This window comes from Bradyrhizobium barranii subsp. apii (genome assembly GCF_011516635.5).
GTDB classification, from domain to species: domain Bacteria; phylum Pseudomonadota; class Alphaproteobacteria; order Rhizobiales; family Xanthobacteraceae; genus Bradyrhizobium; species Bradyrhizobium barranii.
On sequence record NZ_CP096255.1, the window covers coordinates 2,861,520 to 3,322,892 of the forward strand.

Here is a 461,373-nt window from a genome sequence, read left to right on the forward strand (position 1 = left end):
GTTCTCGCTGGTGATCTGGCGGCCTGGAGCGATCCCTTGAGTGCTTTGTCGAGGAGCTTTGGCGCCGTGGCGACAAACGGCGACAGTCTTCGCGCCAACCAAAAGCCCGGACGCGTTCCCAAGAATCCTTCCCGGGTGCGTCCGAGCCTTGCGTGATGCTCGCATCATAGAGGCTCCTCAGAGATCGTAGATGCGAATGGATTGAGTTCAGATCGATCCAGACGGCGCAACGGCAGGAAAGTCCTTCTCGGGATCGAACACGTTGTTGAAAAAGTTCGTCAGAGAGTACATGGCCACCAGCGCGACTATCTCGATGACGTTCGCATCCGTGTAGCCTGCGTCGCGGACGACTTTCAGATCGGCGTCACTAACCTTGCCGCGGGTCTCGATGACTTTACGCGCAAACTGGATGGCAGCGTCCCGCTTCGGGTCGCTGGCATGGCCCTTCCGAGCGAGAGTGATTTCATTGGCGGGCAGCTTGGCCATATGATTGGCCGTAAAGCTGTGAACCGTCAGGCAGTAGTCGCAGCCATTCACTTCGGAGACAGCGAGGCCGATGCTGTCGCGCGTCTTCACGTCTAGCGCCTTGCTCAAGGAGCCAAGCAGGGCGGCCCATGAGTTGAACGCGATCGGGCTTGCCGCGAAGGTCGCCATCATATTTGGGGTGAACCCGATGTTCTTGGTGAACATATCGAGGGTCGGTTTCGAATCCGCCGGCACCCGTTCCGGCTTCAGAGCTGTAATTCTTGGCATCATAATCTTCGCAGGTTCTCGGTTTCACTAATCACTAAATGAGGTCCAACACATCGGCCACCGGGCGACGCGGCTTCTGCGGCCAGTTTCCCGGACGCTCCGCTCCTACGGACAGCAGCATGACCGGGACTTCGTCCTGGGCCAATCCAAAATCTCGGTGCACCGCTTCGGCATCGAAACCGATCATCGGCGTCGAACCCAGGCCCAGCGATCGGGCCGCATAGATCATCGCCGCCGCACCGAAGGCGCCGGTGCGCACTGCTTCGTCGCGCTGGCGCTGCGGGTAGTCCTTATAGAGATCGCGTGCGGGGATTTCCCAATCCGGTATCAACTTTGCCGGCATGATACCCGCCTCCACCACCGGCGCCAGGCGGTCCGGAATTACACTGGAATCAGCCAACTGGCCGCAGATGATAAAGGTAACGGCGGCTTCAGTGATCGCCGGCTGCTTCCAGGCGATCGGGCTCAACCGAGCCTTGGCTTCAGGCGTGCGTACCGCGATGAAGCGCCAGTTCTGCAAATGGAAGGATGTCGGCGCAGTAGTGCCGATCCGCACCAGCTCGCTGATTTGGTCATCGCTCAAAGTGGCGGCAGGGTCGTAGTATTTGGCGGAGCTGCGGCTCAGGATACATTCGATGACGGCATTGGTCATGGCGATTCTGTTGGTCATGGTGATTCCTGTGCGTTAGGGGATGACTTGAGATAACGAGTGCTTTCGCTCTCTTTGCTCGAAATGCCGCAGGGATGGAGCCCGTCTGGCATCTCATGCCCGGGGGCCGTGGTAGTTTCCTGGGTGCGGCGCGTCTGATAGGACGTGACGGCCGCGTGCATCGAATGTGGGTCGTTCACGGACGAACGCGGATGATCGTCTTCCCGCCGATCCGCTTTGTTGGATTGAAGGCGGCGACGGCATCTTCGAGTGTCGTTACGTGGCCGACGTTCGTGCGCAGTCGCCCGTCCCGAACCCGCCGGACGATCTCACTCAGTTGGGCACGATCGGACTCGACGACGAAGTCGACCGCCAGGCCATCGGCGGGCCGCGCCTCGGCCGGCCCGACGATGGACACCAGCGTTCCTCCGGATCGAACCAGGCGCGCGGAGCGTTTCCTGATGTCGCCGCCAATGAGATCGAACACCAGGTCGACCGGGCCGATGTCGTCTAGAGCGTCGTTCTCCAGGTCGACGAACTCATTCGCGCCGAAGTCGAGCGCCTTCTGACGGTCGGCGGCGCGTCCGGTGCCGATGACATAGGCGCCGGCCTCACGCGCGAGTTGCGTCACCATCGACCCGACTGCGCCGGCCGCGCCGTGCGCGAGGACGCGCTGCCCCGCCTGAAGGCGGCCGTGCACGAACAATCCCTGCCACGCGGTCAGACCCGAGACCGGCAGGCTCGCGCCCACCGTGAAGTCAACGTCGCCCGGCAGCGGCGCCAGGTTGCGTGCCTCGATCGCCACATACTCGGCCAGTGTGCCATCGCGATACCAGTCCGCGAGGCCGAACACCCGCTGTCCCACCGACAGGCCCGTCGTGCCATATCCGAGAGCGGTGACCACTCCGGCCAACTCGTGCCCGGGAATCGACGGTGTCCGGTCGCGATCGAGGCGATCGGTCCACGTCGAAGGCCACGACAGCTCGGTTCCAACGAATCCTGACGCATAGACTTGAACGACGACGTCGTTTATTGCTGGCGCGGTTCGGGTCGCTCCACCAGCTTCATCCCGGCCGTTCCCGCAGCTTGGTCTGCCACGACGATTGCCCTCATCGCCAACCTCCTCGTGTGTGGTATGTCGTCATCTTCCGAATTCCCTTGCGGGCGACCAAAAATACGATCGCCAAATTCGACGGTCCAATGACCTGTGGCTATGGAATCGATGCCATCGACGCGAAAGATCAAAGCGCGTCAGCAGTGACGTCGGGGACGAATGCCCCACGAGGGAAGATTTCCGGGCACTGAGGACGCAAGAAAGGGCTGCAATGCGGGTTTGATCGGCTGCGATGCGCCGGTACGGTGATCGACCGCACGAGAGACGCTCAATCCGGAGTGATATTCGGGATCGGGAGTTGAACCAGATCATCCTCGTAGCTGGCCTGAGTGCTTGGGCCGTGGCCGGAAGCAGTAGCGTCGAGGCGCGTGTTGATAGCGGCGCCGATGCCGAGAATCTTGCCAACGGCGCAGAGGTTTGCGGCTTCCAGCAGGAGCGCGCGCTGATGAGCATCGAGTTCTCCCTCCAGCACGAGGGTGCGTGCGAACGAATCTCGTTCGCCCTGAGCGCCATGGCGGAAGCTGACGCTCACTTCCAGCCGCTCCAGCGGAAGTCTCTGGCGTCGAGCCTGAAAACGAATGCTCATAGCGGTGCATGCGGCGAGAGATGCGCTAAGGAGGTCGTAAGGATTGGGACCAGAAGAAATGCGGCCGACGCCATCCGGGCCGCCGACAGTAAAATGAGAGCCGCCGACACGGCATTCCAGTGCACCATGATTGGTGGGGTCGCTTGCGACAACAACTTCGCGGATCTTGGTCATGACTAGGTCCCGATTCTTCGAATGATCGACCACCGGCTCTCGACGAGCGTGAACGCAAGCAGGCAGCGCAGAACAAGTCTTGTAGATAGCGCGAGGTCTCAGCGCGGCGTCCGCTCCGGCCGGCGCGTTCAGCAACTAAATCCGGCGACCATTCGAGTAAAGCTATCATGTCCATAACCGCCAGGAATGCTTCGGGAGTCGGTGCCGAAGCTCCGCGGCGAGGAAATCCGTGAACCCGCGCGCCGGGCTTGACGGTCTTCCGCTCGCGACAACGCATTGAATTCCATCGAGGCGAAGTCTCGGTCGGAGAAACAACGCGCGGGAATGGAAATCATAACGGTCGGACATTTCTCAATTGAAGGTCGGCGACGTAGTTTCACCCTGCAGGGGGGGCGGAGTGATGGCTCGTGCGCGATCAGCGAGTGCCGGAATTCCCGACGTACTTAGGAAAACACTGCGGAGGAGAGAATGCTGCTGCCTCGTCGACCGGTTCCCGAACTGCGCGTTCCGATCCTTGCTCATGGCGAATTTGATCTTGCTGCCGACGCGCCGAAGCTGTTTACGCTGATATGCTTTTATCGCGGACTCCATTGCCCGGTCTGCCTCAAGTATCTGCGCGAGCTGGAATCGCTGATACCCGAATATGAGCGTCGCGCTACAAAGGTCATCGCTATCAGCTCTGACGTTCGCGAGCGCGCTCAGGAAATGGCAAACAAGGTCGGCGCCAGCTTGCGATTCGGATATTCACTGCCGCTGGCGGTTGCTCGCAAGTGGGGTCTCTATATTTCGTCGTCGCGTGGAAAGACATCGATCAACATCGAAGAGCCGTCACTGTTTTCGGAGCCCGGCGTATTCCTCGTCCGACCGGATGGTACTTTGTACTACGGCGCGGTTCAAACAATGCCGTTCGCACGTCCGTTGTTCTCGGAATTGCTTCAAGCGATCGATTTCGCTATCGCCAGGGATTATCCGGCGCGTGGTGAGTATGACGGCCCTCTCTGAGCGGCCGTCGGCTTAGCTACCGGCACACCCGTGAACATGAAAGCCGCTGCGCGGTAGCTACTGCTTGATTCTCTGTTCGGTCCGGCTGTTTCGGGTACGTTTGATCTTACCGGCTCTGACCGAGCGCGACTCGGAATTCTCCGCAGAATAAGACGTCGCGGTTTCGAGTGCCACGCGGCCTGCGGCATTCCTCGCGACGGCATCGCGCTCGCGCGGCGAGCGGCAATAACGACCGTTTATCGAGTCCATGGCGAGAGGTGATTTCCGTCGCCGGCATTGCAAGGCCATTCTCCAAAGCATCGTCGAGCCTAAACCTGCGGCTCTGCGATCAAAGCGCGGATCACGATGAAAGCTCGAGAGCGCAGTGGGTCGATATGCGAAGCAACGACGTAATCTAGATCATCGCGCGGGGTTCTTGGAGAGACGGAAGTGAGTATGACTGATAGAATGGTGCAACCGGCTCCGGCACCTCAGCTCGATCGCGGTTCGTTTTATCGCTTTCCACGATGCTTCGTCGCACCGATCGGTCTGCTGTTCGCGCTGGCGCTCGCGGGCTGCGACAAGAAGGCACAATCGCAGGAGGCTGCGCCTGCACCGCCGCTGGTTACAGTCGCGCAACCAGTCAAGCGCACGGTCACTGACTGGGACGAGTTCACCGGCCGCTTTGAGGCGATACAGGAGGTTCAGGTCCGTGCCCGCGTCGGTGGCTTCGTCAACAGCGTCGAGTTCACAGACGGTGCGATCGTTCATGCCAGCGATCTGCTCTACATCATCGATCCGCGCCCGTTCGAGGCGGTCGCCTCACAAGCGCAGGGCCAACTCGACGACGCGCGGGCCAAGGCAGAGCTTGCCAAGCGTGAACTCGACCGTGGGTTGAACCTGGTCCAGACCAGCGCAGTTTCGGTGCAGGTCGTCGATCAGCGCCGTCAGGCCTTGCAGGCGGCTTATGCGGCCGAGACGCAGGCCGAGGGTGCGCTGAAGGCCGCGCAGCTCAATGTCGAATTCACCCACGTGCTGGCGCCGATCACCGGCCGCGTCAGTCGCCATCTGGTGACCCCCGGCAACCTCGTGCAGGGCGCCGATAGCGGCGCGACGTTGCTCACCTCGATCGTGTCGCTCGATCCGATTTACATCTATTTCGACGTCGACGAGGCGACCTATCAGCGCAACAGCAGGCTGTGGTTCGAAGGCAAGCGGCCAAGTTCGCGCGATACGTCAAATCCCGTGCAGGTGACGCTGACCGGCGAGACAAAGCCCTCGCATGTGGGGAAGATGGACTTCCTCGACAATCGACTGGACATCTCGACTGCGACGCTGCGCAGCCGCGCGATTGTCCCGAACAAGGATCTCTCGATCCTCCCGGGGCAGTTTGGCCGCGTCAGGATCATCGGCTCGTCGCCCTACGAGGCGCTGCTGATTCCGGACGCCGCTATAGCCACCGACCAGTCGCGCAAGATCGTGTTCGTGGTCAAGGCGGACAACACGGTAGATGTAAGGCCGGTGATACTCGGGCCGCTCGATGGGGGGCTGCGCGTGATTCGCGAGGGCCTCATGCCGGGGGATCAGGTCATCGTCGACGGGCTGCAGCGTGCCCGCGTCGGCGCCAAGGTGACACCGAAAATGGCGCAGGCGCCGGCAGACGACAAGACCCCGGCAGGTGCGAAGCCATGAATCTTGGAAAGCTTTCCATCAACCAGCCCATCTTGGCGATGGTACTGTCGATCGTGCTTGTGATCGTCGGCACGATCGCCTACCAGACGCTGCCGGTCTCGGAATATCCGCAGGCGGTGCCGCCGACCGTCACCGTCACCACGCAATATTCCGGCGCCTCAGCGCAGACCGTATCCGACACGGTGGCAGCCCCGATCGAGCAGGAGATCAACGGCGTCGAGGACATGCTGTATCTCTACAGCCAGGCGACCTCGAACGGCCAGCTCACCATCACCGTCACCTTCAAGCTCGGTACCGACCTCGACAAGGCGCAGGTACTTGTGCAGAACCGCGTCGCGATTGCGCAGCCGCGGCTGCCGGACGAGGTGCAGCGCAACGGCGTCGTAGCCCGCAAGAACTCGCCCGACATCCTGATGGCCGTATTCGTGCTGTCGCCCGACGACTCGTTCGATCAACTCTACATCTCCAACTACACGCTGCTGCAGGTGCGCGATCAGCTTTTGCGGCTCGACGGCGTCGGTGACATCCAGATGTTCGGCGCGCGCGACTACTCGATGCGAGTGTGGCTCGATCCCGACCGGATCGCTGATGTCGGCCTGACATCGGGCGAGGTGCTGGCGGCGATCCGCGCCCAGAACCTGCAGATCATCGGCGGACAGATCGCTGAGCCGCCGATCGCCGATCGCGCGCTCCAACCGAACCTCGTCTTCACTGGCCGCCTCAAAGATATCGGGCAGTTTGAGGATATCGTGGTGAAGGCCGGTTCCGACGGCCGCACCGTACGTCTGCGCGACGTCGCGCGCGTCGAGCTCGGCGCGCTCTCCTACGCCACCAGCAGCCGCATACTGCGCAAGTCGGCCGTCGCAATGGTGGTGACGCAACGGCCCGGATCGAACGCGCTCGCCACGGCGAAGGCAATCTCCACCACCATGGCGAAGCTGAAGGGGAGTTTTCCGAAGGGGCTCGACTACACTATCGGCTACAACCCCACCGAATTCATCGCCCAATCGGTCCATGAGCTGATTAAGACGGTCTACGAGGCGATGGCGCTCGTCGTCATTGTGGTGCTGGTGTTCTTGCAGGGATGGCGGCCTGCGATCATCCCGATCATCGCGATCCCGGTGTCGCTGGTCGGCACCTTCGCGGTGATGGCCGCGCTTGGATTCTCGATCAATAATTTGACGCTCTTCGGTCTGGTTCTCGCGGTCGGCATCGTGGTCGACGACGCCATCGTGGTTGTCGAGAATGTCGAGAGACATCTCCAGCACGGTATGAGCCGGCGCGAGGCGGCGCTCAAGACCATGGAGGAAGTCGGCGGCGCGCTGGTCTCGATCGCACTCGTGCTCTGCGCGGTGTTCGTGCCAACAGCTTTCCTGGGCGGCATCTCCGGGCAGTTCTTCCAGCAATTCGCCGTCACCATCGCAGTTGCGACCGCGATCTCCTGCTTCTGCTCGCTGACACTGTCGCCGGCACTGGCCTCTCAGATCCTTACTCCACACGAGGAGAAACGTCCGCCGGCGCGCTGGAACGTCATTGCGCGCGGCTGGGACGGCTTCACCGTGCTGTTCAACCGCATCTTCGATCGACTAGCGCGCGGTTACGCGGCCACTGCCGACTTCGTGATCCGGCATACGGTGGTGATGCTTGTGATCTATCTCGGGCTGATCGGCAGCGCCGGCTGGCTGCTCGCCACCACCTCGCAGGGCTTCATTCCCGCGCAGGATCGCGGTTACCTCATCATCTCGGCGCAATTGCCAGGCGCCGCGTCGCTGGCGCGGACCGCTGCGGTGGTGCGCGAAATCGAGCGGATCGCGCTGGATACGCCGGGTATCGTCCGTGTCGGGGCGTTCAGCGGGTTCTCCGGCGCGACGCGCACGCAGGCCGGCAATGCCGCAGCGTTGTTCCCGGTGTTCGACGAGCCGGAGGCGCGGCAGAAGAAGGGATTGTCGGCCAACGCGATCACGGCCGATCTACGCAGGCGGCTGTCGGCGATCCAGGGCGCTTTCATCATCGTCATTCCACCGCCCGCGGTGCCAGGCATCGGCACCGGTGGCGGCTTCGCCATCCGCATCCAGGATCGACAAGGGCGCGGTCCCGAGCTGCTCGCAGCGGCGACCGACGAGCTCGTCGCCGCCGCGCGTAAGTCGCCAAATCTGACCTCGGTGTTCTCGCCTTTCACGGCGAATACGCCGCAGCTGTTTGTCGATATCGATCGCGTCAAGGCGCAGAAGCTCGCGGTCCCCATCGCCAACATCACCGACACGATCGAGACCTACTTCGGTTCGACCTATGTCAATGACTTTAATCTGTTCGGGCGTACCTATCACGTCACCGCGCAGGCCGATCTCCCATTCCGCAAGGAGACTTCCGATCTCGCGCGGCTGCGTACCCGGAACGGGGCCGGCGACATGGTGATGCTCGGCAGCGTCGTTGACTTCATGGACATCGCGGGACCCGATCGTGTGGCGCGATACAATCTCTACTCGGCGTCCGAGGTGCAAGGTGAGCCGGCGACGGGCATAAGCTCGGCCACGGCGCTCAGCACCATCAAGCGATTGGCCGACGAAACGTTGCCGAGTGGCTTTTCTCTCGAATGGACCGACCTGTCCTATCAACAGGTGATGGGTGGCAATGCCGGCCTCTATGTGTTCCCGATCTGTGTGCTGTTCGTCTATTTGGTGCTGGCAGCGCAATATGGCAGCTGGACGTTGCCGTTCGCGGTGATCCTGATCGTGCCGATGTGCCTGTTCGCGGCCACTATCGGCGTGCGCATCATGGGCCAGGACGTGAACATTCTGACCCAGATCGGCTTCGTGGTGCTGGTCGGACTTGCGGCCAAGAACGCGATCCTGATCGTCGAGTTCGCGCGCGATATCGAGCGTGAGGGCAGGTCGCGGCTGGAGGCTGTCATCGAGGCCTGCCGGCTCCGCCTGCGCCCGATCCTGATGACCTCGTTTGCTTTCATCCTCGGCGTGCTGCCCCTGGTGGTTTCGACCGGTTCGGGCTCGGAGATGCGCCAGGCGGTCGGCGTCGCCGTGTTCTTCGGCATGCTCGGCGTCACGCTGTTCGGCCTGATCTTCACGCCGAGTTTCTATGTGGTGGTGCGCAACCTCGCGGAAGGCGTGAACGAGGGCAAGCCGACCCAGACAACCGCGGCCGCGGCGGAGTGAGTCGCGATGACGCCGATGCGCGATGAGGCCGGAACACTATCTCCGTTTCCTTGAGGAGCGCGGAACGTGCGTCTCGGCCCCGCCGAGGCCGCTCACTCTTCGAGGCTCGCTTCGCCCTGCAGCTCGGGATGACCGGTGTGACGCTGCGGGCCCTGGAGAGGCTATTCTATTGGTTGAGGCATGAAATCGATATTTTACGTCGCGATAGCGGCTTGCAGTCTGTTGCTGGCCGCGCCGGTATCGGTGCAGGGCGTGAAGATGGGCGTGCCGAGGCGTTAGCGTCAAAGCTGTCCTTCACGGACGGCTCGAGGATCGGAGCGGTGACACTGTGAAAGATCCGATGTCACATCCAAGTGGTTACAACGGGAAGATGATCATCTGCGGACCTCGTGCATTGTGATTGCCTGAGAATAGTGAGGGTCAACCGCCGCATCTCGTCCCGAACAGATCTTTGAAAGCGTTAATCACGGAATCGAGCGCTGTTAACACTCGCGCGCCGTCGACGCGGCCAGCAGCGGCTTGCCGCAGCATCACGGATTCATAAAAGGAGGCGGCGAGGGCGCGACAAGTCTCATCGTTGTCCGCCGCATTGTCGGGTTGGCCGCGTACAGTTACCGGGATCGCGCGAGCGACAGTAATATCGTTGTTTAGCGTGGACTCCGCCGCAAGCCCGGGAGTTGCAGATGCATTGCTCAGAGCAGAAGCGATGAGAATAGTGATTGTCCTCATGAGCGGGCTCCAGAACGTGAGTCGTTGCGAGGAGACTTACATTTCTGCTGGTCGATCTTCTATTGCACGTGGTTTGTTCAGGGGGCGGCTGTAGTTGCGTCACATAAGCCTCGGCTTAGAAGGCGAATGACGGTTTCGGATGCCGGCAGTGGGGCCGCCGCCCCTCGCCCTCCCGGCGCCTGCAGTTCCGGTCGATAGCCGCTTTTACCGTGGCGGACACGGAAGGCCCGGAATGCAGCCGGACCGCACCGACGCTCCACTCGTTGATCCGAAGAAGCTCATCGAGAGTTGGTTGGGGACTCTTTGCAAGGCGCTCCGTTCTCAGCGTCCTTGCCGTCTCGGATCGCAACCGTTGCCTTAAGTCGGACACTTGCGGCGCGCGCTGGGGTCGATCTTCGGTCAGAAGCTCGATCTCCGGTCGGCCCGATAGCTGCTGAGGAAAGCTGCTCATCAGCTCATATATGCCACCCGTATTCAGCGCGAGCGCCGGATCGAGCAATCCCTTGCAGCGTCGAGCGAAGCCTTCTCGGCTCGCCGCTTGTAGTCGGGCAAGAGACTTAAGCTGAGCCGCAATCAGTTGGTCCATCATGGCTTTGGCAGTGCGAGGCAAAGTCTGCACTGTCTTCAAACATTCCTTGCCTCGTCGTGAAATCTGAAGCGTCATGACGCCCTCGTGCGGTTCTCGGGCGACTGGTCGAAAGCGAGACGGAACCAGCCCATCCAACTGTGATCATTCTGGCGGCGCGCCTTGAATCGATCGACGCACTTCCTGGAGCAAAGCGGCGTTCGCCACGAATAATGCCGGATGAGACCAAACTTGCCTTCACAGACTGCGCATCGGACGGCCTTGTCAGACCCGTGACTTTCCAAGCGGTAAGGCATCGTTTTCTCCTATCGGCCTGTGGGCGTTTCGGATGCACTAAGACTAAGGGGATTGCCACAGAGGGCTCAATTGAGCGCAGGTTGAGCTCGGGTATCCAAAGGGGCGGGACGATGATACGAAGGCTCAGGGCGCTCGGACGAGTCCTAGAGTTCGCCCGCTACGATCCCGCGACTGCTTTCGTCCGGCGGAAGCCTCGATCACAAGCCATGTCGGATTGGCTTCGCAATCAGGCTCGCACCTTCGCGCTGAACGCGCGCTGCACTCCGAGGGGCGCTGTCCACGTGGACGCTAACATCCTCCGGCGGGCTCTCGGTCGAGGCTGTGGAGGGGTTGTCGATTGATCCCCTGATCTGCATGTCGGCCCCCTGGCCTGCGATCGTTCAAAGGAATGCCGATTTCTGCCCGTATACGAGGGCGGGCGACGACGATGGGTTGCAGATCGAGTTCAAGCCGGTTGAAAGGAAGATCACCTCTCACCATGGAGTCGAGAACTGACCTTTCTCGGAACGGCTGAGGCGCACCTGGGGGCCTTGCGGCGAGAGTGCGGTGCTCGTTCCACGAGGATTCGCGCGAGCGGAACTCTCGGCTCACATTCGTGTTGTTTCTCGAGCGCATCTTCGTCTCCAGCTACGCGTCGAGCGGCGCCCGCCGTAGCGAGTAACGTCGGACAATCGCTCCAAATTGCTGCTACAATGAACAAGGATCCGCGTCCGCCGTATCCGGTAAGACCAAGGGACGGCTGGCATTTCTCGGGCGATGGAGTACGAGTTCTCCAGGCTGGAGAGAGGCTGCGCGTGTGGCGCGCGAAGAGCTTGATCATTCGACTTCAAGTCGACGCCCACCGGAGTCTGACAGATGGTGCAGCAGTCGCTGAACGTCGCCTACTCGGAAGGTAGCTCTCAGGTGTTGTGGGAGGACGGCGAGCGCGTGTTCAGCCGTGGCTGGCGACTGGACGACAATGGCGACCGGCTCGCCGTGCTGCTTGTTGCCCCTGCCGCCGACCACCCGTCCCGGACAAGCCTCGATCGCCTCACGCACGAATACGAGCTCAAAGATGAGCTCGACGGGGCATGGGCAGCGCGTCCGCTGGCCCTCGTGCGCGACGCCGGTCGGACCGTGCTGGTGCTCGATGATCTGGGCAGCGAGCCGCTCGTTAGGCTGCTCGGCTCACCGCTAGAGATGGAACGCTTTTTGACGCTTGCGATCGGCATCGCGGCGGCTCTCGGCAAGGTCCACCAACGCGGCCTCGTCCACAAAGACATCAAGCCAGCCAACATTGTGGTGGACTGCGCGGATGGACACGTGCGGCTCACCGGGTTCGGCATCGCATCGCGCCTATCCCGCGAGCGGCAGGCTTCCGAGCCGCCCGAGACCATCGCCGGCACGCTTGCCTACATGGCGCCCGAACAAACCGGCCGGATGAACCGCTCGATCGACTCCCGCAGCGATCTCTACGCCCTCGGCGTCACGCTGTATCAGATGCTCACGGGCGTTCTGCCCTTCACGGCGGCCGATCCCATGGAGTGGGTGCACTGCCATATCGCCAGAAAGCCGGTGCCGCCAGGGGAGCGGTTAGAGACTGTCCCTGCGCCCGTCTCGACGATCATCATGAAACTGCTCGCCAAGACACCCGAGGATCGTTACCAGACCGCCGGCGGTGTCGAGCGCGATCTGAGACGCTGCCTGGCGGAATGGGAAGTCCGCCGCCGCATCGATGACTTCCCGCTCGGCCTTCAGGACACGCCGAACCAGCTGCGGATCCCCGAAAAGCTGTACGGACGAGATCGTGAGATCGCGACGTTGCTTTCCTGCTTCGATCGCATCATCAAGACCGGTGTGCCAGAGTTGGTGCTGGTCTCAGGATATTCCGGTATAGGCAAGTCCTCAGTCGTCGACGAACTGCACAAGGCGCTGGTGCAACCACGCGGCCTTTTCGCATCCGGCAAGTTCGACCAGTACAAGCGCGATATCCCTTACGCGACACTGGTGCAGGCTCTTCAAAGTCTCGTCCGGCCTCTCCTCAGCAAGAACGACACCGAGTTGGCCAGCTGGCGCCACTCGCTTCTGGAGGCGCTGGGACCGAACGGGCGCCTCATGATCGACCTCATACCCGAACTCAAGCTAATCATCGGAGACCACCCACCGGTTCCTGAGTTGCCGCCACAGCAGGCACAAAGCCGTTTTCAACTCGTATTTCGGCGCTTCATTGGCGCATTTGCCCGACCGAACCATCCACTGACGCTCTTCCTCGACGACCTGCAGTGGCTCGACGCGGCGACCCTCGATCTGCTTGAGGATCTGCTGAGGCGTTCAGATTTGCGGCACCTCATGCTGATCGGTGCCTATCGCGACAACGAAGTCGCTGCGGCCCATCCGCTAATGAGAAAGCTCGACGCCATCAAGGCCGCCGGCGGAAAGGTCGCGGAGATCAAACTGTCGCCGCAGCTGCACCGATTGCGAAGCTGGTGCAGGTGAAGACAGGCGGCAATCCGCTTTTCGCCATTCAGTTCCTGTCTTCGCTCGTCGAGGAAGGATTAGTCACATTCGATCATGATGGCGCGCGCTGGTCCTGGGACATCGACCGCATTCACGCCAAGGACTACACCGACAACGTCGCTGATCTTATGGTCGGCAAGCTCACCCGTCTGCCGGCCGAGACGCAAAATGCATTGCAGCAGCTGGCTTGTCTTGGAAACATTGCCGAGAGCACAGCACTTTCGATGGCCCTCGGGATTTCGGAGGAGCAGCTCGATACGACTCTGTGGCCGGCCCGCCATCAGGAGCTGGTCGAGCGTGTGGCAGGCGCCTACCGGTTCGTCCACGATCGCGTTCAGGAGGCCGCCTATGGGCTGATCCCGGAGGAACTGCGCGGCGAGGCGCACCTTCGAATAGGAAGACTGCTCGCGGCGCATACGCCTCCCGAAAAGCTGGAGAAGGCGATCTTCGATATCGTCAATCAGCTCAATCGTGGGGCGAGCCTAATGACCTCCATGCAGGAGCGCGAACAGCTCGCCGCGCTCAATCTGCTCGCAGGCGAGCGCGCCAAAGCCTCAACTGCGTACGTCTCGGCGCTGAACTATCTGCTCTCCGCCGCTGCACTGCTGCCGGCGGACTCTTGGGAGCGCAAGCGCGACCTGATCTTTGAGCTGGAGCTGCATCGGGCCGAATGTGAGTTCCTCACTGGTGCATTGGCGGAAGCCGAGCGGCGCCTGGCGGTGCTGTCGGCCCGTGCTGCAACGACGATCGAACGAGCCCGCGTCACGTGCCTGCAGGTGGATCTTTACACGACGCTGGATCAGGGCAGCCGCGCGATCGCTGTCGGTCTCGACTATCTCCGCCACCTGGGCATCGACTGGTCGCCGCACCCGACGGAAGAAGAGGTTCGGCGCGAGTATGAGCGGATCTGGTCCCAACTCGGCTCCCGCACGATAGAGAGCCTCATTGATCTGCCTTTGATGAGCAATGCCGCATCGCTCGCGACCCTCGATGTCCTGACGAAGCTCGGGCCGCCTGCCCACTATACTGATGCGAACGTACGCTCGATGGTCATCTGTCGAGCAGTCAATCTCAGCCTCGAGGGCGGCAATTGTGACGGCTCGTGCTACGCCTATGCAGTGCTTGGCAGGCTTGCCGGACCGGAATTCGGCGACTACGAGGCGGGACTTCGATTTGGCCGTCTCGGCTATGAACTGGTCGAACAGCGCGGGCTAAAGCGCTTCCAGGCTAGGACCTATTTGAACTCTGGATATTTACTCATGTTCTGGACGAGACATGTCCGGGAAGGTCGTGATCTGCTGCGGCGTGCGTTTGAGACGGCAAACCAGATCGGTGATCTCACTTTTGCGGCGTACTACTACACCCACCTGAACACGTATCTTCTCGCGGCGGGCGATCCGCTCGAGAACGTGCAAGTCGAGGTCGAGCATGGTCTCGCGTACGCGCGGAACATGCGGTTCGGTTTTGCGATTGACTCCATCGCCGGCCAGCTTGGGCTGATTCGGACACTCCGCGGCTTGACGCCGATTTTCGGTTGCTTTGACGATGGACAGTTCGACGAACTCCTACTGGAGTCCCGTTTCTGCAGGAACCAGGATCTGGCGTTGGCCGCGGGCTCCTATTGGACCCGCAAGCTGCAGGCACGTTTCTTTGCCGGCGACTATATAAGTGCCCTCGAGGCCTCATTGAGGGCGCAACAGCTGCAGCCGACATCGGCGTCTTTTTTCGAATGCGCAGAATACCACTTCTACAGTGCGCTCTCCAGAGCAGCGTCCTGCGAGTCCGCTGCGGCCGGCCAATGGCCGGAGCATGTCAGCGCAATGGCCGCGCACCACCGACAGCTCGAGGTCTGGGCGACGGCTTGCCCGGAGCACTTCGAGAACCGCGCTGCGTTGGTTGGTGCGGAGATTGCCCGGATTGATGGCCGCGCGTTCGATGCCATGAACCTTTACGAACAGGCCATCCTTTCGGCACAGGCAAACGGCTTTATCCACAACGAGGCGCTCGCCAAAGAGCTGGCCGCACGCTTTTATACCGCGTGCGGCTTCGAGCAAATCGCGCACTTATATCTACGAAACGCCCGGGACTGCTACTTGCGCTGGGGCGCACACGGAAAGGTAATACAACTCGATCGACTCAATCCTTGGCTGAGACAGGAGCAGCGCGCGCGGATGCCCCGCCTGCGCCATGCCAGCTTGCGGCTTTATCCGGGTTCGACGGGCGCGATCGAAGCACCAGTCGAATATCTCGACCTCGAGACGATGCTCAAGATATCGCAAGCGCTATCGGGCGAGATGGTTCTGGATAAGCTCATCGACAAACTCATGCGCGCGGCTCTCGAGCACGCTGGTGCTGTGCGAGGTCTCCTGATTGCGCCGCGAGGTGATGAGCTGCAGATACAGGCGGAAGCGACCGCTAGCCGAGAGAACGTAACTGTGCATCTGCGGGAAGGTCGCCCGACTGCAGCCGCGCTGCCGGAGTCGCTCGTTCGTTATGGAATACGGACTCAGGAAATCGTGATTCTCGACGATGCGTCATCTCACAATCCATTTTCTACCGATCCTTACATCGCTGAGTGTCCGACCGAAAAATAAGTTGAGTGATATCAGCGAGTTCTGATTCCATCGGTGTTGCGAAGCATCAAAGGGATCGAGAATGTGGACTGATATCACCCGGGCACAGTTTGCCCGAGAGGAGCTGCGTTTGCCAAGCGACTTGACGGATGCGGAATGGGGCGTGCTGGAGAGGTTGCTTCCTGTGCGGGCCAAGCGCGGGCGGCGCCCGAAATGGAGCTATCGCGACATCGTCGAGGCAATACTCTATCTGCTGCGCGGCGGATTGCCGTGGCGCATGCTGCCGCCCACTCTGTTTCCACCAATGACCACGGTGCAGTACTATTTCTACCAATGGCGCGACAGCGGATTGTGGCAATCGATCAACCACGCACTCCTGATGCTGGCGCGCGAGGCGATCGGCCGGGAGGCCTCGCCGACGGCCGGCGTGATCGACAGCCAATCGGTCAAGACCACGGAAAGTGGCGGCCCTCGCGGCTACGACGCGGGAAAGAAGATCAAGGGTCGAAAGCGCCACATCGTCACCGACACCCAAGGGCTCCTGGTCGGAGCGATCGTTCACGCTGCCGACGTCCAGGATCGTGACGGCACGCCAGATGTCCTGTGCAGCATTCGCTACCGCTTCCCCTGGCTGCGCCATATCTTCGCCGATGGCGGCTATGCCGGCGAAAAGCTCAAGGCGGTGCTGGAAAAGATCGGCCGGTGGACTGTCGAGATCATCAAGCGCTCCGATGCCGCACAGGGCTTCGAGGTGCTTCCGCGCCGCTGGGTGGTCGAACGAACCTTCGCCTGGCTCGGCCGCAACCGCAGATTGGCCAAGGACTTCGAGCGAACCATCGAAAGCGCAACTGCCTGGCTCTTCCTCGCCTCTGTCCAACTCATGACAAGGCGCATCGCAGCGATAAAAACAGCAATGCAATTTTGAGTCAGGCTCTGAGAGTCATCTCCGTTCTATTCTCTGTTTGCCGTTAATCAACCAGGGAAAGCTTACAGGCATTCTCTACCTGGAGAACAATCTGACACCCGGAGTCTTTACGCCTGATCGCGTCGCTGTATTGAGGGTGCTTGCGTCGCAGGCGGCGATCTCGCTCGAAAATTCGCGGCTTTATCGCGACGTCGCAGATCGCGAAGGGAAGATTCGGCGTTTGGTCGACGCCAACATCATCGGGATCTTCATCTCGGACCGCGAAGGTCGGATTATTGAAGCCAATGACGCGTTTCTACGGATCTTAGGATATGACCGTGAGGACTTGGTTTCGGGCCGCGTGCGTTGGACCGAGCTGTCCCCGCCCGAATGGCGCGAGCGCGACGTACTGACTCAGGCAGAACTGAACTCAACCGGCGTGGTTCAGTCCTTCGAAAAGGAGTATTTTCGGAAAGATGGCAGCCGCGTTCCAGTGCTTGTGGGCGCGGCGTTATTCGAGGAAGGAGGCGACCGCCTTGCGTTCGTCCTCGATCTGACCGAGCGCAAGCGAGCCGAGGACCGGCTGCGCCGCAGCGAAGCCTGGTTAAGCCAAGCACAGAGGCTAAGCCGTAGCGGAAATTGGGTCTATAGCGCGACAACGAAGCAATTTATTTATTGGTCCGACGAGAGCTACAGAATCTGGGGGTTTGATCCGCTGCAGGGCCTTCCAAGCCGTGAGGATATGCGGCAACGCATCCACCCAGACGACCGAGACCGAGTGAGGGAAACGGTTCAAGAAGCAGTGCGTCAGAAAGCGGATTTCACAACCGAGTTCCGAATCTTACTTCCTGATGGAACAGTCAAATACCTTGAAGGAACCAGCCATCACCTGTTTTCTTCCGAGAGCGCGCTGTTGGAGGCTATGAATTCGACCGTCGATGTGACGGAACGCAAGCGTACCGAGCAAGCCTTGCGAGAGAGCGAGCGAAGTTTGCGCTCGGCGATTGACGGGATACCGGGCCTTGTTGCGGTCTTGGCCCCGAATGGCGACCTCGAAGCTGTAAATCGTCAAATCTTTGAATATTGCGGCCAGTCACTGGAAGAGCTGAGGAACTGGGGTACAAATGGAACGATACATCCCGATGATCTTCCCCATCTCGCTGAAGTCCTTGCAAAATCGATCGCCGCCGGCGTTCCCTATGGGACCGAAGCACGCGTGAGGCGCTTCGACGGCGAATTTCGTTGGTTTGAGATCCGCGGCACTCCGGTCCGGGATGCCTCCGATCGCATTGTTCGCTGGTATTCTCTGCTGACTGACACCGAAGATCGCACACAAGCGTTGGCGCGCTTGCAACAGATGCAATCGGATTTCGCCCACATGAACCGCGTGAGCATGATGGGAGAATTGGCAGCCTCGCTCTCTCACGAAATTCTGCATCCGATCGCGACTGCACGCAACAATGCTCGTGCGGGGATGCGCTTTTTGGAAATGAATCCGCCTAACCTGGGTGAGGTCAGGGAAGCGCTCAGTTGTGTTGTCAGGGACGCGGACCGGGCCAGGGACATCGTCGGATGCATGTTTCGCGGGATCGTGAGCACGGATTTCAGGGGATCGTGAGCAGAGATTTCAGACGATCGTGAGCACGGATTTCGCGGGATCGTGAGCAGCTTTTCAGCAACTCAGCCCGCTTCGGCCGACAACTCAACCGGCTTAGGAACTGCCTCGTCAGTGAACGAGGAAGGCCGATGCCCACCCAGAGATTGTCGATGCGCCGGATCAAAGAGGTTCTCCGCTTAAAACATGTTCAAGGCTTGCCGGAGCGAGCCATCGCGCGCACCTTGGGCATCAGCAACGGCGCCGTGCACAGCTATCTACGCCGAGCCGGGGCTGCCGGGCTGAAGTGGCCGTTGCCGGCCGGAATGAGCGACGAGGACCTGGAGCTGCTGCTTTTCCCGGCGCCGAGGCCTGCGTCGCAGAGCCCCCAGCGGGCCGTTCCCGACTGGGGCTATGTCGACAAGGAGCTGCGCCGACGCAACGTGACCCGTCGGCTGCTGTGGGACGAGTATCGCGCCACCCATCCCGATGGCTTCGGCTACACCTGGTTCTGCACGACGTACGAGGCCTGGAAGGGGCGAGCCCGGCCTTCGATGCGGCAGACGCATCTGGGCGGCGAGAAGGTTTTCGTGGATTTCGCCGGCGACACCATCGACGTCATCGATCCCTCAAACGGGGAAGTGCAGTCGATGAAGCTGTTCGTCGCGGCGATGGGCGCCTCCAACTATACCTATGCCGAGGCCTGTCCAAGCGAGGGGCTCGCCGACTGGATCCGGGTCCACATCAATCTTTTCGCCTTCCTCGGCGGCGTGCCGACATTCGTAGTCTGCGACAATCTCAAGGCCGCCGTCACCAATCCCGACCGCCACGATCCCGGCCTCAACCGAACCTATGCCGAGATGGCGAGCCATTACGGCACGGCCATTCTCGCAGCCCGGCCGCGGCGCCCAAAAGATAAGGCAAAGGTCGAAGTTGCGGTGCAAGTCGCCCAGCGATGGATTCTGGCGCGGCTGCGCAACCAACGCTTCTTTTCGTTGGCGGAGCTGAACGCAGCCATCAAAACACTCGTCGTCGAACTCAATGCAAGGCAGATGCGCGACTTTGGCGCCAGTCGCGCCGAACTGTTCGCCGAGCTCGACAAGCCCAAGCTTACAAAGCTGCCGGACCAGGCTTACGCTTTCGCACGCTGGAAGCGATGCCGGATCGGCCCCGACTATCATATCGAGATCGATGGACACTGGTATTCCGCGCCGTATCGGCTCATCCGTGAGCTTGTCGACGCACGCATCGATGACAGAACGGTCGAGATCTTCCACAACGGCCGCAGGATCGCCAGCCACGCCCGCGCGCCCAACCGGCGGGGCCACACCACCATCGCCGACCATATGCCCAGCGCCCATCGGCGCTACGGTCAATGGACGCCCGCCGGAGTGATCGTCGCCGGCGAGCGGATCGGTCCGTCGACCGCCGCCTTCTTCCAGGCCGTGATCGCGGCCCGGCCGCATCCCGAGCAAGGCTTTCGCACCTGCCTCGGCATTCTGTCACTGGTCAAAAGCTACAGCGCGGAGCGCGTCGAAGCGGCCTGCCGGCGCGGCATTCTGATCAAGGCGCGATCCGTCGCCTCGATCCGCTCCATCCTCCAGAACGGTCTGGATCGTACCTTTCTCGACGAGCCCTCCGAACACCAACCCCTGCGCCACGGCAACATCCGCGGCCGCGATTATTTTCACTGAAGCCAAGGAGACCTGTATGCTCAACCATCCCACCCACGAACGCCTGATCGAGCTCGGCTTGAGCGGCATGGCCAAGGCCTTCGAGGAGCAGCGACGATCGCCTGATCTCGAAGCCTTGCCGTTCGAAGATCGCATCGGCCTGCTGGTCGACCGGGAAGCGGCGGAACGCGACACCAGGCGGCTCACCACGCGCCTCAAGCTGGCCTCGCTCCGCCAGAATGCCTGCGTGGAGGACGTCGATTTGCGCACGCCGCGGGGTATCGACCGGGCCGTCTTCGCCAAGCTCGCCAGCGGCGACTGGATCGATCGCCACGAGAATTTGCTCATAACCGGGGCGACCGGATTGGGCAAAAGTTGGTTAGCCTGTGCCCTCGGCCACAAGGCCTGCCGAGATAATCGCTCGGTCCTCTATCACCGCGTCCCAAGATTGTTCGAAGCGTTGGGGCTCGCGCGGGGCGATGGACGTTATGCCCGCTTGCTCAAAACCCTTGGCCGCGCCCAGGTTCTGATTTTGGATGATTGGGGATTGTCGGTGCTCACCGCTGCCGAGCGGCGCGATCTACTGGAAATCCTTGACGATCGCCATGGCCGCTCCTCCACCATCGTAACCAGCCAACTCCCTGTGGACACATGGCACGAAGTTATCGGAGATCCCACGCTAGGCGACGCGATTCTGGATCGCCTCGTCCACAACGCTCACCGCCTCCAGCTTGCTGGCGAAAGCATGCGAAAACGCAACGCCAAAACCATCACCCTTGACGAGCAGCCAGAACGCTGACCCTATCACCGCCTCGGCCGGAGCGAGGCTGCTCACGATCGTCTGAATTCGGCGCTCATGATCGCGCGAAATCGCTGCTCACGATCACTGAAATATGCAGTCGGACGGATGCGTGATCACATCAAGAAAGCGCCACCGCGAAAGGAACGCTTTGATCTCAATGCGGCGCTGAGCGAAGTGCTCGTATTGGCGCAAAGCGTGATCCACAAGAATGGCGTTTCGGTCCAGACCTGGCTTGCGGATGGATTGCTTCCGGTTCTGGGGGATCGCATTCAGCTGCAACAAGTCTTACTGAATCTGATTATCAACGCGGCTGAAGCAATGAGCTCGGTTGAAGAGGGAGCAAGGGAGCTGTTGATCAGAACCGAGCAGGATCAGGCAGGCGCCCTCGTAGCTGTACGCGATTCAGGGCCCGGCATTGATGCGCAGCATCTCGATCGAGTGTTCGACGCCTTTTACACCACAAAGTCGAGTGGGACAGGGATGGGGTTGTCGATATGCCGGTCTATCATCTACGCTCATGGGGGCAACTTGTGGGCTGAAGCGAACGAACCTCGCGGCGCGGTATTTCAGTTCACCTTGCCGGCGGACAACGACTCATGAATTGCCTTCATTCGGCGTGCCCGGCTGCAGAGCCGAACGCAGGCATCGTTCGAGACAGTCGTCGTCCACCGGCTTGCTGAGGTAGCAAACGACCCGTCCTTTAGAGCCTGATCCCGGACGACTCATCCCGGTAGGCGGTAACGAGGATCGTCGGGATCGCGTACCCTGCATCGACCAAATGCCTGTGCAGTTCGACACCGGTCATTCCGGGCATGTGAACGTCGGCGACCAGACAGGCGGTATCAGACAAGTGACGCGATCTTAGGAAATAGGCGCGGCAGCCACACAAGGTGCCGAGAATTGTCATTATCACGACAGCCTCGCATACCGGATCGCAATACACACCTGCATTCATACGACGGCTTGCCGATCTCGGCCGCGTCGAAGGTCACAACATTGCCATTGAGTGGCGATGGGGCCGTGGCTCAACGGAACAGTTCCCCCGATACGCGGCCGGAGTCGTGGGTTTGAACGTGGAAGTCATCGTGGCCGGGAACACCCCAGCGGGCTTGGCCGCCACGAGCGCAACCAAGACAATTCCCATTGTCATTGCGACGATGGAGGATCCGGTGCAACAAGGATTCGCCACGCGCCTCGCTCACCCGGGAGGCAGCTTCACGGGGCTCAACCTCCAGACGCCGGCTTGCCGCGCACAGGCCCGCCTTTCGTATCAAAATTGCCTGTAACGTAGGGCCGCTTGTTCCTTTGCGGGTACGCGAACCAAGCAAAGCTTCCGGATCTTCGCGCCAATTGAGATGCGCGCCAGTGTCAATGGGACTATAGTGCGTTTGGGGCGCGAGTGGCGCAAACGTGCGCCCTCACGAGCAAGAGGAGACGATGATGCCTAAGTTCGTGATCGAGCGTGAGTTCGCCGGTGCCGGAAAGTGGCCAAAGCAGGAGCTACAAGCGATCTCACAGATGGCCTGTGGTGTCCTGCAGAACATGGGGCCGGAGATCCAGTGGGTTCAGAGTTTCGTTACCGACGACAAAATTTATTGCGTCTATATCGCGACAGACGAAGCCGCGGTGCGCGCGCATTCACAACTGGGCGGCTTTCCGGCTAACAGCATCGCGCGCGTGCGCGCGATGATCGACCCGACGACAGCCGAGGGCGATACGGTGCTCGAGGAAACGGATAATTCATGAGTGGGCCATCTACGCTCATAGGGGCAAGTTGTCGGAGGAAGCGAACGAAACCTCGCGGCGCCACATTTCAGTTCACCTTGCCCGTGGACAACGGTTCATGAATTGTCTTCAATCGGTGTACCCGACTGCAGGGCCGAACGCAGGCATCGTTCAAGATGGTCGTCGTCCACCGGCTTGCTGAGGTAGCAAACAATCCCATCCTTTAGAGCCCGATCCCTGACGACCTCATCGGGATAGGCGGTAACGAGGATCGTCGGGATCGCGTACCCCGCATCGGCCAAATGCCTGTGCAGCTCGATTCCGGTCATTCCCGGCATGTGAACGTCGGCTATCAAGCAGGTGGTTTCCGGCAAAAAGCGTGACGCCAGGAAATCGGCTGCTGACGGAAACGCCTCGACAGTGTAGCCCATTAACACTACGAGCTTTCGCACTGACTCACGATAGAGCTGATCATCGTCGACGATGGATATCAGTGTTCGGTTCAACATTGCCGGTTCCAGGCACCTTCTGGGGGCATACCTCGCGCCTGCATGCAATTTCTAGTGTCCGGAAACGTCCCCGATAATGCAATGACCACGTCCGTAAGCGATGGGCTTAGGCGTCCGGCTATCCGCTTAGGCAAAAGATACCTGTTCACCTCGACCGATTGTGCGTAGAATGACGTGGGAATAGAGGAAAATGCGTTCAGGATGCCGAGAATGGGTGAGGCTAATCCCAGTGTCTTGGTTATCGATGACGATCCCGAGTTTCGCGATTCGGTCGTGCGGCTGTTGCGGACAGTCGGCTTGCAAGCCCGACAATTTTCATCTGTTCCCGATTATCTCAAGGCCGATCCCCCGGAGGGGCCCACTTGTCTGGTCCTCGACGTGAGGATGCCGGGGCGAAGCGGTCTTGAGCTTCAGCGCGACCTTGTGGCTGCAAACAGGCAAGTGCCAATCATCTTCATCACAGCCCATGCTGACGTGCCGATGACCGTGCAGGCTATGAAGGGCGGCGCGATAGAATTTCTCACAAAACCGTTCCGTGATCAGGATCTTCTTGACGCTATAGAGGCCGGCCTCGCTCGCGACCGCGCCCGTCGGGAGAGTGATAGTGCAGTAGCTGCGCTCAGGGAGCGTTTCGACACGCTCAGCTCCCGCGAGCGTGAGATCATGCTCCATGTCGTGGCGGGTCGCCTGAACAAACAGATTGCCAACGATATCGGCATCGCCGAGTCCACGGTGAAGGTGCATCGGACCCACCTGATGCGGAAGATGAAGGCGCGTTCGCTTCCTGAGCTCAGCCGGATGGGGGACATCCTCAATGTGAAGCTTCAGCAGCCGCAGACCTCCTGAACCGGAAAGGGCCTTCCGCGCGAGGGCACCGCCGTTTGTCGCATTTGCGGCCCCGCGGATCTGCTCCCTTAAGTGTTCATCCGGCAAGCCGATTCAGATCGCAGGTCCGCGTGCTCGGTCCTAAGCGATCGCTTAGCATAGACAACCACAAGCGAACCTTACCCGACCCTGTGCGCAATCGACTGCGGTGATCCAAGCCGTCACATTGCACCTCACGAGAGTTCTCGACGGAAAGCCGCTCTTCCCAGGCACGCGAGGTCACAATGCGCGCATCTATCGGACGCTTTGCGCTTCCCGAACCGGGTGACGTAATTCACGCCGCTCAACGTTCGGATACGGACAAAGCAGTCTTTTCTCCGCCAACCAAAGTGTCATTCGGACCGTTTCGCCTGCTTCCGACGCAACTTCTTTTGCTGGAAGGCGAGAAACCCGTGCCACTCGGAAGTCGTGCCCTGGAGATCCTGACTGCTTTGCTTGAGCCCCGCGGCGAAATGTTCAGCGAGCAGGACTCAATGGCTCGAGTTTGGCCCAATGTCTTTGTCGAGTCTGCCAAGCTCAAGGTCCATATGTCCGCGCAGGGTGACGGCCGCGACGGGCGTTGGCTCATCGTCAACATCCCCGAACTCGCGGCATCTTGACGGAGAACAATCCATGGAGCTTCATCAAGTTCGCTACTTCCTCGCCGTCGCGTCCACGCTCAACTTCACGCGGGCAGCCGAGCAGTGCAATGTCACGCAGCCCGCCCTGACCAAGGGAGTGCAGAAGCTCGAGCAGGAACTCGGCGGCCAGTTGATCTACCGCGAGCGGCAGCTGACCCAACTCACCGATCTTGGAAAAGAAGTCCTTCCGATGCTGGAGCGCACACTGGCCTCGGCAGAGACGGTGCGTCGCAGAGCCCAGGAGTTCCAACGCAAGGAGGTCGCGCCACTGAAGATCGGCCTCGCCCCGTCCATCTCGGCGTCGCTCGTCCTCGATCCGATCGCGGAGATCGCAAAGCTCGTCCCGGGACTTCACGTCGAGCTGCGAGAGGGCGCGGCGGAGAAGCTCGTCGATCTCTTGCTTGAGGGCGAGATCAACGTCGCAATGGTCGGGGACGTGCAGGATGTGCCCGCCCGCATCGACGACTGGTCGCTGTTCGAGGAGCGCTACGTCGCGGTCCTCGCGCCGACACACCGGCTCGCAAATCGTCCCTCGATCGGTATCGACGACCTGCGTGAGACCGTCTTGCTGGAGCGCGCCGACTGCGACGTCGCCCCGAAGATCTGGCAATCGTATTTCCCCGGGAATCCGCCCCAGCTCGGCCACTGCAGCGGTCACGACTTGCACCTGCAGCACATGGCCGCCGCTGGCTTCGGCGTGATACTCGCGCCCGAGCACATGCCGCGCCTTCCGACGCTCAAGACCATACCGCTCGAAGGTGACCCGGTTTTGCGGGAGGTGCGGCTACTGGCCGTGCAAGGGCGTCGCTACTCGCCGGCGCTAGATGCCTTCGTCAAAGTCGCGCGGCTTCGCGACTGGTCGGTCGTCGCTCGGACGGTGGTAAATCGTGGAGCGTGTCCAGCATCCGAGGAGATGCATGCGGCGCATGAGTTCACAGCGGCTATTTCAAAAGTCAGCGCATAAAGTGAACAATGCTGTCGCTCTCGCGCGACCTCGGGACCGCTATAGAGAATACCTGGAATATGTCGGGCGTTCAATGAAACGGGGCTCGTGATCGAGGAGGTCGCTCGACAGCCGCAACACCGAAGGTCGAAAGCTACCTGTCGGCACAACGCAGGGCGACTGTCGCGAACCTGTGTGGAGTGACCAGGAACGAAGTGGATGACGATGGTACGGCCCGAGCGATCTTCCCAAGCCGTCCCTGACCTCCACAGCCGGAAACTGAAGCACCGCCCTCGAACTCGCGGTCGACGCGCGACACTAAACCGCTTCCATGGCGCCGGGCGAGTGGCATGGAAACGATAACGACCGGGCATTTCTAATGGTTGGCGTGCTGGCGTACCCTTACTGCTCATCTAATGGGCTGGCCCGTGACGGAGTGCTTGCCGGCACAGTATCGCGTAATCGCCCTCTTGGGTGGATGCGCTTTCCACGTCGCAAGGACCAGCTCGAGTAACCAAGTAGAGGAGTCTCCGATGTCGTTTCGCTTCATCACCAAATCCATCCACGCCTACCTGATCGACTATCCTGTCGCGATCGTCTTGATCGCAGCGCCGTTCGTGCTGAAGCTCGGCCAAAGCGGACCTGTCGCAATCGAGCTTTCGGTTGTCGTCGGTGTGGCCGCGCTGCTCTTGGCGGCCCTGACTAACCATCCCACCGGGCTCGTCCGCATCATTCCCTACTGGCTGCACCTTTGGGTCGATCGCGCTGTCGGGGTGGTCTTTGTCATCGCACCGTTTGCCTTCAAATTCGCTGGGCTCGACGCCTGGTACTACTGGGTGCTCGCTGCGGCTGTCCTGCTCACGACGTCAGTCTTGAATGCGCCTGAGGAGCCAGTCGCGACGCGTCCGGAATTGGGTAGACGCGCAGCTGGCTGAAAGCTGCGATGGCGTCGTCGAGATGTCGCCGATGTTCGCCTGCAGCCGTCCGTCACGAACCCGCGCGCTTGGGGCTGGGGCCGGGATCATTCTTGATAGCGCCAATGGTGGAGGGCTAATACGGCGCAAGCCCTCGCCGGATCGGGCGGCTGATATTCAAGAGGTCTAAGATGAACGCGTTTGCTCAGCCGCGGGACCGAGGTGCAGTGGTCGGGTCAGGCTTCGACTATTCGGCGCTGGCTCCCGCGGCGGCGGCCATTTGCTACCCTTTTCTACTCCGCGCCTTTCATGTCGTCGTCGGCACGCAGGCCGCAATGCCTTCGCCTCTCGCAATTGTCGCCGCGACTTTGATCCTGGCCGTGGCGTTTGGCGTGCCGTTTCTCGCGCTCGCACTGGCTTGCCGTTCCGATGCCGATCCAGGGGCGCGGCGGCTCGCCTATGCCGGCGTAGCGACCCCAACGCTCTTCGTTTTTCTTGGCGTCGTTCAGGCCTTGATTCATGACCCCGTCCCCGACGAACTCGTGTGGGCCGTACTTTGGCTCGCAATCGCGATCTGGTCACAGACCGCCGGTAATCCGGTCGCTGCGACGCGGCCGACCGTGGGGCGCTGGCGCATTGTCCACGGAACGACGGCGGCGGTCTTGTTTCTATATGTGGCCTTCCATCTAGCCAATCACTTGTTTGGGCTGATCGGCCCCGATGCGCATGCGGCCGTCATGAAAGTCGGCCGCGTTGTCTACCGCTCTGACGTGGGCGAACCGCTGTTGGTCGCGGCCATGCTTTTCCAGATCGGCACCGGCCTGTTTCTGGCATGGCGCTGGAGTGCCGCCCCACAGGGCTTCCATCGGACATTTGGTTGGCTCGGGGGCCTACCTCTCGCTGTACATCCTCGGGCACATGAACTCGGTTTTCATCTACGCTCGTAGCTTTCTCGGTATACCGACCGATTGGAACTTCGCGATCGGAGCCCCGACCGGGCTCATTCATGACGCATGGAGTATCCGGCTGTTGCCTCATTACGCGCTCGGCGTCTTCTTTGTCCTAAGCCATCTTACGTCGGGATTGCGAGTGGTGCTGCTCGCGCATGGCGTCAATCGACGCGCCGCAACTCGTCTTTGGGGCGCGGGCGTGGCAATAAGCGCCGCTATCTCGGCCGCTATCATCGCCGGTATGTGCGGGGTTCGGATCAGCTAGGCGCGTCTCGCGAGACACTGCGGCGCAGCTTTACTAGGTCGCCAGTGCCGGTGAGGCCAAGGTCGCTAGGGTGACCTCGGGGAGCGACAATAACGATCGTCTATCGACTCTATGGCGAGAGGTGATTTCCCTCGCCGGCGTTGCAAGGTCACTCTCCAAAAGCATGGTCCGATCAATCTCATGATCAGGAGCCGCGATAGCGTTGCGTCAGTGACGGGCGCTAGTTGAACGATACAAATGCTATGAAAGAAAAAGCGACACTGATGTCCCAGGAAGCCTACGATATCGTCATTGTTGGCGCGGGCGCGGCCGGCTGCGTGGTCGCGAGTTATCTCGCCGAACACACCGATGCGTCGATCGCGCTGATCGAAGCGGGCGACATGGATCGCGATCCGTTCATCCACATTCCGGCCGGCTTCGCCAAACTGCTGGCCCACGACCGGCATGTCTGGAAATACGAGACGGTTCCCCAGCACGGCACAAAGCGCGCATATCGCTCAGGCAAAGTACTCGGCGGCGGATCCTCGATCAATGCGATGTGCTACGTCCGTGGTCAGATACGCGACTTCGCGGCGTGGCAGGACGCGGTCGGCGACACCGGCAAATGGTCATATCAAGACCTGCTTCCCGTCTTCATGGCGCAGGAAGACAACGACACCTTCCACGACGAATATCACGGCATAGATGGTGGACTGGCGGTCCAGTTACCCAAGGGCATCAATAGGCTGAACCAATATTGCCTCAAGGCATTCCAGGAATATGGGGTTCCCTACAATTCCGACTATAACGGCAAGAGCCAAATTGGCGTCTCGCCGGTGCAGTCGACAGTCGGAGATCAGCGCCGCTGCAGCGCGGTCGATGCTTATCTGCGTCCGCACCTTACCTCGGGCCGCGTGACCCTTCTCACCGGCAAGACCGTCGTTCGCATCCTCGTCGAGAACAAGCGCGCTGTCGGCGTTGAATTCATGGACAAGAGCCTGGAGAGGATCACGGCCAACCAAGTTGTGCTGTCGGCTGGCACGGTCCATAGCCCGACGATCCTCATGCACTCTGGTATCGGTCCAGCCGAGCAGCTGCGCCAACACAGTATCGCGGTGATCGTCAACTCTCCGGAGGTGGGCGAAAATCTCCAGGATCACCCGATGGTACCGGTCCGTGTCTATGTAAAGGGTGATCTCGGCTATCAGGCTGCCGCGCAGGGCCTCGGCAGCGTGAAGGCGGGCCTGCGCTATCTCGTCACGAAGGACGGCCCGGCGTCGGGTAATGGCATCGAGACGGTGACACACTGGAATCCATCTGATTTTGCCGCCGAGCCTACGATCCAATGCTATCACGCTCCGATCGTCTTGAACGAGCAACTCGGCCCGGCGGGCGACCACTCGGGCATCACTTTCGAACTCGTGGTGCTTCAGCCTAAGAGTCTGTCCGGAAAGATTACCTTGGATTGCATAGCTTTCGCAGCATGAGTCGGATGGAGGCCAGCTTGAGAAAGGCGAGCGCCCTGTGATTGAAGCATTCCCAATCTTTGGACAGTCTTCGGCATCGCCCGAGCCAGGCAAAGGTACGCTCGACGATCCAGCGTTTGGGCAAGACGACGAAACGGTGAGCCTGATCGGAGCGTTTGACGATTTCGAGGTTCACGCGCTTCAGAGCGCTACGCAGCCCCTTCTGGAAATGTGGCCCTTGATATCCGCCGTCGGCGTAGAGCTTCAGAAGAAAGGGATAGAGGCCGAACAACGTTGCCATCAGGAGCACGCCGCCGTCGCGATCCTGGATGTCCGCCGCATGCACGATGGCGTGCATCAAGAGGCCTTGCGTGTCGACGAGAATGTGCCGCTTCTTGCCCTTGATCTTCTTGCCCGCGTCGTAGCCATGGAGATCATGAGGCCCCCTTTTTCAGCGCTTTTCACGCTCTGGCTATCGATGATGGCGGCGGTGGGAGAAGCCTCGCGCTCGGCCCTTTCGCGACATTCGACATAGAGGGCGTGATGAATTTTATCGAGCGTGCCGTTCCAGCTCCACAGATCGAAGTAGCCATACAGCGTCGAGCGCGGCGGCAGGTCCTTGGGGATCGCGCGCCACTGGCAACCTGTGCTCAGGATGTACATCAGCCCGTTGGCAATCTCGCGCAGGTCCACCGTACGCTTGTTGCCGCCGCGCTTGGCCGGCGGGATGCGAGGCGCGATCAGCGCCCACTCCTCGTCGGTCAAGTCGCTCGGATAGCGCAGGCGGCTGCGGTCGTAGCGTGCACGGTTCTCGGTAGTCCACATTGGCGGCGCGTCCCCATCGAATCAGGCCGCTCACCTTGAATCACAACCGATTCATTCGACTCAACATGTTTTGGAACAGACACTAAGAGCCGCGGCTGGGTGCGGTTGGCCGACAGTGACCCGACGTCAATGCCCCTCATCAACCCGAATTTCGTTGGCGAAGAGGAAGACCTGAGGGCCGCGGTGGAATCAGTGCGCGCGATCCGCAAGGTCATCGCCCAGGAGTCGTTGGCGCCGGTGATCGAGGAAGAGATGGATCCCGGCCTGCACATCCAGTCGGATGCGGAGATCCGCGAATGGGTGAAGCGCGTCGTGACGACAATGTGGCACCCGGTCGGCACCTGTCGGATGGGCCAGGATGCACGAGCGGTGGTTGACGCGAGGCTCAGGGTCCGCGGCGTCGACGGCCTCCGGGTAATCGATGCCTCGATCATGCCGAACATAACCAGCGGCAATACCAACGCTCCGACCCAGGCGCTTTCGCGCCACGCTGCGACGATGCTGGTCGAGGATCTGAAACGCACCTAAGGAGTTCTGGCGCGGGCAGGCGAGGCCGGCCTCCCGCCCACGCCGGCCGGGAAGCCGCGCGGGAGCTGTATATACTCTTGTCAAAAAGGTAGGCGGGCGGGGTGTTTGATCGTGACCTACTGCCGCTCGTTGAAAGGTTTCCAAGAAGTTCTTGTCTCAGGGGCATCGCCGGCGAACAGGACTGCACTAGCTGAAGGAGGGATCACAATGGGTATACGCGAGTAAGCGCCGTGAGAGACCGTCGGGTTACGTCTTGCCCGATTTGGCCCCGGGACCGACCGAAGAGGCGATGCATCGACAGACTACCGGCACCAACACCGGGCCATGAGCGTCCAATGCACATAGAAAGGTTCAGATACCTGGCTCTTGCAGTCGTACTCGCGATCGGCATCTTTCTGGTCGATACCTTGTCATCACTGCAGTTCGCGGTCGCCTCGCTGTATGTTGTCGTCGTGTTGGTAGCTGCCCAGGATCTCGATCGCGGAGGCGCTGTCGTCGTCGGCTTAGTCTGCGCACTGCTTACCATCCTCAGCTATGTTCTGACGCACGGCTTCGTCCCCAACGGGATCGCAGCGTTGCGATCCAGTGTTAGCCTGATCGCGCTCTTGGTCACGACAATGCTTGTGCTCCATAGACTTTCCGCCAACCAGCGCGTCAAGAAAGCAGAGCGCGAACGTATGAACCTGGCGCGCTTCTTCCCGCCAAGCATCGCCGAACAGCTCATCAAGGCGCGGACCCCTCTTTCGTTTACGCGTTGTCAGCGTGCAGCAGTCCTGTTTGTCGACATCGTCGGGTTCACTGACTTCTCATCCAACAGGCCTCCGGATGTAGTCGTCCAGACGCTGCGACACCACTTGCGTATGTTCAGTGACGTGGTGTTCTCCCATCAGGGTTCGATCGACAAGTTCCTGGGTGATGGGTTGATGGCCTTTTTCGGCCCGCCGTTGACCAGCCTGCGCGACGCCACCAACGCTGCGGAGTGTGCGATCGAGCTCATCAAATCCGTCGATTCTTGGAACCGACGCATTGAGGCAAGAGACCAGTCGCTCCGTATTGCCGTCGGTATCCATTACGGCGAAGTCATCTATGGAGACGTTGGCAATGAAAAGAAATTGGAACTCACCCTGATCGGTGACACCGTGAATGTCGCTAGTCGGGTTGAAGCCCATTGCCGGGTATTGGAGGCTTCGGTGCTCGTCACCGGCGAATTCATGGATGCATTGTCTGCGGAAGGGAGCGCGGAACTCGCCACTGCGTTTCGCGACGAAGGCGCACACATGTTGCGTGGCCGAAGAGATCCGGTCCGTCTTTTCAGTATTCGCAGGCTGTCGTGCGAGCAAGCCAACTGCGCTTGGCGGTCGCCTCGCCAGCGAAACTCATTGAATCACGGTGGGAATCGGCAAAACCAGGCCGACCTGTCCGGCTGCAGAGCCTTTAGATGTCGTGGGGGGACCGGTGGACCTTGCTTATCGTACAGGAAGCGCGATGCTTAGGGTGTCCATCGTAGAGCGCATAAGCCTACGAGCGGATCGCACCCCGTTCTCAAATATCCTTCCGTGCTTCGCCCTCCTTGGCGATCCGCCGATGGTCGCTCGGATCTCGATTGTACGCCTTTCGAAAAGCCCGCACAAAACTCGAACGGCTCTCGTACCCCGCATTAAGAGCCACTGCGTCGATCGACATCGTCGTTGTTGTCAAATCGATCGCGGCCTGGCGCATTCTTAGGTGTCGCAAGACAGCCATCGGGGATTGTCCAAAAATGTCCGAGAAGCGCGCCATGAACGCCGAACGACTCAATCCTGCACTGTGTGCCAAGCTTTGAACCGAATGAGCGGCTCCCGGCCGCGCCACCATATCTGCAAAAGCACGGGTGACCTGCCTGTCGGCAAGTATCGAGAACCGTTCAGTCCACCGTCGGGATGACTTGAGCGACCGTCGTACCAACGAGACAACGATCTGCCTGAGCAGAGAAGCTGTCATGGCTCCAACGCCGACCTCTTGCTGTAACAACTCGTTCATTGCTTCGCGAAGCTTGAGATCAATCCTGTCCGCCGGCTCGAATTGCTCGATGACCGGTTCGCGGAGTTCTCCGAACAGCCTCACAGACTGGCCAAAGGATGCGTTAAAAAAGCCGCATATCTGGACGATCTCTGGTTGCTCTTTCGGCACTGCGACGCGAAGGATGCCTTCTTGACGAGTCCAGCAGTCTCTCGAAATGAGCTTCGGAGGGCGATTTCCACCGTCAACCTCGATCGTGAGCGGAGTGTTTGGCGGCACGATGATGAGTAAATGAGGGCTCAACGGTATCGTCGGCCCGCCATCAATTGATAGACGTCCCATGCCACTTAAGTTGTAGTGGATCCCGGGTACGTCAATCGTCCCAAATTCGACTCGATGGCCTCGCGGCACCAAAATCTCGGTCATGGCGATGACATCTATGTCGAGCGCCTGCATTAAATTGTTGAGGTCTGTTGTAGACAATTTGACAGTGGCGCCCGCAGGCGGTGAAACGTTCTGCCCGACGAGAGCCTGTTTTGGAATCGATTTCGAATTATGCATGACTGTGGTGGCTCCTGCCAACGGCTACCAGCACCGATAGTGCTCCGAAATCTGTTCTCCGAGGATCGGCGGGGGCGTCGCCATGCCGTTCGTACCACTGAACCTCGCCTCTCGCCATTAGGCGAAATTTGGACTTGCGGAGAACGCGAATGTTCCAATAGCCATTATGTTCCGGGACTTTAGTTCCCGACCGTCATCCTGTGCGCGCTACAACGCGTGCGGGATGACGGGAAGGATTAAGACGACGACTTCAACGAATTCGTATCGATCGGCAGGCTGCGCACACGCTTGCCTGTTGCGGCGAAGATCGCATTGGTCACTGCAGCACTGACAATGGCCGTCGGAGCTTCACCAACGCCACCCGGAGCCTCCGCGTTCTTAATCAAGTGTGTCTCCACCGCCGGTACCTCGTCGATACGCATCGGCAGATAGCTGTCAAAATTGCTCTGCTCGACCCGACCATCCTTGAAGGTGATTGACCCATGGAGCGCGGCGGTGAGACCGAAAAGCGTTCCACCCTGAACCTGTGCTTCGATTGTATCTGGATTAACGTACATTCCGCAGTCAATCGCACAGACGATCCGCTTGACTTTGACGGAGCCATCGGCCGCTACTTCGACCTCGGCGACCTGCGACGTGTAACTTCCGTATGCGAATTGTACTGAAATTCCGCGGCCATGCCGCACGGGAAGGGGTGATGCCCACCCCGCCTTTTCCGCCGCAAGCGATAAAACAGCGAGTGCTCGCGGATTGTGGCCAAGCAATCCCTTGCGGTAGGTGACGGGATCCTGCTTCGCGGCGTGAGCGAGCTCATCTATGAAGCTTTCGACCACAAAAACATTGTGAGTCGGTCCGACGCCGCGCCACCAAGACGTCCGGACACCAGGGGGCTCGACCCGGACAAAGTCGACGTGGATATTGGGCAGAGCATAGGGCGGCTCGGCCGCCGCTTCGACGGCATCGGGGTCCAATCCGTCCTTGACGTAAGGGGGATAATAGCGAGCCATGACTGAGGAGCCGGCGATCCGATGCGTCCATGCAACCGGCTTGCCGGCCGCGTCAAGTCCGGCCGACAGCCTATCGAGATAGTACGGCCGATACATATCGTGCTGGATATCTTCCTCGCGGCTCCAGACCACCTTCACCGGGCCATCGACGTGCTTGGCGATCTTGACGGCCAGCACCGTGCCATCGGCCTCCAGCCTTCGGCCGAAGCCACCGCCAATCAGATGATTGTAAATTTTGATTGCGTCCTTTGGCAGGCCGGTGAGTGCGGCCACCAGAGACTGCGTGATCGTAGGCGCCTGCGTCCCGACCCAGATATCGCAGCGATCCTTCCGCAGGTGGACTGTGCAGTTCATCGGCTCCATCGCCGCATGGGCTAGGAAAGGCACCTGATAGATCGCGTCAACTCGTTGCGCCGCGACAGCAAGGGCCTCCTCTGCATCACCATCGTTACGGGCAACCGCCCCTGGTTTCTTGGACTCCTCCTCCAACTGCTTGACGATATCGGCGTTGCTGACCTTGCCGTTGGGCCCATCGTCCCACGTGATGGCGGCGGCCTCGAGCCCCTTCTTCGCCGCACCCATGTGATCCGCCACCACGGCAACGGCTTCATCGATGTTGACCACCTGCCGGACGCCCTTCACCGCCAGCGCGGCTTTCTCGTCCACCTTTTTCGCTTTGCCACCGAGCACGGGCGAAATAGCAACCGCTGCAACCTTCATACCCGGCAGTCGCGTATCGATGCCGTAGAGCGCGCGCCCATCGACCTTTATCGATGAATCCACGCGCTTGGCACGCGTACCGATCAAGGTGAAATCCTTCGGATCCTTCAATTTGACGTTTGCCGCCGGCGGCACGGGCAATTTCGCCGCGGCCGTCGCAAGTTCGCCGTAGCTTAGATGCTTTGCGCCTGACGCATCGAAGACGATGCCGTCCTTGGCGCGGCAAGTCGCCGGATCGACATTCCAGCGCTTTGCGGCTGCCCCGATCAGCAGACTGCGACCTACTGCGCCTGCCTGACGCAGCGGTGTCCAGAACGCTCGGACAGAGGCGGAACCACCTGTATTTTGAATGCCTATGATCGAGTTGACGTAAAGCGCGTGATTTGGCGGCGCATGCTGAACCTGAATTTGGTCAAGCGTCACCTCCAGTTCTTCAGCGAGAAGCATCGAGAGCGACGTGTAGACCCCCTGTCCCATCTCGACCATCGGCATGACCAGCGTCACGGCGCCCGTTGGATTGATCCGTATAAATCCATTCGGCGCGAAAGTACCCGTGACCTCGTTTTCGACCACCTGCACCTGCGAAGTGGACGCCGCGAAGACGGAGCTCGTGCTGGCGCCGGTCAGCGAAAAGCCGAGCAGCAAACCTGTGCCCTGAAGGAAGGCGCGCCGTGACACGCCTGTTTCTTCGGCGACCTGCTCCCTCAAAATTGGTCCATTCATGATCTCAAACTCCAGCAGCCAGCCTGATCGCGGCGCGGATGCGCTGATAGGTGCCGCATCGGCAGACATTCCCCGACATGGCGGCGTTGATGTCGCCATCCGTCGGCTTCGGCATGTCTTTCAGGAGCGCCGCCGCCGACATGATCTGGCCGGATTGGCAGTAACCGCACTGCACCACCTCGAGTTCCAACCACGCCTTCTGCAAGGCTGCGCCCTGCGGCGTCTGGCCGATCGCCTCGATCGTGGTGACCGCGCTGTCCCCAATGCTGTCGATCGTTGTCTGACAGGAGCGGACCGCCTGGCCGTCGACATGCACAGTGCAGGCGCCGCACAGCGCCTGGCCGCAGCCGAACTTGGTTCCGGTCAGGCCGAGTACATCGCGCAGCACCCACAGCAATGGAACGTCACCGTCGACATCGACCTCATGGGGTGTACCGTTGATTTTCAACGTGAATGCCATGCGTGCCTCCTGAGCGCGTTGGGAGTGAGGAGTGAGTGGACGGGCACCCACGCATTGTTAGTCCTCGACAGGATCAAGTCGCCCGATGCGGCCTATTCCGGCAGATGCGACGGATTGAGGTTGCGCGGGGCGTTACTCGATGCATCTCGCGATAGCGACGCCCATTGATCGCAGCGCGGGACGAAATCTTCCAATAGCCGGCATGTATGGTTTCCATAGCAGCGGGGAATACTGCTGCGATGGTGCTGTCCGCCAAAGGCATCGCACTGCGCGGCGAGCGGGCGCGGGCTCATTCAGGTTCGACAATTGCTTCCAAGAGCGAAACTGACGCGCGCATTTGGCGCATTGATCGGCGGCTCGAGCGTTCTGAACGAGCTCGCGCATGCGTACCAACGCGAAGGGCTAATAAAGAGGAAGTGAGTAAGCGTCGATAATGATTGATTTGTACCGATCCGCCGAAACAAGGCAGATGGTCGAATGACAGGTAAGTCCACGAACAGGTCGATGATGTCAGACATCTTGAAGAAAATCGAAGCCTATAAGCGCGAGGAGATTGCCGCCTCCAAGCGTGCTCATTCCTTCGCGAGCATCGATGCACGCGCCAAGGCGGCGGCGCCACCGCGCGGCTTCGTCCGCGCGATCAAGGAAAAGCATGGCGGCGGTGACTATGCGCTGATTGCTGAGATCAAGAAGGCTTCGCCATCGAAGGGCCTCATCCGCGCCGATTTCGATCCGCCGGCCCTGGCAAAGGCTTACGAGGCCGGGGGCGCGGCCTGCCTCTCGGTGCTGACCGATACTCCGTCGTTCCAGGGGCATCTCGACTTCATGGTTGCGGCACGCGCGGCGACCAATCTGCCGGTGCTGCGCAAGGATTTCATGTTCGACACCTATCAGGTCGTCGAAGCCCGCGCTCACGGCGCCGACTGCATCCTGATCATCATGGCCGCTCTCGATGACGCTGCCGCCAAAGATATTGAGGACGCCGCCATCGCGCTTCAGATGGATGTGCTGGTCGAGATCCACGACCGAGCCGATCTCGAGCGGGCGCTGAAACTCCGCTCGCCGATGGTCGGCGTCAACAATCGCAATCTCCGTACCTTCGAGACCACGCTCGCGACCAGCGAGGCGCTAGAGCGTTTTCCGATCACGTTGCGTCGTAACCAGCCGCGACGAGATAATTTTGACATTCCTCGGGTGAGAAGCGTTTGAGAGCGTTGGCGATTGCTTGCCAGAGATCGGGCATGGTGCGGGCTGCGGCGGCCCGCAACAGCGCTTTCAGTTTGGAGAAGGCCATTTCAATCGGGTTGAAGTCTGGACTGTAGGGCGGAAGATAGAGCAGGCTAGCTCCGACCGCCTGGATGGCCTCTCGAACGCCATGGACCTTGTGAGCGGGCAAGTTGTCCATGATAACGGTATCGCCCGGCCGCAGCGATGGGGCGAGCAATTGCTCGACGTAGGCCAGGAAAGCGTCGCCATCCATTGGACCGTCCAGAACAAGCGGCGCGATCAGACCGTCGGAGCGCAATCCAGCGGTGAACGTCGTCGTCTTCCAATGTCCGTGTGGGATAGCTGCACGACATCGCTCGCCGCGTGGCGAGCGCCCGTAACGCCGCGCCATTTTGGTGTTGGCGCTGGTTTCGTCGATGAAGACGAGACGCTCAGGGTCAAGGTCGATTTGCCCTTCGAACCACTCCTCACGTGCGGCATTTATATCGCCGCGCCGTTGCTCGGCGGCGTGCGCTGTCTTTTTTTAAGTGTGATCTTTCTGCGCTGGAAAAAACGCCAGAGCGACGCGATGCCAGTCGATATTCCATGACGTTTCAACAGTTCTCGCAACTCGGCAAGCGTGATATCCGGCCTCGCTGTCACCGCCTCCAGAATCAATTGCGAATGCGCTTCGATGCGCTGCGATTTGCGGTCACCGCCCTGGCGTTTAGGAACGATGTCGCCAACTTTCTTGAGGCGAGCGCGCCAGCGGATCGCACTGGCCGCGCTGACACCAAAGCGCTCAGCAGCCTGTCGACAGGACATGCCACCGTCAATCGCGGCTACCACCCTTTGGCGAAGATCAACCGAAAGCGCCCTGGCCATACATGCTGGCCTCCCTCGCCAGCATGCAGCTTGAATCTGACTCGCGCCGTTTTGGGAATCCCCACCCGATTCTTTCCGGTCGGAAAATGCTCTAGCGCCGCTTATCCCGGAGGAGCGGCTGATGGTCGGGGAAAGCGGCATCTTCACGCCGGACGATCTGACCAGGCTCGAGCGTGTGGGAATGTCGACCTTTCTGGTCGGCGAGAGCCTGATGCGCCAGCCCGATGTGACGGCGGCAACCCGCGCGCTGCTGGTGCGGGACACGCCGGCGACGGCGGCGGGAATACGTTCCAGCCGAGTCGCACCATCCTCTCAATAGGCGACTGCATCTGGGGGGCTGCTGTGGGTCCCCGACTTGAGCCTAACGTTCGACGAGCTGCCGGGTTCAGGCGGACGATCGGAGGGAATATCGCAGATTTGCGTCGTGTGTGGAAAGGCGGTAGCGGTCTCCTGACTCGAACCCCGACGCTAGTCGTTGACGCACCTGCGTTAAGACGGGTTACGCAGGGGCCGTTGTCGTTAGTAGTGCGACGAATATGAGGGGCAGGTGGAGGCGCGAAGGCGGCTAATGACTCCATGCCTTCATAGTGCCGCGAAGCCACAGCGCCGAGACTTGCCCGGTTAGCTGACCACCGATTGACCACCGAACCGCCCTGAACAAACAGCGATAAAGGTGGTCAACCAGGAGCGAAGTTCACTGTTTTTGTTGAACTTTTCGGTTGCTACTTACGTTCGGGACGCAAGGGGCGCGCGTGCTGGGCGCGCGATCAAGCGATTTACATTTCGGCCATAACGTATTGATTTTGCTAGTGCTGTTTTGGTTGCCTTTTACAGCTAAGTGCCTGAAATCTCTTTTAGAGAATGAGACTCTTAATCAGCGGGTCGGGGATGTCCCGGGTTCTGTTGAATTTCTGAAGAGGTCGGCGTTGCCCACCTTGAGCCGGTAGGCTCGGGGTGCTGATTCCACAAAGGAGAGCAACGCCATGACGAGAGATATCACACCGGCTGGTTGGCCGGCGACCGGGGCTGTGGAGAAATCATTTGCGGAAGTGCGAGCGAGCTTCGATCGGTTCTGCCTTGCGGCAGGAATCGAGGCGCTCGGCACGATGATGGAGGCGGATGTGACAGCGGCCTGCGGGCCGCGCCACGGTCGTGATGCGGCGCGGCGGGCGCACCGTTGGGGCCGAACGCGGGGGCGGATCGGTTTCCACGGCGGCAAGATCGAGGTCGATCGCCCGCGGGTCCGGGGCATGGACGGCCGCGAGGTCACGATCCCGAGCTGGGAAACGGCGGCGCAGGAGGACTGGCTCGGTCGCTGGGCGATGAACCTGATGCTGATCAATGTGTCGACGCGCCGGTTCGGCCGCGCCGTCCGGCTGCCCGAGGGTGACGTGCCGGCACCGCCCGGATCGGGGATTTCGAAGTCGGCGGCCTCGCGGAGGTTCGTGGCTCTGTCGGCGGCGCGGCTGGCCGACTTCATGGCTGCCGATCTGTCCGCGCTCGACCTTCTGGTGGTCCAAATCGACGGGCTGCATCTCGACGACGATCTCGTGCTGGTGGCCGCGATCGGGGTTGACGGCGAAGGCAACAAGCATCCGCTGGCGCTGGTGGAAGGGGCGACCGAGAATGCAGCAACGGTTCAGGCCCTGCTGGACAACCTGGTCTCGCGCGGGCTCGACCCGACGGTGCCAAGACTGTTCATCGCCGACGGCGCGAAGGCGTTGTCGAAGGCGATCCGCCGCACCTTCGGTTCGGCCGCTGCGATCCAGCGCTGCCAGATCCACAAGGCGCGCAACATCATGGAACGCCTGCCGAAAGAGCATCATGCGGCCACCCGCCGGGTGCTGCGCCAGGCCTGGGAGCTCGATGACGCCGACAAGGCTGAAAAATTGATCCGCAATCTCGCGCGTCGACTCGACCAGCAATGGCCCGGCGTTGCGGCCAGTATCCTCGAAGGCCTCGACGAAATCCTGACTGTCGTCCGGTTGAAGTTGCCGAAGGAGCTTCGCCGATCGCTCGCCTGTACCAATATCGCCGAGAACATGATGGGCACCATTCGCCGCGTCACGCGCAACGTTAAACGCTGGCGGGATGCCGGTATGGCCTTGCGATGGGTCGCGGCCGGTATGATCGAGGCCAACAAGGGCTTCCGACGATTGAAGGCGCATAAGCAATTGTCGGTTCTGCGTGCGGCCCTTCAAGCTCACCACGATCGCATGACAATCAAGTCCGTTGCCCACGTCACGAGGGCTGCGTAATATTCATTCCGGCAACGTCGACCCGACGTAGTTCAACAGCGATCGGGACATCCCCCAGCGGGTCCCAGGTTCGAGCCCTGGTGCGCCCACCATATCGAAAGCCCTATTAGCGCAGGGTTTTTCCATTTCAGGCGACAGAGCAAAGCGCGTATCGTGCGACGCTTTTGGTGGTCGGACATCGCACCGTGTGTCGACTTGGCGATGTTCGCGAGATGTTCTTGCTGGTTCGCATCACCGTCGCGCTCGTCATCTCGCATGGTCGCCAGTATCGTCCATGACTTGTCGCACGCCCACAAGAGCGTCGCGTTTTGTCGCAGTTGTGACGTTTCGCTGGCCGACGTCGAGGATGTCCCTGGCGAGATAGGCGCACCAAAACGCTGCCAGCGCCGTGACCATCATGTAGACCGAGACTGGCCAGCTCGCGTCGCCACTCCACTGCACCAGCAGCGTCGAAATCAGTGGCGTAAAGCCGCCGCCGACAGCGCCGCTGACTTCTTTTGCGAAGACGAGACCAGTGTAGCGGATCCGCGTGTCGAACAGCTCCGAATAGAACACCGCGATGGATCGGGAGATCGATGCGACGCCGAAAGACAAGCCGACGATGCCTCTGTTGATTTCCGAATTACGGAATTTCAAAGAGGTGGCCCGGGCGGAATATGGAAAGACGTCTTACCTAAACAGCGGCGGACTGTTCTGCGGCGCAACACCCTCGCCGGGCCGCTCGATTGCTGCCGCCGCCGTCAAGCGGGCGATGACACAGCGTGCAGATTGACGGACGCGTCTTCATAATCGCGTTTTCGCCGACCCGCATGCTGCTCCCTACCTGCAGCTCCTTGATCTGAATCAGGGAGCATCGCGCCAAATTTGGGATGCTCGGCACACGACGGGGATTGGCTGCCTAGAGGATTTCTACGTAGTGGCTTATACTGATTGCGTGGTCGGTGTGTCGCGGCGGTAGGCTAAATTTATCGGAGAGTTGTCTGCATATGCCAGGAAACTAGCGGTGCGAAAGTTAGCACCGGAGGAAGGCGAGTGTATCATGTCCCTTCAGGAGACACCGGTCAGCCGACATGTTCGGAATGCCTCCGGAGGATCGAGGCATGCGCGCAAGGCGAATTCCGAACGGCTCGCTCTGCAGGAAGAAGTTCATCGTCAAATTGCTTCGGAGCTTCACGATTCAACGTGCCAGCATCTGGTGGCGGCGAGCCTCATTCTGATGCAAGTAAGGAGTGCGCTAGGCGATCCTCTGAAGGCGACGAGACATTGCGATCAGCTCGACATCTCGATCGATCGCGCTATGAAGGAATTGCGGTCTCTCACATATCTGCTTCACCCTCAGGACCTGTTTGAAGGAGGGCTCAGGACGACAATCGAGCAATTCGCAGAAGGCCTCGCAGCCCGAACGCCGCTGAATATTGAGGTCTCGATATCGTCCGCGGTCGACGGCCTGCCATACGGGGCGCAGCGAGCGTTGCTGAGAATTGTTCAGGAGGCCCTGACGAACGTTTACCGCCACGCCAAGGCGACACAGGTCGTCATAACTATCGGGATGAGGGACAGGAAGTTCAAGCTCGAGGTCCGAGACGACGGACAAGGCATGGTCGCTGCAGATGGCGCATGCCGCTTTCGTCCGTGGGCACCCGGAGCGGGAATCCGTATCATGCGAGCTCGATTGCAAGAGATGGGAGGGCAGCTTGAGATATTATCGGCACCCACAACGCTGCGGCGCGGTACCATCCTGCGCGCGACCTTTCCATGCGCTCTTGCGCGCGAGTGAGATGGCCCGGTTGGAGATGCTGCTCAAACGCAGCGCCCATAGCTCGTCCAGGTTCTCTTGCGACAAGATCATCGAGGCAGCCCTCTCATGAAACGAATTCTCATTGCTGATGATCATGATGCTGTTCGATCCGGGCTACGGGCGGTCCTCGAGCAGCGGCCGGGTTGGATGATTGTCGCCGAGGCGTCCGACGGAAGATCGGCATTTGAGGCTGCTCTCAAAGAGCGGCCCGATGTTGCGATCGTCGACTTCTTCATGCCGCGCATGACGGGACTGGAAATAACTCGAGGAATAAAAAAACATCTCCGCGAAACTGAGGTGCTGATCTTTACCGCGCACGAATCCGGAGTGCTGGCTCAAGAGGCGCTTCAGGCGGGTGCGCGCGCGTTCCTGGTCAAGTCGGACGCAAACAAGCTGCTGTTGGCTGCCGTTGAAGCGCTAATGGCACGTAAGCCATTCGTTGGCGGACGATTTTGTGGTCAGTCGGGTCGAGAAGACGAAGCTGGCGAGGGGCATGTGAAGCTGTCTCCGCGAGAGCGGCTCGTTGTCAAGCTCGTGGCCGAGGGGTACAGCAACAAGGGCATCAGCGCGATGCTGAGCTCAAGCGTGAAGACCACGGAAACGCATCGGGCGTCGGCCATGGGAAAACTGGGGGTCAATTCGATAGCTGGACTGGTCCGCTACGCGATCAGAGCTAAATTGATTGAAGAGTGAACGAAATCAGCGGCTGCCGGCCCGCCGCGCTTCGCAACCGATCGCGGCGGTGAAGCAGAGCTGATCGCTGCGGAAGCGCAGCTCTGTCCTTTCCCTTCAGCAAGGGGATCGCGGACGGTCACCTCCACCGCCACCCGCAATGGCGGCGACCGCGATGCCACCAGCAAACCCAACGGCGCCTGCGCGGTCGCGACCGCCCCCAACCGGGGCCATGCGGAGGACCCCACTGCGCCTGCGTTGCTAGATCCGTGGTTATCGCGGCCCGTCCCAGATTTGCGGCGACCGGCATAGCCTCCGCTGACGCAATGAAACGAACGCCGATTGCGCCGACAGCTGCGGCGGCGACGGCGCCCTGCGCAAGACCAAGGAAGGCACGACGTGTGGGAGCGTTCATTGTTCTTCTCCTCTCTTCTTGTTACGCAGTTTCAAGCACGGACAACGGTAGCGGGGAACGGCAATGTCGGCATCCGTCGAAACCCTGAGCAACAGGCTCGGAGTATTCGCGCCGTCCTGGATACTCGGGTCACGTGGTTTGCGCCGGGACCGGTCGTGCCTTCGCGCGCTCGCGCAGGCGTTGAAACGTGACGTAGAGCATCGGCACCATAAAAATCCCGATTGAGCTTGCGGCGAGCATGCCGGCAAAAACAGCGGTCCCGACCGCCCTGCGGCTCAGCTCGGCGGCGCCGGTTGCGAGTACGAGCGGGAGGAGTCCAAGAATGAAGGCAACCGAGGTCATCATCACCGCGCGGAACCGCATATGCGCCCCCTGGATCGCGGCCTCCGCAAGCTCTGTGCCGGCTTCCCGTCGTTCCTTCGCGAATTCCACGATCAGGATGCCGTTCTTGGCGGCAAGCGCGATCAGCACCACGAGGCCAATCTGGCCGTACAGATCGAGATTGAGGCCGGCGATTTTAATACCGATATATGAGCCTAGAACGCCGACAACGACGGAGAGCAGCACCGGGATCGGGATCACCGTGCTCTCATACAGCGCCACCAGGAACAGATAGGCGAACAGCACGGCGAGCGCGAGCACCACCCCGGTTTGTCCTGCTGCCTGTTGCTCCTGATAGGCGGTGCCGGTCCACTCGAAACTGTAACCTGCAGGCAGCACGTTGTTGGAGATCTCTGCCATCGCTGCCATCGCGGTGCCGGACGAGACGCCTGGCGCCGGGCTGCCGTTCACCGTCACTGAACGATAATTGTTGTAGCGGGTAATGACCTGAGGCCCGGTTACGATCTTGATGCCGGCGAGCGACCGCATCGGAACCATCTGACCCGTGCTATTGCGGACATAGATGCGCCAGATATCGGAAAGGTCGGCGCGATCGAGCGCCGGGGATGTCCCGGGTTCTGTTGAATTTCTGAAGAGGTCGGCGTTGCCCACCTTGAGCCGGTAGGCTCGGGGTGCTGATTCCACAAAGGAGAGCAACGCCATGACGAGAGATATCACACCGGCTGGTTGGCCGGCGACCGGGGCTGTGGAGAAATCATTTGCGGAAGTGCGAGCGAGCTTCGATCGGTTCTGCCTTGCGGCAGGAATCGAGGCGCTCGGCACGATGATGGAGGCGGATGTGACAGCGGCCTGCGGGCCGCGCCACGGTCGTGATGCGGCGCGGCGGGCGCACCGTTGGGGCCGAACGCGGGGGCGGATCGGTTTCCACGGCGGCAAGATCGAGGTCGATCGCCCGCGGGTCCGGGGCATGGACGGCCGCGAGGTCACGATCCCGAGCTGGGAAACGGCGGCGCAGGAGGACTGGCTCGGTCGCTGGGCGATGAACCTGATGCTGATCAATGTGTCGACGCGCCGGTTCGGCCGCGCCGTCCGGCTGCCCGAGGGTGACGTGCCGGCACCGCCCGGATCGGGGATTTCGAAGTCGGCGGCCTCGCGGAGGTTCGTGGCTCTGTCGGCGGCGCGGCTGGCCGACTTCATGGCTGCCGATCTGTCCGCGCTCGACCTTCTGGTGGTCCAAATCGACGGGCTGCATCTCGACGACGATCTCGTGCTGGTGGCCGCGATCGGGGTTGACGGCGAAGGCAACAAGCATCCGCTGGCGCTGGTGGAAGGGGCGACCGAGAATGCAGCAACGGTTCAGGCCCTGCTGGACAACCTGGTCTCGCGCGGGCTCGACCCGACGGTGCCAAGACTGTTCATCGCCGACGGCGCGAAGGCGTTGTCGAAGGCGATCCGCCGCACCTTCGGTTCGGCCGCTGCGATCCAGCGCTGCCAGATCCACAAGGCGCGCAACATCATGGAACGCCTGCCGAAAGAGCATCATGCGGCCACCCGCCGGGTGCTGCGCCAGGCCTGGGAGCTCGATGACGCCGACAAGGCTGAAAAATTGATCCGCAATCTCGCGCGTCGACTCGACCAGCAATGGCCCGGCGTTGCGGCCAGTATCCTCGAAGGCCTCGACGAAATCCTGACTGTCGTCCGGTTGAAGTTGCCGAAGGAGCTTCGCCGATCGCTCGCCTGTACCAATATCGCCGAGAACATGATGGGCACCATTCGCCGCGTCACGCGCAACGTTAAACGCTGGCGGGATGCCGGTATGGCCTTGCGATGGGTCGCGGCCGGTATGATCGAGGCCAACAAGGGCTTCCGACGATTGAAGGCGCATAAGCAATTGTCGGTTCTGCGTGCGGCCCTTCAAGCTCACCACGATCGCATGACAATCAAGTCCGTTGCCCACGTCACGAGGGCTGCGTAATATTCATTCCGGCAACGTCGACCCGACGTAGTTCAACAGCGATCGGGACATCCCCCGAGCGCCTCCCCCTGCACGTTGACCTGCCAGGTACGTCCATAGAGGTTGAAATTGTTGACGTAGATGCCGCCCAGCGTCGCCTGAAGGGCCGTGAAGATATCGCTGATGGTCACGCCAAGCGCCTGCGCCTTACGTCGATCGATGTCGAGATAGATCGATGGATTGGTCGCGGTGAAGGTCGAGAACACTCGCGTCAGCCGCGGATCGGCATTGGCCGCTCCGATCAACGCACCCGTGACACTGGAGATCGCGGCGGGGCTCTGTCCTTCCAGCGCCTGGAGCTGGTACTCGAACCCGCCTGAGGTGGAGAGTCCGATGATCGGCGGCATATTGAACGGCAGTACATTGGCCTGCCGGATTTGTGCGCCGGCTGCGTAAGTCTGCCGGATCAACGCCTGCACCGAATCCGCGGCCGCCTTGCGATCGGCAAACGGCTTGAGGCGCGTCCCCACCAGCGCGCTGTTGGGCTCGGACGCCCCGTCAAGCAGGGAGAAGCCGATGATGGCCAGAACATGGTCGACGGCCGGCATCTCCTTCAGGACGTCCTCGATCTGCTTGGTGACTTCACTGGTCCGCGCAACGGATGCACCGTCCGGCAACTGCACCGAAGTGAAGAAAGCGCCCTGGTCTTCCTCGGGGAGGAACCCCGTCGGCGTCAGGTGCGACATCCCGAAAATGCCGGCTGCGAACACGGCGACCAGGATGAGGGAGAGACTGGCCACGCGCAGCAGCCGTCGTACGCCGCTGCTATAGCGATCGCGGATCCAGTCAATGCCGCCAAGAACGTGGCCGATCATGCCGCGCCGGGGTCCAGTATGCCGCAGGAACAGCGCGCACAAGGCGGGCGACAAGGTCAGCGCATTCAGTGCTGAAATCATCATGGCGGCGCTGATCGTCACCGCAAATTGCCGAAACAGCGTGCCGGAAATGCCAGGAATGAAGGCGATCGGAACAAAGACGGAGAGCAGCACCAACGTGATCGCGATGATCGGTGCCGTGATCTGCGTCATCGCCTTCTTGCTTGCCTCGACTGGCGAAAGATCCGGTTCCTCCTCCATCACTCGCTCGACGTTCTCCACGACGACGATGGCGTCATCCACGACGATGCCGATGGCGAGCACCATCGCGAGCAGTGACACGGTATTCGCGGAATAGCCAAGCATCAGCAGCACCGCGAAGGTGCCGACCAGGCTGACCGGTACGGCAATGGCTGGTATCACCGTGGCCCGAAGATTACCGAGGAACAAATAAACCACGATCACGACCAGGACGAAGGCCTCTCCCAGTGTCCGCAGAACCTCCGAGATGGTGTCCCGTACGAAGCTCGTGGAATCGTACTGCACGAGATAGCTCAACCCCGTCGGGAATCGCTTCGATAGCCGCTGCATCGTCGCTGCGACCGCCTGCGCCGTCGTCACGGCATTGGCGCCCGGCGCCAGATAGATCGCGAGAGGCACCGCGGCGCGCCCGTCGATCGGCGCTTCGCTGTCGAGGTTCTGCGCGCCAATCTCGACCCGGGCGACGTCCTTGACTAGCAGCGTCGAACCATCCGGGTTGGCGCGCAGCACGATATTGGCGAACTGGTCGACCGTCGCGAGCCGTCCCAGGGTCTGGACGTTGAACTGGAATTGCTGGTCGTCGCTGATTGGACGCGCGCCGATGCGGCCGACCGGCGCCTGGACGCTTTGCGTTCGAATTGCCGCGATCACGTCCGAGGGCGTGAGATTGAGGCTGGTCAGCCGCTGCGTATCGAACCAAATCCGCATCGAGTAGTTCATCTTGGCGAACAGGTGAGCTTGGCCGACACCGGGCGTGCTGGAGATCGCATCGAGTATGTTGATGATCGCGTAGTTGGTGATGAACAGCGGATCTTGCTGACCGTCGGCACTGTAAAGCACCAGAAATTGCAGGATCGCCGACGATTTCTTTTGCACGGTCACGCCCTGCTGCTGCACCTCGGTGGGCAATTGCGACAGCGCGCTCTGCACCCGGTTGTTAACATTGACGGTGTTGATATCGGGATCGGTGCCAAGTGCAAATGACACCGTCAAGGTGTAGCTGCCGTCGTTGCCGCTCGTCGATTTCATATAGAGAGCTCGGTCGACGCCGATCACTTGCGCTTCGAGCGGTTGAGCGACGCTGGCCTGGCGCAATTTCCGGACATTGTGCCACCGGTCGTGGAGATCGCAAGTCGCGGGCGATCGATGAACACGGCGGACATCATGGCTTTTTGTCCCCCGGGCGCGGATCAGTTGAACCGCCATGGTCTGGCTGCGAAGGCGCGTCGCCTGTGCCGGCCTTCATGCTCGACTGGATCAGCGCGCTCGCCGGGCCCGGAGAAACCGCCTGACCTGGACGAACTCTTTGCAGGCCTTCGACGATGACCTTGTCGCCCGCCGCGAGGCCGCTGATGACGGAGGCGATAGTGGGCGTCGATTGCCCCAGCTTGATGCGGCGTTGTTCGGCCTTATCGCCGGCGCCAACGGCGAGGACATAGTCACCCTGCTGGTCGGACAGCACCGCCGAACGCGGGACCGCCAGCACTTCGATGGGCTGGACACCTTCCAGCAAGACCGTGACGAACTCGCCGTCAGTCAGTTCGTGAACGGTTACGCCCGCGGCGGACGGCGCGCGCAGGATCGGGTTGGCGATCTCGCCGCGCACGGTGATCGTGTCCGTGTTCTGGGCGATGGTGTTGTCGACAAAATCCAGCTTGCCGGACTTGCCATACATGCGGCCATTGGGCAGCCGCAGCCGGATCACCACGGCTTCCAAGCCTCCCTGCGGACCATAGCGTTCGCGTAGTTCGAGCCCCTGGCGCAACGGCACCGGGAAGGTGACGTACATCGGATCCTGGCTGACGATCGTGGTCAGGACGCCCGAGCTGGGACCGACGACATTGCCTTCGGTCACGGCCGTACGTCCGATCTTGCCGTCGATCGGCGCGCTGATCATGGTGTAATCGAGGTTGATCTGTGACGCATCGACTTGTGCCTGCGCGGCCTGGACCTGGGCTTCCAGGCTGCGTTGGTTGGCGATCGCCGCGTCGTAGGTCGATTGCTGACCGGCCGGCCCGCTGAGCAGCGTACGCGCCCGGTCGGTCGTCAGCTTGGCGTTCTCGAGCATCGCTCGGAGCTGGGCCACCTGCGCCTGCTTTGACGCGAGATCGGCCTCGAACGGACCGCGCTCAAGCCGGTAAAGCGGGTCGCCCTTGTTGAGCTCGGCACCCTCGACGAACAACCGCTGCTCCAGGAATGCGGTGACGCGAGCCACGACATTGACGCGATTGACCGCCTCGATCCGCCCGAGAAATTCGTTGGTCTCGGTGATCGGTCGTCTGATCGCTTCCACGATGCCGACAGCGGGCGGAGGGCCTGCGGCTGGCTGTGTCCAGCCCGTGCCGCCAGCGATGAATGTCAGGAAACCCGCCGCCAGCATCCTGACCGAGACGTCCGCAAGGTCCATTTTCCGCTCCTTGCTCCGGGGGGCGGGACAAGCCGCTATCCCGGTCCGCGCGGGCCGAGTGTCAGGTTCGTAACGCCTGCCGCAAGGTTCAATCCGATCGATCGCTCGATCGACAGAGGCTGGAGCGTAATCGTCCGGCGAGAGCCTCCGATCAGAACGTTCGCTCCGAGACCGGGGCCGAACGCGACATTGCCGCTCGCCCCCACGTAGTTCCCGCGCAGCGTGCCGGGGCCGACGCGCGAGTTCCTGGCGAAGACGGCCCATGAGAGGGTTCCTGCGCTGGTCACGCCGATGTCGAGACCAACGCGCCTGATCCGTCCGTCGTAGACGTACTGCCGGGCCGGGCGTCTCGTGATGAATATACAACGAAGCTCCTGCGCGGAGCCAAGCACCAGCCCAACGCGCGGAGTGCTGGTGCATACGAGCCGGCCGACCCTGAAGGCCTCGGCGCGTGCGGGCAGGGCGTCGGCGCACATCAAGGCGGATCCAGAGATGATCGCAAGAAGCAGGTTAATGCGCATTCAGGCCTCCATTTGACTTCCGGTGTCGGTGGGCGAACTCCCTGGGCTGCGATCCTGGCGAAGCCAGAACGTGATGCCGAGGCCGATCAGCAGGACGGCGCCCAACAGGAAGAAGATGATGGATTGCTGTAACCAGGATATCGCCGGAACCGTGACGCCCATCGCAAGGCCGAGGAAGGCAATTTGCGGCGACAGAAGACTGACGCCCGCGAGGAAGGTGCCGAGCGCAAGTAACGTGAGAAGGACGAGGCTGGTTGCCGGCGTCGGCAACAATTGCTGAACGCCTGACACCAGCATGATGTTCATCGTGACCAGGACGGCAACCCAGTGCAGCGCCTGGGTCCAGATCAGTCGCCACCGGGCCTCCTTGCCATCGACCTCCGGCCATTTGTTGATGACGCACACAACGCCGATGGCAAGCGCGAGAAATTCCCAATAGCCAACGAGAGGCTGGTGAGAGGCGTTGGTATAGGCGACGCCCGCGACGGCGAGCACCAGTGCGATGATGTAGGGAAGTTGCTGCCACAGAAAATGTGTCATCCGCGCGTGCGCCGGGGATGGCTCCATTCCATTGTTCCGTTCGGCTCGAATCTCGCTCATGGCGCGCCCATTTGCGATGGTCCCTTGTTGGACATGCGACCGCTGCTATCGCCGAGGTAATCCTCGACGTAGAATCTAATGATCGCGACCCGGCCGACGGCGACCAGCGGCATGGCGAGTGCGATACCCATCACGCCTAGCATTGCGCCCAACAGTACGATCGCGACCAATGTCCATGCGGGAGGAATTTCGACCGCCTGGCGCTGGATCAACGGGCCTATCACATAGCCCTCGATCGATTGAATGATTGTGTAGATGACGACGGCCCAGATCAGCAGCGATGCGCCGAGCGGCATCGCGACAAGCGCGATCGGGATCGCGGCAAGGATGGGTCCCAGATACGGAACGAAGTTGGAAAGGCCCGCCTGCAGCCCAAGCACGAAGGGGCCGGGAAGCCCGATCAGATAGAGCGCGACCCACACGCACAGTGTCATTAGGATGATGCGGATCAGCTGTCCGACGAACCACAGCCGCAGGACGTTTCCCATCTCGTTCATTACGGCGCGTGTTCGGGCGCGATAGGAAGGCTTCGCCAGCATCACCAGACTCTCGCGATGGCTGGTGGGATCAAAGGCGAAGAGGATACCGAGGAACGCGATCACCAGCACACCGGTCAGAAAGCTCGACGCTCTGCCAACGACGAGCTGGGCGTGGCTGAAGAACCGGCCTTGATCGGACAGCAGCCATTGCGCAAAATCGCGCCCCGATTCCGGACCAAGCAGATCGACGCCGTAGGTCAGAAGGCGTTGCTGCAAGACGTCGAACTGGGTGTCCATGACCTTCAGCAGGATGCGTGTTTGCTCCGGCAGCTTGCCGCCTCCCCAGACGAGGCCTAGTCCGACCAAGGTGGTGAGCAGCAGCAGCACGAATGTCAGCCGCCAGACACGATTGAGTGGAATTAGTAGCGCCAGTGCGCGTGCGGCGGCATCCAGAAAGGCAGCAAACAGCACGCCTGCGAAGATGATGAGGAGACTCGAGGCGGTTTGCCATACGAGGAAGAGAGCAACGCAAGTGGCGAGCAGGGCGAGACCCGTTGCGAGAAAGCCGCGCCGCCTGTCGGTCATGCCCTGGTCTGGAGGCTCGCGGACCACGACCTCGCGCGGTTGCTCTTGTCCTGTCCTCACGTCGCTCATCGATCAGATGTCTCGGCGGCGGATTGCAATGACGAACTGTCGCGCCCGGGCTCAGGTGCGAACACGGCGGCTGCCATAATGGGGATGCGAGCCGCCACGATGACGCCAGTAGCGATGCTTGGTGGGGTTCGTATTCGTATTTGGCGCGGCGGTGCTTGGGGCAGGTGTCGTGACCTGCTTTGGCACGGATGCGGCCGGATCGGTCGTCTGCGCCTGGGAACTGGTCGACTGCGCGGTCGCAATCGATCCGGCAAGGATCAAGGCACCGCAAATGGTCCGGACATTCATGTTTGTCTCCAACTGACCCACAACAACACTTCAGATCGAGATAGCGCCGACGGCCAACGCATAGACGCGGACGCGTGCGGCGAGCCCTCAACCCCGGAGATGAGGTGGGCGGAAGGGTCGAATTTGAACGGGGTAGGCCGGCCACCCTCGGTTACGAGACTAGAGGCAGCTTCTCGGTCGGCGCATCAGGGATTCTATGTAGAGGGCGAGGCAGGAAATCGGTCGACCGCCTCTAATGAGGACTTGCCGATCCGGGCGCAGCGGCCGGGGTGACCAGCACGAAGCTCGCGCGGAACAACTCGCCTGCCTTGGCGAGTTCAGTCGCGATATGCCTGGCCTGCAGAACGGTGGCGTCATGGTCGGCGCACTCGCATCCAATTCCGTCCGGACAAAGGCCGTTTTTGTCGACGATGTGAAAGAAGTAGCGCATGCGAACGGATTAGGCCGGTGCGTGACCAGCTTCCAGTGACAACGGTGTAAGAGTCCAGGCAAAAAGGATGAGAAGCCTGGGGCAACCCAAGGTTACGTTTCGGTAAGTCGCTCTGGCGGATACGGGTATCCCGAGATAGGGTGATATATCTTCCGGCGCTCGGGTGATCATCCGATGTCCCCGCAGGGGCCGGACCGCTAGCTTGTCGTCCGTTAAGAATCCGAATTGAGCGGGATGGGACATGTGAACGTGCGCCATATCCGGATCAGGAACAGGTCCAAGAAATCTCTCAGCCAGGCGAGGATGCGGCGGAAGTTGTGGCCTACGGCGGAGAGGACGACGTTGGCGGCGTCTCCTGCGCGGCCTTTGAGGTAGCAGCGCCCGAGGTGACCTTCGGCCTTCAGGTGTCCGATGATGGGCTCGATGGCGGATCGGCGGCGCAACTCGCGCTTGATGATCCCGAAGACGCCGCGCTTCTGGCCGGAGATGAAGACGCGACGTGGATTTTGAGCGTCGTGGCCGCGATACCCCTTGTCGACATAGGCCCGCTCGATCGGACAGCCGGTGAGTGCCTCGGTGCGGTCGATGACGTCGCGCAGGGTGTGACCGTCATACGGATTATCGGGCAGCGCCCTGACGTGTAGCACGAACAGACCGCCGGGAGCTCGGCGGTTGTTGGTGACGATGGAAGCCTTGACGCCGAACTCGTACGGCGCGGAGGCCTTGCCCTTGCCGATGCACTCCACCTCCGGGGCATGGAAAGAATAAAGCTTCCAGCCGCGTTGGCGCTGCTGCTGCGAGCGGATCTGGCTGGCCCGGCCAAGCGGAAGGGCGAACGCCTCCTCCAGGGCTGGCTGGCCGTCGATCTTGCGGCGGATATCGCGGATGATCCGGCCGAGCCTTGAGCGCAGGATACGCAACTGCCGCTGATGCCGCCTGAATTGTTTGGCATGGGCGTAGCGGCCCGCCATCATCGCGGCGGCCTTGGCGATCCGAGAATAGGACTGCCGCAGCCTGACGCCGTGCCTTCTCGCCAGGCGGTTGAGCCCCTTGATGGCCGCATGCAGCAGCTTGGCGTCGGTCGGAAAGGTGATGGCCTTTGGCTGCACCGTGGTATCGACCGTGACCCGCTTGAGGTCCTGGCCGCGTAACGCGCCGGCCTCGTGCGCCACCCGCAGGCTCTCGGCCAGCAGCAGTTCCAGCTTGTCGCCGAGCCGCTTGCGCCAATGGCTCAGGTCCGATCGCTCGTGCGGGAAGGCGTGCTGGAAGAACTCTTCGCCGGTGAAGTACTGGAAATACGGGTCGTGGACCCAGCGCTCGCAAATCCCCTCATCGGACAGCCCGTAAATCTGCTTGAGCAACAGCAGCCCGATCATGAAGCGGGTCTCGATCCCCGGCCGGCCGTTCTCGCTGTAGAGCGGCGCGATCTCGCCGTCGATCCAGTCCCAATCGATCTTGCCGGCCAACAGAACCAGCTCGTGCTTCAGATTGATGATCTGGTCCAGCCGCGCCCGGAACAGGTCGTTCGATCCCGTCGTCTTGTGCTTCTTCGGTCGCATCGTCCCCTCCGATGCAACACAGAATCATGGTCCGCTGCGAAAGGGAATCTGGAGGGTTCTGTGAGGTCGCGCTCACGCGAGGGCGCGGCAGGCGCTTATGACGCGACCTCATTGAAGCCGGATTGAACGAAGGCGCGGGAGGCTATTCGCGGTTTTGCAGCTATGGGGATTGTTCGAGATCGCCATGCCCGATCTGCTGGCTCGGCGCGTGAGGCAGAGACACAGGAGTGCGCATCCTGGAAGAGTTGAGATCAGACGCGCTTCGCCTGAGATCGCGATAGGCCTTTTGCTGCATCGGACGGTTGTTGTCGCGCAGTGTGACAGCACGGATTCGACATCGTCCGCGATGATCGAGACGCTGGGAGCGAAATGACGAATGATGATCGTCGTGCACGACATGACTTGGCTCACGATGTGTCGCATCGGAACGGTGATGTTCGAGGGCTGGGGCGTCTGAAGCTATGTCGAAAGCGCTCAATGATGCGCATGACGCCACCACAATCGGGACAGGCAGGAACCTCGGCCCAGGTTTGAGCCTCCGAATCCACAGGCGACGGCTGGCCATCGTTTGGGGCTGTTCGCTCATGATCGAGAAGTTCGCGGCAAAGGGCGAGCTTGGCAGCGCGATGGCGGTTGGCCATGAAGCCGAAGTGGCGGATGCGGTGGAAGCCGTCAGGCGGCGTATGAAGCAGGAAACGGCGAATGAACTCATCGGGCTTGAGATTCATGATCTTTGTCGCGCTGTTTTGGCGATAGTCCTTCCATGAGAAGGCGACATGATCGTCGTCGAGTGCGACGAGCCGGCTGTTGGCGATCGCGACGCGATGGGTGTAGCGGCCGAGATAGGCCAGGACCTGTGCGGGTCCGCCGAAGGGCCGCTTGGCGTAAACAACCCAGTTGATGCGTCGCATGGCGTCGAGGTGGGCCGCAAAGGCAGCCGGCTCGGCCAGAGCTCCGAGATCGCCGAAGAAACGCAAGGCACCGGAGTTGAAGGCTGCCGACAGACGTTTGAGAAAAAGTGTGCGAAATAGTCTGGACAACGGTTTGACGGCCAGGAAGAAGTTCGGTCGGCAAGCGGTCCAGCGCGCGCCATCGGGCGAGAGGCCGCCACCCGGAACGACGCAATGGACGTGGGGATGATGCATCAGCGTCTGTCCCCAGGTGTGGAGGACGGCGACGCCGCCGATCGCACCGCCGAGCCGGCGTGGATTGGCGGCGAGCGTCGTCATCGCCTCGGCGGCAGCCTTGAACAGGATGGCATAGACGACGGCCTTGTTCTGGAAAGCGATCGCGGCGATCGGTGCGGGAAGTGTAAAGACGACGTGGAAATAGGGAACCGGAAGCAGGTCGGCTTGACGCGCGGCGAGCCACGCGGCTCGGGCTCTCCCCTGACACTTCGGACAGTGCCGATTGCGGCAGGAATTATAGGCAACGCGTGTCGTGCCGCAGTCGTCGCAAGCCTGCATGTGGCCGCCGAGCGCCTCGGTCCGGCACGCAACGATCGCGCTCATCACGCGCCGCTCGACCCGCCCCAGATGACCGGCATGTACACGGCGATAGGCGTCGCCATGCCGGCGCAGAATATCGGCAATCTCGATGGCGGGCCTGTTGGAGCGGATGTCGGAGCGGGTCATGACCCGCATCCCGCTGCGGGTCATCCAGGTGGCGCCACCTCCAGCGACAGGCGATCGAGCGGGCTCTGCGTCGCTCGGATCGTATCGGTGGCGACCTGCGTGTAGCGCGCTGTCGACGACAAATTATTGTGCCCGAGCAAGACCTGGATGATCCGGATATCGGTTCCGTTCTCGAGAAGATGTGTCGCGAAGCTGTGGCGCAGCGTGTGCAGCGTGACGCGCTTGGTCAGGCCCGCAGCCTTCACCGCCGACCGGCAGGCGGCATGCAGCACGGTCTGATCGATCGGATGATCTTCGTCACGACCAGGGAACAGATAAAGCCGCGGCCGGGCGAGCCGCCAGTAGGTGCGCAGGATGCCCAGCAGCTGGGGCGACAGCATCACGTTGCGATCCTTCGCGCCCTTGCCGTGGCGCACCTGGATGACGCCGCGGGCGCTGTCGATGTCTTCGATCCGCAGTCCCGCAACCTCCGAGGCCCTGAGCCCGGCCGCATAGGCGGTGGTGAGCGCGGCGCGGCTCTTCAGGCTCGATACCGCTTCAAGAAACTGAACCACTTCGTCGGCGCTGAGAACGACCGGCAGCTTGCGCGGTTCTCGCGCATAGGGAATGCGCTCTGGGATGAGCGCCTCGCCGAGCGTGACGCCGTAGAAAAACCGTAGCGCACAGACGATCTGGTTCAGCGCCGGCCATGAGATGCCGGTCGAGACCAAATGCACCTGGAAGGCGCGGACGTCTTCCAGCTCTAACCGGTCAGGCGATCGGCCAAAATAGCGGCTGAACTTCGAAACCGCGCTGATGTAGGATCTTTGCGTCGCCGGCGACAGATTGCGGACGGTCATGTCTTCGATCATGCGGCGGCGAAGAGGGCTCAAATCGGCCATCTCGATACTCCTGTCTGAGGGGGTGGGCTCCAACACCCACATCCTCTCAGCCAGGAGGCGATCTATGCCACCTTGCCCCCTACGCCGCGGCAGCGGCTTCGTTCAATCCACAATCGAATTTGCAGGCTTTGGCGGTCTTTACCTCCCAATCCCTGCAATCTCAAACCGTCTCAAATCCGAAAAACAGACTCTCGCTCAATCGCTTAGAGCCTTGTTCACGGACGACTAGCTTGGTTTGTTCATGTGAACCAATCCGTGGAGGCAAGCGATGTCGAATTATGATCCGAATCTGACTGCCTCAGGCACTGGTGGCGGCGCGCTTGCGATCGATCCCGGATTGCGCGCCTACATGCTGCGCATCTACAATTATATGGCCGCGGGCGTGGGCCTGACTGCAATTGTGGCGTGGCTGACGTATCAGCTCATGGGTCCCGCATTGCTCGAGAGCCCGTTGATGTGGGTTTTCATCCTGGCGCCACTCGGGCTGGTGTTCTTCATCGGGGCGCGCATCAATACGCTGTCGGTGGAAACGGCGCGCATTCTATTCTTCGTCTATGCCGCGCTGGTCGGCGTCTCGCTCTCGACGCTGCTGCACATCTACACCAGCGCCTCGATCACGCGCGTGTTCTTCATCGCGGCCGCGATGTTCGGGGCACTCAGCGTCTTCGGCTACACCACGAGGCGCGACCTGTCCGCGGTCGGCAGCTTCCTGTTCATGGGCCTGATCGGCATCATCGTCGCAAGCCTGGTCAATATTTTCCTGAGGTCGACGGGGCTCGATTGGTTGATCTCGATCGTCGGCGTTGGCGTCTTTGCGGGACTTACGGCCTATGATACGCAGCGGATCAAGGCGATGTACGAGAGCAGGGACGATGAGACGACGGCAGGCCGCAAGTCGGTGATCGCGGCACTGTCGCTCTACCTCAACTTCCTCAATCTGTTCATGATGCTGCTGCGCCTGCTCGGCGGTAGGCGGTAGGCGGCTTCAGGCTGCCGGCCGCTCCGCCGCGCTGGCGAGCGCATCGCGCAGGATCTTTTCCTTGGTCTCGTCCAGGGACGTTTTCAACACGACTCCGCCGGCATCCTTGATTTCCTTCAATACCTTGTCTGCCGTCATGTTCTTGATCAGGACGAAGAGCGCGGCGTTGCCGGTGTGGAGCGAAGCGGACAGCTCCTTCATGAAGGAATCGTTGATGCCGAAATCGGACAAGGCGCCTCCAAGCGCGCCGGACGCAGCGCCGACCGCGACACCGATGATCGGATTGAGGAAGAGCACGCCGACCAGGAGTCCCCAGAAGCTGCCGGTAATCGCGCCCGTCGCTGTGGTGTTGACGAGCTGGTTGAGCTTGATGTTGCCGTTCTCGGCCTTTACGGCGATCACGGCGTCACTGATGGTGATCAAATATTCCTTTTGCAGTTTGAGCAGCCGAGTTCGGACTTCTTCGGCCTTCGCTTCGGTCGGGTAAACGATCGCAACCAGATCAGACATGGAGACCTCCTGGGCATTCCCGCAGGGACCGCGGGAAGACTGATGCCAACTGCATGGCGCGAAGACTAAACGGCGAATTGCAAGCTCGACATCCGAGAAAACCCTTGGGCGCGGGAGAGAATGTTCCGGATCATTAGAGCAGGGGAATCCCTCGGCCCGATCTGCGCGATCCGGCTGTTCTGAGTCTTCAATTTGCTACGAACATCGACGCGGCGAGCAGCAGCGACACCAGGAGCAGGGAGATGCCCGCGGCGGACCATTGACGGAGAACTTCGTCGCCTCTTTCGATAAGGCTGCCGAATCTAAGACAGCCGCGCCGGAGCGGACCGACCACTCTCATGAGCGCTTTCCAGGCCGCGGATGAGCCCAGCGGGTGTGGCCACGGGCTGAGCAGGATCGCGAGCGCCGCCCCTCCCAGCACAGGCAGGAGCAATTTGGATAGCGCGTCGATGCCGAACAGCTTCGATGTGGCATCATACGGGACCGGCAAATACGAATCCCAGGGCAGCAAGCCAAGGAAGAGAGAACAGAGGGCCAAGGCAAGTGCAGCAAGGTCGCGGCTGAGCGGTGCTGGGCCGATGAGGGTAATCGGCTGGTCTGATGGCGCGAACGCATGGGACAGGACTAGTACGACATAGGCGGTCGTGAACATTCCGCCGGCCTGGAGCACGACGGCCCACCACCACTGCCCCGTCCTCGCCGTGTCCTGGAGCAATAACTCCTTCGCGAGTGACGCTCCGCTCGGTTGAACACCCATCAAGGCGATGCCGCCAATCGCGAACGCCAGGACGCTCAAGGGCAGGGCCCGTGCGACACCTCGCAGTCCGGTGATGCGATCGTGGCCGAGCCCGGTGTAGATTGATCCGACGGCCATGAACATCGCCGCCTTGGCAGTCGCATGGGAAACCGCCTGCAATAGGCCGCCCGCCAGGGCCTGGTCACTTTCGAGCTTCCCGGACGCGCCGAACGCAAGAGGAAACATCAGGAAGAGATATCCGATCTGAGCCAGCGTCGAATATGCAATCAGGAGCTTGAGGCGCTCTTGCCGGAGAGCGACAACGCTTCCGAACACGATCGCTCCGGTTCCAAGCGCCGCGAGCAATTGTGCGGCAGCCAAGCCGGGCAAACCCGGCATGACGTCGAACCAGAGCCGCACAAGGATGAAGAACGATCCCTTCACGACCAAGGCGGACAGGATCGCGCTAGCTGCGGCCGGTGCGCCGGCGTGAGCGGGCGGCAGCCAGAGGTGCAACGGAAAGAGTGCAGTTTTTGCGAGGAGACCGGTCGTCATCAAGGCTGCCGCGATGAGCACGCCGGAGTCCGCGCTCACGCGATGCGACAACAACTCGATATCAAGGGTGCCGTAGAGACCATAGAGCAGCGCGGTGCCCATCAGGTAGAGGACCGAGCCGAGCAGTGCGAAGAGCAGATACCGCAGCGCGGCCCGAAGCGTCTCCGCGCGACCGTCGAGAGAGACCAGAGGCACTGCGGCGAACGTCAGCAATTCCAGCGCAACATAAAGCGTGAAGAGGTCTCCCGCGACGAAGATCGTGTTCAGCGCGCCCCAGATTGCCAGAAGCAGGATCCAGAATGCGAAAGGTGCGCGCGCTTCGACAGATTGGGGACGAAAATCGGTTGCGGCAAAAATGGCGACCGCGCAGATCACGACCGCCGTCGTCGCGAGCATGACCGCCGACAATCCGTCCGCGCGGAGGGCTACGCCGAGCGGGGGTGGCCAGGCGCCGAGTAGGTAGACGAGGTGGCCGTCGCTCCGCGGCAAGAGCACGAGAACGGCGACAGCAATCGCCAACCCGACCGGTACGACCGCGGAGGCAACCTGCCGGACGTAGCGCTGGCCGAGAGCAAACGCCAGCAAGACGCCCGCGACCGGCACGACGATCGACAGCACCAGCAGGAAGCCGCCGGCTGTGGTCACCAGCGCGGGGGCGGGGGGCAGCATCAGTGACCGGACGGATCGGAGCGCGGGCTCGCCGCCGCCCGACTGTTGAGCGTCGTGGAGCCTGCGATCTGAAAAAGCCGCAGCAACAAGGCTATTGCCAGAGCCGTTGCGGAAAACGCGACCACGACTCCTGTGATCACCAGGGCCTGCGGCACCGGGTCGTTGCCAAAGCCCGCTGCGGCGCCTCGTCGCCCGACGATGCCGAACAGAAGAAACACGCCGCTGCCGAGCAGGTTGAATGCGATGATCTTGCGAAGCGGTTGCGGAATGGCGATCAGGCCGTAGAGCCCGAGCCCGACCGCCGCGGCGGCGCATAGTCCGAACACCGTCACGGCGCTCATCGCTCAGCGCTCCTTTCAGGTGCACCGGCGAGCAGCAGGCCGAGCGTCGTCGCGATCGTCAGGAGCATCGCGACCTCAATGCTCAGAATTAGCGGCTTGGCGAACGCAACGGGATAGGCAAGGAACGCCGACCCAAAACAGAGCCCGCCAAGGCCGACGGCAAGGAATAGGCCGGGCCCGCCCACCAGGATGAGACGTAGCCATCGACTGCGCACGGGCGGGGTATCCACCAACCCGGCCATGATCACCAGCAGCCACATCGATGCGAGAACCGCGCCGCCCTGAAATGCTCCGCCGGGGTGATCAGCGCCCGTCCACAGGATGTAGATGCCGACGACGATGCCGGCGGGTGGCAACAGGCGCGCAAGAAAGGCGAGAACACCATTTGGATCAGCCTGGTGGCGTGGTCCGGGACGACCGCCCCAGGCCTGGTCCGACGCAAGCGACCAGACACCGACGATGGCGAGCAGGAGCACGACCTTCTCGAGCATGGTGTCCATTCCGCGGAATGCCATGAGAACGTTGGTGACGGGGTTGGTCATTCCGGTCGCCCCGGCATTCGCGACGACGGCGGGCGCGAGCGTTGGCGCCGGATCGGGCAGCAGCAGGATCGTGACGGCCAGCGCTGCCGCGATCGACGCGGACAGTATGGCCGCGCTCAAGCGCACGATCAGGCTGGGCCCTTCCGTTGTCATCGCCTCGGTATCGCGCAGCCGGGCCGCCGCACCCAACAGCACGACGCCGCCCAGGCCTCCGCCAATTGCAGCCTCGGTCAGCGCGACATCGACGGCGTCAAGACGGACCCAGATCAGCGCAACCAGCAGTCCGTAGGCGATGAAACCGACCGTGGCCGAATAGGTGTCGGGGACAGCGATCGTCCAGATGGCGAGGCCCAGCACCACGGCGGCGAGCGCGATCTCGAACACTGTTGCGATGTTCATTTGCCTGACCCGCTCTGACGTGCCGTGCGCGCGATCAATTGGGAGACGGTGGCGCCAGCGAGCAGCACGAACATCCAGATGCTGATCAGCTTCAGCCCGTCACGCAGGCCTCCTGTTTGGGGGAGCAGCCCGAGCACGACGAAACCCAGGCCGAGGTTATCGGCCTTGCTGAGCGCGTGCAGACGGGTCAGGGTGTCGGGAAAGCGAAGAAGGCCGACGGTGCCGGCGAAAAAAAAGAATACGCCTGCCGACACTCCCGCAACCGTGATGATGTCGCGTGCGACGCTCATCTGTCCTCCCCCGGATCGGCCCCATCGGTTTCGAGGCGGGAGAGCCCCTTCTTGACGAATGCGATGGATGCGAAAGTGGCGAGCAGTGCCAGTATCAATGCCACGTCGACGGCCGCCGGCACCCCTGTCACGGTGCCGAGCAGCAGCAAGACGGCAATGCCGGCAGTCCCGATCAGTTGCGCCGCCATCATCCGGTCGGCATCTGTCGGGCCACGCAAGATGGAGACCAGCCCGAGCCCCAGCATCGCCAGGATCAGGCCGACTGCGGCCGTGAGGAATTCAGTCATTGTAGAGGGCCCGAACCAACGCCGCTTCCTCCGCGGCAAGTTCGGCAACGACCGGTTGCTCGACGTCGAGACAGTGATAGACGAGCTGCCCGTTTTCCTCCCCGGTTGGCACTGTGCCAGGTAAAAGGCTGGTGAGTGTCGTGAACACGTTCCGTTGCATCCCGCGTGAGAGGCCGGTCGGATAGAACACAAATCCCGGCCGCAGCGGCAGCCGGGGATCGAGCGCGCGGCGTGCGACGTCTACGCCTGCGACCACCGATTGGTATAGGAAAAGCAGCGCCAGGCGGACCATGGCAGGAATTGACCGCCGGGATCTGCTCGGCTCCAGCAGGTGCAGGCTTGTCCAGGTTGCTGCCGCGATTGCTGCCGCCGCGGCGGGAATATCTGTCGGATTGGCGCCGGCAAGCACGAGCCAGAGGCAAAGGAAAAATGCGGCTCTGAAAGTCGCAGTTCGCCACGATCCTCCAACCGCGACGACGGCACGACCATATCGATCACCTGAGGACCCTGTCATCCCGGTTTCCTCGGTTGCTCCCGGATTGTGTCGTCCGGGTCTGCCGTGCTTTGAGGAAGCGCGTTTGCGCGCCCCAGACGAGAATTCAAACGGCGGAGCCGCGGCAGGGGTCGCGACTGCTTCACCTGACGATTGCATCATGCGTCGTGGACGGAACCGGCGACATCGGGTGATTGCCTGATCATGTCTCAGGAATCTGCTGATGGCCGAGCACGGATTCCATCCGGCGCCACCGAGTAGATTTACCGATGTTGACGGCGGACTCCTTCGGCAAAAATGCGGATGGCGGTACCGGGGAAAGTGCGACTGCGGACTGAGCAATCCTCCCGGCAAGATCTCACTCCCGGAACGGAACAGGTCATGTTCATGCACGGCAGCCGATCCGCGCCCCGAAACATCCTCACATCGACGCTGGTGACGGCGTTCTCGCTGATGCTGGCAGGATGTGGACGGGAAACCGAAACCAAGGACGCATCTCCGCCGCGGATCGTACGTACAGCGACCGTAGAAAAACGCAAGGTCACAACGCCGCTGACATTCTCCGGACGGGTCGAGGCAGAAGACGAGGTGAATGTCGCATTCCGGATCTCGGGACGATTGTTGAGTAATGACACCAAGATAGGCGACCGGGTCAAGGCCGGCCAGGTGCTGGCACGATTGGAGTCGCAAAATGAACTGAGCACGCTGCGGCAGGCGCAGGCCTCCCTTGCCGCCGCTCAGGGGCAATTGACCCAGGCGCGCAATCACTTCGATCGTCAGGAGACGCTGTTGGCGCAGGGGTGGACCACGCGCGTCAACTATGATGCCGCAACCCAGGCGCGGCAAACCGCGCAATCGCAAGTCGATGCGGCCGAAGCGCAACTGAGTTCTGCGCATGACCTCGTTGGTTTCACCGAACTCAAGGCTGATGCACCCGGTGTGATAACAGCCACAGGTCCGGTCGCCGGCGAGGTCGTCCAAGTCGGGCAGATGATCGCCAGGATCGCACGGCAGGACGGTCGCGATGCGATCTTCGATGTCCCCGCTCAATTGATCAGGTCGGCCTCCACCGATCCAGAGATTACTGTCAGCTTGGCTGACGATCCGTCGATAACGGCGCAAGGGCGCATTCGCGAAGTCGCTGCACAGGCCAGTGCTGTGACCCGAACCTTCGAGGTCAAGGTCGGCCTGACGGATCCGCCAGCCGCGATGCGGTTGGGTGCGTCAGTGATAGGGCGAGTGAGTACCACTGCAGGGCCGATGATCGATATTCCATCTTCCGCGCTGACCAGGATGAACGAGCAGCCCGCCGTATGGGTCGTCGACCCGGCCACCGCCACGGTCGCGGTGCGCAATGTGGACGTGCTGCGATTCGATGAAGCGCAGGCCATCATTTCCCAGGGGCTCGACATCGGCGAAATAGTTGTCACCGCCGGCGTCCAGGCGTTGCATCCGGGTCAGAAGGTCCGGATTCTTGGATCCGAGCCATGAGCGGAATTAATCTTTCCGACTGGGCTCTGAAACACCGTTCGCTGGTCGTCTATATGATGATGATTGCGGTGGTCGGGGGGGCGCTGTCCTATTTCCGGCTGGGGCGCAACGAAGATCCCGCCTTCATCATCAAGACCATGGTCGTCCAGGCCGCGTGGCCCGGCGCAACTGTGGAAGAGACGATGAAGCAGGTGACTGAGCGCCTCGAACGTCACTTGCAGGAAACGCCGCATCTGGACTTCCTGCGGAGCTTCACAAGGGCCGGTGTCGCGACCGTCTTTGTAAATCTGAAGGGAAGCGCGAATGCGAAACAGGTGGCCGACACCTGGTACCAAGTACGAAAGACGATCGGAGACATGCGCCATACACTACCCGCAGGCGTGATCGGGCCGGGGTTTAATGACGAATTCGGTGATACGTTCGGTATCATCTATGGCTTTACCAGTGACGGCTTCACTCAGCGTGAGTTGCGCGATCGGGTCGAGGACATCCGCTCAAGGCTGCTTCTCGTACCTGACGTGTCAAAGATTGAGCTTCTGGGCGAACAGGATGAAGTGATCTTCGTCGAGTTCTCCACGAAGGAGCTCGCGGCCCTCGGAATTGATCGGTCCGCTCTTATTGCGGCGCTCCAGTCGCAAAACATCGTGCGTCCGGCAGGAACGATTCAGACCGGCTTGGAAAGCATCTCGATTCGGGTATCAGGCAGCTTCCAGTCGGAGCAGGACATCGCCAACATCAATTTTTCCGCCGGCGGCCGCATGCTTCGCCTGAGCGATATTGCGCAGGTGCGACGCGGCTACACGGATCCGCCCCAGCCGATGTTTCGGATCAATGGCAAACCGGCAATAGGCCTTGCAATCGCCATGCGGGATGGCGGCGACATTCTCGCGCTCGGCGCCAATATCAGAAAGGCAATGGCGCAAATCACCGCGGATCTACCCATTGGAATCGAGCCCAGCCTGGTCGCGGACCAGCCCGTTGTCGTCGACCAGGCGATCCGCGAGTTTACGGTCTCGCTGATGCAGGCGATCGGCATCATCATGGTGGTGAGTTTCATCAGCCTGGGCGTACGACCCGGCTTGATCATCGCGCTGGCCATACCATTCACGCTGGCGATCGTGTTTCCGATCATGGGACTTCTCAGCATCGATATGCAGCGAATATCGCTTGGCGCGCTCATCATTGCGCTCGCATTGCTGGTCGACGATGCGATGACCACGACCGATGCGACGCTCAGTCGGCTCGCAGAGGGCGCCAGTAAGATCGAGGCGGCAACTTTCGCATATCGGACCCATGCAATGGCGATGCTCGCGGGCACGCTGGTGACGATAGCGGGCTTTATACCGGTCGGCTTTGCCGCGAGTTCCGCCGGTGAATACACGTTCTCGCTCTTCGCAGTGGTCACGATCGCACTTCTGGTTTCCTGGTTCGTTGCGGTCATTTTCACGCCACTGCTCGGAGCAGCGATCCTTGTTCCACCGAAGCAGACAAGTACGGCGGATCCGGGCAGGATCTTCCGCATGTATCGGAGTTTCCTGACTTTCGCGATGCGCGCGAAATGGCTGACGATCGCGATCTCCTTGGCGCTCTTCGTTTGTTCGGTGCTTGCGCTGGCGCTCATCCCGCGACAATTCTTTCCATCGTCGGACCGTCCCGAATTGCTCGTGGACCTGAGCTTGCCGCAGAACTCGTCAATCCACGCGAGCGAGGCTGCGGCAAAGCGCCTGGATGCTGCCCTTTCGACCGATGCCGATGTGGCGCGGTGGAGCACCTATGTCGGGCGCGGCGCCATCCGCTTCTATTTGCCCCTTAATGTTCAGCTCCCGAACGATTTCTTCACGCAGGCCGTGGTGATCGCCAAGGATGTCGCTGCACGCGAGCGCCTGCATTCCAAGCTCGAAAAGCTGCTCGCGCAGGAGTTTCCTAACGCGATTGCGTTCGTTTCTCCGCTTGAGCTCGGACCGCCGGTTGGATGGCCGGTGCAGTATCGGGTCAGTGGGCCCGACGTGGAACGGGTGCGCGAAATCGCGCTCAAAGTCGGACAGATCGTAGCCTCCAGTCCGGACACTAAACAGGTGAATTTCGATTGGATGGAACCCAATCGCCAAGTGCGTATTCGCGTGGACCAGAACGAGGCTCGCCTTCTCGGCCTCAGTTCGCAAGCGATCGCGACAGTCCTGAATACGGTCATATCCGGCACACCCATTACCCAGGTTCGCGACGATATCTATCTGGTCAATGTGGTGGCGCGCGCGACCAACGAGCAGAGGGGCTCGCTGGACGGTCTGCGCAACTTGCAGGTGGCGCTGCCGGGTGGGCAGACTGTTCCTCTCAGCCAGTTCGCCTCCTTCGAATATGACCAGGAGTTTCCGCTCGTCTGGCGGCGCGACCGCATTCCGACCCTGACGGTTCAGGCTGCCATTGCCGGCGACAAGCTGCCGGAGAGCGTGGTTACGTCGCTCTCGATGGCGATCGAGAACTTCAGAAAGAGCCTTCCTTCAGGGTACAGCGTCGTCGTGGGTGGCACCGTGGAGGAAAGTCAGAAGTCGCAGGCGTCTGTGCTGGCAGTGGTGCCGGTGATGCTGTTCGTCATGTTTACCGTCCTCATGGTGCAGCTCCAGAGCTTTCCGAGACTGTTCATGGTGCTCAGCGTGGCGCCGCTCGGCCTTATCGGCGTGGTTGCAGCGTTGATGCTGTCCGGCAGGCCCCTGGGTTTTGTCGCCATTCTCGGCGTGCTCGCGCTGCTGGGCATGATCAGCAAGAACGCGGTCATTCTGATCGGTCAGATCGACGCCGAACGCGCTTTGGGCAAGACGGCCTGGGACGCTGCGGTGGATGCCAGCAGTTCCCGTTTTCGGCCGATCATGTTGACGGCCGTATCGACTGTTCTCGGGATGATTCCAATCGCGCCAACAGTATTCTGGGGACCGATGGCATTCGCGATCATGGGCGGACTCCTTGTCGCCACCGTTCTGACGCTGGTCTTCCTGCCGACGCTGTATGTCGCCTGGTTTGCGCGGGACGAGAAAGAGCAACCGTCCGCGGGATCGCGCCCGGCCTGACGGCCGCTAAAATCGGAGCAGCCAAGGCACCAGCGCCAGGGTCGTTACCATCACGACGACGGTAAAAGGGACACCAATCTTCAGGAAATCGCCGAAACCGTAATTGCCCGGTCCGACCACCAAGGTGTTCACCGGCGAAGACACAGGCGTCATGAAGGCGGCCGAGGCCGCGATGGCGATAGTCATCGCGAAGGGATACGGCGAGGCGCCGATGTCCTTCGCGACAGCGAGCGCTACTGGCGCCATGAGCACCGCGGTCGCCGTATTCGAGATGAACAGGCCAAGCGCAGCCGTGATCACGAAGAGCAGCGCCAACAGGACTCGCGGTGATGCCTCGCCCGCAAGATGCGTCACCGCGTCGGCGGCGAGATCGACGCCACCGGTTCGTTGCAGCGCCAGCGAAAAGGGCAGCATGCCGACAATAAGAACCAGGCTCTTCCAGTTGATCGAGGCATAGGCACTGTTGAAATCCACGCAGCCCAGCAACCCCATCAGCAAGCAGCCGATCAGAACCGCGTGCACGTTCGGCACCACACCGCTGACCATCATACCGACCGTCAAAGCCAGCACCGCCAGAGCCTGAGGTGCGAGGTTCGCGGCCGGGAGAACCTCTTTGTGCTCGGTCGGTAGGTTCAGGACGACAAGATCCGAGAATTCGGATCGCAGCTTGCGGATGTCAGACCAGAAGCCGGTCAGCAGAAGGGTGTCACCGACCTTCAAGGTCTCATCGAGCAGCCCCTGGCTCACGACCTCGCGACCGTGCCGCAACCCCAGCACCGTCAATCCCATTTCGCTGCGCACCCGCGCTTGCAAAATGCTCTGGCCAATCAGCTTGGACTCCGCCGGGACGATGACTTCGACCATGCCGATCTCCTGCGAACGATCGGTGAAGTAGCCGCAATCGCCCAAAGGGAGCTTTTCGACCATATAGTCATTCAGCATCCGGTTGGTTTCGGCAGGGGACGCGATGACGTCGAGCAGCAAGATCTGCCCCGCGGCGAGCTCGGTCCTTGCGTTCGGGCGGATCGCCTCGGACCCGAAGCGGCCGGGAAGCTCGATGGCGAGCAAATTCACGCCACTATTCCGGAGCGGCAGCTCTTCCAGGCGCTTGCCGACCAGTGGCGAGTCAGTCAGCACGCGTACGCGCAAGGCGCGATCGGCGAGGCCATACTGCGTCACCCAATCAAGCAAGTTCGGCTGACGGCGCTCGCCGTCCACACGCTTGGCGGAGACGGGCAGAAACCGCCGCGCGAACAGCATATAGGCAATGCCGAGCGCCAGGAATGTGAGCCCAAAGGGCGTGAAGCTGAAAAAGCCGAAGCCTGCCGCACCCTGGCGGATCAGCTCGGCGTTGACCACGAGATTCGGCGCCGTCGCAACGAGGGTGAGCATGCCACTGATCAGGGCCGCAAAGCTCAAGGGCATCATCAGCTGGCTCGGCGCGGCGCCCGTGTTCTGACAGATGCGCAGCACGACCGGGATGAATATGGCCACCACGGCGGTCGAACTCATGAATGCACCGAGCCCGCTGACTGCCAGCATCAGCAGCACCAGCATGCGCGTCTCGCTGCTGCCGGCAGTCGCATTCAGCCAGTCGCCGAGGCGACGCGCCACGCCGGTGCGCACCAGCCCTTCTCCGATCACGAAGAGGCCCGCGATCAGCACGATGCTGGGATCACTGAACCCCGCCAGCGCCTCGTTGATGGTAATCACCCCAGTAAATGGCATGATCACGATCATCAGCAGCGCGACCGCATCCATGCGCGGGCGATTGGCCATAAACATCACGATCGCGGCAGCAAGCAGCAGAAGAACCAAAGCAAGATTGGTGTTCATACGGAAATACCCGGTCGGTTAAGACGCAAACCAATCATCCTGCGCAAACTGCTCATCCTGCGAATGGCCAGAAGATGGGCACGAGAAACGTGCCTACCAGGAAGAACCAGAGCAGCAACGGTAGACCCATCCTCCAGAAATCGCCAAATCGATAGCCGCCGGGGCCCTGCACCATGAGGCTCGCTGAGGCGGCGATTGGCGTAAGAAAGGAAGCGGCCGCAGCCACCGCCACCGTCACCAGCGCGGTGCGCGGCGAGACACCGACGGCTTCCGCGGAGGCAATCGCTATCGGAATGACGATGAGTGTCGTCGCTGTGCTGCTGATCAACTGGCCGATTAGCGCCGTGAGCAAAAACAGCCCCGCCAGCAGCGCGTACGGGCTCGCATTGCCGACAATGGCAACGAGTGTATCGGCGATGAGATAGGCTGCACCCGTCTTGTACATGGCGGTCGAGAGCGGGATCAGCGAAGCGACCATGATCAGCACGTTCCAGTTGATCGCCCGATAGGCTCGTTCGATCTTGAGTACACGCAACAGGATCACCGCGCAGGCCGCCGCCAATCCAGCGACGACTCTTGGCACGACGCCCGTCGCTAGCAGCGTAACCATGACCGCGAGAATGACAATGGCGCGTATGGAGCCGGTGCCCAGGGGCCTGGCCTGGCTGCGGATCATGTCAGGGGCAGCAACGACGAGCACGTTGGGATCTCGCCCGTACTCCTCAAGCGCTTCCCAACGGCCTTGCAGCAACAGCGTGTCACCCGCCGCAAGAACGGTTTCGCCCGGTCCGAGATTCTCGCCGCCGCGTTGAACGCCCAGGATAATCAGATCGCCACTTTCGGTGACCATGCCGGGGAAGACGGTCTCACCGATCAGACGAGAGCGGGGCGGCAGCACCACCTCGGAAAAGCCATGGCTATCGTTGAACAGTGCCTCCCGCATTTTGCCGATCGTCTCCTGGCAGGGCGTCAGGCCATGCTGCTCCGCGAACGCGTCCATCGCCGCCTGCTCACCGCGCATGATGAGCCGATCGCCTTCCACGAGAGAATGTTGCCACGAGATGCTGTTCTGGCGGCGAGGGCGAATAGCGATGAAGCTGAGTTCCGGGTGGTTCTCGCGCTCCAGCCGCGATTCCAGTACTGCCTGCAACGTGCCGCGATAGGGCGAGGCGGCGGTGATCTCGAGCTGGTACACCTGGTCAAACAGCTTGTATTGCTCGGTCAGCATGCGCGAATGGTGGCTTAGATCCTCCGGCATTTCCCGGCTAGTGCGCACCGGCAGCAGCGTATCGCCGAAAAGAATCACGATGGCCACGGTGCCTGCCAGGAGCGGTACGCCGATTACCGTCATCTCGAAAAAGCCGAAGGGCGCGAGGCCGACATCGCTTGCCGCGTCGGAAAGCAGCACGTTCACAAGGCTTCCGGTCAGTACCAGCATCGAACCCGAATAGGAGGCGAAGGCGAGAGGCATCATGAGTTGCGCAGGCGGACGCTTGAGCCGGACGGAGACGATCACCAGCATGGGCAGCAGGGCAGCCACTGCGCCACCCGAGCCGATCAGCGCCGTGAGAAAGGCCACGAGCAACATCGACAGCACCAACAGGCGTGTCCGGCTTTCGCCGGCGTAACGGATCAGCACCTGGCCTGCCCACGTGGTGACGCCGGACGAATCCAGGCCGGCACTCACCACGAAGAGCGAAGCAATGAAGAGTATTGTGGTGTCGCCGAAGCCTGCCAGCGCCTCGGAGAGCTCCAGAATGCCGGTCGCGTAAAGCACGAGTGTCGCACTTAGCGCCACGACCGCGACTGGCACCTGGTTCGAGACGAACAGCAGCACCATCGTGGCGATGATGGCGAAGGTAATGAGTATATGCGGCGTCATCGCACCTCGCGAGGGCGGTCTGGCCTAGAGCCAGCGCTGCGTGCCCGTGCCGCTCTACCGCGACAGCGCTTCCAGAATACGTGCCCAGGAGCGGATGCCCTTATGGAAGCTCTTGAGATTGTACTTTTCGTTTGGGCTGTGGATGCGGTCATCCTCGAGGCCGAAGCCCGCAAGCACCACGTCCATGCCCAGCGATTGTTTGAGCTGATGGGTTACGGGAATGGAGCCGCCACCGCCGATGAAGACTGCGGGCTTGCCCCATTCGGCCGTCAGTGCGTCGCGCGCCTTGCCGAAGGCCGGGGCCTCGATCGGGAAGCGGATCGCCTGACCCGCGCCATGCTCCAGGAATTCCACACGGCAATCGGCCGGGACGCGTGCATGCACATGCTCCCGGAAGGCTTTGCGGATGGCATGGGGGTCCTGATCGAAAACCAGGCGGAAAGACACCTTCGCCGATGCCATGGCGGGAATTACGGTCTTGAATCCGGCCCCCTGGTAGCCGCCGCCCATGCCGTTGATTTCGCAGGTCGGGCGCGACCAGACCATCTCCAGCGCGTCGCGGCCCTTCTCGCCGGCTGGAATCGAAAGCCCGATGGCGCCGAGGAAGGACTTTGCGCTGAAGTTCAGGCTGTCCCATTGCTCGCGCAGCGCCTTCGGAAGTTCCGGTACGCCGTCATAGAAGCCGCGCAGCGTGACGCGTCCGTTGTCGTCGTGCAGGTCAGAGAGGATGCGGGCGAGGATGCGGTTCGGATTGGCCGCGGCCGAACCATAGAAGCCCGAGTGCAGGTCGCGGTCGGCGGCGTGTATGATGACCTCTTCACCGCAGAGTCCGCGCAGCATAGTCTGGATCGCCGGCGTCTCGTGGTCCCACATGTTGGTGTCGCAGATCAGGCCGATATCTGCGCGCAGCTCCGCGGCATGGGCATCGAGAAAGCCCGGCAGGTTCACGCCACCGGATTCCTCTTCGCCCTCCAGCAGGATCGTAACCGGAATCGGCAGTTTGCCGGTGACCGCCTTCCAGGCGCGGCAGGCCTCGACAAAGGCCATGAGTTGGCCTTTGTCGTCGGCGGAGCCGCGGCCCGTGATGATCTTCGCGCCATCGGGCATCGTCTGGATAGACGGGTCAAAGGGATCGCGATCCCAGAGCTCGAGAGGATCGACCGGCTGCACATCGCAATGACCGTAGAACAGCGCCGAGGGGCCGGGCACGTTGCGGTCATGCGCCACGACCATCGGGTGCCCCGGCGTCGGGCGCACCGAGGCGTCGAAGCCAATGCTCTTGAGGTCGGCCACGTGCCATTCGGCATTGGCCGTACATTCGGCCTTGTAAGCCGGATCGGTCGAAATCGACTTGATGCGCAGGATCGCGAACAGACGCTCGAGAGCCGCATCGAGATTTGCGTCGACGTTGGACAGGACATCATCGAGCTTGGTCATGGAGCCCTCCGGAGGGTCTTCTGAGCCGTTGGTCAGTACGCGGGCGCGATCGCCACATCGTCCGTCGTAGCAAACGCTGTTTCTTGCCAGGAGGTTACGATTGCTATTCGTTCCTTCCGCGCTTACGCGGTGCCGGGTCGGGAATTTCGCCTGGCAGGAAGTTGGGAAGCTTCCCTGCCGGGAAAATCGCAAGCAAGGCAACGCCAGCCATGATGATGAGGCCAATTTTCAAGGCGCGCAATCGCACGACAGTGTTGACGCGCACCGCTTCCGCCACTTGAGCCGGTGAGGCCGTGGTTTGCTCCATCACGCTCTGCAGCCGGTCATTGCTGATGAAGGTGATGTTATCCAGGTCCAGCTGCGCCTGTATCTCAGGCGGCAATTTTGGATTTTCGGCGATGGTCCGCAAAACAGCCGCGCTTAACAGGCCGACGAGCAGTGCCCCGGCCACCGCTGTGCCGACGGCCGCGGCGAGATTGTTGGTCGTGCCGCGCAGCGAGCCGACGTCGCCCGCGAGCTCTTTCGGCGAAGCCGTGACCAGCACGTTGAACAGCAGTGTGACCAGCGATCCCTGTCCAATGCCGAAAATCACCAGCCCAAGGAGAACCGGGACGGCGCTCCAATCATTCCTCACGACAAAGGCGAGCCAAAGGAGCGCCACAGTGCAGAGTATGAAGCCATAGCGTCCGATCTGCCTCGGCGTGAACCGACCATAGAACCGCACGATCAGCATCGCAGCGAAGAAGACGGTGAGGTTGAAGGGCATCATGGCGATTGTTGTCGCCAGCGGCGTGCGCCCCTGCACGATCTGGATGTATAGTGGAACCGAGAAATTGAGCATCGCTTCCAGCGCTACGACAGCAAACATCGCATACACCGCCGCCCGCTCCTGCGGGGAGTCGATCACCTCGAGCGCAAGAAGCGGTGTCTTCCCCGCAGCCTGCTGTCTGTGGGTCCAACTCAGAAAGCCCTGACCGAGCACGATACCCATCACGATCATGATCGGGGCGGGAGATACGCCAAAGAGGTCGAATGGCGCATTGGGCCCCGCCAATCCCAGCCCCCACCGATTGAGGTTGTTGAAACCGAAGCTGATCAGAATGATGGCTGCGGCAGCGAGAATGACACCTACGAAATCGATCCGGACCTCCGGACGCGCCTCATCAGGCTTGAGACGAAAGCTCAAAAGGAAAACCACAGCCGACACGGCGATCAGAATCCCGAACGCAGGGCGCCATCCGATGAATGTGCCTAGAGTACCGCCGATGACAAACGCCAGAACGCCCGCAGCGGCGCGCGCGGAACCCAATGCGCCAACGGCTGTTGCCTGCTGCCGCCCCTTGTAGTTTTCAGCGATAAGCGCGACCAACGACGGTACGATCACCGCACCAGCCGCGCCGGACAAGGACTGCGCAGTAATCATGAGATCCGCGTTTGGACTGAACGTCATCAACGTCTGCGCGGCGCCGAACACGGCAACGGCAACGCGGAATACGTGCGTCGCCCCGTAGCGCTGTGTCAGCTTCGCACCGAGCATGACGAAGCCGGCAACAAGCATCGAATAAGCCACGATACCGGTGGCGACAGTCGTGGGCGGAACGCCAAAACTGTTGACCATCCCTCCCAGCGCAACTGGCAAGGAGGCGACGTTGAAGGACATGATCATCTGGCCGAGGGCGATGGTGATCATCGGCACCCAGGATGCATTCTCTTCTTCAACGGAGTGAACCGTCGTCGCAGATGCCATCGTCATGGCGTGTCCCCTGTCATTCTTTCTGAAGTCCAGCCACAGTCAGTGCGGGCTGAATCTCCGACATTGCAAACCTACGCTTCTGGGTTGGACATGAATAAATCCATGCCCAGCCGTTGCGACAGATACTTCGCTACAAGCTGTCCCTTGACGCTGTTTCCGGCGCTGTCGAGCGGCGGCGCAAAAGTCCCCAGACCGCCCTTTCCCGGGGAGACCGTGACGATCCCGCCGCCGATGCCGCTCTTGCCCGGTAGCCCGACATCGTAAAGCCAATCGCCTGATGTCTCGTACATTCCGGCAGTCGTCATGACGGCCAGTGCGTAGTGGCAGACCGACGGATCGACCACGCGCACTTTCGTGATGGGGTTCACGCCGCCGTCCGCCAAAGTCGCACCCATCACCGCCAGATCCTTGGCACTCACATTCAGCGCGCATTGTCTGGTGTAAAGATCTGTCGCCTCTGCCGGATCACAGTAAATCCGTTCGAAACTCTGGAGCAGGCGGGCGATGCTCTGGTTTCGGAAGTTGGTCTCCGTCGCCGAGGCATAAACCTCGTCGTTAAGCGCAAGCGGACGTCCGGCGAATTGTGACAATCCGTCGTAGATAAACTTCCATTTCGCATCAGCCGTCGCCCCCGGGACGAGGCTTGTCGTCGCAATCGCGCCCGCATTCACCATCGGATTTGTGCGGCCATCGGGGTTGCGTTCGACGGCAGCGAGCGAGTTGAACGGAAGGCCGGTCGCGTTCGCTCCAAGCTTCTGGCGTGCCTGCGCCGCACCGAGGACCTGACAGACCAATGCAAAGATGAACGGCTTGGAAACGCTCATGATCGAGAACTCGTATTCGGCCGCCCCCACAGCGTAGACCGCGCCGTTGGTGCCGACCACGCAAACGCCGAACAGGTCGCTCGGCACTTCGGCGAGTGCGGGATATACTTGAGAGTTCTTGCCGTCCGTATTTGATTTGTAGCGCGCGTACACCTCGTCGATCAGCGAGATGACTTCCGCTTCGGCCGGCAAGTGTCCGGTTGATACGTAGGAATAGTTGTTGTCGGCATCGGCGTTCGCATTCATTGCGCGTTCCAAGCCTCCATAATGAGAAGCACCGAGGGAGCCCCGACATGTGTCGGGTCAAACGCCCCTCACTCGCCGTTTTCGTTCACTGCCTTTAACGAGGCCCAACGGACCGTCATCTAACGTTGATTTTCCTTGGTGAACAATCAGGCCATTTACCCGGACATCTCGGGGTTTTTCCGGGTTAGGGCTGCCTTGCGCCTCATAATCCCCAAGGCAAGCCCAGCAGGTACCAGACAACGAACAGCACGGTCCAAATGATGGCCATCCAGAGAGTGTACGGCAACATCAGCGCGACAACCGTCCCGACGCCCGCTTTCTTGTCGTAAATCTGGGCAAATCCGACCACCATGGCAAAGTAGGCATTGAGCGGGGTAATCGCGTTGATCGGCGAGTCGCCGACGCGGTAGGCGGCCAGGACGGCCGCTGGATCAACGTTAAGCTGCACGAACACTGGCACGAAGACCGGCGCGAAGATGGCCCATTTGGCAATCGCCGGCGTGAACACGAAGTCCAGGATCATGACGACAATGATGAAGCCAACCAGCAGCCACAGCGTGCCGATATTCGCGCTCTTCAAGACATCGGCCATCGTCAGGGCCATCAACGTTGGAATGTTGCTATAGTTGAAGTAGTCGACGAACTGGCTGATGACGACGAAGAGGAGGATGGTGCCGCTCAGCGAAGCCACCGCCTTGGTCATGGCCGCGATGACGGCCGTGGAGCTATTCACCGTCTTCGCGCCGATGCCGTATGCGATCCCGGTTGCAAGGAACAGCACCATGATAACCCCGATCAGGCCGTTCATGAATGGTGAGTTGCCGATCAGGACGCCCGTGGTCGGATTGCGCAGGGGCGCGCCCGACGGAACCGTTAACAGAAGGAACAGGATCACGACCCCGAGCAGCGCAAAGCCGCTGTACCTCAGCCCACGCGACTCGTCGGCGGAAAGCTGCCCTCCGTTCGCCTCCGGCTGAGTGTTGGCGGTCTTCTCGGCCTGGTAAGCGCCCAGCCGTGGCTCGATGATCCGGTTGTTGATGAGCGCGATGACGATGGTCAGGACAACAACGGAGGCGATCGAGAACGAGACGTTGGCGGTCAGATCCAGCGACGTGGTGGGGTTGACCATGTGGATTGCGTCGTTGGTGATTTCCGTCAGAACGGCATCAAGCGGCTTGATGATCATGTTCACGGTGAATGCACCGGCGACTGCGGCAAATCCCACAGCGAGCCCGGCGAGGGGATGCCGGCCAACGCTCAAGAAGGCGGCGCCGGCCAACGGGATCAACACCACATAGCCGGCGTCTGCGGCAATGCTGGACAAGATGCCGACGAACGCGACGATGTAAACGAGTGCCCAGCTCGGAGAGACGGCCACGAGTTTTCTGATCAACGCGTTAATTAGCCCGCCCTATTCGTGAGAGCGCGGTATTTTGGTCCGACTGGTGCATCCGCACACCTCCGCTGACGAGGCGCACAGGATTGCCTTCGGCTTTTCACCGCCTGACGACCGGTACTTTGCAACGCGCTTGAGGGATGGGTTGGGTGAACGCGGGCGGACGCCCCACCGGTCAAGGACCGAGCGGCAGCAGCGCGCCGGGCAAGCTGCGGATCAGGTCGGCTTCGGGACATGCCGCGGCGAACGCAAGGCGAATGCGGCTCTTGGTCTCGACAACCCGGGCGGCGATTTTCAAGAGCCGAAGACGCAGCGTCGCGAACTCGGCAGTGGCCAATTCCCGGACTTTGGGAATGGCGTCGCGCACGGTCAGCATCAGCCAATAAGCGGCGGTATGGAGAACGAGGCGGACTTGATTGGCGAGCGCCGAACGGCAACTGGTGCGATCGGAGGCGAGCTGCGTCTTATGCAGCTTGATCAGATTCTCGGCTTGGCCGCGCGCGCAATACAGGCTGTCGTAGATCCACTCGGCCGAGCCGACATCGAGGCTGGTGACGACGAAGCGGATGTCGAGGCCGAGCATCGTCGCCTCAATACGGGCGACGGTGCGTCGTTCGCGATCCCAGGACTTTGCCTTGTGGCGCGTCTCGGTATAGCCGCGCAGAACCGGCAGGTTCTCGATGGCGCGTCGCGTGCGGATGTCGTCGGCGACCGCGTCGACTTTTCTGGCGAGCGGCTTGGTGCCGGACAGACCGAAGATGTAGTCGATGCCGTTGGTCTCGCACCACGCCATTGCCTCCGGCCGGGCATAGTGCCCGTCGCCACGGAACGTAATTCGCGTGTTGTGCCACCGCGTCCGGATATGCCGTACCAGGCGGCGCAGATGGGCACGCACCTCGACGCCGCCCGGCGTCTTGCCGGGCCGCAGCACGACCGCCACGGGCCGGCTCTTCTCCGTGTCGTAGACGTGGATCGGCAGGAAGCAGCGTTCGTCATAATGAGCGTTGAACAGCGAGAGCTGCTGATGGCCGTGGACGACATCGCAGGTATCATCGATGTCGAGCGTGACGGATGCCGGCTCGCGCGGGTAGCTATCCATCCATGCGTCGACCAAAGTGTAGGTCAGTCGGATCACGTCGCGCAGGCGCGGAGCATTCTCCAGACGCGACAGCGTCGGTTGGGAACACAGATCGCGACCCGTGTCCGGCAGCCGTCCGCAGGCCAGCTTGAATGCGGGATCGGACCGCAGATGATCGAGGTCGTCGGCGTCCTCGTAGCCGCAGCAGATCGCGAACATGCGCGCGCGGAACATATCGACCAGGCTGTGCACGACCCGCGTCGGATCGCGCCGATCCGGGAACACCCGGGCCAAATTGTCGGCCAAGCCGAGACGCCGCTCGGCCATCGCCAGAAACATCACGCCCCCGTTCGAGGTCAGCCGACCGCCATCGAAGGCAGCTGTGACTTTCTTGGCGTGAACGGCTGGAAACGAGAAGGGCAGAATCGTATCGTCGGTCATGGCGGGCGTGGTGTTCGCGGCTGAAGGTGATGGGGTTGGCTTTGCAACCGAATCCTACGCCGCATCAGCGCTTTACACCACGCTCGCCAGCCTCTCAGGCGCCCTCTGACGAATAAGACGGGTTAGGCCGGCTTCCTCGGCGACGCCGACGCCCATCATGGCGACGATCAACAGCCCAACCGCGGTGAAACCCATGAGGTTTGGCACGAGCCGGGTGTAAATATGACGAATTCCATCCGCCGTCAGCAGGCTATTGGCGGCAGAGGTCGCGGTCTCGATCTTGTGAGTATCCGGGTTGATGGCCTGATAGGTGACGCTTGCCCCCAACATGTAGAGTAAGTGAGACAGCACCAACACGATGGCGATGAGGATCAGAAATATCACGACCGGGTGCGGGACGCTGTTTCCGACACGTTCGACAGTGTCGAGGGCTCTTTGCGTCATCGTCTTCGATGGCGGCGTGTTCGTGGCGTCACTGCGCGCGCTCATGTCGGAAATCCTCCCGCTCCATTAGCGACGGCTGGAGCGGCGCTGGTACCATGATGATCCATGCTATGAGAACAGCGAGAGGATCGGACGCCAATGCGCGCTCGAAACCGCTGATCTCGTAATCAACGCGACGACCCCGCTACTCCTCTGACGAAGATGCCAGCGTCATCGCCGCGAGTGCTGCGACGATCTGAAAGGACCATGGAGACACGGAGGCCTCTCGGGAGAGGATTGCTCATCCTTTCGCGCTCTGTCCGTTCATACGCTGCCTTACGAACAATCAATAAGACGCATCAAAATCCGGCTGAATACCGAATGCGCCTAGATTGTTCCGGGGCAATTACCGACCCGAACGAACGTCTGTGTCAGCAAGGCTTCCATGTCTGCCTGCGAAGCAACAAGGCTGTCTTCAGAACCGCACAGTGGCCGAGCCAAGGATGCGATTGGCGGTACCAGAGCCGGTGCTGACCGGGGCTGTTGCTGCGGTGCCGCCGTACACGTCCCGATGGGAGTAGACATATTCGAGACCGACGTCGAGCCATCCGGTCCCGACGCTGTTGCCACGAAGCTCGGCGAATGGGCTCCAGATCAAATTGACGATCCCCTGCTGCATGGTGCTGTTCAACGACGTCGCCGAGGCAGATCCCGGCACGAACAATTGCGCATAGGACGGATATTGCTGCCATGCGTAGGAGTAGACGAAATTGCTGCGTAATTGCGGTGTCCAGAAGCGGCGGTAGCCTGCGCTCGCGCCATAGGTCGGCAGGGCGTCGAGGCTGGGATCGACAACGCCGGGCAGGCCGATGTTGGACAGCGCATCCTGGCCGAAGGTATTGGCGCCGAAATAGCGCCCGATGCCTTGGCCGTAATAGGCCATGCCAACCAGCTCGTCCGGACCGAAAGCTGGTGACAGCCATCGCATTGGGAAGCGACCGCTACCTGCGACACCCCAACCGGCGGTATTGCGCTCGACCGCTGGCGGCGCCGCCGCCGTACCAGCCGTGCGGATGGTGAGATCGCGCAGCAGGCCGCGCAGGTCGAGGCCCAGGCCATCGTTCCGGTATTCGAGCCGCCGAGTAGATCGGGCACGGAGGCAAATGACGGACTCAATCCACCAAAGCCAGCCGGGGTGCTGATCTGCGTGAATACGCCTGCCGCGGACGTGTACTGCGTATCCGGCATCTCGATCGAAACGTGCCCGGTCAATCCCGGAGCCAATGTCGCGGTCGCCCGAACCTGCGCCTGGCGCACGAATGACTGGTTGAGATTGGTCGAGAAGTTCACGGTTTCATAGACGCCCTCGTTCCACAGGCTGTTCGCCCAGCCGACCAGGACACGAAACTGTTCGCTGCCGACCTCGCCCCAGGCCTGACGGAGCCGAAAGACCGCATTGGGTGAGGCTGCCGTGCCCCCGCCGAAGTCGCCTTCAAAGCGGGTTTCCAGAGTGCCCCAGGCGGTCGCCGTGCGCGTATCCATACCGATGCGGCTGAACCGGGCGGACAATCCGGTATCGCCTCCCTGGATGTCGGCGGGGCTGCCGGAAAGCGGAATGGTTTGCACTGTCGGCGCATCGGACTGATTGCGGCCATTGAAGTCGTGGTAGCCATTGACGTTCGCGAAACCGTAGAATCGCACCTCGGACTGCGAACCCGGGATGCGCAAGGACAAACCCGGGAGATCGGAACGCAGCGCGTCCTCGCCTTCGCCGTCGAACTGACTGCCCATCGGTTCGGGCGGACGCAGGCCCGGAATGGGCGCCGCCGCGGCTTGTGGAGGGACCGCAGCACTCGCAGTCATTCGCGGCTCAGTCGACGCAACCGGAATCGCAGGCGGCTTTTGCCCGGCGGTCGGTGCGACGACGTCACGACGTGCGGTGGCGGCCTGGGACTTCGAATGCTTATCGCGCGTTTCGAGTTCGTCGACGCGATGGCGCAGCGCGCTGATCAGCTTGTCACCTTCTGTTGCGCGGGCTTGCAGCGCATCGAGACGGCGCATCAACTCTTCCATGGAAGGTTTCTGCTCCTGACTGGCGGGTGTCTGTGCCAAAGCCGGACCGGAAAATATTGCGATTGATGCAACGCCGCAAAGCGCTCGGAATGTTCGCACGCAAGCCTCCTGTTGGCACGTTCGGGGCACATCGAGTTTTGCGCTTGATTTCAGCGATCGCAAGCCGGCTCCATCGAAGGTCGAAATTTTCCGCGAGATTGTGCCATTTCGGTTGTACCGCAGCGCGGTTGCATCGCGCTCGGTCGGCTCAACATCATCCTGCAGCGCAGAAAGCGATCTCAGGATAGGGAGGGGTGCGTGAAATCGAAATGGCTCACAGTCCCACCACTGTGCGCTGCGTCCCGTATCTTCGCGTCTTGGGTGTCGCCGCCATATTTGCGTGGCACGAACTGCATAGTCATATGCCGGAATTCATGCCAGTCATGCGAGGTTTTGGTCTTCGGAGAATACAACCTGCTGGCTGAGGGTAAGATCGAGCGTATAATCCGATCTATCCCCTAGGGCGTTTCCTGTAGTCCGGTGATCGATGCTGGGACGACTGGAGAGGGGGAGCTTTCGAGATTGAGCGTTGAGTTCGACCTCGAAAACGACCCGGAAAGTTGGGTGCGTACCGTGAAGCCACACAGTTCTCCTGCTTGCGAGCCGGCGCGTCTCTTTATCGACGATCACCTGATTGGCCAGGGCGCAATTGGCGATCGCTCGTATTGGACACATTCCGAAGAGCTCCTTTTCGCGGTCCGCCCCTCACGTGGCGGGCGCTTCGTGTACGAGGCAATCAATCAGGCCTTCGAGGCTCTCCTTGGAATGTCGCAGCAGGAGGTCCGAGAGCTGGACGTCTTCGAATGTCTTGCCAAGGAAGACGCCGAGCGTCTCTGTGAAATCCTCCAGGCATGTCTTGCGGAAGGAACCGAGGCCAAAATCCAGCACAGTCTGATGCTCGGCGGCTTGCTGCGGGATGTCGAGACAACCGTTGTTCCGATCCTCCATCCCATGGCCGGCAACGCGGCCCGGTTGATTGGCGGTCATCGGTTACTCCACAAGGAGGGGCTCGACTGTGTGACTGAAGAGGCTGCTTTCCTTCACGGGGACGTCAGCCTGATGTCCATCCGCGAGGACATCCACCAGCGGATCGCATCGGAGCTTCATGATTCGACATGCCAGGAGCTGGTTGCCGCCAGTCTTGGTGTGATGCGTGTCCGCACTTGCCTCGATAACCCGCGCGGCGTCGAGCGGCTTTGTGATGATATCGACGCGTCGATCGACGCGGCACTCAAGGAAATCCGTTCCCTGACCTATCTGCTCCACCCCCAGGATCTGACGGACCGGGGACTCAAGGCGACGATCGAGCAGCATGCCTTGGGGGTTGGTGCACGTACGTCGTTGCGGGTGAGAACGAGGATACCCGCCGCCGTCGATAAGCTACCTTACGCGAGCCAGCTCTCGGTGCTGCGGGTCATTCAGGAGGCGCTCACGAACATATTCCGCCACGCGAAGGCGACGGAGGTCAGAATCGTCGTCGAGGCGATCGAGGGGCACTTCCATCTGACGATCAGCGACAACGGGCGCGGTTTTCCGGCCGATCACACAAAACGTGGCAACGGTGCGATATCGCCCGGTGTCGGCATTCCCGCCATGAGAGCGAGACTTAAGCAGCTTGGGGGCACGTTCGAGATCCGGTCCGATCTTGCACCGCGACATTCCGGCACGACGCTGTGCGCGGTGTTCCCGCATGGTCTCATGACCAAAAGGCGCAGCCGGCGCGCGTCACTGAAATCATAAGCCGGCGTGTGCACGGAATGACGGAGATCAGGGACCCCGAGGGCAGGGAGTCTCCGTCCGTCGGTTCCCGGAGTTCCCTCCACGAAACGAAGGCTGATCGACCATGATCGTGTAGCGGTCCGATTTGGGCTGCGCGCGGGCAAGACCCGTCGATGTCTGATTGGAATCGCCGATGTTTGGTACATCCGCCCGGAGATATCAGGGTTTTGCAGGATAACCCATTGAAGGATAATCGGTAGATTGGCACACTTGACTGCTGGAAATCTCCATCCATTGCCCGACAGGTTCTGGGCCCGCATACGGGAACGACGCCGTGAAACGCATCGTGATTGCGGATGATCATGAAGTCGTACGTTCCGGGCTCCGAGCGATCGTTGAGACCCGCTCAGACTGGATCGTCAGCGGAGAGGCGACCAACGGCGAGCAGGCTGTGGCCGTGGCGGTGGAGACGCGTCCGGACGTCGTGATAGCCGACTATTCGATGCCGCTGATGAACGGACTTGAGGTCAGCCGCCGCCTCAAGTCGATGCACCTGCGCACCGAAGTATTGATCCTGACGATGCACGAGAATGAGGAATTGCTGACCGAAGCCATCCTGGCTGGCGTTCGCGGCTTCCTGTTCAAATCGGACGCCAGTAGGCACCTGATCTTCGCGATCGAGGCCTTGCTCGATGGCAGACCTTACTTCACGGGCGTTCTGTTGGAGAAGTTGCTCCACGAATACCAGGCCGGCAAGCAAAATACGTCCGATATGCTGCTCACCGCGCGCGAGCAGGGCGTTGTCCAGCTTATTGCAGAGGGACACACCAACAAGTCGATCGGCGTCATCCTGAAGCTGAGCGTAAAGACCGTCGAGACCCACCGCGCGTCAGCGATGCGCAAGCTCAGAATGTCATCGACGGCCGAGCTCGTCCGCTACGCCGTTCGCAGGAAGCTCGTCAATCCTTGATGGAGCTTTCAATGCGAGTCGCCGCCTCGCTAGCGATCAGCGACAACGCGTTCTCCCGTTGGAAATGCCGCGATTTTCGCTGGAGCGACAGCGGTGCTGTCAAGGTCCGGACTTGGGCAGACCCGCTCCAGGAGCATCCGGGCATTTCCTTCCAGCGGCCCGAGGCTCGAAAGCACGACGTTGATCTCCCGAATTCGACGATACAACGTCGAGCTCAGCACACCTGGCTGACCGGCAGCGCAATGACGGATTATGATCGTCCGACGGACGCCCATTTTCAGCCGCATAAGCCTGGGATGCGACCGGCAAGTCATTGAAACCGCAGCTGACTCTTAATCAGCGGGTCCCAGGTTCGAGCCCTGGTACGCCCACCAAGCTTTTCAATAGCTTAGGGGTTTGTCACGGTCGTCATTCCGACAGACGCGCCGTGGCTATTCCGACAAACCGGCTGTCTTTGTTCTTTCTTCTCGCCGTTTCTTCGTGCCGGAAATTAGCTGTTTCCGTGTGCGCTTTGCATAGGTCGGCAACTGCCGCGACGAGCGATGCCGGCCGGCGGCTCTGAGCTCAGCGCCCGTCAGATCGCTGTCGGCTCCCTCGGTAAAAGCCGCCGTGGCGGAATGATGTAAGGACAGCTCTTCAGGGAGATCGACTGCACGGACGATCTTTTTCACGGGGATGTCCCGATCGCTGTTGAACTACGTCGGGTCGACGTTGCCGGAATGAATATTACGCAGCCCTCGTGACGTGGGCAACGGACTTGATTGTCATGCGATCGTGGTGAGCTTGAAGGGCCGCACGCAGAACCGACAATTGCTTATGCGCCTTCAATCGTCGGAAGCCCTTGTTGGCCTCGATCATACCGGCCGCGACCCATCGCAAGGCCATACCGGCATCCCGCCAGCGTTTAACGTTGCGCGTGACGCGGCGAATGGTGCCCATCATGTTCTCGGCGATATTGGTACAGGCGAGCGATCGGCGAAGCTCCTTCGGCAACTTCAACCGGACGACAGTCAGGATTTCGTCGAGGCCTTCGAGGATACTGGCCGCAACGCCGGGCCATTGCTGGTCGAGTCGACGCGCGAGATTGCGGATCAATTTTTCAGCCTTGTCGGCGTCATCGAGCTCCCAGGCCTGGCGCAGCACCCGGCGGGTGGCCGCATGATGCTCTTTCGGCAGGCGTTCCATGATGTTGCGCGCCTTGTGGATCTGGCAGCGCTGGATCGCAGCGGCCGAACCGAAGGTGCGGCGGATCGCCTTCGACAACGCCTTCGCGCCGTCGGCGATGAACAGTCTTGGCACCGTCGGGTCGAGCCCGCGCGAGACCAGGTTGTCCAGCAGGGCCTGAACCGTTGCTGCATTCTCGGTCGCCCCTTCCACCAGCGCCAGCGGATGCTTGTTGCCTTCGCCGTCAACCCCGATCGCGGCCACCAGCACGAGATCGTCGTCGAGATGCAGCCCGTCGATTTGGACCACCAGAAGGTCGAGCGCGGACAGATCGGCAGCCATGAAGTCGGCCAGCCGCGCCGCCGACAGAGCCACGAACCTCCGCGAGGCCGCCGACTTCGAAATCCCCGATCCGGGCGGTGCCGGCACGTCACCCTCGGGCAGCCGGACGGCGCGGCCGAACCGGCGCGTCGACACATTGATCAGCATCAGGTTCATCGCCCAGCGACCGAGCCAGTCCTCCTGCGCCGCCGTTTCCCAGCTCGGGATCGTGACCTCGCGGCCGTCCATGCCCCGGACCCGCGGGCGATCGACCTCGATCTTGCCGCCGTGGAAACCGATCCGCCCCCGCGTTCGGCCCCAACGGTGCGCCCGCCGCGCCGCATCACGACCGTGGCGCGGCCCGCAGGCCGCTGTCACATCCGCCTCCATCATCGTGCCGAGCGCCTCGATTCCTGCCGCAAGGCAGAACCGATCGAAGCTCGCTCGCACTTCCGCAAATGATTTCTCCACAGCCCCGGTCGCCGGCCAACCAGCCGGTGTGATATCTCTCGTCATGGCGTTGCTCTCCTTTGTGGAATCAGCACCCCGAGCCTACCGGCTCAAGGTGGGCAACGCCGACCTCTTCAGAAATTCAACAGAACCCGGGACATCCCCTTTTTCACGACCCCGCGCAGGTAGCGAAGATCCTGCTTGGCTGTGATCCAGGGTAGCGGGGTAGGTGTTAACTCCATCGCATCGGCTTTCCGCCGTTGGCCGCACTCTCCTGAGCAAGTATTGCGATACGCGTGGCGCGCAGGGCCTCGTTTGCCGCAATCTGCAAGGTCTCGCCGCGGGCGAGATGATCAAAGACGAAGCTGGCGGGCGAGGCGCCCACGGGCAGGTCGATTTCGCGCCGGGGTCTCGTCGCCGTCTCGACGAGCAGTCGATTTTCCGCGAACAGAACGTCAGCACGACCCTTTGTCCCGGAGATCCGCATTGCATAGTCGCCGTGCCGTGGCGATGCTTCGGGCTGGATCCAGTCAACTTCGATCACGAATTCCGGTCCGCCATCGCAGGCGAGAATAGCACGCCCCAGCGCGGGAAAGTTCGTCGTGCCGGCAGCCGGGGTCGACGAAATCCAGCCGCTGATCGTGCCGCTGGTGTATCCCGTTAACCAAAGGGCTAGATCAATATCGTGGACCGTGAGGTCAGCGAGGATGCCGCCATAAGTTGATGGCTCGAACATCCACGCTGGACGTCGGCTTGGGACCAGCTTGTGCGGCCCGGTTGCAGTGATGGATACAATGTCTCCAAGTTGGCCGCTGTCGATCACGGATCGGAGTGCGAGCGTCACCGGATAAAACCGCTTCTCGAGCAGAAGAGTGAGCAAATTGCGCCCGGCGAGCGTCTCCTCGATAAGCGCAAGCTGGGCCAGGGTCACGGCCATGGGCTTGTCGGCGATCGCGAAGATGCCGCGGCGTAAAAGTTCGACGACGATTGGAGCGCGAAGACCGAATTCGGTGAAGACTGCTGCGGCCCGAACCCGATGCGCATCCAGAAGCGCATTCGGGTCGGCGTAGCCGGGCGTCTTCGTACGTCGTTCGAGCTCGGTGCGCCGCGCTGGGTCATGGTCGGCGACGGCCACGACCCTGACATCGGGGCGGTTCGCGATCTCTGAAAGCACGTATTCGACATGCGGGTGAGCTGCGCCGATGATGGCGATGTCGAGCATCCCGGAGTTAGCTGGCATGAATGGCCTCCGCTGCGATCTCATTGGGGCTGACGGCGCGATCTTCCGCGGCAGAGCGATAGATGGCGTCCACCAGTCTCGCAGCCTCGAATCCATCCCTGAACGTGCTCGCAGGCGGCCGTCGCTCCCGGACGGCTTGAACGAAGTCGCGCCATTGCGCGATATGTCCTTCGATCCCGATCGCCTTGGGATCGCTCGCGGCGCTCCCAACCCCGGCCGCGCTTGGCGGCTCGGCAACATCAGCAAAATCCCAGCGCACGATGCTGTCGTTTGCGAGCTCGCAACTGCCGCGATCGGTGAACAGTCGAAGCATGGCCGGCCGTCCCGGAGGCAGCGCCGTACTCGTCACGATCACGCCGAGCGTGCCGGATGCGAAAGACAGCAGCGCCGCCGTCGTGTCCTCGACGGCGTGTGCGTGTCCGAGCGTAGTCGTCTTGCCTTGAACGCTGTCGGCGGCTCCGAACAGCCAGAGCATCAGGTCGAGATTGTGAACACCCTGATTGAACAGCGAGCCGCCGCCATGCTCCGCTTCGCTGCGCCACGGCTTCTCCGCATAGTAGGCGTCGGAGCGGTACCAATGGATCGCCGCCTCTATCAGCCGCGGCTGTCCAAGATGATCCGCGTCGAGCAGAGCCTTGATCGCCTGATGCTGCGGCTCGAGACGGCGCTGCGAAACCACACCGCACGTCAGTTGCGAGCGCTCGGCGGCGCGGACCAGCGACGCGGCCTCGGCCGGATCGACGTAGAGTGGCTTCTCGACCAGCACGTGCAGCCCCGCCTCGATCGCAGCAAGCGCGACGTCATGATGCGCGCCGCTCGGGGTGCAGACCACGACCGCGTCGATCCCGGCATTCGCCAGCATAGCCTCGGTGGTCGCGAATGCCGGAACGTCCTCGCCATTCATGCACGCAGCAATCTGCTCAGGCGTGCCGCCGGCGATCGCGGACAAGACGGTATCGTCGAGCGCCCGTATTGCCCGCGCGTGTGTTTCGCCGATCGCTCCCGGACCGATCAACCCGATGCGAAGCCGGTTCATGTCTCAGTCCTCAAGAGTTGCAGCGATAAGGACGGCCCGCGACATAGACCGTCTCGGGCACGAGAGATTCATCCTTGCCGAGATGGAAGCGCAGCAGATCGGCCGGCGCTCCCACCGTCAGCGCAGGAAGGTTGAACGGGATACGCGGATTGACAGTTGCGAGCCTCAGCGCCTCTGCCAGGGTCAATCCGGCCATGCGTCTTGCCGTGGCTATTCCGAACACGAGGCTAACGGCCGCGCCCGCCAGAAAGGATGTGCCGACGACTTCGAGCCGGCCGTTCGCCTTCAGCTCGACCTTGCCGCCGATCGGCGCGTCGTAGATTCCGGGTGTGCAACCCGCGAGCGCGGCGGCATCCGACACCAGGATCGCTCGCTCCAGCCCCTTTGCGCGCAGCATGGCCTTGAAGGTCTCGGGGGGAAGGTGATGTCCATCGGCGATGAAGCTCGCCCACAGCCTGTCCTCCGCCAGTTGCGACCAGATCGGGTTGGGATGTCGTGGCAGCGTGGCGGCGATGCCATTGCCAAGATGCGTCGACAACATTGCGCCCGCCGCGACGGCGGCGAAGATCTGATCCGGTGCGGCGTTTGTATGGCCGAGGGCAACACGAACTCCGCGCGCATGAAGGCCGCGCACATAGGCGTCCGTTTCCCGCCAATGCGGCGACAACGTCACGAGGCCGACGAGGTTTCCGCAGGCCGCCTGCCACGCATCGAACTCGTCGAGGCTCGGCGGCCTGACATGTTCGGCCGGATGCGCACCGCGCGGACCATCTTCTGGCGCGATGTGCGGGCCTTCGACATGCACGAAGGGCATTGCGTGCTTGAGAAACGGATCGCTGTCATGCGCCTGTGCAACGGCGCGCAATGCATCGATGATCGCATTATGCGATGCCGTGATGAGCGTAGGGGCAAAACGCGACACCCCGCTGTTGTGGACGGCCGTGACGAGATCGCGGACCGTCCGGAGATCAGGGCGGCCATTGAGATCGTAGCCTGCAAAGCCGTTCAATTGCAGATCGAACAGGCCGAGCGACAGCCACAGCCCGTCATCGTCACCGCCGGGAACGATGTCCGTGATCCGGCCGTCCTGAATGACGATGGTGCGATTCTGTCCGGTCTCCGGATCGCGGCCCGAAACGCGCGTTGCCGGATCTGTCATGCGCGTACCGGTGTCAGTGAGAGCTGCGGCGGCGTGGAATCCTGGTCGAGATACAGCGCGCAACGTGGGTGCGTGCGGAGCGCGCTCGCCGGGCACTCGGTCCCGATCGGACCGTATAGCGATCGCTCGACGGCGGCGCGTTTGGACGCGCCGGGCACGACGCAAAACAGCCGGTCGGCATCCAGGAGCCGGGGAATCGTCAGCGTGATCGCATGTGTCGGAACATCCCCGAGCGTCGGGAAGCACTCATCGTCAACCTGCTGCTGCCGGCACACTGCGTCGAGCTCGACGATCTTGACCGACTTGGTGTCGTGCAGATCGGCGACCGGCGGGTCATTGAAGGCGAGGTGACCGTTCACGCCGATTCCGAGGCAGATGATGTCGATCGGGGCTTCGCCGAGAAGGGCCGCATAGCGTGCTGCTACCCGCTCCGGATTCGGCTCCTGCCCGATCAGGTGAACCGCGCCGAAAGCGATGCGCGAGAACAAGTGACGCGTCAGCCAAGCCCCGAAGCGCTCCGGCGCATCCGCGGGAAGTCCGAGATATTCGTCCATGTGGAAGGCTGTGACGCGCCGCCAGTCGATATCGCGCTCGCGAGCAAGGGCATCCAGCATCTCCGCCTGGCTCGGTGCCGCCGCGAAGATCATCCGCACGTTGCTCTGCCGTCCGAGGTGGTCGCGGAGCGCAGCAGCGACGTCCGCGGCGGCCGCCCGGCCCATCGCATCCCGCGTTTTAAACGTCGCGATTGAGGGAGTCACCGAAGCCGTCATGCTCATCCATGGTCTGCCGGGCCTGCACTTTACCCTCGAGCGGAGAGAATGTGATGCAACCGGTTGCATCTCAAGCTTGCGTCCCGGGCCCGGCCGGCGCATGTCTAGGTGAAGGCGATGCAGAGGAGGCGGCCTGCGGTGAAGCGCGATTCCGATAGCGGCGGGGAGGGACGTCCATCGGTCGTGCCGACGATCAGTCAGGTCGCGAAGGCCTCCGGGGTTTCGCGTGCCACCGTATCGCGCGCCTTCTCGCGGCCGGAGATGCTGACCGAGGAGACCGTCCGGCGCGTCAAGGAAGTCGCGGGCAAGCTCGGTTATGTGCCGAACCAGGTCGCGCGTGCGCTTTCGACCGGACGCCACGGCAACGTCGCGCTCATCGTCTCGGATGTCGCGAACCCGTTCTTTCCGCCGCTGATCAGGGCGGCGCAACTGCGCGCCGACCGGGCCGGGCTGTGCGTCTTCCTCGGCAATTCGGACGAGGATCCCGCGCGTGAGGAGTTGCTGGTCGGCCGCTTCATCGGCCAGGTGGAGGGGCTGGTCCTCGCCTCGTCGCGCCTGGACGAAGAGCGTATCCGCCGTCATGCGACGCGCCGGCCGCTGGTGCTCATCAATCGCGATATCGAAGGCATTACGCGGGTCCTGATCGACACCGCGCCGGGCGTGGCGGCCGCGATCGCGCATCTGGCCGAACTGGGGCATCGGCACATCGCCTATGTCAGCGGCCCCACGACGTCGTGGTCGAACCAGCAACGGCGCAACGCCGTCCGGCGCGAGGCGGAGAAGCGCGGGCTCAAGGTGATCGCCGTGCCCGCGCGTCCACCCTCCTACGACACCGGCCGGCTGGCGGCCACCCAGATCGTCGCCAGCGGCGTCACCGCGGCGATCGCGTTCGACGACCTTGTCGCTCAAGGCCTGATGGCAGGGTTGGCTGCGCTCGGTGTCGAGGTGCCCAAATCGTTCAGTGTCGTCGGCTGTGACGACGTCCTCGGCGAAACCACCTATCCGCCTCTCACCACCGTGTCGGCGCGCTGCGCCGATGCCGGCGACGTCGCGGTCGGTCTGCTGCTGAGCCAGATGAATGGCGGCGTGTCGGGCGAGATCCGCCACAAGCTGAATTCCCATCTCGTCATTCGCGCCTCGACCGGGCCGGCCCCTTTGAAGCGGCGAGGCCGCTGACGATTTAGTCAATGGCCTTCGAAAGCGGCAACGGATCGCAAAGGACACGCAACCGGTTGCATGCGAGCTTTTTCGCAGGATTTGTCCCATTTTGTATTGCGAGAATGACCCTCATGATGAGATCCGTCGGCAGGTTCGGCTACATCACGCGTTCCGAGGACAACATTCGCCCGGCGAATTCGGGGCGTCGGTCATGGATGTCGGCCGCGCTGTCGCTGGCGCTCGCTGTCGCCGTGCCGGCGTTTGCGTCTCCTGCTTCGGCGGAGAAGCTGACCATCTGGAGCGGGTGGCCTGATCTGGCTCCGTTCTACAAGCGCGTCGGCGACCAGCTAAAGAGCAAATACCCGGATCTCGAAATCAGCGTTGAGGCCATTGCGCTACGCGAGCACGAGAAGCGGTTGGCACTGTCGCTTCCATCAGGCGCGGCCGGGGACGTCATCGAGATGGAGGTCGAGGCGGCACGGTATCTCGAGGCCGGCCTCATCCCGGAGCCGCCGGCGTCGATCGTCGATTTCGTCAAAGCCAATTACGACATGACGCGCGTGAAGACCGCCATGTACGAGGGCAAGATCTTCGGTGTGCCGTTGTTCCAGGGGCAGGGTGCGCTGTTCTACAACACCGAGATGTTCGCCAAGGCTGGCCTCGACGGTCCGCCCAAGACCATGGCCGACTACACCGCTTATGCGCAGAAGCTCGCGCAGCGCGATGCCTCCGGCGTGCCGACGGTGAGCGGATGGAGCTTGCGTCTCAGCGGCGGCGGCTCGGGCATCGCGGAGAAGTACTGGACCATTCTCTATAATCACGGCGGGACGCTGCTCGAGGAGAGGGGCGGAAAATGGCGCGCCGCCTATGCGAACGCGGCCGGCCGCGCCGCACTCAAGCAGTATCTCGACAACGTCGTGGTCTACCGTACCGTGACGCCCGAGATGAAGGCGGATGCGGAGGCCTTCGAGCTCGGCCAGACCGCGATGTTCATTCGGGAATCCTGGGTGATCGGCGACGTCGCCAAGAAGGCGCCCAATCTCAAATACGCCACGGCTCCACTGCCCAAGGGCACGCTGATGGTCCCGGTCGATCTCTACGTGCCGAACAAGGGACCCAAGAGCCAGATCGCCTGGGATTTCGTGCAAAAGGCCAACGAGCCGGAAAATCTGCTCTGGCTGCTCGAGAACACGGCCTGGGTCCCGAACCGCAAAGGCCTCGACTACTCCGCCGTGCTCAAGAAAATCCCGCAGCTCGACGCCTTCGTCAACACGCCGCCCGGCCACGTCTTCTTCACCGTCCCGGCGATCAGCCCTGCCAGCGAAATCCTCACCCGGCTCGCGGCGCGGCTGGAGAAGGCGTTCACCGACAAATCGCTGGCCGGCAACGACGCCGCGATCGATGCTTTCCTGAAGGCCGCGGCTGAGGAGAGCGACAAGATCCTGGCCCGGGAAGACCTGCTGGCCAAACCCTAGACTCCATCGACAGGGACCCACTCGATCCAGGCGCCGGCGGCTAACCGGCGCTTGCCGGAGGATACATGCGCACCACGCCGAAATGGCTGTTTCCAGTTCTGGCGTTGCTTCCGGTCCTCGGCCTCTATGGCTGTATCCGCGTCTATCCGATCATCGAGACGCTGCGGCTCAGCCTCTTCCAGTGGAATATCATCTCGCGGCGCAAGCCGTTCGTCGGTTTCGCCAACTTCGTCGAGCTGGCGAGCGACCCGCTGTTTCTCGAAGCGATCTTCAACACCACCATCATCGCCTTTAGCGTCGTAGCGATCACCATCCCCGTCGCGCTTGCGCTCGCCGCCTTGATCAACACCCGGCAGGGGCTGCGGCGCAGCGGCGTCTATGAGGCCTCGGTCTTCCTGCCGCACGTCGTCTCGCTGGTTCCGGCGGCGATGGCCTGGAAATGGATTTTCGACGCCCGGCTCGGACCGCTCAACGCCCTGATCGGCCTTGTCGGGATCCCGGCCCAGTCGTGGCTGTTCGACCCTGTCCTGTCGCTGGTGTGCCTGATCGTTCTCTGCTCCTGGCAGGCGATCGGCTATGCCGTCTTGATCTTCCTGGTCGGACTGAAGAACGTCCCGGAGGCGCTCTACGAGGCCGCGCGCCTCGACGGCGCCTCGTCGTTTCAGGCCTTCCGCCACATCGCCGTGCCGCTGCTAAAGCCTGTCATGCTGTACGTGTCGGTCATCACGCTGATCTCGTCCTACAACATCTATGCGCAGGCCTTCGTGCTGGCATCGGATGTCCAGGGTGCGCCGGGGCGTCTCGTCCGAGTCCTCGTCCTCGACATGCTTGAAAACAGCTTTCGTAACTACCGGGTCGGCTACGCTGCCGCCGAAGCCGTCATACTGCTCGTCATCGTCCTCATTTTGACCAGCGCGCAGTTCAGGCTGTTCCGCGACAGGAGTCGCGCATGAGCGAGCACGAACGCGAGCATCCGTCCGTCGTTGGTCAGAACGGTGCCGTCGGCCTCGTGATCGACGCCGTTCTTGGCGTCGTCAGCCTGATGATGCTCCTGCCGCTGGTCTTCCTGATCAGCAACGCGTTCAAGACGCCGCCGGAGCTGCTGGCGTGGCCGCCGACCGTCATCCCGCACCAGCCGACGTTGGACAACATCGTCAGCGTCCTGCGCGAAACGCCGCTGTTTCGCTGGATCGGCAACTCGCTGATCTTCGCGACACTCTCGACCGCGAGCATCGTCTCCACATCGGCGATCGCAGGTTATGTGCTCGGCAAGTTCGATCTACCGGGGATCCCGGTCATCTTCGGCGTGATCATCGCGACGGCGGTCGTTCCCTTCGAAGTCTACATGATCCCGCTCTATCTCAACGTCCAGTCCGCCGGCCTGTTGAACACCTGGCCCGGGCTCCTGGTCGGCTATCTCATCATGAGTTTCGGCATCTTCCTGGTGCGGCAATATGTGATGACGTCGATCCCTGACGAGCTGCTGGAGGCTGCCCGGGTGGATGGCGCGGGGGAGCTCTGGATCTTCCTGCGGATCGTGCTGCCGCTGATGCGCGGCCCGTTGGGCGCTCTTGCCGTGCTGGCGTTCTTTCAGGCCTGGACTGCCTTCGCGTGGCCGCTCGTCGTCATGACCAACAAGGAAACCTATACGCTCGAGGTTGGGCTCGCCTTGTTTCAGACCGGCTTCACCGTGGACATCGGTCGCCTCAGCGCGGCCGCGGCGCTGGCGCTGGTTCCGAGCGCACTGTTCTTCTCGCTGATGCGTCGAAATTTCGTACGCGGCGTGGCCTCCAGCGGCTTGAAGGAGTGACGCCATGGCAGCATTGGAATAGGCGTAGATTTTCCTAGCAAATCATCCGTCTCTTAATCGGCGGCCCTGTCGGAGCATCTCTAACCGATGAGTGGGCGACGATTAGATTCGCAGTCGATCGGGGTCGAGAATGGAAGGATCGCCATGTCCATTTGCGACCGCATCCACCAGGCGCAAAGGCCATTTTCGAGCTCAGGGCTGAGATGGTCTCGCAAGGGAGAACTCGGATGCGCCGTCGGCGCGATATTGTCCTCGAACAGCCGGGGCAGCCAATTTTGCGGCTGGAAAGACGGAGAGCTACGTCAGGGTCAAGCTGATGACCACCGTGCCAATGGCAACAGCTCTAATGTCCTAGTACGCGCCGGACGCAAAGCATTCTGATTTCGTTAGTTTGGTGTAGTTGCTCAGCACTCGGGGGATCAATGGAGCCGAGAGTCTCGATACTAAACTTCGCTTCCAACTCTGACGCCATGCAGATGCAAATCTGCAAGCAAGCGTCCGTCGAAAAGCCGCCTTGCTGCGCGCAACCGTTTCGGCACGCTGAGAGAAACTGCGGTCGCCATTCTGCAGCCGTGGCGATTGTTATAAAATTGACAGCAGCTATCGTCAGAGCAGGGAGAAACGCGGACATTGCTTCGCTTCCCTTTTTTTGTTTGCTGAGGGGCCGCTCTAATTCGACTCCATCTTTTTCGGCTCTAGCAATATGTAGCTATTTGCGTAGTTGTCCCCCGAAGCGGAACCACAAATGACCGATCAGTGATAGGACTATGGCGGTCAGAATTATCGGGAGCCAGATCGACGTGGTTATGATGAACAAGGATATGATCACCACACGTCCAAAGACCGATTCGCTGACCGGATTCTTAAGACGAGCGAAATAGGCGTAGATAATAAAGATGGTGGCCGGCACCATCCACGCGGCGACAAGCACCAGTAACAGGTCAACAAGTTGGCTGGCATAATGGTGCATGAGCGCACCTCCTGACAGCGTCGGCGCGAATTGCTGTCACCGCTGCGAGAGATGCGGTGATTGTCGACGATAATTGGTCTTTGTTCGCGTTGGTGGGCATCTGCACGCTCGGCATCGCTGTCACGGCCGGTGCCCAAACTCTTGCGAGCCCGCAGCCTTCGATTCACCTGAGCTAGGGCCTCTCAACGCGCACTCGTTGAGATGGCTCGGGCAAGGGCTCGTCCAATGCAATCATAACCATCGGCGGTGTTGTGCAATCCGTCCCACGTTACAAGCTCGCTTTGCGCAACTCCGGCATTGATCGAGTTACGCATCAGCGCAAAACGAGAGAATAGACCGACCCGTTCCTGCTTCGCGGCATCGGCGATGATGCCCTCCATCGTTGAGTAGCTAGCGGAAGCGAGCACCTGTGGCGCATATTGCAGATCCATCAGCACGACATCGGCAGACCCCGCCTTAAGTGCCCTTACCCCTTCAAGAACGCTTCTTTTGAGCCCTTGGTCCGGCCGGCCACCCCAGGCGACGTCATTAGTACCTAATTGCCAGATAACGAGATCAGGCGTGTGCGCGAAAACGTCACGCTCGAACCGCGCGATGTTGTTCGGAATCGTATCACCGACTCGACCGCTGTTGATGACCTCGATCGTTGCGTTGGATCTAAGCCTCGAGAGTTCTCGGCGCATCACCTGCGGATATGTGGCCGCGGACCGAAGTACCCAGAGCCCCACCGTCGACGATGATCCGATCGCGACAATCTTTAGCGGCTCACCAGATCTCAAACGCGCCGCCGTGCGGGGCAATTGTGCGCCCAGCGAGACATCCAAATTTGCAGCAAGGCATCTCTCGCCAGATGATGCCTCGTTCTGCGCTTGAGAGGGCGCCGTGCTGGACAATCCGATAATCGCGGCAGCACCGATCGACGCTATTGTTCGAGCGGTTCGGCTTACGGATGGCAGAACAAATCGACACATGTTCCCCAATAACTGGTGGATTCTCTCTTGACAACCCTTGGCGTCAAACGTCTGTTTTTGATTACAGATCGATTGAGGGGGCAGCGAGCAGCACGCATGAGTCCGGGAATAAGACAATGTCCGGCAAGCCTGTAGCGAAACGGTTGGTATTCCATATCGGCGGCTATGATCCAATCACGTCGCATGCCAGCGCGCAACGACGCTTTGTGCGCGAAATTGAGAGGTTCCAACGTACTTGGTCAGTGAAAGCGACCGTCGACGGTTCGCATGATACCGCCGACCAGATACAATGGAACGTGACGACAATCGGCCCCGATTGGCTCGTCGAAACCGATTACCGTCTGGTCCGATGGCACGATGTAATTGAGGTGTTCGGGGGTCGAAGCATCGGCTCACGCATTTCCGTCGGCATTCTTGCGTTTCTGGATTTCGTATTGGCCGGCACGCTTTGGCGTTACTTGCAGACCAATTGGCGCTACGCACTTTTCTTTCTCTATCCATTTGTCGCGTTCGGATTGCTCATCGCTGCCGCCTTTTTGATTGGCGTGGCTGCATTCAAGATCACCGGATCAATTCCCATTGCTACCGGTGGCGGCCTCTTCGGACTCGCAGCCGTGTTGGCGGGTCCGTGGCGCTGGCTGCACCTGGGCGACTTGTTCGACGATTGGATCTTTTCTTGCGAGTACATTCGATTCGGTAATTCGGAAATAGAGCAGAGGCTGGACAGGTTGGCCGCCGAGCTCGTGGTTGCGGCGAGCAACTCTGCCGCAGACGAAATTTTGGTCGTAGGGCACAGCCTTGGCGCCGTACTAGCGGTTGATCTACTTGATCGCGCCTTGAAGCTGGACCCTGCGCTCGGCCGGAAAAAGATTCCCGTCACATTCTTGAGCGTTGGATCATCCATACTCAAGATCGGCCTGCACCCGAAGGCAGTGCGCTTTCGCGGGGCGGTGGAACGCGTCGCCAATTCCCGCGCGATCTTCTGGGGCGACTATCAGGCCCTCACGGACGTGTTGAATTTTTACAAATGCCGGCCAATGGCCGAAATGGGCTTGTCGACAGAAAACGAGGCGACCGTCAGGGTCGTGAAGATTAGTCGAATGCTTAACGACGACATGTATCAACGCATCCGCTTCAATTTCTTCCGCGTGCACTGCCAGTTCGTCAGTGGAAATGACAGGCGAACATCGTACGACTACTTCATGCTCACATGCGGACCTATTTCAGCCAAATCCCAGACGCTCGCCCCGGATGGCGCTGTGTCGATGATCGCTGACGACGGAGGCCTTGTTGCGGGCGCGCCGGTGTCGGAAAGCGAACTGCTGGGAAATCCGGGCGCGGCAGCCTGATTCAAATGACGCCCACCATTTCAAAAGTCATCTTCGTTGCGTTGGTGATCGGCTGGTACCTCATACGCTATAAGTACGCGCGGCGTTCCCGCCGTGCGAGGGTTGTGCGGAGCGCTCGCGGCCCCCTGGAAACTGCGCTCCTGCTCATATCTCTTTCGGGACTCGGACTTGTGCCGCTCGCCTACGTAGCGACAGAAATGCCTCGTTTCGCAGATCACAGTTTTTATCCCTGGTTGGCTTGGCTAGGGTCTTTCTTTGCGATTGCGGCTTTGGGAGTGTTTCACCTGACACACCGTGCACTCGGCCGGAATTGGTCGATAAGTCTCGACGTGCGGGAGAACCATGAGCTTGTGACGGAAGGGATTTACCGGAGAGTTCGACACCCGATGTATTCGGCATTTTGGCTGTGGGCCATCGCCCAGGCATTGCTGCTGCCGAATTGGATCGCCGGTTTTGCAGGCATTGCCGGCTTCGGGATTTTGTTCTTTGGCCGCGTTGCAAGAGAAGAGCGAATGATGTTGCAGACGTTTGGCGACAGCTATCGCGATTATATGGCGCGGACCGGTCGAGTCTTCCCGTGGATACTCTGAGGTAGGTCCCGGCACGTCTCGACCTGTGGTACCCACGAGACTGATTTGGAACCAGACGCCTCAATTTGCGTGCCATTTCCGCAACATACGGCAGAAAAAGCGGTCGGAACCGCGGACTCCCCGGTCTATTCGTTGGTGCCGTGGCGAGTGTCGGGTTATTCCTATGCGTGTCAGGTGAATCCAATCGTTCCGAACAATGGTGAGAACCGATGTTGAAATTCGTTGTCCTTGGAATCGCTTCTTTGGCTTTCGTGGGAACCGCAGCTGCTGCGGACCTGCCACGGCCTCAGCCGGTTGCCGTCGCGGCGCCGGTTGGCAAAGCTCCGATCGGCAAATATCCCGTGGGTAAGAGCCCCGTGGGCAAATACCCGGTCGCTGCCCCGGCTCCGTTGGTGACCAAGGGTTGATCTGACTATTCATTCGTACGCCAGCGGCGTTCGTTTGGGGGAGCAGATTACCTGTGGCATCGGATCTTGGATCCAAGAGGATTCGAAGATGGCGGGAGCGATTCGGAAATATCCGGGTCTGGGGCTTCTTGCAAGGGCCGCCATGCTGGCGGCCCTTGTAGGCTTGGGGGCCGGGATCAGTAGCGCGCAACCACTCGTGGCGCGTACCGACCAGCAGCAACGGGACGCTCTCCCCAGTTCGGCGATGAAGCATGCAGCGACCATGGCTGCTGCTACGCCGGCGATATCCGATGTAAAACCAGCTCGAAGAGCTGCCGCCACGGGTCCCTACTACGTTGATTTTCGTGCCCGCACGGCGGCAACGTACGGTCATGCATTCGTCTGGTACGGAAAGACGGGCGAAAAGCAGGTCGAGGTCGCTGGTCTGGCTCCGGCCGGCGACGAGGTGCCCTATATCCTGGGACACATTATGTTTGTCCCTTCTGAGACGGGTGCGACCTACGGTGATCTTGACGAGCAATATCTGACGGCCAGCTATCGCGTCTATTTGTCTGAGGCAGACGCCAAGAAGGTCTTTGCTTATATCAAGCGCCAGCAGGAGTCTTCGCCGCTCTGGAATGCAGCAACGACAAACTGTACTGCCTTTATCGGCCGCATAGCGACGTTCATGGGCCTCAACGCTCCGTTTCATCTGCTAAAGCCTGAGGAATACGTCAACAAACTCAGAGAGCTGAACGGGGGACGAAAAACGGTGCAGCTTGAACCAGGTCGAGGCTAAAATCCTCGGATTGAGTTCATCCACTCTTCCTTGCGTCTGGATGGGTGTGAGGTCTTCAAGAAATTCAAGCGAGCTTGTTCTTTGAGGATGCGGTTCGATACGACCAACCTTCGTGCGCTGCCTCGCCTGGTTGATGAATAGGCCGGGAGATCATGGAACGTCCGTGGCGCTGCGCTGCAAGGCAGCTCCACCTCCGCTTGGTCGTGGCTAAGCTCTTGTTGGAAACCGTTCTGAGGGTGAAGTCCTCCTTGGCGTAGTTGAGGAAGGTTCGCAGAACTTGTCGTCGCAGACGAAGATCACCGCTTAGGCAATGGTTCTGCGTCGAGGCCGAGCATCGACATCAATCGACCAGTGCACGTCGCGTACACGGCAGGATAATAGATGCTCTCCGCGCCGGATCGAGATCTGTACCATCAGCACGCTTGTCGCCGCCGATGTTGATTCGCGATCATGATCGCGGTGTAGCCGACCTTTGCGGCGGTCACGGCGCGTAAAGCTGCGTGTTGTCAAGTCGACAAGGGCTCTTTTAGCTTTGTGGAAATGGAAGAGGTGAGTTCACTTCGCTCCTATTCGAGCGCGGTGGATCAGACGCTTTTTTTGAGCTAAGCCGTCTGAGCCGCCTGGAACGGCGCGGGCGGCCGCTCTATTGCGGCATACTCAATGCCTGCAAGCTATCGCGCCGGTATTCGGGGGACGTGGATGCGGGTCCATATGATTGTTGCCGGCCTTATCCTAGCGATCATCGGGAAGGCCAGTGCCACGGTTGTCGATAAGGGAACCGACGCGCAAAAGTCTTGCGAGCTGCTTGTCAAGAACTCGCTTCGCAATCAGGACGAAGCTCGGTCCGCAGGCGCATGTGAGGGAATGATCGAGACCGCGATGCTCTTTTCACCAAATCTGCCCGCTGACGTGCGTGCATGCCCCCCCGCGCAAGGCAGCCCTTTGCAAAGTGCGAAGGTTTTTCTGCAGTATCTTGATAACAATCCGGATCGAGTGAATGAACCGGGGATCACCGTCGCGATCGAAGCATTCAGGGATGCTTGGCCCTGCCGTGGGGACGGTGCCGGAACTGGACCGAAAAAGCGTGCCCCAAAAAAATCCAATTAGAACGCGTATCTGCTGATACTAATACTAGCCTTACGGTCCGCGATGTTCGCGTCCGACCTGATTGATTCGCAATGCACTACTGCCGAGGTGCGCGAGCTGAACCGCAGTGCTCACCTCCATAACCAGCACTCAAACGCCTTATCGACGAGCGAAGCGACCCCTTGAGCCCCGATCAACAGCGGGGCATTGTGCCATCAACGCCCGGGCTGGAACAGCATGACAATCCCCTGCCGCGTCCTGATGATCTATCCGAAGTTCGTTCGGAATTCGTTTTGGAACTATGCGGAGGCCTGCGAACTCGTCGGCGCGAAGTATCCAACGGCGCCACTCGGCCTGATCACCGTCGCCGCTATGTTGCCGAAGCATTGGGACATCCGGCTCGTCAACCGCAATACCGAGGCGTTGACAGATGCGGACCTCGACTGGGCCGATCTTGTGATGATCGGCGGTATGCTCAACCAGCAGCCTGATGCCATCTATCTGATCGATCTCGCCCACCTGCGCGGCAAGCCGGTATGTGTTGGTGGGCCGGACGTCTCCTCCAGCCCGCATCTTTACGCGGACGCGGACTTCCAGGTGATCGGCGAGGCCGAGCAGGTCATCGAGCAGTTCATCGCCGCCTGGGAAAGCGGCGAACGCAAGGGCGTGTTCATCGCCGAGAAATTCACGATAGATGTCACGCTGAGCCCCATGCCTCGCTACGATCTGCTCAACTTCGATCACTATCTATACATCGGCTTGCAGTATTCGCGTGGCTGCCCGTTCACCTGCGAGTTCTGCGATATTATCGAGCTATATGGTCGCGTGCCGCGTACCAAGACCAACGATCAGATTCTCGCAGAGTTGCAGGCGCTCCACGATCACGGTTATCGCGGGCATGTCGATTTCGTCGACGACAATTTCATCGGCAACAAGAAGAACCTCCGCACCCTGATGCCGCGGCTCAAAGCCTGGCTGGAGGAGCACGACTATCCATTCGAGTTCTCAACCGAAGCCTCGATCAACATCGCGGACGACAGCGAGTTGTTGCAGGCAATGAAGGATGCGAACTTCTTCGCGATCTTCGTCGGCATCGAGAGCCCGGATCCCGAGACGCTCGTGCAGATGAAGAAGAAGCAGAACACCAGGCGCAACATCGCCGAGTGCATTCACAAGATTTACGGCTACGGCATGTTCGTCACCGCTGGCTTCATCGTCGGGTTCGATAGCGAAAAGGCCTCGATAGGACAGGCGATGGCCGACCTCATCGAGGAGGCGAGCATTCCAGTCTCCATCGTTGGACTGCTTTATGCGCTGCCTGGGACACAGCTTACACGGCGGTTGGCCGCGGAAGGCCGCTTGCACCAGGGCCATGACCTCATGAATGTCGAGCAGACGGGCGATCAGTGCACGCTCGGATGCAATTTCGATACTAAGCGTCCGCTTCGTGACATCCTTGCCGATTACAAGGCTGTGCTCGGGCACGTCTACAGTCCGGCAGCATATGCAGGACGGCTGTCGCGTCTCGCCGCCATGCTCGACCGGTCCGACCGACGCCGCGACCTGCCGGATGGCGACGTGCGCAAGAGGCTTGGCGGCATCGACAGCGTACACAAGATCATGCGGGCCCTGCCGAAGGTTCGCGAGCCGTTCTGGAAGACCTTCGTCGAAGTCGCGGAGACCAATCCGGGCGCGCTACGGTACATCGTGATGCTGATGGCGTTGTACATGCACCTCGGGCCGTTCTCGGAACGCGTGATCGGCGAGATTGACCGCCGCATTGCCGAGCTGGACCATGTACCTCCACTAAGGGCTACCGCAGTCAGTCAAGTGCTACCTCCAGCGACGGTGTAGCCACAGCCACTGATCGGGATATTCGCGGATCCAGCCCTCGATGACCGATGTGACCGCCTGCATCGTTCCCTGAATGTCAATTTGTCCGGCGGCATCGCGGACCGGCTTCACTTCTTCAGACAGTTCGCCACGAAAGCGCTGTCCGGGCAGACGGATGACGCGCACACCATGAATCGGGCACTCAATCTGCCGCAGCAGTCGCGCAAGCATCGGATTGGCCCTGGTCTTGCGGCCGAAGAAAGTAACCTCGACGCCGTTGGTCAGATACTGGTCGACCAGCATTCCAACGTGCTGGCCACTTTTAAGGGCCTCGGCAAGTCTTAGGGGCGCATCACGACCCGCGGGAATGAGCGTGCCCATTTTCACGGCGCGCATATCCTGGATGATGCGGTCGGCGGACGCGATGTTGGGTCGGCGATACAGGATCGCAGTATCCGACCCGTGCGCGACGGCTGCCAGGGCCGGAAGTTCCCAGTTAGCGAGATGACTCGCAAAGATGCGGATTCCGATTTATTCCGGCCGGGTATTCCGACTTGAAGCCGGCCATCGTTCCGATTTGAAGCCGGCCACGATTCCGAAATGAAACCGGCCGGCATTCCGATTTGAAGCCGGCCGGGTTTTGGAAGTCGGCGTTTTCGTTTGGGTCAGTCCTTCAGGCATCAAGTCCCTCGTTGATCCACGAGGGGAAGCGGATGCCGGCCAAGAGAGAACTGACCATGCGACAGATACGACAGATGCTGCGGCTTGCCCGTGATGGGGTGAGCGCCCGGGAGATCGGGCGCACGCTCGGGGTGGCGCGCAGCACGATCCAGGACAATCTCAAGCGTGCCTCGACTGCCGGGCTGGCGTGGCCTTTGGCGGGCGATCTGACCGACGCCGTTCTTGAACAACGTCTGTTTGCCCATGCCGGCGTCAGGCGCGGCTTCCGCCGGCGCCGGGAGCCGGATTGGGCCTCGCTGGCCTGTGAGCTGAAGCGGCCTGGCGTCAATCTGATGGTGCTGTGGGAGGAGTACCGGGCGGTCCATCCGGAAGGTTATGGCTACAGCCGGTTCTGCGATTTATTCCGGGAATTCGAGCGGCGGCTGTCTCCGACGATGCGGCAGGACCATCCGGCCGGCGACAAGGTCTTTGTCGATTACTCCGGCAAGAAGATCATGATCGTTGATCGCGCAACCGGGGTTGTGCGCGACGCGGAGATCTTCGTCGCCGTGCTTGGCGCCTCGAATTACACCTACGCCGAGGCGACCTGGACGCAGACACTTCCGGACTGGATCGAGGCTCATGTCCGAATGTTCCGGTTCTTTGGCGGGGTGCCACGCCTCGTCGTCCCTGACAATCTGAAGTCCGGCGTGCACCGGGCGTCGTTCTACGACCCCGAAATCAATCGCAGCTACGGGATGATGGCGTCCCATTACGGCGTTGGCATCCTTCCGGCACGGCCAAGAAAGCCCCGGGATAAGGCAAAAGTGGAAGCCGGAGTGCGTTTTGCCCAGACCTATATCCTCGGGCGGCTTCGCCGGCAGACCTTCTTCTCGCTGGCTGAGGCGAATGCGGCAATCGCCGCCGCGCTGGAGCGCATCAACGCCCACGTCATGCGCCGGATCGGCGTCAGCCGCCGACAATTGTTCGAGACCGTCGAGATGCCTGTCCTGGCGCCGTTGCCGGATGCCGACTATCAGTTCGCGGAATGGCTCCTGGCCCGCGTCTCGCTCGATTATCACGTCGAGGTCGACGGCTTCTTCTACTCAGTTCCACACGGCCTGATCCGGGAGCAGGTCGACGTTCGCGCCACCACCCGGACCATCGAGTTGTTCCATCGGGGTTTGCGTGTTGCTGCTCACCAGCGCCGTTATGGCGGCCGCCGGCACGGCACTGATCCCGATCACATGCCCAGTGCGCATCGGCGTTACGCCGAGTGGACTCCCGATCGATTCCGGCGCTGGGGGCGGTCGATCGGGCCCAACACCGAGGGGCTCGTTCTCGCCATCCTGGCCAATCGGCCTCATCCCGAACAGGGATTCCGGACCTGTCTCGGCGTGCTTCGGCTGTTCAAGGATATTGATCCCGAACGCGCCGAGCTGATCGCGGCCCGCGCGGTCGCGGTCAGCGCACTGACCTACAAGAGCATCGCCTCCATCATCGCCAACAAGCTCGAACGCAGTTCTCGCGATACCGAGGACGCGATCATCGAACATCCCAATCTGCGCGGCCCCGGTTACTTCCATTGAAAGGATTATCCAGCATGCTCACCCATCCCACCCTCGACCTGCTGCATAGCCTTGGTCTCCACGGTATGGCCAAAGGCTTCAAGGACCTCGATGCCCAGTCCGAAGCGCGCAGCCTCGAACACGCCGAATGGCTGGCGTTGCTCCTGGAACACGAGAAAACGCTGCGCCAGCAAAAGCGGTTCGAAAGCAGAGCTCGAGCCGCCAAGCTGCGTCATGCCGCCTGCGTCGAGGATGTCGATTACCGCGCTATCCGCGGCCTCGACCGCACGCTCTTTCTAAAACTCGCCGCTGGCGACTGGATCCGGGCACGACATAATCTCCTTGTTACCGGGCCGTGCGGCGTCGGCAAGAGCTGGCTCGCTTGTGCCCTCGGCAACAAGGCTTGCCGAGACGACTTCTCAGTTGCCTACCATCGTGTGCCGCGTCTCTTCGCCGCTCTCGCACTCGGCCGCGCCGATGGCCGCTATACCAAGATGCTGCGGGCGATCGCACGACTTGATCTGCTGATCCTGGACGACTGGGGACCAGAACCTCTCGACGCCGACCAGCGCCGTGATTTGCTCGAAATCGTCGAGGATCGATACGAAGCCCGCTCGATTATCGTCACCAGCTGCATATTTCAGTGATCGTGAGCAGCGATTTCGCGCGATCATGAGCGCCGAATTCAGACGATCGTGAGCAGCCTCGCTCCGGCCGAGGCGGTGATAGGGTCAGCGTTCTGGCTGCTCGTCAAGGGTGATGGTTTTGGCGTTGCGTTTTCGCATGCTTTCGCCAGCAAGCTGGAGGCGGTGAGCGTTGTGGACGAGGCGATCCAGAATCGCGTCGCCTAGCGTGGGATCTCCGATAACTTCGTGCCATGTGTCCACAGGGAGTTGGCTGGTTACGATGGTGGAGGAGCGGCCATGGCGATCGTCAAGGATTTCCAGTAGATCGCGCCGCTCGGCAGCGGTGAGCACCGACAATCCCCAATCATCCAAAATCAGAACCTGGGCGCGGCCAAGGGTTTTGAGCAAGCGGGCATAACGTCCATCGCCCCGCGCGAGCCCCAACGCTTCGAACAATCTTGGGACGCGGTGATAGAGGACCGAGCGATTATCTCGGCAGGCCTTGTGGCCGAGGGCACAGGCTAACCAACTTTTGCCCAATCCGGTCGCCCCGGTTATGAGCAAATTCTCGTGGCGATCGATCCAGTCGCCGCTGGCGAGCTTGGCGAAGACGGCCCGGTCGATACCCCGCGGCGTGCGCAAATCGACGTCCTCCACGCAGGCATTCTGGCGGAGCGAGGCCAGCTTGAGGCGCGTGGTGAGCCGCCTGGTGTCGCGTTCCGCCGCTTCCCGGTCGACCAGCAGGCCGATGCGATCTTCGAACGGCAAGGCTTCGAGATCAGGCGATCGTCGCTGCTCCTCGAAGGCCTTGGCCATGCCGCTCAAGCCGAGCTCGATCAGGCGTTCGTGGGTGGGATGGTTGAGCATACAGGTCTCCTTGGCTTCAGTGAAAATAATCGCGGCCGCGGATGTTGCCGTGGCGCAGGGGTTGGTGTTCGGAGGGCTCGTCGAGAAAGGTACGATCCAGACCGTTCTGGAGGATGGAGCGGATCGAGGCGACGGATCGCGCCTTGATCAGAATGCCGCGCCGGCAGGCCGCTTCGACGCGCTCCGCGCTGTAGCTTTTGACCAGTGACAGAATGCCGAGGCAGGTGCGAAAGCCTTGCTCGGGATGCGGCCGGGCCGCGATCACGGCCTGGAAGAAGGCGGCGGTCGACGGACCGATCCGCTCGCCGGCGACGATCACTCCGGCGGGCGTCCATTGACCGTAGCGCCGATGGGCGCTGGGCATATGGTCGGCGATGGTGGTGTGGCCCCGCCGGTTGGGCGCGCGGGCGTGGCTGGCGATCCTGCGGCCGTTGTGGAAGATCTCGACCGTTCTGTCATCGATGCGTGCGTCGACAAGCTCACGGATGAGCCGATACGGCGCGGAATACCAGTGTCCATCGATCTCGATATGATAGTCGGGGCCGATCCGGCATCGCTTCCAGCGTGCGAAAGCGTAAGCCTGGTCCGGCAGCTTTGTAAGCTTGGGCTTGTCGAGCTCGGCGAACAGTTCGGCGCGACTGGCGCCAAAGTCGCGCATCTGCCTTGCATTGAGTTCGACGACGAGTGTTTTGATGGCTGCGTTCAGCTCCGCCAACGAAAAGAAGCGTTGGTTGCGCAGCCGCGCCAGAATCCATCGCTGGGCGACTTGCACCGCAACTTCGACCTTTTCCTTATCTTTTGGGCGCCGCGGCCGGGCTGCGAGAATGGCCGTGCCGTAATGGCTCGCCATCTCGGCATAGGTTCGGTTGAGGCCGGGATCGTGGCGGTCGGGATTGGTGACGGCGGCCTTGAGATTGTCGCAGACTACGAATGTCGGCACGCCGCCGAGGAAGGCGAAAAGATTGATGTGGACCCGGATCCAGTCGGCGAGCCCCTCGCTTGGACAGGCCTCGGCATAGGTATAGTTGGAGGCGCCCATCGCCGCGACGAACAGCTTCATCGACTGCACTTCCCCGTTTGAGGGATCGATGACGTCGATGGTGTCGCCGGCGAAATCCACGAAAACCTTCTCGCCGCCCAGATGCGTCTGCCGCATCGAAGGCCGGGCTCGCCCCTTCCAGGCCTCGTACGTCGTGCAGAACCAGGTGTAGCCGAAGCCATCGGGATGGGTGGCGCGATACTCGTCCCACAGCAGCCGACGGGTCACGTTGCGTCGGCGCAGCTCCTTGTCGACATAGCCCCAGTCGGGAACGGCCCGCTGGGGGCTCTGCGACGCAGGCCTCGGCGCCGGGAAAAGCAGCAGCTCCAGGTCCTCGTCGCTCATTCCGGCCGGCAACGGCCACTTCAGCCCGGCAGCCCCGGCTCGGCGTAGATAGCTGTGCACGGCGCCGTTGCTGATGCCCAAGGTGCGCGCGATGGCTCGCTCCGGCAAGCCTTGAACATGTTTTAAGCGGAGAACCTCTTTGATCCGGCGCATCGACAATCTCTGGGTGGGCATCGGCCTTCCTCGTTCACTGACGAGGCAGTTCCTAAGCCGGTTGAGTTGTCGGCCGAAGCGGGCTGAGTTGCTGAAAAGCTGCTCACGATCCCGCGAAATCCGTGCTCACGATCGTCTGAAATCTCTGCTCACGATCCCCTGAAATCCGTGCTCACGATCCCGCGAAACATGCACACCAGCCAGCTGCCCGTCGATCGCTGGTACGAAATCATCGGCAACCCCACCATCGCCGACGCGATTCTCGATCGCCTCGTCCACAATGCCTACCGCATCGAACTCAAAGGAGAGAGCCTCAGGAAGCAGAAGCAACCCGCTCAAGATCAACCGGTCTCTTGACCTTCCCAGCCCTCGACGACATCATGAAATTGACCCATGCGAACGACGCCACGGGTGGCCGGCTTCAGATCGGAATACCCGGCCGGCTTCGAATTGGAATGCATGGCCGGCTTCGTCGGAATCCGCAATCAAGATGCGCGAATTCGGCGCCGACTCGACCGAGATTGTCCCAGGCGCCTGCGAGAATGGTCTCGATCTCTGCAGGCGATTTTTCCGGAAATGCGGCGGTTAGATTGGCTCGACCGGTCTTTTGCTCCCGCATCATGGGCCCGATTGAGCGAGTGATCCGAGCGAATAAGTTGGCGGTCTTGGTTGGATCGAAATGGCGAGCGGCACGCAGTATTCCGATCGTCAACGCGCCCACCGCCGCTTGGCCCAGGGGCTTGGTCACGTCGCGAAGTTGGAGCCTGGTCCGCATTGCAACGACAACCTTGGCTTACAATTTCGGCTTCCACGGGCTTCAGCGCGCATCATCATGCCACCGATACGCGATGCGATCAAAGACACCGACGAGTTGCGCAGGGCGCGCCTCTCGAGTTCGCCTGCAACGGAGGATGAATCGTGCGGGTTCGATCGAGTGCTTCGCGCGTAACAATGAGCGTACCCAGGCGTGGGGTGCAGTCCAATCGCGACATCAGCTCCGAAGCCGATTGAGACGTGAGCAGCCAAAGCGATACTTCGGAGCTCGGGTCCTCGCTAGTTCTCAAGCCAGACACTCATGCCCGGCTCAAGGTCTGTCGAATCTCCCTTGGGATCGAGGCGTAAGCGCAGCGTATTGCGGTCATGATGGCCGATGACACGCTCTGCCTGCCAGGTGGCAAAGTAAGCGTTTCGGGGCCGTCGGGGCAGCTTTTGACCCAAGGCGACATTCAACGTCTGGAGTGATTTCCAGCTTCTGTCTGATCTTCGGATGCTAGCCGGGGAAGTCGCGGAACTCCTTGACGAGATTGAACGGGATTTTCCACCCGGCGCCTCCCCCGCGCATCAGCATCTTGATGTCTTCCGCCCTGTTTTCTTTTCCGGTTTTCGGATCGGTCTCCAGCGTGTGGCCTTGGCTGTCCCAAGGTTTGCTCGCGCTCTTCGAGTAGTAGCCGAGAAAATGGCCGGATTCATGGGCAGACGTGTTAGGCCCGCGTTGCGAGCTGATGAAGGCAAGGTCCAGCCCGCGAGCAAACGAGCCATTGGCGAGGCCGCCATTGGACCAAACCTTATCGACGCAGAAAATGGTTAGATGGGCGCCCTGAACTTTGTGTTTGACGAAGATGCCCTTCAGTTTTTCGACGTCGATCACATCGGGAAAGGTCGCCAGGCTCGCATCCTTCATGCCAGTCGCATTGGCGATCTCCTGTTTGATGGCAGCCTGCGAGTCGTCGATGACCAGCCAGTCGCTTGGCACCCGCTCGAAGCGGATGTTGGCCTGCGGCCTCCATATATTGTTCATCGTCAGCAATTCGTCTTGCTCGATGCAGGGCTTCTTGGCGTGAAACGCCGGAGCGCCGCCACTCCCCGGAACCATGACATTGCGGAACGCCACCTTGATCTTGATTTCCGGTAGCACCACGACATAGAGCTTGGCTTCGATCTTCCGGCCGGCCGAACGGGCCACCACCTCCAGGCCGGGAAAACCAATCGGCTTAATCCGGCCATTGATCTCGAAAAACCGTGCATCGCCATTGAAGTTGGCGGGAAGTGACGCCGCCCTGAGCTGCGGATCGATATCGGGTTTGGAGAAGGTTTCTCTGGCCTGCATGACGCGTCTAAGGGTATCGGCGCCATCGATCTCCTTGATCCCGAGGGCATGGGCGTTAGGATCGACTTTGAGCTTTCTTCCGGGATCGATCAGCGCCACGATGTTGGAGCCGCCGAACGGCACCACCATGCCCGGCGGGCTGCGGCGCTCATCGATGCCGGAGCGGCGGAAAACCTCTTGAAAGGCGGCCATGTCTGGTTCTCCTGTCTTAGTTCGGTCCGTCAACGCGAAATCTTGCGCGCGGAAATGAGAGCCTCCTTCGGCGGCGGGAAAACAATCTGGCCGGTCCCCGCGGCGAGATGCAGAAAATTTCGGCGGCGAAGTTTCATGGCCAGTTCCTCCGCAACAATTTGGCACGGACGGCAATAGGCGTAGCCTACCCCGCTTTCCGGAGAGCGCGGAAGGCCAATCAATGTCCGCTAATGGCCCTGTTGAGGGCGCCCGCACCTCGCCTTTGAACTTCCCCGACCGCTCACGTCACTACTAGTCATAGCCGTGGTGGGAGCCGACGCTCCCTCCAGTGCTCAGCTTTGGGCAGGCCACGCCAGCAATGGGAGAAATTGCCATGGGACGCGCGCCGCAGCCACTGCCGCAATACACGCCGCCGGGCCCGGTGGAACAGATGCCGAATATGGCGACGCAACCGCAGTGCTCGCCGCTTGCCAAGGTTCACAGCGCCGCCGTCTTTCCCTACGTGGCCAATGAAGTCGCGACGTCCCGCACCGAGGTCGGCCATCTCGGTGTGGACGTCAGTCTGGTCCCGCCGGCCGGCATCTGCCAATATCTCATCATCTGGGATTTCGGCGTCGACTGGCGGCATCTCAAGAACATCGCCAAGCGCGATCCGCTGTTGGCAGCGCAGCTCATCCGATTTGAGACCGACAAGTCGTTGCAGTTCCAGATCGTCGGATACAGCGACAGCACCGGCGGCGAACGGAACAACAGCTTCCTGCGCACGGGCCGGGCCAAGAACGTCTTTCACCTGTTCGGCCCAAGCGCCCGCTCGCGCGTCTTCTCCGTCAAGCCCGCCTCACACTACGAGTATCTGAAGGACAACACGACCGTGATGAACAGGGCCGCCAATCGCGCTGTGGTCGTCGAAATCTTCGGCGGCGGCGGCGGGACGATCTAGCCACCTTCCACAACGCGAACGGAGGGGCGGGCGGCTCCTATTGGTGCAGTACAGCGTTTCAGCGCTTGCGGAGCCTGGCCGGACCACTATTGCTCGACCACGCAAGGGAGGTAGGTCATGCCACTGACCGAAGGCGACGTCCTGGACACACTCAGTGACTCGGTCGCGCTTGGTATCGAGTTCTACGTCGACAAGATCCATATCAAGGGCGAATACTTGACGACAGTTCGCGATCACATTCGCGCCGGCAATATATTGGTGAAGGGCGGCACTCAGGATCTCGCCTTCTACGATCAGGTTACGGATGTTCTGTTGACGCAGAAGAAGTCGCCGCCCGCAAATGATAGCGATCGGGCGCTGCTCCTGCATGAGTGCGTCCACGCCATGATCGACGTCTATGATCCTGACGGCGCTGTTACGCGCCACATGGGCGAACTGGCGGCCTACCTCACTCAAACCACATATAGCGTTCGCAAGAATCCGTCGTCTAACCGCAACGGCACCGCCCCCTGGGACAAATTCTGGGGCGACCTCTACGCCACGGTGCGCGCCAATAAGCTCGACACCAGCGCGGGCAACGGCGTCCGGATCGCCGTCGGCGACGCTCGAAAATCTGCGCCGGCAACTCGCAGCGCTGCCTTTTGTGAACTATGGAGATTTCACAAAAGAAGCGACGGGCGTATCGGATGGGCTGACCCGCAGGAACCTATTTCTGTCGAGCGATGAACCCGTGTCGATGCGATCATCGAGCGTTTCCCACGAAACTTATGTTGATCCGAGCGATGACTATTTGATGCGCACCCTGATGGAGGCCTACGCGAGCGCCGATGTTAGAGGCTATGGCAGCCGCCTGCGCCGGCTACGTCGTGATTGTCTCTATTGCTCGCTGTCTCGCGCCCATGAGCTCCGGAAGAGGTTTTCGGTGCGGAAGCGTGGAGACCGGCTCTCCGAACTGTTTCACGATCGCCTGTCGCATGGCGGCCGCGCAATTCTTCTCCGTGTGCTTGCGCTGCGAAGCTGACCAGCACGCAAGTCGGAAAAATACTTTTGAGAGGAAGAATGCGCGACCGCACCGCGTCGAATGCTCGGCGTGTCGGTGCTTCAGTTAAGTAGACTCCCGACCACTCCCCTGCAGCGGGTTCTAGTCCAGGTGCCTTGCGCGCAGATCTTGAAGGTCCTTTTTCAATGCCACAAGATCCAGCCCGCGAGGAAAAGTGAGGCGTCCAGAGCGGATCACGAGCCGGACGTACGGATAGCGCTCCTCGGCAAGCATCGGAGAACTGATTTTGTATTTGTGCCAATCTTCAACGATGTGTGCCTGTTGCTCGACGTTGTATGAGTCCCAGGAATCGCCCGGCGTGTACTCGTAGCCGGAACCGATTGTCTGCGCCCAGAACGAGCGCGCCATCGTCCAGTTTGAATCGTTGAACGCCTGCCACACATGGGTCATTTCGTGCACGAAGAGGTCGCAAATGCGACCGAAGTCGTCGCACAAGAGACCGAAGGTGGGGCTAGGCGATGCCAGGTTACTGAACGCGACACTGCCAAGATTGATGGCATACCGCATGCTCGGCACCATGGGATTGCCTCCCCTGAAGAACGGTCCATCGTTCGTCCACGGTCTTCCGCCTGCTCCCAGGCCATTGGTAATCGCAATTGTCTCCCACGGCGGCAGCGTCGGGCCAAAAACGTTGCGCGCGAAATCCCGTTCGCTCACGTCCAGCACGCGCGCGAAGTCGGGTCGGCTTCCTTCACATTCCGGCGGGGTCGGAGCCGCTGGGGTGGGCGCAACCGGTGGAGTGGGCGCAATCGGCGGGGGAGGCGGCGTACCTGGCGGCAGATAGATGAATCCCCCTCGCCATCCACCTCTCCCGCCCGTCGTACCGGAGGAAAACGCAAAATTTTGGCGATCGGGCGACATCGCGCGGCAGCCGACATACTCGGCCAGGTACCAGTTCACCTGGCGTGTGGCTTGTTGGAAATCGCGCTGCTTGACGAGCTTGACGCCCGGAAAATTGAACTCGATGAGGTCCCAGGGGGCGATGCCGATCCGCTTGGCAAGGGATATCCAGGTCTCGTCTGCCGTCACCGCATGCCGGATTCCCGCGGGCGGTACATAGCTTTCGACGACGGGCTTCAACGGCCTTTCCTGGTTCGGCAATGTAAGACCTCCCCCGCCGATTCCTGCGGAACTACGCGTTCTCGCCACCAATACCTATTGGTCGCCGCTACCTCGAGGCGGTTCGATGGTTCCATTGATTCGGGCCACCAACTGGCAGTGGCAAATCGAAGAGCCTCATTCGTAGATTGGAGGCGTAGACACGAAGCAATGTCGAACGAGCGATATCCGCTTTAGCGCCGGCCTTTTGGCTTCGAGCCGAGCAGATCATGCGTGCCGCTGATGCTCACGGTTCCGGAGCACTCGAAACCGCCGAAAAGTCCGCAGGAGCCCGTGACCGTAACGCGCAAGTCTTTGCGCTGGTACATGTCGACCGAAATGCCCACGCGCGAAAAGTCGTTCGCGCTGTTCGGCAGGATCAGATCGATGTGCTCCGCGGCCCATTGCGGTATATGCTTGTTGCTCTTCCAGAACAGCTCATTGCCGGCGTGATGCACGAAGTTCGGTCCGACCGTAAGGGCGCCGTCCACGCCTTCGAATACGAAGCCTGTTTCGTCGATGTGCACGTTCACCCGATCAGGTGCTACGGCGAAATGCAACGAGGTGATGTCCTGGGGCTGCGGGTCCTTGCCGAATTGCGAGCTGTAGGCGTCGCTCCATTGTCCGCGGTCGCGCCCGAGCCCGAAGCCATGGCGGCCCGGGAGATCCCGCGTTGAGAGCGGCCTGTCCGACAGCTTTGGGCGCCAGATCTCCCGGAACCCCTTGCCGATCGTTGCCGCCATCGACAGATCGAGGGCCCAATGCGACGCTTTCTCCGGGCTTTGCCCTTCGGCGAAGGCGTCGAATCCGTCCGTCGTCTTGGCTATGCGCAGCTTCTTGATCAGCTCTTCCCAGTCCTTGGGCAGGAAGGTGACGCCGTCGAGCGTGGTCGTCGCGGCAGCGACACCATACTTCTCGAGCTGGTGCCGGATGTAGGGCTTCTCGTCATAAAGGCGCACATCCGGGTTGGGGCCGGCAAAATAATTCTTCAAATCGATCTGCGGCCGCAGCATGGTCAGTCGTGCCGCGATCTTCCGGTAAGTGTCGGTCGTCGTCGGATCGGTCGTCGTCATGGGGCGCACTCCGAGGCAATCCTCGCCCCAAATTGGTCTCGCCCGGACGGGTTCGGGTTCAATGCCGGCTCGTTCGACCAAGCTGCCGCCCGGCCCAGGTTATTCGAATTCCTATCGCGCCGGTGCAATGACTGTTTGAACCTGCTGATCGGAAACGGCGACCACCAACCGTGGGGTAGTGCGAACAACGAGGACGATCAAATGTCACTGCGGAGCAGGGTATTGGACGTACTCCATGGCCCGGCGGTCGCACGCATGCGCTTCCGGTTTCCGATCCGCGGCAGCCATGTGACGATTGCGCCGCAAACGTTCCATCACGTCGCCCGCGCGATCCGGTTGGGGCAGGTCACCGTCAGACCTCCGACGGATCTCGCGGCAGGCGTTGCTGCACAATACAACGATGTCGCGAGAACCAGGGCGGACGGCACGGCGGTTGCGGCGAACACGCTGGAGGTCGTGTCGGCGGCGGGGCGGCTGGACGAGGCCTATATCGTCCACGAGAGCCTGCATGCTGCATACGATCTGCTGCGTACAGGCCTTGATGCCAATGCCGAAGAGGCGTCTGCCTACGTCTGCACGGCGCTCTATTGCCGCATGACGGGCCTGCCCCGCCCTCGCTGGGCCAACGGGCCGATCTACGCCAATGCCGCAGAGGTCGCCCGAACGCTGCTGTCCCAGTATCAGAAGGGCGATCCCGGGATTCCCTGGGTCGGCGAGCATGAGTGGAAGATGCTGCGCGCAGGTGTTGGCCTTGATCCGGTCTATGCCAGCGGACCCGGCGGTATTCTCACGGGATGGCTCCTCGGCCAGCAATATACCCACGACGGCTAGAGCATTTTCCGACCGGAAAGAATCGGGTGGGGATTCCCAAAACGGCGCGAGTCAGATTCAAGCTGCATGCTGGCGAGGGAGGCCAGCATGTATGGCCAGGGCGCTTTCGGTTGATCTTCGCCAAAGGGTGGTAGCCGCGATTGACGGTGGCATGTCCTGTCGACAGGCTGCTGAGCGCTTTGGTGTCAGCGCGGCCAGTGCGATCCGCTGGCGCGCTCGCCTCAAGAAAGTTGGCGACATCGTTCCTAAACGCCAGGGCGGTGACCGCAAATCGCAGCGCATCGAAGCGCATTCGCAATTGATTCTGGAGGCGGTGACAGCGAGGCCGGATATCACGCTTGCCGAGTTGCGAGAACTGTTGAAACGTCATGGAATATCGACTGGCATCGCGTCGCTCTGGCGTTTTTTCCAGCGCAGAAAGATCACACTTAAAAAAAGACAGCGCACGCCGCCGAGCAACGGCGCGGCGATATAAATGCCGCACGTGAGGAGTGGTTCGAAGGGCAAATCGACCTTGACCCTGAGCGTCTCGTCTTCATCGACGAAACCAGCGCCAACACCAAAATGGCGCGGCGTTACGGGCGCTCGCCACGCGGCGAGCGATGTCGTGCAGCTATCCCACACGGACATTGGAAGACGACGACGTTCACCGCTGGATTGCGCTCCGACGGTCTGATCGCGCCGCTTGTTCTGGACGGTCCAATGGATGGCGACGCTTTCCTGGCCTACGTCGAGCAATTGCTCGCCCCATCGCTGCGGCCGGGCGATACCGTTATCATGGACAACTTGCCCGCTCACAAGGTCCATGGCGTTCGAGAGGCCATCCAGGCGGTCGGAGCTAGCCTGCTCTATCTTCCGCCCTACAGTCCAGACTTCAACCCGATTGAAATGGCCTTCTCCAAACTGAAAGCGCTGTTGCGGGCCGCCGCAGCCCGCACCATGCCCGATCTCTGGCAAGCAATCGCCAACGCTCTCAAACGCTTCTCACCCGAGGAATGTCAAAATTATCTCGTCGCGGCTGGTTACGACGCAACGTGATCGGAAAACGCTCTAGAGTGCCGGGCCGCATCCGTTGCAGGAAATGGCAGGAGCTTCCAACTCCTGCCGTTCATCGCCAACGGAGCCGACGCACTTGAGCGCATCACGCGACCAGCAGGCCCAGCTTGCCGACCATCGCAAGCGAGCGCTGAACGCTTTCTCGCGTTGACAGCAATAACGGCTCGGCAGGCTGCCCGGCATTATCCTTCTGGTCTATCCGGATGGTCGGGCCGAATTTTTCCGTCATTTCGGCCGTGATCTGGTCGATGGTCCGCGCTCCGTCGAGCAATTGCAGGAAATCCCTGGTCCGGTCGTCCTCCAACTGCACCGTTTGGTGGAGGAGGTTGGTGACGAGCGGACCTGTTTGCGCTTGTCTTCGCGCGAGCAGGCTCGCCTGCGGATGCTCGGTAGCTTCCTTCAACAAAAAGGGACGCGACAGCAGGAACGAAACCTCGCCGCTGCAAGCCAGGATGAACATCGCCTCCGTCAACACCTTTTGGTCATCATCCGCCCGCCGGTCGCCCAGCAGCGCGCGGGCCCCATCGAGCAGCTCGTCGAATGATAATGCTCGCGGCCAGGCCCGGCCCAGACATAGATGCGCGGCCTTCAAGAGCGGATTGGTTACCGTGACCCTGCTGCCGTCCTGGTTCTCGAATTCCATCGCGGAATCGTCGGTCACGCAGGCGTCGGGGTCGACCGGGTTGGTCGTGCTCAGCAAATGGAACCGGGTGACGAAATCGAGGTCGACCTGGCGGGACAGCGAAATGCTGTCGTGGCAGAGCAAGGTGCGCCGAAAGCCGTTGCCGTCGATGAAGTCCTGATATTGATCGCGCGCCATGAACTCGCTTTCCGGGAAGCGCTGCAGCGTCGCGCGAACCTCCTCGGAATAGCCGGCAAGATAGCGTCGTGAAAAATCAGCATCGCCCAGATATTGCAGGCCATGGCGGCTTGCGTCCTCGGCGACCTCATGCAGCAAGAACGCCTCGGCACCATCATCGAGATCGTCGTGAAACAGAAGCTCGTCGGGGGACTTGAGGACGCGGTTGTACTGGTCGCGCATAACTGCGCCGTGCACCGAGTTGGCCTTCGAGCCGTCGCTCAGGAACTTCAGGATCGCGCGGGCCTGTCCGACCTTCTCCTTCATGCCGGTGAGACGGCGGGTGTGATACCGCATCATGTCGCGGACCATGTCGCGAAGATGCGAGAACGGGTGCGCATTGTAGCTGACGTAGCAGACCCCGCGGGGAGCCAGGTTCTGCTTGAAGATCATCATCATCTTCTCGCGCACCGCCGGCGGCACCCAGGAATACACGCCGTGCGCTAAGATGTAGTCGAACTCCCCGAAGCCTGCGTCGACATTCATGATGTCGCAATGGAGGAGCTTGATGTTGCTCAGGCCCAATGTGGCGATATTTCGCTGGCCGCGCTCGATCGTCACGCCGCTCAGGTCGACACCGACGAATTCGCTGCCCGGATATTGAAAGGCCATCGGCAACAGGTTGCCGCCAACGCCGCAGCCAAGCTCCAGCACCCGGCAACGCTCGACCGGCGCTGACTGCATGCCGTAAATAGCAGCAATGGTAGCAAGATGGTTCGGATGAGTGAGCCCGTAGACGTGGCCGGGGTAGTAGACCTCGTCGTATGGCGTGGGACCGGTGTTCGGGTGGCGATGCTCGGTTTGAATGTTCATCGTCCTCAATTCCACGAATATGCGAATTTGTCGTTCTCGATCGAGACCCGCGCTTGCTTGATTTCTTCCTTGGCAAGCGACTTGCTGAGGAACGCGCGCGACAGCTCCGGGAGCAGGGTGTTGGTGATGATGTTGTCAATCATTCGCCCGCCGGAATCCGGATCGTTGCAACGTGACACAATGTGCTCCACGACCGCGTCATCGTAGTCGAAGGACGCGTTATGATTGTCGCGGAGGCGTCGTCCGATCCGGTCGAGCTGTAACCGAACGATCCCGGCGAGCATCTCGTCGGATAGCGGGAAGTACGGTATCGAGACGATGCGTCCGAGCAGCGCTGCGGGAAACACCTTCAGCAGTTCCGGCCTCAGCATCTTGGCGAGCTCTTCCGGCTCGTTGCGATACTTTGGATCGCGCGAGAGGCCCATGATCAGATCGGTGCCGACGTTGGTGGTAAGGATGATCAAGGTGTTCTTGAAGTCGATCCGCCGCCCGTTGCCGTCCTCCATGGTTCCCTTGTCAAACACCTGGAAGAAGATCTCGTGGACGTCGGGATGAGCTTTCTCCACCTCGTCGAGCAGGATGACACTGTAGGGCTTGCGCCGGACAGCCTCGGTGAGGCGTCCACCTTCGCCATAGCCGACATAGCCGGGAGGTGCACCCTTCAAGGTCGAGACGGTGTGCGCTTCCTGGAACTCCGACATGTTGATCGTGATCATGTTCTGCTCACCGCCGTAAAGGGTCTCGGCAAGCGCCAGGGCGGTTTCAGTCTTGCCCACGCCGGATGGACCAGCCAGCATGAACACGCCGATCGGCTTGGAAGGGTTGTCAAGCTTGGCGCGGCTGGTCTCGATTCGCTTGGCGATCATCGTCAGCCCATGAGACTGGCCGACGACGCGGCGGTTGAGGATCTCCGGTAGCTTCAGCACGGTTTCGATCTCGTCGCGCATCATCCGGCCGACCGGGATGCCGGTCCAGTCAGAGACAACGGACGCCACCGATTGCTGGTCTACATGGGCATAGACCATCCGCTTCTCCGGATGGATGCTCTCAAGTGTGTCGAACTTGCCGCGCAACTCCGCGCGCCTGGCAGCCGGATCTTCGCCTTCTTTGGGCTGGGACAGAATCTCCCGGATGCTCCGGATGTCCTTGACGAGTTCCTGCTCTGCGGCCCAATCGGCTTCAAGGTTCGTCAGCTTGTCCTTCAGTGCCGCAATGTCGTTGTCGATCGCCGTGATGCGGTCGCTGTCCTTAAGCCCAAGATCGCTGTCGCTGACGAGTGCCGATTTCTCGGCTTCACGAGCGGTAATCGCAACGCGTGCATCCTCGATCAGGGCTGGCGTCGCGCTCTGGCTGATGGCCACGCGCGCCGAGGCGGTATCAAGCAGGCTGACCGCCTTGTCCGGCAACTGCCGTGAAGGAATGTAGCGGTGGGACAGGTTGACCGCTGCGACGATCGCAGCATCGGAGATGCGAACGCCGTGGTGCTTTTCCATCGGACCGAGAAGTCCGCGCAGCATGATGCAGCAGGTCTCCACTTCCGGTTCATCGATCTGGATCGGCTGGAAGCGTCGTGTGAGCGCGGGGTCTTTCTCGATATACTGGCGATATTCTGCCCATGTGGTGGCGGCGATCGTGCGCAGCGTGCCACGGGCGAGAGGAGGTTTCAGGAGATTGGCCGCATCACCGGTGCCGGCCGCGCCGCCGGCGCCGATCAACGTATGGGCTTCATCGATGAACAGTATGATGGGGGTGGGTGAGCTCTGGACCTCGTCGATCACCGAGCGCAAGCGCTGCTCAAACTCACCCTTCATGGAAGCACCGGCCTGCATCAGGCCGATGTCGAGCGCACAAAGCCTTACACCGCGGAGCGGTGGCGGCACGTCGCCGGCGGCGATTCGCTGGGCGAATCCCTCGACAACTGCGGTCTTGCCGACGCCAGCCTCGCCGGTAAGAATTGGATTGTTCTGCCGCCGTCGCATCAGCACGTCGATCAGTTGGCGGATTTCTTCATCCCGGCCAAGGATCGGATCCATCTCACCTGATTTGGCCTTGGCGGTGAGATCCTGGGAGAACCGGTCGAGCGGCGTCGTCCCCTTGGGACCCGCTTGGGCCGCGCCTTCCGTGCCTGCGCCGACCAGGCCCGAACCGTCCATCGGCCGCATGGTTTCCTCGTCGGAGCCGGCCCAGACATTGCGGCGCTCCGCGGCGAGTGCGTCGACGTTGACCTTGGCGAATTCCTGCGAGAGGTTGTTCAGCGTGCGACGAATATCATTCGATTTCAGGCCCGCCACGAGCAGATGACCGGTGCGGATCTGGGTCTCGCCAAAGAAGAGCGTGGCATAATGCCAGCCCCGATCGAGCAGATCGATGACCGGATTGGCGACGCCCGGCATGTCGGTTTCGTTCTTACGAAAGCCATTGATCACGCCGGCAAGGTCCGACAACAAGCGTGCCCGGTCGAGCTTGTAATGATCGACCGAGAGGCTGAGATCGTTGCGTTCCTGCTGCAGGATATGAAACAGCCAGTGCGCTAGCTCGACGTTGCGATTGCCGGCGCTCTTTGCGTGGCGCAGGGCCTGTATGAAGGCATCATAGCCGGCCCGGTTCAGCTTGCCCGTTACAGCCTCAATGCTGATGTCGGTCACGGCGGATCCTCCTGCTTAATCCATCCGCGGATGCCTGGCATCAAGCGGAAATTTCATCGAATCCCATAGCTTTAGGCAATCGGCGCTACGGATAGGTTCAAATCGCCGGGGCATCGGCTGCGGCGGCCCGACGGGCGCTCAAGCGCTCGCTGAGCTGAAAGCGGGCATCGCGGCGATATTCTTCCGTGGAAGTCCAGTTCGGCGAGACCCAGGTGGTCCATCCAAGTCGTCCGCTCTGTCCGAGCCTGACCGGGACGACCTCTCCCGCTGGAATGGCGAGCTCCACCTCCCATTCCAATTCGTCGCCGATATAGAAGAACACGGCGTCCGCCAGAGGCTCCGACAAGTTGCGCGCTTCGGTCGGCAAGAACTGTTCGTACTGGGTAAAATTCTTGACAAAGACCCGCACCCTGATCTTGTCCTCGACGCTGAACACGCGTGAGCCCAGAAGAGCGTCCCGGCCGAGCCTGGCATGGGTTCCGCCGAGCCGGCTGCAATGACTTGGGTCGAATGACAGCCAGGTGCCGACAAATTCGTCGATCTCGACCTTGACGTCGAACAGCCCCTGCAGGAACCGCGTCAACCGTGACGCACACTTCGCTCTGGGGGAGATCAGTCCGGCAAAGCTGAGCTTCGCCATGTCCGGTACGGTGTCTCGATCAGCGAAAACGTCGGAGCCGAGGCCGGCGAAGGAGCCGACATAGGCGATGAAGCGATCATCCGCCGGACGGTCGTGCTGAGCGATCGGCCGCGCATCGGCCCAGGCGCGAAAGAAGAGTTGCAGAAAGCGTCCGTTGAGCAGATCGAGAAAGCGCGGGAAGGCGTCATCCCGCATCAGCCACCAACTGAGGCTCTCGTCGGTGGTGGCAAGCGGCAGCGCGCCCTGCGGCCCCAGGAGACCGAGAAATTTGACGAGTATCCTGAGCCGGCCACCCACGTCGTCGACGGCCGCAAGGTTGGAGGCGGGGAACTCCAGATAAGGCACTTGGCCGAGGTCGATATACTCCTCGCGGCGTGCAGCGCTGTCACCGATCCGCGGTCGATCCGAGTTGGCGCGCTCGAGCTGGCGCAACGCATTAAAGAAATCGAACCGCCAGGGCTCCGCCTTCATCTGGTCGATCAGCGTCATAGAGGTCTCCGCGTGCCCATGCGCGGCGGCCAACGCATGATCTCGCCGCGCTCCGGCGTCGAGACGACCGTCTGTGTGAAGGTATTGAAGCCCGAATAGTCGGCGAAGAAGCGCTCCAGCACGGCTCCGAGCAAGAACACGCCGCTGCCCTCGAATGCCTTCTCGTCGAGCGTGATGGTAATCTCCAGCCGCGCGCTGCGCCGCTGCCGGTGCGCTCGCGCACCCGCCGTACGACCGGCCGGCTTTCTATGCTGCGCACGCCGCGGATCTTGCGTTCCGTGGCGTCGTCGAACTGATCGGCGAACAAGGACAGCATTTCGCGCAGGGCTCCGGCGTTCTTGCCGCCACCGCGCTCGACGAGGCCAAGATAGTTCAGGCTCAGCATGTTGATCAGCCGCCAGCTGACGATTCCGCTGTTCGCGATCTCGCTGCGGCTGCGCAATTGGGCCACGATCGGTTCGCGTGGTCGGGTGGGACCGGCGACGCACATCAGATCAAGGGAAGTATCGTCCAACAGGCGGAAGTCGGCGCCGCCCTGGCCGACCGGCAAGTGTTCGGTGAGATGCCGGTTGGAGCACAGCGCCCGGACGCTGAGTTCGGCGACCGCACCTTCGCCGCTAAGTTCACCGGGCTCCAGCAGAGACAGGAACATGTCCGTCCCGGTGTAGTCCGATGATGCGCCGTACGTCTTTTCTCCCACTGTGCGGCGCCGGGGCAACCGTCGAACGGTGAAATAAAGCCCCTCGACCGATCCGCTGGTCCGGTCGACGGCGGCCGAATACAGCGGGCGCACCGGCCGCTTGTCCTTGTCGGCCGGAAAGTGCGCGTAGACTTCGAGTACCTGGTGCGGTTCGTATTCCAGATAGCGGCTGCGATCGGGCACCACATGGTACTCGTGCGTATTCGACTTGACGGGGATGCGATCGCTCGTCTTCTCGAACAGGTTGATTGCCGGCGCGCTATAGAGCCTGAAGGTATCGGGCCGCACCGCGGCGGCAAGCCGTGAATTGTGTTCATCGAAAGCGAAGACGATATCGATCGATTTGCTGCGCAGCCGTGGCATCACGCTGCGAAGTCCCGTCAGGTTGAAGCCGAGGAACTTGCGTGGAAACATGAAATATTCCCGCAGCAGCTCCGAGCCGCGAAAGACCCGGTTGTCGTTGGGAAACAGCGACTCGTCCTCGTCGAAACCAATCTGCTGCACGCAGTCATGGGGCGCACGAGTCACCACCGGATCGCCGAAATCATCGAGATGCCGGAAGTAGACGCCCTTGCAGTTCGAGATCAATTGCTCGTAAAGCGCAATGGCGTCGGATTCCGCGCCTGAAAGGTAGATCGGAAGTTCGCTCGTGCGGCAGCCTGCAAACCAGGTTTCCGGCTTGGCCCTGGCCTCCGCGTCCGGCAGCTCCTCATCGAGCCGGGCCGCGGTACGGTGGGTCAACGACAGCCTGAGCCCGGCGATGACGTCGCCGCCGACGGGAATCCCGAGCGCCTGCAGCGCGCCTGCCGTCGAGAAGTATTCGGCGCCGGTGACGTCAAATGGCCAAAGAGCGATATCGCGGCAAAGTCGAAATCGGCAGGAGAGACTTCGTTCTCTCTCGCGATAGGTGGCGTCGAAATAGGCGCCGCGCGCGATCTTTTTGCCATCGCGTAGCGCTGGGTCGGCATAGGGGGGGCGTGCCGTGACCAGCATGGCCGACGGAGTCGGGGCAAGGTAATTCGGAACCAGTTGCTCGAGCAGGTTTGCAGTGAATTCCGGGAATTCGTGCTTGAGCTTGAGCTGAACGCGAGCGGCGAGAAATGCGGCACCTTCCAGCAATCCCGTGATCATGGGATCAGAGCGATCCCGGATCAGCCCACCGAGGCGTTCTGCGATGCCGGGATACTCTTCGGCGAAATCCCCGGCCTGCTCGTAGAGCAGTGACAGTTCACGATTGTAAAAATCCAGGAATTCGCGGTTCATGCTAAAGTCGGTTGATCTGGATATCGCCGCTGTCGAGGTCGACGTCGGCGACGAACTCCACGGGGACGTTGAGCGGCTCGGCCTTCAGGTCGGCGTGAACGATGAAGCGCAGCTTGAGTTGCTCGGGGCCGACCGAGCCGTCGCGTCGGACCCGGATGGTGTTGCGATCGAGCCTCGGTTCATAAGTCGTGAGCGTCTCGCGCAACGCGTCGGTGAGCTCGTCGTCGGCGACCTCGTCGATCGAACGGTGGGCAATATCAGGGAAGCCAAAGTTCAGGATTGAGGTTCGGACGCAATCGTGGCCGTTCAGATCCAGGGTCGATTCCAGGGCAATGGTATTGAGGAGCGTTTCGAGGTCATGGGAGACCTCGCGCCGGAGCAACGTTTCCGAGATTGGAAATCGGCCCGCGCTCCGCCGCCCTGCAATGACCCGCTCGCCAGACTCATCGCGTAGATTGAGCTTCTTGCGTGCGTCGCGCGCTTCATGGGCTGAGCGAAATGCCAGCATCAGTGGGGGAGAGAGCCGATCCTTCTTTCGTGCAATGGTCATTCACGGTCCCCATGACGCCCAACTCGCATGCAATCCCGGGGGGCGCGCGTTGGTGTCCGACTTGGCGTCGCCCAGCAGGCTTTCGGGCCCGCAACCGGGCCGGACGAGAGGTGCGATCAAAATCGCACCGCTTGGCGCCGGTTCGCCAATCGCAACCGGCGCCAAGCGAGGGGCCGACAATCAGGCCCATTCCTTGTTGGCAGGAACATCCCAGCCAAACGTCGGCGAAGCTCCGGCGCCACCCTTCTCCGTCTGGGTCTTGTAGATCATCTTGACCTTCGCGAAGTTCAGACTCACGTTTTCGGTAAGGCGATCTTCGCCGTGCGATCCGCCTGTCGATACGCTCGTCACGAGAACCTGCTTCATCTCGATCTTGAGATATTCCAGCGGGTTTTCGCCGGCCTTGCGGACCGTCAGGATCGCGCTGTCGATATGCTTGCCGTTTGCGCAGACCTTGAAAAGTTCCGGCGTGGCCTTGTCAACGAAGTGCGTGAAGTGAAGATCCTGCACGCTGACCTTGCCGGCGCCGCCGCCCGATCCGCTGTGGAAGGTACCGGTCTGGCTCTCGCCAAACGACCAACTCAAAATATCGATTTCGTCTTTGTGCTTGTCGTCCAGCGACTCGCCCTTGATCGGATCGAGTTTCAGGAAGATGTCGACAGCCATAGCATGGTCCTCTCAAATTTCTGTGTGTACGGTTGCGATGCTGCAGCGTCAGGAGCTGGGACCTGGCAGGCGTGAAACCAGACTGAGGCCGACATCCATCGCTTCCAATTGAAAGTGCGGACGAAGAAAGAAGCGCGCGTTGTAATATCCCGGGTTCTCCTCGTTTGCTATGACCTCTACCTTCGCAGCGGCCAGCGGCTTGCGCGCTTTCTGAGCTTCTGACGATAGGGCTGGGTTGGCATCAACGTACTCGTTGATCCAGGTTTGCAGCCAGACCGTCAGCTCATCCTTCTCCTTCATGGATCCGATCTTGTCGCGAACCATGCACTTCAGATAGTGCGCAAAGCGAGACACTGCGAACATGTAGGGCAGACGTGACGACAGGTTGTCGGACGCGGTTGCATCCACGCCCTTCTCGCCGAAATACTTCTTCGGCTTGTAAAGCGACTGGGCGCCGATGAAGGCGGCCTTGTCGGTGTTCTTGCGATGGATCAGCGGGATGAGACCCGCCTTTGCAAGTTCGTGCTCGCGGCGATCGCTGATGGCGATCTCGGTCGGGCATTTCAGATCGACGCCACCGTCGTCGGTCGGGAATGTGTGCGTCGGCAGATTGATGACCTCTCCGCCGGATTGCACACCGCGGATGCGCGTGCACCAGCCGAACTCCTTGAAGGCGCGGTTGATGTTGACCGCCATCGCATAGGCCGCGTTGATCCAGCCGTATTTGTCGCCGGTGTGCCCGTCTGTCTCCTCCTCGAAGGCGAACTCTTCCACAGGCTCCGATTTCGCGCCGTAGGGGAGGCGACCCAGCGCGCGCGGCATGCACAGGCCGAGATAACGCGAGTCGTCCTGGTCGCGCAGTCCCTTCCATGCGGCATATTCCGGCGTGTCGAACACCTTGCCGATATCGCGAGGGTTGGACAATTCGGTCCACGAGTCCATTCCCATCAGCGTCGGCTCGGCGCCGCTGAAGAAGGGGGCGTGTGCGGCGCCGGCGATCTTGCTGAGATCGCGCAGCAACTGCACGTCGGTGGGGAGGTGGCTGAAATAGTAGTCGCCGATAAGGCAGCCGAACGGCTCGCCGCCCAACTGGCCGAACTCGTATTCGTAGATCTGCTTGAACAATGGGCTCTGGTCCCAGCGCGCATCGGGGTAAAGCCGCAGATTACGATACAGCTCGGTCTTCGAGACGTTCATGACCCGGATCTTGAGGTTGGCGTCGGTCTCCGAGTTGAAGACGAGGTAGTGGAGGCCCCGCCAAGTACTTTCGATCGCCTGGAATTCGGGTGCGTGAATGATCTCGTTCATCTGCGCGGTCAGCTTCTGGTCGATCCGCGCGATCATCTCCTCGATCGTGTCGAGCACGTCCGACTTGATGACGCTCGAGTCTTTCAATGCCTCTTGAACGAGCGTGGATACCGCGTTGTCGACCTCGGTCGCTGCGCGTTCGGTGCGCGGTTTGAAGCTTTGCTTCAGCAGAGTGGCAAACTCGTCAGCTTCGACGGTCTTGACCTGGGTGGTGCTCTCTTTGTGAACAGCTTCTTTTGCCATGGTCCCCGTTCCTTCCTTAGCTCTCGGTGCCAGGTTCGGTCGACTGGCTGATCGCGCGTTCCCGAAGCGCTGCCATCAGTTGAGGATCGGCCAGAAGTTTTTTCAGCTGATCCTCGGCGGCTACCTTGCCATCCATGTAGCGCAGCAGGTTGGCAAGTTGTTCGCGCGCCTCGAGCAGCTTGGCTGTAGCCGGCACCTGGCGGGCGACGGCCACGGGAGTGAAGTCGGCCATCTTGTTGAAGCGCAGATTGACCGAAAGTTTTTCGTCTGATCCGTCGCTGAGACGATTGGCGACGCGCGCCGTCACGCCGGGCTGGATTGCCGCCATGCGGCTGTCGAAATTGTCCATATCGAACTCGAGGAATTTGCGCTCCTCGACCTTCGTCTTCTCGACGCCGGGGTTATTGCCGGAAAGGTCGGAGAGGACGCCCATGACGAACGGCAGTTCGATCAGCCGCTCGGCGTCGTAAGGATCTTCGTATGTGATGTGCACGCGTGGTGCGCGATTTCGACGAATGAATGTTTGACCGCTATCTGTAGCCATGGTTCCCTCACTACGAAATCGCTTTAGACGTCGAATTTGCGCGACGCAGATCGGCTAGGGGACTTCAAGTTGCTGCGGTCGGCAAACATCCTTGTGTCCATTTAGTGCCCTCGAGCGAAAGCTGGGTTCAATGCGATCTGTCGATTGTTTTAAGCGCTCCCTCAGGAAGAACATCATTCAAAAGGCTGAGAAAGTCTCGTTGCGCGAGGTCGCGCGCGCGATCTGCCAAAAAGGGGATGGGGCTGGACGGCTCTGCGGTTCGGAAAAACGACGCCACCTTCGCCAGCAGGCCCAAGGCTTGCGTTCTGCTTTCCACTGAAAATACAATGTCTTGGGTGTTGTTCTCGGCCGTCGATGAGAATGACGTGGCGAGTTCCGCCATCCGTTCGATCGGCAGGTCGAAGACCTTGTCGCGTCCGATGTTGATCGCAGCGCTCTCCACGTGCGCAGGCACCAGCATCCGCATGACTTCAATAAATGACTTGCCGACCATCTCCTGCGCTTGACGCACCAGCAACAGTGCCGGGTTGGACGGTTCCATTCGGGCAAAATAGTCTGCCACTGCTGCAAGCGCGGCAGATGCCTGTGCGGATGAAGTCACCACACCGGTCGTGTCTGACGGCGCCTGTGCATCGACAGGACCGACATCTTCCGCGGTTGCGGCGATCGCAGCCGGATCGCGCGACGCGACAAGACCCGCAAGCCAGGCAGCCATGCCGTTAACCAAGCCAGAGAGCCTGTCGAGGCTGATCGGTTGCCCCGCGTTCAACTTCTCGTGCCAGGTCTGCTTGATGGCCGCGATTTCAGCAGCGACCGCAGAGCACCGCCCGCTGGCTGCCTTGAGAGTGTCGAGATCTGTCTCGCTGACGATGCGCTCGATGGCCGCCAGATCAGGCCCGTCGGCGTCGGCGTCGCCGGCGGGAATTTCGCCGTGAGCGATCTGATAGGCACGGTAGTTGAGGTTGCCGTGTCTGCGGTTCTCGATCAGGGGAAGGAACTGGAGCGGGTTGATCACGGTCGGGAACACGTCGATTGCCTCGACTGTGACGGCGCGAAGTGCGTAGTCGCCGTCCTCGCCCTTCGGATGCACCGCTTCCCACTGCTCGCGCAGCAGCAGGTTGGTCGCCTTCAGGCAGCAGAGAAAGCCGTCGAGATCGCGGTTGAGGATTGAAAATTTGGCCAGCAGCAGGTTCAGACGCAGATCGCGGGTACGCGCCAGAATGGGCTGCGCGGCGGCAAACTGGCCGGCAAAATCGACCGCTTTTGGATCGAAGCGTCCACGCTCTCCGTTGGCATTGACGACCTCGAAGAACGACATCGGTAGCAGCGATTCCGCACCTGCGAAGAAGTTCAGATATTGGACGTCTCCGATGGCGTCGAGATCCGGTCCGCAGGGATCGTCAGCGGCAATGGGCTGCGTCAGGGAGGCGACGTCAAGCATATGCGGACCGTCCATCTGCTCGATCACGGCCCCGCTGCCGAGCCCGTGGCGACTAGGGGATCGCGCGGGGGCGCATGATCCGGAATCTATACCTATGGGTCAGATGCCTGCCGACCTTGGTTCATTCCCGAAGATCATGCCATTTTCGCGTGAACCGGCAAGCTCTTGGAGCCGACTACTTGATGGCCCGGGGTAGTTCTTTGGCGGCCGTTGTGGAACGTCAGGAAGCCCAGCCCTGGGGCGGGCTTGCCGGCACAGCCGGCGGCACGCAGGATTTCCGTCGTTCTTGCATAACGTCTGATCAGCTTTTTTGCAGCGGGTCATTCGATCGAAGGAGGGAGTTTAAGCCCACATGGGCCAGCTTACTCAGGATACCCGCCTCTGCGAACTCAAGACGCCTCTTGGCAAGGACGTTTTGGTTTTTGCCGGATTCGAAGGCTCGGAAGGTCTCAGCGAACTGTTCGAGTATCGCATCGAGTGTCTCAGTGAGGATGCCGACCTCGACTTCGACCGCGCTATCGGCCAGCAGTGCACGCTGACCATAAAGCTGCATGAAAAGGAGCGCGAGTTCAGCGGCATTCTGACGGAGGCCCAGTGGCTCGGGGTGAAGAACGACTATTTCAGCTACCGGATCGTGCTGAGGCCCTGGTTATGGCTGTTGTCGCGAACCACCGATTGCCGGATCTTTCAGGACAAGAAGGCGCCCGACATCATCAAAGAGGTCTTCAACGAACGCGGCTTCACCGACTATGAATCCAAACTCACCGAAGAGGGTTCTTGTCCGAAGCTCGAATATTGCGTTCAGTACCGCGAGACCGACATGAACTTCGTGTGCCGGCTGATGGAGCAGCACGGCATCTACTACTTCTTCAAGCATGAGGGCGGCAAGCACACGCTGGTGTTGGCGGACTCCAAATCGTCGCACAGTCCGATCAATGGTCTTGCTACGATTCCCTACATCCCGCTGGCGGGTGCCGACCGGCGAGGCGAGCAGCACATCTATGAATGGGTATCGGAGCGGCGATTTCGTACCGGCAAGATCGAACTCAACGATTACAACTATCAGAAGCCCAACGCTCAGATGATCAGCGACGCCAAGGGCTCCGAGCATTACACTCGGTCGGAGATGGAGTTTTACGACTATCCCGGGAAGTTCAAGGAGAAATCCGACGGCGAGCGCTACGCGAAGATCCAGCTCCAGGCAGAGCAAGCGATGGATCGGCGTCGCCGCGGCAATGGCGACGCCGTCAACCTGTTCCCTGGCGGGCTGACGAAGCTCGAAAAGCACTCCAAGGACTCGCAGAACGTCGAATACCTCGTGGTGCGAGCTGTGCACTCGTTCTCGATCGAATCCTATCGCACCGGCGGTCCGAGCGACGCAGGGCAACACGTCTATTTCGGCAGCTACGAGTTCTTGCCTAGCGATCGGCCGTTTCGAGCGCTGATGATGACGCCGAAGCCAAGAATCAACGGCATCCAGACGGCCAAGGTGGTGACCAAAGACGATAATTCGAGCGAGGAAATCGACGTCGAGTCCCTGGGCGAAATCTATGTCCGCTTTTTCTGGGATCGGAAGAAGAAGCGGTCGTGCCGGTTGCGCGTGGCTCAGGTTTGGTCTGGCAAGCGCTGGGGCGGTCAGATCATCCCGCGCGTCGGACAGGAAGTCGTTATCGAATTCCTGGAGGGGGATCCGGACCGGCCCCTGGTGATCGGCACCGTGTACAACGACGAATACAAGCTGCCCTACGATCTGCCGTCGAAGAAGACGATCGGGGGATTGAAGTCGGACTCCACCAAAGGTGGCGGCGGCTTCAACGAGTGGAGCTTCGAGGACAAGAAGGGATCCGAGAAGATCACGGTGCATGCCGAGAAGGACCACGACGTAACGGTCCGCGACACCGAGACACGTACCATCGGCGAAGCTGCATTTGGCGGCGACACGCGCAACACCACGCTCAAGAACGGCAATGATAAGCTCGATATCCAGTTGGGTGGTCAGCACATCACTTTGGCCATGGACCAGTCTGTCAATGCAGGCGTCAGCATCACGCTCATGGCCAATGCGAACATCACCCTACAGGTGGGTCCTAGTCAGATCATTCTGACCCCGGCGGGCATCGTCATCAACGCGCCGACGATCGCCATGGCGGCGCAGGCCGGCATGGCGCTTGCTGCCGGTGGTCCGCTGGTCGCCCACGGTACTCCAACCCTTGTTGGTTGACGGTCATGGGACAAGTTCGGTTCGGTACGGTTCAGGATCTGTTTCAGGCCTATCCCTTGGCGCGTTATGATGTCGGCAAAGCCGACGCTGACAAGCCTTCGCTGGACTTCCTTCAGGAGGCCGCCGATGCGCGGAATTGGCACCCGGCCGTGTCTTACTGTGCCTATCTGCTTCCCAGGCGCGTAGCAGTTGCCTGGGGATGTCGCTCTCTGCGACTGATGTTCGACCATTTCGACGCCAGCGATACCAGGTCGCTCAATATTGTGGAGACCTGGGTCCGGCAACCGGACGAGCAGTCCCGGAACAAGGCGCTGGCTGTCGGCAATGCCAATGATCCCGAGCAGCCGGCGACATGGCTGGCGCTGGCGGCCGGCTGGTCCGGCGGAAGCGTGGTTCCCCCGGAATTTGCGCCCGTGGAAGCTAAGCCAGATCAGGCCGCGCGGGCGGTGCGTGCAGCACTGCTGATCGGCCTCTGCCGGCTCCCCCGTGACGCCCGGGACCGGATAATGACGTCATGCCTAGAGGATGGTATTCAATTGTCACGCGGCGAACCGCGCCCTCCGCGCTAACGAGACGATGTGATGGTGCTTCGCTTTAATATCGAGAACGAACCGCACCTTCCGGATGGCGGACCTGTGTCGTTTACGGTCACCGGCAGGCGTTCAGTCGATATTGGCCGGGACCGTCACCTCGACTGGACGCTGCCGGATCCGGCGCGGACGATTTCCGGAAAGCATTGCGAGGTGCACTTTCGCGACGGTGGCTATTGGCTGCACGACGTTTCGACCAACGGCACCTTTCTCAATGGTGCCGACCAGCGCATGCGGGGGCCGCACCGCTTGCGCGACGGTGACCGACTCACGATCGGCCACTACATCATCGGAGTTTCGCTGGAGAATGAGGCTGGCGGGGGCAGCCCAAACCACGAGGCGCAACTGCGCGAACCCTCGGTCCAGCAGCATGCCGACTACGGAGAGCTTTGGACAGCCGATCGTGACATTCCGCCGCCGATCGATCCGCAACTGCTGAAGAAGCCACGCGAGGCTGCGCGGCCCGTCAATCCGGGGTTCCTGGATTGGGCGGCGAGCGTCCCGGCACCTGGTGTAGACCCATTCCGACGGTCACAGCCGGCGTCTCCGTACCAACCGTCCGAGCAGGACGACGACATGAACTGGGCAGCCGGTCCAGCCAACGCGCCGAAACCGCAAGTCGAGCGCCCGCCCATCATGCCGACCCCACGCCGGCCGTCGGTATGGATTGATGATGAACCAGCCGCTGCCCAGCCGCCAGCATCGCCATCGCGCCCGGCGCAAGCGGCAGACAAGGGACCTGTCACGGCCAAGCCAGTCGGCGGTCCCGAGTTCGCGCGACTGGTGGCGCGCGCTGCAGGATTGCCGGACAATTTCTTTGCCAGCAAGTCCGATGCCGAACTCGCCGAACAGCTTGGCGTCATCTTGCGTATGACCGTGGATAATCTGATGGCGCTGCTGCAGGCGCGGACCCAAGCCAAGCAGCTGACCCGTAGCACTAGCCAAACCACCGTCCAAGCCCTCGAAAATAATCCGCTGAAGTTCTCGCCGACCTCGGAAGAAGCGATGCGCATTCTCTTTGGGCCGCCGACGCGCAGCTACCTCGACACACAGCGCGCCTTTGCGCAGGGCTTCAGTGATCTCAAGTCACATCAGTTGAAGACCTATATGGCGATGCAGCACGCTGTCCATGAACTGATTGCGGGCATAGATCCGACGCTGATGGCCCGCGAGCTCGAGCTTCAGCGTGGCGCAAGCTCCTGGCTCGGCACGAACAAGGGCAAACTCTGGGACGAGTTCTTGACGCGGTGGAAGGCGCATCTCGGCCGCGACAACAGCGCGCCGATCGAAACCTTTATGTTGCATTTCTCGAACTATTACGACCGCGGTGACAAGCCCGGTTCAAAGTAAACTATCGGCGACCACGCGGCTGCCGACAATTTCTAAGTGGATGTAGGAATGTCTTGGTACAGCAAAGTTTTCTGGTCGGAAGGTCTGTTTCTGCGGCCGCATCATCTGCAGCAGAACGACCGCTACATCGAACACTTGCTGGAAAAGCGCGTTCGCTACACGACACCATACCCGTGGGGCTTTGCCCAGCTGGAGATCGACAAGGATCTTACCGAACAGAGCAAGTTCGCGGTGCGCAATGCGTCCGGCGTCATGCCGGACGGTACGCCGTTCGATATCCCTGCGGACAGCCAAATTGCCGAAGCGATCGATGTGCCGGAGACGGCGGCAGGCCAGGTCGTCTGGCTGATGATGCCGGTCGCGGCGCCAAACACCCGCGAGGTCGACGAGGATCGCACCGACAGCGCCAGTCGTTATGTTCGTAGTTCGGAAACCTTCATTGACTCGACCTCTGCGCTACGCATCGAGGAAGAGATCGACATCGCTTATCCGCGCTTGTCGTTCGAACTGCGCAAGAGCAGCAAGCCCGGATACATGGGCCTCGGCATCGCGCGCATTCTCGAGGTGCGCGACAAGAACATCCTGTTCGACGATAAATTCGTGCCGCCGATGCTGATCTGCGCCGCGCATCCGATCATCGATGGCTGGCTCAACCGCATCATCGGCTGGGTTGAGACGAAACTCGACGAGCTGGCGCGTTACGCGGTCGATCCGTCATCCGGCGGTGGGTTGCAGAGTGTCGACTATCTGGTCCTGCAAGTGCTGAACCGTACCATTCCCGTCCTGACTCATTTCCAGCGCTCCGGCAGCGTTCACCCCGAGCGCCTGTACGAGGAATTGCTGAGATTCGCGGGCGAACTTGCGACATTTTCTACGGCGGAACGGCGGGCGCGCAACTATCCGGCTTACGATCACGACGATCTCGAGAACGTCTTCACACCCTTGGTGAGCGACATCCAGGACTTCTTGAGCGCGCGATTGGGCCGGCGGGCAATCCGCCTGGAGATCATCGAGCGCGCACAGAATGCGTTCGTGTCGCCGATCCGCGATCGCGCGCTATTCCGAAACGCGACCCTGGTGCTGGAGGTTGCCGCACGGCGGCCGCTCGTGGAGATCCAGAACGATTTCCCGCACCTGTTCAAGGTCGGGCCGAACACCAAGATGAACGAGATCGTGCACGCAAACCTGCCGGGCCTGACCTTGGCGCATTTGCCGACGCCGCCGCCGCACATCCGGGCCATCACGGATCACGTCTATTTCTATCTCGACCGCAAGTCGCCGCTGTGGCCCGAGTTCAGCACGGCGGCCTCGATCGGAATGCATTTCTCCGGCGACTGGCCGGAGCTTGAGCTGTATCTTTGGGCCATCCTGGAAGACAGGCCATGAGCGACAGGGACAAGCCGGTCAATCCTTTCGGTCGGGGCGAACGGACGATCATCCGTCCCAACCCCGGCGGGAAGTTGCCGCCGGCGCCGACCTCTCAGCCTCCGCCGGGCGAGGGCCCTGCGGCACGTCCAGGCTATTCGCCATCACCGGTACCCTCTCCCGGCGCGCCGGCGCCACCGTCATCATTTTCTCCTGTCCCGCAGGGCTCGAACTACGCCTCCGCGCCGGCCAGCCATCCCGCTGAGGAATGGATATCGACACCCGCGCCAGCCCAGGCGCAGCAGCCCATGCTACCGCCGGGACCGCCGTTGCGCGTCGACGATCTCGTCGCGCCAAATGCCAATCCAGTGATGCGCGCTGCGGGCCCGTTGCTGCAGCTGCTTGGTCGGTTGCGGGTGGCGCTCATGCGCGCGTCATTCGCGAGTTTGATGGAGCAGGTTGCAGACGCGATCAAGTTCTTCGAGAAGGATATCCGTTCCGCGGGCATATCCGAGCACCAGGCCAACACAGCGAAATACATCCTGTGTGCCACTGCCGACGATATCGTGCAGCACATCCCGACCGAGGAGCGCCACGTCTGGACGCAATATTCGATGCTGAGCCGGTTCTTCGGCGAGCGTGTCGGCGGCGTCCGTTTCTTTGAGATTCTCGACCATTTGAAGGTTGATCCACTGGTCAACTATCCGGTCCTCGAACTTCAGCACGCCTGCCTTGCGCTTGGTTTTCAGGGCATTCACCGGACGTCAGGGGGCGGACTTGCGAACCTGCAGCTGATCCAGCGTAACCTCTATGAATTGCTGCGCCGGGTCCGGCCGAAGACGATGAGCGACCTGTCGCCCAACTGGCGCGGGCAAGCGCTGGCGGGGCGCCGGCAGCGTCTGCGCGTTCCGGTCTGGCTCGTCGCGGCTGTCGTCGCCGCGCTGCTGACCGGGTCCTACTTCGTCCTGCGGACGCTCCTCGCTGGCCGGGCAGAGAATGCTGCCGAGGTGGCGCTCGCGCTCCATCCGGCCGGCCCGATCGAGCTCAAGCGCCAGATCGTTGCACCGCCGCCGCCGCCGCCACCTCCGCCGCCACCGGATCGCATCACCCAGTTGCAACGCATCCGCAACGCGCTCGCGAAGGAGAACACCGCCTGTGCCATGACGGCGGACCAGACCCCGAGCTTCATCGTGATCAGGGTCTGCGACCTGGCGTTGTTCGCGTCGGGCCAGGCGACCATCCTCGACGGCTTCAAGCCGATCGCACTCCGCGTCGCGGCAACCCTCGACAAGGAGCCGGGACGGATCCGGGTCGTTGGCCATACCGACAGTTCGCCGATCCGCACAGTCCGCTTCCCGACAAATTTCGAGTTGTCGGTCGAGCGCGCCAAGGCGGTTGCCGCGGCACTGAAGCCTGGCTTGACCGATGGTTCGCGCGTCGACGTCGAGGGCAAAGGAGCAGATGCGCCAATCGGTAGCAACATGACACCCGAGGGACGCGCCAAGAACCGGCGCGTCGAGATCTTTATCGAACGCAGCGAATAGGCAGATACCGCCGGGTCAGGTGGTTTGCGACAGGTACGGTTAGATGCTTGCCAAGGACATTCTTCGCATCGTTCTCTACGGAGTAGGGCTCAGCTCGCTCGGAGCGGTGATCTATCTCGCCGGTCCCTTCATCGCGTTCGGCGACTGGCGGCCGCTGGAGAACCATATCGTCCGGCAGATCGCTATTCTGCTGCTCACCACGGTCGTGGCAGGCATTGTTGGCCTCAATCTGTTCAAGCGGCGCAAGAGTGCCAAGGAGATTGCCGATGGCATCGCTGGTGCGGACCAGCCCGTCAGCGATGAACCGGTGCTCAAGGAGCGCATGAAGGATGCGCTCGCGACGCTGAAGACCGCCAGCGGCAACAAGTCGGGCTATCTCTACGATCTGCCGTGGTACGTCATCATCGGTCCGCCCGGAGCCGGCAAGACCACGGCGCTGGTCAATTCCGGGCTCAAATTTCCGCTCGCGCGCGGGGCGACGCCCGCAGCGATCGCGGGGGTCGGCGGTACGCGCTACTGCGATTGGTGGTTCACCGAGGAGGCGGTGCTGATCGATACCGCCGGCCGCTACACGACCCAGGACTCCAACAGCAAGGCCGACAAGGATAGCTGGCTGGCGTTCCTGGACATCCTGAAGAAAAGCCGGTCGCGCCAGCCGATCAACGGCGTCCTTGTCGCCATCAGTATCGAAGACATCCTGACGCTGCCGAAGCAGGAACTCGCACTTCACGCCGATGCCATTAGGATGCGCCTGCTCGAGTTGCATCAGAGGCTCAAGGTCAGCTTCCCGGTCTACGCGCTATTTACCAAAGCCGATCTCGTTGCCGGCTTCACCGAGTATTTCGCCTATCTCGGCGAGGCCGGCCGCCGCCAGGTCTGGGGTGCCACGTTCCAGACCGCAGACAAGACCCAGAATCTGGTGGGGCAGATCCCGGTCGAGTTCGACCGTCTGCTGGAGCGCCTGAGCGAGGAGACGCTCGACCGTCTGCAGGACGAGCCGACGCCCCAGCACCGCGTGCAATTGTTCGGCTTTCCGGCACAGATGGCGCGGCTCAAGCCCCAGATCCACGACTTCCTCAACCAGATCTTCGAGCCGACGCGCTATCACGTGAACGCGAACCTGCGCGGTTTCTACTTCACCTCGGGTACGCAGCAGGGCACGCCGATCGACCAATTGATCGGGTCGCTGGCACGTACGTTCGGCGCTGAGGAGGTCGGTTCCGGATCCTATTCGGGCACGGGCAAGAGCTTCTTCCTCGCCGATCTGATTTCCAAGGTCATCATCGGCGAGGCCGACTGGGTCTCGACCGACCGTGCCGCGGTGCGCCGCGCGCTGATCCTGAAAACCGCGGCCCTGTCATTGATCGGCCTGGTCTCGATCGGACTGATCGCAGCCTGGCTGATGAGCTACAAGCGGAACTCCGATTTGATCGAGCAAAGCCTGCAGGCGGATAGCGAGTATGCGGCCGCCGGCGCACCACTTATCAAGCAGACGCTGATTGCCGATCATGATCTCGACAAGGTGCTGCCGCTGCTCTACCGGCTGCGCAACGCCCCGGCAGGCTACGGATCGCGCGGCGAGTCGGTGCCTCTGTCGGCTCGCTACGGGCTCAGTCAGCACGCCCGGCTGCTGTCGCCCTCGAAGGCGGCCTATCATACGGCGCTTGAGCGCATGTTCCGGCCGCGTCTGCTGTATCGCCTCGAGGAGCAGCTCAATGCGCGCATCAACGAACCTGCCTTCGTCTACGAGGCGCTCAAGGTCTATCTGATGGTCGGCGGCCTGCAGTCGCCGGACCGCGAGCTGATCCGCTCCTGGATGCAACGTGACTGGGCGGACAACCTCTATCCTGGCGCCACCAACGCGGAAGGGCGGCGTCTGCTCGACGAGAACCTCGTGGCAATGTTCGACCTCGAGACCGAGCAGCAGCCGCTGGTCGAACTCGACGGCCGGTTGATCAAGCAGGCCCAGAGCTCCTTGGCGCGCCTGAGCGTGTCGCAACGTGCCTACGAGTTTCTGAAATCGGAGGCTCGCGCATCGACCGCTGGCGACTGGATCGCTAGCCGCCATGGCGGACCCGACATGGGTGTCGTGTTCGAAACCACGACGGGGCAGCCTTTGGACGCGGTGCGGGTACCTGAGTTCTTCACGTATAACGGCTTCCATCAGAAGTTCGTCGCCCGGCTGTCCGGATTGTCTGAGCGGATGAAGCGGGAGCGATGGGTTTTGGGTGATGCAGGCCAGCAGTCGGCCATCGACCAGCAGTACGACAATCTGGCCGGCGATCTGCTCAACATCTATTCCAACGATTTCGTGACGACCTGGCGAACGGCGCTCGGGAGCCTGCGCCTGAAGAAGCTGCTCGCCGACAAGCCGAAATACGAGGTGCTGCGGGCGCTTTCGGCGCCGACCTCGCCGATGCGGCAAATTCTGGAATCGGTGCGCGATGAGACGGTGCTGACCAAGGAACGGGCGAAGCCGGCGAACGCTTCGGCGCCAGCTGCCGCACCGGCGCCGGCACTCTTCACGAATGCCCAGGATGGACCGCCTGGCGCGACGATCGAGGCACAGTTCAAACCTTACCACGCGGCGCTCGAAGGCGAGAGCACCCGCCGGCCGATCGACTCGACCGTCGCGAACCTGAACGACATCGCGCAGAACCTCACGTTGATCATCGAGAATCCCCAACTGACAGCACAGGCCACGGCTGCGCTTCAGACCCAGGTCGCAGCGCTCCGCAACAATGCCTCGCGCATGCCGCCGCCATTCTCCGACATGCTGCGCGCTGCAGCCGCGGAGTTCGAAGGCAGCATCGCGGCTTCAACCGCTGGGCAAATCCTGCAAACGTTGCGCGATCAGGTCACGCCGGTCTGCCAACAGACCGTGACCAACCGCTACCCGTTTGTCCGCAGCAGCGGCCAGGAAGTCCCGCTGGCGGATTTTGCCAAATTGTTCAGTCCGAACGGCGTTATGGACAAGTTCTTCACCCAGTACCTGGCACCTTATGCCGACACGTCGCGGTCGGACTGGGCTTGGCGCAAGGAGAGCCCCGTTGGTCGGTCGTTCTCGCCCGACACGCTCAAACAATTCCAGAATGCGGCTTATATCCGGGATGCGTTCTTCCAGACGGGCGGCGGTGTGCCCGCCGTTTCTTTCGCGATCCGGCCTCCTGGGGCACCGGGGCCAGGCGTGACCGTTAAGACCGAGATCGGCGGCACCACGATTGCGAGCCCAACCATTCCCGGACCGGCCACGTCGTCCTTGTTCGGCGGTCCGCAACCGACGCCACCGCCACCACCACCGCCTCAGAGCAACTCGCCAACGACCGTCCTATGGCCGGGCCCAGCGCCGCGAACGGCAATTTCAGTTAGTAACGACACCGGCGCGCCATCCGTGCTCGAGCGCATTGGTCCCTGGTCGTTATTTCGGATGCTAGAGGCGGGCTCATTGGTTGTGAAAGCGGAAACGGCCAGCGCGACTTTCATCGTCGCGGGGCGCGAGCTCAACTATCAAATTTCGACTGGGTCGTTGCGCAACCCGCTGAATCTGTCAGTGCTGCGCGAGTTTCGTTGCCCGACCGGGATATGACCATGCGTTGCGGGCTATTCGGCAAGATCGGCGCCAAGCGCGATTTCATCGCGATCGCGACCCCGCGCAGCTTCCTGGAAGCCTGGGAGCCGTGGGTACAGGCCGCGCTGTCAGCAAGTCGCCACCAGCTTGGCCCAGGATGGCAGCAGGCCTTTCTGACCGCTCCGGTCTGGCGGTTTTGGCTCGGCGCCGCGATCTGCGGCACGACAGTGGCGGGTGCGATCATGCCCTCGCTCGACGGGGTGGGGCGATACTATCCCTTGACCCTGCATGCGGTGACCGGCGAGGCCGTCTCGCTGCCGCCGCCGAGCATTGATCCGCAGGACGAATGGTTCGGGCAAGTGGAGGCGTTCATGCTTTCGACCCTGGATCGGGCGGCAACCTTCGAGCAGATCTCCGATGCATTGGATCAGCTTGCGGTGCCACGACTGCAGGAGACCATCGCCGGCGGTCCGGCGATCACGTCGCTTGGTAGTGCGACAATGGGAAGGGCTTCGGCGGTCGACGCCTTCGCGGGGTCGTTTGCAGCACTTTGCGCCGCCAACCCACAGGTCTACGCCGCGGCCAGCTTCTGGTGGACCGCCGGAGGGGAAGGCTTTCCGCCAATGGCGCTGAGTTGCCGCGGATTACCAGATCCGTTTCACTACATCACGCTGCTGACCGGTGATCTCGGCCACGCGGCATCCGGGAATGGATGACACGCGATGGTGCATATTCCATCCTTGTTCGATGTTGGTAGCGTCACCCATGCCGGACGGGTGCGGGAGCGGAACGAGGATTCATGTTTGGTACGAACCGACGTCGGCCTTTGGGCGGTCGCCGACGGTATGGGTGGTCACGAGGCCGGCGATCTCGCCAGTCGCATTGTCGTGCAGTCGCTTGACGCGATCGGCACGCCAGAATCAGCCGCAGACCTGCTGGCGGAATGCGAGGAACGGCTGTTCAGCGCAAACCAGCAGATACTGGCGCTAAGTCATGAACGACAGGGGGCCACCGTCGGGACCACAGCGGCGGTTCTGCTCGTTCGCGATAGCTACTATGCCTGCATATGGGCGGGTGACAGCCGGGTCTACCTGATCAGTCGTGGCGCAATTAGCCAAGTGTCGCATGATCACAGCGAACTGGAGGAACTGATCGCCGAAGGTGCGCTTTCGCGCGAAGACGTGAATGATTGGCCGAGCAATGCCATTACTCGTGCCGTCGGTGTCGCCGATGATCCGGAATTTGAGGTGGTGACAGGCCCGGCCGAGCCGGAGGATATCTTCGTGATCTGCAGCGATGGCCTGACCAGGCACGTGCAGGACGACGAGATCCTGCAGCACGCGGCTACGCGACGCGCCCAGGCGGCTTGCGATGACATGCTCGCGCTGGCTCTTGATCGTGGCGGGCTCGACAACGTGACGATTGTGATCGTGCGACTGCTGACGCCACGATCTCAGGAGGCGACAAGATCTCCGCTCAATCGGGAGCCGCAACCATGACCCCGAACGATCCGTTCCGATCGTCCTATCACGGCGTGCCGCCCGGCACGCGTCTCAACGGCATTTACGAGATCGAAGCGGTGATCGGCGCGGGCGGCATGGGTGAGGTGTACAAATGCCGTGAGATCCAGACTGGATCGCCTGTTGCGGTGAAAATGCTGCTGCCCGACATGGTTGACAACGAGGCGGCGCTCGCGCTGTTCCGTCGAGAGGCCGCGGCACTCCACAATCTTCCGCATGACGCGATCGTTCGCTACTTCCTGTTTACCGTGGAGCCGGTGCTGCAGCGACCTTATCTCGCGATGGAATTCGTGAATGGCCGCTCGCTCTCTAACATGCTCGATGATGGGCCGTTGGCCTTCGAGGCGCTGATCAGGCTGATGCAGCGCGTCGCATCGGGACTGGAGGCCGCCCATGAGCACGGCATCATCCATCGTGACGTTTCTCCGGACAACATCATCGTTCCGCTCGACGACGTCAGGCGGGCCAAGATCATCGACTTCGGCATCGCGCGGTCGACCCAGATGGGTGACAAGACCATCATCGGCTCGGGCTTCGCCGGCAAGGACAATTACGCATCGCCGGAACAGGTTGGGTTGTACGGCAATGACGTGACTGCGAAATCCGATGTCTACAGCTTCGGTCTTGTGCTGTTCCATGCGCTGACCGGGCAGAAACTCGACATGGGCGGCAGCCAGTTTCAACTGGTGGAGAAGCGACGGCGTATGCCCGATCTCGGTGCGGTGGATATGCGAATCCGGCCTTTGCTGGAGCGGATGCTGCAGCCTGATCCGGCATTGCGCCCGACCATGGGGGAGGTCGCCAACTGGACGCCAACCGGTTCGGCCCAGACACCGGCCGCGCCGTTATATGGCTTCGATCCGCTACGGCGGCCGGAAAGCGCGGCGCCGGCGTCGCAGGACAGGATACCGTCGACCGCGCGGAGCGCGCGCGGCCTCTGGCTGGGGGCGGGCGTGGCGGCATTGTTGCTGCTGGTCGGCGGTGGCGGATATGCCTTCTACAAGCTGGTCTGGTCAGCGCCCGGCACAGCGGTTTTGCCGCCACCTCCGAAACTCGCTGGAACAATGGTGCCGCCGAAGGTCGAGCCCGCTGGACCACAGCCCGGACGCCAAGAGACAGAGAAGTTGTCCGCGCAGCCGACGGCAACGCCGTCTCCGGCGCTCGATGGGCCGGGGCGAGCTGAGCGCATCCGCAAATACGTGGCCCAATATTCTGGCGGTGACTGCTTCTTTGTCTTGCCGATTGCTGTGAGCCCAAATGCGGCTGTCATCGAAGGGTTCGGTGCCTCGACCGCCCCATTCGACACCTTCGACAAAGCGTTTCGGCGTGAGCAGGGTTTCGAAGCTTCGGTCGGCGTCAGGCAAGTGACCCAGGCGCAATGCCCTGCCGTCAAGTTCTTGAGTCAGGTCGGGAGCGATCAGGCGCGAATGCCACGCATCACCCTGTCAGCGACAGAGCTGAAGGGCGGCGAAACCCTCAATGGGACCATTGAGAACTTTGCCAACCGCGTGGTCGAGCTGCTCATGGTGTCAGATCGCGGCGAAGTCCAGAGCCTCTCCTACCTTCTGAAGCCGGGCATCGACTCACTTTCGTTTACGCTCCCGACAGCGCGCGCGAGCGGTCCGCAATTGCTGTTGGTCGTGGCGGTTCCGCAGGTTCTGGACTCATTGCGCCAGCCGCGACCGATGGCTGCCGACACGTTCTTTCTGCAGGCGCTAAGCGAGGCTCAGCGCAACAAGGTGACCGTCATCGCGGCCGCGCGTTACGTGCTGCTCACCAATTGACCGGCACGCTCAGAATGTTCCGATCACCAGGATTTTCAGGTCGGCATCCGGCTTGAAGTCGCTTGCTGTATATTCAAGCATGTTTCCAGTAGCAGACGATGCCTTTAGCCGCCCGGGACAGAAGCTCACCAAGCGGTCGCTGCCGCCTGGGTCGATAGTCAGTTTGAACGAGCGGATCGGCCCGGCCCAATTCGCGCCGGTCTTGAGCACATACGATATGCGCCGCTCCTGCAGCTTCGCGCTGTTGGTTTGGTTACTGCCCGCGCGCTTGTCGAGTTCGGCGAGGAACGTATCCTGGACGCAGTACTCTTTCCGGTAACGGGCGACTTCCTGAGCGAGTGCGCCGCTGCGGCGGAGGCTCGAGCGCAGGATGGTGTCGGGACTGGAGCCGACGCTCGGCCGGTACTGGTGTTCGACCAAGACGGTGCGCATGGGCGGAAACACCTGCTGGCGCACGGCCGAGGTCTTGATAACCCAACCCGGCGCATATTGCTGCCGGCCGTTGTCGCTCTTTCCCGCAGGTATCAGAAGTCCGTCGTCCACGAGCCGGGCCCGGGTCGCCTCGGGCAGGTCGTTCACCCGGATCTCGCGGCTACCAATCGGCAGCAGTGGCAACTTGAGTTCGCGGAGCAGGGCACCGACATCCCTGTTGCCGACCATGGCGCGCTGATCGACGGTCAGCGGCGCCGGGCTGCCATCGACCTTGGTCTCGAAGTCGACGAAGTTGATCGGATCATTTGACGGCAGTGCGATGTTCTCAGCCTCCGACAGGTCGATGTCGGGCAGCGGAAAGGCAACGGTAAGCGTGACCGGCCTGGCGGTGACGTTGGCGAATTGGTAGCGAACGCTAATCCTGTCGAGCGCGATACGAAGGTTCTCGCTCTCCATGGCCACGTCATTGGTGCGCACGAACTGGAGCCCGCCGATCGACAATTCCGCAGCCGAGTCGTTGGCGCGTGCCGGCCAGCCCGTCGCAACCAGCAGCGCGACCATCAAGGCCCGTATCCGGAACGATGGTCGGGGGGAGGGTCCGTTCGACAAGCTAGTCTCGATGCGGCGTCGCAGCATATGCTGGTTCCATCCGATGCGGGTCAATCGATCGGCTGATAAAGATCGCCCCACTCGGACTTCCAGACCCCGTCTGGATCGCACACTACGAGCGCGAGCTTTACGTCGTTTGCCAGCCGGATCGCGCCGCGAAAAGCATCCTGAGCCGGCAACTGCGCGCTGACCTGGTCGGTGGTCAGCCGTCCCCCGCTCGCGGCGGCCGGCAGCACGATCGATCCGGAGATGCCGTCATTGTCGCGTTTCAGGACAAGCGTGATCGCGTCGGGCTGGACTTCGCTCACCTGCTCAAATCTATTCCGGGCCATGTTTTGCACCGCAAGCTGAAGACATTCGGACTATCACCGTCCAGTGATAGATTGAACGTGATTGAGATTGCTCACCACTAATTGACGCGCCGCATCAACGGCATCTCGGATTAGTCGATCCGACGCGGCGATCGGTTCGGGGTACATTGAGGCGAACATGCTTCGTCCAAATCATTGGATCTGGGTCTTCATTGTTGGCGCTGGCATTCTTGGAACCAAGGCGTACGCCGACGATACCGTTGTACGCAGCTTTGCCGGCGGTTCGGCTGCTTCCATGGTCGGCATCGTCCCGGCCAGCGAGGACGTGGAACTCGCGGGACCGCAAGCACTCAGCGCCGATGGGCAGGGCAACCTGTTTGTGCTCGATCAGATCAACGGTCGCATCCTCCAATTTGATCCGAAACAGCCGAGCTCGAATCCTGACGTCCTCAATATGCCGAAAGACGTCCAGCCGACGGATCTCGTCGTCCACAACGACGACATCATGGTTTGGGACGGCGGCGTACGGACGCTGAAGGCGGCGCCGGGGCAATCCACGCGCGGCCTCGGTGGTGATGTGATCCAGCTTGAAGAGGTCTCGAGCCGCGGCACGGACGACCAGGTCGCCGTCTCCGCTTTTGCCCAGATGGGATCACAGGCGCCAGGCAGCGCGACCGACCTGCTCGACCAGAACACCCGCGCGGCCATCATCAAGACGACGCGGCAGCCCGACCGGCAATATGTTGCTACTCGAAGCAAGGGCTCGGTGATCGCCGACATCATTCCGGACAAGGGCAATGCCAGCGTACGGGTCGAAATCCAGACCATGGTCACCAACGAGACGATCGGCCAGCTCGGCCTGCGGGTGCGCAACCAGCTCGGCACGGTAGAGTTTCTCGAGATTGACAACAGTGACCGCTTCTATGTGTTGGCGGAGGACGTCCCGCCATCGGGAAAGAATGCCTCTACGTTCGTCGCACGCTATGCCGCGAACGGCCGTCTCGAAGGAATCTATGAGCTTCCTTTGGAAAACACGCCGCTGACCCGGCGATTCGTAACGGTTTCGGGCGATGGCGATGTCTATTTCCTGCGGACCAAACCGGACGGTATTGAAGTGGTCGGCGTGCTTCAGGCCTCTGACCAACGCTTCGATTATCGACGTGCGGCCGTCGCGAACGGCAGCCGCGCCGGCACCGCAATCCGGCGTCAAATTTGACGCGTCGGCCGCCGTGAGACCGTCCAATCGCCAGCAGGCGATCGAGACAGCGTTTGCGTTCGAGGGCATCCAGTGGAAGCTGACGCAGGCGAATTACGGCAACGATCCCGACAGCCAATGCAGCGGCTTCAGCCGTGTTCGTCGGCCGTGGTATCTGCAGGGAAAGGTGAATCAGGAGGTCCGCGGCGTACCCTATTGCTGGGGCTGCCACGGTTCGCTCGCGAACTTCCGGCAGCGGATCGAGAGCGGAACGCTGGCTGGCAATGTGTGCACTCGCAATGCGCCACGGCCGGATGTGGCTGGCGTCGACTGTTCGGCCTTCGTCAGCGCCGCGTGGGGGCTGTCCGTCCACTACACGACTGCCGCTATCCCCGCGATCGCAGCCGCCGTGGCAAATCCCTGGGACCTGAGGCCGGGCGATGCGCTGAACAAGCCGGGCTCGCACGTGATGTTGTTCCTGCGGTTCACGCCTGATCGCAAGGCCGAGGTGATGGAATCCTCGACCGGCGGCTGCAACGGCCGCGTCTGCCGCAACGTCTACCCGTTGGCGAGCCTGCTTTCGCGCGGCTACGTTCCGGTCCGCTTTCGAGCCTTCGCGGACGATCAGACGGCAGTTTCAGCGAGCGCCTATCAGGAGACCGAACAATCGCCGGCGGGCCGCAAAACGGCAAGCAAAAGGCGCTGAACCCGGTGTGTCGCCAGAGCTACAAAATGGGTAGGCATGATGTCGAGGTGGATCACGATGCGGATGCCCAGAGGATTTTATTGCGGGATCAGGCAGCTATGCGCCACCATCGGGCTCGCTGCGTTGATCGGGCTGATAACCCCTCACGCATATGCGGCAGGAGGACTGTCGATCAGCAATCCGGACGGGGCGGCGGTGCGCGCGCTCGTGATCGGGATCGATGACTATCAGCACGTGCGGAAATTGAAGGGCGCGGTCGCTGACGCCACTGACATCGTGACCAGCTTGAAAAACATGGGGGTTGGCGACGTCGTCGTACTGACGAACGCCCAGGCCGACAGGGCAAGCGTCCTGCGCGAGATCAGTGCACTGGTGGAGCGGACCAAGAACAACGACCTCATCTTTCTGTCGATCGCCGGTCATGGCACCCAGGAGCCGGAGCGCGTCAAGGGCTCGGAGCCGGACGGAATGGAAAACGTGTTCTTGCTGCCAGGCTTTGAAACCACGCCAACCGGGTCGGTTGAACGTGTTCTGGGCAGTGAGTTCAACCATTTCATCCGGCAGTTCGAGCTGCGCGGGGCGAGGGTGATCTTCGTGGCTGATACCTGCCACGGTGGCGGTATGGTGCGCGATATCGATCCGCGTGCCGCTGAGATGAGCTTCCGGCAGGTCCCGCGTTACACGTTGCTGGTCGACGAACTGAAGCCGGTGTCGGACAGCAACGATCCGAAGTCAGAACTCGATCTTGACCACACGGCGTTCCTGGCTGCGGTGGACCGCTACACCAAGGCGCCGGAAGTCCGCATCCCTGGCATCGATGGCTTGCGCGGGGCTCTCAGCTATGCGGTCGCGCGGGCGGTGGAGGGGAGCGCAGACATCAATCACGATGGGAAGGTGACGCTCAAGGAGCTCTTCAGCAATGCTCGACAGGTGGTCTATCAGCTCTCGGACCAGCGCCAGAACATCGTGACCATATCATCGCCGCCTCAGACGCCGGATACCGACGTCGCCTTCGAATTGACGCGCGGTGTCGTGCTGATTCAGGGGCCGGCCGCGAGAGCTGCCTCTGGTCCGGCCGGATCCGGGGGGGCCGTCGAGGGACAGGCGCCCGCGCCACCGGCTGTCACGGCCAAGGCACCAACCACTCCGACCCTTGCCGCGGCGGCGACCAAGGAACTTCCGACCGGCGACGCGCCGGGGCCTCTCCGCCTCGCTGCACCAATCCGGCTGGCGGCGCTCGACGGCAAGACAAGCTATTTTGCAAGCGTGAAGCCAAAGGATGTTCCCGTGCAGGCGGTTCAACCGACGGACAATCCCGACCTGATCTGGGATCCCGTGTCGCACGACGTGATCGCGTGGGGCGACGTGGTCGCCTACGGGATCGACGTTGCGAACTTGCCGACGGTAGTCGATCGGACAGCGGCAATTCGTGAACTGAAACGCATTGCGACCCGGTCGCCGCAGATCATGCGCATCTGGCCAGACGATCGCCAACAGCGTGCTGGCCAGACTGTCGAAGTTGACCTGTCTGATGTGGCGTCAAGGGCGGTGCTGCTGTTCAATGTGTCTGGCGATGGCACCATCCAATTGTTGTATCCGGTGGGTTCTGATGCGGCGCTGGCCCGATCGGCGAGTTTGCGCTTACCGCTCAGGGTCGGCGAGCCGTTCGGTGCGGAACAGATCGTTGCGGTGACCTCGCAGCAACGCATGGTAGATCTTGAGACAGCCCTAATGCAGTTCAACCGGCGTCGCGCCTCGGGGCAAGTGATCAAGAGTCTCGAGCGTTACTTGCCCGCAGACGCGCGAATCGCCTCGATCGGCTTCTTCAGTGCCCCCTGACTCTTAGGGGAGCAGGCCATGCCGTCATCTCGGCCGATCCGCCAGGCGCGACCATGGCTCGCATTCCTGCTGCTACTGGCGGGTAGCGGAGCTGCGCCCGCAGCACCATTGCCGACGGCGTCGTTGCATGTCGGCACGACGTACGCACGTTGGCTTTGGCCGGTACAAGCGGTGCGCGGGCAGACCAATACCGCGAGTGTGTCCCTTCAGATCCTGCCGAGCCAGACCGTCAACGTCGGCGGCAAGGTCTCGTTCGGCGTTACAGCCAGGAAGACTGGATATCTCATTTTGGTCGACGTCGACGCGGAAGGGCGGATGTCCCAGATCTTTCCGACCCCCGAGCTATTGGCGCAGTCGAACGAACGCGACATCAATCTCGTCAAGCCGGGTGTCGAATTTGTTGTTCCTGCCCCGGCGGCGCGACAGCGTGGTTTTGAATACGTCGTCGCACCGCCAACAGGGTCCGCAGTGATGATCGCCATCCTGAGCGAGCGACGCGTGCAGTTGCTCGATTTGCCGGACATGCCCCGCAAGCTGGAAGGTCAGGCCGACGCATTGAGCTATCTATCGGCCTGGACCAGCGAGCTGCGCGTGCCGGACAACAGCAGCGGAAAGCTGGTGACGAACAATTGGTCGTTCGACGTCAAATCCTATTCCATCAAGTGAGCCCTGTGAAGCTTGGGTTATAGCTTGCTCAGTCGGCTGAAGAAGCCACCCCGGGCGATCATGTAATGAATGTCCTTTGGAAAGGGAAAAGCGCTGCGAACGTTGGAAATTGCGTGCTGGAGGAATTCCCCGCGCTGCGGCGCTGGCTTATGCCGCGGCTGGTCCGCGACCTGCGGTATCATGAAGCGATCCACGAAAGCCGGGTCAAGATCGTTGACCCTGACCATCTGGCCAAATGCCGGGAATAGATCGTAATGACCCAAGCTTACGCTGAGGTTCTTGAGGGCAGGGCGCTGAGGCTGAGTTTGATTGCCATCGGTCGTCGCCAGCCCACGCCCGATCAGGTCCAGCTTCACCGATTGCGGCAGAGTTGATGGACCATACACGATCTCGAGCGCCCGGCCGCTCTGTCCGGACAACCATTGGTACCAGAAGGTCGCATCATCGGGCCGCGCATTGGCACCGTAGAGGCAGTCAAATCCCCAACAGGCCGTCAGCTTGCCCTGATACTTTCCAAGGCTCCCGACGAGGTTGCGCATGCCGTTACCACCGCCGGAGTGGCATGCGATGATGAGCTTGCCGATCTGGAGCTGAGGAATGGACGTCGAGGAGAGACCCAGGAACCTGGCAAGAGCTCCAAGGATCTCCTCGAGATAGCGTTCGCCCCAGTTCGCGGTTGCCAGGTCAGACACGCTGTAGTTTCCGGCAAAGGTGTCGCCAACGGCATATTCGTAGCCCAGGAACGGCGCGATAAGCACTACGTCCTTGCCGGAATCCCGGACCTGTTCGCGCAGCCGCGCTGGATCGCTGTGGAAGAGGAATTCATGGTTTTTGACATAGAAGCCGTGAAGCCAGATCACGACATCGAACTTGGTGGCAGCTGTTGGGTGCTTTGGCGGAAGATAAACCGCCGTCGGCTTCATGCCGGGGGCCTGCCGCTTCGTGAAGAGCGTCACCCCGGGAAAGGCGTTGGCGTCCTTTTGCTCAAGCTCACACGCAACCACGCAGGTCGCTCCGCTTCGGCCAATCCAGGCACGGACCTGGATGACCCAGTGTTAAGCTCTGCCGCCCGTCACACCTTCTCGACACCAAGATCCGCGCGGCCTCCTGGCCTTCCATGACGCCGTGGCAGCCTTGCGCGTTGCTAGTTGCAGGACTCGACATTACCCACGTTGCCCCCGGGGCCGCCGCCGCCACGGTATTCGAGGTGGCAGCCACTACGGACCTGACGGCACAGAGATTGATCGCAAACGACCTGACCACCGCCGCCGCCGGACCTCGCAGTTGCTTGTCGCCGCGGAACGTCGGCTGCCGGCGCCGGCCTCTCGCGGGCCGAACGATCCGCACGTGACGGACGCTCGTCCGTGTTGCGCTTTGCGACCGGTTTCTTCCCGCGTCGCTTCTCGCATTCATTGTCGTCGTTGAGGAACGAACCCTCGGCACAGGTGATCCTGCTGCACTGGTCACCGTCGGCCTTGTAGCCATGATCACAGATCAGGGGACAGACCCGGGACGGCTTGAGCTTGATTGCGTCAAGCGCGTCGAGACTTGCGAGCTTGGCGTCGAATTTGGTTCCCGCGTGCCGGTTGAAGAGAGCCAACGAGCGCTGTGAGGCCGCATTCCATTGGCCATTGACGGCGCCGGTGAAGCAGCCGACGCGGCTCAATTCGCCTTGTACAGACTTGGCGATATCTACGGACTTGGAGAGATCGGCCTTTGCGATATCGGTCTGGCGCGGCTCGTCGCTCAGCGCGGCAAGCTTGGGCGTCTTGCTGTCCTCAGCGGGCGTAGCGGCCGCTGGGTTATCCGCGACGGTACTCTCAACAGCCGGCTTATTCCCGGAGAGTGCAGCGACGATTGTAGATTCGGACGCAATACGTTTCCGTTCCGCCTCGGCGGCTTGCTCCTGCGCCGCTTGCTTCGTCTTCTCGGCCGCAATCCGGGCCTCTTCCGCAGCCTTCAGCTCCGCGGCCGCCTTCTCCTGGTCGGCGCGCTGGGCGCCCTGGGACATCAGGCGAGCTCGCTGCTGCTCGGCCTCCTGCGCTTTCGCCGTGGCCGCGACACGTGCGTCCTCGGCGTCGAGCTGATTGAGCTGCAGCTTGGCCAGATTTGAGTAGTATCCGTCCGGATGTTGGGTCAGGAACGCGTTCAGAGCAGGCTTGTTGCGGAGCTGCAGGGCCAATTCGTAATCACGTCGAATTTCCGACTGGGGGTTGGCCGCCTGTACCGGCTCCTCGGCCTTGGTAGCCGGAACAAGCGCAACGTCTTCGCCGCCGAGCGAGCCGTAGACATAGGGCTCCTGTCGGTTGCCCGTGGCTTGCAAGACATCGTCGCGGACGAAGCCGAAAGCCCTTCGCAAGTCGAGCCCCGGCTTTGCGATGTACTTCACGAGAGCCGTCGCGTACGGACTATTCTGGCTGTTGCCATCGAGTGCGGTCAGTCCCGCTTTCGCGGCAAACGCGATCAGCGTGTTGGAGACGGTGGGCTCGACCCTGGCCAGTCCGCGGCTGATCGATCGCGAGGCAACTGTACGTTTCATCGAGTCGGCAAACGGATTGTTGCGGCACGCGTCGACGATCACCACGCGTAGTTGCCTCGCAGGCTCAATCGCCAGCAGGACGCGGTCGAGCGAGAATGCTTCGTCATAGATGTCCGTGTCACGTTCGAGTCTGGCGTCGGTCGGGATCAGATAGTTTGTCCCGTCGATCTCGATACCGTGGCCAGCGTAGTAGACCAGGGCTATGTCGGCATTGCGGGCCTGATCGGCGAATTCTCTCAAGGCCCGCCGCATATCGGTCGCGGCGAGGTTAAGTCTTGAGTCAACCACATCGAAACCTGCCCCCTTCAAGGTTGCGGTGATGGCCGCAGCGTCGTTGGCCGGGTTTGGGAGCAGAGGGGCGTTTTGATAGTTGGCATTGCCGACCACCAAAGCCACGCGCTTTGTCGCCCAGGCTGGCTGACAGGCCAGGAACAGCGAAGCGGCGAGAAGAAGCAAAACTCGAAGGTGCCTGTACACTCTCATGGCGAACACCCAACCTATGCCCGTAGAATGGTGACGTCGCGAAGATGGCCGCCTAAGAAATAACTCTTGAGTTCGTACGCTACTGGCGGCTGCCTATCTGCATACAGTACCAATCTCGAGCCCGATCCATTCCTATGTGTTGTTGCGAAATGCGGACGCGTTCAAAAGGCAAGGAAGATATTGCGCCGGGCGTTGTGCGCCGCTTCATGTGGATGATAGGTGCCCGCCAGTGCTTTGCTGAGGGCGCGATCGCAATATAAGATGTTGATATAAAACAGTGATTTTTTTGGGGCTGCTCGTGGTAGCGCGGCACAAGGCCTCTGGCGTGCTTCAAACTTGAGTTCCGCCGAGCCGCACATCGAGGAGACGTGAAGCGCGGTGTCAGGCGTGCGGATCAATCGCCTTGGTCGAGAGCTCCGGGCCGGCCTGATAAGCTCGCCGCCCGAGTCTCGCGGGGATCAGACCTGCAGGGATCAGAAAGGGCGTTGCCGCGGCATAGACGTCATATTCAGGGAAGGCCAGTCTTAGTATCCGCTCTTCGTTGATCATTCGTCGGCACTGAATCATCGCAACCACGATGGCGATGAGCACGGCAAGTGGTGAAAGGACCTGAAGTGTGACACCGACCAACGCAATCCCCTCACATAGGTAGAGGGGATGCCGGACGACTCGATAAGGCCCTTCCGTCACAAGGCGCCTCGCCTCCGGTAGAATGCTGAAGGATTTGCCCAACCAGCGGAGTACCACGATAGAAAGCGAGATCCCCACCAGGATCAACGTCGTGGACAGAGCCGACCAGATCGGGCCGAGCTCTGCCTTCGGAAGAAAAGCGAGTGTGACGGTCGGAAATGCGCCCAGCAAGGCCGAGACCCGCATCTCAACGCCCTTCGACTTCATTGTCGGGACCAGGCGGGTGATGGTTGTCAGTGCAACGAGTCCAAGGAACAGGACGTTGGCAATACTGGCTGCGATCATCAGCAAGTTGTCCACGCTGCCCAACGGAAGGCGATGGATGCTGGCGGCGCCAATGAGAGCAGACCCGCCATAGACGATCACGATGGCCACCCTGGAGGTCCAGTCCAGCCAGGGATTGACGCCGCCCGCGATCCGGTTCCTCGCTGTCCCCTCCTGGCCGACCTTCGCGTCAGTCACAGCAGTGATCTCGCTCGCTCAAAATCTGCCTCACTAGACGCCAGGCCTCCGGAGAGGTCAATTGGCTGGCCACATCTCCGAGCGCGGCCACTCCAGTCGGTCCCATGCGGTTCCACATTCCGCGGACCCTCCGGATCGTCGAGTTGTCATCGAACCGAACCTGTCGTGGCGACACGAATGATAAAGCGCATAATTAAACAGTAGTACTGCCATGGGTTTGCACGGATTCGTGAATTTGCGCCGAATCTTGTTCCTTCTTCCTGTGCTGCTGCTCTTCTTCTGTCAGCCGGCATGGGCGGGGAATCGCGTCGCACTTGTCATTGGCAATTCTGCCTACAAAAACGCGGCGCCACTTTCGAATCCCGTCAATGACGCTGCGATTGTCGAGGCGACACTAAAGAACGCAGGTTTTGACGTTGTGCAAACCCGCCGGGATCTTCAGGCGATCGAGATGCGGCGCACGCTGCGCGATTTTGCCGATCAGGCTCGCGACGCAGATGTGGCCGTCATCTACTACGCCGGTCATGGTATGGAGATCGAAGGTACGAACTACCTGATCCCGGTCGACGCCACCCTCGAGCGCGATACGGATGTGTACGATGAGGCGTTTTCGCTCGATCGCGTCATGCTGGCCATTGAACCGGCAAGGCAGCTGCGACTTGTGATCCTCGACGCTTGCCGCAACAATCCTTTCTCCGAAAAGATGAAACGGACGGTCGGCTCGCGGTCCATCAGCCGGGGCCTTGCCCGAATTGAGCCGGCGACGGCGAATACTCTGGTTGCCTTCGCCGCCAAGGCTGGCTCGACAGCGTCGGACGGCAACAGCAAGAACAGTCCCTACGCTGCCGCATTGGTCAAATATATCGGGACTCCGGGTCTGGATTTGCGCAGAGTGTTCGGCTTCGTTCGCGACGACGTCATGAAAGCGACGGGCAATCGGCAGGAGCCCTATGTTTACGGCACGCTTGGCGGCGACGACGTGCCGCTGGTGCCCGCCAAGGAAACAGCCAAGGAAACAGCCAAGGAGCCAACCAGGGAACCAGCCAAGGAGGCCGCGAAGGAAGCCGTCCCATCGCCAACGCTGCGATCCGAAATACGGCGCGACTACGAGCTCGCGCTGCAGGTTGGCAACAAGGATGCACTGAACTTCTTCATCGTCCAGTATCCGGATGGTTACTACGCAAGTCTCGCAAAGCTTCAGCTCGCCAAAATCGATGCGGAGGAGAAGCGCGTTGCTGCGGCCGAAAAGGCGCGTCAGGCCGAGCAGGAGCAGGCGCGGCTCGTGAACGAGGGCGCACAACAGATGCAACTTGCCAAGGCTGCGTCGGATCTGAAGGCAGCGCAGGAAGCTCGGGCCGCCGCCGAGGCCGCCAAGGAAACCGCGCAGCATCAGGCTGCTCAAGCCGAACAAAGGCGTGTCGCGGCTGAAACGGCACCTGCCGCGAAGAACGCTGCACCATCAGCAACAGGGCAGCCGCAAGAGGCGAAGGCAAACGCGAACACAAAAGTGGCAGCGCTCCCCAATCCACAGGCGCCCGTGCCGCCACCTTCGCCAGCCGAGCTGGCAAAATCGGTGCAAACCGAATTGCGCCGGGTCGGCTGCCTCACGGGATCGGCCAGTGGGGAGTGGGATGCGGCGTCGCGGCGTTCGCTTGAGCTGTTCAATCAAAGCGCCGGCACCAAGTTCGATACCAAGACCGCGAGCGCCGATGCGCTCGATGCGATCAAGCTCAAGCCGGCGCGGGTTTGTCCTTTGATTTGCGGATCCGGCCTCAAGCGCGACGGCGATCGTTGTGTCAAGATTGCCTGCGCTGCGGGTTACTTTCTGAATAGCGACGATGAATGCGAGAAGCGCAAGGTCCGTCAGGCCCCGTCCGCAAGACTTGAACGAAGGGAGAGGGAGGCTGCTCCTGCAAGACCCGCAAGACCCGAGGCCAGCGCAAGCAACAAGCCGGAAGGCGGCGGAATGCCATTCATGTTCTTCCTGCCCTGAAGATTTCAGCCGATATCGTGTAGCGCCGTGTTCAAGCATGCCGTTCGAGTCTGCATCGGCCATTCTGAACGTAAGCCCGGCCCCAGTCTTTCCTTGCGGAGACCTCCGGGTCTTCGCGACACATTTTCCAGCTGGATTGGCCGACCCACGCACCAGGGGCACATGCTCGTCTGACCCGATTCACGTTCAGTCGACGAGGCGGGCGAAACGTGGCTCGTTAGTCGCCGTTGTGGCTAACAAGGGTCAAACAAACCGCTCACGATCGGAATTTCGGACTTCGGAGAAGCTGATGCCCATTCCGTTGAGGATCTACATCACGCCATTTGCCGACAGGGGGGTCGTTGAGCCCGGGCAATGGAGCAGCGACACGGCCAAGAAGGCGCTCGACGTGGTCAATACGATCTGGTCAAAGGCCAAGATCGCGTTCGTGATCAGCGATTGCTTGATGGAGAAGCCGCTCGACATGGCAAAGAGCGCGCGCAGCAATGATCAGCGATTGCTGGGTGTTCTTGCCTCTCGGCACGATCCGGACAATGCCATCCACATCTACCTCGTCAATTCGATTGAAAATCTATCCGCCGGCGGAAGTTCATACCCCAATAGCGAACCCGAGCCGGCAAGCTTCGTCCAGTGGTATGGCAATGACCACGCCAATGGACGCGCCTGGGCTCACGAGCTTGGCCATCTGATGAGCCTCGATCATGTCGAGATCGACTATTCCAATGAGAAGCAGGCGGCGCAACGCGTCAAGAACCTCATGACGAAAGGATTGAGCGCCGGCTCCGACTTGACTGGCCAGCAGATCGATGCAGCCAAAGGCTCAAAGCTGGTCAAGCGATTTGGCGGATAAGTCGTCGGCCGACCGCCGAAGTCGCCGTCGTCCTGCAGATCGCGTGTCCGAAGCGGGGGAACGTCCTCCTCGCGTGGCGATCTCCGCCGAATTCAGAAAAACGACTACATTGTGGCAATCGGCGCGGTCATTTCGGCACGGGTCTGGAGCCCGATCTAATCCGCCCATCCAGGCATGGGCCGGACAACGGCGCGCGCTTAATGGGCGCTTAATGCTTTTGCGCAACAGATAGATCACCAGCGCGGAATTAGTCCTAGTTACGAGTGCGAGCCGAGCTCCCGGAGGAGGGGAATCGGATGGGACTGCTTTTTGTCGGAGTGCTGGCGGGAGTCCTGATCGGCTTTGGCTGGTTTGCGCCTTCCCGAGGGTATTTCCTCGGATGCGCGTCACGACCCTGTTTCGCTGTCGCCCAACCCGCGCAGCCAATGCCGACGGCGTTGGCGCAAGAGCCTGCGGCTGTCAGATCGAGTTCCGCAACGCCGGCAAGGCCCGGCAAGACATCATCTCCGAAATCTCCGAAGAAACGCGGATCGACCGACCTTGCCAAAGCGGCGTCCCCGCGGACGAGCATCAGCGTCCCGGCATCCGAACGGCCCGCGGAAATGCCGGACCCTGCTCTGGACAAGGCGAAGGTTGCGATCGCGACGCAGATGAGGGGGCCGGAAACGGTCGAACTCAGCGACGTGAAGCGCGCAATGCGAAAGAACATGTTTGGACGCCCCGTGGATACGATTTGCGGCCGCGTGAAAGGAAGAAGCGCGTCAGGCGGCGAGACTGGCGAGAGGCCGTTTCTGTATCTCGTGAAGGAGGATGAAGCATATGTCGTCGACGGCAAGTCGGGGTCGGCGGCGTCAACGGCGTATCGAAATATCTGCAATTAGGGATGCGTCGACTGCGCCACCGCGCGGTACGCGCCCAAATGATTTGAGCGGAAAGAATTTCCTCCCAGGTGTCGAGTGATCCCGCAGTGGATACGGCACTAACGCGGCACTGCGCCGCTCTCGTGATGATGCATTCAGGATGAATGCAGCAGCAGGGGAGACGCAATACGGAATGGGAATATCGCGGAAGTTCTTTTCATCTCGAGGACATCATGCACGACATAACCAACGCTTCAAAACGGCTCAATGAATCGCTTCATCTGCCGGTTCTGGTGATCATCGAGCCGCTCCTGTTGCCTCGTACATGCATTCTGCACGTCCTCAGGCGGGAGTTGGACGAACTTGAGATCCTTGACATGGCATCTGTCCAAGGCCTGGACTGCACGTCAGCCCGCGATGTTCGTCTGGTGATGCTGAGTATCGCGGACAAGCCCATCGGCGATCCCTCGGTTGAGGACGATCTCGCCTTCGTTGCGGAGTGTTGTCCCAACGCCGCCACTGTGGTCCTGTCAAACCACGAGGACGAGCCGACCGTGCAGGCCGCGATGCAGCGGGGCGTGCGCGGCTTTCTTTCCACCTCGCTACCGATCGAGATCGCCATAGCCGGCCTGCGCCTTGTTCTCGTCGGCGGCGCCTACAGGCCGTTGCCCGTGGCCGGGATGAACAGGATACCGGATTTCGAGCCGCCGGATGCGCGCGGGCTCTCGCCCGCATATCTGATGAACGAGGGAGCCAGAGTGGCTATCGACAGGAGCGTGACCGATCTGACGCCTCGTGAGCAACAGGTTCTGGCGGAACTGGAGCTCGGCCTGCCCAACAAGCTGATCGCCGCCAAATTGCGCCTGTCGGAAAGCACGGTCAAAATGCACATTCAGCATATCATGAGGAAATGTGCCGCGCACAATCGCACGGAGGCCGTGCTCCGCTGGCGCGGCCGGTTGCCCGCGCCGAGTCGCGATCACGTCCCCGGCGTGGCTCTCATGCCGGAGACCTAATGCATGATCCGGACCCGGAAGGCGCGATGACGATTCACTGCAATCTCATCGCGCTTCAGTCCTCTCTGAATGCACCACGGAAGCTGTCGAGCAGGGGCCTGAGCGCGTAGAGAGCCACGGTGCCGCGCCCCGTCGTGATGAACACCTGAACCGGCATGCCGGGGACGATCTGGATGTCGTTCGCGACGATCTGTCCGTCGTCGATCCGGATCCTGGTCGCGTAGTATGGCTGGTCGGTACGCTTGTCGAGCAGCCGGTCTGCGGATACGTGCACGACGGTTCCCTTCAGGCGAGGCACGCGACGCTGATTGTACGGTACGAGTTGAACCTCGGCATTGAGGCCGGGATGAACCACATCGATGTCCTCGGGCCTCAGGCGCGCGGTCACGATGAGACGGTCTTGCCGGGGCACCAGGTCCATGAGCGGAGCGCCCGCTCCGATGACGCCGCCGGCCGTATGAACCCGCAGATCGGTTATCACGCCGTCCTCGGGCGCCTTGATCTCCGTTCGCGATAGCTGATCCCTGGCCGCAAGCAACCGCTCGCGGAGCTGGAATATCTGGTTCTGTGCTTCACGAAGCGACTGTGCGATCTCGTTCTGCTTCTCGCTCTCGAGCTTGAACAAGGTGGCCTGCTGTTCGCTGATGACCTGCCCGGCGCGGGCAATCTGCGCGGCGATCTCGCCGCGGCGGCCCTCAACGTCGGCCAGCTCCCGCTGCAGGTTCAGCAGCCGCGGCCGCCGTTCGAGTCCCTTGTTGACGAGGGTCGCGACCATATCCAGTTCCTCCCGAACGATGTCGACCCGTTGCCCGGTGGCGGTTTCCTGAGCCTTGAGACCTTCGATCTCCTTTTCGACTTGACGCCTTCGTTCGCGAATGACCGCAAGCTGCGACTCGTGAACCTGGAGGCGTGCCTGAAAAATGAATTGCTGCGCCGACACCGCGGCGGCCGCCACCTCGCTCTGCCTGCTGTCCTGTTCCAGCGCGTCCGGGATTGCGATCCTCTCGAATCTCTGCTGCTCGGCTTGAAGCCGTGCGGCACGAGCAGCGGCATCCCAGAATTGGCCTTGGAGGCTTTGCATCTCCGAGCCGGCCCGGGTGTCGTCCAGCTCGATCAGCGTTTGGCCGCTGCGCACGATATCGCCATCCGAAACCAGGATCTTCCTGATGATGCCGCCTTCCAGATGCTGAATCGTCTTGCGGCTCGATTCCGATTCCACGACGCCGGAGGCGATCGCGGCGCTCTCGAGAGGCGCGAGGCTCGCCCATGTCCCAAGCCCCAGCATGAAGCAGAGCACCAGCAGATTGCCCGCGACGGTGATACCGCGAAGCCTTCCGCGCGGAGAGGTCGGCGTGGGCGTCGAACACCATGGAAATTCCATTGGCTCGAAATCGTCGATTGCGGTCACCACGACGCCAGATCGCCGGGCGGGCAGGGGGCTCGCCGGCGCTCGCATGAGCTGGTCCCAGACCAAGGGAAGTCTCGAGACGGCGGGAAGCTTCCAGATGGTGAGAGAGTTCCAGATCATGGCGCAATCTGCGAAGTAACCTGGGGTCGGCTCAGGTGCCGTTCAAAGATGTCCTCGCTGTCGCCGAACGCGGCGACCGCACCGCCCTCCATGATGGCAATCTTGTCCGTGGCTGCGAGAAGGCCCATCCTGTGGGTGACGACGACAAGGATGACGCCCGCGAGCTTCATGCGCTCGATGGCATCCAGCAGCATTCGCTCGCCCCCGTAGTCGAGGCTGGCGTTGGGTTCGTCGAGAACGACGAGACGTGGATTGCCGAAAAAGGCGCGGGCAAGACCGAGGCGCTGCCGATACCCGCGCGAGAAGGTTGCTTCGCTCTGAACCACCGTGTCGTAACCCAGCGGCAGGCCCATGATCGCCGCATGGATACCGACGAGCTTGGCCGCTTCGATGACTTTCCGTCGGTCGGCATCTTCAAGGCGTGCGATGATGTCGTTGATCGTGTCGCCGAGCAGGTTGATGTCCTGGGGGAGATATCCGAGGCGGTCGCCGTTTCGACCCTCGCGAAGCAGCGAGACGTCGGTATTGTCGAGGACGACACGGCCATGCGTTGGCATCGACAGCCCGGCGATCACCTGCCCGAGCAAGGACTTGCCTGATCCGGACGGACCGATAATGCCAAGGCATTCTCCGGGCATGAGGCTGAACGAGACACCGTTCAGCAGAAGATGGTTGGTCCCCGCAAGCCTCACGCCGACATTGTCGACGACGAGGCCGCTTGGCGCCTGCAGCGGAGAAACCTCCGCGCTCTGCTGCCGGGCGGCGGGGAATGCGGCGAGAAGTGCGCCGAGCCGCTGACAGGCGCTCACGGCCGTCACGAGTGATTTCCAGCCTGCGACCGCACTTTCGACCGGCGCGAGCGCCCGGCTGAACATCAGCGTGGCAGCAAAGATGATTGCCGGACTCTTCCCGTGATCGAGGACGAGCCATGCGGCGGCCCCCATGATCAGGACCTGCGACAGCGCGCGAACCGGCTTGGTGGCCAGCGAGACGATCTCGCCTCGCTGGAGTGCCACATCGTGCTCTCTGCGGGCGTGCTGCGCGTCACGGTGGATCATGCGCGCAGCGCTATCGAGCATTCCCATGGCGCGGATCATGTGGATGTTGCTCGCTGCAGTCTGGAGCCGGCCGCAGCTTCTGGACAGCGCGGCGCCGGATCTGAGCAGAACGTCTTCGGTGACCAGCTCTCCGGCAACCGTGAGCGCGAACAGGAAGGCGACGCAACAGGCGCCCACCACGCCGAGCAGGGGATGGATCAGAAAGAGGACAAGGAGGAACAGGGGCGCCCAGAGCGCGTCGAACAGCATCGGACATGCGCCGGACTCGACGAACTGGCGCAGCACCGTGAGATCCCGATACGCGCCCGACGCTTGCGTCCAATCGCTGCGAAGCGCCGATTCGAGGCCGGCCGAAAGCACGCAAGGACGAAGGCGATCGTCGAGCCAGGCGCCAAGGCGTCCCAGGACGGCGCGCCGCAATGCATCGAACACGCCGCCGACGACCACTGTGATCGCGACAATGAGCGTGAGCAGGAGCAAGGTGTCGCCACTCTGGCTCGACAACACCCGGTCGTAGATCTGAAGAAGATAGATGGAGGGCGCAAACAGGAGCAGGTTGTAGCTGCAGCTATACGCGAATACGAGACCGAGCGGTCCCGCGCAGGACCGGAGGGCTGTGTGCAGTGGCGTCCCGATCTGCGGCAGGATAGGCAACCGAATGGGCGGCATCAGCATGATCGTCACCGCCTGAAATCGAGGTCCGGCGCACTTGACCGATGGCCAACGCAATCCGGCAACGGCATCGGTAGATCATTGGCGTGAAATCCAGGACCGGCGGCCGCGGCCGCCGGTCCCGCCAGTCGGACGAGCGGCTGGTTAGAGCGTATCGAGATGGAAGGTCACTCCGCCACCCCATGCGAAGTTGCCGTCTCCGCCATCGCCGCCGATGCCGGCCACAACTTCCTGGTGCTGGTCCACCATGACCTTGTTGATCTGGGTGGCATCCGTATTGGCGTAGACCTTGGAGGTATCGTAGCCGCTGTAGGATTTTTGGCTTCCGTTCGACTCGGCGTCTCCGCCATGGGCCTTCGAAAAATACGAGGCCTTGGCGTTTGCGCCGCCGGCATCCCAATCCGCCGTCTGTTTGACGTGATCGCCGGTGTTCACGTGCACGTCGGCACCTTCCGCCTTGTTGGTCGGATCGTAGTTGACAGTCGGCTTGCTGATGATGGCTCCCTTGAAAGTACCGTCGCCGCCATTTCCGGCACTTTGACCACCGGTGTCGATCGATTTGACTTTGATCGTATCCGAGATATTGATTGCCTTTGGCATCATTTGAGGCCTCCGTCGGTTTGTTGGCTGTCGTGCAACATCCATCCCGATCAGGCGGACGCGCGCGGCAAGTCTGGTCCGCCCACGCGCGATGGCGATAGATGTCAAATCGGACACCATCCGGTTTGGTGGGCCTACGTACGAAAGTACGACATTTCGTCAGGAGAGGCGCCTCTGCGCGGGCTTTGCATGCGAAGAGTGGCGACGGCGCGTGCCGCGATGCGATCGGCTATGCGAGCGATGCGACGTTTCGCTATGCCACCAGGTGAAGATCCGACAAGAGATGCGCGGCATCGCCACCCAGTGCGAGATTGCCGTGGCCGCCGTCCCCGCCAACGCCGGCGATCTGGACCGCACTCTGGTCGATGTGCACGTTGTTGACCTGATCGGCTACGGCCGTCGAATGGGGACCTGCGATTGCGATGTTGATGGGTGCATAGATCGCGACGCTGACGTCGATCAGACTGCCGGCAAAATAGCCGTTGCCGCCATTGCCTGCGCTGTTCGAACCGGTCGCGATCGTATCGGAGCCGCCCCACAAATTATGGGAGAGAAGGCTTGCATGGCCGCCCGCTGCGGCGTTGTCGTTGCCGCCGTGCCCGCCAATGCCAGCGATCTGAACCGCGGATTGATCCACGGAGACATCATTTATCTGGACCGCGTAAGTGCTGGAGCCATAGCCCGCGATTGCGATGTTGATCGGGTTGTACACTACAAACGAGGTATGGACGAGTTCACCGTAGAACACGCCGTCGCCGCCATTGCCGGCCTGGCTTCCGCCCGTTTGAACGTCCGAGACGCCGCCTCCGTTGCTTGATCCCCAGCCGGGGTCGAGCGTCATGACGCTGCCGCCGACGGCTACGTTGCCATGTCCGCCACTTCCGCCGACGCCCGCGATCTGAATGGCCGATTGATCGATGTCCACCGTGTTCGATTGACTTGCATGCGCAGTGCCGCTCGAGGCTGCCACCGCAATATTGATCGGATGATAGATCACCACGGGAGCGTCCACGATCGCACCCGAGAAATAGCCGCTGCCGCCGTTTCCGGCGCCGTTGTCGCCGCTCGCGATCAGGCCGGCGCCTAAGGACGTACTGACGCTGCCGCCTGATGCAATGTTGTCATTGCCGCCATGGCCGCCGACGCCGCCCATCTGAAAAGGGGATTGATCGACATTCAAATTGTTGGACTGGTTGGCCAGGGCGACCGAGCCGTATCCCAAGCTCACCGAGATGTTGATCGGTTGATAGATCAACAGGGACGCGTGAATGATGCTTCCGTAGAAGTAGCCATCTCCGCCGTTTCCGGCCGTGTTGGCTCCGCTCTCGACCGCAGCAATGCCCATCCCGGGATGTGATGCGCCGGAAGCGGGCGTGGTGGACGAAGCATCCAGGCCCGCCGCAGCGTGGTTGCCGACGTGGCCGTCCGTGTCGCCCACCGACGTGGGATGTTTGGATTGAATCGGGTCGGAGTCATTGTGCTGGGTGTTCGCGCTCGCGGGGTGCGCTCCAGAATCTGCAAATTGACCTGCAAACGGGCGGGGACCATGGACCAGGGCGCCACCGCCAACCGCGTCAGTCAGGAACGGTGCGCTCAGTGCCGGACCCGCTTCGTCGTCACCATCGTACCCATCGTGGCGATGGGAGGCGTGATGCAGCCGGATTCCATCCGACATCCGCGAAAAATCCATCGTAGCCTCCCTCATCGCAATCGCTCCGCGCGATCGGACGGGTTCTGCACTCCGGACAGACTGTCATCCCGGGAAGGTCGAATGCCCAGTCGTCAGTTCGGATATAGCGCTTCGTCTGGCACCCGTAACATCGGCTACATCCGTTCGGGTAAACAGCCTTTGCAACTTTGCGTGGGCCGATGCTTGAAAGTGCGACCTTGAGGGGATGGCGAAAATGGACAATCGAGCTGACGGCCAGATCGCCTGCGGCCAAAATGAATCCACGGCGTTGCCGGATTTAAGTCGCATTGCGACCTAGGTCACGGCCAACGCTCCCGTCCGGGCAGGGGCGCAACACCGGGGTTTTCCATGTCCGGTCATTTGCGAGTTTATTGCGCCGCTTTTACGCTTATTGCAGGTCTCTCGACATCATCCGCGTTTTCGACGCCTCTTTCCGAACTCTTCAATGCCGGTCCCGCCACAGCCCCTGCGCCCGCTTCCGCGGAAGCAGAGTGCTTGACGCGGCCCGGCAAGTCGACCGCCGATGGCCAGCACTGGGTCTATCGGGTGGAAGGCCAGCGCAGATGCTGGTTCCAGATCGCCGAAGGAACTGAGAGGGCGAAGAAGCTGGTTCAGCAACGCGCCACCAAACATCGTGTCGCCGCGGCCGAAGAGAACCAGACCGCGGCGCGCAAGCGGAAGACGGTGGTGGATGCGCGCGCGGAGCTGCCGCGCTCCGCACCTGCGGATACGTCCCGGCCGAGCCCGTCCGTGCCCGCGCAGGTGGTTGATGCCAGTCCCGTCCTCGCCACCAGGATCGCAACCCGCGCGTCGCCGGCTCCCCTTTCCAAACGCGACCGGCTCACGGCTGACGAGATCACGCCGCGCCAGGTCGACGTGGAGGCACTCCTTGCGGCGGCGCCAGCCGCCAGTGACGTGGTTGCCGCCTCGGCGGCGCCGCTCGCCTTTTCCGCCGGAGAGGCGGGCGATGACGGACGGGTTTGGACCTGGCTTGGCATGCTGCTGATGGCTTTGGGGCTTGTCTCCGTCTTGAGCGCGAGTCTAACCATTCCGTGGGCCGCGCTGCTGCCCCAGCTATTATTCGCTTGCCAGCGGCGAGTTGACGCCAGCAGGCAGAATGGGCCTCGAGCTCCCTGGCGGCGCGGCTCCCTGGTTTGGGCCCAACAGGGCTTATGGGGCAATGCCTGGCGTCGCTCAACACCACAGCTTTCAGCACCGATCGCGGTGAGTATCTGGAGGCTTCTCTTGTCGAGGGCGAGTTCTCTCGAGAAATTTCATGCGTTCGCTCAATCGCGAGCCGCCGGGCGCCCTGCCTATTCGGAAACAACCCAGTTTCGCAGACCATCGATCGTGCGAAATCCGTCGGCGGCGTAGCAGCGGATCGATGGATGTAAGCCTTGCGTCATCTCGGCAAGCGCGTGTCCTGGACCGAGGTCCAGGACTTGATCGATCCCGAGCTCTACGAGAGCCTCCAGTGTCGCCGCCCAGTCGATCGGGCGCGCGATCTGGCATGCGAGCTTTGCTGTCGCATCGGTCACGGAGAAGATGCGCTCGCCGCCATCCCCTGCGAGGAGGGTTCGTTGGTCTGCGACAGGAGCGCGTCTGCTGGTCGCAAGCGCTTGCTGCAAGGGCGTGCAGGCCGGTTCGAGACGCGTCGTATGCGAGGCGATTTTGACGGCGAGAAGACCGGCGCGGGCGGCGCCCTGTGTCGTCGCCTCCTGACAGAGGGCGATGACATCGCGCTCCGCGCCTCCAACCACGACAAGAAGGCCGGGATTCCTGATTGCGATCTCGCAGCGGTGCGTCTCGAGCAGGTGTTCGAGCGTGGCTCGTTCGAGCCCGCGGACATAGCCGAGCCGCCCATCCGGCCCCGCCACGCCGTCCATCAATCGGGCGCGGATATCGGTCAGTCGCAACGCTTCGGCGGCGGTCCATATTCCCGCAACGCTCCAGGCCGCCATCTCGCCGACGCTGTAGCCCGTGACAGCGGTGCCCTCAGTCAGCAAGTCCGCGATACAGGCGTGGATCGCGAGCGCCGATGTGACGGTTAGGATCTGGCTGGCATGGTTGGCGGACAGCTCGTCCGCGCGGCGCGTCCTTATGAACTTCCGCGGATCTTCGCCGAGACAAGCGGTCGCAGCGGCGAAGACCGATTCCGCAGCAGGCCGATCGGCGACGAGATCGAAGATATTGTCCGACAGGGTGCCTTGTCCGCCGCAGAGCAGTGCAAGCATCAGGGGGCCAGCCGATCGACGAAGAGAGCGTCCACAAACAGAGCCATGGCGAGCAGATCTGCCGATCCGCCCGGACTGAGATTGCGCGCGACGAACGCCTGGTGAATGCCGTCGGCGTGCTTGCGCCAGCCTGGGCAACCGATTCCGCCTGCGGCAAGGAATGCGGATGCGCTAGCCTGCGCGAAGCGCAATCCGTCAACTCCGCCCCTGTGCAACAGATTGGTGTCGGCAACATCTGCGATCAGCGCCATGCAGGTCTGAACCCGGACCGCCTCCTCATCCCGAGGCGCGAGCGTCCGCGCCGCATGCAGCGCGGGAAGGGCGATGTCATAGACGGAGGGGAAGCCACAAGCCGCTTCCGCCCTGGCGCCGCCAGCGCCGTAGCGACGTGACGCCACGGCGCCGTGGCTGCGCAGGGATATCGGGCCTGCGTAGATGGCGTCGCCCCAACGTTGCGACGCCAATTCGCCGAGCGGCTTGCGAATGCCGAGAGCGCTGCGATACCCGGCCGCGGCGCAGAGCAGACCCAGTCCGAAGATCGCGCCGCGATGCGTGTTCACACCTGAGGTCGCCGCCAACATCGCGCGCTCCGCCGCAACCCCGATCGCGCGCAACCGGTCCATGCCGGCGCCCTCGGCGCCCGCGGCTGCGAGGTCGTGGAAGAACGGAGCCAGCGTGTCGGCACTTCGGCACAGGAGCCCGGAGTCCATATCGCGATGCGCGCCGTTGTCGACGTGGCTGACGAGCCCCGGCTTCGGATAGGTCTCGACTTCGAGCTTCAGGCACAGCGATGCGAGATGACCGAGCTGCTCCGCGCGGAGCTCGCGTTGCAGCGGTGCTTGCCATCTCAGCGCGACATTCATGACGCGCCACCCGCGAGAAACGCCGCACGTGTGGTGACATGAACGCCGGCCGCGCCCTTGACGAGGACTTCGTCCTCGTCAGCGCCGGTCAGCTCGCGCCATTGCACGCCGCCGGCGCGATAGACGATCTCGCCGTCGAGCCGCATCGGTGCCGTCTCTGCGATCCGCGCGATGTCTGACGGCAGGGTGTTCGCGTGCCCCGCCGACGACAGCGGCCAGAGCAGGTCGAGGTCCGATCCATCAGACAGATAGGGCAGGCCGGTGAGATGCTGCCAGGCCAGACTGCCGTACGTGCGCGTCTCAGGCAGAAGGCGGACGAGCAGGTCGATGGTCTGGCGCCACGACGCCGGCGCCGATGTTGCCGCATCCGCCAGCAATGGCGGCGGAGCATGCGTGATGAGTTCGCCGGGGGCGAGCGCGACGGCGATACGCCGCTTGCCGTGGCTCGGCGGCAGCGGCAGGCCAAGTGGAATCATGCCTGCGAGATCGTTGCAGGCCGGCCTGCGAACCACGAGCGGGCGGCCGGTGCGCGCCCAGCCCTCGATAATCGGCTCGCTGGCGAGCGCGGGATTTCGGCTCATCGCGGCGGCCCACCCGGTGGCCGAGGCCGTCACCATCGTATGGCGCTGGAGGGCTTCAGCCATGTTGCGCCCCCTGATGCGCGTCTGCCGCGAGCGTGACAACCCGATCGGCGATCTCGGCCGCCTTCCGCCGGCCGCCACGCTCGGCGCCGAGCCGGGCGCGATCGTCCTCTCCCTGCGGCCGTTGCAGCACGGCCGCAAGCTGCGGCGCCAAAGGCGCATTTTCATCCCAGACGGCGTGAATGCCGCCGGTCTGCACCATGTTGTCGAGGCCAGGCGCGAACACCGGCGTCGCTTCCGCCTTGGCCTTCAGCACATCGATCGGCAGCTTGGTGACCCGCGCCATCGACGGCAGATCCATCACCGCGGGATGCGCACCGGGCAGCGCCACCAGCGTAGCGGTGGCGAGCGCGGTGGCGATGAACGCGCCGGCCGCGCTGCCGCCATAGAGCAGGCCGACGGTGCGATGTCCTTCGGCTTCGGCCAGCAGCAGGGTCTTGGCGAGATGCGACAGATACTCGCTGAGGCCGAGCAACTCGTCGCGCTTGCTCATGCGCTGGCTGGCGGAATCCACCAGGACCAGGATCGGCGCGCGATCGCCGGATTTGACGATCTCGATCACGCGCCCTGCTAGCACGATCGCCTCGTCGACGCCGAGCGGCTGACCCTGCGTGATGCCCAGCACGTGGACGGGACCTCCACCGGGAAGGATCGCCTGTCCCGCGATCATCGCGCCCGTGGTTGCGATCTTGCTGCCGTTCGGAAAGAGACTGGCCAGAATGTCATCGAGCGTCATCGGCGTTCTCCCTGTTGTCTGCCGCGCGAAGAAATGCGGCTGTGGGAAGCGCGGGAATCTCCGTCGGCTGGTCGATGCCGAGTGCCTGCCAGATCTCGACGGCGTCCTCGGCCTCGCCGAAACGCTGCAATCGCCGCTCGAGGCGCGTCTGCTCGGCTTCGAGCACCGCCACGTCGCATCGCCTGTTGGCTTTGAGCGCGTCGATCGCCGCCCCGCGAAACGCCTGCGCCTCGTCGTCGACGTACGCATCAGCGCCGCCGATCAGGTAGCGATGCTTGCCGCCCATGGTGCGCCACACCAGCGCGCGATCGCGCGAGTCGAATTCCTCGATGCCCTTGTTGGTTTCGATGACCTCGGGGCCGCTGACACTGAGCCGGCCTTGTTCGGATACGATGAGACGCGAGCAGGTGCCGGCGATCAGGCTGCCGCCGCCATAACAGCCGGCACGGCCGCCGATCAGGCCGACGATGTGGATGCCGGCGCGCCGTGCCTCGATGATCGCGCGCATGATCTCGGCGATGGCGAGCTCGCCCGCATTGGCTTCCTGAAGCCGCACGCCGCCGGTATCGAACAGGATCAGTACGTCCTGATGAAGCGCACGCGCGGCGCGCAAGAGGCCCGTGAGCTTGGCGCCATGGACCTCGCCGAAGGCACCGCCCATGAAGCGTCCCTCCTGTGCGGCGACGAGCACGGGCGTGCCGTCCAGGCGGCCGCGCCCGACGACGATGCCGTCGTCGAACTGCTCCGGCAGGTCGAAGATCGCCAGATGCGGGCTCATCTCGCGCAGCTCGGGGCCGATGAGTTCGGTAAAGCTGCCGGCGTCGACGAGCGCGTCGATGCGCTGGCGGGCGCTGGCCTCGTACCAGCTCAGCAAATTGGCGTCGGCTGTGACGGCTGTCATCGTTCCGGCTCCTCGATCTTGCGGACCCCTTGTGCGAGGCGCAGCGCCACTGTGTCGGGCCTCGCGCCGCCGTCATTGATGGAGATGCGCAAGCCCCCGGCAGAGCGGCGGGCGACGAAGTCGCGGACCACAGCGTCCCAGACCGTGCCGAAGCCGTGAGCGGCCGTCGCGATGTCGATGGTGCAGACATCTGTCGGCGAGACGCGTTCCAGCAGGACTTCGAGATTGCCGGAGGCGACGACGCCGACGATCGCCTGGGTGCGGGTGCCGCCGGCGCATCTCGGGGCAGTCAGTCTGAAGCTGAGCTTTTCCATGCAAAACTCCTCACCAATTGCGGAAGCGGCTGGGCGGGCGGTAGAGACCGCCGGAGGCCAGCATGAGGTCCTTGATCGAGCGGGCCGCCAGCAGGCGCCGGTCGGCGTCGAGCGGATCGATGCCGAGATCCTCGGGGCGCTGGATCACGCCGCGCTGCCTGAGCTGTTCGACCAGCTTCGCATCACGCGCGCGTCCGATGTCGGTGTAGCCGGCAACGCCGCGGATCGCCTGCTCGCGCTCGTCCTTGCTCCGGCACATCAAGAGGTTGGCAATGCCTTCCTCGGTGACGATGTGGGTGACGTCGTCCGAGTAGACCATGACCGGCGCGAGATCGAGCTTGAGCTCGCGCGCCAGATCGAGCGCATCGAGCCGCTCGACGAACAGCGGGGCATTGCGCTCGCCGAAGGTTTCGCCGACCTGCACCACCAGCTTGCGGCCGCGTCGCAGCGCCGCGTTGGAATCGGGATCAGCTTCGGCGCCGGCCTTGAGCCAGGGTTCGCTCGGGTGGCGCCGGCCGCGCGGATCGGAGCCCATGTTGGGCGCGCCGCCGAAGCCGGCGATGCGGCTGGTCGTCACCGTCGAGCTGTGGCCTTCGAGGTCGATCTGGAGCGTCGATCCGATGAACATGTCGCAGGCATAGAGGCCCGCTGTCTGGCAGAAGGCGCGGTTCGATCGCAGCGAGCCGTCGGGCCCGGTGAAGAAGACGTCGGAACGCGCCGCGACGTAATCCTCCATGCCGACTTCCGAGCCGAAACAGTGGATCTGGTCGACCCAGCCGGATTCGATCGCCGGAATGATCGTGGGATGCGGGTTGAGCGCGAAATGGGTGCAGATCTTGCCCTTGAGGCCGAGCCTCTCGCCATAAGTCGGCAACAGCAGCTCGATCGCGGCGGTGTTGAACCCGATGCCATGGTTGAGCCGGCGCACGCCGTAGGGCGCGTAGATGCCCTTGATCGCGAGCATTGCCGTCAGGATCTGGGTCTCGGTGATCGCGGCCGGGTCGCGGGTGAAGAGCGGCTCGACATAGAAGGGGCGGCCGGCCTCGACCACGAAATGCACGAGGTCGCCGGGAATATCGACGCGCGGCACCTTGTCGACGATTTCGGTGACCTGCGCCACGACGAGACCGTTCTTGTAGCCCGTCGCCTCGACCACCGTCGGCGTGTCTTCGGTGTTCGGCCCCGTATAGAGATTGCCGTCCTTGTCGGCGCTCACCGCCGCGATGAGTGCAACGTTCGGCGTGAGATCGATGAAATACCGGGCGAACAGCTCGAGGTATGTGTGCACGGCCCCGAGCTCGATCTTGCGGCCGAACAGCATGCGCGCGATGCGGGCCGATTGCGGGCCCGAATAGGAGAAGTCGAGCCGCCGCGCGATTCCCTTGTCGAAGAGGTCGAGGTGGGAGGGCAGGACCACCCCCGACTGCACCATGTGCAGGTCATGGACATCCTGGGGGTCGAGGTTCGCGAGCGCCGAGGCGAGGATGTCGGCCTGCTTCTGATTATCGCCCTCCAGGCACACCCGGTCCCCTGACCGGATCACCGCCCTCAGGAATGCAGGCAGGTTCGCGATGGGCACCGTTTTGCCCTCGGCGTGCTGGCCGCCGGCCGTCAGGCGCTCCGCCAGGGCGGCCTTTTGCATACCCCAATCGCTCATTTCGGCTCCTTGGCATGCGGGGTTGGCTTTCGATTGCCGTAATGTATGCGTATTGCCCTCAGATGTCAATTAGTGTATACATCAACTCATAAGCGATGGATATTCGCATACACAGGAGGGAATTTAGGATGCGAATGCATGCAGATAGTCCAAGTCCTGGGGATCGTGCCTTGCTCGCCGAAGGGAGGCGCCCGTGACCATTTCCGGCGTAGCGTTGCTCGCGATCTGCACCCTCTTAGGGGGCCTGCTGGGAGACCTGCTCGGCGTCGCCCTCGGTGTGAAGGCCAATGTTGGCGGCGTGGGCATCGCCATGATGTTCTTGATCGCGGCCCGGCTCTGGCTGGTGCGGCACGGCATACTCAGCCACGGGCTCAAGACCGGCGTCGAGTTCTGGGGCAGCTTCTACATTCCGATCGTGGTCGCCATGGCCGCGCAGCAGAACGTGGTCGCCGCGGCAAAAGGCGGTCCGATCGTCGTCATTGCGGGGATCGGCGCGGTCGCGGTGTGTTTCGCGATGGTGGCCCTGATCGGGCGGTTCAGCGGTCGTGTCGAGACCATGGACGAGATCGAGGCGCGAGAGGCCGAGGCGCTCGCTGCACCTGTGCTCCACTTCAAGTCCGGGAGGATCGGATGATCATGATGTCTCACATTCTCGCCGCCAATGCGCTGATCACTGCGTTCGCGGTCGTCGGAATCCTGATGTGGATCTCCGGGGCGATCTCGAAATATCTCACCTTCGGGCGCATTCACGCCTCGGCGATCGCGATCATGCTGGGCCTTACGCTGGCCTTTTGGGGAGGCATCTCCACCGGCGGCGAGAAGGGCGTGGCCGACCTGCCGGCCCTGGCCGGGATCGGCCTGATGGGCGGAGCGATGCTGCGCGATTTCGCCATCGTCGCCACCGCCTTCGAGGTCGATGTCGTCCATGCGCGCAAGGCCGGGGTGATCGGTGCGGTCGCACTCGGACTGGGAACGGTGGTGCCGTTCATTCTCGGCGTGTTCGTCGCCGCGGCGTTTGGCTACACTGACGCGGAATCGTTGACGACGATCGGCGCCGGTGCGGTCACCTACATCGTGGGCCCGGTCACGGGTGCGGCGATCGGCGCATCCTCACCGGTTATTGCGCTCTCGATTGCGACCGGTGTATTCAAGGCAGTGATCGTCATGATCGGCACGCCCTTTGTGGCGAAGATGATCGGCCTGAACAATCCGCGTAGCGCGATGGTGTTTGGCGGCTTGATGGGAACGGTCAGCGGCGTGTCTGGAGGGTTGGCGGCGACGGACCGACGTCTGGTGCCCTACGGTGCGCTGACGGCGACATTCCACACCGGGCTCGGATGCCTGGTCGCGCCCTCGATCCTTTACTTCGCGGTGCGCGCGATCACGGGAGGCTGAATGGCAGAAGTATTGAAGGTCGCGGTCGACGCGGAGGACGATGGCGGGCTGCTCTCCGATCGCATCCGGAATGCGCTTACGGACGAGATTGCCTCAGGTGCGCTCGTCGCCGGTTCGGCCCTGGAAGAGCAGCAGCTTGCCGATCGTTTTGGAGCTTCCCGCACGCCGGTGCGGGAGGCGCTTCGCCAGCTCGTGGTCAGCGGCCTCGTCGAGGTGCGCGGCCGCCGCGGCCTCGTCGTTGCGCGCATGACGCCGGAGCGCATCATGGACATGTTCGAGACCAGCGCCGAGGTGGAAGCCATGTGCGTCAGGCTCGCGACCTACCGCATGACGCCGCTCGAGCGCAGCCATCTGATCGAGCTTCATGACGCCTCGCTCAAGATGGTCGAGGCCAACGATGTCGATGCCTATGACGCGTTCAACCGCGAATTCCACGAATGCATCTACCGCGCAACGCACAACTCGTTTCTCGCCGAGCAGGCGCAGGACGTGCGTTCGCGGCTCAGCGCCTTCCGCCGCACCCAATTGCGGCAGGGCGATCGCATTCGCAAGTCCCGCGACGAGCATGACGCCATCATGCAGGCGATCGCGGAAGGTGACGGAGAGACCGCAGCCCGCCGAATGCGTGCGCATATGCTGAATGCCGCGTCCGCGCTCAGGCGCTACATCGATGATCGCCTCAGCTGAGTAGCTCGATCGCACGATCGGGCCGATAGCTTGACCGCATCCGGCGGCCGCAGGCATGGACTATTGGTAAGGTCGCATCCCCATTCTGCCTGATCGAGGCGCGCCGCGCTCGCATCGCGCCGAGCTGGCTTGAGCGCGGCGTCAAAGATTTCTACATCCACTCAGATCCGTTCCTGCGTGCCGGTTTGGCAGGTATCAGGAAGCTGTTAGGCCAATAGTCCGAAGCAAAACATACGCAATGAACCGTACTCCTGCGGCTTGGGCCAGCGCCTGGCTTGATACGCGGGTCCTTGTCCCTAGGCATAGGGACAGACACAGCCCTGCGATCCGCTTAGGGTCGCTCGCCTGGTTGCTCGTAACCCCGGGACAGGGCTCGAACATCGGACGATCTCCTCCGGGTCCTTGATGCTGCCCCGCGGGTCCGATGCAACTGGCTGAAGCACCGGGGCGGACAGGGAGGAGCTGCATGACGATCGGTTTCACGCGAGTTTGTCTTGTTGTGGCCTGCGCACTTTATGGATACGCGGCGCGCGCGGAAATCAAAGTCGGAATTGTGATTTCGGCCACCGGCCCGGGATCTGCGCTGGGGCAACCCCAGCTCAAGACTGTCGCGGCTCTGCCAAAAGAGATCGGCGGAGAGAAGGTGACCTACATCACCTTGGACGACGAGTCTGATTCCACCAAAGGGATACAGAACGCGCGCCGGCTCGTGATCCAGGACAAGGTCGATGTGCTGGTCGGGTCTTCTCTGACGCCGGTGACCATGCCGATGCTCGACGTCGCGCTGGAGTCGAAGACGCCGCTGCTATCGCTTGCGGCCGCCACCGCCATCGTTCAGCCGTTGGACGACAAACGGGCCTGGGCCTTCAAGGTCGTTCCCAACGATGACCTAATGGCGAGCGCCATTCTCAAATACATCGCGAAATCCGGCGCGAAGACGCTTGGCTTTATCGGTGTTTCGGATGGGTATGGCGAAGGTTACTATAAGGAGGTGAGCCGCCTTGCGCCGATCTTGGGTCTGACGGTGACGACACATGAAGTCTACGCGCGTGCGGACACCAGCGTCACCGGCCAAGCGTTGAAGGTGATGTCGACGAATCCTGACGCCGTCTTCATTGCTTCCGCAGGTACCCCGGCGGTCCTGCCGCAACAGGCGCTCCGTGAGCGCGGATACACCGGAAATATCTTTCAGACGCATGGCGTGGCCAGCGAGGAGTTCATCAAGCTTGGAGGCGCGACCGTCGAAGGCGCTATTTTCGCAGGCGAGGCCTTTACCATTGCGGCCGATCTTCCGGCGGGAGATCCGTTCCGTCACGCGACGGAGCAGTTCGTGACCGCCTATGAGGCGGTAAACGGTCAGAAACCCAATATGTTCGCGGCTCACCTCTGGGATGTCGTCGCACTGATCGGGAAAGCTGCTCCGAACGCGCTGAAGACGACGAAGCCGGGCACGCCCGAGTTTCGTGCAGCTCTGCGGGACGAACTCGAGCGCGGGGAGAACGTCTATCTCAACAACGGGCTGTCGAACATGAGGAAGACCGACCACAACGGTTATGATGAACGCTCAGCCTTTTTGATCAAGGTCGAGGGCGGGAAGTTCCGCTTGGCGAAATAGCAGCGCGCCTTCCTCGGGAAGACACGATGTCGAAGCCGAGCTTCTCGTCGGTGATCTCGACTCCTCAGCCTGGAGGACAAGGCTTCACGCCGTCAGCGAGCTACGAGAGGAACATAGTGTTCGAGTTCGGGATCAGGGAAGTGGATGGTCCGGCCAAGTTCTGCGGAGCGATAGAGTCCCATAAGCATTTCCATGACGCCGACCCCGTCATCGAAGGTTTCTGCCGGACTCATGCCCCGCCTGAATGCCTCCACCATATGGCGGTTCTCGTCGGTGTAGCCGTAGATGCCGGCTTCGTCCTCGACTACCGGCATCAGACCTTGCTCGGAATTCTGCTTCTCGACGAGATCCTCGCCCTCTGATCCGCTGATCGCGCGGGAGAGGAAGACCTTGAGGCCAGTCGAGAGCGAGGAGAACTCCATCGAATATTCGGGACCAAGCAATTCAAGCTGGATGCGCAAGCCCGCGCCGACATACGCCCATGAGGTCGTCGCCTCGATCATCAATTGATGCCCGTCGGTATCTTCCATCGTAAGTATCCCGCGCGCGAAATCTTCGACCGGACGTTTGGTGAAATCGACCCCCATTCGCCTCTTGAGGTCGGCAGCGTAGTGGGGGCGCGTCCATTTGAGATTGGCCGTCGTGGCGCTGGCGCTGAGCAGCCGTAGGGAGTCACGCTTTGCGCCTGGCGCGGTCAGCATGAAGCGTGCGACCTCGACTGAATGGCACATCATGTCGGAGAGCACGCCCCCTCCTTGCTTGTCGCCTTGCCAGAACCACGGCTCGTGCGGTCCCGAATGCTCCTCGGCGGCACGCGCGAGATAGGGGCGTCCACTTCCGGGTACGGCCCGCCGCCAGATGATGTCCTTGCCGCGCATCACCGCGGTCGAGAAAAGCTGGTTCTCCAGATAACCGTGAAGCAGGCCTGCATCTTCGACGAGCCTGCGCATTTCCCGTGCTTCGGCAAGCGTGCGGGCGAGCGGCTTTTCGCAAGCAATGGCGCGCAGGGGAGCCCCGGCCTTGGTCACGCGGTGGATCTCGCGCATGATGTCGAGACGGCTGTCGTTCGGCGTCAGCAGCCAAAGCGCATCGACCTCGCCGGACATTGCCATCGCCTCGATGCTGTCAAACACATGCGCCGGCCCAAGGCCAAGATTGCGCGCCTTGTCGGCGATGCGCGTCCGCCGTTCGGCGGAACGGCTGTAGACGCCGCCGACGCTGACGTTGCGCACGCCGAGCATGGACTGCAGATGGAACGCGGCGATGAAGCCGCTGCCGACAAGGCCGATGCGCAGCAGTGGAAGTTCCGTGAGCTTCTGCATGTCAGAGACCTCCTTCAATGATAATGTGGTGGTTCAGACCGACGTGGGCGTTCTGCGTTGCCTGCCCGGGATCGCGGCCAGCAGGGCCTGCGTGTAGGGATGCTCCGGCCGTGTCAGCAGATCTGCCGTCGGCCTGATCTCGACGATTTCTCCGAGGCGCATCACTGCAATCCGATCGCAGACCTGGGCCGCGACGTTGAGATCGTGGGTGATGAACAGCACCGCCAGCCGCAGCCGTACCTTCAATGTCTCGAGCAAGGTAAGCACCTGCGCCTGGACAGAGACGTCGAGCGCCGACACCGGTTCGTCGGCCACCAGCACCTCCGGGTCGAGCGCCAGCGCGCGCGCAATTCCGATCCGCTGGCGTTGCCCTCCGGAGAATTCATGCGGAAAGCGCCGCGCGGCGCTTGGGTCGAGACCCACAAGCGCCAGCAGTTCCTCGGCACGCGCGAAGGCCTGCGCCGGCGGGACGCCGTGCGCGATCGGTCCGTCGGCGATAATTCGCCCGACGCGGCGACGCGGATTGAGTGAGGCGAAGGGATCCTGGAACACCATTTGGACGTGCTTACGGGCGGCCCGCAGGCCGGCACCGCGAGCCTCGGAGAAATCCAGTTCGCCGATACGGACCACGCCCGCGTCGGCGTCGGTGAGACGCATCACCAGCCGACCGATCGTGCTCTTGCCCGAGCCGGACTCTCCGACGAGGCCGAGCGTCTCGCCGCGCCGGATTTCGAAGGTCACATTCTTTACGGCTGCGACCTCGGTCTGCGAACTGAACCAGTCGTTGCCACGATAGATTTTCGCAAGTCCGGTCGCGGCGCAGGCGATCGGTTCGTCCTCGACCCGGACCCGGACCGGCGGGGTCCCGCCGGGCACCGCGGCGAGCAGCCGGCGCGTATAGGGATGCTGCGGGCGTTCGAGCACGTCCTCCACGGACCCCTGTTCGACGACGCGACCCTTCTCCATGACCGCGACGCGGTCCGCGATGTCGGCGACGACGCCGAAATCATGGGTGATGAACAGCACCGCCATGCCGCGCCGCTGCTGAATGTCCCGGATCAATCGAAGGATCTGTGCCTGTGTCGTGACGTCGAGTGCCGTGGTTGGTTCGTCCGCGACCAGGATCGATGGTTCGAGCGCAAGGGCCATTGCGATCATGGCACGCTGACGCTGGCCACCCGACAACTGATGCGGGTAGCTGCGGATGATCCGCTCGAGGTCGCGCATGCCGACCTCTTCGAGGAGGGCGCGCAAGTGGGCCTGCCGCTCGCTTGGCGTGAATTGTCCGTGCGCCTCGAACGCTTCCATGATCTGGTCGCCGATCCTGATCACAGGATTGAGCGCTGTCATCGGTTCCTGGAAGATCATCGCGATGCGTCGCCCGCGCAACGTCCGCCATTCTGCTGCGGGGAGGTTCAGCAAATCGCGCCCCTCAAACTGTATGGCCCCTGCAACCGGGCGAATGGCCCTGGGCAGCAGGCCCATTACGGCAGAGGCGCAGACCGATTTACCGGAGCCGGATTCACCGACGACGCAGAGAATTTGTCGTGGATGCAGAGCAAGCGAAACGTCCTCGACGGCAGAGGCACGATCTCCGCCGGCGGGCAGCGCCAGCGTCAGCCGCTCGATCGACAGGATCGCCTCTGTTGTCTCGCTCATGCTGTCCGATCCGACATCACGTCTTTCTCATCCTGGTCACGCCGCCAGTGCAATGCCGTCCTTGCGATGGTCCGACGCGCCGAGAAAGACGCCCCTGGAAAGATCGACGTGCACGGCCTGACAACCTCCGAGCGGTTCGTCCGCCCAGATCACGCGATGACTGCGCGCAATCAATTCGTCGGCGACGGAGCCGGGAATCGTGGGTTCGAGGCTCAGCGTGCCATCAAACGCAAAGCTGCGCGGCGCATCCGAGGACTGCTGAATGTCGAGCCCACGGTCGAGCACGCCGCTCAGGATCTGTACATGTCCCGCCGCCTGGTATTGTCCACCCATCACGCCAAAGGCCATGATCGGCTTGCCGTGCTTCGCCAGCAAACCCGGAATGATGGTGTGAAAAGGACGTTTTCGCGGCGCAATCGCATTGGGATGTCCTTCGAGAAGGGAGAATCCCGAACCTCGGTTCTGCAATAGCACGCCCGCGCGAGGGGCGTAGATGCCGCTGCCGAACGCGAAGAAAAGCGAATTGATGAAAGATACCATGTTGCCGTCGCGGTCGGCGACTGCAACGTAAGCCGTGTCACGATGAACAGGCATGTCAAAATCCGCTGATGCGCTGGCACGCTTCCGGTCGATGGAGGAGCGCAATGCTGCGACTGACGCCTCCGAGAGGAGCGAGCCGACATCGAGCGGACGGAATTCCGGATCGGCGACCAGCGCGTCGCGCTGCCGGTAGGCCGCCTTGGTTGCCTCGGCAAGGAGGTGAATGCGATCCGCCTCGCCGAGCGCCGGATTGGCCATGTCGAAGCCGGCAAGGATGCGGGCGATCAGCAGCGCCGCGACGCCCTGTCCGTTGGGCGGACATTGCAGGATTTGATGATCGCGGTAGTCGGCGCTGATCGGCTCGACGTACTCCGATCGGGCACTTGCGAGATCTTCAAGCTGCATCATTCCGCCCAGCGCCTTCAATGTCGCGACGATTTCTTCGGCGACGGCACCTTCGTAAAACGCGGCGCGCCCCTCGCGTGCGATCCGGCGCAGCGTCGCGCCGAGTGCGGGATGATTGAGCTTGCTACCGACGGCGGGCGCAGCGCCACCGGGCAGATAGACCGGTACGCCGGTCCGATGTCGTTCGATGCGATCGGCGTAGCGTGCCCAATCCAGCGCGGCGCGGGGCGTCACCACAAAGCCGGTCTCGGCCGCGCGGATCGCCGGCGCCAGAACCTCGTCCAGGCCTTTTGAACCATAGTCGCCAGAGAGGCGGCACCAGGCATCGACCGCCCCCGGAACTGCCACTGCATGGGGTGAATCGTCCGGGATCGACGCCAGCCCGCGTTGCCGAAACCAGCCGAGTTCAGCCGTCGCCGGCGCTCGGCCCGAGCCGTTGACTGCGACGGGTTTGCCGGAGGCGGGAGCATAGATCGCAAAACAGTCGCCGCCGATGCCGGTCATATGCGGATCAATGACACCCTGGAGGGCGATCGCGGCAATGGCGGCATCGACTGCATTGCCGCCACTGCGCAGGATCTCGACCGCAGCGAGCGTGACAGCCGGATGAGAGGTCGCGGCCATGCCCCGGTCGCCCACCGCCAGCGAGCGCCCCGGCACCATGAAATCGCGCTGTCCCCAGCTCATGCCCTTCTCCGATTGTTGTTGTGAGGCCGCGTGGCGAGGGCTGCGGCAGCCGGTTCATCGCAAAGGATATCGACGTTGCCGTGCAGGCGGAGTGCCGAGGCAGGACATGCTGCTGCGATCGGACCCTCGATCGCGGATGCGACTGCGGCTGCTTTCTCCGGCCCCTTGGCGATAAGGAGGATGCTCCGAGCCTCCAGGATTGTTGCTATGCCCATTGTGATCGCACGTTCGGGAACCGACGCCGGATCGGGAAAATTGATGGCATTCGCGATGCGGGTTGCTTCATCGAGTCTGACCTCGCGGGTACGTGAGGCGAAATCCGAACCTGGCTCATTGAAGCCGATATGGCCGTTGGCGCCGATGCCGAGGAGCAGCAGGTCGATGCCCCCGGCAGCCGCAATCTGCGCCTCATAGCGCGCGGCCTCGGCGGCGACGTCGTCGGCCGTGCCATCGGGGATCCTTGCCCGACCGGCTTCCATATCCACATGCCCAAACAAATGCTGCTGCATATAGGCATGGAAGCTTCCGGGCGATTGGGGGGCGACGCCCACATATTCATCGAGGTTGAAACTCGACACCGTTCGGAATGAGATGAGGCCGGCGCGGGTCGCGGCGACAAGGCGGGCATAGAGCGGCGCCATTGTCGCTCCGGTCGCAAGACCGAGGGTAATCGGCCGTCGATCGTGCAGCCGCGCGATGACGAGCGTAGCTGCGCGTTCCGCGACGGCGGCGGCATTGCCGACAACTTCGATTCTCGGCGCCTGCTCCTTCATGCCGCGACATCTGCTGCCGTGAAAGGAAGAGCCAGCGGGCCCGCATCCTTGCCGATGCCAAACAGCGAGCGATGCACAAGGTCGATCGCGCTGCCGATCGCGCCGATCAGCGTGGCGCGATTGCCGAGCGCGCTGAGCTCGATACGAACAGGCTCGCGCATGCAGCGTCCCAGATGTTCATCGATCCGGACCTTCAACTCGGGCCGCGCGCCGATGCTGCCGCCCATGATGATGATTTCCGAATCGAGGATGCTGTGCACCGCCAGGATCGCGGTCGTGAGGATCCGGCTGACTTCGTCGATCGTCACTCGTGCCGCCTCCTCGACCGCGAGCCGATCGAAGACATCGCGCACGGTACTGCCGGGCGCGCCGCCGAGCCCGATGTAGCGTTCGACAATGCCGGCGCTGCCGATCGCGGTTTCCAGGGTGCCGAACCGAAGACCGCGCGCATCGTAGGGATCGCCCCCAAGCGGCAGGTAGGCTATCTCGCCGGCCGCCCCGCGTGCGCCGCGCACGAGATAGCCGGTAGAAAAGATGCCCATGCCAATGCCGGTGCCGACTGCGATGAAGGCGAAACTGCGCGCCTTGCGGCTGTTGCCGCGCCAATGCTCCCCGATTGCGGCGAGATTGACGTCATTTTCGATGGCGACGTCGATTCCGAGCCGTTCGCGCAGCGCGGCCCTCACGTCCAGGCTATCCAGTCCGGGGATATTGGGCGCGATGACGATGCTGCCCGACGCTGGGTCGACCATTCCCGGACTTCCCATCACGCCGCCGCGCAAACGTTGCGCCGATACGGACGCACGCTGAAGCAGGGCATCCTTCATGCGATCGATCTGTGCGACCACGGCAGCGCCGCCGTCGCAGGATGTCGGTTCGATGCTCTCGGCGACGATCTCACCGTGCAGATCGGCAAGTGCGACGTGCAGTTTCGTGCCGCCAAGGTCGATACCCAGCACGAAGGCGGCATCCGGCCGGAGCGCATAGGTGACGGCGCTTCTCCCCACGCTGCCCTGAATTTGACCGTCCTCATGGACCCAGCCGTCGCGCTCGAGATCACGCATCACTTCGGAGATGGTCTGCTTGGACAGGCCCGTGCTGCGGGCGATTTCGGCGCGCGATACCGAGCGATCGCGCAGCAGGCGCTCAACCACAAGGCGCACGGATTGCTGTCGCGCAACGGGCGACGAGGGGGCGTCTGGCATGGGCCTCAATCCAATTAGTCAACATACCGAACTAATACTTCGCTTGATCTGTCGTCAAGGGGTGCAGTGCGAGGATTTTGCGCTCTCGAAAGCGATGTATTGTGATTTAGTTCCATGATTTGTTCGGGACATTTACAAATAGGTTCAGTCGTGCTTGTCTTGACCTTCAACAGCAGAGCCTTGGAAGGCTTGGGATAGGCGTGCGACGAAAGGAATTCCGTATGAAGCGGACGGGCACGGCGTTGGCGGCAATTCTGATGATCGCATCGGGCCTGGTCTCGGCGAGTGCCGCGACATTGCGGGTCGGCATTCAGGACGATCCCGATGCGCTCGACCCGGCACTCAGCGGCACTTACTCCGGTCGCTTCGTGTTTGCGGCGCTGTGCGACAAGCTTGTCGATATCTCCCCCGACCTCAAGATCGTGCCGCAGCTGGCGGAGGCATGGGAGTGGTCCGCGGACGGCAAGTCGATCACCTTTACGCTACGCCAGAACGTCACGTTCCACGATGGCACCGCGTTCGATGCAGCGGCAGTCAAGTTCAATATCGAGCGCATGAAGTCCATGCCGGATTCCAAGCGCAAGGCCGAGCTGGCGCCGGTCGCGAGCGTCGAAGCGCTTGCCGCGGACAAGGTGAAGTTCAACCTGTCGGAGCCGTTCGTGCCGCTGCTTGCCAATCTCAGCGATCGTGCCGGCATGATGGTCTCGCCCAAGGCCGCCACGGAGAAAGCCGGGGAATTTGCAGCCGCGCCGGTCTGTGCCGGTCCGTATCAATTTGCCGAGCGCAAGTCGCGCGACCTCATTCGGGTCAAGAAATATCCCGGCTACTGGGACGCTGCACGGGTCGGCTATGACGAGGTCGTCTACTACTACGTTCCCGACTCGACCGTGCGATTGTCACGCGTCCGGGCGGGCGATCTCGATCTCGCGGAGCGTATCGCGCCGACCGATCTCAAGACCGTACGCGACGATCCCAACCTCGCCCTGCATTCCGGCCAGGGACTTGCCGTCTCGCATCTGATGTTCAATGTCGGCGCGGGCGCGAAGGCCGATACGCCACTCGGCAAGAACGCGACGCTGCGTCAGGCCTTTGAGCTGGCGATCGATCGCAATGTCATCAACCGCGTCGCCTTCAACGGCGAGTTCCTGGCGGATAACCAGATGATCCCGCCGTCATCTCCGTTCTACGATAGCGCGCGCAAGGCGCCGGCTCGCGATGTTGCCAAGGCAAAGGCCATGATTGCCGCCGCCGGAATGACTCGCGTGCCGGTCGAGATCCAGTACGAGAATACGGCCGGCGATTCCCGGGTCGCACAGATCATACAGTCGATGGCGGGCGAGGCCGGTTTCGACGTCAAGCTGCTGCCCATGGAAACGACCACTGCCATCGAGCGCTACATGAACGGCAATTTCGAAGCCTATATCGGCAACTGGAGCGGCCGCGCTGACCCGGACCCGACGCTGGTCGCCTTTTTCAGTTGCGCGGGCTCCCAGAACGTCAACAAGTACTGCAATAAGGATCTCGATGCGATCCTGAACCAGGCCCGGGGCGAGGCCGACGAAGCCAAGCGCAAGGCACTCTACGCCAAAGCGACGGACATTTACCTGACGGCGCTCTCGTCGATTCCCCTCCATCACCCGAACTGGTTCTTTGCGGCCCGCAAATCGGTCGGCGGCATCGTCATGGTGCCGGACGGTCTGTTGCGTCTGGTCGGTGTCAGGCCTGTGAATTGATGCGCAACGCTTCGCGCCCGCCGATGCGCTCGCCCTGGTGAGGACCAGTCTGCCCCGATGAAGAGCTTGCTTCTGCGCCGGCTTGCCGTCCTGCTGCCGACCCTGTTGCTGGTGTCGATGATGGTGTTCGGTCTGCAGAAACTGCTGCCCGGCGATCCTGCGCTGGCGCTCGCCGGAGAAGAGCGTAATCCCGAAGTCGTTGAATATCTTCGGCAGAAGTATCGCTTCAATGATCCGATCCCGGTGCAATACGCCGTCTGGCTGAAAGCCCTGGTGCACGGTGACTTCGGTACGTCGGTACGCACCCGATTGCCGATCGGCACCATGCTGGCGGAAAAATTGCCGGTGACCGCTGAGCTCGCGATGCTGTCGATGCTGGTCGCGCTGCTCGTCGGGTTGCCGATCGGGATCTTCGCGGCGCTGGGGCGCGGGACGCCCTTCGACTACGGCGCCAGTCTGTTCGGGCTTGCCGGACTGTCGATCCCGCATTTCTGGCTGGGGATCATGCTGATCCTTCTGTTCTCGGTGAATCTCGGCTGGCTTCCGGCCGGAGGTTTCGTTCCGCCGTCCGAGAGCGTGGGAGGCAACCTGCTTTCGATGCTGATGCCCGCTTTGGTGCTCGGCACCGGCACCGCTGCGATCATGATGCGCCATGTCCGCGGCGCGATGATCGAGGCGATGAAGCAGGATTACGTGCGCACCGCCCGCGCGAAGGGTGTCCGCGAAAGCACCATCGTGCTGCGTCATGCGCTGCCGAACGCGCTGATCCCCGTGGTCACGCTGGGCACACTGCAATTTGGCGAATTGCTGGCCGGCGCGGTGTTGACGGAGCAGGTCTTTTCCATCCCGGGGTTCGGCAAGATGGTCGTCGACGGCGTGTTCAGCCGCGATTATGCCGTGGTTCAGGCGGTCGTGCTCTGCACAGCAGCCGTATTCCTCCTGATGAGCCTGATTGCCGACGTGGCGTATGTGCTGCTCAATCCGAGGCTCAGATCATGAGCTCGATTGAGACGGTGCCGGTCGCAAGTCAGGCACGCGCCGCCGCTCCTTCGGAGATTCGTCGCCTGTTGCGCGAACCATCCGCCGTCATCGGGGCCACGATCATCCTGTTCTTCGTCGTGCTGGCGGTGTTTGCCTCGTGGATTGCGCCGTACGATCCAAACTCGCCGGACTGGATGGCGATTCGCGCGGCACCCAGTGCGGCACATTGGTTCGGCACCGACGATCTCGGTCGGGACGTGCTGTCGCGCGTGATCTTCGGCACGCAAGCCTCGCTTGCCGCCGGCATCGTCTCCGTGACGGTCGCGGTGCTGATCGGCCTTCCGTTTGGTCTCATGGCCGGCTATTTCGGCGGCCTCACCGACATGGTGATCTCGCGCTTCGCCGATGCGCTGCTCGCTTGCCCCTTTCTGGTGCTGGCGATTGCGCTCGCCGCGTTCCTGGGCCCCAGCCTGCAAAATGCGATGATTGCCATCGGCATTTCCGCCGTGCCGGTGTTCGTTCGTGTCGCGCGTGCCGAGACGCTGGTTGTCTGCACCGAGGATTACATCGCCGCGGCCCGGTCCCAGGGCCTCGGCCATCTCGCCATCCTGACCGGACAGGTGCTGCCGAACGTGCTTGCGCCGACGATTGTGCAGGCGACGCTGACCATGGCGATCGCAGTTCTCGCCGAGGCGAGCCTGGCCTTTCTGGGGCTTGGCCAGCTTCCTCCGGCCCCCTCATGGGGCGCCATGCTTGACGTTGCCAGGCAATTTCTCGGCGAGGCGCCATGGATGGCCTTCTGGCCCGGGCTCGCGATCATTGCGCTCGTCATCGGCTTCAACCTGATGGGTGACGGCCTGAATGATGCCCTCAATCCCAGGCACTAGATGGAAGACGAGCCTGTTCCGCTGAAGACTCCGCGGCGTGGCCTAGGGCTGTTTGATTTCAGGCGGCAGAGCAAAGCCTGTCTTGTCCGAGCGCTGCAGCGCGCAGATCCGATGACACAGGTCGATGACGTGCCCGTCGTAGACTAGCGTGTATTGGCGCGAGCATTTGGCGCGCCATTGATCTGTATCAAGCCCGCCGTGGGATAGGGGCCGCTAGGCTTCCAGCAGGAGCGCTGCCCGGACACAGGCCTTGAACACTCTTCGCCAGCATCGGTCTATCGACGGAGTCATCCAGCTCGTGATCCGGCTCGGATTGCTGGCGCTGCTGATCCTGTGGACTTTCCTCATCATCCGCCCCTTCGTGCCAATCCTGGCCTGGAGTGCGGTGCTCGCGGTGGCGTTCTATCCAGTCTTCGGCTGGCTTGCCAAGCGCCTCGGGGGCCGCCCGCGCACCGCCGCGTCCATTCTCACGCTGGTTACGCTGGGCATCGTCATTGGTCCTGCGGCCTGGCTCGGCATGAGCGCAGTCGACGGGATCAAGGATCTCGCGGGCCAGATCAGCAGCGGCGATCTCACGCTTACGGAGGCGCCCGAACAGATCAAGAGCTGGCCGCTGATCGGCACCCAGCTCTACGATCTCTGGACGCAGGCCAACAGCAATATTCGCGCGGCGCTGAGCGAGGTGATGCCGTATCTGAAACCGCTTGCCGGGATCATGCTGTCGCTCGCCGGTGATGCCGGTGTCGGCACGCTCCAGTTCCTGCTGTCGGTATTCGTCGCCGGCTTCCTCTTTCCCTACGGTCCGCAGCTCGTCGACGCGGTGCGCGGCTTCCTGTTCCGGGTCGTACCGGAGCAGAGCGAGCATTTTCTGGAGCTCGCCGGCGCGACCATCCGCGCGGTGTCGCAGGGCATCATCGGTGTCGCAATCGTGCAGTCGCTGTTGGCCGGCATCGGCTTCAAGCTCGCAGGCGCCCCGAGTGCCGGCCTGCTGGCATTCCTCGTCCTGTTGCTGTCGATCGTGCAGATCGGCCCCTTCCTCGTTCTCTTCCCCGTGGTCGTCTGGATCTGGATGGACAAGGACGTGACCACCGCGGTGCTCCTGACCGTCTTCCTCGGCGCCGTCGGCATCCTCGACAACATCCTGAAACCCATCGTCATGGGGCGCGGCCTGACCACGCCGACGATCGTGATCCTGATCGGGGTGATCGGCGGAACGCTCGCGCACGGAATCATCGGCCTCTTCATCGGGCCGATCATCCTGTCGGTCGCCTGGGAACTCGCGGCGGCCTGGATCCGGAACGACCGCGCCGCTGCGCCGAAAAGGCCGGAAGAGACCTGAATCTCCGCACGCATCACCTTTGACCTAAGTCAATCCTCTCGACTCCCGATGCGCCCTGATTGGGCGTAGGCAGATCTGACCTCAGGCATGTCGATGGCCCATCAAACGTCGCAGCGGGATTGCGCATTCGGGCAAACGTCCCCGGCGATGACGGCTGTCGACTGACCGCCATGGATGCGATCCTTGCCATCGATGCGAATGCAGGAAGCGTGAACTTCCAGCTCTTCTCCGTACGAGGCGAGGGGAGGCTGGAACGGCAAATCAAGGGACGGCTTGATGGGCTCGGCCGCCATCCGCGCCTCAGGGCGAGCAGAGCGAACGGCGATCCGTTGGCGCACCGCACCTATCAGAACGACGACGTCGATGACATCCCGGCGGCATGCGCGGTTGTCGATAGCTGGCTGCGGGACGAATTGGGAATCCAGCCGCTGGCCGTGGGACATCGCGTCGCTCAGGGAGGACCGGATGACGCCCGACCGGCCCTGATCGATGATGTCGTGATGGCGCGTCTGGAGCGGCTGATTGCACTCGCGCCGCTGCTTCAACCGTATAATCTTGCGCCAATCCGTATCATGCAGGCCAATCATCCGGCGCTACCGCAAGTCGCCTGCTTCGATACTGCATTCCATCTTGGCAAGGTCGTGGAGAACGGCAGCTATCCTATTGCGCATCAACTCTGCGCAGGTGACGTAAGGCGTTACGGGGCTCACGGTCTTTGCTACGAGTCGATCGCACGAGCTCTGACGCTTGAGGCCCCCGAGATTGCCGCGCGCCGCGTGATCGTTGCGTGCCTCGACGACACGAGCTCGATGTGCGCGCTGAAGGAAGGCCGCAGCGTCGAAAGCACGAATGGATTCTATGCCTTTGGCGCATCGCCGTCGGACCATTCCGCAGGTGAAATCGATCCCGGCGACGCATTTCTGTTCACCAATCCGGGTGACGACGGTGCGGCGGCTCGTTTTCTGCGAGCAGAACAGGCCGTCGAGCACCTCGCCTACTGCGCCGGCCTCAACGCCGGCCTGCTCGCGGCCGCGCTGGAGGGGCTTGACGCCTTTGTTTTCACCGGCGCGATCGGCCAAGGCTCGACCGCGATCCGCGCGCGCATCGCCGAAAGGTTGAGCTGGCTCGGTGCTATACTGGGTGCGAAGGCCAACGCCCATAACGCACGGCTGATCTCGCGCCGCGATAGTCGTATCCCTCTCTATGTGCTCCCGTCCGACGATGAATTGACCATCGCGCGGCACACGTTGGCGCTCTTGTTGAACGGGCCGTCGCCACGTTGAGGCAGCTTCCCGGAAAGCTGAAAAGGATTGGCGGCGCGCGATGCTTCTTCAATTCCTCGTCGGTACGCTGGTCAGCGTGATCAATATCGGAATCCATGCGCTGGTGACCATCGTCGCCGTCGGGATCGCCCGCGGCGCGGGCTTGCGGCAAACCAGGAGACCAAGAGTGCACCTGATGGGTGTCATGGTCGCGACAGCCGTGGTGTTGCAGGTCGCACATACGCTGGAGGTGCTGGTGTGGGCTCTGATGTATGAAGTCGTTCAGGCCGCAGCACCGGGCAGTGATGTGCTCTATTTCGCCTTCGTCAACTATACCACGCTCGGCTACGGCGATATCACGCCGGTGCGCGAATGGCGCCTCATCGGCCCGTTGACGGCTATGAACGGTGTCCTGCTGTTCGGCTGGTCGGCCGCCATCCTGTTCGAGGTCTTGCGCAAGACTCTCGAGCACCTCGGCGTAACCCAGGCGCCTGGCCTTAAATGATCCTGATACCGATGGCGGCTTCGGTCAGAGCCGGGCTCACCCCAGGAAAAGGATCATGGCCGTGAACGCCACCGGCAGCGTCCCGAACAAAACGACTACGATCCGAAATGCGGTCTCGTTCCACATCGGAAGAGGCTAGCATCGGACGGTACCGGTGTGATGTGCAGTTTGTGCCATTCGCGGGTGTCGGCCCGCTCAAGGCTGCAGGTCGAGGCTTGCAAGCTGGTGCCGATCCAGCAGCACGATCTGACGCTGGGTGTTGCCGACGAAGCCGAGGGCGCCGAGCTCATGGAGCCGTGACAGCGCGCGGGATACCGTCTCCAGCGTCAGGCCGAGGTAATCGGCGATATCGCGCCGCGACATCGGCAGCGCCATGACGCCGGACGCCGTCAACCGCCCGTCCATCTCGAGCAGGAACGCCGCGACCCGCTCCAGCGAGGTCTTGCGTCCCAGCAGCAGCATGTGGTCCTCCGCATGCTGGAGGTTGTTCGTGGTCATGCTGAGGAGGTTTCTGGCGACCATCGCATCGCTTTCGGCCACCATTTCGAGGCTTTGCCGTCTGACCAGGCGCACCGTTGTGTCGACGATCGCTTCCGTGGTGAAGCGGTGCTCGTTGCCGTTCTCCAGGCCAAAAATGTCGCCGGCGAGGTGAAAGGCGCCAATCTGCCTGCGGCCGTCCGACAGCAGCTTGTAGCTTCGCACCGCACCGGACGTCACCTGATAGACATATTCGGCGGGCTCTCTCTCCCCGTAGATTTCGCTGCCCTTTTTATAGGTAAATTGGCTTAAACTGACGAGCGCATTTGAATCGCTGGTCATGCCGAGGTCACGAAGGGAGTTGGGACGCGGCGTCGAATCCGCTGTAATGCGAACGAACATAGGCCAACTCCTCAGCTCATCGCCGAATTGGTCTGTCAGACGAAAAGTCTCGCCGCTGGGAATGCGCCGCGCCGTCCCACTCCCGTCGAAGTTGATTTACGACTAAGGCGGCATTCTCATCCATTGTCCCAAGGTTCATTGTACCAAGGGACAGCGTGGACGCCTGTTGGGAGGTTGTTGCGCGGATTGAGAAGCTGTCGGAATTCAGCAAGAGGTGATGCGTGCCCGGCCTTGTTCACGTGGTGGACGACGACGATTCCTTCCGGACGGCGATCGCGCGCCGGTTGAAGCTCGCTGGCTACGATGTTGCGACCTACGCATCGGCGCAGGATTTACTGGATGCGGCGCCTGATGACGCGCAGCCGGGATGCATCCTGCTCGACGTGTGGATACCGGGGCTGAGCGGCCCCGACTTGCAGACCCGCTTGGTCGCGTCGGGCTCGACGCTGCCAATCATATTCCTGACCGGACACGCCGACACGCCAACCACGGTGCAGGCCATCAAGGCCGGCGCGGAGGATTTCCTGACCAAGCCGGTATCCTCCGAGCAGTTGATCGCTGCGATTGAGCGCGCGCTGGTGCGCCAGCACACCGCGCAGGCGCATCGCGGAAGGCTCGAGACCTTCCGCATTCACCTCGCCGCATTGACGCATCGCGAGCGTCAGGTGTTCGATCTCATCGTCCGCGGCAGGATCAACAAGCAGATCGCGCATGAGCTTGGAACCACCGAGCGCACCGTGAAGGCGCACCGTCACCAGGTGATGGAGAAGATGCAGGTTCGTTCGCTGGCGGAGCTCGTTTCGATCGCGGAACGGCTTGGAATGCTCGATACGAGCGACGATTAGCTGATTTGTCGTCACGGCACAGTTCCCGCGGTGTGACTTCCCCAAGAGACAATATGAAATTCGTTGGTGTGGTGCTGCCATGTAGGGCGGCGAATGCGGCGGTTTGCCCGACACGCAATTAGACCAGGCGAATATGGCGCCGGCGCCGCCGTGATCAGTCATTCGTCTCGAAGGGGCACTTCCTTGCCAGAGCGTGACTCTGTTTTTGTCGTCGATGACGATCCCTCCATCCGGACCAGCGTGAACAGGCTGCTCCGCGAGCATGGCTTTGCCGCGACGCTCTTCGACTCTGCTGGAGCCTTGCTCCATCACGGCAGCTTCGACAAGGCGATTTGCATCGTTCTCGATATCGACCTGAACGGAAGGTCCGGCATCGACCTGCGCCGGCAACTGGCCGAGGAGGGTGTCACAGCACCGGTGATCTACATCACCGGAAATGACAGCTCGGCGAACCGCGCGGCGGCGGTCGCGTCCGGATGCATTGCCTATCTGGTCAAGCCATTCACGGCGCAGTCCCTGATCGAGTCGGTGGCGCGTGCGTCGGCTGCGTAACGCAGCATGGCCACTCATTCGTCGACATATTGCTCCAGCGTCCTGGCCGGTGCGCCCTTGTGGACGGACGCGAACTGCGCCAGCGGCACCGAGGTCGTCAATGCCAGAAGGTTTGAATCGACGACCTCAAGGGCAAGTGTCTTCCCTGACTCCATTTCCTTGATGATCGCGGGAGGCGCGATGTCGGCCGCAATGCAGGCGTTGGTCAGGCACCAGCTGTAGGGGATGCGGAGGGGTCTGCCCTGGTCGACGGTCAGCTTCGGCGGCTGTTGCAGGTACATGCCGACGGGCACGAAGAGCTGCAGCCGTGCCGAGGGAGTGCCTTCGCGCTCGATCAGGTCCACGCGCACGGCCGTCTGGCCGGTTGGAAACTTGCCGGTGATTGAGGTCCGGCACAGCGTCGGCGCACCGCCTGCCTTGAAGCAGAGCTTCTGCCAGTCTCCGTAGACGATGTCCTTTGCCTCGCGCTCGCCGCGCGTCGCGACCTCGGCGGGTTTATCGGACTGCGCGGATTTAGGCGCGGCGATGCCGGCACATGTCGAGCTTCCGGCGACCGCGACGACCAACAGGCCAGAGAAACAATTGCGGGGACTTGGCATGATGTGCCTCCGAACTTGAACTCTATTTCTGCGGGTCGAGGAACTTCGCCACCAGCGGCGACCACAGCGGGATCGCGTCCGGAGAGCCGATGAAGAAATGGCCCTCGTTGCCGAAGGGCGGCATCAGATGATACTCGGCCCTGCCGCCGGCCGCGGTGAAGGCCTCATGCATGCGCTTCGACAGGGCCGGCCCGAAGAACGTATCGTTTTCGATATAGAACCACAGCATCGGCACCCGCGAGGTCCGGCCAAAATCCGCGGTCGCTTCGACCAGTCTGTCCGGCGCGCAGTTGTTGTTGGGCTTGCCGTCGACGCGTCCGCCGCGACCTGCCGCAAAGGTGATGATCGCCTTGACCTGCGGCGGGTTCACGCTCGAGAGCGCAATGGAAGCCCAGCCGCCGGCGGACTGTCCGATGACGACGACGTCCTTTGGCAGAACGCGTTTCTCGGCGATCATGTAGTCGATGATCCAGAGATCGGCCAGCGCCAACGCTCGTCCGGCGTCACGGAAGTTCGGGTTGGTGCATTTGCCGACCTTGGCGAAGAACGGCCCGTAGAGACCGCGCTCGGGAATGTCGATGGCGGCTGCGCCATATCCGGTGCCGACCGGCGCCACGACGAAATAGCCGCGTTTGGCGAACCACTTCGCTGCATCGCGGAATTCCACCAGCGGAAAGAAGCCGCGATCGACCGGCTTGAGTGACACGCCGTGGTTCATGATCGCGAGCGGGAAGGGGCCGTCGCCGACGGGCCGCACCACATAGGCGAACATCGGAAGCGGCAGCGGCAGCGCCCAGATCTCCTCCTGGATGCGGACATTGTCCTCGGCGCGCACCGGCAGGACGAAGGCGGCGAGGGTAAGTAGAGCCATCACGAACGGTCGGATGATTGCGGCCAATTGCCTGCGCATCGTCGCCTCCGTCAGCCGGTGTAGGTGAGGGCCACGATAATCGGGCCGAGTACGGTCAGGACGACATTGCCGACGGCGTAGGGCACGGCGACGCCGAGCACCGGCGTCTGGCTCTCGGCGACGTCGCAGGCTCCGGTCACCGCAGCATCGACGGTCATGGCGCCCGCCAGCGCACCGCAGGTGATGACCGGATTCATGTGCACCACATAGCGCGCAAACAGCGTCGCGACGATCAGCGGCACCAGCGTGACGACCAGGCCCATTCCGACCAGCAACACCCCGTGGGCCTGGATCGCAGTCCAGGCCGCGGCTCCGTTGCCGAGACCGATGGCGGCGATGAAGCCGCCGAGCCCGAGATCGCTCAGCGTCTGCTGCGCGGCGGGCGGCAAAGCGCCGATAGTCGGCCGGCGCGACCGTAGCCAGCCGCAGACGAGGCCCGTGATCAGCGCGCCGCCGCCGCCGCCCAGGGTCAGCGGAATACCGCCGACCTTGAAGCTGATGAGGCCTGCGAGCAGGCCCGCCGCGATACCGGTTGCGAGAAAAGCGATGTCGGCGCGGTCGCCGGAGCGCAAGATCTGTCCGACTTTCGTGGCGGCGCGCTCGATGTTGCGGGTGCTGCCGACGAGCGTCATGACGTCGCCCACATAGACGCGGGTATCCGGGCCCAGGGGGACCTCGCGGCTCATCCGGGTCAGCGTGCGGAGATAGACGCCGCGTGCGTCGTTGCCGACGCGTTCGGCGATCTCCTTGATCGACCGGCCATGGAGATCGCGGCTGTCGACGAGGACGTTGATCACGTTGCCCGGAATAGCCTTCAGAATCTCGTCGGCATCGATCTCCTTGCCGATGACCGGCTTTGCAGCGACGAGGGACGCCGTTCGCCCGGCAATGACGATGTCGTCGCCCGATTCGAGAATGGTGTCGAGGCGCGGCTCAACGTCGGCTCCATCCCGCACTATTCGCTCGACGACAGTGCGGCTGCCGATTTCCTCTTCGGTATATTTGACCGTGCGTCCCGCGGCGGTCGAGACCCGATAGGCGCGCGCTTGGAATTTCCGATAATGGAGATTTTCGTTCTGTGGCGGATTGCCGCCGGAAAGCTCCGCCTCCAGCTTCGCCGCCTCCTCCTTCAAATCGACCCCCATCAGCTTCGGCGCGACAAACGGCACGTACAGGAGTGTGAGGATGTAGCCGAGGACGTAAGTGACGGCGTAGCCGGCGGCGATGTTCGCCTCCTGCTGCTTAAAGGCGTCGTTGGGCAGGCCGAGTTGCGCCAGCGCGCCAGAGGCGGTGCCGATGATGGAGGATTGTGTCAGCCCACCGGCGGCAAGTCCCGAGGCCGTGCCCGGATCGAGCTTGAACGTGAAGGCGAATATCAGGACGAGGATCAGACCCGTGCCGCCGAGCACGAGCGCCATGACGACCTGCGCCAGAGTGCGGATGCTGAGGGACGCGAAGAACTCTGGGCCGGACCGGTAGCCGATCGTGAACACGAACAGACTGAACAGAATCACGCGCAGCAGCGAGGGGAACGTAAAGGTCCCGAGCTGGCCGATGAGCACGGCGACGACCAGGATACAGGCCGTCGTTCCGATCGAGAAGCCGCGAATCTTGACGCGACCAAGCACCGTACCAATCGCAATGGCGAGCAGCAGGAAGATCTCCGGAGCCGTGGAGATGATCCACCTAACGGTGCCCATGGCGCATGCCCTCCAGCAATTTCCGCCGAATCTGGTTCGTGGAACCAGGCGACGCTTGATCCAGATCAATCCTCCCCAAGGCAAGCTGTCGCCTATGGACCCATGCAGGAGTTAGGAGAGCCGATGTTTCGGACATGAGCACGATGGATATCGCCGCTGCTTCGTCGATACGCCGCGACGAGACGGTGCAAATTGCGTTGTTGCTCGCCTTCGCCGGCGGCTATCTCGATGCCTACACCTGGATCATCCACGGCGTGATGGCCAACGCGCAGACGGCCAATCTGGTTCTGCTTTGGGTCTATGGTTCGATCGGCAACTGGCCGGAAGCGCTGCATTTTGTCCCGCCGATCCTCGCATTCGCGGTCGGTATCGTGGTCGCAGCGTGGCTTCGCCGGGCGACCGGAGACCGTGCCAGCGCCATCAGCACGTTGATCGAAATACTGCTGCTGATTGCCATCGGCATCTTGCACAATCGCCTGCCGGACCTCGCCGGCACGCTGGGCATCTCGTTCGTCGCCGCCATGCAGACCGCGGTCTTCACCAAGGTCGAAGGTGTGGCCTACAGCTCGGTGATGATTACCGGCAACATGCGGCACGCGATTGAGAGCGTGTTCGCCGCAGTCTCAGGAGGCGGTTCGTTTCGGCGCCCCGGCATTTTTGCCGCACTATGCGGCACTTTCGGCTTTGGAGCCGCCGTCGGCGCCTTCGCGACCAAGCAGATTCCAAATCTGGCGCTTGGTGTCCCCGTGATCGCTCTCCTGATCGTGCTGCTGGGCTGCGAAGCCAACCGCGCCGAGGCCCGCACATGAACACGTTCGGGCCGATATCGCGATTCTTTCCGCCCGCGACCTGGCTTGCGGACTATCGCAGCGCCTGGCTGCGTCCGGATGCCATCGCCGGCATCACGCTCGCGGCCTACGCCATTCCGGTGTCGCTCGCCTACGCGGCGCTGGCCGGATTGCCGCCGCAGATCGGCATCTATGGCTATATGCTTGGTGGGATCGGCTACGCGCTGCTCGGGTCGTCGCGCCAGCTTGCGGTCGGTCCGACCTCCGCGATCTCGCTGATGATTGCGGCCACAGTCGGGGCGCTGGCCGGCGGAGACGCGGCGAAATATGCCGAGATCGCGAGCCTTGCCGCCTGCGCGGTGGCGCTGTTGTGCCTGATCTCCTGGCTGTTCAAGCTCAGCATTCTCGTTCGCCTGGTCAGCGACAGCATATTGGTCGGTTTCAAGGCCGGCGCCGGGCTCACCATCATCATGAGCCAATTGCCGAGCCTGTTCGGCGTCGCCGGAGGCGGTCACAATTTCTTCGATCGCGCCATCAAGCTCAGTGGTCAGCTCGGCGACACGAAGCCGCTCGTTCTGGCGATCGGGGCGATCGCGCTGGTGCTCCTGCTGCTCGGAGAACGGCGTCTGCCGGGAAAGCCGGTCGGACTCACGATCATGGCGCTGTCGATCGTGTTTGCGACGCTGCTTGGCCTTGCGTCCCTCGGGGTGCCGGTCACCGGGACGATCCCCGAAGGGTTGCCGGCGATCGGAATACCGAGATTTGGTCTGCTTGAGCCCGACGAACTCTTCCCGCTGGCCGCGGGATGCGTGCTGCTGGCCTATATTGAAGGTGTGTCTGCGGCCCGCAGCTTTGCCGCCAAGCATGGCTATGCCCTTGATGTCCGGCAGGAGTTTTTGGGCCTGGGGGCGGCGAACCTCGTCGCCGCATTCGGCCACGGCTATCCCGTCGCCGGCGGCCTGTCGCAATCCGCCGTCAACGACAATGCGGGCGCGCGCACCCCCCTGGCGCTGGTGATCTGCTCGGCGACGCTCGCACTGTGCCTGCTGTTCTTCACGGGGTTGTTGACGAATCTGCCCAAGGCCGTGCTGGCGGCTATCGTCGTTGCGGCCGTCTACAGGCTGGTGGACATCCGCGCGCTGTTGCGGATGTGGCGCGTCAGCCGGTTCGATTTCTATGCGGCGGCGATTGCGCTCGTGTCCGTGCTGCTCCTTGGGATCCTGCAAGGCGTCCTGCTCGCGGCCATCGCGTCGATCGTCCTGCTGCTGGCACGCGCCTCACGTCCGAATGTCGCGTTCCTGGGACGGCTGCCCGGGACCGGCCGCTACTCCGACAACGCGAGGCACGAGGGTGTCGAGCCGCTCGTCGGCGTCATCGCCTTTCGACCCGAAGCTTCGTTGCTTTACATCAACGCCGAAACGATCCTGGAGTCGGTGCTGGATGCCTTGCTGAGATCGGTCGATATCAGGCTGGTGATTTGCGACCTCTCCGCATCGCCTTACATCGATCTGGCCGGCGCGGGCATGTTGCGCGACCTTTACGATGAGCTCGCCTCCCGGCATGTCGCCTTCTGCATCGTCGGTGCGCATGCGCAGCTGCGCGATCTGTTGCGGGCGGAGGGACTGGCGGAGAAGACTGACAGCGGCGACTGGCTGCGGTCGCTGGACAGCGTTCTTGGCGATGCCCAGCCCAACGATGCCCGAGGAACGGTCTGATCTCTCCGCTGCCCTCCAATCGGTCGGCGACGGCCTATTGCGTTGCGAAGAGGCGTCACGGCCGTGCTCCCCGCCCCGGCATATCGCGCGACCGTTGACTTGGATCAATAGAGCAAGCGGCGCTGCACTCACGATCCGGCATCACTCATGCCCTACGGCTTGATATGGATCGGGAGTGAAACATGTCCAAAGACGCCAAGCCCGCGCAGAAGCGCATCGATCAGTTCCTGTCTGGCCCCGGTGGACGGGCGGACGACTGGCGCGATCTGGTGGAAGCGGCAAAGGTGTGGGCCCGCGGCGGCGATCGTGCAAAATACGATGCCGCGCTGGCCGATCTGTCTGTGACGGAAGAGTTTCACGGCTATCCCGGTCTGCAACTGATGGGGGCCCTGCGGGAAGCAGCCGCCACTGGCGATGCGGCAACGTCGCTCGCCCTCGCGACGCGGCTGACACAGGCCCTGACGACGAGGTCCTTCCGCCAGCATACCGGCGACTGGAATGTGAATGATGAGGACAATGGCGACGCCTCCGATCTGGTGCCGCAGATGTTCGGGCAGCACACCGCGCGTCGCCCCTACTTCGAAACCCTGATCGTCACCGGCCTCTCGTCCGCCAAATGGCTCGCGCTCGCCAACGAATGGCGCAAGCTGCGGCGTCCGGTCGATCAGTTCGTCTATGAGCCGGTCATCGTCGGCAGCCTCGAAGACGCCTTCTGCGCCACGATGCTGAACCCCAACATCGCAGCCGTCGTCATCAACGAAGGCTTCACCCTGCGCTCGCGGCACGATGCCCCGGTGCTCCGCACGTTGACGGCATCGGCGGGACTGAATGACGAGTCCGACGCGTCAGCGCTCCGGCTGGCCCAAATCGTCAAGCGGGTCCGTCCCGAGCTCGACCTTTATCTCATGTCCAACCGCGACGTGGAGGAGATGGCCGGAAATCCGGAAGCAAACGTCGTTCGCCGCATCTTCTATTCCATCGAAGATCTGCTCGAGCTGCATCTCTCGATCCTCGAAGGCATCCAGGACCGCTTCGACACGCCGTTCTTCGACAATCTCAAGAAATATGCGCAGCGTCCGATCGGGACGTTCCATGCGCTGCCGATCGCGCGCGGCAAATCGGTTTTCAAGTCGGACTGGATTCGCGACATGGGCGAATTCTACGGCTTGAACCTGTTCCTGGCCGAGAGCAGCGCGACCACCGGCGGCCTCGACAGCCTGCTGGAGCCGACCGGAACCATCAAGAGAGCGCAGGACAAGGCGGCGCGCGCGCTTGGCGCGGATCGCGTGTTCTTCGTGACCAACGGTACCTCGACCTCGAACAAGATGGCGGTGCAGGCGCTGCTCGCGCCCGGCGACATCGCGATCGTCGATCGCAACTGCCACAAGTCGCACCACTACGGCATGGTGCTGGCCGGCGCCCAGCCGATCTATGTCGAAGCGTTCCCGATGACGGCATATTCGATGTATGGCGCGGTGCCGCTGAAGACCGTCAAGCAGGCCCTGCTGAATGCGAAGGCGGATGGCCGGCTCGACCGCGTCAAGATGCTCGACCTGACCAACTGCACTTTCGACGGTCACATCTACAACACCCGCCGGGTGATGGAGGAATGCCTCGCGATCAAGCCCGACCTGATCTTCCTCTGGGACGAAGCCTGGTTCGGCTTTGCGCGCTTCTCGCCTTACCTGCGGCGGCGCACCGCGATGGGCGCCGCCAATGAGATCGAGGCCTGGATGCACAACCCGAAATCGGTCACGGCCTACGAGAAGCAGCAGGCCGAGCTCGGCAAGAACCCGTCGAACGAGGTGCTGCTCAAGACCCGGCTGATTCCCGATCCGCGTCAGATCCGCCTGCGCGTCTACCAGACCAACTCGACCCACAAGTCGATGTCGGCGATCCGGCAGGGCTCGATGCTGTCGGTCAAGGACGTCGAATTCCATACGGTCGAGCAGCAGTTCAAGGAGGCGGTGTTCACGCACGCATCGACCAGCCCGAACCAGCAGCTCATCGCGAGCCTCGACGTGTCGCGGCGCCAGATGGAGCTCGAGGGCTATGGTCTCGTGGCCAATGCGATGGAGATCGCGTTCGCTATCCGTAATGCGGTCAACAACAATCCCCTGATCTCGAAATATTTCCGCATCCTTGGTGCGGACGCGATGGTACCCGCGCAATACCGCCAGAGCGGCTTCACCGACTATCTCGCGGCCGGCACGAACTGGGCGAACATCCTGAAGAGTCTGGACGACGACGAGTTCTGCCTCGATCCGACCCGGATGACGCTGGTGTGCGGCACCGCCGGTTACGACGGCACGCAGTTCAAGGGCATCCTGGCGAACGAGTACAACATCCAGATCAACAAGACCTCGCGCAACTCGGTGTTGTTCCAGTCCAACATCAACAACACCCGCAGCGACGTCGCGCATCTGGTGAGGGTGCTGGCCGAGATCGCGGGCGAGGTCGACCGCGGACTTGTCCAGGGTGGCGCCAATGCGAAGAAGACATTCGAGGCGCGGGTCAAGAGCCTGATGACCGACGTGCCCGACCTGCCGAACTTCTCGCATTTCCACGATAGTTTCCGCGGCGATGCCGGCACCAAGACCAACGAGGGCGATATCCGCAGCGGCTTCTACTCGGCCTATGACGCAGCCGGATGCGAATATATGCGGCTCGGCGATCCCGAGATCGACCGCCGCCTGAAGGCCGGCCCCGATCTCGTCTCGGCCAGTTTCGTGATCCCGTATCCGCCGGGCTTCCCGATCATGGTGCCGGGCCAGGTCATCACCCAGGAAACCATCGACTTCATGCGCAAGCTCGATGTGAAGGAAATCCACGGCTACGACGCCAAGGAAGGCTTGAAGCTCGTACGCACCGAAGCCTTGGCGAAGATCGGCCGGCCCAAGCCGGGCGCCACGCCGAAGCTGAAGGCCGCATCATAACAGGGGACGGTCATGCAAGGCTTTTTCACGTTCTTGCAGCAGAACCCGTTTCTGCTGCTGTTCTTCGTCGTTGGCCTTGCCGTCTGGATCGGCCGGGCCAGCATCAAGGGCTACGGCCTCGGCATGGTCGCCGGCGCCATCGTGGTCGGCGCCGGGCTGGCGGTGTGGGCCTCGACCTACGGCGTGAAGCTCGAGCTCAACAACTTTGCAAAGAGCTTGTTCTATTACCTCTTCATGTACGGCGTCGGCCTGCGCGTGGGGCCGTCCTTCATCAACAGCCTGAAGGGCGATGGCCTCAAGTTCTGCATCTTGGCGCTGGTGTCCAGCGTCCTTGGTCTGGCGCTCGTCGTCATCTGTTCAAGACTCTTCGCGCTTCCGATCGGCGCGGCTGGCGGCATGCTGGCGGGGTCGCAGACCATGTCGGCCGCAATCGGCTCGGCCGAGCAGGCGATCACCTCGGGCGTCGTCAAGCTTCCTGAAGGCATGAAGCCCGAGGATGCGTCGGGCATGATCGCGCTGTCCTACGGCATCACCTACATCTGGGGTACCGTCGGCATCATCCTGATCTGCAAGTACCTGCCGCGGTGGTGGGGCGTCGATGCCAAGGCGGCGGCCAGGCAGTACGAGAAGGAGTTTGGCGTCAAGGATCTCGAGGGCGGCGGCCTGACCGGTTATCGGCAGTTCGGTCTGCGTGCCTATCGGCTGGAAAATCCGACGCAGGTCGGCATGAGCATCGCCAAATTCCGCTCGATCCATCCGGAGTACCGGATCGTCAACGTGGCGCGCGGCGGCGAGCCGCAGGGAGCCGATCCTGCGTTCGTGCTGCAGAAGGGCGACGTCGTCGCGCTCGGCGGCTCAACGGAGCATCTCACCGACAAGATGGGCCTGATCGGCCCCGAGGTTGCCGACACCACGGCGCTGGGCATTCCCATGGATCAGGCCGACATCCTCGTCACCAACAAGGAGATGGTCGGACGCACCTTTGAATCCTTCCGCGACACGGCGATCGCCGGCCAGTTGCAGGTCACCAAGGTCGAGCGTGGTGGTGTACCACTTGCCGCCGGTCTCAAGACCGAGCTGCAGCGGATGGACATCGTCTCGGTAGTCGGCCTCAAGTCGGCCGTCAACGAACTCGGCGAGATGTGGGGACGCATCGCGCGGACCAATACGTCGACCGACCTGCTGACGCTGGCCGCGGGCATGATCCTCGGTTTCTTGATTGGCATGATCGAATTTCCGGCCTTCGGTGCCAAGATCGGTCTCGGCAATGCCGGCGGTCTGTTGCTGTCGGGCGTGATCGTGTCGTCGCTGGTCTCGCGGCTGCGCTTCTTCGGCAATACGCCGAACGCGGCGCGCAACGTGCTGGAGGACCTCGGTCTCGTGGTCTTCGTCGCCATCGTCGGTGTCAATGCCGGTGCCGGATTGCTGGCGCAGCTTACCGGTGCCGTTGCCTTGAAGATCTTCGTCGCCGGCTTCATCGCCTGCACGATCCCGCCGTTCATCGTCTGGGCGATCGGCTATCACGTCTTCAAGATCAACCCGGCCGTGCTGATGGGCGGCGTTGCCGGTGCGCGGTCGCACTCCGGCCCGTGCCGCGAGGCCGCGGTGGAGATCCAGAGCTCCGTGCCCTGGATCGGATTTCCGGTCGGCTACGCGGTGTCGGGCATCCTGCTCACCGTGTTCGGTTACTTTGCGATGATCCTGGCCTAATAGCTCGACGTCATAACAAGAGGAGAACGTGAGACATGAGAAAAGTCGCCATCTATGCCGCCTTGGCCGTCTCGCTCGCGGGCGTCGCCGGTTTCAGTACGTCATCGCGTGCCGACACCGGCCAGGTTGCCGTGGTCTTCACCAAGGGCGGGTTCATCGTCGGCGTCGGTGGCGGCGAGGGCGTTCTGCTGTACCGGGGCAAGAAATATCCCTTCACCGTCTCAGGCATGAGCGTCGGCTTCACGATCGGCGCCTCGACCACCAAGCTCGTCGGGCGCGCACTCAATCTGAGGGGGCCGGAGTCGATCGAAGGCTCCTACGCGGCGGGCGGCGCGGGCGGCGCGGTTGCCGCGGGCGCCGGAGCCGTTCAGTTGCAGAACGGCAATGGCGTCATCCTCCAGCTCAGCGGGCCGAAGGTCGGCGCGGAAGTATCGGCTGCGGTTGGCGGCGTCACGATCCGGCTGAAATAGGCCCGGGAGGGCGCTCAAGCTAAACGGGCTGCGTCATCGCAGCCCGTTTAGCGTTTCAGTAGCGTTCCTCGACGAACTTCAGGCCGCGCAGGCTTGCCTGGTCGTTGTAACGTCCCTTGTGGGACCGTGGCGGAAGCTTGACCTTCTCCCGCTTGACTTCCTTGTAAGGGATAGTTCTCAGGATGTGCGAGATAACGTTGAGCCGCGCTCGCCGCTTGTCGTCGGAGCGGATCAGTCGCCACGGTGCATGCTTCGTGTCGGTCGCCTCGAACATCATGTCACGCGCGCGCGAGTAATCGTACCAGCGCCCGAACGACTCGGTGTCCATCGGGCTCAGCTTCCACTGCCGCAGCGGATCCTCGATACGCGCCTTGAAGCGGAGCTCCTGCTCCTCCATCCCGACCTCGAGCCAGAGCTTGATCAGGACGATGCCGGCGTCCACGGCGAATTTCTCGACCAGCGGACACAATTCCAGGAAGCGCTTGTGTTCGGTCGGCGAGCAGAAGCCCATGACGTATTCAACGCCGGCGCGGTTGTACCAGCTGCGGTCGAAAATCACGATCTCACCGCCGGCCGGGAATTGCTCGATATAGCGCTGCAGGAACAGCTGGGATTTCTGCCGGTCGGAGGGCGCGGGCAGGGCGCAGACACGGAACACGCGCGGGCTCACCTTTTCGGTCAGCGCCTTGATGGTCCCGCCCTTGCCGGCCGCGTCGCGCCCCTCGAAGATGATGATCACCTTCAGTTTCTGGGCTCTGACCCATTCCTGAAGGTGACACAACTCGACCTGGAGTTTTTCGAGCTCCTTCTCATAGTCCTTCCGCTTCATCCGCTCCACGGGCGCGTCATTGGCCATGCTCAATCACCCCAGGAAATGGTCACGCCGATGTCGCCGGGAACACCGCCTGGAAAATCGATGATCTGATACGCGATGCGATAGCCGCGCGGTTTCAGGTAATCGCTCCAGAGCTGGAAGATTTCCTTCGGAATTCCGGTCAGGGTGTTCTCCCAGCCCGCTTCCATCTGATTGATAGCGCGGCCCTTGTCGGTGCACAGCGTGTTGGGGAAGCGATAGACCTGAACCTCGGTCAAGCCGTTCCGCACCGCACGCTGGATGATCGTCGAGGCGAGCTTGATCTTCTCGTCCTCGGTCTTGCCAGAAGGCTTGCTGAGGCGTTCAATGAGGGCGTGTTTCTCGGCTTCGGCGGCGGCGGCAAGGCGCGCATATTCGTCGGCCTTCGCTGCCTCCTTGAGGGCTGCTTCCTTGCGGATCTGCGTGGCACTGGGGATGAGATCATCGATGCCGGGCATGGCAGGCGGCTCCTGTTGTTGCACGTCAACTTTCAGGCGAGGCTAGGTGGGGCCGTTCCAGGCCCGTTGATCCAAATCAAGCAATTGCGCCACCCGATACCGACACTGCATTCGACGCATTCAAGTGGAAACGCGCCTGTCGAGGAGAGAACGTTGAGCGAGCAACTTCATCCGATGGCCCCGCATCATCTGCCGTTCTATCTCGCGCCGGGAAGCGGGGTGGACCCGCTGATGGTGGTGATGGGGATCTTCCTGATCGGCACCGTGCTCTGGGTGGGCACGCTCTATTGGAAGCTGCACAGCCTGCCTGAGCGCATGGCGCACAAGTCGCAGAAGCTGCAATTCGAGATCGTGGCGGTGCTGGGCATCATCTCGCTCTTTACGCACTTGCACATTTTCTGGGTGGCCGGCCTGCTGCTCGCGATGATCGACCTGCCCGATTTCGGCACGCCGCTGCGCAGCATTGCCGGCTCCGTCGAGAGGATCGCTGACGCCGCTCCGGGCGACGGGCGCGAACCCGAGCAACCGAGCCCCCCACCGGCAGAGAAGTCAGTCCCCAAGGAGAAGGAGCGCAGCCATGTTTGAGCTCATGTTCTGCTCCCTTCTGACCATCCTGCCCGACTATCTCTACCGCCGCTATGCGCAGGGCAAGCGCTTCGGCAAGGAGATCACGTTCTTTTCCATCTGGTACGAGCTGCGATGGGGCATCACCGGCTGCCTGATGCTCACGGTGTCGCTCATCACCATGATCTTCTACTTTCACCCGTCAACGACCTCGGCGACGCTGTATTACCGTACGGTGCCGATCCTGCCCGAGGGCTCCGGCCGGGTCGCGGAAGTCAATGTCGGCTACAGCCAGGCGGTGAAGAAGGGCGACGTACTGTTCACGCTGGATAGTTCGAAGCAACGCGCGGCTCTGGAAACCGCCAAACGCAAGATCGCTGAAGTCGATGCGTCGCTGACGAGCGCGGAATCCGACGTGGTCAAGGCCGAAGCGCAGATCCAGGAAGCCAAGGCCAACCTTCAGCAGGCCAAGGATGAACTGGACGTCAAATCCGAGTTGCAGCGTCGCAATCCCGGCATCGTGCCGCAGCGCGACATCGAAAAGCTGCAGGTGCTCGTCGATCAGCGGCAGGCTGGGGTCGACTCCGCCACGGCTTCGAGGCAGTCGGCAGCCTTGCGCGTTTCAACGCTCTTGCCGGCCGAAAAGGCCAGCGCCGAAGCGACGCTAGCCGAGGCGCAGGTGGATCTGGACAAGACTTTTGTCCGCGCCGGCGTTGACGGGCGTGTGGAGCAATTCCTGGTCCGCGCCGGCGACGTGGTCAATCAGCTGTTGCGGCCGGCGGGTGTGCTGGTTCCGGCGGGCGCCGGCCGGCAGAGTCTGCAGGCGGGCTTTGGCCAGATCGAGGCTCAGGTCTTGCAGGTCGGCATGGTGGCGGAAGCAACCTGCATATCGAGGCCGTGGGTTATCATTCCGATGGTCATCACCAATGTGCAAGACTACATCGCGGCCGGACAGTTCCGCAGCGGAGAGCTACTCGTTGAGGCGCAGAATGTCGTGCGGCCCGGTACGATCCTGGCATTCATGGAGCCGCTCTACAAAGGCGGCCTTGACGGCGTGACGCCGGGCAGCAGCTGCATCGTCAACGCCTACACCAGCAATCACGAGGAGATCTCGGCGAAGGAGACCAGCACCGGCCGGGCCATTGTCTTGCATGTCGTCGACGGCGTCGGGCTGGTGCATGCGCTGCTGCTGCGCATCCAGGCGCTGCTGCTGCCGATCAAGACGCTGGTGCTGAGCGGGCACTGAGGTCCCAGGTCGGATTGTTTCGCGAATGGACCGTCCTGCGTGCAGCTTGACTGCGTCCTCGGCACTGTCGAAGCGGCCCAGTTCTCGCTAGAATTGTGGTCCGGAGGCGCCGGAGCGCGGCCGAGGCGGAGGGGAGCGGGCGCATGATCAGGGCGTCGGTCAAGCAGTGGCTGGTTGCGACCACGCTGTTGGGTCTCGGCCTGTTGCTCGCCGCGTGCATGCTGTCTGGGCCCGCGCGAGCCGCTGAGCCCGGCTCGGCTGCGCGCAGCGAGCCAAAGCGCGTGCTGATCCTGCATTCCTTCGGCCGCGAGTTTCGCCCCTGGAGTGAATATGCGCGGAGCATCAAGGCCGAGCTCGAGCGGCAATCGCCCTGGCCGCTCGACGTCCAGGAGCACACGCTGCTCACCGCCCGTTTCAACAGTCCAGGCCCCGAAGCGCCTTTCGTCGATTATCTCGGTTCGCTCTACCAGGGCAGGCCGCCCGATATCGTGCTGAGCATCGGCGCACCTGCGGCGCGGTTCGTGCAGAGATACCGTGCGAAGCTCTTCCCGGAAACGCCGACGGTGCTGACCGTGGTCGAACAACGGCTGGTGAACCGCCTGGACCTCACCGACAATGACGTGGTCGTGTCCGTCCGCAATGATTTCGTGGCGGCCTTCGAGAACATTCTCAAGCTCTTGCCCGATATCAAAACGGTCGCCGTTGTGGTCGGTGCCTCGCCCCTCGAGAAATTCTGGATCGACGAGGTGAAGCGGGAGTTGAAACCGCTGGAAGGCCGGCTCGACCTCGTCTGGTACTCCGACCTGCCGTTTGAGGAGATCCTGAAGCGCGCATCGGTGCTTCCGCCTCATTCCGCGCTGTTCTGGGGGCTGATGTTGGTCGATGCCGGCGGCATTGTCCACGAGGGCGATATCGCCCTGCACAGGCTGCATGCTGTCGCGAACGCGCCGATCTTCTCGTATCAGGAACCTTTCTTCGGCGACGCCAGCGTCGGCGGGCCCATGCACTCCATCGCCGAAACCAGTTCGAAGACCGTCTGCCGCGATCCGGATCCTCGGCGGCGAGAAGCCGGCCCGCATCAAATACGAGCCGATCGGATTCGGGCCGCCGAAATATGATTGGCGGGAGTTGCAGCGCTGGGGGATCGGCGAGAGCAGTCTGCCGCCGGGCAGCGAAATCCTGTTTCGTGAGCCGGCCCTCTGGGATCGCTATCATTGGCAGATGCTGCTGATCGCGGCCGTGATTTTGATACAGGCCGGCTTCATCGGCGGACTTCTGAGCGAGCGCCATCGCCGCCAGTTGGCCGAGATCGAGTCGCGACAACGCCTGACCGAACTCGCCCACGCCAATCGGTACTCGGCCGTCGGCGAGTTGACGACGTCGATTGCCCACGAGCTGAACCAGCCGCTCGGCTCCATTCTGACCAATGCCGAGACGGCGGAGCTTATGCTCAAAGCCACTTCACCCGACATCAACGAGATCCGCCAGATTCTGGCCGACATCAGGCGCGACGATCAGCGGGCGTCCGAGGTCATCCGCAGGCTTCGAAGCGTCCTGAGGAAGCGGCCGTTTGAAATCAAGGACACCGAACTGAACGACACGGTACGGGAAGCAATCGGCCTGGTGACGGCGCTCGCCGACGGGCGCCGGATCACGCTGGCTTACGCGCCAGCCGCTGCGGAGCTGCACGTCAAGGGCGACCCCGTGCAGCTGCAGCAGGTCGTTCTCAACCTGATCATCAATGCGTTGGATGCGGTCTCCGACGCGGACATGAAGAAGCGCGAGGTCGGCGTATCGACCGGGCGCGCCGGGGGCCACGCCGAGATCCGGATCGCCGACACCGGTTCGGGCATTGCGGTCGGCGACCTCGCGAACATCTTCAATCCATTCTTCACGACCAAGCCTCAGGGCATGGGTATGGGGCTCGCAATCGTCAAGACCATCGTCGAGGCCCATCACGGCACCATAGCCGCCGAGAACCAGCCGTCGGGCGGCGCGCTGTTCACGATCAGGCTCCCGATCATCCACTAGAGCGTTTTCCGATCACGTTGCGTCGTAACCAGCCGCGACGAGATAATTTTGACATTCCTCGGGTGAGAAGCGTTTGAGAGCGTTGGCGATTGCTTGCCAGAGATCGGGCATGGTGCGGGCTGCGGCGGCCCGCAACAGCGCTTTCAGTTTGGAGAAGGCCATTTCAATCGGGTTGAAGTCTGGACTGTAGGGCGGAAGATAGAGCAGGCTAGCTCCGACCGCCTGGATGGCCTCTCGAACGCCATGGACCTTGTGAGCGGGCAAGTTGTCCATGATAACGGTATCGCCCGGCCGCAGCGATGGGGCGAGCAATTGCTCGACGTAGGCCAGGAAAGCGTCGCCATCCATTGGACCGTCCAGAACAAGCGGCGCGATCAGACCGTCGGAGCGCAATCCAGCGGTGAACGTCGTCGTCTTCCAATGTCCGTGTGGGATAGCTGCACGACATCGCTCGCCGCGTGGCGAGCGCCCGTAACGCCGCGCCATTTTGGTGTTGGCGCTGGTTTCGTCGATGAAGACGAGACGCTCAGGGTCAAGGTCGATTTGCCCTTCGAACCACTCCTCACGTGCGGCATTTATATCGCCGCGCCGTTGCTCGGCGGCGTGCGCTGTCTTTTTTTAAGTGTGATCTTTCTGCGCTGGAAAAAACGCCAGAGCGACGCGATGCCAGTCGATATTCCATGACGTTTCAACAGTTCTCGCAACTCGGCAAGCGTGATATCCGGCCTCGCTGTCACCGCCTCCAGAATCAATTGCGAATGCGCTTCGATGCGCTGCGATTTGCGGTCACCGCCCTGGCGTTTAGGAACGATGTCGCCAACTTTCTTGAGGCGAGCGCGCCAGCGGATCGCACTGGCCGCGCTGACACCAAAGCGCTCAGCAGCCTGTCGACAGGACATGCCACCGTCAATCGCGGCTACCACCCTTTGGCGAAGATCAACCGAAAGCGCCCTGGCCATACATGCTGGCCTCCCTCGCCAGCATGCAGCTTGAATCTGACTCGCGCCGTTTTGGGAATCCCCACCCGATTCTTTCCGGTCGGAAAATGCTCTAGCGCAGACGTTTAGCGATCCGGCGGCGCGGCATTGCTCTCGCGCCTCAACAAGGCGGCCAAGCAGGCCTTCGTTGATCTTGATCAATAAACGCCCATGCCGCGGCCCGATCTTGGTGGCCGGAAAGTTCGATGGAGGATGGCATGTTTCGCTGCGGCAAGATCCTGATGGCGCTTGCGTTGATGCTGACGATGCCGATCACCGCAACCGCGCAGACGGCTGACAAGCCGGCGGCGCCGAGCACGCAGGCACAGCCCGCAAGTCCGCCTCCGCCGAGCGCCGAACTCCCGAAACCCGAGCAGCTCGAGGCGCTGGTGGCGCCGATCGCGCTCTATCCCGACGAGCTGCTGGCCAATGTCCTGGCGGCATCGACCTATCCGCTGGAAGTGGTGCAGGCCGATCGCTGGCTGAAGGAGCGCAAGACGCTGAAGGGCGAGGCGCTGAAGGCCGAGGTCGACAAGCAGGCCTGGGACGACAGCGTCAAGGCGCTCGCCAGCACCCCCGATGTGTTGTCGATGATGAGCGACAAGCTCGAATGGACCCAGAAACTCGGCGATGCCTTTCTCGCCCAGCAGCCCGACGTGATGGACGCGATCCAGCGCCTGCGCAACAAGGCCTATGACAACAAGAAGCTGGTCACGACCAAACAGCAGAAGGTCAGCGTTCAGAGCCAGGAAGGCAAGCAGGTTGTCGTCATCCAGCAGGCCGATCCCGCCGAGATGTACGTGCCCTATTACGATCCGGCGACGGTCTACGGCACCTGGCCCTATGCGGAGTATCCGCCGTATTACTGGGGATATCCGTCCTATATCGGCGCCGGCGTGGTTGCGGCCGGCATTGCCTTTGGCACGGCCTGGGCGATCGGGCGCTGGGGCAGTTACTGGGGCGGCGGCTGCAACTGGGGCAACCGCAACGTCTACGTCAATCATCGCACCACCAACATCGCCAACGGCTGGCAGCACAATCCGGCGCATCGCGGCGGCGTGCGCTATAACAACACCAACGTCCAGCAGCGTTTCGGCAACAACAATGTGAGGGCGGGCGCGTCGGACCGGATGGATTTCCGCGGCCGGGACGGCAACCAGGTGCTGCGCCCGAGCCAAGGTGCGGGAGACCGGGCTGGAGATCGCGCCGGCGACCGTGCCGGTGATCGTGGCGGTCCGGGTGACCGTGCAGGAGATCGTGCTGGTGATCGCGGTGATCGTGCCGGCAATCGCGGCGACCGGCCCGGCGGCGGCGATCGTGCTGGCGCGGGAGATCGTGCCAAGGGTGGTGGAGATCGCGCCAAGAATGCAGGCAAGAATGTGGGTAAGGGCGGCGGCGATCGTGCAAAGGCTGCGAATCGAGCCGGCGGCGGCGCTGCCGCCAATCGAGGCGGTGGCGGCAATCGCGGCGGTGCGATGAACGTCTCGTCGGGCCGGGCGGCGGCCGCAGCATCGGCGCGCGACGCTCCAGCATGGCGAGCATGCCGCGCGGCGGTGGCGGCGGAAGCTTTGCCGGGCGCGGCGGCGGTGGCGGAATGGCCATGCATGGTGGTGGTGGTGGCTTCCGTGGTGGTGGAGGCGGAGGAGGAGGCCGCGGCGGTGGCGGCGGTGGGCGGCGCTCCGACATCGCGCTGAAGCATGACATCGTCCTGCTCGGCCATCTCTCTAACGGCCTCGGCTATTATCGCTTCAGCTACATCGGCAGCGACAAGGCCTATGTCGGCGTGATGGCGCAGGAGGTGGAGAAGGTGATGCCTGACGCCGTGACGCGCGGCAGCGATGGTTATCTGCGCGTCTATTATGACAAGCTTGGCCTGACATTCCGCACCTACCGCGATTGGCTCGCCGACGGCGCGAAGATCCCTGCGGAGGTGACGCCATGATCGGCCTGAAATCGCTCCATCGCGCGATCCTGCCGGGCGTGGTGGCGCTCGCCATGCTTGGCTCGGCGGCACAGGCGCAGCAATCCTACAAGACACCGGAGGATGCGGCCGCCGCGCTCGCGGCCGCAGTCAAAAGCGGGCCGGGCGACATTTTGAAGGTGCTCGGCAGGGCCGCCGAGGATATCGTCTCGTCCGGTGACGAGGTCGCCGACAACGACATCCGTCAGCGCTTCACGTCGATGTACGACGCCAAGCACGGCATCAAGGCGGAGGGCAACAAGACCGCGACCTTGATACTGGGGCCGGACGATTTCCCGTTTCCGATTCCGCTGCTCAACACCAAGACAGGCTGGGCGTTCGACACCGACGAGGGGCGGATCGAGGTGCTTCGCCGCCGCATCGGCCGCAACGAGCTCGACGCGATCCAGACCGCGCTTGCCTATGTCGATGCCCAGAATGAATACGCCGACACGGATCGCGGCGAGGGCGCTGGTGTCTACGCGCAACGCTTCCTTTCCACGCCCGGCAAGAAGGACGGCCTGTTCTGGCGTGACGACAGTGATCCGAGCCCGCTCGGCGCGCTGGTCGCGGAGGCCTCGGCCGAAGGCTACAAGCAAGGCACAGGCGAGGCACCCGCGCCTTATCACGGCTACTACTTCCGAATACTGAAAGGCCAGGGTTCCGACGCGGCCGGTGGCGCGCTCAACTACGTCGTCAAGGGCAAGATGATCGGGGGCTTCGGACTGATCGCTTGGCCCGCCGAATACGGCAATTCCGGCGTGATGACGTTTCTCGTCAATCATGCCGGCACCGTCTACCAGAAGGATCTCGGCAACCGCACGGCGGTCATCGCCGAGCGCACCACGCTGTTCGATCCCGACCAGACCTGGAAGAAGGTCGATGCCGCGAAGCCATAAACCGGAACGCATGCGGCGCGCGACCGCAATCGGCCTTGCCGCGCTCGCGCTCCTCCTGCTCGCGATGCCGGCCACGCCGTCGTTCGCGCAAGCGAGCGGCCATGTCCAGGTGAGGTTCGTCAAGGCTGGCCTGCTGGTCGGAGGCGGCACCGGCAGTGGCGTGCTGAACTACCGCGGTCGGAATTATCCCTTCAAGGTCTCCGGCTTGAGCGTCGGCATCACGGCCGGTGCGACCGTCGGCAGATTTGATGGCCGGGCATCAGGCATCCGCGATGTCGGCGACTTCGTCGGCACCTATAGCTCCGTCGGCGGCGGCTTCGCACTCGTCGGCGGCGTCAACGGCGCCCATCTGCGCAACGAAAAGGGCGTGACGATCGTGCTGCAAGGCCCGAAGGCCGGACTTGAGCTCGCCTCCAACATCAGCGCGATCACGATCGCCTGGAAGTGAGCGCCTCGAGCCTGGGGTTACCGGGCCGCGATGGCCGTCATCTCGAGTTTGACGCCTGGACCGAGATCGGCCACGCCGATCGCAGCGCGCGCCGGCAGGTGAGCTTCCGCAAAGTGCGCCTTCCAGGCCGCATTGAACTCCGCCTTCTCCTTCAGGTTGGTCATGAAGATGGTCACCTGCAAGACGTTGGCGAGATCGGAGCCGAGCGTCGTCAACAGGCGCGCCAGCTGCCCGAGGACGTCGTTGGCCTGGCCCGACATATCGAGGCTGGTGTCCTCGGGGACGATCCCGCCGATGTAGAGCACGCCATTATGCTCGACCACTTCGTGGAGGAGTCCTTCGTAGGGCAAGACGCGCTGGATCATGATGAACCGATGCTGCTGTGGGGATGGGCGGCATATCGCACATTTCCATGTCGATGTCGTTTGAAGAGATTTCGCGACCGGGGCGTCTCGAAGGTCGTCCAACAAGATATTGAAAATAAAGAATAAATTGGCTGAAGAATCGCCGCTTGTCGTGCGGTCGGACGGTCACCCAGCTGCACTTGCGCGCGGGAGCCCGGCGTTTCCGACGGCCCTGATCCGACGACATCAGGATGCGGATCGGTATACTGCCACCGGAATCGACGCGGCAGCGGCTGGGTCCGTGCCGTACCGGAACAAGGATCAGACGATGGACGATACGATTGGCTTTCCCGACCCCGGCCTCGACCTGTCTGACGGCTTCAAGCCTCACACCTCGCATTGGGGCGTGTTTTCCGCGCGTCAGAGCGAAGCCGGGCTCGAGGTCAGGGCCTATGCGGGCGACCCCGATCCGAACGGCATCATCGGCAATTTCCCCGGCGCGCTGCGGCATCAGGCGCGCATCGCCCAGCCGGCGATCCGCCGCGGCTGGCTCGAGCGCGGACCTGGCCCGGACGATCGCCGCGGCCGCGATGAGTTCGTCTCCGTCAGTTGGGAGAAGGCGCTCGATCTGCTCGGCGACGAACTCGGCCGCATCCGCGATACGCGCGGCCCCGGCGCCGTGTTCGGCGGCTCCTACGGCTGGTCGAGCGCGGGCCGCTTCCATCACGCCCAGAGCCAGGTGCATCGCTTCCTCAACATCGCAATGGGCGGCTATGTGCGCTCGGTGAACACTTACTCTTCGGGCGCATCCTCGGTGCTGCTGCCGCAGATCCTTGCCGGCTACGAGGACATCACCAAGCGCAACGTCACCTGGGAGCAGATTGCCGAGAACACCGATATCGTGCTGGCGTTCGGCGGCATGGCGCTGAAGAACTCCATGGTGGCCGGCGGCTCGATCAGCAAGCATGTCGAGCGCGGCGCCATGGAAGCCGCGCGCCGGCGCGGCTGCGCGTTCATCCTGGTCAGCCCGCTGCGCGACGATCTTCCCGTCGAGGCCGGCGCCGAATGGATGACGTGCCTGCCCGGCACCGACACCGCCCTGATGCTCGGCATCGTCCACACACTTGTGAGCGAAGGTCTGCACGACCAGGCCTTCCTCGATCGCTACACCGAAGGCTGGCCCGTGTTCCTGCGCTATCTCAATGGCGAGAGCGACGGGCAGGCCAAGCATGCCGAATGGGCCGCCGCGATTTGCGGCGTCGATGCGGACGCGATACGCGAGCTCGCGCGCCGCGCCGCCGGAAAGCGTGCACTGATCACCGTTTCGCATTCGCTCCAGCGCGCCGAGCATGGCGAGCAGCCGGTGTGGATGGGCATGGTGCTCGCTGCAGCGCTCGGCCAGATCGGCCTGCCCGGTGGCGGCTATGCTTATTCGCTCGGCGCGATCGGCTATTATGGCCGCCGCGTCAACGACGTGCCGGGACCGACGCTGGGGCAGGGCCGCAACGGCGTGCGCGATTTCATTCCGGTCGCGCGCATCGCCGACATGCTGCTCAGTCCCGGCACGACCTATCGCTACAATGGCGAGACGCGTACCTATCCGGACATCCGCCTCGTCTACTGGGCCGGCGGCAATCCCTTCCATCACCATCAGGACATCAACCGCTTGCGCAAGGCTTTTGCGCAGCTCGATACGTTCGTCGTGCACGAGCTCGCCTGGACCGCGACGGCGCGGCACGCGGACATCGTGCTGCCCTCGACCATGACGCTGGAGCGCGAGGACATCGGCTATTCGACCAACGATCCCCTGATGGTCGCGATGCACCAGATCGCCGAGCCCTTTGGCCTTGCGCGTGACGATTACGACATCTTTGCCGATCTCGCCGAGCGCCTGGGTGCGCGCGAACCTTTCACCGAAGGGCGCACGTCGCGGCAGTGGCTCGAACATCTGTACGAGCCGACTCGCGCCTCGCTTCAAGCTCGTGGCCTCGAGGCGCCTGATTTCGACGAATTCTGGCGGCGCGGCAGCCTGGTCGTGCGGCAACAGCCCGACGACGGCGGCCGGCTGCGCAGCTTTCGCGAGGATCCGGCCAAACATCCTCTGCTGACGCCGAGCGGGCGCATCGAGATCTATTCAGCCAAGATCGCCGCGCACGGCGATGCCGATTGTCCCGGCCATCCGGTCTGGCTCGACAAGACCGACATGCCGAAACCCGGCGCGCCGTGCTTCCTCGTCGCCAACCAGCCGGTGACGCGCCTGCACAGCCAGCTCGACTTCGGCGGCCATTCGCTGGGCGCGAAGCATCGCGGCCGCGAGGTGGCGCGCATGAATCCACGCGATGCCGATGCACGCGGAATCAAGGACGGCGACATCATCCGGCTGTTCAACGAGCGCGGCGCCTGTCTCGCCGCCGCCCACGTCACCGACGGCATCGCGGCCGGTGTCGTGCAGCTTCCGACCGGCGCGTGGTACGACCCGATGGACCCCGAGGACGAAGCGCCGCTCTGCGTTCACGGCAATCCCAACGTGCTCACCCGCGACATCGGTACCTCGTCCTTCGCGCAGGGCTGCACCGGCCAGCTCACGACGGTCGAGGTGGAGAAGTTCACCGGCAATCTGCCGCCGATCCGCGCGTTCGATCCGGTATAGGCGCGTCGCCGGGATTGCTGCGGCCGTAGTGCGAAGGCGCCGGACTACGCTGCGCTCTATCCGGTCTACGCGAAATGCGCTCGCAACGACGACGTGGAGGGAGTGTGAGTCATACTGCGCTCTCGTGCCCGTGCCGTAGCGCGTCCAGGACACGAGAGGCAGAAAGAAAAGGGGCCGTCCTGTGTGGGCGGAGGGACGGCCCCGAGTGGCTCGCAGGCCCGGGAGGAAAAGGGCTCGAGCCGGCGTGAGTGGCAGGGCACTCACGCCAAAGAAATCGCAAACCGGTCGAACTGCAGATGGCGTGATGCCAAGTGCCTTGATCTCAAGTCGCTTGATTCCAAGTCCCTTGATTTCAGATACCTCGATTCCAATTCGCCTGCCGCCGCACGAACTACGCGGCTGCGCCGACCATCCAGTCCATGTCCGCGGCAGGGCGCCGCCGCGGAAGCGCCTCCGTAGCAGGCAGCACAGCCCTGCTGGCCAGACGCCAGCGTGCCGGTGACTCGCCGCTGATGCGCTTGAACACGGTCGAAAAATGCGCCTGGGTGCTGAAGCCGACGGCAAGCGCGATCTCCGCCAGCGGCCGCTCGGTCGTCGTGAGCAAGGTCTTCGCATGCTCGACGCGATGATTGAGCAGATATTCGCGCGGACGGTAGCCGGTCGCGGCGCGGAACTGTGCCGCGAAATGCATCCTCGAGAGGCCCGCGACATTGGCGAGCTCAGACAGACTGATGCAGCGATCAAAGTGATCGGCGATATATTGCTCGACGCGCCGTAGCCGCCATTTCGGCAAGGCATTGACTTTTGAGCGTGGCAGCTCGAGCCGGGTCAGATGCATCGCAAGGGTCTCGCCGATGCAGCGCGCGAATTGCTGGTCCGCGGTATCGCCATGCTCGGTCAGTGCCTTGGCGAGCTCGGCTGCGAGCGGGTCGCGCAGCAGGACGAGGTCGTTGAGGCCCTCGGTCGCCGGCCGCGCCGCCGAAAAATGATCGGTGGAGATGTGGAAGTGCAGGAAAGCGCAGGGCGAATGGAATTGCACGCCGAGAAGCTTCGATGGCGCACTGACGTACAGCGTGCCCGCGGGCATGGTGCCGTCGAAGATGATCTGACGGTCCCGCGTCAGCTTTACCCGAGCGGTCTTCAGCGCGATGGCGACGAAATAGCGGTCCGCCGGCGTCGTCGCTTCGTGCGACGAGATGGCCCGCGAGTCTTCCCATCGCGAAATCGTGATGTCCGCGTCCAGGCCGCGATCGATCTTGCGCCATCCGCTTTCCTGCGCGATTGCACGCATCCCGTGCGAAGCCTCGCGATCACCCCGGCTGGCGGGAAATTCGATCCAGGCATGCGCTGCTTGCAAGTCATTGAACATCGCTCGTCCTCTCCTGGCCTCGTCGCCGCTTGCAGCGATCAGCCAACTCTCAGTGCTTTCCACGATCAGAGGATAGGCGTGAGCCAGGCAAGAAGCCCGTTAGTGATGATTAGGAGGTGTTAGATTTTGTGCGAGCACATGAAGTGTGACAGCCCGCCGCAGGACGTTTGATTTTGTCCAGCTTTTCAATTATTTGCGCAGATCGGTGCGGTGTGAGGACATTGCAGAACATCGCGCTGCGATCGATGTGCCGGTATGAGGCCGGCTCGGCGCCTTGCTGGACCGCGCATCGACGGCGGGTATAGTCGCCGCGCATTTGAATGAAATGGCCGTCAAGATGAGTCAGAAGTGACCGAACCCCCGGCAGGACATGGCTCGCCCGGCAATGGCGCCGGGGCGAGCCTTGATTTCGACGCAGTCTCGTTCGGACCGTTTTCGCTGCGGTCGCGGTTGCTCGAGAGGGACGGAGCGCCGGTCAAGCTCGGCAGCCGCGCGATGGACATTCTGCGTCTGCTCCTCAGCCGTGCCGGCGAAGTGGTGCCGAAGAACGAGATTCTGAGCTACGCGTGGTCCGGCCTCGCGGTCGAGGAAATCAGCCTGCGCGTCCATGTCGCGGAGCTGCGCAAGGTGCTTGGCGACGGCAAGGACGGGGCCCGCTACATCACCAACGTCCCGAGCCGCGGCTATTGCTTCGTCGCGCCCGTGCAACGTGGCGAGCGCAACGCCGCTCCGGCACTCGCGCCGCGTGCACCTGAAAGAACGGCGCCGCCTGCAGCCTTGCCACACCGGCTGGACCGGATGATCGGTCGGGACGACGTGCTGCCCGAGTTGTCGGCGCGTCTGCTGAGCGACCGCTTCGTCACGCTGCGAGGACCGGGCGGCATCGGCAAGACCACGGTTGCGACCGCGCTCGCGCATGACATGTGGCAGGCGTTCGAGGGGCACGTTCATTTCCTCGAATTCGGCCCACTGAAGGACGCCACGCTGGTCGCGAGCACGGTTGCCGCCGCTCTGGGTCTCGTCGTTCATCACGATGATCCCTCAGGCAGCATCGTCAATTTTCTGCGCGGACGGCGGCAGCTTCTCATCCTCGACAGTTGCGAGCACGTCATCGACGAGGTCGCGTGTCTGGCCGAAAACATCTATCGCGAGGCGCCGGGCATCGCCATTCTCGCCACCAGCCGCGAGTCGCTGCTGGTGGAAGGCGAGCAGATCTTCGAGCTCGTTCCGCTGGCCGGCCCGCCGCAAGGGGCGCGCCTCAGCGCCGGCGAAGTGCTGGATTATCCGGCCGCGCAGCTGTTCATCGATCGTGCCGCGGCCGCAGGCCATCGCGGCGATATCACGGACGAGGATGCCGAGGTCCTGGCCGAGATCTGCGGCAAGCTCGACGGCATCGCGCTCGCGATCGAACTCGCCGCCGTGCGCGTCGGCGTCTACGGATTGCGGGAGATGGCCGCGCTGCTCGACTCCAGGCTCAAGCTCGAATGGCGCGGACGGCGAACGGCGCCGCCACGGCAGCAGACGCTCGGCGCGACGCTCGACTGGAGCTTTGGCCTGATCGGCGAGAGCGAACGCACAGTGCTTCAGCGACTCGCCATCTTCGCCGGCCCCTTCACGCTCAAGGGGGCGATCGCAGTCGCCGCGGATGAGGGTGCCGCGGCCGATCGCGTCGTCGATGCGCTGGAGCAGCTCGTGGCCAAGTCGCTGGTGTCGGCGCAGCCCGATGGCGCATCGCGGCGCTATCGCCTGCTGGATGCCACGCGCGCCTATGCCATGCAGAAGCTGGTCGACGCGGGCGAAGCGGCGGCGATCGCGCGCCGTCACACGGCCTATGTTCAGCGCACGCTCGAAGCCGGCATGGCGGAGCAGGGCGGCGACCCGGCTTCGCGCCTGCAGGCGCGCGCGAGCCTGCTCGCAGATGCCCGTGCGGCGTTGGAATGGAGTTTTGCCAACCACGACGGTGCCGCCTTGCGCGTGCCGCTCGCCGGCAGCGCCGCAAGGCTGTTCGTCGAGCTCAACCTGCTGAACGAGGCGCGCATCTGGTCGGGCCGCGCGCTCGCGATGCTCGACGATGCCAACCAGGGCGGCAAATGGGAGCTCGAGCTGCAGTCGACGCTTGGCCACGCCTTCATGTTCACGGAGCGCAACAGCGAGCAGGCCGAGGCCGCACTCGTGCGCGGGCTGGAGATCGCGGAAGCGCTCGACGATCACGCCAATGCGTTCAGGCTGCTGTCGCGGCTGAACATGTTCTATCGCCGCACGGGCGACTACAGGCACCTCGTGCCGACCGCACTCCAGGCCGAGCGCATCGCCCGCCAGATCGGCGATACCGCGGGGATCGCAGGCAGCAAGGCGCTTCTCGGCGTGTCGTATCATCTCGCCGGCGACCAGGCCGAGGCGCAGGCCCATCTCGACGAAGGCGTGCGCGACGACGCCGCGCTGCGCGGGACGGAGCCCGGGCATTTCGCCTATTCGCGCACGCCGCAGATTCCGCTCGCGCGGGTGCTGTGGCTGCGCGGCTTTCCCGACCGCGCACTCGATTGCGTCCGCCCGCTCGTCGGCGCCGCCGCGCCGCGCGATGTGCTGATGCATTGCATCGCGCTGTGCTGGTCATCCTCGGTGTTCGGCTGGGTCGGTGACTGGGCCGCCGTCGAGACGATGACGGGACGCCTCGCGACCCATGCGAATTTGCACGGGCTCGCGCCGTACGAAGCCGTCGCGACCGGCTTTCGCGCGCAGACCATGATCGCCCGCGGCGAGCTGGCCGGCGGTGTCGATCTGCTGCGGAGCGCGCTGCTGCGCCTGCATGCGGATCGCTACGAGCTCTACGCATCCGCGTTCGCCGCGGATCTGTCGCAAGGACTGGCGGCGCTGGGACGGTTGACGGAAGGGCTGCAGGTCCTGCAGGAGACGATCGCTCGCGTCGAGCAGGGCGGCGGAGGCTTTGACATGCCCGAGCTCCTGCGCCGGCGCGGCGACCTCGAGGCGCGGACCGGTGATCTCGGTGCCGCCGAAGCGGGCTTCGCCGCATCGCTCGCGCTGGCGGAGCAGCAGGGCGCGCTGTCCTGGCGATTGCGGACGGAGATGTCGCTTGCGGCGCTTCGGCTTCGGCAGGGCGTCAAGAATCCGCTCGACGATCTCGCCGCGACCTATGCGCGGTTCTCGGAAGGATTCGAGACGGCGGATTTGAAGGCAGCGCGGCTCGTGCTGGACGAGGCATCTGCCTGACAAGGCTCAGTCGAACCGGAAATTCGCGAGATCGATCGACACCATCAGCTCATCACGCAGCGGCATCAGATCGTCGCCGCGCAGATAGATGCGCCGGCGGGTCGGGAGCTTGAATCCGTCGACGGTGACGGGATCGGACACGTACTGAGCTGCCGGAAAATTGCCGGCGATCTCGACCCGGTAATCATGCCGGCGGATGAGCATGTCGGGGCCAAAATAGAAATCCTGCTCGGCGCTGTGGCTTGCGATCACGGCCGGGAAGGTCGCCCGCAATCCGCGCCAGACCTCCGCGCCCTCGCGCCACGGCGCGATCTCCCGGACCTCGAACCCGTCCGCCGCCAGCAGGAACGGCGCAGTCATGTAAGTCCAGAGCGCATAGCCGTTGAAATAGGCGCGATGCAGCGGATCCCAATGCGTGCGCATATCGTGCCGCGCGAAGGCGGCGCGCGGATTGTTGCGCTCCGCGACGATGCGGCCGTCCGCAGCCACGATGGCGATCCGCTCCGGGCTGAAGTCGGTGCGCTGGCCGGGCTTGCCGAACGGCTCCATGGAAGCCCGCTCACGACGCAGCTCGATCCGCATCGTGCGCGGCGCCTGGTCCTGATCGACGCCCTTCAATATCCAGAGGTCGCCGCCCGTCACGATCGGGGCGGTGAGTCGCTCGTGGGCATTCCATCGATCGAGCCCGCCATGGGCCTCGATCGCATTCGCCAGCAGCGGAATCATCCGGCCGTTTCCTCTCGCATCGGTGGTGTCGCCCCAATAGAGATACCCCCGTGCGCAGACGATCGCCCGTTAAGCGTTGTTAAGTGCCGTTGGCAGGTCCGGCGCCTAGAGCGTTTTCCGATCACGTTGCGTCGTAACCAGCCGCGACGAGATAATTTTGACATTCCTCGGGTGAGAAGCGTTTGAGAGCGTTGGCGATTGCTTGCCAGAGATCGGGCATGGTGCGGGCTGCGGCGGTCCGCAACAGCGCTTTCAGTTTGGAGAAGGCCATTTCAATCGGGTTGAAGTCTGGACTGTAGGGCGGAAGATAGAGCAGGCTAGCTCCGACCGCCTGGATGGCCTCTCGAACGCCATGGACCTTGTGAGCGGGCAAGTTGTCCATGATAACGGTATCGCCCGGCCGCAGCGATGGGGCGAGCAATTGCTCGACGTAGGCCAGGAAAGCGTCGCCATCCATTGGACCGTCCAGAACAAGCGGCGCGATCAGACCGTCGGAGCGCAATCCAGCGGTGAACGTCGTCGTCTTCCAATGTCCGTGTGGGATAGCTGCACGACATCGCTCGCCGCGTGGCGAGCGCCCGTAACGCCGCGCCATTTTGGTGTTGGCGCTGGTTTCGTCGATGAAGACGAGACGCTCAGGGTCAAGGTCGATTTGCCCTTCGAACCACTCCTCACGTGCGGCATTTATATCGCCGCGCCGTTGCTCGGCGGCGTGCGCTGTCTTTTTTTAAGTGTGATCTTTCTGCGCTGGAAAAAACGCCAGAGCGACGCGATGCCAGTCGATATTCCACGACGTTTCAACAGTTCTCGCAACTCGGCAAGCGTGATATCCGGCCTCGCTGTCACCGCCTCCAGAATCAATTGCGAATGCGCTTCGATGCGCTGCGATTTGCGGTCACCGCCCTGGCGTTTAGGAACGATGTCGCCAACTTTCTTGAGGCGACCGCGCCAGCGGATCGCACTGGCCGCGCTGACACCAAAGCGCTCAGCAGCCTGTCGACAGGACATGCCACCGTCAATCGCGGCTACCACCCTTTGGCGAAGATCAACCGAAAGCGCCCTGGCCATACATGCTGGCCTCCCTCGCCAGCATGCAGCTTGAATCTGACTCGCGCCGTTTTGGGAATCCCCACCCGATTCTTTCCGGTCGGAAAATGCTCTAGGCTTCGGCCATGACGTCCAGCACCGCGTCGGCAAAGGCCTTCGGCGCTTCTTGCGGCAGATTATGGCCGATACCGCCCTTGATGGTCCGGTGCGAATAGCGCCCGGAGAATTTCTTCGCGTATGCGGACGGCTCCGGATGCGGCGCGCCGTTGGCGTCACCCTCCAAGGTGATCGTAGGCACTGCGATCACGGGCGCCTGCGCCAATTTCGCCTCGTCGTCGGCGTATTTCGCTTCGCCTTCGGCGAGGCCCAGTCGCCAGCGATAATTGTGGATTACGATCGCCACATGGTCCGGATTGTCGAACGCCTTCGCGCTACGGTCGAAAGTGGAATCGTCGAAATGCCATTCGGGCGAAGCGAGCTGCCAGATCAGCTTCGAGAAGTCGTGGCGGTACTTGTCGTAGCCCTCGCGGCCGCGCTCGGTCGCGAAATAGAACTGGTACCACCATTGCAGCTCGGCCTTCGGCGGCAGCGGCATCTTGCCGGCCTGCTGGCTCCCGATCAGGTAGCCGCTCACCGAGACCATCGCCTTGACCCGCTCTGGCCAGAGCGCAGCGATGATGTTGGCGGTGCGCGCACCCCAGTCGAAGCCGGCAATCGTCGCCTTGTCGATTCCGAGCGCGTCCATCAGGGCGACGATGTCGGCCGCGATCGCCGCCGGCTGCCCGTTCCGCATCGTCGAGTCGGAGAGGAAACGCGTGCTGCCGTAGCCGCGCAGGTAAGGCACGATCACGCGGCGGCCGGCCGCGGCGAGCAGCGGTGCGACATCGACGAAGGCGTAGATGTCATAGGGCCAGCCATGCAGCAGGATCACGGGCGGGCCATCCGCGAGACCCGCCTCGGCATAGCCGACATTGAGGAGGCCGGCGTCGATCTGTTTCAGGGACGCGAACGCGGTGTTGGCGCCGGGCTTGACGATGGTGGCGGACTTCGCCGGCTTCGCCGTAGCCGTCGTGCTCAGCGCAAGCTGGGTCGCGGCGAGCGCCATCGCAGCCCTGCCGACGAAACGACGTCGTTCGTGGTTGATGTTGTCGGGCATGTGTGCCTCCTGTGGTCGGTGCATTGTGCAAGTCGCCGTCAGCCCTTGTGCCCGTCCAGACGCGCAAGGAAGTCGCGGATCAGCGTGGCGATCTCGTCGGTCGCCTCGTCGAGCGCGAAATGGCCGGCTTCGAGGATGTGGACCGCCGCATCCGGCACATCGTCGCGATAGGCCGACGCGCCGGCGACGGTGAAGGAGGGATCGTATTTGCCCCAGACCACCAGCGTCGGCGGCCGCGTCTTGCGCAGCCACGCCTGCCATTTCGGATAGGAGGCGACGTTGGTCCGGTAATCCAGGAACAGCGTAGTCTGGATCTCGGCCGCGCCGGGACGCGTCAGGAACGCGTATTCGTCGGTCCAGCTATCGGGGTCGTAGCGCTCGGGGTGCGGGCTGGAGCCGAGGTGCCGCTGGCGCGTCGCGGCCAAGGATGTGAAGTTGGCCTTGAGCGCCTCGAGCTCATGCGCCGGATCAGCCCAGTATTTGCGACGCGCTTCCCAGAGCGGGCTCAGTCCTTGTTCATGCGAAACGGCATTCTGGATCATGATGGCGCGAACGCGCTCGGGATGCGCCAGCGCCATGCGGAAGCCGACCGGACCGCCATAGTCCTGCATGAACAGCACGTAGTTGGTCAGGCCGAGCTTGTTCGTCAGCTCGCCCATCACGCCGGCGATGTTGTCAAAAGTGTAGGTGAAGTCGGACGGTGGCGGCGCGCTGCTGTTGCCGAAGCCGGGATAATCAGGCGCGATCAGGTGATATTTGTCGGCGAGCAGCGGCAGCAGAGGCTCCCACATCCGCGACGAGGATGGGAAACCATGGAGCAGCAGCACGGTCGGCGCGTCGGCGGACCCGGCCTCGCGGTAGAAGATATTGAGACCCCCGATATCGATCGTGTGATAGCTGATCGAGCGTCGGCTCGACCGCAGATCCTGTGCCGAGGCCTGCACGGTGGTGCAGGCGAGGGCGGCTGCGAGGGCGAGGGTGGCTGGAATATTCATGTCATCGCTCCGATGTGGGCGTGTCGCGTCGAGACGTGCCGGCGCGTCATGCGCCGGCAACCGCTCTGACGGGATTGAGCGGCACGCTCCCACCTTGATCGCTGTTGTGCGCAGCAGCTTCCGATCGCCGGATCACATTCGTAAGCTCCGGCGTAAAGCTTTCGTCATCGTCCTCGATGTGTCCGGTCAGTGCCGGGGCGGTGCTCATTGATGAGCACCGCTCCGATGCGAGCCTGACTTACGCGGCCGACTTCGCCTTCTTGGCCAGGGCGGCGAGCAGCGTCTGCGCGGCCGGGCCGGAGGAGTGCGGATTCTGTCCCGTGATGAGCTGGCCCGCGCTGACGACGTGTACGCCCCAGTTCGCCGTTTTCGAGAAGGCCGCGCCGAGCTTCAACATCTCGTCCTCCACGAGGAACGGCACGACATTGGTCAGGCCCACGTCCTCTTCCTCGCCGTTGGTGAAGCTGGTCCCTTCCTTGCCCTCGACCAAAGGCTTGCCATCGGGGGTCTTGACGTGGCGCAGCGCACCGGTCGAGTGACACACCACCGCGATGGTCTTGCCGGCGGCGAGGAAGGATTCGATCAGCTTGACCGAGTCCTTGTCTTCGGCGAGGTCCCACATCGGGCCGTGACCGCCGGGATAGAACAGCGTGTCGAAGTCTTCCTGCTTGACGCTGTCGAGGCGCACCGTCTTGTCGAGCTGGGCTTCAGCGGCAGCGTCCGCCTCGAAGCGCAGCGTCAGGTCAGTGCGGAACTCGGGCTCGTTGCTCTTGGGATCGAGTGGCGGCCGACCGCCCTTGGGCGAAGCCAGCGTGATCTCCGCGCCGGAATCCTTGAAAACGTAGTAGGGGGCGGCGAGCTCCTCGAGCCAGAACCCGGTCTTGCGTCCGGTGTTGCCGAGCTGGTCGTGGGAGGTGATAACCATAAGAATCTTCATGACGATCTCCTTGAGTGCGTTCGCTGCAATGACGCATTCCCTCGTGGTGGAGGTGCGCCGGCCTCGGTCTCGTTCGAGCACAACACTTGTTCGTTGCTCGTGAGCCCAATGTTGCACCCAAGGCCGCGTGTTAGCTCGTTATGTATTGTTAGGCGTTGAGAGCAGTGAACGGTTCCCGCTCTCGCGCGTCGCCACCGCTATTCGAACACGGCGTCGAAGATCTCGACGTCCATCAGCACGGGCCTGGCGATCACGCTTCCATCAGGCCGCAGCGTCTGCACACGCCGCAATGTCGGCACGACGATGCCGCCGAAGCTGTCATGGGCCCAGGAATAATGTGCGACCTTGTTTCCGAACAGATCGTGATCCGTCCGCCGTTGCAGGGCGTTCTCGTCGAAGTAGAAGATCTGCTCGGGCGCGAGCGTGATCAGGTTCGGCGGGAACTGCGCGCGCAGCCGCCGCCACGTGTCAGCGTTTTCGCGCCACGGCGGAAGCTCCTCCGTGACGACGTCGGGATCGGCGAGCAGAAATGGGTTGGTCAGATAATTCCAGATCGCTACGCCGCAGAAGAAGACGAGGTGCAGTTCGTCCGCGAGCCCAGGAGAGCCGGCCTCGGGAAATGCAGGGCTCGGGTTATCCCACGTGCGCAGGACCTCACCCTCGAGGCTCTCGATCGTGATTGCGTCGGGCTGAAAGCAGCCGGAGTGTTCACCCCCGGTGATGCCGGTGAAGCGGACCGACTGGGCGCGGGTCGAGCCCTCCGCCGTCACGTCCTTGAATTCGCTGGCATGTCCGGCGCTGGAGAACAACGAGCCGCCGACGGAAAGGTGGAGCGTGAATCGGGTCAAGCTATTCCAGCGGGCCATACCGCCGCTGGCATCAATTACATCGTCAAGAAGCGCCATATCCCGCCATATCCACCGTGAAGTGCCACCACCATGGCGGGGCGGATGCGGCTTGGCGTGTTAGAAGTTGTTAGGACTTGCGAGCAGGTGCTTGGACGGTATCCCGTTGAAGATACTGTCAATTCAGCGCGCTCAGGAGCTCCCTGGCGGCCACGAGATCGCGGGTCTGGAGGCCTTCCTGGTATCGCGCGACGAGCGGGGCGAGCAGAGCGCGTGCTTCGCCCGCCTGTCCGGCCTGGCGCCAGACCCGGCCGAGGCTGATCGCCCCCCGCAGCTCCCAGCCGAGCGCGCACTGCCGGCGCGACAGATCGAGCGATTTCCGGAGGCAACTCTCGGCCTCGGCGGTGTTTCCCGACCGGACGAGGATGTCGCCCTTGACCCGGAGCATCTCCGGCATGTCGAAGGATTCGCCATGATCTGGAATCTGCGCAATGGCCTCATTGATCGTGCGCAAGGCCTCGTCCGGCTGGTTCTCCGCGACGAGGCCCTCCGCCAGCGCCGTCGCAAACACCGTCGTCATGATCCGGTGCCGCGTCGCGTACAGCGTGGCCTGGCTGCGGCGAAGATGCTCGATCCCGCCGGCGATGTCGCCGCGGCGAAGCATGAGCTCGCCCTTCTGGCCGATGCCGACGGCGTGATAGGGACCAAGGAAGTGCCGCGCCGAATGGTCGATCAGCCGCTCGATCAGGATTTCGGCATTGGCCCAGTCGCCGACCCAGAGGAACACGTAGATCGTCCAGATCAGGGAGATGCCGAGGGTGAGGGGTTGTTCGAGCAGTTCCGCCTCGCGAACGGTGTATCTCGCCGCCTCGATCGCGCGATCGGGCCGGCCGGTGAGCCAGAGCCCGCGCGCCAGCGCGACCAGCGCGACGATGCGGTCGTCATAACCGAGGTGCCCGATGTTCAGCCGCTGCGAGCCGGGATTGTGCACCATCGCGCTCTCGCAGAACTGCACGGCCTTGTCCTGATTGCCGATCAGATGGTGCGCGACGCCCAGCATCCATTCCACGTTCAGCGCGGCGGCCGGATCATTCAGCTTGCGCGCAACGCTCTCGCCCTGCTCGCCGGTGCCGAGCGCGCCGTGAAAATCCCCGACCCTGGTCAGGTAGATGTGCAATCCGCGCAGCAGCCAGAGCTGCCAGTGCAGATCCTCGAGATCCCGCGCAAGCTGAAGACTTCGTGTGAACGCCGACCGGACCGCTTCGGTATTGCCCTGCGTGAACATCACGGAGACGCCGAGCGCGGCCTGCAACGTCATCTCCTGGCGGCGGTCGATCGAATTCGTATCGAGAGAGACAAGCGCCTGCTTCGTCCAGCGATAGCACTCCGTCAGCAATGTCAGTTCGAGGAAAAACTGGGCCGCCGAAGCCGCCAGATCCACGCCGATCGTCCGGTCGGCGTTATCCGAAAAGCTCCAGGCCAGCGCGGCCCTGACATTGGGCAAATGGTCGGCATAGGGAAGGAAGCCGCCCGCGGTCTGCATGCCCGTGGATTTGAGCGCGATGTCGCGCAGGAAGTCGCGGAAATATTCGGCGTGAGCGCGCGCGACACGGGGCGCTTCGCCGTTCTCGACGAGCTTCGCGCCGGCGAAGGCGCGGGTGGTGTCGAGCAGACGATAGCGCAGCCGCCGCTCCGCAGGTGAGGTTGCGATCAGCGATTTGGAGAGCAGGTTCGAGATCGCCTCGACCGCCTCGGGCTCGCTGATGCCCTGGCTGGACGCAACGGCGAGCGCGGCCTCCATCGTGAATGGCCCGACGAACACCGACAAACCGCGCAGCGTCGCGCTTTCGGCCGCCGGCAACAGATCATAGCTCCAGGCGAGCGCCGCGCTCAGGGTCTGGTGCCGCGGGATCGCGGTACGGCGTCCCCGCCACAGCAGCGCGAAGCGGCTGTCGAGCAGCGAGGCGGTTCCGGCAATGCCATAGGCGTTCACGCGTCCGGCGGCGAGCTCGATCGCGAGCGCGATGCCGTCCAGTCGCCGGCAGATCTCGGCGACAAGCGGTGCATCCTCCTCGCTCAGTTCGAATTCGCCCAGGCTCTCGGCAATGCGTTCCACGAAGAGCTGGCTTGCGGGATAGGCAAGGATCTCGGCGATGCCGAGCCCGTCGCGCTGGGGCGGGCAGTCCAGCGGAAACAACCGGTGGACGCGTTCGCCTTCGGTGCGAAAGGATTCGCGGCTGGTGGCGAGAATGTGCAGCTCGGGCGCCTCCTGGACGATGTGCTCGGCCAAGGGCGCGAGCTCGTCGATGATGTGCTCACAGCTGTCGAAGATCAGCAGCATCCGACGGTTGCGCAGCACCGTCAGCAGGCCCGGCATCGGGTCCTCGGAATTGACGGTCAGGCCGAGCGTGGCGGCGATGGTGCTTGGAACGAGCCTGGCATCCGTCAGCGCGCCGAAATCAACGAAGTTGACCTGACCGTCGAAGGCCTGGAGTTCGCGATGCGCGACGGCGAGCGCGACGGAAGTCTTGCCAATCCCGCCGGGGCCGACAATTGTCACGAAGCGATGCTGCGCAAGCTCGGTGGAAATCCGCTCGACCGCGTCGTCTCGTCCGATCATCCTGGCAAGCGGCGGCGGGAGTATGTGAGGCGACGGGACGGCCGGGCTTGTCCGCGTCTCCGGCGATTCGGACCGGACCAGCGGGCCCGCGAAGCAATAGCCACGGCCGGGCACATTGACGACATAGCGGGAGCCTTCACCGGCATCCCCCAAGGCCTTGCGTAGCGTCGTGATGTGGAAGCGCAGGCTGCCTTGATCGACCGTCACGTCGGCCCAGACGCGCTTGATCAACTCACGCTTGTCGATGACCTCGCCGGCGCGCTCGACGAGAAAAATGAGGATGTCGAGTGCGCGGCCGCCGAGGTGAAGCGGAGCGCCGTCCTTCTCGAGCAGGCGCGACCTTGCGTACAGTCGGAATGGCCCGAAGGAAATCGCCGCATCCTGGTCGTTAGTGTCCACCACGCGCCAATGAATCCAGTGAAGGGGCTGTTGTCCGCATCCTGATCTAGCAGAACGAGGTTATGAGTAAACTGGTCGAAAGTGGCGAAATCGCGCGGCAAGTCATTCGGCCGCACCGGGATGATGCGTGACAAATTTCGCTTAAACGCGAGCGGCTTGGGAAGCGATCGGGACGACCCGTCAGCGTGCTTGACCGTCGAGAGGACGGTCTGGCCGCCAACTTGTGCCGCCGATCATAACAAAATCTTGCAACGTCTAACGAGCAAAACGCGCGCGGTGCATCCAGTATACGCTTCGAATTAGGTCCTAGATCCAACGGGGAGGCTATCATGTCCGCTATCGGCTTGGAGACGAGCGACCATTTCGTTCGTTCTCAGCACATTGCCAGCCTTGATGATCAGTCGCGTGACTGGGAACTGGTGCTGCGGGAATCCCACCATCGGATGAAGAACACGCTGACGCTGCTGGGTGCGTCAGTCCGCCGCGACTTCTCGCGGCCGGGTACCAGGGATATGTCGGGCGCGGTGGACCGGTTCGAGCAGCGCATCGTCGCGTTCGGCAGGCTCTATCAGCTTTTGTCCGACAGCGACAGTCTGACCGCCGTCTCCGTCGAGGCCTTCTTCGAAAACCTGTGCGAGGCGCTCTCCGAGGCAGTGCTGGAACCGGCCGGCATCCGCTGCGAGGCAGCGATCGAGAGCGGGGCGCTGCCGGCATCGCAGTGTCATCGGCTGGCGTTGATGCTGACGGAGCTGGTCACGAATGCCGCCAAACATGCCTTCCCGAACAGGAACGATGCGCTGATCCGGATCGAAATGGCCAACCGCGACGGCGCCTGGCTCTGCACGGTGGCTGACAACGGCATCGGCGCGACCGGTCCGCTTCAGGGCACCGGCAGCCGCATCCTTGAAGGGCTCGCACGCAGTATCGACGCGCGGTTGCAGGGCGAGGCGAACCAGGGCGGCACACGCGTGACGATCGTGATGCCCACTGCCGCTTGAAGCTCGCTTCAATTTCAACTCAGGGAGTTCGACATGGCCGGCACCGAAATCGACCGCGACGCCGCGGCGAGGTCTCCGAACACGTCTTCGACATCGCGTGGCGTTGATCTGAAGCTCGAGATCGTCGTCATCCCCGTGTCGGATGTCGACCGCGCCAAGGCGTTCTACACGCGCCTCGGCTGGCGATTGGACGCCGATTTTGCCTCAGGTGACGAATGGCGCGTGATCCAGTTCACGCCGCCGGGTTCGGCCTGTTCGGTGATCTTCGGCAAGAACGTCACACCGGCAGCGCCCGGTTCGGCGCGCGGGCTGTACCTGATCGTCTCCGATCTGGCGGCGGCGCGACAGGATCTGCTCGACCGTGGCATCGCGGTGAGCGCACCATTCCATGGTGCGGGCGACGTTCACGCCGGTCCGGACGAGCCGTATCTGTTCGGCAGCGTCCGGGTCAGCGGTGCTGACCCGAAGCGCGGCAGCTACAGCTCGTTTGCCTCGTTCAGCGATCCCGACGGTAATGGCTGGCTGTTCCAGGAGGTCACGACGCGACTGCCTGGACGCATCGCTGGTGACGGCACGACGTTTGCCTCAACGGCCGATCTGGCCGCAACCCTGCGACGTGCCGCTGTCGCGCATGGTGAGCACGAGAAGCGCATCGGCGGACACGACGAGAACTGGGCGGATTGGTACGCCGACTATATCGTCCGCGAGCAGGCCGGTCAACCGCTGCCCTCCTGAGTTGTAATGAACACATCGCCTGAATTCACAGACAGGGCGCGCGCCGATTGAACTCGTCGCGCGCCGAGTTGCTTCTGCATCGCGCGTATCGTCATCGTCGCTCGCTTTCCTGCATCCCCCGGACTCGCAACGGCTAACGCGGCCTAACAACCGATAACGAGCTAATTGCCAGGACCTGCGCCAATCTCTCCTCACGACGAACCGACGCGTCGATTTCGAATTCGGTTGGCGTCACCGACCAAAGCCAGGGAGATCCGACATGACAACGCAAGCACGAGCCGACATACTCAATCCCGACCGCCGTCAATTGCTGAGCCAGGCCGCAATGACCGCGGTTGCCGCCAGCGTGGCGAGCCTGCTGCCGCTGCGTCCGGCAAAGGCCGCTCCAAGCGGCGCCATCCGGCCGTTCCGCGTCAGCGTACCCGAGGAAGATCTGCTTGACCTCCGCCGCCGCCTCACAGCGACACGCTGGCCGGATCGCGAGATCGTCGCCGACGAATCGCAGGGCGTGCAGCTCACGACGCTTCAGCAGCTCGTGCGGTACTGGCAGAACGAATACGACTGGCGCAAGATGGAGGCGCGGCTGAACGCCTTGCCGCAATTCGTCACCGAGATCGACGGCGTCGACATCCACTTCATTCACATCCGCTCCCGCCACGAGAACGCGCTGCCGATGGTCGTCACGCATGGGTGGCCGGGCTCGATCATCGAACAGATGAAGATTGTCGGCCCGCTCACCGATCCCACCGCGCATGGCGCGAAGGCTGCGGATGCATTCGACCTGGTGATCCCCTCGCTTCCCGGCCACGGCTTCTCCGGCAAGCCGACGGAGCTCGGCTGGGATCCCCAGCGCATCGCGCGCGCCTGGATCGTGCTGATGAAGCGCCTCGGCTACAACCGCTACGTGGCGCAGGGCGGCGATTGGGGCAATGCCGTCACGGAGCAGATGGCGGTGATCGCACCGCCGGAGCTGCTCGGCATTCACACCAACATGCCCGCCACCGTTCCCGACGACATCGCCAAGGCGCTTCAGCCCGGCGGGACGCGGCCGTCAAACCTCTCGGCCGACGAGCGCATTGCCTACGACCAGCTCGACGATTTCTACAAGCACGGCCTCGGCTACGCCTTCGAGATGTCGAACCGGCCGCAGACGCTCTATGGCCTCGTCGACTCGCCGGCCGGTCTTGCATCCTGGATGCTCGATCACGACGCACGCAGTGCTGCGATGATCGCGCGGGTGTTCGACGGCAAGACCGAAGGCCTGTCGCGGGACGACGTGATCGACAACATCACGCTCTACTGGCTCACCAACACCGCGGTGTCGTCGGCGCGGCTCTACTGGGAGAACAAGCTGGTGTTCTTCGCGCCCAAGCACATCAATATCCCGGTCGCCGTCAGCGTGTTCCCTGACGAGATCTATGCCGCGCCGCGCAGCTGGGCCGAGAAGGCCTATCCGAAGCTGATGCACTACAACCGCCTCGACAAGGGCGGCCACTTCGCGGCCTGGGAGCAGCCCGCGCTGTTCTCTGTGGAAATGCGCACCGCGTTCCGCCCGCTGCGCCAGTCGATCTGAACCGAGCAGGGGACGCGCGCTGCCGTGCGTTCCATTTTCGAACATACATGTCAGGAGTGCCAACAATGAACCGCCCCGTACAGATCTTCACCACCGAGGACATTCGCCTGGAGCGCCGCCTGCCGACATACTGGCGTGTCACCTTCGACATGCCGCCGGTGAACATCTTCGGTCCAAAGCACCTTCCGCTGCTCAACGACATCATCACCGCGATTGAGACCGATCCGGACGTGAAGGTGGTCGTATTCGACAGCGCCGTCGAAGGCTTCTTCATCACGCATTACGACTTCCTGGCGCCGCTTGAGGACTCGCTTCGCGTTCCACCCGGGCCGACCGGCCTGCAGGCGCTGCCCGACATGCTGGTGCGCCTCAGCCGCGCGCCGGTCGTCTCCATTGCCTCGATCCGGGGCCGTGCGACCGGGGTCGGCAGCGAGCTCGCGCTGGCGAGCGACATGCGCTTTGCCAGCCGCGAGAAGGCGATCCTGTCGCAATGGGAGGTCGGCGCGGGACTCGTGCCCGGCGGCGGACCGATGGCCCGGTTGCCGCGGCTGATGGGCCGAGGCCGCGCGCTCGAAGTGTTGCTCGGTGCCGATGACATCCACGGCGATCTCGCCGAGCGTTACGGCTACGTGAACCGTTCGCTGCCGGATGCGGAGCTCGACGGCTTCGTCGAGGCGCTCGCCATGCGCATTGCGTCGTTCGACAAGGAGGCTATCGCCGAGACCAAGCGTCTCGTCGATGTTGCGAGCCTGCCGCCGGATGACGAGATCAAGCCGGAGTGGGACGCGTTCCTGGCCGCGCTCGGCCGTCCTGCCAGCCAGACCCGCATGAAGGCGCTGATGGCGCGCGGCTTCCACCGCGCCGGCGACGTCGAGAACCGGCTGGGCTTCCATGTGGGTCAAATCAGCGGCTAACGGAACCGCTGTGGCGTTCGGCCGGTTGGAGGAGTGACAGGCGGTCGTGCCAATGTCGCTTTCCTCCGCTACCGAGCGCCGGTGCCAAAGACCAACTTAAAAACCAACAAGGAGAATTGAGATGATCCGCAAGGCAACAGCAGTCTGGAAGGGCACCGGTCGCGACGGCACCGGCCATCTGTCGAGCGAATCCGGCGTGCTCGCCGGGACACCCTATTCGTTCAAGACCCGCTTCGAGAACGAGAAGGGCACCAATCCCGAGGAGTTGATCGCCGCGGCCCATGCCGGTTGCTTTACCATGGCACTGGCCTTCGGCCTTCAGCTCGCCGGCTTCACGCCGGACGAGCTGTCGACGGAAGCCGCCATCACGCTCGAGCCGGAAGGCAAAGGCTTCAAGATCAGCAAGTCGGCACTGACGCTTCGCGCCAAGGTGCCGAACCTTGACGACGCAGGTTTCGCCAAGATCGCCGGCGAGGCCGAGAAGAACTGTCCGGTGTCGAAGGTGCTCAACGCCGCGATCACGCTCGACGCCAAATTGACCTGATCCAACACAGGGAGCGGTGCCATGCCTCGCCAAGATCTCTCTCGCCAAGATCCGCCTCGTCAAGATCTGCCTCGCCAGCATCAGCCGGATGAAGACAGGTTCCGGGCGATTTTGCCCGAGGACATCGCTTGGCAACCGTTCCCTGCGTTCCCGCCGGGCGCGCGGCTGGCGGTGATGGTCGGCCATCCCAATGAACCCGGACCTTACGTGGTCCGGGTGAAGGTGCCCGGGGGCACGAAGCTGATGCCGCACAAGCATCCGGAAGATCGCATCTACACGGTCATGTCGGGTGTGTTCTACATCGGCCTCGGCGAGCGTTTTGATGGCGACCAGGTGAAAGCCTATCCGCCGGGCAGCGTCATCGTGCTGCCCGGCGAGACCTGGCATTTTCACTGGGCGAAGTCCGGCGAATACGTCACACAGGTCTCCGCCATCGGGCCGCTGGGCCTCGAATATCACGATGACCATGATGACCCGCGCTTGCATCCGGCAGCGGACAAGCGCTGACTATCTCGACGAAACCAATGGAGCATCAGATGACGACAGAGCGTGCAGTTTTGGCCGGAGGCTGCTTCTGGGGCATGCAGGATCTGATCCGCAGGCAACCGGGGGTGATCTCCACCCGTGTCGGTTACACTGGCGGGCATGTGAAGAACGCCACCTATCGCAATCACGAGGGCCACGCCGAGGGGATCGAGATCATCTTCAATCCCGCGAAGACGAGCTTCCGGACCATGCTGGAGTTTTTCTTCCAGATCCACGATCCCACCACGCTCAACCGCCAGGGCAATGATCTGGGCACGAGCTACCGCTCGGCAATCCTCTATACGAGTGACGAGCAGAAGAGAGTCGCCGAAGACACCATCGCCGATGTCGAGGCGTCAGGCCTCTGGCCCGGCAAAGTGGTGACCGAGGTCGCGCCCGCAGCGGAGTTCTGGGAAGCCGAGCCCGAGCATCAGGATTATCTCGAGCGCTATCCCGATGGCTACACCTGCCACTTCATCCGGCCCGACTGGAAGCTGCCAAGGCGCGCGGCCGCCGTGGGAGGCTAAGCGGATTGTCGCGTAAGGGCGCCGAGGGCCTTTGACGAGGAGTGCAAATGTGCGAACTCCCCTCATCGTACGATCACGAGAATTCCTCGGGGCTCAATGCGCCTCCGACCGGCGTCGGCAGATCACTGTCACCGCCTTGCGGGCGACCTCCCTCAGATCGGCGCGGCGTGCGCCGGCGCGGGCGCGGATGGCGATCGTCTGCATCGTGGCGGCGGCAAGGATCGCGAGTGCAGCCGGATCGGCCTCGCGATCCAGCTCGCCCTTGTCCTGCGCCAGGCGGAAGCGGGCCTCGAAATCGGCATCGATCGCGCGTAGTCCCGTCGCAACGCTGCTCCGGATCGCCGCATCCTCGGCGACTTCGGTCACCGCGGTACCGACCACGAAGCAGCCACGCGCTGATCCCTTGCCGGAAAAGTAGATCGACAGCGCCGCGTCATAGGCCAGCATCAGCGCTTCGTCCAAGGGATGGTCCCCTGCGAGAGCCTCGCGCGTTGCGGCGAGGCTGATCTCCCAATAGCGCGCCAACGCCTCGAGATAGAGCGCGTGCTTGTTGCCGAACACCGCGTAGAGGCTCGGTGGGCTCATGCCGGTCGCGGCCGCGACCTTGTCCAGGGACGTGCCGGAATAGCCCGTCCTCCAGAACGTTTCTGTCGCCCGCTTGAGGGCCGTCTCAGTGTCGTAGGCGGGTGGCCGTCCCCGGCGCGCCGGGCCCGTCTCGCTCTTTTTCCGTGCCATGTCGTTCGAACCTGGTTGCCATGTTCCACACGTATATTTGTATGGATCGTTATAAAAATCAATGGCCGCGCGGCTTGATCGCTGCATCGGGGTACAATATTTGTAACGAACGTTAGTAAATGAGATAGGGACGAGGACGATGGGTTTGAACTTTGCGCCAATCGCCGGCTGGCTGGGCGATCGCAGCTTCCGCGGGAGCGAGGCCGCCGCGCTGTGGTTCGGAGCGGATCTTGCCAGGCGGCTGCGCCGGCCCCTGATGCTCGTGGTGCCCGCCGCGGCTGCCGTGTTCGGCGCCTTCATGTACTGGCGCAGGAACAATTTGTCTCGACCGACGATGCGTTCGTGCGCGCCGCGAAAGTCACCATCAACGCGCGGGTGTCCGGCCAGGCGGTCGAGATCGCCGTGCGCGACAACGAGCGCGTCCGGCAGGGCCAGGTGCTGTTTCGAATTGACCCGGAGCCCTACCAGATCGCCGTCGATCAAGCCGAAGCCCGGCTCGGCAGCGCGCGGCTCCAGATCGACTCCCTCAAGGCGACCTACCGCCAACAGCAGGCGGAGCTGCAATCGGCGAAGGACTCGGCCTCTTTCGACGAGCGCGAGTTCGACCGCAAGAGGATGCTGGTCGCCTCCGACTTCACGCCGCGCGCGGTCTACGAGCGGGCCGAGACCGATCTCAAGGTCGCGCGCCATCGGATGGCATCGATCGAACAGCAGATCGCCAATACGGTCGTCGCGCTCAACGGTGACCCCGACATCGATGTCGACCGCCACCCGACGGTCCGCGCGGCCAGGGCGCAGCTCGATCGCGCGCGGCTCGACCTCTCCTACGCCACGGTGAAGGCGCCCGACGACGGTATCGTGACCAAGGTCGACGATCTGCAGATCGGCGGTTTCGTCAACGCGGGCGCGCCCACGTTCTCACTGATGTCGAGCCGGGACGTCTGGATCGAGGCGAATTTTCGTGAGACGGGCCTGACCCACATGCGGCCGGGCCAGGAGGCGAGGATCGACGTCGACGCCTATCCGGATGGAAAATTCAAGGCGCATATCGTCAGCATGAGTCCCGGCACCGGGTCGGACTTCTCGATCCTGCCGCCGGAGAATGCGACCGGGAATTGGGTCAAGGTCGTCCAGCGGCTGCCGGTGCGCCTCGAGCTCGACGATTCCGATCCGACCCGGCCGCTGTTCTCCGGCATCAGCGTGACGGCGCGGGTCGACACCGGCCATCGTCGCAACTGGCTGCATCTGCTCCAGCCTGCGCTTGCGACGGAGGTCAAATGAGTACGACCCTCCCATCGACCGCGACCGGCGGTCATCATGCAATCTCGGCGGCCGCCCTGATGGCGACCTACATGCAGGCCGTCAACATTTCGATCCCGAACGCCGCGCTGCCGCACATCCAGGCCACGCTCTCGATGGCCAATGACGAGGTCGGCTGGGTGTTCTCCTCGTATATCGCTGCAAGCGCCGTGACCATGTCGATCACCCAATGGCTCGCGGGACGCTATGGCCGCAAGGCGGTCTATCAAGCAGCCCTTGCCGTCTTCACGCTTGGTCTTGTCCTCGACACGCTGGCGACGACGTCGATCCAGTTCGTGCTGGCGCGGATTCTCCAGGGCGCGGCGAGCGGACCACTTGCGCCGCTCTCATTGGCGATTCTGCTCGAGGCGACGCCGGCGGTGCGGCAAGCGCGCATGGGCCTGGCATTGACGGTCTGCTCGCTGCTCGGCATCAGCACCGGCCCCGCTCTTGGTGGCTGGCTCAGCGAATATTACGGCTGGCCGTCGATCTTCTATGTCACCTGCCCATGACGGCCTTCATCGCCCTGACGATGGCCCTGTTGCTGGGCGAGAAGCGGGCAGAGCGGAGCCAGCCCTTCGACGTCTTCGGCCTGACGACCTTCTCCGCCGGCATGATCGGGCTGCAGATGCTGCTGGATCGCGGCGAGCGCCTCGAATGGTTCGCCTCGACGGAGATCTGGGTCGAAGCGATCGCCTCGGTCCTGGGCTTCTATCTCTTCATCGTGCACGTTCTGACGAAGAAGGAGCATTTTCTCCGCACGGCGCTGTTCAGGGATCGCAATCTCGTCCTCTCGACGGTGATCTCCTTTGCGCTCGGCTTCGTCCTGCTGCCGACATTGGCGTTGACGTCCCCGATGCTGGAGGAGTTGCTCAACTACCCTGTCGACACCACCGGCTACATGAGCATTCCACGCGGCGTGGCGCTGGTGGGAGCGCTGGTGCTGACGAGCCTGGTTCCGGGACAGGTCGACTACCGGCCGTTCCTCATGGGGGGCATGGCGCTGGTGGTCTATGCCAACTGGCTGATGCTCGGCTATTCGCCGGCGATGGACTGGCGGCCGGTCGTCGAAGCAGGTTTCCTCCAGGGCGCTGGTCTCGGCATATTGTTGCCGGCGCTGGTGAGGGCCGCGTTCGGAACGCTCGATCCGAAGCTTCGCCCCGAAGGCAGTGCGCTGATCAACCTGTCGCGCCTTTACGGCAGCACGATCGGCATCGCGGTGGTCCAGCTGTTCTTCTATGCCAACACTCAGGCCGTGCATATCGCGCTCGCCAAGCATCTCACGCCTTATCGTGTCGCGGCGAATGTCACGGGCCCGATCGGGAAGTCAGGTCTCGCCGCCCTCAACGGCATGGTCACGCGCCAGGCGGCCACGGTTGCGGTCATCGATCAGTTCGAGATCCTGATGTTCGCCATGCTCGTCGTGATCCCGCTGGTGTTCTTTCTTCGTAAGCCGCGCCCCGCCGGCTAGCGCCGGAGAGTCGTGAAATGACGTTGTGTCCGCAACCTCGATCGCTTCGTCCGCATCGCGCGGCTAGCAGTCAATAAGGAGTATCACCATGACGACCTCCGATTCACTTCGTTACACGAGAATTCCCACGCATGAGGCCGTGACGATTCCCGCAGTCGGATTTGGCACGCTCATTCCGGATCCGCTCGTGACCAGGCAGGCCACCAGGGCTGCATTGGAGGCCGGATTTCGACATCTCGATTGTGCCGAGCGCTATCGCAACGAAGCGGCCGTCGGCGACGCGCTACAGGACGCGTTCAAGGCGGGCACGCTTCGGCGCCAGGACCTGTTCGTTACGACGAAGCTATGGAACACCAATCATCGGCCGGAGCGGGTCAGGCCCGCCTTCGACGCCAGTCGCCGGCGGCTGCAACTCGACGAGATCGACTGCCACATCATCCATACGCCCTTCGCCTTTCAACCCGGCGACGAGCAGGACCCGAGGGATGCGAGCGGCCATGTGATCTATGATTCAGGCGTGACGTTGGCGGAGACATGGGGGGCGCTGGAGCGGCTCGTCGACGAGGGGCATTGCAAGTCGATCGGGCTGTCGGACATCACCTTGGAGAAGCTGCGCGAGATCGTCGAGGTCGCGCGGATCAGGCCTGCCATGGTGCAGGTTGAATCGCATCCGTACCTGCCCGAATGGGAGCTGCTCGACTTCTGTCGGGAGCATGGAATTGTCCTGCAGGCGTTTGCCGCGCTGGGACACGCCATGAAGCCGAACCTCCTCGCTGACCCCGTGATCACCGCCATCGCGGAGCGCCTGCACAAGACGCCGGCTCAGGTCGCCCTGGCCTGGGCCGTCCAGCGCGGCACGGCTTTCCTGACGACCTCGACCAATCCTCGGCGGATCGAGGAAAACTTCGAGATTTCGACGCTGCCTGCAGACGCCATGCGGGAGATGCGGGACCACATCACGACGAATGTCCGGTTCAACACAGTGGTCGAGACCGGCGTGCCCGGATTTATTCCGCGGGCAGGATGAAGCGCGCGGCGCGGTGCGAAAGCCGAAGGCCTTCGGCCGGCCTCGTCAAGTCCGGAGTTGCGCGATCAAATCGCGCGCGCTGCGGATATCGGCGATGCCGGCGCCCTCGCTGAACGCCCCGCATGCACGTTCGAGAATTGCCAGGGCCTCTGCATTCTGGCCGGCTCCGATCATGAATCGCGCGAGGCTGATCGCACCGCGCAGCTCCCAGAACCGCGCGCCCTGCTGGTTGGCAATCTCCATGGCCTCGCGAAAGCGCGCCTCGGCGTCCCCCGCATGCCGCGGGCTCTTGAGCAACAATTCACCCTTGATGCGCATCAGTTCCGGCAGATACCACAGCTCCTGCCGGTCGTTGCAGCGGGTCAGGACGTCCTCGATCACGTCGAGGCCACGGTCGACCTGGTGGGCCTCGCCTGAACACGCGGCGAGTTCGCCGAGCAGCGGAAGAAAGCGCGGCAGGAAACGCGCATCGCCGGCGCGATTGAGCTCTTCGCGCAGCAGCGGCAGGCCGGTTGCGACATCGCCACGCCTTACGACGACCGCCGCGTTGAAGGCCCGTGCCCACAGGCCCCACAGCCGGATGGCGTGGCGCTCGGTGTGTTCGAGTAGCTCGGCGCCGTGGCGCTCCGCGGCCTCGAAATCGCCGGACCAGAAGGCGATTGGGCAGGCGGCTTGCCCCAGCACGCTGCAGAAAGTCAGCGCGTGGCCGTTGGCGCGACCTTCCTCGATGTTTCGGGCGGCGAGCGCCTGGGCCTGATCGGCGAGGCCCTGAAGCCACAGGATGCGGGCCCGGAAATATTGCGTCGATATCCTGAGGTCGAGCGGGAAGATCTTCGGCTTCTCCGCCAGCACGTGCAGCGACGCGTTCACGCGCTCGATGCGCAGCCGTGCGTCGTTCTGATCGCCGAGATAGTGCAGCGCCACCGCCATTAGCCGGTCGCCCAGCATGAGATCGGTCCTGTCCGACGAGTTCGCCGCTGCATTCGCAAACCGGTCGGCGAGCGCACGGGCCTTGCCGAACTGTCCGTTGTTGAACTGGTCGATGCACAGGCCCCAGAGCGCGCGCAGCCGGAAGTCCTTGTCGTCGAGCCTGTCAGCCAGCTCCAGGGTCGTCTCGAGGATCGGACGCGCCTCGCGGGCGCGGCCCTCGCCATACATCAGCGACCAGCCGAGCGCCGACAGGAGTTGCATGCGAATGCGATCGTCGCCGCTGTCGCCGAGCGCGGTGAGCGCCGTCTTGGCGCGCTCGCGGCATTCGGCGAACAGGGACAGGCGGACCCACAGCGTGACGGCAGCCGCCGTCAGCGCGATCCCGAGTGCAGCGTCGCCGTCGGGCCCGAAGGCCCAGTTCAATGCGGCGCGCACATTGTCCAGCTCCGCGCCATAGATGCTCAGCCATTCCGGCAGCGGCGTCGATGTATCGGCCTCCGCGCGCTCGAAGAAGTCGCGAAAATGCTCTGCATGACGGCGCGCGAACTGACTGGTCTCGCCAAGCTCGTTCAGCTTTCCATGCGCATAGGTGCGCGTGGTGTCGAGCAGGCGGTAGCGCAGCGTTCGCGAGCCGGATGGCGAGATCAGCGATTTGGTGACGAGACTGTCGATCGCCTCCAGCGTTTCGGACGTGCCGAGGCCGTCGCCGGCAGCCACCGCGGCAGCCGCCTCCGGCGCGAAGGGCCCGGCAAAGACCGACAGGCGTCGCAGCGTGGCACTCTCGGCGGGAGGTAGCAGATCGTAGCTCCAGTCGAGCGCCGCGGCGAGCGTCTGGTGTCGTGGCACGGCGGTGCGCCGACCCCGCCACTGCAACGAGAAGCGGCTGTCGAGCAGCGACGCCGTGCCGGCAATGCCGTACGCATTGACACGGCCGGCCGCGAGCTCGATTGCGAGCGCAATGCCATCGAGGCGCCGGCAAATGCTCGCGACGAGCGGCGCTTCTTCCGCACTGAGCTGGAACGGAGCCGAGCTCTGCGCAATGCGCTCGACGAAGAGCTGGGCCGCGGGGTAAGCGAGGACCTCGGCGACTCCCAGGTCCTCGCGCTCCGGCGGGCAATCCAGCGGGAACAGGCGGAAAATCCTTTCGCCATCGCTCCGGAACGACTCGCGGCTGGTTGCGAGAACGCGAAGCTGCGGTGCGTCGCGAACGATGCGCTCGACGAGCGGTGCCAACGCATCCAGCACATGCTCGCAGCTGTCGAAGATCAGCAGAGCTGGGCCGGTCTTCAGAAATGTCAGCAGGGCCGGCGTTGGATCCTCCGCGCTGATGGTCAGTCCCAGTGCGGAGGCGATGGTGGTCGCGATGTGGCTGGCATCCCTCAGCGGACCGAAGTCGACGAAGAATACGCGCCCGCCGAAATCCGCCGATCTGCGATGCCCGACGGTGACGGCGACGGCGGTCTTGCCGATGCCGCCGGGGCCGACCACCGTCATGAAGCGATGCAGCGAAAGCCCGTTCGATATCTTCTCGACGATCTCCTCCCGTCCGAGCATTTTCGAGAGCGGCGAGGGAAGGGAACGGGGAGGTGCGATATTCACGGCGGGCTGAGCGGCCGGCGGGGCCGCGTGAGCGAGCGAGGCGACAAAGCAGTAGCCGCGGCCGGGCACATTGACGACATAACGGGCCGACTTCCCGGTATCGCCCAGCGCCTTGCGCAGTGCCGCGACGTGGAAGCGCAGGCTGCCCTCGTCGACATTGACGTCGGCCCAGATGCGCTTGACCAGCTCTCTCTTGTCGATGACTTCGCCGGGGCGCTCGGCGAGGAAGATCAGAATATCGAGCGCGTGGCCGCCGACGTGAAGCGGCGAGCCCTCCTTCTCCAAGAGCCGCGACTTCGGAAATAGTCGAAATGGCCCAAAAGAAATGGCCGAGTCTTCGATACGATCTGGCACGCGCCATTGCCCCCGCAACGGGAGTCAGAATGTATTACTTTTTGGTCTATCAGAACGAGGCGTACAGTAAACTGGCCGAAAGCAGTGGGCAGAGCTGGTAGCCCTGCGCGCATGGCTTCGATCGGTCGGTCCGCCGAAATAACCCTTAAGAAGTAAAGGGTTACGTTGACATGACAAGGCAATGACACCGGTGCTCTCACCCGGATGGCGAATTGACGGCGGTAGCAGATTGCTGAGACTGGATGGTTCGGGAGCCGGTCCCGCCTCGACAGTGACCACCGACTTCCGGAATTCGAACATGGCTTCCTTCTCGCGGCGACGATTCGTCCATGCGCTATCGGGCGCAGCGGCGCTGGCGGCCATCCCGCGCAGCGGACAAACCGCTGATTATCCGTCTCGTCCCATTCGTCTGGTGCTTCCGTACGGAGCCGGCGGAGCGGGGGACCAGATCGGGCGTCCCTGGGTGGACAAGATGTCATCGCTGCTTGGGCCGACCTTCGTGGAATATATCGGCGGTGCGGGCGGCGCGATCGGGGCTGCGACGGTCGCGCGCGAGGAGCCCGACGGCTATTCGTTGCTGCTCGGCAACGGCAGCACGCAGGTCATCATTCCCCTGACCTCGAAAAATCCCGGCTATTCGGTCGACGATTTTCGCGCCATCTATCGCTTGATCAGCACCGCGCTGGTTTTCGCGGTCCACCCGTCGGTGCCTGCCGCGGATCTGCGTGAGCTGATCGTCTACGCTAGGGACAATCCGGGAAAACTGTCCTACGGGACACCAGGCATCGGCACTGGCAACCATCTGGTCGGCGAATCCTTCAAGCAGCAGGCCGGCGCGCTGGACATCGTCCACGTGCCGTATCGGGGCATTTCGCAGGCGACCAACGACCTCGCCGGTGGCCAGATATCGCTCGTCATCGGCGTCATGTCCGACCAGTTGAAGCAACTGGGCGAGGCCGGGAAGGTCAGGCTGCTGGCGGTCACCAGCGAAAAGCGGTTGAGCGGCGCGCCGGAGATTCCAACCGCGGTCGAATCCGGCATGCCGGATCTCCGCTATGAGGGCTGGTTCGGCATCTTCGCACCGAGGCACACCGACGATGCGATCATCGACCGGATCGCGCAGGCGACGCTGGTCGCGATGGCCGATCCGGCGATGCAGGCAAACTACCGTGCCCAGGGCATCGAGCCCGACATCGATTCGAGTCCCGACAAATTCCAGCGCATCATCGACGCGACGACGGCAAGCCTGGCGCCCGTGATCAAGTCGATCGGGCTGAGCAATTTGTGAGGCCGCTCAGGCCTCCACGCGCGACGTCTGCCGGCCCTCCGCCGTGACCATGCGCGCCGACAGCGCGACGAGACACATCAGCGCGGCCAGCAGCCAGAACGCTGTCGGCAATCCGCCAAGCCGTGCGACGAAGCCGACGCCGGCGGGACCGATGAGGATGCCCGCGTAGCCTGCGGTCGTGATGGCGGCGACGGCGAGCCCCGTGGGCATCACGGTCTGCCTGGCCGCCCGGCGGAACAGCACCGGCACAAGGTTCGATGCACCGAGGCCGATCAGCAGGAAGCCGCCGATGGCGACCGCCGCTACGGGCGCCCTGAGCAGGACTACGAAGCCCGCGATCGCAATGATGCTGCCCCAGAACAATGTCGCGCGATCCCCGATGCGTGCGACGACGGCGTCGCCGCCGAGCCGCCCCGCGGTCATCGCGATCGAGAACACGATGTAGCCGATCCCGCCTTGCACTTCCGAGACGAGGCCGGCGCCGATGACGAGCAGCGCGCCCCAATCGAGCATCGCGCCCTCGACGAGGAAAGTGATGGCGGCGAGCAGCGCCAGCAGGAGCACGGAGCCATGCGGCAGCACGAAGAGCGGTCCGTCTTGCACCTGCACCGAACGAAGCAAGCGCGGCCAGGCCGCCAGCATCGCGACCAGCATCAGCACGGAGCAGATCAGCGTGCAGGCGAGCGCGCCGAGTTGCAACGAGAGCAGCGCAGTCATCAAGGCGGATCCCGCGAAGCCGCCGATGCTGAACAGCGCGTGGAAGCCAGACATCAGCGGGCGGCCCGCGTCGCGCTCCACCTCGACCGCGTGGATGTTCATGGCGACGTCGATGGAGCCGAGCGCGGCGCCGAAGGCGAACAGGGCCAGCGCCAGCGTTGCCGGCGAGCTCGCGATCGCCAGCAGGGGCAGCACCAGCGCCAGACCGAGCCCGCCCGCAATGATGATCGGCTTGCTGCCGTAGCGCGCGCTCATGACTCCGGTCAGAAGCATCGCGACGACCGAGCCGATGCCGAGGCTGAGCAGGAGCAGTCCAAGAACGCCGTCATCGACGCCGAGCCGCGTCTTTGCGAACGGCACTAGCGGCGCCCAGCATGCGATGCCGAAGCCCGCGACGAGAAAGGCGAGCCGCGTCGCGAGGCGCGTTGCCGGACGGTCGGCAGAATGCATGGGAACTCCGGGGAAGCAGGGCGGGGCGGATCGACAAGCCCTGAGATTGCCGCGCCTTTATGTCCGAGGCGTGCTCGAATTGTCGCAGATAGTGCTCAAGAACGGCGCGACGTCAACCTGGGTTCCGAAGCGTGTTGCGTTCGGGACGATATTCGTAAGCGCGCCGCCGGATTCGCGAGCGCGCCGCCGGGCCCGGCCGTCGGGCAAAACACCGGGTCATTCCGAGCTGCGCCGGTGTCAAGCCGCGCTTGCAATAATATTCCACTTTACCGAAATTCGGAAATGGCGTATGTGTCGTCCATCCCGGCTCACCAAGAGGGGTGTGTCGTCACTGTCGCGAGCCGGGCTTGCGGTGGATGCGGCAGCGTCGGGCGAGAGAGGTTAAGGGCAGGGCGGATTGCTCTCCGTGAGCCCAAAACTTCGTGCTGGATGAGCGGCGCTGTCAGGTTCGTCTCGTCTGTAAGTTTCCGGCTCCGTCGACAGGGCTGGAAAAACTGCGGCGAAATGGCGGGCCGTGCGTGCGGCAAAACCGTGTGGTCCTGGCCGTCGTTGCTACGGTCAAGTGCTTTGCGAATGCGGCAGTCGCGTCAACCGGCGCGGTGTCGGTGACTTTCGCAAGCGTGAGGGAGACCGGAAGGAACTCGGCTCCCGGGAGAGCACGGCATAAGCCGTCCAACCACTGCGCAGGGAAGGCCGAGTGATTGGCACCACCTGTATGCTGCTGTGCGGTTTCCTTGCGCTACCTTTCGCGCAGCGGACCGCGGGTGCGAGGTCAGCACCCGGCCTTCCCTGCGCCCTCTTGGCTTCGAGGGTGGAACGTCAAAGCAAAGCTCGGGCGAGATGTGCCGCGAGAGCGCGAAGGCGCGTCTGCAGCACTCGCTGTCATCGCCCGGCTTGACCGGGCGACCCAGCATTCCAGAGGCGGGTGTGGTTGAGCGCTGCGCTTCGACTATGCCGTGCCGATCATGAAGGGCCAGTATGACATCGTCCAGGAGTTCAGATGCGGCGGCGGCACGTCGTTCTAACCACCCAGGAGCCGCCGGCAGGCGTCGACGAAGACCTGCGCGCCCGTGACGATGTCGGCGTCGGCGGTGTTCTCGGTCCAGTGGTGGCTGATGCCGCCGATCGACGGCACGAACAGCATGCCTGCGGGCATGACGGTCGCAAGCAACTGCGCGTCGTGGCCGGCGCCGCTGGGCATGCGGACGGACCGTCCACCGGCCAGGGTTTTGCTCGCGGCCTCGATTGCGTCCTGAATGCCGGGATTCATCATGGCGGGAGCACCGGTCCGCAGCTTCTCCACGGTGACGGCGCAAGGGCCCTTCGCGCTGGCCTCGTCAGCCATGGTCCGCAGCAATTGCTCCAGCCGCGAGATCACAGCCGGATCGTCGTCGCGGATCTGGAACAGCAATTCGGCTTAGCCAGGGATGATGCTCGGCGCGCCGGGATCGAGCGTGATGCGGCCGCTGGTCCAGACCGTGCGTGGGCCGCAGGCGCCTGGGAACCGCTCGTCGATCGCCACGCAGAATTTGGCCAGCGCGAGGCCGGCATCCTTCCGCGCCGCCATGCGGGTGGTGCCGGCATGGTTCTGCTCGCCGACGAAATTGATCTGGTATTGCCAGATGCCGACGATGGAGGTCACCACGCCGATCGCGAGCTTGCCGCTTTCGAGTGTGTCGCCCTGCTCGATATGCGCCTCCAGATATCCGACGTGGCGTCCAGGCTCGGCAGCGACGCGTGCGCGGCCCGAGAGCCCCATGTCGGCGAGTGCGTCGCGCATGGTGCGGCCGCTGGTGCGGTCGCGGGCGGCATCGATGTCGGCCTCGGTCACCTGTCCGACATAGGAGCGCGAGCCGAGGAAGTGCCCAAAGTGTCCTTCCTCGTCGCACCACGCTGCGACTTCGACCGCGCCTTTCACGGACGGATCGGCATTGAGCACGCGGGCCGCTTCGAGCGCATAGACCACGCCGAGCGGGCCATCCAGCCAGCCGGCGTAGTTCTGGCTTTCCAGATGCGATCCCGCCAGCAGCTTCGGCCCCGGCTTCGTGCTGGTGCCGAACACATTGCCGATGCCGTCGATCGCGGCGGTAAGGCCGGCGTCGGGCAGCTTCTGCACCAGCCAGTCGAGCGACTGCTTGTGCGGCTCGGAGAAGGTCGGCTTGTGCACGCCGGTCTTGTAGGCGCCGATGGCACGGAGCGCATTGAGATCGGCGAGAACGCGTTGCCCATCGGCACGCGGCTTGGTGTCAGGCATGTTCGGCAACCTTCAGCGCCTCGGTGCGGATCTCCTCGACCAGCCGTTCCTTCAACTGGACGAATTCGGGCGTGGTCTTGATCTTGTAGGAGCGCGGATGCGGCAGGTCCACATTGATCTCGGCCTTGATGCGGCCGGGGCGCGCGCTCATCACGATGACGCGGCTGCCGAGGAAGATGGCTTCCTCGATGTCGTGGGTGACGAACAGCACGGTCTTCTGGTCGCGCTCCCAGATTCCGAGCAGCATTTCCTGCATCAAGGCGCGGGTCTGGTTGTCGAGCGCGCCGAAGGGCTCGTCGAGCAGCAGGATCTTTGGATCGTTGGCGAGCGCGCGGGCGATCGCGGTGCGCTGCTGCATGCCGCCGGAGAGCTGCTTCGGCCAGTGGTTCTCGAAGCCGGACAACCCGACCTGGCGGATGAAGGCATCGGCGATCTTGTTGCGCTCCGCCTCGGGCACGCCGCGCTCGCGCAGGCCGAAGGCGATGTTCTCGCGCACGCTCAACCAGGGAAACAGTGTGTAGGACTGGAACACCATGCCGCGATCGGCTCCGGGGCCGGTCACCTCGCGCCCGTCGAGCGTGACGCGCCCGCTGGTCGGCCGGTCGAGACCGGCGACGATGCGAAGCAGCGTGGACTTGCCGCAGCCGGAGGGGCCGAGGATGGTGACGAAATCGTTGTTGCCGATGGTGAGGTCGGTCGGCTCCAGCGCCCTGGTCGGTGCGTTGCCGTGGCGCGCGGGGAAGGTTCGCGAGACCTGTTCGATCTTCAGCGTGGTCATGCGAGCCTCCACGGAAACAGCCAGGCGTTGAACGCCTTGAACATGAAGTCCGAGAGGAGACCGATCAGTCCGATCACGATGATGCCGAAGATGATCTGGCCGGTGTTGAGCAGCGCCTGGCTGTCGGTGATCATGTGGCCGATGCCCGATGACGAGCCAATCAGCTCGGCGACGATGACATAGGTCCAGGCCCAGCCCAGCACCAGCCGCAGAATCTCCGCGATCTCGGGTGCGGAGGAGGGCAGCAGCACCCGGCGGATGACGCCGCGGTCGCTGGCCCCGAGCGTATAGGCCGCCTCGACCAGATCGCGCCGCGTGGTGCCCACGGTTACGGCGATCATCAGGGTGATCTGGAACACCGCGCCGATGAAGATGACGAGCAGCTTCTGCAATTCGCCGATGCCGGCCCACAGGATCAGCAGCGGGATAAAGGCCGAGGCAGGCAAATAGCGAGCAAAGGAGACGAACGGTTCGAGGAACGCTTCGACCGGCTTGTAGGCACCCATCAGCACGCCGAGCGGAACCGCGATGATCGCAGCGAGCGCGAAGCCGCCGACGACGCGCCAGATCGTCATGCCGATGTCGAACAGGAAGCCTGCTTGGCGAGCAGGTCATAGCCTTCCTGCATCATGGTCAGCGGGTTGGCGAGAAAGGTCTTCGACACATGGCCGCCGAGCGTTGCCCACGACCAGAGGGCGACGAACAGCACGAAGAACGCGAGGCCGTAAGCCACGCGCTGCTTCGATGTCACGGGATCCAGGGGACGCATCAACGATCTATCCGGGCGGTGAACGAGTTTTCCGGCCCCGCCGCGAGACGGGGCCGGCAGCTCCTGAAGGGTTTACTTGATGTAGCTCGCGTCGAAGAGGTCCTCGACCTTCGGCGCGGCCTTGATGATGCCGATCTCGAGCAGGAGGTCGGCGGCCTCCTTGTTGAAGGTCAGGAAATCGCCGGCAAAGAACTTCTGGTTCGCGGCCTTGTCCTGCCAGCGCAGATATTTTGCCGAGTTGCCGAACGCCTCGCCGGTCTGCTTCACATCGGCACCCATGATCTCATAGGCCTTGGCCTGATCCTTGGCGATCATGTCGAGCGCCTCGAAATAGCTGTCGGCGAGCGCCTTGGCAGCCTTCGGGTTCTCGGTGAGGAACTTCGGCGTGCAGCCAAAGGTGTCCATGACCATCGGATAGTCGAGCGTGGTCGCGATGATCTTGCCCTTGTCGGGCGCGGCGCGAACCGTCGACAGATACGGCTCGTAGGTCATCGCGGCATCGTTCTGGCCGGAGACAAAGGCCTGCGCGGCGGCCGCGGGTTCTAGGTTCACGACGGTGACGTCCTTCACCGAGAGCCCGTTCTTCTTCAGCATCCAGGCCAGCGCGAAATAGGGCGAGGTGCCGGGCGCGGAGGCCGCGACGGTCTTGCCCTTGAGGTCCTTGATCGATGCGAGATCGTTGCGCACGGCCATGCCGTCGGCACCGTAGCTCTTGTCGAGCTGGAAGATCTGCTTGGTCGCAACGCCATTGGCGTTCCACGAGATCCAGGTCTCGACGGTCGTGGCCGCGCACTGGACGTCGCCGGAGGCGATCGCGAGGTGGCGGTCCTTCTGCGGGATCTTCTTGATCGTCACGTCAAGACCGTTCTTCTTGAAGATACCGGCCTCCTTCGCCAGCGTCAGCGGCGCGAAGCCGGTCCATCCGGAGATGCCAATGCCGACCTTGACGTCGTCGGCGAGTACCGGAGTGGAGGCCGCGAGGGCAATGATTGTCGCAAAAATTGTCGAACTACGCATGATTGTCGTCCTCTTGCCGATCGATGGATTGACGTCCCTGTTAATCATTCGGTCCTGATGGACCGTTGCCCGAAGCGTTGCACGATTTGTGCCGACATCGTTCTCTCAGCCTCCCTTGAATCGGGCGACAAGGCGGTGAGAGTCACCGGGATAGAGCAGGCGCACCGCGGTGATGGTGCGCGCGCTGCGCCAGGTATAGCGATCGATCACGAGGCAAGGCGCGCCGACGGCGATGTCGAGCGCTTCCGCCGTGCGATCGTCCGCAACGATGGCGCTGATCGTATGCTCGGCTTCCGTCCATGGGACATGATGAAGCAGCCACGAGCCGGGCGGTTCGCGCGAGAAATCTGCGGTCGCTGCATCCGGTACGGAGGACAGATCGATCAGTCGGTCCTCGACGGCAAACGGCACCTTGTCGGCGCTGTGCCGGCAGGTGATCGCAACGACCTTGCCGGCCTTCGTGACACCAAGACGCTCGCGGTCGGCGGCGGTCGCCGCACGCAGCTTGCGCGCGATCAGCTCGTAGCCGTAGCCGCGGCCAAGCGCGGTGATCTCGGCGCGAATATCTGCGATTTTCAGCACCGCCGACTGATGCTGCGGCCGGCGTACGAAGGAGCCGGCGCGCCGCCGCCGTTCGATCAGATCTGCTTGCGCGAGCTCCGACAGCGCCTTGTTCACCGTCATGCGCGAGCAGCCGTAACGCGCGACCAATTCGTGCTCGAACGGGATGCGATGCCCGGGCGGCCACTCGCCGGTCAGGATGCGCTTCTCGATATCGGCGCGGATGCGCTTGTAGAGCGTCGGCTGGTCGGCGGCATCGGTGGCCAGGCTCATGCGACGAGCCTCCGCACCGCTGCGTTGAAGCGCTCGCGCGCGGTCTGTCGCAGTCTGTGTCGTCCGCCTTCGACGACCTTGTGGCCGCCGGCCCAGACGCAATCGATCGCGCCGGTCCCTCCGGCAAAGATCCAACCGTCGATGGCGGCGTCGCGCAAACGTCCCGCGAGCGACGGATGTGTCGTGTCGAGCGTGACGATGTCGGCGCGTGCGCCGGGCCCGAGGCCAACCGTCGCCTGTGCCAGCGCGCGCGCACCGCCGGCGAGCGTATGATCGAACAGCGTACGTCCCGTCGAGCGGCCTGCACCACCGGAGAGCACGTTGCGCTCGCGATGCTTCAGACGCTGGCCATATTCGAGCTGACGCAGCTCGTCGGCTGCGCCGACCAGCACGTTGGAGTCGGTGCCCACACCGAACGCGCCGCCGGCATCGACGAACTCGCGCGCCGGAAAAATGCCGTCGCCGAGACTGGCCTCGGTGATGGGGCAGAGACCGGCCACCGCACCGGTCTTCGCGAACGCGGTGACTTCCGCATCCGTCGTATGGGTCGCGTGGATCAGGCACCAGCGTTGATCGAGCGGCGCGTGCTCCAGCAGCCATTGCACCGGCCGTCGTCCCGACCAGGCGAGGCAATCCTCGACTTCCTTCACCTGTTCGGCGGCATGGATATGCACCGGCCCGCCATCCGCGAGCGGAATGATCGCCGCGAGTTCGTCCGGCGTCACCGCGCGCAGGCTGTGCGGTGCGATGCCGATATTGGCGCCCGGCAATCTGCTGATCGCCTTGCGTGACGCTGCCATCAGCGCGGCGAACTGATCGACCGAGCAGATGAAGCGGCGTTGTCCGGCATGCGGTGCGGCGCCACCGAAGGAGCCGTGCGCATAAAAACTCGGCAGCAGCGTCAGCGCAATGCCGGAAGCTTCGGCGGCCTGTGCAATGCGGGCAGCCATCTCCGCGAGGTCGGCATAAGGAGAGCCGTCACGATTGTGGTGGAGGTAGTGGAATTCGCCGACGCGGGTAAAGCCCTGTTCGAGCATCTCGACATACAGCAGCGTCGCAACGGCGGCGACGTCGTGCGGCGTCATCGCCAGCGCAAAACGATACATCGTGTCGCGCCAGGTCCAGAACGTATCGGTGCTATCGCCGCGCAGTTCGGCCAGCCCCGCCATGCCGCGCTGGAATGCGTGGCTGTGCAGGCTCGCCAACCCCGGAAGCGCAATTCCATGACGCTCGTCGCCGGCGGCCGGCGCCACGCCCGGCGTCACCTCGGCGATCGCGCCGGCGGTGATCACCATCTGCACGTCATTGGCCCAGCCGGAAGGCAGGAGCGCGGAGGCGAAATGCAGTCGGGTCATGATTACACGCCGGCTGGACAGAACCGCCCCACGATTATATGTCTAGACATATAAGTCAAGCATCCCACGAAGGGACCATTGCATGGCAGAGCGCTTCGACCGGATCTGGCACGACGCCCGGCTCGCCACGATGCGGGCCGACCGTCCCGATCTCGGCGAGATCGAGCATGGCGTGATCGCCACGCGCGGCGGCCATATCGTCTATGCGGGCGCGGCGGCGGATTTTCCTGGTGATGCGGATGCGATCAAGCGGATCGATTGCGAGGGGCGCTGGATCACGCCCGGCCTCGTCGATTGCCATACCCATCTCGTCTATGGCGGCAACCGCGCGCATGAATTCGAGCTGCGCCTGAAGGGCGCAAGCTACGAGGAAATCGCGCGCGCCGGTGGCGGCATTGTCGCGACAGTCGCCGCGACGCGCAAGGCGAGCGAGGCCGAGCTCGTTGCCAGCGCGCTGCCGCGGCTCGATGCGCTGATCGGCGAGGGCGTCACCACCATCGAGATCAAGTCCGGTTACGGCCTCGATGTCGAGACCGAGATGCGGCAGCTCTCAGCGGCGCGCATCCTCGGCCGTCAGCGGCCGGTTGCGATCCGCACCTCCTTTCTCGGGGCGCATGCGCTGCCTGTGGAGGCCGGCGGTGACAAGGATCGCTACATCGATCTCGTGTGTCATGAGATGCTGCCGGCCGTTGCAAAGGCCGGTCTTGCCGATGCCGTCGATGCCTTCATGGAAGGTATCGCGTTCTCGGCCGAGCAGGCCGCGCGGGTGTTCGAGACGGCGAGGGGCCTTGGGCTGCCGGTCAAGCTCCATGCCGACCAGCTGTCGAACCTCGGCGGCGCTGCGCTTGCCGCAAAATTCTCGGCGCTCTCCGCCGATCATCTCGAGCACACCGACGAGGCCGGCGCTGCCGCGATGGCGAAGGCCGGAACAGTCGCCGTGCTGCTGCCCGGCGCCTTCTATTTCATTCGCGAGACGCAAAAGCCTCCGGTCGAGGCGTTCCGCAGGCACGGCGTCCACATGGCGCTCGCGACCGACTGCAATCCCGGCAGCTCGCCGCTGACATCGCTCCTGCTCACGATGAACATGGGCGCGACGCTGTTCCGGATGACGGTGGCCGAATGCCTCGCTGGTGTCACCCGTGAAGGCGCGCGTGCGCTCGGCGTGCTCAATGAGACCGGCACGCTGGAAGCAGGGAAGTGGTGCGATCTCGCGATCTGGGACATCGAGCGGCCCGCCGAGCTCGTCTACCGCATCGGCTTCAATCCGCTGCATCGCCGGGTGTGGAGGCGACAGTGACGGAACAGGGCGCAGCGATCGTCGTCAAGCCGGGAACGGTCAGCCTCGACGATCTCGCGCGCGTGCTCAAGGGACAATCCGTCGTACTCGACCCGTCATTCTGGCCGCGCGTCGAGGCGGCGGCGGAGATCGTCGCAAAGGCAGCACACGCCGCCGCGCCGGTCTACGGCATCAATACCGGTTTTGGAAAACTGGCCTCGAAGCGCATTCCGCCCGACCAGACCGCGCTGCTCCAGCGCAATCTCATCGTCTCGCATTGCTGCGGCGTCGGCCCGGCCACGCCGGAGCCGATCGTACGGTTGATGATGGCGCTGAAGATCGTCTCGCTCGGCCGCGGTGCCTCCGGCGTGCGTCGCGAGGTGATCGAGCAGTTGCAGGCCATGCTGGCGCAGGACGTCTATCCGCTGGTGCCGCAGCAAGGCTCGGTCGGCGCCTCCGGCGATCTTGCGCCGCTCGCACACATGACGGCGGTGATGATCGGCGAGGGGCAGGCGATCGTCGATGGCAAGACTGTCTCCGGCCGTGAGGCACTCGCCGTCGCCGGTCTCGCGCCGCTGACGCTGGGTCCCAAGGAGGGACTCGCGCTGATCAACGGCACGCAGTTCTCGACCGCCTACGCTATCTCCGGCGTGCTGCGCGCGTTTCGCCTGGCTCGCGCCGCGCTTGTCACCGGCGCGCTGTCAGTCGATGCCGCAATGGCCTCGACGGCGCCGTTCCGCCCCGAGATTCAGGCGTTGCGCGGTCACGCCGGACAGATCGCTGCCGCCGCGACGTTGACCGCGTTGCTCGACGGCAGCGATATCAGGTTGTCGCATCTCGAGGGTGACGAGCGCGTGCAGGATCCCTATTGCCTGCGGTGCCAGCCGCAGGTCGCGGGCGCTGCGCTCGACCTGATCACGCAGGCCGCGCGCACGCTGATCGTCGAAGCCAATGCCGTCACCGACAATCCGCTCGTCCTGGTCGAGACCGGCGAGATCGTCTCCGGCGGCAATTTCCACGCCGAGCCGGTCGCCTTTGCCGCCGATACGATCGCGCTGGGGCTGTCGGAAATCGGTGCGATCAGCGAGCGGCGTATCGCGACGCTGGTCGATCCCGCGCTCAATTTCGGTCTGCCGCCGTTCCTGACGCCGGACCCCGGCATCAATTCCGGCTTCATGATCGCCGAGGTCACGGCTGCCGCACTCTACGCCGAGAACAAGCAGCGTGCGGCTGCCTGCTCGATCGACTCGACACCGACCAGCGCCAACCAGGAAGACCATGTTTCGATGGCCGCGCACGCCGCGCGTCGCCTCTCCGATATGGCCGACAATCTCGCCGCCATCCTCGGCATCGAGCTCCTGGTCGCCGCACAAGGCATCACGCTGCGCGCGCCGCATGCGACCAGCGCCCCACTCGTTGCCGTCATCGCTGCGCTTCGCGAGCATGTGCCCGCGCTCGGCGCCGACCGCTACATGGCCGGCGATCTCGCCAAGGCGGCTGCGCTGATCGAAGCCGATGTGCTACCGGCCGTGGCGATCGCGGCGCTTCCAACCGATCCGTTCCCGAGACTTGACTAAAGAGGTGCTCCGCATGAACCGCCGACTGGACAATGACCGCACCATCCGCGCCCCCCGCGGCAGCGACATCAGCGCCAAGAGCTGGCTGACGGAAGCGCCGCTGCGCATGCTGATGAACAATCTCGATCCTGATGTCGCGGAGCGTCCGAGCGAGCTCGTCGTCTATGGCGGCATTGGCCGCGCCGCGCGCGACTGGGAGAGCTTTGACCGCATCACGGCGGCCTTGCGCAAGCTCGAGAATGACGAGACGCTGCTGGTCCAGTCCGGCAAGCCGGTCGGCGTCTTCCGTACCCATGCCGATGCCCCGCGCGTCCTGATTGCGAACTCCAACATCGTGCCGCATTGGGCGACGCTCGATCATTTCAACGAGCTCGATCGCAAGGGCCTGATGATGTACGGCCAGATGACCGCAGGCTCCTGGATCTATATCGGCAGCCAGGGCATCGTGCAGGGCACCTACGAGACCTTCGTCGAGGTCGGCCGGCGCCACTATGGCGGCAGCCTCGCGGGAAGATGGATTCTCACCGCCGGCCTCGGCGGCATGGGCGGCGCGCAACCGCTGGCCGCGACCATGGCGGGCGCCTCGATGCTCGCGGTCGAATGCCAGCCGAGCCGCATCGAGATGCGATTGCGCACCGGCTATCTCGATCGGCAGGCCGCGACGCTCGACGAGGCGCTGGCGATCATGGAAGAGGCGGCGAGGACCAGGAAGGCAATATCGGTCGGTTTGCTCGGCAATGCCGCGGAGATTTTCCCCGAGCTGGTGCGCCGCGGCGTCAAGCCCGACATCGTCACCGACCAGACCAGCGCGCATGATCCGATCAACGGCTACTTGCCAAAGGGCTGGACGCTCGCCGATTGGGAAACCAAGCGCGCTTCCGATCCGAAAGCCGTCGAGCGTGCGTCGAAGACGTCGATGGTCGAGCACGTCCAGGCCATGCTGGATTTCCATGCGCAGGGCATTCCGACGCTCGACTACGGCAACAACATCCGCCAGATGGCGCAGGACATGGGCCTGAAGAACGCCTTCGATTTCCCGGGCTTCGTGCCCGCCTATATCCGCCCTCTGTTCTGCCGCGGCGTCGGGCCGTTCCGCTGGGCTGCGCTGTCGGGCGATCCCGAGGACATCTTCAAGACCGATGCGAAGGTCAAGGAGCTGATGCCTGACGACAAGCATCTGCACAACTGGCTCGACATGGCCAAGGAACGCATCAAGTTCCAGGGCCTCCCGGCGCGGATCTGTTGGGTCGGCCTCGGCGACCGAGATCGCCTGGGCCTAGCCTTCAACGAGATGGTGGCGCGCGGCGAATTGAAGGCGCCGATCGTGATCGGCCGCGATCATCTCGACAGCGGCTCGGTGGCGAGTCCCAACCGCGAGACCGAGGCGATGAAGGACGGATCGGACGCTGTGTCCGACTGGCCGCTGCTCAACGCACTGCTCAATTGCGCCAGCGGCGCGACCTGGGTCTCGCTGCACCATGGCGGCGGCGTCGGCATCGGCTACTCGCAGCATGCCGGCATGGTGATCGTCGCCGACGGTACGCCGGAAGCGGCCAAGCGGATCGAGCGCGTGCTCTGGAACGATCCCGCCAGCGGTGTGATGCGCCATGCAGACGCGGGCTATGAGACCGCGATTGACTGCGCCCGCGACAAGGGGCTCGATCTGCCGAGCCTGGCGAAGTAGTTACGCTTCAGTCGCGCGCCAAAAGCTTCGGCATCGTCATCTTCGCGCCGTCCATGAAGGTCTGGACGGCGTCGCGGATGATCGCGTCGAGATCGGGCGGGATCGGCGTCTCGTAGATGAACTTGCGGATGGCGAGATAGAAGATGCGGCCGTGCAGGCCCCAGAACAGCTCGGTCTCGCGTTCGCTGAGCGGATGGGACTTCGCGTCGGGCAGCTTCAGATCGTGGCGCAGCTCGGCCGCCGCGGGCTCGATGATCTCGCGGCGGACAATGTCGAGATAGCGGCCGGTGATGCCGAACGACTTCATGCCGGAGAAGACGAAGATCCGCACCCAATTGTACTCGAAGACGCGTTCGACATAGTCGAGATAGAAGCGCGTCAGCCGCGCCTCGAGCGGCAAGGTTCGGTCGCGGATCATCGGCCCCCAGTCGGGCGACCAGCGGCTGAGATAGACCTCCTGGTAGACCCGCTCGATCAGCGCCTCCTTGCTCGGGAAGTGGCGATAGATCGCCGAATGCGTGATGCCCATGCGTTTGGCGAGTTCGCGGGTCTGGCCCTCGAAGCCATGCTCGGCGAAGAAGCGGATCGCCTCGTCCACGATCGCGCGCTCGCGGTCGGCCGCACGCATGTTGCGGCGCTTTGGCGCGGACTTGCTGCCTGTGTCCGTCCGCTTCCGGACCGGTCGCTTCGCTGGTTTCTGCGCTTTTCGGGCCATTTCGTCGCTGCTTAGCAATCTCCGGCTGCCTTCTTAGCCCAAAGGTGCATTTGTGACCAAATGGTCATTTCCTGTTGACCGCCTGCCGGCGGCGTGTCAGGATTTTGAGACCAGATGGTTACAAATCTGGCATCCCGGCTGATGAGCCGACGGATCTCGAGGAAACGGCGGTGAAGGCGAGGGCTTTCAGCTATTTTCGTGCTGCGACGATCGACCAGGCGCTGGATGCTCATGCCCGCGCTGGCGATGACGCGCGCTTCATTGCCGGGGGCCAGAGCCTCGTGCCGGCGTTATCGCTGCGGCTACAAGCGCCGCGGCTGCTGATCGACATCACCCATATTGGCGAGTTGCGCGGCGTCCGGCGCGAAGGCGGTTACTTGCGCATCGGCGCGCTGACGCGCCATTGCGAGATGCTGAGTGAGCCGCTGATCGCCGAATTCGCGCCGCTGCTGCATGCTGCTGCGCCTTTTGTCGCCCATCCCGCGATCCGCAACCGCGGCACCATTGGCGGCAGCGTCGCGCTCGCCGATCCTGCCTCCGAATTCCCGGCGATGACCCTGGCGCTCGATGCCGAGATCGAAATCGCCGGCCCTTCCGGCAGCCGGCGTGTGAAAGCCGACGACTTCTTCGTCGAGCTGTTCGAGACCGCATTGCAGCCCGGTGAGCTGATCACCGCGATCTATGTTCCGCTGTTCAAAGCTGATCAGCGTTTTGCGTTCGACGAGCTGGCGCGCCGGCGCGGGGACTATGCTCTGGTCGGGTGCGGCATGCTTGCGACTTTCACAGCCGAACGCATCGACGACATCCGCGTTTCCTTCTTCTCGGTCGGCAATACACCGACGCGGGTGAAGGGCGCTGAGGCAACCCTGATCGGCTCGAACCTGGATCCTGAGCGTATCGCCGCCGCACAAGCTGCGCTCGAAGGCGATCTCGCCCCGCCGGACAGCGACGAGGTGCCGCCGGCGATGCGGCGGCATCTCGCCCGCGTGCTGCTCGGCCGCCTGCTCGGACGTCTGGGTGAGGGCGCATGAGCGGTTTTGACGAAACCCTTTTGGACGACCCCGACGAGACCGTGCGGGTCCGCTTCGTCGTCAATGGCCGCAAGGTCACCTGCGAGGTGGCGCCGCGCGAGACGCTGGTCGATTGCCTGCGCAACGCGCTCGAACTGACCGGCACGCATGCGGGCTGCGAGATGGGGGCCTGCGGCGCCTGCCTGGTGCAGCTCGACGGCCGCGCTGTGCACTCCTGCCTGATCTTTGCAGTGCAGGCCGATGGCGCCAAGATCAATACCATCGAAGGTCTTACCGAGAGCGGCGTGATCGCCGATCTCCAGGCCGAATTCCATCGCCGAAACGCGCTGCAATGCGGCTTCTGCACGCCGGGCATGCTGGTCAATGCCCATGAACTGCTCTCGCAGGTGGCGCGGCCGAGCCGCGACGAAATCCGCGACGCGCTGTCGGGCAATTACTGCCGCTGCACCGGCTATGAGGCGATCGTCGACGCCATCGACGCGGTGGCCAAAGCGCGCAATGAAGATGGAGGCGCGACATGAGCGCGCCGCTGACCTCGCTCGACCGCCCGAATTCCTATATCGGCCGCTCGGTGCCGCGCCCGAACGCCAAGCGGCTGCTCGCCGGCCGCGGTCGCTATGTCAGCGACCTCCGCCTGCCGCGCATGCTCCATGCCGCGTTCCTGCGCAGTCCGCATGCGCACGCGAAGATCGTCGCCATCAATACCGAGCAAGCGGGCGCGCTCGAAGGGGTGCATCTCGTTGCCACCGGCGAGGACCTCGCAAAGATCTGCACGCCCTGGACCGGCACGCTCGACCACTTCAAGGGCATGACGTCGGCTCCGCAATTGCCACTGCCGCTCGACCGCGTGGTCTGGGCCGGGCAGGCTGTGGTTGCCGTCGTCGCCGAGAGCCGGGCGATCGCGGAAGATGCGCTGGAGCTGATCGAGATCGACTACGAGGATCTTCCCGTCGTGGTCGATATCGACAGCGCGCGAGAGGCCGGTGGACCTCTGATCAATCCGGGCACCGCAAATAACACCTGCTTCCGCAGCCAGCTCGACAACGGCACGGTCGATGACGCATTTGCACATGCCGCGCACGTGGTGGAAGAAGAGTTCTCCTTCGGCCGCCACACCGCGGTGACGCTGGAGCCGCGCGCCATCGTTGCGGACTACGATCCCGCCGCCGGCGCGCTCACCGTGCATCACGCGACGCAGACGCCCTACCAGTTTCAGGATCTCTATTCGCGCCACTACGGCATCCCCGAGGCCCGCGTCCGCGTGATCGCGACCGACATCGGCGGCTCCTTCGGGATGAAGCTGCATGTCTATCACGAGGACATGGCGGTGGTCGGCCTGTCGATCCTGCTCGGCCGTCCCGTCAAATACGTCGCCGACCGCATCGAGTCGTTCGTCTCCGACATCCACGCCCGCGATCATCGCGTCCGCGCTCGCATGGCGCTCGATGCCAAGGGCGAGATTCTGGCGATGGACGTGCTGGACCTGACCGCGATCGGGGCGTTCTCGACCTATCCGCGCACCAGCGTGGTCGAGGGCAACCAGGTGATCCGCCTGATCGGCGCGCCCTATCGTTTCAAGAACTATCGCGCCACGCTGGAGGTGATCTTCCAGAACAAGGTGCAGACCAGCCAGTATCGCGCCGTCGGCCATCCCATCGCCTGCGCCGTCACCGAGCGGTTGGTTGACATGGCGGCGGTCAAGGTTGGCCTCGATCCCTTCGCCATCCGCGCGCAGAACGTTATCGCTGACGATGCCTATCCGCAGACCTCGCCGACCGGCTATCGCTTCGAGGCGCTGTCGCATCAGGCCTGCCTGAAGCGCCTGCACGAGATGATGGGTTATGAGGCGTTGCGCGCCGAGCAGGCCGATTTGCGCAAGCGCGGCATCTATCGCGGCATCGGCATTGCGGCCTTCGTCGAGATCACCAATCCCAGCCCGGCCTTCTACGGCGTCGGCGGCGCGCGCATCTCGTCGCAGGACGGCGCGATCCTCAGCCTGACGCCGTCGGGCGAGGTCCGCTGCCTGATCTCGGTCACCGAGCAGGGGCAGGGTACCGAGGCGATCATCAGCCAGATCGTGGCCGATCAGCTCGGCCTTGCGCAGGAACACGTCAAGGTCATCACGGGAGATACCGAGGTGACGCCGCATGGCGGCGCCACCTGGGCCTGCCGTGGCGCCGGCATCGGCGGCGAGACCGCGCTGCAGGCCACGCGCGTGCTCAAGCGCAATATTCTGGAGATTGCCGCGCTCATTCTTCAGGAGCAGCCCTCGGCACTCGACATCATCGATGGCGAGGTCGTCGACGCCGTGACCCGGAACCAGCGGTTGCCTATCTCCGAGATCGCGCGGATCGCCTATTTCCGCTCCGACACCTTGCCGCCGGGTACGCAGGCGCAGCTCACCGTCAGCCATCATTTCGCGCCGCAGGGCTATCCGTTCGCCTTCACCAACGGCATCCAGGGCTGTTCGCTGGAGGTCGATGTCGAGACCGGCTTCATCAAGGTGCTGAAGCACTTCATCGTCGAGGATTGCGGCCGCGTCATCAATCCGATGCTGGTGGACGAGCAGCTTCGCGGCGGCATCGTGCAGGGGCTGGGTGCCGCGCTGTTCGAGGAATGCCGCTACAGCGAGACTGGTCAGCTCATGAACGGCTCGCTCGCCGACTACCTCGTTCCGATGCCGATGGAGATGCCCGACATCGTCATAGGCCACGTCGAGACGCCGACCGCCGACACCGTGCTCGGAGCCAAGGGGGTTGGCGAGGCCGGCACGGCGGCGGCCTCCGCCTGCGTGCTCAACGCCGTCAACGACGCGCTCACGCCGTTCGGCGCGACGATCAATTCGATCCCGATCACGCCCATAAAAGTCCTGAAAGCCCTGAAACGCTTCTAAAAAAAGTTAGTTGGAGGAAATCATGCCCAAATCCGGTTCGACCTCGACAATGTCCCGCCGCACTGCGCTCGCTGGCCTCTCCGCCGGCGCCGCCCTGCTCGCCATGCCGCGGCTCGGCCACGCCGCGGACGAGACGATTCGCATTGGCTTCCCGACGCCGCTGACCGGCCCGTTCGCCGCTGAGGCGCGCGATCAGGTCAAATGCGCCGAGCTTGCCGTCAAGCTCGTCAACGACAAGGGCGGCATCGGCGGCCGCAAGGTCGAGCTCCTGGTGCGTGACGACAAGCTCAATGCCGGTGAGGCCGCGACCCGGACGCTGGAGCTGATCGAGAAGGACAAGGTCCACGCCGTGGTGGGCGCGCTTTCCAGCGCGGTGCAGCTCGCCGTCAACGAGGTCACCCGCGCCCGCGGCGTGATCTACGTGTCGATCAGCCAGTCCGACACGATCAACGAGGCCAAGGATTTCAGCAAGTACACCTTCCACGAAGCGCTGAACCCGCACATGACGACCGCCGCCGTGGCGCGGCAGACCCTGAAGAAGGGCATGAAGGTCGCCTATCTCGTGGCCGACTATGCCTATGGCCATGAGATGCTGCGCGGCTTCAAGCGCGCGCAGGCAGCGATCGGCGCGGACAATGTCGGCGAGATCCTGCATCCATTCGGAGCGGCCGACTATTCCACCTTCATGCCGCGCCTGATGTCGATGCGGCCGGACGTGCTCTGCATCTCCAATTTCGGCCGGGACCAGGCCAACGCGATCAAGCAGGCGGTGGATTTCGGTGTCAAGCAGCAGATGAAGATCGTCGTACCCGTCATCCTGCACAACCAGCGCATCGCTGTCGGCCCCGACGTGTTTGAGGGCGTGGTCGGCGGGGCCAACTATTATTGGGGCCTGGAGTCGCAGAGCAAATCGGCGGCCGCTTTCAACGCGGCGTTCAAAGCTGCCAATGGCGGTGCGATCCCGACCGATTACGGCGCCTACGGCTATTCCGGCGTCGGTTCGCTGCTGGCAGCCATGCAGGTCGCCGGAGGCACCGACATCGACAAGATCATCGATGCCCTCGAGAAGTTGCAATACCACCTGACCAAGGGCCCGCAGCACTACCGCAAATGCGACCACCAGTCGGTGCAGTCGGTGCTGGTGCTGGAGTCCAAGAAGAAGTCCGCGATGGCGAACGACAACGATTTGTTCGCCATTCTCGCCAACGACACCGGCTCCGACGATATGCTGCGCAGCTGCAGCGAGCTCGGCCACGCGACCTAAGCCATAGCAGATGGACCTGTCGCTGATCATCATGCAGCTTCTTTCCGGGATCGCCCTTGGGGCGGTCCTGGTGATCACTGCGCTTGGACTGACCATCGTGTTCGGCATGCTCGGGGTGGTCAATTTCGCCCATGGCGCGCTGTTCATGATCGGGGCCTATGCGGGGCTGTATCTGGCATCGCTCACCGGCAGTTTCTGGTGGGGATTGCTGCTCGCTCCCATCTTGATCGGCGCCTTCGGGATGCTGATCGAGCTCGTCCTGATCCGCAGGCTCTATGGACGCTCGATCGACGATCCGCTGCTGCTCACCTTCGGCCTCAGCTACATCCTGGTCGAGGGTGTGCGCATCGTGTTCGGCAGCGACGGCATTCCGTTTCCGACCCCGCCGCAGCTCGTCGGCGTGCTCGATCTCGGCATCGGCTTCTTCCCGCGCTACCGCCTTTTCGTCATCGCGCTGGTGGCGGCGGTGCTGCTGGTGCTCTGGCTGACGCTGGAGAAGACCCGCATCGGCCTCATTGTGCGCGCGGGCGCGCGCGATCCTACCATCATGCAGGTGCTCGGTGTCGATATCGGGCGGGTGTGGCTTGCGATCTTCGGCCTCGGCGTCGGGCTGGCCGCCCTTGGCGGCGTGCTGGCGGGGCCCATGCGTAGCGTCAATCCGGAGATGGGCTCGCTGGTACTGGCGGAGGCCTTCGTCGTGACCGTGATCGGCGGGCTCGGCTCGATCGTCGGCGCGGTCGTCGCCGGCCTCATGGTCGGCATCTCCATCAGCCTGGTGGCGCTGTTCGCACCTGAAATGGCGACCATCGTCATGTTCGCGCTGATGGCGATTGTGCTGCTGATCCGCCCGCAAGGCCTGTTCGGCGTGAGAGGGAGGACCGCGTGACGTCACCATCGAGCGGCGAAGCGGTCGCCAAGCCCTCGTCCAGCGGGCTTAGTTGGCTTCTCGAGCAGCGCGTGCTGCTGTCGATTGCGGTGCTGGCCGTGCTGCCCTGGCTGCTGCCGTCGCAGGCGCTGGCCGTCAACGTCCTGATCTACGGCGTCGTGGTGATGGGCTACAATCTGCTGTTCGGCTACACCGGGCTGCTGTCGTTCGGGCAGGCGGCGTTCTTCGGCGCGGGCGCCTACTTCACCGGTATTGCGATCGGCCGCTACGGCGTGCCCTGGTTCGCCGCGGTGCCGATCGCCGTCCTCCTGAGCACCGGCCTTGCCGCCGCAATCGGCATCGTCTCGACACGCACCCGCGGCATCTATTTTTCCATGGTGACGCTGGCGCTGGCCCAGCTGGTCTACTACGTCGCACTGCAGGCCTCGTCCTTCACGGGCGGCGAGAACGGCCTGCGCGGCTTCACCGTCGACCGCATCAGCCTGTTCGGCTTCCCTGTCAATTTCCTCGACCCCGTCAACAAATATTACGTGCTGATGGCCTTCGCGGCGCTCGCGATGTGGTTCCAGTCGCGGATCCTGAACTCGCCGTTCGGCGCCGTCATCGAGGCCATCCGCGAAAACGAGCAGCGGGCGCGGGCATGCGGCTATGACGTCGAGCGCAGCAAGCTGATCGTGTTCATGCTGTCGGGTGCGATCTCCTCGCTTGGCGGCTGCATGCTGGCGCTGCACCTGTCGATCGTACCGCTGGACCTTCTGCACTTCCAGACATCGGGCATGATCGTGATGATGGTGCTGCTCGGCGGCGCGCGCAGCTTCTTCGGGCCCTTCGTCGGGGCTGCGAGCTTCCTGATCCTGGAGGATGTCATCTCGCTCTGGACGCCGCATTGGCAGATTTTTGTCGGCGCGATCTTCGTGCTGTTCGTGCTGTTCCTGCCCAAGGGGATCTGGGGAACGCTGCTCGACACGCTCGGCATCGGAAAGGCGCGGCCATGAGCGGCGAACTGCTTCGCGTCGAGGGGGTCGGCAAGCGTTTTGGCGGCTTCGTCGCGCTCGAAGACATTACTGTGTCCTTTGCGGCGGGACAGCTCACCTCGATCATCGGGCCGAACGGCGCTGGCAAGAGCACCTTCTTCAATATCCTCTCCGGCGCGCTGGCCCCGACGTCGGGCACGCTGCACTTCAGGGGACGCGAGCTGAACGGCCTGCCGCAGCACCGCTTCGTGCATCAGGGCATCTCGCGCTCCTACCAGATCACGAACATCTTTCCGGACTTGTCCGTGCACGAGAATGTGCGCGTGGCAGCGCAGGCGCTGACCGTGAGCTACGACATCTGGCGCAACCGCGCCCGGCTGACGGAGCTGAACGCGCGCGCCGACGCGGCGCTTGAGGCGGTCGGACTGCTCGGCAAGCGCGCTGAATTGGCAAAATTCCTCTCGCACGGCCAGCAGCGCGCGCTGGAGATCGCGATCGCGCTGGTCTCCGAGCCCGAGTTGCTCCTGCTCGACGAGCCCACCGCCGGCATGGGGCCGGAAGAGACCAAGGACATGGTCGCGTTGCTCGAACGGCTCGCGGAGAAGCGCACGGTGCTGCTGGTCGAGCACAAGATGAAGATGGTGCTCGGCCTGTCCAAGCGTGTCGTGGTGCTGCATCACGGCCGTCTGCTGGCGGACGGCGCGCCCGACGAGATCAGGAGCAACCCGGAAGTCCGGCGGGTTTACCTCGGACAGAGTGAAGGCTATGGCTGAGACCGCGCTGCTCGAAATCGATGATCTCCACGCCTGGTATGGCGCAAGCCATATCCTGCACGGCATCTCCCTGCACGTGAAGGAGGGCGAGGTGGTCGCTCTCGTCGGCCGCAACGGCGCCGGCAAGACCACGACCTTGCGCTCGATGATGGGTCTGATGCCGAAGGCGACCGGCCGCGTGCGCTTTGCGGGCAGGGAGCTGCTGCCGCTCCGCGCTCATCAGCGCTTTCACCTCGGTTTGGCCTATGTGCCCGAGGAGCGCCGCATCGTTCCCGGGCTCTCCGTGCGCGAAAATCTCCGCCTCGGCCTGGTCGCTGCCGGAAGCGAGATCGAGGAGCGTGCCGCGATCGACGAGATCGCCGAAACCTTTCCGCGTCTGAAGGAACGCCTCGATCAGGAGGGCGTCACGCTTTCGGGCGGCGAGCAACAGATGCTCGCGATCGCCCGCGCGCTGATCGCAAAGCCCAAGATGATCCTGCTCGACGAACCCTCGGAAGGCATCATGCCCGTCCTGGTCGAGGAGATGGGCGTGCTGTTCCGCCGCCTGCGCGACGAGGGCAAGACACTGCTGCTGGTCGAGCAGAATGTCGAATGGGCCTTGCGGCTGGCCGACCGGGCGGTGATCATTGACCAGGGCGAGGTCGTGCATCAAAGCAGCGCCGCGGCACTGCTGGCGGACAAGGACATCCAGGAGCGCTATTGCGCGGTGTGACGGCTCCGGAGGGCCGCACGCCAGCAGGTCATCCAAGGAGCAAAAGTTGTATGTATAATGTATTTCCCCTTGAAGTTGAGAATCGCGCGTTTTGACGTCGCTTACAAGCACCGACACGGCATCCCGCATGTCGGGGGCGTTTCGACGCATGTGAAGCGGACGATTGACAGGCGGCAATTTAATTTATCAGCGCTGCGCGTGCGGATTGAGATCGGGCCTCTCAAGCCACGACCTTGGCGCCGGCGTCGCCGAGACGCTGGCGTTCCTTTGCGAGATAGCCGCCGATCGCATTGCCAGACATCGGCTTTGCGAAGTAGTAGCCCTGGATGAAGTCGCATCCCAGGCGGCGCAGGCTGTCGAGCTGGGCGCGCGTTTCGACGCCCTCGGCGACGCAGGCGATCTCCATGTCGTCGCACAGGCCGGCGAGAGATTTGATGATCTTGTGACTCACCGGATTTTCGTTGATGTCGGCGACGAAGCTGCGGTCGATCTTGATCTTGTCGAGCGGCAGCCGATGCACGTGGCTCAGCGAGGAATAACCGGTGCCGAAATCGTCCAGTGAAATGCCGCAGCCCATGGCCTTCAGCGTCGCGATCGATTGCTGCGCGCGCACAAAGTCGAAGGTGACGGCGGTCTCGGTGATCTCGAAGTCGATCTGGTGCGGCGGCAACCCGCTCTTCTCGATGATCGAGATCAGCGGCAAAATGCCCTCGGCGGCGCAGACATCGTGAGCGGAGAGGTTGAACGACAGGCGGATGTGGTCGGGCCAGGTCCTTGCCGTCGCGAGCGCGCGGACCAGCAGCGCCTGCGTCAGCGGCCGGATCAAGCCGATGCGCTCCGCGGCCGGAATGAAGTCGGCCGGTGAGACGAGGCCGAGGCGGGAGCTGTGCCAGCGCGCCAGGACTTCGAATCCGGCGGTGTGCTCGCTCATGGCGTCCACGATCGGCTGAAACACCAGGTCCATCTCGGTGCTGAAATCGGCGGTGCGGAGCAAGTTCTCGATGACGCCGCGGCTGCGGATCTCGGCCTCGAGCTCGCTCGAGAAGATCACGGTGCGGCCGCGCAGATGGCGCTTGGCGTGATAGAGCGAGTAATCGGCGCATTCATAGAGCGCTTCGGCGCTGGTTGCCGAGCTCGGGAACAGCGCGAAGCCGATCGAGCAGGACAGCCCGGTATGGGCGGTGTCGAGCTGGTAGGGCAGCTTGACCTGTTCGCCGATGCGCTGGCCGAGCCGCATCAAATCGTCATCTTCGGGATCGCCGCACACCACGAGGCCGAACTCGTCGCCGCCGAGCCGGGCAAATTCCACCCGCTGCGGGCCGAAGCCCTCGCAAACTTCGCGGATGCGGCGCCCGGCTTCGATCAGGACGCGATCGCCGACCGAGTGGCCGTAATTGTCGTTGATCGGCTTGAAGCCGTCGAGGTCGATGATCCCCACCGCGACGCGAACGCGCCTGCGCTCGGCGTCGGTGAAGGCGCTCGACAGTTCGGCGAAGAAGCGGCGGCGGTTCGGCAGCTCGGTGAGGGAATCGAGATTGGCGAGGCGGAAGTTCTCGTCCGAGAGCGCTTGCGTTGCCGCCTGCTGCGCCAGCAGCGATTTGCGGCTGGAGACGAGGTCGGCGAAGTCGCGGTAGTAGATGAAGAGCACCGTCACCATCGCGCCCGACACGAGCAGGTTGTTGACCGCGATCGCCTTCAGCGTCGGTTCGCCGGTCGCCCAGAAGAACAGCACATAGGGAACGTCGACGACGAGCGTCACGATCAACGCCGCGGAACGCAGATGCATCAGCGAAAAGATGCAGCCGATCACGGTCACCGCCATGTAGAAGGCGACCTGGCTCTTGGCAAAGGCATCGCCGTAAGGGTAGAGCGCAAAGGACCATGCGGTGAAGCCGGCGCCGATCGGCAATGTCATCCAGTTGGTGGCGCGCAGATTGCGCAGGATATCGGCATCGCTGCGCACGAGATGACGCTGGCGCAGCCACCAGAAGGTCCGCAGCGCGGCGAGCACTGTCAGCACGCTCGGCACGATCATCGTCAGCCAGTCCGGCGCCACGTTGACATAGGTGTAGGCGACCGCGATCGTGTTGCTCATGAGAATGAAGTAGAGCAGCGGGATCTGCTTGGAGAAGGCGTCGAACTGCGCGCGCGTCAGGTCCGGGTTGTCGGCCGGCACGCGAAACAGCCGCATCGCGGCGGTGAGGTGAGACTTCAAACTGGCGACAGGCATTGCAATACGCGCCCCGGATCCCTTCAAAACGGCGGCGATCTTGCACGACGGGGGTAAAGGTCGCGTTAGGTGGGGCTGCACGAAAAACCAGCGCAAGTTGCGCGTGGCCACGGGATTTTCCAACCGCGTGCATTGGTGAGACCGTGTTAAGGATATCGGGCGGCCGAGGCGCGTGTCTCAGGCACGCCTTGCCCGCAGCCAGCCGCAGGTACGATCTGCTAACCATGCGAGACCTTGGCTTTTCACGTCAGCGACGGCGCATTGCTGTGCGGTCAGCCGACGCGCGCGCTTGCGCAAGCTGCGTCGTACGAGCTGCGGCAGCAACGGCCTCGCATCCGGAAAAATTCATGGGCATGCACGGAATAACGGTCGCCGTTCGGTTTGAGCATGGCGGCTATCGCTGGAATGCGGCCGCTTGCTGTTTGACCGCGCGCAGGCGGCCCGCCATACTTTACGTCAAGGCGAGCCAGAGACTTGTCGGCATCGGGAGCTGAAATGACCAATTCATTCTCCGTCCTCGCGGGGACGCTGATTTCCGTCGTCTCCTTCACTTCAATTGCACTGTCGCAGCCGGCCTGCGTCACCCAGAACATGGCTGTGCCGCCCGGGGCCAACACCACCGACAAGGCGGCACCGTTCTTCATCGACACGACGGGCCTCGATTTCAAGACGGCGCCGCCGACGCGCGATCCCTCGAACCCCAACTATTCGCGCGCGACTGAGCTGCCCGACGGAACGCTGCCGCCGCCCGGCGCCGAGGGCAATTTCATCATCGGGCCCACCCACAATCCCGCGCCGGAGACGATTGCGAAGGAAGGCGTACCACGCGGCATGACAAAATCCTTCACGCTGACGTCGAAGGAGAGCACGATCTACAATCCCGGCCTGATCCGCGACGACGTCGCCGGCTGCACCAATTCCTCGATCATGACGACCGTCACCGCGCCCGACGACAAGTCGCACATGATCGTCACCACCAGCCATCCTGGAATCTGGTCGCGCACAATCGACGTCTACGTGCCGGCGCAATATGTGCGCGGCGCCGAGGCGCCGTTCATCGTGGTCGGCGACGGCGGCTCCAACGCCTACAAGGATCTCGCTACGACGCTCGATAATCTGATCGCACAGCGTCGCGTGCCGCCGATGATCGCGATCCAGATCGGCAACGGCGGCCAGGACGCGCAGGGCAGCCAGCGTGGCCGCGAATATGACGCGGTGTCAGGCGACTATGCGCAGTTCGTCGAGCGCGAGGTGCTGCCGCTGGTCGAGAAGAACGCCGACGTCAAGTTGACCAAAAACCCCGACGGGCGCGCGACGATGGGCCTGAGCTCGAGCGGTGTGGCGGCCTTCACCATGGCGTGGTTCTATCCCGATCTCTATCATCGCGTGTTGGCCTTCTCGCCGACGATGGTCAACCAGCAATGGCCGCACGATCCGTCGCTGCGTGGCGGCGCCTGGGAATATCACAGCGCATGGACGGGGCCGGCCGGTCCCAACCTCATATCGAAGGCCGGCGTGCTGACGCCGGCCGAGCCGCCCGGCGTGCCGCTGATCGTCGCCGCGCCGGCGAAACCGATCCGCTTCTGGTTCTTCGGCGGCGATCAGGATCTGTTCTATCCGAACCCCACCATTCCCGACGGCATGCACGACTGGACTTTGTCGAACGCGCTCATGGCGAAGGTGCTGGCGGAGAAGGGCTACCACTACCAGTTCCTGTTCGTGCGCAACGCCAAGCACGTCGACCGGCCGACGATCGCGCAAACGCTGCCGTCGGCGCTGGAGTGGGTCTGGAAGGGCTATCCGATCCCCTGAACGCGAAGTCGCGCGAAATCTAGCGGCCAATCCCAATCGTCACGCCGGCGGTCGAGCGCATGGCGTCCCGGAGGGTCGTCGCGTTCATGTCGTCGAGGATCTGACGTGTCAGCACGGTGGTCTGGCCGGGCGTGTTGAGGATCGTCTGGCCGCGCGAGGTGGAGAGCCGGTCGGCCTTGTAGGGCGCGGCCGGATCGGTGGCGGGCGCATGGTGCGGGCGTTTGCTGGACGCCGCAAAGGCCCCTTGCGAGATGCAGAGGGCGGCGATCACGACCAGGCGCAATGATCTTGCTGGCATGCGGCCTCCCATGTCTAGGGTGTCAGCCTAACATATGGCGGGCATGGTCGCAGAGGACAAGGGTCAGGCGAGAGCGGCCTGGCGTTCCCGCACCGGTTCGCGGGGCCGGTCGGCGTTACGCGGCTCGGCGAGCCGGGTAAAGCTGCGCTGACCCGCCGACGCGGGCGCCTCGACGACGACGTCCTCGCAGACGATCTGCCCGCCCAGCATCCTGAATTCGAGCTTGTCGTAACGTGGCATGGTCTCGCCGGGCGCGGGCGGCAGCAGCTCGACGCGGCCCTGGATGTTCAGCGTGGCGTCGCCGGCGCCGTGAAGCCGCGGATTCCACATCCTGATCCCGGTCTCCGTCCAGCGCTGCCGGATCAACGCGGCGCGGTCGACGGGTTCCATGACCTTTGCGCGCGTCCTCGGCGCGCTGGGGATTACCGGAGCGGGAGACTTGAGGACCGGCTCCGGCGCGACATGCGTGACGGCGCTTGCTGTGTCGGCGGAGGGACCCTCAGCGGCGATCGTTGCGATCGCGGCGGGATCGTTGGCCGGGACCGGCTCGATCTCCATTGCGACGACAGGGATGGCAGCGCTGTCGATGCTGCTCTCGGAGACCTCCCCCGCCGAGACGTCGCTATCCGCAAGCGCGACACACGTGTCCTCCACGACGGTCGGCTCAACATCAGCGACGTCAGAGGAGGTATCGTCCTTGACGGCGAGAACGGGGGCATCAACCGGAGCGATCTCGATGTCGATAGACGAGACCAGCGTCTCCTCTGCGGCGACAAGCTCCACCTCGGTCGAGATGTCGGGAGATGGATCGCTGCGGATGACGGTCTCGGGAGCGTTGGCCTGCCGGCTCTCGGCCTCGACAGGCGACAGCCGCGCCTCTTCAACGATGACGGGTTCAGCGATCTCCGGAAGTTCCACAGGTGGGTCGCGGCCGGCGCGCTCGGGAGCATCGACCGGGCCGCTCTCGTCTCGACAACCGGGGCCGGTGTCTCTTCTACGACGACGGGTGCGACGCTGGTCTGGAGCTCCGCAGGCGGATCGGTGCCGACGAGCTCATGAGCATCGACGGCCTCGCTCTCCACCTCGACTGACGAGACCGAAACCTCTTCGACGACCGACTCGACCTCTGTCGGCGCTTCCAAGGATGAATCGTCGGCGACGCTGATATCATTTGGCGCTGCGGACGAGCTCTCTGGGATGACAGAGATAGCGGTGCCATCCTCGGTGACGGGGGGCGCAACGGCGATCTCGGTGTTAATGCGCAGCGGGTTGGTGCTGATGCTGTCGGGAGCCGGAACAGCTTCTGCGATGTCGGCGACGATTGCCGGCGAATCGCTTGCCGCGATCGGCACGACGTCGATGCTGCCGCCGTGCGGCAAGGGCCTAAGCCGGGTGAACGCCCATTTCACCGCAGGAATGCGGCGCAGCAACGATATCAGTCTCGAAAGCACAGGGAGTTGTCCAAGCGGTACTCGGCGTGAAGCAATCGCTGATTCGCCAGCAATGCAAAAAAATGCCCCGGCCGTCACATCGATGTCAATGTAGGTGGGACCAATTGCAGAACATCGGTGCGAGGTCAGGGTCCGCTATCCCAGAGGCTTCGACACCGTGACGCTCGCGTATGTCATCGATGACGACAAGCTTTGGCTGCACGAAGACGATTGGGTGAAGGAGCCGGGGCCACAGGCGATCCGCGCCGTCATGCGGTACTGCCCCGACCGCTGATCCTGAGCCGAACGTCGGGGCTTCCCAGCGTCGTCCTTCCTGGCGTAATTTGAAACGTCTGGAAAGTGGGGACGACGCATGAAGAAGCTTGCCGCCATCGCAGCGGTTCTGTTCTGGTCGACATGCGCATTCGCGCAGGATCGCACCATCACCGTGGCCTCGACGACGTCGACGGAGCAGTCGGGCCTGTTCGGTTACCTGCTGCCGCTGTTCTCGAAGGCGGAGGGCATCGAGGTGAAGGTCGTTGCCGTCGGCACCGGCCAGGCCCTCGACATCGGGCGGCGCGGCGATGCTGACGTGGTGTTCGTCCATGACCGGCCCGCCGAGGATAAGTTCATGTCCGAAGGGCAGGGCGTGAAGCGCTTCGATGTCATGTACAATGACTTCATCATCGTCGGTCCGAAGAGCGATCCAGCAAAGATCGCCGGCGGCAAGGACGTCGCTGATGCGCTGCGCAAGATCGCAGCGACAAAGGCAACCTTCATCTCGCGCGGCGACAAGTCCGGCACGCATGCGGCGGAGCTGAGATTGTGGAAGGAGGCGGGCGTCGACATCGGCGCCGGCAAAGACAGCTGGTATCGCGAGATCGGGCAGGGCATGGGTCCGGCGCTGAACATGGCCTCGTCGTCGAACGCCTATCTCCTGTCGGACCGTGGCACCTGGCTGTCGTTCAAGAACCGGGGCGAGCTTGCCGTCCTGACCGAGGGCGACAAGCGGCTGTTCAACCAGTATGGCGTCATGCTGGTGTATCCGGCGACGCATGCGAATGTGAAGGCGAAGGACGGACAGGCCTTCATCGACTGGCTGGTTTCGCCGAAGGGGCAGGATGCGATCGCCGGCTACAAGGTCGGCGGCGAGCAGCTATTTTTCCCCAACGCGTCCCACTAGCAGGAAGGCGACGGTCGACACCGCCACGCTGAGCGCGAGCAGGATCAGCCCGAGCCCGAGCGCCAGCGGCAGGTCGCCCTTGCTGGTCTCCAGCGCGATTGCCGTCGTCATCGTGCGCGTGAAGCCGCGGATGTTGCCGCCGACGATGATGATGGCGCCGACCTCGGCGATCGCGCGCCCGAACGCGGCGAGAAAGGCCGTCAGTAGCGACGTTCGGCCGAGCGCGAACAGCAGGCCGATACTGCGCAGCGTCGATAGTCCGTCGATCCGCGCGAGGTCGCCATACTCGGCCCAGAGCAGGCTCGCCGGCCGGTGCACCAGCGCGACCACGATCGGGGTCGCGAGCAGGGTCTGCGCGATCACCATGGCGGTCGGTGTGAACAACAGTCCGGCCGCCCCGAGCGGGCCGGACCGCGACAGCAGAAGATAGAGCGCAAGCCCGACCACGACCGGCGGCAGGCCGAGCAGCGCATTGGTCAGCACGATGACGACCTGCCGCCCGCGGAATCTGGTGATCGCGAGCAGAGCCCCGAAGGGCGCGCCGATCAGCAGCGCGACGATGCCGGCGGTCAGGCTGACACGAACCGACAGCGCGACGATGCCGAGCAGTTCGGCGTCGGCCTCGCCGATCAGCGTGAGCGCGGCGCCGATGGATCGCGCGAAATCGTTCATCCGGCCGGACGCTGCGGCGTCGGGCAGAATGCCTCGGGTTCATCGATGTCGAGGCCGCGCAATCGCTTCACGGGCTGGTCCCTGCGAGTCTTGTTCAACAACAGAATACCGGGCGGAAACGATTTGAAAACGTGATTCATCCAAAAAAGAACGTCGGTGCCGCGTCATGCAGGCTTCTGGAACGTGACCTGAGCCGTGCTTCGGTCTTCGGAGGCTCCGCCCCGAGATGTCCCATATGGAGTGCTTCGATGGTCGGTCTGCTCAGGCGGTGCGATCGATCGCGAAGTCGTCGAGGAGCGGAGAATTGCCTCCGGAGCAAAACGTCGCGAGTAGTTCAGCCGCAAGATAACTGGACGTAATGCCGTTGCCGCCGTAACCATAGGCGGCGAAAATGTTCTTCTGGCCGGGCACCGCGCCGATGAGCGGCAATCCGTCCTGCGTCGTGTCGAACGCCCCCGACCAGCAATAGTCGATCCTGTGGGATGATCGAGGCCAAAGCGCCCCAAGCTTCTGCCTCAGGCGTTCCCGCTTGGCAGGGGTGAGCGCCTCGCGCGCCTGCGGTTCTATCGCGGAATCATCATCCTCACCGCCGAAGATGATCCGGCCGTCCGATGTGCTGCGGGCATAGTGGTAGTCATGGCTCGCTTCCCAGATCAGCGCGTCTTCGGGCCACAGATTTTGGGGCTGGGGCTCCGTGGCAATGGCCCAGCTCGAGGCCGGGCGCTGGATGGTCGGACGGACGATGCTGGGCATCACGTAACCCGTACACAACACCACGCGGTTCGCCTCGATCTCGTGGCCGCCGTCGAGGCCAACGATGACCTTGGCGCCGGCGCTTTCGAAAGCCGTCGCGTTGGCTTGCCGGACAAGGGCCCCGCGTTCGATGGAAATCTTCAGAAGTCCGTGAGTGAGCTCGACAGGATCGGCATCTGCGGCAACCGGCGACAGGATCGCACCCGCACGGGCAACCTCGAACCGGCGGAGCAGTGACGCGTGATCGAGAAATACGCCGGGCAAGTCGGCGCGCGCTCTCAGATCAGACTCCTCTCGCAGGGATTTTCCGCTGTCATCAACTGCAAGGTAGAGTGAGAGCCGATCTCTGATGTGGCATGGGATGCGATAGTGGCGCGTCAACGACAACAAGCCCTGGACGGCGCGGAGGCTCGCCGTGTAGCAACGCGCCGCACGTTCGAATCCGTAGGCCTGAGTAAGCTCGGACAACGGTCGATCGATTTCCCAGAGCAACATCGCGGTGCTGGCGCCGGTACTGCCGTGTCCGGGAGTTTCCCGGTCGATGACGACGACCTCGTGCCCGCGACGGGTGAAGCTTTCGGCGACCATAGCGCCGGTGATTCCGGCACCGATAACCAGGACGTCGCATGCGAAGCTTCCGATGACGGGGCGAACGCCTGGTCCGCCGCGCGTGACCCAGGGGGTTACTGAGCTCCTGAGGTCACCGTGGTCGATGTTTTCATCGTCGGAAAAGATCGCAAGGCCTCCAACCGGCCGAGTTCAGGCCCGGTGCCAGCTCAACGTGCTCGACGCGCGCAAAGTTCCAGCGGGGAATGGCCCGCCGGCGATTGATCCCTGGCCAGACTTGCTTCGAGCCTCAGCGCTTGACTGCAGCCGATGCCGAAATCGCGGGCGCGCCAAGGCTCTGCTCCCAGTAGCGCTCGATCTGGTCGACCAGGGCGGCCGGCAGCGGCACGTAATTGAGCGCCTCGGCCTGGGCCTTTCCGTTCTCCAGAGACCAGCGCATGAAGTCGATGGCCGCTGCCGATCGTTCCTCGGATTTCGGCGCCTTCGGCATCAGCACGAACGTCGTGGCCGTGATCGGGTAGGCGTCTTCGCCGGGCGCGTTGGTGAGCACGAGATGGAAATCCTTCTCCGCCTTCCAGTCTGCACTCGAGGCCGCTGCCTGGAACGATGCGGCGTCGGGGACGACGAAATTGCCGGCACTGTTCTGCACGACGCCGAAGGAAATCCTGTCGAGCCGTTGCAGCGCGTAAGTGTATTCGAGATAGCCGATCGAGCCGGGAACGAGGCCGACGAGCGAGGCGACGCCGTCATTGCCTTTGCCGCCGAGACCCAGCGGCCACTCGACCGAGGTGCCGTCGCCCACGCTCGTCTTCCACTGCGGGCTGACCTTCGAGAGGTAGTTCGACCAGTTGAACGTCGTGCCGGATCCGTCGGTGCGATGAACCACCGTGATCGGCGTGTTCGGCAGCCTGATGTCGGGGTTGATCGCGCGAATGGCCGGATCGTTCCATGATCTCAGCTTGCCGAGATAGATGTCGGCGAGCATCTGGCCGGTGAAGCGAATCTGGCCGGGCTTCACTCCATCGATATTGACGACCGGCACGACGCCCCCGATCACGATCGGGAATTGCATCATGCCGAGCCTGTCCAGCTCCTTGGGATCAAGCGGCATGTCGCTTGCGCCGAAGTCGACGGCCTCTTTCTTGATCAGGCCGACGCCGATGCTCGAGCCGACCGCTTGATAGCTGACGGTGTTGCCGGTCTTCGTCTTGTATGCGTCGATCCATTTCGCCATCACGGGCGAAACGAAGGTTGAGCCGGCTCCCTTGGTCTCGGCCGCCAGGCTTTGCGTGGCGACGAGCAGAGCGGTGAAGAGTACGGGGAGAGTGAGGTGCTTCATCATGCGACCGAGGCTAGCAGGCTGGGCGCGAAGCAGATGTGGCCTGTGTCACAAATACGCCTTGGCCCGGTGCTCGCTGGCGCGCCCTCGGCCCCCCGAGGCCGGGCAGAATTCGCACAAATCAGCCCGCCGGGGCATCGAATCGCACCTCTCCGCGGCGGAAGAGCGGCTTTATTCCCGCCCGGAATGCTTTAAGGAGGGGGGCACGATCAGGTCGCACCCGCCCGGCGGCGGTGCTAGACCCTGATGCAGGAACAATGGAGCCGGGCCGTCTGGCATGCCCGCAAGGATGAAGGATACGAGGCAATGATCAACACGGTTGGCATCATCGGGGCAGGGACCATGGGGAACGGCATCGCGCAGATTTGTGCCGCGGCCGGGCTCTCGGTCGTGATGGTCGACATCTCCGATGCGGCGGTGAACCGCGGGCTGTCGACCGTCGGCGGCAGCCTCGAGCGCCTGGTCAAGAAGGAGAAGATGTCGGCAGCCGATCGCGAGGCGGCTCTCAAGCGCATCACCGGCACCACCGACCGCGCGAAGCTCGCCGATTGCGACCTCGTCATCGAGGCCGCGACCGAGAACGAGGAGCTCAAGGTCAAGATCCTGAAGGACCTCTGCGCCACGCTATCGCCGCGCACGCTGCTCGCGACCAACACCTCCTCGATCTCGATCACGAAGCTTGCCGCCGCAACCGATCGTCCCGATCGCTTCATCGGCATGCACTTCTTCAACCCGGTGCCGGTGATGGCGCTGCTGGAACTCATCCGCGGCCTGCAGACCTCCGACGACACCCACGCCAAGGCGCTGGATTTCGCCAAGCGGGTCGGCAAGGTGGCGATCACGGCCAAGAACAGCCCCGGCTTCGCCGTCAATCGCATCCTGTGCCCGATGATCAACGAGGCGATCTTTGCGCTCCAGGAAGGGATCGCGACCGCCGAGGAGATCGATGCCGGCATGAAGCTCGGTTGCAACCATCCGATCGGGCCGCTGGCGCTGGCCGATCTCGTCGGGCTCGACACCATGCTCTCGGTGATGGAGGTTTTCTATAAGGGCTTCAACGACCCCAAATACCGTCCGGCCCCCTTGCTCAAGGAGATGGTCGATGCCGGCCATCTCGGCCGCAAGACCGGCCAGGGCTTCTACACCTATAGCGCCTGATGGCGCCGGCGGCGGGTGCCCGGCATCCGCCGTCCGATCCCCGCAATTTGCGCTGCGACAAAGACGTCGCGCGCAATTGGCCCGACAATGTCGAACGGGCGGCCTGCGGGAATAAATGAACGGATAACGAAAGACATGTCGGATCGACTGAAGGCCGAGCGCGAGGCGGCGGCCGCGCGGCGGAACCTGCTGACCCAGGATGCGATCGAGCGCACCGGGATCACCGAGGAGATGATCGGGGAGCTCGTCACCCGCTTCTACGGACGCGTGCGCGAGGATGCACTGCTGGGGCCGGTCTTTGCGATCGTGCAGAATTGGGACGAGCATCTCGCCAAACTTAGTGTCTGTTCCAAAACATGTTGAGTCGAATGAATCGGTTGTGATTCAAGGTGAGCGGCCTGATTCGATGGGGACGCGCCGCCAATGTGGACTACCGAGAACCGTGCACGCTACGACCGCAGCCGCCTGCGCTATCCGAGCGACTTGACCGACGAGGAGTGGGCGCTGATCGCGCCTCGCATCCCGCCGGCCAAGCGCGGCGGCAACAAGCGTACGGTGGACCTGCGCGAGATTGCCAACGGGCTGATGTACATCCTGAGCACAGGTTGCCAGTGGCGCGCGATCCCCAAGGACCTGCCGCCGCGCTCGACGCTGTATGGCTACTTCGATCTGTGGAGCTGGAACGGCACGCTCGATAAAATTCATCACGCCCTCTATGTCGAATGTCGCGAAAGGGCCGAGCGCGAGGCTTCTCCCACCGCCGCCATCATCGATAGCCAGAGCGTGAAAAGCGCTGAAAAAGGGGGCCTCATGATCTCCATGGCTACGACGCGGGCAAGAAGATCAAGGGCAAGAAGCGGCACATTCTCGTCGACACGCAAGGCCTCTTGATGCACGCCATCGTGCATGCGGCGGACATCCAGGATCGCGACGGCGGCGTGCTCCTGATGGCAACGTTGTTCGGCCTCTATCCCTTTCTTCTGAAGCTCTACGCCGACGGCGGATATCAAGGGCCACATTTCCAGAAGGGGCTGCGTAGCGCTCTGAAGCGCGTGAACCTCGAAATCGTCAAACGCTCCGATCAGGCTCACCGTTTCGTCGTCTTGCCCAAACGCTGGATCGTCGAGCGTACCTTTGCCTGGCTCGGGCGATGCCGAAGACTGTCCAAAGATTGGGAATGCTTCAATCACAGGGCGCTCGCCTTTCTCAAGCTGGCCTCCATCCGACTCATGCTGCGAAAGCTATGCAATCCAAGGTAATCTTTCCGGACAGACTCTTAGGGATTTCTGGTCGTCGGTCGTGCTGATGAGCGGCCGCTATCATGGTTCGCCGATGCGGGCGCATGTGCCGCTCAGGCTGGTCGGCGATCATTTCGACCGCTGGCTCGATCTGTTCGAGCAGACCGCGCGCGAGGTCTGTCCGCCGCCGGCGGCCGCGCTCTTCATCGACAAGGCGCGTCGCATCGCTGACAGTTTTGAGATGGCGTCGGCGACCATCGCCGGCCGCATCGCTGCGCCGCGTCACGTGCTCCGGTCCTGACGACAGAAAATCTGCCTGCAAAACGTGCAGTTGTATCGCTCCGAGGTTGCGCTGCGCGGCCAATAACGCGTTGCACCAATTCCGGCATCATCGGTCTGATCTGCAAAATCATCATGCCGATCGCGCGATGCGACGTTGCAATTGCAAATATGCGCTGGAACGCATTCATTTGCGTTCAACCAAAGCGAGCAAAGACATATTGATGCGCTGCGGCGCCAACTCTCCGCCTTTTTTTCGGCAGAGTTCCAGCGCCTGCTAACGTGCATGTCGCGCGCATCATTCAACATCACTCCCTCATCGTCCGAGAGCACTGCGGAACCTGAAGTCGACGCGGGCATAGAACAGACGCGGCGAACGCTGCTGCTTGGCGCGCTCGCCACGACCGCCTGCCTTGGTTGTTCCACGCAGGCGCGCGCGGGCGAGGATCCGCCAGGCTCCGACGAACGTCCGCAGAAGGGTGATCTCCTCGTCTTCTCCGAAGGCGATCAGGAGGGAAAGCTCATCACCGCGGCCGATCTCCCGGCCGGTGGACCGCCGGTCCATGCGTGGCCGAAGGATCCCAACACGTCGGTGGTGCGCAGCGCCTCGCGCCTCAACGAAATCCTGATCATCAGACTCGATCCCGCCGAGCTCGACGAGAAGACCCGCGCGCGGGCCGTCGACGGCATCCTGGCCTATTCGGCGATCTGCTCGCATGCCGGCTGTCCCGTCACCGCCTGGGTCAAGAGCGATGTCGGCGACAAGGACGTGTTCAAGTGCATGTGTCACAACTCCGAATACGATCCCCGCGCGGGCGCGCAGGTCGTGTTCGGGCCGGCGCCGCGGCGGCTTGCCGCGCTGCCGCTCGCGCTCGCTGACGGTTCGCTCAGCGTCGCCGGCAACTTCATCGGAAAGGTAGGTGGCGTGCAGCCAGGATGATGGACGGTGCGGGTTATGCCCGCGTCACGAGAGGCCGCATCCGCCGAGAGGCGGACGACGGGACGAACGACAAGAATTCAAAACAAGAATTCAAACGGATGAAAAAGGGGAACGTCCATGAAAACTTCCATCACCAGGAAGCAATGGTTACTGTCCGGCTTCGTCGCCTTCACGTGTCTTGCCTCGGCCGCCGCCGGCCCGATCGAGAATTATTCTCCCGTCACCGCGCAGCGGCTGGAAAATCCGGAACCCAGCAACTGGATGCTCTATCGGCGCACCTATGACGGGCAGGGTTATAGCCCGCTCGACCAGATCAACACCTCGAACGTCAAGAATCTCACGCCTGTCTGGACGTTTGCCACCGGCGTGGTCGAAGGCCACGAGGCGCCGCCGATCGTCAACAACGGCGTGATGTTCGTGGCGACCCCGATGGGGCAGGTGATCGCGCTGAACGCAAAGACCGGCGACGAGTACTGGCGCTACAAGCGGCAGCTCCCCGACGATCTGTTCCAGCTGCATCCGACCAGCCGCGGCGTCGGCCTCTGGGAGGACAAGCTCTATCTCGCCACCACCGACGACCATGTCGTGGCACTCGACGCCAAGACCGGCAAGGTGGTGTGGGACACCAAGGTGCAGGATTACAAGAAGGGCCAGTACATGACCCTGATGCCGCTGATCATCGACGGCAAGGTCATCGTCGGCGGCTCCGGCGGCGAGTTCGGCGTGCGCGGCTATGTCGCCGCTTACGATGCCAAGGACGGCAAGGAGCTGTGGCGGACCTACACCATTCCGGGCGAAGGCGAGCCCGGTCACGACACCTGGCAGGGCGACGACTGGAAGAACGGCGGCGGCTCGGCCTGGATGACCGGCAATTACGACAAGGAGACCAAGACGATCTATTGGGGCGTCGGCAATGCCGCGCCGTGGCCCGGTGAGATGCACCCCGGCGACAATCTCTACACCTCGTCGGTGCTCGCGCTCGATCCCAGCAACGGCAAGATCAAGACCTATCACCAGTATCACCAGAACGATTCCTGGGACTGGGACGAGGTCGAAGCGCCGATGCTGATCGACCTGCAACGCAATGGGCGCAACATCAAGAGCCTGGTCCATCCCGGCCGCGACGCGATCTTCTGGGTGCTCGAGCGCACGCCGACCAAGATCAACTATGTCGCCGGCTGGCCGTTCGTTGCCACCGATGTCTGGAAGGGCATCGATGCCGAGAGCGGACGGCCGATCGTCGATCCCGATCACAAGCCGGCCGTCGGTAAGCGCGTCGAGTTCTGTCCGTCGCTGTGGGGCGGCAAGGACTGGCCGTCGGCGGCCTACAGCCAGAAGACAGGCCTCGTCTACGTGCCCGCCAACGAGAATTTCTGCGGCGGCTTTACCGGCGAGAAGCTTCCGCTCAAGCCCGGCGAACTCTGGCTCGGCACCAAGCCGGAAGACATCGGCCTGAAGACCAAGCCCGGCGCGGATCATTTCGGCGAGCTCCAGGCCTGGGATCCCGTCACCGGCAAGAAGGTGTGGCAGCACAATTTCCCGAAGTCGCAGCTGTTCGGCTCGGTGACGGCGACCGCGGGCGATCTCGTCTTCGTCGGCGGCACCAACGACCGCAACTTCCGCGCCTTCAATGCCAAGACCGGCGAGCTGCTGTGGGAGCAGAAGACCAATTCCGGCATCATGGGCATGCCGTCATCCTATGAGATCGACGGCACGCAATACATCGCGATCCAGTCCGGATGGGGCGTCGACGCACAGCGCATCCAGGATGCGCTCGCGACCAACAATATCGGCATCGAATCCAATGTGCCGCAGGGCGGCGTCATCTGGGTGTTCGCGCTGAAGAAATAAGCTCCGCGGGCGGATCGCAAGAAGCGGAGCGGTGAGGGGGCAATGCGGCGGACGGCAACGTCCGCCGCATTTTGCGTGTGCGGTGCTCGCGCCACGAACTCGTCATACCCGGGCTTGTCCCTGGCATCCACGTTCTTCGTGCCGCGGCAGAGGTCGTGGATGGCCGGGACAAGCCCGGCCATGACGGCGAGCGGCGGTTTGTGGGTGCAGGCGTTGAACCGCTACTTCCCGTGCCGATCAACCTTGTCCTTTTCCTTCTGGTTCATTTCCTGAACCTTCGGATCGGAGCTGGTCTGCCCGGTGGTCTGCGTGGTCGAAGGCGGCGGGGCGCCGGCGTTGGGAAGCGAGTTCTGCTCCGGCGCGGTGGGGCGCGTGGCGGTGGTCGGCGGGGCGGTGTTGCTTTGGGCGAACGCAGCCGTGGTCGTCATGAAAAAGGCGCCCGACAGCAACGAGACTGCGAGCGCCTTTGAGATGTTGGTCATCGATCTGCTCCTGTCAGATCGATGGAAACGGCGCGAGGCCGTTCAATGTTCCGCCTTAGGCCTCCAATTGCTTGCCGAGCGGAAGGCTGCGGATACGCTTTCCGGTCGCGGCGAAGATCGCGTTCATCAGCGCCGGCGCGAACGGCGGAACACCGGGCTCGCCGACGCCGCTCGGCGGCGTGTCGGGTCCGGGCGGGACGATGTAGACGTTGGTTACAAGAGGAGATTCATCCATCCTGAGGACCTGGAAGTCGTCGAAGTTCTTCTGCTCCACCTTGCCGTCCTTGAAGGTGATCGCGCCGTATTTGGCGACGCTCAGCCCCATGATCGCCGCGCCCTCCATCTGCGAGGCGATGCGCTCGGGATTGACATAGGTGCCGCAGTCGATCGCGGTGTCGACCCGCGGCACCGTCAGCTTGCCCTTCTCGTCGACGGCCACCTCGACGATGGTCGCGATGTAGCTGACGAAGCTGCGGTGCACGGCAATGCCGAGGCCGTGGCCTTTCGGCACCTGACGGCCCCATTCGCCCTTCTCGGCGACCAGCTCGACCACCTTGCGCAGGCGCGCGGTGTCGATCGGGTAGCTGTCATAGGGCTCGCCATAGTTCCACATGTCCTTCACCGCCGGCTTGACGATGCGGGGACTGCCGATCAGCGCGAGCAGCGTCTCCTTCTGGTCGCGCCCGGTCGCCTGCGCGATCTCGCCGACCATCGACTGCACCGCAAAGGCCCGCGGGATGTTCGAGACCGAACGGAACCAGCCGATGCGGGTGAACGCCGCGGCTTCCGGGTTCTCGCAGGAGATGTTGGCGATCTCGAACGGCATGTCGACGAGGCCCATGCCGAGCTCGAAGGGCGCCTGGTGGTTTGCACCCGCGGCGAAGGTCGAGGCGATGCTCGGCGCCACGCTGCGGTGGCGCCAGGCGATCACCTTGCCGTTCTTGTCGAGCCCCGCCTCGATCCGCTCGACCGAGACGGTGTGCAGGAAGTCGTGACGGACGTCGTCCTCGCGCGTCCATTGCACCTTCACCGGCGCGCCGAGCTCCTTCGACAGCAGTGCGGCCTCGAGCGCGAAGTCGCATTTCGACTTGCGGCCGAAACCGCCGCCGAGCAGCGTGACATTCACCGTGACGTTGTCCTCGGGAATGCCGAGCGTCTTGGCGACGTCCTCGCGGGTGCCGCCGGGACTCTGCACCGGCGCCCAGATCTCCGCCTTGTCACCCTTGACGTCGGCGACCGCCACCGGCGGCTCCATGCTGACATGGGCGAGGTGCGGCAGATAGTATTCGCCGACGACGACCTTGTCGGCGCTCTTCAGCGCAGCGTCTGCGTCACCCTCCTGGCGCACGACGAGGCCCGGTTTGCGCGAGGCTTCCTCGAGCTCCTTGCGATAGGCGACGGAGTCGTATTTGCCGTTGGCGCCGTCGTCCCAGGTCAGCTTCAGCGCGTCGCGGCCCTTGATCGCCGCGCCGGTGTTGCGCGCGATCACCGCGACGCCGCCGAGCGGCTGGAATTTCGACGGCCACGGCCAACCGCGCACCTGCATCACCTTCTCGACGCCGGGGACCTTCAGCGCCGCGTCCGGATCGAATGAGACCAGCTTGCCGCCGGTCACCGGCGGGCGTGCGATCACGGCATATTTCATGCCTGGTAATCGCACGTCGGCGCCGTAGCGCGCCTTGCCGGTGGTGATGTCGTGGAGATCGATGATGCCGATCTGACCCTTGCCGAGATAGCGGAAGTCCTTGGGGTCCTTCAGCTTGAGGCCTTCGATGCTCGGCACCGATTGCTTGGCTGCGTCCGCGGCGAGCTCGCCGAAGCCGAGCTTGCGGCCGCTGGCGCTATGGACGACCTCGTGGTTGACGGCCTTGACCTCGGTCGCCGGCACGCCCCAGCGCTTGGCCGCGGCCTGCTCCAGCATGGTGCGTGCGGAGGCGCCGATCTGGCGCATTGGGATCAGATAATGCCGCGTGCTGCGGGAGCCGTCGGTGTCCTGGTTGCCGAACTTGACCTCGTCGCCGTGGGCCTGCTGCACCTTCACCCTGGACCAGTCGGCCTCCATCTCCTCGGCGACGATCAGCGGCAGGCTGGTGCGCACACCGGTGCCCATTTCCGCGCGGTGGGCGAGGATGGTGACGGTGCCGTCGGGCGCAACGGCAACGAAGACGCGAGGATCGACCACGACGCCGTGCGGCATCTTGCCGGCGCCGGTCTCATAGGCAAACGCCTGGCGCGACATCACGGGTGCGGCAAGCACGAAGCCGCCGGTGATGCCGAGCCCCTTCAGGATGCTGCGGCGGGATACCTTCTCGACCTTGAGGTTCTTTTCGAAGCCACGGAGCTTCGTCGGGTTCTCGATGAAGTTCATGTCACACTCCCGTCGATGCGAGATGGACTGCGTTCTCGATGCGCTGGTAGCAGCCGCAGCGGCAGATGTTGCCGGCCATCGCTTCGCGGATCTGGTCGTGTGACGGCTTGGGGTTCTCCATCAGCAGCGCGGCGGCCTGCATGATCTGGCCAGCCTGGCAGAAGCCGCATTGGGGCACGTTGACCTGGCGCCAGGCCTTCTGGACGGGGTGGTCGCCGTTCGGATGCAGGCCTTCGATGGTGGTCACCTCGCGCCCGGCGACGTCGTTGATCGACGTGATGCAGGAGCGCATGGCCTCCTTGTCGACGATGACGGTGCAGGCGCCGCACAGGGCCTGGCCGCAGCCGAACTTGGTGCCGGTCAGCCCGGCCTCGTCACGCAGGAACCAGAGTAGCGGGAGATCCGGGTCGCCGTCCCAGCTCTGTTCCTGGCCGTTGATCTTCACCTTGATCATGATGGTCCCTCGCTCTTCATAAGCATGTCGATTTCAACATTGCCGACACAGGTCGGCGCACTGCCCGTTTCGTCGTGTCGCCGCATCCCGGCCTGTTCTCCTGCGCGGGCAGATCCCGGAAGGAAGCAGGAATGCGAATCGTGATGTCCGGATGTGCTCGATACCTCCCGTCTTATTCTTGATTGATTGAATTCGCGCGGCATCGTGACGACGCGATCGTAGCAGAGACCGCGCCGGCCCGGCGTTCACAGCCGGGTGTTGTTGAAGGGAAAAGTTGCAACGAAGGTTTGTCAAAAGCAGGGCGCGGCATCACGCGCATGCGCCTGCGAAATGTGCACGACGAAAAAAGCTTCGTCCGGCAGAGACTGCGCGGACGAAGCAGGATGCCTCAGTCGAGGGAGGGAGAAGCGCAGAGGCGCGGACTTCGAGGGGGAAGTGGGCGGCACTGCGCAGTCATTCAGAGACCAGGACTGAGGAGCTCATCTGAGGAGCTCATGGCCCTCGCATCTTGAGTCGTGCGAAGCGGAGGCATCGCAGCGATTTGGCCGGGGGCCGGACCGTCCGGCTCGCTGGCGATGGTCGGCCAGCGAGCGGACGGGCACGGCGAAGGTCTGGCGGGCCTGTTCAGGCGGCCTTGTCAGGCAGCCTTGGCTTTCGCGACATGGGTCGCGATCGCGTCCATCAGCGCCGGCGACAGGCAGTCATAGGGCTCGAGCCCGATTTCCTTCAGCCGCGAGCGGATGCCTGCCATCTGTTCCGGCTTCACGCCGGATTCGATCACGGAGGAGACGAAGGCGGCGAATTGCGGCGCCTGCGAGCCCTGCTCCTGGAACAGCTCGGGATGGATGAAGTCGAGGCCGTAGAACGGATGGCCCTTGTTCTCGATGCGGCCGTACATGTGCGTGCCGCAGGCCTTGCAGGCGTGGCGCTGGATCACCGCCGACGGGTCGACGATCTGGAGCTTGTCGCCGTTCTCGGTCACGCTGACGTTCTGGCGCGGCACCACGGCGACCACCGAGAAGTTCGCGCCTTGCGGCTTCCAGCACTTGGTGCAGCCGCAGGCGTGGTTGTGGGCGACGTCGCCCTTCACGGCGACCTTGACCGGGTGGTCCGTGCATTTGCAGACCAGCGTGCCGCCGGCAAAGTTGCCGCTGCCCTGTTTGACGCCGTTATCGATCGAGGGATGGAGTGCAACAGTCATGGGTCGATCCTCCTTGGGTGTGACGCTTTCGAGCTAGAACACGACGACTGAACGGATGGATTTGCCCTCATGCATGAGGTCAAAACCCTTGTTGATCTCCTCGAGCTTGAGCACGTGGGTGATCATCGGATCGATCTGGATCTTTCCGTTCATGTACCAGTCGACGATTTTGGGCACGTCGGTGCGGCCGCGCGCGCCGCCGAAGGCCGTGCCGCGCCAGTTGCGCCCGGTGACGAGCTGGAACGGGCGGGTGGCGATCTCCTTGCCGGATTCGGCAACGCCGATGATGATCGAGGTGCCCCAGCCGCGATGGCAGGCTTCCAGCGCCTGGCGCATCACGGTGGTGTTGCCGGTGCAATCGAAGGTGTAGTCGGCGCCACCGTCGGTCAGGTTGACCAGATGCGCGACGATGTCGCCGGTGATCTTCTTGGGGTTGACGAACTCGGTCATGCCGAACCGGCGGCCCCAATCCTCCTTGGAGTCGTTGATGTCTACGCCGATGATCTTGTCGGCGCCGGCCATCTTGGCGCCCTGGATCACGTTGAGGCCGATGCCGCCGAGGCCGAACACGACCACGTTGGAGCCCGGCGTGACCTTCGCTGTGTTGACGACGGCGCCGACGCCGGTGGTGACGCCGCAGCCGATGTAGCAGCTCTTGTCGAACGGCGCGTCCTCGCGGATCTTGGCGACGGCGATCTCCGGCAGCACGGTGAAGTTCGAGAAGGTCGAGCAGCCCATGTAGTGGTAGACCGGCTTGCCCTTGTAGGAGAAGCGGCTGGTGCCGTCGGGCATCACGCCCTTGCCCTGCGTCGCGCGGATCGCGGTGCAGAGATTGGTCTTCTGGCTCAGGCAGCTTTTGCACTGCCGGCATTCCGGCGTGTAGAGCGGAATGACATGGTCGCCCGGTTTCACCGAGGTCACGCCCGGTCCGATCTCGCGGATGATACCGGCGCCCTCATGACCCAGGATCGACGGGAAGATTCCTTCGCTGTCGAAGCCGTCGAGCGTGTAGGCGTCGGTATGGCAGATGCCCGTCGCCTTGATCTCGACCAGGACTTCGCCGGCCTTCGGTCCTTCCAGATCGACTTCGACGATCTCGAGTGGTTTCTTGGCTTCGAAAGCAACGGCGGCACGTGTCTTCATCGTAAACTCCTCAAATTCTCGCAGGACGCCACGAGGTGGTATCGGTCCTGGTAACCTTCATTTCTTGCCCATGCAGGCGTCTTCCGCCTTGGTGTAGGTCTCGTTCTTCTCATCCTTCTTGGAGGGACGTTGACGGCCCCACGCCTCGTCGGAGCGGGCGCGCAGATAGACGTAGAGATCGTCCATGTAGCAGGCGACGTTCGGGTTGTCGCCGAAGGCAGGCATGACGTTCTCCTGCGCGGTCGAGATATTCTTGCGACCGGAGGCGACGACGCCGAGGAAGTCGCCATAGCTCATGGTCTTGACCGAATCCTTCAACGCCGGTGCGTAGGTGGATCCCATGCCGTCGGGGCCATGGCAGACGTGGCAGTCGGAGTGATAGCGGCGATATCCGGAATAGGTGAACCAGTCCACGGTGCCGTCGGCCGAAATCTTGTAGGTCGGATTTCCTTCCTTATCGAGCCACTTTCCGTCGTCTTCCTTCTTGACAGCGGTCGGGTCGCCCGGACCTTCCGCAACGGCAATTCCTCCCGAGGTCACGAAGATGGTCGCAGCGATGACAAAGCAGATTTTACGCAAGAGATGATCCTCGAAGGCGTTCGGTGGAGACGAGCCGGCGCGTGGAGTAGATCCACGCGCCGGAGCGACACGAAGGGTGGGCTAGTTCGCCGCGGGCAGCGAGAACACGGTCAGCGTACCGCCGAGTGCCGTGTAGTTGCTGAGGGCCGCGTAGCCACCGACTGCGCCGAGACCGGCGGTCGGATCGGTCAAACCTGCCGCCAGACCGATGCCGGCCCAGCCGCCCACGCCGGAGAGCACTGCGACGTACTGCTTGCCGCCGTTCTCATAGGTCGTGACGTTGCCGATGATGCCGGAGGGAGTCTTGAACTTGTAGAGCTCCTTGCCGGACTTGGCATCGACCGCCTTCAGGTAGCCTTCGAGCGTGCCGTAGAACACCACGCCGCCGGCGGTTGCGAGCGCACCCGACCAGACCGAGAACTGCTCCTTGTTCGACCAGACGATCTTGCCGGTCTTGCCGTCCCAGGCGATGAAGTTACCCATGTGGGTTTCGCCCTGCGGCGGATACATCGAGAGCGTCGCGCCCACATAGGGCTGGCCCGCGGTGTAGCTCACCTTGAACGGTTCGTAGTCCATGCAGACGTGGTTGGTCGGAACGTAGAACAGCTGCGTGTCCGGCGAGTAGGCTGCCGGCTGCTCGTCCTTGGTACCGAGCGCGGCCGGGCAGATGCCCTTGGTGTTGTGATCCTCGCCGCCCTTTTCAGTCGAGGCCGCGTCGAGAACCTTCGGGCGGCCATAGGTCGGCGAGTTCTTGTCCATGTCGACGCCGGAGGTCCAGTTCACCTTCGGGTCGTATTTCTCGGCGACCAGCAGTTCGCCGGTGACACGATCCATCGTGTAGGCGAGGCCGTTGCGGTCGAAATGGGTCAGCAGCTTGCGCGGTTGGCCGTTGATCGACTGATCCGAGAGGATCATTTCGTTGACGCCGTCATAATCCCACTCATCGTGCGGCGTCATCTGGTAGACCCACTTGGCCACGCCGGTGTCGGCATTGCGGGCCCAGATCGTCATCGACCATTTGTTGTCGCCTGGACGTTGCTTCGGGTTCCAGGTCGAGGGATTGCCTGATCCGTAATAGATCAGGTTCAGCTCAGGATCATAGGAGATCCAGCCCCAGGTGGCGCCGCCGCCAATCTTCCACTGATCGCCCTGCCAGGTCTTGAGGCTGGAGTCCTTGCCGACCGGCTTGCCGAGAGCGGTGGTCTTCTCGGCATCGACCAAGATTTGATCATCAGGCCCTCCCGAGTAACCGCGCCAAGCCAACTTGCCCGTTTTGAGATCGTAAGCCGTCATGTGAGCCTGGACGCCAAACTCGCCACCGGAAATGCCAACCAGGACCTTGTCCTTGACGACGAGCGCCGCAGAGGTTCCGGTCTCGCCCTTAGTGGGATCGCCGTTCTTCACAGACCAGGCGACCTGGCCGGTCTTGGCGTCGAGCGCAACCAGTGTGGTGTCAGCCTGATGCAGGATGATCTTGCCGTCGCCGTAAGACAGGCCGCGGTTGACCGTGTCGCAGCACATCACCGGGATGACGTTCGGATCCTGCTTCGGCTCGTACTTCCAGATGATCTTGTTCTCGTTGGAAAGGTCAAGAGCATAGACCTTGTTCGGGAACGGTGTATGGACGTACATCACGTTGCCGATGATCAGCGGGCCGCCTTCGTGGCCGCGCAGCACGCCGGTGGAGAAGGTCCAGGCGACCTGGAGCTTGCCTACGTTTTGTGCGTTGATCTGGTTCAGCTTGGAATAGCGGGTATTGGCGTAGTCGCCCGCCGGCATCACCCAATCTTTGGGATTCTGCGACATCTTGATCAGCTCGTCATTGGCTGACGCGCTGCCGACGGCGAGCATCGCCGCGGAGCCAAGATAGGTCGCCATTAGCACCTTGCGCATAGTCATTCCTCCGTTGGTCTCGTTTATTGTTTCCGAAGCATTGCTTAATCACCGGGCTTCTCGTCCGGCGTCTGCTCGTGCAGGGCGGTCACGTTTGGGACCAGAAACGATGCTGTGCTGTTTCCTCCTCCGGATGAGAGCTACGGGTCCACGTGCAGGAGAGGCCCGTTTTTGTTGTTCCTGCCGCAATCCCTAACGACTTCGTCATCGGGAAACTTGCCCAAGAGGGAAGCCGGTTTGCTTGACAGCGCACGGACGCAAAGTTTTTGATTTTGCAGTAGCGAATTCAGCGGCTTCCGCGCGCCTTCGCGACCGCCTTCGACGCTCAGGTTCCCCTTGACGGCGCTGCAACTAAGGCGGAGGATTAACCGTCAAGGGTGGCAATGGAACGATCGCGCTCGTTGCAAGAGACCGCTCAAATTCGAGGTAAACGTCACGCAATCATGGCTGAGGGCTCCGGCAGCGCTGGTTGCGATTCGCGTCGAATCTGCAGATGAAACCAGCGGCTGGATTAATGTCCGACACCATTCACACGCTCTCGACGACCGGCCTGACGCCGAAGCGGCAGATCCAGAGCTGGATCGACGGGCTGACAAGCCTGTGTGGGCATTTCGACGTCGATCCGCTCGAGGCGTCCTCGCTCGAGGGCCGCATCGACTACACGAGCGTCTCGCGCCTGAAGCTCTGCCAGATCGAGGTCAGCCAGCATCGCATCGCGCACACGCTGGCGCGCGCCAAAGCCAATGAACACCCGTACATCAAGATCCACTTCCAGACCTACGGCGTGTCCTATTTCGAGCAGGAAGGCCGCCACATCGAGCTGAACCCGGGCGACATCATCGCCTATGACGTCTCGTGTCCGCATTCCATCATCAGCCCTGCCTTCACCCGCCACGACGTGGTGATCGTGCCGAAGGCCTTGCTGCGTGACCGTGGATTCCCGTCGCAGCGGATGCCGGCCTGCAAATTGTCGGCGAAGACCGGGACGGGGAGGATCGCCCATGATTTCGTCCACGCCACCTTCGACGAGGCGGCCAAGCTGTCGGCGAACAGCGCGGTCGGTGTCGCCGATTCGCTGATCGACCTCTTGCTGCTGCCGTTGCGCGAAGCGGACACGATGTTCGATCGCGTCGGGCCCGAGGCGATGTATGTGCGCGCGCAATTCTTCATCCGCGAGCACCTGCGCGATCCGGATCTGTGCATCGACCAGATCTCCGCCGAGCTCGGCTGCTCCAAGCGCTATCTGCACATGCTGTTCTCCGAGCGCGGCACCACGGTGAGCGACTACATCTGGCAGGCGCGCTTGCAGAATTGCCGCCAGGAGCTCGAGGCGCACGGCGGCAAGACCATCACCGACGTCGCCTTCTCCTGGGGCTTCTCCAGCTCATCGCATTTCAGCCGCGTGTTCCGGAAATATTTTGGCGTGGTGCCGTCCTCGATCCACAAGGCCCAGCAAGGCGCCGCGGCCTCGGGTGAGCATTAGGCGAGCGCCGCAGCCGCCGCAGGCCGCGCGGCGATATCTCTCAGGCCGATATGGCGACGTAGGGAATGCTGGTCACGAGAGCGACCAGCAGCACCGCGTTGCCAAGCATGCCGCTCCAATGCAGCCGGCGCAGCCGGTGCGGGGCTTCAGCATCGCCTGCGTCCCTCGCGCGGAGCTGGTCGTCGATCCGTTGCATGAACCAGCGGCGTCCCCAGATCGCCAGGGCCGCGAGCAGGCCGACGCCCATCGCGGCGACCAGGCGACCGTCGAGCAGGAAAGCCAGCGCTCCGATCACGCCGGCGACGCGCATCACCAGAAAATGGGCGTTGAACATCCCACGCAATAGCTGGGCGACGGGCTGGATATCGAGCTTCACCAGCAGGAAGGCGGGAGAGGCCAGCGTGAAGTAGCCCATCGGAAAGAGCAGGATGATCATGACGGCAACGGCGACGCCATCCGGTGTCATGCGATCGGCCTTTCTTGTCCGCCGGTGAGGGGGGCGGCACCGGCGCACAATCATAGCGGGAAAATGCGCTTCCGACACTAGGCTTTGGTCGGATGCCCGGCTCCGATGGGACAGCCCCGTGCGCCGCGCAAGGTTCAGGCCGGCTCGAGGCCGAGCGACCGCGCGCTCTCGATCCAGATCGGCAACTCGTGCTGATACAGGGCATTGGTCTCCTTGAAGCCGATGGCCGGCCCGAGCACGAAGGTCGCGAGAACCTCCTTCACCTTCGGATCGCTGTTGGCGGCGACGCAGAGCGCCGCCAGGCGGTCGACCACCGGCTGCGGCGTCGCCTTCGGCACGGCCCAGCCGGAGAAGCCGCTCACGGTGAAGAATTTCGACGTTGCGCCCTGCTCCGGGAGGGTCTTGATGGCGGGGATCGCGTCGACCTTCTTCGAATGCACGGCGAACACGGTGCCACGGTCGCTTTGCAGGACGGACTGCGCCGCCGTGTAGCTGCCCATTGCGGCATCGAGCGTGCCTTCCAGCATGCCCGTCCACATCGGCGCTTCGCCGCGGTAATGGACCGGCTCGATGTTGAGGCCGTACTGCTTGTTGAGCTCGTTGATCGTCATGTGCGGGGCCGAGCCCGCGCTATAGGTGCCGAAGTTGACCTTGCCGCTCTTGCGCGCGAAGGCGACGAAATCCTCCAGCGTCTTGACCCCGGTCTTGGGGTTCGCGACCAGCAACAGGCCGGCGCCCGGAATGACGCTGACCAGCGTCAGATCCTTGTCCATGTCGTAGCCGGGATTCTTCATCACGACCCGGTTCATGATGTAGGTGGTCGAGATCGAGCACAGGATGGTGTGGCCGTCGGGCTCGGCGCGGGCGACTTCTGCCGTGCCGATCGCGCCGGAGGCGCCGGGCTTGTTCTCGACCACGACGGTCTTGCCGACCTGCTTGGAGATGAATTCGCCATAGGCGCGCGCGAGCAAATCGGTCTGTCCGCCGGCGGGATAGCTGCAAATCATGCGGATCTGCCGCGACGGCCAATTGCCTTGCGATGCGCCTTGCGCCGAGGCGCCGCGCGCGACGAAGGGCATCGCGAGTGCACTGGTACCGGCGGCGATGAAGTGGCGGCGATCGAATTTTGCGGGCATGATTCCCTCCTGATTTTTGCCGACCCTACTGCATCAGGCTGGCGTGGTAGGCGAGACAGATTGGCGCATTCGACAAGGCCGCGCGGTGCCCATTTTGTGCGTCATCCGGGCGATCGGGTCTTCCAGACGATCTCGGTCAGGGCCACCGCAATCAGGCCGAACGTACCGCCGATCAGCACGTTGACGATGCGCTCCTCGGCGATGCCGCCGGCAAAGGATGCGGCGAGCGCAATGAAGAAGCAGCGCAGGCCGAAGCCGACGATGTAGCGGGAGAACGAGATCAGGGTGAGGGTGGCCGCGAGAATCGCGATGGCGTAGCCGACGCGGCTTTGCGGCAGGGCAAGGCCCGCGAGAAAGCCGAGCGGCGCGCCGACGAAGGCGCCGATCGCCCGCTGCTTCAGCTTGCCGGTGGACGCTGTGAGGTCGCCGACCACGACGCTTGCGGCCGACCACATCACCCATTGCCCCTGCGCGAGGTTGAAGATCTCGACCAGGGCGGCTGCGGCAAAGACCGCCATGGCGGTTGCCGCTGCGGGCAGAAACCAGTCGGCCGCGGGCGGTCCGAACGAGGTCGCGGCATTGCCGCGCAGCCGCTGGTCGTAAATCTGGATAGCGCAGACGAGCGCCAGCGCGATCGGAGAGGAGGCGATGATCACGCCGGCATGACGTATCGCTTCCTCGGCGCTCACACCCTCCCGCACCTCGCAGGCGAGATAGACGGCGGGGATGAACACCCAATTGCCGAGCGTGCGAAAATGTTCGCCGTAGCGCGTCCCCGCTACCGCAAGGAAGCCGGCGAGCGCCGTCAGCACCACGAATAGCGGCTTGACCGGAGCTGCAAGGAAAAGCGCGGCAAAGGTGACGAGGATGGCGAGATAGTGCCACGCGACGACTTTTGGCGGAAAGTGCTGCCTCAGCGCCGGAATGAGCAGCGAGACCGCGACCAGCCCCAGGTTCAGCAGCGCCGTCTCGCGCGAGATGAAATAGGCGGCGACCATCGGGCCGACGACGATCAGCGCGCGCAGGAGCTCGCTGGTCTTGACTTCGCGGGAGAGGAGATCGCGCAGGTTGGTGGCGGAGCGTGTCGTGGGGGATTCACGGGGCACCAAAGGGGCGAACGAAACACTATGCATACCACGGAAATGTGGTCGGCACTTTGGCGTGTGGAGCGACGGTCGCACCACACCCTCGCTGTCATCGCCCGGCTGGACCGGGCGATCCAGTATTCCAGAGGCGCTTGCGATTGAATCGAGAGGCCGCGGCGTACTGGATGCCCCGCCTTCGCGGGGCATGACACCGGTGATGTGACGGCACGTGTGGCTACCTCACCGTTGAATGATCTTCGTCCAGACATCGCCGAGGATCGCAGGCTCGCGCGGTGGCAGATAGGTGAGGCCGGCCTGCTTGCCGAATTCGGCGATCTTGCCCTCGGCGGCAAGGCTGGTCAGCGCCTTGTTGACCGCGTCGATCAGTGCGCCATCGCTGGCGAGCCCGACATAGCCGCGATTGGCGCCGATCGGATAATAATAGCCCGACGCGGTGATCGTCGTCTCGGGATGCGCGGCGCGGTGGGCGTCGAAACGGCCGAGGTCGATCAGCGTCGCGTCATGGTCGCCGCGCTGGAGCGCGCCGAGGAGATCGTCGCGGCCGGGGACGAGATGGGTGATGCTGTCGATCAGGCGGCCCTTGTCGAAGGTCATCAGGATGGCATCGCCCAGCGAGCCGCTCTCGATCGCAAGGCGAAGGCCGCCGAGATCGCCGATATCGCCGATCTTGCGGCCCTGCGCTTTCGGCCCGAGTACCACCGTCATCGGCGAATAGACGTAAGGCTGGCTGGGCACAAGCACGCCGAGCGCGACGCGGCGGCGCCGGTCGTCGCGCGTGGCCCCGGCGAAGTCCGGCAAGCGTGCCGTCTTCATGCCGGGCTTGACGAGGGAATCCGTCGTCAGCGCATAGCCGCCAACCAGCGAGCAGCGCCCGTCGGAGAGCAAAGCGTTGGCCTCGAGCTGCGGGCTCGAATCCTCGTCCAGCTTGCTCTCGAACCACTGGATTTTCAGCGGCCGGCCGATCCGGTCCGCGATCGCCTGCGCCAGCAGCACGTCGAAGCCTGAATCCGGTTTGCCCTTGTGATGTACCGAGAGTGGAGGCCGGTCCTCGTCGAGACAGACCTTCGGCGGCTCCTCGGCCGCGCGCGCGGCGGTGGTCGCCACCGCGAGGATCGCGGCAACGCTCCATGCGGCGAGCCAGGGTCTCATGGCTTTCTCCTGCTCGAGACGAAGGCCCAGAGATTGCCGATCTCGTCGTCGCTCAAAATGTCGGCCCAGGGCGGCATCTTGTTGTTCTTGCCGTTCTTCACCGTCGTGACGAAGCGCGTCTTGTCGTCGGGAAAGGCGCGCAGGTCCGGCGTGATGGTGCCGGAATTCATCATGTTGGGGCCGTGGCAGTGCGAGCATTTCGAAGTATAGGTCGACTTGCCATAGTCGATCTGTGCCTGCACGGGATTGCCGGTTGCATCGTCCGCGGCACGAACGGTCGCCGCAAGCGCGACCGTCAGCACCGCGACGGTGGCGATCGTCGCCACCGTCTTGTGAGATATGTCCTTCAGCATCGGGCCGTGGTTATTGCTTGACCGCAAAAACCCACAGCGAGCCGCCGGGCGGCACCTTGGCAAGCCGCTCGTCGCCGGAGAACAGCGAGTAGACGCCGCCATAGCCGGAGGTGACGGCAACGTACTGCACGCCATCCTGCTGCCAGGTCACCGGTTGTCCCTCGATGCCGGAACCGGTCTGGAACTGCCAGAGCTTCTTGCCGGTGTCGGCGTCGAAGGCCTCGAACTCGCCGGTCAGTGCGCCCGAGAACACGACACCGCCTGCGGTCGACAGCACGCCCGAGAAGCGCGGGATGTCGCTTGGTGCTTCCCACTTGGCCTTGCCGGTCATGGGATCGATCGCCTTCAGATGGCCGCGCGGGCCGTCGCCCCACTCCCAGAGGTCGGTGAGGTCCATGCCGAGATACCATTCGCCCTGCTTGAAGGTGACGGGCTCGGTCTTGTACCTGCCGCCGAAGGCGAGCGTGTTGGCATAGGCGAGGCCGGTCTGCGGATTGAACGACATCGGCTCCCAGTTCTTGCCGCCGAGGATCGACGGATAGACGGTGACCTTCTTACCGTCGCGCGCGTCCTTCGAGACGTCGGTCTCGATCGGCTTGCCGGTCTTCATGTCGATGCCGGTCGCCCAGTTCACCTTCACGTAAGGATTGGCCGCGAGCAGCTTTCCGTTGGTGCGGTCGAGCACATAGAAGAAGCCGTTGCGGTTGGCGTCCATCAGCACCTTGGTCGGCTTACCCTCGATATTCATGTCGGCGAGGACCATCTCGGCCACCGAGTCATAGTCGAACGGATTGTTCGGCGAGAACTGGTAGTGCCACTTGATCTTGCCGGTCTTGGGATCCATCGCCAGCACGGAGCAGGTGTAGAGGTTGTCGCCGGGACGCACCGCCGAGTTGAACGGTCCGGGATTGCCGATGCCCCAATAGACCGTGTTGAGCTCGGGATCGTAGGAGCCGGTGATCCAGGTCGAGCCGCCGCCGAGCTTCCAGGTGTCGCCCTTCCAGGTGTCGCCACCGGGCTCGTCGGGCGAGGGGATCGAATGGGTACGCCAGAGATGCTTGCCCGTCGCCGGATCCCAGCCGTCGATGAAGCCGCGGGTGCCGAATTCGGCGCCGGAGATGCCGGTGATGACGACACCGTCGGCGACCAGCGGCGCCACCGTCATCGAATAGCCTTCCTTGATGTCGGCGGCCTTCTGCCGCCACAGCTCCTTGCCGTCCTTGGCATCGAGCGCGATCACGTTGGCGTCGAGCGTGGTGCGGAAGACCTTGCCGTCATAGAGCGCGGCGCCGCGATTGATGATGCCGCAGCAGACGATGCGCGGCGTCTCGGCGGGATACTCGACCTTGGATTTCCAGATCTGCTTGCCGGTCTTGGCGTCGACCGCCATGGTGGCGTTGTGCGAGGTCACGTAGATCACGCCCTGGTACACCAGCGGCTGCGATTCCTCGCTGCGATCGTCGTTGAAACTGTAGTTCCAGACCGGGACAAGATTCTTGACGGTGTCCTTGTTGACCTGGTTTAGCGTCGAGAAGCGCTGGAGATTGTAGCCCATCCCGTAGTTAAGAACGTTCGATGTATCGGTCGCGCCCTTGACCAGTTGCTCGGTGGTCTGTGCGCTCGCACAAGTCGATGCAAGCATGACGAGGCTCGCGGCCATCGCAAAGCGTTTCATCCGTTCCTCCCAATATGCGCGCCTTTTGACGCTGCAGGAGCAACACTCCGCCCGAACGCAAAACACGTCAATACGAAAGTCGCAAGTGCGTTGCCGATATGTTGGATGCCAGATGCCGGTCACCTGACAGAAACCTGACAACCGACTTTCACTTGTGCGCAGACGCTGAAAAAATTCCGTGGCATGAAGCGGAGACGGCTTCGGCCGCTCTGCCCGGGCCGTCGGGTTCCGCGAGTTGTGCGGTGCGCAGGTTGCAATTCCGGACTTGAACCGGGGCTCGCTTGTAGACTTATGTCGTTTCGATCCCCTACGAATCAGGGGGCTGGTCAGGAGGGTTTGATGATTTCACGTCGCTCAGTTGCGCTTGCGCTCACGATTGCAGTGCTGTCCGGTCCAGCTTGGGCTGCTTCCGGCAATGCCGTAAAGATGTTCGACACCGACAATGACGGCACGCTCGATCTCGCCGAGGTGAAGAAGGCGGCCGCCGCGCTGTTCGCAAAGCTCGATCCCGATCACGACGGCACGCTGGACGCGCGCGAATTGCGCGGACGGTTAACGGCGAAAGAACTCGCCGCCGCCGATCCCGATCGCGACGGGACTCTCACGCTCGACGAATATCTCGCGGTGGTGGAGCAGCGCTTCAACGCAGCGAATCCCGACAATGACGGAACGCTGGATGCGAAGGAGCTGAACTCGCGCGCCGGCCGCGCGCTGCTGCGCCTGTTGCGGTGAGAGACGCGGCGCTTGACTGGGAGCGAAGGCGATTTGCCCGAGAGGGAAATTCGCGAGCATAATGCGACAGTTCGCTGTGTTTGCGCTTCGATTCCAGGCTTGCGCTGCACCTGACGCAGCCCTAGGTTTTGCCCCGCGCGATGTCGCGCTCAATACCCTTGGGAGACCCGAATGGCTTGGAAAGCTCCGAAGATCGTGGAAGTGCCGGTCGGCATGGAAATCAACATGTACGCCTGCGCTGCGCGCAAGTAAGACTGACGACCTGCCGCGGCTTCGATGGCGAACGCCGTCGAAGCCGTGGTAGTGTTCGCAATGCGCCTTGGAGCCCACACGATCTGGACGGCAATTGCGTTCGGTGTTGCGCTTGCACCGGCGTGTGTCAGTGCCGAAGAGAGCTTCGATACCGAGCACATCTTCGGCTTCATGATCGGCACCGACGTCGGCAATCCCGGCGAGCGCGAATTCCAGACTCAGACCACGGGACGCTTCGGCAAGGGCGGCACCTATCGCGCCCTCCAGCAGGAGGTTGAGATCGAAGTCGTGCCGCTGCCGAACTTCCGTATCGAGGTCGGCGGCACCGCCACGCTGCATGACATCACCGGCGTCCCTGATATCGACGACCGCCGCCAGTTCAATTTCCAGGGCGCCTCGCTCGACCTGCGTTACCGCCTGCTCGACCGCGGGCGCGCGCCATTCGGATTGACTGTCGCCGCCGAACTCCATGGCGATCGCATCGACGAGACCAGCGGCGCGAAGGGACGGATGTACGGCTCCGAATTCACGCTCGCTTTCGACCGCGAGCTGGTCCCGAACTTCGTCATCGGCGCGCTCAACCTGATCTATCAGCCGGAATGGGCGCGCTTCGAGGTGGCAGGTCTGTCCGAGAAGAGTTCGACGATCGGGGCGGCGTTTGGCGGCTTGGTGCGCGTGCGCCCCAATTTTCTGCTCGGTGGGGAGATGCGCTACTTCCGCCAGTATGAGGGCATCGGCCTCGGTGAGCTCTCGGGGCAGGCGCTGTTTGTCGGTCCGACCGCCTATTTCCAGCTATCGGAGAAGTCGCGGCTCACCCTGAGCTGGAGCATGCAGGCCTGGGGCCGCCCGGCCGGATCAGGCGGCAATCTCGACCTCGTCAATTTCGAGCGTCATCAGGCGCGATTGGTGTTCGGGGTAAACTTCTAGGTGTTTGTTCCGCCTCTGCCCGCGCGCTGGGAGAGGGAACATCCCGTTCGTTTGAAACTTCCCGCTCCTCGGAACGTAATCTTTCGTGCTAATCTCCATTGTCCCCTTGCGACAGGATCCCGGCATGAACCCGATTGACCTGGTGGTGACTGTGTGCGCGGTGCTCTCGCCTGCGACCTGCGAGGAGCAGCATCTGGTGTTCAACTTTGCGGGGTCGCCGAGGCAATGTGTGATGGCTGCGCCGCCCTATATCGCGCAATGGGTCGGCGACCATCCGAAGTGGCAGGCGGTGCGGTGGCGCTGCGAATATCCGCACCCGAACGACAAGGCGTAAGCCGCCTTCGTTATTTCGTGCAGTCCTTCAGGTCTTTGTCGGCGATCGAGAACACCGCGTCCGCCTTGATCTCGATGTCGCGGACGATGCACTGCCGCGCATTGGGATAGCTGACCCTGGCGTCATAGCGGCCGGGTTCGACACCGGTGATGCGCAGCCGCTCGTCGTGGTCGACCTCCTTGTCCTTGTCGTTCAGGCACTGGTTCGGTCCCCACTCGGTCTTGCCGGCGCGCGAGAGCTGGAAGCCGGAGATCGTCTCCGTCGTCAAATTCCAGAGCCGGATGCCCTTGCCCTTGCTTTGGGCGGCGGCTTCGCCGGCCAACGTCAACAACGCGATCAAAGCCAGAAACCAACGCATCAGCCGATCCTCCCAAAGGCGCCCTGTTATTCCCTGATCAGGCGCTCGCGGTTCTTTGCCTTGTCGAAATTCCTGGCGCGGTCAAGGCCGATCGGCGCGATCAGCTTCGCCGAGGCAAGATCAGCGCCCTCGAAATCGGCGTCAGTGACGGTGGCTCCGGTCAGGTCGGCGCCGCCGAGCTGAGCATTTTTGAGCGACGCGCCGGTCAGGTCGGCTCCCTTGAGGGAGGCAAATTCGAGATCGACGCGCGACAGGTCGGCATTGCGCGCGTTCAACCCTCCCAGATTGGCGGATCGAAGCACGGCGCGCATCAGCCCCATCGACTGGTTGCGCATATCGGCGCCAAGATGCGCGTCCGCAATCGAGGCGCCGATCAGGCTTGCGCCGGTGAGGTCGGCCGCGATGCGAGCACCGGTCAGGTCCGCGCCGTCCAGACGCGCGCGCGCCATCTGCGAGGCGAACAGATTGGCGCCCTTCAGGCTCGCGCCCGCGAGATCAGCGTCCAGCAGCCACGCCTGATCGAGGATCGCCTGATCAAGACGGGCACCGGCGAGTTTCGTCTTGTTGAGTCGTGCCGCACGGAGAATCGCCGTGGAAAGGTCGAGACCCGAGAGATCGAGCCCCGACAACCGCTTGCCGGTGAAATCGGCCGGCGCCCCGGCGCTGGCTTTGGCCAGGATGGCCTCGACCTCCTGCCGGCTCATTTCCGCGGAGACCATCGCGGGTGACGTGAGGTCGACGTCACGCATCATGTCCTGCGCGCTCGCCATGGTCGCGACCAGAGCGAGACCAAGCGTCATGAGGGCGACCATTCGCTTCATCATCGGGCTCCGCTACGGGCCCTGTTTAGCACGCGCTTTGCGTGGCTGCCTATGAGGCATCACGCCCGGCGTGTTCGCCGCCATGTTCGCCTTGGATTCTCGCCACGAGGTCCGCCCTGATCGCGGCGATCTCTGCGTCGCCGCGTGCGCCACGCGGGATGCTGATGGGCACTTCTGCCAGAATTCGCGCCGGCTGCGGCGACAGGAAGAACAAGCGGTCGCCGAGGCGGATCGCATCGTCGAGGCTGTGGGTGACGAGCAGGGTCATCATGGGGCGGCTTGCGACCAGCGTCGCGATCTCGTCGCGCAGGCGGCCGGCGAGCGCGTCGTCGAGCGAGGCGAGGGGCTCGTCGAGCACGAGCAGATCGGGCTCGACCGCGAAGGCGCGGGCCAGCGCGACGCGCCGGGCCAGACCCAGGGACAATTCGCCGGGAAAGTGGCTGCGATGCGCTTCCAGCTCCAGGATCCTGAACAGCTCCGACAGCTTCGCCTCGGAGATATCAGGAGCTGCAAGCCGCACATTCTGCTCGACCGAGCGCCACGGCAGCAGCCGCGGCTCCTGGAACACCATCCCGATCCGCGCTTCCGGTGGACGCGCGATGGTCCCGTGGAAATCGCGGTCGAGCCCGAGGATGATGCGCAGCATCGTGCTCTTGCCGCAGCCGGAGGGGCCGATCAAAACGCCGACCTCACCGGATTGAAGCGCGAAGCTGACCGGGGCCAGCACCTCGTGCGTTTCGCCCGCGGCACTCCTGAATGTCTTTCCGGAGATATCGACTTCAAGCCGCACGGGGCCGCCACCGTGTTGCGCGGGCTTCGAACGGCTGCACCAGCAAGGTTTCGATGACGAGCACGACGGCCGCGAAGGTGAGCGAATAGGCCAGCAGTCGCGGCGTGTCGAACAGCTGGAAGGCGACGCCGATCTCGAAGCCGACGCCGTTCGGCCGTCCCAGCAGCTCGGCCACCAGCACGATCTTCCACACCAGCGACAATCCGGAGCGGGCCGAGGCTGCGATATAGGGCGCAAGCTGCGGCAGCACGACATGGCGGAACGCGCGCCAGCGCGGCATCGCGAACACGGTGGCCATCTCGTCCAGCGAACGGTCGAGCGCGCGGGTGCCCTCGCGCAAGGTGACGATGGCGGTCGGCAGCTTGTTGATGGCGATTGCCGCGATCGCGGCCGCTTCGGTCAGGCCGGCCCAGATGTAGGCCAGCACGATCACGACCAGCGCCGGCAGGTTCAAGAGCAGGATCAGCCAGGGATCGCCGAGCCGGTCGGCGAGCTTCACCCGTCCCATCAAATAGCCGATGGCACTGCCGAGCGACATCGCCAGCACGAAGGCAAGCGCGACGCGCGCCAGCGTGGCGCCGAGATGCAGGAACAGGGCGCCGCTCGATGCTTCCGCGATGATGACGTTGAGCACGGCAGGCGGGGAGGGCAGCTTTGCGCCGCCGACGAACAGCGCCGCAATCCACCAGGTCGCGAGGAACAGGGAAAACGAGAGAAGACGCAGCACCTCAGTCTCCGGGGACTGCGTGATAGAAGGTGCCGGGATCGAGCTCGGCCGCCGGTCCGACCAGGTCGCGTCCGCCGATCTCGGCAAGCACGCGATAGAGCACGCGCGCATCCGCCTCCTCGTCCACGATGCTCCGGCGCGGAATGCCGTCGCGATAGCGGTCGCGGTAGGTCTTGAGGATGGCCGGATCGCTCGCGCCGGTGAGCGGCGCGATCTTGTCCCAGGCGGCGTCCGAGGTGACCAGCAGCTGCTTGGCCTTGCGGGTCATCGCAATGAAGCGCGCCACCGCATCGCGATGGCTTGCGGCCCAGCTCTCGTCGAAGACATAACCGACCGCGGATACCGCGCCTTTGGCCCCCAGCTTCGGCAAAATCTCCTCGATGCCGGCGAGGCGGCGAAAGCCCTTGGCCTCGAGCTGCGCACAGAAATTCCAGAAGTTGAGGCTCGCATCCATCTCGCCATCGAGCGCCTTGGCGGCGATCAAAGGCGGCGCGCCATAGACGATGCTCGCATCGGACTTCAGATCGATGCCGTCCTGCTTCATCCGCGCCTGCAGCAGCAGCCAGCTCTTGTCGATCGCGCCTCCGCCGACGCCGAGCTTGCGGCCCTTGAGGTCGGCGAGCGTCTTGAGCGGCGACGAGGCAGGCACCATCACCGCGCCGAGCGCGCTGGAATAGGGATAGAAGGTGAGCTTGGCGCCGAGCACGCGCTCGCGCGACACCCACAGCCAGTCCGACAGGATGATGTCGGCACTCCCGGCGCGCAGCGCGATCTTGCCGGCCTCGGGGCTCGCGAGCTCGGCGACGTCGAGCGACAGATCGGCTTCCTTGTCGAGCCCGCCGGCGCGGATCGCGGCCAGCTCCCAGGAGAATGTTCCAGTCTTCTGCACTGCAAGGCGGATCGTATCCGCGGCGCGGCCGGGGTCGGCCAGCGACAGCGCCAGCGTCATCGCGAGCGCCAATGTTCGTCCAGGCGCTCTCAAACCAAGTGCTCTCATCACCTTGTGAGCCGTTTCCTCGAAGGGAGTGCTTTTCATGACAATACGCATAGCATAGCTTTCGTCGCAACGAGTGGGAGGACGCTTATGAATCTGGCGGGACAGCTACGACCGATTGTCGCCGCATTGGCGGTGTGGGCTGCGACCGTCTACGCCGCGCGTGCCGAGGAAGCCAATGATTATCCGACCTCGGCGCGTGCCGAATACGTCTATGGCTGCATGAAGGCCAATGGCGAGAGCCGGCAGTCCATCGAGCAATGCTCCTGCTCGATCGACGTGGTGGCCTCGATCGTGTCCTATGACCGTTACGTCACCGCCGAGACGGCGCTGAGCATGTCCCAGGTGCGCGGCAATCTCGGCGTCCAGTTTCGTACGTCCGAGCAGGCGAATTCGGCGGTGAATGATCTCAGGCGCGCGCAGGCGGAAGCCGAGGTGAGGTGTTTCTAGCTGCCGCATAGACGGTGCGATCCCTTCTCCCCTTGCGGGAGAAGGTGGCGCGAAGCGCCGGATGAGGGGTATGCCTCCGCGAATACTATCGCAAGAGAGTAGCTCGCGGAGACAAATCCCTCACCCAAGCGAATTTCTGTCTACCAGCGGTGCTGCCCTCTCCCACAAGGGGCGAGGGCACAGTCATCCGCACCGCGTTTGACTTTGAAGGGGGAGGGAAGGCAGCGCCTCACGTCCCCGGCTTCTCCACATCCCATTCATTGCGGAACACATGCCCGTCCGTGTCCTTCGCCTCCGCACGGAAGCGCTTGGCGCCGTTGGACACATACGTGAAGCGCAGATTGGGATCTTCCGAGATCGAGATGCCGCCCTCCATCGACAGCACGGGGCTGTCGTCCTGCGTCAGCTTCAGCTGGTTGACGAAGAAGGCGGGGACGTAGAGCTGCGTGACCTGATCCATTTGCAGCCCGGAATTGTTGGGATGGCCGATCATGATCTGCGCCTCGCGGACGCGGCTCGCTGGTGCCTCCTCGCGCGCGAATTGCCGGTAGCGCATCTGGCCGAGCCGGTTCCTGGCTTCCTCGATGTTCTTTCCTGCCGGCGCCGAGCAGCCGCCTGAGGCCTTCACATAGGTCTTGGCGACGTAGAGCTGGCCGTCGCTGAGCTCGGCGACTGCGTGGACGTCGGTATAGTTGTTGACGCGCACGCGCGTGGAGATCTCGGTGACGTTGGCATCTGCGCCGAGCTCGAACTTCGCCGCCATTGGCGCGGGGTTGCGGTCGATCACCAGGGTGATCGAACGGATGCGACGGCTATCCGCAGGCGACAGCTTGCTGCGCAGGGTGACCGGCACGATCGCCGCGTCCTCGGCGCGATAGGGCATCTCGATGCCGATGACGTCGTTGCCGTCGTTGATCGGACGGTTGCTGAAGATGTCCTGCACCAGGCCCGGCCAGGGATCGTAAGCCTCCTCGGCGCTCGCCGGCACAGCGAAGGCGATGCCAAGCAATGCGGCGATCAGGGGCAGGCGGCGTGTGCATCCCGTCATGGTCGTGGTTCCGTGCGGACGAAGCAGTTTTCTCTGGGGCGGCGCAGCCGATCCCCCGTCCAGCGTAGCGCGTCCACTACTCCCATTCAATTTCCGAAAATGCTGCGGTTGCGTTGCGAGCATTGTAGTCGTCGAACAATTGCCAATGCGGCCGTTCCGATGCGGCCGCCTTGTCGGCGGCAGTCCGGATCGGCTCGCCCTTCTTGTTCGACGCCCGGACGTCCGCCAGCAGCGTCGTGAGATAACGCCGCTCGTCGCCGAGCGCGGCAGGCCAGTCGCTCACAGGCCCGTGACCCGGCACGACGCGCTGCGCCGGAATTTTATCGAGTTCCCCGAGCGTGCCGAGCCAGCCGCGGATGCTGCCGTCCATCACCGGAATATGGCGGAGGAAGACGAGATCGCCCGCGAACAGCGTCTTGCTGGTCTCGTCGAACACGGTCAGATCGTTGTCGCTGTGCGCCGCCGGCCAGGCCCGCAAGGTGAGGCGGCGCGACCCGAGATCGAGCGTGAGGGTATCAAAGACGAGCAGGGTGGGCGGCACGATCTTCACGGGATCGATCAGTTCGCTACCCATGATGCGTCTAAAATTGTCGAGATAATACGGCCCGCGCGTCGCCAGCGCCTGCGGCAGCTTGCTGTGGCCGACGAAGCTGGTTCCCTCTGCGGCAAAGGCCGCATTGCCGAAGACATGGTCGGGATGGCCATGGGTGTTGATGACGTAGCGGATCGGCTTGGATGTGCGAGCCCGCACCGCCGCCAGCAGCGCCTCGCCCTCACGCAGGCTGCCGCCGGTGTCGATCACCGCCACTGCGTCTTGGCCGACGATGAAGCCGACATTGGCGATGTCCCCTTCGTTCTCGCGGGTCATGAGGGCGGTGGTCCCGGAGTGAACGAAGATTCCCGGTGCGACTTCGCTCACAGGCAATTCGGCTGCCCCGGCGCGTGCTAGCGTTGCTGTCCCCAGCAGGGACAGGGCTGCGATCAAGGAAGCGATGCGAGACACTTTTCCGCCTCAGTTCAGATGGCTTGCCGCACTGCACTGCAACAAACCAAAGCCAACACAAAGTTTGGCAAAGAATGGCGCGTCATGCGTTGCATGGCTAGCATTCAAACAAACCGAGGAGGAAGCGCGATGACGGAGGCCGGGCGACATCGTCGCTGGTTGTTTTCACTGTGGGTCCTGGTGGCATCCTGCGCATTCGGCGACGTCGCCATTGCGCAAACCAGCGAGACCGGCGACCTCTCGTTCGAGCTGGTCGATCCAAAAGTGCTGCGCGTCTGTGCAGACCCGCGCAATCTGCCGTTCTCGAACGAGAAGGGCGAGGGGTTCGAGAACAAGCTCGCCGAGCTGCTCGCAGACAAGCTCCAGAAGAAGCTCGACTACGTCTTCTTTCCGCAGGCCACCGGCTTCGTGCGGACGACGCTGGGCGCGCATCGCTGCGACGTCATCATGGGATTTCCGCAAGGCGACGATCTCGTGCAGGGCACCAATCCCTATTATCGCACGTCATACGCGCTGGTCGCGAAAACAGGCAGCGGGCTCGAGGAAGTCGATACGCTCGAAGACCCGAAATTGAAAGGCAAGCATGTCGGCATCGTCGCCGGCACGCCGCCGGCCACCAACATGGCGATCGCCGGCCTGATGGGCGATGCAAAACCCTATCCCCTGATGATCGACACGCGCTTCGATAACTCCGCGCAGGCGATGGTCGACGACCTCGTCGCCGGCAAGATCGACGCAGGCGTGCTGTGGGGTCCGATGGCCGGGTATTATGCGAAGAAGGCTGGCTCGCTTCATGTCACGCCGCTGGTGAAGGAAACCTCGGGGCCAAAGCTGATCTATCGCATCGGCATGGGCGTGCGCCCCGCCGACCAGAACTGGAAGCGGCAGCTCAACAAGCTGATCCAGGAGAACCAGGGCGAGATCAACAAGATCCTGCTCGACTTCGGCGTACCGCTGCTCGACGAGAGCGATAAGCCGCTCGGCGCGGAGACGGCCAAGAAGACGCCATGAGGCGGCGCGTTGCCGCTGCGCTGGTTGCCGCCATTCTGGTGGCGCCGGCGTTGGCGCAGCAGCAGGAGCCGTTCGAGCCCGAGGGGTATCGCTCCGACAATTACCGCGCGCCGGTGCCGGCGACGCTCACTGGCGCGCGCGTGCTGACGACTGCGGAGGCCGAAGCAATCTGGCGTGCGAAGAGCGGCGCGTTCATCGACGTGCTGCCACGCGCGCCGAAGCCGAAGAACCTCCCCGAAGGCACCGTCTGGCGCGATATGCCGCGGAAAAACATTCCGGGCAGCACCTGGCTGCCGGACACCGGCTACGGCGTGCTGCCGCCCGCCATGGACGATTATTTCCAGCGCGGCCTCGCCCGCGCCGCGCGCGGCGACAAGGCTGCGCTGCTCGTGATCTATTGTCTAGCGGATTGCTGGATGTCCTGGAACGCCGCCAAGCGCGCCTTGGCCGACGGTTACGCCAACGTCGCCTGGTACCCCGACGGCACCGACGGCTGGGAGCGCGCAAACCTTCCGACCGAGGAGACGCGGCCGCAGCCGCGGCCAGAGCAGTAGCTGAGCGAGCGCAGGTGCGCTCCCTCGCCCCGCTTGCGGGGAGAGGGTTGGGGTGAGGGGGGACTCTCCGCGGGCGCGGTGTTGAAGATACGCGCTGCTTCCTCGTCGTCATTGCGAGCAGAGCGAAGCAATCCAGCGTCTTTCCGCGGAGGGATTGCTTCGCTACGCTCGCAATGACGGTGGGATGGAGCGTCGCGAATGTTGACCGGACGGACTCGCGGAGGCTCCCCCTCACCCGGAATCCGCGCTATGCGCGCATTCCGGCCTCTCCCCGCACGCGGGGAGAGGCAAAGATCCCGCCTACTGCTTCTGCAGCTTGGTCAGCGTGCCCGTGCCGTTGTTGTCGGTCGCGGAGTACGTCACCCTGTCGCCGGCATGGACGGCATCCAGCATCGCGGCGTCCTTGGCCTTGTACTCCTGAAGCGTGCCGGCGCCGCCTGCGCTGCCGCCGACCGTGCCCTTCTGTGTCTGCTGGATCGAGATCGTGCTGTTGAGCCGGTCGATTCTGGTGACCATCCCGGTCATGTCGTCAGCAAAAGCAGGGGACGCAAGCGTGCTGATGGCTGCAGCACATGCGAAGATGAATTTTGTTGTTCCCATCGAGGCCTCCCGACGTCTTGGAGTTCACGTCGACAAGCCATCCTAGAGCGATTTGGTTCCGGCTTATAGCGCGGCAAAGGGTAACGATTGATATCGCGGGAACTTTCCGAAAGTCGTCGTCAGCGAGGCTGACGCTATTCCATTTCCTGCTGGATCACGCGTCCGAGAGCGAACAGGCGCTGGTCAATCGCGGTCGGAACCTCGCAGACGAACCGCACCACCTTGTGGCGATCTTCGAAAATGCGGGTTTCCCAGATCAACTGGTTGCTGAGCGCATCGACCTTTGCGTCGTCGCGTGGTGTCGCGCTCTGGAGCGCCTGGAGCTGGATCGACTCCTCGCGGATCTTGTCGGCCGCCTCGCGCTGTTTGCGGCTGACGCGTTCGAGCCCGTTCATGACCTGCGAGCGCTGGGCGTTGAGCGTGTCGAACAAGCCGGCGAACAACAGCTTGGCGTTCGCCGTCTTGTCAGCGGCGGAGCCGGCCAAAAACTCCTTCACCGACTTCTCGGCCTCGTCCATCGGCGTCTTCCGCGCTGACAGTTTTGAGACCAGCGCGGTGACCTTTGCGTCGTCCTTCCATTTGGTCTCGGCGTCGTCGAGTGCGGGACCGGCCCAGACGGTGGCGAGCGAGATGTCCGGCACCTTGGCCTGCGTGCAAGGCCAGTTGGGATAGCGTGGATCGGCGGCGCACGCAGCCGTGCTCGCAACGGCGAGCGCAAAAGCGGCCATGGCCAGAACCTTCATCATTCGCCTCCCGCAGGGCCCCGTCGCGCCAGCCCACGCGAGGGATCATAGGCCAGAATCGCGCCGATCATGAAGACGATTGTGCAGGCCGCCACCACCGCCAGCGAGATCCAGTTGATTTGCCCGTAGAATGCAAAACGTATCAGCTCGACCGCATGGGTGAACGGGTTCACCTGGCAGAGATAGTAGAGATAGGGGCTCCCCTCCTGCACCCGCCAGAGCGGGTAGAGCGCGGAGGAGGCGAAGAACATCGGAAAGATTACGAAGTTCATTACGCCGGCGAAGCTTTCAAGCTGCTTGATGCCCGAGGAGATCAGCATGCCGAGCGAGCCCAGCATCAGTCCGGACAGGATCAGCGCCGGCAGCACGGTGAGATAGCCCAACGGCGGCGGGGTGATGTCCCAGAACCAGGCGATCAGCAGGAACGCATAGACCTGGAGCAGCGACACCGCGGTGCCCGCCAGCAGCTTGCAGAACAGGAGGAACCCGCGTGGCAGCGGGCTCACCAGCAGCGTCCGCATATTGCCCATCTCGCGGTCATAGACCATCGAGAGCGAGGACTGCATGCCGTTGAAGAGCTGGATCATCGCCATAAGCCCGGGCGCGATATAGACCTCGTAGAGGATGTAGGTCTCGTAAGGCGGGATGATCGAGATGCCGAGCACTTGGCGGAAGCCGGCGGCGAAGATGAACAGCCATACCAGGGGGCGCACCAGCGCCGAGACGAAGCGCTCGCGCTGATGCAGGAAGCGCAGGCCCTCGCGCCAGACGATGCCGGTGAGGCAGGTCATGTATTCCGCGGCCGAGAAACCGCGCGGTGTATCCCGCGTCGTGATGCTGCTCATGCGCCGCCCCCCGGCATCGTCTGCGCACCGGTCAGGCGCATGAAGGCGGTGTTGACGTCCTGTGCGCCGGCATCCGTGATGACGCGGCTCATCGGCCCCTGCGCCAGCACCTTGCCCTGGTGCAGCACCACGAGGTCGTCGCCGGCCATGATCTCGTCGAACAGATGCGTGGCCCAGAGCACGCCGATGCCTTGCTCGGTGACGAGCTGGCGGACATGGCTGATGATGTCGGCGCGCGCCTTGACGTCGAGGCCGACGGTCGGCTCGTCCAGCAGCAAGAGCCGCGGCCGGTGCAGCAGGGCGCGTGCGATCTCCAGCCGCCGCATCTGGCCGCCCGAGAGATCGCGCACCTTGCTGCCGGCACGCTCCGAGAGGCCGATGCGGCCGAGCAGCTCGCCGCTGCGCGCGGCCGCCTCGCGCCGGCTGATGCCGTGGAGTGCGGCGTGATAGAGCAGGTTCTGCGTCAGCGACAGGTCGAGATCGAGCGTGCGCGGCTGGAACACGACGCCGAGCAGCCGCAGCGCCTCGCCGGGGCTCTTGCTGATGTCGTGGCCGAAAATGCCGACGCGGCCGCTCTGGATGCCGAACAGGCGCGTGATCAGCGAGAACAGCGTACTCTTGCCCGCGCCGTTGAGCCCGAGCAGCGCAGTGAAGCTCGCAGGCTGCACATTGAAGGAGACGTCCATCAACGCCCGGCGCGGCCCATAGGAATGGCTGACGCCGTCGATCGACAGCGCCGGCACCGCGGCCGCTTCCAGCCTCGGCATCTCCTGCGGTTCGGCGATGGGAGCAGGGCTGGTCATGGCGAGATAGTAATGCCCCAGGGCAGTTCGCCCACCTGAATGGTCTTGATCACCTTTTGCGCGGCGACGTCGATGACCGAGACGTCGTTCGACACGCCGTTGGTGGTGAGCAGATATTTCTCGTCCGGCGTGAACGCCATGTGCCAGACACGCTGTCCCACCAGCAGGTATTTCGTCACCTTGCGCGAGGCGACGTCGACCACGGCGACGCGGTTGGCCGGGCCGAGCGCGACGAAGGCGGTCTTGTCGTCTTTGGTCATGCCGATGCCGACCGGCTGGATCGCCTCTTTCCGCAATCCCGGAATCTCGAACGTGACCTTGCCGGTCACCTCGTGCTTTTTGGGATCGATGATCGAGACCGTGCCGCCGATCTCCGAGGACACCCAGACTTCGGACGCGTCGTGCTTGAATTCGGCAAAGCGCGGCCGCGCGTCGACCAGCACGTTGGCGACGATCTGGCGCGACGAGGTGTCGATGAAATGCGCCATGTTAGTCGTCTCGGACGTGTTGATCAGCGTCTTGCCGTCGGGGCTGATGGTCATGCCCTCGGGCTCGACGCCGACCTGGATGTCGCCGAGCCGCGCACGCTTCTCCAGATCGATCACGGTCACCGTGTTGTCGTTCTCGTTGGCGACATAGAGGATTTTTCCGGCGGCATCCTGCGCGAACAATTCCGGGTCGGGCCCGGAGGGCAGGCTGTCCACGATCGCTTGCGTCTTCGCATCGATCATCTGGATGGTGTCGTCGTCGCCGACCGCGACCATCACGAACTTGCCGTCGCGCGTGAAGTCAATGCCGCGCGGGCGCTGGCCGACCTTGATGGTCTTGGTCACGGTCCAGCTGTCGGTGTCGATCACCGAGACCGTGTTGCTCTTCTCGTTCGAGACATAGGCGATGAACGCATGCGCGGGCGCGGCCGCAAGCGCCAGTCCGGACAGCAACCCCACACGCCACATGCGCAACATTCGCGTCCTCATTTCAGCTTGCATTTGCTCTCCGGGCGGTCATAGCCGAGTGTGTCGAGCTCGGAGACCTGGTGCAGAAATCCCTCCTGCGGCGATACCGACACCACCATCCGGCCGTCGACCAGCAGGATCGGCTGGCGCAGCTGCAGGTTCCAGTCGCGCAGGGTCAGTTTTGTGCCCTTGAACGCGGCAACCGAGAAGTCCGGCCCCTTGATGAAGTCGGTGACCTTCTTGACGTCGCCGGAATTGGTGCGCGAGGTGGCCTCGCCGATCATGCGCACGGCCGTCCAGGCCTGCATGTCGAGCGGAGTCATGCGCCGCGAGTTCAGCTTGATGAAGCGATTCTGCATCTGGATCGCGCCCCACTGGTCCTGCGATGCGTCCCAGCTGCGCGGCACGAGGCCGGCCGAGCCCGCGACGGGGCGCGGATCCCAGGTGCGATAGGGCAGATAGGCGCCGAACACTTCGCTCTCGTCGGCGGCGACCAGCACGTCATAGGCCGGCAACTGTTGCGTGAACACCGGCATCTGGCGCTGGATCAGCGTGACACCGCTATCGGTGCGGCGCGCGCCGCCCTTGTCCTCGAAGGTCTTCTCTTGCACGATCTTGGCGCCGAAGCGTGTGGCGGTACGCCGGAGCGCGTCTGCAAACAGCATGTCCTCGTCATGCGAGCCGACCACGAGCACCCAGCGCTTCCACTGCTTCCACACCAGGTATTGGCCGAGCGCATCGGCCAGCATCGCGCGCGTCGGTGCGGTGTGGATGACATTGGCGCGGCAATCGGCCTCGCGCAGGCGCTCGTCGATCGCGCCGGCGTTGAACAGCAGTGTGCCGCGCTCGCGCAGGGCATCCGAGACCTTCAACAGCGCGTCGGCCGGCAGGTCGGCGATGATGAAGCCGTTCTTCTCGGCGAGCGCAGCCGCAGCCTGGACCGGATCTTCGCCTTCCTTGATGCGGCGCTCCTCCAGCGCGAAACGCTGGTTGAGGAATTTTCCCGTGGTGTTGTTGTCCTCGATGGCGAGGCGCGCGCCAGCGACGCCGTCATTCTCCGCGGGCTGCTCGACCAGCGACAGCGTCGATCTGGTGCCGGCGACGCCGAGATAGCCGACACCGATCTGGACCGGGTCGGCCGCGAGCGCGCTCGTCGCGGCAAGACCCAGGCCGATCAGGCCGACCAACCATCGGATCATGTTTCCTCCAGATGTTCTCCCTGGCTTGACCGCCGGTGGAGAATTGTCTCTGCTAAAGCATGACCGATTTGGCCCGGCTTGCAACCCCGCATTTCGTCCCCGCGCGCGCGAGGCCGGGAATCACGATCATGCGAGCGCTGATATGTTTCGCAGCTTTGCTGTTGACGGGTTCGGTCGCGTTGGCCGATCCGCCCAAGCTCGCTGTGTTCGATTTCGAGCTGATCGACACCAGCCTTCCCGGCGAGTTCTACGGCTCCAGGCCGGAAGAGGCGCGGCTCGAGCGCATCAGCGACCAGCTGCGCAAGGAACTGGTGCTGTCAGGAAGGTTCCAGCTGCTCGACATCGCGCCGGTCAGGGATGCCGCCCGTCACGCCAATCTGCAGGCCTGCGGCGGCTGCGACCTCAAGCTTGCCGGGCAGCTCGGCGCCGACCTCGAGATCACCGGCATGGTGCAGAAGGTCTCGAACCTGATCATCAACCTCAATATCTATTTGCGCGACGTGAAGACCGGCAACATGATCACCGTCGCCAGCGCCGACATGCGCGGCAACACGGACGAATCGTGGTCGCGCACGATGAGCTACCTGATCCGCAATCGATTGCTGGCGCCGAATTACGGGAAGCCGGAGTAGATCTTCGCCTTTCCCCGCTAGCTCTGCTGCACCATCGCCCCTTGTGGGAGAGGGTGGCTTCGCGAAGCGAAGACGGGTGAGGGGTCTCTCTCCGCGAGTCTAACTTTCACTTGAAGCGCGGATAGAACCCCTCATCCGGCGCCATAGCCGAAGCTTTGCTTCGGCGTTCTTAAGAACGGCGGCCGTGGGCCGCCTATGCCACCTTCTCCCACAAGGGGAGAAGGAAGAAGTCATCACCCCTTCAATCTTTCCGCATGCCAGTGCAGATGATCGCCCATGAAGGTCGAGATGAAATAATAGCTGTGGTCATATCCCGCCTGCCGCCGCAGCGTCAGCGGGATGCCCGCCTTGGTGCAGGCGGCCTCGAGCAGCTCGGGCCTGAGCTGTTCTTTCAGGAAATTGTCGGCCTCGCCGACGTCGACGAGGAAGCCGGAATATTTCGCGCCGTCCTCGATCAGCGCCACGGTGTCGTGGTTGCGCCAGGTCTCCTTGTTCGGTCCGAGATAGCCGGTCAGCGCCTTGATGCCCCAGGGCACGAGCGAAGGCGCCACGATCGGCGCGAATGCGCTGGCGGCGCGATAGCGGTGCGGATTGCGCAGCGCGACCGTCAGCGCGCCGTGGCCGCCCATCGAATGGCCCATCACCGATTGCCGCTTGGCGTCGACCGGAAAATTCTCCGCCACGAGCTTTGGCAGCTCGTCGGTGACATAGCTCCACATGCGATAGTTGCGCGCAAACGGCTGTTGCGTCGCGTCGACATAGAAGCCGGCGCCGAGGCCGAAATCATAGGCATTGTTGGCATCGCCCGGCACGTCGGGCCCGCGCGGACTGGTGTCCGGCGCGACGAAGATCAGGCCGAGCTCGGCGCAGGCTTTGCGGAATTCGCCCTTTTCGGTGACATTGGCATGGGTGCAGGTGAGGCCGGAGAGATACCAGACCACGGGAAGCTTTGCGCCGGCGGCATGTGGGGGAACATAGACCGAGAACACCATGTCGGTTCCGGTCGCCTGGCTGGCATGGCGGTACACGCCCTGCACGCCGCCATAGGATGTGTTGGTCGAGACAGTCTGGATCGTCATGCCGTTATGCTCCGTGGCTTCTAACCACATCAAGATTGCAACGCTTGTGTGACCGAATTCGTGGCGGTGTATGCGTCAGGCGACGCCGCTGTCGATCGCCAGCCGCACCAGCTCGACCGAGGTCTTCACGCCGAGCTTCTGTCGCATGATCGAGGAGGTGTTGGCGACAGTCTTGTAGGACGACTGCACCAGCCACGCGATCTCGGACAGGCTCTTTCCGGCGCTGAGCAGCCGCAGGATTTCCATCTCGCGCGCGTTCAGCTTCGACAGCGGGCTTTGCGCCAGCGTCGGTCCTGCAAACGCGATGCTGCGCGCGATCGCGGTCGGCAGATAGGTGCCGCCGCCCCCGACGGCGCGGATCGCCTCGACGAGGTCGTCGGGGTCGCCGGTCTTGGAGACGTAGCCCTTGGCCCCGCACTCGATCGCGCGCGCGGCGAATGCAGGGTCGTCGTTCATGCTGAACATGATGATGCGGGCCTCGGGCGCGCGTTCGAGGATGCGGCGCGCGAGCTCGAAGCCGGAGACGGTCGGCAGGTTGATGTCGATGATGCAGAGGTCGGGGCGCTCGACAATGAAGACGCATTCGCCGTCCTCGGCGTCGGCGGCCTCCAAAATCTCGATCTCGCCCTCGTCGGCCAGCACGGCACGGCAGCCGGAGGCGACAATGGGATGATCGTCGACGATCAGAATGCGCATAGGCGTTCCCCGTGACAGCCTCGGCCTGCTTTTCCGCCGCATGATCCGAACAAGAACGCTGCGCGCGTCTCATGTCGCCTCATGCAACCCGGCCGGGATTGCTGTACGCTTTCGATTAGATATCGGGCGCTTCGCCTCTGTCAACGTCATCGGACAGGCGCGGGCCAACCTTCGCGAGGCACGGGCGGCACCAATGTGGCAAAATCTATCGTTGCGCGCGCGCATCAACCTTCTGCTGGCGCTGCTGCTGGCGCTGGGGCTCGCCGTCAATATCGGCCGCCAGGTGGCGGAAGCCGGGCCGCGCGTGCAGGCCGAGGACCAGAGCGTGATCCGGCTTGCGCGCGAATTCATCGAGATGATCGTTGCGGATCTGAACGAGGCGCCCGATCCGGATGCCAGGCTGAACCAGATCGCACGCGATCTGAGCCGCCTGCGCCATGTCAGCATCGCGCTTCAGGACGCCGGCGGTAACCCGCTGACGCCGCCCCGGCCTGCCGATGACGACGCGCGCGGACCGCCGGCCTGGTTCGTCAGCCTGGTTCATCCCGAGCAGACCACGGTGAGCGTGCCGGTCTCGGTCCATGGCAAGCCGGGCTCGCTGGTGATCACCGCGCATCCCGACGACGAGATCGCCGAGATCTGGGACGCCATCGTGACCCAGCTCGAGGTCGGCTCGGTGATCGCGCTCGCGCTGTTCCTGGTGATGATGACGGTGGTCGGCCGCGCGCTCGCGCCGCTGCAGTCGTTGGCGCAGACGATGACCGCGATCGAGGGTGCGCATTATGACGCGCGCGCCACGCCGGGCGGTGCGCCCGAGCTGGCCGCGATCTGCGGCAAGCTCAATCATCTCGCGGCGGCGCTCGGCGAGGCGGTGGAGGAAAAGCGGCTCCTGGCCGAGCGCGCGGTGTCGCTCCAGGACGTCGAGCGCAAGGAGATCGCGCGCGAGCTGCATGACGAATTCGGGCCGTATCTGTTCTCGCTGCGCGCGCATGCGAGCGCGCTGGCGAAGCTCGCGGACGGGCGCGCGCCGAATGCCGACTCGGTCCGAAAGCACGGCAGCGCGTTGCTGGAACAGATCAACCAGCTCCAGCAGTTCACGCGCCGCGTGCTGGAGCGGCTCCGGCCCGTCGGCCTTGCCGAGCTCGGCCTGCGCCAGGCGCTGGAATCGCTCTCGCGGCTGTGGCGGGAGGCGCATCCCGACGTCGCGATCGAAACCGTGATCTCCGCCACGCTCGGGGTCACCGGCGAGACGGCCGACCTCACCATCTACCGCATCGTGCAGGAGGCGCTCACCAACGTGTTCCGCCACGCCGGCGCGACTTCGGTCAATGTCGTGATCGAGCCCGTGGAGCAGGCCGGCGGCCGCGGCTACGCGCGCGTGCGGGTCAGCGACAACGGCCGTGGCATGGAGCCGGGCCAGAAGCTCGGCTTCGGCCTCGTCGGCATGCGCGAGCGCATTCTGGCGCTGGGCGGCACGCTCAACGTCGTCTCTGGCGACGGCGGCTTGACCGTGGAGGCGCTGGTTCCGACGGCGGCGTCCTGATTGTATCGGGAAAAATTCCCGATTTGGTCGGGAAAACGGGTGCGGATAGTGCCAGACCTTTTGTGGCTGGCGGACTCACTGCCGCCGAATACACTCATCTCAACCAAACGGCGAAAATCAAAACAGCCGGTGGTCACGGATGGGAAGGCAGGGATGGGCAAGCCTCTTTGGTTCAAGCGTCGTTTGTTGATAGCCTCGGTGTCGACGGGGCTGGTGTCGGGCTTGGTCCTTGCAGGCCCCGCCGCAGCCGCGCAGGATGAGGAAACCAACGTCCAGAATCTGCCGGCGGTCGAGATCACGGCACCACCGCCGTCGGCCGTGAGGCGCAGTGCGCCAACGCGGCCGGTCGCACGGGTAGGGGCGCCGGCGTCCGCCGCTCCGAAGACACGCCTTTACGTCTACCCGACCTCACCGGGCACCGGCCGAGGTCTCGATGTCGACAAGGTGCCGTCCGCGATCAATGCGGTTGATGCCAGCCAGATCAGGCGTACCGCCTCGCCAGATATCGCCGTTGCCCTGCAGCAGTACGTGCCTGGTCTCAGCATCAATGAAGTGACCGGCAATCCATTCCAGCCCGATGTGCAGTTTCGCGGCTTCGTCGCTTCACCTCTGGCCGGCACGCCGCAGGGCCTCGCCGTCTACCAGAACGGCGTACGCATCAACGAGGCGTTTTCCGACACTGTTAATTGGGATCTGATCCCGACGGCCGCGATCCGATCGGCGCTGGTCGTAACTAACAATCCGGCATACGGCCTTAACGCGCTCGGCGGCGCCATCGATCTGCAGATGAAGAACGGCTTCAACTATCAAGGGGCCGAGATCGATATTATGGGCGGCTCATTCGGCCGCATCCAGGGCTCCGCACAATGGGGCAAGCAGGTCGACAATAATTGGTCGGTCTACGGAGCGCTCGAAGGCGTTCACGACAATGGTTTCCGCAATTTCTCGCAATCGGATGTCCGGCGCTTCTATGGCGATGTCGGGTATCGCTTCGAAGGCAACGAGTTTCACCTCAATGGCGGCGTCGCCAACAATTCCCTGGCAGGACCCAGCACTGTTCCGGCCGAATTGCTCCAGCAATATTGGGGGGCGACCTACACAACGCCGCAAACCATCTCCAACAAGGTCGGCTATCTCAACCTGACCGGCAAGGTGGAGGCGACGCCGACCTGGACCTTTGAGGGCACGGCGCATGTGCGGAGCTTCAAACAGAGCACCGTGGACGGAAACCCGACCGACGCCCAGGCATGTGCCGATCCAACGCTCCTGTGCTTTGGCAATGATACGGTCCCGGCTTTTGGCCTGAATGGCGTTCAGCTCGCCAATACCTTTGCGCCAGACGCCATCCTCAGCGAGATCGATCGCACCAGCACGAAATCGACCACATTTGGCGTATCCGGTCAGGCAACCAACACCGACCAGCTGTTCGGTCATGAGAACCGCTTCGTAGTTGGCGCGAGCTATGATGTCAGCAGCACGCGCTTCACCGGCAGCGCTGAATTGGGAACCATAGGCACGAACTATGTCGTTACGGGCAGCGGCATATTCCTGGGTCCCTCCGGTGACCCGACATCGGTTGGTCCCGTGTCGCTTCGTACCGTCAACCAATATCACGGGCTCTATGCGCTCGACACGTTCAACGTGGACGATCGCTTTGCGGTGACGGCAGGCGGTCGATTCAATGCGGCCCGTGTTACGCTGATGGACCAACTCGGCACCGCGCTCAATGGCGATCATACCTATGATCGATTCAATCCGATCATCGGTGGCACCTACAAGATCACGTCTGAAGTGACCGCCTATGCGGGCTATTCCGAAGCCAACCGGGTGCCGACACCACTCGAACTCGGCTGCGCCGATCCGGCGAGGCCATGCATCATCGGGCAGTTCCTGATCGCTGACCCCCCACTGCAGCAAGTCGTATCCAAGACCTTCGAAGCGGGCTTCCGTGGTACCAAGGAATTGAACATCGGCTCCCTAGGCTGGAAAATCGGTGCCTACCGTGCCACCAACTACGACGACATCCTCGCGACCCCGATTCCCGGCCTGACGGGCTTCGGCTTTTTCCAGAACGTCGGCCGGACACGCAGGCAGGGTGTCGAAGCCGAGGTGAGCCTGAAGTCGAATGTCCTTCAGTTCCAGGCGAGCTATGCGTTCCTGGACGCGCGCTTCCTCGACGCGCTGACGCTTGGATCAGAGAGCCCGTTCGCCGACGCCGGCAACATCCAGGTCTTGCCGGGCAATCACATTCCGCGCCTCCCTAGCCACCTTATTAAGGCAAGCATCGAATATGCGGTTACCGATGTCTGGAAGGTCGGGGGTGACGCGCTCTTTGTCTCGAGCCAGTATTTCGTCGGCGACGAGTCCAACCAGTTTCCGAAGCTGCCGTCCTACGCGGTGTTCAAACTCCACACCTCCTACCAGATCACCAAGAACTTGCAGATTTACGGTCGCGTCGCCAACATCTTCGACAACCGCTACTCGACCCTTGGCACCTTCTTCGATAGGGAAGCCTTGCCCAACTTCACCAATGGCGGTGCGGAATTTAATGACCCGCGATCGCTGAGCCCGGCAAGGCCCCGTGCGTTCTATGCGGGCATGCGGATGACGTTCTGAGTTCGACACGCAAGCCCGGCCGCCTCTGGAGGGCGAAAGACATTATCATCTTTACTCCACCCAGCCTCGGGCGAGGATCGCGGCTTGCTGCAAGGAAATGCGCCGGACCAGCGGGTCTGCATGGCGGTGCACCAGCTGCCAATCCGTGCTGTCCTTGCGATAGATTTCCGTGACGCGCAGCGACCAGTCCTGGGCAGGCAAGCCGCCGACCTCCGCGCTCTGGCGTTCGATCATGACGAGAGCGATGAGCCCGTTCGACGCATAGATCTGCAAGACCTCCAGCTCGGTCTCACCGTTCCTGAAATATTGCGCCAGGTCGGCCAGCCGCTTTGGACTGCTGTCGAATCCGAAACTCGCAGGGCCTCCGAAAGGTTGCATCAGTGTGAAATCCGGCGCAATGCGGACAAGCTGGGACCAACGGTCCATATCTCCACGCATGAAGGCCGCATTCTTCTCCCCGGCGCGCTGGATGATGCTGGCTAGCGCGGCGTCCCCGGCGGTTGCATTGCATGGAAGCTGACCGGAAGCAGGAATTGCCGCCGCCGCCATCATCATCATCGAGCGCCTCGACATTCTGTGCGGCGAGTCCTGGTTGTCCGGCGAGCCATGGCCTTTGCTCACCCCTTTCGACCTTCTGATCATTTCGAGGCTCCTGATTGCACGATCTACGCATTCCATAGGGGCCTTGATCTCAATGAATCCAGCGATATGATTTCATCAACATGCTGAACCAAATTGATCTATCCAGGGTCGAACTGAATCTCCTTGTGGTCTTCCGCGTGGTCCTGGAAGAACGCCATGTCGCGCGCGCGGCCGCGCGACTGAACCTGACGCCGTCCGCTGTCAGCCACGCGCTTGGCCGGCTGCGCCTTGTTTTGAACGACCCGCTGTTCCTGCGAACGCCGAAGGGCGTCGTTCCAACGGAGCGGGCCCTGGAGCTCGACCACCCGATCGCTGAAATCATCGCGCGCGTCGAACAACTGGTTGGCTCGGCTAGACCATTCGACCCTGCAAAAAGCCATCGCCGGTTTACGATCGGTGCACCCGATGCTGTTCTCGCCTCGACAACGGGGCAGCTACTCGGTTCGATCGCGAGTAGGGCGCCCCACATCGACATCGGATTGATCCATGTGATGCCCGCGCCCCGCGGCGGCGCGATCGGCGAACCCTGGCACGAGTGCCTCGAGATGCTCGAAAGACGAGAGCTGGACGTCGCGATGCTGCCGCTGCCGGCGGTATCGCCGCGTTTCGAGGCGCGCAGGCTCTACGACGAGGAATTCGTGCTGGCCATGCGCAAGGGACACGCCTTCGCCAGAGCTCCGACACCCGCGGCATTCTCGCAAGCGCAGCATCTGCTGGTGTCTCTCAGCGGCGAGCCGCGCGGCTTCGTCGATGAGATGTTGGCAAAGCGCGGTCTCAAGCGCCGCATTGCCTTGACTGTCCCGAACTTTATGATGGCGCTGGTCCAGCTTGCAGGGTCCGAACTGATCGCCGCATTGCCGCGGCGTCTGGTGCAGCAGCACGCCGGGCATTTCGGATTGATGTTCGTCGAGCTGCCTTTCGCCCGTAAACCGGATACGATCTGCGCCATCGCAACCAAGGCTGCGATGAAGGACGCCGGTGTTGCATGGCTGATGGAGGTTGTCTTCGCCTCGGTCGGAGCAGGTCGGAACCGCAATCGGTAGCGCGGGCTCGCTCAGTTGGGCGGCCCCCAAACGGTTTCCTCCGTCCAGCCCAGATCGGCAAACTCGGATGCCCTCAACGGCGCTTCGGCGGTTGAAAAGAACTCGTCGAGCTGCGGCGGCTTGATGCGCGTTCCCGATAACATCGTATGCGCCTGCCCACGGTGGTGAATTTGATGCTGAATGAGATGCATCAGCAGCCGGTCGCGTCGCTCTATCTGGACACTGGGATCTCGATTGATCCGCACGTCTTCGTTCAAGGAGGCGGGCGTCAGAGCATCGCAGACGCCGATGAAGCGCCGGTCCATCGATGCTTGAGCTTCCGAGAGCCCTGCAAGAGCTGGAAATGGGATCGGATCCTCCCAGGCCTTCGGCCCAAGCCATCCGTCCTCGAGTGCATCGACGTAAAAGAGGTCGACGACGTAAATATGGTTCAACGTCCGCTGTAGGCTCGGGAAGAAGCCCGTCCGCTCGACCTCAAATTCGCCTTGGCTCAGCTCGGCGCACGCGCGGAGCAACCGGTGGTTCGCCCAGGCATTATTGTAGGCGAAGGCGCGATAGCTTTGAACGATCGACATTGCAAACCCCGTACACCGACCTGCTTGGCGCCGCGTTCCTTTACCGATCAGAAACCATAGCAAATGATCTGAAAATTGTAACGAAACGACTTGGCTGTTTCCGGGTAGGTTTGCCGGAGGGCCCGTCCGATGACAGAGCACCAGTTGCGAGAGCGGGAATTCCAGATCGCGCGTTACAGGCTTCTGGAGCGCGAAGTCACCGATCCGCTTGCCGCGTGCCTGCTTCACAGCATCATCGAGGATCTGGAAGCCGAGTTGCGAAGGGACAGACCGGATTCGCACGGGCCGCGCGATTAACCGTTTCTTAGCGCTGATCATGCGGATTATTCGCGAGGGAATGTCAAGGGAGACTGCTCCCATGCTGAAGGACGGCACCTACGCGGCGTGGTACAAGACGCCACTGGACCAGGGTACCGGGATCGTCCATGTCGCAGACGGACAAATCTGGGGCTGCGACAGCCTGATGACCTATCACGGCTCCTGCAAGGTCGACGGAGATCGCTTCACCGCCACCGTGTCGACGAAGCGTCATACCGACGGACGTGCAACGGTCTTCGGCATCGACGACGAGCTCACGCTGGACATCGAGGGAAACTGCCCCGGCAAGGTCGCGACTTACACGGCGAAGGCAGCGCAGATGCCGGGAATGATCCTTCAGGGTACGCTCATCCTCTCGGAACAGCAGTTGCCCGCACGTGAACGAACCGAGCAGGCATCGGCGTTCAATCCCGACAAGCTTCCGAAATTGCCCAAGCGCTCGCGCTGATCGAGCGAGCCGGCGGGCTCGCGCGTCGCCAACTGACCAGGCTGGCGCGACGGCCGCAGCAGGACTCGCAATCACTCGGGACCGCGTTTGTGAACGGACGTATGCGTTCTTGCCATCGATGGTGGAGCGTCGGATCGTTCTATCGATGGTTTCGGACGATCGCTCCTGCATTCGCAGCGCGAAGCTGAAGATCATACCGCCCAACGGCAAGGACCGCGACTTCGTGGTGGATGGTCTGGGCTCGCGAGCCGTGATCAATTCGCTGTTGGCGTGCTTCGACGCGGCTCAGGGCGTGAAGGGCAAAAAGCAGGGCAGGGGGTAAATCCGGGCGTTCTTCTGCATTTTTGCATCCGAAAGTCCCGGAACTCCCGCTTTTCAAGCAGCTTCCGACACGCCATTGTGCCGCCGCAACAATCGTCTCAAGGGGCAGTATCAATGTCGGACAAGGTTTCGCGTCGCCAGTTTGCCAAGCTGGCGGGATTGTCCGCAGCCGGAATCGCAAATCCGCTGGAGGCCGCCGAGGTTAAGCCGGCGCCGGCGCCGCGGGGCGTGGACGGCTTTCCGGCGGGCTTTGTCTGGGGCACGGCGACCTCGTCCTATCAGGTCGAGGGTGCGGTCGACGTCGACGGGCGGGGGGCTTCGATCTGGGACAAGTTCGTGCGCATCCCCGGCAAGATCGAGGACGGCACCACCGGCGATCGCGCCGTCGAGCATTATCACCGCTACAAGGAAGACATCGCGCTCATCAAGGAGCTCGGTTGCAAGGCCTACCGCTTCTCGGTGGCATGGCCGCGGGTGTTTCCGGACGGCGACGGCAAGCCGAACCCGAAGGGGCTCGACTTCTACAATCGTCTCGTCGACGAGCTCCTCAGGGACGGCATCGAGCCGTGGCTGACGCTATATCACTGGGACCTGCCGCAATCGCTCCAGGATCGCTACGGCGGCTGGCGCTCGACCGAGACGTGCAAGATCTTTGGCGACTATGCGGGCTATGTCGCCGAGCGCCTGACCGATCGCGTCAAGAACGTGTTCACGCTGAACGAGAGCGGACGTTTCGTCCAGTTCGGCTATGGCCTCGGCATCGACGCGCCCGGCGTGACGCTGCCGCAAGCTGAGGTCAACCAGGTCAGGCATAACAGCGCGCTCGCGCACGGGCTCGCGGTGCAGGCGGTGCGGGCGCACGGCCGCCGGCACCAGGGTCGGGCCGGCCGAGAATATCGACGTCTGCGTTCCCGCAATCGACACGCCCGAGCATGTCCGCGCGGCCGAGATCGCGCTGCGCGAGATGAACGCCGGCTATCTCAACGTCATCATGACGGGCCGGTATACCGACGCCTTCCTGAAATACGCCGGCGCCGATGCGCCGAAATTCACCGACGCCGAGCTGAAGATCATCTCCTCGCCGGTCGACTTCCTCGGTCTCAATATCTACGCGCCGCAGAACTACGTGGTGCCCTCCGACCAGGGCGCGGGCTTCATGCCGCTGCCGATCCCGAAATCGTTCCCGCACATGAACTCGAACTGGCTGCGCGTCGCGCCGGAGACGATCTACTGGGTGCCGAAGCTGGCCGCAAAGATCTGGAAGACGGATGCGATCTATATCAGCGAGAACGGCACCTCCGGCGACGACGTGGTGACGCCCGACGGCAAGATCTACGACACCGACCGCATCATGTACCTGCGCAACTATCTCGCCCAGCTCCAGCGCGCCACCGCCGAGGGCGTGCCGGTGCGCGGCTACTTCCTCTGGAGCCTGCTGGACAACTTTGAATGGGTGTTCGGGCTCAACAAGCGTTTCGGGCTCTATCACGTCAATTTCGACACGCAGGTGCGTACGCCGAAGCTCAGCGCGACCTTCTACCGCAACGTGATCGCGAAGAACGCGGCGGGGGCGTAGCGTTCTCTCCCTTTCCCGGATTTTCCGCCGCGCGTAAAATCCGACCTCTTCCCGCAGGCGGGGCGAGGTGACGCAAGATCGCGCGGCCACGGCCGTTTAGCCTGACAGGCCAATCGCTTCGCCGGTATCACCGCGCCCCATGCGGAACCCGCGTTTCTACTGTGCATGGGGTTGTTTTTCCGTTTTTGCGCGGAGGCCGCGCGGCACCGCACGTTGACTCCACTCTTCCCCTTATTCAGAAACGACATCAACACCCATAAACAAGAGGACAACGCCAATGGCTGACGCGCTGATCATCGATGCCTGCCGGACCCCGCGGGGCGTCGGCAAGGCCGGCAAGGGAGCACTCTCGGGCATTCATCCGCAGCAGCTCGGCGCGACCGTGCTGCGCGCGCTCGCCGATCGCACCGGCATCGACACCGCCGACGTCGACGACATCGTCTGGGGCTGCAGCGCGCAGGTCGCGACCCAAAGCGGCGACCTCGGCCGCATGTCGGCGCTCGATGCCGGCTACGACGTGCGCGCCAGCGCGGTGACGCTGGACCGCTTCTGCGGAAGCGGCATCACCAGCGTCAACATGGCGGCGGCCTCGATCATGTCGGGCACCGAAGACCTCGTCATCGCCGGCGGCTGCGAGATGATGTCGATGGAAGGACGCCGCGGCGGCGGTCCGATGATGATGGACTCCGGCAATCTGCGCCTGCGTGCGCGGCATCCGCAGTCGCATCAGGGCGTTTGCGCCGACGCGATCGCGACGCTGGAAGGCATCACGCGAAGCGACGTCGACGCGCTCGGTCTCGAAAGCCAGAAGCGCGCAGCGCAAGCGATTGCGAACGGTCACTTCAAGAAGAGCCTCGTGCCTGTTCATCGCGAGGGCGGTAGCCTCGCGCTGGATCACGAAGAGTATCCGCGGCCGCAGACCACGATGGAAGGGCTGAGCGCATTGAAGCCCGCATTCCCTGCGATCGCCGACTATGCGCTCGACGACAAGGGCACGACCTATCGCGGCCTGATCCTGCAGAAATATCCGGACCTGAACATCGACTTCATGCATCATGCCGGCAATTCGTCCGGCGTCGTCGACGGTGCCGCCGCGATATTGCTCGCATCGGCCGCTTATGCCAGCGCGCACGGCCTGAAGCCGCGCGCTCGCGTCGTCGCGATGGCCAACATGGGGGACTCGCCGACCCTGATGCTGAACGCGCCGGTGCCGGCGACGCGCAAGGTGCTGGCGAAGGCGAGGCTCTCCATCGACGACATCGACCTGTTCGAGATCAACGAGGCCTTTGCGGTGGTGGCGGAAAAGTACATCCGCGATCTCAAGCTCGACCGCGCCAAGGTCAACGTCAATGGCGGCTCGATCGCACTCGGCCATCCCATCGGCGCCACCGGCTCGATCCTGATCGGCACCGTGCTCGACGAGCTCGAACGGCGCGACCTGAAGCGCGGTCTCGTCACCATGTGCGCCGCCGGCGGCATGGCTCCCGCGGTCATCATCGAGCGCGTCTAGCCTTATTTTTCAGGGTGAATCGCGACCGGCCTTTCACAAAGAGGCCGGTCGTCGCTTGTCGAAAGCAGCGAATCAGCTTTAGCAAGGCGGCGTGCGGGCCTTTGAAACAAGGCAAAAACCGCTGCCGGAGGCTCCTTCCGCTCTGGAAGCCGCTGAAAAGCAGGGTTTTTTGCCTCAGAGGGCCAAAAAAGCCCGTAAAATCGCGACAAAACTGTGCAGAAGGCTCTGGGCCTTCAACGGTTGGTCTAATATGCAACCGGCAACGAATCAGAGGAGACACGATGCCAACCCAAATGTCCAAATCGCAGCTGATCGAAAAGATTGCGACCGCCACCGAGCTTTCCAAGCGCGACGTCAAGAGCGTCATGGAGACGCTGACCGACGTCGGTCACAAGGAGCTCAAGAAGAACGGCCTGTTCCTGGTGCCGGGCTTCGCCAAGTTCGTGGTCATCAAGAAGCCCGCGACCAAGGCGCGCAAGGGTACCAACCCGTTCACGGGTGAAGAGATGATGTTCAAGGCCAAGCCGGCCCGGAAGATCGTCCGCGCCCGCCCGGTCAAGGCCGCCAAGGACGCGGTGGGCTAACAACGCAAAGGCCCCCTCAGCTAGGAGGGGGCCTTTTGTTCGGGGCTGCCGCGAGGGCTTGAGACGGAGGGCTCAACCCTTGCGGCGCTTCACCCGGACCGGAACGGGCTGAAGCCGCGGCCCTGGTGCCGCCAGCGCATCGCGAACCCGGTCGATCGCACGGCCGAGCAGCTGACGCAGCCGCTGCGTCTTCCGCGATCGCCTCGCTTTTTCCAGCAGTTTCTTCATCGCCTTCACTCCGCCGCTTCGACCTTGGCATCAGCCGGCTCGAGCGCTGCGGCGATGGCCTCGTCGACGCGCTCCAGCCAGATGAATTCGAGGTTGTCCCGCGCGCTCTTCGGGATGTCGTCGTAGTCCCGCTTGTTGCGCGCCGGCAGCATCACCCGCTTCAATCCGGCGGCGGCCGCAGCCACCACCTTCTCCTTGATGCCGCCGACAGGCAGCACCAGGCCGCGCAGCGAGATCTCGCCGGTCATCGCGGTGTCGCTGCGCACCGTGCGATTGGTGAGCAGGGACGTCAACGCCGTGAACATCGCAACGCCCGCGCTCGGTCCGTCCTTCGGGGTTGCGCCCGCCGGCACGTGAACGTGGATGTCGCTCTTCTCGAACACCGACGGATCGATGCCGAGCTGCGTGGCCTTGCTCTTCACCAGCGTCATCGCAGCCTGCACGCTCTCGCGCATGACGTCGCCGAGCTGGCCGGTCAGGATCATGCCGCCCCGGCCGGGCACGCGCGAGGCCTCGATGAACAGGATGTCACCGCCGACCGGCGTCCAGGCGAGCCCGGTGGCGACGCCCGGAATGCTGGTGCGCTGCGCGATCTCGCCCTCGAAGCGCGGCTGGCCGAGCACGGTGGCGATGTCCTTCGGGCTCACCACGACCTTGGCAGCCGTGCCCTCGGCGATTTGCACCGCGGCATGGCGGAACACCTTGCCGATCTCGCGCTCGAGGTTGCGCACGCCGGCTTCGCGGGTGTAGCCCTTGACGACCAGCTTCAGCGCCTCCGGCTCGATCTCGGCCTGCTCGGCCGTCAGACCGTTGGCCTCGAGCTGACGCCGCACCAGGTAGCGGCGCGCGATCTCCAGCTTCTCCTCCTCGGTGTAGCCGGCGAGGCTGATCAGCTCCATGCGATCCAGCAGCGGACCGGGAATCTGGTCCAGCATGTTGGCGGTCGCGATGAACACCACGCGCGACAGGTCGAACGGCACGGCCAGATAGTTGTCCCGGAACGTCCCGTTCTGCTCGGGGTCGAGCACCTCCAGCATGGCAGCCGAGGGATCGCCCTGCACGCCACGGCCCATCTTGTCGATCTCGTCCAGCATCATGACGCAGTTCCGCGTGCCGGCCTTCTTGATGCCCTGGATGATGTTGCCGGGCAGCGCGCCGATATAGGTGCGCCGGTGACCGCGGATCTCGGCCTCGTCATGCACGCCGCCGAGGCTGACGCGCACGAACGGGCGATCCATCGCGCGCGCGATGGACTGGCCGAGCGAGGTCTTGCCGACGCCGGGCGGGCCGACGAAGCACAGGATCGGCGCCTTGCCCTGCGGAGCGAGCTTGCGCACCGCCAGATATTCGATGATCCGGCCCTTGATCTTCTCCAGGCCGAAATGGTCGGCATCGAGGATGCGGCGTGCCTCCTTGATGTCGATCGGCTTCTCCGCGGGCAGCGCCCAGGGCAGCTCGATCAGCCAGTCGAGATAGGTGCGGACCATGCCGGACTCACCGGCAGCTTCCGGCATGCGCTCGTAGCGGCGCAGCTCCTTCTTGGCGTGCGCTTCCGCTTCCGGCGGCATGTTGGCCTTGGCGACGGCAGCCGTCAGCTCGGCGACCTCGGCCGCCTTGCCGTCGCCTTCGCCCAGCTGGCGCTGAATGGTGGCCATCTGCTCGCGCAGGATCGCCTCGCGCTGCCGCTCGTCGAAAGAGGCCTTGGTCTTCTGGCCGATCTCGTTGGAGATGCGCAGCACTTCCAGCCGCTCGGCCAGATGCTTCGACACCTTCTCGACGCGCAAGGCGAGGTCGATGGTCTCCAGCACCTCCTGCTTGTCCTGCGGCTTGATGTCCATGAACGAGGTCGCCAGGTCCGCCAGCGCGCCGGGCGCGGTGGTGCTCTGGAACATCGCGACCAGCTCGGGCGGCGCCTGCGGCAGCAGCTCGACCGCCTCGATGGCCTGGCGCTGCAGATTCAGCGCGCGCGCCTCGATCTCGGGCGAGCTCGTGGTCGGCTCGGGGATCTGCTGGAAACGCGCGGCCAGGAACGGTGTTCCCGGCAGGAAGTCGAGGATGCGGGCGCGCTGCACGCCCTGGCAGACGATGTGATGCGTGCCGTCGGGCGCAGTGATGTAGCGCACGATGTTGGCGATGGTCGCGACCCGGTAGAGATCATCAGGCCCGGGCTCCTCGATCTCGGGGCTGCGCTGCAGGACGATGCCGACCGGCCGCTGCTCGCGCAGCGCCTGCTGTGCGGCGGCGATGGACTTCGCCCGGCCGATCGCGATCGGCGCGATGGCGCCGGGGAACAGCACCATCTCGCGCACCGGGATGACGATCAGCGCGTCTTCGGGAATCTTCACGTCGGACTCGGTGGAATTGGTCTGTGCGTTATTCATCTGTTCGGTGGCCATGATCGACCTCAGGATTTGGCGAGGCGCAGCGCGACGCAGCCGTCCATCACGAAGCGGCTGATGGCGTAGCGGCCAACGGGAAGCGCGATGCGCCGCTCGAAGCGGCCCTGCGGCAGCTCGAGTCGGTGGATGCGGGCGTTGCGAAGCTCCGGCGGCAGCGTGCGCTGGCCGGAGATGACGAGCACGCCGTCGAGGATCACCGTCTCGACATTATCAGGGTTGACGCCGGGAAGCGCGACCAGGATGAGAAGCTCATGCTCGGTTTCGAGCACGTCGATCGGCGGCTCCCAGCAGGCTTCCTGGCGGCCGAACTGCTGCCGCAGCCGTTCGGCGCGGGTCAGCGAGTCCAGGGCTTCGGACAGCATCCAGTCGAGGGGATTTTTGGGTTGCATGGCAAAACTCGGGGAAGGCGCTGCGGTTGGAAAACGAGCATATGGGGACGGTTCCCCAAAATTCCAGCATCGCGCGTTTGGAGCATGCCTGGCCTCTCCAACCGGAAAAGGCCCTTGTGGTCGCACGCTTCGACGCCGCGGGGATATTCCGCGGCATCGAAGGCAACAGTAGGGCGCGTCGCGCCGATCAGGCCGCGGCGCGGTACTCCTCTTCCGCTTCGAGGTTGATGACCGAGGTCGCGAGCTCGGTCAGCGTGTGATCGGTCGCCTCTTCCTCGTCCAGCGTCTCCTGGAGCAGCCTTGCCGCGTCCGGCATGCCGAGCTCCTCGGCCCAGGTGCGCAGCGTGCCGTAGCGGGAGATCTCGTAGTGCTCGACGGCCTGAGCGGCCGCGAGCAGGCCGGCGTCGAGGGCAGGGGCGTTCTTGAAATCCTTCATGATCTCGGCGCCCTCGTCGGTGATGCCGTTGATCGCTTCGCAGGGCTTGCCGCGGGCCGGCTTGCCCAGCATCTTGAAGATCTGATCGAGCCGTTTGACCTGGCCCTGCGTCTCGCGCAGATGCTTGTTGAAGGCGGCGGCAAGGTCCTTGGAATGCGCGGCCTTGGCCATCTTGGGTAGCGTCTTGATGATCTTGTTCTCGGCGTAATAGATGTCCTTCAGCGTCTCCAGGAACAGGTCGCTCAACATCTTCGGTGCCTGACGCGGACGGCGCGCCGCGGTCTTTTTCGCGTTCGCACGTTTCTTCGCTCGTTTAGCCATAAATCCTCCTCTTGAGGCGACACGGGAAGGGCGATGCCCTCCTCAATCCTCGCGCGACCAAGACTCTGCGAGGGCAAATGTTCCTCGCGAAGGCCTCCTCCAGCGGTTATGGATTGCGGCTGCACCTCGCGTGAGACCCACCCGCATGCTCGACTTTGCCCTGTCCGCCTTCGTGACGCTGCTGCTGGTGGTCGATCCCGTCGGCCTTGCGCCGGCCTTCCTGGCCGCGACCGGAGGCATGCCCGACAAGGTCAAGCGCACGATCGCGCTGCGCGCGCCGCTGATCGCGGCCTCGATCCTGGTGGTGATCTCGCTGGCCGGAAACTGGCTGCTGCGCCAACTCGGGATCGGCATCCCCGCCTTCCAGATCGCCGGCGGACTGCTGCTGTTCGGCGTCTCCTACCAGATGATCTTCGGCGACCGTCCGCATCGCGAGGCGCGCGAGGCCGACAAGGCGACCTCGGAGCATGCCTCCGACGTCGCGGTGTTTCCGCTGGCCATCCCGATGATGGCTGGTCCCGGCGCGATCGCGACCACGCTGCTGCTGACGGGCAATGCCGGCTATGGGGCCAAGCTCGCGATCATCATCGCGGTCGTCGTCTCCGTCTGCCTGCTCTGCATGCTGTGCTTCGTCTCCGCGAGCCTGATCGCGCGCACCCTCGGGCGCACCGGAAATGCCGTGCTCTCACGCGTGCTTGGCATGCTGCTCGCAGCCTATTCGGTGCAGTTCGTGATCAATGGGATCGCGGCCGTTCGGGCGAGCGTGCCTTAGCGTTGCCCTGGACCTGCGGCAATCTGCTAATTTATTGATTTTAAGTGATATTTTGTGGCTTGGCGGGGCTGCCGGCAAGACGGTACCTGATCCGGGTCGCTTTCGCTTGCACTGCCATATTGCTTTGACGTACTCCCGGTCTAACAAACGCCCATCGCCAAGAAGTCGAGATATCGATGACAGCGGACGAGCTCGCAAAGAGACAGGCCATCATCGACGCGTGCCGCCGCATGAACGCGCTCGGCATCAACCAGGGCACCTCGGGCAATATCAGCGTCCGGCATGTGGACGGGCTTCTGGTCACGCCGACCAGCGTGCCGTATAACGCCATGACGCCCGACCAGATCGTGTTCATGGCGATGGACGGCTCCCATGCCCCCGGTCAGAAGCCCTCCAGTGAATGGCGCTTCCACCGCGACATCCTGAAATCGCGGCCCGACGTCAACGCCGTCGTCCACGCTCATCCCACCTATTGCACCATCCTGGCGATCATGGGCATGGAGATTCCGCCCGTGCACTACATGATCGCGGCCGCCGGCGGTGACAGTATCCGTTGCGCACCCTATGCCACCTTCGGAACGGCGGAGCTGTCCGAGCATGCGCTGCGGGCACTGGAGGGCCGGCTCGCCTGCCTGCTCGACCATCACGGCATGATTGCGGTCGGCAAGACGCTGGACAAGGCGATGTGGCTCGCCGTCGAGGTCGAGACGCTGGCGCGGCAGTATCACGGCTGCCTCCAGATCGGAAAACCGCCGCTGCTGTCGAGTGCCGAGATCGAACGTGTCAGCCAGCGCATGGCCGGCTACGGCATGTCGGAAGGTTAGGGCGGGCAAAAAGGTGTTCGCGCGGATCAGACACATCGCCGATCGCAAGGGATCGAACCGCGTCATGGTTCGCCTGCGCGCGCTCTTGCGCAGCAACGAGTTCTACCTGATCCCGCTGGCGCTCGTGATCGGCACGTTTACCGGTGCCATCGTGACGCTGATGGCCGAGATCGCGCAGATTGCCCATATGATGATCTACGGCATTCCCGTCGACGTTCGCCTATCCGCGCACGCCCGGGTCAGCCCCTGGGCGGCCCTGATCGCGCCCGCGCTCGGCGGATTGGCGCTCGGTATCATGGAGTGGTGGCGGCGGCGGCTGAAGATCTCCAACGCGGTCGACCCGATCGAGGCGAACGCGCTGCGCGGCGGCAATCTGTCGATGCGCGACAGCATGGTGGTGTCGAGCCAGACGCTGATCTCGAACGGCTGCGGCGCCTCGGTCGGCCTCGAGGCCGGCTACACCCAGATCGGCTCGGGCATCGCCTCACTGCTCGGCAAGTTCTTCAATCTGCGCCGCAACGATTTGCGCCTGATCGTCGGTTGCGGCGCCGCCGCTGCGATCGCAGCGGCGTTTGGCGCGCCGATCACCGGCGCGTTCTATGCCTGCGAGCTGATCGTCGGCGTCTATTCGGTCGGCAGCGCCGCGCCGATCCTGGCGGCCTCGCTTGCTGGCGCGCTGACCGCGCAATGGCTCGGCGGCGCGCCGTACTCTATCGAGATACCGAAGGTCAGCGCGGTCGGCGTCGAGCAATATCTGGCATTGATCGGGCTTGCGCTCATTACCAGCGGCGTCGGCATCGCCGTGATGCGGTCGTCTTCGATGTTCGAGCGCCTGTTTGTCTGGCTGCCGGTCTGGCTGCGCCCGGTGATCGGCGGCCTTATCGTCGGCAGCTTTGCCATCGTCACGCCGCAGGTGCTCGCGGCCGGCCACGGCGCCATGGTGCTCGATCTGTTTCACGACATGACGATCGGCCTGATCGCGATCATCATCGCCTTGAAGGTGACGGCCTGCCTGATCTCGCTCGCCTCGGGTTTCCGTGGCGGTCTGTTCTTTGCCTCGTTGTTCGTCGGCAGCCTGATCGGAAAGTTCTTCGCCGCGGTTCTTTTGCTCATCAGCCCGGAATTCGTGATCGACCCGCTGGTCGCGATGCTGACGGGTATGGCGACGCTCGGCGTCGCCATCGTTGGCGGCCCCTTAACCATGTCGTTCCTCGTGCTGGAAATGACCCGCAATGTCGACGTTACCGCCGTGGTGCTGGCCGGCTGCATCGTCACCTCGATCTGCGTCCGCTTCATGTTCGGTCATTCCTTCTCGACATGGCGCCTGCATCTGCGCGGCGAGACCATCCGCAGCGCCAACGACGTCGGCTGGCTGCGCAACCTCACGGTCGAGCGGCTGATGCGCTCCGACGTCGGCAAGGTGCCATCGACCACGACGATCGCCGCCGTGCGCGGTGAATTCGCGCTGGGCTCGCGGCCCGGCATCGTCATCGTCAACAATGCCGACGAATATGTCGGCCTCGTCCTGCTGCCCGACCTGTTCTCCAGCGATCTCGACAGCATCGCCGACGACATCCAGGTGATCGAGCTCGCCCGCCTGACCGAGATCGTGCTGATCCCGGAAATGAACGTGAAGTCGGCGATGGCCGTGTTCGACGAGGCGGAAGCCGAGATGCTGGCGGTGGTCGATTCCACCGACAGCCGCAAGGTGGTCGGCTTCCTCACCGAGACGTTTGCCCGCCGCCGCTATGTCGAGGAGATCGACAAGGCAACGCGCGGCGTGCTCGGGGCGCTGTCGTAGGGTCACTCGGACCGATCGGTCTCCCGCAGGAGCGATCATGAGAGCGGGACGGCGTGCTTCGTGCGCCGCCGTCAGCGCCGGCTATCAGCCTGGTTGAGATGGGGAAGCGACGACGCACGCCACGATCCGTCGGACCAGTGGCAGCACCATCAACAGTGTGGGAAAGGCGACGAGCCATGACAGCGCCCAGGCGCCAGGCCAGGTCGCGAGGAACGCCGGCGTCGCGCCGAGGCTTCGGAGCGTCGAAATGACCGACACCACGGCCGTCATGAGGATGGACAGCACAAATGGCATCACGATCGGCGCATAGCGCGCCGGCAGTTTGCGAACCGCAATCATCTGATTTCTCTTGAGGAAAAGGACGCGTCAGTCACGTTGAACCTGCGAAAATGCATCGATCCCGACGGCGTCGGTTGATGCGTTGGTTCACGTGAAACGCTTACGGCGACCGAAAAACGGCGCGGCTGTTCATTATCCGCTCAGGTTGAGTGGTTCAAGCTGGATCTGGTCGTTCGGTTTACAATCGTTCGAAGCGTGGCAGATTGCCGCGATCACGAAACTTTTCAATGGTTTGCACGTTGTGGATCGTTTCATATTTTGACTTTGAGCGAGAGCAAAGGACGGTGAGATGAGCGATAGGCCCGTAAATTCCAGGTTTGGCCGCAACACCGCATTGGCTGCGTTTGCGAGTCTGGCTCTGGCGACAGCTTCCGTCTCGCCCTCGTCTGCGGCGCCGGCCGGTTCGCCGTCGGTCAGCGCGGACTCTGCGACGTCGAGCAGATCCGTAGCGACCGATTTCAGCGCCGCCCGCCGCCACCGCTACTATCGCCGGGGTCCAAATGCGGCAGGGCTTGCCTTCATGGGCGTGGCGGCAGGTCTCATCGGAGGTGCGATCGCAGAGAGCCGGCGCCAGGAGTACTACGAGAATCGCTATTATGACGGCCCGGGTCCTTACTATGGCGGTCAGGGATATTATGGCGGCGGTCCCTATTACGGTCCGCGTGGCTACTATCAGCCTTATTAGGCACCTGTTCTCGCCGTAGCCCGGATTGCACGGAGCGTGTCATCCTGCGGCGCTTCGCGCCGACTCGTTGGCTCCGTCCGGGCTATGCGTCTCTGTGTTGCCCGACGGGCAAAACACCCGAGAGGGCGTCAACCCGCGCGCTATGAGACGAGCTAGCGACATTGAACGGCATGCTCGGGCTGTCGGACAAGTTAGTTCGGTGTAGGATGGTGTCGCGAAGGAGAATTCACCCACGTATGGGATGAATGAGCCGCGCCATGGAAGACGCGCCATGGAAGAGAAATCTCCTCAAATGAGATTGGCACAGCCGCGGGGGACTGTGCTGACGAATATGGCCGTCGCAGCGTTGATAATTGCTGCGCTCTATTTCGGTCGTGAAATTTTTGTTCCCTTCGCGTTAGCAGTTCTCCTGAGTTTCGTTATGGCGCCCTTCGTGATGCGCTTACGTTCCTGGCGAGTTCCGCGCACGATTTCTGTGCTGGTGGTCGTCTTCATCGGATTCTCGATCATATTTAGTCTAGGCGGTCTTATGGTTTCGCAGGCGACCCGGCTCGCCACCAAGCTGCCAGGCTATCAACAAACATTGAGTGACAAGATCGAAAGCCTGCGCGGCTTAATGGGCGGCGGCTCTGGAACATTGGAGCAGGCGTCGACAGTTCTGAAAGAATTGAAGACAGAGTTGCAGAATCGAGATGGGGCCGGTCGACCTATTGACGGCGAACTCACCAGACAGCCCTCAGACAAGCCGATACCCATACCCGTTGAGGTAAGGCAACCCGATCCTGGTGCTCTGTCGACGTTTGGCGCAATCATCCAGCCACTGATTTCACCTTTAACGACGACAGGGATCGTCGTGATCTTTGTTGTCTTTGTCCTGCTGCAACGGGAAGATCTGAGGAATCGGCTTGTCCGACTGGCCGGATCCGCGGATATTCAACGCACGACTGCGGCCCTGGACGACGCCGGTAAGCGTCTGAGCAAGCTCTTTCTTACCCAGATCGCGTTCAATGGCGTGTTCGGTCTTGCAATAGGCTTAGGTCTTGAATTCATCGGTGTGCCCTCGGCTCCGCTATGGGGTCTGATCGCGATGATTATGCGATTTGTACCGTATATCGGTGCATTGATATCTGCGGTATTCCCTCTCATTCTCGCGGCGGCGGTGGGCACGGGCTGGCAGATGCTGATACTTACGGCGGCATTGTTCGTCGTGCTTGAGTTGCTCGCAGGACAGGTTCTCGAACCCTTGATTTTTGGGCATAGCTCGGGTCTTTCCCCGATTGCAATTATCCTGTCAGCGTCATTCTGGACGTGGCTTTGGGGGCCGGTCGGACTGGTGTTGGCCACGCCCTTAACAATTTGTCTCGTCGTCCTTGGGCGGCATGTCGATCGCCTCAAATTTCTTGACGTTATGCTTGGCGACCGACCACCGCTGACGCCGCCGCAACTGGCTTATCAACGAATGCTGGCGGGAGATCCCATTGAAGCGGTGGAACAGGCACATGAATACCTGAATGACTCGTCGCTTGAGAATTATTATGACGACATCCTCTTGAAAGGCCTGAGACTCGCAGAGGCCGACCGTCAATTGGGTCACCTCGATCAGGACCGATTAAATCGGGTAGTCTCAACGGTGGAAGAATTGGTCGCTGAGCTGGGGGCACACCATGACGTGGAAGCAACAGGACCCAGTTCCCCGGATCTAAGCTCAAGCCCCGGAGCTGCCATTACATTCGAGCGAGCAGGCTCCGAGCACGCTTTGATTCCGGAGCCGCCGACCTCGTCTATTTCGGTCGTTTGCATCCCTGGTGCCGGGCGACTCGATGAGGCGACGGCGCTTGTGCTGGCGCAGCTTCTGCGGTACCGCGGGATTCAGGCAATTGCGGAAAAGGCTGATGCTTCATCAATGTCGAAATTGCTTTCGCTCGAATTGGCGAACACCGCGCTTGTATGTGTCTGCTATCTGAGTCAGCCGTCCACCGCCAAGATTCAGCACGTCGTTCGAGGGCTCAGTAAAAGGATTGGCGCAACCCGTATCCTGTTCGCTTTGCTGGGAACGGGAGCCGCAGAAACGGTGGGAAACGCTTCCAACGCGTTGGTAGCAAGCGGGTCGTTCGGTGCAGCCTTGGAAGCAGTCGTTCACGTGACCTCCGCGCAACCTGATGCGTCGGATCAGGCGAAGGCAGCTGCTCCGGCGTAAAAACGAATCTTTTGCTCCTCTGGATTGCCGGGCGTCGCAGAGCGACCATCCGCATCGGTCACCGGGTCCTGTGGAGAGCAAAAGGATGGGCGGGGACCGCGCGACGGTGACCCTTGCGAATATTTGCCATCGCGCACCGCACATTTGGCCGGACCCAAAAGCTTCAGCAGGGACAATAGCGATCATTGCGACACGCGCGTGGAATGTCCACTCACGCCTCACAAGCAAAACATTCAGTTTGCACGGCCGCCATGACCCTTTGACCTAGGTCAATACTCTCAACGTGGGTTTACCTTGGAAATAGCAACTATCGGAGCGACTGCACTCTTCGCCTGTATCTTCTGCGTAACGCCGATATCGCTCGTATGTCACGCAAGGGAAACGTGTGGTTGTCTGTGGCAAGCAGCCTGAGCTAATCACGCAAGGAGGAGCTGTACATGGGTATCCTGGACGAGTTACTGGGCGGCGGGCAACGCCAGAAAGAGTATCGGGATTTCGTTGATCGATACGAACAAGGAAATCCGTCGGAGGGTTATTCCGATCAAGAGGTTCTCAAACGGTATGGTGATGTGTCACACGCCGTGCCGTCTGACCAGTACGCGCAGGCAGCGATAGATGCGTTGGGCAAGCTTTCGCCGGAAGAACGGGCGGCGTTCGTGAAGATGCTGCAGGAGCGAGCCGCCGCGCGCGGCGTGGCGCTACCGGGACAAGTGGCCCCCGAACCGAAGGAACTGGGCGAGGTGCTCACCGATCTGCATGGGAGGCCCGGTCAGCTCCGGGATATCCTCGCCAGTGGCGATGCCCAGCCTCACGAGCAAGCCCAACCGTCGAACCCGATCATCGACATACTTGCGTCCCCGCAGGCAAAGGCCGTGCTCGCGGGGATCGCGGCCATGGTGGTCAAGCGTGTCATGCAGGGTTCATCCCGAACCGCGTAGCGCATGCGAGGCCCGCAGCCAAAGTCCGGCTGGGGTCATTCGGTTGACCTACCGGCAAGTCCGGGCAAGGTTCGCTATGCCGCCAAAAAAGCGGAAGCGAGTTATCCTGTCGCGACGCAACAGGAATGAACACGATGGCCGAGAGCGACGGCCCGCCCATCGCCAAAGGTTCTGCGACTGTCAGCGCGTCGGCCATTGGTGCGTCTGCAGCACTCGCTGTCATCGCCCGGCTTGACCGGGCGATCTAGCATTCCAGAGACGGCTGTGATTGAGCCGAGAGGCCGCGGCGTACTGGATTCCCCGCTTTCGCGGGGAATGACAGTGACAATTGGCGGACGACGCCGATGCCTCACTTCCGTCATTGCGAGCGCAGCGCTCTTGCGGTGCGCTGCAGAGCCGGGGCCCATGTCTCCGCGTTCTACTCTCCGCATTGTACCGTGTCGCTTTCTGGGTCCCGGCTCTGCGCAGCAACGCTTGCGCGTTGCAGCGCGTCCGGGACACGAGAGACGTCGCAGCAACCGCGTTCTACGCCCGTATCACCGTCCCGCCGGTGCCGACAGCGCGCCGTTGGCGTAGCGCTGCCAGTCGGGTGTGGTCGGCTGCGACGGCCAGAACGCGTTGGAGTCGCGGACCGACTGGGTGATCGGGGCGGGTGGTGCCTTGCTTCTGTGGTGGCGGTCGCTCGCGGCGGCGGTCTGGATGGTGGCGGCGGCGATCAGGGTGGCGCCGAGAATGGCAAAGGTCTTTCGCATGATTGTTTCTCCCGTGACGGCGATTCAGGCTGTGAGAAAAATGTCTCCTGTGTTCGCGCTCGTGGCTGACATGGCGATGTGTCCTGCCGGATATCAGCCAGGCCGGTTTGACGATCCGAAGCGTGGCCATCACGTTGGGGCGAGCAAATTTTCTAGCGCCGGCCAAATATTCGGCAATCGCGCCCGCAGCGCCGGTGGACTTGCCCCCGGCAATCCGGTTCAATGAGGTAAATTGAGTTCTCAGGCGACAACGATGTCGAAATATCTGCTGGTCCTTCTCCTGATCGCCTCGCCGGCGGCCGCGCAGGTTAAGCTCACGCCAAAGACCTCGGCAGCGCATCCAGACCCCTGCGCCCCGATCGGGCGGACCGCGGACGGCAAGCTGGTCTACTCCATGAAATGCGAGAATCTGCCGGCGCCGCCTCCACCTCCGCCACAGGCGGAACTGAAGGAGGCGCCCCCTTCGGCCGCGCCCGCCGCCGACCCCGAGCCGGAGGTGCGGCGGAGTGGTATTTTCGGCTGGTCCTACGACCGCAGATGACGGGCCGCGCCACTTGCGCGAAGCCCGATGGAATGCTCTTTGCTTGAAAATTCCCCGTGGGCCCTTGGCCCCCGATCCAGAGAGATGAGATGAGCAAACTCGTTATCCGCGCCGGCGACTTCACCTTCGATGCCCGCTTCGAGGAGCAACTGGCACCCAAGACCGTCGCTGCGTTCCGCAAGGCGCTGCCGTTCGAAAGCCACATCATCCATGTGCGCTGGAGCGGCGAGGGCGTCTGGATGCCGCTCGGCGATCTCGATTTCGGCGTCGGCTACGAGAACCACACCAGCTATCCCGCGCCGGGTCAGATCATCCTCTATCCCGGCGGCATCAGCGAGACCGAGATCCTGCTCGCCTATGGCGGCGTGCACTTCGCCAGCAAAATGGGCCAGCTCGCCGGCAACCATTTCATCACGCTGACCTCGGGCCTCGAGAATCTCGCGACCCTCGGCAAGAGCGTGCTGTGGAAGGGCGCCCTGCCGATCCGCTTCGAGGAAGTCTGAGTGACGGATACTCGCTACCCGCGCGATCTCCGCGGTTACGGCCGCAACCCGCCGCATCCGCAATGGCCCGACAATGCGCGGGTCGCGGTGCAGTTCGTCGTCAATTTCGAGGAGGGCGGCGAGAACAACATCTTGCACGGCGATCGCACCTCGGAAGCGCTTTTGTCCGACGTCCTCGGCGCGCAGCCCTGGCCGGGCAAGCGTCACGCCAATATCGAGTCGATGTTCGAATATGGCTCGCGCGCCGGCTTCTGGCGGCTGTGGCGGGTGTTCAACGCGCGGAAGTGGCCGACCACCGTGTTCGGCGTTGCCACCGCGCTGAAGCGGAATCCGGAGATTGTCGCGGCGATGAAGGAGTCAGGCTGGGACATCGCAAGCCACAGCCTGAAATGGATCGAGCACAAGGACATGACCGAGGCGCAGGAGCGCGCCGAGATCGCCGAGTCGATTCGCGTCCACACCGAGGCGACGGGCTCGCGGCCGCTCGGCTGGTACACCGGGCGCTCCTCGGTCAACACCAACCGCCTCCTGATGGAGGAGGGCGGCTTCCTCTATCTCTGCGACTCCTATGCCGACGATCTGCCCTACTGGGTCGGGGGCGCGAAGGGCAAGCAGCTCATCATTCCCTATACGTTAGACGCCAACGACATGCGCTTCATCAACCCGCAGGGGTTTGCCGAAGGCGAGCAGTTCTTCACCTATCTGAAGGACGCCTTCGACGTGCTCTATGCCGAGGGCGAGACCGCGCCGAAGATGATGTCGGTGGGGCTGCACTGCCGTCTTGCCGGCCGGCCCGGCCGTGCCGCGGGACTGATCCGCTTCCTCGACTATATCGGCAAGCACGATCGCGTCTGGGTGCCGACGCGGCTCCAGATCGCGCAGCACTGGCACGACAAGCATGCCCATCTTGCCGCCGACGCCTTCGAGATCGGGTGAGGACCATGGCGCAAATCTCGCTCGCCGATCTCAATGCTGCTGATAAGGCCAGCTTTGTCGCGGTCCTCGCCAACGTCGTCGAATATTCACCGTGGATTGCGGAGAAACTTGCCGGGCAGCGGCCGTTCGCCGGTATCAACCAGTTGCACTCAGCGCTGATGGCGGCGATCCTGGCTGCCGAGCCCGACGTGCAGCTCGCGCTGATCCGGGCGCATCCCGATCTCGCCAACAAGACCCAGCGTGCAGCGGGGCTCACTGCAGAATCGACAGACGAGCAGAACAGCGCCGGCCTCGACCGTCTCTCGGATGCAGAATACGCCGCGTTCGAGCGCGTCAACAACGCCTATCGCGACAAGTTCGGCTTCCCCTATATCGTCTGCGTGCGCCGTCACACCAGGGATTCCGTGCTGCGCGACTTCGAAACGCGGCTGCGCAATATCGCCAAGACCGAGACGCGGCGTGCGATCGAGGAGATCGGCCGCATCTCCGCGCTGCGGCTCGATCAGCTCGTCGTCGCCGACGACAAGCTGAAAGTGCACGGCCGGCTCTCGACGCATGTGCTCGACAATCACGCCGGAAAGCCTGCAGCCGGCATCCCGGTGGAGCTCGTCGAGCTTGCGAATCTCGGCGAGAGCCGCGTGATCGCGCGCGCCGTGACCAATGCCGATGGTCGCACCGACCAGCCGCTGATCGGCGGCCGTCCGCTGCCGATCGGCCGCTACGAGCTCAAATTCAGCGTTGCCAAATATTACGCCGAGCGCAACGTGCCGTTGTCAGACCCGCCGTTCCTCGACGAGATCCCGCTGCGCTTTGCCATCAGCGAGCCGGAAAGCCACTACCACGTGCCGCTGCTGGTCACGCCGTGGAGCTACTCGACCTATCGCGGCAGTTAATTCCCAAACTTCTCCTGCAGTGCCGGAAACAGCCGGTCCGGCTTGAACGGCGGCGCGGTGAAGCGGATGCCGGTGGCATCCGCGATCGCATTGCCGAGCGCAGCGGTGACCGGATTGTAGGGGCTCTCGCTCATCGACTTGGCGCCGAGCGGCCCGATCGTGTCGGAGGTCTCGGCAAAGAAGACCTCCGTGCGCGGAACGTCTGCGAAGGAGGGCAGGTGGTAGTCGCGGAATTTCGGGTTGGTGACGCGGCCGGTAGCGTCGATCACCATCTCCTCGTAGAGCGCCGCCCCGATCGCCTGCGCGACGCCGCCCTCGACCTGGCCGCGGCACTGCATGGGATTGGCGACGACGCCGGCGTCCGCCGCCTGCACGCTCCGGAGAATCTTGATCTCGCCGGTGCCCTTGTTCACGGCAACGCGAAAGCCCTGGACGTTGAAGCCGACTGAGCGCGGCGTCCCCTCGGAATTGCCGGTGCCTGCGAACGGCTGCCCGCGTTCGCGCGCGAGCTTCGCCAGCTCGGCAAAGGACATGCGCCGCACGCCGCTGACGACTGCTTCGTCGTCGAGCGTGCAGCTCGCGGCGTCGCACAGCCAGGCGCTGGCGGCCACAGCGATCAGTTCGGTCGCGAGCTGCATCGCGGCCGCATGCGTTGCCTTGCCCGCAACGAAGGTGCCCGCACTGCCATAGGCGCCGGTGTCGTGGCCACCATGGGCGGTGTCGGACTGGCGCAGGCGGATGCGGTCGACGGTGGTTGCGAGCGTCGTCGCCGCGATCTGCCGGTGCACGGTGCTGGTGCCGTTACCGAACTCGGCGGTGCCGACGGTGAGGTCGAAGCCGCCGTCATCATTGAGCGCGATCATCGCATCCGCGAGATGGCCGGCCGGCGGCACCGTGTCGATCATGGTCAGCGCGACGCCGTCGCCGATCAGCCACTCCGGCGTCAGGTCCGGCTGCGGGCCGTCGGCCTGCATGGCGCGTTCGACGAGGTCGAGGCATTGGTCGAGCCCGTAGGAGCCAAAGAGCACGTCGTGAAATTCGGACGGCGGCGGCGACAGCATGGGATCGCCTGGTTTGACGACGTTGCGCCGGCGCATGTCGTAGGGGCTGATGCCGAGCTGCCGTGCCAGCTCGTCAATCGCGGCTTCGATCGCGATCTGCGTTTGGGGCAGGCCGTAGCCGCGAAACGCGCCCGACGGCACCGTGTTGGTGTAGACGGCGAAGCCGTCGACCTTCTTGTTAGGACAGTTGTAGACCGCGATGGACTCGGACAGCGAGTGGAACATCACGGGGCCGGCATGATTGCCGTAGGCGCCGGTGTTGGAGAGCACCTCGAGCTGGAGCGCGGTGAGCCGGCCGTCAGCATCGGCGCCAGCCTTGATGTGAACCCGCATGGGATGCCGCGTCGAGGTCGCGATGAACTGCTCCTCGCGGGTCAGCTCCAGCTTGACCGGTCGTCCGGTCTTGAGCGTAGCCAGCGCCAGAATGTCCTCGACGAACATCTCCTGCTTGCCGCCAAAGCCGCCGCCGATGCGCTCGCAGAACACGCGGACCTTGTCCAAGGGGAGCCCAAAGATGTCCGACAGCGCGCGGCGGGTCAGGAACGGCACCTGCGTCGAGGTGCGGACATTGAGCACGCCTGAAGCGTCGAGCCAGGCGAGGCCGCCATGGGTCTCCAGCGCGGCGTGCTGCACGCGGTGACTGTGGAAGGTCGCCCCATAGGTGACGGCAGACGTCGCGAGTGCCGCCGCCACGTCGCCGTATTCGCCATGGGTCTCGGCTGCGAGGTTACGCTGGGGATCGGCGATGCGGTTCGCGGTGGTGCGGTCAGGATGAATGACAGGTGCACCCGGCGCCATCGCCTGCTCCGGATCGATCAGCGCAGGCAGGATTTCGTAATCGACCTTCAGCCGCCGGCACGCCTCCTCGGCGGCGGCCTCGCTCTCGGCGACGACGGCGGCGACCTTCTGGCCGATGAAGCGGACGACGTCATCGAGGATGCGGGTATCCTCCGGATCCATCCAGTCCTTCTCATGCCGCGCGGTCGAGATCAGAACCGACGGTGCATCCTCATGCGTCATGACCGCGTGCACGCCGGGCACGCGTAGCGCGTCCGACTTGTCGATCGCGACGATCTTCGCGTGGGCGTGCGGCGAGCGGAGCAGCTTGATATGCAGCAGGCCGTCGATCTGGGTGTCGAAGGTGTAGCGCGCCTTGCCGCGCACGACGTCGGGGCCTGCTGGGGCCGGAAGGCTGCGGCCGAAGGCAGCGCCGGCCTCGACGCTCTCCTCGACATTGGTCTTGCCGAGCAGCGCGTCCTCGATCGAGCGATAGCCGGTGCAGCGACAGATATTGCCCTTCAGCGCCGATCCGAGATCAGTGCGCTGCGCCTGGTTCAGCGAGGCGCAGGTCAGGATCATGCCGGCGGTGCAGAAGCCGCATTGAAAGCCTTGCGCCTCGAGGAAGGCCTGCTGCATCGGATGCGCGCCATGGTCGCCACCGAGCCCTTCGATCGTGGTGACGGCGCGCCCCTCGGCGCGGAACGCCGGGATCAGGCAGCTGTGCACCGGCTCGCCGTCGAGCAGCACGGTGCAGGCACCGCAATCGCCGGCATCGCAGCCCTTCTTCACGCCGAAATGGCCGAGCTCGCGCAAGAACGTGCGCAGGCACTGGCCGGCGCGCGGCTCTTGCGGGAAGGTCTTGCCGTTGACCTCGAAACTCATGATGGCGTCGCCCCCACGAGTTCGCCGCGAATCTCCTCGGCGAGCCTTAGCGTCATATGCTTGCGCCAGATCGGCTTGCCGTGGATGTCAGTGTGGTACAGATCATCCGGGATCTGCTCTGCGATCGCGTCGCGAAGCGCGCCCGCGTCCGGAGCCTTGCGAAAGGACAGCTGGATCGGTCGCACCGTCGATGCGGTCACCGACAGCGTCAGCGTGCCATCGCTATCCAGGCTGCCGATCAGAAGCGCCGCAGAGCGGCCGACCGGCGCCAGCGAGATCTGGCGAAAGGCCGTGCGGCGCTTCAGCGCGGCAACCGGGATATCGATCTGCCGGATCAGGTCGCCTGGCGTCAGGCGGTTGCGCTGGTTGCCGGTGACGAAGTCGACGACGGGTATCTTCTCTTCACCGCCGTCGGCCTTCCAGATGATGCAGACGCCGTCCAGCGCTGATGTGAGCGAGATCATCGGTCCCGCCGGCAGCGACATGCAGAGATTGCCGCCGACGGTCGCGGTCTTCCAGATCTTGAATGAAGCAAGGAAAGCCCGGCAGCACTGGCCGATCAGCGGGGCTGCGAGCCAATCGGGCGGGCAGGCGAAACCGTCGAGCTGCGTGATGGTGCAGGTGGCGGAGATGGTGAGATGGGTGTCGATGATCGTGAGCGCCGGCCATTTCAGGTCAGTGAGATCGATCAGCCGCTTCAGGTGGACCTGGGGCTCCGAGAACAGCCAGGTGCCACCCGCGAGCCAAGCATCACCTTCCGTCCAGGCGGGCAGCTGCGCGCGCGTTTGCGGATGGGCCACCGTCGTGATGGTATTCAAATCCATGGCTGCGCCAAAGCTTCCGCCCGGTGAATCGTGCAGATGAGTCTTGCAAGACCGGAGCCAAGTCGCAACAAGCAAGTCGTAGCATGAAGGTGATCGGGCCGGCGGCCGCCTTGCCGGCCTTGTCATCAGCGGATGTGAGGAGACCACGATCATGAGCGACGCAAAGCCGATCTGGATCAGGGATCCCCTCGCCATCCTCGCTGACGGCGCCGAGCGCGGGATCGTGGTGAGGGATGGCCGGATTGTCGAGTTCGTGCCGGCCGGCGGCGGGCCTGCGACGGCGGATGTCGCGGTGTTCGACGCGGGCGAGCATGTCGTGCTGCCAGGCCTGATCAACACACATCATCACTTCTATCAGACGCTGACGCGGGCGCTGCCGGCGGCGATGGACCGCGAGCTGTTTCCCTGGCTCCAGGCGCTCTATCCGGTGTGGGCGAGGATGACGCCGGAATCGCTCGAGCTCGGCGTCACCGTGGCGATGTCCGAGCTCCTGCTCTCGGGCTGCACCACCACAACGGATCACCACTATGCGTTCCCCGCGGGGCTCGAGGAGTCCGTCGATATCGAGGTCGCAGTCGCAAAACAGCTCGGTGTCCGGGTGCTGGTCACGCGCGGCTCGATGAACCTGTCGCAGCGCGACGGCGGCCTGCCGCCTGACAGCGTCGTGCAGGATGAGGATACGATCCTCGCCGACAGCGCGCGGGTGGTTGCAAAGCATCACCAGCGCGGCGCGGATGCGATGGTGCAGATCGCGCTGGCGCCATGTTCACCTTTCTCGGTGACGACGTCGCTGATGCGCGCCACCGCCGATCTCGCCGCCAAGCTCGACGTCCGCCTGCACACCCATCTCGCCGAGACCGAGGACGAGAACAAGTTCTGCCAGCAGATGTATGGCTGCCGCCCGCTCGACTATCTCGAGCAATGCGGCTGGCTCAATGCGCGGACCTGGCTCGCCCACGGCATCTTCTTCAATGCGGAGGAGATGAAGCGGCTCGGCAAGGCCAAGACCACCATCAGCCATTGCGCGTGCAGCAATCAAATTCTGGCGTCGGGCTGCTGCCCGGTGTGCGAGATGGAGGAGGCCGGTGTCGGCATCGGCATCGGCGTCGACGGTTCGGCCTCGAACGACGGATCGAATTTGATGCAGGAGGTGCGGGCCGCGTTCCTGCTGCAGCGGGCCCGCTACGGAGTGGCCAAAGTCAGCCACAAGGATGCGCTGCGCTGGGCGACCAAGGGCTCGGCGGCGTGCGTCGGCCGGCCGGAACTGGGCGAGATCGCTGTCGGCAAGGCTGCCGATCTCGCCCTGTTCAAGCTCGACGAGCTGCGCTTCTCCGGCCATGGCGATCCGCTGGCCGCGCTGGTGCTATGCGGGGCGCATCGGGCCGACAGGGTGATGGTGGCGGGACAATGGGCCGTGATCGACGGCGCGATCCCGGGACTGGATGTTCCCGATCTCATTCGCCGCCACAGTTCCGCGGCGCGGGCGATGCAGGCGGGATAATCCGGGCAAAAAAGAAAGAGGGGGCGACCACAAGTGCCGGGTGCTTCTGGCCCCCCCTCCGAACCTCCTCCGGGAGGAGCAGGTGATCTAGGCAATGCAAGAAGCGTGCTACTTGCCCGGAAGCTTGTCGTCGATGCCCTTGACGTAGAAATTCATGCCGAGGATCTGGCCGTCATCGAGGTGATCGCCACCTTTGCACTCGACCGGCTTGCCGTCCTGCCCAACGACCGGGCACTTGAATGGATGCAGCTTGCCCGCTGTGATCGCGGCCTGGGCATCCTCGGCGAGCTTCTTCACGTCGTCAGGCATGTTGGTGTAGGGCGCCATCGCGAACATATGGCTGTCGAGGCCACCCCAGCTGTCCTCGGACTTCCAGGTGCCGGCGAGCTCGGCCTTGACGCGCTCGATGTAGTAAGGGCCCCAGGTGTCCAGGATCGAGGTGAGCTGGGTCTTCGGCCCGAACTTGATCATCTCGGAATCCTGGCCGAAAGCGAGCTTGCCGCGTTCGCTGGCAATCTGCATCGCCGCCGGCGAATCCGTGTGCTGCATGATCACGTCGGCGCCCTGGTCGATCAGCGCCTTGGCGGCGTCGGCCTCCTTGCCCGGGTCGAACCAGGTGTTGGCCCAGATGATCTTGACCTTGATGTTCGGATTGATGGTCTGCGCCGCGAGGATCGTCGCGTTGATGCCGGAGACGACCTCCGGAATCGGGAACGAGCCGATATAGCCGAGCACGCCGGACTTCGACATCTTGGCCGCGATCAGGCCCTGGATGTAGCGGCCCTGCCACCATTTGGCCGAGTAGGTCGACATGTTCGGGTTGCGCTTGTAGCCAGTGGCGTGCTCGAAATGCACGTTCGGATATTTCTTGGCGACTTTCAGCGTCGGGTCCATGTAGCCGAACGAGGTCGTGAAGATCAGTTTGTTGCCGGCGCGGACGAGCTGCTCGATGGAGCGCTCGGCGTCGGGACCTTCCGGCACGTTCTCGAGATAGGTGGTCTCGATCTTGTCCCCCAGCTCCTTCACCAGGGCTTGGCGCGCGAGGTCGTGCTGGTATGTCCAGCCCAAGTCTCCGATCGGACCCAGATAGATGAAGCCGACTTTCAGCTTGTCGGCGGCGGAGGCTGCGCTGACGCTTCCGGCAAGCAAAAGCCCGGCAGCCAGCGCAAGAAGTGATTTCCTCATCATCAATCTCCAAACATCAGGGGACAGCCACGATCCGCAACGTGCGCGCCCCATCGCGCCCGCCGCGGAAATGAAACGCTAGCGGTCCGGCACGAACACGGTGCCGAGCGCGGCCGGCGCGGTCGAGCCGCCGGTGCGCGCGCGTGAGAGCAGGACCAGAACGATGACGGTTGCGAGGTAAGGCAGCGCCGACATGAACTGCGAGGGAATGCCGACGCCCCAGCCCTGCGCGTGCAGTTGCAGGATCGTCACCGCGCCGAACAGGTGGGCGCCGACCACGAGCCGGCCCGGCCGCCAGGACGAAAACACGACCAGTGCCAGCGCGATCCAGCCGCGGCCCGCGGTCATGCCGGGAATGAAGAACGGCGTGTAGGCGAGCGGCAGATAGGCGCCGGCAAGGCCTGCGCAGGCGCCGCCGAACATCACGGCGAAGGTGCGGATGCGCAGCACGGGATAGCCGAGCGCATGCGCGGAGACATGGTTGTCGCCGCAGGCGCGCAAGATCAACCCCGCCCGCGTGCGGTACAGGAACCTCCAGACGCCGACGACGAGCGCGATGGAGAAATAGACGAAGGCGTCCTCGCCGAACAGCACCCGGCCAATCAGCGGCATGTCCGTGAGGCCGGGAATATAGAGGTGCATCGCGGGCGTGATGCGCTCGCCGACGAAGCCGGCGCCGATCAGGCCGGACAGGCCGACGCCGAGGATGGTCAGCGCGAGACCCGTTGCAACCTGGTTGACGGCGAGCCCGAGCGTCATCAGCGCGAACACCAGCGACATCAGCGTGCCCGCGACGATGCCGAACAGCGCGCCGATGAAGATCGATCCGGTCAGCCACGCGCCGGCAAAGCCGCAAGCCGCGCCGACGATCATCATGCCCTCGACGCCGAGATTGAGCACGCCCGAGCGCTCGGTCACGAGCTCGCCGGTCGCCGCGATCAGCAGCGGCGTCGAGGCGGCGAGCACCGCGAGGATGATGGCTTCAACCAGTTCCACGGGCCACCTGTCGGTTCGGGAAAACCAGCTTGAAGCGATAGAGAATAAGCGAATCGCAGCCGAGGACGTAGAATAGCAGGATGCCCTGGAAAACCTTGGTGACGTCCAACGGGATCTTCATCGCGATCTGCGCCTGCTCGCCGCCGATAAAGGTCAATGCGAGAAAAAGGCCTGCAATTAGTATTCCAAGCGGGTTCAGCCGGCCGAGGAAGGCGACGATGATCGCGGTGAAGCCGTAGCCGGGCGAGATGCCGGGCTGGAGATGCCCGACCGGACCCGCGACCTCGATGATGCCGGCGAGTCCGGCGAGCGCGCCCGACACAGCGAAAGTCAGGATGACCAACTGGTTGGCGTTGAAGCCGCCGAACCGTGCGGCGCGTGGCGCCGCGCCGACCACGCGAATCTCAAAGCCCTTGATGGTGCGGCCGAGCAGGATCGCGGCGGCCGCGACGACGAGCAGGGCAATGATCGAGCCGAGATGCAGCCGGCCGCCTTCGATCAGCAGCGGCACCGTTGCCACCGGATCAAATTCCGCTGTGGTCGGGAAGTTGAAGCCGTGCGGATCGCGCCAGGGCCCGCGCACGAGATAGTCGAGGAAGAGGTCGGCGACATAGACCAGCATCAGGCTGGTCAGGATTTCGCTGGCGCCGAACTTCACCTTGCAGATCGCCGGGATCAGCGCATAGAGCGCACCTGCGGCGGCGGCGAGCACGAGCATCGCCGGCAGCACCCAGGCCCCGGCATCGGTGCCCTGCGTCTTCACCGCGATCCAGCTTCCGGCCACCGCGCCGATCAGGAATTGCCCTTCGGCGCCGATGTTCCAGGCATTGGCGAGATAGCAGAGCGACAACCCGATCGCGATCATCACCAGCGGCGTCGCCTTAACCGCGATCTCCTGCAGCGAATAGCCGTCGGTCAACGGCGCGATGAAGTAGGCGTGCAGCGCGAGCAGCGGATTCTTGCCGAGGATCGCGAACAGGATGATCATGGTCACGATCGTGAGGCCGATCGCGATCAGCGGCGAGACCAGCGCGATCGTGTTGGAACGCTCGACGCGCTTCTCAAGCACCAACTGCATGCGCGGCCTCCTTCGGCTCCAGGCTGCTGCCCCCCATCAACAGGCCGAGTTTTTCGCGCGTGGCTTCGCTTGTTGCAAGCGGCGCCGACAGCCGGCCGTGGAACATCACGGCGATCCGATCGGCGATCTCCGCGAGCTCGTCGAGATCCTGGCTGGTGACGAGCACGGCGGCGGCGCCGGCATCGACGCCCCAGGTCGGCTGGCTCACCACCAGCACCGCGGGGTTGCGCAGGATCTCGCGGCCGACGATGAACTTTTGCAAATTGCCGCCGGACAGGCTCGCCGCTTCCGGATCCCGCTTGGCCTTGCGGACGTCGAACGTTTCGGTCGCACGGTCCACGGTCTTTAGTGTCGCCGCGGTGTCGATGAAGCCGTGATGGACCATGCCGCTGGCGGCGTGCCCGGTCAGCAGCGCGTTCTCCGACAGCTTCATGCGCGGCGCGGTGCCGTGGCCGAGCCGTTCCTCCGGGACGAAGGCCGCGCCCAGCTTGCGGCGCTGCGTGATCGAGAGGTGGCCGGCGGCGATGCCTTCGATCACGACGGTGCCGGGGTCGTTCGACAGGCGTTCGCCGGAGAGCGCGGCGAACAACTCGTCCTGGCCATTGCCGGCGACGCCGGCGATGCCGAGGATCTCGCCGCCCTTCAGCTCGAACGAGATGTGCTCGAGCCGCACGCCATGCGCCTCGCTCGGCGCGAGTGAAAGGTCGTTGACGACGAGCCGCGGCACGGTGGTCTTCCGGCCTGCCGGTGCTCTCACTTCCCTGATCTCGCCGCCGACCATCATCCGCGCGAGCGAGGCCGCGGTCTCGAGCCGGGGATTGCAGGTCTCGACCTTCTTGCCGCCGCGCAGGATCGTGGCCGTGTCGCAGAGCCGCTTCACCTCCTCCAGCTTGTGGCTGATGTAGAGGATGGCGCGGCCTTCGGCCTTGAGGCGTTCCAGCACGATGAAGAGCTGGTCGGCCTCCTGCGGCGTCAGCACCGCGGTGGGCTCGTCCAGGATCAGGAATTTCGGATCCTGCATCAGCGCGCGGACGATCTCGATGCGCTGGCGCTCGCCGACCGAGAGTTGCCAGACCTCGCGCCGGGGATCGAGCGGAAGGCCGTAGGTCTTCGAGACCTGCTCCAGCCGCGCCGACATGTCCTTGAAGGATTCCCTGCCGTCGAGGCCGAGCGCGACGTTCTCGGCAACCGTGAGATTGTCGAACAGCGAGAAATGCTGGAACACCATGCCGATGCCGCGGCTGCGCGCTTCCGACGGACCCGACAGCACGATTCGTTCGCCCTGCCAGCGAATCTCGCCGGCGCTGGGCTGGATCAGCCCGTAGATCGCCTTGACCAGCGTCGACTTGCCGGCGCCGTTCTCGCCGAGCAGAGCGTGGATTTCCTTGGGCCAGATACCAATGTCGATGGAATCGTTGGCGAGGAAATCACCATAGCGCTTGGTGAGCCCGATCGTCTGAAGCAGAGGGGGCTCGCCGGAATGCAGGTCGTTGGACGTCAGATCTAACATTCGCTGATGCGCTGGCACGGGGTGAAGTGCCTCAATTGTGGGCTAGTTTGAACCGTCGCGTAAGATGTGAAAAAGCGTCATCCCTTGCTCAACGCTTCGGCAGGCGGTCTGTGTCGCGAGTCGCGGCCCTTGTCAGTCGATGATCGTCTCCAGCCGACATCAGGGAGAGCCATTGCGGCGGCCTCCTGCGAGAGACGCCTGTTGCAAATTTGTGACGGCTCAAACCAAATCGGAACCCGCTGTGCAGGCCTGACGTGAAGTTGAGCAAAGTCGCGCCGGCACGCGTATGCAATTCCCGACCAGGCCAACGGTCGCTATCGTCAATTGTGTCTGCATTCTTGCGCCGCCACAAAAGACAAATGAAATCAAACGGGAATCTTCGGCATCGCGTCACCGCACGCACGCAGCAGCGAAACGGAAAAAATCCTCGAATTCCTGGGTTGAAAGGCCGCCTCCTGCCGAAACAAGCGGCATGCCTTGAAAAAAGTTGAGGCTTCTCACTCCGGGAGATCGGCGCAAGTGTCGCACCCAAGGGGCGTTCATTTTTACGTGTCCAAACTTGGGGGTATTCAGGATGTCGTTTGGTTTCAAGGCAATCGCAGCCGCGGCGCTGTCGATTGCTACACTCGCTACCGGTGGGCTGGCTGAGGCAGCGGACCTGCCGGTCAAGGCTGCCAAGAAAGCGTCGGACGTCCCGTTCTTCCTGGTGATCGACAACCGCGTCACGTTCTCCTGGATGCCCAAGGGCACTGACCCCGGCATGTGGAGCGTCAATCCGAACGGCAGCATCAACGGTACGACCGCCAAGCAGGTCTATTCGTTCACGCACTTCGACCTCTGGGCCTACGGCACCAACTTCTTCACCATCTCGATGTTCAAGTCGGGTCATAACGACCCTGCTTCGCCCTGTATCGCACCTGGTCTGTCTTCCTCCTTCGGTGCAGCCGACTGCGCCGGCGCGACCGAGATCTACGCCCTGTTCCGCTCGACCTTCGGCTGGAACCAGCTCTTCAACACCAAGGCCTTCACCATGGGGCCGCTGCAGAACATTTCGTTTGAAGTCGGTATGGATGGCAATTCCGAGAACACCTTCTTGGCGCCCGCGAAGCGGGACGTCGTTGCCGGTCTCCAGTTCGCCTTCGACCTTCCTTACAAGGGCTACATCAACGTCGCGCCCTTGATGTACTGGGAGTTCTCCAACCACAACGCCTTCACTCAGTGCGGCAGCGGTTTTGCTGGCCCCCTCCCGGGTGTGAGCTGTAACTCCGATGGCAATGTCAGCTACAACCCGACCTGGGCCGTCGAAATCAACTACTACATGGACCTCGGCTTCCTGCCGCCGAACATGCAGTTCTGGTCGATCAGCGGCCGCGCCGGCTGGTACGGAGCGAAGGGCGACTCGAACGGCCTTCCCGCGCTCTCCGGCCCTGGCCGGTTCTCTACTGCTTCCAAGGTCGAGTTGAACAGCGAACCGATCCGTCTGACCTTCGACGCTTCGAAGGCCGCCTGGGGTGACAAGTACTCGCACTTCGTCGATCTCTGGGTTGCCTATCGCTACTGGCAGAACAAGTTCGGCCTCGACCACAACGCCATGCCCGGCGTCTGCACGGTCGCCGCGACCGGCCAGAGCACCAACAGCTGCACCGAGTCCACGGTGTACGGTGGCGTCACTGTGAAGTTCTGATCGACTGAATGTCTCCAGGTTTGAATAACGCCGCGCAGGAATGCGCGGCGTTATTAGCGTTTCCGAGCGTAGGGTGGGCAAAGGCGCAATGCGCCGTGGCCACCATCTTCCCAGATAGTTAGTTATCGGTGGGCACGCTTCGCTTTGCCCACCCTACGAAGTCGAGTTGTTGAGCTCGCTACTTGGTCCACACGCCGTCGTGCAGCGCCTCGGCCTCGTCCTCAAGCAGCGGCCCGACGACTTCCGTCGATCGCTGGCCGCTGGCAAAGACCTCGCGACAGGGCAGGTCGAGCGTCGGGTTCTCCGGATGGTTGCCGGTGACGCCGCGCAGGCGGTGCTCGCTGGGCCGTAAACCACGCGGCCGATGCCGACCCAGTAGATCGCACCGGCGCACATCGCGCAGGGTTCTGCGGAGGAATAGAGCGTGGATGTCGCCAGCACCTCGCGGCTGAGCGTACGGCAGGCCTGCGTGGCCGCCAGGCGCTCGGCATGCGCAGTGCCGTCGTGGTCGGGCATGTAGCCGTTCTCGGTCTCGATCAGCACCTTGCCATCGGCATCAACGACGACGCAGCCGAACGGATGGTTGCCATGGGTGAGGGAGCGGCGCGCGACCGTGAAGGACAGGCGGAGGAAGTGCTCGTCGCGCTCGGATCCGCCGCTCATCGCTCTTCCTTGGTCAATGCCCCGCCATATGCCGACCGACCACGGTCAGATCGGCTTCGCTGGTTCGTGCTTCATACACGAATTCGCCGTGGAACATCACCACCAGCCGATCGGAGAGTTCGAGCAATTCGTCGAGGTCTTCGCTGACGAGCAGCACGGCGGCGCCACGGTTGCGGGCGGCCATGATCTCGGCGTGGATCTGCGCCACCGCCGCGAAGTCGAGGCCGAAGCAGGGATTGGCCGCGATCAGCACCTCGACGTTGCCGCCAAGCTCGCGCGCCAGCACGGCGCGCTGGACGTTGCCGCCCGACAGCGCCGCGATCGGCGTATCGGGCGTGCGGGTCTTGATCTTGTACTGGGCGATCTTCTTCTTCGCATCGTCCCGGAAGGCGCCGCGGTTGAGCCACCAGCCGAGGCTTGCGAAGGGCGCGCGGTCGAATTCGCGGAAGGCGATGTTGTCGGCGACGCTCATGCCGCCGACGCAGGCGTTCTTCAGCGGCTCCTCGGGCAGCAGCGACATCTTGTGGCGGCGCATCTCTTCGCGGCTGGCGTGATAGGGATCGCCTGCGACGCGGATCTCGCCGCTCTCGGCTTCGCGCTGGCCGGCCAGCACCTCGACAAGCTGACGCTGGCCGTTGCCGGAGACGCCAGCGATGCCGACGATCTCGCCGGCGCGCACGGTGAGCGAGACGTCATGGACGGCCATGGCGCCGGCATCGTCGAGCGCGCGGAGCTTTTCCAGCTCCAAACGCGCCTTGCCGGCTTCGCCGGTGCGCGGCGGCTGCACGGTCAGTTCTTCGGCGCCGATCATGGTTCGCGCCATCGCATCCGGTGTGAGTTCGGAAACCTTGCCGGCACCTGCGAGCTTGCCGCGGCGCAGGATCGTGACGTCGTCGGCGAAGGCCATGACCTCGCGGAATTTGTGCGTGATCATCAGGATGGTCAGCTCGCCCTTGACGACCATGTCGCGGAGCATGCCAAGAACTTCGTCGGCCTCCGCCGGCGTCAGCACCGAGGTCGGCTCGTCCAGGATCAGGAAGCGGCGCTTCAGATAGAGCTGCTTGAGGATCTCGCATTTCTGCCGCTCCCCGGCGGAGATGTCGGAGACCTTGGCGCCGAGCGGCACCTTGAACGGCATCCGCGCCAGAAAAGCCTCGAGCTCCTTCATCTCCTTCGACCAGTTCACCACGGCCGGCACATCGTCGCGGGCCAGCACGAGGTTTTCGGCGACCGTCATGGCCGGCACCAGGGTGAAATGCTGGTAGACCATGCCGAGGCCGAGCGCGTGGGCATCCTTTGGATTTGCGATCGCCTGCTCGCGGCCGCCGACGAGGATGTCGCCTTCGGTCGCGTGGTAATAGCCGATGATGCATTTGACGAGCGTCGACTTGCCGGCGCCGTTCTCGCCAAGGAGCGCGTGGAACGAGCCCGGCCGTACCTTCAGCTCGACATTGTCGAGCGCGAGGAAGTCACCGAAGCGCATGGTCATGGCGATGGCGTCGACGCCGAAGGCGCCCGCTGGCGGCGGCGTTTCGCCGATGATCACGAAATAGCTCCGATGAAGGCGTCCGACGTCGAGACAGCGCCGAACACGCCGCCCTGCATCTTGATCATCTTCAGTGCATGGTCGTGGTTGCTCTTGTCGGTCGCGCCGCAGCAATCGTGCAGCAGGACGCATTCGAAGCCGCGGTCGTTGGCCTCGCGCATGGTGGTGTGAACGCAGACGTCGGTCGTGATGCCGGTCAGCACGATATTCTCGATGCCGCGCACGCGCAGGATCAGCTCCAGGTCGGTGGCGCAGAACGAGCCCTTGCCGGGCTTGTCGATGATGGGCTCGCCTGACAGCGGCGCCAGCTCCGGGATGATGTCCCAGCCGGGCTCGCCGCGAACGAGAATACGTCCGCAAGGGCCGGGGTCGCCGATGCCGGCGCCGATCTGGCGCGAGCGCCAGCGCTTGTTGGCGGGAAGGTCGGAGAGATCGGGGCGATGGCCCTCGCGAGTATGGATGATGTGGAAGCCTTGGGCGCGCATGGCCGCGAGCAGCTTCTTGATCGGCTCGATCGGCGCCCGCGTCAGCGAGAGGTCATAGCCCATCTTGTCGACATAGCCGCCGACACCGCAGAAATCGGTCTGCATGTCGATGATGATGAGCGCGGTGTTTTCGGGACGGAGATCGCCATTGTAGGGCCAGGCGTAGGGCTCGGACTTGAGATAGCGCTCGGGCATGATTTCGCTCTCTAGCGGGTGATCGACAATTCGGCCGGGGCTCCGGTCAGCGTGCGTTTCGGCGAGCAGGTGATGATCATGATCGCCAGCGTCAGGATGTAGGGGGCGGCGTTGAAGAGGTGGTAGCCGGAGGTGACGCCGACCGATTGCAGTGCAGGGCCCAGGGCCGCGGCACCGCCGAAGGCGAGCGAGGCCCACAGGCAGAGCAGAGGATCCCAGCGCGCGAAGATCACGAGGGCCACGGCCGTGATGCCCTGGCCGGAGGAGAGGCCCTCGTTCCAACTTCCGGGATAAAACAGCGACAGGAAGGAGCCGCCGATGCCGGCGAGGAAGCCTCCGACCATGGTGGCGCGCAGGCGGATCAGCAGCGCGGAATGGCCCATCGCACGCGCGGCGTCAGAACTCTCGCCGGCGGTGCGGATCAAAAGGCCCCAGCGCGTGGTGCGGAAGGCCCAATAGAGGATCGGCGCGAGCGCGACGCCGATCAGGAACAGGACGTTGACGCGTAGCGCGGCGCGGACCTGTGGGATGTCGCTCCACCAGCCAAAATCGATCGCGGGCAGGCGCGGCGCAGTGGGCTCGATCAGCGGCTTGCCGAGATAGAAGGCAAGGCCGGTGCCGAACAGCATCAGCGCGATGCCGACCGCGATATCGTTGACGCGGGGCAGCGAGCAGATGCCGGCGTGCAATGCGCCCAGCAACGCACCAGTGATGCCGGCGGCGAGCACGCCAAGCCAGGGCGATCCCGTGAGATAGGAGATGCCGTAGGCGCTCATCGCGCCCATCACCAGCGTGCCCTCAAGGCCGAGATTGATGCGGCCGGAGCGCTCGGTGATGCATTCGCCCAGGCTCACGAACAGGAATGGCGTGGAGACGCGGATGGCGCCGCCGAGCACGGCGAGGGGAACAGTCCAGAGGCCGATCGATCCGTCTGCCATCTCAGGATTTTCCCTTCAAAAATCCAATGCGGCCGTAGAGCGCATCGCTGGCCAGCACGAAGACGAAGATGATGCCTTGAAGCACCAGAACGGATGCGTCGGGCAATCCGAGACGGCGCTGCAGCAGGCCGCCGCTGGCGCTGATGCCGCCGAGCAGGATCGCGACGGGAATGATCGCGAGCGGATTCTGCCGGGCGAGGAAGGCGACGAGAATGCCGGTGAAGCCGTAGCCCGCCGCAAGGTTGGCGTTGGTGCGCCCCTGCACGGCGGCAACCTCGACCATGCCGGCAAGGCCCGCGGCGCCGCCGGCGAGGAAGCAGACGGTCAGGATCAGCTTGCTGACGCCGAGACCGACGATCTTTGCGGCGCGGATGTTGCCGCCGGCGACCCGCGCGGCGAAGCCGAACACGGTGTGATAGATCAGGATGTAGGCGGCGATCGTGGCGATCAGGCCGAAGACGAGGCCCCAATGCACGTCGGTGCCGGGAATGCTGCCGATCATGTTGGCGGCGCCGATCTCGCGCGTGGACGGCTTGTTGAGGCTGGCGGGATCGCGCATCAGCCCCTCAACAAGATGGTTGAGGATCGCAAGCGCGATGTAGACGAGCAGCAGGCTCGAGATGGTCTCGTTGACGCCGCGATACTGCCGCAAGCCGCCCGACAGCATGATCCACAGACCGCCGCCGATCACGCCGCCGATGACCATGGCAATTTGCACGACGAGCGGCGGCATGCCCTGAAGCGCCAGCGCGGCGCTGGTCGCCGACAGCGCGCCGATCAGGAGCGCGCCTTCGCCGCCGATGATGACCATGCCGAGCTGTGCCGGCAGTGCGGTGCAGAGCGCTGTGAGGATCAGCGGCGCGGCACGCGTCAGCGTGTTTTGCCAGGAGAACCAGGTGCCGAAAGCGCCGTAGTACATGTAGAAATAGAGGTCGAGCGGGTTCTTGCCGAACATCGCGACGAAGATGCCGAAGACCACGAGCGCGCCGGCCAGCGCCGCGCCTGGGATCAGGACGTATTCGATTGTCGCGCCGTGGCGCTGAAGGAAGCCGGGACCGGCGGCCGGGGCAATTGTCCCGGCCGCTTCAGTGGAATCCGCGGCTTCCGTTGTCACGAAGTCGCTCCGATCACGCCTTCGACCAAGTAGTCCATCTTCTCCAGCTCGGGATCCTTCTGGCCGCGATCGGTGCCGGCCGCGATCACCGTCTTGCCCTTGTCGACCAGCCCGCCCTTGAAGATGGCATAGCCCTCCGCCGACAGGAATTTGGCCTTGACCTCGTCGGCATGCTTGCGCGCTTCGGCGGAGACTGCCTCACCGTAGGGCGAGGTCTTGACGATCTCTTCCTTGAGTCCGCCGCGATAGAAGTTCGGGATGTTTTCGCCGGCGGCGATCATCTTGACGAACTTCGGATAGAGCGCTTCCCAATTCCACTCGGCGCCGGTGAGATACGCCTTCGGCGCCAGCGGCGACTGGTTGGTGTGATAGCCGCAGACGAAGGCGCCGCGGCGTGCCGCGTTCTCGACCATGGTCTTCGGACCGTCGACGTGGCAGGTGAGCACGTCGACACCCTGATCGATCAGGCTGTTGGTGGCTTCGGCCTCCTTGACCGGCATCGACCAATCGCCGGTGAAAATAACCTGGGTGGTGGCCTTGGGATTGGCGAGCCTGGCGCCGAGCGCGAAGGCGTTGATGTTGCGCAGCACTTGCGGGATCGGCTTGGCGGCAACGATGCCGAGCTTGCCGCTCTTGGAGGTGTAGCCGGCGACGATGCCCGAAATGTACTGGGCCTCGTCGATATAGCCAAAATAGCTGCCGGCGTTCTTTGGATCCTTGTCGCTCCACAGGCCGCCGCAGTGCTCGAAGCGCAGCTTCGGGAACTTGGTGGCCATCTTGATCATGTGCGGGTTGTAGTAGCCGAACGAGGTCGGGGAGAGCAGGGTGGCGCCGTCGAGGTTGATCATGGACTCGATCGTCTTCTCGACCGCGTCGGTCTCCGGCACCTTCTCTTCCTCGACGACCTTCAGCCCCGGAATTTTCTTCAGTGCCGCCGCGCCCTGCGCATGCGCCTGGTTGTAGCCGTAGTCGTCGCGCGAGCCGACATAGATGAAGCCGATGGTGGTATCGGCCGCGAAGGCGGGACGGACGCCCGCTGCCGCACCGAGGGTCAGGGCCGCGCCGCCCTGCAACAAATGACGTCGTGAAATCTTGCCGAAATCCATTGCTCGCTCCCCTTGGCGGATGTCCCGCCTTAATCTCGCGGCCGCGCCGGTCTGGCGGAGCCTGGGGATAAGATGTCGCAAGCTTCGTGCCAGAGGCCACGGAGTGGTCAATTGATCTGAAGTTATTGAAAAGTATCGTATTTATAAATTCTCAGAATCCTGCCGAGTACGCCGGCAGATTAATTGTTGAGCAAAATATATCAATTGTATGCAATTGAGTTAAGCAGCCAGGCCAGGTCGCGTGTGTGCATGGCGGGAGCTACGAACTGCCGGCAACCCGCATTCATGCTACCCACGCGCGGATCGGGACCGCGGTCGTGATTTTTTGCTGGCACCGAACTTGTATCGATCGCCGCCAGGACCGCCGCCGCGGTCCCAAGAGACGGGAAGCTCGTCGAGATGGTTGCTGGTAACGCCGTTCAGAATGCATCGCTCGGCGAGGAGATCGTGCGACGGATCGACGAGCTCGCCGCGATCTCGGAAGACGGCGACAAGCTCACCCGCATCTACCTCACCAACGAACTGCGCAAGGCCGCTGACCTCATCCTGGGCTGGATGCGCGAAGCCGGCATGAGCGCGCATCTCGATGCGATCGGGAATGTCTGCGGACGCTACGAAGGCGAGCAGTTGGGGGCGCCCTGCCTGATGCTCGGCTCGCACTACGACACGGTGCGCGATGCCGGCAAATGGGACGGGCCGCTGGGGGTGATCACGGCGGTCGCCTGCGTCGCCGATCTCAATCGCCGCGGCAAGCGCCTGCCGTTCGCGATCGAGGTGATCGGCTTTGCCGATGAAGAGGGGGTACGTTTCGCTTCGACGCTGCTCGGAAGCCGGGCGGTGGCTGGCACCTTCGACGAGAGCGTCCTGAACACGCGCGACCGCGACGGCGTGTCGATGCGCGATGCGCTCGTCGCGTTCGGCCTCGATCCCGATCTAATCGGCGCGGCTGCGCGGGCCCGGCGCGAACTGCTCGCCTATCTCGAATTGCACATCGAGCAGGGCCCGGTGCTGGAAGCCCAGAACCTGCCCGTCGGTGTCGTCACTGCGATTGCGGGCGCGACACGGCTCGCTGCGCGGCTGACCGGCATGGCCGGTCACGCCGGCACCGTGCCGATGGCGCTGCGCCGTGATGCGCTCGCCGGCGCGGCCGAATGCATCGGCGCGATCGAGCAGTTTTGCCGTACCGACGCGGACGGGCTGGTCGGCACCGTCGGCTATATCCAGGCGAGGCCCGGCGCGACCAATGTCATCCCGGGCGAAGTGTCGTTCACCATCGACATGCGGGCACCGACGGACATGCATCGCAAGCGCGCGGTCGCCGACGTCGTCCGGCAGATCGAGGCCGTCGCCAAGCGCCGGCAATTGGCGCTTCAGCTCGACGTCACGCACGAGAACCGCACCGCGCCTTGCGCACCCTGGCTGAAGGATCAGATCGCGCAGGCGATCGCTGCCGAAGGCGCGTCGGTGTTCGAGCTGCCGAGCGGGGCAGGGCACGACGGCATGGCGATGATCGATATCGCCGATGTCGGCATGATCTTCGTCCGCTGCCGCGGCGGCATCAGCCACCACCCGGACGAGCACGTCGAGCTCGCCGATGCCGATGCCGGCGCGCGCGTGCTGCTGCGGGTGATCGAGAATTTCAGGCCGCAGGAGGGCCGTGCCGGCGCGACCTGATAGCCCGAAGCCCGCAAGTCACCGGGTAGAGATACGAATCAGTCATGTTTAAAATGGTGGCCGCCATCACGGGGTCACGAGACATCAGCCGATTGACGCATATGAACAGCGACATCTCTCTTCCATCACATCGTGAGAACCGGTTCTACCAGGGGATGGCTGCGACCTTCGTCGCCAACGCGCTTCAGGCGGTCAATTTTCTCGGTGATCGCTTCCTGAGACAATCGCATCATGCGTTGTCGGACATCGAGGACCTCTACCGGCACTCGATGGACAGTGCCTTTTCGGTGACCGAGGCCTTCCTCGTCACGGGAGCGCCGCACGCCTCCGCCTATTACCCGCGCGACTTCGCCTGGTTTTATCCCGACGTTCTCGATCCCGAAACCATCATGGATGCGCAGGACGCAGTGCGCCGGGCGCGCCTGCTCGAAAAGAGCGTTCGCCTCCTGCTGGAGGCGGTTCGCGCCGACGTGGTCACGACGACCATCGTTCCTGCGGGACGCGGGCGGTATCTCGGCGTGAATTATTTCTCGCGGCCCTCGGACACGCTGCTCGGCATTCTCGCCGGTCTCCAGCAGATGATAGGTGCCGACGAGAGAGCGTCATCCTATCTGGCGATGTCGCAATGCGCACATGCCGGCCGCCTGCTGCTGGCCGAATATGGCGTCGACCTGAAGCGCGCGATCCTTCAGCTCGCGAGTGAGCTTGAGCCGTTTGACGCTGACGGTACCAGGTATTTGCTGTGCGATGCCGGCGGACCTCGCTCTGCGGCAACGGATACGCGGGCCGAGCGCAGGCGCTTCGTCACCAACGCCTGCGTCTACACGACGTTCGTGTGGGGCGTGCAGCTCGGGATCGTCGACGAGAACGAACTGAAGCGGCTGCTCGGTCGCGACCTTGCGCAGTACAAGAGGGATCTGCTCCGTTTGTTCGGCAAGGACGGCTATATCAGGCATTCGCTTGACGGCCCGGCGGGCGCACCGGTGTCCTTGGTGGCCCTGGATTTCGTCAGCGTGCATCGCGGCTTCTGGGACATGAACGATGCCAGCGAGCGGGCGCTGTTTGCGGCTACGACGGATCTGATCATCGCCGAGCCGCGCTTTCGCATCCCCAGCACGTTCCACTTCCTGGTGTCCGCGGATAATCCACGGAACAAGATGATCCACAAGATCGCGGCGCCGGCCTATCAGGGGCGTTCGTCGTGGCCGACATTCAATGTCGAATTCGCGGATCGGATGCTGGATTTTGATGAAGCCTCAGGGAGCGATACCTATCGGGCTTGCGCGCAGGGGATATTGAAGGACATTCGGACCGCGACCGAGGTCCATGGCGGCTATCAGGAGCTGATCTCGGAGCAGGGGCTCAAGTATCGCACCTGGGCCTATAAGGGCGCCGTGGCGCATTCCTGGTTTCCGCGCTTCCTGTCGGTCTGGAGGAGGGCGTATGGAACGCCGCTCCTCCAGTGGAATGATTGATCCGCGGCCTATCCCGCGGTCACGTCCACCAGTTCGCCGCCCTCCAGCACCTTGGCCGCCTTGGCGCGGTCGAGATCGCCTTCCCAGGCGGCCACCACCACCGTCGCCACGCAATTGCCGACGAGGTTGCCGACCGCGCGGGCCATGCCGATGAACCAATCGACCGACAACACCAGCACGAGGCCGATCGCAGGAATGCTCGGCACCGCGTTGAGCGTCGCGGCCAGGATCACGATCGCCGAGCCCGGCACGCCGTGCGCGCCCTTCGACGTGATCAGCGAGACGCCGAGCACCAGCAGGAGGTCGCCGAAGGACAGCGGCGTGTTGGTCGCCTGCGCGATGAAGACGACGGCGAGCGTCAGGTAGATCGAGAAAGCGTCGAGGTTGAAGGAATAGCCGGTTGGGATGACGAGGCCGACCACGGAATCCTTCACGCCCATCCGCTCCAGTTTCTTCATGATCTGCGGCAGCACGGCATCGGAGGATGCGGTCGCGAGCACGATGGTCAGCTCTTCGCGCAGGTAAGCGAGGAATTTGAGGATGTTGATTCCGGCGAGCGCCATCACGCCGCCGAGCACGCCCAGCACGAAGATGCCGACCGAGACGTAGAACAGCATCACCAGCGAGACGAGCTGCTTCAGCGAGCCGACGCCGTATTTGCCGACGGTATAGGCGACCGCGCCGAGCACGCCGAGCGGCGCGACCCGCACGATCAGCCCCATGACCCGAAACAGCACGGTGGAGGCCGCGTCGATGATCGATGTGACCAGCGCGCCCTTCTCGCCGCCGACGAGCGCAAGGCCAACACCGAACAGGACCGCGAAGAACAGCACCTGGAGCACGTCGTTGCGCGACAGCGCATCGAAGGAGGTGCTGGGGATCACGTTCATCAGGAAGGCGCCGATGCCGCCGCCGGACAGCTTGTGCGCGTTGTCGGCATAGGTGTTGAGCGCCTTGGCGTCGAGCGTCGAGGGATCGATGTTCATGCCGTGGCCGGGACCGAAGAGATAGGCGAGCAGCAGACCGACCACGAGGGCGACCGTCGTCATCACCTCGAAATAGACCAGCGCCTTGCCGCCGACCCGGCCGACCTTCTTGAGGTCGCCGGCGCCGGCAATGCCGTGCACGACGACGCAGAACACGATCGGGGCCACGATCATCGAGATCAGCTTCAGGAAGGCGTCGCTGAGGATCTTGAGCCCGATGGCGAAGTCCGGAACGGCCATCCCCAGGATGACGCCAAGCACCAGCGCGGCGAGGACCTGGACGAACAGCGAGGTGTAGAGCGGCTTCGGCTCGGCGGTAGGTGCCGCGGTGATGGTCGACATGGTGGACTCCCCCGGTTTGACGCGTCTTGGACGTCAAAAAGGAGCAACAACCGTGCCAGATTGTCGCGGCCTGGTCTTGAGGTCATCCAGGGCGCCGCATAATCGGGGATTCTTGTGCGCGCTCTTCCGTTTGCAAGTCGGCATCGCAACAGCTATGCCCCGGCTTTCGCAAGAGCTCGATATGACAATCTCGAATGAGAACGATCTGATCTGCCTGAAAGAGGTCGGGCGTATCGTCGCCAATGCCCTTGAGGCGATGGGGAAGGCCCTCGAGCCCGGCATGACCACCGCGGAATTCGACCGGATCGGACGAGAGCTCCTTGAGGCCGCCGGAGCGCGTTCGGCGCCGGAACTGGCCTATGCCTTTCCTGGCGCAACCTGCATCAGCGTGAACGAAGAGATCGCTCATGGCGTCCCGGGTGCCCGGCGGATCGAGCGTGGCGACCTCGTCAACATCGACGTCTCGGCCGAGAAGAGCGGCTTCTTTGCCGATACGGGAGCCTCGTTCGCCGTTCCGCCCGTGACCCGTTCGATCGAACGTCTTTGCAGGGATGGTCGGCGGGCGATGTGGACGGGCCTGCGGCAGGTCGGTGCTGGCAAACCGATTGCCGGCATCGGCCAGGCCATCGGGACGTTTGCGCGGAAAAACGGCTACATGCTCGTCAAGAACCTAGCCAGTCACGGTGTCGGCTTGTCGCTCCACGAGGAGCCGACGGAGATCGCGACATGGCCCGATCGCTCCGAGCGCCGCATCATGAGCGATGGCCTGGTGTTCACCGTCGAGCCGTTCCTGTCGCTTGGCGCGGAGTGGGCCGAGAACGGTGATGACGATCCATGGACGCTCTACAGCAACCCCGAGGCGCCAACCGTTCAGTACGAGCACACGGTTATCGCAACCCGAAATGGACCTTTGATCGTTACGTTGGCGGGTTGAGGTCATCCCCGCGACACGCCGTCAGCGGGAACGCAAAAGACAATTTTCAGGCGATCATGCAGAGCTGTTGCGCGCGGACAGTCTCGTCACGCCACGAGATCCAGTAGCCGGCACGATCCGCGCACCAGCACCGTGCGTCCCGTCGGCGTCATCGAAGGTACGCCGTCATTGACAACAACGAGACCGAGCTTGACGAGACCTTCGACGAGATAGGCCTTCGAGAGGCGACCATTCGACACGGGGTTGCGAAGCGCTTTCAGCGCTTCCCATTGGTCCGGCGAAAGATCGAAGTCGATGTCGTTGCTCATGTTGCCTCAAGCGATAGTCCAAGTTCGCGAGCCCCTGTTAGCGGCGCCGCATGAACACCGTGCGACGACAATGAGTCGGGAATTCGGTAAGCTGTTTAGAACCTCTCTTCACGAATTGCCGCACTTCATTGCGCCACAACAGTTAAGATCGTTCGCGCACGAAAATCGTCCCGGTCTCCGATCACTAATTGATGATGTGCGCTTGATCGTGCTGCGAGAGTTACCGCAGTGCACGGGAAGCATCACTGTCCCATTGCGCGTCGCGATATGCACAGAAATCGTGAAGCGAGGGCGATTGGACTCTGACTGGACTCTGCTACGTTGATTCGCAGGGGATTGGCTTCACACGACAGGAGTGTGAGTGCATGAACAGGCTGATGGCAATTCGCAGTCAGGAGTTCCTCTGCCGAGAGCGGGCGGCGCTGGATTCGGAGCGACGGGCGTTCTGGCTCGCGCAGGCCCAGGAATGGGAGCAGCGCGCGCTCGACGAAATTGCGCATCACTTTCGGGAGTGCAACCTCGTCCAGGCCGAGCTGACTGCCGCCTGACGCCAGCAGCGGACGTGATTGCCGTCTACTGATAAGTCGCCACGATGTCGGACACGGCGCGTTCGAGCTGCTGTGCGGTGGCGCATTGGCGCACGACAGTGCAGAAGGTCGCGTAGCGCGGCATCTCGGAATCACCGAAGCCCCAGGCGAGCCGTCCTTCGGGATTGAGCCAGACCACGCGCTTCGAGCGTTCGGAGATGCGGCGCAGGATGTCGGCGCGCGGGTCGAGATTGTTGCTGCGGGCGTCACCGAGCACGATCACCGTGGTCTGCGGCGTCAGCGTGCTCATAAACTCCTTCTCGAAATCGACGAGAGAGGAGCCGTAGTCGGATGAGCCGAAGCCGACCTTGGACATGATCTCGGCCATCGCCTCTTCGGGCGACTTCTTCTCCAGGATCTCGCTGACCTCGATCAGATGCGAGGAGAAGGCGAAGGAGTGGACGTCGTCGACCACCTCGTGCAGCGAGTGGATCAGGAGCAGGAAGAAATCGGAGACCTGCGCGACCGAGCCTGAGACGTCGCAGATTGCGACGATCTTGGGCCGGTCGCGGTGCTTGCGCTTCCACGCGGTGAGGAAGGGCACGCCGCCCCAGGCCGCGTTGCGGCGCAGTGTGCGGCGGACGTCGAGATGGCCGCGGCGCTGGCGCTTGCGCGGCTTCGAGTAGCGCTCGCGCAGGCGCCGCGCGATCTGGCGGATGAGCGCGCGCATCTCCGCGACTTGGCGCCGCTCGATGCGGGCGAGAGGCGCGTTGCGCAGGATCTCGTTGCGGAGGTTTTCGGCCTCTTCGCGGGCATAAAGCGCAAGGCCTTGCGAGACCGTGTCGCGGACTGCTCCGCGCAACGCGTCCAGCGCGCCGCGCAGACGCTCGGCCAGCGACGGATTGGTCGCGGTGAGCGCGTCGAGATCGTCGCGCAGGCGCTGAAGGCCCATGGCGTCGAGGATGCGGCTGGAAAAGATGCCGCGCTGAGTCGAATAGCGGATGTCGGACAGCGAAGCCGCGCCGGAAGCGCTGGCGATCGCGGCTGCGATCGCGTTGCGATCCTGCGACAGCAGCATCTGCGCAAGCGGGCCTAATCCTTCGGAAGGCCGGCCTTCGCCTGCTTCACTGGCCGAGCCGGGTGAGGGGGGCTGATCCGCGTCCTGCGATGCGTCGTCGTTGTCGTCGGCCTCGGGTTGATCCTGCCGCGGCTCTGGTTGGCTGAAGAAGAGATCAAAGCAGTCGCCGAGGGCGAGCTTCTCGTCCTGCGACTTGGCGAGCGTCAGGAGCAGCGCATCGCGCAGGATGGCCCGGTCGGAAAAGCCGACCTCCTTGACCGCGCGCATCGCATCGATGCTTTCGGCGGGCGAGACATGCACGCCGGCACCGCGCGCCGCTCGAAAGAAACGATGAAGGTTCTCGCGCATCGGCGTCAACCGAAGACGTTGGACCGTGCCGCCTTGGCAATGAAGGTCGTAACTTGCGGCGTTGCTGCCTCGATGTCGGCCTCGTACTTCAGGAGCACATTGAGCGTGTCCTTGACGATGTCCGTATCGAGCTCCGTGGCTTGAAGTAGAACCAGGACGCGCGCCCAGTCGATGGTCTCACTGACCGAGGGCAGCTTCTTCAGGTCGAGCGAGCGGATCTCGTGGATGAAACCGACCATCTGCCGGCGCAGCGCCTGCGAGATGCCGGAGACGCGGCTCTCGACGATGCGTTCTTCGAGCCGCTGCTCGGGGAAGCCGATATGCAGATGCAGGCAGCGCCGCTTCAGGGCGTCGCCGAGGTCACGCTCGCTGTTCGAGGTGAGGATCACCGTCGGCGGCGTGATCGCCGCGACCGTGCCGAGCTCCGGGATCGTGACCTGGAAATCGGAGAGGATTTCCAGCAGCAGCGATTCGAATTCAGCGTCGGACTTGTCGATCTCGTCGATCAGCAGCACGCAGCCGCCCGGCTGCTCCAGCGCCTGGAGCAGTGGCCGCGGCTCGACGAACTCCTTGGAGAAGAACACGTCGCCAAAATCGTGGAGCTGCTCGAGCGCGGCATGCAGCGTCTGCGCGCCGCCGAGGACTTCGCCGAGCTTGTCCTTGAGGATCTGGGTGTAGAGAAGCTGTTTTGCGTATTTCCACTCGTAGAGCGCCTTGGCCTCGTCGAGGCCCTCGTAACACTGCAGGCGGATCATCTTCATGCCGCGCCAGGCGGCAATGGCCTTGGCAAGCTCGGTCTTGCCGACGCCCGCGGGGCCTTCGACCAGGATCGGTTTCTCGATCTGCTGCGACAAATAGACGGCGGTCGCGATCTGCCGGCTCGCGATATAGCCCTGCGCGGCGAGGCCGCTCTCCACTGCCTCGATCGAGGTCGAGGCCTTCTGTTCAGCCACGAAAGGGCGCTCCCAAAGGTCTTGCTTGAGGCTTGTTCTGCCTGCGTTCCCGGCAAAGAACAAGCCTCGTTTGGGACGGCCTGACCCGCGCTGAAGGTCGCTTTTTCCGTTCAGCGCAAATACTTAAGCGATGGCTGATCTTTCGGTCAGTGCCGCAGCTCCGGCTTGCGGATGGTCTGCCGGACTTCCGCGCCGCAGTCCGCGCATTCATAGACGAAGTCGATCCTGGCAAGGCCCCAATGCGGTTCGACCTCGCGGACGTACATCGGCAGGAACCCCATGCAGGCGGGACAAATTACAGGCGCGATCTCGATGTCCTGATGATGCTGTACATAAGCTGGCATCTCGGCTCTCCTTCGCAGGCGACCACCAAACCCCGCGAAAAGGCTACTGCCGGAACGCGCCGGTGCCGTCATCAACTCTTTCGAACAGAGGCGGAACGGCAGGCGTTTGTCGTTCGCTGTGACATTCTTGTTACGTCTCTGTACTGTAACGGGCCGACCGAATTCCTATTTCACAGGCCGATCCGTTTTCCGCGGACCTTCACTGCAACAATAAGGGAGCAACGCCCATGACGCATGCCATTCGCTTTCACAAGACCGGCGGTCCTGAAGTCCTGGTCTGGGAGGAGGTCAGTGTCGGCAAGCCCGGGCCTGGCGAGGCGCGCATCCGCCACACTGCCGTCGGTCTCAATTTCGTCGACATCTACAATCGCTCCGGCGTGTATCCGGCACAATTGCCGAGCGGTCTTGGCAGCGAGGCGGCCGGAATCGTCGAGGAAGTCGGCTCGGGTGTCACCGATCTGCAGCCGGGCGATCGCGTTGCCTATGGTGCCTCGCCGCTCGGTGCCTATTCCGAGGCGCGGCTGATCCCGGCCGACCGGTTGTTGAAGCTGCCTGATGGTGTCGATGACAAGACCGCGGCGGCCATGATGCTGAAGGGGCTCACCACCCAATACCTGATCCGGCAGACCTATCGCGTGAAGGCCGGCGACACCATCCTGCTCCATGCCGCGGCCGGCGGCGTCGGTCTGATCCTGAGCCAGTGGGCAAAACATCTCGGCGCGACAGTGATCGGCACCGTCAGCAGCGACGAGAAGGCAAAGCTCGCCAAGGCACATGGCTGCGATCATGTGATCATCTATTCGCGCGAGGATTTCGTGAAGCGCGTGGACGAGATCACGGGCGGCAAGAAGGTGCCGGTGGTCTATGATTCCGTCGGCAAGGATACGTTCCTGAAGTCGCTGGATTGTCTTGCGCCGCTCGGTGTTGCCGCGCTGTTCGGTGCGTCCTCCGGCGCTGTCGAGCCGCTCAACCTTGGTCTGCTCGCGCAGAAGGGCTCGCTCTACGTCACCCGTCCGACGCTGTTCACCTACGCTGCCAAGCGCGAGGCCCTGGTCGCGATGGCGAACGAGCTGTTCGACGTCGTGAAGTCCGGCGCGGTCAAGATCGAGGTGCACCAGACCTATCCGTTGAAGGACGCCGCCAAGGCGCATGCCGATCTCGCCGCGCGCAAGACCACGGGCTCGACCGTCCTCACGGTGTGATCGCCAGCCGGGCAGTGACGCAGGCCGTTTGGGCCTGCGTCACGTCTTCTCGTGCTTGCGCAGGTCGTGGGCGTGATCGAGACGGATCGCCTGGAGGTCGACTTCTTCAGGCGGAACCTGGGGGAGGGCGGCCTCGGTCAGGATGGCCTCGGTCACGTCCTCGACCGCATTCTCCGCGATTTCGTGGATGAACGAGATGTTTCGATATTCACCCGAAGCGACGCGGGAGATGACCTCGCGCCTTGTGATTTCGGGATCGACGACGCGCCTCGCGTCCGCGCCGCCCATAGTCGATCATCACGACGAAATACTGCATGAAACGATCCTGCCGCGCCCCGTAGCCGGGAGCGCGACAGAGTGTTTCCGAAAAACAGAATTAAGTCAAGGATGATTTCCAAAAATCGGAAATCGACCTTTATTTGCTCTTCTTGCGAGGGCGTGCCGACTTGGCGCGCAGCCGCTCGAGTTGACCCTTGGGCATGGACAGGCAGATCTCGCCGACCCACTCGAGCTTGACGCCGACGATCGGCTTGGCGTTGAAGCTGTTGAGATTGACGACGGAGGGAGTTTTCCCGCGTTCGATGGTCTTCAAATAGCGTTCACCGGTCTTGAGCCGGACCACGGCCTCTTCACCGTAGAAGCTCGACAGCGGATGGCGCTGGTCCTTGTAGACGACGATCACGTCGCCGCTCTCGTATTTGGGCAGCATCGAATCGCCAACAATCTCGAAGGCGACGGTCTCTTCCATGATCGGGAACGGCAGCGCGATATCGCCGAGGCCTTCCGGGGGAACCTGTTCATAATCGGGCTCGATCACCGCGCCGGCCCCGACGCGGCCCATGATCGGCGCGAGATTGAGCTCGAGATATTCCATGATCGGAATGATTTCGGACGCCTTCACCAGGCGCTCGCCGCCCAGGATCTCCGACACCGCGCCGGGCCGCACGCCCATGGCCGCCGCCAGGCCGCCCTTGCTTTTGCCCGTCTTCTCCAGGCCCCGCTCGATCATTGCAACGTCCAACATGGTGATTCCCTCGATTGCCCATCGTCCCGCCTCTTGTAATCCGAAATTCGGAATTGATGCAATTATGAATATCAGAATTGTCGCCTTGACAGTTGCTTCGGAATAACGGAATGTAGGCGCCGCCTCGCGATCGAACGATCGGAGGAGGCGCATCACAGGACAGCAGCATGGAACCGGGTCATTGGCCGTCGGAGCACTCCGACGCGCTTCGCGACTATTTTCTCAAGGGAATGTCTTATGCGGAGATCGGAAGACAGATAAACGGAAGGTTTGGAACGGCTTACGCACGCAACGCGGTGGCCGGCCGCGCCAAGCGGCTTGGACTCGCGGCACCGGCGCGGATGACGAGTCCATCGATCGTGCCGTCCTTGCCGTCAGGAGCCTGTCTCATCGGGCCGCCCCGTGCGGCGGTGCCGAACCTGAACTTGCCACCGAAATCCGCAATGAAGCCCGCGCGTGTCAAGTTGCGCTGTGTCGGCGTCCAGCCCCGCTTGGTCGCGCTAGGCGAACTCGGGCGCGACGACTGCCGCTATCCCTATGGTGGCGACAAGGACGGGGAGGGGATCGCCTTCTGCGGCCATCCGCGCCAGCCGGGCTTCAGCTATTGCACGCCGCATGCTCGCCTGACGCGAAGGTCTGACGCCGCGTCCGCTCGCGCCGCCGGTCCCGTCGTCTTGAGGCTGATCTCAGCCGCCTGACGGGACCACTATCCATCCAATTTTGCGAGGAGTATCCGAGTGGCAGGTGCACGACGCAACAAGTCCTACAGATTGACTGGAATCTACGATCGGCGCTCGCGCGAGGTGCCGTTCAATGCAGAGGTGGCGGAGGTCGAGGTCGACAATCCGCTGGCGCTCGATGCCGGCGAGAAGATCGTCGCCGTCCGCTCGATCCGCGGCGATCCGCTCGGCCGGTTGCACGCGCATCATCAGATCGACGAGGCGCAGTATCGCGGCGGGCACGCCTTCCAGAACGACTGGGAGAGGGCGGAGCGCGGGCCCCAGGCGGTGGACCCGACGCGCGAATATGTCGATGGCACGCGCTCGCGCGAGCCCGTCACCGAGGACCAGCGCCAGGCTGTGCTGCGCCTCAACCGGGTCGAGCGCGAACTCGGTACCGACGGCGCCGCGCTGGTGCACGACGTCCTGGTGCTGGGGCTGACCATGGATCAGATCGGGGAGCGGCGCGCTGTTCGTACCCAGCGCTGGAACGACTATTTCGCGCGGCGCTTTCGCGAATGCCTGGACCGACTGGCGCTGATCTACGGCTTTGCGACGGAAGGCCGGGCTCGGCGCGCCAAGCAGCGTTGAGAGTAGTGGTGCGCCTGCGGGTCTCGCCGCAGGCGCGCCCGGGCCGCTTGTTACGGATGCGGCACGATCTGGTAAGGCGTCGTGTAGGGCTCGACACGGAGAGACGCGTTGGCCAAGAGCCCGATCTTCGCGGTCGGCGCCTGTTGCAATTCACCGTTCGGGCCGCGATGCACGTTGTACTGCCAGACCGTGAGATCGCCCTTCTGCGCCAGCGCGTGCGCAACCGCGCTCGCATCATTGCCGCCGAGCGCCTGGAGCTCCTCCGCCGACAATCCGACGACGATTTCGTCCTTGATGGTGACGATCTTGAACAGATTCATCCTGGTCTCCTGCGCCCATGCGCCTGGTATCGAGAAAGTGAGAAGCGCGACGGCGCCGCCCTTGATGAGATCGCAGCGGGAAAGCATGCTGTCGTCCTTTGGTGCTGAGGCGCGCCCGAATCGAGAAGTCCGTCAGCCATGGCGCCCGTGGTCCGCGTGGCCGCATCGCAACCGCTTGGTCGTTCAACCTTGAGCGACGGTTCATTGGCGGAGATATCTTCGAACCGATGAACCCTGGTGCGGGGAACCGCGTCCAAGCCGAGCAGCTCAAGGGGGGCTTCACTGGCAAACGGATCAAGACGCTGCAGGCCGGCTGCGCGGCTCGACGTTCATTTCGCCGACGATACAACCGCCGAGGTCGGACTCAACAATTACGTGTATACGCCGAGGAAACTTTAATCTGGCCTCGTTCACACCGGAAACACGGCGAAACGCCGCACCGATTGACAGCGACCGAGGCCGTGTGCGTGAGTGATGCCGCTTCTTGACGCAGGTGGGTGACGACGGTCCATATTCCTGTTATCCGGAATTGCCGTGCTGCGATGCGGACGAAGCATCGCTACGGCGACGGTTGGGCTTGCCGGAAGGGTTGTTTCTTGACATAATTGCAACCTGTTCGGTTGAGCCAGTATATGGTTCAGCGTGTTAACCCACCGGGGGCCCCGGCCGAGATCTCAGGGTCACCATGGCGTCCGGTCATGGTGTTCGGTTCTCGAGCGAGACCTCGGCGTCTGATCACGAGGGCCGATGCTTGTCATAGGTGCGAGATGAAAAACCTCAATTTCGCGGCTGAACTGCACCTTAAGCTCGGCGCGCCTGCAAGCAGCACCGTTGAAAGTCTGCGCCTGCTTCGCGCGTTCCTGAAGCTCGGGCCTCGACAGCGTTTCGAGGTCATCAAGCTGGTCGAAGACCTCGGCACCGAAGAAACCCTTCCCGAGCACCCCCTGTCCTGACCCCCGGCCGCGCGCCGGCCTTACGCCTCGTCCCTCGTTTTTCTGCCGGAGCGGACCGCCGGGCGACGTTTGTCCCCCAGTCTGCCGCTGGAATGCGGTCCGGCAAGTGTGGTATTCAGTTGGGAAAAACGGGGAGGAGTATGACCATGATCGAACCGAAGCTCGAAGTCCCGGCCGAACTGCGCGACCTGGCCGAAAAGACGATCGACCAGGCGGAACAGGCGTTCGGCATGTTTTTCGAAGCTGCCACCAAGTCGATGACGTCGGTTCCCGGAGCGGGTACCGAAGTGTCCAAGCAGGCGCTCGCGTTCACTGAGCAGAACATGAAGTCGGCGTTCGAGCACGCGCGCAAGCTCGTGCATGCCACCGACCTTCAGGAAGCGATGCGAATCCAGTCCGACTTCCTGCGCAGCCAGTTCACCAGCGCCGGCGACCACATGCGCCAGATGACCGGGAGTTTCATGCAGCCCGGCAAGGGAAAGTCCTGAGTTCCGGTGTGCGCCGCGTGCCCGCAAATTGATCCTGCGTGACGCCGCGCTCAGCCGCAGCACGATCCCGGAAATTGCGAGAGATCGATGCGGGCGATGATCGACCGCAGCAGCTTGCGGGTCGCACGATAGAGATACCGCGCGAATGCCGGTGTCCTCGCAGCCGGCAGGCCAAGGCTTGCCGTCTCGAGACGTTTCGTATCGAGGCTTTCGATGGAGTGCGACACGTGCCTCTCCGGGATGGTGAGGCCCTTCCTATCGTCGCCAGTCTAGAGCTGCCTTGATCTGCCGCAAAGGGGCCCGGCTAGTAGTCGCCGGGGTTCATGATCATCGGGCTTCTGGTGTCAGCCGGCGCGAGCGAGCTGCTGGCACTGTCACGCAAGAAGCGGTCGAGTGTCGCCTGGATCTTCTCCTTGACCGCATCGGGACCGCGATCGCTCATCTCGGTGTGCTGAGCACCGGTATGGACGATGTCGATGCCGCGCGCTTTGGCCTCTTCAGGCGTCGGCAGCACGCCCGGGTCGGTCTGGAAATGCGGATCCTTGGAGCGGAACGACAGGATCTTCAGGTTGTCGCTGAGCACGAAGGGCACCCGCAGATTGTCGAGCGTGATCACCTTCGACACGATCTCCGGGTGCTGATGGGCGACATACATCGAGACGTCGCCACCGTTGGAATGGCCGACGAGGGTGATGTGGTCGTAGTCGGTGTTTTCCAGCCGTCGCTTCAGTTCGGCCAGGGCGAAAAGGATGTTGGCCTCGCAGCGGATATAGACCTCGCGCCGCCCGACATATTGCTGACCGACATGGGTCATCAACGGCGGATCGCTCGGCAGGTCCTGCTGGATGCTGGCAACGAGATAACCGCGCGCCGCGAGCACGTTGGCGAGGAAGGAATACTCGGTCGCCTTGACGGTGTTGCCGTTGCTGATGATGGCGAGCGGGAGCTTCCAGAGCCCGAGATTGGCCTTGGTCTCGTAGTCGCGCCGCACCGCGATCTCGACCGAGATCGGCCGTTGGCGCGAGGCATCGAACAGGGTCAAAATCTCATGTCGGATCGCGAACCGGCTGACCACGAAATACTGGCCGACGCCGAGCACGCAGAGAAAGGCCAGGATTGCAAACACCCTCTTCATGGTTCCGCCCCAATCACTTTCGACTGAAAATGGTCATTGCAAGCCCCCGGATCGAGCGATCGTGAGCAGGTTACGGGATTAAATTTAGGCAAGTCTGTGAGCAAGGCCGCAAAAGGGCCGCATGCCGGGTGTGCTCAAAGCGCGGCAGCTAGAGGCAGCCGCCCCTACCGCGTTCGGGGCAGAGCCGGAATGCGCTCGAGAGGGTGAACAGGAAGCGTGGGCTGCGGCGCTCGTTGTCTGGCGCCCGGTAGCTCAAGGGGACGGCTACGCCGAGATCGGCTTGAAGATCATCCGGCAGAAAGAACCGCACGCCGGCTCCGGCCGATGTCAGCGACAGGCCGTCGCTCAAGCGGTAACTGTCGTTCCAGACTGCGCCGGCGTCGCCAAAGGCGTAGAGCTGATAGCCGGTCCAGTAGCGGAAATTGAGCTTCTGGTCGAAGCGCAGCTCGAGCGAGCCGGCAAGACCGTTGTCGCCGCTGATCTCGGCCGCGCCATAGCCCCGGCCGAAAGCCGCGCCGCCGAGATAGAATTGCTGCGAAATGAACAGCGGCCGCGATGCCGTCTGGCTGGCCGCGGACAGCTTGAGCGACCAGGCGTCGTTGAGGGTCTGGTAGCGCGTGAACCAGAGGTTCAGCACCGAGAAGTTCGACGCGGCGCCGTCGCGCGACAGCAGATCGTCGTCGAAATGCGAGGCACCGAAGATGTCGAGACCCTGGCGGTAGGTCAGCGTCGCGAAATTGGTGCCGCCGAAGCGATCCTGGAGCCGGTAATCGGCGGTCAGGCTCGCGGTCCTGATGTGGTCGTTGTACCAGGGGCCGTAAAGATCGTGCTCGGACACGTTGCTGAAGGTGCCGGCCAAGGTCAGCGTCAACGCCGATGATTGCGACATGAAGGGCACGGTGCTTGCCCGCAGCTCGAACGCCTCTGTCGTGGTGATGTCGCTGTCGAGGCGGCGGGCGTCACCCGGCCGGACCGCGCTGTACAGGACGGAAGCGCCGAGGCGCACGCCGTCGACGCCGACGGGCGCGTCATAGGATAATCGCGCAAAGCCAAGCTCACGCGGGTCGTTGGCAATTGTCGACAGGTTGACCGCCAGCGTATCGCCGGGCGTGAGGTAGGAGTTGAAAGCGCCGGTCGCGTAGGTCTGCCACGGGCCGACCGACGATGAGCCCAAATTATCCACGCCGAACGACGAGAAGACGTGCCAGGTCTTCAAATGGACGATGAGGCGAAAGCGGCCGGTGGCACCGCCGATCTCCTCGAGCGCGGTGTCGGTGGTCCGGATGCCCGGCCCGCTGTTGATGAGGAAGAGCTGACGCTCGAGCGTTGCCAGGCGCGACGGCTGCTCGGCGAGAACCGGCCCAGCATCGGCCTCACGCCAAACTGCTCGGCGCCGTCGCCTTTCAGCTCGGCCTGCACGATGGCGCCTTCAATCACCTGGATCCGGACGCGGCCGTCGGCGATGTCCTGCGGCGGCACGATCGCCCGGCTCAGATGAAAGCCGTCTGCGCGGTAGAGATCGCTGATCGCGCCGGCGATCGCGGCGAGGTCGGCTTGCGAGACCTTCTTGCCGAGATAGGGCTGATAGGCTGCGGCGATGCGATCGCGGGGAATGGCTTGGGCGCCGCTGACATCGATCCCGCGCAACACGAATTGCGGTTTCGTATCCCCGCCTGTGTTGGGCCGGCCGACCGCCGGCAGCGTGACCGGAGGACGGCTCAGCGATTCCTGCTCGGTTTGGTTTTCAAAGTATTTCTCGGGCTGCCGCGGATCGAAGCCGGGCTGGTTCGCCTGTTGAGCGAACGCCTGCGAAATTCCCGTGAAAATCGGTGCCGCCAGCACCAGTGCAACGAGGAGATGCCGCTTCTCAATGCGCGCAGCGAGCTGCTCACCGTAGTTTAACGGAGCGGTGCCCAGGAGCCGGTAAGAGTTCGTTAGCTGTATGATTTTTCTTAGTTTTTTATGGTCAATGATTGGTTAATGCAGCCGTTGGACTTGCCGGTTCCCGCTAATTCTCTCTTGAGTGATTTCGGATACGCCTGAGGACTGGCTGTAATGCGGGACTGAGGATCGTGATGCTGGGCAGAGTTGGAATGCGGTGCGCCTTCGTGGCCGCGCTGATCCTGGGTACGGCCTCGTTCGCATCTGCCGCGGACGATGGCGTCTGGTCAGTCAGCAAGTCCTCGGGTGAGGTCTGGCTTGCCGCCAACGGCGCGCAGCCTGTGTCATTGACCCAAGAAGGGACGCTGAGGGCCGGTGATACCATTCGCACCGGACGCAACGGACGCGTGCTGCTCGTCCGCGGCGAGGAATCGATTTTGATCTCCCCGAACTCGGTGGTCGGTTTGCCGGCCGAGAAGAAGGAAGGGCTCTCGACCACTATCATCCAGCAGGCGGGTTCGATCCTGCTCGAGGTCGAGAAGCGCAACGTCAAGCATTTCGAGGTCGAGACGCCGTATCTCGCCGCCGTGGTCAAGGGAACGCAATTCAGCGTCACCGTGAATGCTGGCAGCACCAAGGTCGGCGTGCTCCGCGGCCAGGTTGAAGTCTCCGACTTCAAGTCCGGACAGATCGCACAGGTCATGCCGGGACAGGCCGCCACCTCCTTTGAGCACGGCAAGCCCGGCCTCAGCCTGAGTGGTGCCGGGACCTTCAATCCGATCGAGCACGGCAAGCCGCGCGCCTCGACGATCGAGCGTGTCCCGGTGCCGAAATCGGGCCTGTCGGCACCGCGCAATGCGGCGAACGGCCATGCGATCCATGCGCTCGGTCCGATCGACAACGGGACCAAGGCGGCCGGCGCGCCGGCGCAATCGCATCAAGCGGCCGGCGGTCAGGCGCCCAAAGGCGGCGTCGTGCGCATCTCCAGTTCGCTCGGCGAGGTCAAGCTGAACGTCCACAAGGTCACGAACGGGCTCGCCCACGGCGCCGTGACAACGGGCCACGTGCGCAACGCGAACGCCAGCACCGGGACCGAGACGGTGTGGAGCGATACGAAGGCGAGCGCGACGACCACGGCCGCCAACGGCTCCAACGTCACGGCGGTTACGGTGAGCAGTAGTGCACCCACGGCCAGTGCCACGTCGACGTCGTCAAATACGACGACGACCGTTGCGACCACCGCTGGTTCGACCAGCGATGTGTCCGGCGGAAGCTCTGGGAGCGGAAGCAACGGGACTGGCGCGACCAGCAACGGAAGCGGTGGCACCGGCAATAATGGCAACAACGGCAACGGGAACAGCGGAAACGGGAATAACGGCAGCAACGGTAACGGCAATCATGGCCACCACTACGGTTGGTATTGGGGCAAAGGCCATCGCTAGGACCGTGTCGTCGGCATAGGGGAGCGCCTGGCGGCAGGGACCGCCGGTGCAGGGGAGCAAAGTGAAACGCCATCGGCCGCATATTCTCGTCATGATCGCGCTTGCGGTCGTGCTGTCCACGGGGTGGCACGGCGCGCTTCGCAACGCGCTCACCGATCTGCGCTTCGCCTGGCAATCGCGTACGGCCAGCGGCAATGTCGTCGTGGTGGCCATCGACGCCCCCTCGATCGACCAGATCGGGATATGGCCCTGGCCGCGCCGGCTCCACGCGGAGCTGTTGCGCAGGCTCGAGGCGGCGGGGGCACAGGACGTCGCCTTCGACGTCGATTTCAGCACACCATCGGATCCGGCCTCTGACGAAGCCCTCGTCACCGCGCTTCGGGAGGTTGGCGGTTCGACGATCCTGCCCTCCTTCAAGCAACCGACGCCGAATGGTGGCGCGGTTCACATCAATCGTCCACTGAAGCCGTTCAGCAACCAGTCGTGGCCGGCCGTCGTCAATGTTGCGATCGAATCCGACGGGCTCGTGCGCCGCTATCCGGTCGGAGAGAAGCTCGGCGATGCCGTGATGCCGTCGATGGCCGTCGTGCTGGCCGGACAGGACGCCAATCGGCGGCCACTCTTCCTGATCGATTTCGGCATTCGTGCGGCCTCCATCCCAAGTGTCTCCTATTTTGACGTGCTGCGCGGCGATGCCGCGACCTTGGACAAGCTGAGAGACAAGAAGATCATCGTCGGTGCTACCGCGCTCGAACTGGGCGACCGGTTCAGCGTTCCCAACGGCAAGATCGTCTCTGGACCCGTCCTCCAGGCCCTGGCGGCAGAATCGATCCTCCAGAACCGGATGCTGCGCTGGACGTCCGATGCCGGCATGATCATTGGCTTGGGCTTGATCTGCCTGGCGATGATGTATTCGTGGCGCCGTTCCGCACCGGGCGTCCGTGTCACCATCCTCGTCGCCGCAGGAGCGGGCGTGGAACTTGCCGCTGCGCTCGTGCAGGCAAGCTGGCCGCTCATCATCGACACGTCGCTGTTTCACATTGCGATCATTGCCTATCTGACGGCGATTGCACTCGACGAGATCGATTTCCGTAGTCTCCTGGGACGCATTGCCGAGAGCCGCTTTCATCGTATCGCGATGTCGCTCGGCGACGGTCTGATCTGCACCGACGAGGATCACCGGATCACGGTGTGGAATCCGGGCGCCAGCGCGATCTTCGGTTACATGCCGACCGAAATGATCGGGCGTCCGTTCGAAACGCTCTGTGCGGAGCCCGCCGGCGGTGGCGCAAAGGCATTTGCCATGCGCGATGCTGCGCGCCAGGCGCTGTTGGTGCCCGGCGGTGCCGTCGTCGTCGTCGAGTTCCAGGGGCGGCGGAAGAACGGCGAGACGTTCCCGGTCGAAGCGAGCTTTTCGGGCTGGCAGGGCACGGACGGCTTCCAGTACGGAGCGATCCTGCGCGACATCTCGGTCCGCAAGCGCGAAGCCGAACGCGTCAGGTATCTCGCCGAACATGACGCGTTGACCGGCCTTGCCAACCGCAACATGCTGCATGCGAGCCTCGCCAATCTGATCGCCGCGGCGGAGCGGCGATCGTCCGACGTCGCGCTGCTCGTGCTAGGGCTCGACGGCTTCCAGCAGATCAACGACATGCTTGGACATTCGGCCGGCGACCTCGTGCTGCGGGCCGTCGCGGAGCGCCTCCGGACCAAAGTCGATAGCAAGGCGGTCGTAGCCCGGCTCAGCGGCGACGAGTTCGCCATCGCGCTTGATTGTACGGAGGCTGGCGAGCCGATTGTGGAGTTTGCCGAGCGGATCGCGCGCGCGTTCGAAGTGCCGCTCGCAACGGGCGCGCGCCAACATCGCGTCAGGATCAGCATCGGCGTCGCCGTCTATCCGGAAGGCGGGCACAACGCCGACGATCTTCTCGGCAATGGTCATCTGGCGCTGAGCAAGGCAAAGATGACGCGGCGCGGCAGCCACGTGATCTTCGAGAGTGCGATCAGGCAGGAGCTGGAGAACCGGCTGACGCTGGAGAGCGAGCTGGCGCTTGCCGCGGATCGCGGCGAGTTCGAACTATTCTACCAGCCACAGGTTCGGCTGGTCGACGGCAGCTTGCTCGGGGCCGAAGCGCTCATCCGTTGGCGGCATCCCGCGCGCGGCTATGTCTCGCCCGGGGAATTCATGCCGGTGGTCAACACCTCGCCCCTGTCCGAGCGGATCGCGAACTGGGTGATGGAGACCGCCTGCCGGCAGGCGCGAGCCTGGGAATTGTCCGGAAACAGCGTGCGCGTCGCGATCAACCTCTCGCCGTCGCAGCTCGAGTCCGGCGACCTCGCGCATTCCGTTGCGGCGCTGCTCGCGGAGACGGGGCTCACGCCGTCGCTGCTCGAGCTCGAAGTCACCGAGGATATCCTGCTGCATGACGAAAGCCGCGTGCTCGACATGTTCGAGCGGATCCAGCAGCTCGGCGTCCGCGTTCTGTTCGACGATTTCGGCACGGGCTATGCGAGCCTGAGCTATCTGAAGAAGTTTCCGCTCGACGGGCTCAAGATCGACCGGTCGTTCGTGCTTGACCTGCTCGCCGATTCCGACGACGCCGCGATCGTCGGCTCGACCATCGGTCTCAGCAAGCAGCTCGGGCTCACTGTCGTGGCGGAAGGCATCGAGAACCGTGCCACGGCCGACTTCCTGGTCAGCATGGGATGCGAGGAAGGGCAGGGATATTTCTTCGGCCGCCCGATGCCTGCCGGGGCGTTCGAGAGGCAATTCCTGCCGGCTGAACTCGAAGCCGTCAGCGCGGCCTGAACCGCTTCAACTCCGATCGCTACCGCCGGCGTGCAACTGCCACGCCAAAGAGGAAGGCGACGAACAGACTGGCCAAGGGCGCTTCGCGCGTGATTGCCGCGACGGTCGCGAGCGGCCGGCCGGGTTTTCGTGCTTCGTCGATTGCGGCCGTGAGGCGATCGACCGCGGCGTGCAGGCCGCCTGCCACCTCGCCAATGGTGCGGGACACGTCGGTTGCTGCGTCGATGGCACGCTCGGCCATGCCGGGCGGGGGATTGGGCTGCGGTATGTCCGTGCTCAAGATCGCGACCTCCGGAATTGGCGAAGAGATGGAGGCCGGCACCTTTGGCTATCCGCGCGTGCGCTCGTTTTGAACAGCGGGTCGAGAGACCTTTGGCTATCCGCGACAGGCGCCGTTTTGAACGGCGGATGCCGGCCCTGTAAACAAAATGCGGCGTCCGGGAATTTGTTCCGGGCGCGCGAGCCCTTTCGTCCCGTAATCCCGGGAAACGACGGATGCGAATCTCTGTTAGGCTGGCGGAGGCTTGCTGATCTCAGGAGACTGCCGTGACCGATCAGACCATGCCGGATCGAGCCCGGCGCATCGCCTTGCTCGGCGCGCCCATCGACATGGGAGCTTCGCAGCGTGGCACCTTGATGGGCCCCGCAGCGCTGCGCACCGCCGGTCTTGCGCCATTGCTCGAAAGCCTTGATTTCGAAGTCGTCGATTACGGCGATCTCTCCGTGGCGGAGGTCAGGGACCTCGCTGACAGGCCGCCCGAAAAAGCCAATCACTATCGCGAAATCCAGCGCTGGACGCGTCTGCTGAGCCGCAGAGGCCATGAGATCGCACAGACCGGGGCGTTGCCGATCTTCCTCGGCGGCGATCACACATTGTCGATGGGCTCGGTGAATGCCATGGCGCGCCACTGGCAGGAGCGCGGACGCGAGCTGTTCGTGCTCTGGCTCGACGCCCATGCCGATTACAACACGCCCGAGACGACGATCACCGCCAACATGCACGGCATGTCGGCGGCGTTCTTGTGTGGCGAGCCCGGCCTCGACGGATTGCTCGGCGATGATCCGCGCGCCTCGATTGATCCCGACAGGCTGGACCTGTTCGGCGCGCGTTCGATCGATAAGCTCGAAAGGGAATTGATGCGCACACGCCGGATCAGGGTTGTCGACATGCGCCAGATTGACGAGTTCGGCGTCGCTGTGCTGATCCGGCGCGTCATCGAGCGCGTCAAGGCGTGCGATGGCGTGCTCCATGTCAGCTTCGATGTCGATTTCCTTGATCCGTGTGTGGCGCCGGGAGTCGGCACCACGGTGCCGGGCGGAGCGACCTATCGCGAGGCGCATCTGATCATGGAGCTGCTTCATGATTCCGGCGTGGTCGGATCGGTCGACATCGTCGAGCTCAACCCGTTCCTGGACGAGCGCGGTCGCACCGCGCGCACTGCGGTCGAGCTGATCGGCAGCCTGTTCGGACAACAGATCACCGACCGCCCGACGCCGAGTAACGCGATCGCACCGGGCGAGTGACGCCGAGAGCTGTTTTGCATCGCGAAGAACGGAATGGCTGTTGCGGCTGGCTGATCTAGACCAGTCCTGGTCGAAATCGCCTGTTTTTGAAATATGTGCGGATTGCAAACGCCCTTCGCGGAGGGTTTGATGCGGGTCGCGCTTCGGGAGAATCCGCAATGAGCAGCACGATCGACGCCGCCGGAAAATCCGCGAGAACATCACGCCGTCGCTTCCTGCAGGTCGGCACCGCGGTGGCGGGCGGCGCCGTTCTGGGCGCTGGTACGTCGGCCGCGGCGGAGACGGACAACCTTCCGCCCAACATTCCCGAATGGATGAAGGCGCCGGGCGAGCCGATGGGAGCCCAGCCCTATGGCGCGCCGTCACCGTTCGAGAAGGGCGTCGTCAAGAACATCTCGAAGACGCTCAAGCAGTACATATCGGCCTCCAGCCGGACGCCACTGCAGGAGCTCGACGGCATCATCACGCCGAATGGATTGTTCTACGAGCGGCATCATGGCGGTGTTCCGACCATCGATCCGGCGCAGCATCGGTTGATGCTGCACGGCCTCGTCGAACGGCCCCTGATCTTCACGATGGACGATCTCAGGCGCTTCCCGTCGGAGTCGCGCATCCACTTCCTCGAATGCTCCGGCAATCCCGGTTACGCCAAGCCCTATGGCAAGACGGCATCGGACCTCGTGGGTCTGGTGAGTTGCGCCGAATGGACCGGCGTGAGCCTGAAGCTGGTGCTCGAGGAGGCCGGATTGAAACCGGACGCCAAATGGGTCGTCGCCGAAGGCGCTGACGCCGTCGCGCTGACGCGCAGCATTCCGATCGAGAAATGCCTCGAGGACGCCCTTCTGGTCTACAGCCAGAACGGCGAGCGGTTGCGTCCGCAGCAGGGCTATCCCTTGCGGCTGTTCCTGCCGGGCTTCGAAGGCAATATGAGCGTGAAGTGGCTGCGCCGCCTGCACGTGACCGCGGAGCCCACTTATTCGCGCGAAGAGACCTCGAAATACACCGATCTCTTGCCCGACGGCACGGCGCGCGAATTTTCCTTCTACATGGAAGCGAAGTCCATCATTACGCGCCCCTCGGGCGGTCATCGCCTGAGCGCGCCCGGCTTCCACGAGATCACCGGCATCGCCTGGAGCGGTCATGGCAAGATCAAGCGTGTCGAGGTTTCGGTCGATGACGGCAAGAGCTGGCAGGACGCGCGATTGCAGGAGCCGGTGTTGACGCGCGCCCTCACGCGCTTCCGCCTGCCTTGGCAATGGGACGGCAAGCCAGCCGTGATCCAGAGCCGTGCCGTCGACGAGACCGGCTATGTGCAGCCGACGCTGGCCGAACTGCTCGCGGTGCGCGGGGAGAACTATTTCTACCACAACAACGCGATCTGGCCCTGGCGCATCGCGGCCGACGGCGAGGTGACCAATGCGCTGGCGTGAGACCTGCGGCGTTGCCGTCGCAATCGCGCTGGGTGCCTTCGCGAGCGAAGCGCAGGCGCAAAGCCCTTATGGCATCGGTCGCCCTGCGACGGCTGCAGAGATCGCGGGCTGGAATATCGATGTCGGACGTGACGGCAGCAATCTGCCGAAGGGAGGCGGTTCGGTCAGCCATGGGCGCGAGGTGTTCGCCCAGCAATGTGCTTCCTGCCATGGCGATAAAGGCGAGGGTGGCCTGGGTGACCGGCTCGTCGGTGGGCAGGGCACGATCGGGACGCCCAGGCCGATCCGCACCGTCGGCAGCTATTGGCCTTATGCGCCGACGCTGTTCGATTATATCCGCCGCGCCATGCCGCAGAACGCGCCGCAGTCGCTGAGTGACGAGGATGTCTATGCGGTGTCCGCCTATATCCTGAACCTGAACGGGCTGGTGGGAGCCGATGCGACACTCGATGCCAAATCGCTTTCGGCAGTCAAGATGCCGAACCGCGACAGCTTCGTCGGCGACGCGCGCCCTGACGTGAAAAAGTGATCGTATCGGGACGATCAGTTCCGCGCAGTGGCTCGGAACTTGCTTAAGCGAAGCGCGGAACTCGCAGGATGCGTTTGAGTTAACCCGCGAGAGGAAACAGCACGGGTCCTTCGATGACAACACATCGCTTCGCAAACTCCATGTCCTCGGCGCTTCGCCATCCCGGCGTGATCGCGCTGATCGTGGCCGGCTTGACGATTGCTGCGATGGTGATCGTCGATCACGGGCCGTGGAACCGCGCCAAGACTCAGCCGGCGCATGTTGCGATGTATGCGACGACGGGCGAGGCCGCACATGCCGCCGGCGCCAAGGTGCTTCCCACCGCACCGAAGTCGCCGGTCGAGCCGGAGCGGCCGGGGCCGAAGACATCTCCGACCGTCAATCCCGTGACGCCGTAATACGGTTCATCAGCGTGCCGGCCGTAGTCGCGGCCTTCATCATCATCGTTGTCGCGTCGCAGATTTTGGCGTCGCAGATCTTGGCGTCGCAGTTCTCGGCGTCGCTGTCGCCGGTTCGGTCAGCCGATCGCGGACGAGCCGAGCAGAGCGAGGACGGCCAGCGCCATGATCGCGGTGCCGAGCCAGCCCAGCGCGACCAGCCGTGAGCGGGCCTTGAAGCGGCCCATGATCGCACGGCTCGAGACGATCAGCATCATCATGGCCATGACCGGCACGGCAACGATGCCGTTGAGCACCGCGCTCCATACCAGCATGTGTATCGAGTCGATGCCGGTGAAGCCGAGGCCGAAGCCGATGATGGTTGCGGCCGCGATGATGGTGTAGAAGCCGACCGCTTTCTCCGGCTTCGCCTCCAGGGTGGCGTGCCAGCCGAAAGTCTCCGCAACGGCGTAAGCCGCCGAGCCCGCCAGCACCGGGATCGCCAGAAGGCCGGTGCCGATGATGCCGAGCGCGAACAGCGCGAAGGTGAAGTCGCCGGCGAGCGGACGCAGCGCTTCGGCCGCTTCCGTCGCCGAGTTGATCCTGGTGATGCCATTGCCGTTCAGCACGGTCGCCGTGGTCAGGATGATGAAGAAGGCGATGCTGTTGGAGAGCAGCATGCCGACGATGGTGTCGGCCTTGATGCGCGCGATCTCGGGGGCGCCCCCGGTTGGAAGGTCGCGCAGCGGCTTGTCGCGCTTGCCCTGGTTCATCTCCTCGACCTCTTGCGAGGCCTGCCAGAAGAAGAGATAGGGGCTGATGGTGGTGCCGAGCACGGCGACGACCATCAGGAAATAGTCGGCGCTGATCGTCGCCTTCGGCCATACCGCGGCGAGCAACGCGGTGCCCCACGGGATCTTCACGGTGAAGGCGGTGGCGACATAGGCGAACAGCGTCAACGTCAGGAATTTCAGCACCGGTGAATAGCGGCGATAGGGCACGAACACCTGGAGCAGGGTCGAACCCGCCGCGAATATCAGGGCGTGCTCGTGATTGAGCCCGCCGATGACCAGCGAGAGCGCCTCCGCCATCGCTGCGATGTCGGCGGCGATGTTGAAGGTGTTGGCGATGACGAGCAGCGAGACGAGCCCCAGCACGATCCAGCGCGGCGCGAGTTGCAGGACGTTGGCGGCGAGCCCTTTGCCGGTGACCCGGCCGATCCGAGCGCTGACGAGCTGAATCGCGATCATGAACGGCAGCGTCAGAAACACCGTCCAGAGCAGCCCGTAGCCGAATTGCGCACCCGCCTGCGAATAGGTGGCGATGCCCGACGGATCGTCGTCGGCTGCGCCGGTGATGAGCCCGGGCCCCAGCCGTTGCAGCAGCCTCGGCCCGGACTTCGCCGATCCTTCGGCGCTGGCGTGCTTGGCGGCGTGCGGCGTCGATCGGTTTGACAGGGGCTGACCTTCCGGCTTCCGGAATTGCGAAGTGTGCTTCAAGCGCGTCATGGCCGCAAAGTTCCTGCCTCTGCCGGCGCCGCGTCGTCTGCTGATGCCAACGCCCCGTCATCCTTTGACACGTCGGGCAAAACACTTGTAGCGTGATACCATCACAGAGATCGTCGAGCCCGCACCGTCACCGGTTGCGGGCTCTTCCTTTGCCTCCCGTTCAAAACGGTCGCCGGCACCTCGCGCGAGAGCTTGTCGCCGACGATCGGCCGATCCCTGCACACAGAAGCCGTCGGCGATCAGGCAGCACTTGCTCGACTGTGCGCCGTCGCGCGGCACGGTCTGGTTCTGATGCCAGTGGCGCCCGCCGCCCGGCGGGGTTAACGTTGTTGCTCTGATTCGCGCCTTCCGAAAATTTGGAACCAAAGCTGGATGCGCGCGTTGCGGTGCCGCTTGACGGGCCGTTCCAACCCGCTCCGGCAGCAAAGTCACGGTGCGGTCCTGCCTTGTCCAAGGCCGGGCCGCGCGCCGTACGAGCAAAGAATTTGCAACGACAAGAGGGGGCACATTTGGCCGCCGATCTGGTTTTCAGAATTGCAATTGTCGGGCTGTTTCTGTTTTCAGCGGTGCTCGCTTCCATGCTTTGGCTGAATGTCTGAGCCTCGACGTGCAAGCCTCGACGCGTGAGCTCCGACGTATGAGTCTCGTCCTGCCGTTAGGAACGGCCGGTCCATGGTGGCGTTTTGCTCTTCCATGAGGGAGGAAACGCGATGGACAATCTGACGAAGCGCGGGCAACCGGACCGCAGCAAGATCAACATGCACGAGGCCCACGAGGTCAAGTACTGGACGCACGCGCTCGGCATATCGAAGGAGGAGCTGCAAAAGGCGGTCGACAAGGTCGGCAATTCGGCCGCCGCGGTCCGCAAGGAATTGGCGACGTAACGCATCCGACGCAAGCGCGCGGAGGCGCGTGCTGCTACTTGACGCTGACGAACATGCCCCAGGCGGCGGCGAGGGCGCCGCCGGTGAAGACGACCACCGGGTTGTCGCAGAACGTGCTGCCATAGCTGCACACGTTCGCACCGAACTGGCCGAGCTCGTGATGGCTCGCGGAGTAGAACAGTCCCGACAGCACCAGCAATGCGGCGGCGACGTAATACATCGACGGAATCTCCAGCTTGCCCATGCGCCCTCGCAAGGGACATGTCCCAGCATGGCGCGGAGAGATTTCATTCCGCCGAATCCGCTTCGCCGCATTTGGATAAAGTTTGACCTGTTGGGCAAACGATGCCGTGATGCAGAAAATGAACGCGGCTCGAGCCTGTTACTCATAAATCCGCGATGTCCGCTTCGCCCCCAAGAGCGGCGCAGAAGCGGACGTTCCATGAGGTCCGGGAAGGGCCATAAGGTGACGTAGCAGGATGGTGAGCACGAAAGAGGCCGCCAACTGAGGCGGCCTTACTCACTCTTAAATTCCGCAATCGTTCGATCTTGACACCATAGCTCTACGTCGCACCCGTCAGCTAAGTGTCTGTTCCAAAACATGTTGAGTCGAATGAATCGGTTGTGATTCAAGGTGAGCGGCCTGATTCGATGGGGACGCGCCGCCAATGTGGACTACCGAGAACCGTGCACGCTACGACCGCAGCCGCCTGCGCTATCCGAGCGACTTGACCGACGAGGAGTGGGCGCTGATCGCGCCTCGCATCCCGCCGGCCAAGCGCGGCGGCAACAAGCGTACGGTGGACCTGCGCGAGATTGCCAACGGGCTGATGTACATCCTGAGCACAGGTTGCCAGTGGCGCGCGATCCCCAAGGACCTGCCGCCGCGCTCGACGCTGTATGGCTACTTCGATCTGTGGAGCTGGAACGGCACGCTCGATAAAATTCATCACGCCCTCTATGTCGAATGTCGCGAAAGGGCCGAGCGCGAGGCTTCTCCCACCGCCGCCATCATCGATAGCCAGAGCGTGAAAAGCGCTGAAAAAGGGGGCCTCATGATCTCCATGGCTACGACGCGGGCAAGAAGATCAAGGGCAAGAAGCGGCACATTCTCGTCGACACGCAAGGCCTCTTGATGCACGCCATCGTGCATGCGGCGGACATCCAGGATCGCGACGGCGGCGTGCTCCTGATGGCAACGTTGTTCGGCCTCTATCCCTTTCTTCTGAAGCTCTACGCCGACGGCGGATATCAAGGGCCACATTTCCAGAAGGGGCTGCGTAGCGCTCTGAAGCGCGTGAACCTCGAAATCGTCAAACGCTCCGATCAGGCTCACCGTTTCGTCGTCTTGCCCAAACGCTGGATCGTCGAGCGTACCTTTGCCTGGCTCGGGCGATGCCGAAGACTGTCCAAAGATTGGGAATGCTTCAATCACAGGGCGCTCGCCTTTCTCAAGCTGGCCTCCATCCGACTCATGCTGCGAAAGCTATGCAATCCAAGGTAATCTTTCCGGACAGACTCTAAGGATCTGGCGCGTTTCTTGGCTTCGGTTTCGTCCTCACACATTAGATCGATGCGAACCTCGATATATCCGTCGAGGCCCATAATATATGCGCGGTACTCTTGCTTCTGCTGCCCGTCCAATGCTTGAAGCCCGTATTTTGAGTTACTGCGTGTTTACATACACTCGCGTTCGCAAATCGTTCGATGAGTCGAATTCATTGATCTATTCCTCGGTTGGCCTGAGACGGCCTTATTCCTCCGGGGGTTGTAGGCCCGGCGACGTTAGCCATCCGTCTATATGAGAAACGGTTTCGAGCTGGCGCAGTTTGAGTTCGAGAAGATCACGCTGCGGTCCTGGCGGCCTATTTTTCAGTTCCGCTATGATGCGGCCGGCCATACTCTGATTGAGCAAAGAATTTCTGCTTAGAGTCTGTCCGGAAAGATTACCTTGGATTGCATAGCTTTCGCAGCATGAGTCGGATGGAGGCCAGCTTGAGAAAGGCGAGCGCCCTGTGATTGAAGCATTCCCAATCTTTGGACAGTCTTCGGCATCGCCCGAGCCAGGCAAAGGTACGCTCGACGATCCAGCGTTTGGGCAAGACGACGAAACGGTGAGCCTGATCGGAGCGTTTGACGATTTCGAGGTTCACGCGCTTCAGAGCGCTACGCAGCCCCTTCTGGAAATGTGGCCCTTGATATCCGCCGTCGGCGTAGAGCTTCAGAAGAAAGGGATAGAGGCCGAACAACGTTGCCATCAGGAGCACGCCGCCGTCGCGATCCTGGATGTCCGCCGCATGCACGATGGCGTGCATCAAGAGGCCTTGCGTGTCGACGAGAATGTGCCGCTTCTTGCCCTTGATCTTCTTGCCCGCGTCGTAGCCATGGAGATCATGAGGCCCCCTTTTTCAGCGCTTTTCACGCTCTGGCTATCGATGATGGCGGCGGTGGGAGAAGCCTCGCGCTCGGCCCTTTCGCGACATTCGACATAGAGGGCGTGATGAATTTTATCGAGCGTGCCGTTCCAGCTCCACAGATCGAAGTAGCCATACAGCGTCGAGCGCGGCGGCAGGTCCTTGGGGATCGCGCGCCACTGGCAACCTGTGCTCAGGATGTACATCAGCCCGTTGGCAATCTCGCGCAGGTCCACCGTACGCTTGTTGCCGCCGCGCTTGGCCGGCGGGATGCGAGGCGCGATCAGCGCCCACTCCTCGTCGGTCAAGTCGCTCGGATAGCGCAGGCGGCTGCGGTCGTAGCGTGCACGGTTCTCGGTAGTCCACATTGGCGGCGCGTCCCCATCGAATCAGGCCGCTCACCTTGAATCACAACCGATTCATTCGACTCAACATGTTTTGGAACAGACACTTAGACCCCAAAAGCCGACGTCTGCTCCTTTATGAGTACCCGCCCTGGTTCAAGGGGATGTCCCGGGTTCTGTTGAATTTCTGAAGAGGTCGGCGTTGCCCACCTTGAGCCGGTAGGCTCGGGGTGCTGATTCCACAAAGGAGAGCAACGCCATGACGAGAGATATCACACCGGCTGGTTGGCCGGCGACCGGGGCTGTGGAGAAATCATTTGCGGAAGTGCGAGCGAGCTTCGATCGGTTCTGCCTTGCGGCAGGAATCGAGGCGCTCGGCACGATGATGGAGGCGGATGTGACAGCGGCCTGCGGGCCGCGCCACGGTCGTGATGCGGCGCGGCGGGCGCACCGTTGGGGCCGAACGCGGGGGCGGATCGGTTTCCACGGCGGCAAGATCGAGGTCGATCGCCCGCGGGTCCGGGGCATGGACGGCCGCGAGGTCACGATCCCGAGCTGGGAAACGGCGGCGCAGGAGGACTGGCTCGGTCGCTGGGCGATGAACCTGATGCTGATCAATGTGTCGACGCGCCGGTTCGGCCGCGCCGTCCGGCTGCCCGAGGGTGACGTGCCGGCACCGCCCGGATCGGGGATTTCGAAGTCGGCGGCCTCGCGGAGGTTCGTGGCTCTGTCGGCGGCGCGGCTGGCCGACTTCATGGCTGCCGATCTGTCCGCGCTCGACCTTCTGGTGGTCCAAATCGACGGGCTGCATCTCGACGACGATCTCGTGCTGGTGGCCGCGATCGGGGTTGACGGCGAAGGCAACAAGCATCCGCTGGCGCTGGTGGAAGGGGCGACCGAGAATGCAGCAACGGTTCAGGCCCTGCTGGACAACCTGGTCTCGCGCGGGCTCGACCCGACGGTGCCAAGACTGTTCATCGCCGACGGCGCGAAGGCGTTGTCGAAGGCGATCCGCCGCACCTTCGGTTCGGCCGCTGCGATCCAGCGCTGCCAGATCCACAAGGCGCGCAACATCATGGAACGCCTGCCGAAAGAGCATCATGCGGCCACCCGCCGGGTGCTGCGCCAGGCCTGGGAGCTCGATGACGCCGACAAGGCTGAAAAATTGATCCGCAATCTCGCGCGTCGACTCGACCAGCAATGGCCCGGCGTTGCGGCCAGTATCCTCGAAGGCCTCGACGAAATCCTGACTGTCGTCCGGTTGAAGTTGCCGAAGGAGCTTCGCCGATCGCTCGCCTGTACCAATATCGCCGAGAACATGATGGGCACCATTCGCCGCGTCACGCGCAACGTTAAACGCTGGCGGGATGCCGGTATGGCCTTGCGATGGGTCGCGGCCGGTATGATCGAGGCCAACAAGGGCTTCCGACGATTGAAGGCGCATAAGCAATTGTCGGTTCTGCGTGCGGCCCTTCAAGCTCACCACGATCGCATGACAATCAAGTCCGTTGCCCACGTCACGAGGGCTGCGTAATATTCATTCCGGCAACGTCGACCCGACGTAGTTCAACAGCGATCGGGACATCCCCTGGTTCAAAGGCCCGCACGTCAGCGAAGCAATCTTGCCGGGCGCATTGAAGGTGAGGACTGCGCTCACGACGCCATCGCGCGCTTTATAGGAAATGGCTGCTCCGCCCTCGGACGGACGGAGATCGTCCAGATGCGAAGCGGGATAATCCCTGAGACGGTCGACCCAATAGGCGCGCAGGCCTTGCCGGGTTGAAATCGTCTTCAGGCCGTCGCAGGCGCAATGGACGATCGCGTCATCGGCATACATTCCCAAAATCGTTTCGATGTCGCCGGCGCGGTAGGCATCAAGCCAGTCAACCGCAGCGGCGGGTCAAAGGACATGTTTCCTACCTACGTACCGTTATGGGCTCGGGGTTTAGGACTGGCCGGATGAACTCGACGTGAAGATCTCCGCTCGGCTATTTTGGATTTCCGGAACGGATTGGGAACGTTAGCGTTCCGCCAAATGAACACTCGGGCGCCGACCTGAAAGTTAACATTTGGCAAGGAACTCCAACACCGCAATGCTATTGTCCATTCATCGCAAAACGGCCCGTGGCTTTTATCTGTGATGAGAACGCCACTTGCGCTCCCGCCTTCCTCTCATGGAAAGGAGCGCGCCATGGCTGAGCGGCGTCGTTTCAAGCAGATCGAATCCCTCGACGAACGTCTTGCTGCGGAAGCCGGTCGCCTGCGCGAGCAGGCTAAGACTACTCTCCCAGGTATCGAGCGAGAGCATCTACTGCAGAGGATACGCCAGTGCGAGACTGGCTCGCACATGAGCGAGTGGCTAAATTCACCCGGCTTGCAGCCGCCGAAGTGACAGGCCTGCGCAGGTGGACTCGCGAGGAGGAGCGGCAGTTATTGGAGCTTCGCGCTTCAGGCCTACGGTTGGCCGCAGTGGCCAGAAAGATTGGTAGGACTGAGGCAGCCGTTATCGGCCATCTCGCAATAATGAAAGCGAGGCAAGAAGCCACGTAATAGTAAGGCCGCCTCAGTTGGCGGCCTTTTGCGGCGACTTCCGTCTCCTTTGCGGTGCACGCGAGAGGGCGGTTAGCTCTGGAGTTATCCGCCCGCCGTTCAGTGTCCTGATCCGCCTTCGCTGGTGTCAAAGCAAAGGGCCGCTGTTTTGGCAGCGGCCCCTCATGCTTCCGGGTTTCAATGAAATGAAAATGCTCTAACCAGCTCCCCGGGTTGCCATGTTTTCCCGGTTAACAAATCCTTGCCATAACAAATGTGAACCAGATCGGTAAATTTCCCAGTGTCCTGATCTGCCAGCAATCCGCATGAACTCAAGATCTCCCGCATTGACTATTGGTTCATGATTTGTTCTTATCGTGCCATCGTCAGATGGAGATGGGCCGTGGACAACCGCATCAATGAAATCCGCAACATCGTCAGAGCGTTACGCGTCAGCATGCGAGAGGCCGAGGCCATCATGCACGAGCAGATCAATCGCGACGAGGACTGCACCTTCGTGGCGGAAGAGATCATGAAGATGCGCGTCGTGATGAGCGGCCTGGTTCAGGAGCGGACGCGGCTCGGCGACAGCGAGCCTATTCTCGTGCGCAGCCTCTTCGTTCCGCGCCGGCCGCCGACAACGCCGCGGACTGGTCTTGCCAAGCGCCGCCTCGTACCGCACGGAATTGAGCAGCAACGGGGCCACGCACGCCCGTGATCATGGATGGACAATCTCAGGCGGTTTCCGGCGCCGTGGGTCATGATCGCGGAAGAGGAGTGCTTCCGAGTCAAGGACGCGAACGGCTTCACGATCTGCTGCGTTCTTCATCGCGATGATCTGCACTCGTGGGGCTACCAATATGCCCACCAGTATCTATCGCGCGACGAGGCGCGACGGATCGCAACGGCAATCTCGCGATTGCCGGAGCTGTTGAAGCGTCCTCAGTATTGAGCTGTTCGCTTTGCCAGGTCCCCTTTGGAACTTCTTGCTCCAAACTGGAATTAGTTTTGTGGTCGGCCCACCGCCGATGGCCGGCCTGGAATGGCGGCTCCGGCGCCCCCAGCCCCCCGTCCCGCGCCGGGGCCGTTTTCACGAGTTAGGGCTGGGACAAAAACACCGGCGGCATCGCCGCCAGACGTTCAGCAGGCACCTGTAGATCGTTTTCTGGAGATCGTTTTGGGTCTCGACGAAACACGCCTGAAACATTGCTGAAACCAGATTGTCCTGAACGCCGCGCCCGTTGGCCCCGACCAACGGAGCGAGAAGGAGACAAGTCATGATCCAGGTCGGTTCGAAGGAAGAAGTCGCGTTTCTGCTGGCGCTGTTCGGCACGCACACCCAGCCGGTCAAGCGGCCAAAGCCGAAATCGCAGCAACGCTGAAGGCTGAGCCATGCCCGGTTTGGCCGATTGCCAGAGCCTCTTGCGTCTCTTGATCGCAAGGGGCGATCCGAGGGCCATTCCGCTCGCCAAAGGCGCCATCGATCAATATTTGAATACCGCGCCGGCCAGCCTCCGGGGGCGCGGCTTGCGCGTGCTCCAGCGCGACGCGCTCGACCAGCACGGTGCCGCGGTCGGGGTGCAGCGCTCCTTCGCGGAGACGGTGGACGCCTATATCGAGCGCAAGCTTGCGGAGGAGTGACACCTTCCAGTGCGGCGGTTCAGGCGCGCGGCTGCCGGTCAGGCTGCGACGGGCGGCGTGGCTTGCGCCAGCAACAGCCCGATCTTCCGGTCGAGCTGCCAGACCTCGACGTTGCCCCGGCGCGTGAACTGTTGTGCGACGCGAAGCGCGGATGCATCGGAGTCAGCCTCGAACGCTTCGGCCGAGCGAAACACGCCGTTCTCGCCAACCAGATAGGCGCGGTATTGCCGGCTCATGTCGGCGCCCTCAGGCCCGGCGAATGCAGCCAGGACTCGATCTGCATGGCCGTCTCGTCCTGTCGCGCCCGGCGCAGCAGGATCTCACGGCGCCGTCCCGGCGCAAGCGTCTGAGCCTCCTCGCGAAGGCGAGCGGCCTCGTCAGCGAGCCGCTCCTTGAGAGTTTTGGACTGTTTGTAACGACGTCGCTTCAGCATGGCATTGCTCCCTCGTTCGAGTGGGGCGGGAGCGCAACTGGCGTTCTCATCACCGACCGATGCCAAGTGCCGTGCGGTGATATTTCAACTCTACGCCTCGGGCCGAGGAGAGTCTGTATCATTTGTTAATTGGTTCGAAGAATCTCTCGGGCGTCATCGCAGCTCGGTTTGAGCAGTTTTATTCCTATCGCGTGCAGGTAGTTCCTAAGTTCACTATTGAACGGAAGTGGCGTCGGCGATTGAAGGTCTATCCTCCTTGTCTGCGCCCCGCGCCACGATTTTCAGCGCTTGATCTGACAAAGGCCGTTGGAGCGCCTTAGCCTCGTCCCATGGCGCCCGCAGCCAAACATCTCGTTCTTCGGCCGTCGTCAGGATCGCCGGCATTGCCTTTGGATGAATGGGCTCGACAACGGCATTCGGCGCCGTCGTGAGAAAACCATAGACCTGATGAGGTCCAGGCACGGGCTTTGACTTCGTACCGCGATCGCCCTTGAAAGTTGTCCAGATACCGGCGAACGCGAACAGCGGCCGCGTCTCGTCTATCGCAAACCACACGACGTCTTTCTTCTTTGTTTCCGGATTCGGCTCAGGCGCATACTCAGCAAAACTGTTGACGGGCACGAGACCGCGATGCTCCGGCTTGAGCCATGCGCGCCAGTGCGGCGACGAGGTGTTGCGGATGTTGGTGACGGGCGGGCCGGGCTTGGTCGGTGGTGGCGGCATGCCCCAACGCATCATCACAATCTCCCGTTCGCCCCCGCCTGCGTCGCGAATGACCGGTGCCGGGTAATCCGGAAATACGCCTGGCATTGGTGGCAAGTTGCCCTCGTAGCGACGGACCACACGGAAGAGCCCGGCGATGGCGGCCTGATTGGTGGTGATCGAATACAGATTGCAGATGGAGACGATTATTCCTTACCGCTCGCCCGGCCAAAGGTAATTTCGAGTGAGGGGGGTCGCTAGTCGTAATGATGTCTGTATTCACATCAATGGGCAAACAGACGTCAGGTTGGCCTGTGCATTAAGGGCCAATTCCGGACATTGCTTAGGGGCCACAGTGTCTTCGTGTGACGCCACCTGTTTCCCGGATGCGTCAGGTGACGTAGAATGCCACTGCCCCTTGAAGCGGGACGTGCCGAAATCACCGTCCGGGCAAACGAGCAGCACTTGTGCCGTCGGCAAGCACGCTCTCTTAGAGACCGTTCTTTTTTCGGTTTCGTACCACCGTTCACCACGAACTTTGCGCGCTGCTTATGCGGCGGCTCGTTCGGTAACGTCGGGAGAAAGCGATGAGCAAGATCGATCGAAGGTCCGCACTGGGAATCGCGTTGGCTGCAGTTTCGGCTGCCATGGTCAAGCCAGCCGCCGCTCAAACCACAAGCTACAAGGATACGACGCCTTGGCCAGGTGTCGTGGTGCGTGAATATGAAGGCGAGACACCATCCTTGATCCCAGGTTTTAAGACCGTCTCAATGCGCGATATCATTATGCAGCCGGGGTCAAAGACCATGGGGCCCCCGATGATGAATGCCATGGTCTGCCATATCACCGAAGGGGAGCTTCGGCTTGAGCAGGAGGGAAAGACCTTTACGGGCAAGAAGAATTTTGTCTGGACCTGCAACAAGGAAACAAAAGAACAGGCGTTCAACGATGGGAATATGGTCGCGATTATGCGGATCACCGACTTGAAGGCTTAACGCTCGTTTCTTCGCAAGAGATCGATTGTGGGTGCGGATGTTGCATGCGACAACGCGCCATCCGCGTGCAGGACCGCCTCGGTCAATCGCATCGATCAGCGACCGTGTCGCCTATGTCCGGTCTGCCCAACACAGCGCACTTCTGTGACTGCTCGAGTGCCGACGGGCTCGTCAGTTTCGGGTACCCCGACTACAAATCTAACGCAGGACCATGAAGCAGAGTGAACCGTGTGCCAACGCGCGGGCCGCGACCGCGCTTTGCGGCAAGGCAGAAGTGATGTAACTTCTCTTGCGAGCTGCCATGAGGACGTGCCGACAGTCCTGTACTCGCCAATTATCTTAGCGGCAGCGTTGATGCCGTCGGCGGGCAAATTCCTAGACCTGTAATCTTTGGTCTGTTCAATCGCAGTCAAAACCGAGGCGCGAATGACGTGCACACCGCGTGATGTGCGCGTGAAGGAAAATGCCGCATTTCACATCAGGAGCTTACAATGGATCGGAAAACCTTTCTGGTCGGCATTATCGCCGCCGCATGCCTTGTTGCAACCTCTACACTAACGCCGGGCACCGGGCACGCCCAAGCGGATCCGAGAGTAACGAAATCGATGGAAACCTTAAAAGCCATGACGGCGAAATTAGGAGCCCCCAAGCTCGAAGGAAGGGAAGCTGTTGGGGGTAAAGACGCACCCGCTCTGTATTTCGGCACGACTAAGATCAATAACAACTTTGACATCGTCGACGCGGTTGGAAGCGAGGACGGCAAAGGGATGACGGCCACGCTGTTTGCAAAAGACGGAGGCGAATACGTCCGAGTGTCCACAAGTGTGCCAAAACCCGATGGAAGCGGCCGAGCAGTTGGCACCGTCCTGGCCGGGCCAGCGCTTGAAGCGATCAAGGCGGGGAAGAGCTATTACGGCGAGGTGCCTATACTGGGTACGCCCTACATAACCGGATATGAACCGATCAAGGACAGTACGGGCGCCGAAATCGGCATCTATTACGTCGGCTACAAGAAGTAGTTGAGAGCCATAAAAAATCGTCTGGCAGCACTGGTCGCGCGGCCGTAGCTGTCGAGGTCCGAGTTGGGTCAAAACCGGCAATACTCTGGTTGAGCGTAAGCGCGAATTTCTCCGCACCTTTTGCTTTTGAGTGCCCTGATGCATGAGGTGTCCACCAAAATAAGTGGACACCTTGTGATGAGCGACGATGATCAGAAACTGCGGGTCAGGCTTGTTGGCCGGAACGGTCGGCGGCGCTACGAGGCAGCATCGAAAGAGCGTCTTGTCACGGCCTGTCTTGAGCCTGGGGTTTCGGTATCGAGGCTTGCACTCGAATATGGGGTCAACGCGAACCTCCTTCGGAAATGGATCAAGAAGCACACCGCGACCAGGTCGCTGCCGCCGTCCTCACGCCCGGCGTTCATCCCGGTTCAGCTTGAGGGGTCCGCCGATCGGGCCTTGTCGCGGCAAGGCAGCGTGGCGGCGGTGGAGTTGCCGTCGACTTGCGATGAAGTGCGAGGGTCGGAACCCAAGGGAGCGCCAGCTTTTTGTTCTCCCGCCAAAGTGAGCGTGTCCTTGCCGAACGGCGTGAAACTCGCACTGGAATGCGGCGATGTGGATGCCTTGACGGCGATCATCGGAGCCCTTGGCCATGTTCAGACTGGGCGGTGACCTGCAGGTCTATCTGCACCGTGAGCCGATCGACTTCCGGGCTGGCATCAACAGCCTTGCGGTTCTGGTCCAGGAGACGATGGCACTCGATCCGTTCGCTCCGGCGGTTTTTGCGTTTTGCAATCGCCGTTGCGACCGGATGAAGCTGCTGTTCTTCGATCGGTCCGGCTTTGTGCTGGTCCTGAAGCGGCTGACCGAGGACAAGTTCCGATGGCCGCGCCGCCAAGAGGCGGTTGTCACGCTGACGACCGAGCAATTGCATTGGATTCTTGACGGCATCGATATCGATGCGATGGTCCGCCATCCGGTGCGGCAATATCAGGTTGCCGGCTGAGCTCTCGAGTTGAGCGGTTGACGCGTCGGTACGGTTCAGATTCAAGAATCCGATGAATCGAACCGGCGATCCGAGTGTTGAGGTGCTGTTGGCGCGCATTGCTGCGCTGCAGGCGGAGAACTGTCAGCTCACGGAGCGCGTCGTCAAGCTCGAGGAAGAACTGGCGCTGGCACGCCTGCATCGTTTTGCGCCGCGCAGCGAAAAGCACGTCGATCGTCTCTTCAATGAAGCCGAGCAGGCCGCCGATGAGGATGACGCCGGCAGTGAAACGAACGATATCGCGGAACTTCCGGACACGGGCTTGCCATCCGTCGAAAGCGCGCCGGGAAAGAAGCGCGGCCGCAGGCCGCTGCCGGCGAACCTGCCGCGCGAGCGCGTCGAGTATGACCTGCTCGACGATCAGAAGGCGTGTCCTTGCTGCCGTGGCCAGATGCATCGCATGGGCGAGGCTGTCACCGAGCAACTCCATATCGAGGTGAAGGCGAAGGTTTTACAGAATGTGCGCTTCAAATATGCGTGTCGCCATTGCGATCGCACCGGGATCAACGCACCTGTCGTGACCGCGCCGATGCCGACGCAGCCCTTGCCGGGCAGCGTTGCCACGGCCTCAACGCTGGCGTTTGCGCTGGTTCATAAATATGTCGATGGGACGCCGCTCTACCGCCTGGCGCAGGCCTTCGGACGCGCTGGAGTTCCTGTCAGCCGTGGCGCTTTGGGCCACTGGGTGATCGGCTCGAGCGAGAAGCATCTGCATCGCATCTACGACGCCCTGAAGCTGCGGCTCAGATCACAACCTCTCATCCATGGCGACGAGACGACGGTTCAGGTCCTCAAGGAGAAGGACAAAGAGGCCACCAGCACATCATACATGTGGGCTTATCGCAGCGGCAGGGACAGTCGCGAGCCGATCGTTCTTCTGGATTATCAGCAGGGCCGCGGTCAAATCCACCCGCAGACCTTCCTTGGCGATTACCGCGGCATCGTGATGAGTGACGGCTATACCGCATGGCGCACGCTGGAAGGGGCCACCCACATTGGATGCATGGCCCACTCCCGGCGGCGCTTTGTCGATGCCCTCAGGGCGAGGAAGAAGGGCGGCGGTCCGCCTGAGCAGGCGCTGCGGTTCTTCGACCAGCTCTACCGGGTTGAAAGGCAGGCGCGGGACGGAATACCGGAGAAGGGTAAAACACAGGCCGACTGCATTCGCCGCTTCCGCCAGCAACATAGTGTCCCCATCCTCAATGCTCTCAAGGTATGGCTCGATGACATGGCCCCGAAGGTCTTGCCTGACAGCAAGCTCGGCGACGCCGTATCCTACACCCGAAACCAATGGGAATATTTGACGCGCTACACCGGGGACGGCAGCATGCCGGTCGACAACAATCTTCTGGAGCGCGACATCAGGGTTTTTGCAACTGGCAGGAAGAGTTGGTTGTTCAGCGATACCGTGGACGGAGCCAAGGCCAGTGCCGTCGTCTACAGCCTGATGCTGACCTGCCGCGCCTCACGTGTCGAGCCGTTAGCATGGTTGCGCCACGTCCTCACCGAATTGCCTCAGCGCGCCGGCAACGCCGATATTACCGACCTGCTGCCCTTCAACTTCCACAAAACCGCCACTGCCTGAACGGCCCGGTATCGCCCGATACGAGGGCAATCCATCAAAAACGCCGCGTCAACGTGCGGGGAAAATCGCGCTTACGGTTGAGCAGAGAATTTCTGCTCAAATCCCAAAAACCGACGTCGCCGATTTGCCGGTTGGAATGACGGCGCCGGCGCGACCCGCACCCGGAGCCGCTTTGGCGTCTTTGACACGTCGGGCAACACACTGGCATAATACTATCATTGAGACGATTTCGTTCGTACCCGCGCCGGAGATTCATCCGCCGCGGGTTTTTTTATTCTCGAACCAGGACCGGACCTGATTGCAACGGGGTTTTTCAGATGACCGAATTGGTGAACAAGCGTTCTGAAGTGGCGTTGGCGAGGGAGGCGGCTCGCAGAACTTTGAAGCAGCGAACGATGACTGAGATCAAATCCTTGGCGCGGACGCACACGGTACACGCCGTGAATACTCCCGTGAAGATCATGCTCGACAAGAATGCTCCAGCGCATGCACGTGTCTCGGCCGCCAACGCCATTCTCGATCGCGGATGGGGCAAGCCGTTGCAGCCCATCGCGAATGAAGACGGTAAGCCCCTTGAGTTCATTCATCGCATCGAGCGGGTCATTGTACATCCCGGCGACGGTCAAACGTTCGACGCCCATGTTGAGGAATCCGTGCTCCGCGAACCGCTAAGCGTTCTTGGAAGCATCGGCGCGACGGGCGATTTCGACGTCTCATTGAGCCAGATCCCCCAGCTCAAGGCATTGCGGAATTGACCGGTTGGCCGCGCTGGATGGACGACGCGCTTGCATACAGACCACAGAGCCCGGCTCTAGACGTCGGCTCGCCGGGTGAAACGGCTGCATTGGAGGGCAACGCGACCGGTTCGGTGGGCTTGGCGTCTCTCTAGTGCAAGTCTCAAAAGTCCCTGAAAACACTGGCAATCACTACAATATGTTAGGGGGCGTACCCCCCAAAGGTCAAGTCGAGGCAAGCCGAATTGATGTGACCGTTGTGACAGTGCTGTGACCACAATTTGCCGACGCACGCGCGGCATGGGGGAAACTTGCAAGCGTCAACCTATCTGATGCCCCCACAAAAAAATCCGTCATTTTTCGCAAGTTTAAGTTGGCGCACATCCCAGCGTGTACTGTGTCGGACACAGGAGAGCTCGTGCATGAACCCGAATCTTACTCCTGTTACTTCATACGTGATCGACAACGTGCACCACGCGCACGACGAAGTATGCGAGAGGACGGACCTCGTCGAGCGCGAAGGCGAAATAGATCAGTTCTCAGTTGGTGCGCCTGAAGACATCGCGTTCGATCCACCCAGGATGAACGTGCGAAATGTTGAGGCAGCCCTATCGGTCATGAAAGTCGATCCGGCCAAGGTAAAATGCGTAGCGTCCCAATAAAGCCAATGGCCTGCGTGATACGTTGGGCACGTTTGGTCGCAGAGATAATCGACCGGTTTGAGCAAGTCGACCCTTCCGGGATACTTAGACTGCACACGGGCAAGCATTGCATTGATGGCTGCGCCCGCCGCTACCGCGTTCACCTTTGACATGGGCGCACATGGAGGAGGTGGCACATGAGGCAGCGGCCCTTGAAGTAACCGCGGCCGATTGATCTCGCAGCCGGCAGGAACTTGGGCGCCCACAATCATTACACGCCGAACAGGCGTTAACACGCGTAGCGTCTCAGAAAGGGCCGCTTCGAGCTTGGCGAACGATCCAGCATCGTTCGGCCACATGCCTGGTTGGTCGTAATCGATGCCCGCATCGTCATAGGTTTCCCACCGCTGGATGAATATCAGCGGTCGCGTTTGGGTCTCAAGTTGAGCGATTTGCTCATCGCGACCCCGAAGACAATCCACGCGTCGTCGCGATCTGATGGCTGCTCCTTTGACAATCGGGCATCCGGCAGTGCCAACGTACTGAAGGTTTCCACCTAGGCTCTCGACTAACGGCAACATTGCCGCCACGTACATTTCAGCATGGGAGTCTCCAGCCAAGTCAACAATCGGTAGGCCCGGCGGCCAAACGACTTGATCAGTAGTGGGAGAACTGTCGAGCCTTCCATCCGCCAAAACCGACTCAGGCACCCGCCATGCAAAACCTTTCAGAATGAATGTTGCGTGAGTCAGAATCGCAAATGCCAGAATAGCCGCGCTGAATTTCATCAATGTCTTCAACGGTGCTCCAGAGGCTGCGCCTCCAGCAACGATGAAGCGACGTTCCACGAAATAGTACATGCTGGTAGCGACGAAAAGCATCGTCACAAGCATGACTATATTGCCTCCAGCAGTGTCGGCCGCCTCACCAAAGATGAAGCGCGAGTAGAAAATGATCGGCCAGTGGCAAAGATAGAGTGAATACGAGATTGTTCCGATGGCGGTTAGCGCCTGAGAGCGTAGAGCGCGAGAAACGAAGGTTGTATCTCCGGTCCAAATCACAGCAGCAGCGCCAAGGCATGGGATCATAACGAGCAATTCTTGCCGTGACGTGTCTGGCTGCAACAAAAGGGCACTGGACAAGATCACAGCGAAGCCAGCCGCCGAAAGCAATTCACGGACCGATTGGCGGCGTGGCGTTTGACCGGCGAAAAGCACCAAGGCGCCACAACCGAACTCGAACATGCGAAACGGCATCAAGAAGAAAACGGCAGAGCTGTCGATGGGGCCAACCCATATCGTGGCCAAGAAGGATGCAAGCGACAACAGGACGATTGCCGATCTTATGCATCCAACGCGCGCCGCGGCGATCAGGAGTGCGGGCCAAATAAGATAGAACTGCTCTTCAAGCGACAGCGACCAACAGTGAAGCAGAGCGAGTTCGTCCGACTTCGCTGCGAAGTAATGGCTTGCTTCTCTCCAATATTGGATGTTTGCGATCGACAGCAGCGCATGCGTGCACTCCTTCGCAATATCGAGAAACAGTAGAGGCGCCGTCCACAACGCGCCCGACAGGTACGTCATAAGCACCGTGAAGATCAGGGCTGGATAAATGCGCCTCGTTCGTCGCAAGTAGAACGCGCTAAAGGAAAAGCGACCGCCAGCGTCGTCCATGAGGATATTGCGAGTGATCAAGTAGCCGGAGATGACGAAAAAGACGTCGACTCCGACGAAGCCGCCCTGAAAGCCCGGTACTTTCAGGTGAAACAGCAGAACGCTCAGGACAGCAATCGCTCGAAGTTGAACGATTTCCCCGCGAAAGCTCGTCCCCTCCGAACCTATCATCTCCAATGAGGCCACCAGAAGCTGCAACGTTTCCAAATATTTCTACTGGATTGCAGTCTATTACCTGAGTGTCTGTTCCAAAACATGTTGAGTCGAATGAATCGGTTGTGATTCAAGGTGAGCGGCCTGATTCGATGGGGACGCGCCGCCAATGTGGACTACCGAGAACCGTGCACGCTACGACCGCAGCCGCCTGCGCTATCCGAGCGACTTGACCGACGAGGAGTGGGCGCTGATCGCGCCTCGCATCCCGCCGGCCAAGCGCGGCGGCAACAAGCGTACGGTGGACCTGCGCGAGATTGCCAACGGGCTGATGTACATCCTGAGCACAGGTTGCCAGTGGCGCGCGATCCCCAAGGACCTGCCGCCGCGCTCGACGCTGTATGGCTACTTCGATCTGTGGAGCTGGAACGGCACGCTCGATAAAATTCATCACGCCCTCTATGTCGAATGTCGCGAAAGGGCCGAGCGCGAGGCTTCTCCCACCGCCGCCATCATCGATAGCCAGAGCGTGAAAAGCGCTGAAAAAGGGGGCCTCATGATCTCCATGGCTACGACGCGGGCAAGAAGATCAAGGGCAAGAAGCGGCACATTCTCGTCGACACGCAAGGCCTCTTGATGCACGCCATCGTGCATGCGGCGGACATCCAGGATCGCGACGGCGGCGTGCTCCTGATGGCAACGTTGTTCGGCCTCTATCCCTTTCTTCTGAAGCTCTACGCCGACGGCGGATATCAAGGGCCACATTTCCAGAAGGGGCTGCGTAGCGCTCTGAAGCGCGTGAACCTCGAAATCGTCAAACGCTCCGATCAGGCTCACCGTTTCGTCGTCTTGCCCAAACGCTGGATCGTCGAGCGTACCTTTGCCTGGCTCGGGCGATGCCGAAGACTGTCCAAAGATTGGGAATGCTTCAATCACAGGGCGCTCGCCTTTCTCAAGCTGGCCTCCATCCGACTCATGCTGCGAAAGCTATGCAATCCAAGGTAATCTTTCCGGACAGACTCTGAGAGGATTTCAGGGTGTAAACCTCAATTTTGGTTTCTAATAAAGGTAGCCGTCCTACCCTCCGAACAGCGATCTAGCCCGTCTTATTCGTCAGAGGGCGCCTGAGAGGCTGGCGAGCGTGGTGTAAAGCGCTGATGCGGCGTAGGATTCGGTTGCAAAGCCAACCCCATCACCTTCAGCCGCGAACACCACGCCCGCCATGACCGACGATACGATTCTGCCCTTCTCGTTTCCAGCCGTTCACGCCAAGAAAGTCACAGCTGCCTTCGATGGCGGTCGGCTGACCTCGAACGGGGGCGTGATGCTTCTGGCGATGGCCGAGCGGCGTCTCGGCTTGGCCGACAATTTGGCCCGGGTGTTCCCGGATCGGCGCGATCCGACGCGGGTCGTGCACAGCCTGGTCGATATGTTCCGCGCGCGCATGTTCGCGATCTGCTGCGGCTACGAGGACGCCGACGACCTCGATCATCTGCGGTCCGATCCCGCATTCAAGCTGGCCTGCGGACGGCTGCCGGACACGGGTCGCGATCTGTGTTCCCAACCGACGCTGTCGCGCCTGGAGAATGCTCCGCGCCTGCGCGACGTGATCCGACTGACCTACACTTTGGTCGACGCATGGATGGATAGCTACCCGCGCGAGCCGGCATCCGTCACGCTCGACATCGATGATACCTGCGATGTCGTCCACGGCCATCAGCAGCTCTCGCTGTTCAACGCTCATTATGACGAACGCTGCTTCCTGCCGATCCACGTCTACGACACGGAGAAGAGCCGGCCCGTGGCGGTCGTGCTGCGGCCCGGCAAGACGCCGGGCGGCGTCGAGGTGCGTGCCCATCTGCGCCGCCTGGTACGGCATATCCGGACGCGGTGGCACAACACGCGAATTACGTTCCGTGGCGACGGGCACTATGCCCGGCCGGAGGCAATGGCGTGGTGCGAGACCAACGGCATCGACTACATCTTCGGTCTGTCCGGCACCAAGCCGCTCGCCAGAAAAGTCGACGCGGTCGCCGACGACATCCGCACGCGACGCGCCATCGAGAACCTGCCGGTTCTGCGCGGCTATACCGAGACGCGCCACAAGGCAAAGTCCTGGGATCGCGAACGACGCACCGTCGCCCGTATTGAGGCGACGATGCTCGGCCTCGACATCCGCTTCGTCGTCACCAGCCTCGATGTCGGCTCGGCCGAGTGGATCTACGACAGCCTGTATTGCGCGCGCGGCCAAGCCGAGAATCTGATCAAGCTGCATAAGACGCAGCTCGCCTCCGATCGCACCAGTTGCCGTTCGGCGCTCGCCAATCAAGTCCGCCTCGTTCTCCATACCGCCGCTTATTGGCTGATGCTGACCGTGCGCGACGCCATTCCCAAAGTCCGGGAATTGGCCACTGCCGAGTTCGCGACGCTGCGTCTTCGGCTCTTGAAAATCGCCGCCCGGGTTGTCGAGACCAAGAGCCGCATTCGCCTTGCGTTCGCCGCGGCATGTCCCGAAGCCGACCTGATCCGCAGCTTGCCCGGCGCGCTGCTGCCGCTCGGTCCTTGACCGGTGGGGCGTCCGCCCGCGTTCACCCAACCCATCCCTCAAGCGCGTTGCAAAGTACCGGTCGTCAGGCGGTGAAAAGCCGAAGGCAATCCTGTGCGCCTCGTCAGCGGAGGTGTGCGGATGCACCAGTCGGACCAAAATACCGCGCTCTCACGAATAGGGCGGGCTAGACGAACAGCTAGGGCCAATCCCGCTATTGGGGTCTAACTCTAGGGGAAAAAGGCAAAAGACAGATGCACGAGGGAGTGGACGGGGCGCTAGGCCCCGCCCTTTCTTAGGTTCTCGCTTCGCCACAGCGGTTGGAGGTTGCTGAAGTGGCATGCCGACGCATCCGTTACGCTCTGCACGCCGCTTGCAGCGTTCCCATGCAAGTCGGAATGAATTGGCGCTGACGGGGAATGCGTACTCGGCATCTGTGCTACATTCTGCTCTCCGCTCTGTAAGTGTCTGTTCCAAAACATGTTGAGTCGAATGAATCGGTTGTGATTCAAGGTGAGCGGCCTGATTCGATGGGGACGCGCCGCCAATGTGGACTACCGAGAACCGTGCACGCTACGACCGCAGCCGCCTGCGCTATCCGAGCGACTTGACCGACGAGGAGTGGGCGCTGATCGCGCCTCGCATCCCGCCGGCCAAGCGCGGCGGCAACAAGCGTACGGTGGACCTGCGCGAGATTGCCAACGGGCTGATGTACATCCTGAGCACAGGTTGCCAGTGGCGCGCGATCCCCAAGGACCTGCCGCCGCGCTCGACGCTGTATGGCTACTTCGATCTGTGGAGCTGGAACGGCACGCTCGATAAAATTCATCACGCCCTCTATGTCGAATGTCGCGAAAGGGCCGAGCGCGAGGCTTCTCCCACCGCCGCCATCATCGATAGCCAGAGCGTGAAAAGCGCTGAAAAAGGGGGCCTCATGATCTCCATGGCTACGACGCGGGCAAGAAGATCAAGGGCAAGAAGCGGCACATTCTCGTCGACACGCAAGGCCTCTTGATGCACGCCATCGTGCATGCGGCGGACATCCAGGATCGCGACGGCGGCGTGCTCCTGATGGCAACGTTGTTCGGCCTCTATCCCTTTCTTCTGAAGCTCTACGCCGACGGCGGATATCAAGGGCCACATTTCCAGAAGGGGCTGCGTAGCGCTCTGAAGCGCGTGAACCTCGAAATCGTCAAACGCTCCGATCAGGCTCACCGTTTCGTCGTCTTGCCCAAACGCTGGATCGTCGAGCGTACCTTTGCCTGGCTCGGGCGATGCCGAAGACTGTCCAAAGATTGGGAATGCTTCAATCACAGGGCGCTCGCCTTTCTCAAGCTGGCCTCCATCCGACTCATGCTGCGAAAGCTATGCAATCCAAGGTAATCTTTCCGGACAGACTCTAAGAATGGCCTTAGCTCGATCAGTGAGCGGAATTGTGCGGGCCTTATCAGTCTTGGTGACCGGCACATGCAGGACGGCTGTATCGAGGCGAACGTGCTGCCATCGGATACCGGGCAGTTCGCCGCGTCTCAGGCCCGTTTCAATAGCGAGTTGAAAGCCATGCAACAGCCATGAGCCGGCCACTGTGCTGCACGCCTTGGTCAACGCCTGTAGCTCGCCCGGCTTCAGCCTGCGTTCGCGTCCCTCCGGTGCCTTGGGCTTCCTAAGTCCTGCTATTGGGTTCTGCAACGCAGTGTAGCCCCAGTCCCTGCGTGCCATCTCGAAGATGGTTCGTAACAGCCGCAACTCTCTGATCACTGTACCGGCCTGCACCTGTTTCAAACGCGTGTCGCGGTACCTCTGAAAAGCGCAGCATCGGTCTTTGCTAATGGTAGGGCACCCCACCGTTGACGAAGGAATACTTCGATCCGCTTACGCTCTGGGATAAGCCCACGCTTCTCATTGGTGACGTTGTCGCGATAGCGCGTGAGAGGCTGCGCAACAGTGATTGTATTGAGAGATCGTATGTCGTTGGGGATCAAAGTCCGATCCAACTCGGCTTCGATCTGCCGTGCCCAACGTTGTGCATCAGGTTTTGATTGAAACGACTTGGCTTGTTGTGTGTGTCCGTGGCGTCTGACTTGGACCTGCCACTTCCCGTTCCTGAACCGTAGGCTTGCCATTCAAAAAGCTCCTCTCGTGTGACCAGCTTGTGACCGGCCGGTCTGAGGAGCTTTTGAGGAGCTACCACCAACACTCTAAGAGGTTGGTAGATCGAGAGAAACACTGGCGCACCCGACACGATTCGAACGTGTGACCTTTGCCTTCGGAGAGCAGCGAGCGGCGTAACGTTCGGATATTGAGCCGTGTTTCGAAAACCTGATGCCAATCGAGCCCGCGGAATCCCGCGGGCTTTGTTTGTATGGCGCCTCTGACGTTCGCGCGCTACACCGCAGCAGCCGGTCCAAACCAGGTGGTCAGCGCGTCCTCGAGTCCTCGTTGGCTTTCATCGCCGACCCACGCCACGTGCCCGTCTGGCCGAACCAGCACGGCTTCGGGCGCGGCGACCTGCCCGATGGCGGGGAGCTCCCACGCGCCGTCGTGGCTGGCGTTGACGATCCTGATGCGATCTGCCCAGGGTGGGATGTCGAACCCGCCGGACTTGCCGAAATTGATCAGCAGGGCCTGCGCTCCGTGCAGCAGCGTGAACAATCTCTGCGGATGGCCCTCGACGATCAGGTCGAGATCGGGCATCCGGCGCCCGAGCAGTTCGTGTCCTTCGCCGAGATCATAGCGGATGTCGAGTCCGCTCATCATCGCGCCAAAACGTTGGCGCGGCTCGTCCATGGCGAGCAGGTCGGACACCACGTCGCGCGCGGCCTTGAGGCCAGCCTCGCCGCGGCGGAGCATGGCGATTTGCGCCAGGGTGTTGCGCAAGACGCGCGCAGCAACGGGATGACGTTCGGCGTGGTAGGTATCGAGCAGGCCGTCGGGCGAAATGCCCCTGACCACCTGCGCCAGCTTCCAGCCGAGATTGACCGCGTCCTGCACGCCGGTGTTGAGGCCTTGCCCGCCGACGGAGTGATGGATATGCGCGGCATCGCCGGCGAGCAGCACGCGCTCCCGGCGATAGGACACGGCCTGCCGCGCCGCATCGGTGAAGCGGGAGATCCAGGCGGGATTTTGGAGCCCGAAGTCGGTGCCGTACACGGCGACGAGCGCATCGCTGAGATCGCGCCGGCCGGGTTCGCCGGTGCGGTCGAGCGTCGCTTCCGTCACGACGACCAGCACGCGACCGCTCTCCGCCTTGCTGAGGCCATGAAAGCCGATGGCGTCGTGGCGGAGACCCCATACCGGCTCGTCGCGCATCTCGACTTCGGCCATGAGATTGCTGAGCGTCGGATCGGAGCCGACGAAATCGATGCCGACCTTCTTGCGTACCAGGCTGCGACCGCCGTCGCAGCCGACGAGGTAGCTTGCGCGCAATGTCTTGCCGCCGGCGAGCGCAACGTCGATGCCGGTCGCATCCTGAACGAAGCCGATCACCTCGGAGTTTCGATAGATAGGCACCGCGAGCTCCTCGACCCAGTCGGCCAGGATGCGCTCGATGTGGCTCTGCCGCAGCGCGAGGCCATAAGCGTGCCGGGTGGGGAGATCGCCGATGTCGAGCTTGGTCCAGGCGAAGCCCGCGAGCTGGGTGACTTGCCCCTCGCGCGGGAAGCGCTCCGCGACGCCGCGCTGATCGAGGATCTCGATGGTCCGCGCGTGCAATCCGCCGGCCCGCGTACCGACGAGCTCCTGATCCGGGCGCCGCTCGACCACCGCGACGTCGACATCCGCGAGCGCGAGCTCGGCGGCGAGCATCAAACCGGTCGGGCCGCCGCCGGCGATCAGCACGGCATGGTGACTCGCGCGGCTGGCGCCGGCCCGCTCGGTACGGCCGCGCGGCCGGGACGACGGAAGCAATACAGGCATGTGGACCCCCTCGCGTTGCTGCTTTGGATGCTCATTGGGTCGGGGGTTCTACGGCAGGGCGGGGGACTTGAAGCAAGCCCCTTGCGCACCACATATCAAGCTGGGAAGAATGACACCTTCTTCCGCGTTCGCCGCGTTGACACGTCGGGCAAAAGACCGGCAGAATGGCATCATCGACATGAGTTTGGTTCGACCCGCGCGGGAGCTCCCGCCGCGGGTTTTCTTTTGGGCTCTGGCGTTCAGCGAACGCCGGTGGTTCGCCGCATGGTGTCGGCGAGCTCCTCGAACGAAAACGGCTTCCTGATCATTGGCAGGCCCCGCGCCGCGGTTCGCGCCCCGATAATTGCTGGATCTTCAATTCCGGGCGTAGCTGCTTCGCCAGTTCGGCCAGTTCGTGACCGTCCAAACCCGGCATATTGACGTCCGTGATGAGGATGGAGATGTTCTCGTTCTGCCTGAGCCGATCAAGCGCATCCGGGCCGCTTTGGGCGGCTTGTCACCTCGCAGCCGAGATCTTCCAGCATGCCCACGATGACGTCGAGGACGCCGGGATCGTCGTCAACAACCAGTACAGTATGGCTCATCGCGCGCACGGTCATTTGACTGAACGAATAAACGCGCCGCTCTTCGGCAAAGTTCCGGCACGGTGTGGTCGAACGAGGGATGTTTGACATGTCGAAACACTGGCAAATGACATCATCGAGACGAGTTTGGTCACCCGCGCTGGAAGCACCCGCCGCGGGTTTTTCGTCTCGATTTTGAGATCGGACGGTGGCCGCGCATCCGGCCACGCACTCGCTAGACCACGTTCAAGGAACGCCGACCGGCGCGGCGCCGGGTCCGTTGCTCGCGCCGCTGCGGTCTCGGGGCTCACGGACATTGGGTTCGCGCCCGAAACGATCGCGCTTGGTCACGCGATCTGTCGCTTTTTTTCATTTTCGTGGAGAGACGATGACCGCCTAACTGATATCGCTCGCACTCGCGGGCTTGGTTGCAATCGTGTTGTGGGAGACGTTTTCTTGAACGATGAGATCGAAGGCGAGCTCGCGAGCGAGCCGGCCCGCCCGCCCGCGCGACGGAAGACGTCTAAGGCGCGGATGCTGACCGAGACTGATTGTATCCTTCTACTTCGCCAAGTGTGGTTTCGAGAACGTTGCAAGGATCATCAACCAGATGATGAAATCAGGGCGATCGTGGCTGAGACACTTGCCGAGCAACACAGGCTGCAACAGGAGAGCATCGATGCCTTCGTACTGAAGGCCGTCGCATCGGTGCTAACTTCCTTCGGAATCGAACACGACGACCGGAAGGAGCTAAGGGCTGATCTCCAACACGTGCGGAGGTGGCGAAAGAGCGTGGAGCAGGCGCAGAGCTACACCTTCAAGGCCGTTATCACGGTGATCGCGACCGGACTGATGGGGGCCGTTTTGCTAGGCGTTAGGGTCGTGCTGGGCAAGTGAGCTCCCACGGTGCCGACATCTCTGCACTTGCACGCACGCTATTTCCCGCAAACGGGCCGTACAAAATTCGCATCGTTGATGCATCCGATGACGACCTCGTCGATACGTTGGCTGATCTGCATCGGTCGACGTTCTTCGACGCGGCGGCCATGCCGCAATTCGGGTTGGGAGCGTGGTGGCTTGCCTAACATGGCGATGAGGCGGTCGCATTTGCCGGCGTCATACCGTCGACGCACATTCGAAACGGCGATACTTCTCGAGGGTCGGCGTGCTGCGACGGCATTGGGGGCAGGGACTTCAGGGGGCTGCGTATCGAAAGGGATGCCATTGTCTTGAATACGACGGACAACTTCATCCAGGCGGGCTATCGGCTCTTCGAGCCAGAGGTATCCGAGGCCTCGGCGCACACGCTCTATTGGCGGAAGTGGCTTCGCTGAGCGGGGTTTCCCGTAATGCGGAACGAGTTTTTCTCGGTGCAGGATGGCCAATGCGAGACACAGCATAGCTCGCACTCCCAAAATGTTCGGGGGCCCGGCAGCTCGATGGCTGTCGGGCCCTTTTTGCGTATTGAAGCGATGCGGGTGAAGCACTTGCGAAGTTGGTGGTGCCGGGCTTTAAGTTTGCTCTTGCAGGAAATTCGGCAACTGTAAGCCGATGTAAGGGAGCGCCGTCGATGCCCACCAAGCCTCAATTACCGGAACGTTCGTCGCGGGCGACGGGCGCGCCCACCGCGCTCGACGGTCTCTTGGTCGTCGATTTTACGCGGGTCGTGGCGGGGCCGGCCTGCACGCAGACGCTTGCCGATTTCGGTGCACGCGTCATCAAGATCGAGAATCCGGATGGTGGCGACGATACGCGCGCCTACGAACACGCCGAAATCGGCGGCGAAAGCGCCGCTTATCTGAGCCTGAACCGCAACAAGCGCGGCATCGCGCTCGACCTGACCGTGCCTCAGGCTCGCGAGATCGCACTGGACCTGATCCGGAAGGCGGATGTGGTCGTGGAGAATTTTTCAAGTGGAGTCATGAAGAAATTCGGCCTCGACTACGAGGCGGTCGCGCCGCTCAACCCGCGGCTGGTCTATTGCTCGATCTCGGCTTACGGACGCACAGGACCATTTGCCGCGCGGCCCGGCTTCGATCCCATCACGCAGGCGGAGAGTGGCTTCATGTCGCTCAATGGGTTTGCCGATGGACCTGCGGTTCGTACCGGGCCGCCGATCGTGGACATGGCGACGGGGATGTCCGCCTGCAACGCCATCTTGCTGGCGCTTTTGGCACGCGATCGGCTCGGCCGCGGGCAGCATGTCGAGGTCGCCCTGTTCGACGTCGCCATGGGCATGACCGGCTTCTACGGCATGGCCTATCTGATCAACGGCGAAAACCCTGGCCGGTTCGGCAATTCACCGAACGGGTCCCCCACTGTCGGTGTCTATGAAGCTTCCGATGGGCCGCTTTACATGGCCTGCGCCAACGACCGGCTCTATCGTCGGCTGGTGGTCGAGGTGCTGAACCGGCCCGATTTGATCACTGATCCGCAGTTCGCGTCGCGCAAAGCGCGCTCTGAGAACAAGGAGCTCCTGCGGGCGGCCATTGCAGAAGTCTTCGCGAGCGATACCCTCGAGAATTGGATGGCAAAGATGAAGCTGGCCAATATCCCGGTCGGCTATCTCCGAACGGTCGAGGAGGGGTTCAATGCGCCCGAGGCCCGCGAGCGCCATCGCCTGAACAGGATTCCGCACCGTACGGCAGGGTGGGTCCCCAATATCGAACCTCCGATCAATATGAGCCTGACGGGAGCGATTGATCCCGTCGCTGCGCCCCTATTAGGCGAGCATACCGAAGACATCCTGCGTGATACGCTCGGTTACGACGAGCGCCGGAGTTCGGATTTCACTCAGAAGGGCGTCTTTGGATCAGGCAAGCCATCGACCTCAGGCCAAGCCTGAGCGGACAGGTCCGCGGAGCCAGGCACCGCAAAGTTTGCGGAAAGCTGCTTTGAGAAGACGGTGTACGTGACATCGCATTCCTGCGGACAGCCGGGATGCAGGGCGACCACGCAACGTTAATCCTGCCCAGCTTGATTTGGCGAAGTTCCCGCCGCATAACTATGTGAAAGCGAGGGACTCGAATGGCGCCTGGTCAAGGGCCGAGCATGGGCCAGCCGACGGGGCAGGAAGCCGGCGAACGCGCCTATGCGGCAATGATCGCGAGGACCCGGGCGCTCGTGCCGCGGCTGCGAGAGCGGGCTGCCCGCACGGAGGAGCTGCGGCATCTTCCGACGGAAACCGAGAAGGATCTCCACGACGCTGGCCTGTTCCGCATGCTGCAGCCGAAGCGCATCGGCGGTGCCGAGCTTGACTATGTCGCCCTTGTCGACTGCGCCGAACTGCTGGGAATGGCGGATGCGTCAGTGGCGTGGAATCTCGCTAACCTGGCGAGCCACCATTGGATGCTCGGCATGTTCGAGCAGAAGGCGCAGGATCTGGTCTGGCGCCGTGATCCCGACGCGCTGATTGCGTCCTCGTTCATTTTTCCAGCTGGTCGTGCCACGAGGGTCGAGGGCGGTTACAGGTTGCACGGGAGCTGGCCGTTCTCCTCGGGCGTTGCCTCCTGCGAATGGAACATGCTTGCAAGCGTTGTCTATTCTGACGACGAAGCGGACGGGATCGAGTACCGAATCTTCCTGTTGCCGAAAGTCGACTACAAGGTGCTCGACACCTGGAATGTTACGGGACTGCGCGGTACCGGCTCCTGCGACGTCGAAGTCAGGGACACTTTCGTGGCCGACTATATGACGGTCGCGGTTGGTGATCTTGCCGGCGGCCCGACGCCGGGAAGCAACGTCAATCCCAATCCGCTGTATTCGCTACCTGTGTTCTCGCTTTTTCCTTACGTCCTCTCTGGCGTCGCGCTGGGGAACGCTCAAGTATGTCTCGACGATTATGCGGAGGTCGCGCGTCATCGCATCTCGACCTACAACCGTGCCAAGCTCAGCGACTTTCAAAGCACGCAGATCAAGATCGCGGAAGCCTCGGCCAAGATCGACGCTGCGCGCCTGATCATGCGTTCGGCCTGCGTCAATGCAATGGAAGATGCGAGGCGCGATCGTACTCCTGATATGGCGACCAAGACCAGGTATCGTCGCGATGGAGCATTTTCGGTGAATCTATGCACCGACGCGGTCTCGATGCTGTTTGCCGCGAGCGGAGCGCGCGGTCTGTTCACGACGGGCGTGTTGCAGCGGCAGTTCCGCGATGCGCACGCGATCAACTCGCATCTTGCGTTCAACTTCGATGCGGCCGGAACCAATTACGGACGGGTGGCTCTGGGCCTGCCGTCCGAGAATCTCACGCTGTGAGGCCGGCCGATGAATGATCTGCCGAAGCAGCCGGCCATTTCCGATCCAGCCAATGAACTCGCCAGCGACAGTTCGCCGATCGATCCTCGCGATTTTCGCAACGCACTTGGCACATACGGAACGGGCGTAACGATCATCACGGCCATGGCCGCTGATGGAAAGCCCTATGGCATCACCTGCAATTCGTTCGCGTCAGTCTCGCTGAATCCCCCTCTGGTCCTGTGGAGCCTCGGATTCTATTCCTCAAGCCTCCCCGTGTTTCAGAACGCCAGCCATTTCGCCGTTCACATACTCGGCACGTCGCAGCAGGCGCTTGCAAACAAATTTGCAAAATCGTCCGAGGACAAGTTCGCCGGGGTCGACTGGACCCCGGGCCTCGGGAACGCGCCGGTCCTTGCCGAGAGTGTCGCCAACTTTCAATGCCGATCGGTCAATCGCTATTATGGCGGTGACCACGTGATCTTTCTCGGCGCGGTCGAGGCCTATGCCTACAGTGCCAAGGAGCCCCTGCTGTTTGCGCGCGGGCGGTATGGCCGGTTCCTAGCTGATGATGAACGCAAGAAGTTGCCATAAGGCGATTCAAGGACGCGCGTCGGCTCAGCGGTCTGTGGCCGAGAGCTTGTAGATTTCCAAAGCGTCCGCGTCGGCGCCGCGTGCAGCCTTGGCCAGCCTGAATATCTGTCCCGCGAGGGTCGCCATCGGCACCGGCGTTGACGTCGCCTGGGCGACATCGGCGACCGTGTCGAGATCCTTGAGCATTGTCGCGATATGGCCAAGCGGCGGCGAGTGGATGCCCTGGACCATGCGCGGCACGAAGAGCTGAAGCGGGATGGAATCCGCAAAGCCGCCGGCGAGCGCCTCGGGCAGCCGGCTTGCGTCAATTCCTGCGTTCGAGGCAAGGCGCGTTGCTTCCGCCAGAACGGCCATCGCGCATCCGACGATCACCTGGTTGCAGAGTTTTGTGGTTTGGCCAGCCCCGATCGGGCCCATGTGGGTGAACCTGCGTGCCATGTGCAGCACGTAGGGCCGTGCCCGCTCGATGTCAGCAGCTTCTCCGCCGGCCATGATGGCGAGCGTGCCTTCCTCTGCGCCCTTGGTGCCGCCGGACACCGGCGCATCTATCCAGCCTGCGCCATTCGCGTCTTTCAGCCGCGCTGCAAGATCGCGCGCGGCGTCGGGATGGATTGACGAGAAGTCAACGACGAGCTTGCCTGCGCCGGAAGCCGCTGCAAGACCGTCGGGGCCGAAAATCACGTCTTCGACGGCGGCGGCATCGGTTACGCACACAAAAACGATATCCGCGTTCGCCAACATGTCGCGGGACGTGGCTGCGCGCCTGGCGCCGGCCGCGACGAGCGGAGCGACCTTGCGCTCCGAACGATTCCAGACAGCGACTTGATGGCCGGCTTTGAGCAGGCGCCGGGTCATCGGCGTTCCCATCAGTCCAAGGCCGAGATAGCCGAGCCTCTCGACGCCCTGCGGGTTTGTATTGCTCGCATCAGCCATAGGTTGCCTCCTTCTGTCGCAACGCAAACGCCGCCTTACCATACATTGCAGGTCGGACAGCGAAACCGTCCGGCTCGCATGGCTTGCCTGATTGTTTGAACCATGAAACATTTGAGTGGTCGGGTTGGGCGGCGCCGGTCGGCGCCGGAGCAGCGGAGTGGGCACGATGCGAACCGTTTCGAAGTGGATCCTGGCTTTGGGAGCGGCCGCGGCTGCGAGCGCGGGGGCAGGCCCGTCATGGGCAGAGCAGACCATTCGCGTCGGCTGGACCATCCCGGCCGAGGAATCCAAGTACTGGATGATGCGCAGGCCGGCCGAGTTTCCCAATATCGGCAAGGCCTACAACATCGAATGGACCCAATTTCAGGGCACCGCGCCGATGACGCAGGCATTGGCGGCCGGCGCGCTGGATTGCGCGACGCAAGCGCCGCTCTCGCTGGCCAACGGTGTGGTCGGCGGCAATCTCAAGGCCTACATCGTGGCGCAGCACGTCTTCGAGAAGCCCGGCGGTTTTTCGGTCTATTGGGCGGTAATGGATGACTCGCCGATCAAGACGATCGTCGATCTCAAGGGCAAGACGGTCGGCATTTCCGTGATCGGCGGCGGCACGCAAGGCCCCTTCAACCTGTTGCTCAAGCAGAATGGCGTCGATCCGGCCAAGGACATCAAGCTGGTTGAGGTCGGCTTTGCCGTCTCCGAAGATGCGCTGCGCCAGGGCCGTGTCGACGCGGTCAACATGAACCAGCCCTTTGCCGCACGTGCGGAGGCGAAGGGTGGCACAAGAAAGCTGTTCTCATTGTCGCAGGCGATGCCGAACATCGTGCACATCCTGGAAGCCTGCCGCGCTGATTTCGTCGACAAGAACCCCGACTTGGTGAAGGCCTACGTGCGTGACATTACCTCAGGTATGAAGAAAGCGCTGGCCAACCGCGAAGAGACGCTAAAGGTCGTGAATGAGGTTCTGAAGGCGCCTATTCCGGTCCTCGAGACCTATCTGCTCAAGGACAACGATTTCGGCCGCGATCCGGGTGCGGCGCCGAACTTCCCCGCGATCCAGAAGATGCTGGACATCTACGCGGAGACCGGAATGCTGCCGAAGCTGGATGCCATGCAGTTCAAGCACGCGACGATCGTCGCGCCGCTGGAATAGGCGACGGGCGAATTGTCCGAACGAGGGGGCGCGGCGTCCCGGATCATCCCGGACGTTGCATGAAGAAGATGCGCGCATGAAGAAGTTGCGATCACGGGTCACGACTGACGGCCTCGACCGGGCTCCGCACCGCGCTTTCATGCGCGCAATGGGGCTCGACGACGCCGCGATCGCCAAGCCGATGGTGGGCGTCGTCAGCATGAAGGGCGAGCAGACGCCCTGCAATATGACCCACGACTTCCAGGTGGCCGCGGCCAAGACGGGAATCGAGGAGGCGGGCGGCACGCCGCGCGAATTCTCCACCGTGTCGGTCTCCGACGGCATCAGCATGAATCACGAGGGAATGAAGTTTTCTCTCTTTTCACGCGAGCTGATTGCCGATTCGATCGAAGCCGTCGTTCATGGTCTCGCCTATGACGCGCTGATCGGGTACGGCGGATGCGACAAGACGCTTCCCGGCGTGATGATGGGCATGGTTCGTTGCAACGTACCGTCCATTTTCATCTATGGCGGCAGCTCGTTGCCGGGCCGGGTGGACGGGCGGACTCTCACGGTGCTCGACTCCTATGAAGCTGTCGGCAGCTTCATGACCGGAGAGATCGACGGCGCCACGCTCGAACGGATCGAGCGCGCCTGCCTGCCGACCATTGGCGCGTGCGCTGGCCAATTTACCGCGAACACGATGGGGATGGTGTCGGAGGCGATGGGGCTGACCATTCCCAACGTCTCGATGGTGCCCGGTGTCTATGCCGAACGTGCACAGATCTCGCGCCGCGCCGGGCGGCTGGTGATGGAGATGCTGGAACGTGGTGGCCCGCTGCCGCGCGACCTCGTGACTCGCAAATCCCTCGAGAACGGTGCGGCGATTGTTGCCGCCACGGGCGGCTCGACCAACGCTGCGCTGCATCTGCCGGCGATCGCGAATGAGGCCGGGATCGCATTCACGATCGATGACGTCGGCAAGGTCTTTGCCAGGACGCCGCTGATTGGAAACTTGCGGCCGGGCGGCAAGTACACTGCGAAGGATGTCTACGACATCGGCGGCGCGGCCGTCGTGATCCGCGAGTTGATCCAGAGCGGGCACATCGATGGGAGTTGCTTGTCCGTCACCGGGCGCACGCTCGCCGAAGAATATGGCGCGGCCAATGCTCCCGATGGTGAAGTCGTTTACGCGTCTCGTGCGCCGATCATGCCTGATGGTGGCGTGGCGGTTCTGAAGGGCAATCTCTGTCCAGACGGTGCGGTGATCAAGGTCGCAGGTTTGAAGAGTCAGCACTTCGAGGGCGTTGCGCGCGTCTTCGAAGATGAGGAGGCATGTGTCAAAGCGGTCCGTGACCGCGCCTACACGGCGGGCGAGGTGCTGGTGATCCGCAATGAAGGGCCAGTCGGCGGCCCGGGCATGCGCGAGATGCTTGGCGTTACCGCGCTGATCTACGGCCAGGGTATGGGCGAGAAGGTGGCCCTGATCACCGATGGGCGGTTCTCCGGCGCTACTCGCGGCATGTGCATCGGCTACGTGTCCCCCGAAGCGTTCGTCGGCGGTCCGTTGGCGCTTGTTCGCGACGGCGACAGGATCCGGATCGATGCCGCAAACCGGCGGATGGATATGCTGGTCGACGACCAGGAACTCACGGCGCGCCGACGCGATTGGAAGCCGAGGCCGCCCCGTCACCGTGCAGGTGCGCTCGCAAAGTATGCGCGGCTGGTCGGACAGGCGCCGGGCGGGGCCGTCACACATGAGGGCCCTGCAGAATGGCCTTGGTTCGAATGACGCGCCGCTTCCGTGCGAGAATGACCGCCTGTCTGGCAAGTTTCTTGCTAAGCTCGATCAGCTGATGGAGGACATCAGCGGATCGGTTGCGTGACGTTCGCGCGTGAGTCAAGCGAGAGACGGAATGAGGGTAGTGCCTTCGAGATCGAGCGAATGGGTGAATCCGGTGACGTCACAAAGGCCGGCTTCTGCGATCATCGAGATCGACCGCGTCTCCCAGGTTTTCCAGACCTCGGCGCGCAAGGATCATTTGGCGCTATCGGACATCTCGCTGACGATCGAGGAAGGAGCCTTCGTCTCCGTCCTTGGTCCGTCCGGCTGCGGCAAGTCGACACTTCTTTATATCGTCGGCGGCTTCGTCAACCCGACCAGCGGCGTGGCGAGGATAAAGGGACAGACGATCACGGGGCCGGGTCCGGATCGCGGACCAGTGTTTCAAGAGTTCGCTCTGTTTCCCTGGAAGACCGTGTTGGGCAATGTGATGTATGGCCCGCGCCAGCAAGGTGTGCCTGCCACCGAGGCCGGAGCACAGAGCCGGGCCTTGATCGAGATGGTCGGCCTCAAAGGCTATGAGAACTTTTATCCCAAGGAGCTCTCGGGTGGCATGAAGCAGCGCGTCGCGCTGGCCCGGACATTGGCTTACCACCCTGAAGTTCTGCTGATGGACGAGCCGTTCGGCGCGCTCGACGCGCACACCCGTACACGCCTCCAGAATGATCTCCTGAACATCTGGGAGCGTGACCGCAAGACGGTGCTGTTCGTGACCCATTCGGTCGACGAGGCCGTCTTCCTGTCGGACAAGGTCGTGATGATGTCGAAATCTCCCGGCCGCATTCGGCAGGTGATCGACATCAATCTGCCCCGGCCGCGTCGCCGCAACGAGCTGTTGCTCGATCCGCGCTACCAGAAATACGTCGTCGACATCGAGCGCATGTTCGACGAGGTCGACGAGACTGGATCGCCGTCATGACATCGCTGGCTGCAGCCTCCAGACGCGCCGCCCCGGTGTTCGCTTGTATCGGGCTGCTGGCAGTGTGGCAGGTCGCGTCGCTCGCGCTGAAGAACGACAGCTTTCCGACGGCGATCCAGGCGATCCGCGCGATCCCGGACATCCTTGGCGACAAGGAGTCGCTGATCAATATCCTGGCCTCGCTTCGCCGCATGGCGATCGGGTTCAGTGTAGCCGTGCTCGTTTCGATCCCGCTGGGTCTGTTGATGGGGCGTAGCCGCGCCGTCGCGGCCTTCTTCAACCCGCTTCTGATGGTGATCTATCCGGTGCCGAAAGCGGCGCTGATGCCGATCATCATGCTTTGGCTGGGCGTCGGCGACATCACGAAGACGCTGGTGATCTTCCTCGGCGTCAGCCTTCCCGTGATCTATCACAGCTTTGAGGGCGCCCAGGCCGTCGAAGAGAAGATGCTGTGGTCGGGCGCCGCGATGGGACTTTCGCCGCTGCAACGGCTGGTGCGGATCGTGCTGCCCGCGGCGCTGCCGGAGATCCTGACCGGATGTCGCACAGGTCTCGTGCTGGCGTTGATCACGATGATCACCAGCGAGATGATCGCCCGCCAGTCCGGCGCCGGCAACATTCTGTTCAATGCACTGGACATGGGCCAATACGACACCGGCTTCGCGATGATCATCATCGTGGGGGCGATGGGAATTTGCCTCGATGCGATTTTCGAGCGGGTCCGCGCACGGCTGGTGCGCTGGTCCGAGCCTCAGTTCGACATGCCGCTGAGCTTCTCATGACATCGCGTCTTCCCTCAGCAAACGTCGTTCTCGGGCTCGCGCCGATTGTGCTGGTGATCGCGGTTTGGCAAGGCCTCGTATCGTTCGGCTTTGCGCCTGCGGTCTTGCTGCCGCCCCCGGGATACGTCTTCAGCAGGTTGCTCCAGCAACTCGTGACGTGGACGTTTCAGCAGGAGATCGCGGCGACCCTGATTCGGCTGTTTGCCGGCTTTGCCATTGCGGTCGTGCTCGGTGTAAGTATCGGCATCGCCGCGGCCGCCAATCCAGCGATCAATGCCGTGGTTCGGCCAATCGTGCGCGTATTGGCGCCGTTGCCTAAAGTCGCACTCTATCCGGCGCTGCTGCTTCTGCTCGGCTTCGGTCACGGATCGAAGATTACGCTGGTGGCTGCGGATGCGCTTTTTCCCATTTTGCTGTCCACCTATTACGGCGCGTCAGCCGTCGAGCAGAAGCTGATCTGGTCGGCGATGGCAGCGGGAACGCCGCGCTATGAAATCTTGTTCAAGGTGGTCTTACCGGCAGCGATGCCGTCGATCCTGACTGGCTGCCGGATCGGCCTTGTCATTTCCTGCATCGTGGTGTTTCTGGCCGAGATGATCACGTCGACGGACGGGTTGGGGCATGTGCTGGTGACGGCGGCCCGAACCTTTCAGGCCGTCGATATGTTCGTACCGCTGATCACGATTTCGCTGCTGGGGTTGATCCTGAACGGCTTGCTGGGCGCCCTGCGATCGTATCTCTTGCGGGGCTTCCCCGAAGCGTGATCTGACTGAACAGAAGAAACCAGAAGACCGGGAGTGAACCATGCTGGCGGATCGCATCGAGGCAAAATGGATCGACGCGTTTTGCGAGATCTTTGAGCGCTGCGCCGTCAAGGCCGGCGATACCGCGGCGATCCTCTCGGAAACCCAATCGCGTGCGCTGAACGTTCATTTGGCGGAGCTCGCCCTGCTGCGGATGGGCGCGCGGCCGTTTCATGTGGTGATGCCGACGCCGCGTAACCGGAATATCGTGCCGGTTCGCTCGACCGGCGCAAGCGAGGCAATCCAGCGGCTTGGTCCGGTCATCACCGCACTCCAGCAGGCCGGCTTTGTGGTGGATTGCACCATCGAGGGTCTGATGCACGCGGTGGAGACGCCGGATATCCTCAAGGCCGGAGCGCGGATATTGGTGATCTCCAACGAACACCCGGAAGCGCTGGAGCGGATGGTGCCGGATCCCGCACTCGAGAAACGCGTTCGCGCGGCGGCGAAGTTGTTGCGTGGGACGAAGCGGATGCGCGTGACATCGAAAGCCGGCACGGCGCTCGACGTTGACATGGTCGGTGCGTCCACGGTCGGCGTGTGGGGCTGGACCGACAAGCCGGGCACGTTGGCGCACTGGCCCGGTGGCATTGTGGTTAGCTTTCCCAAGAGCGGAACGATCAACGGGACGTTGGTGATGGCGCCCGGTGACATCAATTTGACCTTCAAGCGCTACCTGGCGTCCCCGGTGAAAATGACGCTGAAGGACGATTACGTCGTCGAGCTGGAGGGCGAGGGCACGGATGCGGCGATGATGCGTGCCTATCTCGCAGCGTGGGGCGATCGCGAGGCCTATGCGGTCTCGCATGTCGGCTTCGGCATGAACCCGGGGGCCCGCTACGAAGCCCTCTCGATGTATGACCAGCGCGACACCAACGGCACTGAAATTCGTGCCGTCTCCGGCAATTTCCTGTTCTCGACCGGCGCGAACGAATTTGCCGGCCGCTACACGGCGGGCCACTTTGATTTGCCGATGATGGGAACGACGATCGAACTCGACGGCGTCGCGGTCGTTCGTGAAGGCGTGCTGCAGGACGTCTTCGGCTAGCTGCGGTCGAGGACCGGTGGGCGCGCCAGGCCGAAATGCCGGAGCAGGTCGACCATGGCCTGAAGCCGCTTCACGCGATAGGCATCGACGTCCATGCCTGAATAATCGAGGAAGCCGGCACCCGTTCGCAAGCCGATCCGGCCTTCTTGCATATTGCGGGAAATGACGTCCGGCGCGCGATAGCGGTCGCTTCCGAGCGCGCCTTCGAGGTACCGGCTGGCGTAGTACAAGATGTCGCCGCCGCCCCAGTCGATGAACTCGAGCAGTCCGAGCACGGCATAGCGGAAGCCAAAGCCGTAACGGATCGCTTTGTCGATCTCCTCGGCGCTGGCGACGCCTTCCTCGACCATGCGTGCGGCCTCGTTCATCGCCAGCGCCTGGATGCGCGGGACGATGAAGCCGGGCGTCGCCGCGCAGACCACGGGGACCTTTCCGATGGCTTCGAGCAGCGCTTTGACCTCATCGATGATGGCGGGATCGGTGGCTTTGCCGGGCGAAATCTCGACCAGCGGGATCAGATAGGCCGGATTGAGCCAGTGCACATTGAGGAAGCGCCGAGGGTTCACGATCGCCCCAGCGAGATCGTCGACGAGGATGGTCGACGTGGTCGAAGCGATGATCGTATCCGGGCCGACTTGTTTTGAAGCCGCCCCCAGCACCTCGCGCTTGAGCTCGACGACCTCAGGAACGCCCTCGAAAACCATTCCGGCGCCGGACAGCGCTACGCCGCTTCGGCTGGCTGGCACCACCGAGACCCGTGCGATAAGCGGATCGACATCTGCCTCGTTCAGCAGTCCCAGCTTCGACAGGCTGGCAAAGGTCTTCCTGACTTCGTCGAGCGCGTCCGCCTCCAGCTTGGCGAAATCTTCCGCGGAACGGCCCTTGATGTCGATCATCGTGACCATATGCCCTGCGTAGGCGAACGCGACGGCGATGCCGCGCCCCATGCGGCCGGCCCCGAGGCAGGCAATGTTGGCGCGGCTGGTCATCGGTCAAAATCCCCTGCGAAGAAGCGCCTGGAGCTCGGCTTTGCCGAGATTGCCAAGCCCCAGCGTCTCGAGCGTTCGGCCGCGCTGCGCAAAATCCTCGCCGCAAATCGCACCGCCGATGGCCAGAAAGGCCTTGGCCAACGGTGTGGGCGTGCCCGCCAGGGCGGCGGCGGAGACCAGCAGCGACAGCCCAAGCCGCAGATCCTCACGCATATAGCGGTGCTCGGTCAGCACGATCCGCTCGCGCCAGTCGCCGGAATCGGTCAGCCGGTCGTGCGAGCCACGGCCATACATCCAGATCTCGCCCTCCTTGGCGTAGTGGTGGGCCAGCGGGAAATGCGGTGCGCCATAGCCAAGCGCTTCGCGCACCGCGATCCGTTCTGCGTCGAGCGCGTCGGTCACCCGGCGGATCGCGGCCTGCGTTCCTTCCTTGTGGATGTCCCATCGTTCGAAATGCTCGATCGGGCCCGCGTTCATCACGATCAGCGGCGGGTGAATAATGGGCCCAGCATTCATCAGCGCGCCGGAGAGCGCATCGCCGCAGGGCTCGATCGCATCAGGGAAAGCGCGTCCGATCACTTCGATTGCATGCGCGGCCCGATCGAGCGGAAACACGCCGACCGGCAACCGCTTGGCGCGGATGGTAATCGCGACCTCGAACGGCCCGTGCTTGCGGGTCAGCCAAGGCAGCGTGCCGGTCTCGGCAAAACTTGCCTTGGCGTGGTTTCCGGCATCCCGCGCGGCTTGGGCGAAGATCATCGAGCCGAATGTGGCGGGCGGCAAGAACACGACCTGGCCGTCCCGCAGATGCGGAGCGAGCAAGCGAGCAATGTCCGGCTGCGCGAAGGCAGGGGCGGGACACAGAATCAGCTCGGTGCCATCAATTGCTTCGGCGATGTCGGTCGTCACCAGCGCGAGCTTCACATCGTGCCGGCCATTATGATCCTTCACCAGGATGCGCGAGCCGGCAGCGCGATGCGCCGTCACCTGATCGGTGTCGCGGCGCCAGAGCCGGACCTCATGCCCCGACAGCGCAAAATCGCCCGCGGCCGCGAAAGAGCCGTTTCCCCCACCCAGAACTGCAATCTTCAAGATGCTTCTCCTTGCGCGCGCGACTGCGCATCAAGCTGCTTCAGCAGGAAATGCTGGACCTTGCCCAGTGCCGTGCGCGGCAGGTCGTCGACGAAGACGATGTCGCGCGGAACCTTGTAACGGGCGAGCTGCGTCTGAAGATGCGCCCTCAGCTCGTCCACTTCGAGCCGGGAGCCGGACCGCCCGATGACATAGGCGATCGGCACCTCGTCCCAGCGCGGGTCCGGCCGGCCGATCACGGCGCATTCGCTGACATCGGGATGTTCGAGCAGGACGCGCTCGACCTCGGCCGGATAGACGTTCTCGCCGCCGGAAATGATCACATTCTTCTTGCGGTCGCGGACCCAGAAATACCCGTCGGCATCGCACAGGCCGATATCGCCGGTGCGATACCAACCGTCGTGCAGCGCATCGTGCGTGGCATCCGCATTGCCCCAATATTCGAAAAACACGTTGGGCCCGCGCACGGCGATTTCGCCCGGCGTACCCGCAGGGACCTCATTGCCGGCCTGATCGATCACCTTCGCTTCGCAGCACAGGCCGGCAAGTCCAGTCGATCCCGCGCGCGAAAGATCGCCGCCAAGCCGGGTGTAGACTGCGATGGGGCAAGTTTCCGTCGATCCATAAACCTGAAGCACCGGAACATCGCGCGCCACGAAGCGATCGATCAGGTGCGGTGGCACGATGGTCGAGCCGGTCGAGACGGCTTTGAGCGACGAGAGATCGGTCGTTGTCCAGGCGGGATGCTCGCTCACGGCCTGAAGGATTGCAGGCACCATCACTGTCAGGGTCGGTCGTTCCCGTTCAATGGCCGCGAGCGCAGTATCTGGCGTGAAGCGGGCGTGGATTGTGACGGTCGCACCAAGCTGCAGCGCCGGCGTGGTCTGGATGTTGAGGCCGCCGACATGGAAGAATGGCAGCACCGTCAGCACGCGATCATCTGACGTCATGTTGTGCATATGCTGGCTCATGACGCCATTCCAGAACAAGGCTTCTTGCCGCAGAACAGCGCCCTTCGGCCGTCCCGTCGTTCCAGACGTGTAGACGACGAGCAGCGGGCAGGAGAGATCAGTGTGCGGATTGCGGCCGCCGCCTTCGCTGCGAGCCAGCAGGTCTTCGAATGTCACGCCCCGCGACGGCGCGAAATCGAGGCCGATGACGGTCGTCCCCGGCGCAAGCTCCGGGAGAACTCCGGCAAATGCCTGCTCGAGTACCAGGACCTTTGCGCCCGCATCGGTGAGAATGAAGCGCTGCTCGGCAACCGCCAGCCGCCAGTTCAGCGGCACCAGCATCGCACCAAGTCGCGCGCATGCGTAGAGCAGAACCAGATAGTCCGGCCGGTTCAGGCTCAGGATTGCGACGCGGTCGCCTCGGCCGACGCCGAGCTCCTGCTTCAACGCCGTGGCGGTCCGTTCGATGCGCGCGGCGAGTGCGGCGTAGCTCAGCCGCTCACCCTCGAAGGCGATCGCCGTCTTGTCTGGCGCGAACGCCGCGTTGCGATCGATCAGACTACAGAGGTCCACGGTCAGTCGTCCGTTTCACCGGCCTCGTACAGCGCCTCGCGCCCGATCCGGTCGAGGCAGAGCTCGGCGGTCCAGGGCAGCATCAGCGAGCCGCAGCGGCTGTCGCGATAGATGCGCTCCAGCGGCAGCGAGCGGAGCATGGCCTGACCGCCGCAGGTGCGGATCGCGAGCGCGGCGAGCTCATTGGCGCCCTCCATCACCGAATATTGCGCGGCATAGGCGCGCAGCACCTGCTCCTTGCTTGGATTGGCGTGGGCCTCGGTGACGGCCTGGAACCAGATCGCCTTGATCTGCTCGAGCTTGATCTGCATCTGCGCGACCGCGATCTGCTTGGTCGGGTACATCCGGCGCTTGACCGGCGGCATGCCCGGTACCTCGCCGCGAAGATAGCGCACGGTGAAATCATAGGTGGCTTGCGCCAGGCCCATATAGGTCGGCGACAGCGTCAGGAACATGTGAGGCCAGCGCATCGCCGCCTGGAAATAGACGCCGCGCGGCATCAGCGCGGAATCCTCAGGGACGAACACATCCTTGAACAGCAGCGTGCGAGAGACTGTGCCGCGCATGCCGAGCGGATCCCAGTCGCCGACTACCGAGACACCGTCCGATTTCGCGGAGATCGCGAGGTAAAGGGTGTTGCGGCGCGAGGCTTTTTCGCCCTCCTCCATCTCGGTGCAGAGCACGCCGTAGTAGTCGGCATGACCGGACAGCGATGCAAAGATCTTCTTGCCGTTGACGATCCAACCGCCCTTTACGGGCTTTGCTTCCGTGCCGAACGCGACGCCACCGGCCGCGGCCGCTCCGCCCTCGGAAAAGGGCTGCGAGTAGATCGCGCCATCCTCGACGATACGCTTGTAATGAACCGCGCGCCGCCGCTCGTGCTCGGCGCGGGTCTCCGCGTCCATGTCGAGATCGTCGGCGAGCGGACCTGACCACAGGGTCGAGCAGACGTGCATGTTCCAGGTGAGGGCGGTCGCGCCGCAATAGCGGCCGATTTCCGCTGCCGCCAGTGCGTAAGTTTGATAGTTCGCGCCGAGCCCGCCATGCTTCTTGGGCACCGCGATGCCGAGCAGGCCGACGCGATGCAGGTCGCGATAATTCTCTGTCGGGAAGATCGCCTCGCGATCGTAAGTCGCCGCGCGACCAGCGAACACGCTCTGGCCGATCTCGCGGGCGCGCGCGATGATGCCGGCCTGCTCGTCGTTCAGGCGGAATGCGACGGGATCGAAGATCGGCGTATCCAGCGCGACCTTGTCGGTTGCGCCGATGTTCTTTCTGACTTGCATGGTCATTGCGCAGCCACCCTACGTTTTGGTCGCGACGGAATTCAGGAACCGGCCGAGGGCTTCGTCGAACGCGTCAGCGCGTTCAAGGTTGGCGAGATGGCCGACACCAGCCAGCTCGACATATTCGGCAGAGGGAATGAATGTTGCCGTCTTTGCCATCATGGTAGCAGGCGCGTTGTTGTCCTTGGAGCCGGACAGCAACAGCGTCGGGACGGAAATGTCCTTGAGCGTGCTGCGCTGATCGAAGCCCATCAAAGCCAGCATCATGGCGCGATAGCTCGCCTCGGGCACGCTTGCCATGCACTCGCGCGCAAGCTCCATTCCCTTCGGATCAGGATCGTCGCCGACAAGCTCCTTCACCAGGGAAGGGGCCAGCGACTTCATGGTCTCGCCGCGATCGAGCGGCCCAAGCCGCGCCGCGATGAACGATTTTTGCCAATCGCCATCGGCCTTGCCGAAGGCCGGGCTGGTCTGCGCGAGGACGACTGCGCGGGCCAGCTTCGGAGATTGCGCCAGCCATTTCTGGACGATCATGCCACCGATCGAATGGCCGACCAGAATTGGCGCGGTCGCACCAAGCTGCTCAATGAATTGCTGGAGCGCATCGGCAAGGGCCGCGATGCTGACGCTGGCGAGCGGCGCCGATCCGCCGTAGCCCGGCATGTCCCACGCAATCGCGCGGAACTGGGTGCTGAATCTCGCGAGCTGCTGCCGCCAGGCCCGTGCCGCGCCGCCAATGCCATGCAGGAAGATCAGGGGTGTCGCGTCCGGATCGCCCGCGGCTTCATAGGCGAAGCGGCCGTCTTTTGTTATCATTGGCGCAGGCTGCGACACGCGACATCCTTTTGCTCAGCCGGTCGATGCTAACAGGCCTGTAGGGGATGGGAAGCGATAATTTTATACTTAAAGCAATTTTCGGGCCGGTCTCTCGCGCGAAGGCTTCGCGGCGCTACGGCAGCTTCGTTGCAAAAACTTGAAGGTTAAAATATATCGAGGAACGATCAGCAGAGCCAAGGAGCCAGCGCATGTCCGGATTGCCGCACTCGCCGCACGCGCTCGTGACCGGTGGCGGTCGCGGCATCGGCCGCGCCATCGCAGCCTCTCTTGTCGGAGCAGGCGCAACCGTGACGGTGCTCGGCCGGAACGTCGCTGTTCTAGAAGAGGCGGTCGGCGCAGGTGCCGCGCATTTTGCTGCGATCGCCGACGTCTCGAACGAATTATCACTGAAAGCCGCTATCGCTGAAGCGAGCGCGCGAAAGCCGATCGACATCCTGATCGCCAACGCGGGAAGTGCAGAATCCGCGCCGTTCGCGAAATCGGACGCTGCCCTGTTTGCGCGCATGATGGACGTCAATTTCATGGGCGTTGTCCATGCCATCCAGGGCGTTCTGCCGGGCATGAAGGATCGTCCCTATGGCCGCATCGTCGCGATTGCCTCGACGGCGGGGCTCAAGGGCTACGCCTACGTCAGCGCGTATACGGCGGCGAAGCACGCCGTCGTCGGTCTCGTGCGCTCTCTTGCCCTCGAGACGGCCGGAAGCAATGTGACTGTGAATGCGGTGTGTCCGGGCTTCACCGACACCGATCTGGTCGCCGGCAGCATTGAAAACATCATGAAGAAGACCGGCAGGAGCCGCGAGCAGGCGATCGCCGAGCTCGCGAAGCACAATCCGCAGGGGCGGCTGATCACGCCTCAAGAGGTGGCTGACGCAGTGCTTTGGTTGTGCGGCGAAGGCGCTGGTGCGATCACCGGGCAGGCGATTGCAGTCGCAGGCGGCGAAATCTAGTAGCGCGGAACAAACATAGTTAGGAGATCGCATGAGCAGACCAGCTAATCCTGTGACCGTGCCGCTCGCGGATTATTCGCCGCAGCACTTCCTGCTGGCGGTGGTCGACAGCGTTGCCACGGTGACGCTCAATCGTCCCGAGCGGAAGAATCCACTGACCTTCGAGAGCTATCGGGAACTGACGGATTTCTTCCGTGCCTGCGCTTTCGATGATGCAGTCAAGGCCATCATCGTCACCGGCGCCGGCGGTAACTTCTCGTCCGGCGGCGATGTGTTCGAGATCATCGGCCCGCTCGTGAAGATGGACACCAAGGGGCTGACCGCTTTCACGCGGATGACCGGCGACCTCGTCAAAGCGATGCGGGCCTGCCCTCAACCCATTGTGGCCGCGGTCGAAGGCATCTGCGCCGGCGCCGGCGCGATCATCGCGATGGCATCGGATATGCGGCTTGCGGCGAGCGGCGCGAAGGTCGCGTTCCTCTTCAACAAGGTCGGCCTTGGCGGCTGCGACATGGGCGCCTGTGCGATCCTGCCGCGGATCATCGGACAGTCCCGCGCCTCCGAGCTGCTCTACACCGGCCGGTTCATGACGGCGGAGGAGGGCGAGCGCTGGGGCTTCTTCAGCCGCATCGTCACGCCCGAGCAGGTGCTGCCCCAGGCGCAGTTGCTGGCCAAGCAGGTTGCGGAAGGCCCGACCTTCGGCAACACCATGACCAAGCGGATGCTGGCGATGGAATGGGCGATGTCGATTGAAGAGGCGATCGAAGCGGAAGCGGTTGCTCAGGCGCTGTGCATGACCACGGCGGATTTCGAGCGCGCCTTTGAAGCATTCGCCAACAAGGTCAAGCCGGTCTTCAGGGGCGACTGAGCCCCGGACTTGCTGCGGGAAGCCAGCAACGGTGACTTGCGCCGCAATACCTGCCCGGAAAGATCAGATTTTCCGCAACGGCGTGCGCGATCGGCAGTATCTCGGGGAGCTGAGAATTAAGGCTAAGCCCAAGACCCGGGCCGAGCTCAAGGCGGAGGCGACAAAGCCGCTTGCGGCGGAGTGACCGCCCGTGCGACTTTAGCCCCATTGCCTGGCGTATTTTCGAGTGGAGTAAGGGCGATGAAGGCGATTATCGTCGGTGGCGGTATCGGTGGTCTCACCACGGCATTGATGCTGCGCTCGCGCGGCATCGGATGCGAGATTTTCGAACAGGCCGACACCATCCGCGAGCTCGGTGTCGGCATCAACACGCTGCCGCATGCGATGCGGGAGCTTGCCGGCCTCGGTCTCCTCCAGCAGCTCGACGACGTCGCGATCCGCACCGACCAGCTCTATTACCTCAATCGCCACGGCCAGGAGGTATGGCGCGAGGCCCGCGGCATCGACGCCGGCCATGACGTGCCGCAATTCTCGATTCACCGCGGCCGCCTTCAGGGCGTCATCCATCGCGCCGTCGAGGAGCGGCTCGGGCCGGAGGCAATTCACACCGGCTGCCGCCTCGGCGCCTTCACGCAGGACGAGGGCGGCGTCACCGCTTATTTCTTCGACCGCTCGGGCGCGCACATTCATACTGCGCGCGGCGATATCCTGATCGGCGCTGACGGCATCCATTCACGCGTTCGCGATACGCTGTTCCCGAACGAGGGACCGCCGTGCTGGAACGGCCTGATGCTATGGCGCGGTGCGCGCGATTGGCCGCTGTTCCTCACCGGCAAGTCGATGATCGTGGCCGGCGGCCTCAACGCCAAGGTGGTGATCTATCCGATCGCAGAGGGATCGAGTCCGGCGAGCCGTCTCACCAACTGGGCGGTGCTGGTGAAGGTCGGCGAGGGCAATGCCCCGCCGCCCCGGAAGGAAGACTGGTCGCGGCCCGGCCGGCGCGAGGAGTTGATGCCGCATGTCGCGCGCTTCTCGGTGCCCTATATCGACGTCAAGAGCCTGATCTCGGCAACGCCGGAATTCTACGAATATCCGACCTGCGACCGCGATCCCTTGCCCTACTGGTCGTCCGGGCGCGTTACACTGCTCGGCGACGCGGCGCATCCCATGTATCCGGTCGGCTCGAACGGCGCATCTCAGGCGATCCTCGACGCGCGCTGCCTTGCCGATGCGCTGGTGCGCGCCGAGCATCCGCGCCAGGCTTTGCTTGAATATGAGAAGAAGCGTCTGCCGATGACCGCTGACATCGTCCGATCCAACCGGCGCGGCGGCCCCGAGGGCGTCATCGACGCCGTCGAGCAGCTTGCGCCCGATGGCTTCGACAATGTCGACAACGTGCTGAGCTATTCCCAGCGCGAGGCGATCGTCCGCGGCTACGCCACCACGGCCGGCTTCGCCGCCGTGCCGGGTCTGGCGGCGGTGCGCGCTTAAGACTAGCTCCTAGCCGCCGGGCGGCGGCGGCAGGAAGTGGATGTTGAACTCGGCGGCCATCGCCACCACGTCCTCCGGCTTCTGTTCCTTCATGTTGTGAAGGCCCCAGAACAGGTCGAACAGCTTGCGGGTCGGCGACACCCAGAACAGCACCTTTGCCGTCTGCTCCGACTTGTTGAAGATGCCGTGCGGCACGCCCATGCCGAGGCGGATCAGATCGCCCGGGGTCGCCTGCGACTCCGAATTGCCGAGCACGAAGTCAAGCTTGCCCTCGAGCATGTAGAGATACTCATCCTGGTCGGGATGGATGTGCGGCGGCACGAATGTGCCCGGCGGCAATGTCGCGTGCCAGGAGAAGCTGTGCTCGGTATTGCTCTTCGGCACATAGGTCTGGCCGAGGATGTTCCAGGAAATGCCCTGGATCCCTTCATTAGCCCGCGTGATGCCGATGATTTCGCTCTTCATTGTAGTCCTCCCGTAATGCGGTGCGGCTTAGTTTGCCGCCTTGCAGTCCTTGGCATAGCGGTCGCCATAGTTCTCAAAGACTTTCTGAACGATCTCGGTCTGGAACTTGCCGTCCGCACGCTTGGCGACCTTGGTCAGATAGAAATCCTGGATCGGATAGCCGTTGGTGTTGAACTTGAAGGCGCCGCGCAGAGAGGTGAAGTCGGCCTTCTTCAGCGCAGCCCCAACCGCATCCTTGTTCGAGAGATCGCCTTTCACGGCCTTGACCGCGCTGTCGATCAGCATCGCGGCGTCATAGGCCTGAAAAGCGTAGGTGCCGGGCACGACGTTGTAGGCGGCTTCATAGGCCGCGACGAACTTCTTGTTCTGGGGATTGTCGAGATTGGGCGCCCAGTTCGCGCCGCCAAACATGCCGACGGCCGCATCCTGCTGCGCCGGCAAGGTCGATTCATCCACCGTGAAAGCCGAGAGCACCGGAATGCTGTCGGCAAGGCCGGCCTGCCGGTATTGCTTGACGAGATTGACGCCGAGGCCGCCCGGCATGAACGTGAACAGCGCATCGGGCTTCTGCGACGAGATCTTGGAAAGTTCCGGCTGGAAGTCCAGCGTGTTCAGCGGCATGTAGGATTCTTCGACGATCTCGGCCTTGTAGTCGAGCTTGAAGCCCGCCACCGAATCCTTGCCGGCCTGATAGTTCGGCACCATCAGATACATGCGCTTGTAGCCGCGATCCTGCGCCACCTTGCCGAGGATCTCGTGGACCTGATCGTTCTGGTACGACGTCACATAGAAGAACGGGTTGCAGTCCTTACCGGCGAAAGTCGATGGGCCGGCGTTGGGGCTGATCAGGAACGTCTTGGACTCCGTAATGGGGCGGTGGATCGCCTGGAGGATGTTGGAGAAGATCGGGCCCACCACGAAGTCGACCTTGTCGCGCTCCAGAAGGCCCTTGACCTTCGTGACCGCTGCGTCGGGCTTCAACTCGTCATCGGCGACGATCACCTCGACATCTCGGCCCCCCATCTTCCCGCCGAGATCCTTCACGGCGAGCGCAAAGCCGTCGCGGACCTGCTGGCCAAGCGCGGCGGCGGGGCCCGACAGGGTCACGAGCACGCCCAGCTTGATCTTCTCCTGGGCGAGGGAAGGGCTCACCGCGGTGCCGAGCAGCAGGGCGGCAGCGGCCAAGGTCGTTTGCGTCTTCATGATGTGTCCCCGTGACGATCGGGCTTGCGCAGCAAGCCGCGTACTCCAATCCAAGCTTATGCCGATGATGGCGGCCGCGGCAAGCAAGCTCAAGGCGTGGCCATCCTGCGGGCAGTGCGCATGCAAGCGGCGCGCCAGTTATTTGAAGCCTAAAGAAATTCGATGCGGTCGATTGTTGCAGCTTTAGGCTTGCGGCCGGGGCCGATTTATTTGAAGCTCAAAACGTTGGGGAATCCGTGCTGGCGCCAGGGCCGGCCATGAGTGACTGCATCGAGATGCTCGATTCCGAGACCAAGGCCGTCGAGACGCCGGAGGACCACGCCGAAGAGCTTCGGCTGTGGCTGCGTCTGCTCACCTGCACCACCCTGATCGAAGGCGAAGTCCGTGGCCGCCTGCGACAGCGCTTCGACGTCACGCTGCCCCGGTTCGACCTGATGGCGCAGCTCGACAAGGCGCCCGATGGCATGACGCTGTCCGACGTCTCCAAGCGCATGATGGTGTCCAACGGCAACGTCACCGGCCTCGTCGAACGGCTGGTGGAATCGGGCCATCTCGACCGGCGCACCTCGGAGACGGACCGCCGCGTCCAGGTGATCCGCCTCACAAAGCTGGGTCGCGCCGAGTTTCGCAGGATGGCTGCGGAGCACGAGACCTGGATCGCCGATCTGTTCGCCGACCTGACTCCGAAGGATGTCCGCGAATTGATGCGGCTCCTGGCCAAGACAAAGGCGTCGGCGCAGAAATCGGCCGGTCGCCGCCGGCCGTAGTCCGCCAGCGGGGCGCCCCGCCAGTCCCACCTTGCCGCCGGAAAATGCATGGGATGCCCAAAATCCGCTATTGCGCCGAATTGTTTTAAGCCTAAAATGTTTTCCAGATGATGCTGCCGGGTGCTTTCCATGCTGAAAGGAGCGTGCGATGGCCAACGCCGCTAAGGCTCAAGAGTCGGGCTCGTATGACGGCAACGCCGCGACAGCCCACGTCGATACATTCGCACGGCAGCATCTGCCGCCGCGCGAGTTCTGGCCCGAATTCATATTCACGCGGCCGGAGCTGCACTATCCGCAGCGATTGAACTGCGTCAGCTATTTTCTCGACCGCTGGGTCGAGCAGGGCCACGGCGACGCGCCGTGCGTCATCAGTCCGGCCGTCAGCTACACCTATCGCGAGCTGCAAGCGCTCGTGAACCGCATCGCCGACGTGCTGGTTCGCAAGCTTGGTCTCGTAACCGGCGGACGCGTGCTGCTGCGCTCCGCCAACAATCCGATGATGGTTGCGACCTTTCTCGCGGTGATCAAGGCTGGCGGCATCGTCGTGGCGACCATGCCTCTGCTGCGCGCCAAGGAACTATCTTATCCGATCCAGAAGGCGGAGATTACACTCGCGCTCTGCGATGGAAAACTCTCGGAGGAGATGGAGAAGGCGAAAGCGGCGGCGCCCGGCCTCAAGCACGTGGTCTATTGGGGCAACGGCGCGTCGGACTCGCTCGAGGCGCTGATTGCTGATGCGAGCCCGGAGTTCAAGGCGGTCGATACCGCCGCCGATGACATCTGCCTGATTGCCTTCACGTCGGGCACGACGGGCGATCCCAAGGGCACCATGCATTTCCATCGGGATATGCTGGCGGTCTGCGACGGTTATGCGCACAACATCTTGAGGGCGGAGCAGAAGGATCGCTTCGTCGGTTCAGCCCCGCTCGCCTTTACCTTCGGCTTCGGCGGCGTGTTGTTTCCGATGCATATCGGCGCTTCCTTCGTCGTGCTGGAGAAGACGACACCGGACGACATGCTGACGGCGATCGAGCAATACAAGACCTCGGTCTGCTTCACCGCGCCAACCGCCTATCGCGCCATGATCGGCAAGCTCGCGGGTCGCGACATTTCTTCGCTGCGAAAGTGCGTCTCTGCGGGCGAGACCCTCCCCAAGCCGACATTCGATGCCTGGCTCAAGGCCACCGGCATCAAGCTGATGGACGGCATCGGTTCGACCGAGCTGCTGCACATCTTCATCAGCGCGACCGTGGACGAGATCCGTCCCGGCGCAACCGGCAAACCCGTGCCGGGTTACGAAGCAAAAATCGTCGATGACGACGGCAATGACCTGCCGCCGGGCACGATGGGGCGGCTCGCGGTGCGCGGCCCGACCGGCTGCCGCTATCTCGCCGACGAGCGGCAGCGCAAATACGTCCAGAACGGCTGGAACATCACCGGCGATACCTATCTGATGGATAGCGACGGCTACTTCTGGTACCAGTCGCGCTCCGACGACATGATCGTGTCAGCCGGGTACAACATCGCGGGCACGGATGTGGAGGCGGCGCTGCTGACGCATCCATCCGTAGCCGAGTGCGGCGTCGTCGGTGCGCCGGACGAGGCGCGTTGCATGATCGTGAAGGCCTATGTCATCGCCGCCCCAGGTGTGACGCCGGACGCTCAACTCGCAGCGGAGTTGCAGGAGCATGTCAAACGTGAGATTGCGCCTTACAAATATCCGCGCGCGATCGAGTTCGTGGTGCAACTGCCGAAGACCGAGACCGGCAAGTTGAAGCGATTTGCCCTGCGGCAGTTGGCGCAGGCTGCAGCGACGTCCTCTGGCGTTGCGGCGGAATAAGAGAAGGATGAAGAATTGTCCGTGACGACGCCGAAAGGCCCGCACCTCGCGGTGCTGCCGACAGCAGCCGAGAGCGAAACCGGCTCCAGGGCGCAGGTGCTCCAACCGTCCGGCTGGCCGCTACCGAAAGGCTATGCCAACGGCATGGCCGCCGAGGGACGCATCGTCGTCACCGGCGGCGTGATCGGCTGGGACGCCGAGGAGCGTCTCGCGGACGGCTTTGTCGCACAGGTGCGCCAAGCCCTGAGCAACATCGCCGAGATATTAGCCGAGGCGGGTGCGCGGCCCGAGCACCTCGTGCGCCTGACCTGGTACGTCGTCGACATGGACGAATACCTGGCGAACCTGAGGGAGCTCGGCAAGAGCTACCGTGCCACCTTCGGTGCACACTATCCTGCGATGGCGCTGGTGCAGGTCGTCCGCCTCGTCGAGAAGGCGGCGCGCGTCGAGATCGAAGCCACGGCCGTCATTCCCCGCTAAGCCGCCTTCGGTTCGCGCCTAACTTGCCCTGGCGAGACCGTCGTCCTCGGGCGAATTCAGATAGACGCCCGATACGGTGTCGACCCAGCACAGATGGTCGTGCACCTTCTCGACGCCCTCGACATTCTCCGCCGCAACGACGGCGGCCTGACGCGCGCGTTCCTCGGTGATGACGCCGCTGAGATGAACGATGCCGTCCCGGACGATGACGTTCAGTCCGAACGGGCACCAGTCGTTTTTCTCCATGGTGTCGATGATACGGCCGCGAATGTGATCGTCGTCGGCCGTCGGATCCGGTACCTCGCGGGCGAGCCCCGCCACCGCCTGCAATAGATTGGCGCGCGAGACGATGCCGACGACCTTGTCGCCGCGCACCACCGGCAGCCGCTTGACGTTATTCCGTTCCATGAGATCAACGATCTCCGCGAGCGCCGTATCCTCGGTGATGGTCACGACCGAGTCGGTCATCACCTCCGAGACCTTGCGGCCATGTTCGTGGACGAAATTGCTGGCGGATTTGCCGGGGCCGAGGATGAACCGCAGCCAGCGGCCTCGCTTGCGCCCGGTGCCGATTTCGCTGCGGCGGACGAAATCCCCCTCGGAGACCACGCCGACCAGCTTGCCGGCATCGTCGACCACGGTGAGGCCGCTGACGTGCCGCTTCAGCATGATGTTTGCCGCCTCGACGATGCTGGTGTGGGGGGCAACCGAGATGACCGAGCGGGTCATGATCTGGTGGGCGCGCATGGGGAAGCTCCGCAAGTTCACACGAATATCGATGTGTGGAGCTTAGGTCACCGGCAGGAAGCTGATTTGACCCAAGTCAAGCTGGTCCGCACCTAATCATCGGGCTCCGCATTCGGGGCGAGGTCGGAGGAGCGGAACGGCTTGGCCTTGTCCAGTTTCCGGTAGGCGTTCGAGGCGGTCCGCAACAGCTTCTTTTGGCGCTTCCGGTTGAGGAAGCGAATGCCCGCCTCGGGGACGGCCTCGTTCAGTGACGCTGCCAGCGTTTGCCCTCGCGCATCGTCGTTCAATTGCCCGAGGGACTTCTGCGCCTTGCGCAATTGCTTGAGGATCGACTTCTGTTTGGTCAGCGATTCGTCTGCAAACAAATCCTCTAGCGATTCGATCGAATAGGTCAGCCGCTTGTTGAGGAGCCGCAGCTTGTGCCGTTTTCCGGCGTCGAGCTTGCGCAGTTTCCGCGCCTTCCTGAGCAGCGTCGTTTCCCATTCCGTGAGCTGCGCCGTCGCGTGGTCGGCAAGCGGGCAGCGGCGCAATCGGATGGCCTCCTTGCTGCGCCGGGTCGACCAAGGACCGCTCTCGATCCAGGCCGAGGTCTGCTCGACAAGACGGCGATACCGCGCCGATTGCAGCGCGCGCGCCAGCAGGCGGTGGCTCTCGGCGCGCTTCTCGTCCCAATGCTGAAGCTCGGCTATCACGTCAAGCTCGCCTCCGCTCTCGGCGATAACCCGCTCGATCGCCACGTCGAGGTCGCGCACCATGCCGAGCTGGCTGTTCAGCCATTTCAGTTCGGCCCAGACATTCGGCCGCAGGGCATCGTCGACCATGGGCGAGAAGAAGCGGATGGCGGTGCGCAGATGCGTCAGTGCGATCCGGATCTGATGCAGCGCCTCCGGATCGCCGTGGCAGGTGCCATCGTGCTGGGCGAGGACGGCATCGAGGTGACGGCGGGCGATGATCCGGAACGCGGTGTCGCAGGCCATGCCGGGGCTGAGGCGGCCGGGCAGAACATTGCGCCGCGCCGCAGGCTTGGCGCGCGCGGTCGCCATCGAACTCGTGGTGGGTCGCGCCATCCTAGCCCGCGCCAATCAGATTGCCTTATTTGCCCTCAGCGATTACGTCCCGGCAATTCTGGAGCGTCTGCGCTTGTGTCCCGGATGCATCGATGGTCGCCCAACCGACGTGGCCGATATTATAGTGCTCTTGCTGCGCGGCAACCTCTTGCGTGGCGTCGGACGCGTCGCCCCGGCGACCGCCGATTCGCGCCTTGCGGGTGGCGAGGTCGGCGACGAGGAATAGTCCATTGAGCGGTACGCCGCACTCGCGTGCCAGGGCGGCCATCTCGTCTCGCTCGGTCTCGCGCGCAAAGACGGCGTCGACGATTGCCGAATGGCCTTGCGCCAGAACCTGCCGGGCGCGCTGTATCAGCACCTCGTAGACTTGCGCCGTCACGTCAGGCCGGTACGTGGACGGCGGTAGCCGTTCGGTGTGTCCCACCTGAAATAGCTGCTTGCGAATGACGTCGCTGCGCAGCACGACGGCGCCCGGATGTGGCGCCACGGCGGGCGCCAGCGCGCGGGAGAGCACGGATTTGCCGGTGCCCGACAGTCCGCCAACCGCGATGAGGCGAGGGGCGGGGGGATGAATCAAAGCCTGGGCGAGCTCGAAATAGCGGCGCGCCTCGTCGAGAGTGCCGGAGCCGTCCGCATCAGGCCGCCTCAGCCGCGCCAGCGCCACCTGCGCACGGATCGCCGCGCGAATGGACATGAACAGTGGCAGAGCAGCCAAGGCGTCGAGCGTTTCGCCGGGCGCCGTCATCAGATACTGGTTCAGGACGGCATTGGCCGCGACCGGCTGGTCATGGCGCAGCAGGTCCATCAGCGTGAACGCAAGATCGTAGAGCACGTCCACAGTCGCCATCTGCGCGTCGAATTCGATCGCGTCGAACAGGACAGGCTGCCGATCGATCAGCACGATATTGGCAAGATGCAAGTCGCCGTGACAGCGGCGCACGAAACCGTGGCGCGCGCGTTCTTCCAGTGTAGCGCGGACGCGCAGGAATGCCTGATGTGAGGCTTTGTCAAGCTGATCAACCTCTGCTGCTTCGAAATGGCCACCGCTGCGCAGCCCGGTGCTGTTGCCATCGATCAGCGCAGGAATGGAGGCAATCCATGCGGCGCCATCCGCGACGGGCGCTCTCGCATGCGATGCTGCGATCGCATCCGCGATGGCCGGGGCGAGCTCTGCATCCAGCGGGCCGGTTTTGGCCACATGGTCCAGCGTACGGTTTTCGTCGAAGCGGGACATGTCGACCGCATACTCGACCGGCCGGCCGCGACCGTCGATCCTGATCGATCCATCCGGCTCCTCCGTGATCGCCACGACGCGGTGATAGATTTGCGGCGCTAGCGGCCGGTTGATCCTGATCTCCTCTTCGCAGGCTGCCTTGCGCTTTTCGAGCGTCGAATAGTCGAGGAACGGAAACTTGACAGCCCGTTTGATCTTCAGGGCGCGCGTTCCGTCGAGAAACACCGACGCTGCGTGGGTGTCGATCCGCTTTACGCCAGGACGCGCGTTTAGAGCTTCGAAGACCCGTTCCTGGATTGCAGAATCATCTGTCATCTCAGCAGGCATTTCCAGATGCGTCAGCGGTGAGGCAGCAGGCTAATCCTTAGAGGCGGATCGGGGCCAGTCCTTGACATCGGTCAAAGCCTGTCGTCGGCTGGCTGCGCGGTGTTCCCGCCTTGAGGAGGATCAAGCTTCCCGGCGAAAGGTGGCTTATCCTAACCGGCAAGGAGAATCCCGATGCCCATCAAGGATGTCTTTCTGCCGCTTGTCGGCCAACCGCGCGGACCGGCCCTCGCCGCGATCGCGACATGCGTGGCTGTCGCCGCCGACCTCGGCGCCAGGATCACCGCGCTCGCGCTCGAGGAAGATGTTTTCGTGCGGCCGAAGGTCATCATCCCTGGCGATTTGGATCCCCCGGAGGCGAGCGGTTCGCGTGAGCTAAGCGACGTGCAGCAACTCCTCAACGCCTTCACCAATGCAGCCTCCCGCGCCAACATTCGTGCCCAAAGCCGATCGGGTAAGGTGCCGGCGGACCAGATGGCGTCGATCCTGGCCGAGCATGCGCGCTTCAGCGATCTGACGTTGGTCCCCGTGAGGCCGCATGACAGTCAAACGGAACGCATCATCGAAACGCTCCTGTTCGAATCCGGCCGGCCGCTGCTGCTCTGCCCGGAACAGCATGTGGACGAGCTGCGACCGGAGTTCGAGAACGTCATGATCGCCTGGGATCACTCCGCCCGTGCCGCGCGGGCCGTCGGCGACGCGCTGCCCATTCTTCAGGCTGCGGCATCCGTCCGGGTGGTCACGGTGGCGGACGACAAGACCGATGCGATCGTGCAATCCGGAACCGCGCTCGTCGACCATCTGAGGGAACACGGGGTCTACGCCTCGTTCGAAACGACGAAGGGCGGCGGCAGCTCGATCGGCAAGGTGCTCGGAAGCTGGGCGAATTCCCATGCCATGGATGCGATCGTGATGGGCGCCTACCATCATTCACGCCTGAACGAGATCGTCTGGGGTGGTGTGACAAAGACTGTCATTGGCCAGCCGCCGTGCTGGGTTATGATCTCGCACTAGGCGCATCGCCAGTTTATCGGCCGATCGTCAACCATCGGAACCGCCACCGACCGGGCGCATTTGCTTCCATGTCAACCTATCGCTTGAAGAATCTGCTGTCGCCGCGTTCGGTTGCGCTCGTCGGCGCGAGCGCTCGCCCGGTCTCGGTCGGACGCGCCGTTCTCGAGAACATTCACAAAGCCGAGTTCAAGGGTCGGTTCGGCCTCGTCAATCCGCGCCATGCCGAGATCGGCGGCATCGCTGCGGTGGGCAGTCTGGACAGGCTGGACTTCGTGCCCGAGCTCGTGGTCATCACCGCGCCGGCGCGAGAGGTTCCCGGCATCATTGACCAGGCCGGACGTCGCGGCTCGGCCGGCGCGCTGATCGTCTCGGCGGGCCTCGGTCACGGACCGGGATCCCTGCACGAGGCCGCGATCGCTGCGGCACGCAAATACGGCATGCGGCTGATTGGGCCGAACTGCCTCGGCATCATGATGCCGGGCGTCAGCCTCAATGCAAGCTTTGCCGCGCACATGCCGGGGGCGGGCAACCTCGCGCTGATCTCGCAATCCGGCGCGATCGCGGCCGGAATGGTGGATTGGGCTGCGCAGCGCGGCGTCGGGTTCTCCGGCATTGTGACGATCGGCGATCAGATCGACGTCGATATTGCCGACCTGCTCGACCATTTCGCGATGGACCCCAAGACCCGCGCGATCCTGCTTTATATCGAAGCCATCAAGGACGCGCGCAAGTTCATGTCGGCGGCACGGGCCGCGGCGCGCGTGAAGCCGGTCGTCGTGGTGAAGTCCGGCCGCATGGCGCAGGGTGCCAAAGCCGCCGCAACCCATACGGGCGCGCTCGCCGGCGCCGACGCCGTCTATGATGCCGCGTTCCGCCGTGCGGGCGTCCTGCGGGTCTCCGATCTGCGCGAGCTGTTCGATTGCGCCGAGACGCTCGGTCGCGTCGAACCGCCGGCGGGAAAGCGTCTCGCTATCCTCACCAATGGCGGCGGCATCGGCGTCTTGGCCGTGGATCGGTTGGTGGACCTTGGTGGAATCCCGGCGTCCATCTCGGCTGAGACGCGCAAGAGCCTCGATGCAGTGCTGCCGCCGACCTGGTCCGGTGCAAATCCCGTCGATATCGTCGGTGATGCCGATGCATCGCGCTACGCGGCGGCGCTGGAGGTGCTGCTCGCAGACCCTGATAATGATGCCGTCCTCGTCCTCAACGTGCAGACCGCGATCGCCCCGGCGGCCGACATCGCCGCGACCGTGACGGAGCTCGTCGGCAAATATCGCGAGCAGCAGCGCCGATGGGCGAAGCCCGTGCTGGCGGCTTGGGTCGGAGCCGATCAGAACATCATTCAGGCGCTCTCCGGCGCGGGCATTCCGAATTATCCGACCGAAGATGATGCGGTGCGCGGCTTCATGCATCTCGTGAGGCATCGCGAGGTCGTAGAGGAGCTGAGCCAGGTTCCTCCCGCGATGCCCGACACGTTCGTGCCTGACGCCCGAGCTGCCAGGCAGATCGTCGCCGCTGCGATCGCGGACGGCCGCAAATGGCTCGAGCCCATCGAGATCAAGCACCTGCTCGGAGCCTATGACATCGCGATGGTACCGACCCGTGCTGCAACCGATGTCGAGCAGGCCGTCGCCTACGCCAGCGAGATGTTCGCGCAGGGCGTCACAGTCGTGCTGAAGATCATGTCGCGCGACATCGTCCACAAGTCGGACGTCGGCGGCGTCGTCCTCAATCTGACCACGCCGGAGGCCGTGCGCGCGGTTGCCACCGACATTCTCGCGCGGGCGAGGAAGCTCCGTCCCGAAGCCCGCATCGAGGGCGTCATCGTGCAGGCGATGGTCGTCAAGGCGAAGGCGCGCGAGCTGATCCTGGGTCTTGCCGACGATCCCACCTTTGGCACCGTCGTCGTCTTCGGCCGGGGCGGGACGGCGGTCGAGATCATCAACGACAAGGCACTGGCGCTTCCGCCGCTCGATCTGCAACTCGCCCGCGACCTGATCGGCCGCACGCGCGTATCACGGCTGCTGAAGGCCTATCGCGACGTACCCGCGGTCGAGCCGGACGCCGTCGCGCTGGTGTTGGTCAAGCTCGCCCAGATGGCCGCTGACATTCCCGAGATCCGTGAATTCGACATCAACCCACTGCTTGCAGACGAGACCGGCGTGACTGCGGTCGACGCCCGCGTCGCGGTGGGGCAGCCGCAGCGCAAATTCGGCGGCTCCGGCCCGGCCAACTTCGCCGTCCGGGCCTATCCGTCGCAGTGGGAGCGCCGCCTGGCGCTCAAGGACGACTGGCGCATCTTCGTAAGGCCCCTGCGTCCGGAGGACGAGCCGACTATCCACGAATTCCTGCGTCACGTCACGGCGCGCGACCTCCGCCTGCGCTTCTTCGCGCCGATGAAGGAGTTCACCCACGAGTTCATCGCGCGCCTGACCCAGCTCGATTATGCGCGCGCAATGGCCTTCATCGCATTCGACGAAGCGACCGGCGAGATGGTCGGCGTGGTCCGGCTCCATTCGGACTCGGTCTATGAGAGCGGCGAATATGCGATCCTGCTGCGGTCGGACCTCAAGGGCAGAGGGCTCGGATGGGCGTTGATGCAGCTGATCATCGACTATGCGAGGTCGGAGGGGCTGAAGACCATCTCGGGTGATGTTCTCAGGGAGAACACCACAATGCTTGAGATGTGTCGCCAGCTCGGCTTCGACGTGAAGCCGGACTCGACCGAGCCCGACCTCTGTGACGTCAGGCTCAAGCTCTGAGCATTCCGATCACGAGTGCGCTTCGCGCGATGCGGCGGATTCCGTGGCCGTTTTCCGCAGACTCTTGACGATGATCGCGATCAGCGGCACCAGCACCGGCACAATTGTGCTGAGCGGATGATGGACCGCGCCTGACACCTGGGCCTGGAGCGCCCGCGCCTCGAGCTGCAAGGCTTCGATGGATGCGCCGTGAATTTCATTGGCGAGCTCGATGTCGCGGCCGGATGGAGGACGGCCGGCAACGACGAAGAGAACCGCCGCGATGGCGAAATTGACGGCGCCGAGGATGGCAGCCGCCGCAATTGCGCTCCAGATTTGGACCAGCGCGAAATAGGCCGACAGCTCCAGCATCAGGAGCCCGAATGCTGCGATCAGAGCCGCAAAGGCACGCAGGCCGAGACCCATCAGCAGATGGCGCAGCCTGATGTCCGCGATGATCCTGTCGGTGCGCCACAGCACGCGCAGATGTCTAACGATATTTTCCGTATTCACCTAGTGTCTCCTCAGCATGAAGCCGACGACCACGCCGAGCGCGAAGGCCGAGGCGAGCGACGTGATCGGGCGATCCGCAATGAGATCCTGAAGCTGTTCCTGCTCGTCACTGACGGTCTCGCCGAGCTCGGCAAGCGCAGCCTTGATCTGATCGGCCAGAGCCTCGGCCCGGTCTTTCGAGCTGTCGAACATCTCTTCGCCTGCGGTGCTCAGCAGACGCGTGACGTCAACCTTCAGCGCTCGCAGTTCTTCGCTCATCCTGTCGCTGTTGAACATGGATTTGAGAACTCCCTTGAATGGAAACAACCCTAGGGCCCGGCGACCCGGCGCCCTTGATTTGCGTCAAGGGATGGCGCGTGGCCCTGGTGTTGAGACAGGTCAACCCGGCCGCCACATGCTGGCCTAGAAGTGGCGGCTGAATGGGGACCAATTGTCCGATGAGGTGGAAGCGTGAACTCCGAACCGCTGTTGCTGGCAACGCCCTCCGGCGATGTGCTGAAATTGCGCCCGGAAGGGCCGTGGACGGCAGCCAATGTGTCGGCGCTCGAAACGCTGTCCCGATCGGTCGGAGCGGATGTCGATCGATCCAGTGCCGTGACGCTGGACATGTCCGGCGTCAGTGCGCTCGACACGCTCGGCGCCTGGGTGTTGGAGAAGCTGTCGCGACGGGCCGCATCATCCGGCAGATCGGCCGAATTCGTCGGCGTTGCCGATCATTTCAGCGGCCTGATGGACGAGGTGCGCCAGGTCAACCGCCACACCCCGGCGGTTGCGGCCGCGCCAAACCCGGTCCTGCTCAGGCTCGGCGATCTCGGCAAATCCACGGTTGGCGCGCGCGAAGACGTCACGATCTTTCTTCAAATGCTGGGTGCATTGTTGATCGCCGTGATCGGCGTGCTGCGCCGGCCACGCTCGCTGCGGCTGACATCGCTTGTCTATCAGCTCTACCGGATCGGCTGGCAGGCCATTCCGATTGTCGTTCTCATTACCTTCCTGATCGGTGCCATCATCGCCCAGCAGGGGTTCTTTCATTTCCGCAGGTTCGGTGCGGACTCCTACACCGTCGACATGGTCGGCATCCTGGTGCTGCGCGAGCTGGGTGTGCTGATCGTCGCGATCATGGTCGCGGGACGTTCAGGGAGCGCCTACACCGCCGAGCTCGGCTCGATGAAGATGCGCGAGGAGATCGACGCGCTCTCGACCATGGGCCTCGATCCCGTCCATGTTCTGATATTGCCGCGCGTAGCAGCCCTCGTCATCGCGCTGCCGATCCTCGCGTTCATTGGGGCGGTTGCGGCGCTCTACGGCGGAGGACTGGTCGCGCAGTTCTACGGCGGCATGGCACCGGCGATCTACGTCGCGCGGCTGCATGAGGCCATCTCCGTCACCCATTTCGAGGTCGGCATCCTGAAGGCGCCCTTCATGGCTCTGGTGATCGGGATCGTCGCCTGCAGCGAAGGATTGCGCGTGAAGGGCAGCGCGGAATCGCTCGGGCGGCAGACGACCACGTCGGTGGTGAAGTCGATCTTCCTCGTGATCGTGCTCGACGGCCTGTTCGCGATCTTCTTCGCTTCGATCGGAATGTAACAATGGACGAATCGCAAGAGGTATTGGCGATCCGCGTTCGCGACCTCGTGGTCGGCTTCGGCCGCCAGACTGTGCTCGACCATCTGTCGCTCGACGTCCGCCGTGGCGAGATCCTCGGGCTCGTCGGCGCGTCCGGCGGCGGCAAGTCGGTCTTGATGCGCACTATCATTGGCCTCATCCCGCGCCAGGGTGGGAGCATCGAAGTCATGGGACGGCCGATCGGTGGCCGCACCGAAGGCGCGGCCACGACGTGGGGCATCCTGTTTCAGCAGGGTGCGCTGTTCTCCTCGCTGACGGTTCGTCAAAACGTGCAGTTTCCGCTCCGCGAAAATCTCGCGCTGTCGCAGGAGCTGATGGACGAGATCGCCATCGCCAAGCTCGAGATGGTCGGGTTGCGAGCTCAGGACGCCGACAAATATCCGTCCGAGCTCTCGGGCGGCATGACCAAACGCGTGGCGCTGGCCCGCGCACTCGCGCTCGATCCGCCGATCCTGTTCCTGGACGAGCCGACCTCCGGTCTCGACCCGATCGCCGCCGGCGATTTTGACGCGCTGATCGGGACGCTGCAGAAGACCCTCGGCCTCACCGTGTTCATGGTCACCCATGATCTTGCGAGCCTCACCACGGTCTGCGACCGCGTCGCCGCGCTCGCCGACGGCAAGATCGTGGCGATCGGTCCGATGCGCGATTTGCTGCAATCCGAGCATCCCTGGGTGCGCGCCTATTTCCACGGCAAGCGCTCGCAGATGCTGCAACACGAGATGAGATGAGACATGGAAACCCGGGCTCCCTACGTGCTGATCGGCGGCTTCGTGCTGGCCGCTATCCTTGCGGTGTTCGGCTTCGTCTATTGGCTGAACAACACGGGCGGCATCGGACCGCGCGCGAACTATCATGTGCAATTCCAGGGTCCGGTGCCGGGCCTGCTGGTCGGTGCCGGCGTGCTGTTCAACGGCATCCGGGTCGGCGAGGTGACGCAGATCGGCCTCGCGCCGGACAATCCGCGCTTCGTCAATGCGACGATCTCGGTTGCCTCGACGACACCCGTGCGTACCGACACCAAGGTCGGGCTGGATTTCCAGGGGCTGACCGGCGTGCCGGTGGTGACGCTGGAGGGCGGCATGATCGTTGCCAAGGCCGGCGAGCCCGTGACCCTGATCGCCGAGGCCGGTGCAGGCCAGAGCATGACGCAGGCTGCGCGCGATGCGCTGCGACGAGTCGATACCGTGCTGGAGGACAATTCCGGTCCGCTGAAGGACACCATCGCGAACCTCAAGACATTCTCCGACGGGCTCGCGCGCAACACCGGCAAAATCGACGGTATTCTGGCAGGCCTCGAAAAGATGACCGGCGGCGGGACGCCGGCTCAGAAGATCACCTATGACCTGCGCACGCCGCAGAATCTTGCGCCGGCCGGCAAGACGCTTTCGGCGTCGCTGGCGATTCCCGAGCCGACCGCGGTCGCGATGCTCCAGACCCAGCGCATGTTGTTTGCACCCAGCGGGGATAATCCGGGCTTTGCCGAATTCCTCTGGGCCGACAGCATTCCGAAGCTGGTGCAGGCGCGGCTGATCGACAGTTTTGAGAATTACGACATCGCCCACGCGCCGTTGCGCACGAGCGATCTCGGGCAGGCGGAGTACCAGCTCCTGATCGACATCAGGCGCTTCCGGATCGCCACGGAAGGCGAGGCTCGGGTCGAGATCGGACTGTCGGCGCGCATCGTCGACAAGAACGGCAAAGTGGTGGCGTCGCGCCTCGTCGAGACCAGTGAGAAGCTTGACAAGGTCGAGCCGGCCGCAGCGGTCGCAGCGTTCGACACAGCTTTCGCCCGCATTGCAAAGGAGCTGATCGGCTGGACGGTGCAGGCGGTCTAGCAACAGCACAAGACGGCCATGCCCGCCAAAATTGATCTGGGTCAATCGGCTTTGGCGCAGTGCAGTAAAATGCAGCCCGCGCGGTGGGCTCGGCCTGATGCGGGGCAGCCGGTGCTTGGAGCGGTAGATGAAGGCTTCCGTGGTGACGATCGAGCCGAACGGGCATTTCTGTAGCGATTGTGCGGTCCGCGACTTCGCGGTGTGCTCGTCGCTGGACCCGGCCGAGCTCAGGGAATTCGAGCATCTGGGGCGCCGCGTCCTCTTTGACGGGGGCGAGACCGTCTTCTCCGAGGAGGACAGCACGACCTCGTTCTACAATCTCCTCGACGACGTCATGCGGCTCTACAAGCTATTGCCCGACGGTCGGCGGCAGATCGTGGGATTCGCGTTACCAGGCGATTTCCTGGGGATGAATATTTCCGGCCGTCACAATTTTTCGGCCGATGCGATCGGTGGCGTCACAGTGTGCCAGTTCGCGAAGGCGCCCTTCGGCCGCTTCGTCGAGAGCCGGCCGCATCTCCTCAGGCGGATCAACGAGCTGGCGATTCGCGAGTTGAGCCAGGCGCGCGACCACATGGTCCTGCTCGGCCGCCGATCGGCGGACGAGAAAGTCGCGACGTTTCTGCTCGCCTGGCGCGAGCGGCTATTCTTGCTGAAGGGCGCGTCGGACACGGTTCAGCTGCCGATGAGTCGTCAGGACATCGCCGACTACCTCGGCCTGACCATCGAAACCGTCAGTCGCACCTTCACCAAGCTGGAACGACATGGGGTGATCGAGATCGTTCAAGGCGGCATCAGCTTGCTCGATCCGGCGAAGGTCGAGGCCTTGGCTGCGGCCTGATCCGGCGCTCGCCAATTTTGATCCCAATCAATGACGGCGGTCGTGCGCCGCCAATAATGCCCAAAATAACAGGGGAGGGCATCATGCCGACTGACGCACTGCTGGTGACGATCGCTGTCGTGGTCGTTTTTGTCACATTCGCGGGGGCTTTGGCATGGGCAGACCGGCAAACCAGCGCAGGTCGGCCCGATTCGGACGCCAAGCACTGACGGTCCCGAGATCACAATCGCGTTTTACCGTGCTTGCCGCGGAGGCTTCCACGGCAAGCTCGCGGCCGTTCGGCAGCGCCTCAACGCAATGGTGCGCGCGATAGCTGCAACTCTGCATCGACCGGGACACATTGGCTCATCCCCCGGATGCCGCCTTGGCGCCCGACCGCGGCATTTTCGCCGTATTTGACTCAAACCGTGCACATGCTTTCCGGTTGAAAAGCCTGCTAACGTTGACTACGCAGGAACTCCAGTGCCTCGCAGTCTTAGGAGCCGAGCGGCGTGCCTCAGGACAAGACCGGCGACCCCCGACAAGCGGCGGGCAACAAATTATCGGTCCTGCGCAAGCACCCGATCTTCGCGGATCTGGAGCCAGATGCGCTCGATCAGCTCTGCCGCTACGCCAAGCACACCACGGTGAAGCGCGGTGCGACGATCGCCGCCAAGGGCGATCCCGGCAACAACCTGTTCGCGGTGATCACGGGAACAGTGAAGATTTCCTCTTCTTCGCCGGATGGAAGGAACGCTATTCTCAATCTGATCGGTCCTGGAGAAATCTTTGGCGAGATCGCGGTTCTCGACGGCGCGCCGCGCTCGGCCGACGCGACTGCCAACACCAATTGCGAACTCTACATCATCGACCGTCGCGACTTCCTGCCATTCGTGAAGAGCCAGCCGGCGCTGGCGATGAAGTTCATCGAGCTGCTTTGCGCGCGCCTGCGCTGGACCAGCCAGCAGGTCGAGCAGGTGATCCTGCAAAATCTGCCGGGCCGGCTTGCGAGCGCGCTGCTCGGTCTCACCGAAGAGCGCAAGTTCGACTCCGGCAGCGGCACGCTCGCCATCACGCAGCAGGAGATCAGCGAGATGGTGGGGATGACGCGCGAGAGCATCAACAAGCAATTGCGCGCCTGGGCCGGCCGCAACTGGGTTCGTCTCGAGCACGGCGCCATCGTCGTGCTGGATACCGATGCGCTGCACGACCTCGCCGAGAGCGGCCTCGACGGCGAGTGAGGCCTCAGACCTGATTGTCGACGATGGCGACCGCTCGGGTCCACCCTGCGGACGCTCGCTCGATCTTCACCGGGAAGCATGAGACCGTGAATCCGGTCGACGGCAGCTTGTCGAGATTGTGCAGCTTCTCGAGATGGCAATAGCCGATGTGTCGTCCCGCCTTGTGACCTTCCCAGATCAGGCCGGCATCTTTTGTTTCGGCATATTTCTTCGCGGTGTAGACGAACGGCGCGTCCCAGCTCCAGCCGTCGGTGCCGGTCAGCCGCACGCCGCGTTCGAGCAGGTACATGGTGGCCTCATAGCCCATGCCGCAGCCGGAGTTGACGTAATCGGCCTGGCCGAATTTGGCGCCGGCGCTGGTATTGACGACCACGATCTCCAGCGGCGACAGCGTGTGCCCGATCCGTTTCAGCTCCTTCTCGACATCGTCGGCAGTCACTACGTACCCATCGGGCAGGTGGCGGAAGTCGAGCTTCACGCCGGGCTGCAGGCACCATTCGAGCGGCACCTCGTCGATCGTCCATGACCGCTCGCCGCGATTCATGGTCGGGTGGAAGTGCCAGGGCGCGTCGAGATGCGTGCCGTTGTGGGTGGACAGCGAGACCTGCTCGACCGCCCAGCCCTGGCCATCCGGCAAATCCTCCGCCTTGAGGCCGTCGAAGAACTGCAGCATGCGGGGCAAGCCCTGCTGGTGATCAATATACTGGATCGTCGGGTGATTGCCCGGCGGATCGGCCGTCACGTCGTTTCTGAGCGGCACGGAAATATCGATCAGCTTCCGCGGCATGGGCATTTCCTCGCGATGTTCCGTTTCGGTGCATATTGGGCGGGCTCCACCCGTGGCGTCAAGTAACGCCCCGGTGCAGGCGATTTCGGAAAAACGGAGCCATTCGCCGGTCGCGCTCTCGAAGTGATGCATGATCGATCGATGCAACTCCAGCATTGATCGATGCCGGATTTGGCTTGGACTCAGAATGCCGCCCGCCCTAGGGACGACGTTGGCGACATCGCGCTGATCAGCGCGCATCGCACAAGGATGGGGCGACCGTCACGTCTGCACCTCCAAGCCGCAACCAATAGCGGTCGATTCTAAAACCAGAGGAACGTCCATGGATATGACGAGCATCGTCACCTCGCGTCCGGCATTGGCCGACGGCGAGGCGGGATTAAAGGGAAGCCGGCACCTGCCGCGCCAGTCCCCGCCGGAGAGGGTGCGATGACGCTCGCACCTTTCCTCGCCGTGATCATCCACCAGTCAAATCCGCTCGACTCCGCCGCGCAATCCTACCAAGGTGGTGCGTTTGTAACGCTTGACTTTACACCTGAAGTGGAGCGACCCAAGGCGGCCTGCAGCATCGGCCCAACGACGACATAATCAACTCAGGAGGAAGCCCAGATGAAGACACTTACCGGTATCATCGCAGCCGCCGTTCTGGCGGTCTCAGCGCCGCTGGCGACCGCACGCGATTTCCGTTCGGCCGACATCCACCCCGCCGATTATCCGACCGTCGAAGCCGTCAAGTTCATGGGCAAGCAGCTCGCGACGGCGAGCGGCGGCAAGCTCGGCGTGAAGGTGTTTCCCAATGGAGCCCTGGGCTCCGAGAAGGACACCATCGAGCAGCTGAAGATCGGCGCCCTCGACATGATGCGGATCAACGCATCGCCGCTGAACAACTTCGTGCCCGAGACGATCGCGTTGTGCCTGCCCTTCGTGTTCCGGGACACGCAGCACATGCGCACGGTTCTCGATGGTCCGATCGGCGACGAAATCCTGGCGTCCATGGCGCCCGCGGGCCTGATCGGCCTTGCCTATTACGACAGCGGCGCCCGCTCCATTTACACCGTCAAGGCGCCGGTCAAATCGCTCGCCGACCTCAAGGGCCTGAAGATCCGCGTCCAGCAGTCCGACCTCTGGGTCGGCATGATCCAGAGCCTCGGCGCCAACCCGACACCGATGCCGTATGGCGAGGTCTATACCGCGCTCAAGACCGGCCTCGTGGACGCCGCCGAGAACAACTGGCCGTCCTACGAATCCTCGCGTCACTTCGAGGCCGCCAAGTTCTACAACGTCACCGAGCACTCGCTCGCGCCGGAAGTTCTCGTGATGTCTAAGACGGTCTGGGACACGTTGAGCAAGGAGGATCAGGCGATGGTCCGCAAGGCGGCCAAGGAATCGGTGCCCGTCATGCGCAAGCTCTGGGATGAGCGTGAGCAGGCCTCCCGCAAGACCGTCGAGGCGGCCGGCGTGCAGGTCGTCACGATCGCCAACAAGGCGGAATTCGTCGATGCGATGAAGCCGGTGTACGACAAGTTCGCCGGCGACGAGAAGCTGAAGGGCCTCGTCAAGCGGATCCAGGACACGAAGTAGGGCCACAGCGTCGGGTCCGGCGTCGCCGCGAGGCGGCACCGGACCCTCGCGAAGGGGACGCGCAAGGAGACGCCGATGACAGACCCACATGTCGCAAGCCACGAGCAGGAGGTAACCGGCCGACCGTCGACCGGCTTGCTGTCGCGGATCAATGCCGTCGTTGCTCGCCTCGGCATGTATCTGTCCGTGACCGGCCTGCTCGTCATCGTCACCATCGTGTTCTACCAGGTGTTCGGACGTTACGTGCTCAATTCCAGCCCGACCTGGACGGAGAACCTTGCGCTGGTCCTGATCCTGTATGTCACGCTGATCGGCGCCGCCGTCGGCGTTCGCGACGCCGGACACATCGGCATGGACAGTTTGCTGGTGATGCTTCCGGATCATCTGCGAGAGAAGATCGAGCTCGTGATCCACGTTCTGGTGGCCGTGTTCGGCCTTGCGATGGCCTATAACGGCTGGATCCTCGGAGCGTCGGTCGGAACCGTGAAGATCCCCAATCTCGGGCTCCCCGAGGTCATCCGCTACGTCCCGCTGATCGCCTCCGGCGTCCTCATCGTCTCCTTTTCAATCGAGCACATCATTGCGCTCCTGCGCGGCGAAGAGGTCGTCCCCTCATGGAACTGATCATTCTCGGCGCAACCTTCTTCGGCTTCCTGATCCTCGGCGTACCCGTCGCCTTCGCGATCGGCCTCTCGGCGATTTGCACCATCCTCTACGAAGGCCTGCCGGTCGCCGTCATCTTTCAGCAGATGATGTCGGGGATGAACATCTTCTCCTTCCTCGCCATCCCGTTCTTCGTCTTCAGCGGTGAGCTGATGCTGCATGGCGGGGTCGCCGACAAGATCGTGCAGCTCGCCAAGAATCTCGTCGGACACATCCGCGGCGGGCTCGGCATGTCGAACGTGGTCGCCTGCACGCTGTTCGGCGGCGTCTCCGGCTCGCCCGTGGCCGACGTGTCGGCGATGGGCGCGGTGATGATCCCGATGATGAAGAAGGAAGGGTTCGATACCGACTACGCCGTCAACGTCACCACCCATGCCTCTCTGGTGGGCGCGCTCATGCCGACCAGCCACAACATGATCATCTATGCGCTCGCCGCGGGCGGCAAGGTCTCGATCGGCGCGCTGATCGCCGCCGGACTTCTGCCGGCGATCGTGCTGATGGTGTGCATGCTGGTCGCCGCCTACGCGGTCGCGGTGAAGCGCGGCTATCCGGCCGGCAAGTTCCCGGGCTGGGCCGAGGTTTTCCGCTCGTTCGCAGCCGCGCTGCCCGGACTTCTGATCGTCGGCATCATCCTGGCGGGCATCCTGTCCGGTGTCTTCACCGCAACTGAGTCCGCTGCCGTCGCGGTCACCTACACGATCCTGCTGACGTTCTTCATCTACCGCACCATGACCCTGCCGAACTTTCTGCGGGCTGCCGCCAAGGCCGTGAAGACGACGGGTGTGGTGCTGTTGCTGATCGGCGTCTCCACCATGTTCCAGTACCTGATGGGACTCTACGAAGTCGCCGACTTCGCCGGCGACTTAATGAGCAAGGTGTCCTCGCAGCCCTGGGTCATCTTCCTGCTCATCAACGTCATCCTGTTTGTGCTCGGCACGTTCATGGACATGGCGGCGACCATCCTGATCTGCACCCCGATCTTCCTGCCGATCGCGATGAAGGCGGGCATGGATCCGGTGCAATTCGGCATGCTGATGCTGATCAACTGCGCACTGGGGCTGAACACCCCGCCGGTCGGAACGACGCAATTCGTCGGCTGCGCCATCGGCGGCATCTCGGTGGGTGCGGTGATGCGCACCATCCTCCCGTTCTATGCCGCCCTGATCGCAGCTCTGATGTTCGTGACCTACGTCCCCGCATTCTCGCTGTGGCTGCCCCGCCTGCTGATGGGCTACAAGGGATAGCAGCAACAGGGAGAATCCGTTCGTGACTGACTATCGCAAGCTCTTCGATCTCACCGGCAAGACCGCCGTGGTGCTCGGCGCCGCCTCGGGCATCGGCAAATCGTCGGCTGAAGCGCTGGCCGGGCTCGGCGCCCGCGTCGTTTGTGCAGATCGCGCGCTTGACGCCGCGGAAGCGACCGCCGCCGGCATCCGCGACAAGGGCGGCTGGGCGGAAGCAGCCAGCTGCGACGCCGCGAGCGCTGCGGACGTCCATGCGCTCGCCAAGATCGTGATGCAGAAATTCTCGCGGCTCGACATCGCCGTGACGACGCCCGGGCTCAACATCCGCAAGACCATCCTCGACTACACCGAGGAGGATCTCGACCGCGTCCTCAACCTCAACGTCAAGGGCACCGTCTGGTTCTTCCAGGCCTTCGGCCGCATCATGGTCGAGCAGAAGGGCGGCAGCATCATCGCCTGCTCCTCGGTGCGCGCGGTGACCATCGAGCCGGGCCTTGGCGTCTACGGCTCGACCAAGGCGGCGATCGGCCTCCTGGTGAAGGGTTTTGCTTCAGAGGTCGGCCACGCCGGCGTCCGCGTCAACGCGATCGCGCCGAGCATTGCCGAGACCGCGCTGACCGGCCCGTTCAAGCAGCGGCCCGATATCTACAATCTCTATGCCGGCCATACCGTATTCAACCGCTGGAGCAGCGCCGACGAGGTCGCGACCGCCGTGGCCTACCTCGCTTCGGATGCCGCGAGCTATGTCAGCGGCAGCACGCTGTTCGTCGACGGCGGCTGGACCGCGGTCGATGGGCCGCCGACCGGTCTCACCCAGTTGCACAAATAAGGCGGCCGTCGGCACCTAGCCGGTAAAGCCCATGCTCCGGCGCAGCTCCTTCCGGTCTGCGCCGGTCAGCAGTGCGATCAGCGCGGCCGCCTCCTTCGGGTGTGCGGCCCGCGCCGTGACGCCGGCCGTGTACATCGTCACCAGTTCGCAGCCCGGCGGCAGCGATCCTGATAGCGCGATGCCGTCGGTCGCGATGATCTCGGTCGCCTGCGTGCATCCGATCGGCCGAGTTGCGGTGGACGACGCAAGCTCCCGCATCGCGGTCGCTCCGTTCGGAAAGATCTTGAGACGCGATGCGACCTCATAGGCGATGCCGAGCTGATCCAGCACTTTTGCGACATGCTGTCCCGCGGTCGAGGCTTTGGTGTCTGGAACGTAGATGGCATCCGCGGATCGCAGCACCTCGCGGAGATCGGCCTCAGTCTTCACCGTGACTTTCGGATCGCGGTTACGGACCGCCAGCGCGGTCTCGACCCGGCCGATATCTGCGATCGAGGAGGGGACGACGAACTGCTCCGCGGCTTGCTTCGCAAGGAGGGCCTGCGTCAGGATCACGAGATCGGCCGGCGTTCCCGCGCGCAGCTTGTCGGCCATGATGCCGACCGCGCCGAACTCGCCGTCGATACTTAATCCGGTCTGCGTCTTGAAGGGCTCGCCGAGGCCGCGCACCAGGCCTTGCGCCGCACCGCCGCTCAGAATGGTCACTGTCGTCACGATGCAAGCTCCATGGCTGCAATGATCCTGTCGCGCGTGATCGGCAGGTCGCGTACGCGCACGCCGAGGCAATCGTAGACCGCATTGGCGATCGCCGCCGTCACGGGGCCGTGCGCGGCCTCGCCGGCGCCGACCGGCTCGATCTCCGGCCGCTGGATGATTTCGACATCCACCGCCGGCACCTCGCTGAAGCTCAGGATCGGATAGTCCGTCCAGGATGTCGACGTGATGCGCGTTCGGTCGAAGCGGACGCGTTCCTTCAGCACCCAGCTCGTGGCCTGGATCGCACCGCCCTCGATCGGTTGATGACGCCGTCCGGATTGATGGCCTCGCCGACGTCGACCGCAAGCGTCAACCGCCGGACGCGGATGTCGTCGGTGCCCTCGATCTCGGCGATCGCGGCGCAATAGGCGCCCGTGTTCTTGTAGCGGGCGAAGCCGACGCCATGGCCGATGCCAGACTGTTTTTGCGGTTTCCACTGCGCGCGGCGCGCCGCGGCGCGAATGACGTCGCTGGCGCGCTCGTCGCGGAGATGACGCAGGCGGAACGCGATCGGGTCGTCGCCGCGCAGGACCGCGATCTCGTCGAGTATGGATTCGATCGCGAACACATTGCCTTGCCCGCCCAGGGTCCGCAGCGCCGACGTGCGCACCGGCATCGTCAGCAGCCGGTGGCTCGTGATGGTCCAGGCCGGGAGGTCGTAGAGTGGAACGGAGTTGCGGTCGCCGCCCCCACCATTGGCGGCCGGTGGATTCGTCGAGATCGTGCGCGGGTACGGGTTCGCGATCTCGGTCGCCGCAAGCAGCGCTGGCTGTGCCGCGCGTCCCGGCCGGGCGGCGTGGCCGTTGCTCCAGATTGCATGGCGCCAGCCGACGATCTCGCTGTCTGCATCGAGGTCGGCCTCGATCTCGATGGCCATCGCCGCGCCAAACGGCGCATGAGACATCTCGTCATGGCGCGACCATTGCACCCGCACCGGGCGGCCGCCGGCGCCTTTCGCCAGCAACACGGCATCGAGCGCGACGTCGTCGGCCGCATTGTGTCCGTAGCAGCCGGCCCCCTCCATATGCTCGACGACGATGTTTTCGGCCGGCAGCTCGAGCACGATCGCAAGATCGGCGCGCAGCAGATAGACGCCCTGGCTGTGGGTCCAGACATGGAGACGATCGCCGTCCCATTGCGCCATGGCGCAAGATGGCGCGATCGAGGCATGTGCGATGTAGGGACGGGTGTATTGCCGGCGAAGGGTGCGCGCAGCTCTCTTCGTCGTTGCCGCTGCTCTGGCGTCGATGACGGTGGTTTCGACCGGCTGGCTCTTCAGAAAGCCCGCGAGATCGTCTTCGTCGGGCAACGGCTCGCCGGCCGACCAGGTTGCGCCCTTGCGCAAGGCTTTCAGTGCGGCTTCCGCCGCAGCCTCGCTATCGGCAACCACGCCGGCAAAGCCGCCGTCGCGGACGATCGCGACGAGGCCGGGAACGGCGCGCGCCGCCGTCTCGTCGAGCGCAATCAGTCTGGCACCGGAGATGTCAGGCCGCAGCGCGCGGCCGTGTACCAGGTCCGGCAATGCACAATCGTGAATGAAGCGCGGTCGCGCGAACACCTTGTCGGGAATGTCGACCCGCTGGACCGAATGTCCGGCGACACCACGTGTGGCAGCGGGCTTCGCCACGGCGCCCGCGGTGGCGTCGCGGTCGAGCGAGACGTCGCCAGCCAGCTCCCAATAGCTGGTCCTGACATTGCCGGGACCCGAGATCGTGCCGTCATCGACATCGAGCAGCGCCGCATCGACGCCGAGACGCTCCGATGCGGCAGCGAGGAAGCGCTGGCGGACCTCGGCGCAGACGTGTCGCAGCGCGCGGCCGGATTGCTGGACCGAGAGGCTGCCCGAGGTGACGCCCTCGTTCGGGCTGGTCGCCGTCGAGGCGCGGATCAGCTCGATCCTGCCGATATCGACGTCGAGCTCGTCCGCGGCGATCTGCGCCAGCGCCGTGACGATGCCCTGGCCGATCTCGACCTTGCCGGGCGAGATTGCGACACCGCCTTCGCCGCTGAACCGCACCCAGGACGACAGCTTTGGATTGGCCGCGAGGCTAACCGGCAGTTTCGGGACGGGGGAGGGCAGACTCATGACGTCGCCGTCTCCGCTGCCGCGCGCAGCACGGCGCGGACCATGCGATTGTGCGATCCGCAGCGGCACAGATTGCGATCGAGCGCGGCTCTGACCTCGGTCTCCGTCGGCGACGGATTGCGCTTCAGCAGCGCCGCCGCGCTGATCAGGATCCCCGAGACGCAGTAGCCGCATTGCATCGCCTGCTCGGAGACGAAGGCGCGTTGCAGCGGATGCGGCTCCTCGGCCGTGCCGAGGCCCTCCACCGTGACGACGTCCTTGTCCGCCACCGACCACATCGGCATGTCGCAGGAGGCCATCGCGCGGTCGCCGACCATGACGTAACAGGCGCCGCACTCACCGGCCCCGCAGCCGAAATGCGGACCGGTGACGCCGAGCCGGCCGCGCAGCACATCGAGCAGCGTCTGGTCGAGATCGGCATCCACGGTCATCGCCGCGCCGTTGAGCTGAAATTGAATGGTCGGCATGATCGCTCTACGGCCTCAGGACTTGTCGAACTTCTTGACGACATCGGCCCATTTCTCGATATCGCCGCGAAGGAATTTCTCGAATTCCTCCGGCGTCATGGACATGGGTACGGCACCCTGCTCGGTCCAGAGTTTTACGATGTCCGGTCGCTTCACCATTGCGTTTACGGCGGCATTGAGCTTGTCGATGACAGGCTTCGGCGTGCCGGCCGGGGCCATCAGGCCAAGCCAGATCGTCGCCTCATAGCCTGCGACGCCGGCTTCGCCCGCGCTCGGCACGTTCGGCAGCACGGCCGAGCGCTCCTTGCCGGTGGTCGCGAGCGCGCGGACCTGGTTCTCGCCGATATTCGGCGCCATCGCCGGCACGGCGTCGATCATCATCTGCACCTGTCCACCGATCACGCCGCTGCGCGCCTCGCCGCTGTTGCGGTAGGGCACGTGGACCACATCGATGCCGGCCATGGCTTTGAACAGCTCGCCGGCCATGTGATAGGGCGTGCCCTGACCGGAGGAGGCGTAGTTCAGCTTGCCCGGCTGCGATTTGGCGAGCGCGATGAACTCCTGCAGAGTCTTCGCCGGAACCTGCGGGTTCACCACGATGACGAGGTCGGAGTAGTTCACCGGCGCGATCGGCGCGAGGTCGCGCATCAGCTCGTATTTGCGCTTGTCCGGCGTCAGGAGCGATTCATTCGCGGTCTGGGTGTTGGACATCATCAAAAGCGTGTAGCCGTCGGCCGGAGACTTTGCCGCTTCGACCGTGCCGATGACGCCGCCCGCGCCGGTGCGGTTCTCGACCACGAAGGGCTGGCCAAAGCTCTCCTGGAGCACATTGCCGATCAGCCGGGCCGCGACGTCCGCCGGCCCGCCGGCGCCAAAGGGCACTACGATCCGGACGGCGTGGGTCGGGTAATCCTGTGCGAATGAGGGGGCCGCAGCGAATGCACCGAGCAGACCGGCGAGCGCCAGCATCAATCTTCGGGCCGTCATGCCCACCTCCCTGTTGTCGTTCTTGTTGCCTGGCAATGTAGCGGCAGGAGATACGGACTGTCGACGGCTCACAAAGCCGATCGCGCCGGGAATATCGGGCCGTTTTCGGTGTGGCCGCGCCGCTCTTCGCGGTCGCGGCAGGAACCGGCAGGGCACGTGATCTGAGCAAATCGCATGGGCATTGCCGGATAAATGCCCTCGGCTGGCTGCTATTTTGATGTTACGAACTGGACATGAACCAGCACGCCAAGATCGAAATCCGCCATTCGACCTGTCCGCACGACTGCCCTTCGGCCTGCGCGCTCGATATCGAGGTGGTCGAAGGCCGCAGCATTGGCCGCGTCCGAGGTTCGAAAAAGCAGACCTACACGGCTGGCGTCGTCTGCGCCAAGGTCGCCCGTTACGCCGAGCGCATCCATCACCCCGAACGGCTGATTTATCCGATGCGCCGCACCGGGCCGAAGGGCTCCGGGCAGTTCGCGCGGATCTCCTGGGACGAGGCGCTGGACGCGATCGCGGATCGCTTCAATCAGGCCGAGCGCGAGTATGGCGCGGAATCGATCTGGCCTTATTACTACGCCGGCACGATGGGGCTGGTGATGCGCGACGGCCTCAATCGCCTCACGCATGTGAAGAAATATTCGCGCTTCTATCAGACCATCTGTGCCAATGTCGGGCGCATCGGGTTCGCGATCGGCACCGGCAAGATTGCCGGCGTCGATCCGCGCGAGATGGCGCTCTCCGATCTCGTGGTGATCTGGGGCACCAACCCGGTCAACACGCAGGTCAACGTGATGACGCATGCCGCGCGTGCGCGGAAGGAGCGCGGCGCCAAGATTGCCGCCGTCGACATCTACGACAACGAGACCATGAAGCAGGCTGACATCAAGATCATCCTGCGGCCCGGCACCGATGGCGCCTTCGCGTGCGGCGTGATGCATGTCCTGTTCCGCGATGGCTACGCCGACCGCGCCTATATGGACAAGTACACGGACTGCCCCGATGAGCTCGAGGCGCATCTGAAGACGCGCACGCCGGAGTGGGCGTCCGCGATCTGCGGCGTGCCGGTATCCGAGATCGAGGCCTTTGCGAAACTGGTCGGCGAGACCAAACGGACCTTCTTCCGGCTCGGCTACGGCTTCACCCGCTCGCGCAACGGCGCCACCCAAATGCATGCGGCGCTCTGTGTTCCCGCGGTGACCGGCGCCTGGCAGTATGAAGGCGGTGGCGCCTTCTTCAACAATTACGCGCTGTGGCACTTCAATGAATCCCTCATCGAGGGCCACGACGCGATCGATAAGACCACGCGGGCGCTCGATCAGTCGCAGGTCGGCCGCATTCTTACCGGCGACGCCGAAGCCTTGCTCGGCAAGGGGCCGATTAAGGCGATGCTGATCCAGAACACCAATCCGATGACGGTGGCACCGGAGCAGGCGCTGGTGCGTCAGGGGTTTGCGCGCGAGGATCTGTTCGTGGCGGTGCACGAGCAGTTCATGACCGAGACGGCCGAGATGGCCGACATCGTGCTGCCGGCGACCATGTTCATGGAGCATGACGATCTCTATTACGGCGGCGGCCACCAGCACATCTCGGTCGGGCCGAAGCTGATCGACCCGCCCGGCGAATGCCGCTCCAACCATCAGGTCATGCAGGCGCTGGCGCCGCGGCTTGGCGCGAAGCATCCGGGCTTCGAAATGACGCCGCGCGAATTGATCGACGCGACGCTGAAGCTCAGCAACCACGGCGACATCGCTGGTCTCGAAGCCGACATCTGGCGCGACCTGCAACCGGACTTCCGGACCTCGCATTATCTCGACGGCTTTGCCCATGCCGACAAGAAATTCCATTTCAAGGCCGATTGGGCGCATCCGCCGTTCGGCCAGACGATGGGCGATTTCGACAAGATGCCGTCGCTGCCGGATCATTGGGCGGTGATCGAGCATACCGATCAAGCCCATCCGTTCCGGCTCGCGACCAGTCCCTCGCGCAGCTTCCTCAACACCACCTTCAACGAGACGCCGTCCTCGCAGGCGCGCGAAGGCAGAGCGAGCGTGATGATCCATCCGCTGGATGCGGCCGCGCTCGACATCGCCGACGGCGACGCCGTGACGCTCGGCAACACCCGCGGCGAGACCACGCTGCTCGCAACGCTGTTCGACGGCGTGCGGCGCGGCGTGCTGATCGCGGAATCCGTTCACCCGAACAAGAATCATATCGGTGGCCGTGGCATCAACGTGCTGACTGGAGCCGATACGATCGCGCCGATCGGGGGAGCTGCATTCCACGACAACAAGGTCTGGATCAGGAAAACGGTCTCGCCCTGAGCGCGCGCTTCGCTCGCCCGCCAATTTGTGTCGAGGCGCTAAAGCAAGGCCTCGTCGCAGATTGCCCTTGCGCCTGCCGCCCGAGCTGCCGCAAATGGCTGCAAACGGGAGCAAGGAAGCGAGCGTACCATGACCGACACCACAGCAATCATCACCGAAAAGCGTGGGCAGGCGTTCTGGATCACCATCAACCGGCCGGAGAAACGTAACGCATTGAACGGCGAGGTTATCGCCAGCATCACCAAAGGCTATCGCGACGCGCATGACGACAAGGACGTCCGCGTCATCGTGTTGACGGGGGCAGGCGACAAGGCGTTCTGCGCCGGCGCCGACTTGCAGAATTCCGGCGCGGCGTTCGCGATGGATCATTCCAAGCCGAACGTCGACTATGCCGATCTGCTGCGGTTGTCGCAGAATGCGACGAAGCCGGCGATTGCGCGAGTCGGCGGCGTCTGCATGGCCGGCGGCATGGGCCTGTTGTGCATGACCGACATGGCGATTGCGGCCGATCACGTCATCTTCGGTCTGCCGGAGGTCAAGGTCGGCGTATTCCCGATGCAGGTGCTGAGCCTGTTGCAGAGCATCGCGCCGCCACGACTCGTCAACGAATGGGCGCTCACCGGCGAGCCGTTCGACGCGAAAGCCGCGCAAGCTGCGGGCCTGCTCAACTACGTTGTGCCCACCGGCGAACTCGATGCCAAGGTCGACTGGCTGATCGGCCGCATCGTCGACAAATCCCCCACCGCGATCCGTCGCGGCAAATATGCCATGCGCGCCATCGCCTCGATGTCGTTCGACGAGAGCATCGCCTACACGGAGAGCCAGATCGCATTGCTCGCGATGACCGAGGACGCGAAGGAAGGCCTGAAGGCCTTCGGCGAGAAGAGGAAGCCGGTCTGGACGGGAAAATAGGCGATCATTTCATTTACATTCGTTAGATGCCGCGGTCGCCCAATACACCTTCATTCCAAGGGATGATTGGCGTTTAGTCGAACAAAGAGCGATCTTGCCCGCTCCTCGCGACGTTTCTTGGTGGCTCTGATCAATTGCTTTCCGGTGCGCTTGGCGTAGGTTGGCAGTTGGCGGCTCGACCTATGACGGCCAGCGGCGCGCAACTCTGCATCCGTGAGATCGCTGTCGGCGCCTTCGGTGAATCCTCCGTGCCGGAAGGAAGTAAAGGAAAGTTCCTGACGAAGGCCAGCCTCCGCGATTATCTTCTTTACCACGCTGCGCAGATAGCGCAGGTCTTTGCGTGGGGTAATCCATGGAAGCGGGGTTTTTGACCGACGATGCGCATGGTCGCGTCGGAATACCAGGCCCGAGAGCGAGGTCTTTTTAATCTCGTCGAGCTCTTCCATAAGTTCGGGAAAGAGAGGGGCGCCCGTTTCGTCTAGCAGCGGCCACCAGGCTTCCTCTCCATTCTTTGGATGCACGATCCTGACGCTATTTGGCCGCTCGCTTGGGCGATAGTGCGAAATGTCGAAGGCGCCGAAGACGTGCTGCTCCCGCTGTAACCACTCCCATGCCAACAAAGCAGCAGTTCCGATCGAGCGGTAGTCAAGCTTTGTCGCGGCGGCTCTGAAAGCGACAAGTTCATCCCACGTTGCGGTCGGCGTGGGCCGTATTGGCCGTCCGGGTGCACTTGATTTTAGTCCCATCCGTGAAAATGGATTGCTCGCCGGTACCATCTTTTCCTGGGCGCGCTGGCCAACGAACCAGGCGCGCCGGCAGCTCGCCATGGCCACATTTGCATAACGTCGACGTTCGCGGACGATTACCTCTCCATTGCTACCTACTTTTGTTACTACTAGCAGCTTTCCATAGACTGCGTCGACGAAGGCCTTTGTGAAATCGGACAATTGCTTCGACCCAACACGACTTCCATCTTTTAACTCGTGATTGGCGAAGAGTGCGAGGCTTTTCCTGTACTGACGCTGAGTGTTGCTGTCGATTTCGTCCCACTTCTGGTGAGCCTGGAAGATGCTGACTAGCCAATCGAACGTGCCCGGTTCGGGAGAGGCGGCGATCATGTCACTTAAGCCCCGCGAGCGCCAACTTTCGAACGCGGGCAAGAGAACTTTATCCACCCGCTCGACGGCACTGGCGTAATCGCTTCCTAACGCTTCAGGCCTAAACCGCAGCCCTGTCGACGAGCCCAGGCTGGCGGCTCGAAATAATAGGCTATCCTATTGTTCGCTAGTATTTTTCGTCGACAATATCGAGGAAGTGTTGGTGCTGTATCAAATGACATCATACGAGGCATAATAGGTCCTCCGCTTCTCGAAGATGTCTTGTCCCGATCGGCGCTGCAAACTGGTCCATGATCGCCTTCGACCAAACTGGCTGCCGCAGCCGTCCTGTTCCGCGCCAGCTGACGGGTGGCGGTGCATGCCCTCGACCGATTGCGCGCGCGAGCTCGCCTGTGTTTCCAAAGTCCAGATAGGCTGCGGCCATGTCTGCTCTCATCATCGCGGGCCAGGTTCCAGCGGGTGGATAGCGGGCAGGCAGCGGAGAGCGGGGTGAAAGTGGGAGGTCTGATCTCACTGCTGGGTGCCGCTTGGTGCAATAAGAGCCGATCTCAGAAGAACTACGTCCGATTTCGTCCGTGGAGTGAGAGTGGACGCCGATCACACAGGGACTTCTACAGTGGGAGATGTTGTCTCTCTAGTGCGCGGCGCGGCCTAGCGGTGATAGGCCAGATTAGCGCGCGAAAAGGAGGGCTTGGAGCGCAGGCTCGAGGAAAGGCAATTTTGATCGATGAAATCCAAAAGGTGGAAATAGTTAAAAGTCTCGGCGCACGGTTGTCGGTTGGGCCCGCTAGCAGGCAGTCAACTGCTTTGGATGCATCATCAATGGCCCATCCGACAGATTCGCTGGCGGCCGTGCATTGAGGTATCGGATCGATTTCGAGTGTTGGAATTGGGAATGCGCACTGCGACGGACCGGCTTTGATTGATACAGGACTTACCGCGTGCTCGGCCGACCTCGGTTCAACCGCGGGCCTGCGGAAAGTGCGGCAGTTATGAGGATCCGTGGTGGCGCGGACAACCTGATGCCACGTCAACACATGGGTAGCTGATATGAAGAAAGTTGATATGGCGAAGCTGCTGAGCAGCTGCTGGCGGCGACCGATTGGCTGCCTACGTTCTTGAGGGCAGCGAAGCCGCAAGAGCGGACAGACACATCAACCAGCGTGAGTGACGGCTTCTCGCAAGCAGCCGAGTAACATTTTGGATTGGGACCGCGAGTGCCGCCCGGCTCATTCCAAAATTTCGGCGGCGCGCCTGATCGGCGCGCGGCCATTTTCGATAGATGTAAAGCGGCGGCTGCTCGGAGAGCCTCCGACTTGGATGAGGGGGCATGATCCTGGTATCCGTCGCCTTGCGTCATCCAGAACTGTGCAGTGTCGCTCGACCTTTTTCCGCGATGATGTGGATGAGGTCGGACGACTTAATTATGGAGTGACGACGGTGTCGAGATTGCTATCGAGCCGTGACCCCCGACGTGTCTTTGATCCAGCAGCAGTGAATGTTTTTGGGAGCGCCAATGTTCGCGCCGGGTACGTCTTTCCCGCCGTTGATACGCAATCGTCAGCAAGTGTTCGACTGATCCCGCGGTGTCCTTGTGCAGCACCAGCACCGGCCGTCATGTTGTTTCCGACAGATCGTTCAAGGGCGCGGCCAACGCAACCTCGAATGGGCTGATCAGGCCCGAGGACCGGCAAGAGCCTCGATCGCCTTCCCGCAACGGCTGCGCCTGCTTTTTTCCCTGCCGCGAAGAGGCGGCATTCCTCGCGGAAGACAAAAAAGCAGGCTTATCGCCGTCCTCCGCTGTGCTGCGGGCCTGACGGCTGCGGGCCGATCGCTCCCCGGGCCAAAGATCGCCATCGAGGCCGCGATGGACGCGGCCCGAACAACCAACGGAGACTACCATGGCTATCATCGGCACCTTCACCGCTGCGGACAACGGCTACATCGGCTCGATCAAGACGCTGACACTGAACATCAAGGCCAGGTTCGCCGCCTTCGAGAAGGACAACGACAAGGCGCCCGACTACCGCATCTTCGCCGGCGTGACCGATTATGCGTAGAGCGGCATTATGCGGAGGAGAGCTGGCCGGCACTGGCCGCTGATGCGGCCTTCGGGATCGCCAACGAGGCGGAACTGTCAGGACGGGTGTTGGGCGTCCGGATGCCGGTCGATGACGAACATGCTGCTCGCCGCCACGACGGCATTCGGCAAGACGGTTGTCGCAGCCGCACTCATCGCACATCGCGCCCGCAACGCACTGGTTCTCGTTCATCGCCGGGAACTACTCACTCAATGGGTGGAGCGCCTGAGTTCCTTTTTGAACATCGATCCGAAACAGATCGGCGTTATCGGGGGTGGAAAAAGAAAGCCGACCGGCGTCATCGATGTGGCGCTCATCCAGAGCCTCGTCCGCAATGGAGAGGTCGCTGATATCGTTGCTGATTACGGTCATCTGATTGTCGACGAATGCCATCATCTGTCCGCTGCAAGCTTTGAGCTTGTCGCTCGGCGGTCAAAGGCGCGATACGTCGTCGGCCTGTCCGCGACCGTTGCCCGAAAGGACGGGCATCATCCCATCATCTTCATGCAATGCGGCCCTGTTCGCCATCGGGTCGATGCAAGAGTTCAGGCTGCCGAACGTGGCATTCGTCACCGCGCCCGCGATCGCTCGACGAAATTTGAATTGCCGCCGTCCTTGGCGCGCGACATGAACATTTAGGCGTAGGCTACAAAGTTGGTCGACAAGAAGCAGGGGAGAGCATTTCTCTTGAAGAGAATTGCTAAGGGCTCGGCCCTCGCGCGGGCAAGGGTGAAGCACGCTGACGCGTGCCGACAGGACCGGTATCCCCGGACTTCCGCGCCATGATCTCTTGACGACCAAGGTCGTCAGGGCGCGTGCAGACGCGCGCTCGATTAGCGCGCCCCTTTTGGGCGGGTGATCCCTCCGGTCCTGCCGCCCTGGCCCTTGCTACCCCAGGTCTCGCCGACGGGCAGGGGTGCAGCGTAGCGCTGCGCTTCAACCTCGGCCCAAAGGAATAAGACCGTGAACATGATGTCTGTGTCTCAGAACGAGCCGCCTGCCACCGCGGGCTTCCGGGTGGATGTATCGCGTGGCCAGCGGATCGGCCGCGTATCGTCCGAGTGGTTTGCTCGGCCAGATGACGAACGCTATCTGAACCTCCCGGACCTCTATGACGTGGTACGCGGTCGCGCAGAGCGTGCGCAAGCGCGAACCGTGGAAAGCCGGGCCATCAAGGTGGAAGCGAGTCGGGACAATCCCGAGCGGTTGGCTCTGGTTGTGCCGGGACGTGACGAGTCCGTGGCGCCGACACATTGGAGCTTTGGTCAATTGTGCACGCTCGTCGGCGCACCGACCTCTTACATGCGGCAACTTCATGCCGCGCTATCGGCCATCAACCTGCAACACGGCCTGCTGTCCCATCGCGCCGAGCTCGTGAAAACCTTGGAGGCCGAAAACGGATGGATCGAGCTTCGCGCAGTCACCGGACCTGACTACGGCCGCATCTGGGACCATGAGCTTGTGGCTGCCGTCATGAAGATCGCGGGCGTTGGCACGAGTGATACGCGCTGGAAGGTCCCGGGTGTGCTAGATTGGTCAAGCATGACCTACAATCCCCTGATCGACCTCACCGAGGAGACGACGACGCTTTACGCCAGCGATCGGGACGTCTTTCTGTTTCTGGTCGACGATATGAATCCAATCGAAGCAGGACGTTTGGCGGATGGGTCACCGGATTTGTATTTCCGGGGATTTTACTGCTGGAGTAGCGAGGTCGGCAGCAAAACACTGGGAATCGCGAGCTTCTATCTCCGAGCGGTTTGCATGAACCGTAACCTGTGGGGCGTGGAGAATTTCGAGGAAATCACGATCCGGCATTCGAAATTCGCGGCGCAGCGGTTTGCCCATGAAGCTGCGCCAGCACTGACCCGCTTTGCCAATTCCTCGCCAGGGCCGTTCGTGGCGGGAATCAAGGCCGCACGGGAGCGGATCATTGCCCGGACCGACGAGGATCGCGAGACTTTCCTGCGTAAGGGTGGGTTCTCTAAGTCCGACGCCACGAAGATCATCGAGACAGTCTTGTGCGAGGAACGCCGCAAGCCCGAAAGCATCTTCGACTTCGTGCAGGGGATTACTGCGTTCGCGCGCGGCAAGGTTCATCAGGACGCGCGTCTTGAACTCGAAGGCAAGGCAAAGCGTTTGATGGAGCGTGCCATCTAATGGGATAAGTCGCGCAGTCGGTAGGGCTGCGCGGCTTTCCTCCTAAGGGGGTGCGTCGCCGCCGACCGGCAAGCCAGATCGGCGGCGCGGACGCATACTTGCGTCCGGGCGCCCGCCGGGCCTCCGGCCCGGCTCGCGAATCAAGCGGCGCCTATTTGGCGCGAGCTCTTTTAGTGGTTCGCTTTAAAAACTCATCAGGTTCGACATCCAGCTTATCGGCGAGACGACCAATGACCTTGATGCTGACGTGGTACACGCCCTTTTCAAGCTGACTCAAATAACTCCGGCTTATCTTGGCTTCCAACGCAAGTTCGTCTTGAGACCATCCCTTGCCATTGCGTAGACGACGCAAGTTTGTGGCGAATGTCTC

The 461,373-nt window shown here is 62.9% G+C and carries 397 protein-coding genes and 32 pseudogenes (1 of these 429 cut by a window edge); 218 read left to right on the forward strand and 211 right to left on the reverse strand.

The window, feature by feature from the left end; all coding sequences use genetic code 11:
• Window positions 1–207: 207 nt before the first annotated feature.
• The 4 genes and pseudogenes from HAP41_RS13675 to HAP41_RS13690 all read right to left on the reverse strand — a co-directional run bounded on the left by HAP41_RS13675 (window position 208) and on the right by HAP41_RS13690 (window position 3,276).
• Window positions 208–753 carry a carboxymuconolactone decarboxylase family protein gene (locus HAP41_RS13675; protein ID WP_166106030.1) on the reverse strand — a complete coding sequence of 182 codons (546 nt, stop codon included), beginning with the start codon at window positions 751–753 and terminating at the stop codon, window positions 208–210.
• Between the two features lie 34 nt (window positions 754–787).
• On the reverse strand, window positions 788–1,423 hold the full coding sequence (locus HAP41_RS13680; protein ID WP_166101066.1) for a nitroreductase family protein: 636 nt from the start codon (window positions 1,421–1,423) through the stop codon (window positions 788–790).
• 175 nt (window positions 1,424–1,598) lie between these two features.
• Window positions 1,599–2,515 (reverse strand): annotated as a pseudogene (locus HAP41_RS13685) (NADP-dependent oxidoreductase).
• Between the two features lie 269 nt (window positions 2,516–2,784).
• Entirely contained in the window at window positions 2,785–3,276 is a 492-nt protein-coding gene (locus HAP41_RS13690; RefSeq protein ID WP_166101063.1) for an OsmC family protein, read from the reverse strand.
• A gap of 468 nt (window positions 3,277–3,744) precedes the next feature.
• Here HAP41_RS13690 and HAP41_RS13695 point away from each other — a divergent pair, with 468 nt between their 5' ends.
• From HAP41_RS13695 to HAP41_RS13705, 3 genes are all read left to right on the forward strand, one after another.
• A complete protein-coding gene (locus tag HAP41_RS13695; protein WP_166101060.1) occupies window positions 3,745–4,278 on the forward strand; it encodes a peroxiredoxin-like family protein in 534 nt (177 codons plus the stop codon).
• Between the two features lie 447 nt (window positions 4,279–4,725).
• Window positions 4,726–5,949: an efflux RND transporter periplasmic adaptor subunit gene (locus tag HAP41_RS13700; RefSeq protein ID WP_063981752.1), complete on the forward strand. Its 1,224-nt coding sequence runs from the start codon at window positions 4,726–4,728 to the stop codon at window positions 5,947–5,949.
• The gene (locus HAP41_RS13705; RefSeq protein ID WP_166101057.1) at window positions 5,946–9,119 is read left to right on the forward strand and encodes an efflux RND transporter permease subunit; all 3,174 of its coding nucleotides are present in this window, start codon (window positions 5,946–5,948) and stop codon (window positions 9,117–9,119) included. Before HAP41_RS13700 ends, HAP41_RS13705 begins: the two co-directional genes overlap by 4 nt.
• 420 nt (window positions 9,120–9,539) lie before the next feature.
• On the opposite strand, the gene HAP41_RS13710 is transcribed toward HAP41_RS13705, so the two are convergent.
• Both HAP41_RS13710 and HAP41_RS13715 read right to left on the reverse strand, forming a co-directional pair.
• The gene (locus tag HAP41_RS13710) at window positions 9,540–9,848 is read right to left on the reverse strand and encodes a hypothetical protein (RefSeq protein WP_166101055.1); all 309 of its coding nucleotides are present in this window, start codon (window positions 9,846–9,848) and stop codon (window positions 9,540–9,542) included.
• Between the two features lie 115 nt (window positions 9,849–9,963).
• Window positions 9,964–10,512, reverse strand: a complete 549-nt coding sequence (locus HAP41_RS13715; RefSeq protein ID WP_248577200.1) for a hypothetical protein — start codon at window positions 10,510–10,512, stop codon at window positions 9,964–9,966.
• Window positions 10,513–11,586: 1,074 nt separating this feature from the next.
• Here HAP41_RS13715 and HAP41_RS13720 point away from each other — a divergent pair.
• From HAP41_RS13720 to HAP41_RS13755, 9 genes and pseudogenes are all read left to right on the forward strand, one after another.
• A pseudogene (locus HAP41_RS13720) lies at window positions 11,587–15,797 on the forward strand (ATP-binding protein); the annotation flags it as partial.
• Window positions 15,798–15,882: 85 nt separating this feature from the next.
• A complete protein-coding gene (locus HAP41_RS13725) occupies window positions 15,883–16,725 on the forward strand; it encodes an IS5 family transposase (RefSeq protein ID WP_166073871.1) in 843 nt (280 codons plus the stop codon).
• A 22-nt stretch (window positions 16,726–16,747) separates the two neighbouring features.
• Window positions 16,748–17,689 (forward strand): annotated as a pseudogene (locus HAP41_RS13730) (PAS domain S-box protein); the annotation flags it as partial.
• 48 nt (window positions 17,690–17,737) lie between these two features.
• Window positions 17,738–18,322, forward strand: a pseudogene (locus HAP41_RS13735) (PAS domain-containing protein); the annotation flags it as partial.
• 128 nt (window positions 18,323–18,450) lie between these two features.
• Window positions 18,451–19,992, forward strand: a complete 1,542-nt coding sequence (gene istA, locus HAP41_RS13740; RefSeq protein ID WP_166063394.1) for an IS21 family transposase — start codon at window positions 18,451–18,453, stop codon at window positions 19,990–19,992.
• Window positions 19,993–20,008: 16 nt separating this feature from the next.
• The gene (gene istB / locus HAP41_RS13745; protein WP_166063422.1) at window positions 20,009–20,770 is read left to right on the forward strand and encodes an IS21-like element helper ATPase IstB; all 762 of its coding nucleotides are present in this window, start codon (window positions 20,009–20,011) and stop codon (window positions 20,768–20,770) included.
• 108 nt (window positions 20,771–20,878) lie between these two features.
• A complete protein-coding gene (locus HAP41_RS13750; protein ID WP_224580859.1) occupies window positions 20,879–21,373 on the forward strand; it encodes a sensor histidine kinase in 495 nt (164 codons plus the stop codon).
• Between the two features lie 290 nt (window positions 21,374–21,663).
• The gene (locus HAP41_RS50735; RefSeq protein ID WP_166101036.1) at window positions 21,664–22,059 is read left to right on the forward strand and encodes an ABC transporter substrate binding protein; all 396 of its coding nucleotides are present in this window, start codon (window positions 21,664–21,666) and stop codon (window positions 22,057–22,059) included.
• Window positions 22,060–22,213: 154 nt separating this feature from the next.
• Window positions 22,214–22,519, forward strand: coding sequence for a DUF4242 domain-containing protein (locus HAP41_RS13755; protein WP_166101033.1), 306 nt, complete (start codon window positions 22,214–22,216; stop codon window positions 22,517–22,519).
• A 95-nt stretch (window positions 22,520–22,614) separates the two neighbouring features.
• Here the strand turns inward: HAP41_RS13755 and HAP41_RS13760 are convergent, their stop codons facing one another.
• Complete coding sequence (locus tag HAP41_RS13760; RefSeq protein WP_166101029.1) at window positions 22,615–23,007, reverse strand: response regulator transcription factor; 393 nt, start codon at window positions 23,005–23,007, stop codon at window positions 22,615–22,617.
• Window positions 23,008–23,217: 210 nt separating this feature from the next.
• On the opposite strand from HAP41_RS13760, the gene HAP41_RS13765 reads away from it, so the two are divergent.
• The 6 genes from HAP41_RS13765 (at window position 23,218) to HAP41_RS13790 (ending at window position 29,050) form a co-directional block, all read left to right on the forward strand.
• Window positions 23,218–23,853 carry a response regulator transcription factor gene (locus HAP41_RS13765; protein ID WP_166101026.1) on the forward strand — a complete coding sequence of 212 codons (636 nt, stop codon included), beginning with the start codon at window positions 23,218–23,220 and terminating at the stop codon, window positions 23,851–23,853.
• Between the two features lie 263 nt (window positions 23,854–24,116).
• A complete protein-coding gene (locus tag HAP41_RS13770; RefSeq protein ID WP_166101017.1) occupies window positions 24,117–24,491 on the forward strand; it encodes a winged helix-turn-helix domain-containing protein in 375 nt (124 codons plus the stop codon).
• 13 nt (window positions 24,492–24,504) lie between these two features.
• A complete protein-coding gene (locus HAP41_RS13775) occupies window positions 24,505–25,476 on the forward strand; it encodes a LysR family transcriptional regulator (protein ID WP_166101014.1) in 972 nt (323 codons plus the stop codon).
• 512 nt (window positions 25,477–25,988) lie between these two features.
• Window positions 25,989–26,390 carry an SPW repeat domain-containing protein gene (locus HAP41_RS13780; protein ID WP_166101011.1) on the forward strand — a complete coding sequence of 134 codons (402 nt, stop codon included), beginning with the start codon at window positions 25,989–25,991 and terminating at the stop codon, window positions 26,388–26,390.
• Between the two features lie 170 nt (window positions 26,391–26,560).
• A complete protein-coding gene (locus HAP41_RS13785) occupies window positions 26,561–27,316 on the forward strand; it encodes a hypothetical protein (RefSeq protein WP_206706224.1) in 756 nt (251 codons plus the stop codon).
• Between the two features lie 510 nt (window positions 27,317–27,826).
• Complete coding sequence (locus HAP41_RS13790; RefSeq protein WP_224580858.1) at window positions 27,827–29,050, forward strand: GMC family oxidoreductase; 1,224 nt, start codon at window positions 27,827–27,829, stop codon at window positions 29,048–29,050.
• Here HAP41_RS13790 and HAP41_RS13795 read toward each other — a convergent pair.
• Window positions 29,019–29,854 (reverse strand): annotated as a pseudogene (locus HAP41_RS13795) (IS5 family transposase). The gene HAP41_RS13790 and the pseudogene HAP41_RS13795 overlap by 32 nt on opposite strands.
• A 129-nt stretch (window positions 29,855–29,983) precedes the next feature.
• Here HAP41_RS13795 and HAP41_RS13800 point away from each other — a divergent pair.
• The gene (locus HAP41_RS13800) at window positions 29,984–30,382 is read left to right on the forward strand and encodes a GMC oxidoreductase (RefSeq protein ID WP_248577201.1); all 399 of its coding nucleotides are present in this window, start codon (window positions 29,984–29,986) and stop codon (window positions 30,380–30,382) included.
• Window positions 30,383–30,717: 335 nt separating this feature from the next.
• Window positions 30,718–31,875, forward strand: coding sequence for an adenylate/guanylate cyclase domain-containing protein (locus HAP41_RS13805; protein ID WP_166101006.1), 1,158 nt, complete (start codon window positions 30,718–30,720; stop codon window positions 31,873–31,875).
• 49 nt (window positions 31,876–31,924) lie between these two features.
• On the opposite strand, the gene HAP41_RS13810 is transcribed toward HAP41_RS13805, so the two are convergent.
• The 3 genes from HAP41_RS13810 to HAP41_RS13820 form a co-directional block, all read right to left on the reverse strand.
• A complete protein-coding gene (locus tag HAP41_RS13810) occupies window positions 31,925–32,941 on the reverse strand; it encodes a helix-turn-helix transcriptional regulator (RefSeq protein ID WP_166101000.1) in 1,017 nt (338 codons plus the stop codon).
• A gap of 236 nt (window positions 32,942–33,177) precedes the next feature.
• Entirely contained in the window at window positions 33,178–35,391 is a 2,214-nt protein-coding gene (locus HAP41_RS13815; RefSeq protein ID WP_166100995.1) for a xanthine dehydrogenase family protein molybdopterin-binding subunit, read from the reverse strand.
• Window positions 35,392–35,395: 4 nt separating this feature from the next.
• Window positions 35,396–35,851, reverse strand: a complete 456-nt coding sequence (locus tag HAP41_RS13820) for a (2Fe-2S)-binding protein (RefSeq protein WP_166100991.1) — start codon at window positions 35,849–35,851, stop codon at window positions 35,396–35,398.
• Window positions 35,852–36,358: 507 nt separating this feature from the next.
• Here HAP41_RS13820 and trpC point away from each other — a divergent pair.
• A pseudogene (trpC, locus tag HAP41_RS13825) lies at window positions 36,359–36,982 on the forward strand (indole-3-glycerol phosphate synthase TrpC); the annotation flags it as partial.
• Between the two features lie 13 nt (window positions 36,983–36,995).
• Here trpC and HAP41_RS13830 read toward each other — a convergent pair.
• Window positions 36,996–37,942, reverse strand: a protein-coding gene (locus tag HAP41_RS13830) for an IS630 family transposase (protein WP_166055883.1) whose coding sequence is annotated in 2 segments (ribosomal slippage) — window positions 36,996–37,603 and window positions 37,603–37,942 — 948 coding nt in all. Because the reading frame shifts where the segments join, the coding sequence is not laid out codon by codon here.
• A 79-nt stretch (window positions 37,943–38,021) separates the two neighbouring features.
• On the opposite strand from HAP41_RS13830, the pseudogene HAP41_RS13835 reads away from it, so the two are divergent.
• A pseudogene (locus tag HAP41_RS13835) lies at window positions 38,022–38,261 on the forward strand (indole-3-glycerol phosphate synthase TrpC); the annotation flags it as partial.
• Between the two features lie 664 nt (window positions 38,262–38,925).
• Window positions 38,926–40,200: an IS256 family transposase gene (locus tag HAP41_RS13840; protein ID WP_166064748.1), complete on the forward strand. Its 1,275-nt coding sequence runs from the start codon at window positions 38,926–38,928 to the stop codon at window positions 40,198–40,200.
• Window positions 40,201–40,446: 246 nt separating this feature from the next.
• On the opposite strand, the gene HAP41_RS13845 is transcribed toward HAP41_RS13840, so the two are convergent.
• On the reverse strand, window positions 40,447–40,755 hold the full coding sequence (locus HAP41_RS13845; protein WP_166100978.1) for an MHS family MFS transporter: 309 nt from the start codon (window positions 40,753–40,755) through the stop codon (window positions 40,447–40,449).
• A 4-nt stretch (window positions 40,756–40,759) separates the two neighbouring features.
• Between HAP41_RS13845 and HAP41_RS13850 the strand changes: the two genes are divergently transcribed.
• From HAP41_RS13850 to HAP41_RS13860, 3 genes are all read left to right on the forward strand, one after another.
• Entirely contained in the window at window positions 40,760–40,972 is a 213-nt protein-coding gene (locus HAP41_RS13850) for a hypothetical protein (RefSeq protein WP_166100975.1), read from the forward strand.
• A 267-nt stretch (window positions 40,973–41,239) separates the two neighbouring features.
• Complete coding sequence (locus HAP41_RS13855; RefSeq protein ID WP_166100972.1) at window positions 41,240–41,977, forward strand: sensor histidine kinase; 738 nt, start codon at window positions 41,240–41,242, stop codon at window positions 41,975–41,977.
• A gap of 87 nt (window positions 41,978–42,064) precedes the next feature.
• Window positions 42,065–42,691, forward strand: a complete 627-nt coding sequence (locus HAP41_RS13860) for a response regulator (protein WP_063981767.1) — start codon at window positions 42,065–42,067, stop codon at window positions 42,689–42,691.
• A gap of 523 nt (window positions 42,692–43,214) precedes the next feature.
• Here HAP41_RS13860 and HAP41_RS13865 read toward each other — a convergent pair.
• Window positions 43,215–44,027 (reverse strand): annotated as a pseudogene (locus HAP41_RS13865) (efflux RND transporter permease subunit); the annotation flags it as partial.
• Between the two features lie 100 nt (window positions 44,028–44,127).
• Here HAP41_RS13865 and HAP41_RS13870 point away from each other — a divergent pair.
• Window positions 44,128–45,402 carry an IS256 family transposase gene (locus HAP41_RS13870; protein WP_166064748.1) on the forward strand — a complete coding sequence of 425 codons (1,275 nt, stop codon included), beginning with the start codon at window positions 44,128–44,130 and terminating at the stop codon, window positions 45,400–45,402.
• 32 nt (window positions 45,403–45,434) lie between these two features.
• On the opposite strand, the gene HAP41_RS13875 is transcribed toward HAP41_RS13870, so the two are convergent.
• The 10 genes from HAP41_RS13875 to HAP41_RS13920 all read right to left on the reverse strand — a co-directional run bounded on the left by HAP41_RS13875 (window position 45,435) and on the right by HAP41_RS13920 (window position 55,970).
• Entirely contained in the window at window positions 45,435–47,546 is a 2,112-nt protein-coding gene (locus HAP41_RS13875; protein WP_414643376.1) for an efflux RND transporter permease subunit, read from the reverse strand.
• 133 nt (window positions 47,547–47,679) lie between these two features.
• Window positions 47,680–48,924, reverse strand: a complete 1,245-nt coding sequence (locus tag HAP41_RS13880; protein ID WP_166100963.1) for an efflux RND transporter periplasmic adaptor subunit — start codon at window positions 48,922–48,924, stop codon at window positions 47,680–47,682.
• Window positions 48,925–48,959: 35 nt separating this feature from the next.
• Window positions 48,960–49,445: a DUF992 domain-containing protein gene (locus HAP41_RS13885; protein WP_071911293.1), complete on the reverse strand. Its 486-nt coding sequence runs from the start codon at window positions 49,443–49,445 to the stop codon at window positions 48,960–48,962.
• Entirely contained in the window at window positions 49,446–50,045 is a 600-nt protein-coding gene (locus HAP41_RS13890; RefSeq protein ID WP_063981771.1) for a hypothetical protein, read from the reverse strand.
• Entirely contained in the window at window positions 50,042–51,178 is a 1,137-nt protein-coding gene (locus HAP41_RS13895) for an AI-2E family transporter (RefSeq protein ID WP_063981772.1), read from the reverse strand. Before HAP41_RS13895 ends, HAP41_RS13890 begins: the two co-directional genes overlap by 4 nt.
• 51 nt (window positions 51,179–51,229) lie before the next feature.
• On the reverse strand, window positions 51,230–51,466 hold the full coding sequence (locus tag HAP41_RS13900; protein WP_071911297.1) for a hypothetical protein: 237 nt from the start codon (window positions 51,464–51,466) through the stop codon (window positions 51,230–51,232).
• A 232-nt stretch (window positions 51,467–51,698) separates the two neighbouring features.
• Entirely contained in the window at window positions 51,699–51,896 is a 198-nt protein-coding gene (locus tag HAP41_RS13905) for a DUF6894 family protein (protein ID WP_166100952.1), read from the reverse strand.
• A 212-nt stretch (window positions 51,897–52,108) separates the two neighbouring features.
• The gene (locus HAP41_RS13910) at window positions 52,109–53,455 is read right to left on the reverse strand and encodes an IS5 family transposase (protein WP_166053956.1); all 1,347 of its coding nucleotides are present in this window, start codon (window positions 53,453–53,455) and stop codon (window positions 52,109–52,111) included.
• 407 nt (window positions 53,456–53,862) lie between these two features.
• Entirely contained in the window at window positions 53,863–55,089 is a 1,227-nt protein-coding gene (locus HAP41_RS13915) for an IS91 family transposase (protein WP_166053869.1), read from the reverse strand.
• Window positions 55,090–55,109: 20 nt separating this feature from the next.
• Window positions 55,110–55,970 (reverse strand): tyrosine-type recombinase/integrase, encoded by an 861-nt coding sequence (locus HAP41_RS13920; RefSeq protein WP_166100944.1) that lies wholly within the window; start codon window positions 55,968–55,970, stop codon window positions 55,110–55,112.
• A 268-nt stretch (window positions 55,971–56,238) separates the two neighbouring features.
• Here HAP41_RS13920 and HAP41_RS13925 point away from each other — a divergent pair, with 268 nt between their 5' ends.
• Window positions 56,239–56,949 (forward strand): Bax inhibitor-1/YccA family protein, encoded by a 711-nt coding sequence (locus HAP41_RS13925; protein ID WP_166100941.1) that lies wholly within the window; start codon window positions 56,239–56,241, stop codon window positions 56,947–56,949.
• Window positions 56,950–56,955: 6 nt separating this feature from the next.
• Here the strand turns inward: HAP41_RS13925 and HAP41_RS13930 are convergent, their stop codons facing one another.
• The 7 genes from HAP41_RS13930 to HAP41_RS13960 form a co-directional block, all read right to left on the reverse strand.
• Window positions 56,956–57,459, reverse strand: a complete 504-nt coding sequence (locus HAP41_RS13930) for a DUF1269 domain-containing protein (protein ID WP_028152030.1) — start codon at window positions 57,457–57,459, stop codon at window positions 56,956–56,958.
• 187 nt (window positions 57,460–57,646) lie between these two features.
• Window positions 57,647–59,419, reverse strand: a complete 1,773-nt coding sequence (locus HAP41_RS13935; RefSeq protein ID WP_166100938.1) for a complex I subunit 5 family protein — start codon at window positions 59,417–59,419, stop codon at window positions 57,647–57,649.
• The gene (locus tag HAP41_RS13940; RefSeq protein WP_166100934.1) at window positions 59,419–59,760 is read right to left on the reverse strand and encodes an NADH-quinone oxidoreductase subunit K; all 342 of its coding nucleotides are present in this window, start codon (window positions 59,758–59,760) and stop codon (window positions 59,419–59,421) included. Before HAP41_RS13940 ends, HAP41_RS13935 begins: the two co-directional genes overlap by 1 nt.
• Window positions 59,757–60,686 carry an MnhB domain-containing protein gene (locus HAP41_RS13945; RefSeq protein WP_224580856.1) on the reverse strand — a complete coding sequence of 310 codons (930 nt, stop codon included), beginning with the start codon at window positions 60,684–60,686 and terminating at the stop codon, window positions 59,757–59,759. Before HAP41_RS13945 ends, HAP41_RS13940 begins: the two co-directional genes overlap by 4 nt.
• 11 nt (window positions 60,687–60,697) lie before the next feature.
• Window positions 60,698–60,991 (reverse strand): cation:proton antiporter, encoded by a 294-nt coding sequence (locus HAP41_RS13950; RefSeq protein WP_028152034.1) that lies wholly within the window; start codon window positions 60,989–60,991, stop codon window positions 60,698–60,700.
• Complete coding sequence (locus tag HAP41_RS13955; protein WP_071911305.1) at window positions 60,988–61,278, reverse strand: MrpF/PhaF family protein; 291 nt, start codon at window positions 61,276–61,278, stop codon at window positions 60,988–60,990. The genes HAP41_RS13950 and HAP41_RS13955 overlap by 4 nt, the downstream gene beginning before the upstream one ends.
• Window positions 61,271–61,792 (reverse strand): Na+/H+ antiporter subunit E, encoded by a 522-nt coding sequence (locus tag HAP41_RS13960; RefSeq protein WP_028152036.1) that lies wholly within the window; start codon window positions 61,790–61,792, stop codon window positions 61,271–61,273. The genes HAP41_RS13955 and HAP41_RS13960 overlap by 8 nt, the downstream gene beginning before the upstream one ends.
• Window positions 61,793–62,158: 366 nt before the next feature.
• Here HAP41_RS13960 and HAP41_RS13965 point away from each other — a divergent pair, with 366 nt between their 5' ends.
• Together HAP41_RS13965 and HAP41_RS13970 are read left to right on the forward strand one after the other, a co-directional pair.
• The gene (locus HAP41_RS13965) at window positions 62,159–63,262 is read left to right on the forward strand and encodes an efflux RND transporter periplasmic adaptor subunit (protein WP_063986176.1); all 1,104 of its coding nucleotides are present in this window, start codon (window positions 62,159–62,161) and stop codon (window positions 63,260–63,262) included.
• Window positions 63,259–66,324: an efflux RND transporter permease subunit gene (locus tag HAP41_RS13970; RefSeq protein ID WP_166100924.1), complete on the forward strand. Its 3,066-nt coding sequence runs from the start codon at window positions 63,259–63,261 to the stop codon at window positions 66,322–66,324. The genes HAP41_RS13965 and HAP41_RS13970 overlap by 4 nt, the downstream gene beginning before the upstream one ends.
• A gap of 6 nt (window positions 66,325–66,330) precedes the next feature.
• Here HAP41_RS13970 and HAP41_RS13975 read toward each other — a convergent pair whose 3' ends face one another.
• The 10 genes and pseudogenes from HAP41_RS13975 to HAP41_RS14020 all read right to left on the reverse strand — a co-directional run bounded on the left by HAP41_RS13975 (window position 66,331) and on the right by HAP41_RS14020 (window position 79,713).
• Window positions 66,331–68,160, reverse strand: a complete 1,830-nt coding sequence (locus tag HAP41_RS13975; protein ID WP_166100915.1) for an SLC13 family permease — start codon at window positions 68,158–68,160, stop codon at window positions 66,331–66,333.
• A 52-nt stretch (window positions 68,161–68,212) separates the two neighbouring features.
• On the reverse strand, window positions 68,213–70,042 hold the full coding sequence (locus HAP41_RS13980) for an SLC13 family permease (protein ID WP_166100909.1): 1,830 nt from the start codon (window positions 70,040–70,042) through the stop codon (window positions 68,213–68,215).
• A 54-nt stretch (window positions 70,043–70,096) separates the two neighbouring features.
• Window positions 70,097–71,479 (reverse strand): M20/M25/M40 family metallo-hydrolase, encoded by a 1,383-nt coding sequence (locus HAP41_RS13985; protein ID WP_166100906.1) that lies wholly within the window; start codon window positions 71,477–71,479, stop codon window positions 70,097–70,099.
• Window positions 71,480–71,582: 103 nt separating this feature from the next.
• Window positions 71,583–73,232 (reverse strand): MFS transporter, encoded by a 1,650-nt coding sequence (locus HAP41_RS13990; protein WP_224580855.1) that lies wholly within the window; start codon window positions 73,230–73,232, stop codon window positions 71,583–71,585.
• A 71-nt stretch (window positions 73,233–73,303) separates the two neighbouring features.
• Window positions 73,304–74,302: a glutaminase A gene (glsA, locus tag HAP41_RS13995; protein ID WP_028152042.1), complete on the reverse strand. Its 999-nt coding sequence runs from the start codon at window positions 74,300–74,302 to the stop codon at window positions 73,304–73,306.
• A gap of 202 nt (window positions 74,303–74,504) precedes the next feature.
• Window positions 74,505–75,710, reverse strand: a pseudogene (locus tag HAP41_RS14000) (AbgT family transporter); the annotation flags it as partial.
• A gap of 163 nt (window positions 75,711–75,873) precedes the next feature.
• The gene (locus HAP41_RS14005) at window positions 75,874–77,217 is read right to left on the reverse strand and encodes an IS1380 family transposase (RefSeq protein WP_166100903.1); all 1,344 of its coding nucleotides are present in this window, start codon (window positions 77,215–77,217) and stop codon (window positions 75,874–75,876) included.
• 105 nt (window positions 77,218–77,322) lie between these two features.
• Window positions 77,323–77,706, reverse strand: a pseudogene (locus HAP41_RS14010) (AbgT family transporter); the annotation flags it as partial.
• Between the two features lie 409 nt (window positions 77,707–78,115).
• Window positions 78,116–78,331, reverse strand: coding sequence for a hypothetical protein (locus HAP41_RS14015; RefSeq protein WP_248577202.1), 216 nt, complete (start codon window positions 78,329–78,331; stop codon window positions 78,116–78,118).
• Entirely contained in the window at window positions 78,328–79,713 is a 1,386-nt protein-coding gene (locus HAP41_RS14020; RefSeq protein ID WP_248577203.1) for a DcaP family trimeric outer membrane transporter, read from the reverse strand. Before HAP41_RS14020 ends, HAP41_RS14015 begins: the two co-directional genes overlap by 4 nt.
• Before the next feature lie 561 nt (window positions 79,714–80,274).
• Between HAP41_RS14020 and HAP41_RS14025 the strand changes: the two genes are divergently transcribed.
• Window positions 80,275–81,492: a sensor histidine kinase gene (locus tag HAP41_RS14025; RefSeq protein WP_224580854.1), complete on the forward strand. Its 1,218-nt coding sequence runs from the start codon at window positions 80,275–80,277 to the stop codon at window positions 81,490–81,492.
• Window positions 81,493–81,805: 313 nt separating this feature from the next.
• Entirely contained in the window at window positions 81,806–82,441 is a 636-nt protein-coding gene (locus HAP41_RS14030) for a response regulator transcription factor (protein WP_028152046.1), read from the forward strand.
• Window positions 82,442–82,872: 431 nt separating this feature from the next.
• Here HAP41_RS14030 and HAP41_RS14035 read toward each other — a convergent pair whose 3' ends face one another.
• From HAP41_RS14035 to HAP41_RS14060, 6 genes are all read right to left on the reverse strand, one after another.
• The gene (locus HAP41_RS14035; RefSeq protein WP_166100889.1) at window positions 82,873–83,112 is read right to left on the reverse strand and encodes a hypothetical protein; all 240 of its coding nucleotides are present in this window, start codon (window positions 83,110–83,112) and stop codon (window positions 82,873–82,875) included.
• Between the two features lie 55 nt (window positions 83,113–83,167).
• Window positions 83,168–84,442 carry an IS256 family transposase gene (locus HAP41_RS14040; RefSeq protein ID WP_166064748.1) on the reverse strand — a complete coding sequence of 425 codons (1,275 nt, stop codon included), beginning with the start codon at window positions 84,440–84,442 and terminating at the stop codon, window positions 83,168–83,170.
• A 166-nt stretch (window positions 84,443–84,608) separates the two neighbouring features.
• Complete coding sequence (locus tag HAP41_RS14045) at window positions 84,609–85,616, reverse strand: Gfo/Idh/MocA family protein (RefSeq protein WP_166100880.1); 1,008 nt, start codon at window positions 85,614–85,616, stop codon at window positions 84,609–84,611.
• Complete coding sequence (locus HAP41_RS14050) at window positions 85,606–86,652, reverse strand: Gfo/Idh/MocA family protein (RefSeq protein WP_166100877.1); 1,047 nt, start codon at window positions 86,650–86,652, stop codon at window positions 85,606–85,608. Before HAP41_RS14050 ends, HAP41_RS14045 begins: the two co-directional genes overlap by 11 nt.
• Window positions 86,653–86,662: 10 nt before the next feature.
• Complete coding sequence (locus tag HAP41_RS14055; protein ID WP_166100874.1) at window positions 86,663–87,811, reverse strand: N-acetylglucosamine-6-phosphate deacetylase; 1,149 nt, start codon at window positions 87,809–87,811, stop codon at window positions 86,663–86,665.
• Entirely contained in the window at window positions 87,808–88,530 is a 723-nt protein-coding gene (locus HAP41_RS14060; protein WP_166100865.1) for a 6-phosphogluconolactonase, read from the reverse strand. The genes HAP41_RS14055 and HAP41_RS14060 overlap by 4 nt, the downstream gene beginning before the upstream one ends.
• Before the next feature lie 189 nt (window positions 88,531–88,719).
• Here HAP41_RS14060 and HAP41_RS14065 point away from each other — a divergent pair, with 189 nt between their 5' ends.
• The 4 genes from HAP41_RS14065 to HAP41_RS14080 all read left to right on the forward strand — a co-directional run bounded on the left by HAP41_RS14065 (window position 88,720) and on the right by HAP41_RS14080 (window position 93,024).
• Window positions 88,720–89,757: a LacI family DNA-binding transcriptional regulator gene (locus tag HAP41_RS14065; RefSeq protein WP_166100859.1), complete on the forward strand. Its 1,038-nt coding sequence runs from the start codon at window positions 88,720–88,722 to the stop codon at window positions 89,755–89,757.
• A 113-nt stretch (window positions 89,758–89,870) separates the two neighbouring features.
• On the forward strand, window positions 89,871–91,214 hold the full coding sequence (locus HAP41_RS14070) for an ABC transporter substrate-binding protein (RefSeq protein WP_166100856.1): 1,344 nt from the start codon (window positions 89,871–89,873) through the stop codon (window positions 91,212–91,214).
• 65 nt (window positions 91,215–91,279) lie between these two features.
• Window positions 91,280–92,167 carry a carbohydrate ABC transporter permease gene (locus HAP41_RS14075; protein WP_166100854.1) on the forward strand — a complete coding sequence of 296 codons (888 nt, stop codon included), beginning with the start codon at window positions 91,280–91,282 and terminating at the stop codon, window positions 92,165–92,167.
• Window positions 92,164–93,024: a carbohydrate ABC transporter permease gene (locus HAP41_RS14080; protein ID WP_166100851.1), complete on the forward strand. Its 861-nt coding sequence runs from the start codon at window positions 92,164–92,166 to the stop codon at window positions 93,022–93,024. The genes HAP41_RS14075 and HAP41_RS14080 overlap by 4 nt, the downstream gene beginning before the upstream one ends.
• Window positions 93,025–93,733: 709 nt before the next feature.
• Here the strand turns inward: HAP41_RS14080 and HAP41_RS14085 are convergent.
• Window positions 93,734–93,994, reverse strand: coding sequence for a hypothetical protein (locus HAP41_RS14085; protein WP_166100849.1), 261 nt, complete (start codon window positions 93,992–93,994; stop codon window positions 93,734–93,736).
• Window positions 93,995–94,176: 182 nt separating this feature from the next.
• On the reverse strand, window positions 94,177–94,887 hold the full coding sequence (locus HAP41_RS14090; RefSeq protein ID WP_224580853.1) for an SGNH/GDSL hydrolase family protein: 711 nt from the start codon (window positions 94,885–94,887) through the stop codon (window positions 94,177–94,179).
• A 194-nt stretch (window positions 94,888–95,081) separates the two neighbouring features.
• Between HAP41_RS14090 and HAP41_RS14095 the strand changes: the two genes are divergently transcribed.
• From HAP41_RS14095 to HAP41_RS14120, 6 genes are all read left to right on the forward strand, one after another.
• Entirely contained in the window at window positions 95,082–96,314 is a 1,233-nt protein-coding gene (locus HAP41_RS14095) for a hypothetical protein (RefSeq protein WP_166100846.1), read from the forward strand.
• A gap of 5 nt (window positions 96,315–96,319) precedes the next feature.
• Window positions 96,320–96,904 (forward strand): protein-S-isoprenylcysteine O-methyltransferase, encoded by a 585-nt coding sequence (locus tag HAP41_RS14100; RefSeq protein WP_166100844.1) that lies wholly within the window; start codon window positions 96,320–96,322, stop codon window positions 96,902–96,904.
• 209 nt (window positions 96,905–97,113) lie between these two features.
• Window positions 97,114–97,311, forward strand: coding sequence for a hypothetical protein (locus tag HAP41_RS50740; RefSeq protein ID WP_071911340.1), 198 nt, complete (start codon window positions 97,114–97,116; stop codon window positions 97,309–97,311).
• A gap of 88 nt (window positions 97,312–97,399) precedes the next feature.
• Window positions 97,400–98,089 carry a hypothetical protein gene (locus tag HAP41_RS14110; protein WP_224580852.1) on the forward strand — a complete coding sequence of 230 codons (690 nt, stop codon included), beginning with the start codon at window positions 97,400–97,402 and terminating at the stop codon, window positions 98,087–98,089.
• A gap of 699 nt (window positions 98,090–98,788) precedes the next feature.
• Entirely contained in the window at window positions 98,789–99,196 is a 408-nt protein-coding gene (locus HAP41_RS14115; protein WP_071911343.1) for a Rap1a/Tai family immunity protein, read from the forward strand.
• 216 nt (window positions 99,197–99,412) lie between these two features.
• Entirely contained in the window at window positions 99,413–101,029 is a 1,617-nt protein-coding gene (locus HAP41_RS14120; protein ID WP_166100841.1) for a B12-binding domain-containing radical SAM protein, read from the forward strand.
• On the opposite strand, the pseudogene HAP41_RS14125 reads toward HAP41_RS14120, so the two are convergent.
• Window positions 101,009–101,527 (reverse strand): annotated as a pseudogene (locus HAP41_RS14125) (lipid A biosynthesis lauroyl acyltransferase); the annotation flags it as partial. The gene HAP41_RS14120 and the pseudogene HAP41_RS14125 sit on opposite strands and share 21 nt — an antisense overlap.
• A gap of 218 nt (window positions 101,528–101,745) precedes the next feature.
• Here HAP41_RS14125 and istA (HAP41_RS14130) point away from each other — a divergent pair.
• Window positions 101,746–103,257, forward strand: coding sequence for an IS21 family transposase (istA, locus tag HAP41_RS14130; RefSeq protein WP_166105319.1), 1,512 nt, complete (start codon window positions 101,746–101,748; stop codon window positions 103,255–103,257).
• Window positions 103,258–103,271: 14 nt separating this feature from the next.
• Window positions 103,272–103,868, forward strand: a pseudogene (locus HAP41_RS14135) (ATP-binding protein); the annotation flags it as partial.
• A 99-nt stretch (window positions 103,869–103,967) separates the two neighbouring features.
• On the opposite strand, the gene istB (HAP41_RS14140) reads toward HAP41_RS14135, so the two are convergent.
• A complete protein-coding gene (gene istB / locus HAP41_RS14140; RefSeq protein ID WP_166063422.1) occupies window positions 103,968–104,729 on the reverse strand; it encodes an IS21-like element helper ATPase IstB in 762 nt (253 codons plus the stop codon).
• A 16-nt stretch (window positions 104,730–104,745) separates the two neighbouring features.
• Window positions 104,746–106,287 (reverse strand): IS21 family transposase, encoded by a 1,542-nt coding sequence (istA, locus tag HAP41_RS14145; RefSeq protein ID WP_166096740.1) that lies wholly within the window; start codon window positions 106,285–106,287, stop codon window positions 104,746–104,748.
• Between the two features lie 174 nt (window positions 106,288–106,461).
• Here istA (HAP41_RS14145) and HAP41_RS14150 point away from each other — a divergent pair.
• Window positions 106,462–106,623 (forward strand): annotated as a pseudogene (locus HAP41_RS14150) (ATP-binding protein); the annotation flags it as partial.
• A gap of 127 nt (window positions 106,624–106,750) precedes the next feature.
• On the opposite strand, the pseudogene HAP41_RS14155 reads toward HAP41_RS14150, so the two are convergent.
• Both HAP41_RS14155 and HAP41_RS14160 read right to left on the reverse strand, forming a co-directional pair.
• A pseudogene (locus HAP41_RS14155) lies at window positions 106,751–107,041 on the reverse strand (LpxL/LpxP family acyltransferase); the annotation flags it as partial.
• A 495-nt stretch (window positions 107,042–107,536) separates the two neighbouring features.
• Complete coding sequence (locus HAP41_RS14160) at window positions 107,537–108,565, reverse strand: hypothetical protein (protein WP_166100839.1); 1,029 nt, start codon at window positions 108,563–108,565, stop codon at window positions 107,537–107,539.
• 373 nt (window positions 108,566–108,938) lie between these two features.
• On the opposite strand from HAP41_RS14160, the gene HAP41_RS14165 reads away from it, so the two are divergent.
• The gene (locus HAP41_RS14165) at window positions 108,939–109,505 is read left to right on the forward strand and encodes an OmpA family protein (protein ID WP_063981809.1); all 567 of its coding nucleotides are present in this window, start codon (window positions 108,939–108,941) and stop codon (window positions 109,503–109,505) included.
• Window positions 109,506–109,622: 117 nt separating this feature from the next.
• Complete coding sequence (locus tag HAP41_RS14170; RefSeq protein ID WP_224580851.1) at window positions 109,623–110,231, forward strand: hypothetical protein; 609 nt, start codon at window positions 109,623–109,625, stop codon at window positions 110,229–110,231.
• A gap of 415 nt (window positions 110,232–110,646) precedes the next feature.
• Here HAP41_RS14170 and HAP41_RS14175 read toward each other — a convergent pair whose 3' ends face one another.
• Together HAP41_RS14175 and HAP41_RS14180 are read right to left on the reverse strand one after the other, a co-directional pair.
• Window positions 110,647–111,645 carry a hypothetical protein gene (locus HAP41_RS14175; protein ID WP_175618131.1) on the reverse strand — a complete coding sequence of 333 codons (999 nt, stop codon included), beginning with the start codon at window positions 111,643–111,645 and terminating at the stop codon, window positions 110,647–110,649.
• Between the two features lie 212 nt (window positions 111,646–111,857).
• Entirely contained in the window at window positions 111,858–112,736 is an 879-nt protein-coding gene (locus HAP41_RS14180; RefSeq protein WP_063981811.1) for a hypothetical protein, read from the reverse strand.
• A gap of 222 nt (window positions 112,737–112,958) precedes the next feature.
• Here HAP41_RS14180 and HAP41_RS14185 point away from each other — a divergent pair, with 222 nt between their 5' ends.
• Together HAP41_RS14185 and HAP41_RS14190 are read left to right on the forward strand one after the other, a co-directional pair.
• Entirely contained in the window at window positions 112,959–113,567 is a 609-nt protein-coding gene (locus tag HAP41_RS14185) for a hypothetical protein (RefSeq protein ID WP_224580850.1), read from the forward strand.
• A 91-nt stretch (window positions 113,568–113,658) separates the two neighbouring features.
• A protein-coding gene (locus HAP41_RS14190; protein WP_166055883.1) for an IS630 family transposase occupies window positions 113,659–114,605 on the forward strand; the annotation gives its coding sequence in 2 pieces (ribosomal slippage) (window positions 113,659–113,998 and window positions 113,998–114,605; 948 coding nt in all).
• Window positions 114,606–114,708: 103 nt separating this feature from the next.
• Here the strand turns inward: HAP41_RS14190 and HAP41_RS14195 are convergent.
• The 9 genes and pseudogenes from HAP41_RS14195 to HAP41_RS14240 form a co-directional block, all read right to left on the reverse strand.
• Complete coding sequence (locus tag HAP41_RS14195; RefSeq protein WP_166100836.1) at window positions 114,709–116,295, reverse strand: methyltransferase regulatory domain-containing protein; 1,587 nt, start codon at window positions 116,293–116,295, stop codon at window positions 114,709–114,711.
• 5 nt (window positions 116,296–116,300) lie between these two features.
• On the reverse strand, window positions 116,301–118,940 hold the full coding sequence (tssH, locus tag HAP41_RS14200) for a type VI secretion system ATPase TssH (protein WP_166100834.1): 2,640 nt from the start codon (window positions 118,938–118,940) through the stop codon (window positions 116,301–116,303).
• A gap of 97 nt (window positions 118,941–119,037) precedes the next feature.
• A complete protein-coding gene (tssG, locus tag HAP41_RS14205) occupies window positions 119,038–120,102 on the reverse strand; it encodes a type VI secretion system baseplate subunit TssG (RefSeq protein ID WP_166100829.1) in 1,065 nt (354 codons plus the stop codon).
• A pseudogene (gene tssF, locus HAP41_RS14215) lies at window positions 120,066–122,032 on the reverse strand (type VI secretion system baseplate subunit TssF). The gene tssG and the pseudogene tssF overlap by 37 nt, the downstream one beginning before the upstream one ends.
• Window position 122,033: 1 nt before the next feature.
• Window positions 122,034–122,582 carry a type VI secretion system baseplate subunit TssE gene (gene tssE, locus HAP41_RS14220; RefSeq protein WP_094184183.1) on the reverse strand — a complete coding sequence of 183 codons (549 nt, stop codon included), beginning with the start codon at window positions 122,580–122,582 and terminating at the stop codon, window positions 122,034–122,036.
• A 180-nt stretch (window positions 122,583–122,762) separates the two neighbouring features.
• Complete coding sequence (locus HAP41_RS14225; protein WP_014493489.1) at window positions 122,763–123,248, reverse strand: Hcp family type VI secretion system effector; 486 nt, start codon at window positions 123,246–123,248, stop codon at window positions 122,763–122,765.
• A gap of 48 nt (window positions 123,249–123,296) precedes the next feature.
• A complete protein-coding gene (tssC, locus tag HAP41_RS14230) occupies window positions 123,297–124,799 on the reverse strand; it encodes a type VI secretion system contractile sheath large subunit (protein WP_071911365.1) in 1,503 nt (500 codons plus the stop codon).
• A gap of 16 nt (window positions 124,800–124,815) precedes the next feature.
• A complete protein-coding gene (gene tssB / locus HAP41_RS14235) occupies window positions 124,816–125,343 on the reverse strand; it encodes a type VI secretion system contractile sheath small subunit (RefSeq protein WP_166100822.1) in 528 nt (175 codons plus the stop codon).
• Window positions 125,344–125,470: 127 nt separating this feature from the next.
• Complete coding sequence (locus HAP41_RS14240) at window positions 125,471–126,784, reverse strand: type VI secretion system protein TssA (protein WP_166106014.1); 1,314 nt, start codon at window positions 126,782–126,784, stop codon at window positions 125,471–125,473.
• Between the two features lie 352 nt (window positions 126,785–127,136).
• Here HAP41_RS14240 and HAP41_RS14245 point away from each other — a divergent pair, with 352 nt between their 5' ends.
• The 9 genes from HAP41_RS14245 to HAP41_RS14285 are packed head-to-tail and all read left to right on the forward strand — an operon-like array spanning window position 127,137 to window position 140,726.
• Window positions 127,137–129,005, forward strand: coding sequence for a type VI secretion system Vgr family protein (locus HAP41_RS14245; protein WP_166100818.1), 1,869 nt, complete (start codon window positions 127,137–127,139; stop codon window positions 129,003–129,005).
• A 5-nt stretch (window positions 129,006–129,010) separates the two neighbouring features.
• A complete protein-coding gene (locus HAP41_RS14250; protein ID WP_166100815.1) occupies window positions 129,011–129,574 on the forward strand; it encodes a DUF6931 family protein in 564 nt (187 codons plus the stop codon).
• Between the two features lie 12 nt (window positions 129,575–129,586).
• A complete protein-coding gene (tagH, locus tag HAP41_RS14255; protein WP_166100812.1) occupies window positions 129,587–130,945 on the forward strand; it encodes a type VI secretion system-associated FHA domain protein TagH in 1,359 nt (452 codons plus the stop codon).
• A gap of 48 nt (window positions 130,946–130,993) precedes the next feature.
• The gene (tssK, locus tag HAP41_RS14260; RefSeq protein ID WP_166100801.1) at window positions 130,994–132,331 is read left to right on the forward strand and encodes a type VI secretion system baseplate subunit TssK; all 1,338 of its coding nucleotides are present in this window, start codon (window positions 130,994–130,996) and stop codon (window positions 132,329–132,331) included.
• Window positions 132,328–133,854, forward strand: a complete 1,527-nt coding sequence (gene tssL, locus HAP41_RS14265; RefSeq protein WP_166100795.1) for a type VI secretion system protein TssL, long form — start codon at window positions 132,328–132,330, stop codon at window positions 133,852–133,854. Before tssK ends, tssL begins: the two co-directional genes overlap by 4 nt.
• Before the next feature lie 43 nt (window positions 133,855–133,897).
• Window positions 133,898–137,440: a type VI secretion system membrane subunit TssM gene (tssM, locus tag HAP41_RS14270; RefSeq protein ID WP_063981821.1), complete on the forward strand. Its 3,543-nt coding sequence runs from the start codon at window positions 133,898–133,900 to the stop codon at window positions 137,438–137,440.
• Complete coding sequence (gene tagF, locus HAP41_RS14275; protein ID WP_063981822.1) at window positions 137,437–138,138, forward strand: type VI secretion system-associated protein TagF; 702 nt, start codon at window positions 137,437–137,439, stop codon at window positions 138,136–138,138. The genes tssM and tagF overlap by 4 nt, the downstream gene beginning before the upstream one ends.
• A gap of 6 nt (window positions 138,139–138,144) precedes the next feature.
• On the forward strand, window positions 138,145–138,921 hold the full coding sequence (locus HAP41_RS14280) for a PP2C family protein-serine/threonine phosphatase (RefSeq protein ID WP_014493500.1): 777 nt from the start codon (window positions 138,145–138,147) through the stop codon (window positions 138,919–138,921).
• The gene (locus HAP41_RS14285; protein ID WP_166100790.1) at window positions 138,918–140,726 is read left to right on the forward strand and encodes a serine/threonine-protein kinase; all 1,809 of its coding nucleotides are present in this window, start codon (window positions 138,918–138,920) and stop codon (window positions 140,724–140,726) included. Before HAP41_RS14280 ends, HAP41_RS14285 begins: the two co-directional genes overlap by 4 nt.
• A 9-nt stretch (window positions 140,727–140,735) precedes the next feature.
• Here HAP41_RS14285 and HAP41_RS14290 read toward each other — a convergent pair whose 3' ends face one another.
• Both HAP41_RS14290 and HAP41_RS14295 read right to left on the reverse strand, forming a co-directional pair.
• Window positions 140,736–141,719, reverse strand: a complete 984-nt coding sequence (locus HAP41_RS14290) for a DUF4424 domain-containing protein (RefSeq protein ID WP_063981824.1) — start codon at window positions 141,717–141,719, stop codon at window positions 140,736–140,738.
• 98 nt (window positions 141,720–141,817) lie between these two features.
• Window positions 141,818–142,075, reverse strand: a complete 258-nt coding sequence (locus tag HAP41_RS14295) for a hypothetical protein (RefSeq protein WP_224580849.1) — start codon at window positions 142,073–142,075, stop codon at window positions 141,818–141,820.
• Window positions 142,076–142,256: 181 nt separating this feature from the next.
• Here HAP41_RS14295 and HAP41_RS51020 point away from each other — a divergent pair.
• The 3 genes and pseudogenes from HAP41_RS51020 to HAP41_RS14315 all read left to right on the forward strand — a co-directional run bounded on the left by HAP41_RS51020 (window position 142,257) and on the right by HAP41_RS14315 (window position 146,484).
• Window positions 142,257–143,979 (forward strand): annotated as a pseudogene (locus HAP41_RS51020) (hypothetical protein).
• A gap of 57 nt (window positions 143,980–144,036) precedes the next feature.
• Window positions 144,037–145,818, forward strand: coding sequence for a caspase family protein (locus tag HAP41_RS14310; RefSeq protein WP_224580846.1), 1,782 nt, complete (start codon window positions 144,037–144,039; stop codon window positions 145,816–145,818).
• A 108-nt stretch (window positions 145,819–145,926) separates the two neighbouring features.
• On the forward strand, window positions 145,927–146,484 hold the full coding sequence (locus tag HAP41_RS14315) for a DUF4384 domain-containing protein (RefSeq protein ID WP_224580845.1): 558 nt from the start codon (window positions 145,927–145,929) through the stop codon (window positions 146,482–146,484).
• Window positions 146,485–146,501: 17 nt separating this feature from the next.
• Here HAP41_RS14315 and HAP41_RS14320 read toward each other — a convergent pair whose 3' ends face one another.
• The 4 genes from HAP41_RS14320 to HAP41_RS14335 form a co-directional block, all read right to left on the reverse strand.
• On the reverse strand, window positions 146,502–147,488 hold the full coding sequence (locus HAP41_RS14320) for an alpha/beta hydrolase family protein (protein ID WP_063981828.1): 987 nt from the start codon (window positions 147,486–147,488) through the stop codon (window positions 146,502–146,504).
• A gap of 140 nt (window positions 147,489–147,628) precedes the next feature.
• Window positions 147,629–149,506 (reverse strand): caspase family protein, encoded by a 1,878-nt coding sequence (locus tag HAP41_RS14325; protein WP_175618130.1) that lies wholly within the window; start codon window positions 149,504–149,506, stop codon window positions 147,629–147,631.
• Window positions 149,507–149,667: 161 nt separating this feature from the next.
• Entirely contained in the window at window positions 149,668–149,904 is a 237-nt protein-coding gene (locus HAP41_RS14330) for a hypothetical protein (protein WP_176400441.1), read from the reverse strand.
• Window positions 149,888–150,658: a methyltransferase family protein gene (locus HAP41_RS14335; RefSeq protein WP_166100776.1), complete on the reverse strand. Its 771-nt coding sequence runs from the start codon at window positions 150,656–150,658 to the stop codon at window positions 149,888–149,890. The genes HAP41_RS14330 and HAP41_RS14335 overlap by 17 nt, the downstream gene beginning before the upstream one ends.
• Window positions 150,659–150,869: 211 nt before the next feature.
• On the opposite strand from HAP41_RS14335, the gene HAP41_RS14340 reads away from it, so the two are divergent.
• The 4 genes from HAP41_RS14340 to HAP41_RS14355 all read left to right on the forward strand — a co-directional run bounded on the left by HAP41_RS14340 (window position 150,870) and on the right by HAP41_RS14355 (window position 155,377).
• Window positions 150,870–152,651, forward strand: coding sequence for a caspase family protein (locus HAP41_RS14340; RefSeq protein ID WP_166100773.1), 1,782 nt, complete (start codon window positions 150,870–150,872; stop codon window positions 152,649–152,651).
• A 289-nt stretch (window positions 152,652–152,940) separates the two neighbouring features.
• A complete protein-coding gene (locus HAP41_RS14345) occupies window positions 152,941–153,501 on the forward strand; it encodes a hypothetical protein (RefSeq protein WP_028150783.1) in 561 nt (186 codons plus the stop codon).
• Window positions 153,502–153,797: 296 nt separating this feature from the next.
• Window positions 153,798–154,382, forward strand: coding sequence for a hypothetical protein (locus tag HAP41_RS14350; protein ID WP_224580844.1), 585 nt, complete (start codon window positions 153,798–153,800; stop codon window positions 154,380–154,382).
• Between the two features lie 212 nt (window positions 154,383–154,594).
• Window positions 154,595–155,377, forward strand: a complete 783-nt coding sequence (locus tag HAP41_RS14355; protein WP_166100768.1) for a response regulator transcription factor — start codon at window positions 154,595–154,597, stop codon at window positions 155,375–155,377.
• Window positions 155,378–155,432: 55 nt separating this feature from the next.
• On the opposite strand, the gene HAP41_RS14360 is transcribed toward HAP41_RS14355, so the two are convergent.
• From HAP41_RS14360 to HAP41_RS14375, 4 genes are all read right to left on the reverse strand, one after another.
• Window positions 155,433–156,785: an HlyD family type I secretion periplasmic adaptor subunit gene (locus HAP41_RS14360; RefSeq protein ID WP_224580843.1), complete on the reverse strand. Its 1,353-nt coding sequence runs from the start codon at window positions 156,783–156,785 to the stop codon at window positions 155,433–155,435.
• A gap of 116 nt (window positions 156,786–156,901) precedes the next feature.
• Window positions 156,902–158,638: a type I secretion system permease/ATPase gene (locus HAP41_RS14365; RefSeq protein ID WP_166100756.1), complete on the reverse strand. Its 1,737-nt coding sequence runs from the start codon at window positions 158,636–158,638 to the stop codon at window positions 156,902–156,904.
• Between the two features lie 141 nt (window positions 158,639–158,779).
• Window positions 158,780–159,235, reverse strand: coding sequence for a hypothetical protein (locus HAP41_RS14370; protein ID WP_224580842.1), 456 nt, complete (start codon window positions 159,233–159,235; stop codon window positions 158,780–158,782).
• Between the two features lie 253 nt (window positions 159,236–159,488).
• Complete coding sequence (locus HAP41_RS14375) at window positions 159,489–160,925, reverse strand: hypothetical protein (RefSeq protein ID WP_224580841.1); 1,437 nt, start codon at window positions 160,923–160,925, stop codon at window positions 159,489–159,491.
• 495 nt (window positions 160,926–161,420) lie between these two features.
• Here HAP41_RS14375 and HAP41_RS14380 point away from each other — a divergent pair, with 495 nt between their 5' ends.
• Complete coding sequence (locus HAP41_RS14380; protein ID WP_166100747.1) at window positions 161,421–162,299, forward strand: hypothetical protein; 879 nt, start codon at window positions 161,421–161,423, stop codon at window positions 162,297–162,299.
• Here the strand turns inward: HAP41_RS14380 and HAP41_RS14385 are convergent.
• From HAP41_RS14385 to mdcA, 7 genes are read right to left on the reverse strand one after another with little or no spacing between them, the layout of a single operon-like run.
• Complete coding sequence (locus HAP41_RS14385; RefSeq protein WP_166100742.1) at window positions 162,239–163,159, reverse strand: acyltransferase domain-containing protein; 921 nt, start codon at window positions 163,157–163,159, stop codon at window positions 162,239–162,241. The two genes, HAP41_RS14380 and HAP41_RS14385, sit on opposite strands and share 61 nt — an antisense overlap.
• Window positions 163,159–164,022 (reverse strand): triphosphoribosyl-dephospho-CoA synthase MdcB, encoded by an 864-nt coding sequence (mdcB, locus tag HAP41_RS14390; RefSeq protein ID WP_166100737.1) that lies wholly within the window; start codon window positions 164,020–164,022, stop codon window positions 163,159–163,161. The genes HAP41_RS14385 and mdcB overlap by 1 nt, the downstream gene beginning before the upstream one ends.
• Complete coding sequence (gene mdcG, locus HAP41_RS14395; RefSeq protein ID WP_166100732.1) at window positions 164,019–164,666, reverse strand: malonate decarboxylase holo-[acyl-carrier-protein] synthase; 648 nt, start codon at window positions 164,664–164,666, stop codon at window positions 164,019–164,021. The genes mdcB and mdcG overlap by 4 nt, the downstream gene beginning before the upstream one ends.
• Window positions 164,659–165,399 (reverse strand): biotin-independent malonate decarboxylase subunit gamma, encoded by a 741-nt coding sequence (gene mdcE, locus HAP41_RS14400; protein WP_166100727.1) that lies wholly within the window; start codon window positions 165,397–165,399, stop codon window positions 164,659–164,661. Before mdcE ends, mdcG begins: the two co-directional genes overlap by 8 nt.
• Window positions 165,386–166,300, reverse strand: a complete 915-nt coding sequence (locus HAP41_RS14405; protein ID WP_166100724.1) for a biotin-independent malonate decarboxylase subunit beta — start codon at window positions 166,298–166,300, stop codon at window positions 165,386–165,388. Before HAP41_RS14405 ends, mdcE begins: the two co-directional genes overlap by 14 nt.
• Window positions 166,297–166,614, reverse strand: a complete 318-nt coding sequence (gene mdcC, locus HAP41_RS14410) for a malonate decarboxylase acyl carrier protein (RefSeq protein ID WP_166100721.1) — start codon at window positions 166,612–166,614, stop codon at window positions 166,297–166,299. The genes HAP41_RS14405 and mdcC overlap by 4 nt, the downstream gene beginning before the upstream one ends.
• Before the next feature lie 10 nt (window positions 166,615–166,624).
• Window positions 166,625–168,271, reverse strand: a complete 1,647-nt coding sequence (gene mdcA, locus HAP41_RS14415) for a malonate decarboxylase subunit alpha (RefSeq protein ID WP_166100717.1) — start codon at window positions 168,269–168,271, stop codon at window positions 166,625–166,627.
• A 193-nt stretch (window positions 168,272–168,464) separates the two neighbouring features.
• Between mdcA and madL the strand changes: the two genes are divergently transcribed.
• The 4 genes from madL (at window position 168,465) to HAP41_RS14440 (ending at window position 171,968) form a co-directional block, all read left to right on the forward strand.
• Window positions 168,465–168,905, forward strand: coding sequence for a malonate transporter subunit MadL (gene madL, locus HAP41_RS14420; protein WP_166100712.1), 441 nt, complete (start codon window positions 168,465–168,467; stop codon window positions 168,903–168,905).
• Window positions 168,902–169,666, forward strand: coding sequence for a malonate transporter subunit MadM (gene madM / locus HAP41_RS14425; protein ID WP_166100706.1), 765 nt, complete (start codon window positions 168,902–168,904; stop codon window positions 169,664–169,666). The genes madL and madM overlap by 4 nt, the downstream gene beginning before the upstream one ends.
• Window positions 169,667–170,353, forward strand: a complete 687-nt coding sequence (locus HAP41_RS14430; RefSeq protein WP_166100703.1) for a GntR family transcriptional regulator — start codon at window positions 169,667–169,669, stop codon at window positions 170,351–170,353. It abuts the gene before it with no gap.
• Window positions 170,354–170,819: 466 nt separating this feature from the next.
• Window positions 170,820–171,968, forward strand: coding sequence for an ABC transporter substrate-binding protein (locus tag HAP41_RS14440; RefSeq protein ID WP_166100696.1), 1,149 nt, complete (start codon window positions 170,820–170,822; stop codon window positions 171,966–171,968).
• A gap of 92 nt (window positions 171,969–172,060) precedes the next feature.
• Here the strand turns inward: HAP41_RS14440 and HAP41_RS14445 are convergent, their stop codons facing one another.
• The 5 genes from HAP41_RS14445 to HAP41_RS14465 are packed head-to-tail and all read right to left on the reverse strand — an operon-like array spanning window position 172,061 to window position 178,559.
• Window positions 172,061–173,290 (reverse strand): Gfo/Idh/MocA family protein, encoded by a 1,230-nt coding sequence (locus HAP41_RS14445; protein ID WP_166100693.1) that lies wholly within the window; start codon window positions 173,288–173,290, stop codon window positions 172,061–172,063.
• A gap of 33 nt (window positions 173,291–173,323) precedes the next feature.
• Window positions 173,324–174,949: an ABC transporter ATP-binding protein gene (locus HAP41_RS14450; protein WP_166100690.1), complete on the reverse strand. Its 1,626-nt coding sequence runs from the start codon at window positions 174,947–174,949 to the stop codon at window positions 173,324–173,326.
• A gap of 36 nt (window positions 174,950–174,985) precedes the next feature.
• On the reverse strand, window positions 174,986–176,557 hold the full coding sequence (ggt, locus tag HAP41_RS14455) for a gamma-glutamyltransferase (RefSeq protein WP_224580840.1): 1,572 nt from the start codon (window positions 176,555–176,557) through the stop codon (window positions 174,986–174,988).
• Window positions 176,558–176,577: 20 nt separating this feature from the next.
• Window positions 176,578–177,354 (reverse strand): glucosamine-6-phosphate deaminase, encoded by a 777-nt coding sequence (gene nagB, locus HAP41_RS14460; RefSeq protein WP_166100679.1) that lies wholly within the window; start codon window positions 177,352–177,354, stop codon window positions 176,578–176,580.
• On the reverse strand, window positions 177,351–178,559 hold the full coding sequence (locus HAP41_RS14465; protein ID WP_175618129.1) for an ROK family transcriptional regulator: 1,209 nt from the start codon (window positions 178,557–178,559) through the stop codon (window positions 177,351–177,353). The genes nagB and HAP41_RS14465 overlap by 4 nt, the downstream gene beginning before the upstream one ends.
• Before the next feature lie 221 nt (window positions 178,560–178,780).
• On the opposite strand from HAP41_RS14465, the gene HAP41_RS14470 reads away from it, so the two are divergent.
• The 6 genes from HAP41_RS14470 (at window position 178,781) to HAP41_RS14495 (ending at window position 185,266) form a co-directional block, all read left to right on the forward strand.
• Complete coding sequence (locus HAP41_RS14470) at window positions 178,781–180,292, forward strand: ABC transporter substrate-binding protein (RefSeq protein ID WP_166100676.1); 1,512 nt, start codon at window positions 178,781–178,783, stop codon at window positions 180,290–180,292.
• A gap of 57 nt (window positions 180,293–180,349) precedes the next feature.
• Window positions 180,350–181,291, forward strand: coding sequence for an ABC transporter permease (locus tag HAP41_RS14475; protein WP_028149199.1), 942 nt, complete (start codon window positions 180,350–180,352; stop codon window positions 181,289–181,291).
• On the forward strand, window positions 181,288–182,160 hold the full coding sequence (locus HAP41_RS14480; RefSeq protein ID WP_166100671.1) for an ABC transporter permease: 873 nt from the start codon (window positions 181,288–181,290) through the stop codon (window positions 182,158–182,160). Before HAP41_RS14475 ends, HAP41_RS14480 begins: the two co-directional genes overlap by 4 nt.
• Window positions 182,161–182,410: 250 nt before the next feature.
• A complete protein-coding gene (locus HAP41_RS14485; RefSeq protein WP_063981849.1) occupies window positions 182,411–183,499 on the forward strand; it encodes an AI-2E family transporter in 1,089 nt (362 codons plus the stop codon).
• Between the two features lie 170 nt (window positions 183,500–183,669).
• Window positions 183,670–184,782, forward strand: coding sequence for an acetate kinase (locus tag HAP41_RS14490; RefSeq protein WP_166100665.1), 1,113 nt, complete (start codon window positions 183,670–183,672; stop codon window positions 184,780–184,782).
• A 40-nt stretch (window positions 184,783–184,822) separates the two neighbouring features.
• Window positions 184,823–185,266 (forward strand): potassium channel family protein, encoded by a 444-nt coding sequence (locus HAP41_RS14495; RefSeq protein ID WP_038935413.1) that lies wholly within the window; start codon window positions 184,823–184,825, stop codon window positions 185,264–185,266.
• Window positions 185,267–185,461: 195 nt separating this feature from the next.
• Here the strand turns inward: HAP41_RS14495 and HAP41_RS14500 are convergent, their stop codons facing one another.
• Entirely contained in the window at window positions 185,462–186,145 is a 684-nt protein-coding gene (locus HAP41_RS14500; RefSeq protein ID WP_166100662.1) for a helix-turn-helix domain-containing protein, read from the reverse strand.
• Between the two features lie 221 nt (window positions 186,146–186,366).
• Here HAP41_RS14500 and HAP41_RS14505 point away from each other — a divergent pair, with 221 nt between their 5' ends.
• The gene (locus HAP41_RS14505) at window positions 186,367–186,990 is read left to right on the forward strand and encodes a response regulator transcription factor (RefSeq protein ID WP_135216474.1); all 624 of its coding nucleotides are present in this window, start codon (window positions 186,367–186,369) and stop codon (window positions 186,988–186,990) included.
• 183 nt (window positions 186,991–187,173) lie between these two features.
• Window positions 187,174–187,542 (forward strand): response regulator transcription factor, encoded by a 369-nt coding sequence (locus HAP41_RS14510; protein WP_063981854.1) that lies wholly within the window; start codon window positions 187,174–187,176, stop codon window positions 187,540–187,542.
• Between the two features lie 14 nt (window positions 187,543–187,556).
• On the opposite strand, the gene HAP41_RS14515 is transcribed toward HAP41_RS14510, so the two are convergent.
• From HAP41_RS14515 to HAP41_RS14525, 3 genes are read right to left on the reverse strand one after another with little or no spacing between them, the layout of a single operon-like run.
• A complete protein-coding gene (locus HAP41_RS14515; protein ID WP_166100655.1) occupies window positions 187,557–188,141 on the reverse strand; it encodes an invasion associated locus B family protein in 585 nt (194 codons plus the stop codon).
• A 22-nt stretch (window positions 188,142–188,163) separates the two neighbouring features.
• On the reverse strand, window positions 188,164–189,051 hold the full coding sequence (locus HAP41_RS14520; RefSeq protein ID WP_166100652.1) for an alpha/beta hydrolase family protein: 888 nt from the start codon (window positions 189,049–189,051) through the stop codon (window positions 188,164–188,166).
• An 11-nt stretch (window positions 189,052–189,062) separates the two neighbouring features.
• Window positions 189,063–190,751, reverse strand: coding sequence for an aspartate:alanine exchanger family transporter (locus HAP41_RS14525; protein ID WP_166100649.1), 1,689 nt, complete (start codon window positions 190,749–190,751; stop codon window positions 189,063–189,065).
• A gap of 134 nt (window positions 190,752–190,885) precedes the next feature.
• Between HAP41_RS14525 and HAP41_RS14530 the strand changes: the two genes are divergently transcribed.
• The 5 genes from HAP41_RS14530 to HAP41_RS14550 all read left to right on the forward strand — a co-directional run bounded on the left by HAP41_RS14530 (window position 190,886) and on the right by HAP41_RS14550 (window position 198,370).
• On the forward strand, window positions 190,886–191,560 hold the full coding sequence (locus HAP41_RS14530) for a YoaK family protein (protein WP_063981858.1): 675 nt from the start codon (window positions 190,886–190,888) through the stop codon (window positions 191,558–191,560).
• Window positions 191,557–193,254 carry a SulP family inorganic anion transporter gene (locus HAP41_RS14535; RefSeq protein WP_135216470.1) on the forward strand — a complete coding sequence of 566 codons (1,698 nt, stop codon included), beginning with the start codon at window positions 191,557–191,559 and terminating at the stop codon, window positions 193,252–193,254. Before HAP41_RS14530 ends, HAP41_RS14535 begins: the two co-directional genes overlap by 4 nt.
• A gap of 182 nt (window positions 193,255–193,436) precedes the next feature.
• Window positions 193,437–196,190: a beta-eliminating lyase-related protein gene (locus HAP41_RS14540; RefSeq protein WP_166100644.1), complete on the forward strand. Its 2,754-nt coding sequence runs from the start codon at window positions 193,437–193,439 to the stop codon at window positions 196,188–196,190.
• 12 nt (window positions 196,191–196,202) lie between these two features.
• The gene (locus tag HAP41_RS14545) at window positions 196,203–197,900 is read left to right on the forward strand and encodes an aspartate:alanine exchanger family transporter (RefSeq protein ID WP_063981861.1); all 1,698 of its coding nucleotides are present in this window, start codon (window positions 196,203–196,205) and stop codon (window positions 197,898–197,900) included.
• A gap of 35 nt (window positions 197,901–197,935) precedes the next feature.
• Window positions 197,936–198,370: a hypothetical protein gene (locus HAP41_RS14550; RefSeq protein ID WP_063981862.1), complete on the forward strand. Its 435-nt coding sequence runs from the start codon at window positions 197,936–197,938 to the stop codon at window positions 198,368–198,370.
• A gap of 55 nt (window positions 198,371–198,425) precedes the next feature.
• On the opposite strand, the gene ppk2 is transcribed toward HAP41_RS14550, so the two are convergent.
• Complete coding sequence (ppk2, locus tag HAP41_RS14555) at window positions 198,426–199,226, reverse strand: polyphosphate kinase 2 (RefSeq protein WP_085402452.1); 801 nt, start codon at window positions 199,224–199,226, stop codon at window positions 198,426–198,428.
• Window positions 199,227–199,228: 2 nt separating this feature from the next.
• A complete protein-coding gene (locus tag HAP41_RS14560) occupies window positions 199,229–199,681 on the reverse strand; it encodes a hypothetical protein (RefSeq protein WP_028149181.1) in 453 nt (150 codons plus the stop codon).
• A gap of 174 nt (window positions 199,682–199,855) precedes the next feature.
• Between HAP41_RS14560 and HAP41_RS14565 the strand changes: the two genes are divergently transcribed.
• The 4 genes from HAP41_RS14565 (at window position 199,856) to HAP41_RS50350 (ending at window position 203,522) form a co-directional block, all read left to right on the forward strand.
• On the forward strand, window positions 199,856–200,266 hold the full coding sequence (locus HAP41_RS14565) for a hypothetical protein (protein ID WP_063981864.1): 411 nt from the start codon (window positions 199,856–199,858) through the stop codon (window positions 200,264–200,266).
• Window positions 200,259–201,491 carry an HlyD family secretion protein gene (locus tag HAP41_RS14570; RefSeq protein ID WP_063981865.1) on the forward strand — a complete coding sequence of 411 codons (1,233 nt, stop codon included), beginning with the start codon at window positions 200,259–200,261 and terminating at the stop codon, window positions 201,489–201,491. The genes HAP41_RS14565 and HAP41_RS14570 overlap by 8 nt, the downstream gene beginning before the upstream one ends.
• Window positions 201,492–201,634: 143 nt before the next feature.
• Window positions 201,635–202,609 carry a hypothetical protein gene (locus tag HAP41_RS50345; RefSeq protein WP_321576675.1) on the forward strand — a complete coding sequence of 325 codons (975 nt, stop codon included), beginning with the start codon at window positions 201,635–201,637 and terminating at the stop codon, window positions 202,607–202,609.
• A gap of 10 nt (window positions 202,610–202,619) precedes the next feature.
• Window positions 202,620–203,522 carry a sensor histidine kinase gene (locus HAP41_RS50350; protein ID WP_321576676.1) on the forward strand — a complete coding sequence of 301 codons (903 nt, stop codon included), beginning with the start codon at window positions 202,620–202,622 and terminating at the stop codon, window positions 203,520–203,522.
• 12 nt (window positions 203,523–203,534) lie between these two features.
• Here the strand turns inward: HAP41_RS50350 and HAP41_RS14580 are convergent.
• A protein-coding gene (locus HAP41_RS14580; protein WP_166055883.1) for an IS630 family transposase occupies window positions 203,535–204,481 on the reverse strand; the annotation gives its coding sequence in 2 pieces (ribosomal slippage) (window positions 203,535–204,142 and window positions 204,142–204,481; 948 coding nt in all).
• Window positions 204,482–204,717: 236 nt separating this feature from the next.
• Between HAP41_RS14580 and HAP41_RS14585 the strand changes: the two are divergent.
• The 3 genes and pseudogenes from HAP41_RS14585 (at window position 204,718) to HAP41_RS14595 (ending at window position 207,806) form a co-directional block, all read left to right on the forward strand.
• Window positions 204,718–206,441, forward strand: a pseudogene (locus HAP41_RS14585) (DUF3300 domain-containing protein).
• Window positions 206,438–207,358, forward strand: a complete 921-nt coding sequence (locus tag HAP41_RS14590; protein ID WP_063981867.1) for a DUF2950 domain-containing protein — start codon at window positions 206,438–206,440, stop codon at window positions 207,356–207,358. The pseudogene HAP41_RS14585 and the gene HAP41_RS14590 overlap by 4 nt, the downstream one beginning before the upstream one ends.
• Entirely contained in the window at window positions 207,342–207,806 is a 465-nt protein-coding gene (locus HAP41_RS14595) for a lipid-binding SYLF domain-containing protein (RefSeq protein ID WP_063981868.1), read from the forward strand. The genes HAP41_RS14590 and HAP41_RS14595 overlap by 17 nt, the downstream gene beginning before the upstream one ends.
• 17 nt (window positions 207,807–207,823) lie before the next feature.
• Here the strand turns inward: HAP41_RS14595 and HAP41_RS14600 are convergent, their stop codons facing one another.
• Window positions 207,824–208,171, reverse strand: a complete 348-nt coding sequence (locus HAP41_RS14600; protein ID WP_038958155.1) for a RidA family protein — start codon at window positions 208,169–208,171, stop codon at window positions 207,824–207,826.
• A 307-nt stretch (window positions 208,172–208,478) separates the two neighbouring features.
• Here HAP41_RS14600 and HAP41_RS14605 point away from each other — a divergent pair, with 307 nt between their 5' ends.
• Window positions 208,479–210,800: a molybdopterin guanine dinucleotide-containing S/N-oxide reductase gene (locus tag HAP41_RS14605; RefSeq protein ID WP_166100638.1), complete on the forward strand. Its 2,322-nt coding sequence runs from the start codon at window positions 208,479–208,481 to the stop codon at window positions 210,798–210,800.
• A 391-nt stretch (window positions 210,801–211,191) separates the two neighbouring features.
• Here the strand turns inward: HAP41_RS14605 and HAP41_RS14610 are convergent, their stop codons facing one another.
• Window positions 211,192–212,169 (reverse strand): AraC family transcriptional regulator, encoded by a 978-nt coding sequence (locus HAP41_RS14610; protein ID WP_166100633.1) that lies wholly within the window; start codon window positions 212,167–212,169, stop codon window positions 211,192–211,194.
• Window positions 212,170–212,517: 348 nt separating this feature from the next.
• Between HAP41_RS14610 and HAP41_RS14615 the strand changes: the two genes are divergently transcribed.
• Window positions 212,518–215,397, forward strand: a complete 2,880-nt coding sequence (locus HAP41_RS14615; protein WP_166100626.1) for an ATP-binding protein — start codon at window positions 212,518–212,520, stop codon at window positions 215,395–215,397.
• A gap of 6 nt (window positions 215,398–215,403) precedes the next feature.
• Here HAP41_RS14615 and HAP41_RS14620 read toward each other — a convergent pair whose 3' ends face one another.
• The 7 genes from HAP41_RS14620 to HAP41_RS14650 all read right to left on the reverse strand — a co-directional run bounded on the left by HAP41_RS14620 (window position 215,404) and on the right by HAP41_RS14650 (window position 224,125).
• Window positions 215,404–216,123 carry a hypothetical protein gene (locus HAP41_RS14620; protein WP_166100623.1) on the reverse strand — a complete coding sequence of 240 codons (720 nt, stop codon included), beginning with the start codon at window positions 216,121–216,123 and terminating at the stop codon, window positions 215,404–215,406.
• 121 nt (window positions 216,124–216,244) lie between these two features.
• Window positions 216,245–217,191, reverse strand: a protein-coding gene (locus tag HAP41_RS14625) for an IS630 family transposase (protein ID WP_166063836.1) whose coding sequence is annotated in 2 segments (ribosomal slippage) — window positions 216,245–216,852 and window positions 216,852–217,191 — 948 coding nt in all. Because the reading frame shifts where the segments join, the coding sequence is not laid out codon by codon here.
• Between the two features lie 91 nt (window positions 217,192–217,282).
• Window positions 217,283–218,326, reverse strand: a complete 1,044-nt coding sequence (locus HAP41_RS14630; protein ID WP_166100619.1) for an alpha/beta fold hydrolase — start codon at window positions 218,324–218,326, stop codon at window positions 217,283–217,285.
• Between the two features lie 38 nt (window positions 218,327–218,364).
• Complete coding sequence (locus tag HAP41_RS14635; protein ID WP_063981873.1) at window positions 218,365–219,321, reverse strand: alpha/beta fold hydrolase; 957 nt, start codon at window positions 219,319–219,321, stop codon at window positions 218,365–218,367.
• A gap of 238 nt (window positions 219,322–219,559) precedes the next feature.
• Window positions 219,560–220,258, reverse strand: coding sequence for a type 1 glutamine amidotransferase domain-containing protein (locus HAP41_RS14640; RefSeq protein ID WP_166100616.1), 699 nt, complete (start codon window positions 220,256–220,258; stop codon window positions 219,560–219,562).
• A gap of 197 nt (window positions 220,259–220,455) precedes the next feature.
• Entirely contained in the window at window positions 220,456–221,163 is a 708-nt protein-coding gene (locus tag HAP41_RS14645; RefSeq protein WP_166100614.1) for a hypothetical protein, read from the reverse strand.
• A gap of 118 nt (window positions 221,164–221,281) precedes the next feature.
• Window positions 221,282–224,125: an ATP-binding protein gene (locus HAP41_RS14650; RefSeq protein ID WP_166100611.1), complete on the reverse strand. Its 2,844-nt coding sequence runs from the start codon at window positions 224,123–224,125 to the stop codon at window positions 221,282–221,284.
• A gap of 326 nt (window positions 224,126–224,451) precedes the next feature.
• Here HAP41_RS14650 and HAP41_RS14655 point away from each other — a divergent pair, with 326 nt between their 5' ends.
• The 7 genes from HAP41_RS14655 (at window position 224,452) to msrA (ending at window position 229,938) form a co-directional block, all read left to right on the forward strand.
• Complete coding sequence (locus tag HAP41_RS14655) at window positions 224,452–225,120, forward strand: sensor histidine kinase (protein WP_063981877.1); 669 nt, start codon at window positions 224,452–224,454, stop codon at window positions 225,118–225,120.
• 33 nt (window positions 225,121–225,153) lie between these two features.
• Window positions 225,154–225,855 carry a VOC family protein gene (locus HAP41_RS14660; RefSeq protein WP_063981878.1) on the forward strand — a complete coding sequence of 234 codons (702 nt, stop codon included), beginning with the start codon at window positions 225,154–225,156 and terminating at the stop codon, window positions 225,853–225,855.
• A 259-nt stretch (window positions 225,856–226,114) separates the two neighbouring features.
• Complete coding sequence (locus HAP41_RS14665) at window positions 226,115–227,428, forward strand: epoxide hydrolase family protein (RefSeq protein ID WP_063981879.1); 1,314 nt, start codon at window positions 226,115–226,117, stop codon at window positions 227,426–227,428.
• A 65-nt stretch (window positions 227,429–227,493) separates the two neighbouring features.
• Complete coding sequence (locus tag HAP41_RS14670) at window positions 227,494–228,342, forward strand: enoyl-CoA hydratase/isomerase family protein (RefSeq protein WP_063981880.1); 849 nt, start codon at window positions 227,494–227,496, stop codon at window positions 228,340–228,342.
• Window positions 228,343–228,463: 121 nt separating this feature from the next.
• A complete protein-coding gene (locus HAP41_RS14675; RefSeq protein ID WP_014493564.1) occupies window positions 228,464–228,886 on the forward strand; it encodes an OsmC family protein in 423 nt (140 codons plus the stop codon).
• Window positions 228,887–228,907: 21 nt separating this feature from the next.
• Window positions 228,908–229,393, forward strand: coding sequence for a cupin domain-containing protein (locus HAP41_RS14680; RefSeq protein WP_224580839.1), 486 nt, complete (start codon window positions 228,908–228,910; stop codon window positions 229,391–229,393).
• 29 nt (window positions 229,394–229,422) lie between these two features.
• On the forward strand, window positions 229,423–229,938 hold the full coding sequence (gene msrA / locus HAP41_RS14685; protein WP_063986191.1) for a peptide-methionine (S)-S-oxide reductase MsrA: 516 nt from the start codon (window positions 229,423–229,425) through the stop codon (window positions 229,936–229,938).
• Between the two features lie 93 nt (window positions 229,939–230,031).
• On the opposite strand, the gene HAP41_RS14690 is transcribed toward msrA, so the two are convergent.
• Window positions 230,032–230,673: a TetR/AcrR family transcriptional regulator gene (locus HAP41_RS14690; protein WP_063981882.1), complete on the reverse strand. Its 642-nt coding sequence runs from the start codon at window positions 230,671–230,673 to the stop codon at window positions 230,032–230,034.
• 342 nt (window positions 230,674–231,015) lie between these two features.
• Here HAP41_RS14690 and HAP41_RS14695 point away from each other — a divergent pair, with 342 nt between their 5' ends.
• The 4 genes from HAP41_RS14695 to HAP41_RS14710 all read left to right on the forward strand — a co-directional run bounded on the left by HAP41_RS14695 (window position 231,016) and on the right by HAP41_RS14710 (window position 234,470).
• Entirely contained in the window at window positions 231,016–231,954 is a 939-nt protein-coding gene (locus tag HAP41_RS14695; protein WP_248577204.1) for an HlyD family secretion protein, read from the forward strand.
• Entirely contained in the window at window positions 231,951–232,484 is a 534-nt protein-coding gene (locus HAP41_RS14700; RefSeq protein ID WP_248577205.1) for an MFS transporter, read from the forward strand. Before HAP41_RS14695 ends, HAP41_RS14700 begins: the two co-directional genes overlap by 4 nt.
• Window positions 232,481–233,443 (forward strand): MFS transporter, encoded by a 963-nt coding sequence (locus HAP41_RS14705; protein WP_248577206.1) that lies wholly within the window; start codon window positions 232,481–232,483, stop codon window positions 233,441–233,443. The genes HAP41_RS14700 and HAP41_RS14705 overlap by 4 nt, the downstream gene beginning before the upstream one ends.
• 88 nt (window positions 233,444–233,531) lie before the next feature.
• On the forward strand, window positions 233,532–234,470 hold the full coding sequence (locus tag HAP41_RS14710; RefSeq protein ID WP_166100604.1) for an aldo/keto reductase: 939 nt from the start codon (window positions 233,532–233,534) through the stop codon (window positions 234,468–234,470).
• Window positions 234,471–234,515: 45 nt separating this feature from the next.
• Here HAP41_RS14710 and HAP41_RS14715 read toward each other — a convergent pair whose 3' ends face one another.
• Window positions 234,516–237,353: an ATP-binding protein gene (locus tag HAP41_RS14715; protein WP_166100601.1), complete on the reverse strand. Its 2,838-nt coding sequence runs from the start codon at window positions 237,351–237,353 to the stop codon at window positions 234,516–234,518.
• Between the two features lie 298 nt (window positions 237,354–237,651).
• On the opposite strand from HAP41_RS14715, the gene HAP41_RS14720 reads away from it, so the two are divergent.
• Window positions 237,652–238,641, forward strand: coding sequence for a Bug family tripartite tricarboxylate transporter substrate binding protein (locus HAP41_RS14720; RefSeq protein WP_166100599.1), 990 nt, complete (start codon window positions 237,652–237,654; stop codon window positions 238,639–238,641).
• A gap of 6 nt (window positions 238,642–238,647) precedes the next feature.
• On the opposite strand, the gene HAP41_RS14725 is transcribed toward HAP41_RS14720, so the two are convergent.
• From HAP41_RS14725 to HAP41_RS14755, 7 genes and pseudogenes are all read right to left on the reverse strand, one after another.
• Window positions 238,648–239,808: an MFS transporter gene (locus HAP41_RS14725; RefSeq protein ID WP_071911513.1), complete on the reverse strand. Its 1,161-nt coding sequence runs from the start codon at window positions 239,806–239,808 to the stop codon at window positions 238,648–238,650.
• Window positions 239,809–240,829: 1,021 nt separating this feature from the next.
• Window positions 240,830–242,062, reverse strand: a pseudogene (locus HAP41_RS14730) (hydantoinase/carbamoylase family amidase).
• Window positions 242,055–242,840, reverse strand: a complete 786-nt coding sequence (locus HAP41_RS14735) for an ABC transporter ATP-binding protein (protein ID WP_063981932.1) — start codon at window positions 242,838–242,840, stop codon at window positions 242,055–242,057. The pseudogene HAP41_RS14730 and the gene HAP41_RS14735 overlap by 8 nt, the downstream one beginning before the upstream one ends.
• Window positions 242,837–243,609, reverse strand: a pseudogene (locus HAP41_RS14740) (ABC transporter permease). Before HAP41_RS14740 ends, HAP41_RS14735 begins: the two are co-directional and overlap by 4 nt.
• 72 nt (window positions 243,610–243,681) lie before the next feature.
• Window positions 243,682–244,626 (reverse strand): ABC transporter substrate-binding protein, encoded by a 945-nt coding sequence (locus HAP41_RS14745; RefSeq protein ID WP_166100596.1) that lies wholly within the window; start codon window positions 244,624–244,626, stop codon window positions 243,682–243,684.
• A 105-nt stretch (window positions 244,627–244,731) separates the two neighbouring features.
• Window positions 244,732–245,460 (reverse strand): histidine utilization transcriptional repressor HutC, encoded by a 729-nt coding sequence (hutC, locus tag HAP41_RS14750; protein WP_166100594.1) that lies wholly within the window; start codon window positions 245,458–245,460, stop codon window positions 244,732–244,734.
• Complete coding sequence (locus HAP41_RS14755) at window positions 245,457–246,815, reverse strand: formimidoylglutamate deiminase (RefSeq protein ID WP_166100591.1); 1,359 nt, start codon at window positions 246,813–246,815, stop codon at window positions 245,457–245,459. The genes hutC and HAP41_RS14755 overlap by 4 nt, the downstream gene beginning before the upstream one ends.
• Before the next feature lie 82 nt (window positions 246,816–246,897).
• On the opposite strand from HAP41_RS14755, the gene hutI reads away from it, so the two are divergent.
• From hutI to hutU, 3 genes are read left to right on the forward strand one after another with little or no spacing between them, the layout of a single operon-like run.
• On the forward strand, window positions 246,898–248,112 hold the full coding sequence (hutI, locus tag HAP41_RS14760) for an imidazolonepropionase (protein WP_166100589.1): 1,215 nt from the start codon (window positions 246,898–246,900) through the stop codon (window positions 248,110–248,112).
• Window positions 248,109–249,668, forward strand: coding sequence for a histidine ammonia-lyase (hutH, locus tag HAP41_RS14765; RefSeq protein ID WP_166100586.1), 1,560 nt, complete (start codon window positions 248,109–248,111; stop codon window positions 249,666–249,668). Before hutI ends, hutH begins: the two co-directional genes overlap by 4 nt.
• A 13-nt stretch (window positions 249,669–249,681) precedes the next feature.
• On the forward strand, window positions 249,682–251,352 hold the full coding sequence (gene hutU, locus HAP41_RS14770) for a urocanate hydratase (RefSeq protein WP_166100584.1): 1,671 nt from the start codon (window positions 249,682–249,684) through the stop codon (window positions 251,350–251,352).
• Window positions 251,353–251,359: 7 nt separating this feature from the next.
• On the opposite strand, the gene HAP41_RS14775 is transcribed toward hutU, so the two are convergent.
• Window positions 251,360–251,980, reverse strand: a complete 621-nt coding sequence (locus HAP41_RS14775) for a TetR/AcrR family transcriptional regulator (protein ID WP_166100582.1) — start codon at window positions 251,978–251,980, stop codon at window positions 251,360–251,362.
• A gap of 257 nt (window positions 251,981–252,237) precedes the next feature.
• On the opposite strand from HAP41_RS14775, the gene HAP41_RS14780 reads away from it, so the two are divergent.
• The 8 genes from HAP41_RS14780 to HAP41_RS14815 are packed head-to-tail and all read left to right on the forward strand — an operon-like array spanning window position 252,238 to window position 260,600.
• Window positions 252,238–253,098, forward strand: coding sequence for an FAD binding domain-containing protein (locus tag HAP41_RS14780; RefSeq protein ID WP_166100580.1), 861 nt, complete (start codon window positions 252,238–252,240; stop codon window positions 253,096–253,098).
• Window positions 253,095–253,619 carry a (2Fe-2S)-binding protein gene (locus tag HAP41_RS14785; protein ID WP_166100578.1) on the forward strand — a complete coding sequence of 175 codons (525 nt, stop codon included), beginning with the start codon at window positions 253,095–253,097 and terminating at the stop codon, window positions 253,617–253,619. Before HAP41_RS14780 ends, HAP41_RS14785 begins: the two co-directional genes overlap by 4 nt.
• Window positions 253,616–255,991, forward strand: coding sequence for a xanthine dehydrogenase family protein molybdopterin-binding subunit (locus tag HAP41_RS14790; protein ID WP_166100576.1), 2,376 nt, complete (start codon window positions 253,616–253,618; stop codon window positions 255,989–255,991). The genes HAP41_RS14785 and HAP41_RS14790 overlap by 4 nt, the downstream gene beginning before the upstream one ends.
• A 22-nt stretch (window positions 255,992–256,013) precedes the next feature.
• Window positions 256,014–257,255: an ABC transporter substrate-binding protein gene (locus HAP41_RS14795; RefSeq protein WP_166100573.1), complete on the forward strand. Its 1,242-nt coding sequence runs from the start codon at window positions 256,014–256,016 to the stop codon at window positions 257,253–257,255.
• A gap of 10 nt (window positions 257,256–257,265) precedes the next feature.
• Window positions 257,266–258,141, forward strand: a complete 876-nt coding sequence (locus tag HAP41_RS14800; RefSeq protein ID WP_166100571.1) for a branched-chain amino acid ABC transporter permease — start codon at window positions 257,266–257,268, stop codon at window positions 258,139–258,141.
• A complete protein-coding gene (locus HAP41_RS14805) occupies window positions 258,138–259,136 on the forward strand; it encodes a branched-chain amino acid ABC transporter permease (protein WP_166100570.1) in 999 nt (332 codons plus the stop codon). The genes HAP41_RS14800 and HAP41_RS14805 overlap by 4 nt, the downstream gene beginning before the upstream one ends.
• Window positions 259,133–259,888, forward strand: coding sequence for an ABC transporter ATP-binding protein (locus tag HAP41_RS14810; RefSeq protein ID WP_135216077.1), 756 nt, complete (start codon window positions 259,133–259,135; stop codon window positions 259,886–259,888). The genes HAP41_RS14805 and HAP41_RS14810 overlap by 4 nt, the downstream gene beginning before the upstream one ends.
• Entirely contained in the window at window positions 259,881–260,600 is a 720-nt protein-coding gene (locus HAP41_RS14815; RefSeq protein ID WP_063981945.1) for an ABC transporter ATP-binding protein, read from the forward strand. The genes HAP41_RS14810 and HAP41_RS14815 overlap by 8 nt, the downstream gene beginning before the upstream one ends.
• A gap of 220 nt (window positions 260,601–260,820) precedes the next feature.
• Here HAP41_RS14815 and HAP41_RS14820 read toward each other — a convergent pair whose 3' ends face one another.
• Entirely contained in the window at window positions 260,821–262,830 is a 2,010-nt protein-coding gene (locus HAP41_RS14820) for a putative bifunctional diguanylate cyclase/phosphodiesterase (RefSeq protein ID WP_166100566.1), read from the reverse strand.
• Between the two features lie 495 nt (window positions 262,831–263,325).
• Here HAP41_RS14820 and HAP41_RS14825 point away from each other — a divergent pair, with 495 nt between their 5' ends.
• The gene (locus HAP41_RS14825; RefSeq protein ID WP_166100564.1) at window positions 263,326–264,642 is read left to right on the forward strand and encodes an alpha/beta hydrolase; all 1,317 of its coding nucleotides are present in this window, start codon (window positions 263,326–263,328) and stop codon (window positions 264,640–264,642) included.
• A gap of 19 nt (window positions 264,643–264,661) precedes the next feature.
• Here HAP41_RS14825 and HAP41_RS14830 read toward each other — a convergent pair whose 3' ends face one another.
• Both HAP41_RS14830 and HAP41_RS14835 read right to left on the reverse strand, forming a co-directional pair.
• The gene (locus HAP41_RS14830) at window positions 264,662–264,940 is read right to left on the reverse strand and encodes a Plug domain-containing protein (RefSeq protein WP_175618126.1); all 279 of its coding nucleotides are present in this window, start codon (window positions 264,938–264,940) and stop codon (window positions 264,662–264,664) included.
• A 63-nt stretch (window positions 264,941–265,003) separates the two neighbouring features.
• Window positions 265,004–265,858, reverse strand: a complete 855-nt coding sequence (locus tag HAP41_RS14835; RefSeq protein ID WP_321576677.1) for a hypothetical protein — start codon at window positions 265,856–265,858, stop codon at window positions 265,004–265,006.
• A 279-nt stretch (window positions 265,859–266,137) separates the two neighbouring features.
• Here HAP41_RS14835 and HAP41_RS14840 point away from each other — a divergent pair, with 279 nt between their 5' ends.
• Together HAP41_RS14840 and HAP41_RS14845 are read left to right on the forward strand one after the other, a co-directional pair.
• A complete protein-coding gene (locus tag HAP41_RS14840) occupies window positions 266,138–266,485 on the forward strand; it encodes a hypothetical protein (protein ID WP_224581072.1) in 348 nt (115 codons plus the stop codon).
• A 258-nt stretch (window positions 266,486–266,743) separates the two neighbouring features.
• Window positions 266,744–267,553: an ABC transporter substrate-binding protein gene (locus HAP41_RS14845; protein ID WP_166100543.1), complete on the forward strand. Its 810-nt coding sequence runs from the start codon at window positions 266,744–266,746 to the stop codon at window positions 267,551–267,553.
• Here the strand turns inward: HAP41_RS14845 and HAP41_RS14850 are convergent.
• The 3 genes from HAP41_RS14850 to pstS form a co-directional block, all read right to left on the reverse strand.
• Window positions 267,527–268,225 carry an ABC transporter permease gene (locus tag HAP41_RS14850; RefSeq protein ID WP_085405650.1) on the reverse strand — a complete coding sequence of 233 codons (699 nt, stop codon included), beginning with the start codon at window positions 268,223–268,225 and terminating at the stop codon, window positions 267,527–267,529. The genes HAP41_RS14845 and HAP41_RS14850 overlap by 27 nt on opposite strands.
• A 261-nt stretch (window positions 268,226–268,486) precedes the next feature.
• On the reverse strand, window positions 268,487–269,566 hold the full coding sequence (locus HAP41_RS14855) for an NAD(P)/FAD-dependent oxidoreductase (protein ID WP_248577207.1): 1,080 nt from the start codon (window positions 269,564–269,566) through the stop codon (window positions 268,487–268,489).
• Window positions 269,567–269,834: 268 nt separating this feature from the next.
• Window positions 269,835–270,887: a phosphate ABC transporter substrate-binding protein PstS gene (pstS, locus tag HAP41_RS14860; RefSeq protein WP_166100539.1), complete on the reverse strand. Its 1,053-nt coding sequence runs from the start codon at window positions 270,885–270,887 to the stop codon at window positions 269,835–269,837.
• A 303-nt stretch (window positions 270,888–271,190) separates the two neighbouring features.
• Between pstS and HAP41_RS14865 the strand changes: the two genes are divergently transcribed.
• From HAP41_RS14865 to HAP41_RS14890, 6 genes and pseudogenes are all read left to right on the forward strand, one after another.
• Window positions 271,191–272,042 carry a 3-hydroxybutyryl-CoA dehydrogenase gene (locus HAP41_RS14865; RefSeq protein WP_085405655.1) on the forward strand — a complete coding sequence of 284 codons (852 nt, stop codon included), beginning with the start codon at window positions 271,191–271,193 and terminating at the stop codon, window positions 272,040–272,042.
• 135 nt (window positions 272,043–272,177) lie between these two features.
• A pseudogene (locus HAP41_RS14870) lies at window positions 272,178–272,381 on the forward strand (globin family protein); the annotation flags it as partial.
• 84 nt (window positions 272,382–272,465) lie between these two features.
• Window positions 272,466–273,301, forward strand: a pseudogene (locus tag HAP41_RS14875) (IS5 family transposase).
• Between the two features lie 16 nt (window positions 273,302–273,317).
• Window positions 273,318–273,581: pseudogene (locus tag HAP41_RS14880) on the forward strand (group III truncated hemoglobin); the annotation flags it as partial.
• Between the two features lie 264 nt (window positions 273,582–273,845).
• On the forward strand, window positions 273,846–274,499 hold the full coding sequence (locus HAP41_RS14885; protein WP_166100530.1) for a QcrA and Rieske domain-containing protein: 654 nt from the start codon (window positions 273,846–273,848) through the stop codon (window positions 274,497–274,499).
• A 117-nt stretch (window positions 274,500–274,616) separates the two neighbouring features.
• A complete protein-coding gene (locus tag HAP41_RS14890; RefSeq protein ID WP_166100524.1) occupies window positions 274,617–276,350 on the forward strand; it encodes a methanol/ethanol family PQQ-dependent dehydrogenase in 1,734 nt (577 codons plus the stop codon).
• A 221-nt stretch (window positions 276,351–276,571) separates the two neighbouring features.
• Here the strand turns inward: HAP41_RS14890 and HAP41_RS14895 are convergent, their stop codons facing one another.
• The 7 genes from HAP41_RS14895 to xoxF5 all read right to left on the reverse strand — a co-directional run bounded on the left by HAP41_RS14895 (window position 276,572) and on the right by xoxF5 (window position 284,470).
• Window positions 276,572–276,832: a hypothetical protein gene (locus HAP41_RS14895; protein ID WP_166100521.1), complete on the reverse strand. Its 261-nt coding sequence runs from the start codon at window positions 276,830–276,832 to the stop codon at window positions 276,572–276,574.
• Between the two features lie 55 nt (window positions 276,833–276,887).
• The gene (locus HAP41_RS14900) at window positions 276,888–279,200 is read right to left on the reverse strand and encodes a xanthine dehydrogenase family protein molybdopterin-binding subunit (protein ID WP_166100518.1); all 2,313 of its coding nucleotides are present in this window, start codon (window positions 279,198–279,200) and stop codon (window positions 276,888–276,890) included.
• Window position 279,201: 1 nt separating this feature from the next.
• The gene (locus HAP41_RS14905; RefSeq protein ID WP_166100514.1) at window positions 279,202–279,654 is read right to left on the reverse strand and encodes a (2Fe-2S)-binding protein; all 453 of its coding nucleotides are present in this window, start codon (window positions 279,652–279,654) and stop codon (window positions 279,202–279,204) included.
• A gap of 637 nt (window positions 279,655–280,291) precedes the next feature.
• On the reverse strand, window positions 280,292–280,855 hold the full coding sequence (gene gfa, locus HAP41_RS14910) for an S-(hydroxymethyl)glutathione synthase (protein WP_166100510.1): 564 nt from the start codon (window positions 280,853–280,855) through the stop codon (window positions 280,292–280,294).
• A 33-nt stretch (window positions 280,856–280,888) separates the two neighbouring features.
• Window positions 280,889–281,998 (reverse strand): S-(hydroxymethyl)glutathione dehydrogenase/class III alcohol dehydrogenase, encoded by a 1,110-nt coding sequence (locus tag HAP41_RS14915; protein WP_014493614.1) that lies wholly within the window; start codon window positions 281,996–281,998, stop codon window positions 280,889–280,891.
• Window positions 281,999–282,055: 57 nt separating this feature from the next.
• On the reverse strand, window positions 282,056–282,577 hold the full coding sequence (locus HAP41_RS14920; RefSeq protein ID WP_175618125.1) for a c-type cytochrome, methanol metabolism-related: 522 nt from the start codon (window positions 282,575–282,577) through the stop codon (window positions 282,056–282,058).
• An 81-nt stretch (window positions 282,578–282,658) separates the two neighbouring features.
• A complete protein-coding gene (gene xoxF5 / locus HAP41_RS14925; RefSeq protein WP_166100505.1) occupies window positions 282,659–284,470 on the reverse strand; it encodes a lanthanide-dependent methanol dehydrogenase XoxF5 in 1,812 nt (603 codons plus the stop codon).
• Window positions 284,471–284,984: 514 nt separating this feature from the next.
• Here xoxF5 and HAP41_RS14930 point away from each other — a divergent pair.
• Window positions 284,985–285,953: a helix-turn-helix domain-containing protein gene (locus HAP41_RS14930; RefSeq protein ID WP_014493617.1), complete on the forward strand. Its 969-nt coding sequence runs from the start codon at window positions 284,985–284,987 to the stop codon at window positions 285,951–285,953.
• A gap of 40 nt (window positions 285,954–285,993) precedes the next feature.
• Here HAP41_RS14930 and HAP41_RS14935 read toward each other — a convergent pair whose 3' ends face one another.
• The 6 genes from HAP41_RS14935 to HAP41_RS14960 form a co-directional block, all read right to left on the reverse strand.
• Complete coding sequence (locus tag HAP41_RS14935; protein WP_028151278.1) at window positions 285,994–286,419, reverse strand: hypothetical protein; 426 nt, start codon at window positions 286,417–286,419, stop codon at window positions 285,994–285,996.
• Window positions 286,420–286,553: 134 nt separating this feature from the next.
• Complete coding sequence (locus tag HAP41_RS14940; RefSeq protein WP_166100499.1) at window positions 286,554–287,555, reverse strand: Bug family tripartite tricarboxylate transporter substrate binding protein; 1,002 nt, start codon at window positions 287,553–287,555, stop codon at window positions 286,554–286,556.
• A gap of 101 nt (window positions 287,556–287,656) precedes the next feature.
• Window positions 287,657–288,661, reverse strand: a complete 1,005-nt coding sequence (locus HAP41_RS14945; RefSeq protein ID WP_224580837.1) for an FUSC family protein — start codon at window positions 288,659–288,661, stop codon at window positions 287,657–287,659.
• 219 nt (window positions 288,662–288,880) lie between these two features.
• On the reverse strand, window positions 288,881–289,810 hold the full coding sequence (locus HAP41_RS14950) for a type 2 periplasmic-binding domain-containing protein (RefSeq protein WP_166100496.1): 930 nt from the start codon (window positions 289,808–289,810) through the stop codon (window positions 288,881–288,883).
• Window positions 289,807–290,163 (reverse strand): c-type cytochrome, encoded by a 357-nt coding sequence (locus HAP41_RS14955; protein ID WP_063981983.1) that lies wholly within the window; start codon window positions 290,161–290,163, stop codon window positions 289,807–289,809. The genes HAP41_RS14950 and HAP41_RS14955 overlap by 4 nt, the downstream gene beginning before the upstream one ends.
• 10 nt (window positions 290,164–290,173) lie before the next feature.
• A complete protein-coding gene (locus HAP41_RS14960; RefSeq protein WP_071911673.1) occupies window positions 290,174–291,838 on the reverse strand; it encodes a methanol/ethanol family PQQ-dependent dehydrogenase in 1,665 nt (554 codons plus the stop codon).
• A 339-nt stretch (window positions 291,839–292,177) separates the two neighbouring features.
• Here HAP41_RS14960 and HAP41_RS14965 point away from each other — a divergent pair, with 339 nt between their 5' ends.
• The 4 genes from HAP41_RS14965 (at window position 292,178) to HAP41_RS14980 (ending at window position 294,083) form a co-directional block, all read left to right on the forward strand.
• Entirely contained in the window at window positions 292,178–292,570 is a 393-nt protein-coding gene (locus tag HAP41_RS14965) for a lanmodulin LanM (protein ID WP_166100493.1), read from the forward strand.
• Between the two features lie 171 nt (window positions 292,571–292,741).
• A complete protein-coding gene (gene pqqA, locus HAP41_RS14970) occupies window positions 292,742–292,822 on the forward strand; it encodes a pyrroloquinoline quinone precursor peptide PqqA (protein ID WP_012029362.1) in 81 nt (26 codons plus the stop codon).
• 24 nt (window positions 292,823–292,846) lie between these two features.
• Window positions 292,847–293,749, forward strand: a complete 903-nt coding sequence (locus HAP41_RS14975) for a DUF6662 family protein (protein ID WP_166100489.1) — start codon at window positions 292,847–292,849, stop codon at window positions 293,747–293,749.
• A gap of 124 nt (window positions 293,750–293,873) precedes the next feature.
• Window positions 293,874–294,083: a hypothetical protein gene (locus tag HAP41_RS14980; RefSeq protein WP_014493627.1), complete on the forward strand. Its 210-nt coding sequence runs from the start codon at window positions 293,874–293,876 to the stop codon at window positions 294,081–294,083.
• A 10-nt stretch (window positions 294,084–294,093) separates the two neighbouring features.
• On the opposite strand, the gene HAP41_RS14985 is transcribed toward HAP41_RS14980, so the two are convergent.
• The 5 genes from HAP41_RS14985 to HAP41_RS15005 are packed head-to-tail and all read right to left on the reverse strand — an operon-like array spanning window position 294,094 to window position 297,728.
• Complete coding sequence (locus HAP41_RS14985) at window positions 294,094–294,441, reverse strand: hypothetical protein (protein WP_175618124.1); 348 nt, start codon at window positions 294,439–294,441, stop codon at window positions 294,094–294,096.
• A gap of 26 nt (window positions 294,442–294,467) precedes the next feature.
• Window positions 294,468–295,265 (reverse strand): pentapeptide repeat-containing protein, encoded by a 798-nt coding sequence (locus HAP41_RS14990; protein WP_166100486.1) that lies wholly within the window; start codon window positions 295,263–295,265, stop codon window positions 294,468–294,470.
• Between the two features lie 46 nt (window positions 295,266–295,311).
• Complete coding sequence (locus tag HAP41_RS14995; RefSeq protein WP_063981989.1) at window positions 295,312–296,052, reverse strand: ABC transporter ATP-binding protein; 741 nt, start codon at window positions 296,050–296,052, stop codon at window positions 295,312–295,314.
• Window positions 296,042–296,779: an ABC transporter permease gene (locus HAP41_RS15000; protein WP_038957639.1), complete on the reverse strand. Its 738-nt coding sequence runs from the start codon at window positions 296,777–296,779 to the stop codon at window positions 296,042–296,044. The genes HAP41_RS14995 and HAP41_RS15000 overlap by 11 nt, the downstream gene beginning before the upstream one ends.
• 1 nt (window position 296,780) lies before the next feature.
• On the reverse strand, window positions 296,781–297,728 hold the full coding sequence (locus HAP41_RS15005) for an ABC transporter substrate-binding protein (RefSeq protein ID WP_166105996.1): 948 nt from the start codon (window positions 297,726–297,728) through the stop codon (window positions 296,781–296,783).
• A gap of 135 nt (window positions 297,729–297,863) precedes the next feature.
• On the opposite strand from HAP41_RS15005, the gene HAP41_RS15010 reads away from it, so the two are divergent.
• Window positions 297,864–298,223: a hypothetical protein gene (locus tag HAP41_RS15010; protein WP_014493633.1), complete on the forward strand. Its 360-nt coding sequence runs from the start codon at window positions 297,864–297,866 to the stop codon at window positions 298,221–298,223.
• Window positions 298,224–298,452: 229 nt separating this feature from the next.
• Here the strand turns inward: HAP41_RS15010 and HAP41_RS15015 are convergent, their stop codons facing one another.
• Both HAP41_RS15015 and HAP41_RS15020 read right to left on the reverse strand, forming a co-directional pair.
• The gene (locus HAP41_RS15015) at window positions 298,453–299,271 is read right to left on the reverse strand and encodes a quinoprotein dehydrogenase-associated SoxYZ-like carrier (protein ID WP_071911687.1); all 819 of its coding nucleotides are present in this window, start codon (window positions 299,269–299,271) and stop codon (window positions 298,453–298,455) included.
• 76 nt (window positions 299,272–299,347) lie between these two features.
• Window positions 299,348–300,274: a quinoprotein relay system zinc metallohydrolase 2 gene (locus HAP41_RS15020; protein WP_166100483.1), complete on the reverse strand. Its 927-nt coding sequence runs from the start codon at window positions 300,272–300,274 to the stop codon at window positions 299,348–299,350.
• Between the two features lie 129 nt (window positions 300,275–300,403).
• On the opposite strand from HAP41_RS15020, the gene HAP41_RS15025 reads away from it, so the two are divergent.
• Together HAP41_RS15025 and HAP41_RS15030 are read left to right on the forward strand one after the other, a co-directional pair.
• Window positions 300,404–301,285 (forward strand): substrate-binding domain-containing protein, encoded by an 882-nt coding sequence (locus HAP41_RS15025; RefSeq protein WP_166100480.1) that lies wholly within the window; start codon window positions 300,404–300,406, stop codon window positions 301,283–301,285.
• Window positions 301,282–301,839 (forward strand): PQQ-dependent catabolism-associated CXXCW motif protein, encoded by a 558-nt coding sequence (locus HAP41_RS15030; protein WP_166100475.1) that lies wholly within the window; start codon window positions 301,282–301,284, stop codon window positions 301,837–301,839. The genes HAP41_RS15025 and HAP41_RS15030 overlap by 4 nt, the downstream gene beginning before the upstream one ends.
• A gap of 300 nt (window positions 301,840–302,139) precedes the next feature.
• Here HAP41_RS15030 and HAP41_RS15035 read toward each other — a convergent pair whose 3' ends face one another.
• The 6 genes from HAP41_RS15035 to HAP41_RS15060 all read right to left on the reverse strand — a co-directional run bounded on the left by HAP41_RS15035 (window position 302,140) and on the right by HAP41_RS15060 (window position 306,985).
• Entirely contained in the window at window positions 302,140–302,439 is a 300-nt protein-coding gene (locus tag HAP41_RS15035; RefSeq protein WP_063981995.1) for a copper-binding protein, read from the reverse strand.
• 134 nt (window positions 302,440–302,573) lie between these two features.
• Entirely contained in the window at window positions 302,574–303,182 is a 609-nt protein-coding gene (locus tag HAP41_RS15040; protein ID WP_166100472.1) for a hypothetical protein, read from the reverse strand.
• The gene (locus HAP41_RS15045; RefSeq protein ID WP_166100469.1) at window positions 303,182–304,027 is read right to left on the reverse strand and encodes an ABC transporter permease; all 846 of its coding nucleotides are present in this window, start codon (window positions 304,025–304,027) and stop codon (window positions 303,182–303,184) included. The genes HAP41_RS15040 and HAP41_RS15045 overlap by 1 nt, the downstream gene beginning before the upstream one ends.
• On the reverse strand, window positions 304,024–304,830 hold the full coding sequence (locus HAP41_RS15050) for an ABC transporter ATP-binding protein (RefSeq protein ID WP_166100466.1): 807 nt from the start codon (window positions 304,828–304,830) through the stop codon (window positions 304,024–304,026). The genes HAP41_RS15045 and HAP41_RS15050 overlap by 4 nt, the downstream gene beginning before the upstream one ends.
• On the reverse strand, window positions 304,827–305,795 hold the full coding sequence (locus HAP41_RS15055; protein WP_166100463.1) for a YVTN family beta-propeller repeat protein: 969 nt from the start codon (window positions 305,793–305,795) through the stop codon (window positions 304,827–304,829). The genes HAP41_RS15050 and HAP41_RS15055 overlap by 4 nt, the downstream gene beginning before the upstream one ends.
• A gap of 8 nt (window positions 305,796–305,803) precedes the next feature.
• Window positions 305,804–306,985 carry an ABC transporter substrate-binding protein gene (locus tag HAP41_RS15060; protein WP_166100456.1) on the reverse strand — a complete coding sequence of 394 codons (1,182 nt, stop codon included), beginning with the start codon at window positions 306,983–306,985 and terminating at the stop codon, window positions 305,804–305,806.
• A 59-nt stretch (window positions 306,986–307,044) separates the two neighbouring features.
• Here HAP41_RS15060 and HAP41_RS15065 point away from each other — a divergent pair, with 59 nt between their 5' ends.
• Window positions 307,045–307,617, forward strand: coding sequence for a DUF3280 domain-containing protein (locus HAP41_RS15065; protein ID WP_175618123.1), 573 nt, complete (start codon window positions 307,045–307,047; stop codon window positions 307,615–307,617).
• A gap of 233 nt (window positions 307,618–307,850) precedes the next feature.
• Here the strand turns inward: HAP41_RS15065 and fghA are convergent, their stop codons facing one another.
• Both fghA and HAP41_RS15075 read right to left on the reverse strand, forming a co-directional pair.
• Complete coding sequence (fghA, locus tag HAP41_RS15070) at window positions 307,851–308,696, reverse strand: S-formylglutathione hydrolase (protein WP_166100448.1); 846 nt, start codon at window positions 308,694–308,696, stop codon at window positions 307,851–307,853.
• A 75-nt stretch (window positions 308,697–308,771) separates the two neighbouring features.
• Entirely contained in the window at window positions 308,772–309,392 is a 621-nt protein-coding gene (locus HAP41_RS15075) for a response regulator (protein WP_014493646.1), read from the reverse strand.
• 193 nt (window positions 309,393–309,585) lie between these two features.
• Here HAP41_RS15075 and HAP41_RS15080 point away from each other — a divergent pair, with 193 nt between their 5' ends.
• Complete coding sequence (locus tag HAP41_RS15080; RefSeq protein WP_166100441.1) at window positions 309,586–310,935, forward strand: histidine kinase; 1,350 nt, start codon at window positions 309,586–309,588, stop codon at window positions 310,933–310,935.
• A 153-nt stretch (window positions 310,936–311,088) separates the two neighbouring features.
• Window positions 311,089–313,551, forward strand: coding sequence for a TonB-dependent receptor (locus tag HAP41_RS15085; protein WP_175618122.1), 2,463 nt, complete (start codon window positions 311,089–311,091; stop codon window positions 313,549–313,551).
• 51 nt (window positions 313,552–313,602) lie between these two features.
• On the opposite strand, the gene HAP41_RS15090 is transcribed toward HAP41_RS15085, so the two are convergent.
• Window positions 313,603–314,193: a YybH family protein gene (locus HAP41_RS15090; protein ID WP_166100438.1), complete on the reverse strand. Its 591-nt coding sequence runs from the start codon at window positions 314,191–314,193 to the stop codon at window positions 313,603–313,605.
• Window positions 314,194–314,318: 125 nt separating this feature from the next.
• Here HAP41_RS15090 and HAP41_RS15095 point away from each other — a divergent pair, with 125 nt between their 5' ends.
• The gene (locus tag HAP41_RS15095; RefSeq protein WP_321576412.1) at window positions 314,319–315,236 is read left to right on the forward strand and encodes a LysR family transcriptional regulator; all 918 of its coding nucleotides are present in this window, start codon (window positions 314,319–314,321) and stop codon (window positions 315,234–315,236) included.
• Window positions 315,237–315,247: 11 nt separating this feature from the next.
• Here HAP41_RS15095 and HAP41_RS15100 read toward each other — a convergent pair whose 3' ends face one another.
• Complete coding sequence (locus HAP41_RS15100) at window positions 315,248–315,811, reverse strand: DinB family protein (RefSeq protein WP_166100423.1); 564 nt, start codon at window positions 315,809–315,811, stop codon at window positions 315,248–315,250.
• A 358-nt stretch (window positions 315,812–316,169) separates the two neighbouring features.
• Between HAP41_RS15100 and HAP41_RS15105 the strand changes: the two genes are divergently transcribed.
• From HAP41_RS15105 to HAP41_RS15125, 5 genes and pseudogenes are all read left to right on the forward strand, one after another.
• Entirely contained in the window at window positions 316,170–316,577 is a 408-nt protein-coding gene (locus HAP41_RS15105) for a hypothetical protein (RefSeq protein WP_166100419.1), read from the forward strand.
• 145 nt (window positions 316,578–316,722) lie between these two features.
• A complete protein-coding gene (locus HAP41_RS15110; RefSeq protein WP_166100412.1) occupies window positions 316,723–316,899 on the forward strand; it encodes a hypothetical protein in 177 nt (58 codons plus the stop codon).
• A gap of 113 nt (window positions 316,900–317,012) precedes the next feature.
• Window positions 317,013–318,474 (forward strand): annotated as a pseudogene (locus HAP41_RS15115) (GH1 family beta-glucosidase).
• Window positions 318,475–318,751: 277 nt separating this feature from the next.
• Window positions 318,752–319,984: an acetyl-CoA C-acetyltransferase gene (locus HAP41_RS15120; RefSeq protein WP_166100404.1), complete on the forward strand. Its 1,233-nt coding sequence runs from the start codon at window positions 318,752–318,754 to the stop codon at window positions 319,982–319,984.
• 281 nt (window positions 319,985–320,265) lie between these two features.
• Window positions 320,266–320,568 (forward strand): HU family DNA-binding protein, encoded by a 303-nt coding sequence (locus tag HAP41_RS15125; protein WP_014493658.1) that lies wholly within the window; start codon window positions 320,266–320,268, stop codon window positions 320,566–320,568.
• A gap of 72 nt (window positions 320,569–320,640) precedes the next feature.
• Here the strand turns inward: HAP41_RS15125 and HAP41_RS15130 are convergent, their stop codons facing one another.
• The 4 genes from HAP41_RS15130 to HAP41_RS15145 all read right to left on the reverse strand — a co-directional run bounded on the left by HAP41_RS15130 (window position 320,641) and on the right by HAP41_RS15145 (window position 324,341).
• Window positions 320,641–320,796: a hypothetical protein gene (locus HAP41_RS15130; RefSeq protein ID WP_166100400.1), complete on the reverse strand. Its 156-nt coding sequence runs from the start codon at window positions 320,794–320,796 to the stop codon at window positions 320,641–320,643.
• Window positions 320,797–320,801: 5 nt separating this feature from the next.
• A complete protein-coding gene (gene lon / locus HAP41_RS15135) occupies window positions 320,802–323,192 on the reverse strand; it encodes an endopeptidase La (RefSeq protein ID WP_166100392.1) in 2,391 nt (796 codons plus the stop codon).
• Between the two features lie 8 nt (window positions 323,193–323,200).
• Window positions 323,201–323,584: an Hsp20/alpha crystallin family protein gene (locus HAP41_RS15140; RefSeq protein WP_014493661.1), complete on the reverse strand. Its 384-nt coding sequence runs from the start codon at window positions 323,582–323,584 to the stop codon at window positions 323,201–323,203.
• Window positions 323,585–323,771: 187 nt separating this feature from the next.
• Window positions 323,772–324,341 (reverse strand): YciE/YciF ferroxidase family protein, encoded by a 570-nt coding sequence (locus HAP41_RS15145; RefSeq protein ID WP_063982009.1) that lies wholly within the window; start codon window positions 324,339–324,341, stop codon window positions 323,772–323,774.
• 145 nt (window positions 324,342–324,486) lie between these two features.
• Between HAP41_RS15145 and HAP41_RS15150 the strand changes: the two genes are divergently transcribed.
• From HAP41_RS15150 to HAP41_RS15160, 3 genes are all read left to right on the forward strand, one after another.
• Window positions 324,487–325,113: a MarC family protein gene (locus tag HAP41_RS15150; RefSeq protein WP_166100388.1), complete on the forward strand. Its 627-nt coding sequence runs from the start codon at window positions 324,487–324,489 to the stop codon at window positions 325,111–325,113.
• A gap of 176 nt (window positions 325,114–325,289) precedes the next feature.
• Window positions 325,290–325,937, forward strand: a complete 648-nt coding sequence (locus tag HAP41_RS15155; protein ID WP_166100385.1) for an L-fuculose-phosphate aldolase — start codon at window positions 325,290–325,292, stop codon at window positions 325,935–325,937.
• A gap of 13 nt (window positions 325,938–325,950) precedes the next feature.
• Window positions 325,951–327,738, forward strand: a complete 1,788-nt coding sequence (locus HAP41_RS15160; RefSeq protein ID WP_166100381.1) for a chloride channel protein — start codon at window positions 325,951–325,953, stop codon at window positions 327,736–327,738.
• 84 nt (window positions 327,739–327,822) lie between these two features.
• On the opposite strand, the gene HAP41_RS15165 is transcribed toward HAP41_RS15160, so the two are convergent.
• A complete protein-coding gene (locus HAP41_RS15165; RefSeq protein ID WP_166100378.1) occupies window positions 327,823–328,077 on the reverse strand; it encodes a DUF2798 domain-containing protein in 255 nt (84 codons plus the stop codon).
• Between the two features lie 289 nt (window positions 328,078–328,366).
• On the opposite strand from HAP41_RS15165, the gene HAP41_RS15170 reads away from it, so the two are divergent.
• The 3 genes from HAP41_RS15170 (at window position 328,367) to HAP41_RS15180 (ending at window position 331,897) form a co-directional block, all read left to right on the forward strand.
• Window positions 328,367–328,762, forward strand: a complete 396-nt coding sequence (locus HAP41_RS15170; RefSeq protein ID WP_166100374.1) for a hypothetical protein — start codon at window positions 328,367–328,369, stop codon at window positions 328,760–328,762.
• Between the two features lie 271 nt (window positions 328,763–329,033).
• Window positions 329,034–330,959 carry an AI-2E family transporter gene (locus HAP41_RS15175; RefSeq protein WP_166100371.1) on the forward strand — a complete coding sequence of 642 codons (1,926 nt, stop codon included), beginning with the start codon at window positions 329,034–329,036 and terminating at the stop codon, window positions 330,957–330,959.
• Window positions 330,960–331,396: 437 nt separating this feature from the next.
• Window positions 331,397–331,897 carry a hypothetical protein gene (locus tag HAP41_RS15180; protein WP_166100366.1) on the forward strand — a complete coding sequence of 167 codons (501 nt, stop codon included), beginning with the start codon at window positions 331,397–331,399 and terminating at the stop codon, window positions 331,895–331,897.
• Window positions 331,898–332,433: 536 nt separating this feature from the next.
• Here the strand turns inward: HAP41_RS15180 and HAP41_RS15185 are convergent.
• Window positions 332,434–332,649, reverse strand: coding sequence for a hypothetical protein (locus HAP41_RS15185; RefSeq protein WP_166100363.1), 216 nt, complete (start codon window positions 332,647–332,649; stop codon window positions 332,434–332,436).
• Here HAP41_RS15185 and HAP41_RS15190 point away from each other — a divergent pair.
• The 5 genes from HAP41_RS15190 (at window position 332,630) to uraD (ending at window position 335,522) form a co-directional block, all read left to right on the forward strand.
• The gene (locus HAP41_RS15190) at window positions 332,630–332,875 is read left to right on the forward strand and encodes a hypothetical protein (RefSeq protein ID WP_166100360.1); all 246 of its coding nucleotides are present in this window, start codon (window positions 332,630–332,632) and stop codon (window positions 332,873–332,875) included. The two genes, HAP41_RS15185 and HAP41_RS15190, sit on opposite strands and share 20 nt — an antisense overlap.
• Window positions 332,876–332,902: 27 nt before the next feature.
• On the forward strand, window positions 332,903–333,190 hold the full coding sequence (locus HAP41_RS15195; protein WP_166100356.1) for a hypothetical protein: 288 nt from the start codon (window positions 332,903–332,905) through the stop codon (window positions 333,188–333,190).
• A gap of 89 nt (window positions 333,191–333,279) precedes the next feature.
• Window positions 333,280–333,693, forward strand: coding sequence for a DUF3830 family protein (locus HAP41_RS15200; protein WP_014493672.1), 414 nt, complete (start codon window positions 333,280–333,282; stop codon window positions 333,691–333,693).
• A complete protein-coding gene (gene puuE, locus HAP41_RS15205; RefSeq protein WP_166100353.1) occupies window positions 333,694–334,629 on the forward strand; it encodes an allantoinase PuuE in 936 nt (311 codons plus the stop codon). It begins immediately after the preceding gene.
• A 5-nt stretch (window positions 334,630–334,634) separates the two neighbouring features.
• A complete protein-coding gene (gene uraD / locus HAP41_RS15210) occupies window positions 334,635–335,522 on the forward strand; it encodes a 2-oxo-4-hydroxy-4-carboxy-5-ureidoimidazoline decarboxylase (RefSeq protein WP_166100345.1) in 888 nt (295 codons plus the stop codon).
• Here uraD and HAP41_RS15215 read toward each other — a convergent pair.
• Window positions 335,519–338,245 (reverse strand): molybdopterin-dependent oxidoreductase, encoded by a 2,727-nt coding sequence (locus HAP41_RS15215; protein ID WP_166100342.1) that lies wholly within the window; start codon window positions 338,243–338,245, stop codon window positions 335,519–335,521. The genes uraD and HAP41_RS15215 overlap by 4 nt on opposite strands.
• The gene (locus HAP41_RS15220) at window positions 338,242–339,069 is read right to left on the reverse strand and encodes an FAD binding domain-containing protein (protein WP_166100338.1); all 828 of its coding nucleotides are present in this window, start codon (window positions 339,067–339,069) and stop codon (window positions 338,242–338,244) included. The genes HAP41_RS15215 and HAP41_RS15220 overlap by 4 nt, the downstream gene beginning before the upstream one ends.
• A gap of 151 nt (window positions 339,070–339,220) precedes the next feature.
• Here HAP41_RS15220 and HAP41_RS15225 point away from each other — a divergent pair, with 151 nt between their 5' ends.
• Window positions 339,221–340,570 carry an 8-oxoguanine deaminase gene (locus HAP41_RS15225; protein WP_166100331.1) on the forward strand — a complete coding sequence of 450 codons (1,350 nt, stop codon included), beginning with the start codon at window positions 339,221–339,223 and terminating at the stop codon, window positions 340,568–340,570.
• A gap of 108 nt (window positions 340,571–340,678) precedes the next feature.
• Here HAP41_RS15225 and HAP41_RS15230 read toward each other — a convergent pair whose 3' ends face one another.
• The 4 genes from HAP41_RS15230 to HAP41_RS15245 all read right to left on the reverse strand — a co-directional run bounded on the left by HAP41_RS15230 (window position 340,679) and on the right by HAP41_RS15245 (window position 345,339).
• A complete protein-coding gene (locus HAP41_RS15230; protein WP_063986211.1) occupies window positions 340,679–341,755 on the reverse strand; it encodes a BMP family ABC transporter substrate-binding protein in 1,077 nt (358 codons plus the stop codon).
• A gap of 78 nt (window positions 341,756–341,833) precedes the next feature.
• The gene (locus HAP41_RS15235; protein ID WP_166100315.1) at window positions 341,834–342,751 is read right to left on the reverse strand and encodes an ABC transporter permease; all 918 of its coding nucleotides are present in this window, start codon (window positions 342,749–342,751) and stop codon (window positions 341,834–341,836) included.
• Window positions 342,738–343,829 carry an ABC transporter permease gene (locus HAP41_RS15240; protein WP_166100311.1) on the reverse strand — a complete coding sequence of 364 codons (1,092 nt, stop codon included), beginning with the start codon at window positions 343,827–343,829 and terminating at the stop codon, window positions 342,738–342,740. Before HAP41_RS15240 ends, HAP41_RS15235 begins: the two co-directional genes overlap by 14 nt.
• Entirely contained in the window at window positions 343,813–345,339 is a 1,527-nt protein-coding gene (locus HAP41_RS15245) for an ABC transporter ATP-binding protein (protein ID WP_166100308.1), read from the reverse strand. The genes HAP41_RS15240 and HAP41_RS15245 overlap by 17 nt, the downstream gene beginning before the upstream one ends.
• A gap of 574 nt (window positions 345,340–345,913) precedes the next feature.
• Here HAP41_RS15245 and HAP41_RS15250 point away from each other — a divergent pair.
• Window positions 345,914–347,023, forward strand: coding sequence for a hypothetical protein (locus HAP41_RS15250; RefSeq protein ID WP_166100299.1), 1,110 nt, complete (start codon window positions 345,914–345,916; stop codon window positions 347,021–347,023).
• 178 nt (window positions 347,024–347,201) lie between these two features.
• Here the strand turns inward: HAP41_RS15250 and HAP41_RS15255 are convergent.
• The 6 genes and pseudogenes from HAP41_RS15255 to HAP41_RS15280 form a co-directional block, all read right to left on the reverse strand.
• Window positions 347,202–347,686: pseudogene (locus tag HAP41_RS15255) on the reverse strand (nucleoside deaminase).
• A gap of 13 nt (window positions 347,687–347,699) precedes the next feature.
• Window positions 347,700–349,232, reverse strand: a complete 1,533-nt coding sequence (locus HAP41_RS15260; RefSeq protein ID WP_166100296.1) for an ABC transporter ATP-binding protein — start codon at window positions 349,230–349,232, stop codon at window positions 347,700–347,702.
• The gene (biuH, locus tag HAP41_RS15265; RefSeq protein ID WP_166100293.1) at window positions 349,229–349,912 is read right to left on the reverse strand and encodes a biuret amidohydrolase; all 684 of its coding nucleotides are present in this window, start codon (window positions 349,910–349,912) and stop codon (window positions 349,229–349,231) included. Before biuH ends, HAP41_RS15260 begins: the two co-directional genes overlap by 4 nt.
• Window positions 349,913–349,923: 11 nt before the next feature.
• Entirely contained in the window at window positions 349,924–350,850 is a 927-nt protein-coding gene (locus HAP41_RS15270) for an ABC transporter permease (protein ID WP_166100289.1), read from the reverse strand.
• A 1-nt stretch (window position 350,851) separates the two neighbouring features.
• On the reverse strand, window positions 350,852–351,964 hold the full coding sequence (locus HAP41_RS15275; RefSeq protein ID WP_166100286.1) for an ABC transporter permease: 1,113 nt from the start codon (window positions 351,962–351,964) through the stop codon (window positions 350,852–350,854).
• Window positions 351,961–353,070, reverse strand: coding sequence for a BMP family ABC transporter substrate-binding protein (locus HAP41_RS15280; protein ID WP_166100283.1), 1,110 nt, complete (start codon window positions 353,068–353,070; stop codon window positions 351,961–351,963). Before HAP41_RS15280 ends, HAP41_RS15275 begins: the two co-directional genes overlap by 4 nt.
• Window positions 353,071–353,469: 399 nt before the next feature.
• On the opposite strand from HAP41_RS15280, the gene HAP41_RS15285 reads away from it, so the two are divergent.
• Window positions 353,470–354,744 carry an allantoate amidohydrolase gene (locus HAP41_RS15285; RefSeq protein WP_166100278.1) on the forward strand — a complete coding sequence of 425 codons (1,275 nt, stop codon included), beginning with the start codon at window positions 353,470–353,472 and terminating at the stop codon, window positions 354,742–354,744.
• A 101-nt stretch (window positions 354,745–354,845) separates the two neighbouring features.
• Window positions 354,846–356,219 carry a hypothetical protein gene (locus HAP41_RS15290; RefSeq protein ID WP_166105990.1) on the forward strand — a complete coding sequence of 458 codons (1,374 nt, stop codon included), beginning with the start codon at window positions 354,846–354,848 and terminating at the stop codon, window positions 356,217–356,219.
• Between the two features lie 8 nt (window positions 356,220–356,227).
• On the opposite strand, the gene HAP41_RS15295 is transcribed toward HAP41_RS15290, so the two are convergent.
• The gene (locus tag HAP41_RS15295; protein WP_166100275.1) at window positions 356,228–357,547 is read right to left on the reverse strand and encodes a dicarboxylate/amino acid:cation symporter; all 1,320 of its coding nucleotides are present in this window, start codon (window positions 357,545–357,547) and stop codon (window positions 356,228–356,230) included.
• 181 nt (window positions 357,548–357,728) lie between these two features.
• On the opposite strand from HAP41_RS15295, the gene map reads away from it, so the two are divergent.
• Complete coding sequence (gene map, locus HAP41_RS15300; RefSeq protein WP_166105987.1) at window positions 357,729–358,481, forward strand: type I methionyl aminopeptidase; 753 nt, start codon at window positions 357,729–357,731, stop codon at window positions 358,479–358,481.
• An 86-nt stretch (window positions 358,482–358,567) separates the two neighbouring features.
• Here map and HAP41_RS15305 read toward each other — a convergent pair whose 3' ends face one another.
• Window positions 358,568–358,789 carry a hypothetical protein gene (locus HAP41_RS15305; RefSeq protein ID WP_166100272.1) on the reverse strand — a complete coding sequence of 74 codons (222 nt, stop codon included), beginning with the start codon at window positions 358,787–358,789 and terminating at the stop codon, window positions 358,568–358,570.
• 365 nt (window positions 358,790–359,154) lie between these two features.
• Here HAP41_RS15305 and HAP41_RS15310 point away from each other — a divergent pair, with 365 nt between their 5' ends.
• Window positions 359,155–359,337: a hypothetical protein gene (locus HAP41_RS15310; RefSeq protein WP_028152900.1), complete on the forward strand. Its 183-nt coding sequence runs from the start codon at window positions 359,155–359,157 to the stop codon at window positions 359,335–359,337.
• 25 nt (window positions 359,338–359,362) lie between these two features.
• On the opposite strand, the gene HAP41_RS15315 is transcribed toward HAP41_RS15310, so the two are convergent.
• The 3 genes from HAP41_RS15315 to HAP41_RS15325 form a co-directional block, all read right to left on the reverse strand.
• The gene (locus tag HAP41_RS15315; RefSeq protein WP_166100267.1) at window positions 359,363–360,742 is read right to left on the reverse strand and encodes a vWA domain-containing protein; all 1,380 of its coding nucleotides are present in this window, start codon (window positions 360,740–360,742) and stop codon (window positions 359,363–359,365) included.
• A 5-nt stretch (window positions 360,743–360,747) separates the two neighbouring features.
• Window positions 360,748–361,695, reverse strand: coding sequence for an AAA family ATPase (locus HAP41_RS15320; protein ID WP_063982035.1), 948 nt, complete (start codon window positions 361,693–361,695; stop codon window positions 360,748–360,750).
• Between the two features lie 146 nt (window positions 361,696–361,841).
• Window positions 361,842–362,039, reverse strand: a complete 198-nt coding sequence (locus HAP41_RS15325; RefSeq protein ID WP_028152902.1) for a hypothetical protein — start codon at window positions 362,037–362,039, stop codon at window positions 361,842–361,844.
• Between the two features lie 227 nt (window positions 362,040–362,266).
• On the opposite strand from HAP41_RS15325, the gene HAP41_RS15330 reads away from it, so the two are divergent.
• Window positions 362,267–363,241 (forward strand): quinone oxidoreductase family protein, encoded by a 975-nt coding sequence (locus tag HAP41_RS15330; protein ID WP_166100260.1) that lies wholly within the window; start codon window positions 362,267–362,269, stop codon window positions 363,239–363,241.
• 39 nt (window positions 363,242–363,280) lie between these two features.
• On the opposite strand, the pseudogene HAP41_RS15335 reads toward HAP41_RS15330, so the two are convergent.
• Together HAP41_RS15335 and HAP41_RS15340 are read right to left on the reverse strand one after the other, a co-directional pair.
• A pseudogene (locus HAP41_RS15335) lies at window positions 363,281–363,557 on the reverse strand (hypothetical protein).
• Window positions 363,558–363,656: 99 nt separating this feature from the next.
• Window positions 363,657–364,265, reverse strand: a complete 609-nt coding sequence (locus tag HAP41_RS15340; protein ID WP_028152904.1) for a S24 family peptidase — start codon at window positions 364,263–364,265, stop codon at window positions 363,657–363,659.
• A gap of 167 nt (window positions 364,266–364,432) precedes the next feature.
• Here HAP41_RS15340 and HAP41_RS15345 point away from each other — a divergent pair, with 167 nt between their 5' ends.
• Together HAP41_RS15345 and HAP41_RS15350 are read left to right on the forward strand one after the other, a co-directional pair.
• On the forward strand, window positions 364,433–364,963 hold the full coding sequence (locus HAP41_RS15345; RefSeq protein WP_166100256.1) for a GcrA family cell cycle regulator: 531 nt from the start codon (window positions 364,433–364,435) through the stop codon (window positions 364,961–364,963).
• A gap of 39 nt (window positions 364,964–365,002) precedes the next feature.
• Window positions 365,003–365,575 (forward strand): hypothetical protein, encoded by a 573-nt coding sequence (locus HAP41_RS15350; RefSeq protein WP_166100249.1) that lies wholly within the window; start codon window positions 365,003–365,005, stop codon window positions 365,573–365,575.
• A 50-nt stretch (window positions 365,576–365,625) separates the two neighbouring features.
• On the opposite strand, the gene HAP41_RS15355 is transcribed toward HAP41_RS15350, so the two are convergent.
• Complete coding sequence (locus tag HAP41_RS15355; RefSeq protein WP_166100246.1) at window positions 365,626–365,982, reverse strand: hypothetical protein; 357 nt, start codon at window positions 365,980–365,982, stop codon at window positions 365,626–365,628.
• A gap of 680 nt (window positions 365,983–366,662) precedes the next feature.
• Between HAP41_RS15355 and HAP41_RS15360 the strand changes: the two genes are divergently transcribed.
• Window positions 366,663–366,848, forward strand: a complete 186-nt coding sequence (locus HAP41_RS15360) for a hypothetical protein (RefSeq protein ID WP_063982041.1) — start codon at window positions 366,663–366,665, stop codon at window positions 366,846–366,848.
• A gap of 146 nt (window positions 366,849–366,994) precedes the next feature.
• Window positions 366,995–367,336 carry a phasin gene (locus HAP41_RS15365; protein ID WP_014493705.1) on the forward strand — a complete coding sequence of 114 codons (342 nt, stop codon included), beginning with the start codon at window positions 366,995–366,997 and terminating at the stop codon, window positions 367,334–367,336.
• Window positions 367,337–367,386: 50 nt separating this feature from the next.
• Here HAP41_RS15365 and HAP41_RS15370 read toward each other — a convergent pair whose 3' ends face one another.
• The 3 genes and pseudogenes from HAP41_RS15370 to HAP41_RS15380 form a co-directional block, all read right to left on the reverse strand.
• The gene (locus tag HAP41_RS15370) at window positions 367,387–367,563 is read right to left on the reverse strand and encodes a hypothetical protein (protein WP_166100243.1); all 177 of its coding nucleotides are present in this window, start codon (window positions 367,561–367,563) and stop codon (window positions 367,387–367,389) included.
• Window positions 367,564–367,640: 77 nt separating this feature from the next.
• Window positions 367,641–368,471 (reverse strand): alpha/beta fold hydrolase, encoded by an 831-nt coding sequence (locus HAP41_RS15375; protein WP_166100240.1) that lies wholly within the window; start codon window positions 368,469–368,471, stop codon window positions 367,641–367,643.
• Window positions 368,472–368,619: 148 nt separating this feature from the next.
• A pseudogene (locus HAP41_RS15380) lies at window positions 368,620–370,415 on the reverse strand (ShlB/FhaC/HecB family hemolysin secretion/activation protein).
• A 131-nt stretch (window positions 370,416–370,546) separates the two neighbouring features.
• On the opposite strand from HAP41_RS15380, the gene HAP41_RS15385 reads away from it, so the two are divergent.
• Window positions 370,547–371,794, forward strand: a complete 1,248-nt coding sequence (locus HAP41_RS15385; RefSeq protein WP_166100233.1) for a FecR family protein — start codon at window positions 370,547–370,549, stop codon at window positions 371,792–371,794.
• Window positions 371,795–371,855: 61 nt separating this feature from the next.
• Complete coding sequence (locus HAP41_RS15390) at window positions 371,856–374,603, forward strand: EAL domain-containing protein (protein ID WP_166100230.1); 2,748 nt, start codon at window positions 371,856–371,858, stop codon at window positions 374,601–374,603.
• Window positions 374,604–374,622: 19 nt separating this feature from the next.
• Here HAP41_RS15390 and HAP41_RS15395 read toward each other — a convergent pair whose 3' ends face one another.
• Window positions 374,623–374,844: a hypothetical protein gene (locus HAP41_RS15395; protein WP_414643390.1), complete on the reverse strand. Its 222-nt coding sequence runs from the start codon at window positions 374,842–374,844 to the stop codon at window positions 374,623–374,625.
• A gap of 305 nt (window positions 374,845–375,149) precedes the next feature.
• On the opposite strand from HAP41_RS15395, the gene rocF reads away from it, so the two are divergent.
• From rocF to HAP41_RS15415, 4 genes are all read left to right on the forward strand, one after another.
• On the forward strand, window positions 375,150–376,127 hold the full coding sequence (gene rocF / locus HAP41_RS15400; RefSeq protein ID WP_166100226.1) for an arginase: 978 nt from the start codon (window positions 375,150–375,152) through the stop codon (window positions 376,125–376,127).
• Window positions 376,128–376,285: 158 nt separating this feature from the next.
• On the forward strand, window positions 376,286–377,557 hold the full coding sequence (gene soxC, locus HAP41_RS15405; protein WP_166100221.1) for a sulfite dehydrogenase: 1,272 nt from the start codon (window positions 376,286–376,288) through the stop codon (window positions 377,555–377,557).
• Entirely contained in the window at window positions 377,544–378,086 is a 543-nt protein-coding gene (locus tag HAP41_RS15410) for a c-type cytochrome (RefSeq protein ID WP_166100212.1), read from the forward strand. Before soxC ends, HAP41_RS15410 begins: the two co-directional genes overlap by 14 nt.
• Window positions 378,087–378,199: 113 nt before the next feature.
• Window positions 378,200–378,484 carry a hypothetical protein gene (locus HAP41_RS15415; protein WP_028153026.1) on the forward strand — a complete coding sequence of 95 codons (285 nt, stop codon included), beginning with the start codon at window positions 378,200–378,202 and terminating at the stop codon, window positions 378,482–378,484.
• 119 nt (window positions 378,485–378,603) lie between these two features.
• Here HAP41_RS15415 and HAP41_RS15420 read toward each other — a convergent pair whose 3' ends face one another.
• Window positions 378,604–379,971 carry an NRAMP family divalent metal transporter gene (locus tag HAP41_RS15420; RefSeq protein WP_224580836.1) on the reverse strand — a complete coding sequence of 456 codons (1,368 nt, stop codon included), beginning with the start codon at window positions 379,969–379,971 and terminating at the stop codon, window positions 378,604–378,606.
• A 710-nt stretch (window positions 379,972–380,681) separates the two neighbouring features.
• Between HAP41_RS15420 and HAP41_RS15425 the strand changes: the two genes are divergently transcribed.
• Window positions 380,682–380,855 (forward strand): DUF3606 domain-containing protein, encoded by a 174-nt coding sequence (locus tag HAP41_RS15425; RefSeq protein WP_071911790.1) that lies wholly within the window; start codon window positions 380,682–380,684, stop codon window positions 380,853–380,855.
• A 34-nt stretch (window positions 380,856–380,889) separates the two neighbouring features.
• Here the strand turns inward: HAP41_RS15425 and HAP41_RS15430 are convergent, their stop codons facing one another.
• Complete coding sequence (locus HAP41_RS15430; RefSeq protein ID WP_028153023.1) at window positions 380,890–381,075, reverse strand: hypothetical protein; 186 nt, start codon at window positions 381,073–381,075, stop codon at window positions 380,890–380,892.
• Window positions 381,076–381,523: 448 nt separating this feature from the next.
• On the opposite strand from HAP41_RS15430, the pseudogene HAP41_RS15435 reads away from it, so the two are divergent.
• A pseudogene (locus HAP41_RS15435) lies at window positions 381,524–382,359 on the forward strand (IS5 family transposase).
• A 442-nt stretch (window positions 382,360–382,801) separates the two neighbouring features.
• On the opposite strand, the pseudogene HAP41_RS15440 reads toward HAP41_RS15435, so the two are convergent.
• A pseudogene (locus HAP41_RS15440) lies at window positions 382,802–383,637 on the reverse strand (IS5 family transposase).
• A gap of 235 nt (window positions 383,638–383,872) precedes the next feature.
• Between HAP41_RS15440 and HAP41_RS15445 the strand changes: the two are divergent.
• Entirely contained in the window at window positions 383,873–385,147 is a 1,275-nt protein-coding gene (locus HAP41_RS15445; protein WP_166064748.1) for an IS256 family transposase, read from the forward strand.
• Window positions 385,148–385,150: 3 nt separating this feature from the next.
• Here the strand turns inward: HAP41_RS15445 and HAP41_RS15450 are convergent, their stop codons facing one another.
• Window positions 385,151–385,450: a nuclear transport factor 2 family protein gene (locus HAP41_RS15450; protein WP_224580835.1), complete on the reverse strand. Its 300-nt coding sequence runs from the start codon at window positions 385,448–385,450 to the stop codon at window positions 385,151–385,153.
• A gap of 354 nt (window positions 385,451–385,804) precedes the next feature.
• On the opposite strand from HAP41_RS15450, the gene HAP41_RS15455 reads away from it, so the two are divergent.
• From HAP41_RS15455 to HAP41_RS15465, 3 genes are all read left to right on the forward strand, one after another.
• Window positions 385,805–386,005 carry a hypothetical protein gene (locus HAP41_RS15455; protein ID WP_166100209.1) on the forward strand — a complete coding sequence of 67 codons (201 nt, stop codon included), beginning with the start codon at window positions 385,805–385,807 and terminating at the stop codon, window positions 386,003–386,005.
• 540 nt (window positions 386,006–386,545) lie between these two features.
• A complete protein-coding gene (locus HAP41_RS15460) occupies window positions 386,546–386,860 on the forward strand; it encodes a hypothetical protein (RefSeq protein ID WP_166100204.1) in 315 nt (104 codons plus the stop codon).
• Between the two features lie 674 nt (window positions 386,861–387,534).
• Window positions 387,535–387,783 (forward strand): hypothetical protein, encoded by a 249-nt coding sequence (locus HAP41_RS15465; RefSeq protein WP_014493719.1) that lies wholly within the window; start codon window positions 387,535–387,537, stop codon window positions 387,781–387,783.
• 38 nt (window positions 387,784–387,821) lie between these two features.
• On the opposite strand, the gene HAP41_RS15470 is transcribed toward HAP41_RS15465, so the two are convergent.
• The 3 genes from HAP41_RS15470 to HAP41_RS15480 all read right to left on the reverse strand — a co-directional run bounded on the left by HAP41_RS15470 (window position 387,822) and on the right by HAP41_RS15480 (window position 389,116).
• The gene (locus HAP41_RS15470) at window positions 387,822–388,019 is read right to left on the reverse strand and encodes a hypothetical protein (protein WP_166100201.1); all 198 of its coding nucleotides are present in this window, start codon (window positions 388,017–388,019) and stop codon (window positions 387,822–387,824) included.
• A complete protein-coding gene (locus tag HAP41_RS15475; RefSeq protein ID WP_166100197.1) occupies window positions 388,016–388,216 on the reverse strand; it encodes a hypothetical protein in 201 nt (66 codons plus the stop codon). Before HAP41_RS15475 ends, HAP41_RS15470 begins: the two co-directional genes overlap by 4 nt.
• A 213-nt stretch (window positions 388,217–388,429) precedes the next feature.
• Entirely contained in the window at window positions 388,430–389,116 is a 687-nt protein-coding gene (locus HAP41_RS15480) for an SOS response-associated peptidase (protein WP_166105983.1), read from the reverse strand.
• Between the two features lie 389 nt (window positions 389,117–389,505).
• On the opposite strand from HAP41_RS15480, the gene HAP41_RS15485 reads away from it, so the two are divergent.
• The 6 genes from HAP41_RS15485 (at window position 389,506) to HAP41_RS50355 (ending at window position 394,296) form a co-directional block, all read left to right on the forward strand.
• On the forward strand, window positions 389,506–389,913 hold the full coding sequence (locus HAP41_RS15485) for a hypothetical protein (protein ID WP_166100192.1): 408 nt from the start codon (window positions 389,506–389,508) through the stop codon (window positions 389,911–389,913).
• 491 nt (window positions 389,914–390,404) lie between these two features.
• Window positions 390,405–390,932, forward strand: coding sequence for a Cache 3/Cache 2 fusion domain-containing protein (locus HAP41_RS15490; RefSeq protein ID WP_166100187.1), 528 nt, complete (start codon window positions 390,405–390,407; stop codon window positions 390,930–390,932).
• Window positions 390,933–391,109: 177 nt separating this feature from the next.
• Window positions 391,110–391,583 carry an IS66-like element accessory protein TnpA gene (gene tnpA / locus HAP41_RS15495; RefSeq protein ID WP_166096489.1) on the forward strand — a complete coding sequence of 158 codons (474 nt, stop codon included), beginning with the start codon at window positions 391,110–391,112 and terminating at the stop codon, window positions 391,581–391,583.
• Window positions 391,564–391,917: an IS66 family insertion sequence element accessory protein TnpB gene (gene tnpB / locus HAP41_RS15500; protein ID WP_148750250.1), complete on the forward strand. Its 354-nt coding sequence runs from the start codon at window positions 391,564–391,566 to the stop codon at window positions 391,915–391,917. The genes tnpA and tnpB overlap by 20 nt, the downstream gene beginning before the upstream one ends.
• 52 nt (window positions 391,918–391,969) lie before the next feature.
• Window positions 391,970–393,541 (forward strand): IS66 family transposase, encoded by a 1,572-nt coding sequence (tnpC, locus tag HAP41_RS15505; RefSeq protein ID WP_166100179.1) that lies wholly within the window; start codon window positions 391,970–391,972, stop codon window positions 393,539–393,541.
• A 317-nt stretch (window positions 393,542–393,858) separates the two neighbouring features.
• Entirely contained in the window at window positions 393,859–394,296 is a 438-nt protein-coding gene (locus tag HAP41_RS50355; protein WP_321576678.1) for a hypothetical protein, read from the forward strand.
• Between the two features lie 511 nt (window positions 394,297–394,807).
• On the opposite strand, the gene HAP41_RS15515 is transcribed toward HAP41_RS50355, so the two are convergent.
• Window positions 394,808–396,796 (reverse strand): acyltransferase family protein, encoded by a 1,989-nt coding sequence (locus tag HAP41_RS15515; RefSeq protein WP_166100176.1) that lies wholly within the window; start codon window positions 396,794–396,796, stop codon window positions 394,808–394,810.
• A gap of 115 nt (window positions 396,797–396,911) precedes the next feature.
• Here HAP41_RS15515 and HAP41_RS15520 point away from each other — a divergent pair.
• The 3 genes and pseudogenes from HAP41_RS15520 (at window position 396,912) to HAP41_RS15530 (ending at window position 400,670) form a co-directional block, all read left to right on the forward strand.
• Window positions 396,912–397,747, forward strand: a pseudogene (locus HAP41_RS15520) (IS5 family transposase).
• 217 nt (window positions 397,748–397,964) lie between these two features.
• Window positions 397,965–399,308 (forward strand): IS1380 family transposase, encoded by a 1,344-nt coding sequence (locus HAP41_RS15525; protein WP_166053720.1) that lies wholly within the window; start codon window positions 397,965–397,967, stop codon window positions 399,306–399,308.
• Window positions 399,309–399,834: 526 nt separating this feature from the next.
• A pseudogene (locus HAP41_RS15530) lies at window positions 399,835–400,670 on the forward strand (IS5 family transposase).
• Here the strand turns inward: HAP41_RS15530 and HAP41_RS50745 are convergent.
• The 4 genes from HAP41_RS50745 to HAP41_RS15545 all read right to left on the reverse strand — a co-directional run bounded on the left by HAP41_RS50745 (window position 400,653) and on the right by HAP41_RS15545 (window position 403,876).
• Entirely contained in the window at window positions 400,653–401,006 is a 354-nt protein-coding gene (locus HAP41_RS50745) for a tyrosine-type recombinase/integrase (protein WP_224581030.1), read from the reverse strand. The pseudogene HAP41_RS15530 and the gene HAP41_RS50745 sit on opposite strands and share 18 nt — an antisense overlap.
• A 666-nt stretch (window positions 401,007–401,672) precedes the next feature.
• Window positions 401,673–403,202, reverse strand: coding sequence for an FAD-dependent monooxygenase (locus tag HAP41_RS15535; RefSeq protein WP_166100160.1), 1,530 nt, complete (start codon window positions 403,200–403,202; stop codon window positions 401,673–401,675).
• Window positions 403,203–403,506: 304 nt separating this feature from the next.
• Window positions 403,507–403,644 (reverse strand): response regulator, encoded by a 138-nt coding sequence (locus HAP41_RS15540; RefSeq protein ID WP_321576682.1) that lies wholly within the window; start codon window positions 403,642–403,644, stop codon window positions 403,507–403,509.
• A 22-nt stretch (window positions 403,645–403,666) separates the two neighbouring features.
• Window positions 403,667–403,876 (reverse strand): DNA-binding transcriptional response regulator, encoded by a 210-nt coding sequence (locus tag HAP41_RS15545; protein ID WP_224580833.1) that lies wholly within the window; start codon window positions 403,874–403,876, stop codon window positions 403,667–403,669.
• A gap of 462 nt (window positions 403,877–404,338) precedes the next feature.
• Here HAP41_RS15545 and HAP41_RS15550 point away from each other — a divergent pair, with 462 nt between their 5' ends.
• The 4 genes from HAP41_RS15550 (at window position 404,339) to HAP41_RS15570 (ending at window position 408,595) form a co-directional block, all read left to right on the forward strand.
• Entirely contained in the window at window positions 404,339–404,662 is a 324-nt protein-coding gene (locus HAP41_RS15550; RefSeq protein WP_049813059.1) for a hypothetical protein, read from the forward strand.
• 673 nt (window positions 404,663–405,335) lie between these two features.
• Window positions 405,336–406,610, forward strand: coding sequence for a CaiB/BaiF CoA transferase family protein (locus HAP41_RS15560; protein WP_166105981.1), 1,275 nt, complete (start codon window positions 405,336–405,338; stop codon window positions 406,608–406,610).
• A gap of 206 nt (window positions 406,611–406,816) precedes the next feature.
• Window positions 406,817–408,022 (forward strand): acyl-CoA dehydrogenase family protein, encoded by a 1,206-nt coding sequence (locus HAP41_RS15565; RefSeq protein WP_224580832.1) that lies wholly within the window; start codon window positions 406,817–406,819, stop codon window positions 408,020–408,022.
• Window positions 408,023–408,031: 9 nt separating this feature from the next.
• Window positions 408,032–408,595, forward strand: a complete 564-nt coding sequence (locus HAP41_RS15570; RefSeq protein ID WP_166100155.1) for a flavin reductase family protein — start codon at window positions 408,032–408,034, stop codon at window positions 408,593–408,595.
• A 24-nt stretch (window positions 408,596–408,619) separates the two neighbouring features.
• Here the strand turns inward: HAP41_RS15570 and HAP41_RS15575 are convergent, their stop codons facing one another.
• On the reverse strand, window positions 408,620–409,528 hold the full coding sequence (locus tag HAP41_RS15575; protein ID WP_166105979.1) for an NAD(P)-dependent oxidoreductase: 909 nt from the start codon (window positions 409,526–409,528) through the stop codon (window positions 408,620–408,622).
• A 166-nt stretch (window positions 409,529–409,694) separates the two neighbouring features.
• Between HAP41_RS15575 and HAP41_RS15580 the strand changes: the two genes are divergently transcribed.
• The 6 genes from HAP41_RS15580 to HAP41_RS15605 all read left to right on the forward strand — a co-directional run bounded on the left by HAP41_RS15580 (window position 409,695) and on the right by HAP41_RS15605 (window position 416,052).
• Window positions 409,695–410,678 carry an ABC transporter substrate-binding protein gene (locus tag HAP41_RS15580; protein WP_166100146.1) on the forward strand — a complete coding sequence of 328 codons (984 nt, stop codon included), beginning with the start codon at window positions 409,695–409,697 and terminating at the stop codon, window positions 410,676–410,678.
• Between the two features lie 76 nt (window positions 410,679–410,754).
• The gene (gene ilvD, locus HAP41_RS15585) at window positions 410,755–412,449 is read left to right on the forward strand and encodes a dihydroxy-acid dehydratase (protein ID WP_166100142.1); all 1,695 of its coding nucleotides are present in this window, start codon (window positions 410,755–410,757) and stop codon (window positions 412,447–412,449) included.
• Window positions 412,450–412,573: 124 nt separating this feature from the next.
• Window positions 412,574–413,419 carry an ABC transporter ATP-binding protein gene (locus HAP41_RS15590; protein ID WP_166100137.1) on the forward strand — a complete coding sequence of 282 codons (846 nt, stop codon included), beginning with the start codon at window positions 412,574–412,576 and terminating at the stop codon, window positions 413,417–413,419.
• Window positions 413,416–414,201: an ABC transporter permease gene (locus HAP41_RS15595; protein ID WP_166100130.1), complete on the forward strand. Its 786-nt coding sequence runs from the start codon at window positions 413,416–413,418 to the stop codon at window positions 414,199–414,201. Before HAP41_RS15590 ends, HAP41_RS15595 begins: the two co-directional genes overlap by 4 nt.
• On the forward strand, window positions 414,198–414,965 hold the full coding sequence (locus tag HAP41_RS15600; protein ID WP_063982078.1) for an ABC transporter permease: 768 nt from the start codon (window positions 414,198–414,200) through the stop codon (window positions 414,963–414,965). Before HAP41_RS15595 ends, HAP41_RS15600 begins: the two co-directional genes overlap by 4 nt.
• Window positions 414,966–415,005: 40 nt before the next feature.
• Window positions 415,006–416,052, forward strand: a complete 1,047-nt coding sequence (locus HAP41_RS15605) for a 2,5-dihydroxypyridine 5,6-dioxygenase NicX family protein (protein ID WP_166100127.1) — start codon at window positions 415,006–415,008, stop codon at window positions 416,050–416,052.
• On the opposite strand, the gene HAP41_RS15610 is transcribed toward HAP41_RS15605, so the two are convergent.
• The 5 genes from HAP41_RS15610 to HAP41_RS15630 are packed head-to-tail and all read right to left on the reverse strand — an operon-like array spanning window position 416,049 to window position 421,758.
• On the reverse strand, window positions 416,049–417,041 hold the full coding sequence (locus HAP41_RS15610) for a 3-hydroxybutyryl-CoA dehydrogenase (RefSeq protein ID WP_071911830.1): 993 nt from the start codon (window positions 417,039–417,041) through the stop codon (window positions 416,049–416,051). The genes HAP41_RS15605 and HAP41_RS15610 overlap by 4 nt on opposite strands.
• A 3-nt stretch (window positions 417,042–417,044) precedes the next feature.
• Window positions 417,045–418,133, reverse strand: a complete 1,089-nt coding sequence (locus HAP41_RS15615) for an NAD/NADP-dependent octopine/nopaline dehydrogenase family protein (RefSeq protein ID WP_166100119.1) — start codon at window positions 418,131–418,133, stop codon at window positions 417,045–417,047.
• The gene (locus HAP41_RS15620; protein ID WP_166100116.1) at window positions 418,130–419,656 is read right to left on the reverse strand and encodes a class I adenylate-forming enzyme family protein; all 1,527 of its coding nucleotides are present in this window, start codon (window positions 419,654–419,656) and stop codon (window positions 418,130–418,132) included. The genes HAP41_RS15615 and HAP41_RS15620 overlap by 4 nt, the downstream gene beginning before the upstream one ends.
• Window positions 419,657–419,658: 2 nt before the next feature.
• Window positions 419,659–420,948, reverse strand: coding sequence for an acyl-CoA dehydrogenase family protein (locus HAP41_RS15625; protein ID WP_166100113.1), 1,290 nt, complete (start codon window positions 420,946–420,948; stop codon window positions 419,659–419,661).
• Window positions 420,949–420,960: 12 nt separating this feature from the next.
• Window positions 420,961–421,758 carry an alpha/beta fold hydrolase gene (locus HAP41_RS15630; RefSeq protein WP_175618119.1) on the reverse strand — a complete coding sequence of 266 codons (798 nt, stop codon included), beginning with the start codon at window positions 421,756–421,758 and terminating at the stop codon, window positions 420,961–420,963.
• Window positions 421,759–421,967: 209 nt separating this feature from the next.
• On the opposite strand from HAP41_RS15630, the gene HAP41_RS15635 reads away from it, so the two are divergent.
• The 3 genes from HAP41_RS15635 to HAP41_RS15645 all read left to right on the forward strand — a co-directional run bounded on the left by HAP41_RS15635 (window position 421,968) and on the right by HAP41_RS15645 (window position 425,088).
• The gene (locus HAP41_RS15635) at window positions 421,968–422,729 is read left to right on the forward strand and encodes an SDR family NAD(P)-dependent oxidoreductase (protein ID WP_166100106.1); all 762 of its coding nucleotides are present in this window, start codon (window positions 421,968–421,970) and stop codon (window positions 422,727–422,729) included.
• Window positions 422,730–422,760: 31 nt separating this feature from the next.
• Window positions 422,761–423,597 carry an enoyl-CoA hydratase family protein gene (locus tag HAP41_RS15640; RefSeq protein WP_014493756.1) on the forward strand — a complete coding sequence of 279 codons (837 nt, stop codon included), beginning with the start codon at window positions 422,761–422,763 and terminating at the stop codon, window positions 423,595–423,597.
• A 240-nt stretch (window positions 423,598–423,837) separates the two neighbouring features.
• Entirely contained in the window at window positions 423,838–425,088 is a 1,251-nt protein-coding gene (locus HAP41_RS15645; RefSeq protein ID WP_166100101.1) for a flavin-dependent oxidoreductase, read from the forward strand.
• A gap of 9 nt (window positions 425,089–425,097) precedes the next feature.
• Here the strand turns inward: HAP41_RS15645 and HAP41_RS15650 are convergent, their stop codons facing one another.
• A complete protein-coding gene (locus HAP41_RS15650) occupies window positions 425,098–425,553 on the reverse strand; it encodes a cupin domain-containing protein (protein ID WP_166100098.1) in 456 nt (151 codons plus the stop codon).
• A gap of 27 nt (window positions 425,554–425,580) precedes the next feature.
• Window positions 425,581–426,756 carry an ABC transporter substrate-binding protein gene (locus HAP41_RS15655; RefSeq protein WP_166100095.1) on the reverse strand — a complete coding sequence of 392 codons (1,176 nt, stop codon included), beginning with the start codon at window positions 426,754–426,756 and terminating at the stop codon, window positions 425,581–425,583.
• Between the two features lie 257 nt (window positions 426,757–427,013).
• Here HAP41_RS15655 and HAP41_RS15660 point away from each other — a divergent pair, with 257 nt between their 5' ends.
• From HAP41_RS15660 to HAP41_RS15670, 3 genes are all read left to right on the forward strand, one after another.
• Window positions 427,014–427,523 carry a MarR family winged helix-turn-helix transcriptional regulator gene (locus HAP41_RS15660; RefSeq protein ID WP_014493760.1) on the forward strand — a complete coding sequence of 170 codons (510 nt, stop codon included), beginning with the start codon at window positions 427,014–427,016 and terminating at the stop codon, window positions 427,521–427,523.
• Window positions 427,524–427,671: 148 nt separating this feature from the next.
• Window positions 427,672–429,363, forward strand: coding sequence for a benzoate-CoA ligase family protein (locus HAP41_RS15665; RefSeq protein ID WP_166100092.1), 1,692 nt, complete (start codon window positions 427,672–427,674; stop codon window positions 429,361–429,363).
• A 21-nt stretch (window positions 429,364–429,384) separates the two neighbouring features.
• A complete protein-coding gene (locus HAP41_RS15670; RefSeq protein ID WP_085405778.1) occupies window positions 429,385–429,843 on the forward strand; it encodes a RidA family protein in 459 nt (152 codons plus the stop codon).
• A gap of 18 nt (window positions 429,844–429,861) precedes the next feature.
• On the opposite strand, the gene HAP41_RS15675 is transcribed toward HAP41_RS15670, so the two are convergent.
• From HAP41_RS15675 to HAP41_RS15685, 3 genes are all read right to left on the reverse strand, one after another.
• The gene (locus HAP41_RS15675; RefSeq protein ID WP_166100089.1) at window positions 429,862–430,590 is read right to left on the reverse strand and encodes a CBS domain-containing protein; all 729 of its coding nucleotides are present in this window, start codon (window positions 430,588–430,590) and stop codon (window positions 429,862–429,864) included.
• A gap of 92 nt (window positions 430,591–430,682) precedes the next feature.
• Window positions 430,683–431,657, reverse strand: coding sequence for a CHAD domain-containing protein (locus HAP41_RS15680; protein WP_166100086.1), 975 nt, complete (start codon window positions 431,655–431,657; stop codon window positions 430,683–430,685).
• Window positions 431,658–431,682: 25 nt separating this feature from the next.
• On the reverse strand, window positions 431,683–433,206 hold the full coding sequence (locus HAP41_RS15685) for a bifunctional aminoglycoside phosphotransferase/ATP-binding protein (RefSeq protein WP_166105975.1): 1,524 nt from the start codon (window positions 433,204–433,206) through the stop codon (window positions 431,683–431,685).
• Window positions 433,207–433,389: 183 nt separating this feature from the next.
• Between HAP41_RS15685 and HAP41_RS15690 the strand changes: the two genes are divergently transcribed.
• Window positions 433,390–434,229, forward strand: a complete 840-nt coding sequence (locus HAP41_RS15690) for a universal stress protein (protein ID WP_166100082.1) — start codon at window positions 433,390–433,392, stop codon at window positions 434,227–434,229.
• A 68-nt stretch (window positions 434,230–434,297) separates the two neighbouring features.
• The gene (locus HAP41_RS15695) at window positions 434,298–436,991 is read left to right on the forward strand and encodes a bifunctional acetate--CoA ligase family protein/GNAT family N-acetyltransferase (RefSeq protein ID WP_166100079.1); all 2,694 of its coding nucleotides are present in this window, start codon (window positions 434,298–434,300) and stop codon (window positions 436,989–436,991) included.
• 9 nt (window positions 436,992–437,000) lie between these two features.
• On the opposite strand, the gene HAP41_RS15700 is transcribed toward HAP41_RS15695, so the two are convergent.
• Together HAP41_RS15700 and HAP41_RS15705 are read right to left on the reverse strand one after the other, a co-directional pair.
• Window positions 437,001–437,483, reverse strand: a complete 483-nt coding sequence (locus tag HAP41_RS15700; RefSeq protein WP_166100076.1) for a phage holin family protein — start codon at window positions 437,481–437,483, stop codon at window positions 437,001–437,003.
• Complete coding sequence (locus HAP41_RS15705; RefSeq protein WP_028149673.1) at window positions 437,484–437,759, reverse strand: hypothetical protein; 276 nt, start codon at window positions 437,757–437,759, stop codon at window positions 437,484–437,486. It abuts the gene before it with no gap.
• A 174-nt stretch (window positions 437,760–437,933) separates the two neighbouring features.
• Between HAP41_RS15705 and HAP41_RS15710 the strand changes: the two genes are divergently transcribed.
• From HAP41_RS15710 to HAP41_RS15730, 6 genes are all read left to right on the forward strand, one after another.
• On the forward strand, window positions 437,934–439,070 hold the full coding sequence (locus HAP41_RS15710) for an ABC transporter permease (RefSeq protein ID WP_166100071.1): 1,137 nt from the start codon (window positions 437,934–437,936) through the stop codon (window positions 439,068–439,070).
• A gap of 2 nt (window positions 439,071–439,072) precedes the next feature.
• On the forward strand, window positions 439,073–439,840 hold the full coding sequence (locus tag HAP41_RS15715) for an ABC transporter ATP-binding protein (RefSeq protein WP_166100068.1): 768 nt from the start codon (window positions 439,073–439,075) through the stop codon (window positions 439,838–439,840).
• Between the two features lie 3 nt (window positions 439,841–439,843).
• Window positions 439,844–440,947 carry an ABC-type transport auxiliary lipoprotein family protein gene (locus HAP41_RS15720; RefSeq protein WP_166100063.1) on the forward strand — a complete coding sequence of 368 codons (1,104 nt, stop codon included), beginning with the start codon at window positions 439,844–439,846 and terminating at the stop codon, window positions 440,945–440,947.
• Between the two features lie 127 nt (window positions 440,948–441,074).
• Window positions 441,075–441,788 (forward strand): helix-turn-helix domain-containing protein, encoded by a 714-nt coding sequence (locus HAP41_RS15725; RefSeq protein WP_166100058.1) that lies wholly within the window; start codon window positions 441,075–441,077, stop codon window positions 441,786–441,788.
• Window positions 441,789–441,871: 83 nt separating this feature from the next.
• A complete protein-coding gene (locus HAP41_RS50045) occupies window positions 441,872–441,997 on the forward strand; it encodes a hypothetical protein (protein WP_256461316.1) in 126 nt (41 codons plus the stop codon).
• 282 nt (window positions 441,998–442,279) lie between these two features.
• On the forward strand, window positions 442,280–443,008 hold the full coding sequence (locus HAP41_RS15730) for a Crp/Fnr family transcriptional regulator (protein ID WP_166100054.1): 729 nt from the start codon (window positions 442,280–442,282) through the stop codon (window positions 443,006–443,008).
• Window positions 443,009–443,012: 4 nt separating this feature from the next.
• Here the strand turns inward: HAP41_RS15730 and HAP41_RS15735 are convergent, their stop codons facing one another.
• Window positions 443,013–443,795 carry a cyclase family protein gene (locus HAP41_RS15735; protein ID WP_028149679.1) on the reverse strand — a complete coding sequence of 261 codons (783 nt, stop codon included), beginning with the start codon at window positions 443,793–443,795 and terminating at the stop codon, window positions 443,013–443,015.
• Window positions 443,796–444,224: 429 nt separating this feature from the next.
• Between HAP41_RS15735 and HAP41_RS15740 the strand changes: the two genes are divergently transcribed.
• From HAP41_RS15740 to HAP41_RS15760, 5 genes are all read left to right on the forward strand, one after another.
• Window positions 444,225–444,383 (forward strand): hypothetical protein, encoded by a 159-nt coding sequence (locus HAP41_RS15740; RefSeq protein ID WP_166100051.1) that lies wholly within the window; start codon window positions 444,225–444,227, stop codon window positions 444,381–444,383.
• Between the two features lie 21 nt (window positions 444,384–444,404).
• The gene (locus tag HAP41_RS15745) at window positions 444,405–445,376 is read left to right on the forward strand and encodes a TRAP transporter substrate-binding protein (protein ID WP_028149681.1); all 972 of its coding nucleotides are present in this window, start codon (window positions 444,405–444,407) and stop codon (window positions 445,374–445,376) included.
• 75 nt (window positions 445,377–445,451) lie between these two features.
• Window positions 445,452–446,000, forward strand: a complete 549-nt coding sequence (locus HAP41_RS15750) for a TRAP transporter small permease (RefSeq protein ID WP_071911870.1) — start codon at window positions 445,452–445,454, stop codon at window positions 445,998–446,000.
• Window positions 445,991–447,283 (forward strand): TRAP transporter large permease, encoded by a 1,293-nt coding sequence (locus HAP41_RS15755; RefSeq protein ID WP_028149682.1) that lies wholly within the window; start codon window positions 445,991–445,993, stop codon window positions 447,281–447,283. The genes HAP41_RS15750 and HAP41_RS15755 overlap by 10 nt, the downstream gene beginning before the upstream one ends.
• Window positions 447,284–447,305: 22 nt before the next feature.
• Entirely contained in the window at window positions 447,306–448,112 is an 807-nt protein-coding gene (locus HAP41_RS15760) for an SDR family NAD(P)-dependent oxidoreductase (protein ID WP_166100042.1), read from the forward strand.
• 15 nt (window positions 448,113–448,127) lie between these two features.
• Here the strand turns inward: HAP41_RS15760 and HAP41_RS15765 are convergent, their stop codons facing one another.
• From HAP41_RS15765 to HAP41_RS15785, 4 genes and pseudogenes are all read right to left on the reverse strand, one after another.
• Window positions 448,128–448,826: a molybdate ABC transporter substrate-binding protein gene (locus HAP41_RS15765; RefSeq protein ID WP_166100039.1), complete on the reverse strand. Its 699-nt coding sequence runs from the start codon at window positions 448,824–448,826 to the stop codon at window positions 448,128–448,130.
• Window positions 448,823–450,954: pseudogene (locus HAP41_RS15775) on the reverse strand (xanthine dehydrogenase family protein molybdopterin-binding subunit). The gene HAP41_RS15765 and the pseudogene HAP41_RS15775 overlap by 4 nt, the downstream one beginning before the upstream one ends.
• A complete protein-coding gene (locus HAP41_RS15780; protein WP_166100036.1) occupies window positions 450,951–451,421 on the reverse strand; it encodes a (2Fe-2S)-binding protein in 471 nt (156 codons plus the stop codon). The pseudogene HAP41_RS15775 and the gene HAP41_RS15780 overlap by 4 nt, the downstream one beginning before the upstream one ends.
• A 15-nt stretch (window positions 451,422–451,436) precedes the next feature.
• Entirely contained in the window at window positions 451,437–452,408 is a 972-nt protein-coding gene (locus HAP41_RS15785; RefSeq protein WP_166100031.1) for a tripartite tricarboxylate transporter substrate binding protein, read from the reverse strand.
• A 233-nt stretch (window positions 452,409–452,641) separates the two neighbouring features.
• Between HAP41_RS15785 and HAP41_RS15790 the strand changes: the two genes are divergently transcribed.
• A complete protein-coding gene (locus HAP41_RS15790) occupies window positions 452,642–454,732 on the forward strand; it encodes a molybdopterin oxidoreductase family protein (RefSeq protein ID WP_166100024.1) in 2,091 nt (696 codons plus the stop codon).
• 129 nt (window positions 454,733–454,861) lie between these two features.
• Window positions 454,862–455,644, forward strand: coding sequence for an enoyl-CoA hydratase/isomerase family protein (locus tag HAP41_RS15795; protein WP_166100021.1), 783 nt, complete (start codon window positions 454,862–454,864; stop codon window positions 455,642–455,644).
• Window positions 455,645–455,694: 50 nt separating this feature from the next.
• Here the strand turns inward: HAP41_RS15795 and HAP41_RS15800 are convergent, their stop codons facing one another.
• Window positions 455,695–456,762 (reverse strand): site-specific integrase, encoded by a 1,068-nt coding sequence (locus HAP41_RS15800; protein ID WP_049813062.1) that lies wholly within the window; start codon window positions 456,760–456,762, stop codon window positions 455,695–455,697.
• Window positions 456,763–458,663: 1,901 nt separating this feature from the next.
• Between HAP41_RS15800 and HAP41_RS15805 the strand changes: the two are divergent.
• The 3 genes and pseudogenes from HAP41_RS15805 to HAP41_RS15815 all read left to right on the forward strand — a co-directional run.
• A pseudogene (locus tag HAP41_RS15805) lies at window positions 458,664–458,816 on the forward strand (DUF736 domain-containing protein); the annotation flags it as partial.
• 117 nt (window positions 458,817–458,933) lie between these two features.
• Window positions 458,934–459,482 (forward strand): DEAD/DEAH box helicase, encoded by a 549-nt coding sequence (locus HAP41_RS15810; RefSeq protein ID WP_224580829.1) that lies wholly within the window; start codon window positions 458,934–458,936, stop codon window positions 459,480–459,482.
• Between the two features lie 330 nt (window positions 459,483–459,812).
• Window positions 459,813–461,003 carry a DUF932 domain-containing protein gene (locus HAP41_RS15815; protein WP_175618492.1) on the forward strand — a complete coding sequence of 397 codons (1,191 nt, stop codon included), beginning with the start codon at window positions 459,813–459,815 and terminating at the stop codon, window positions 461,001–461,003.
• A gap of 151 nt (window positions 461,004–461,154) precedes the next feature.
• Here HAP41_RS15815 and HAP41_RS15820 read toward each other — a convergent pair whose 3' ends face one another.
• Window positions 461,155–461,373, reverse strand: partial view of a helix-turn-helix domain-containing protein gene (locus HAP41_RS15820; RefSeq protein ID WP_038958600.1) — the 3' portion only. Its footprint extends 12 nt past the window's final position; the window shows 219 of its 231 coding nt (coding positions 13–231); the start codon falls outside the window, past its right edge; its stop codon occupies window positions 461,155–461,157.

Coding starts and splice junctions, on each gene's coding strand:
- HAP41_RS15600 (WP_063982078.1), top strand. CDS start 414,198: ATGACATCGCGTCTTCCCTCAGCAAACGTCGTTCTCGGGCTCGCGCCG.
- HAP41_RS14430 (WP_166100703.1), top strand. CDS start 169,667: ATGGCAGAAGTATTGAAGGTCGCGGTCGACGCGGAGGACGATGGCGGG.
- HAP41_RS15690 (WP_166100082.1), top strand. CDS start 433,390: ATGCCCATCAAGGATGTCTTTCTGCCGCTTGTCGGCCAACCGCGCGGA.
- HAP41_RS13820 (WP_166100991.1), bottom strand. CDS start 35,851: ATGGCATTCACGTTGAAAATCAACGGTACACCCCATGAGGTCGATGTC.
- HAP41_RS15605 (WP_166100127.1), top strand. CDS start 415,006: ATGCTGGCGGATCGCATCGAGGCAAAATGGATCGACGCGTTTTGCGAG.
- HAP41_RS14085 (WP_166100849.1), bottom strand. CDS start 93,994: ATGCACCATTATGCCAGCCAACTTGTTGACCTGTTACTGGTGCTTGTC.
- HAP41_RS14365 (WP_166100756.1), bottom strand. CDS start 158,638: ATGCTGATGCCGCCCATTCGGTTGCCTATCCTGCCGCAGATCGGGACG.
- HAP41_RS15150 (WP_166100388.1), top strand. CDS start 324,487: ATGCTCGACTTTGCCCTGTCCGCCTTCGTGACGCTGCTGCTGGTGGTC.
- ilvD (WP_166100142.1), top strand. CDS start 410,755: ATGAAGAAGTTGCGATCACGGGTCACGACTGACGGCCTCGACCGGGCT.
- HAP41_RS14100 (WP_166100844.1), top strand. CDS start 96,320: ATGACGCCCACCATTTCAAAAGTCATCTTCGTTGCGTTGGTGATCGGC.
- HAP41_RS13715 (WP_248577200.1), bottom strand. CDS start 10,512: ATGACGCTTCAGATTTCACGACGAGGCAAGGAATGTTTGAAGACAGTG.
- HAP41_RS13935 (WP_166100938.1), bottom strand. CDS start 59,419: ATGCTGCCCCCCGCCCCCGCGCTGGTGACCACAGCCGGCGGCTTCCTG.
- HAP41_RS13705 (WP_166101057.1), top strand. CDS start 5,946: ATGAATCTTGGAAAGCTTTCCATCAACCAGCCCATCTTGGCGATGGTA.
- HAP41_RS14370 (WP_224580842.1), bottom strand. CDS start 159,235: ATGCCAAAGGCAATCAATATCTCGGATACGATCAAAGTCAAATCGATC.
- HAP41_RS14310 (WP_224580846.1), top strand. CDS start 144,037: ATGCGGATGCCCAGAGGATTTTATTGCGGGATCAGGCAGCTATGCGCC.
- HAP41_RS15720 (WP_166100063.1), top strand. CDS start 439,844: ATGGAAACCCGGGCTCCCTACGTGCTGATCGGCGGCTTCGTGCTGGCC.
- HAP41_RS15680 (WP_166100086.1), bottom strand. CDS start 431,657: ATGGCGCGACCCACCACGAGTTCGATGGCGACCGCGCGCGCCAAGCCT.
- tssE (WP_094184183.1), bottom strand. CDS start 122,582: ATGACCATTGCACGAAAGAAGGATCGGCTCTCTCCCCCACTGATGCTG.
- tssL (WP_166100795.1), top strand. CDS start 132,328: ATGAGCGACAGGGACAAGCCGGTCAATCCTTTCGGTCGGGGCGAACGG.
- HAP41_RS13965 (WP_063986176.1), top strand. CDS start 62,159: ATGCACGGCAGCCGATCCGCGCCCCGAAACATCCTCACATCGACGCTG.
- HAP41_RS15750 (WP_071911870.1), top strand. CDS start 445,452: ATGACAGACCCACATGTCGCAAGCCACGAGCAGGAGGTAACCGGCCGA.
- pstS (WP_166100539.1), bottom strand. CDS start 270,887: ATGATGAAGCACCTCACTCTCCCCGTACTCTTCACCGCTCTGCTCGTC.
- HAP41_RS14645 (WP_166100614.1), bottom strand. CDS start 221,163: ATGGCGCTTCTTGACGATGTAATTGATGCCAGCGGCGGTATGGCCCGC.
- HAP41_RS15655 (WP_166100095.1), bottom strand. CDS start 426,756: ATGAAGACGCAAACGACCTTGGCCGCTGCCGCCCTGCTGCTCGGCACC.
- HAP41_RS14285 (WP_166100790.1), top strand. CDS start 138,918: ATGACCCCGAACGATCCGTTCCGATCGTCCTATCACGGCGTGCCGCCC.
- ggt (WP_224580840.1), bottom strand. CDS start 176,557: ATGGTGCCGGGGCGCTCGCTGGCGGTGGGCGACCGGGGCATGGCCGCG.
- HAP41_RS15455 (WP_166100209.1), top strand. CDS start 385,805: ATGGCTGAGCGGCGTCGTTTCAAGCAGATCGAATCCCTCGACGAACGT.
- HAP41_RS13805 (WP_166101006.1), top strand. CDS start 30,718: ATGCACATAGAAAGGTTCAGATACCTGGCTCTTGCAGTCGTACTCGCG.
- HAP41_RS15240 (WP_166100311.1), bottom strand. CDS start 343,829: ATGCAGTTGGTGCTTGAGAAGCGCGTCGAGCGTTCCAACACGATCGCG.
- HAP41_RS14475 (WP_028149199.1), top strand. CDS start 180,350: ATGAAGAGCTTGCTTCTGCGCCGGCTTGCCGTCCTGCTGCCGACCCTG.
- HAP41_RS14705 (WP_248577206.1), top strand. CDS start 232,481: ATGACGGCCTTCATCGCCCTGACGATGGCCCTGTTGCTGGGCGAGAAG.
- HAP41_RS14170 (WP_224580851.1), top strand. CDS start 109,623: ATGCCACTGACCGAAGGCGACGTCCTGGACACACTCAGTGACTCGGTC.
- HAP41_RS14470 (WP_166100676.1), top strand. CDS start 178,781: ATGAAGCGGACGGGCACGGCGTTGGCGGCAATTCTGATGATCGCATCG.
- istA (WP_166105319.1), top strand. CDS start 101,746: ATGCGACAGATACGACAGATGCTGCGGCTTGCCCGTGATGGGGTGAGC.
- ppk2 (WP_085402452.1), bottom strand. CDS start 199,226: ATGGCCAATGACGCGCCCGTGGAGCGGATGAAGCGGAAGGACTATGAG.
- HAP41_RS14180 (WP_063981811.1), bottom strand. CDS start 112,736: ATGACGACGACCGATCCGACGACGACCGACACTTACCGGAAGATCGCG.
- mdcG (WP_166100732.1), bottom strand. CDS start 164,666: ATGGCTGAAGCCCTCCAGCGCCATACGATGGTGACGGCCTCGGCCACC.
- HAP41_RS14975 (WP_166100489.1), top strand. CDS start 292,847: ATGGCGAACGCCGTCGAAGCCGTGGTAGTGTTCGCAATGCGCCTTGGA.
- HAP41_RS15050 (WP_166100466.1), bottom strand. CDS start 304,830: ATGACCAGCCCTGCTCCCATCGCCGAACCGCAGGAGATGCCGAGGCTG.
- HAP41_RS13810 (WP_166101000.1), bottom strand. CDS start 32,941: ATGCATAATTCGAAATCGATTCCAAAACAGGCTCTCGTCGGGCAGAAC.
- HAP41_RS14795 (WP_166100573.1), top strand. CDS start 256,014: ATGCCCAAATCCGGTTCGACCTCGACAATGTCCCGCCGCACTGCGCTC.
- HAP41_RS14930 (WP_014493617.1), top strand. CDS start 284,985: ATGTCCGACACCATTCACACGCTCTCGACGACCGGCCTGACGCCGAAG.
- HAP41_RS14525 (WP_166100649.1), bottom strand. CDS start 190,751: ATGGGCACCGTTAGGTGGATCATCTCCACGGCTCCGGAGATCTTCCTG.
- HAP41_RS14045 (WP_166100880.1), bottom strand. CDS start 85,616: ATGCCAGCTAACTCCGGGATGCTCGACATCGCCATCATCGGCGCAGCT.
- HAP41_RS15565 (WP_224580832.1), top strand. CDS start 406,817: ATGGGCCAGCCGACGGGGCAGGAAGCCGGCGAACGCGCCTATGCGGCA.
- HAP41_RS14600 (WP_038958155.1), bottom strand. CDS start 208,171: ATGATCCAGCGCGTCTTGCCCTACGAAGGACTCCTCCACGAAGTGGTC.
- HAP41_RS15360 (WP_063982041.1), top strand. CDS start 366,663: ATGAAAAACCTCAATTTCGCGGCTGAACTGCACCTTAAGCTCGGCGCG.
- HAP41_RS13815 (WP_166100995.1), bottom strand. CDS start 35,391: ATGAATGGACCAATTTTGAGGGAGCAGGTCGCCGAAGAAACAGGCGTG.
- HAP41_RS15060 (WP_166100456.1), bottom strand. CDS start 306,985: ATGATCCGATGGTTGGTCGGCCTGATCGGCCTGGGTCTTGCCGCGACG.
- HAP41_RS15290 (WP_166105990.1), top strand. CDS start 354,846: ATGAACAGCGACATCTCTCTTCCATCACATCGTGAGAACCGGTTCTAC.
- HAP41_RS14535 (WP_135216470.1), top strand. CDS start 191,557: ATGAACACGTTCGGGCCGATATCGCGATTCTTTCCGCCCGCGACCTGG.
- HAP41_RS15795 (WP_166100021.1), top strand. CDS start 454,862: ATGACCGACACCACAGCAATCATCACCGAAAAGCGTGGGCAGGCGTTC.
- fghA (WP_166100448.1), bottom strand. CDS start 308,696: ATGACGATCCAGACTGTCTCGACCAACACATCCTATGGCGGCGTGCAG.
- HAP41_RS15245 (WP_166100308.1), bottom strand. CDS start 345,339: ATGTTAGATCTGACGTCCAACGACCTGCATTCCGGCGAGCCCCCTCTG.
- HAP41_RS13905 (WP_166100952.1), bottom strand. CDS start 51,896: ATGCGCTACTTCTTTCACATCGTCGACAAAAACGGCCTTTGTCCGGAC.
- HAP41_RS14405 (WP_166100724.1), bottom strand. CDS start 166,300: ATGACAGCCGTCACAGCCGACGCCAATTTGCTGAGCTGGTACGAGGCC.
- tagH (WP_166100812.1), top strand. CDS start 129,587: ATGGTGCTTCGCTTTAATATCGAGAACGAACCGCACCTTCCGGATGGC.
- HAP41_RS15130 (WP_166100400.1), bottom strand. CDS start 320,796: ATGAAGAAACTGCTGGAAAAAGCGAGGCGATCGCGGAAGACGCAGCGG.
- HAP41_RS14985 (WP_175618124.1), bottom strand. CDS start 294,441: ATGCGTTGGTTTCTGGCTTTGATCGCGTTGTTGACGTTGGCCGGCGAA.
- HAP41_RS50355 (WP_321576678.1), top strand. CDS start 393,859: ATGACCGAATTGGTGAACAAGCGTTCTGAAGTGGCGTTGGCGAGGGAG.
- HAP41_RS14850 (WP_085405650.1), bottom strand. CDS start 268,225: ATGAACGATTTCGCGCGATCCATCGGCGCCGCGCTCACGCTGATCGGC.
- HAP41_RS14830 (WP_175618126.1), bottom strand. CDS start 264,940: ATGCCAGCAAGATCATTGCGCCTGGTCGTGATCGCCGCCCTCTGCATC.
- HAP41_RS15385 (WP_166100233.1), top strand. CDS start 370,547: ATGCTGGGCAGAGTTGGAATGCGGTGCGCCTTCGTGGCCGCGCTGATC.
- HAP41_RS14710 (WP_166100604.1), top strand. CDS start 233,532: ATGACGACCTCCGATTCACTTCGTTACACGAGAATTCCCACGCATGAG.
- HAP41_RS13885 (WP_071911293.1), bottom strand. CDS start 49,445: ATGCGCATTAACCTGCTTCTTGCGATCATCTCTGGATCCGCCTTGATG.
- HAP41_RS13765 (WP_166101026.1), top strand. CDS start 23,218: ATGGGTGAGGCTAATCCCAGTGTCTTGGTTATCGATGACGATCCCGAG.
- HAP41_RS15410 (WP_166100212.1), top strand. CDS start 377,544: ATGCGCTGGCGTGAGACCTGCGGCGTTGCCGTCGCAATCGCGCTGGGT.
- HAP41_RS14075 (WP_166100854.1), top strand. CDS start 91,280: ATGCGCACCACGCCGAAATGGCTGTTTCCAGTTCTGGCGTTGCTTCCG.
- HAP41_RS14840 (WP_224581072.1), top strand. CDS start 266,138: ATGACAGAGATAGCGGTGCCATCCTCGGTGACGGGGGGCGCAACGGCG.
- HAP41_RS14935 (WP_028151278.1), bottom strand. CDS start 286,419: ATGACACCGGATGGCGTCGCCGTTGCCGTCATGATCATCCTGCTCTTT.
- mdcC (WP_166100721.1), bottom strand. CDS start 166,614: ATGGAAAAGCTCAGCTTCAGACTGACTGCCCCGAGATGCGCCGGCGGC.
- HAP41_RS14595 (WP_063981868.1), top strand. CDS start 207,342: ATGCCGCGAAGCCATAAACCGGAACGCATGCGGCGCGCGACCGCAATC.
- HAP41_RS13915 (WP_166053869.1), bottom strand. CDS start 55,089: ATGACCCGCTCCGACATCCGCTCCAACAGGCCCGCCATCGAGATTGCC.
- HAP41_RS13890 (WP_063981771.1), bottom strand. CDS start 50,045: ATGAGCGAGATTCGAGCCGAACGGAACAATGGAATGGAGCCATCCCCG.
- HAP41_RS14520 (WP_166100652.1), bottom strand. CDS start 189,051: ATGCGCAGGCAATTGGCCGCAATCATCCGACCGTTCGTGATGGCTCTA.
- HAP41_RS14060 (WP_166100865.1), bottom strand. CDS start 88,530: ATGGGCCGGGCGGCCGCCGCGGACGTCGCTGCTGCGCTCCGCGACCAC.
- HAP41_RS15355 (WP_166100246.1), bottom strand. CDS start 365,982: ATGCTTTCCCGCTGCGATCTCATCAAGGGCGGCGCCGTCGCGCTTCTC.
- HAP41_RS50740 (WP_071911340.1), top strand. CDS start 97,114: ATGTTGAAATTCGTTGTCCTTGGAATCGCTTCTTTGGCTTTCGTGGGA.
- HAP41_RS15570 (WP_166100155.1), top strand. CDS start 408,032: ATGAATGATCTGCCGAAGCAGCCGGCCATTTCCGATCCAGCCAATGAA.
- HAP41_RS15165 (WP_166100378.1), bottom strand. CDS start 328,077: ATGATTGCGGTTCGCAAACTGCCGGCGCGCTATGCGCCGATCGTGATG.
- HAP41_RS15785 (WP_166100031.1), bottom strand. CDS start 452,408: ATGACGGCCCGAAGATTGATGCTGGCGCTCGCCGGTCTGCTCGGTGCA.
- HAP41_RS15755 (WP_028149682.1), top strand. CDS start 445,991: ATGGAACTGATCATTCTCGGCGCAACCTTCTTCGGCTTCCTGATCCTC.
- HAP41_RS13675 (WP_166106030.1), bottom strand. CDS start 753: ATGCCAAGAATTACAGCTCTGAAGCCGGAACGGGTGCCGGCGGATTCG.
- HAP41_RS14545 (WP_063981861.1), top strand. CDS start 196,203: ATGCAAGGCTTTTTCACGTTCTTGCAGCAGAACCCGTTTCTGCTGCTG.
- map (WP_166105987.1), top strand. CDS start 357,729: ATGACAATCTCGAATGAGAACGATCTGATCTGCCTGAAAGAGGTCGGG.
- HAP41_RS14530 (WP_063981858.1), top strand. CDS start 190,886: ATGAGCACGATGGATATCGCCGCTGCTTCGTCGATACGCCGCGACGAG.
- HAP41_RS15195 (WP_166100356.1), top strand. CDS start 332,903: ATGTCGAAATATCTGCTGGTCCTTCTCCTGATCGCCTCGCCGGCGGCC.
- biuH (WP_166100293.1), bottom strand. CDS start 349,912: ATGCCCGAGCGCTATCTCAAGTCCGAGCCCTACGCCTGGCCCTACAAT.
- HAP41_RS14775 (WP_166100582.1), bottom strand. CDS start 251,980: ATGCGTGCGGCCGACCGCGAGCGCGCGATCGTGGACGAGGCGATCCGC.
- HAP41_RS14375 (WP_224580841.1), bottom strand. CDS start 160,925: ATGGATTTTTCGCGGATGTCGGATGGAATCCGGCTGCATCACGCCTCC.
- HAP41_RS14785 (WP_166100578.1), top strand. CDS start 253,095: ATGAGCGGTTTTGACGAAACCCTTTTGGACGACCCCGACGAGACCGTG.
- HAP41_RS14855 (WP_248577207.1), bottom strand. CDS start 269,566: ATGGTCGCCGAAAGCTTCACCCGTCGCGGGCACGAGGTCGTCGTCATC.
- HAP41_RS15815 (WP_175618492.1), top strand. CDS start 459,813: ATGATGTCTGTGTCTCAGAACGAGCCGCCTGCCACCGCGGGCTTCCGG.
- HAP41_RS15470 (WP_166100201.1), bottom strand. CDS start 388,019: ATGAGCCGGCAATACCGCGCCTATCTGGTTGGCGAGAACGGCGTGTTT.
- HAP41_RS14040 (WP_166064748.1), bottom strand. CDS start 84,442: ATGACGAGAGATATCACACCGGCTGGTTGGCCGGCGACCGGGGCTGTG.
- HAP41_RS15790 (WP_166100024.1), top strand. CDS start 452,642: ATGAACCAGCACGCCAAGATCGAAATCCGCCATTCGACCTGTCCGCAC.
- tagF (WP_063981822.1), top strand. CDS start 137,437: ATGACCATGCGTTGCGGGCTATTCGGCAAGATCGGCGCCAAGCGCGAT.
- HAP41_RS15030 (WP_166100475.1), top strand. CDS start 301,282: ATGAGGCGGCGCGTTGCCGCTGCGCTGGTTGCCGCCATTCTGGTGGCG.
- HAP41_RS13975 (WP_166100915.1), bottom strand. CDS start 68,160: ATGAACACCAATCTTGCTTTGGTTCTTCTGCTGCTTGCTGCCGCGATC.
- HAP41_RS14550 (WP_063981862.1), top strand. CDS start 197,936: ATGAGAAAAGTCGCCATCTATGCCGCCTTGGCCGTCTCGCTCGCGGGC.
- HAP41_RS50045 (WP_256461316.1), top strand. CDS start 441,872: ATGCCGACTGACGCACTGCTGGTGACGATCGCTGTCGTGGTCGTTTTT.
- HAP41_RS15580 (WP_166100146.1), top strand. CDS start 409,695: ATGCGAACCGTTTCGAAGTGGATCCTGGCTTTGGGAGCGGCCGCGGCT.
- istA (WP_166096740.1), bottom strand. CDS start 106,287: ATGCCCACCCAGAGATTGTCGATGCGCCGGATCAAAGAGGTTCTCCGC.
- HAP41_RS14745 (WP_166100596.1), bottom strand. CDS start 244,626: ATGCGTAGTTCGACAATTTTTGCGACAATCATTGCCCTCGCGGCCTCC.
- HAP41_RS15420 (WP_224580836.1), bottom strand. CDS start 379,971: ATGACGCGCTTGAAGCACACTTCGCAATTCCGGAAGCCGGAAGGTCAG.
- HAP41_RS15640 (WP_014493756.1), top strand. CDS start 422,761: ATGAGCAGACCAGCTAATCCTGTGACCGTGCCGCTCGCGGATTATTCG.
- HAP41_RS15595 (WP_166100130.1), top strand. CDS start 413,416: ATGACATCGCTGGCTGCAGCCTCCAGACGCGCCGCCCCGGTGTTCGCT.
- HAP41_RS14095 (WP_166100846.1), top strand. CDS start 95,082: ATGTCCGGCAAGCCTGTAGCGAAACGGTTGGTATTCCATATCGGCGGC.
- HAP41_RS15660 (WP_014493760.1), top strand. CDS start 427,014: ATGAGTGACTGCATCGAGATGCTCGATTCCGAGACCAAGGCCGTCGAG.
- HAP41_RS14225 (WP_014493489.1), bottom strand. CDS start 123,248: ATGGCTGTCGACATCTTCCTGAAACTCGATCCGATCAAGGGCGAGTCG.
- HAP41_RS15085 (WP_175618122.1), top strand. CDS start 311,089: ATGGGCAAGCCTCTTTGGTTCAAGCGTCGTTTGTTGATAGCCTCGGTG.
- HAP41_RS14495 (WP_038935413.1), top strand. CDS start 184,823: ATGCTTCTTCAATTCCTCGTCGGTACGCTGGTCAGCGTGATCAATATC.
- HAP41_RS15450 (WP_224580835.1), bottom strand. CDS start 385,450: ATGTATGCCGATGACGCGATCGTCCATTGCGCCTGCGACGGCCTGAAG.
- HAP41_RS13775 (WP_166101014.1), top strand. CDS start 24,505: ATGGAGCTTCATCAAGTTCGCTACTTCCTCGCCGTCGCGTCCACGCTC.
- HAP41_RS14540 (WP_166100644.1), top strand. CDS start 193,437: ATGTCCAAAGACGCCAAGCCCGCGCAGAAGCGCATCGATCAGTTCCTG.
- HAP41_RS14120 (WP_166100841.1), top strand. CDS start 99,413: ATGACAATCCCCTGCCGCGTCCTGATGATCTATCCGAAGTTCGTTCGG.
- HAP41_RS15745 (WP_028149681.1), top strand. CDS start 444,405: ATGAAGACACTTACCGGTATCATCGCAGCCGCCGTTCTGGCGGTCTCA.
- HAP41_RS14490 (WP_166100665.1), top strand. CDS start 183,670: ATGGATGCGATCCTTGCCATCGATGCGAATGCAGGAAGCGTGAACTTC.
- HAP41_RS14240 (WP_166106014.1), bottom strand. CDS start 126,784: ATGCTTGACGTCGCCTCCCTGACGCAGCCCATTGCCGCTGACGATCCC.
- HAP41_RS15425 (WP_071911790.1), top strand. CDS start 380,682: ATGGACAATCTGACGAAGCGCGGGCAACCGGACCGCAGCAAGATCAAC.
- HAP41_RS14605 (WP_166100638.1), top strand. CDS start 208,479: ATGGACGATACGATTGGCTTTCCCGACCCCGGCCTCGACCTGTCTGAC.
- HAP41_RS15725 (WP_166100058.1), top strand. CDS start 441,075: ATGAAGGCTTCCGTGGTGACGATCGAGCCGAACGGGCATTTCTGTAGC.
- HAP41_RS14700 (WP_248577205.1), top strand. CDS start 231,951: ATGAGTACGACCCTCCCATCGACCGCGACCGGCGGTCATCATGCAATC.
- HAP41_RS14735 (WP_063981932.1), bottom strand. CDS start 242,840: ATGACCACGCTGAAGATCGAACAGGTCTCGCGAACCTTCCCCGCGCGC.
- HAP41_RS14720 (WP_166100599.1), top strand. CDS start 237,652: ATGGCTTCCTTCTCGCGGCGACGATTCGTCCATGCGCTATCGGGCGCA.
- HAP41_RS14620 (WP_166100623.1), bottom strand. CDS start 216,123: ATGATTCCGCTGCTGGCGAATGCGATCGAGGCCCATGGCGGGCTCGAT.
- HAP41_RS15310 (WP_028152900.1), top strand. CDS start 359,155: ATGAACAGGCTGATGGCAATTCGCAGTCAGGAGTTCCTCTGCCGAGAG.
- HAP41_RS15590 (WP_166100137.1), top strand. CDS start 412,574: ATGAGGGTAGTGCCTTCGAGATCGAGCGAATGGGTGAATCCGGTGACG.
- gfa (WP_166100510.1), bottom strand. CDS start 280,855: ATGACTGTTGCACTCCATCCCTCGATCGATAACGGCGTCAAACAGGGC.
- HAP41_RS15575 (WP_166105979.1), bottom strand. CDS start 409,528: ATGGCTGATGCGAGCAATACAAACCCGCAGGGCGTCGAGAGGCTCGGC.
- HAP41_RS15485 (WP_166100192.1), top strand. CDS start 389,506: ATGAGCAAGATCGATCGAAGGTCCGCACTGGGAATCGCGTTGGCTGCA.
- HAP41_RS14940 (WP_166100499.1), bottom strand. CDS start 287,555: ATGCCCGCAAAATTCGATCGCCGCCACTTCATCGCCGCCGGTACCAGT.
- HAP41_RS50345 (WP_321576675.1), top strand. CDS start 201,635: ATGATCAGGGCGTCGGTCAAGCAGTGGCTGGTTGCGACCACGCTGTTG.
- HAP41_RS14590 (WP_063981867.1), top strand. CDS start 206,438: ATGATCGGCCTGAAATCGCTCCATCGCGCGATCCTGCCGGGCGTGGTG.
- HAP41_RS14680 (WP_224580839.1), top strand. CDS start 228,908: ATGCCTCGCCAAGATCTCTCTCGCCAAGATCCGCCTCGTCAAGATCTG.
- HAP41_RS14990 (WP_166100486.1), bottom strand. CDS start 295,265: ATGATGAAGCGAATGGTCGCCCTCATGACGCTTGGTCTCGCTCTGGTC.
- HAP41_RS13930 (WP_028152030.1), bottom strand. CDS start 57,459: ATGTCTGATCTGGTTGCGATCGTTTACCCGACCGAAGCGAAGGCCGAA.
- HAP41_RS15715 (WP_166100068.1), top strand. CDS start 439,073: ATGGACGAATCGCAAGAGGTATTGGCGATCCGCGTTCGCGACCTCGTG.
- HAP41_RS15740 (WP_166100051.1), top strand. CDS start 444,225: ATGACGCTCGCACCTTTCCTCGCCGTGATCATCCACCAGTCAAATCCG.
- HAP41_RS13770 (WP_166101017.1), top strand. CDS start 24,117: ATGCGCGCATCTATCGGACGCTTTGCGCTTCCCGAACCGGGTGACGTA.
- HAP41_RS15035 (WP_063981995.1), bottom strand. CDS start 302,439: ATGGGAACAACAAAATTCATCTTCGCATGTGCTGCAGCCATCAGCACG.
- HAP41_RS14385 (WP_166100742.1), bottom strand. CDS start 163,159: ATGCTTGCACTGCTCTGCGGCGGACAAGGCACCCTGTCGGACAATATC.
- msrA (WP_063986191.1), top strand. CDS start 229,423: ATGACGACAGAGCGTGCAGTTTTGGCCGGAGGCTGCTTCTGGGGCATG.
- HAP41_RS15120 (WP_166100404.1), top strand. CDS start 318,752: ATGGCTGACGCGCTGATCATCGATGCCTGCCGGACCCCGCGGGGCGTC.
- HAP41_RS13985 (WP_166100906.1), bottom strand. CDS start 71,479: ATGACCAAGCTCGATGATGTCCTGTCCAACGTCGACGCAAATCTCGAT.
- HAP41_RS14900 (WP_166100518.1), bottom strand. CDS start 279,200: ATGAACTTCATCGAGAACCCGACGAAGCTCCGTGGCTTCGAAAAGAAC.
- HAP41_RS13895 (WP_063981772.1), bottom strand. CDS start 51,178: ATGAGCGACGTGAGGACAGGACAAGAGCAACCGCGCGAGGTCGTGGTC.
- HAP41_RS15525 (WP_166053720.1), top strand. CDS start 397,965: ATGACCGACGATACGATTCTGCCCTTCTCGTTTCCAGCCGTTCACGCC.
- HAP41_RS15280 (WP_166100283.1), bottom strand. CDS start 353,070: ATGGATTTCGGCAAGATTTCACGACGTCATTTGTTGCAGGGCGGCGCG.
- tnpA (WP_166096489.1), top strand. CDS start 391,110: ATGAGCGACGATGATCAGAAACTGCGGGTCAGGCTTGTTGGCCGGAAC.
- HAP41_RS15230 (WP_063986211.1), bottom strand. CDS start 341,755: ATGAGGAAATCACTTCTTGCGCTGGCTGCCGGGCTTTTGCTTGCCGGA.
- HAP41_RS14890 (WP_166100524.1), top strand. CDS start 274,617: ATGAAAACTTCCATCACCAGGAAGCAATGGTTACTGTCCGGCTTCGTC.
- HAP41_RS13955 (WP_071911305.1), bottom strand. CDS start 61,278: ATGACTGAATTCCTCACGGCCGCAGTCGGCCTGATCCTGGCGATGCTG.
- HAP41_RS13850 (WP_166100975.1), top strand. CDS start 40,760: ATGGATCGGGAGATCGATGCGACGCCGAAAGACAAGCCGACGATGCCT.
- uraD (WP_166100345.1), top strand. CDS start 334,635: ATGGCGCAAATCTCGCTCGCCGATCTCAATGCTGCTGATAAGGCCAGC.
- tssC (WP_071911365.1), bottom strand. CDS start 124,799: ATGGCAAAAGAAGCTGTTCACAAAGAGAGCACCACCCAGGTCAAGACC.
- HAP41_RS13710 (WP_166101055.1), bottom strand. CDS start 9,848: ATGAGGACAATCACTATTCTCATCGCTTCTGCTCTGAGCAATGCATCT.
- HAP41_RS13695 (WP_166101060.1), top strand. CDS start 3,745: ATGCTGCTGCCTCGTCGACCGGTTCCCGAACTGCGCGTTCCGATCCTT.
- HAP41_RS14020 (WP_248577203.1), bottom strand. CDS start 79,713: ATGGAAGAGTTGATGCGCCGTCTCGATGCGCTGCAAGCCCGCGCAACA.
- mdcB (WP_166100737.1), bottom strand. CDS start 164,022: ATGAATGTCGCGCTGAGATGGCAAGCACCGCTGCAACGCGAGCTCCGC.
- HAP41_RS14465 (WP_175618129.1), bottom strand. CDS start 178,559: ATGCCAGACGCCCCCTCGTCGCCCGTTGCGCGACAGCAATCCGTGCGC.
- HAP41_RS14960 (WP_071911673.1), bottom strand. CDS start 291,838: ATGAAACGCTTTGCGATGGCCGCGAGCCTCGTCATGCTTGCATCGACT.
- HAP41_RS14250 (WP_166100815.1), top strand. CDS start 129,011: ATGGGACAAGTTCGGTTCGGTACGGTTCAGGATCTGTTTCAGGCCTAT.
- HAP41_RS14800 (WP_166100571.1), top strand. CDS start 257,266: ATGGACCTGTCGCTGATCATCATGCAGCTTCTTTCCGGGATCGCCCTT.
- lon (WP_166100392.1), bottom strand. CDS start 323,192: ATGGCCACCGAACAGATGAATAACGCACAGACCAATTCCACCGAGTCC.
- HAP41_RS15445 (WP_166064748.1), top strand. CDS start 383,873: ATGACGAGAGATATCACACCGGCTGGTTGGCCGGCGACCGGGGCTGTG.
- istB (WP_166063422.1), bottom strand. CDS start 104,729: ATGCTCAACCATCCCACCCACGAACGCCTGATCGAGCTCGGCTTGAGC.
- HAP41_RS15780 (WP_166100036.1), bottom strand. CDS start 451,421: ATGCCGACCATTCAATTTCAGCTCAACGGCGCGGCGATGACCGTGGAT.
- HAP41_RS14865 (WP_085405655.1), top strand. CDS start 271,191: ATGATCAACACGGTTGGCATCATCGGGGCAGGGACCATGGGGAACGGC.
- HAP41_RS14005 (WP_166100903.1), bottom strand. CDS start 77,217: ATGACCGACGATACGATTCTGCCCTTCTCGTTTCCAGCCGTTCACGCC.
- HAP41_RS15100 (WP_166100423.1), bottom strand. CDS start 315,811: ATGTCGATCGTTCAAAGCTATCGCGCCTTCGCCTACAATAATGCCTGG.
- soxC (WP_166100221.1), top strand. CDS start 376,286: ATGAGCAGCACGATCGACGCCGCCGGAAAATCCGCGAGAACATCACGC.
- pqqA (WP_012029362.1), top strand. CDS start 292,742: ATGGCTTGGAAAGCTCCGAAGATCGTGGAAGTGCCGGTCGGCATGGAA.
- hutC (WP_166100594.1), bottom strand. CDS start 245,460: ATGAGCCTGGCCACCGATGCCGCCGACCAGCCGACGCTCTACAAGCGC.
- HAP41_RS15330 (WP_166100260.1), top strand. CDS start 362,267: ATGACGCATGCCATTCGCTTTCACAAGACCGGCGGTCCTGAAGTCCTG.
- HAP41_RS13960 (WP_028152036.1), bottom strand. CDS start 61,792: ATGACAGGGTCCTCAGGTGATCGATATGGTCGTGCCGTCGTCGCGGTT.
- HAP41_RS14565 (WP_063981864.1), top strand. CDS start 199,856: ATGGCCCCGCATCATCTGCCGTTCTATCTCGCGCCGGGAAGCGGGGTG.
- HAP41_RS14115 (WP_071911343.1), top strand. CDS start 98,789: ATGCGGGTCCATATGATTGTTGCCGGCCTTATCCTAGCGATCATCGGG.
- HAP41_RS15295 (WP_166100275.1), bottom strand. CDS start 357,547: ATGTCGACCATCACCGCGGCACCTACCGCCGAGCCGAAGCCGCTCTAC.
- HAP41_RS14825 (WP_166100564.1), top strand. CDS start 263,326: ATGACCAATTCATTCTCCGTCCTCGCGGGGACGCTGATTTCCGTCGTC.
- HAP41_RS15105 (WP_166100419.1), top strand. CDS start 316,170: ATGCTGAAGGACGGCACCTACGCGGCGTGGTACAAGACGCCACTGGAC.
- HAP41_RS13980 (WP_166100909.1), bottom strand. CDS start 70,042: ATGACGCCGCATATACTCATTACCTTCGCCATCATCGCCACGATGGTG.
- HAP41_RS15535 (WP_166100160.1), bottom strand. CDS start 403,202: ATGCCTGTATTGCTTCCGTCGTCCCGGCCGCGCGGCCGTACCGAGCGG.
- HAP41_RS15220 (WP_166100338.1), bottom strand. CDS start 339,069: ATGGATTTGAATACCATCACGACGGTGGCCCATCCGCAAACGCGCGCG.
- HAP41_RS13855 (WP_166100972.1), top strand. CDS start 41,240: ATGTCCCTTCAGGAGACACCGGTCAGCCGACATGTTCGGAATGCCTCC.
- HAP41_RS15090 (WP_166100438.1), bottom strand. CDS start 314,193: ATGATCAGAAGGTCGAAAGGGGTGAGCAAAGGCCATGGCTCGCCGGAC.
- HAP41_RS15010 (WP_014493633.1), top strand. CDS start 297,864: ATGAATCTGGCGGGACAGCTACGACCGATTGTCGCCGCATTGGCGGTG.
- HAP41_RS15800 (WP_049813062.1), bottom strand. CDS start 456,762: ATGATCGCCGCCTCTCCCGAACCGGGCACGTTCGATTGGCTAGTCAGC.
- HAP41_RS15175 (WP_166100371.1), top strand. CDS start 329,034: ATGGAAGAGAAATCTCCTCAAATGAGATTGGCACAGCCGCGGGGGACT.
- HAP41_RS13700 (WP_063981752.1), top strand. CDS start 4,726: ATGGTGCAACCGGCTCCGGCACCTCAGCTCGATCGCGGTTCGTTTTAT.
- HAP41_RS15560 (WP_166105981.1), top strand. CDS start 405,336: ATGCCCACCAAGCCTCAATTACCGGAACGTTCGTCGCGGGCGACGGGC.
- HAP41_RS14080 (WP_166100851.1), top strand. CDS start 92,164: ATGAGCGAGCACGAACGCGAGCATCCGTCCGTCGTTGGTCAGAACGGT.
- HAP41_RS15415 (WP_028153026.1), top strand. CDS start 378,200: ATGACAACACATCGCTTCGCAAACTCCATGTCCTCGGCGCTTCGCCAT.
- HAP41_RS14820 (WP_166100566.1), bottom strand. CDS start 262,830: ATGCCTGTCGCCAGTTTGAAGTCTCACCTCACCGCCGCGATGCGGCTG.
- HAP41_RS14345 (WP_028150783.1), top strand. CDS start 152,941: ATGCCCATTCCGTTGAGGATCTACATCACGCCATTTGCCGACAGGGGG.
- HAP41_RS15015 (WP_071911687.1), bottom strand. CDS start 299,271: ATGACGGGATGCACACGCCGCCTGCCCCTGATCGCCGCATTGCTTGGC.
- hutU (WP_166100584.1), top strand. CDS start 249,682: ATGAACCGCCGACTGGACAATGACCGCACCATCCGCGCCCCCCGCGGC.
- HAP41_RS14570 (WP_063981865.1), top strand. CDS start 200,259: ATGTTTGAGCTCATGTTCTGCTCCCTTCTGACCATCCTGCCCGACTAT.
- HAP41_RS15625 (WP_166100113.1), bottom strand. CDS start 420,948: ATGACCATGCAAGTCAGAAAGAACATCGGCGCAACCGACAAGGTCGCG.
- HAP41_RS15040 (WP_166100472.1), bottom strand. CDS start 303,182: ATGAAGGTTCTGGCCATGGCCGCTTTTGCGCTCGCCGTTGCGAGCACG.
- HAP41_RS15180 (WP_166100366.1), top strand. CDS start 331,397: ATGGGTATCCTGGACGAGTTACTGGGCGGCGGGCAACGCCAGAAAGAG.
- nagB (WP_166100679.1), bottom strand. CDS start 177,354: ATGAAGGAGCAGGCGCCGAGAATCGAAGTTGTCGGCAATGCCGCCGCC.
- HAP41_RS14480 (WP_166100671.1), top strand. CDS start 181,288: ATGAGCTCGATTGAGACGGTGCCGGTCGCAAGTCAGGCACGCGCCGCC.
- HAP41_RS14055 (WP_166100874.1), bottom strand. CDS start 87,811: ATGACAGATCCGGCAACGCGCGTTTCGGGCCGCGATCCGGAGACCGGA.
- HAP41_RS14450 (WP_166100690.1), bottom strand. CDS start 174,949: ATGAGCGAGACAACAGAGGCGATCCTGTCGATCGAGCGGCTGACGCTG.
- HAP41_RS13840 (WP_166064748.1), top strand. CDS start 38,926: ATGACGAGAGATATCACACCGGCTGGTTGGCCGGCGACCGGGGCTGTG.
- HAP41_RS14660 (WP_063981878.1), top strand. CDS start 225,154: ATGGCCGGCACCGAAATCGACCGCGACGCCGCGGCGAGGTCTCCGAAC.
- HAP41_RS15155 (WP_166100385.1), top strand. CDS start 325,290: ATGACAGCGGACGAGCTCGCAAAGAGACAGGCCATCATCGACGCGTGC.
- HAP41_RS14725 (WP_071911513.1), bottom strand. CDS start 239,808: ATGCATTCTGCCGACCGTCCGGCAACGCGCCTCGCGACGCGGCTCGCC.
- hutI (WP_166100589.1), top strand. CDS start 246,898: ATGGCAGAGCGCTTCGACCGGATCTGGCACGACGCCCGGCTCGCCACG.
- HAP41_RS15665 (WP_166100092.1), top strand. CDS start 427,672: ATGGCCAACGCCGCTAAGGCTCAAGAGTCGGGCTCGTATGACGGCAAC.
- HAP41_RS15695 (WP_166100079.1), top strand. CDS start 434,298: ATGTCAACCTATCGCTTGAAGAATCTGCTGTCGCCGCGTTCGGTTGCG.
- HAP41_RS14895 (WP_166100521.1), bottom strand. CDS start 276,832: ATGACCAACATCTCAAAGGCGCTCGCAGTCTCGTTGCTGTCGGGCGCC.
- HAP41_RS14325 (WP_175618130.1), bottom strand. CDS start 149,506: ATGAGAGTGTACAGGCACCTTCGAGTTTTGCTTCTTCTCGCCGCTTCG.
- HAP41_RS14500 (WP_166100662.1), bottom strand. CDS start 186,145: ATGTTCGTTCGCATTACAGCGGATTCGACGCCGCGTCCCAACTCCCTT.
- HAP41_RS15630 (WP_175618119.1), bottom strand. CDS start 421,758: ATGATAACAAAAGACGGCCGCTTCGCCTATGAAGCCGCGGGCGATCCG.
- istA (WP_166063394.1), top strand. CDS start 18,451: ATGCCCACCCAGAGATTGTCGATGCGCCGGATCAAAGAGGTTCTCCGC.
- HAP41_RS13940 (WP_166100934.1), bottom strand. CDS start 59,760: ATGAGCGCCGTGACGGTGTTCGGACTATGCGCCGCCGCGGCGGTCGGG.
- HAP41_RS15200 (WP_014493672.1), top strand. CDS start 333,280: ATGAGCAAACTCGTTATCCGCGCCGGCGACTTCACCTTCGATGCCCGC.
- HAP41_RS15430 (WP_028153023.1), bottom strand. CDS start 381,075: ATGTATTACGTCGCCGCCGCATTGCTGGTGCTGTCGGGACTGTTCTAC.
- HAP41_RS15365 (WP_014493705.1), top strand. CDS start 366,995: ATGATCGAACCGAAGCTCGAAGTCCCGGCCGAACTGCGCGACCTGGCC.
- HAP41_RS14675 (WP_014493564.1), top strand. CDS start 228,464: ATGATCCGCAAGGCAACAGCAGTCTGGAAGGGCACCGGTCGCGACGGC.
- HAP41_RS14950 (WP_166100496.1), bottom strand. CDS start 289,810: ATGAGACCCTGGCTCGCCGCATGGAGCGTTGCCGCGATCCTCGCGGTG.
- HAP41_RS13870 (WP_166064748.1), top strand. CDS start 44,128: ATGACGAGAGATATCACACCGGCTGGTTGGCCGGCGACCGGGGCTGTG.
- HAP41_RS15270 (WP_166100289.1), bottom strand. CDS start 350,850: ATGGCAGACGGATCGATCGGCCTCTGGACTGTTCCCCTCGCCGTGCTC.
- tssB (WP_166100822.1), bottom strand. CDS start 125,343: ATGGCTACAGATAGCGGTCAAACATTCATTCGTCGAAATCGCGCACCA.
- glsA (WP_028152042.1), bottom strand. CDS start 74,302: ATGAATGCGAACGCCGATGCCGACAACAACTATTCCTACGTATCAACC.
- HAP41_RS14560 (WP_028149181.1), bottom strand. CDS start 199,681: ATGCCCGGCATCGATGATCTCATCCCCAGTGCCACGCAGATCCGCAAG.
- HAP41_RS14790 (WP_166100576.1), top strand. CDS start 253,616: ATGAGCGCGCCGCTGACCTCGCTCGACCGCCCGAATTCCTATATCGGC.
- HAP41_RS14245 (WP_166100818.1), top strand. CDS start 127,137: ATGGGCCAGCTTACTCAGGATACCCGCCTCTGCGAACTCAAGACGCCT.
- HAP41_RS15465 (WP_014493719.1), top strand. CDS start 387,535: ATGCCCGGTTTGGCCGATTGCCAGAGCCTCTTGCGTCTCTTGATCGCA.
- HAP41_RS14810 (WP_135216077.1), top strand. CDS start 259,133: ATGAGCGGCGAACTGCTTCGCGTCGAGGGGGTCGGCAAGCGTTTTGGC.
- HAP41_RS14655 (WP_063981877.1), top strand. CDS start 224,452: ATGTCCGCTATCGGCTTGGAGACGAGCGACCATTTCGTTCGTTCTCAG.
- HAP41_RS15125 (WP_014493658.1), top strand. CDS start 320,266: ATGCCAACCCAAATGTCCAAATCGCAGCTGATCGAAAAGATTGCGACC.
- HAP41_RS14165 (WP_063981809.1), top strand. CDS start 108,939: ATGGGACGCGCGCCGCAGCCACTGCCGCAATACACGCCGCCGGGCCCG.
- HAP41_RS14980 (WP_014493627.1), top strand. CDS start 293,874: ATGAACCCGATTGACCTGGTGGTGACTGTGTGCGCGGTGCTCTCGCCT.
- HAP41_RS15475 (WP_166100197.1), bottom strand. CDS start 388,216: ATGCTGAAGCGACGTCGTTACAAACAGTCCAAAACTCTCAAGGAGCGG.
- HAP41_RS15675 (WP_166100089.1), bottom strand. CDS start 430,590: ATGCGCGCCCACCAGATCATGACCCGCTCGGTCATCTCGGTTGCCCCC.
- madM (WP_166100706.1), top strand. CDS start 168,902: ATGATCATGATGTCTCACATTCTCGCCGCCAATGCGCTGATCACTGCG.
- HAP41_RS15225 (WP_166100331.1), top strand. CDS start 339,221: ATGAGCGACGCAAAGCCGATCTGGATCAGGGATCCCCTCGCCATCCTC.
- HAP41_RS15810 (WP_224580829.1), top strand. CDS start 458,934: ATGACGAACATGCTGCTCGCCGCCACGACGGCATTCGGCAAGACGGTT.
- HAP41_RS14110 (WP_224580852.1), top strand. CDS start 97,400: ATGGCGGGAGCGATTCGGAAATATCCGGGTCTGGGGCTTCTTGCAAGG.
- HAP41_RS13725 (WP_166073871.1), top strand. CDS start 15,883: ATGTGGACTGATATCACCCGGGCACAGTTTGCCCGAGAGGAGCTGCGT.
- HAP41_RS15285 (WP_166100278.1), top strand. CDS start 353,470: ATGGTTGCTGGTAACGCCGTTCAGAATGCATCGCTCGGCGAGGAGATC.
- HAP41_RS14350 (WP_224580844.1), top strand. CDS start 153,798: ATGGGACTGCTTTTTGTCGGAGTGCTGGCGGGAGTCCTGATCGGCTTT.
- HAP41_RS13690 (WP_166101063.1), bottom strand. CDS start 3,276: ATGACCAAGATCCGCGAAGTTGTTGTCGCAAGCGACCCCACCAATCAT.
- tssM (WP_063981821.1), top strand. CDS start 133,898: ATGCTTGCCAAGGACATTCTTCGCATCGTTCTCTACGGAGTAGGGCTC.
- HAP41_RS15080 (WP_166100441.1), top strand. CDS start 309,586: ATGTGGCAAAATCTATCGTTGCGCGCGCGCATCAACCTTCTGCTGGCG.
- mdcA (WP_166100717.1), bottom strand. CDS start 168,271: ATGAGCGATTGGGGTATGCAAAAGGCCGCCCTGGCGGAGCGCCTGACG.
- HAP41_RS15110 (WP_166100412.1), top strand. CDS start 316,723: ATGGTTTCGGACGATCGCTCCTGCATTCGCAGCGCGAAGCTGAAGATC.
- HAP41_RS15145 (WP_063982009.1), bottom strand. CDS start 324,341: ATGGCTAAACGAGCGAAGAAACGTGCGAACGCGAAAAAGACCGCGGCG.
- HAP41_RS13970 (WP_166100924.1), top strand. CDS start 63,259: ATGAGCGGAATTAATCTTTCCGACTGGGCTCTGAAACACCGTTCGCTG.
- HAP41_RS15025 (WP_166100480.1), top strand. CDS start 300,404: ATGACGGAGGCCGGGCGACATCGTCGCTGGTTGTTTTCACTGTGGGTC.
- HAP41_RS15545 (WP_224580833.1), bottom strand. CDS start 403,876: ATGTCAAACATCCCTCGTTCGACCACACCGTGCCGGAACTTTGCCGAA.
- HAP41_RS15305 (WP_166100272.1), bottom strand. CDS start 358,789: ATGAGCAACGACATCGACTTCGATCTTTCGCCGGACCAATGGGAAGCG.
- HAP41_RS14815 (WP_063981945.1), top strand. CDS start 259,881: ATGGCTGAGACCGCGCTGCTCGAAATCGATGATCTCCACGCCTGGTAT.
- HAP41_RS14665 (WP_063981879.1), top strand. CDS start 226,115: ATGACAACGCAAGCACGAGCCGACATACTCAATCCCGACCGCCGTCAA.
- HAP41_RS15705 (WP_028149673.1), bottom strand. CDS start 437,759: ATGTTCAACAGCGACAGGATGAGCGAAGAACTGCGAGCGCTGAAGGTT.
- mdcE (WP_166100727.1), bottom strand. CDS start 165,399: ATGACGCTCGATGACATTCTGGCCAGTCTCTTTCCGAACGGCAGCAAG.
- HAP41_RS13910 (WP_166053956.1), bottom strand. CDS start 53,455: ATGCGACCGAAGAAGCACAAGACGACGGGATCGAACGACCTGTTCCGG.
- HAP41_RS14905 (WP_166100514.1), bottom strand. CDS start 279,654: ATGATCAAGGTGAAGATCAACGGCCAGGAACAGAGCTGGGACGGCGAC.
- HAP41_RS15215 (WP_166100342.1), bottom strand. CDS start 338,245: ATGAGTTTCGAGGTCAACGGCAAGACCTTCCCGCAAGAGCCGCGCGCC.
- HAP41_RS13860 (WP_063981767.1), top strand. CDS start 42,065: ATGAAACGAATTCTCATTGCTGATGATCATGATGCTGTTCGATCCGGG.
- HAP41_RS14755 (WP_166100591.1), bottom strand. CDS start 246,815: ATGACCCGACTGCATTTCGCCTCCGCGCTCCTGCCTTCCGGCTGGGCC.
- HAP41_RS15170 (WP_166100374.1), top strand. CDS start 328,367: ATGAGCGATAGGCCCGTAAATTCCAGGTTTGGCCGCAACACCGCATTG.
- HAP41_RS15190 (WP_166100360.1), top strand. CDS start 332,630: ATGGCAAAGGTCTTTCGCATGATTGTTTCTCCCGTGACGGCGATTCAG.
- HAP41_RS14635 (WP_063981873.1), bottom strand. CDS start 219,321: ATGAATATTCCAGCCACCCTCGCCCTCGCAGCCGCCCTCGCCTGCACC.
- HAP41_RS13920 (WP_166100944.1), bottom strand. CDS start 55,970: ATGGCCGATTTGAGCCCTCTTCGCCGCCGCATGATCGAAGACATGACC.
- HAP41_RS14280 (WP_014493500.1), top strand. CDS start 138,145: ATGGTGCATATTCCATCCTTGTTCGATGTTGGTAGCGTCACCCATGCC.
- HAP41_RS13900 (WP_071911297.1), bottom strand. CDS start 51,466: ATGAATGTCCGGACCATTTGCGGTGCCTTGATCCTTGCCGGATCGATT.
- tnpC (WP_166100179.1), top strand. CDS start 391,970: ATGAATCGAACCGGCGATCCGAGTGTTGAGGTGCTGTTGGCGCGCATT.
- HAP41_RS14340 (WP_166100773.1), top strand. CDS start 150,870: ATGGGTTTGCACGGATTCGTGAATTTGCGCCGAATCTTGTTCCTTCTT.
- HAP41_RS15735 (WP_028149679.1), bottom strand. CDS start 443,795: ATGCCGCGGAAGCTGATCGATATTTCCGTGCCGCTCAGAAACGACGTG.
- HAP41_RS14965 (WP_166100493.1), top strand. CDS start 292,178: ATGATTTCACGTCGCTCAGTTGCGCTTGCGCTCACGATTGCAGTGCTG.
- HAP41_RS13990 (WP_224580855.1), bottom strand. CDS start 73,232: ATGACGATGGCATCTGCGACGACGGTTCACTCCGTTGAAGAAGAGAAT.
- HAP41_RS14050 (WP_166100877.1), bottom strand. CDS start 86,652: ATGAACCGGCTTCGCATCGGGTTGATCGGTCCGGGAGCGATCGGCGAA.
- HAP41_RS14845 (WP_166100543.1), top strand. CDS start 266,744: ATGAAGAAGCTTGCCGCCATCGCAGCGGTTCTGTTCTGGTCGACATGC.
- HAP41_RS15635 (WP_166100106.1), top strand. CDS start 421,968: ATGTCCGGATTGCCGCACTCGCCGCACGCGCTCGTGACCGGTGGCGGT.
- HAP41_RS15375 (WP_166100240.1), bottom strand. CDS start 368,471: ATGAAGAGGGTGTTTGCAATCCTGGCCTTTCTCTGCGTGCTCGGCGTC.
- HAP41_RS14885 (WP_166100530.1), top strand. CDS start 273,846: ATGTCGCGCGCATCATTCAACATCACTCCCTCATCGTCCGAGAGCACT.
- HAP41_RS15685 (WP_166105975.1), bottom strand. CDS start 433,206: ATGACAGATGATTCTGCAATCCAGGAACGGGTCTTCGAAGCTCTAAAC.
- HAP41_RS15395 (WP_414643390.1), bottom strand. CDS start 374,844: ATGGCCGAGCGTGCCATCGACGCAGCAACCGACGTGTCCCGCACCATT.
- HAP41_RS14445 (WP_166100693.1), bottom strand. CDS start 173,290: ATGCAGAAGCTCACGGAACTTCCACTGCTGCGCATCGGCCTTGTCGGC.
- HAP41_RS15055 (WP_166100463.1), bottom strand. CDS start 305,795: ATGTTGCGCATGTGGCGTGTGGGGTTGCTGTCCGGACTGGCGCTTGCG.
- HAP41_RS14515 (WP_166100655.1), bottom strand. CDS start 188,141: ATGCCAAGTCCCCGCAATTGTTTCTCTGGCCTGTTGGTCGTCGCGGTC.
- HAP41_RS13790 (WP_224580858.1), top strand. CDS start 27,827: ATGAAAGAAAAAGCGACACTGATGTCCCAGGAAGCCTACGATATCGTC.
- HAP41_RS15610 (WP_071911830.1), bottom strand. CDS start 417,041: ATGACCAGCCGCGCCAACATTGCCTGCCTCGGGGCCGGCCGCATGGGG.
- HAP41_RS15645 (WP_166100101.1), top strand. CDS start 423,838: ATGAAGGCGATTATCGTCGGTGGCGGTATCGGTGGTCTCACCACGGCA.
- HAP41_RS14640 (WP_166100616.1), bottom strand. CDS start 220,258: ATGAAGATTCTTATGGTTATCACCTCCCACGACCAGCTCGGCAACACC.
- HAP41_RS15340 (WP_028152904.1), bottom strand. CDS start 364,265: ATGTTGGACGTTGCAATGATCGAGCGGGGCCTGGAGAAGACGGGCAAA.
- tssK (WP_166100801.1), top strand. CDS start 130,994: ATGTCTTGGTACAGCAAAGTTTTCTGGTCGGAAGGTCTGTTTCTGCGG.
- HAP41_RS14915 (WP_014493614.1), bottom strand. CDS start 281,998: ATGAAGACACGTGCCGCCGTTGCTTTCGAAGCCAAGAAACCACTCGAG.
- HAP41_RS15185 (WP_166100363.1), bottom strand. CDS start 332,649: ATGCGAAAGACCTTTGCCATTCTCGGCGCCACCCTGATCGCCGCCGCC.
- HAP41_RS13785 (WP_206706224.1), top strand. CDS start 26,561: ATGAACGCGTTTGCTCAGCCGCGGGACCGAGGTGCAGTGGTCGGGTCA.
- HAP41_RS15250 (WP_166100299.1), top strand. CDS start 345,914: ATGTCGTTTGGTTTCAAGGCAATCGCAGCCGCGGCGCTGTCGATTGCT.
- HAP41_RS14440 (WP_166100696.1), top strand. CDS start 170,820: ATGACGATCGGTTTCACGCGAGTTTGTCTTGTTGTGGCCTGCGCACTT.
- xoxF5 (WP_166100505.1), bottom strand. CDS start 284,470: ATGCGCAAGGTGCTAATGGCGACCTATCTTGGCTCCGCGGCGATGCTC.
- HAP41_RS15325 (WP_028152902.1), bottom strand. CDS start 362,039: ATGCCAGCTTATGTACAGCATCATCAGGACATCGAGATCGCGCCTGTA.
- HAP41_RS14355 (WP_166100768.1), top strand. CDS start 154,595: ATGCACGACATAACCAACGCTTCAAAACGGCTCAATGAATCGCTTCAT.
- HAP41_RS13750 (WP_224580859.1), top strand. CDS start 20,879: ATGCGTGATCACATCAAGAAAGCGCCACCGCGAAAGGAACGCTTTGAT.
- HAP41_RS14610 (WP_166100633.1), bottom strand. CDS start 212,169: ATGTTCAATGACTTGCAAGCAGCGCATGCCTGGATCGAATTTCCCGCC.
- HAP41_RS13760 (WP_166101029.1), bottom strand. CDS start 23,007: ATGTTGAACCGAACACTGATATCCATCGTCGACGATGATCAGCTCTAT.
- HAP41_RS14290 (WP_063981824.1), bottom strand. CDS start 141,719: ATGGTCGCGCTGCTGGTTGCGACGGGCTGGCCGGCACGCGCCAACGAC.
- HAP41_RS14670 (WP_063981880.1), top strand. CDS start 227,494: ATGAACCGCCCCGTACAGATCTTCACCACCGAGGACATTCGCCTGGAG.
- istB (WP_166063422.1), top strand. CDS start 20,009: ATGCTCAACCATCCCACCCACGAACGCCTGATCGAGCTCGGCTTGAGC.
- HAP41_RS15005 (WP_166105996.1), bottom strand. CDS start 297,728: ATGACGCTGGCGCTGTCGCTGGCCGACCCCGGCCGCGCCGCGGATACG.
- HAP41_RS50745 (WP_224581030.1), bottom strand. CDS start 401,006: ATGGCACGCAGGGACTGGGGCTACACTGCGTTGCAGAACCCAATAGCA.
- HAP41_RS13875 (WP_414643376.1), bottom strand. CDS start 47,546: ATGAAATCGACGAGCGGCAACGACGGCAGCTACACCTTGACGGTGTCA.
- HAP41_RS15075 (WP_014493646.1), bottom strand. CDS start 309,392: ATGCGCATTCTGATCGTCGACGATCATCCCATTGTCGCCTCCGGCTGC.
- HAP41_RS13925 (WP_166100941.1), top strand. CDS start 56,239: ATGTCGAATTATGATCCGAATCTGACTGCCTCAGGCACTGGTGGCGGC.
- HAP41_RS14690 (WP_063981882.1), bottom strand. CDS start 230,673: ATGGCACGGAAAAAGAGCGAGACGGGCCCGGCGCGCCGGGGACGGCCA.
- tnpB (WP_148750250.1), top strand. CDS start 391,564: ATGTTCAGACTGGGCGGTGACCTGCAGGTCTATCTGCACCGTGAGCCG.
- HAP41_RS15065 (WP_175618123.1), top strand. CDS start 307,045: ATGACCGATTTGGCCCGGCTTGCAACCCCGCATTTCGTCCCCGCGCGC.
- HAP41_RS15345 (WP_166100256.1), top strand. CDS start 364,433: ATGGAACCGGGTCATTGGCCGTCGGAGCACTCCGACGCGCTTCGCGAC.
- HAP41_RS13780 (WP_166101011.1), top strand. CDS start 25,989: ATGTCGTTTCGCTTCATCACCAAATCCATCCACGCCTACCTGATCGAC.
- HAP41_RS13880 (WP_166100963.1), bottom strand. CDS start 48,924: ATGGACCTTGCGGACGTCTCGGTCAGGATGCTGGCGGCGGGTTTCCTG.
- HAP41_RS15315 (WP_166100267.1), bottom strand. CDS start 360,742: ATGCGCGAGAACCTTCATCGTTTCTTTCGAGCGGCGCGCGGTGCCGGC.
- HAP41_RS15140 (WP_014493661.1), bottom strand. CDS start 323,584: ATGCAACCCAAAAATCCCCTCGACTGGATGCTGTCCGAAGCCCTGGAC.
- HAP41_RS15490 (WP_166100187.1), top strand. CDS start 390,405: ATGGATCGGAAAACCTTTCTGGTCGGCATTATCGCCGCCGCATGCCTT.
- HAP41_RS13755 (WP_166101033.1), top strand. CDS start 22,214: ATGCCTAAGTTCGTGATCGAGCGTGAGTTCGCCGGTGCCGGAAAGTGG.
- HAP41_RS14630 (WP_166100619.1), bottom strand. CDS start 218,326: ATGCCCGACAACATCAACCACGAACGACGTCGTTTCGTCGGCAGGGCT.
- HAP41_RS13800 (WP_248577201.1), top strand. CDS start 29,984: ATGCCCCTCATCAACCCGAATTTCGTTGGCGAAGAGGAAGACCTGAGG.
- HAP41_RS14195 (WP_166100836.1), bottom strand. CDS start 116,295: ATGAACATTCAAACCGAGCATCGCCACCCGAACACCGGTCCCACGCCA.
- HAP41_RS13680 (WP_166101066.1), bottom strand. CDS start 1,423: ATGACCAACAGAATCGCCATGACCAATGCCGTCATCGAATGTATCCTG.
- HAP41_RS13950 (WP_028152034.1), bottom strand. CDS start 60,991: ATGAGCGTCGCACGCGACATCATCACGGTTGCGGGAGTGTCGGCAGGC.
- HAP41_RS15045 (WP_166100469.1), bottom strand. CDS start 304,027: ATGAGCAGCATCACGACGCGGGATACACCGCGCGGTTTCTCGGCCGCG.
- HAP41_RS14070 (WP_166100856.1), top strand. CDS start 89,871: ATGATGAGATCCGTCGGCAGGTTCGGCTACATCACGCGTTCCGAGGAC.
- HAP41_RS15650 (WP_166100098.1), bottom strand. CDS start 425,553: ATGAAGAGCGAAATCATCGGCATCACGCGGGCTAATGAAGGGATCCAG.
- HAP41_RS14160 (WP_166100839.1), bottom strand. CDS start 108,565: ATGGCCGCCTTTCAAGAGGTTTTCCGCCGCTCCGGCATCGATGAGCGC.
- HAP41_RS14955 (WP_063981983.1), bottom strand. CDS start 290,163: ATGCTGAAGGACATATCTCACAAGACGGTGGCGACGATCGCCACCGTC.